406 protein-coding genes, 4 tRNA genes, 4 pseudogenes and 3 riboswitches (2 of these 417 only partly in view) are annotated in these 454,490 nt (G+C 65.0%); of the genes and pseudogenes, 172 read left to right on the forward strand and 242 right to left on the reverse strand.

The genetic code is table 11. From position 1 onward, the window contains the following. The 5 genes from NH14_RS07035 to NH14_RS07055 all read right to left on the reverse strand — a co-directional run. A protein-coding gene (locus tag NH14_RS07035; RefSeq protein WP_035534036.1) for an ABC transporter ATP-binding protein crosses the window boundary here: on the reverse strand, nt 1-869 show its 5' portion. It extends 139 nt beyond the left edge of the window; the window shows 869 of its 1,008 coding nt (coding positions 1-869); its start codon is at nt 867-869; its stop codon lies beyond the left edge, outside the window. A gap of 2 nt (nt 870-871) precedes the next feature. Beyond that, entirely contained in the window at nt 872-1,789 is a 918-nt protein-coding gene (locus NH14_RS07040) for an ABC transporter permease subunit (protein WP_035534089.1), read from the reverse strand. A 54-nt stretch (nt 1,790-1,843) separates the two neighbouring features. Beyond that, a complete protein-coding gene (locus tag NH14_RS07045) occupies nt 1,844-2,857 on the reverse strand; it encodes an ABC transporter permease subunit (RefSeq protein ID WP_035534035.1) in 1,014 nt (337 codons plus the stop codon). 127 nt (nt 2,858-2,984) lie between these two features. After that, entirely contained in the window at nt 2,985-4,619 is a 1,635-nt protein-coding gene (locus tag NH14_RS07050; RefSeq protein WP_035534033.1) for an ABC transporter substrate-binding protein, read from the reverse strand. A gap of 334 nt (nt 4,620-4,953) precedes the next feature. Further along, nucleotides 4,954-7,170: an O-linked N-acetylglucosamine transferase, SPINDLY family protein gene (locus tag NH14_RS07055; RefSeq protein WP_052148547.1), complete on the reverse strand. Its 2,217-nt coding sequence runs from the start codon at nt 7,168-7,170 to the stop codon at nt 4,954-4,956. Between NH14_RS07055 and NH14_RS07060 the strand changes: the two genes are divergently transcribed. Then, the gene (locus NH14_RS07060) at nt 7,157-7,315 is read left to right on the forward strand and encodes a hypothetical protein (protein WP_161790893.1); all 159 of its coding nucleotides are present in this window, start codon (nt 7,157-7,159) and stop codon (nt 7,313-7,315) included. The genes NH14_RS07055 and NH14_RS07060 overlap by 14 nt on opposite strands. 147 nt (nt 7,316-7,462) lie before the next feature. Here NH14_RS07060 and NH14_RS07065 read toward each other — a convergent pair whose 3' ends face one another. The 10 genes from NH14_RS07065 to NH14_RS07110 all read right to left on the reverse strand — a co-directional run bounded on the left by NH14_RS07065 (nt 7,463) and on the right by NH14_RS07110 (nt 17,196). Further along, nucleotides 7,463-8,545: a Tli4 family immunity protein gene (locus NH14_RS07065; RefSeq protein WP_035534032.1), complete on the reverse strand. Its 1,083-nt coding sequence runs from the start codon at nt 8,543-8,545 to the stop codon at nt 7,463-7,465. A 146-nt stretch (nt 8,546-8,691) separates the two neighbouring features. After that, a complete protein-coding gene (locus NH14_RS07070; protein WP_152617324.1) occupies nt 8,692-9,774 on the reverse strand; it encodes a Tli4 family immunity protein in 1,083 nt (360 codons plus the stop codon). Then, nucleotides 9,771-11,351 carry an alpha/beta hydrolase gene (locus NH14_RS07075; protein ID WP_168727133.1) on the reverse strand — a complete coding sequence of 527 codons (1,581 nt, stop codon included), beginning with the start codon at nt 11,349-11,351 and terminating at the stop codon, nt 9,771-9,773. Before NH14_RS07075 ends, NH14_RS07070 begins: the two co-directional genes overlap by 4 nt. Nucleotides 11,352-11,538: 187 nt before the next feature. After that, nucleotides 11,539-11,937, reverse strand: coding sequence for an ISAs1 family transposase (locus NH14_RS07080; protein WP_152617272.1), 399 nt, complete (start codon nt 11,935-11,937; stop codon nt 11,539-11,541). Between the two features lie 47 nt (nt 11,938-11,984). Then, the gene (gene metF / locus NH14_RS07085) at nt 11,985-12,815 is read right to left on the reverse strand and encodes a methylenetetrahydrofolate reductase [NAD(P)H] (RefSeq protein WP_035532217.1); all 831 of its coding nucleotides are present in this window, start codon (nt 12,813-12,815) and stop codon (nt 11,985-11,987) included. Between the two features lie 54 nt (nt 12,816-12,869). Further along, nucleotides 12,870-13,223, reverse strand: a complete 354-nt coding sequence (locus NH14_RS07090; RefSeq protein ID WP_035532214.1) for a phage holin family protein — start codon at nt 13,221-13,223, stop codon at nt 12,870-12,872. A 198-nt stretch (nt 13,224-13,421) separates the two neighbouring features. Continuing rightward, the gene (gene ahcY / locus NH14_RS07095; protein ID WP_035532212.1) at nt 13,422-14,840 is read right to left on the reverse strand and encodes an adenosylhomocysteinase; all 1,419 of its coding nucleotides are present in this window, start codon (nt 14,838-14,840) and stop codon (nt 13,422-13,424) included. A 33-nt stretch (nt 14,841-14,873) separates the two neighbouring features. Then, a riboswitch (S-adenosyl-L-homocysteine riboswitch) is annotated at nt 14,874-14,993 on the reverse strand. Nucleotides 14,994-15,052: 59 nt separating this feature from the next. Next, a complete protein-coding gene (locus NH14_RS07100) occupies nt 15,053-15,823 on the reverse strand; it encodes a glycosyltransferase family 2 protein (RefSeq protein ID WP_035532283.1) in 771 nt (256 codons plus the stop codon). A gap of 120 nt (nt 15,824-15,943) precedes the next feature. Continuing rightward, on the reverse strand, nt 15,944-16,666 hold the full coding sequence (locus NH14_RS07105; RefSeq protein WP_035532210.1) for an LrgB family protein: 723 nt from the start codon (nt 16,664-16,666) through the stop codon (nt 15,944-15,946). 74 nt (nt 16,667-16,740) lie between these two features. Beyond that, nucleotides 16,741-17,196, reverse strand: a complete 456-nt coding sequence (locus tag NH14_RS07110; protein WP_035532208.1) for a CidA/LrgA family protein — start codon at nt 17,194-17,196, stop codon at nt 16,741-16,743. Between the two features lie 141 nt (nt 17,197-17,337). On the opposite strand from NH14_RS07110, the gene NH14_RS07115 reads away from it, so the two are divergent. Then, a complete protein-coding gene (locus NH14_RS07115) occupies nt 17,338-18,288 on the forward strand; it encodes a LysR family transcriptional regulator (protein ID WP_035532205.1) in 951 nt (316 codons plus the stop codon). 120 nt (nt 18,289-18,408) lie between these two features. Here the strand turns inward: NH14_RS07115 and NH14_RS07120 are convergent, their stop codons facing one another. Together NH14_RS07120 and NH14_RS07125 are read right to left on the reverse strand one after the other, a co-directional pair. After that, nucleotides 18,409-20,157: an OmpA family protein gene (locus tag NH14_RS07120; RefSeq protein WP_035532203.1), complete on the reverse strand. Its 1,749-nt coding sequence runs from the start codon at nt 20,155-20,157 to the stop codon at nt 18,409-18,411. A gap of 224 nt (nt 20,158-20,381) precedes the next feature. Next, nucleotides 20,382-22,034, reverse strand: coding sequence for a GMC family oxidoreductase (locus NH14_RS07125; RefSeq protein WP_035532201.1), 1,653 nt, complete (start codon nt 22,032-22,034; stop codon nt 20,382-20,384). 213 nt (nt 22,035-22,247) lie between these two features. On the opposite strand from NH14_RS07125, the gene NH14_RS07130 reads away from it, so the two are divergent. Then, complete coding sequence (locus NH14_RS07130) at nt 22,248-23,786, forward strand: coniferyl aldehyde dehydrogenase (RefSeq protein WP_084225851.1); 1,539 nt, start codon at nt 22,248-22,250, stop codon at nt 23,784-23,786. Between the two features lie 45 nt (nt 23,787-23,831). Here NH14_RS07130 and NH14_RS07135 read toward each other — a convergent pair whose 3' ends face one another. From NH14_RS07135 to fliE, 5 genes are all read right to left on the reverse strand, one after another. Further along, the gene (locus tag NH14_RS07135) at nt 23,832-24,230 is read right to left on the reverse strand and encodes an EscU/YscU/HrcU family type III secretion system export apparatus switch protein (RefSeq protein ID WP_084225850.1); all 399 of its coding nucleotides are present in this window, start codon (nt 24,228-24,230) and stop codon (nt 23,832-23,834) included. Then, entirely contained in the window at nt 24,227-25,825 is a 1,599-nt protein-coding gene (gene fliK / locus NH14_RS07140; RefSeq protein WP_035532198.1) for a flagellar hook-length control protein FliK, read from the reverse strand. The genes NH14_RS07135 and fliK overlap by 4 nt, the downstream gene beginning before the upstream one ends. 135 nt (nt 25,826-25,960) lie before the next feature. Then, nucleotides 25,961-26,293, reverse strand: a complete 333-nt coding sequence (locus NH14_RS07145; protein WP_035532196.1) for a flagellar protein FliT — start codon at nt 26,291-26,293, stop codon at nt 25,961-25,963. Next, nucleotides 26,290-26,736, reverse strand: coding sequence for a flagellar export chaperone FliS (gene fliS / locus NH14_RS07150; protein ID WP_035532193.1), 447 nt, complete (start codon nt 26,734-26,736; stop codon nt 26,290-26,292). The genes NH14_RS07145 and fliS overlap by 4 nt, the downstream gene beginning before the upstream one ends. A 206-nt stretch (nt 26,737-26,942) precedes the next feature. Continuing rightward, on the reverse strand, nt 26,943-27,278 hold the full coding sequence (gene fliE, locus NH14_RS07155) for a flagellar hook-basal body complex protein FliE (protein WP_035532191.1): 336 nt from the start codon (nt 27,276-27,278) through the stop codon (nt 26,943-26,945). A gap of 279 nt (nt 27,279-27,557) precedes the next feature. On the opposite strand from fliE, the gene fliF reads away from it, so the two are divergent. The 6 genes from fliF to NH14_RS07185 all read left to right on the forward strand — a co-directional run bounded on the left by fliF (nt 27,558) and on the right by NH14_RS07185 (nt 34,901). Further along, complete coding sequence (gene fliF, locus NH14_RS07160; RefSeq protein ID WP_035532188.1) at nt 27,558-29,348, forward strand: flagellar basal-body MS-ring/collar protein FliF; 1,791 nt, start codon at nt 27,558-27,560, stop codon at nt 29,346-29,348. After that, nucleotides 29,338-30,333 carry a flagellar motor switch protein FliG gene (gene fliG, locus NH14_RS07165; protein WP_035532186.1) on the forward strand — a complete coding sequence of 332 codons (996 nt, stop codon included), beginning with the start codon at nt 29,338-29,340 and terminating at the stop codon, nt 30,331-30,333. Before fliF ends, fliG begins: the two co-directional genes overlap by 11 nt. Further along, complete coding sequence (fliH, locus tag NH14_RS07170; RefSeq protein ID WP_084225847.1) at nt 30,326-31,018, forward strand: flagellar assembly protein FliH; 693 nt, start codon at nt 30,326-30,328, stop codon at nt 31,016-31,018. The genes fliG and fliH overlap by 8 nt, the downstream gene beginning before the upstream one ends. A 16-nt stretch (nt 31,019-31,034) precedes the next feature. Continuing rightward, nucleotides 31,035-32,825, forward strand: a complete 1,791-nt coding sequence (gene fliI / locus NH14_RS07175) for a flagellar protein export ATPase FliI (RefSeq protein ID WP_052148416.1) — start codon at nt 31,035-31,037, stop codon at nt 32,823-32,825. After that, entirely contained in the window at nt 32,822-33,268 is a 447-nt protein-coding gene (gene fliJ, locus NH14_RS07180) for a flagellar export protein FliJ (RefSeq protein ID WP_035532183.1), read from the forward strand. Before fliI ends, fliJ begins: the two co-directional genes overlap by 4 nt. 82 nt (nt 33,269-33,350) lie before the next feature. Next, nucleotides 33,351-34,901: a flagellar hook-length control protein FliK gene (locus tag NH14_RS07185; protein WP_035532181.1), complete on the forward strand. Its 1,551-nt coding sequence runs from the start codon at nt 33,351-33,353 to the stop codon at nt 34,899-34,901. A gap of 135 nt (nt 34,902-35,036) precedes the next feature. Here NH14_RS07185 and NH14_RS33840 read toward each other — a convergent pair whose 3' ends face one another. After that, entirely contained in the window at nt 35,037-35,171 is a 135-nt protein-coding gene (locus NH14_RS33840) for a hypothetical protein (RefSeq protein WP_269151815.1), read from the reverse strand. A 24-nt stretch (nt 35,172-35,195) separates the two neighbouring features. On the opposite strand from NH14_RS33840, the gene fliL reads away from it, so the two are divergent. The 7 genes from fliL (at nt 35,196) to fliR (ending at nt 39,829) form a co-directional block, all read left to right on the forward strand. Next, on the forward strand, nt 35,196-35,702 hold the full coding sequence (gene fliL / locus NH14_RS07190) for a flagellar basal body-associated protein FliL (protein WP_035532178.1): 507 nt from the start codon (nt 35,196-35,198) through the stop codon (nt 35,700-35,702). 123 nt (nt 35,703-35,825) lie between these two features. Then, nucleotides 35,826-36,824, forward strand: coding sequence for a flagellar motor switch protein FliM (gene fliM / locus NH14_RS07195; RefSeq protein WP_035532176.1), 999 nt, complete (start codon nt 35,826-35,828; stop codon nt 36,822-36,824). Then, entirely contained in the window at nt 36,817-37,329 is a 513-nt protein-coding gene (gene fliN, locus NH14_RS07200) for a flagellar motor switch protein FliN (RefSeq protein ID WP_035532173.1), read from the forward strand. Before fliM ends, fliN begins: the two co-directional genes overlap by 8 nt. Beyond that, complete coding sequence (fliO, locus tag NH14_RS07205; protein WP_084225846.1) at nt 37,326-37,877, forward strand: flagellar biosynthetic protein FliO; 552 nt, start codon at nt 37,326-37,328, stop codon at nt 37,875-37,877. The genes fliN and fliO overlap by 4 nt, the downstream gene beginning before the upstream one ends. Next, nucleotides 37,878-38,711: a flagellar type III secretion system pore protein FliP gene (fliP, locus tag NH14_RS07210; RefSeq protein WP_035532171.1), complete on the forward strand. Its 834-nt coding sequence runs from the start codon at nt 37,878-37,880 to the stop codon at nt 38,709-38,711. A gap of 10 nt (nt 38,712-38,721) precedes the next feature. Further along, complete coding sequence (fliQ, locus tag NH14_RS07215) at nt 38,722-38,991, forward strand: flagellar biosynthesis protein FliQ (protein ID WP_035532170.1); 270 nt, start codon at nt 38,722-38,724, stop codon at nt 38,989-38,991. 46 nt (nt 38,992-39,037) lie between these two features. Further along, nucleotides 39,038-39,829, forward strand: a complete 792-nt coding sequence (gene fliR, locus NH14_RS07220; RefSeq protein ID WP_035532169.1) for a flagellar biosynthetic protein FliR — start codon at nt 39,038-39,040, stop codon at nt 39,827-39,829. Nucleotides 39,830-39,970: 141 nt separating this feature from the next. On the opposite strand, the gene NH14_RS07225 is transcribed toward fliR, so the two are convergent. The 15 genes from NH14_RS07225 to NH14_RS07295 form a co-directional block, all read right to left on the reverse strand. Next, a complete protein-coding gene (locus NH14_RS07225; protein WP_035532168.1) occupies nt 39,971-40,303 on the reverse strand; it encodes a hypothetical protein in 333 nt (110 codons plus the stop codon). A gap of 196 nt (nt 40,304-40,499) precedes the next feature. After that, nucleotides 40,500-42,170 (reverse strand): ShlB/FhaC/HecB family hemolysin secretion/activation protein, encoded by a 1,671-nt coding sequence (locus NH14_RS07230; protein ID WP_237179568.1) that lies wholly within the window; start codon nt 42,168-42,170, stop codon nt 40,500-40,502. A gap of 181 nt (nt 42,171-42,351) precedes the next feature. Next, nucleotides 42,352-46,020, reverse strand: coding sequence for a beta strand repeat-containing protein (locus NH14_RS07235; RefSeq protein ID WP_161790879.1), 3,669 nt, complete (start codon nt 46,018-46,020; stop codon nt 42,352-42,354). Between the two features lie 336 nt (nt 46,021-46,356). After that, the gene (gene flgL / locus NH14_RS07240; protein WP_035532167.1) at nt 46,357-47,613 is read right to left on the reverse strand and encodes a flagellar hook-associated protein FlgL; all 1,257 of its coding nucleotides are present in this window, start codon (nt 47,611-47,613) and stop codon (nt 46,357-46,359) included. A gap of 11 nt (nt 47,614-47,624) precedes the next feature. After that, nucleotides 47,625-49,655, reverse strand: a complete 2,031-nt coding sequence (gene flgK / locus NH14_RS07245; protein WP_035532165.1) for a flagellar hook-associated protein FlgK — start codon at nt 49,653-49,655, stop codon at nt 47,625-47,627. 164 nt (nt 49,656-49,819) lie between these two features. Continuing rightward, nucleotides 49,820-50,575, reverse strand: a complete 756-nt coding sequence (locus NH14_RS07250) for a flagellar brake protein (RefSeq protein ID WP_035532163.1) — start codon at nt 50,573-50,575, stop codon at nt 49,820-49,822. A gap of 177 nt (nt 50,576-50,752) precedes the next feature. Further along, nucleotides 50,753-51,754 carry a flagellar assembly peptidoglycan hydrolase FlgJ gene (flgJ, locus tag NH14_RS07255; protein ID WP_035532161.1) on the reverse strand — a complete coding sequence of 334 codons (1,002 nt, stop codon included), beginning with the start codon at nt 51,752-51,754 and terminating at the stop codon, nt 50,753-50,755. 9 nt (nt 51,755-51,763) lie between these two features. Further along, nucleotides 51,764-52,975 (reverse strand): flagellar basal body P-ring protein FlgI, encoded by a 1,212-nt coding sequence (locus tag NH14_RS07260; protein ID WP_052148414.1) that lies wholly within the window; start codon nt 52,973-52,975, stop codon nt 51,764-51,766. Further along, the gene (locus tag NH14_RS07265; protein WP_084225845.1) at nt 52,969-53,694 is read right to left on the reverse strand and encodes a flagellar basal body L-ring protein FlgH; all 726 of its coding nucleotides are present in this window, start codon (nt 53,692-53,694) and stop codon (nt 52,969-52,971) included. The genes NH14_RS07260 and NH14_RS07265 overlap by 7 nt, the downstream gene beginning before the upstream one ends. Nucleotides 53,695-53,696: 2 nt before the next feature. Then, entirely contained in the window at nt 53,697-54,485 is a 789-nt protein-coding gene (gene flgG, locus NH14_RS07270) for a flagellar basal-body rod protein FlgG (protein WP_035532159.1), read from the reverse strand. A gap of 58 nt (nt 54,486-54,543) precedes the next feature. Further along, nucleotides 54,544-55,302 (reverse strand): flagellar basal-body rod protein FlgF, encoded by a 759-nt coding sequence (gene flgF / locus NH14_RS07275; protein WP_035532157.1) that lies wholly within the window; start codon nt 55,300-55,302, stop codon nt 54,544-54,546. A gap of 47 nt (nt 55,303-55,349) precedes the next feature. Beyond that, nucleotides 55,350-56,603 (reverse strand): flagellar hook protein FlgE, encoded by a 1,254-nt coding sequence (flgE, locus tag NH14_RS07280; RefSeq protein ID WP_035532155.1) that lies wholly within the window; start codon nt 56,601-56,603, stop codon nt 55,350-55,352. Between the two features lie 31 nt (nt 56,604-56,634). Then, nucleotides 56,635-57,291: a flagellar hook assembly protein FlgD gene (locus NH14_RS07285; RefSeq protein WP_084225853.1), complete on the reverse strand. Its 657-nt coding sequence runs from the start codon at nt 57,289-57,291 to the stop codon at nt 56,635-56,637. Between the two features lie 139 nt (nt 57,292-57,430). Continuing rightward, the gene (flgC, locus tag NH14_RS07290) at nt 57,431-57,856 is read right to left on the reverse strand and encodes a flagellar basal body rod protein FlgC (protein WP_035532151.1); all 426 of its coding nucleotides are present in this window, start codon (nt 57,854-57,856) and stop codon (nt 57,431-57,433) included. Between the two features lie 32 nt (nt 57,857-57,888). Continuing rightward, nucleotides 57,889-58,419, reverse strand: coding sequence for a flagellar basal body protein (locus NH14_RS07295; RefSeq protein WP_035532149.1), 531 nt, complete (start codon nt 58,417-58,419; stop codon nt 57,889-57,891). Nucleotides 58,420-58,657: 238 nt separating this feature from the next. On the opposite strand from NH14_RS07295, the gene flgA reads away from it, so the two are divergent. The 3 genes from flgA to NH14_RS07310 all read left to right on the forward strand — a co-directional run bounded on the left by flgA (nt 58,658) and on the right by NH14_RS07310 (nt 61,067). After that, nucleotides 58,658-60,070: a flagellar basal body P-ring formation chaperone FlgA gene (gene flgA / locus NH14_RS07300; protein ID WP_035532147.1), complete on the forward strand. Its 1,413-nt coding sequence runs from the start codon at nt 58,658-58,660 to the stop codon at nt 60,068-60,070. Nucleotides 60,071-60,215: 145 nt separating this feature from the next. After that, nucleotides 60,216-60,566, forward strand: coding sequence for a flagellar biosynthesis anti-sigma factor FlgM (gene flgM, locus NH14_RS07305; RefSeq protein ID WP_035532145.1), 351 nt, complete (start codon nt 60,216-60,218; stop codon nt 60,564-60,566). Nucleotides 60,567-60,620: 54 nt separating this feature from the next. After that, complete coding sequence (locus NH14_RS07310) at nt 60,621-61,067, forward strand: flagella synthesis protein FlgN (RefSeq protein WP_035532143.1); 447 nt, start codon at nt 60,621-60,623, stop codon at nt 61,065-61,067. Between the two features lie 113 nt (nt 61,068-61,180). Here the strand turns inward: NH14_RS07310 and NH14_RS07315 are convergent, their stop codons facing one another. From NH14_RS07315 to flhF, 4 genes are all read right to left on the reverse strand, one after another. After that, a complete protein-coding gene (locus NH14_RS07315) occupies nt 61,181-62,743 on the reverse strand; it encodes a caspase family protein (protein WP_052148413.1) in 1,563 nt (520 codons plus the stop codon). Nucleotides 62,744-63,004: 261 nt separating this feature from the next. Beyond that, a complete protein-coding gene (locus NH14_RS07320) occupies nt 63,005-63,736 on the reverse strand; it encodes an RNA polymerase sigma factor FliA (protein ID WP_035532142.1) in 732 nt (243 codons plus the stop codon). A 22-nt stretch (nt 63,737-63,758) separates the two neighbouring features. Beyond that, nucleotides 63,759-64,745, reverse strand: coding sequence for a MinD/ParA family ATP-binding protein (locus NH14_RS07325; RefSeq protein ID WP_035532141.1), 987 nt, complete (start codon nt 64,743-64,745; stop codon nt 63,759-63,761). Next, on the reverse strand, nt 64,738-66,756 hold the full coding sequence (gene flhF, locus NH14_RS07330; protein ID WP_035532138.1) for a flagellar biosynthesis GTPase FlhF: 2,019 nt from the start codon (nt 66,754-66,756) through the stop codon (nt 64,738-64,740). Before flhF ends, NH14_RS07325 begins: the two co-directional genes overlap by 8 nt. 351 nt (nt 66,757-67,107) lie before the next feature. On the opposite strand from flhF, the gene NH14_RS07335 reads away from it, so the two are divergent. From NH14_RS07335 to NH14_RS07345, 3 genes are read left to right on the forward strand one after another with little or no spacing between them, the layout of a single operon-like run. Continuing rightward, nucleotides 67,108-67,350 (forward strand): type II toxin-antitoxin system Phd/YefM family antitoxin, encoded by a 243-nt coding sequence (locus NH14_RS07335; protein ID WP_035532136.1) that lies wholly within the window; start codon nt 67,108-67,110, stop codon nt 67,348-67,350. Further along, the gene (locus NH14_RS07340) at nt 67,337-67,627 is read left to right on the forward strand and encodes a type II toxin-antitoxin system RelE family toxin (protein ID WP_035532133.1); all 291 of its coding nucleotides are present in this window, start codon (nt 67,337-67,339) and stop codon (nt 67,625-67,627) included. The genes NH14_RS07335 and NH14_RS07340 overlap by 14 nt, the downstream gene beginning before the upstream one ends. An 18-nt stretch (nt 67,628-67,645) precedes the next feature. Then, on the forward strand, nt 67,646-67,834 hold the full coding sequence (locus tag NH14_RS07345; RefSeq protein ID WP_035532130.1) for a hypothetical protein: 189 nt from the start codon (nt 67,646-67,648) through the stop codon (nt 67,832-67,834). 45 nt (nt 67,835-67,879) lie between these two features. Here the strand turns inward: NH14_RS07345 and flhA are convergent, their stop codons facing one another. From flhA to NH14_RS07365, 4 genes and pseudogenes are all read right to left on the reverse strand, one after another. Next, entirely contained in the window at nt 67,880-69,979 is a 2,100-nt protein-coding gene (flhA, locus tag NH14_RS07350; protein ID WP_035532128.1) for a flagellar biosynthesis protein FlhA, read from the reverse strand. A gap of 119 nt (nt 69,980-70,098) precedes the next feature. Next, nucleotides 70,099-71,292 (reverse strand): annotated as a pseudogene (gene flhB / locus NH14_RS07355) (flagellar biosynthesis protein FlhB); the annotation flags it as partial. Nucleotides 71,293-71,545: 253 nt separating this feature from the next. Next, a complete protein-coding gene (locus NH14_RS07360) occupies nt 71,546-72,874 on the reverse strand; it encodes a DUF3443 domain-containing protein (protein ID WP_331253422.1) in 1,329 nt (442 codons plus the stop codon). Nucleotides 72,875-72,891: 17 nt separating this feature from the next. Continuing rightward, nucleotides 72,892-73,419, reverse strand: coding sequence for a DUF2844 domain-containing protein (locus NH14_RS07365; RefSeq protein WP_035532247.1), 528 nt, complete (start codon nt 73,417-73,419; stop codon nt 72,892-72,894). On the opposite strand from NH14_RS07365, the gene NH14_RS33445 reads away from it, so the two are divergent. Further along, the gene (locus tag NH14_RS33445; RefSeq protein WP_237179622.1) at nt 73,355-73,576 is read left to right on the forward strand and encodes a hypothetical protein; all 222 of its coding nucleotides are present in this window, start codon (nt 73,355-73,357) and stop codon (nt 73,574-73,576) included. The genes NH14_RS07365 and NH14_RS33445 overlap by 65 nt on opposite strands. A 135-nt stretch (nt 73,577-73,711) precedes the next feature. Here the strand turns inward: NH14_RS33445 and cheZ are convergent, their stop codons facing one another. The 12 genes from cheZ to flhD all read right to left on the reverse strand — a co-directional run bounded on the left by cheZ (nt 73,712) and on the right by flhD (nt 86,009). Then, nucleotides 73,712-74,398 carry a protein phosphatase CheZ gene (gene cheZ, locus NH14_RS07370; RefSeq protein WP_035532245.1) on the reverse strand — a complete coding sequence of 229 codons (687 nt, stop codon included), beginning with the start codon at nt 74,396-74,398 and terminating at the stop codon, nt 73,712-73,714. 79 nt (nt 74,399-74,477) lie between these two features. Then, complete coding sequence (cheY, locus tag NH14_RS07375) at nt 74,478-74,873, reverse strand: chemotaxis response regulator CheY (protein ID WP_035532124.1); 396 nt, start codon at nt 74,871-74,873, stop codon at nt 74,478-74,480. Between the two features lie 85 nt (nt 74,874-74,958). Then, a complete protein-coding gene (locus NH14_RS07380; RefSeq protein WP_237179587.1) occupies nt 74,959-76,086 on the reverse strand; it encodes a protein-glutamate methylesterase/protein-glutamine glutaminase in 1,128 nt (375 codons plus the stop codon). Between the two features lie 59 nt (nt 76,087-76,145). Then, nucleotides 76,146-76,961 carry a chemoreceptor glutamine deamidase CheD gene (gene cheD / locus NH14_RS07385; protein WP_035532121.1) on the reverse strand — a complete coding sequence of 272 codons (816 nt, stop codon included), beginning with the start codon at nt 76,959-76,961 and terminating at the stop codon, nt 76,146-76,148. After that, a complete protein-coding gene (locus tag NH14_RS07390) occupies nt 76,958-77,854 on the reverse strand; it encodes a CheR family methyltransferase (RefSeq protein WP_035532241.1) in 897 nt (298 codons plus the stop codon). The genes cheD and NH14_RS07390 overlap by 4 nt, the downstream gene beginning before the upstream one ends. Nucleotides 77,855-78,125: 271 nt before the next feature. Next, complete coding sequence (locus tag NH14_RS07395; protein ID WP_035532118.1) at nt 78,126-79,967, reverse strand: methyl-accepting chemotaxis protein; 1,842 nt, start codon at nt 79,965-79,967, stop codon at nt 78,126-78,128. Nucleotides 79,968-80,069: 102 nt separating this feature from the next. Continuing rightward, nucleotides 80,070-80,609: a chemotaxis protein CheW gene (locus tag NH14_RS07400; RefSeq protein ID WP_035532115.1), complete on the reverse strand. Its 540-nt coding sequence runs from the start codon at nt 80,607-80,609 to the stop codon at nt 80,070-80,072. Between the two features lie 52 nt (nt 80,610-80,661). Beyond that, the gene (gene cheA / locus NH14_RS07405; RefSeq protein ID WP_052148412.1) at nt 80,662-82,962 is read right to left on the reverse strand and encodes a chemotaxis protein CheA; all 2,301 of its coding nucleotides are present in this window, start codon (nt 82,960-82,962) and stop codon (nt 80,662-80,664) included. 90 nt (nt 82,963-83,052) lie between these two features. Continuing rightward, nucleotides 83,053-83,427, reverse strand: a complete 375-nt coding sequence (locus NH14_RS07410) for a response regulator (protein ID WP_035532112.1) — start codon at nt 83,425-83,427, stop codon at nt 83,053-83,055. A gap of 84 nt (nt 83,428-83,511) precedes the next feature. Further along, on the reverse strand, nt 83,512-84,540 hold the full coding sequence (gene motB, locus NH14_RS07415; protein ID WP_035532110.1) for a flagellar motor protein MotB: 1,029 nt from the start codon (nt 84,538-84,540) through the stop codon (nt 83,512-83,514). Between the two features lie 89 nt (nt 84,541-84,629). Next, the gene (motA, locus tag NH14_RS07420) at nt 84,630-85,490 is read right to left on the reverse strand and encodes a flagellar motor stator protein MotA (RefSeq protein ID WP_035532107.1); all 861 of its coding nucleotides are present in this window, start codon (nt 85,488-85,490) and stop codon (nt 84,630-84,632) included. A gap of 201 nt (nt 85,491-85,691) precedes the next feature. Continuing rightward, nucleotides 85,692-86,009, reverse strand: coding sequence for a flagellar transcriptional regulator FlhD (gene flhD / locus NH14_RS07425; RefSeq protein WP_035532104.1), 318 nt, complete (start codon nt 86,007-86,009; stop codon nt 85,692-85,694). A 605-nt stretch (nt 86,010-86,614) separates the two neighbouring features. Between flhD and NH14_RS07430 the strand changes: the two genes are divergently transcribed. Beyond that, entirely contained in the window at nt 86,615-87,682 is a 1,068-nt protein-coding gene (locus NH14_RS07430; protein ID WP_035532101.1) for a glycosyltransferase family 4 protein, read from the forward strand. A 223-nt stretch (nt 87,683-87,905) separates the two neighbouring features. Here the strand turns inward: NH14_RS07430 and NH14_RS07435 are convergent, their stop codons facing one another. After that, nucleotides 87,906-88,202: an H-NS histone family protein gene (locus tag NH14_RS07435; RefSeq protein WP_035532098.1), complete on the reverse strand. Its 297-nt coding sequence runs from the start codon at nt 88,200-88,202 to the stop codon at nt 87,906-87,908. Between the two features lie 287 nt (nt 88,203-88,489). Between NH14_RS07435 and aqpZ the strand changes: the two genes are divergently transcribed. Together aqpZ and NH14_RS07445 are read left to right on the forward strand one after the other, a co-directional pair. Continuing rightward, entirely contained in the window at nt 88,490-89,236 is a 747-nt protein-coding gene (gene aqpZ, locus NH14_RS07440; protein WP_035532095.1) for an aquaporin Z, read from the forward strand. A 166-nt stretch (nt 89,237-89,402) separates the two neighbouring features. Then, nucleotides 89,403-90,125: a histidine phosphatase family protein gene (locus NH14_RS07445; protein ID WP_237179569.1), complete on the forward strand. Its 723-nt coding sequence runs from the start codon at nt 89,403-89,405 to the stop codon at nt 90,123-90,125. A gap of 41 nt (nt 90,126-90,166) precedes the next feature. On the opposite strand, the gene NH14_RS07450 is transcribed toward NH14_RS07445, so the two are convergent. Both NH14_RS07450 and NH14_RS07455 read right to left on the reverse strand, forming a co-directional pair. Continuing rightward, on the reverse strand, nt 90,167-90,991 hold the full coding sequence (locus NH14_RS07450; RefSeq protein WP_035532092.1) for a Cof-type HAD-IIB family hydrolase: 825 nt from the start codon (nt 90,989-90,991) through the stop codon (nt 90,167-90,169). Between the two features lie 103 nt (nt 90,992-91,094). Then, nucleotides 91,095-91,979 (reverse strand): glucosamine kinase nucleotide-binding domain-containing protein, encoded by an 885-nt coding sequence (locus tag NH14_RS07455; RefSeq protein WP_035532089.1) that lies wholly within the window; start codon nt 91,977-91,979, stop codon nt 91,095-91,097. A 155-nt stretch (nt 91,980-92,134) separates the two neighbouring features. Between NH14_RS07455 and NH14_RS07460 the strand changes: the two genes are divergently transcribed. Next, nucleotides 92,135-92,761 (forward strand): DNA-3-methyladenine glycosylase I, encoded by a 627-nt coding sequence (locus NH14_RS07460; protein ID WP_035532086.1) that lies wholly within the window; start codon nt 92,135-92,137, stop codon nt 92,759-92,761. Nucleotides 92,762-92,972: 211 nt separating this feature from the next. Next, complete coding sequence (locus tag NH14_RS07465) at nt 92,973-93,419, forward strand: hypothetical protein (protein WP_035532232.1); 447 nt, start codon at nt 92,973-92,975, stop codon at nt 93,417-93,419. A gap of 117 nt (nt 93,420-93,536) precedes the next feature. On the opposite strand, the gene rpsU is transcribed toward NH14_RS07465, so the two are convergent. From rpsU to NH14_RS07485, 4 genes are all read right to left on the reverse strand, one after another. Beyond that, a complete protein-coding gene (gene rpsU / locus NH14_RS07470) occupies nt 93,537-93,749 on the reverse strand; it encodes a 30S ribosomal protein S21 (RefSeq protein WP_004198205.1) in 213 nt (70 codons plus the stop codon). A 424-nt stretch (nt 93,750-94,173) separates the two neighbouring features. After that, nucleotides 94,174-95,115: an aldo/keto reductase gene (locus NH14_RS07475; protein WP_035532231.1), complete on the reverse strand. Its 942-nt coding sequence runs from the start codon at nt 95,113-95,115 to the stop codon at nt 94,174-94,176. Nucleotides 95,116-95,321: 206 nt separating this feature from the next. Then, the gene (locus NH14_RS07480) at nt 95,322-97,487 is read right to left on the reverse strand and encodes a phosphocholine-specific phospholipase C (RefSeq protein ID WP_035532083.1); all 2,166 of its coding nucleotides are present in this window, start codon (nt 97,485-97,487) and stop codon (nt 95,322-95,324) included. Between the two features lie 58 nt (nt 97,488-97,545). Beyond that, complete coding sequence (locus NH14_RS07485; protein WP_035532080.1) at nt 97,546-97,818, reverse strand: hypothetical protein; 273 nt, start codon at nt 97,816-97,818, stop codon at nt 97,546-97,548. A gap of 214 nt (nt 97,819-98,032) precedes the next feature. Here NH14_RS07485 and NH14_RS07490 point away from each other — a divergent pair, with 214 nt between their 5' ends. Next, the gene (locus NH14_RS07490; RefSeq protein ID WP_052148419.1) at nt 98,033-98,941 is read left to right on the forward strand and encodes a LysR family transcriptional regulator; all 909 of its coding nucleotides are present in this window, start codon (nt 98,033-98,035) and stop codon (nt 98,939-98,941) included. Between the two features lie 45 nt (nt 98,942-98,986). Here the strand turns inward: NH14_RS07490 and NH14_RS07495 are convergent, their stop codons facing one another. The 3 genes from NH14_RS07495 to NH14_RS07505 all read right to left on the reverse strand — a co-directional run bounded on the left by NH14_RS07495 (nt 98,987) and on the right by NH14_RS07505 (nt 102,481). Further along, a complete protein-coding gene (locus NH14_RS07495) occupies nt 98,987-99,964 on the reverse strand; it encodes a hypothetical protein (RefSeq protein ID WP_152617270.1) in 978 nt (325 codons plus the stop codon). A gap of 978 nt (nt 99,965-100,942) precedes the next feature. Next, nucleotides 100,943-102,229, reverse strand: coding sequence for a tyrosine-type recombinase/integrase (locus NH14_RS07500; RefSeq protein WP_035532224.1), 1,287 nt, complete (start codon nt 102,227-102,229; stop codon nt 100,943-100,945). A gap of 176 nt (nt 102,230-102,405) precedes the next feature. After that, a tRNA-Arg gene (locus NH14_RS07505) sits at nt 102,406-102,481 on the reverse strand. Nucleotides 102,482-102,823: 342 nt separating this feature from the next. Here NH14_RS07505 and NH14_RS07510 point away from each other — a divergent pair. Further along, nucleotides 102,824-103,735, forward strand: coding sequence for a c-type cytochrome (locus NH14_RS07510; RefSeq protein WP_035532073.1), 912 nt, complete (start codon nt 102,824-102,826; stop codon nt 103,733-103,735). A 133-nt stretch (nt 103,736-103,868) separates the two neighbouring features. Here NH14_RS07510 and NH14_RS07515 read toward each other — a convergent pair whose 3' ends face one another. After that, a complete protein-coding gene (locus NH14_RS07515) occupies nt 103,869-105,959 on the reverse strand; it encodes a UvrD-helicase domain-containing protein (protein ID WP_035532070.1) in 2,091 nt (696 codons plus the stop codon). A gap of 311 nt (nt 105,960-106,270) precedes the next feature. On the opposite strand from NH14_RS07515, the gene NH14_RS07520 reads away from it, so the two are divergent. The 8 genes from NH14_RS07520 to NH14_RS07555 all read left to right on the forward strand — a co-directional run bounded on the left by NH14_RS07520 (nt 106,271) and on the right by NH14_RS07555 (nt 117,660). Continuing rightward, nucleotides 106,271-107,320, forward strand: coding sequence for an oxidoreductase (locus tag NH14_RS07520; protein ID WP_035532068.1), 1,050 nt, complete (start codon nt 106,271-106,273; stop codon nt 107,318-107,320). Between the two features lie 179 nt (nt 107,321-107,499). Then, the gene (locus tag NH14_RS07525; RefSeq protein ID WP_035532222.1) at nt 107,500-107,871 is read left to right on the forward strand and encodes a hypothetical protein; all 372 of its coding nucleotides are present in this window, start codon (nt 107,500-107,502) and stop codon (nt 107,869-107,871) included. 116 nt (nt 107,872-107,987) lie between these two features. Beyond that, a riboswitch (glycine riboswitch) is annotated at nt 107,988-108,103 on the forward strand. A 47-nt stretch (nt 108,104-108,150) separates the two neighbouring features. After that, nucleotides 108,151-108,287: riboswitch (glycine riboswitch) on the forward strand. An 89-nt stretch (nt 108,288-108,376) separates the two neighbouring features. Beyond that, complete coding sequence (gene gcvT, locus NH14_RS07530; protein ID WP_035532066.1) at nt 108,377-109,495, forward strand: glycine cleavage system aminomethyltransferase GcvT; 1,119 nt, start codon at nt 108,377-108,379, stop codon at nt 109,493-109,495. Between the two features lie 58 nt (nt 109,496-109,553). Then, nucleotides 109,554-109,934: a glycine cleavage system protein GcvH gene (gcvH, locus tag NH14_RS07535; RefSeq protein WP_035532064.1), complete on the forward strand. Its 381-nt coding sequence runs from the start codon at nt 109,554-109,556 to the stop codon at nt 109,932-109,934. Nucleotides 109,935-110,031: 97 nt separating this feature from the next. Further along, on the forward strand, nt 110,032-113,010 hold the full coding sequence (gcvP, locus tag NH14_RS07540) for an aminomethyl-transferring glycine dehydrogenase (protein WP_035532062.1): 2,979 nt from the start codon (nt 110,032-110,034) through the stop codon (nt 113,008-113,010). A 287-nt stretch (nt 113,011-113,297) separates the two neighbouring features. Continuing rightward, nucleotides 113,298-114,344, forward strand: coding sequence for an alginate lyase family protein (locus NH14_RS07545; protein ID WP_035532219.1), 1,047 nt, complete (start codon nt 113,298-113,300; stop codon nt 114,342-114,344). Between the two features lie 95 nt (nt 114,345-114,439). Then, a complete protein-coding gene (locus NH14_RS07550; RefSeq protein ID WP_035532059.1) occupies nt 114,440-115,828 on the forward strand; it encodes an L-serine ammonia-lyase in 1,389 nt (462 codons plus the stop codon). A gap of 107 nt (nt 115,829-115,935) precedes the next feature. After that, complete coding sequence (locus NH14_RS07555; protein ID WP_035532057.1) at nt 115,936-117,660, forward strand: thiamine pyrophosphate-binding protein; 1,725 nt, start codon at nt 115,936-115,938, stop codon at nt 117,658-117,660. A gap of 105 nt (nt 117,661-117,765) precedes the next feature. Here the strand turns inward: NH14_RS07555 and NH14_RS07560 are convergent, their stop codons facing one another. From NH14_RS07560 to putA, 4 genes are all read right to left on the reverse strand, one after another. Beyond that, the gene (locus tag NH14_RS07560) at nt 117,766-118,848 is read right to left on the reverse strand and encodes a Tli4 family immunity protein (protein WP_035532054.1); all 1,083 of its coding nucleotides are present in this window, start codon (nt 118,846-118,848) and stop codon (nt 117,766-117,768) included. Continuing rightward, nucleotides 118,845-120,317 (reverse strand): alpha/beta hydrolase, encoded by a 1,473-nt coding sequence (locus tag NH14_RS07565; RefSeq protein ID WP_168727134.1) that lies wholly within the window; start codon nt 120,315-120,317, stop codon nt 118,845-118,847. Before NH14_RS07565 ends, NH14_RS07560 begins: the two co-directional genes overlap by 4 nt. 372 nt (nt 120,318-120,689) lie before the next feature. Then, the gene (locus NH14_RS07570; protein WP_035523120.1) at nt 120,690-121,838 is read right to left on the reverse strand and encodes a branched-chain amino acid ABC transporter substrate-binding protein; all 1,149 of its coding nucleotides are present in this window, start codon (nt 121,836-121,838) and stop codon (nt 120,690-120,692) included. 96 nt (nt 121,839-121,934) lie between these two features. Beyond that, nucleotides 121,935-125,873, reverse strand: coding sequence for a trifunctional transcriptional regulator/proline dehydrogenase/L-glutamate gamma-semialdehyde dehydrogenase (gene putA / locus NH14_RS07575; RefSeq protein ID WP_035523122.1), 3,939 nt, complete (start codon nt 125,871-125,873; stop codon nt 121,935-121,937). A 287-nt stretch (nt 125,874-126,160) separates the two neighbouring features. On the opposite strand from putA, the gene NH14_RS07580 reads away from it, so the two are divergent. Continuing rightward, nucleotides 126,161-126,328, forward strand: a complete 168-nt coding sequence (locus tag NH14_RS07580) for a hypothetical protein (protein WP_162531582.1) — start codon at nt 126,161-126,163, stop codon at nt 126,326-126,328. Here the strand turns inward: NH14_RS07580 and NH14_RS07585 are convergent, their stop codons facing one another. Further along, nucleotides 126,329-128,623 (reverse strand): primosomal protein N', encoded by a 2,295-nt coding sequence (locus NH14_RS07585; protein WP_035523124.1) that lies wholly within the window; start codon nt 128,621-128,623, stop codon nt 126,329-126,331. Nucleotides 128,624-129,058: 435 nt separating this feature from the next. After that, nucleotides 129,059-130,150 carry a uroporphyrinogen decarboxylase gene (gene hemE, locus NH14_RS07590; protein WP_035523895.1) on the reverse strand — a complete coding sequence of 364 codons (1,092 nt, stop codon included), beginning with the start codon at nt 130,148-130,150 and terminating at the stop codon, nt 129,059-129,061. A gap of 259 nt (nt 130,151-130,409) precedes the next feature. Between hemE and NH14_RS07595 the strand changes: the two genes are divergently transcribed. After that, nucleotides 130,410-131,240 (forward strand): transporter substrate-binding domain-containing protein, encoded by an 831-nt coding sequence (locus NH14_RS07595; RefSeq protein ID WP_035523127.1) that lies wholly within the window; start codon nt 130,410-130,412, stop codon nt 131,238-131,240. An 885-nt stretch (nt 131,241-132,125) separates the two neighbouring features. On the opposite strand, the gene NH14_RS07600 is transcribed toward NH14_RS07595, so the two are convergent. Then, nucleotides 132,126-133,868, reverse strand: coding sequence for an AMP-binding protein (locus tag NH14_RS07600; RefSeq protein WP_035523131.1), 1,743 nt, complete (start codon nt 133,866-133,868; stop codon nt 132,126-132,128). A gap of 443 nt (nt 133,869-134,311) precedes the next feature. Here NH14_RS07600 and NH14_RS07605 point away from each other — a divergent pair, with 443 nt between their 5' ends. Further along, the gene (locus tag NH14_RS07605; protein WP_035523133.1) at nt 134,312-136,222 is read left to right on the forward strand and encodes a hypothetical protein; all 1,911 of its coding nucleotides are present in this window, start codon (nt 134,312-134,314) and stop codon (nt 136,220-136,222) included. Nucleotides 136,223-136,306: 84 nt separating this feature from the next. On the opposite strand, the gene NH14_RS07610 is transcribed toward NH14_RS07605, so the two are convergent. From NH14_RS07610 to NH14_RS07735, 26 genes are all read right to left on the reverse strand, one after another. Further along, nucleotides 136,307-136,732 (reverse strand): F0F1 ATP synthase subunit epsilon, encoded by a 426-nt coding sequence (locus NH14_RS07610; protein WP_035523136.1) that lies wholly within the window; start codon nt 136,730-136,732, stop codon nt 136,307-136,309. 129 nt (nt 136,733-136,861) lie between these two features. After that, a complete protein-coding gene (atpD, locus tag NH14_RS07615; protein WP_035523139.1) occupies nt 136,862-138,256 on the reverse strand; it encodes a F0F1 ATP synthase subunit beta in 1,395 nt (464 codons plus the stop codon). Between the two features lie 100 nt (nt 138,257-138,356). Continuing rightward, nucleotides 138,357-139,238, reverse strand: a complete 882-nt coding sequence (gene atpG, locus NH14_RS07620; RefSeq protein WP_035523142.1) for a F0F1 ATP synthase subunit gamma — start codon at nt 139,236-139,238, stop codon at nt 138,357-138,359. 94 nt (nt 139,239-139,332) lie between these two features. Continuing rightward, nucleotides 139,333-140,874, reverse strand: a complete 1,542-nt coding sequence (gene atpA / locus NH14_RS07625) for a F0F1 ATP synthase subunit alpha (protein WP_035523145.1) — start codon at nt 140,872-140,874, stop codon at nt 139,333-139,335. Nucleotides 140,875-140,940: 66 nt separating this feature from the next. Further along, the gene (locus NH14_RS07630; protein WP_035523148.1) at nt 140,941-141,480 is read right to left on the reverse strand and encodes a F0F1 ATP synthase subunit delta; all 540 of its coding nucleotides are present in this window, start codon (nt 141,478-141,480) and stop codon (nt 140,941-140,943) included. 2 nt (nt 141,481-141,482) lie between these two features. After that, entirely contained in the window at nt 141,483-141,953 is a 471-nt protein-coding gene (locus NH14_RS07635; RefSeq protein WP_035523150.1) for a F0F1 ATP synthase subunit B, read from the reverse strand. Between the two features lie 142 nt (nt 141,954-142,095). Beyond that, nucleotides 142,096-142,365, reverse strand: a complete 270-nt coding sequence (gene atpE, locus NH14_RS07640) for a F0F1 ATP synthase subunit C (RefSeq protein WP_028203308.1) — start codon at nt 142,363-142,365, stop codon at nt 142,096-142,098. 67 nt (nt 142,366-142,432) lie between these two features. Further along, the gene (atpB, locus tag NH14_RS07645; RefSeq protein ID WP_035523153.1) at nt 142,433-143,284 is read right to left on the reverse strand and encodes a F0F1 ATP synthase subunit A; all 852 of its coding nucleotides are present in this window, start codon (nt 143,282-143,284) and stop codon (nt 142,433-142,435) included. A 173-nt stretch (nt 143,285-143,457) separates the two neighbouring features. Next, a complete protein-coding gene (locus NH14_RS07650) occupies nt 143,458-144,078 on the reverse strand; it encodes an ATP synthase subunit I (RefSeq protein WP_084225155.1) in 621 nt (206 codons plus the stop codon). A 285-nt stretch (nt 144,079-144,363) separates the two neighbouring features. Beyond that, nucleotides 144,364-145,512, reverse strand: coding sequence for an SLC13 family permease (locus NH14_RS07655; RefSeq protein WP_035523900.1), 1,149 nt, complete (start codon nt 145,510-145,512; stop codon nt 144,364-144,366). A gap of 22 nt (nt 145,513-145,534) precedes the next feature. Continuing rightward, nucleotides 145,535-146,422, reverse strand: a complete 888-nt coding sequence (locus NH14_RS07660) for a ParB/RepB/Spo0J family partition protein (protein WP_035523156.1) — start codon at nt 146,420-146,422, stop codon at nt 145,535-145,537. Nucleotides 146,423-146,441: 19 nt separating this feature from the next. Then, on the reverse strand, nt 146,442-147,212 hold the full coding sequence (locus tag NH14_RS07665) for a ParA family protein (protein ID WP_035523158.1): 771 nt from the start codon (nt 147,210-147,212) through the stop codon (nt 146,442-146,444). Between the two features lie 124 nt (nt 147,213-147,336). Continuing rightward, on the reverse strand, nt 147,337-148,029 hold the full coding sequence (gene rsmG / locus NH14_RS07670; RefSeq protein ID WP_035523159.1) for a 16S rRNA (guanine(527)-N(7))-methyltransferase RsmG: 693 nt from the start codon (nt 148,027-148,029) through the stop codon (nt 147,337-147,339). Then, nucleotides 148,026-149,984 (reverse strand): tRNA uridine-5-carboxymethylaminomethyl(34) synthesis enzyme MnmG, encoded by a 1,959-nt coding sequence (gene mnmG, locus NH14_RS07675; RefSeq protein WP_035523162.1) that lies wholly within the window; start codon nt 149,982-149,984, stop codon nt 148,026-148,028. The genes rsmG and mnmG overlap by 4 nt, the downstream gene beginning before the upstream one ends. 190 nt (nt 149,985-150,174) lie before the next feature. Continuing rightward, nucleotides 150,175-150,921 carry an ABC transporter ATP-binding protein gene (locus NH14_RS07680; RefSeq protein ID WP_035523165.1) on the reverse strand — a complete coding sequence of 249 codons (747 nt, stop codon included), beginning with the start codon at nt 150,919-150,921 and terminating at the stop codon, nt 150,175-150,177. Beyond that, nucleotides 150,921-152,708 (reverse strand): branched-chain amino acid ABC transporter ATP-binding protein/permease, encoded by a 1,788-nt coding sequence (locus NH14_RS07685; RefSeq protein WP_052147858.1) that lies wholly within the window; start codon nt 152,706-152,708, stop codon nt 150,921-150,923. Before NH14_RS07685 ends, NH14_RS07680 begins: the two co-directional genes overlap by 1 nt. 4 nt (nt 152,709-152,712) lie before the next feature. After that, a complete protein-coding gene (locus tag NH14_RS07690) occupies nt 152,713-153,768 on the reverse strand; it encodes a branched-chain amino acid ABC transporter permease (protein ID WP_035523168.1) in 1,056 nt (351 codons plus the stop codon). Between the two features lie 226 nt (nt 153,769-153,994). Further along, nucleotides 153,995-155,164, reverse strand: a complete 1,170-nt coding sequence (locus NH14_RS07695; RefSeq protein ID WP_035523171.1) for an ABC transporter substrate-binding protein — start codon at nt 155,162-155,164, stop codon at nt 153,995-153,997. A gap of 230 nt (nt 155,165-155,394) precedes the next feature. Beyond that, a complete protein-coding gene (locus tag NH14_RS07700; RefSeq protein WP_035523172.1) occupies nt 155,395-156,561 on the reverse strand; it encodes an ABC transporter substrate-binding protein in 1,167 nt (388 codons plus the stop codon). A gap of 147 nt (nt 156,562-156,708) precedes the next feature. Next, on the reverse strand, nt 156,709-156,948 hold the full coding sequence (locus NH14_RS07705; RefSeq protein ID WP_152617088.1) for a hypothetical protein: 240 nt from the start codon (nt 156,946-156,948) through the stop codon (nt 156,709-156,711). A gap of 290 nt (nt 156,949-157,238) precedes the next feature. Further along, the gene (locus NH14_RS07710) at nt 157,239-158,210 is read right to left on the reverse strand and encodes a branched-chain amino acid ABC transporter permease (protein ID WP_035523176.1); all 972 of its coding nucleotides are present in this window, start codon (nt 158,208-158,210) and stop codon (nt 157,239-157,241) included. Next, nucleotides 158,210-159,094 carry a branched-chain amino acid ABC transporter permease gene (locus NH14_RS07715; protein ID WP_035523179.1) on the reverse strand — a complete coding sequence of 295 codons (885 nt, stop codon included), beginning with the start codon at nt 159,092-159,094 and terminating at the stop codon, nt 158,210-158,212. Before NH14_RS07715 ends, NH14_RS07710 begins: the two co-directional genes overlap by 1 nt. 133 nt (nt 159,095-159,227) lie before the next feature. Then, entirely contained in the window at nt 159,228-160,445 is a 1,218-nt protein-coding gene (locus NH14_RS07720) for an ABC transporter substrate-binding protein (protein ID WP_035523182.1), read from the reverse strand. Nucleotides 160,446-160,557: 112 nt separating this feature from the next. Then, nucleotides 160,558-161,319, reverse strand: coding sequence for an ABC transporter ATP-binding protein (locus NH14_RS07725; RefSeq protein ID WP_035523185.1), 762 nt, complete (start codon nt 161,317-161,319; stop codon nt 160,558-160,560). Beyond that, on the reverse strand, nt 161,316-162,095 hold the full coding sequence (locus tag NH14_RS07730; protein WP_035523188.1) for an ABC transporter ATP-binding protein: 780 nt from the start codon (nt 162,093-162,095) through the stop codon (nt 161,316-161,318). Before NH14_RS07730 ends, NH14_RS07725 begins: the two co-directional genes overlap by 4 nt. Nucleotides 162,096-162,428: 333 nt before the next feature. Then, complete coding sequence (locus NH14_RS07735) at nt 162,429-164,135, reverse strand: GMC family oxidoreductase (protein WP_035523190.1); 1,707 nt, start codon at nt 164,133-164,135, stop codon at nt 162,429-162,431. Between the two features lie 171 nt (nt 164,136-164,306). Here NH14_RS07735 and NH14_RS07740 point away from each other — a divergent pair, with 171 nt between their 5' ends. Both NH14_RS07740 and NH14_RS07745 read left to right on the forward strand, forming a co-directional pair. Further along, a complete protein-coding gene (locus NH14_RS07740) occupies nt 164,307-165,194 on the forward strand; it encodes a LysR family transcriptional regulator (RefSeq protein WP_035523193.1) in 888 nt (295 codons plus the stop codon). 212 nt (nt 165,195-165,406) lie between these two features. After that, nucleotides 165,407-165,934 carry a class IV adenylate cyclase gene (locus NH14_RS07745; RefSeq protein ID WP_035523196.1) on the forward strand — a complete coding sequence of 176 codons (528 nt, stop codon included), beginning with the start codon at nt 165,407-165,409 and terminating at the stop codon, nt 165,932-165,934. A gap of 33 nt (nt 165,935-165,967) precedes the next feature. Here NH14_RS07745 and NH14_RS07750 read toward each other — a convergent pair whose 3' ends face one another. Beyond that, the gene (locus NH14_RS07750; RefSeq protein ID WP_035523904.1) at nt 165,968-166,459 is read right to left on the reverse strand and encodes an Lrp/AsnC family transcriptional regulator; all 492 of its coding nucleotides are present in this window, start codon (nt 166,457-166,459) and stop codon (nt 165,968-165,970) included. A gap of 140 nt (nt 166,460-166,599) precedes the next feature. On the opposite strand from NH14_RS07750, the gene phhA reads away from it, so the two are divergent. From phhA to NH14_RS07770, 4 genes are all read left to right on the forward strand, one after another. After that, nucleotides 166,600-167,496 (forward strand): phenylalanine 4-monooxygenase, encoded by an 897-nt coding sequence (gene phhA / locus NH14_RS07755; protein WP_035523198.1) that lies wholly within the window; start codon nt 166,600-166,602, stop codon nt 167,494-167,496. Between the two features lie 137 nt (nt 167,497-167,633). Continuing rightward, a complete protein-coding gene (locus NH14_RS07760) occupies nt 167,634-167,945 on the forward strand; it encodes a 4a-hydroxytetrahydrobiopterin dehydratase (RefSeq protein WP_035523202.1) in 312 nt (103 codons plus the stop codon). Between the two features lie 360 nt (nt 167,946-168,305). Continuing rightward, nucleotides 168,306-168,992 (forward strand): response regulator, encoded by a 687-nt coding sequence (locus NH14_RS07765; RefSeq protein WP_035523205.1) that lies wholly within the window; start codon nt 168,306-168,308, stop codon nt 168,990-168,992. A 238-nt stretch (nt 168,993-169,230) separates the two neighbouring features. Next, entirely contained in the window at nt 169,231-170,763 is a 1,533-nt protein-coding gene (locus tag NH14_RS07770; protein WP_052147859.1) for a sensor histidine kinase, read from the forward strand. 111 nt (nt 170,764-170,874) lie between these two features. Here the strand turns inward: NH14_RS07770 and NH14_RS07775 are convergent, their stop codons facing one another. The 7 genes from NH14_RS07775 to mnmC all read right to left on the reverse strand — a co-directional run bounded on the left by NH14_RS07775 (nt 170,875) and on the right by mnmC (nt 180,329). Then, nucleotides 170,875-171,363, reverse strand: coding sequence for an SET domain-containing protein (locus tag NH14_RS07775; RefSeq protein ID WP_035523207.1), 489 nt, complete (start codon nt 171,361-171,363; stop codon nt 170,875-170,877). 194 nt (nt 171,364-171,557) lie between these two features. Next, nucleotides 171,558-172,670 (reverse strand): NADH:flavin oxidoreductase/NADH oxidase, encoded by a 1,113-nt coding sequence (locus NH14_RS07780; protein ID WP_035523208.1) that lies wholly within the window; start codon nt 172,668-172,670, stop codon nt 171,558-171,560. A 69-nt stretch (nt 172,671-172,739) separates the two neighbouring features. Then, nucleotides 172,740-173,477, reverse strand: coding sequence for a glutamine amidotransferase (locus tag NH14_RS07785; protein ID WP_035523210.1), 738 nt, complete (start codon nt 173,475-173,477; stop codon nt 172,740-172,742). Nucleotides 173,478-173,706: 229 nt separating this feature from the next. Beyond that, nucleotides 173,707-174,345, reverse strand: a complete 639-nt coding sequence (locus tag NH14_RS07790) for a MarR family winged helix-turn-helix transcriptional regulator (RefSeq protein WP_035523212.1) — start codon at nt 174,343-174,345, stop codon at nt 173,707-173,709. A 673-nt stretch (nt 174,346-175,018) separates the two neighbouring features. Continuing rightward, nucleotides 175,019-176,134, reverse strand: a complete 1,116-nt coding sequence (locus NH14_RS07795) for a YbdK family carboxylate-amine ligase (protein ID WP_035523215.1) — start codon at nt 176,132-176,134, stop codon at nt 175,019-175,021. Nucleotides 176,135-176,229: 95 nt separating this feature from the next. Beyond that, the gene (locus tag NH14_RS07800; RefSeq protein ID WP_035523218.1) at nt 176,230-177,435 is read right to left on the reverse strand and encodes a cation:proton antiporter; all 1,206 of its coding nucleotides are present in this window, start codon (nt 177,433-177,435) and stop codon (nt 176,230-176,232) included. A gap of 842 nt (nt 177,436-178,277) precedes the next feature. Then, nucleotides 178,278-180,329 carry a bifunctional tRNA (5-methylaminomethyl-2-thiouridine)(34)-methyltransferase MnmC2/FAD-dependent 5-carboxymethylaminomethyl-2-thiouridine(34) oxidoreductase MnmC1 gene (gene mnmC, locus NH14_RS07805; protein ID WP_035523221.1) on the reverse strand — a complete coding sequence of 684 codons (2,052 nt, stop codon included), beginning with the start codon at nt 180,327-180,329 and terminating at the stop codon, nt 178,278-178,280. Nucleotides 180,330-180,763: 434 nt separating this feature from the next. Here mnmC and NH14_RS07810 point away from each other — a divergent pair, with 434 nt between their 5' ends. After that, entirely contained in the window at nt 180,764-181,042 is a 279-nt protein-coding gene (locus NH14_RS07810; protein WP_027815965.1) for an HU family DNA-binding protein, read from the forward strand. Between the two features lie 75 nt (nt 181,043-181,117). Here NH14_RS07810 and NH14_RS07815 read toward each other — a convergent pair whose 3' ends face one another. Beyond that, nucleotides 181,118-182,431, reverse strand: a complete 1,314-nt coding sequence (locus NH14_RS07815; RefSeq protein WP_035523223.1) for a GTP-binding protein — start codon at nt 182,429-182,431, stop codon at nt 181,118-181,120. A 165-nt stretch (nt 182,432-182,596) separates the two neighbouring features. Then, the gene (locus NH14_RS07820) at nt 182,597-183,001 is read right to left on the reverse strand and encodes a lytic transglycosylase domain-containing protein (RefSeq protein WP_237179589.1); all 405 of its coding nucleotides are present in this window, start codon (nt 182,999-183,001) and stop codon (nt 182,597-182,599) included. A gap of 548 nt (nt 183,002-183,549) precedes the next feature. Between NH14_RS07820 and gspD the strand changes: the two genes are divergently transcribed. From gspD to gspF, 3 genes are read left to right on the forward strand one after another with little or no spacing between them, the layout of a single operon-like run. Continuing rightward, nucleotides 183,550-185,919, forward strand: coding sequence for a type II secretion system secretin GspD (gene gspD / locus NH14_RS07825; protein ID WP_035523229.1), 2,370 nt, complete (start codon nt 183,550-183,552; stop codon nt 185,917-185,919). A gap of 2 nt (nt 185,920-185,921) precedes the next feature. Further along, nucleotides 185,922-187,430, forward strand: coding sequence for a type II secretion system ATPase GspE (gene gspE, locus NH14_RS07830; RefSeq protein ID WP_035523231.1), 1,509 nt, complete (start codon nt 185,922-185,924; stop codon nt 187,428-187,430). 27 nt (nt 187,431-187,457) lie between these two features. Then, nucleotides 187,458-188,675 (forward strand): type II secretion system inner membrane protein GspF, encoded by a 1,218-nt coding sequence (gspF, locus tag NH14_RS07835; RefSeq protein WP_035523234.1) that lies wholly within the window; start codon nt 187,458-187,460, stop codon nt 188,673-188,675. A gap of 78 nt (nt 188,676-188,753) precedes the next feature. Here the strand turns inward: gspF and NH14_RS07840 are convergent, their stop codons facing one another. Then, on the reverse strand, nt 188,754-189,167 hold the full coding sequence (locus NH14_RS07840) for a hypothetical protein (protein WP_035523907.1): 414 nt from the start codon (nt 189,165-189,167) through the stop codon (nt 188,754-188,756). Nucleotides 189,168-189,390: 223 nt separating this feature from the next. Between NH14_RS07840 and gspG the strand changes: the two genes are divergently transcribed. From gspG to NH14_RS07880, 8 genes are all read left to right on the forward strand, one after another. After that, nucleotides 189,391-189,855, forward strand: coding sequence for a type II secretion system major pseudopilin GspG (gspG, locus tag NH14_RS07845; RefSeq protein ID WP_035523236.1), 465 nt, complete (start codon nt 189,391-189,393; stop codon nt 189,853-189,855). A gap of 120 nt (nt 189,856-189,975) precedes the next feature. Then, the gene (locus tag NH14_RS07850; RefSeq protein ID WP_084225159.1) at nt 189,976-190,494 is read left to right on the forward strand and encodes a GspH/FimT family pseudopilin; all 519 of its coding nucleotides are present in this window, start codon (nt 189,976-189,978) and stop codon (nt 190,492-190,494) included. Between the two features lies 1 nt (nt 190,495). Next, complete coding sequence (gene gspI, locus NH14_RS07855) at nt 190,496-190,912, forward strand: type II secretion system minor pseudopilin GspI (protein ID WP_035523241.1); 417 nt, start codon at nt 190,496-190,498, stop codon at nt 190,910-190,912. Further along, entirely contained in the window at nt 190,890-191,645 is a 756-nt protein-coding gene (locus NH14_RS07860; protein WP_084225161.1) for a PulJ/GspJ family protein, read from the forward strand. Before gspI ends, NH14_RS07860 begins: the two co-directional genes overlap by 23 nt. A gap of 56 nt (nt 191,646-191,701) precedes the next feature. After that, a complete protein-coding gene (gspK, locus tag NH14_RS07865) occupies nt 191,702-192,787 on the forward strand; it encodes a type II secretion system minor pseudopilin GspK (RefSeq protein ID WP_035523242.1) in 1,086 nt (361 codons plus the stop codon). 34 nt (nt 192,788-192,821) lie between these two features. Further along, complete coding sequence (gspL, locus tag NH14_RS07870) at nt 192,822-194,282, forward strand: type II secretion system protein GspL (protein ID WP_035523243.1); 1,461 nt, start codon at nt 192,822-192,824, stop codon at nt 194,280-194,282. A gap of 26 nt (nt 194,283-194,308) precedes the next feature. Beyond that, nucleotides 194,309-194,809: a type II secretion system protein M gene (locus NH14_RS07875; protein WP_035523912.1), complete on the forward strand. Its 501-nt coding sequence runs from the start codon at nt 194,309-194,311 to the stop codon at nt 194,807-194,809. Between the two features lie 130 nt (nt 194,810-194,939). Next, nucleotides 194,940-195,719, forward strand: coding sequence for a type II secretion system protein N (locus NH14_RS07880; RefSeq protein ID WP_035523246.1), 780 nt, complete (start codon nt 194,940-194,942; stop codon nt 195,717-195,719). Nucleotides 195,720-195,746: 27 nt separating this feature from the next. Here NH14_RS07880 and NH14_RS07885 read toward each other — a convergent pair whose 3' ends face one another. Together NH14_RS07885 and NH14_RS07890 are read right to left on the reverse strand one after the other, a co-directional pair. Then, entirely contained in the window at nt 195,747-197,324 is a 1,578-nt protein-coding gene (locus tag NH14_RS07885; protein ID WP_035523248.1) for an efflux transporter outer membrane subunit, read from the reverse strand. Between the two features lie 256 nt (nt 197,325-197,580). Then, on the reverse strand, nt 197,581-198,009 hold the full coding sequence (locus tag NH14_RS07890) for a hypothetical protein (protein ID WP_052147860.1): 429 nt from the start codon (nt 198,007-198,009) through the stop codon (nt 197,581-197,583). A gap of 232 nt (nt 198,010-198,241) precedes the next feature. Between NH14_RS07890 and NH14_RS07895 the strand changes: the two genes are divergently transcribed. Together NH14_RS07895 and NH14_RS07900 are read left to right on the forward strand one after the other, a co-directional pair. Continuing rightward, nucleotides 198,242-198,772, forward strand: coding sequence for a MarR family winged helix-turn-helix transcriptional regulator (locus tag NH14_RS07895; protein WP_035523251.1), 531 nt, complete (start codon nt 198,242-198,244; stop codon nt 198,770-198,772). Between the two features lie 157 nt (nt 198,773-198,929). Then, nucleotides 198,930-200,498 carry a DHA2 family efflux MFS transporter permease subunit gene (locus NH14_RS07900; RefSeq protein WP_035523253.1) on the forward strand — a complete coding sequence of 523 codons (1,569 nt, stop codon included), beginning with the start codon at nt 198,930-198,932 and terminating at the stop codon, nt 200,496-200,498. A gap of 103 nt (nt 200,499-200,601) precedes the next feature. Here the strand turns inward: NH14_RS07900 and NH14_RS07905 are convergent, their stop codons facing one another. From NH14_RS07905 to ada, 5 genes are all read right to left on the reverse strand, one after another. Then, the gene (locus NH14_RS07905; protein WP_035523256.1) at nt 200,602-201,309 is read right to left on the reverse strand and encodes an OmpA family protein; all 708 of its coding nucleotides are present in this window, start codon (nt 201,307-201,309) and stop codon (nt 200,602-200,604) included. Nucleotides 201,310-201,496: 187 nt separating this feature from the next. Next, nucleotides 201,497-201,991 carry a hypothetical protein gene (locus NH14_RS07910; protein ID WP_035523259.1) on the reverse strand — a complete coding sequence of 165 codons (495 nt, stop codon included), beginning with the start codon at nt 201,989-201,991 and terminating at the stop codon, nt 201,497-201,499. A 165-nt stretch (nt 201,992-202,156) separates the two neighbouring features. Next, on the reverse strand, nt 202,157-203,779 hold the full coding sequence (gene gshA / locus NH14_RS07915; RefSeq protein WP_035523262.1) for a glutamate--cysteine ligase: 1,623 nt from the start codon (nt 203,777-203,779) through the stop codon (nt 202,157-202,159). 138 nt (nt 203,780-203,917) lie between these two features. After that, entirely contained in the window at nt 203,918-204,892 is a 975-nt protein-coding gene (locus NH14_RS07920) for a DNA-3-methyladenine glycosylase family protein (protein ID WP_237179591.1), read from the reverse strand. Between the two features lie 101 nt (nt 204,893-204,993). After that, the gene (ada, locus tag NH14_RS07925; protein WP_084225212.1) at nt 204,994-206,202 is read right to left on the reverse strand and encodes a bifunctional DNA-binding transcriptional regulator/O6-methylguanine-DNA methyltransferase Ada; all 1,209 of its coding nucleotides are present in this window, start codon (nt 206,200-206,202) and stop codon (nt 204,994-204,996) included. Between the two features lie 422 nt (nt 206,203-206,624). Here ada and NH14_RS07930 point away from each other — a divergent pair, with 422 nt between their 5' ends. Next, nucleotides 206,625-207,035 carry a VOC family protein gene (locus NH14_RS07930; protein WP_035523265.1) on the forward strand — a complete coding sequence of 137 codons (411 nt, stop codon included), beginning with the start codon at nt 206,625-206,627 and terminating at the stop codon, nt 207,033-207,035. A 49-nt stretch (nt 207,036-207,084) separates the two neighbouring features. On the opposite strand, the gene NH14_RS07935 is transcribed toward NH14_RS07930, so the two are convergent. Together NH14_RS07935 and sap1 are read right to left on the reverse strand one after the other, a co-directional pair. Next, a complete protein-coding gene (locus NH14_RS07935) occupies nt 207,085-207,639 on the reverse strand; it encodes a YaeQ family protein (RefSeq protein WP_035523268.1) in 555 nt (184 codons plus the stop codon). A gap of 271 nt (nt 207,640-207,910) precedes the next feature. After that, complete coding sequence (gene sap1 / locus NH14_RS07940; RefSeq protein ID WP_035523271.1) at nt 207,911-208,252, reverse strand: surface attachment protein Sap1; 342 nt, start codon at nt 208,250-208,252, stop codon at nt 207,911-207,913. 445 nt (nt 208,253-208,697) lie between these two features. Between sap1 and NH14_RS07945 the strand changes: the two genes are divergently transcribed. The 3 genes from NH14_RS07945 to NH14_RS07955 all read left to right on the forward strand — a co-directional run bounded on the left by NH14_RS07945 (nt 208,698) and on the right by NH14_RS07955 (nt 210,255). Next, the gene (locus tag NH14_RS07945) at nt 208,698-209,324 is read left to right on the forward strand and encodes a LysE family translocator (protein WP_035523273.1); all 627 of its coding nucleotides are present in this window, start codon (nt 208,698-208,700) and stop codon (nt 209,322-209,324) included. A 111-nt stretch (nt 209,325-209,435) separates the two neighbouring features. Then, nucleotides 209,436-209,597 (forward strand): hypothetical protein, encoded by a 162-nt coding sequence (locus NH14_RS07950; RefSeq protein ID WP_027815941.1) that lies wholly within the window; start codon nt 209,436-209,438, stop codon nt 209,595-209,597. A gap of 292 nt (nt 209,598-209,889) precedes the next feature. Further along, nucleotides 209,890-210,255 carry a hypothetical protein gene (locus NH14_RS07955; protein ID WP_035523275.1) on the forward strand — a complete coding sequence of 122 codons (366 nt, stop codon included), beginning with the start codon at nt 209,890-209,892 and terminating at the stop codon, nt 210,253-210,255. Between the two features lie 61 nt (nt 210,256-210,316). Here NH14_RS07955 and NH14_RS07960 read toward each other — a convergent pair whose 3' ends face one another. From NH14_RS07960 to NH14_RS07970, 3 genes are all read right to left on the reverse strand, one after another. Next, on the reverse strand, nt 210,317-211,345 hold the full coding sequence (locus NH14_RS07960) for a S1C family serine protease (protein ID WP_035523922.1): 1,029 nt from the start codon (nt 211,343-211,345) through the stop codon (nt 210,317-210,319). Nucleotides 211,346-211,781: 436 nt separating this feature from the next. After that, entirely contained in the window at nt 211,782-211,997 is a 216-nt protein-coding gene (locus tag NH14_RS07965; RefSeq protein WP_244143432.1) for a hypothetical protein, read from the reverse strand. A gap of 100 nt (nt 211,998-212,097) precedes the next feature. Continuing rightward, nucleotides 212,098-212,295, reverse strand: coding sequence for a hypothetical protein (locus NH14_RS07970; protein WP_035523280.1), 198 nt, complete (start codon nt 212,293-212,295; stop codon nt 212,098-212,100). Between the two features lie 295 nt (nt 212,296-212,590). Here NH14_RS07970 and NH14_RS07975 point away from each other — a divergent pair, with 295 nt between their 5' ends. Further along, complete coding sequence (locus tag NH14_RS07975) at nt 212,591-213,283, forward strand: phosphatase PAP2 family protein (protein WP_035523283.1); 693 nt, start codon at nt 212,591-212,593, stop codon at nt 213,281-213,283. A 36-nt stretch (nt 213,284-213,319) separates the two neighbouring features. On the opposite strand, the gene NH14_RS07980 is transcribed toward NH14_RS07975, so the two are convergent. Together NH14_RS07980 and mnmE are read right to left on the reverse strand one after the other, a co-directional pair. Further along, nucleotides 213,320-213,715 carry a hypothetical protein gene (locus NH14_RS07980; RefSeq protein ID WP_035523286.1) on the reverse strand — a complete coding sequence of 132 codons (396 nt, stop codon included), beginning with the start codon at nt 213,713-213,715 and terminating at the stop codon, nt 213,320-213,322. Between the two features lie 47 nt (nt 213,716-213,762). Then, a complete protein-coding gene (gene mnmE / locus NH14_RS07985; RefSeq protein WP_035523288.1) occupies nt 213,763-215,163 on the reverse strand; it encodes a tRNA uridine-5-carboxymethylaminomethyl(34) synthesis GTPase MnmE in 1,401 nt (466 codons plus the stop codon). A 433-nt stretch (nt 215,164-215,596) separates the two neighbouring features. Between mnmE and NH14_RS07990 the strand changes: the two genes are divergently transcribed. Then, nucleotides 215,597-216,019: a transcriptional regulator gene (locus NH14_RS07990; protein ID WP_035523290.1), complete on the forward strand. Its 423-nt coding sequence runs from the start codon at nt 215,597-215,599 to the stop codon at nt 216,017-216,019. Between the two features lie 178 nt (nt 216,020-216,197). Here NH14_RS07990 and yidC read toward each other — a convergent pair whose 3' ends face one another. The 4 genes from yidC to rpmH all read right to left on the reverse strand — a co-directional run bounded on the left by yidC (nt 216,198) and on the right by rpmH (nt 218,933). Continuing rightward, on the reverse strand, nt 216,198-217,886 hold the full coding sequence (yidC, locus tag NH14_RS07995; RefSeq protein WP_035523293.1) for a membrane protein insertase YidC: 1,689 nt from the start codon (nt 217,884-217,886) through the stop codon (nt 216,198-216,200). 30 nt (nt 217,887-217,916) lie between these two features. Next, nucleotides 217,917-218,147 (reverse strand): membrane protein insertion efficiency factor YidD, encoded by a 231-nt coding sequence (yidD, locus tag NH14_RS08000; protein ID WP_035523295.1) that lies wholly within the window; start codon nt 218,145-218,147, stop codon nt 217,917-217,919. A gap of 98 nt (nt 218,148-218,245) precedes the next feature. Further along, nucleotides 218,246-218,722 (reverse strand): ribonuclease P protein component, encoded by a 477-nt coding sequence (gene rnpA, locus NH14_RS08005; RefSeq protein ID WP_052147862.1) that lies wholly within the window; start codon nt 218,720-218,722, stop codon nt 218,246-218,248. A gap of 76 nt (nt 218,723-218,798) precedes the next feature. Beyond that, nucleotides 218,799-218,933: a 50S ribosomal protein L34 gene (gene rpmH / locus NH14_RS08010; protein WP_004198824.1), complete on the reverse strand. Its 135-nt coding sequence runs from the start codon at nt 218,931-218,933 to the stop codon at nt 218,799-218,801. A 422-nt stretch (nt 218,934-219,355) separates the two neighbouring features. Between rpmH and dnaA the strand changes: the two genes are divergently transcribed. The 6 genes and pseudogenes from dnaA (at nt 219,356) to NH14_RS08040 (ending at nt 226,326) form a co-directional block, all read left to right on the forward strand. After that, nucleotides 219,356-220,942 carry a chromosomal replication initiator protein DnaA gene (gene dnaA, locus NH14_RS08015; protein WP_035523298.1) on the forward strand — a complete coding sequence of 529 codons (1,587 nt, stop codon included), beginning with the start codon at nt 219,356-219,358 and terminating at the stop codon, nt 220,940-220,942. Between the two features lie 260 nt (nt 220,943-221,202). Beyond that, nucleotides 221,203-222,306, forward strand: coding sequence for a DNA polymerase III subunit beta (gene dnaN / locus NH14_RS08020; RefSeq protein WP_035523302.1), 1,104 nt, complete (start codon nt 221,203-221,205; stop codon nt 222,304-222,306). A 114-nt stretch (nt 222,307-222,420) separates the two neighbouring features. Then, nucleotides 222,421-224,892, forward strand: a complete 2,472-nt coding sequence (gene gyrB, locus NH14_RS08025; RefSeq protein ID WP_035523305.1) for a DNA topoisomerase (ATP-hydrolyzing) subunit B — start codon at nt 222,421-222,423, stop codon at nt 224,890-224,892. 326 nt (nt 224,893-225,218) lie between these two features. After that, a pseudogene (locus NH14_RS08030) lies at nt 225,219-225,473 on the forward strand (integrase); the annotation flags it as partial. A gap of 35 nt (nt 225,474-225,508) precedes the next feature. Continuing rightward, nucleotides 225,509-225,769, forward strand: a complete 261-nt coding sequence (locus NH14_RS08035) for a hypothetical protein (protein ID WP_035523928.1) — start codon at nt 225,509-225,511, stop codon at nt 225,767-225,769. Next, nucleotides 225,766-226,326: a hypothetical protein gene (locus NH14_RS08040; protein WP_035523309.1), complete on the forward strand. Its 561-nt coding sequence runs from the start codon at nt 225,766-225,768 to the stop codon at nt 226,324-226,326. Before NH14_RS08035 ends, NH14_RS08040 begins: the two co-directional genes overlap by 4 nt. A gap of 53 nt (nt 226,327-226,379) precedes the next feature. Here NH14_RS08040 and NH14_RS08045 read toward each other — a convergent pair whose 3' ends face one another. The 6 genes from NH14_RS08045 to adh form a co-directional block, all read right to left on the reverse strand. After that, complete coding sequence (locus tag NH14_RS08045; RefSeq protein ID WP_035523311.1) at nt 226,380-227,231, reverse strand: DUF2971 domain-containing protein; 852 nt, start codon at nt 227,229-227,231, stop codon at nt 226,380-226,382. A 342-nt stretch (nt 227,232-227,573) separates the two neighbouring features. Further along, complete coding sequence (locus tag NH14_RS08050) at nt 227,574-228,377, reverse strand: hypothetical protein (RefSeq protein ID WP_035523314.1); 804 nt, start codon at nt 228,375-228,377, stop codon at nt 227,574-227,576. Then, entirely contained in the window at nt 228,323-230,209 is a 1,887-nt protein-coding gene (locus NH14_RS08055) for a tetratricopeptide repeat protein (protein ID WP_052147864.1), read from the reverse strand. The genes NH14_RS08050 and NH14_RS08055 overlap by 55 nt, the downstream gene beginning before the upstream one ends. Nucleotides 230,210-230,688: 479 nt before the next feature. Then, nucleotides 230,689-231,168 (reverse strand): AraC family transcriptional regulator, encoded by a 480-nt coding sequence (locus NH14_RS08060; RefSeq protein WP_035523317.1) that lies wholly within the window; start codon nt 231,166-231,168, stop codon nt 230,689-230,691. Nucleotides 231,169-231,301: 133 nt separating this feature from the next. Further along, on the reverse strand, nt 231,302-231,682 hold the full coding sequence (locus NH14_RS08065; protein ID WP_035523319.1) for a DUF779 domain-containing protein: 381 nt from the start codon (nt 231,680-231,682) through the stop codon (nt 231,302-231,304). Between the two features lie 100 nt (nt 231,683-231,782). Further along, nucleotides 231,783-233,303: an aldehyde dehydrogenase gene (adh, locus tag NH14_RS08070; protein WP_035523322.1), complete on the reverse strand. Its 1,521-nt coding sequence runs from the start codon at nt 233,301-233,303 to the stop codon at nt 231,783-231,785. 361 nt (nt 233,304-233,664) lie between these two features. Between adh and NH14_RS08075 the strand changes: the two genes are divergently transcribed. Further along, the gene (locus NH14_RS08075; RefSeq protein WP_035523325.1) at nt 233,665-233,859 is read left to right on the forward strand and encodes a hypothetical protein; all 195 of its coding nucleotides are present in this window, start codon (nt 233,665-233,667) and stop codon (nt 233,857-233,859) included. A 25-nt stretch (nt 233,860-233,884) separates the two neighbouring features. Here the strand turns inward: NH14_RS08075 and NH14_RS08080 are convergent, their stop codons facing one another. Continuing rightward, nucleotides 233,885-234,202, reverse strand: a complete 318-nt coding sequence (locus NH14_RS08080) for a hypothetical protein (RefSeq protein ID WP_035523328.1) — start codon at nt 234,200-234,202, stop codon at nt 233,885-233,887. Between the two features lie 246 nt (nt 234,203-234,448). Between NH14_RS08080 and NH14_RS08085 the strand changes: the two genes are divergently transcribed. Beyond that, nucleotides 234,449-234,727, forward strand: coding sequence for a hypothetical protein (locus NH14_RS08085; RefSeq protein WP_176329234.1), 279 nt, complete (start codon nt 234,449-234,451; stop codon nt 234,725-234,727). A gap of 100 nt (nt 234,728-234,827) precedes the next feature. On the opposite strand, the gene NH14_RS08090 is transcribed toward NH14_RS08085, so the two are convergent. Next, nucleotides 234,828-234,903: transfer RNA gene (locus NH14_RS08090), tRNA-Lys, on the reverse strand. Between the two features lie 306 nt (nt 234,904-235,209). On the opposite strand from NH14_RS08090, the gene NH14_RS08095 reads away from it, so the two are divergent. After that, nucleotides 235,210-235,614 carry a PaaI family thioesterase gene (locus NH14_RS08095; protein WP_035523333.1) on the forward strand — a complete coding sequence of 135 codons (405 nt, stop codon included), beginning with the start codon at nt 235,210-235,212 and terminating at the stop codon, nt 235,612-235,614. Between the two features lie 38 nt (nt 235,615-235,652). Continuing rightward, the gene (locus NH14_RS08100) at nt 235,653-236,549 is read left to right on the forward strand and encodes a patatin-like phospholipase family protein (RefSeq protein WP_035523336.1); all 897 of its coding nucleotides are present in this window, start codon (nt 235,653-235,655) and stop codon (nt 236,547-236,549) included. Nucleotides 236,550-236,624: 75 nt separating this feature from the next. Here NH14_RS08100 and NH14_RS08105 read toward each other — a convergent pair whose 3' ends face one another. Then, nucleotides 236,625-237,638, reverse strand: coding sequence for a D-2-hydroxyacid dehydrogenase family protein (locus tag NH14_RS08105; RefSeq protein WP_035523936.1), 1,014 nt, complete (start codon nt 237,636-237,638; stop codon nt 236,625-236,627). A gap of 396 nt (nt 237,639-238,034) precedes the next feature. On the opposite strand from NH14_RS08105, the gene NH14_RS08110 reads away from it, so the two are divergent. Both NH14_RS08110 and gvmR read left to right on the forward strand, forming a co-directional pair. Continuing rightward, nucleotides 238,035-239,885, forward strand: a complete 1,851-nt coding sequence (locus NH14_RS08110) for a phosphoenolpyruvate carboxykinase (GTP) (RefSeq protein WP_035523338.1) — start codon at nt 238,035-238,037, stop codon at nt 239,883-239,885. 213 nt (nt 239,886-240,098) lie between these two features. Continuing rightward, on the forward strand, nt 240,099-241,199 hold the full coding sequence (gvmR, locus tag NH14_RS08115) for a transcriptional regulator GvmR (RefSeq protein ID WP_035523341.1): 1,101 nt from the start codon (nt 240,099-240,101) through the stop codon (nt 241,197-241,199). 136 nt (nt 241,200-241,335) lie between these two features. On the opposite strand, the gene NH14_RS08120 is transcribed toward gvmR, so the two are convergent. The 3 genes from NH14_RS08120 to dprA form a co-directional block, all read right to left on the reverse strand. Further along, on the reverse strand, nt 241,336-243,984 hold the full coding sequence (locus NH14_RS08120; RefSeq protein ID WP_035523344.1) for a DNA topoisomerase III: 2,649 nt from the start codon (nt 243,982-243,984) through the stop codon (nt 241,336-241,338). Nucleotides 243,985-244,285: 301 nt separating this feature from the next. Then, a complete protein-coding gene (locus NH14_RS08125; protein WP_035523346.1) occupies nt 244,286-244,663 on the reverse strand; it encodes a thioredoxin family protein in 378 nt (125 codons plus the stop codon). Between the two features lie 78 nt (nt 244,664-244,741). Then, nucleotides 244,742-246,112: a DNA-processing protein DprA gene (dprA, locus tag NH14_RS08130; protein ID WP_176329235.1), complete on the reverse strand. Its 1,371-nt coding sequence runs from the start codon at nt 246,110-246,112 to the stop codon at nt 244,742-244,744. A gap of 144 nt (nt 246,113-246,256) precedes the next feature. Here dprA and def point away from each other — a divergent pair, with 144 nt between their 5' ends. The 14 genes from def (at nt 246,257) to NH14_RS08200 (ending at nt 259,311) form a co-directional block, all read left to right on the forward strand. Then, entirely contained in the window at nt 246,257-246,760 is a 504-nt protein-coding gene (gene def, locus NH14_RS08135; RefSeq protein ID WP_035523353.1) for a peptide deformylase, read from the forward strand. A 54-nt stretch (nt 246,761-246,814) separates the two neighbouring features. Further along, a complete protein-coding gene (gene fmt, locus NH14_RS08140; RefSeq protein WP_035523355.1) occupies nt 246,815-247,819 on the forward strand; it encodes a methionyl-tRNA formyltransferase in 1,005 nt (334 codons plus the stop codon). Between the two features lie 126 nt (nt 247,820-247,945). Beyond that, entirely contained in the window at nt 247,946-248,590 is a 645-nt protein-coding gene (locus NH14_RS08145) for a LysE family translocator (RefSeq protein ID WP_035523358.1), read from the forward strand. A gap of 124 nt (nt 248,591-248,714) precedes the next feature. Beyond that, nucleotides 248,715-249,572: a zinc metalloprotease HtpX gene (htpX, locus tag NH14_RS08150; RefSeq protein WP_035523362.1), complete on the forward strand. Its 858-nt coding sequence runs from the start codon at nt 248,715-248,717 to the stop codon at nt 249,570-249,572. A gap of 216 nt (nt 249,573-249,788) precedes the next feature. Continuing rightward, nucleotides 249,789-251,378: a 16S rRNA (cytosine(967)-C(5))-methyltransferase gene (gene rsmB, locus NH14_RS08155; RefSeq protein ID WP_035523365.1), complete on the forward strand. Its 1,590-nt coding sequence runs from the start codon at nt 249,789-249,791 to the stop codon at nt 251,376-251,378. Further along, complete coding sequence (locus tag NH14_RS08160) at nt 251,375-251,965, forward strand: DUF4390 domain-containing protein (RefSeq protein ID WP_035523368.1); 591 nt, start codon at nt 251,375-251,377, stop codon at nt 251,963-251,965. Before rsmB ends, NH14_RS08160 begins: the two co-directional genes overlap by 4 nt. Next, entirely contained in the window at nt 251,955-254,408 is a 2,454-nt protein-coding gene (locus tag NH14_RS08165) for a sensor histidine kinase (protein WP_035523371.1), read from the forward strand. The genes NH14_RS08160 and NH14_RS08165 overlap by 11 nt, the downstream gene beginning before the upstream one ends. Further along, the gene (gene esaR / locus NH14_RS08170) at nt 254,409-255,101 is read left to right on the forward strand and encodes a response regulator transcription factor EsaR (RefSeq protein ID WP_035523374.1); all 693 of its coding nucleotides are present in this window, start codon (nt 254,409-254,411) and stop codon (nt 255,099-255,101) included. A gap of 64 nt (nt 255,102-255,165) precedes the next feature. Next, nucleotides 255,166-255,241, forward strand: a tRNA-Phe gene (locus NH14_RS08175). A gap of 239 nt (nt 255,242-255,480) precedes the next feature. After that, nucleotides 255,481-256,215, forward strand: coding sequence for a 7-cyano-7-deazaguanine synthase QueC (gene queC, locus NH14_RS08180; RefSeq protein ID WP_035523376.1), 735 nt, complete (start codon nt 255,481-255,483; stop codon nt 256,213-256,215). A gap of 190 nt (nt 256,216-256,405) precedes the next feature. Then, the gene (queE, locus tag NH14_RS08185) at nt 256,406-257,038 is read left to right on the forward strand and encodes a 7-carboxy-7-deazaguanine synthase (RefSeq protein ID WP_035523378.1); all 633 of its coding nucleotides are present in this window, start codon (nt 256,406-256,408) and stop codon (nt 257,036-257,038) included. A 27-nt stretch (nt 257,039-257,065) separates the two neighbouring features. Then, nucleotides 257,066-257,512 carry a 6-carboxytetrahydropterin synthase QueD gene (queD, locus tag NH14_RS08190; RefSeq protein ID WP_035523380.1) on the forward strand — a complete coding sequence of 149 codons (447 nt, stop codon included), beginning with the start codon at nt 257,066-257,068 and terminating at the stop codon, nt 257,510-257,512. A 204-nt stretch (nt 257,513-257,716) separates the two neighbouring features. After that, the gene (locus tag NH14_RS08195; protein WP_035523383.1) at nt 257,717-258,499 is read left to right on the forward strand and encodes an HpcH/HpaI aldolase family protein; all 783 of its coding nucleotides are present in this window, start codon (nt 257,717-257,719) and stop codon (nt 258,497-258,499) included. After that, nucleotides 258,496-259,311, forward strand: a complete 816-nt coding sequence (locus tag NH14_RS08200; RefSeq protein ID WP_202031614.1) for a tetratricopeptide repeat protein — start codon at nt 258,496-258,498, stop codon at nt 259,309-259,311. The genes NH14_RS08195 and NH14_RS08200 overlap by 4 nt, the downstream gene beginning before the upstream one ends. A gap of 46 nt (nt 259,312-259,357) precedes the next feature. On the opposite strand, the gene rodA is transcribed toward NH14_RS08200, so the two are convergent. From rodA to NH14_RS08225, 5 genes are all read right to left on the reverse strand, one after another. Beyond that, nucleotides 259,358-260,524 carry a rod shape-determining protein RodA gene (rodA, locus tag NH14_RS08205; protein WP_035523386.1) on the reverse strand — a complete coding sequence of 389 codons (1,167 nt, stop codon included), beginning with the start codon at nt 260,522-260,524 and terminating at the stop codon, nt 259,358-259,360. 9 nt (nt 260,525-260,533) lie between these two features. Next, nucleotides 260,534-263,002 (reverse strand): penicillin-binding protein 2, encoded by a 2,469-nt coding sequence (gene mrdA, locus NH14_RS08210; RefSeq protein ID WP_035523388.1) that lies wholly within the window; start codon nt 263,000-263,002, stop codon nt 260,534-260,536. A gap of 115 nt (nt 263,003-263,117) precedes the next feature. Further along, nucleotides 263,118-263,630 carry a rod shape-determining protein MreD gene (gene mreD / locus NH14_RS08215; RefSeq protein WP_035523390.1) on the reverse strand — a complete coding sequence of 171 codons (513 nt, stop codon included), beginning with the start codon at nt 263,628-263,630 and terminating at the stop codon, nt 263,118-263,120. Next, complete coding sequence (gene mreC, locus NH14_RS08220) at nt 263,630-264,742, reverse strand: rod shape-determining protein MreC (protein WP_035523392.1); 1,113 nt, start codon at nt 264,740-264,742, stop codon at nt 263,630-263,632. Before mreC ends, mreD begins: the two co-directional genes overlap by 1 nt. Nucleotides 264,743-264,948: 206 nt before the next feature. Then, the gene (locus tag NH14_RS08225; RefSeq protein WP_004189550.1) at nt 264,949-265,992 is read right to left on the reverse strand and encodes a rod shape-determining protein; all 1,044 of its coding nucleotides are present in this window, start codon (nt 265,990-265,992) and stop codon (nt 264,949-264,951) included. A 381-nt stretch (nt 265,993-266,373) separates the two neighbouring features. Here NH14_RS08225 and gatC point away from each other — a divergent pair, with 381 nt between their 5' ends. The 5 genes and pseudogenes from gatC (at nt 266,374) to NH14_RS08250 (ending at nt 271,709) form a co-directional block, all read left to right on the forward strand. Continuing rightward, a complete protein-coding gene (gatC, locus tag NH14_RS08230; RefSeq protein ID WP_035523395.1) occupies nt 266,374-266,673 on the forward strand; it encodes an Asp-tRNA(Asn)/Glu-tRNA(Gln) amidotransferase subunit GatC in 300 nt (99 codons plus the stop codon). Between the two features lie 164 nt (nt 266,674-266,837). Beyond that, a pseudogene (gene gatA, locus NH14_RS08235) lies at nt 266,838-268,337 on the forward strand (Asp-tRNA(Asn)/Glu-tRNA(Gln) amidotransferase subunit GatA); the annotation flags it as partial. Nucleotides 268,338-268,423: 86 nt separating this feature from the next. Further along, complete coding sequence (gatB, locus tag NH14_RS08240) at nt 268,424-269,899, forward strand: Asp-tRNA(Asn)/Glu-tRNA(Gln) amidotransferase subunit GatB (RefSeq protein WP_035523400.1); 1,476 nt, start codon at nt 268,424-268,426, stop codon at nt 269,897-269,899. Nucleotides 269,900-270,014: 115 nt separating this feature from the next. Then, a complete protein-coding gene (locus NH14_RS08245; protein ID WP_035523401.1) occupies nt 270,015-270,851 on the forward strand; it encodes a PPK2 family polyphosphate kinase in 837 nt (278 codons plus the stop codon). 75 nt (nt 270,852-270,926) lie between these two features. Further along, a complete protein-coding gene (locus tag NH14_RS08250; RefSeq protein ID WP_035523404.1) occupies nt 270,927-271,709 on the forward strand; it encodes an exodeoxyribonuclease III in 783 nt (260 codons plus the stop codon). Between the two features lie 51 nt (nt 271,710-271,760). On the opposite strand, the gene NH14_RS08255 is transcribed toward NH14_RS08250, so the two are convergent. The 8 genes from NH14_RS08255 to argB all read right to left on the reverse strand — a co-directional run bounded on the left by NH14_RS08255 (nt 271,761) and on the right by argB (nt 279,714). Then, nucleotides 271,761-272,939 carry a M48 family metallopeptidase gene (locus NH14_RS08255; RefSeq protein WP_244143433.1) on the reverse strand — a complete coding sequence of 393 codons (1,179 nt, stop codon included), beginning with the start codon at nt 272,937-272,939 and terminating at the stop codon, nt 271,761-271,763. Beyond that, nucleotides 272,936-274,315 carry an AmpG family muropeptide MFS transporter gene (locus NH14_RS08260; protein WP_035523946.1) on the reverse strand — a complete coding sequence of 460 codons (1,380 nt, stop codon included), beginning with the start codon at nt 274,313-274,315 and terminating at the stop codon, nt 272,936-272,938. The genes NH14_RS08255 and NH14_RS08260 overlap by 4 nt, the downstream gene beginning before the upstream one ends. A 207-nt stretch (nt 274,316-274,522) precedes the next feature. Next, entirely contained in the window at nt 274,523-275,131 is a 609-nt protein-coding gene (gene metW / locus NH14_RS08265) for a methionine biosynthesis protein MetW (RefSeq protein WP_035523406.1), read from the reverse strand. Further along, complete coding sequence (metX, locus tag NH14_RS08270; RefSeq protein ID WP_035523410.1) at nt 275,128-276,273, reverse strand: homoserine O-succinyltransferase MetX; 1,146 nt, start codon at nt 276,271-276,273, stop codon at nt 275,128-275,130. The genes metW and metX overlap by 4 nt, the downstream gene beginning before the upstream one ends. 273 nt (nt 276,274-276,546) lie before the next feature. Then, nucleotides 276,547-277,128 carry an HdeD family acid-resistance protein gene (locus NH14_RS08275; protein WP_035523413.1) on the reverse strand — a complete coding sequence of 194 codons (582 nt, stop codon included), beginning with the start codon at nt 277,126-277,128 and terminating at the stop codon, nt 276,547-276,549. Between the two features lie 47 nt (nt 277,129-277,175). Next, nucleotides 277,176-277,865 carry a nucleoid occlusion factor SlmA gene (slmA, locus tag NH14_RS08280; RefSeq protein WP_035523416.1) on the reverse strand — a complete coding sequence of 230 codons (690 nt, stop codon included), beginning with the start codon at nt 277,863-277,865 and terminating at the stop codon, nt 277,176-277,178. A 76-nt stretch (nt 277,866-277,941) separates the two neighbouring features. Continuing rightward, a complete protein-coding gene (locus tag NH14_RS08285; RefSeq protein ID WP_084225220.1) occupies nt 277,942-278,730 on the reverse strand; it encodes a pyrimidine 5'-nucleotidase in 789 nt (262 codons plus the stop codon). Nucleotides 278,731-278,814: 84 nt separating this feature from the next. Then, nucleotides 278,815-279,714, reverse strand: a complete 900-nt coding sequence (gene argB, locus NH14_RS08290; RefSeq protein ID WP_035523419.1) for an acetylglutamate kinase — start codon at nt 279,712-279,714, stop codon at nt 278,815-278,817. A 303-nt stretch (nt 279,715-280,017) separates the two neighbouring features. On the opposite strand from argB, the gene NH14_RS08295 reads away from it, so the two are divergent. Beyond that, on the forward strand, nt 280,018-280,248 hold the full coding sequence (locus tag NH14_RS08295; RefSeq protein ID WP_084225170.1) for a cysteine-rich CWC family protein: 231 nt from the start codon (nt 280,018-280,020) through the stop codon (nt 280,246-280,248). Nucleotides 280,249-280,304: 56 nt separating this feature from the next. On the opposite strand, the gene NH14_RS08300 is transcribed toward NH14_RS08295, so the two are convergent. Next, complete coding sequence (locus NH14_RS08300) at nt 280,305-281,975, reverse strand: tetratricopeptide repeat protein (RefSeq protein WP_052147866.1); 1,671 nt, start codon at nt 281,973-281,975, stop codon at nt 280,305-280,307. Nucleotides 281,976-282,093: 118 nt separating this feature from the next. Between NH14_RS08300 and NH14_RS08305 the strand changes: the two genes are divergently transcribed. Further along, nucleotides 282,094-283,530: an ATP-binding protein gene (locus tag NH14_RS08305; RefSeq protein ID WP_052147867.1), complete on the forward strand. Its 1,437-nt coding sequence runs from the start codon at nt 282,094-282,096 to the stop codon at nt 283,528-283,530. A 17-nt stretch (nt 283,531-283,547) separates the two neighbouring features. After that, nucleotides 283,548-284,090 (forward strand): response regulator transcription factor, encoded by a 543-nt coding sequence (locus NH14_RS08310; RefSeq protein WP_035523420.1) that lies wholly within the window; start codon nt 283,548-283,550, stop codon nt 284,088-284,090. Between the two features lie 145 nt (nt 284,091-284,235). Here NH14_RS08310 and hslU read toward each other — a convergent pair whose 3' ends face one another. From hslU to NH14_RS08355, 9 genes are all read right to left on the reverse strand, one after another. Next, nucleotides 284,236-285,588, reverse strand: a complete 1,353-nt coding sequence (gene hslU / locus NH14_RS08315) for an ATP-dependent protease ATPase subunit HslU (RefSeq protein ID WP_035523421.1) — start codon at nt 285,586-285,588, stop codon at nt 284,236-284,238. A 28-nt stretch (nt 285,589-285,616) separates the two neighbouring features. Further along, on the reverse strand, nt 285,617-286,153 hold the full coding sequence (hslV, locus tag NH14_RS08320) for an ATP-dependent protease subunit HslV (protein ID WP_035523422.1): 537 nt from the start codon (nt 286,151-286,153) through the stop codon (nt 285,617-285,619). Nucleotides 286,154-286,512: 359 nt separating this feature from the next. Continuing rightward, nucleotides 286,513-286,932 (reverse strand): RNA polymerase-binding protein DksA, encoded by a 420-nt coding sequence (gene dksA / locus NH14_RS08325; RefSeq protein ID WP_027815854.1) that lies wholly within the window; start codon nt 286,930-286,932, stop codon nt 286,513-286,515. A gap of 569 nt (nt 286,933-287,501) precedes the next feature. Continuing rightward, a complete protein-coding gene (locus tag NH14_RS08330) occupies nt 287,502-288,590 on the reverse strand; it encodes a CobW family GTP-binding protein (protein WP_035523426.1) in 1,089 nt (362 codons plus the stop codon). Nucleotides 288,591-288,780: 190 nt separating this feature from the next. Next, a complete protein-coding gene (locus tag NH14_RS08335) occupies nt 288,781-289,986 on the reverse strand; it encodes a class I SAM-dependent rRNA methyltransferase (protein WP_035523429.1) in 1,206 nt (401 codons plus the stop codon). 71 nt (nt 289,987-290,057) lie between these two features. After that, nucleotides 290,058-291,014, reverse strand: a complete 957-nt coding sequence (locus NH14_RS08340; protein WP_035523431.1) for a tyrosine recombinase XerC — start codon at nt 291,012-291,014, stop codon at nt 290,058-290,060. 30 nt (nt 291,015-291,044) lie between these two features. Beyond that, the gene (locus NH14_RS08345) at nt 291,045-291,728 is read right to left on the reverse strand and encodes a DUF484 family protein (protein ID WP_035523433.1); all 684 of its coding nucleotides are present in this window, start codon (nt 291,726-291,728) and stop codon (nt 291,045-291,047) included. 150 nt (nt 291,729-291,878) lie between these two features. Further along, nucleotides 291,879-292,757, reverse strand: coding sequence for a diaminopimelate epimerase (gene dapF / locus NH14_RS08350; protein ID WP_035523436.1), 879 nt, complete (start codon nt 292,755-292,757; stop codon nt 291,879-291,881). Between the two features lie 52 nt (nt 292,758-292,809). Further along, a complete protein-coding gene (locus NH14_RS08355) occupies nt 292,810-293,694 on the reverse strand; it encodes a lipid A biosynthesis lauroyl acyltransferase (RefSeq protein ID WP_035523439.1) in 885 nt (294 codons plus the stop codon). A gap of 280 nt (nt 293,695-293,974) precedes the next feature. Between NH14_RS08355 and metK the strand changes: the two genes are divergently transcribed. After that, the gene (gene metK, locus NH14_RS08360; RefSeq protein WP_035523442.1) at nt 293,975-295,162 is read left to right on the forward strand and encodes a methionine adenosyltransferase; all 1,188 of its coding nucleotides are present in this window, start codon (nt 293,975-293,977) and stop codon (nt 295,160-295,162) included. Between the two features lie 121 nt (nt 295,163-295,283). Here metK and NH14_RS08365 read toward each other — a convergent pair whose 3' ends face one another. Further along, nucleotides 295,284-295,643: a hypothetical protein gene (locus tag NH14_RS08365; RefSeq protein ID WP_035523957.1), complete on the reverse strand. Its 360-nt coding sequence runs from the start codon at nt 295,641-295,643 to the stop codon at nt 295,284-295,286. A gap of 570 nt (nt 295,644-296,213) precedes the next feature. Between NH14_RS08365 and NH14_RS08370 the strand changes: the two genes are divergently transcribed. Further along, complete coding sequence (locus NH14_RS08370; protein ID WP_035523445.1) at nt 296,214-296,978, forward strand: phytanoyl-CoA dioxygenase family protein; 765 nt, start codon at nt 296,214-296,216, stop codon at nt 296,976-296,978. Between the two features lie 27 nt (nt 296,979-297,005). Here NH14_RS08370 and NH14_RS08375 read toward each other — a convergent pair whose 3' ends face one another. Next, entirely contained in the window at nt 297,006-297,212 is a 207-nt protein-coding gene (locus tag NH14_RS08375) for a DUF3185 family protein (protein WP_035523960.1), read from the reverse strand. Between the two features lie 195 nt (nt 297,213-297,407). On the opposite strand from NH14_RS08375, the gene mgrA reads away from it, so the two are divergent. Then, complete coding sequence (mgrA, locus tag NH14_RS08380; protein WP_035523448.1) at nt 297,408-298,451, forward strand: L-glyceraldehyde 3-phosphate reductase; 1,044 nt, start codon at nt 297,408-297,410, stop codon at nt 298,449-298,451. A 172-nt stretch (nt 298,452-298,623) separates the two neighbouring features. After that, nucleotides 298,624-299,649 carry a fatty acid desaturase gene (locus tag NH14_RS08385; RefSeq protein WP_052147868.1) on the forward strand — a complete coding sequence of 342 codons (1,026 nt, stop codon included), beginning with the start codon at nt 298,624-298,626 and terminating at the stop codon, nt 299,647-299,649. Nucleotides 299,650-299,775: 126 nt separating this feature from the next. Here the strand turns inward: NH14_RS08385 and NH14_RS08390 are convergent, their stop codons facing one another. The 5 genes from NH14_RS08390 to NH14_RS08410 all read right to left on the reverse strand — a co-directional run bounded on the left by NH14_RS08390 (nt 299,776) and on the right by NH14_RS08410 (nt 307,576). Then, a complete protein-coding gene (locus NH14_RS08390) occupies nt 299,776-299,961 on the reverse strand; it encodes a hypothetical protein (RefSeq protein WP_035523451.1) in 186 nt (61 codons plus the stop codon). Between the two features lie 282 nt (nt 299,962-300,243). Further along, entirely contained in the window at nt 300,244-301,500 is a 1,257-nt protein-coding gene (locus NH14_RS08395; RefSeq protein WP_035523453.1) for an MFS transporter, read from the reverse strand. Between the two features lie 110 nt (nt 301,501-301,610). Further along, nucleotides 301,611-303,077, reverse strand: a complete 1,467-nt coding sequence (locus tag NH14_RS08400; RefSeq protein ID WP_084225222.1) for an efflux transporter outer membrane subunit — start codon at nt 303,075-303,077, stop codon at nt 301,611-301,613. A gap of 80 nt (nt 303,078-303,157) precedes the next feature. After that, a complete protein-coding gene (locus NH14_RS08405; protein WP_035523459.1) occupies nt 303,158-304,348 on the reverse strand; it encodes an efflux RND transporter periplasmic adaptor subunit in 1,191 nt (396 codons plus the stop codon). 36 nt (nt 304,349-304,384) lie between these two features. Next, nucleotides 304,385-307,576: an efflux RND transporter permease subunit gene (locus tag NH14_RS08410; RefSeq protein WP_035523462.1), complete on the reverse strand. Its 3,192-nt coding sequence runs from the start codon at nt 307,574-307,576 to the stop codon at nt 304,385-304,387. Nucleotides 307,577-308,118: 542 nt separating this feature from the next. On the opposite strand from NH14_RS08410, the gene NH14_RS08415 reads away from it, so the two are divergent. After that, nucleotides 308,119-308,331, forward strand: coding sequence for a hypothetical protein (locus tag NH14_RS08415; protein ID WP_035523464.1), 213 nt, complete (start codon nt 308,119-308,121; stop codon nt 308,329-308,331). Nucleotides 308,332-308,412: 81 nt separating this feature from the next. Beyond that, nucleotides 308,413-309,450 (forward strand): serine/threonine protein kinase, encoded by a 1,038-nt coding sequence (locus NH14_RS08420; protein WP_035523965.1) that lies wholly within the window; start codon nt 308,413-308,415, stop codon nt 309,448-309,450. Between the two features lie 33 nt (nt 309,451-309,483). Here the strand turns inward: NH14_RS08420 and NH14_RS08425 are convergent, their stop codons facing one another. Beyond that, nucleotides 309,484-311,502, reverse strand: a complete 2,019-nt coding sequence (locus NH14_RS08425) for a DUF3857 domain-containing transglutaminase family protein (RefSeq protein WP_084225172.1) — start codon at nt 311,500-311,502, stop codon at nt 309,484-309,486. 248 nt (nt 311,503-311,750) lie between these two features. On the opposite strand from NH14_RS08425, the gene NH14_RS08430 reads away from it, so the two are divergent. Next, the gene (locus NH14_RS08430; protein ID WP_237179596.1) at nt 311,751-312,473 is read left to right on the forward strand and encodes a PepSY-associated TM helix domain-containing protein; all 723 of its coding nucleotides are present in this window, start codon (nt 311,751-311,753) and stop codon (nt 312,471-312,473) included. A 1-nt stretch (nt 312,474) separates the two neighbouring features. Here the strand turns inward: NH14_RS08430 and NH14_RS08435 are convergent, their stop codons facing one another. The 14 genes from NH14_RS08435 to NH14_RS08500 form a co-directional block, all read right to left on the reverse strand. After that, nucleotides 312,475-313,497: an XdhC family protein gene (locus NH14_RS08435; protein ID WP_035523466.1), complete on the reverse strand. Its 1,023-nt coding sequence runs from the start codon at nt 313,495-313,497 to the stop codon at nt 312,475-312,477. Further along, entirely contained in the window at nt 313,470-314,042 is a 573-nt protein-coding gene (locus NH14_RS08440) for an SRPBCC family protein (RefSeq protein WP_035523467.1), read from the reverse strand. Before NH14_RS08440 ends, NH14_RS08435 begins: the two co-directional genes overlap by 28 nt. Further along, nucleotides 314,033-315,286: a vWA domain-containing protein gene (locus NH14_RS08445; RefSeq protein WP_052147895.1), complete on the reverse strand. Its 1,254-nt coding sequence runs from the start codon at nt 315,284-315,286 to the stop codon at nt 314,033-314,035. Before NH14_RS08445 ends, NH14_RS08440 begins: the two co-directional genes overlap by 10 nt. 5 nt (nt 315,287-315,291) lie before the next feature. Then, on the reverse strand, nt 315,292-316,179 hold the full coding sequence (locus tag NH14_RS08450; protein ID WP_035523470.1) for an AAA family ATPase: 888 nt from the start codon (nt 316,177-316,179) through the stop codon (nt 315,292-315,294). A 99-nt stretch (nt 316,180-316,278) separates the two neighbouring features. Further along, nucleotides 316,279-317,094, reverse strand: coding sequence for an FAD binding domain-containing protein (locus NH14_RS08455; protein ID WP_035523473.1), 816 nt, complete (start codon nt 317,092-317,094; stop codon nt 316,279-316,281). 13 nt (nt 317,095-317,107) lie between these two features. Next, nucleotides 317,108-319,504 (reverse strand): xanthine dehydrogenase family protein molybdopterin-binding subunit, encoded by a 2,397-nt coding sequence (locus NH14_RS08460; protein WP_035523476.1) that lies wholly within the window; start codon nt 319,502-319,504, stop codon nt 317,108-317,110. 14 nt (nt 319,505-319,518) lie between these two features. Beyond that, entirely contained in the window at nt 319,519-320,037 is a 519-nt protein-coding gene (locus tag NH14_RS08465; protein WP_035523479.1) for a (2Fe-2S)-binding protein, read from the reverse strand. 459 nt (nt 320,038-320,496) lie between these two features. Continuing rightward, complete coding sequence (gene bcaP / locus NH14_RS08470) at nt 320,497-321,903, reverse strand: branched-chain amino acid transporter BcaP (protein ID WP_035523482.1); 1,407 nt, start codon at nt 321,901-321,903, stop codon at nt 320,497-320,499. 316 nt (nt 321,904-322,219) lie between these two features. Further along, nucleotides 322,220-322,876 (reverse strand): response regulator transcription factor RqpR, encoded by a 657-nt coding sequence (rqpR, locus tag NH14_RS08475; RefSeq protein WP_035523485.1) that lies wholly within the window; start codon nt 322,874-322,876, stop codon nt 322,220-322,222. Next, nucleotides 322,873-323,889: a sensor histidine kinase gene (locus NH14_RS08480; RefSeq protein ID WP_052147869.1), complete on the reverse strand. Its 1,017-nt coding sequence runs from the start codon at nt 323,887-323,889 to the stop codon at nt 322,873-322,875. The genes rqpR and NH14_RS08480 overlap by 4 nt, the downstream gene beginning before the upstream one ends. Nucleotides 323,890-324,290: 401 nt before the next feature. Next, on the reverse strand, nt 324,291-325,061 hold the full coding sequence (locus tag NH14_RS08485) for a ferredoxin--NADP reductase (RefSeq protein WP_035523488.1): 771 nt from the start codon (nt 325,059-325,061) through the stop codon (nt 324,291-324,293). Nucleotides 325,062-325,571: 510 nt separating this feature from the next. Continuing rightward, nucleotides 325,572-326,246 (reverse strand): LysE family translocator, encoded by a 675-nt coding sequence (locus NH14_RS08490; protein ID WP_035523977.1) that lies wholly within the window; start codon nt 326,244-326,246, stop codon nt 325,572-325,574. Nucleotides 326,247-326,383: 137 nt separating this feature from the next. After that, entirely contained in the window at nt 326,384-327,187 is an 804-nt protein-coding gene (locus NH14_RS08495) for an endonuclease/exonuclease/phosphatase family protein (RefSeq protein WP_035523491.1), read from the reverse strand. A 153-nt stretch (nt 327,188-327,340) separates the two neighbouring features. Then, nucleotides 327,341-327,838 (reverse strand): hypothetical protein, encoded by a 498-nt coding sequence (locus tag NH14_RS08500; protein WP_237179598.1) that lies wholly within the window; start codon nt 327,836-327,838, stop codon nt 327,341-327,343. A gap of 1,036 nt (nt 327,839-328,874) precedes the next feature. Between NH14_RS08500 and NH14_RS08505 the strand changes: the two genes are divergently transcribed. Both NH14_RS08505 and NH14_RS08510 read left to right on the forward strand, forming a co-directional pair. Further along, a complete protein-coding gene (locus NH14_RS08505; RefSeq protein WP_035523494.1) occupies nt 328,875-329,981 on the forward strand; it encodes an NAD(P)/FAD-dependent oxidoreductase in 1,107 nt (368 codons plus the stop codon). Nucleotides 329,982-330,172: 191 nt separating this feature from the next. Further along, nucleotides 330,173-330,484, forward strand: a complete 312-nt coding sequence (locus tag NH14_RS08510; RefSeq protein WP_035523499.1) for a high-potential iron-sulfur protein — start codon at nt 330,173-330,175, stop codon at nt 330,482-330,484. A 134-nt stretch (nt 330,485-330,618) separates the two neighbouring features. On the opposite strand, the gene NH14_RS08515 is transcribed toward NH14_RS08510, so the two are convergent. Together NH14_RS08515 and NH14_RS08520 are read right to left on the reverse strand one after the other, a co-directional pair. Continuing rightward, the gene (locus NH14_RS08515) at nt 330,619-332,133 is read right to left on the reverse strand and encodes an amidase (protein WP_035523503.1); all 1,515 of its coding nucleotides are present in this window, start codon (nt 332,131-332,133) and stop codon (nt 330,619-330,621) included. A gap of 143 nt (nt 332,134-332,276) precedes the next feature. Beyond that, a complete protein-coding gene (locus NH14_RS08520) occupies nt 332,277-332,975 on the reverse strand; it encodes a dienelactone hydrolase family protein (RefSeq protein WP_035523505.1) in 699 nt (232 codons plus the stop codon). Between the two features lie 654 nt (nt 332,976-333,629). Between NH14_RS08520 and NH14_RS08525 the strand changes: the two genes are divergently transcribed. Next, nucleotides 333,630-334,775, forward strand: a complete 1,146-nt coding sequence (locus NH14_RS08525) for a branched-chain amino acid ABC transporter substrate-binding protein (RefSeq protein ID WP_035523508.1) — start codon at nt 333,630-333,632, stop codon at nt 334,773-334,775. 106 nt (nt 334,776-334,881) lie between these two features. Here NH14_RS08525 and NH14_RS08530 read toward each other — a convergent pair whose 3' ends face one another. Continuing rightward, complete coding sequence (locus tag NH14_RS08530; RefSeq protein WP_035523512.1) at nt 334,882-336,099, reverse strand: MFS transporter; 1,218 nt, start codon at nt 336,097-336,099, stop codon at nt 334,882-334,884. A 158-nt stretch (nt 336,100-336,257) separates the two neighbouring features. Here NH14_RS08530 and NH14_RS08535 point away from each other — a divergent pair, with 158 nt between their 5' ends. From NH14_RS08535 to NH14_RS08545, 3 genes are all read left to right on the forward strand, one after another. Beyond that, complete coding sequence (locus tag NH14_RS08535) at nt 336,258-336,959, forward strand: HugZ family pyridoxamine 5'-phosphate oxidase (RefSeq protein ID WP_035523515.1); 702 nt, start codon at nt 336,258-336,260, stop codon at nt 336,957-336,959. A 400-nt stretch (nt 336,960-337,359) separates the two neighbouring features. Beyond that, nucleotides 337,360-337,668 (forward strand): H-NS histone family protein, encoded by a 309-nt coding sequence (locus tag NH14_RS08540; RefSeq protein ID WP_035523518.1) that lies wholly within the window; start codon nt 337,360-337,362, stop codon nt 337,666-337,668. A gap of 263 nt (nt 337,669-337,931) precedes the next feature. After that, nucleotides 337,932-339,110 (forward strand): cation diffusion facilitator family transporter, encoded by a 1,179-nt coding sequence (locus NH14_RS08545; protein ID WP_052147870.1) that lies wholly within the window; start codon nt 337,932-337,934, stop codon nt 339,108-339,110. Nucleotides 339,111-339,158: 48 nt separating this feature from the next. On the opposite strand, the gene NH14_RS08550 is transcribed toward NH14_RS08545, so the two are convergent. The 3 genes from NH14_RS08550 to NH14_RS08560 all read right to left on the reverse strand — a co-directional run bounded on the left by NH14_RS08550 (nt 339,159) and on the right by NH14_RS08560 (nt 341,094). Beyond that, nucleotides 339,159-339,629, reverse strand: coding sequence for an Lrp/AsnC family transcriptional regulator (locus tag NH14_RS08550; protein WP_174220033.1), 471 nt, complete (start codon nt 339,627-339,629; stop codon nt 339,159-339,161). A 90-nt stretch (nt 339,630-339,719) separates the two neighbouring features. After that, nucleotides 339,720-340,364, reverse strand: a complete 645-nt coding sequence (locus tag NH14_RS08555) for a 3'-5' exonuclease family protein (protein ID WP_035523520.1) — start codon at nt 340,362-340,364, stop codon at nt 339,720-339,722. Nucleotides 340,365-340,416: 52 nt separating this feature from the next. Then, nucleotides 340,417-341,094: an MBL fold metallo-hydrolase gene (locus tag NH14_RS08560; protein ID WP_052147871.1), complete on the reverse strand. Its 678-nt coding sequence runs from the start codon at nt 341,092-341,094 to the stop codon at nt 340,417-340,419. 734 nt (nt 341,095-341,828) lie between these two features. Between NH14_RS08560 and NH14_RS08565 the strand changes: the two genes are divergently transcribed. After that, the gene (locus NH14_RS08565) at nt 341,829-342,431 is read left to right on the forward strand and encodes a septal ring lytic transglycosylase RlpA family protein (protein WP_035523523.1); all 603 of its coding nucleotides are present in this window, start codon (nt 341,829-341,831) and stop codon (nt 342,429-342,431) included. A 109-nt stretch (nt 342,432-342,540) separates the two neighbouring features. On the opposite strand, the gene rsmI is transcribed toward NH14_RS08565, so the two are convergent. Beyond that, complete coding sequence (gene rsmI, locus NH14_RS08570) at nt 342,541-343,446, reverse strand: 16S rRNA (cytidine(1402)-2'-O)-methyltransferase (protein ID WP_035523525.1); 906 nt, start codon at nt 343,444-343,446, stop codon at nt 342,541-342,543. On the opposite strand from rsmI, the gene NH14_RS08575 reads away from it, so the two are divergent. The 6 genes from NH14_RS08575 (at nt 343,445) to NH14_RS08600 (ending at nt 347,545) form a co-directional block, all read left to right on the forward strand. After that, complete coding sequence (locus NH14_RS08575; RefSeq protein ID WP_084225176.1) at nt 343,445-344,002, forward strand: YraN family protein; 558 nt, start codon at nt 343,445-343,447, stop codon at nt 344,000-344,002. The two genes, rsmI and NH14_RS08575, sit on opposite strands and share 2 nt — an antisense overlap. Nucleotides 344,003-344,178: 176 nt before the next feature. Next, a complete protein-coding gene (locus NH14_RS08580; protein ID WP_035523528.1) occupies nt 344,179-344,766 on the forward strand; it encodes a phosphoheptose isomerase in 588 nt (195 codons plus the stop codon). Between the two features lie 27 nt (nt 344,767-344,793). Further along, nucleotides 344,794-345,591 (forward strand): BON domain-containing protein, encoded by a 798-nt coding sequence (locus tag NH14_RS08585; RefSeq protein WP_035523530.1) that lies wholly within the window; start codon nt 344,794-344,796, stop codon nt 345,589-345,591. Between the two features lie 5 nt (nt 345,592-345,596). After that, nucleotides 345,597-345,971 carry a c-type cytochrome gene (locus NH14_RS08590; protein ID WP_035523991.1) on the forward strand — a complete coding sequence of 125 codons (375 nt, stop codon included), beginning with the start codon at nt 345,597-345,599 and terminating at the stop codon, nt 345,969-345,971. A 93-nt stretch (nt 345,972-346,064) separates the two neighbouring features. Continuing rightward, a tRNA-Ala gene (locus NH14_RS08595) sits at nt 346,065-346,140 on the forward strand. Between the two features lie 190 nt (nt 346,141-346,330). Further along, nucleotides 346,331-347,545 carry a tyrosine-type recombinase/integrase gene (locus NH14_RS08600; protein WP_035523533.1) on the forward strand — a complete coding sequence of 405 codons (1,215 nt, stop codon included), beginning with the start codon at nt 346,331-346,333 and terminating at the stop codon, nt 347,543-347,545. Between the two features lie 259 nt (nt 347,546-347,804). On the opposite strand, the gene NH14_RS08605 is transcribed toward NH14_RS08600, so the two are convergent. From NH14_RS08605 to NH14_RS08635, 7 genes and pseudogenes are all read right to left on the reverse strand, one after another. Further along, nucleotides 347,805-348,263, reverse strand: coding sequence for a hypothetical protein (locus NH14_RS08605; RefSeq protein WP_035523536.1), 459 nt, complete (start codon nt 348,261-348,263; stop codon nt 347,805-347,807). A gap of 836 nt (nt 348,264-349,099) precedes the next feature. After that, nucleotides 349,100-349,348, reverse strand: coding sequence for a hypothetical protein (locus NH14_RS08610; protein ID WP_035523538.1), 249 nt, complete (start codon nt 349,346-349,348; stop codon nt 349,100-349,102). 245 nt (nt 349,349-349,593) lie between these two features. After that, nucleotides 349,594-351,207: a type I restriction-modification system subunit M gene (locus NH14_RS08615; protein ID WP_035523541.1), complete on the reverse strand. Its 1,614-nt coding sequence runs from the start codon at nt 351,205-351,207 to the stop codon at nt 349,594-349,596. A 3-nt stretch (nt 351,208-351,210) separates the two neighbouring features. After that, on the reverse strand, nt 351,211-352,293 hold the full coding sequence (locus NH14_RS08620; RefSeq protein ID WP_035523542.1) for an AAA family ATPase: 1,083 nt from the start codon (nt 352,291-352,293) through the stop codon (nt 351,211-351,213). Beyond that, complete coding sequence (locus tag NH14_RS08625; RefSeq protein WP_035523545.1) at nt 352,290-353,570, reverse strand: restriction endonuclease subunit S; 1,281 nt, start codon at nt 353,568-353,570, stop codon at nt 352,290-352,292. The genes NH14_RS08620 and NH14_RS08625 overlap by 4 nt, the downstream gene beginning before the upstream one ends. 3 nt (nt 353,571-353,573) lie before the next feature. Continuing rightward, nucleotides 353,574-356,597 carry a type I restriction endonuclease subunit R gene (locus NH14_RS08630; protein ID WP_035523547.1) on the reverse strand — a complete coding sequence of 1,008 codons (3,024 nt, stop codon included), beginning with the start codon at nt 356,595-356,597 and terminating at the stop codon, nt 353,574-353,576. 215 nt (nt 356,598-356,812) lie between these two features. After that, nucleotides 356,813-357,284: pseudogene (locus NH14_RS08635) on the reverse strand (tyrosine-type recombinase/integrase); the annotation flags it as partial. Between NH14_RS08635 and NH14_RS33180 the strand changes: the two are divergent. The 3 genes from NH14_RS33180 to NH14_RS08645 all read left to right on the forward strand — a co-directional run bounded on the left by NH14_RS33180 (nt 357,274) and on the right by NH14_RS08645 (nt 358,852). Beyond that, nucleotides 357,274-357,555 carry a hypothetical protein gene (locus tag NH14_RS33180; RefSeq protein ID WP_035523552.1) on the forward strand — a complete coding sequence of 94 codons (282 nt, stop codon included), beginning with the start codon at nt 357,274-357,276 and terminating at the stop codon, nt 357,553-357,555. The pseudogene NH14_RS08635 and the gene NH14_RS33180 overlap by 11 nt on opposite strands. A gap of 618 nt (nt 357,556-358,173) precedes the next feature. After that, on the forward strand, nt 358,174-358,533 hold the full coding sequence (locus NH14_RS08640) for a helix-turn-helix domain-containing protein (protein ID WP_052147872.1): 360 nt from the start codon (nt 358,174-358,176) through the stop codon (nt 358,531-358,533). 94 nt (nt 358,534-358,627) lie between these two features. Continuing rightward, the gene (locus tag NH14_RS08645; RefSeq protein WP_084225178.1) at nt 358,628-358,852 is read left to right on the forward strand and encodes a SymE family type I addiction module toxin; all 225 of its coding nucleotides are present in this window, start codon (nt 358,628-358,630) and stop codon (nt 358,850-358,852) included. 46 nt (nt 358,853-358,898) lie between these two features. Here NH14_RS08645 and NH14_RS08650 read toward each other — a convergent pair whose 3' ends face one another. Further along, nucleotides 358,899-359,348, reverse strand: coding sequence for an SRPBCC family protein (locus NH14_RS08650; protein ID WP_035523994.1), 450 nt, complete (start codon nt 359,346-359,348; stop codon nt 358,899-358,901). Between the two features lie 187 nt (nt 359,349-359,535). Between NH14_RS08650 and NH14_RS08655 the strand changes: the two genes are divergently transcribed. The 3 genes from NH14_RS08655 (at nt 359,536) to NH14_RS08665 (ending at nt 362,275) form a co-directional block, all read left to right on the forward strand. Next, nucleotides 359,536-359,829: a hypothetical protein gene (locus NH14_RS08655; RefSeq protein ID WP_035523557.1), complete on the forward strand. Its 294-nt coding sequence runs from the start codon at nt 359,536-359,538 to the stop codon at nt 359,827-359,829. 347 nt (nt 359,830-360,176) lie between these two features. Beyond that, nucleotides 360,177-361,298 carry a porin gene (locus NH14_RS08660; RefSeq protein WP_035523560.1) on the forward strand — a complete coding sequence of 374 codons (1,122 nt, stop codon included), beginning with the start codon at nt 360,177-360,179 and terminating at the stop codon, nt 361,296-361,298. Between the two features lie 170 nt (nt 361,299-361,468). Continuing rightward, entirely contained in the window at nt 361,469-362,275 is an 807-nt protein-coding gene (locus tag NH14_RS08665; RefSeq protein WP_035523562.1) for a hypothetical protein, read from the forward strand. A 265-nt stretch (nt 362,276-362,540) separates the two neighbouring features. Here the strand turns inward: NH14_RS08665 and NH14_RS08670 are convergent, their stop codons facing one another. Next, on the reverse strand, nt 362,541-362,846 hold the full coding sequence (locus NH14_RS08670) for a DUF4148 domain-containing protein (RefSeq protein ID WP_035523564.1): 306 nt from the start codon (nt 362,844-362,846) through the stop codon (nt 362,541-362,543). A gap of 253 nt (nt 362,847-363,099) precedes the next feature. Here NH14_RS08670 and NH14_RS08675 point away from each other — a divergent pair, with 253 nt between their 5' ends. The 5 genes from NH14_RS08675 (at nt 363,100) to NH14_RS08695 (ending at nt 367,570) form a co-directional block, all read left to right on the forward strand. Then, the gene (locus NH14_RS08675) at nt 363,100-363,348 is read left to right on the forward strand and encodes a BufA1 family periplasmic bufferin-type metallophore (RefSeq protein WP_035523566.1); all 249 of its coding nucleotides are present in this window, start codon (nt 363,100-363,102) and stop codon (nt 363,346-363,348) included. Between the two features lie 12 nt (nt 363,349-363,360). Beyond that, nucleotides 363,361-364,239, forward strand: coding sequence for an MNIO family bufferin maturase (gene bufB / locus NH14_RS08680; RefSeq protein WP_237179571.1), 879 nt, complete (start codon nt 363,361-363,363; stop codon nt 364,237-364,239). Next, nucleotides 364,236-365,063, forward strand: a complete 828-nt coding sequence (locus NH14_RS08685; RefSeq protein WP_035523569.1) for an HvfC/BufC N-terminal domain-containing protein — start codon at nt 364,236-364,238, stop codon at nt 365,061-365,063. Before bufB ends, NH14_RS08685 begins: the two co-directional genes overlap by 4 nt. A 110-nt stretch (nt 365,064-365,173) precedes the next feature. Continuing rightward, nucleotides 365,174-365,812, forward strand: a complete 639-nt coding sequence (locus NH14_RS08690; RefSeq protein WP_052147873.1) for a DUF2239 family protein — start codon at nt 365,174-365,176, stop codon at nt 365,810-365,812. 453 nt (nt 365,813-366,265) lie between these two features. Beyond that, nucleotides 366,266-367,570: a solute carrier family 23 protein gene (locus tag NH14_RS08695; RefSeq protein ID WP_035523572.1), complete on the forward strand. Its 1,305-nt coding sequence runs from the start codon at nt 366,266-366,268 to the stop codon at nt 367,568-367,570. A 138-nt stretch (nt 367,571-367,708) separates the two neighbouring features. On the opposite strand, the gene NH14_RS08700 is transcribed toward NH14_RS08695, so the two are convergent. Beyond that, entirely contained in the window at nt 367,709-369,376 is a 1,668-nt protein-coding gene (locus NH14_RS08700; protein WP_035523574.1) for a Na+/H+ antiporter, read from the reverse strand. A gap of 383 nt (nt 369,377-369,759) precedes the next feature. Between NH14_RS08700 and NH14_RS08705 the strand changes: the two genes are divergently transcribed. Next, nucleotides 369,760-371,064, forward strand: a complete 1,305-nt coding sequence (locus NH14_RS08705) for an EAL domain-containing protein (protein WP_035524002.1) — start codon at nt 369,760-369,762, stop codon at nt 371,062-371,064. Nucleotides 371,065-371,158: 94 nt separating this feature from the next. Here NH14_RS08705 and NH14_RS08710 read toward each other — a convergent pair whose 3' ends face one another. The 7 genes from NH14_RS08710 to NH14_RS08740 form a co-directional block, all read right to left on the reverse strand. Then, nucleotides 371,159-374,782, reverse strand: coding sequence for an indolepyruvate ferredoxin oxidoreductase family protein (locus NH14_RS08710; protein ID WP_152617095.1), 3,624 nt, complete (start codon nt 374,780-374,782; stop codon nt 371,159-371,161). 230 nt (nt 374,783-375,012) lie between these two features. Then, on the reverse strand, nt 375,013-376,107 hold the full coding sequence (locus tag NH14_RS08715; RefSeq protein ID WP_237179572.1) for an ion channel: 1,095 nt from the start codon (nt 376,105-376,107) through the stop codon (nt 375,013-375,015). Between the two features lie 161 nt (nt 376,108-376,268). Next, nucleotides 376,269-376,514, reverse strand: a complete 246-nt coding sequence (locus NH14_RS08720) for a hypothetical protein (protein WP_035523579.1) — start codon at nt 376,512-376,514, stop codon at nt 376,269-376,271. 105 nt (nt 376,515-376,619) lie between these two features. Continuing rightward, nucleotides 376,620-376,841, reverse strand: coding sequence for a hypothetical protein (locus NH14_RS08725; protein ID WP_035523582.1), 222 nt, complete (start codon nt 376,839-376,841; stop codon nt 376,620-376,622). Between the two features lie 136 nt (nt 376,842-376,977). Beyond that, nucleotides 376,978-377,955 (reverse strand): carbohydrate kinase family protein, encoded by a 978-nt coding sequence (locus NH14_RS08730; RefSeq protein WP_035523584.1) that lies wholly within the window; start codon nt 377,953-377,955, stop codon nt 376,978-376,980. A gap of 43 nt (nt 377,956-377,998) precedes the next feature. Then, nucleotides 377,999-379,360 (reverse strand): AGE family epimerase/isomerase, encoded by a 1,362-nt coding sequence (locus NH14_RS08735; protein WP_052147874.1) that lies wholly within the window; start codon nt 379,358-379,360, stop codon nt 377,999-378,001. After that, nucleotides 379,357-380,472, reverse strand: coding sequence for a LacI family DNA-binding transcriptional regulator (locus tag NH14_RS08740; RefSeq protein WP_084225229.1), 1,116 nt, complete (start codon nt 380,470-380,472; stop codon nt 379,357-379,359). The genes NH14_RS08735 and NH14_RS08740 overlap by 4 nt, the downstream gene beginning before the upstream one ends. 237 nt (nt 380,473-380,709) lie before the next feature. Between NH14_RS08740 and NH14_RS08745 the strand changes: the two genes are divergently transcribed. After that, a complete protein-coding gene (locus tag NH14_RS08745; protein ID WP_035524012.1) occupies nt 380,710-380,865 on the forward strand; it encodes a DUF3309 family protein in 156 nt (51 codons plus the stop codon). Between the two features lie 118 nt (nt 380,866-380,983). On the opposite strand, the gene NH14_RS08750 is transcribed toward NH14_RS08745, so the two are convergent. Continuing rightward, entirely contained in the window at nt 380,984-382,027 is a 1,044-nt protein-coding gene (locus NH14_RS08750; RefSeq protein WP_035523586.1) for a bile acid:sodium symporter family protein, read from the reverse strand. Between the two features lie 719 nt (nt 382,028-382,746). Here NH14_RS08750 and NH14_RS08755 point away from each other — a divergent pair. The 3 genes from NH14_RS08755 (at nt 382,747) to NH14_RS08765 (ending at nt 385,951) form a co-directional block, all read left to right on the forward strand. Beyond that, nucleotides 382,747-383,241, forward strand: a complete 495-nt coding sequence (locus NH14_RS08755; RefSeq protein ID WP_152617090.1) for a hypothetical protein — start codon at nt 382,747-382,749, stop codon at nt 383,239-383,241. Between the two features lie 511 nt (nt 383,242-383,752). Then, nucleotides 383,753-384,850: a porin gene (locus NH14_RS08760; RefSeq protein ID WP_035523589.1), complete on the forward strand. Its 1,098-nt coding sequence runs from the start codon at nt 383,753-383,755 to the stop codon at nt 384,848-384,850. 135 nt (nt 384,851-384,985) lie between these two features. After that, nucleotides 384,986-385,951: a LysR family transcriptional regulator gene (locus tag NH14_RS08765; protein WP_035523592.1), complete on the forward strand. Its 966-nt coding sequence runs from the start codon at nt 384,986-384,988 to the stop codon at nt 385,949-385,951. 46 nt (nt 385,952-385,997) lie between these two features. Here NH14_RS08765 and NH14_RS08770 read toward each other — a convergent pair whose 3' ends face one another. Beyond that, a complete protein-coding gene (locus NH14_RS08770; RefSeq protein ID WP_035523594.1) occupies nt 385,998-386,957 on the reverse strand; it encodes an NAD(P)H-dependent flavin oxidoreductase in 960 nt (319 codons plus the stop codon). Nucleotides 386,958-387,192: 235 nt separating this feature from the next. On the opposite strand from NH14_RS08770, the gene NH14_RS08775 reads away from it, so the two are divergent. Beyond that, nucleotides 387,193-388,092 (forward strand): alpha/beta fold hydrolase, encoded by a 900-nt coding sequence (locus NH14_RS08775; protein ID WP_035523596.1) that lies wholly within the window; start codon nt 387,193-387,195, stop codon nt 388,090-388,092. Nucleotides 388,093-388,105: 13 nt separating this feature from the next. Here NH14_RS08775 and NH14_RS08780 read toward each other — a convergent pair whose 3' ends face one another. Then, the gene (locus NH14_RS08780; protein ID WP_035523598.1) at nt 388,106-388,576 is read right to left on the reverse strand and encodes an Lrp/AsnC family transcriptional regulator; all 471 of its coding nucleotides are present in this window, start codon (nt 388,574-388,576) and stop codon (nt 388,106-388,108) included. A 133-nt stretch (nt 388,577-388,709) separates the two neighbouring features. Between NH14_RS08780 and NH14_RS08785 the strand changes: the two genes are divergently transcribed. Then, a complete protein-coding gene (locus NH14_RS08785; protein ID WP_035523599.1) occupies nt 388,710-389,609 on the forward strand; it encodes a DMT family transporter in 900 nt (299 codons plus the stop codon). 116 nt (nt 389,610-389,725) lie between these two features. Continuing rightward, entirely contained in the window at nt 389,726-391,027 is a 1,302-nt protein-coding gene (locus NH14_RS08790; protein WP_035523600.1) for a DUF445 domain-containing protein, read from the forward strand. 291 nt (nt 391,028-391,318) lie between these two features. Here NH14_RS08790 and NH14_RS08795 read toward each other — a convergent pair whose 3' ends face one another. Genes NH14_RS08795 through NH14_RS08820 form a run of 6 tightly spaced genes read right to left on the reverse strand, consistent with a single transcriptional unit; the run spans nt 391,319 to nt 395,455 of the window. After that, a complete protein-coding gene (locus tag NH14_RS08795; RefSeq protein ID WP_035523603.1) occupies nt 391,319-392,266 on the reverse strand; it encodes an MBL fold metallo-hydrolase in 948 nt (315 codons plus the stop codon). Beyond that, complete coding sequence (locus NH14_RS08800; protein WP_035523605.1) at nt 392,263-392,730, reverse strand: MaoC family dehydratase; 468 nt, start codon at nt 392,728-392,730, stop codon at nt 392,263-392,265. Before NH14_RS08800 ends, NH14_RS08795 begins: the two co-directional genes overlap by 4 nt. After that, nucleotides 392,727-392,972: a DUF1289 domain-containing protein gene (locus tag NH14_RS08805; RefSeq protein WP_035523608.1), complete on the reverse strand. Its 246-nt coding sequence runs from the start codon at nt 392,970-392,972 to the stop codon at nt 392,727-392,729. Before NH14_RS08805 ends, NH14_RS08800 begins: the two co-directional genes overlap by 4 nt. Then, nucleotides 392,969-393,490: a YbaK/EbsC family protein gene (locus tag NH14_RS08810; RefSeq protein ID WP_035523611.1), complete on the reverse strand. Its 522-nt coding sequence runs from the start codon at nt 393,488-393,490 to the stop codon at nt 392,969-392,971. The genes NH14_RS08805 and NH14_RS08810 overlap by 4 nt, the downstream gene beginning before the upstream one ends. 34 nt (nt 393,491-393,524) lie before the next feature. Further along, nucleotides 393,525-394,451, reverse strand: a complete 927-nt coding sequence (locus NH14_RS08815; protein ID WP_035523614.1) for a hydroxymethylglutaryl-CoA lyase — start codon at nt 394,449-394,451, stop codon at nt 393,525-393,527. A gap of 53 nt (nt 394,452-394,504) precedes the next feature. Continuing rightward, the gene (locus NH14_RS08820) at nt 394,505-395,455 is read right to left on the reverse strand and encodes a 2-hydroxyacid dehydrogenase (RefSeq protein ID WP_035523616.1); all 951 of its coding nucleotides are present in this window, start codon (nt 395,453-395,455) and stop codon (nt 394,505-394,507) included. A gap of 210 nt (nt 395,456-395,665) precedes the next feature. Between NH14_RS08820 and NH14_RS08825 the strand changes: the two genes are divergently transcribed. Next, nucleotides 395,666-396,304, forward strand: a complete 639-nt coding sequence (locus NH14_RS08825) for an RBBP9/YdeN family alpha/beta hydrolase (protein WP_035523617.1) — start codon at nt 395,666-395,668, stop codon at nt 396,302-396,304. Nucleotides 396,305-396,394: 90 nt separating this feature from the next. Here the strand turns inward: NH14_RS08825 and NH14_RS08830 are convergent, their stop codons facing one another. Together NH14_RS08830 and NH14_RS08835 are read right to left on the reverse strand one after the other, a co-directional pair. Further along, nucleotides 396,395-397,657 (reverse strand): acetate/propionate family kinase, encoded by a 1,263-nt coding sequence (locus tag NH14_RS08830; RefSeq protein WP_244143434.1) that lies wholly within the window; start codon nt 397,655-397,657, stop codon nt 396,395-396,397. After that, entirely contained in the window at nt 397,654-398,595 is a 942-nt protein-coding gene (locus NH14_RS08835) for a bifunctional enoyl-CoA hydratase/phosphate acetyltransferase (RefSeq protein ID WP_035523618.1), read from the reverse strand. Before NH14_RS08835 ends, NH14_RS08830 begins: the two co-directional genes overlap by 4 nt. Nucleotides 398,596-399,026: 431 nt before the next feature. On the opposite strand from NH14_RS08835, the gene NH14_RS08840 reads away from it, so the two are divergent. Together NH14_RS08840 and fabI are read left to right on the forward strand one after the other, a co-directional pair. Beyond that, the gene (locus NH14_RS08840) at nt 399,027-401,669 is read left to right on the forward strand and encodes a DUF3141 domain-containing protein (protein WP_244143435.1); all 2,643 of its coding nucleotides are present in this window, start codon (nt 399,027-399,029) and stop codon (nt 401,667-401,669) included. A 129-nt stretch (nt 401,670-401,798) separates the two neighbouring features. Then, nucleotides 401,799-402,578: an enoyl-ACP reductase FabI gene (gene fabI, locus NH14_RS08845; protein WP_035523619.1), complete on the forward strand. Its 780-nt coding sequence runs from the start codon at nt 401,799-401,801 to the stop codon at nt 402,576-402,578. Nucleotides 402,579-402,631: 53 nt separating this feature from the next. On the opposite strand, the gene NH14_RS08850 is transcribed toward fabI, so the two are convergent. After that, nucleotides 402,632-402,955 carry a hypothetical protein gene (locus NH14_RS08850; protein WP_035523621.1) on the reverse strand — a complete coding sequence of 108 codons (324 nt, stop codon included), beginning with the start codon at nt 402,953-402,955 and terminating at the stop codon, nt 402,632-402,634. A gap of 1,089 nt (nt 402,956-404,044) precedes the next feature. On the opposite strand from NH14_RS08850, the gene NH14_RS08855 reads away from it, so the two are divergent. Further along, entirely contained in the window at nt 404,045-404,644 is a 600-nt protein-coding gene (locus tag NH14_RS08855; RefSeq protein WP_035523622.1) for a type VI secretion system amidase effector protein Tae4, read from the forward strand. Between the two features lie 449 nt (nt 404,645-405,093). Here NH14_RS08855 and NH14_RS08860 read toward each other — a convergent pair whose 3' ends face one another. The 5 genes from NH14_RS08860 to argS all read right to left on the reverse strand — a co-directional run bounded on the left by NH14_RS08860 (nt 405,094) and on the right by argS (nt 411,148). Further along, nucleotides 405,094-406,701, reverse strand: a complete 1,608-nt coding sequence (locus NH14_RS08860; RefSeq protein ID WP_035523625.1) for an ABC transporter substrate-binding protein — start codon at nt 406,699-406,701, stop codon at nt 405,094-405,096. A gap of 158 nt (nt 406,702-406,859) precedes the next feature. After that, the gene (locus tag NH14_RS08865; RefSeq protein WP_035523627.1) at nt 406,860-407,633 is read right to left on the reverse strand and encodes an SDR family oxidoreductase; all 774 of its coding nucleotides are present in this window, start codon (nt 407,631-407,633) and stop codon (nt 406,860-406,862) included. Nucleotides 407,634-407,647: 14 nt separating this feature from the next. Continuing rightward, complete coding sequence (locus NH14_RS08870) at nt 407,648-408,286, reverse strand: thiol:disulfide interchange protein DsbA/DsbL (RefSeq protein ID WP_035523630.1); 639 nt, start codon at nt 408,284-408,286, stop codon at nt 407,648-407,650. A gap of 93 nt (nt 408,287-408,379) precedes the next feature. Next, on the reverse strand, nt 408,380-409,240 hold the full coding sequence (locus NH14_RS08875; RefSeq protein ID WP_176329245.1) for an SPOR domain-containing protein: 861 nt from the start codon (nt 409,238-409,240) through the stop codon (nt 408,380-408,382). Between the two features lie 123 nt (nt 409,241-409,363). After that, a complete protein-coding gene (argS, locus tag NH14_RS08880) occupies nt 409,364-411,148 on the reverse strand; it encodes an arginine--tRNA ligase (protein ID WP_035523632.1) in 1,785 nt (594 codons plus the stop codon). Nucleotides 411,149-411,378: 230 nt separating this feature from the next. On the opposite strand from argS, the gene NH14_RS08885 reads away from it, so the two are divergent. Further along, on the forward strand, nt 411,379-411,705 hold the full coding sequence (locus NH14_RS08885; RefSeq protein ID WP_035523635.1) for a DUF1840 domain-containing protein: 327 nt from the start codon (nt 411,379-411,381) through the stop codon (nt 411,703-411,705). Between the two features lie 102 nt (nt 411,706-411,807). Here the strand turns inward: NH14_RS08885 and NH14_RS08890 are convergent, their stop codons facing one another. The 7 genes from NH14_RS08890 to NH14_RS08920 all read right to left on the reverse strand — a co-directional run bounded on the left by NH14_RS08890 (nt 411,808) and on the right by NH14_RS08920 (nt 420,455). Continuing rightward, nucleotides 411,808-412,026: a hypothetical protein gene (locus NH14_RS08890; RefSeq protein ID WP_035523638.1), complete on the reverse strand. Its 219-nt coding sequence runs from the start codon at nt 412,024-412,026 to the stop codon at nt 411,808-411,810. Nucleotides 412,027-412,218: 192 nt separating this feature from the next. Further along, nucleotides 412,219-414,957 carry a methionine synthase gene (gene metH / locus NH14_RS08895; protein ID WP_269151824.1) on the reverse strand — a complete coding sequence of 913 codons (2,739 nt, stop codon included), beginning with the start codon at nt 414,955-414,957 and terminating at the stop codon, nt 412,219-412,221. 49 nt (nt 414,958-415,006) lie between these two features. Next, nucleotides 415,007-416,077, reverse strand: a complete 1,071-nt coding sequence (locus NH14_RS08900; RefSeq protein WP_035523640.1) for a homocysteine S-methyltransferase family protein — start codon at nt 416,075-416,077, stop codon at nt 415,007-415,009. 275 nt (nt 416,078-416,352) lie between these two features. Further along, nucleotides 416,353-416,610: a BTH_I0359 family protein gene (locus NH14_RS08905; RefSeq protein WP_035523642.1), complete on the reverse strand. Its 258-nt coding sequence runs from the start codon at nt 416,608-416,610 to the stop codon at nt 416,353-416,355. A 165-nt stretch (nt 416,611-416,775) separates the two neighbouring features. Continuing rightward, entirely contained in the window at nt 416,776-417,603 is an 828-nt protein-coding gene (locus NH14_RS08910) for an alpha/beta fold hydrolase (RefSeq protein WP_035523645.1), read from the reverse strand. 376 nt (nt 417,604-417,979) lie between these two features. Then, complete coding sequence (locus tag NH14_RS08915; RefSeq protein ID WP_084225184.1) at nt 417,980-419,434, reverse strand: DUF3108 domain-containing protein; 1,455 nt, start codon at nt 419,432-419,434, stop codon at nt 417,980-417,982. Nucleotides 419,435-419,546: 112 nt separating this feature from the next. Further along, nucleotides 419,547-420,455, reverse strand: a complete 909-nt coding sequence (locus NH14_RS08920) for an IclR family transcriptional regulator (protein WP_035524028.1) — start codon at nt 420,453-420,455, stop codon at nt 419,547-419,549. Nucleotides 420,456-420,594: 139 nt separating this feature from the next. Here NH14_RS08920 and NH14_RS08925 point away from each other — a divergent pair, with 139 nt between their 5' ends. The 7 genes from NH14_RS08925 (at nt 420,595) to rfaE2 (ending at nt 427,821) form a co-directional block, all read left to right on the forward strand. After that, nucleotides 420,595-421,587, forward strand: a complete 993-nt coding sequence (locus NH14_RS08925) for a fumarylacetoacetate hydrolase family protein (RefSeq protein WP_035523648.1) — start codon at nt 420,595-420,597, stop codon at nt 421,585-421,587. Between the two features lie 116 nt (nt 421,588-421,703). Further along, nucleotides 421,704-422,903, forward strand: coding sequence for an ABC transporter substrate-binding protein (locus NH14_RS08930; RefSeq protein WP_035523651.1), 1,200 nt, complete (start codon nt 421,704-421,706; stop codon nt 422,901-422,903). 58 nt (nt 422,904-422,961) lie between these two features. Beyond that, complete coding sequence (locus NH14_RS08935; RefSeq protein WP_035524031.1) at nt 422,962-423,786, forward strand: enoyl-CoA hydratase/isomerase family protein; 825 nt, start codon at nt 422,962-422,964, stop codon at nt 423,784-423,786. Nucleotides 423,787-423,925: 139 nt separating this feature from the next. Then, nucleotides 423,926-424,648, forward strand: coding sequence for a PhaM family polyhydroxyalkanoate granule multifunctional regulatory protein (locus NH14_RS08940; RefSeq protein ID WP_035523653.1), 723 nt, complete (start codon nt 423,926-423,928; stop codon nt 424,646-424,648). A gap of 78 nt (nt 424,649-424,726) precedes the next feature. After that, nucleotides 424,727-425,944 carry a patatin-like phospholipase family protein gene (locus NH14_RS08945; protein WP_052147879.1) on the forward strand — a complete coding sequence of 406 codons (1,218 nt, stop codon included), beginning with the start codon at nt 424,727-424,729 and terminating at the stop codon, nt 425,942-425,944. A 367-nt stretch (nt 425,945-426,311) separates the two neighbouring features. Then, the gene (locus tag NH14_RS08950) at nt 426,312-427,181 is read left to right on the forward strand and encodes a ferritin family protein (protein WP_035523655.1); all 870 of its coding nucleotides are present in this window, start codon (nt 426,312-426,314) and stop codon (nt 427,179-427,181) included. Nucleotides 427,182-427,335: 154 nt separating this feature from the next. Next, the gene (gene rfaE2 / locus NH14_RS08955) at nt 427,336-427,821 is read left to right on the forward strand and encodes a D-glycero-beta-D-manno-heptose 1-phosphate adenylyltransferase (protein ID WP_035523658.1); all 486 of its coding nucleotides are present in this window, start codon (nt 427,336-427,338) and stop codon (nt 427,819-427,821) included. 67 nt (nt 427,822-427,888) lie between these two features. On the opposite strand, the gene NH14_RS08960 is transcribed toward rfaE2, so the two are convergent. From NH14_RS08960 to NH14_RS08970, 3 genes are all read right to left on the reverse strand, one after another. Then, nucleotides 427,889-428,131, reverse strand: coding sequence for a hypothetical protein (locus NH14_RS08960; protein WP_035523661.1), 243 nt, complete (start codon nt 428,129-428,131; stop codon nt 427,889-427,891). An 83-nt stretch (nt 428,132-428,214) separates the two neighbouring features. Beyond that, nucleotides 428,215-429,132, reverse strand: a complete 918-nt coding sequence (locus NH14_RS08965) for a type III pantothenate kinase (protein WP_052147880.1) — start codon at nt 429,130-429,132, stop codon at nt 428,215-428,217. Next, a complete protein-coding gene (locus NH14_RS08970) occupies nt 429,129-430,046 on the reverse strand; it encodes a biotin--[acetyl-CoA-carboxylase] ligase (RefSeq protein ID WP_508613264.1) in 918 nt (305 codons plus the stop codon). The genes NH14_RS08965 and NH14_RS08970 overlap by 4 nt, the downstream gene beginning before the upstream one ends. A 373-nt stretch (nt 430,047-430,419) precedes the next feature. Here NH14_RS08970 and NH14_RS08975 point away from each other — a divergent pair, with 373 nt between their 5' ends. From NH14_RS08975 to NH14_RS09020, 10 genes are all read left to right on the forward strand, one after another. Beyond that, on the forward strand, nt 430,420-431,541 hold the full coding sequence (locus NH14_RS08975) for an MlaE family ABC transporter permease (protein WP_035523666.1): 1,122 nt from the start codon (nt 430,420-430,422) through the stop codon (nt 431,539-431,541). 77 nt (nt 431,542-431,618) lie between these two features. Beyond that, nucleotides 431,619-432,500: an ABC transporter ATP-binding protein gene (locus tag NH14_RS08980; RefSeq protein ID WP_035524039.1), complete on the forward strand. Its 882-nt coding sequence runs from the start codon at nt 431,619-431,621 to the stop codon at nt 432,498-432,500. A 103-nt stretch (nt 432,501-432,603) separates the two neighbouring features. Next, a complete protein-coding gene (locus NH14_RS08985) occupies nt 432,604-433,569 on the forward strand; it encodes an MlaD family protein (RefSeq protein ID WP_035523668.1) in 966 nt (321 codons plus the stop codon). 100 nt (nt 433,570-433,669) lie between these two features. Then, nucleotides 433,670-434,317, forward strand: a complete 648-nt coding sequence (locus tag NH14_RS08990) for an ABC-type transport auxiliary lipoprotein family protein (protein WP_035524043.1) — start codon at nt 433,670-433,672, stop codon at nt 434,315-434,317. Nucleotides 434,318-434,378: 61 nt separating this feature from the next. After that, complete coding sequence (locus NH14_RS08995; protein WP_052147882.1) at nt 434,379-435,560, forward strand: VanZ family protein; 1,182 nt, start codon at nt 434,379-434,381, stop codon at nt 435,558-435,560. A 154-nt stretch (nt 435,561-435,714) separates the two neighbouring features. Then, a complete protein-coding gene (locus tag NH14_RS09000) occupies nt 435,715-436,041 on the forward strand; it encodes a (2Fe-2S) ferredoxin domain-containing protein (protein WP_035524047.1) in 327 nt (108 codons plus the stop codon). A 78-nt stretch (nt 436,042-436,119) separates the two neighbouring features. Continuing rightward, the gene (locus tag NH14_RS09005) at nt 436,120-436,752 is read left to right on the forward strand and encodes an alpha/beta hydrolase (RefSeq protein ID WP_035523670.1); all 633 of its coding nucleotides are present in this window, start codon (nt 436,120-436,122) and stop codon (nt 436,750-436,752) included. 253 nt (nt 436,753-437,005) lie between these two features. After that, complete coding sequence (locus NH14_RS09010) at nt 437,006-438,220, forward strand: D-alanyl-D-alanine carboxypeptidase family protein (RefSeq protein ID WP_035523673.1); 1,215 nt, start codon at nt 437,006-437,008, stop codon at nt 438,218-438,220. Continuing rightward, nucleotides 438,221-439,237 carry a D-amino acid aminotransferase gene (locus NH14_RS09015; protein ID WP_052147883.1) on the forward strand — a complete coding sequence of 339 codons (1,017 nt, stop codon included), beginning with the start codon at nt 438,221-438,223 and terminating at the stop codon, nt 439,235-439,237. A gap of 21 nt (nt 439,238-439,258) precedes the next feature. Beyond that, complete coding sequence (locus NH14_RS09020; RefSeq protein ID WP_035523675.1) at nt 439,259-439,558, forward strand: DUF493 family protein; 300 nt, start codon at nt 439,259-439,261, stop codon at nt 439,556-439,558. An 86-nt stretch (nt 439,559-439,644) separates the two neighbouring features. Here the strand turns inward: NH14_RS09020 and NH14_RS09025 are convergent, their stop codons facing one another. Next, nucleotides 439,645-440,622: a transcriptional regulator GcvA gene (locus NH14_RS09025; protein WP_035523678.1), complete on the reverse strand. Its 978-nt coding sequence runs from the start codon at nt 440,620-440,622 to the stop codon at nt 439,645-439,647. 99 nt (nt 440,623-440,721) lie between these two features. Here NH14_RS09025 and NH14_RS09030 point away from each other — a divergent pair, with 99 nt between their 5' ends. The 9 genes from NH14_RS09030 (at nt 440,722) to NH14_RS09070 (ending at nt 451,456) form a co-directional block, all read left to right on the forward strand. After that, the gene (locus tag NH14_RS09030; protein WP_035523681.1) at nt 440,722-441,048 is read left to right on the forward strand and encodes a DUF2917 domain-containing protein; all 327 of its coding nucleotides are present in this window, start codon (nt 440,722-440,724) and stop codon (nt 441,046-441,048) included. 89 nt (nt 441,049-441,137) lie between these two features. Further along, complete coding sequence (gene lipB, locus NH14_RS09035) at nt 441,138-442,013, forward strand: lipoyl(octanoyl) transferase LipB (protein ID WP_084225186.1); 876 nt, start codon at nt 441,138-441,140, stop codon at nt 442,011-442,013. Nucleotides 442,014-442,027: 14 nt separating this feature from the next. Then, a complete protein-coding gene (gene lipA / locus NH14_RS09040) occupies nt 442,028-443,029 on the forward strand; it encodes a lipoyl synthase (protein ID WP_035523684.1) in 1,002 nt (333 codons plus the stop codon). Nucleotides 443,030-443,340: 311 nt separating this feature from the next. Beyond that, complete coding sequence (tauA, locus tag NH14_RS09045; RefSeq protein WP_052147899.1) at nt 443,341-444,324, forward strand: taurine ABC transporter substrate-binding protein; 984 nt, start codon at nt 443,341-443,343, stop codon at nt 444,322-444,324. A gap of 41 nt (nt 444,325-444,365) precedes the next feature. Then, nucleotides 444,366-445,241 (forward strand): taurine ABC transporter ATP-binding protein, encoded by an 876-nt coding sequence (locus NH14_RS09050; protein WP_084225190.1) that lies wholly within the window; start codon nt 444,366-444,368, stop codon nt 445,239-445,241. Then, entirely contained in the window at nt 445,238-446,158 is a 921-nt protein-coding gene (locus NH14_RS09055; RefSeq protein WP_084225192.1) for an ABC transporter permease subunit, read from the forward strand. The genes NH14_RS09050 and NH14_RS09055 overlap by 4 nt, the downstream gene beginning before the upstream one ends. Before the next feature lie 361 nt (nt 446,159-446,519). Beyond that, the gene (locus tag NH14_RS09060; protein WP_035524062.1) at nt 446,520-447,806 is read left to right on the forward strand and encodes a dicarboxylate/amino acid:cation symporter; all 1,287 of its coding nucleotides are present in this window, start codon (nt 446,520-446,522) and stop codon (nt 447,804-447,806) included. A gap of 231 nt (nt 447,807-448,037) precedes the next feature. After that, the gene (locus NH14_RS09065) at nt 448,038-450,074 is read left to right on the forward strand and encodes a sensor histidine kinase (protein ID WP_407947131.1); all 2,037 of its coding nucleotides are present in this window, start codon (nt 448,038-448,040) and stop codon (nt 450,072-450,074) included. 20 nt (nt 450,075-450,094) lie between these two features. Next, nucleotides 450,095-451,456, forward strand: a complete 1,362-nt coding sequence (locus tag NH14_RS09070; protein WP_035523688.1) for a sigma-54-dependent transcriptional regulator — start codon at nt 450,095-450,097, stop codon at nt 451,454-451,456. A 114-nt stretch (nt 451,457-451,570) separates the two neighbouring features. Here NH14_RS09070 and NH14_RS09075 read toward each other — a convergent pair whose 3' ends face one another. Further along, complete coding sequence (locus tag NH14_RS09075) at nt 451,571-452,101, reverse strand: TlpA disulfide reductase family protein (RefSeq protein WP_035523691.1); 531 nt, start codon at nt 452,099-452,101, stop codon at nt 451,571-451,573. Nucleotides 452,102-452,332: 231 nt separating this feature from the next. Between NH14_RS09075 and NH14_RS09080 the strand changes: the two genes are divergently transcribed. After that, nucleotides 452,333-452,875 carry a hypothetical protein gene (locus NH14_RS09080; protein ID WP_331253433.1) on the forward strand — a complete coding sequence of 181 codons (543 nt, stop codon included), beginning with the start codon at nt 452,333-452,335 and terminating at the stop codon, nt 452,873-452,875. Between the two features lie 408 nt (nt 452,876-453,283). On the opposite strand, the gene NH14_RS09085 is transcribed toward NH14_RS09080, so the two are convergent. Then, nucleotides 453,284-454,490 carry the 3' portion of a YifB family Mg chelatase-like AAA ATPase gene (locus tag NH14_RS09085; RefSeq protein WP_035523696.1) on the reverse strand. 398 nt of this gene lie beyond the right edge of the window, so only the last 1,207 of its 1,605 coding nucleotides appear in the window; the start codon falls outside the window, past its right edge; it ends in the stop codon at nt 453,284-453,286.

Genomic DNA, 454,490 nt, shown 5'->3' on the forward strand with positions numbered 1-454,490 from the left:
CGCGGCGCGAAGAGACACCCGCTGGGCCGGTCGTCGCGGCCGGGCACCATGCCGGGCAGCGCGGCAAGCCGCATCGCTCCCTTGTTGTGCTCGGGGATCGCCGCGAGCAGCGCCTCCGTGTACGGATGGTGCGGCCTGGCGAAGATATCGGGCACGCGGTTGGTCTCGATGATCTCGCCCGCGTACATCACGGCCACGCGCTGCGCGACCTCCGAGACCACGGCCAGATCGTGCGAGATCAGCACGAGCGCCATGCCGCGCTCCTTCTGCAACTGCACGAGCAGCGCCATGATCTGCGCCTGGATGGTCACGTCCAGCGCCGTAGTGGGCTCGTCGGCGATCAGGAGCTTCGGGTTGCAGGCCACGGCCATCGCGATCATCACGCGCTGGTTCATGCCGCCCGACATCTGGTGCGGGAAGTTGTCGATGCGGTTCTTCGCGTCGGGTATGCCCACCTGGTCGAGCAGTTCGAGCGCGCGCGCGTGCAGCGCCGCGCCGCGCAGCCCCTCGTGCAGCTTGAGCACTTCCTTGATCTGATAGCCGACGGTGTAGCTCGGGTTCAGGCTCGTGAGCGCGTCCTGGAACACCATCGCGATGTCCTTGCCGACGATGCGGCGGCGCGCCTTGCCCGTGGCGTTGAGCAGATCGCGGCCATCGAAGGTGATCGAATCGGCGCTCACCTTGCCGGGCGCGTCGATGAGGCCCATCAGCGCCATCATCGTGACGCTCTTGCCCGAGCCCGATTCGCCGACGATGCCGAGCACTTCGCCCGGCGCCACCGAGAGGTTCACGCGGTCGACGGCGGGCAGGCCGTTGAAGTTCACCGCCAGATTGCGGATGGTCAGCAGTTCTTTCGTCTGATCGCTCATGTTCAGGCCATCCGCTTGAGCTTGGGATCGAGTGCGTCGCGCAGCCCGTCGCCGAGCAGATTGATCGCGAGCACCGAGATCAGGATGGACAGGCCGGGCATCGTGACGATCCACCAGGCGCTGTCGATATAGTCGCGCGCCGAAGCGAGCATCGCGCCCCACTCGGCGGCGGGCGGCTGCACGCCAAGGCCGAGAAAGCCCAGCGCAGCGGCGTCGAGAATCGCCGAGGAAAAGCCGAGCGTCGCCTGCACGATCAGCGGCGCGGTGCAGTTGGGCAGCACCTGCGAGAACATCAGCCGCAGCGTACCGGCGCCGGCCACGCGCGAGGCGGTCACGTACTCCTTGTGCAGTTCGCCGAGCGCCGAGCCGCGCGTGAGACGCACATAACCGGGCAGCGCGACGATGGCGATCGCGAACATCGTGTTGGTGAGGCCCGGGCCGATGATCGCGACCACGGCCACCGCGAGCAACAGCGAAGGCAGCGCGAGCAGCACGTCCATCAGACGCATGATCGGCGTGTCGGCCCACTTGTCGAAGAACGCGGCCACGAGCCCGAGCACGATGCCCGGAATCAGCGCGAGCATCACCGAGACGCAGCCGATCCACAGCGAGAGCCGCGCGCCGTACATCAGGCGCGAGAGGATGTCGCGGCCCGCTTCGTCGGTGCCGAGAATGAACTTCCAGTTGCCGCCGTCGAGCCAGGCGGGCGGAATTTTCACGGAGTCGCGGTACTGCTCGACGGGGCTGTGCGGCGCGATCAGCGGCGCGAAGATCGCCAGGAACACGAGCAGCAGCACAATGATGCCGGCGACCACGGCGCCCTTGTTGCGCGAGAAGTTCGCCCAGAATTCGCGCAGCACGAGCGCGCGGCCCGAGGGCGGCGTGACGGCGCGGGGCACGCTGTTCTGAATGTCAGCCATCATGCCTCCACGGTTCGATGAATGGTTTGCGGGTTTTGCATCGTCATGGCGTGATTACCTCGTATGTCGAATGCGCGGATTGAGCACGCCGTACAGCAAATCGACGACCAGGTTCACGACGATCACGAGCGTCGCGATCATGAGAATGCCGCCCTGCACCACCGGATAGTCGCGCCGGCTGATCGCGTCGATCAGCCATTTGCCGATGCCGGGCCACGAGAACAGCGTCTCGGTGAGCACGGCCCCGGCCAGCAGCGTGCCGACCTGCAGGCCGATCACGGTCACCACGGGAATCAGCGCGTTGCGCAGCGCATGCACGACGATCACGCGCGCGGGCGAGAGGCCCTTGGCGCGCGCGGTGCGAATGTAGTCTTCGCGCAGCACTTCGAGCATGGACGAGCGCGTCATGCGCGCGACCACCGCGAGCGGAATCGTGCCGAGCACGATGGCGGGCAGGATCAGATGCGAGAGCACCGACTTGAACGCGCCTTCGTCGGTGCCGGGCAGCAGCGAATCGATCAGCATGAAGCCGGTGACGTGCGGAATGTCGTACTCGACGGCAATGCGCCCCGACACCGGCGTCCAGCCGAGCTTGGACGAAAACACCATGATGAGGATGAGGCCCCACCAGAAGATCGGCATCGAATAGCCGGTGAGCGCGGTGCCCATCACGCCGTGATCGACGACGGTGCCGCGCCTCAAGGCCGCGAACACGCCGGCGGGCAGGCCCACCGCGAGCGCGAAGATGAGCGCGCACAGCGAAAGTTCGACGGTGGCGGGAAAGCGCGCGAGGAACTCGCCCATCACGCTGGTGTTGGTGATGATCGAAGTGCCGAGGTTGCCGTGCAGCGCACGCCAGACGTAGTGCACGTACTGCAGGGGCAGCGGCTCGTCGAGCCCGAGGCGGTGCATGGCCTCGGCGTGCATTTGGGGATCGACGCCGCGCTCGCCCATCATCACTTCGATGGGGTCGCCCGGAATCAGGTGGATGAGCGCAAACGCGAGCAGCGTGATGCCAATGAAGGTTGGGATCACCATGCCGATGCGGCGCAATACGAAGCGGAACATGTGACGTTCCCCCGAAAGCTTGAAATGAAACGCAACCGGCGACAGAGGCTCGTGACCCCGGTCGCCGGACCATTTTCGCGGGCCTTCCGTGTGTGTGAAGGCCGCGCGAAAAACTACCCGATAGACATTACTGCATGCCGACGCCGTCGAAGCGCGCGAAGCCGAGCGGCTCGATGCGCATGTCGGTCACCTTCTTGCTGACCGGCTGATAGACGGTCGAGTGGGCGATCGGCGAGTACGGCAGTTGCTGCGCGAAGATCTGCTGCGCCTGGATGTAGAGATTCGTGCGCACCGCCTGCGCCGAGGCCTGGCGGCCCTTCTGGACCAGCTCGTCGAACGGCTTGTAGCACCACTTGCCGAAGTTGTTGCCGTTCACGGCCTCGCAGCCGAGCAGCGTGCCGAGCCAGTTGTCGGGGTCGCCGTTGTCGCCGGTCCAGCCGATCAGCATCGAGTCGTCCTCGCCCGCGTGCGCGCGCTTGATGTACTCGCCCCACTCGTACGTGACGATCTTCGCCTTCACGCCGATCTTGGCCCAGTCTGCCTGGATCATCTCGGCCATCAGGCGTGCGTTCGGGTTGTAGGCGCGCTGCACGGGCATGGCCCAGAGCGTCATTTCAAAGCCGTTGGACAAGCCGGCCTTCGCGAGCAGCGCCTTGGCCTTTTCGGGATCGTACGGCTGCGCCTTCAGGCTCTTGTCGTAAGACCATTGCGTGGGCGGCATCGGGTTGGTCGCTGCCTGACCCGCGCCCTGGTACACCGACTCGATGATCGCCTTCTTGTTGATCGCCATGTCCAGCGCCTGGCGCACTTCGAGCTTGTCCATCGGCTTGTGCTCGACGTTGTACGACAGGTAGCCGAGGTTGAAGCCCGGCTGCGAAGGCATCGCGATGTTCGGATCGGCCTTCAGCGGCGCGATGTCGGCGGGACGCGGGTAGCTCATCACCTGGCATTCGTCGCGCTTCAACTTCTGCACGCGCACGCTCGCATCGGGCGTAATCGAGAAAATCAGCTTCGAGAGCTTCACCGCGCCCGGCTTCCAATAGTCAGGATTGCCGTCGAAACGGATGGTTGCGTCCTTCGTATAGCTCTTGAAGATGAACGGGCCCGTACCGACCGGGTACTGGTTGATGTCGGCGGCCTTGCCGGCCTTCATCAGCTGATCCGCGTATTCAGCCGAGAGAATCGAGGCGAACTCCATCGCCATGTTCTGGATGAACGGCGCGTTCGGCTCGTTCAACGTGAACTTCACCGTGTACGGGTCGACCTTCTCGACCTTCGCGATGAGCTTGTCGAGACCCATGTCGGTGAAGTACGGGAACGACACCGGGTAGGCCTTGCGGAACGCGTTGTTCGCGTTGAGCATGCGGTCGAACGTGAACACGACGTCGTCGGCGTTGAATTCGCGCGTGGGCTTGAAGTACGACGTGGTCTGGAACTTCACGCCATGGCGCAGATGGAACGTGTAGGTCTTGCCATCGGCGGAAACGTCCCACGATTGCGCGAGACCCGGTTCGACCTTGGTGCCGCCGCGCTCGAATTCGACGAGGCGGTTGTAGACGGTGAACGTGGCCGCGGTGAAGTCGACGCCCGTGGTGTATTGGGCGGAGTCGAAGCCAGCGGGGCTGCCTTCCGAGCAGTACACGAGCGTCTTGTTCGGGATGCTCCCCGCGGCGTGCGCGACGGTGGCCCCCGCAATCGATGCCGCTGCGAGCGCCACGAGCGACGTCATTCGCGCGGCACGCAACAGATTGTTTTCTTTCATGTTTCCTCCAGTTCGGTGCCGGCCGGAGCCAGCGTAGCGCGATCTTACTTGAGCACTGCCTTCACTCACAAGCCAGCCAAAATGACCATTGCGCGCAGGAAATGCCTGGTTGACAGGCTTGCTGCGAGCGGCTTCCTGGGCAACACGCCTGCCCCGGCCGCTCATGTTGTCCGCATATTCCGCTATTGCCATGTATTACCCTCTTTTGCCGGCATTTGTCCGCAGATGCACGATAGCGCGCTGTCGTTGCGCTTGCCGTTTCACTGGCCGGCGGCGCTGGTACTGGCGCACGCGCCCGCCCAAGCCCGGCTTTGGCTCGCTTACGGCGGCTGTATCAACCGCTCACCGGCTGCGCGCGGGCGCACCAGTCGCGCCACATGAGGCGGTACGCGGCTTCCATGTTGCGCGCGAAGCGTTCTCCGTCCATCAGCGGCGACGCCGTCATGCGCATGCGCAGGCTCGCGCGCAGCGCGGCGAGGCGCGCCGGATCGCGCGCGAGCGAGACCACGCGTTCGACAAAGGCGTCATCGGTATGCGCGGCCAGTTCCGCCAGCCCCAGATTGGCGAGCAGCGAAAGACCCGCACGGCCCGCCGCCGAGCGGCCCACGCGCGTGGGCACGGGCACGCCCATCCAGAGCGCATCGAGGCTCGTGGTGTGGCCGTTGTAGGGAAACGTGTCGAGCGCGAGATCGACTTGCGCCCAGGTGCGCAGGTAGTCGTCGCGCGGCTGAAAGCCCACGAAGCGCACGCGCGCCGCATCGACGCCATGGGCCGCGAGGCGCGCCAGCAGCCGCTCGCGCGCGGCGCCGGGCGGAGCCATCAGCACGAGCCGCGCCGTGGGAAGCGCGGCGAACACGCCCGACCAGAGTGCGAAGGTGGCGTCGGTGAGCTTGCAGGGGTTGTTCAGGCAGCCGAACGTGATTGAGCCGTCGTGCCCCTCGGCCAGCATCGGCAAGCCGTTGACCTCGATGCCGGGCGCGAGCGCGTCGTAGCACCAGAACGTGTCGGGCAAGCGCAGCGAGCGCTCGGTGTACTGATCGTCCACGCCTGGCGAGTCAAGCGGATCGAGCGGATCGACCCACGGATCGGTGAGCCGCCAGCCGATGGCCGCGCTGCCCGTGGTGCCCGGGTAAGCGAGCCACGCCACCTGCACCGGCGCGGGCCGCCGCGCGAATACGAGACGGCGCGCTCCGTCCATATGCATGGTCAGGTCCACGAGGATGTCGATGCGGTCGTCGTGAATCTGCTGCGCGAGCCGCGCATTGTCGAACTCGCGCACGTCGCGCCAGAGGTCGGCATGGGTGGAGAGGCGCGCCGTCACCTCGTCGGGCTGCGCGACGCTCGAATAGCAGACGATCTCGAACGCCGCGTGATTGTGATGCCGGAGCAGCGGCGTCGTGAACAGCATCTGGCAGTGATTGCGAAAGTCCGGCGAGACGTAGCCGATGCGCAGCCGCCGGTGCGCATCGGGCGTGGTCGCATGCGCAACGGGCTGCGCAAGCCAGGCCGCTTCGTGCTGCTTCGAAAGCTGCTCGGCAGCAGCGCGGATTGCGTGGCCGTCCTCGGTCGCGAACATCAATCCGTAGACGTAGTTGCTGTGCGCGCCGATGTTGCCGGGCTCGCACGCGAGCGCTTCGCGATAGCACGCGAGCGCCGCCTCGATCGCGCCCGCATGCTTGTGCGCGTTGCCCAGATTGCTCCAGGCGTTGGCGAAACCGGGCTGCAGTTCGAGGGCGCGCGTGAAGCACGCGTGCGCGTCGTCGATGCGCGCGAGATCCACGAACACGTTGCCGAGGTTGTTCCACGCCGAGGCATCGTCGGGCGCGAGTTCGAGCGCGCGCTTCAGTGCCGCCTGAGCCTCGGCCTGGCGGCCGCAGGCGCGCAGCAGGCAGCCGAGATTCGTGAGCACCTTGGGCGACTCGGGCGTGAGCGTGCGGGCGTGCTCGAGCACCGCCTGCGCCTCGCCCGTGCGCTTGAGCGCGATCAGGACGTTCGCGAGATTGTTCCAGGCGTTCACGGACCCCGGGTCCAGCGCCACGGCGCGGCGCAGCGGCGCCTCCGCGCGCACCGCGTCGCCGCTTGCGAACAGGGTGCTGCCGTAGTTGTAGTGCGCTCCCGCATAGTCGGGCGCGAGCGCGAGTGCACGCTCGAAGGCGGCCAGCGCGCGCGGGAAGTCGCCCTGGCTCACATAGAGATTCGCGAGATTGTTCAGCGCGATCGAAAAATCGGGCTTGAGCGCGAGCGCGCGTTCGAGCGCCGCGAACGCGCCTTGCGCCTCGGTGGCCGCGTCGTGGGTGAGCCCGAGGCTCACGAGGAAGTACGGGTCCTCGCGCACCGCGAGCGCGCGCTCGATCAGCGCGCGCGCCGCGAGCCGGTCGCGCGCCGTTTCGAGGATGCCGGCGAGATGCAAGGCATCGGCATCGCGGGCATTGGCCTCGATCAGCTGCCCGCAGCGCGCGCGGGCCTCGTCGAGCGCGCCGGCACGCCACGCGGCGAGGGCATCGGCAAAAGTGCCGGCTTGCGAAGGGGTTTCGGGAATGGAAGTCGTCATGCGCAAAGGCCTGCCGCGCACGACGCATGCCATGGCGCGATTACGTGGGCAAAAAAGAAAACCGTCGATTATCGGCACCACGCTATACGTGGCCTTTGACGCAGATCAGGAGCGCCAGCCGGAACAGCGGCGCAAACAGGACTAACCTTCGCAAATTAATCCGCTGGCCTACCTGCCCAGCGACCTAGTCAGATATCGTTCGTCAGCGCAGGCCAGCAGGCGCTGGTTTTTCAGATCAGCCTTGCTCTTGCCAACCTCCTTGGTGGAGATTGTTGTGATTCCACACCGAGAATCAGAGCGAGCCTGGCCTGACTCGTACTGTCCTGGAAACGCTATCCCACAGCTCGACGGCTTCGCCGGTCGATAAAGAGCCTTTGTCGAGCTTGACAAATTTCCCCTGAATTTCCAGTTGCCCCCCGGTATTCATGTCCAGGGCGAAATACGGTGAGGAAGGCATGCTCGTGGTCTCATTGACCATGAGCGAGAATGAATTGCCGCGCCCTCCGCCGGGTCTGCGCCCCTCACTGAGCCATTCCTCGGCTTTCAGATCCGACAGATCCACAGTACCTTTACGGATAACATTACCGTCTGCTGCCTTGAGTAGCGCGCGCAGTTCCGGGCTGTTGGTGCGTTGCAGGAGCGACGTCTTGCCCTGGGACTTCGTGTCGACCGAGACCTCGAACGCGACATCGCGATTGTTTGCCAATGTAAATCCGCCGCTCACGTACTGATCATCCGTTGCCTTCCCGGGCAAAAATCCTCCCGCGAAGCACACGCCTGGCTCAGTTGGAATGTCGTCCGGGGAACGCCCACGCAACTTTTCCAGCAGGTCGAAGACCAACCGCGTTTTTTGGGGTACATCATTCTTGATGGGCAGTTGCTTGACGATAGAGTCGCTGGTTTGATCCGGGTGCAGGAAATCACTTCCCTCGATCTTCAGCAGGAATCGATAGCCTCGATCCCATTTGTATGCTTCGATATACCGCCTGCCTGGATCGTCGTAAATGGTGCCACGATGCACGAAGTAGTAGGTGTTTTCTCCCCGCGCCTTGCCAGCCTCATACAGGAACGGATACGCATCCCGGCTCCTGGTTGCTTTCAGCGCTGCCTCGCGCTGCGCGACCTCCTCCCGCCAGGCGTCTTCCGTCATCGCCTTCGCTTCGATATCGACACCCACGATCTTGGCGTAGCCGTACTCCGTTGCGTCCTCCGGCATATCGACCAGGTAACGGCCCACACACCGCGCTTTCAGATTCGCAGTCAGTTCAGTCACGATTTGTTTTTCCTGTTGGCTCAGCGGTGCCGGCTTGTGATCGCACGCCGCAATGGTCAATATCAGGCAGGCAACAGCGAACGTTGCACGCGTTTTTCTCATGCCTTGTATTCCAGCGCCGTGCCCTTCACGCTCTGCGCGATACGGGTAGCATCCAGCTTGTAGGCCCTTCGTGCTCAATACCCGCAAAGGCTGAGTAGGCTTGCGCCTGATGAACTGAATTTGCGGCTTGCCCGTGATTTTCCATATCAGAGCGAGCCTGGCCTGATTCGCACCGTCCTCGAAACGCTATCCCACAGTGCGACGGCTTCGCCGGTCGATAGCGAGCCTTTGTCGAGCTTGACAAATTTCCCCTGAATTTCCAGTTGCCCCCCGGTATTCATGTCCAGGGCGAAATACGGTGAAGAAGGCGTGCTCGTGGTCTCATTGACCATGAGCGAGAATGAATTGCCGCGCCCGCCGCCGGGTCTGCGCCCCTCACTGAGCCATTCCTCGGCTTTCAGATCCGACAGATCCACAGTACCTTTACGGATAACATTGCCGTCTGCTGCCTTGAGCAGCGCGCGCAGTTCCGGGCTGTCGGTGCGTTGCAGGAGCGACGTCTTGCCCTGGGACTTCGTGTCGACCGAGACCTCGAACGCGACATCGCGATTGTTTGCCAATGTAAATCCGCCGCTCACGTACTGATCATCCGTTGCCTTCCCGGGCAAAAATCCTCCCGCGAAGCACACGCCTGGCTCAGTTGGAATGTCGTCCGGGGAACGCCCACGCAACTTTTCCAGCAGGCTTAACACCACCGCCGTTTTCTCAGGAGCGCTATTTTTTACGGTCATTTTTTGCACGATTGGCTCGTCCGTTTGATCCGGATGGAGATAGTCATATGCTTCGATCTTCAGCAGGAAGCGATACCCGTGATTCCACTTGTAGCCTTCGATATGCCGTCTGCTTGGATCGTTGTAGATGGTGCCGCGGTGGATGAAGTAGTAGGTGTTTTCTCCCCGCGCCTTGCCAGCCTCATACAGGAACGGATACGCATCCCGGCTCCTGGTTGCTTTCAGCGCTGCCTCGCGCTGCGCGACCTCCTCCCGCCAGGCGTCTTCCGTCATCGCCTTCGCTTCGATATCGACACCCACGATCTTGGCGTAGCCGTACTCCGTTGCGTCCTCCGGCATATCGACCAGGTAACGGCCCACGCACCGCGCTTTCAAGTTTGCAGTCAGTTCAGTCACGATTTGCTTTTCCTGTTGGCTCAGCGGCGCCGGCTTGTGATCGCACGCCGCAATGGTCAATACCAGGCAGGCAACAGCGAGCGTTGCTCGCGTTTTTCTCATGCCTTGTATTCCAGCGCCGTGCCCTTCACGCTCTGCGCGATGCGGGTAATGGCGTGAAGCGTGAAGCGTCGGGTAGCGTCCAGCTTGTAGGCCCCTTCGTGCTCGATACCCGCGAAGGCTGCGCAGGCTCGCGCCTGATGGGCAGGCGCACGGCCTGAACGCACCGGCACCGTACCATCGCCGTGTTCGTCGGCATCCCGCAGGACGAATTTGGCGAACGAGGCTTTTCCATCGACCGTCGTTTTTATCAATTGGCCACCGGTCGCGGGGTCTTCGCTACCACGTGTTGCAAGCAGGCCGACCATTGGCGGTACGTCACCGCGCAGCAGTGGTGGCGTCTGCTGCATCCACGTGACGTTGCCGTATGCCTTGTGTTTCTCATCGTCGCCGTAAAAGACATAGGTGTTGGCGTGATACTTGTTGCTAATCTGGGCATGGAATTTCTGCACCTTGTCTTGAATCAAGTCTTCAAAATCACTCCAATCCTGATCGATAGTTTTCTTGGCAGGATCGAGCGGATTAAGCAACTGGTCATCGCACAGCCCCCACCAGGTGCCGCGCACCGTATAGATTTCGCTGTATGGGTCCGACGCCGGCAACTCGACTACCCGTTCCCCGTCCCTGATCCTGAGCCATCCCATGCCGTAGTCGCGGCTCGGCAACAGCTGCAGCGGACCCGGCGCATTGCCGACCACCGCGGTCATGCTGGCCGCGTCTGCCCCCAGCACAAGCGCTGACAGAACCCCCACGATACCCGCGCCTTCCGTGCCGGCTTTCATCCGCCTGTAGGTGGCCGCTGCCCCCGTGGCGGGCATCACCCCGTGCACGACGCCCAGCACCGTGTCACGCAGCCCCATCACTTCCGAGTAGTAGCGGGCCACCAGTCCGCCCATCGAGTGGGTGACCAGGATTACCCTGTCGCAGTGGTAGTTGAACTGTTTGCGGTACCACGCCGTGATTTCATCGATCCGGCTCGCCAGACGCTCCGCCGACACGGCGTTCGATTGCAGCCAGTTGTAGCCCACTGCGTGCACGGGAAACTGATACTTGTATGAGAGCGCAACCTCGTCGCGCGCCAGCTTTTCCAGACCCGGCGTGATGATATGGCAAAGGCTCTCCCGCAAGCCCTTGCGGCCATAGTCCGTGCCCGCATGCGCATCATTCAGCGCGTTTTCAAGCCACACCAGCCACTCGCCGTAGCTCATGTACGCGACTTCGCCCCAGCCGCGCCGACGCAGCTCGTCTTCGGTCTGTGCTGTACCGGCGGCAATCTTGCCACCGCCATGGACTTGGGTCTTGCCTGGATCCAGAATGCGTTTGCGATCCACTGCCCCTCGTCCCATCCACGGCCCGACCGTCGTGTTGCCGTCAAGGAGCCAGACTGGCACGGGCGGATTGCTGTCTTTTTTCTCCAGATTCGTTCCCATGACGCCAGGCACGAAGACCACAGGAATGATCCTGTCCGGGACCATGTAGCAGACCGCCGTACTGTCGTCTGGCGCTGAAGTGATGGATAAGTAATGAATTGAGCCGTCGTCGGCAATCGTCGGCGGGATGATGCGTTCTTGTGTAGCCAATGCGGGCTTCTCCCATTTGCGCGCGGCACGCCCAAGCGGGTTCCGACAACACACGCGGCCTGACGCACCAGAAACTGCATGAATAAGAGCGGTCGTAATGCGGGACCATTTTCAGGTCCATTCAGCCTTATACCTACGGCACAACCTCGGAGCAATTGTTCATAGGCTGAAATTTCGCCGGTTATTGTCAAGACGCAATACGGCTGGCGGTCTGTGCCTCGTTTGATTTGTCAGTCGTGCGCACCTGTCCGAGCACCATCCCCAGTCCACTTCCATAGGTTGATACCAGATGGACTGTGTGCTCGCTGCACTGGTGCGAGCCGCGCACCGTCTTGCCGCCGATGGCCACGATCTGCCCAGCAAACGCCAGACACAACCCCTTCATCCAGCGGATGAAATACGATTCGAACTCCTTCGGATTGAATGCGGCGAGTACCCGTCCGAAGGTGTCATGCGAGCCCGCCCCCCTTCGTTTACAAGCAATCATCGACAAATTGTTGACTGCAAAAAGAGAATTGTGCGACGGCCTTGCCAACGCAAAAAAAAACCGCGCGGCACCCGGTAAAGGATGCCGCGCGGTTTGCATGGCGCCGCACGAAGGCGGCAGGCCGGAGCTGAAGGAAGCTCAGCCGCTCACAAATCGAGCCGCTCGCAGATCGCCTTGGTCGCGCCCGCCGCGTTGAGCGTGTAGAAGTGCAGGCCCGGCGCGCCGCCTTCGATCAGACGCCGGCACAGGTCCGTCACCACGTCGAGGCCGAACGCGCGGATCGACTCGCGGTCGTCGCCGAAGCTTTCCAGGCGCCGTGCGATCCAGCGCGGCACTTCCGCGCCGCACATTTCCGAGAAGCGCATGAGCTGCGTGTAGTTCGTGATCGGCATGATGCCGGGCACGATGGGCACGTCCACGCCGAGCTTCTTCGCGTCTTCCACGAAGCGGAAGTACGCGTCGCCGTTGAAGAAGTACTGCGTGATGGCCGAGTCCGCGCCGGCCTTCACCTTCTTCGCGAACGCTTCGAGGTCGTGGCGCGGCGAGCGCGACTGCGGGTGGTACTCGGGATAGCCGGCCACTTCGATGTGGAACGCGTCGCCGGTTTCCTCGCGGATGAACGCCACGAGCTCCGACGCATAGCGCAGCTCGCCCACTGCGCCCATGCCCGAAGGCAGGTCGCCGCGCAGCGCCACGATGTGGCGGATGCCGTGCGAGCGGTACTGGCGCAGGATTTCGCGCAGGCTTTCCTTCGACGAGCCGATGCACGAGAGGTGAGGCGCCGCATCGACGCCTTCCTTGGCGATCTCGACGATGGTGTCGAGCGTGCCTTGCTGCGTGGAGCCGCCCGCGCCGAAGGTGACCGAGACGAAACGCGGCTTGAGCGTGAGCAGTTGCGCGCGCGTGGCGCGCAGCTTTTCGATGCCGTCCGGGGTCTTCGGCGGGAAGAATTCGAATGAGAGTTCGATCGGTTTCATGATCGGTTTGGGAATGAGCGGGACCGAAGCGCAAGGCTTCGGTCCGTGCATGCATCAGCCGAGGCTGCGGTTGCCGAAGATCAGCGCCGAGAGCAGCCAGGAGACGATGCTGTAGAGGATCGAGCCGAAGAACGCCGACCAGAAGCCCGACACCTCGAAGCCCTTGAGCAGCGAAGCCGCCAGCCAGAAGCACAGCGCGTTCACCACGAGGATGAACAGGCCGAGCGTGAGGACGGTTACGGGCAGCGTGAGGATGATGAGCACCGGACGCAGGATCGCGTTGATCAGGCCGAGCACGAGCGCGATGATCAGCGCGGTGCCGAAGCTGCGCACGTGAATCGACGGAACGAGCCAGGTGATGATCAGGAGCGCGAGCGCGTTGATCAGCCAGGTCAGCAGCACGGTCATGGGAACTCCTTTTGCGTCGTTGTGATGTGTGCGGCCCGTGCGCGGCCGGGAGGCATGGCGCACAGGCGTTTGCACAGCATCCGGCTGGTCTCAGCTTTGCATGGGACCGGAGTAAGTGCTGAAGCACTAACTCCGGGTCGCAAAACGCGGCTTAAAGCTGCAAGCCGCGTTATTTCGCGTTATACAGCGTTGTGTCGATTAGTAACGATAGTGGTTCGGCTTGAACGGACCGTTCTTCTCGACACCGATGTACGAAGCCTGCGCGTCGGACAGCACGGTCAGGTTCGCGCCGATGCGCGCGAGGTGCAGGCGCGCAACCTTTTCGTCCAGGTGCTTGGGCAGCACATACACCTTGTTCTCGTACTTCTTGCCCTGCGTGAACAGTTCGATCTGCGCGAGCGTCTGGTTCGTGAACGAGTTCGACATCACGAACGACGGGTGGCCCGTGGCGCAGCCGAGGTTCACGAGGCGGCCTTCGGCCAGCAGGATCACGCGCTTGCCGTCCGGGAAGATGATGTGGTCGACCTGCGGCTTGATGTTGTCCCACTGGTACTGGCGCGTCGAAGCGACGTCGATTTCCGAGTCGAAGTGGCCGATGTTGCAGACGATCGCGTTGTGGCGCATCGCCTTCATGTGGTCATGGCCGATCACGTGGTAGTTGCCGGTGGCCGTCACGAAGATGTCGGCCTTGTCGGCCGCGTATTCCATCGTCACGACGCGGTAGCCTTCCATCGCCGCCTGCAGCGCGCAGATCGGATCGATTTCCGTGACCCACACCGTGGCGCCCAGGCCGCGCAACGATTGCGCGCAGCCCTTGCCCACGTCGCCGTAACCAGCCACGACCGCGATCTTGCCCGCAATCATCACGTCGGTGGCGCGCTTGATGCCGTCCACGAGCGACTCGCGGCAGCCGTACAGGTTGTCGAACTTCGACTTGGTGACCGAGTCGTTCACGTTGATTGCCGGGAACGGCAGACGGCCTTCCTTCTCCATCTGGTACAGGCGGTGCACGCCGGTCGTGGTTTCTTCCGTCACGCCCTGGATTTGCGAGAGGCGCTTCGAGTACCACTGCGGGTCGACTTCGAGGTGCGCGGCAATCGACTTGTAGAGTGCGACTTCCTCTTCGTTGGTGGGCTTGGCGATGACCGAGCGGTCCTTTTCGGCCTTCGAGCCGAGGATCAGCAGGAGCGTGGCGTCGCCGCCGTCATCGAGAATCATGTTGGCGAACTCGCCGTTCGGCCATTCGAAGATGCGGTGCGAGAACTCCCAGTATTCGTCGAGCGATTCGCCCTTGAACGCGAACACGGGCGTGCCGCCGTTGGCGATGGCGGCGGCGGCGTGGTCTTGCGTCGAGAAGATGTTGCACGAGGCCCAGCGGACTTCGGCGCCGAGCGCCTTCAGGGTCTCGATCAGCACGCCGGTCTGGATCGTCATGTGCAGCGACCCCGCGATGCGCGCGCCCTTGAGCGGCTGCTGCGCCTTGTACTCTTCGCGGATCTGCACGAGACCGGGCATTTCGGTTTCGGCGATGTCGAGTTCCTTGCGGCCCCAGCCGGCAAGCGCCATATCGGCAACGACGAAATCCTGGGATTGGTTGTGCATGACTGCGGCGTTCATCACGCCCTCCTTTCTAAAAGTGACTAGAAATTAAAGACGTGAGCGCCGTTTTCAGTGCGGTCGGCTTCTGCGTTTGACAGCGGAAAGCAACCGGATTGAGCACCTTCGAGCCTGGCGGATCACAGAAAATCCGTCGCAACGCTCCTCGAAGGCGAGGCGTGATTGTACCAAAACGAGACGGCCAGTTGGATGGCTCGCGCGCGACGTCGCGTTTAACGCCCGGGCTGCGCGAGATCCAGGGCGCGCATCTGCCTGACGCTTGCGAGCGCCGCGTCGAGAAAGGCCTGCGAACAGCGCAACGTTTCGGCTGTGGTGGCGGGGTCCGCCTGGACGAAGCCCATCTGGATGTTCAGGAAGCGCTCGGCATGAATGCCGTCGTGGTAATGCATGCGCACCTGCTTCTGGCCCGTAAAGCGGCGCTGCCCAAAAATTTCGCGCAGCGCCCATGAGAATGCGCCGTCTTCGCCGCCCTGGCGGCGGAAAAAGTCGTCCATCGGGAAGCCGCCCAGCGCGAGAAAGGCGCTGCGGCGGATCACGAGGCTGCTCGGCACCGTGTTGCTGAGCACGGTTGCGTATTTCTCGAAGTCCGGATGGCTCGTCAGCCGCCCGGGGAAGCCCACGTAGTCGACGTCGAGCCGGATTGCCGCTTCGCGCGGATGCTGCTCGAGATGCGCATGGGCGGCGGCGAGCGCCCCGGGCAGGTATTCGTCGTCGGCGTCGAGAAACGCGAGGAACGGCGTGAGCGCGTGCAGCGCCGCCCAGTTGCGCGCTCGCGCCGCGCCGCCGTTGCCCGTCATCTGCAACAGCCGCACGCGCGGGTCGCGCAGCGCATGCGCGCGTGCGATGGACGCGGACGAATCGGTCGAGCCATCGTCGACGACGAAGATTTGGGCAGCCTCAGGCTGCGCGAGGCAGCTCTCGAGCGCGCGTGAGAGCGTGGCGGCGCCGTTGAAGCACGGGACGATGATCGAAATGGGGGACACGAGGCACAGCGACAATGAACCGCATGATCAGCGGCAACAGACTGGATCATAGGCGTGTCGCAATATCGCGAAATGCTGAGTGGCCGCGACGCAACGGCACGCCCCGAAGCGGGCCGTCGCCTAAACCGGCAGGAAGCCGAGCGCCGGCGCGAGCAGCACCATCGCCACGCCCGCGATCATCATCGTGAGGCTCGACACCACGCCTTCCTCGCTGCCCAGTTCGCGCGCCTTCGCGGTGCCCACGCCGTGCGCGGCCGCGCCGAACAGCGCGCCGCGCGCGAGCCGCGTGCGCAGCGGCACGAAGCCGAGCACCAGTTCGCCGAACAGCATCCCGCAAACGCCGGTTGCGATCACGAAGAGCGCGGTGAGGTCGCGCGGCGCGTGAATCTTGTCGGAGACCGCGAGCGCGAACGGCGTGGAAACCGAGCGCGTCATCAGGCTGCGCTGCAATTCGGGCGACAGGTGCAGCAGCTTGGCGAGCGCGAGCGAGCCGCCCACCGCCACCACGATGCCCACCGTCACGCCCACGGTCAGCGAGATCCAGTGGCGCTTGAGCAGGGCGCGGTATTCGTGGATCGGCACGGCAAACGCCACGGTGGCCGGGCCGAGCAGCCACATGAGCCAGCGCGTGTCCTGGAAGTAGACCGGATACGGAATATGGAGCAGCAGCACGATCGCGGCGAGCACGGCCGGCACCGCGACGACCGGCGTGAGCCACGGCGTGCGAAAGCGCGCGTACAGCGCCTTCGACACGAAATAGAGCACGACCGTGACGATGAAGCAGCCGGCGGCGATCAGGCGCGAGGCGTCGTCGGCGAACAGGGATGCGTAGAACGAGGTCATGACGGGGTCATCCTTGTTGTGGGTGCGGTTGGGACATCAAGACGCTGTGCAGATGCGAATGCTCATGCAGACGCTCAAGCCGCGTGCCGTGCCTGGCGCGCGTGGTGCACGCGGCGCAGCGCGAGGCGGCGTTCCAGTCGCGCGGCCTGATCCACCGCGAAGGCCACGGCCACCATCACCATCAGCGTGCCGCCGATCACCACTAGCGCGAGGCGCCAGCCGTCGGCGCGAAAGAGTCCGCCGTATTGCACCGCCGCCACGGCGGCGGGGATGAAGAACAGCAGCATGTCCGAGAGCAGCCAATCGGCGCCCGCCTTCACCCAGCGCGGCGTCACGCCGCCGCAAAACAGCAGCGCGAGCAGCAGCACGAGGCCCACCACGCCGCCCGGCACGGGCAGATGCGCCGCGCGCACGAGCGCATCGGCGGCGATCCAGACGCCGCAGAGCAGCGCACACTGCGCAGCAATCCGTCCGACGCGTGCGAGCCCGCCCGTTGGCGCGGTCCGTGCGGTGGTGTTCGGTGCAGTCATGGCAAACCCTAGGTGACAGTGGAGTGGAAGTCAGTATATGGACCTCAAACACATAAATAAAATGACTTAGAATTATCAAGTGCATTCCATAATGGAATACGATAGCCTGCCGCGCATCGGCAGACACGAGGAGGCAAAACCATGGAATTGCGCGCGCTTCGCTATTTCATCGAGGTGGTGCGGCAGCAGAGCTTCACGATCGCGGCCGAACAACTGCATGTGACCCAGCCCACCATCAGCAAGATGGTGAAGACGCTGGAGGACGAGACCGGCACCCCGCTGCTGCTGCGCGACGCGCGCCAGATGGTTCTCACCGACGCGGGGCGCATCGTCTATCAGCGCGGCCAGGACGTGCTCGCCGCGCACGCGCGCCTGCAAGCCGAACTCGCCGATCTGGGCACGCTCGGGCGCGGCGAACTCACCATCGGCATTCCGCCGATGGGCGGGTCGCTGTTCACGCCCGCCATCGCCGCGTTCCGCCAGCGTTATCCGAAGATCGAGCTCAAGCTCTTCGAACAAGGCTCGCGCGCGATCGAGGCCGCGCTCATCTCGGGCGAGCTCGAACTGGGCGGCGTGCTGCTGCCGGTCGACCCGGACCAGATCGACGTGCTGCCGATGTCGCACGAACTCCTGTGGCTGGTCGCGCCGCGCGGCTCGCGCTGGGACGGCGCGCGAGGCGTGCCGCTCGCCGAGCTGGCCGGCGAGCCGTTCGTGTTCTACGGCGAGAGCCTCGCGTTGAACGATGTGGTGCTCGCCGCCTGCCGCACGGCGGGCTTCACACCGCAAATCGTGGGCCGCAGCGGCCACTGGGACCTGATGGCGGCGCTCGTGCTCGCGGGCGTGGGCATCGCGCTGCTGCCCGCGCCGTATGTGCGCCGGCTCGACGCGGCGCGCTTCACCTGCCTGCCCGTGACCGATCCGCAGATCAAGTGGGACATGGCCATTGGCTGGAAGCGCAGCGGCTATCTCTCGCATGCCGCGCGCGCGTGGCTAGGCGTGGCGCGCGAGGAATACGGCAAGCCGTCCACGTTCCTCGACGACTTCGTGCGCCCGCCCGGCCTCGAAAAACCCGCCGACGAGGCGCGTCCATGAAAAAGAGCCATCCGGCTTGCGCCGGACGGCTCTTTACGCGTTTTCTTATGGGTGGTCTCCCCGCACTGCGCGCCGCGTAACGCGCTTTGCGCTTACTGCTTGCTGCTTACGCCTTACCGCTTACTGCTGTGCCACGAACGCGATGCGGCGGTTATGAAAACGTCCGCCCTCGGTGTCGTTGCTGTCGATGGGATTGGCCTCGCCGTAACCCTCGGCCGTGAGCGTCGATGCCTTGACGCCTTGCGCGACCAGCCAGGTGCGCACGGCCTGCGCGCGCCGTTTGGAGAGCGCGAGGTTGGCCGCCTTGTTGCCGACGTTGTCCGAATAGCCCGCCACTTCGATCTTGACCGGCTTGCCTTCCTTCGCGCACGCGTTGAGCACCTTGGCCGACTGGCGCAGATCCTCGCCCGCCGAAGCCGGAATGGTCGTGCTGCCGGTTGCGAAGTTCACCACTTGCAGGTTGAGCACCTTCACGATGTCGGCCGATGCACACGAGGCATCCGGGCCGAACAGGCCCTTCACTGCGTCGCGGAACGATTGCGTGGCGTCGGCCACGGCCTTCTGCACGTTGAACACGCCGATGTCGAAGCCCGTGCCGAACAGCGCCTTGAGCTTGTCGAGCCAGCCCAGCTTCGCGTCCGCCGCCGCGCCGCTCAACTCCACGTGCGAGCCGTCGATCTTCACTTCGGCGCCGGGCAGTGCGAGCAGCGGCAGCAGGCCGTCGAGGTGCGCGAGCCACGCGGCGGGCTTCGTTGCAGCGTCGACCGTCACGTTGGCGTTGAACTTGCCTTCCCCGAGTTGCTTCGTGAGCGCGTCGATGAGCTGGGCTTTCTCTTCCTGCGTGCCCACGGTTGCGGTGAGCGTCGGGACGCCGGACTTGTCGACCGTGAACGAGAAGTGCGAGTCGCGGGTGGGCACGGGCGCCGCTTCGCTCGCCGACGAGGCAGCCTCGGCCGCCGATGCCGCCGCAGCGTCGGATGCCTGCGAAGCCGCGACTGCGGCGCTCGAAGCAGGCTGAGAAGCAGGCTGAGAAGCAGGCTGAAAAGCGGCTTGAGCAGCAGGCTGAGTCGCGCCGGTCTGCGTGGTGTCCTCGGCGTTGTCGCGCTGGCACGAGCGCAGCGCGAAGAACGCGATGATCACGGCGATCGCGGCCAGCAGCCACCACAGCCACGAATGGCTGCGCGCGGCGGGCTTGCCCGGCGGCGCGGGGTGTACGACGGTCTGCGGCGGCGCGGCAGCCGGGACCGGGCGCATGTCCGGCTCCGGGTGGCTCAGGTGCGCCGAAACGTCTTTCAGGCGCGCGATGATCGAATCCGCGAAGGTCGCAGCCGAGCCGAGGCCCACGGCTTGCGCGAGGCGGTCGGTGAGGCTCGCGTTCACCGACGAGAGTTGATGGCCGAGCAGCGTGGGCAATTGTCCGACCACGCCCTGCGACGCCGTGAAGTGATGCTTCAGTATGCCCATGGTCGCCGCGCCGACCACGCCGGTCAGCGAGAAGACTGTCGATTGCGCCGCGCCGGTTTGTGCGGCTACCGCGTCGGCGAGCGCGCCGACATTGACGCCCGCGGCCTTCTGGATCAGCTCGCGGCCCGTGGTTTCGAGCAGGCTCACGCCCGAGGTGCTCGCGAGCATGTCGGGCAGCTGCTTGCCGATCTGCGCGTTGACCTCCGGCGACATGATGGTGGAAAAGAGGCCGCGCGCGCCTTCGGCCGTGCTGCCGCGCTGCATGATCGCGGCGACGATGGCCGGAGCGGCCGCGCTCGCGACCTTGCGAGTGAGATCGGGCGCGAGGCCGAAGCGGCCAGCGAGGGTGCGCACGACATCGTCGCTCAGGACCGTTTCCAGCAGGTGAAAGACGTTGATGCTCATCGAGGCGGGTTCTCCAGTTCGCGGACGCGCCAGCTGACACGCCCAAGTCCGGGGCGATTATAGGGAGTCCGAAATCTCGAAAATGCGGCGAACCCATGCCCCGCACACTCTTTGACGAAAACCGTTCGAGCGCGCGTGGCTTCGTCAATGCCAGACCGGGATGAGGCGCATTGCGCCTCGTTCAGAGCGGTCTACAAACTTGCAGGAGAGTTCGAAGCCCGACGTCAGGCGATGACGATTGGGCTGTGCGTTATCGTGTCGGTGCGTCGGCTCGCAGCGATGAAATCGGCGGCGCGCTCGCCGATCATCACCGTCGGCGCATTGGTGTTGCCGCCGATCAGCGTCGGCATGATCGAGGCATCGGCGATGCGCAGATGCGTCACGCCGCGCACGCGCAACTGCGCATCGACGACCGAGCGCGCGTCGCCGCCCATGCGGCAGGTGGCAACGGGGTGATAGATCGTGTCGGCGTGCGCCGCGATGGCCGCGCGCAGTTCGGCATCGCTCTGATCCGCATGCGTATACAGCTCGCGGCCGCCCATTTGCGCGAGCGCGGGCGCGTCGAGAATGCGCCGCGCGAGGCGCGCGCCTTGCACCAGCAGATCGAGATCGCGCGCATCGGAGAAGAAGCGCGGATCGATCACGGGCGCGATGCGTGCGTCGGCGCTCGCGAGCGTGACCGTGCCGCGGCTCGCCGGGCGCAGCACGCACACATGCAGCGAGTAGCCGTGGCCCCAGTGCAGGCGGCGGCTATGGTCGTCGACGAGCGCGGTGCAAAAGTGCAGTTGCAGGTCGGGCCGGTCGAGCTCCGGGCGGCTCTTCAGGAAGCCGCCCGCTTCCGCCACGTTGGTCGTGAACATGCCGCGCCGCTCGCGCCAGTAGTGCACGAGCCCGGGCATCATCCGTGCGAGACCGCGCAGTGAATAACCCACGGTCTCGCTCGAATGCACGCGCTTGTTGAACGTGAAGTCGATATGGTCGATCAGGTTGCGGCCCACCTCGGGCGCGTCGTGGCGCACCGCGATGCCCAGCGCGCGCAGTTGCGCGGCAGGGCCGACGCCCGAACACATCAGCAGTTGCGGCGAATTGAACGCGCCCGCCGCGAGAATCACCTCGGCGCGCGCTTCGAGCGTTTCGGTGCGGCCGCCGCGCGCCACTTCGACGCCGCTCGCGCGCGCGCCGTCGAAAGTCACGCGCAGCGCGATTGCGTCGGCGATCAGATGGAGATTCGGGCGCTTGCCCTGGGGCTGGTCGCGCTGTGTGTCATACAGATAGGCTCGCGCCACCGTGCAGCGCTCGCCGCCGCGCTGCGTCACCTGGTAGAAGCCCACGCCTTCCTGCTGCGCGCCGTTGAAGTCGTCGTTGGCGGGAAAGCCGGCCTCGCGCGCGGCCTGCACGAAGCGCTCCGCCACCGGATTGCGCTCGCGCAGATCGGACACCGCGAGCGGGCCGCCCGCGCCGTGCCAGGCGCTCGCGCCGCGCGCATTGTCCTCGGCGCGCAGGAAGTACGGCAGCACGTCGTCCCACGCCCAGCCCGCGCAGCCCATCTGGGCCCATTCGTCGTAATCGAGCGGATGGCCGCGCGTGTAGATCATCGCGTTGATGGCGCTGGAGCCGCCGAAGCCGCGTCCGCGCGGCTGATAGCCGCGACGGTCCGCCAGACCCGGCTGCGGCACGGTCTCGTAGGCGTAGTTGTTCTTCGAGCGCCGGGGCACCAGCGCCGCCACGCCCATCGGCATATTGACGAACGGGTTGCGCGCCGTGTGCGGCCCCGCTTCGACGAGCGCGATGCTCGCCTCGGGACACTGCGCCGCCAGCCGCCCGGCCAGCGCTGCACCGCCCGAGCCGCCGCCTACGATGACGTAGTCGTATTGCATGCCTCCTCCCTGGGTGCGGCGTGGCATGCAAAACGCGCGGAAATCACGCTCGATGCACGCTCGTTCGATTTCGCTTTTTCGCGCATTGTAGGAAGCGTTGTCGGATCGGGTCAGCTTTTATGTCAGAAGCTTTCCTCTAAACATCGGATCGTGTGGGCGGCGCCCACGCGACTACCATGAAAGGCCGCAGTGCCCTTCCCACCAGGACCGACCATGAAACAGGATTTGCCCGCAGCACTGGCGCGTCACGACGGCCCCGAGAGCGGCGGTGAGCGCAGCCGTGGCACGCCGGGTTTTCCAGGCGACGATCCACGCGAATCAGCGCATGAATCACAGCATGAATCGCCGCATGAATCACAGCATGAGTCGCTGCATGCCTTGCTCGCCGCGCAGCGCGCGGCGTATCTGCGCGCGCCGTTTCCTGCGTGGAGCGAGCGCGCGCGCAATCTGCGGGCGCTGCGCGACGTGCTGTTCGCCAACCAGGACGCGCTCGCCGAAGCGATGAACGCCGACTTCGGTCAGCGCTCGAAAGCCGAAGTCGCGCTGGCCGAGTTCATGGTGCTCAAGCAGGAAATCGACGCCGCGCTCAAGCACGGCGCGCGCTGGATGCGCCCGCAGCGCCGCAGCGTCGGCAAATGGCTCGCGCCGGGCCGCGCGCGCGTGGTGCCGCAGCCGCTCGGCGTGGCGGGCATCGTCGTGCCGTGGAACTATCCGCTGCTGCTCGGCGCGAGCCCGCTCGTGTGCGCGCTCGCGGCCGGCAACCGCGCGATGATCAAGATGTCGGAGCTTACGCCGCGCACCTCGGCGCTGTTCGCAGAACTGATGAGCCAGACCTTCGCGCGCGACCACGTGGCGGTCGTGAACGGCGACGCCGCCGTGGGCGCCGCGTTCACGGCGTTGCCGTTCGACCACCTGCTGTTCACGGGCTCGACGCGCGTGGGCCACGAGGTGATGCGCGCGGCCGCCGCGAACCTCACGCCGGTCACGCTGGAGCTGGGTGGCAAGTCGCCCGTGCTGATCGGCGAGCACGCGCGCTTCGACTATGCCGTCGACAGCCTGCTGCTCGGCAAGACGCTGAACGCGGGGCAAACCTGCATCGCGCCCGATTACGTGCTGCTACCGCGCGGCAGCGAGGACGCCTTCATCGCCCGGGCGCGCACTCGCTTTGGCGAGCTCTACCCCGACTTCGCGAACAACCGCGACTACACGTCGATCATCTCGGCGCGCCACTACGAGCGGCTCGAACGCCTCGCCGACGACGCGCGCGCCGAAGGTGCGCAACTGCACGCGCTGGGCCCGCGCGACGCCGCCACGCGGCGCTTCGCGCCCGTGATCGTGACGGGCGCGGGCGAGCACACGCAGCTGATGCAAGAGGAGATTTTCGGGCCGCTGCTGCCGCTCGTGCCCTACGACTCGCTCGACGAAGCGCTCCACTACGTGAATGCACGCCCGCGGCCGCTCGCGCTCTACCTCTACGCCGACGACGCGCGCACCGTCGAGCGCGTGACGCGCGAGACCGTGGCGGGCGGGATGTCGGTGAACGAGACGCTCATGCATATCGCGGCCGAGGGGCTGCCGTTCGGCGGCGTCGGCCCGAGCGGCATGGGCGCCTATCACGGCTACGAGGGCTTCGTTACGTTCTCGCAGATGAAGCCCGTGTTCACGCAGGCGCGGCTGAATGCGCGGCGGTTGATCGCGCCGCCTTACGGCAAGCGGTTTGGATTGCTGATCAAGGCGATATTGAAGTTTTAGGGCCTGCTCACATTCATAACGGGTTTGCGCAGGCCGCAAACACCGCTAGCGCGGCAGCGCGGGCAAGCGCAACGGGCTGCCCGCAAGCGACTTGGCGTCCGGCATGCGCGATGGCGATGCCGCCTGGGTCGTTTGTGCCGCTTGTTCAGTTTGCGCGGCTTGTTGCACCTCGCTTTCCACCGCCTCGAGCCCATGCAGCCACGCCAGCAGTTCCGCCACGGCCTGATAAAGCTGCGGCGGGATCTGCGAATCCAGGTCCACCTGCATCAGCAGCGAGACCATCTCCGGCGCCTCGTGCACGTAGAGGCCCGCCTCCTTCGCGCGCTGCACGATCATCTCGGCCACGAGCCCATAGCCCTTCGCGACCACGCGCGGCGCGCCGTCACGCGCGACCGGATCGTCGTAGGCCAGTGCGGCGGCGCTTTTGCGATGCGTGCGGCTCATCGGAGCTCCCAGTCTGTCGAGTCGATGGCGTGCGGAGTATCGGCCGCGTGCGTGGCTTCGGCGGCGCGCGCATACGCACCGGCGGCCCGCATGCCGTCCATGCCCGCTGCACCACCCATGCCGTTCATGCCGCCCGCGCCGCCGATCTCGCGGATCGACAGCCCGGCGAGCGCGAGCCCCAGCGCTTCGAGCCGTCCGCGCAGCGCCTCGCTGTGTGCGCTGAGGCGCTGCGCGCCGCCCGGGCTCGCCTGCACGCGCACCGCGAGTGTCGAGCCTGTGAGCGCAAGCTCCGCGTCGACGGTGCCCAGCGCCGGCAGCGCCAGCGTGAGACGCGTGTGCCATGGCGTTTCGTTTTCGTCGGCAACGCGCCCCGCGCGCGCGTCTTGCCAGGTGTGGCGCTCGTCGTCGTCGTCCGGCTGGATGGTCCAGTCGAGCCGCACGCCCGGCCATGCCTCGCCGGTCCAGCGGAATTCCCCGGTCGCGAGCAAATCGAGTTGCTGACGCACGAGCGGCAGCAACGCTTCGTGCACGCCCACCCCCGCGCCGGCCCCAGCGGGCGTGCGGGTGGCGGGCAGCAGCGCATCGGCGAGCGCCGCCGTGTTGACGCCGGCGCGCTCCCCCTCCTCGGCGAGCGCAGCGGCATTGGCTTCGCCGCGCGCGCCCGAGGCCGCTGCCGCCCCCGCCGCGTTGGCCGTGCCGCCCGCCCGCGCGCCCTGCTGGGCCGCGCTGGGCAGATCGATCCACAGCACGTCGGCGATGTCGTCGGCGGCGAGGCTCCTGTCGCCCGCAAATTCGAGCGGCAACTGCGCGCTGCCGCTGGTCAGGCGGTTCTGCGGTTCGTCGGCGAGTTCGCCAGGCGTGCGCTGGCCGCGCAGCCATTGGGCAAGATGCGATTCGTAGAAGAGGCCGCTCGACGCCACCGTCTGCGCGAGCGTGGCCGCCAGCACGGCGACCGGGCCGGTTTGCGTGGCGAGTGCGGTGCGCTGGGCTGCTTGCGCGCCCTGCGTTGAAGACGCCGCATCGCTTGTGCCGCCGGTCATGCCACTGCTTTTGCCGCCATTTTCCGCCGCATCCGCAGCACCATTCGCGCTACCCGCGCCGGCTGCACCTCCGGCGTCTTGCGCGCTGCCCGGCAGTCCTGCCTGCGCGGCTTCAGCCGTCGATGCCTCCAGGTCGGCAAGCAACGCGGCCTCCAGCGCCTGGGCCTGGGCCTGGGCCTGGACCCGGTCCGTGGCCCCCGTCTGGGCAGTGGGATTCGCGAGGCCCGGCAGTGGCAGCGAGCCGGCGTCTCCCGCCATCGCCTGGCCGGCGGCGGCCGGATCGGTCCAGATCGGCGCGCGCCCGACCACGGAGGGCGTGGCCTCTCCGCCCGAGCGGATGATCGCGTCGAGCGCGAGCGCGACCGCGGAAAGCACCGTTTGCGCCGATGCCTGCGGCGAGCCGGCGTTGCGCGGATCGGCCAGCGCGGCCGCGCCGCCCGTGAGCGCGGAAACGCCCGCCTGCGCGGCGCCGGTACTGCCCTGGGAGCCCGCCGCGCCCAGTGCGCCTATGCGGCTCGCGAGCAGCGCCGCAGCGCTCGTATCGATTCCGTTCATGCGGAGCGTGGCCCGCACGGGCCAGGTTGTGCGCCGCGCGTCCCATACGGCGACGCGGCGCGGTCAGTGTTCGTGCGCGAGCGGGTCTGCCCGCCCGTTCATGCGCGCTTGGCAAAAGCCTCGCGCCACCCCGCCCTAGCGCGCGCCGTACAGCTCCTGCAACACTCGCGACGGCTGCGCCGTGCCTTGAAAGAGCGCTGCAAGTCGCGCCATGCACGGGCTCGCGAGGTCGCGGATCGCGGCGTCGTCGGCGAGGATCCGCCGGATCAGCTCGTACTTGCGCGTCCGCTCGGCGTCGGTGAGCCGGATGCCGCAATCGGCGTTCTTGAGCGCGTCCACCAGGCGCCGGTACTCGTCCTGAAGGCCGATCAGCTCGTTCCAGCTCGCACCGCGCGCGGCATGGAGCATCTGCTCGGAGACCGCCGCAATCGCCTCGTAGCGGGCAAAGTAGTCTGCTTTCGAATTCATCTCGTCAATGAACCGGGCACGGGCGCGGACGACTCTCTCGCCATCCGCTCCACTTCCGGCGCAATCCCCAACCAGGCTTCCTCGAGCGTCGCCAGGAGGCCATCGACTTCGACCAGCATGGATTCGCTCTGTTGAATGTTCGCTTCGAGCAGGCGTCGCGTCATGTAACCGTAAAGTGCGTTCAGGCGTTGCGCGATTTCTCCGCCCGCCTCGACGTTCAACGCCAGCTGAAGCCCGCTTTCGACAATCCGGATGGCCTTGCCGATCGCCTCGCCGCGCGGCCCCACATTGCCCATCTGCAGGTGCATGCGGGCCTGCGCAATCGCCTTGCGCGCGCCTTCGTACAGGAGCGCAATCAGCTTGTGCGGACTCGCGCCCATGACCCCTGTTTCGACACCCACGCGTGCATAAGCGTTGGCTCCAGACTGTGCAGGGGAAAACATCGGCGCTTCTCCTTCGAATGTGCGGCTATGGATATGGTGCGTCCGGCCCTTTGCCTTGCGTGGCGCGAGCCGGGTATAGCCGTGTTATCGGAACGGCGCGGGAGAAGCTTTAATGCCTTTGAAAGTTCGAAGGCGCGAAGGCACGAAGCCACGACAGGGCGGCCACGGGCCGGCCAGGCATCACAGGCATTGGCAGCAACCGGCCGCTAGACCTGGATCTGCATGATGTCGGTGTAGGCCGCAACGAGCTTGTTGCGCACCTGCAAGCCGAACTGGAAGCCGACGTTGGCCTTCTGCATGTCGACCATGACGTCGTTGAGCGAAACGTTGCCGGCCCCGAGCTCGAACGCCTGCGACTCGCCCACGGCCTTCTGCTGATCGGCGCTGATCTTGTCGATGGACGACTTGAGCGCCGCGGCGAAGCCGCCCGCGGTGGCCGCGCCCGAGCCGACGTCGGCGGCGCTGGTATCGCTTGCCGCCTGCGCGGCCATGGACTGCATCTGCGCGAGGGCCGACGTGAGTGGGTTGACTGGCACGGTCATGTTTGCTCCACGAATAAAGAGGGGTAGCGCGAGGGCGGATGCCGCCGCCCGGCGAATCCGGCGCGCCTGTGGGTGATACGCGGATTGCATACAGCGCGCCGAATCTGGGAAGGAGCATAGCAATTCGCCATTTCCGGCAGCCTCGAAACTAGGGGGAAAACCCGGCTCTATTCGCGCAATCGGCTTGCCAGCGGGTGCGGATAATCGCTGTCGTGAAAGTTTCCGCCGCGCGCGCGCCGCTCGAGCGGGGACAGCAAGTCTCCCGGAGAAACCCGTCGCATGGATTCGTCTGCCAACTCGTTGATCAACCCCGATGCCCGCGTGGGCCTCGCCACCAGCGGCGCAGCCTCCGGCGCGGCCGCGGCGGGCGCGGCAGGCGGCCTCGCGGAGGACCTGGGCGGCGGCTTTGCGCAGCGCCTCGGCTCGCTGTCTTCGCTGCGCAATGTGCGCGGCAACCCGCGCGCGCCGCTCATCGTGGCGGTGGCGGTGCTCGTCGCCGTGGTCGTGGGCCTGATCCTGTGGTCGCGCGCGCCCGACTACAAGGTGCTCTACAGCAATCTCTCGGACCGCGACGGCGGTGCGATCATCACGGCGCTGCAGGCCGCCAATGTGCCGTACAAGCTCTCGGAGGGCGGCGGCGCGATTCTCGTGCCGTCCGAGCAAGTGGGCGAAATGCGCCTGCGCCTCGCCCAGCAGGGCTTGCCCAAGAGCGGCTCGGTGGGCTTCGAATTGATGGACAACCAGAAGTTCGGCATCAGCCAGTTCGCCGAGCAGGTGAACTACCAGCGCGCGCTCGAAGGCGAGCTCGAGCAAACGATTCAATCGATCCAGAGCGTGAAATCCGCGCGCGTGCATCTGGCCATTCCGAAGCCCTCGGTGTTCGTGCGCGAGCGCGAAGCGCCCACGGCGTCGGTGCTCGTCAACCTGTATCCCGGCCGCATGCTCGACGAAGGCCAGGTGGCCGCCATCACGCACATGGTGGCCTCGGCCGTGCCCGATCTGCCGGTGCGCAACGTGACCGTGGCCGACCAGGACGGCAACCTGCTCACGCAGAGCGCCGCGAGCGCCGGCCTCGACGCTTCGCAACTCAAGTACGTGCGCCAGGTCGAGCACGACACCCAGGCGCGCATCGACGCGATCCTCGCGCCGCTCTTCGGCGCCGGCAACGCACGCTCGCAGGTGAGCGCCGACCTCGACTTCTCGAAGCTCGAGCAAACTTCCGAAAACTACGGCCCGAACGGCAGCCCGCAGCAGGCCGCGATCCGCAGCCAGCAGCAGAGCATCGCCACCGATTCGCAGCAGGCGAGCGCCGGCGGCGTGCCGGGCGCGCTCTCGAACACGCCGCCGCAGCCGGCCTCCGCGCCCATCAGCGCACCCGCTGCGGGCGCGAACGGCGCGCCCAGCACCACGCCGGTCTCGGATCACCGCGACACCACCACGAACTACGAGCTCGACAAGACGGTGCGCCATTTCAGCCAGTCGCCGGGCAGCATCAAGCGGCTCTCGGTGGCGGTGGTCGTGAACTATCAGCAGAAGGTGGATGCCAAGGGGCACGCCACGCTGCAGCCGCTCGACGCGCAAAAGCTCGCGCAGGTCGAGCAGCTCGTGAAGGACTCGATGGGCTACGACGCGAAGCGCGGCGACTCGGTGAACGTGGTGAACGCCGCGTTCCAGCAGGAAGTCGATCCGAACGCGAACCTGCCGTGGTGGCGCCAGCCCGACATGCTCGCGCTCGCAAAGCAACTCGCGACGTGGCTCGGCATTGGCGCGGTGGCGCTGTTCCTCTACTTCGTGATGGTCAAGCCCGCGCTGCGGCGCGCCTTCCCGCCGCCCGCGCCGCCCGCCGCGCCCGCGCTCGCGGCCATGGACGAGCCAATGCTGCTCGACGGCCTGCCGTCCGTGGACAAGCTCGAAGGCGCGGGAGAGGCCGAAGCGGACTCGACCCTGCTCGCACTCGAAAACGACAAGCACAAGTTCGAACGCAACCTCGAATTCGCGCGCAGCATTGCGCGTCAGGATCCGAAGATCGTCGCAACCGTGGTCAAGAACTGGGTAAACGATGAACGCTGAAGGAGCCACCAAGAGCGCCCTGCTGCTCATGTCGATCGGCGAGGAAGAGGCCGCGCAGGTCTTCAAGTTCCTCGGCCCGCGCGAGGTGCAGAAGATCGGCGCCGCCATGGCCGCGCTCAAGAACGTCAAGCGCGAAGAGATCGACGCGGTGCTGCAGGAGTTCGTGAAGGAAGCCGAGCAGCACAGCGCGCTCTCGCTCGATTCGAGCGACTATATCCGCAGCGTGCTCACCAAGGCGCTCGGCGAGGACAAGGCCGGCGCCGTGATCGACCGCATCCTGCAAGGCGGCGACACGAGCGGCATCGAAGGCCTCAAGTGGATGGATTCGGGGTCGGTAGCCGAACTCATCAAGAACGAGCATCCGCAGATCATCGCCACGATCCTCGTGCATCTGGACCGCGACCAGGCCTCGGAGATCGCGTCGTGCTTCACCGAGCGTCTGCGCAACGACGTGCTGCTGCGCATCGCGACGCTCGACGGCATCCAGCCGCAGGCGCTGCGCGAGCTCGACGACGTGCTCACGGGCCTGCTCTCGGGCAGCGACAACTTGAAGCGCAGCCCGATGGGCGGCATCCGCACGGCCGCCGAAATCCTCAACTTCATGACGAGCCAGCACGAGGAAGGCGTGATCGAAAACGTGCGCCAGTACGACGCCGAGCTTGCCCAGAAGATCATCGACCAGATGTTTGTTTTCGAGAACCTGCTCGATCTCGAAGACCGCGCGATCCAGCTGCTGCTCAAGGAAGTGGAGTCGGAGTCGCTGATCATCTCGCTCAAGGGCGCGCCGCCCGCGCTGCGCACCAAGTTCCTCTCGAACATGTCGCAGCGCGCCGCCGAACTGCTCGCCGAAGACCTCGACGCGCGCGGCCCTGTACGTGTTTCGGAGGTCGAAGCACAACAACGGCGTATCCTTCAGATCGTTCGCAATCTTGCTGAAAGCGGCCAGATCGTGATCGGCGGAAAGGCGGAAGACGCGTATGTCTGACGAGGCAACACAGATGGCCGCGCAACAGTCCCGCGCGCGCTCGGCGTACCAGCGCTGGGAGATGGCGTCGTTCGACCCGCCGCCCCCGCCTCCGCCGCCGCCCACGCCCGACGAGACCGCTGCGTTCGAGGCGCAATTGCTGCGCATTCGCGAGAACGCCCATCAGGAAGGCCTGAAGTCGGGGCACGTGGCGGGTCAGGCGCTCGGCTATCAGGCCGGCTATGACCAAGGCCACAAGCAGGGCTTCGAGCAGGGCCGCGAAGAGGCGCGCGCCCAGGCGCGGCAGCTCGCGTTGCTCGCGCAACGTTTTGCCGAGGCGCTGCAGACTGCCGAAGCGGGCGTGGCCGACATGCTCGTCGAGCTTGCGCTCGACATCGCGCAGCAGGTGGTGCGCCAGCACGTGCAGCACGACCCGACGGCGCTGCTGGCCGCGGCGCGCGAGCTGCTCGCGCACGAGCCGCAGCTCACGGGCTCGCCGCAACTCGTGGTGAGTCCTGCCGATCTGCCGGTGGTGGAGGCGTATCTGATGGAAGAACTGCAAACGCGCGGCTGGACCGTGCGCGCCGATGCGGCGCTCGAGCGCGGCGGCTGCCGCGCGCAGGCGGCGAGCGGCGAAGCCGATGCGGCCATCGGCACGCGCTGGGAGCGCGTGGCGCTGGCGCTCGGCAAGGCGCGGCCGTGGTGAGCGCCGGGCAAACACGATGAGCCCCAACCCGCACCAGACGATCCACACGGGCGGCCTCACGGCGCTCGAGCAGGAGCTTGCGCTCGCATCGTTCGGGTCCGGCGCGCACGACCTGGCGCAAACGCGCGGCATGCTGGTGGGCGACGACGCGCAAGCCAGCCCGCATGGCGCCGATGCAGCCGCACAGGCAGTCAGCAAAGCCGCCGCGACGCTCGACGCCGTCGAGGCCGCCATTGCCGATGCGGCCCATGCGGCAACTGCTGCCCACGCAGCCGATACCTCCAGCGCAGCGTGGAACGGCGCCGATGCCGGCCACGACTATCCATCGGCCAGCCACAGCGGCGCGCATGCCCCGGCCGCCGACCCGCGCGCCCCACACACCCCGCCGCCGGGCTACGACCCGGCCAACCCGCATCTGGCCGCCTGGAACGCCCATCTCGCGAGCGTGCGCGCGCGCAACGCGCTGGCCTTGCCGCTGCGCGGCTGCGGCCGCCTCACGCGCGCGGCGGGCCTCGTGCTCGAAGCCGTGGGGCTGCGCCTCGCCGTGGGCGCCGAAGTAATGATCGAACTGCCGCCGGGCAGCTCGCTGCCGATGGCCGAAGCCGAGGTGGTGGGTTTCGCGGGCGACAAGCTCTTTCTGATGCCCACCACCGAAGTCGCGGGCCTGTTGCCCGGCGCGCGCGTCTGGCCGCTCGAAAGCGCGCCGATTGCCGACCCCATGTCGGGCGCCAAGCGCCTGCCGGTGGGCTGGGGGCTGCTCGGGCGCGTGCTCGACGCCTCGGGCCGCCCGCTCGACGGGCTGGGCGCACTGAATGCCGAAGCCGATGCGCCGCTCACCGCGCCCGTCATCAACCCGCTGAACCGCGAGCCGATCCACAAGGTGCTCGACGTGGGCGTGCGCGCGATCAACGCGCTGTTGACGGTCGGGCGCGGCCAGCGCATGGGCCTCTTTGCGGGCTCGGGCGTCGGCAAGTCGGTGCTGCTCGGCACCATGGCGCGCGCGACCAGCGCGGAAGTGATCGTGATCGGCCTGATTGGAGAGCGCGGCCGCGAAGTGAAGGAATTCATCGAGCAGATCCTGGGCGTTGAAGGCCTCGCACGCTCGGTCGTGGTGGCCGCGCCCGCCGACGTCTCGCCGCTCTTGCGCATGCAGGCCGCCGCGTACACCACCACGCTCGCCGAATACTTCCGCGACCAGGGCAAGCACGTGCTGCTGCTGATGGATTCGCTCACGCGCTACGCGATGGCGCAGCGCGAGATCGCGCTCGCGATTGGCGAGCCGCCCGCGACCAAGGGTTATCCGCCCTCGGTGTTCGCGAAGCTGCCCGCGCTCGTCGAGCGCACCGGCAACGGCCCGGAAGGCGGCGGCTCGATCACCGCGTTCTACACCGTGCTCACCGAAGGCGACGACCAGCAAGACCCGATCGCCGACTCGGCGCGCGCGATTCTCGACGGTCACATCGTGCTCTCGCGCACGCTCGCGGAGGCGGGCCACTATCCGGCCATCGACATCGAGGCGTCGATCAGCCGCGCGATGACCGCGCTCATCGACGAGCCGCACCTGAACCGCACGCGCGCCTTCAAACAGATGCTCTCGCGCTACCAGCGCAACCGCGACCTCATCAACGTAGGTGCTTACGTGAGCGGGCGCGATGCCGTGCTCGACCGCGCCATCGCGCTGTATCCGCGCATCGAGGCGTTTCTTCAGCAGGGCTTTCGCGAAACCGCGAACTACGAACAAAGCGTCGAGATGCTCGGCGCGCTGATTGGCAATGCGCAGGGCAACGGCCAGGGAGCCAGGACATGACGAAGCAGACCGCACTGCAAACCCTCATCGGGCTCGCGCAGGACGATGTCGACGCCGCGACGCAAAAACTCGGGCGCGTGCAGCGCGAACGCGTGGAAATCGAAAAGCAGCTGAAGTCGCTGATCGATTACCGCGACGAGTATCACGCGCGCTTCACCGAGTCCGCGCGCGCGGGCATGGCCGCCGGCAATGTGCGCAACTTCCAGGCGTTCATCGACACGCTCGATACCGCCATCGAGCAGCAGCGCCGCCTGCTGGAGCAGGCCACGCTGCGCGTGGAAGCCGCCAGGCCCGACTGGCAGCGCAGCAAGCAGAAGCTCGGCTCGTACGAGGTGCTGCAATCGCGCCACGACGAGGTGCAGGCGCGCAAGGACGCCCGCCGCGAACAGCGCGACGCCGACGAGCACGCCGCCCGCGCGCTGCGCATGCGCAACGCCCATTAGTGCCGTTAGTGAAATTGATGACCTACTAGTGAACTATTAGTGACGCCGGCGCGTCCGGATCACGTTCAAGAGAGCCAGCAGCATGTCGCTTCTATCCGCAGTCAGTTCGTTGCTCGGCGCCGCCGTGGATGCGGCCACGGGCGCGCAGAGCAGCGCCAGTAATGGCGCGAGCGCTTCCGACCTCGCGAGCCAAGGCTTCGCGCAAACGCTCCAACAAAGCATTTCCGCGCAGAACGCGCGCAGCGGCGCGCCACGCCAGGTTGTCCCGGCTGGTTCGCCGCAGCAGGCGGCGCAGGCTTCGGGCGCGGCGGCGCAGACCGCTCAATCCGCGTCATCCGCGCAAGCGTCCCAGCCGGCGCAGCAAGCCGGCAACGGCGCGGCGCACGCATCGAACGTCGATCACCGCGCCGAGAACGCCCTCGCGCGCCAGAAGCAGGCCGAAGCCGCGGGCTCGCAGGCGGCAGCGGCGCAGGCTCTGGCACAGCAAGCCCAACAGGCCATGCAGACGGCGCAGCAGGCACCGGGCAACGGCGACGCCACCATGCAGGCCGCCGAGGCCGCGCTCGCGGGCGTTGCCACGGCGGCAGCCGGAGCCGCGGGCACAAGCATCGACGCTAACGGCATCGGCGGCATCGGCGGCACGAATGGCACGAATGGCACGAGCACCACGGGCGGCACGGCTGGCGACGGCACAAGCACCGCCAGCGGCGATCCGAAGTCGGTGAGCGACGCGCTGCACGCCGCGCTCGCGACGCTGCGCGGCGGCTCGGCCACGCTGAACACGCAGGTTGCGGGCGCAACCCAGGGCGCTGCACAAGGCGCGGCCGCAGCCAATTCGACGATCGCGGGCAGCTTCGCGGCGCATATGGGCACGCAGGCGAAGGCCAAAACCCTGGGCGCAGGCATCGACGACAAAAACGCCGCCGACAACGCCGCAAAGTCCGTGGCCGCCACGCCGCAGGACGCAGCTGCGCAAAACGCCAATGCCACGCTCGCTGCTACGGCGCAGCAGCAGGCTACGTCCACGCAACCCGCAGCATCGAGCAACACCGCCGACGCCCTCGCCGCCACCCAGGCTGCCGCAGCAGCCGCGGCTCAAGCCCAGGCGGCCCAAGCCGCCCAGAGCGCGAGCGCCAACCCCGCCGCAGCGGCGGCGGCTTCCGCCACGCTGGCTCCGCAAGTGGGCACGCCGGGCTGGGAGGACGCGCTCAGCCAGAAGGTGGTGTTCCTCTCGAACGCCCACCAGCAATCGGCGGAACTCACGCTCAATCCCAAGGACCTCGGGCCGCTGCAAGTCGTGCTGCAAGTCGCCGACAACCATGCACATGCGCTCTTCGTGTCGCAGCATCAGCAGGTGCGCGAAGCCGTGGAGGCCGCGCTGCCGAAGCTGCGCGAGCAGATGCAGCAGAACGGCATCGGCCTTGGCAGCGCGAGCGTGAGCGACGGCTTCTCGCGCCAGATGAACCAGCAGGCGCAGCAAGATAGCGGCAGCGGATCGGGTTCGCGCGGTTCGCGCGAGTCGGGTTCCGCCGGCGTGGCGGGCATCGGCGCGGCCAGCGGCGCGGACGGCGCAACCAGCGCCGCCGCCACGGCCACGCAGCGCAGCGTGGGCCTGATCGACACGTTTGCCTGAGCCATCCCCGCAGTCGCTCGCATCGGAAGAGGCACAGCGCGAGGCGCCGATCCGTCGACGCCTCGCGCGGTCCATGCCCCGCCGCCCAGGCCACGCTCGCGCAACAAAGCGGCGAGATAGCCGCAAATCCCCCGTCTATTCCTCCCATCGCCGTCGCGCAAAAGCCGGAACAATGCAGGCTGCCGGAATGAATGCGCGCGCCATGGCGATCATGGCGATCGGCAACGAAGCGCCGCCCGGCCCCGACAACAGCATGATCAGCACGATCACGACTCACCCAGGCTCACGACCGACATGGCGACCACGACCGCAACCCAGCAAGCCGCGCCCCAAGGCACGCAACCCGGACCGCTGAAGCGCGTCCTTCTCATCGTGCTCATCGCGGTGCTTGCCGCCGGTGCGGCGGGCGGCGGCGTCTGGTTCTTCATGTCGCGCCACGCCGCGAGCGCCCCCGCAGCCGCGAGCGCGCCCACGCCGCCCGCCGTGCCCGTCTACTATGCGCTCGAGCCAATGACCGTCAACCTGCAATCCGACGACGGCGAAACGCACTATCTGCGCATCGGCCTCACGCTCAAGCTCGATAGCCAGGCGACCCAGGACGCGCTCGTCGCGCACATGCCCGAGATCCGCAGCCGCCTGCTGCTCGCGCTCTCGAACAAGCACCCGGCCGATCTCGCGCCGCTCGACGGCAAGCGCGCGCTCGCGACCGAGCTCGCCGCGCTCATCGCGCAGCCGTCCGACTCGCGCGGCACGGCCACCCGCGTCGACGACGTGCTGTTCACCGAATTCGTCGTGCAGTAAGCCCCGCATGAACACGCTCAACATGAACCCGCGCGCTCGCCTCGCGCGCGCCTGCGCCGATGACGCGGATATCGCGGATATCACGGATATCGCGCAACCAATCCGGAGCCTTGCATCATGAGCATGGGTCACGACGAGTTCATGTCGCAGGAGGAGGTCGATGCCCTCCTCAAAGGCGTCACCGGCGAGATCGAAACCGAGGCCGCCCAGCCCGAGAAATCCGGCGTGCGGCCGTACAACATCGCGACGCAGGAACGCATCGTGCGCGGGCGCATGCCCGGGCTCGAAATCATCAACGAGCGTTTCGCGCGTCTCTTGCGCGTGGGCATTTTCAACTTCATGCGCCGCACCGCCGAGATCTCCGTGGGACCGGTGCGCGTGCAGAAGTACAGCGAATTCACGCGCAACCTGCCGATCCCGACGAATCTGAACCTCGTGCACGTGAAGCCGCTGCGCGGCACGTCGCTGTTCGTGTTCGACCCGAACCTCGTGTTCTTCGTGGTGGACAACCTGTTCGGCGGCGACGGGCGCTTTCACACGCGCGTCGAAGGCCGCGACTTCACGCAGACCGAGCAGCGCATCATCAGCAAGCTGCTCAACCTCGTGTTCGATCACTACACCACGGCGTGGAAGAGCGTGCGCCCGCTCACGTTCGAATACGTGCGCTCGGAAATGCACACGCAGTTCGCCAACGTCGCGACGCCCAATGAAATCGTGATCGTCACGCAGTTCTCGATCGAGTTCGGCACGACCGGCGGCACGCTGCACATCTGCATGCCCTACTCGATGATCGAGCCGATTCGCGATGTGCTCTCCTCGCCGCTGCAAGGCGAAGTGCTCGACGTGGACCGCCGCTGGGTGCGCGTGCTCTCGCAGCAGGTGCAGGCCGCCGAAGTGGAGCTCACCGCGGATCTCGCGCACGTGCCGGTCACGTTCGAGCAGATCCTGAACATGAAAAAGGGCGACGTGCTGCCGATCAACATTCCCGAGCACATTGTCGCCAAGGTGGACGGCGTGCCGGTGATGGAGTGCGGCTACGGAATTTTCAATGGTCAATACGCGTTGCGGGTCCAGAAGATGATCAGCGCAGCCGACACGATGAAGGAAGGTGGATATGAGTGACGTGAACGCCATGCCGGGCAGCGAGCCTGTGCGCGACCCGGCCCAGCAAGCCGCAGTCGATGCAGCCGGCGCAGTGGGTGCAATGGGTGCAATGGGCGCCATGGATTCGACGGACTCGATCGACTCGATGGACGATTGGGCCGCCGCGCTCGCCGAGCAGAACGGCCACGAAAGCCACGAAGTGGCCGCGCAGCCCGCCGCCGTGTTCCAGCCGCTTTCGAAGGTCGATTCGGGCGCGACGCGCAACGACATCGACATGATTCTGGACATCCCCGTCCAGATGACCGTCGAACTGGGCCGCACCAAGATCGCCATCCGCAACCTGCTGCAGCTCGCGCAGGGCTCGGTGGTGGAACTCGACGGCCTTGCCGGCGAGCCGATGGACGTGCTCGTGAACGGCTGTCTCATCGCCCAGGGCGAAGTGGTGGTGGTGAACGACAAGTTCGGCATCCGCCTGACCGACATCATCACGCCCTCCGAGCGCATCCGGAAGCTCAATCGATGAAACGCCTTGCCGCATGCGGTTTTGCGCGCCTCAATGCATTTGCTGGTGCGTGCGTGTGTGCCTGGCTCGTTGCCGCGCCCGCGCAAGCCGCCGATCTCCAGGCCGTGAACGAAGCCGCGCGCTCGGCGTCGAGCGCATCGGCGGTGATCGTGGGCAGCGCGGCGCCCTCGCTCGGCTTCGGCGCGGTGCTGCAAACCGTGTTCGGCCTGCTGCTCGTGATTGGCGTGGTGTTCGGCTGCGCATGGCTCGCGCGGCGTCTTGGCCTCCAGCACGGCCCGAAGAGCGCGCTCGTGAAGACCGTGGGCGGCGCCTCGCTTGGCGGCAAGGAGCGCGTGGCCGTGGTCGAGATCGGCGACACCTGGCTCGTGCTGGGCGCCGCACCCGGCAATGTGCGCCTCCTGCACACGATGCCCGCGGGCGAGCTGCCCGCCGCGGCCGCCGCCGGTGCCCCCATCGCCCTTCAGGGCAACTTCGGACAGCGCTTTCGTGACGCGTTGAAACACGAAGCAGGCAAACGTTTCAAGCGTCACGACGGCGGAGCGCAGTAAATGCACGGCAGCACCCTTCCCGACGCGCCCGCGCGCGCGCGCACTTCCTTGATCGAGAAAATCTCGCGCGCCGCGCTGCCCGTTGCGCTGTTGCTCGGCATAGTCGCGGTGGCGCTGCTGCTGCCGCGCCTCGCGCACGCACAGACCGTTGCGCAGCCGCAAGGGCTGCCCGCCTTCAACACGAGCCCGGGCCCGAACGGCGGCACCACGTATTCGCTGAGCGTGCAGACGATGCTGCTGCTCACGATGCTGTCGTTCCTGCCCGCGATGGTGCTGATGATGACGAGTTTCACGCGCATCATCATCGTGCTGTCGCTGTTGCGCCAGGCGCTCGGCACGACGACCACGCCGCCCAACCAGGTGCTCGTGGGCCTCGCGCTGTTTCTCACGCTGTTCGTGATGTCGCCGGTGCTGGACAAGGCGTACAACGACGGCTACAAGCCATTCGCCGCCGGCACGCTGTCGATGGACGAAGCCGTGACGCGCGGCGTCGCGCCGTTCAAGACCTTCATGCTGCGCCAGACCCGCGAATCGGACCTCGCGCTGTTCGCGCGCATCTCGCACGCGGCGCCCATGCAGGGCCCCGAGGACGTGCCGCTCACGCTGCTCGTGCCCTCGTTCGTCACGAGCGAATTGAAGACCGGCTTTCAGATCGGCTTCACGATCTTCATTCCGTTTCTGATCATCGACATGGTGGTGGCGAGCGTGCTCATGTCGATGGGCATGATGATGGTTTCGCCCGCAACGATCTCGCTGCCGTTCAAGCTCATGCTGTTCGTGCTCGTGGACGGCTGGCAACTGCTGATCGGCTCGCTCGCGCAGAGCTTCACCTGAGGAATCCGCGATGACGCCCGAAACCGTCTTGACCCTTTCGCACGAAGCCATGTACGTGGCGTTGCTGCTGGCCGCGCCGCTGTTGCTCGTGTCGCTCGTGGTGGGTCTCGTGGTGAGCCTCTTCCAGGCGGCCACGCAGATCAACGAAAGCACGCTCTCGTTCATTCCCAAGCTCATTGCGATTGCGGTGACGCTCGTGATTGCCGGGCCGTGGATGCTCACGACGATGCTCGATTACATGCACCGCATGTTCGCGAGCATTCCAGCGCTCGCGGGCTGAGCGGTTTTATTCGCGCGCGCTTTTCCACGTTCGTAGACGCCCGCCGATGTTCACCGTCACCTACGCGCAGCTCAATCTCTGGCTCACCGCGTTCCTCTGGCCGTTCACGCGCATTCTCGCGCTGGTGGCCGCCGCGCCGCTGGTGGGCCATCGCTCCGTGCCCACGCGCGTGAAGATCGGGCTTGCGGCGTTCATGACGCTGATCGTTGCGCCCACGCTTCAGTCCATGCCGCAGGTCACCGTGTTTTCGGCCGAAGGCGTGTGGATTCTGGTCAATCAGTTTCTGATCGGCGCGGCGCTGGGCTTTACGATGCAGATCGTGTTCGCGGTGGTGACAGCGGCGGGCGATTTGATGGGGTTGGGGATGGGGCTGGGCTTTGCGTCGTTCTTCGATCCGCAGGCCAATACTTCTACGCCTGCGCTTTCATCGTGGCTCAACATCATGGCGATGCTCGCGTTTCTCGTGTTCGACGGGCATTTGCAGATGATTGCCGCGCTGGTGGAAACGTTTCATAGCGTGCCGGTGTCGGCCAATGTGCTTTCCGGCAATGGCTACCGGCTGATCGTGAACTGGGGCGCGACGGTGTTCAATGCGGGGCTGCTGCTCTCGCTGCCTGTGGTGGTGGCGTTGCTCATCACGAATATCTCGCTCGGCATTTTGAATCGCGCCGCGCCGCAGATCGGGATCTTCCAGATCGGGTTTGCGCTCACGATGCTGGTGGGCTTGCTGCTGATTCAGTTGATGATGCCGAATTTGATCCCGTACTTCGCGCGGCTTTTCGATGGCGGGGTCGAGCAGATGGGGCGAGTGGCGGCGGGGTTGCGGCCGGGGCCGTGAGGCGGCAGTCGCCACCCGTTACGGCGTTTTCATGTCGATTCGCTCAGCCAGCGAACGGGCGAGCCCGACGCCGACAAATCGGGCTCGCCCTAAGTCGACAACGCGCTACACGCGACGCAACTTCAGGTTTATGCGGACGTTTTAGCTGTCGCTATCACCCGGCGAAGCCTCGGTCGGCTGCTCCTCGACACTCTCGGAGGACACCGCCGATTGGCCATCACCGCCCGACGAGCCACTTTCAAACATGCCGGGGTTTTGTTGCTGCATCCATTTGTACTCGTCGTTGAGCACACTGCTCAACGGCGATTGATTCGAGCCCGATGGGCCGGTTTGCGCTTTTTGGGTTTCGCCGCCTGCATCGCCCTGCTTGCCTTGCGGACCATTTCCGAAAATGCCATGGTTTTGTTGCTGCATAAATGAGCCCAGGTCGTTTAGGTAATTGCCAAACGACGAGCCATTCAAATTAGTTTTCATTTGCATTCCTTATTTGTGATAACAGGCCTTTCCGTGCGTGCGCCAGCATGCCCGCGCCTTCCAGACCGACTCATGCGCCCCGGTGAGAGCGCATGAATACAGTGTGCTGGAAGGCAGATGGGCGAGGTAATACAGGTACACGGTATTGGCTGACACCGGCAAAAGAAGGCGATGCTCGCGCACAGCACCCACACCCTTAAATCGCCGCCGTAACCGTCACCCACGTCTGCTGACGCGCCGCGTGCTCGGGCGCCGGTCCCGCGCGCATCGCGTAGCTGATCTGCGCCGACACGCGCTTGCCGGTATAGCTCGCGCCAATCCCGTAACCCTGCAATCGCACCGACGCCCCCGTCATGGCGCCATCGCTGCGGATCCGGCCGTGCGCCGCGTCATAGAAAACCTGCAACGCGACACCCGGCAGCGGCGGGATGAACTGGCTCACGCCAACGGAGGCAATCACACCGTCGTCGACAGACGCGGTGTTCTGGTCGTACGCGCGCACGGCCGTCGGTCCGCCCAGACCGAGCCGCTGCGAACCGTTCAGGCTTCGGCTCGCCCATTGGCCATGCACCGAGAGCGTCGCTTGCGTGGTCGACGTCAGCGCTTGAATAAAAGTCGCGGACGGTTCGATCTTCAGGAAATTGAAGCGGCGGTCCACATACTCCGGGTTGGCGCTGCTGTAGTCGTATTCCTTCTGCGTGGTCGTGCCATAGCTAGCCACGAAGCTGTACTGCGTCGCGTTGCGGCGCGCGCCCCACTTGCCATAGTAGTTGCCGTCGGCTCGCATCGACGCAACGTAGTTGCGCTGCCGGCTCACGAGGATGTTGTCGAGTCGCTCGTCGCTCGTGAACCACGCCTCCATGCTCGCGCCGAGGTCGAGACTCGCATTGGCGGTGCGGATCACCGGCGAAGAGCCGTAAAGGCTGGCGACGTCGGCGCTACCGGTGCCGAGGCCGCTGAATTCCTCGCCAAGCCGGTAATCGACATGCGAGTACGCAACGCCCGCCCGGCTCGCGCCCAGGCCAGTCAGCAGGTCGTAGGACAGCCGGCCGAGGCGCGTTCGTCCTTCCTCGCCCGAACTCGTTTGCATGAAACGCGGCGTGAAGTTGACGGTCGCCTGCAACTGGTCGCCGAGGCCGAGCATGTTGTTGACGCCGCCGGACAGGCCGACGCGGCGCCAGCCCGCCTGGCGCGACCCCGAGTTGTCGATGGTCGCGGCGGCGTAATAGCGGCCGGCGGGCGCGACGTCGACGCCGACGATCGTGCCGCCCGCTTCGCTGCCCGTCGAGAGCGTCGACGACACGGAGCCGACGCCGGGAATGCCTTCGACCACGCGCATGTTGCGCTCGATCTCGCGCAGGGTCGGCGTGGCCTCGCTCGTGGTCGCCAGGATGGCCTTGAGCCGCGGCGTCGATACCTTCGAACCATTCTCCACGGCGACCGATTCCACATGGCCGCGCTCGACGCCGAAGCGCACCACGCCCGCCGTGACAGTCTGCGGCGGCAGCGTCACGCGCACGAGCGTATCGCCGCCGTTGTACAGCACCGTCGTCAGTTCGTCGCGCAGCGCATGCAATTGCGCGAGCGTCACGCTGCGCCCGCGCCACGGCGCGAGGAAGGCATCGACGCGCTGCTGCTCCGCTTCGGAAAGCGCGCTATCGAAGGTGAATGCGTTGACGACGAAGGTGAGTTCGCCCTCGGCGGGAGGCGTCTGGGCCGGCGTCGACGGCTGCAACGCGCTCGGGCGCTCGACCGTGGACTCGCCTTCGATGCCCCGCGTCGTATCGGCGTTCTGCCGCAGCAGCGTGCCAGCGCTGGGAAGCTCGAAGGCTTGCGCGGAAACATGCCACGCCGTCAGGCCGAGCAACGGCAGACAGGCAGGGCCGAGGCGGTGGCGAAGGTGCCGGTACCGGTTAGAGACTTTCAAGGTGCCAAGGAAAATAAGGGATGCAAATAAGAAGGGAGAGGCAACGCGTGCCTCCCCCTTGTCGTATGAGCCGGCTAAATGAGGCTAAAGCCGGCTGCCGGTGTTACCCGTTGCCGCCCGGTTACTGGGCGCTAACGGTGATCGGCGTGGGCAGCGTGATCGTCGGGGCCTTCAGCGTGCCCAGATACGTCGGGGCCGCGGCCTCCACCGTGATCGACTTGCCCGCCGTGTTGTTGCCCGCGACGACGGCAACCGCACGCAGCGCGATGTCGGTGGCCGCGCGCGTCTGCGTCGTCGGGTACTGGCCGATCATGCCGGTATAGGCGATCGTAGGAATGCCCGTCCTCGGATCGATCGAGACACCCGGATCGACGGCCAGCAGGACGCCACCGTTGCGGCTGGTGATGTTGCCCAGCTGGAAGACGCCCTTCGTGCCGGTCTTGCATGCCGCATCGGCGGCCGTGCAAACGCGATTCGTCGCGTGAGCGACGATGTCGCCATCGGCGTTCACATCGCGCAGCAGGAAGACACTGTCACCCTCGACCGAGACGGTCTTGCCGCTCAGCAGCCCTGCCTGGAGCGTTCCGCTGGTGCCGATCTTCACGTCCTGACCCGCCGTGGTGCTCACGCCAACGTCCTGCACGACGTTGGAGCCCGTGAGGTAGACCGAACCCTTGGTCGCCGTCACGTTCGCGTACTGCTTCAGGCTGCCGGGAAGCGCGCCATCGGCCTGGACCTGCACGTCGCCCGTCGTGGCGGTCACATTGCCGTTGATGTTGACGCCCGAGCCCATCATGGTCACGCTGCCGCCCCTGACTTCCGCATTGGTCGTCAGCGCGTTTTCACCAACCGCGGCAAGCAGGACGTCGCCGCCCGCGCTCACCCGTTGTGCCCGGACCTCGCCAGCCGCGGCGATCGACACGTCCTGACCCGCAACGGTGCTGACGCCCGAAGTCTGGATAACGTTGCCGCCGATGAGGTTGACCGAGCCCTTGGTGGCCGTCACGTTCGCGAACTGCGTCAGATCGCCGAGCTTCGTGTTGAACGCCTGGATCGATACGTCACCCTTGGTGGCGGTGATCGGCGCGGTGATCTCGACGCCCGTGCCTTGCATCGCCACGTTGGCGCCGGTGACGTCGCCGGTAATCGCAAGGTCGCCGTCGCCCAGCGTGCCGATCTTGACATCACCGCCAGCGCTCACGCGCGCGGCCTGGAGCGTGCCGGTCGCACCGATACTCACGGCGTTGCCGGCGGTGGTGAGGACGGCCTTCTTCTGGACGATGTTGGTGCCAATGAGGTTGACCGAGCCCTTGGTGGCCGTCACGTTCGCGTTCTGATTCAGATTGCCCGAACCGAAGCTATCGGACCTGATCGCCACGTCACCAGTCGAAGCGACGATCGACGAATTGACGTCGACGCCCGTACCCTGCATGGCCACGCCGCGGGCGGTGATCGCGTCGTTGACCGCGATGGCGCCCGCCGCGCCGAATAGCGCGTCGCCCAGGGCGTTCACGCGCGCGACCTGGAGCGTGTTGGCCGCGCCGATATTCACATCGGTGCCGGCATAGGTAACGTAGCCCTTCTTCTGCGCGACGTTGGTGCCCGTGAGGTTGACCGAACCCAGGCTCGCCGTCACGCTCGCGTTCTGGTTCAGGTCGCCCTGGCCAAGGCCATCGGCCTTGATGGACACATCGCCCTTCGTGGCGGTAATCGACGAATTGACGTCGATGCCCGTGCCCTGCATGGCCACGCTGCGGCCATTGACTGCGTCGTTGACCGCAATCGGGCCAGCCGCGCCAAGCTGCACGTCGCCCACGGCGTTCACGCGCGCGACCTGGAGCGCGTTGGTCGCGCCGATATTCACGCCGTCACCGGCATAGGTGACATAGCCCGTCTTCTGCGAGATGTTGGTGCCGGTGAGATTGACCGAGCCCACGCTCGCCGTCACGCTCCAGTTTTGATTCAGGTCGCCCTGGCCAAGGTTATTGGCCTTGATGGACACATCGCCCTTCGAAGCGGTGATCGACGAGTTGAGGTCGACGCCCGTACCCTGCATGGCCACGCTGCGGGCGGTGATCGCGTCGTTGACCGCGATGGAGCCCACAGCGCCGAGTTGCACGTCGCCCACGGCGTTCAGCCGTGCCGCCTGAAGCGTGCCGGTCGCGCCGATATTCACGCCGTTGCCGGCGTAGGTGACGTAGCCCTTCTTCTGCAGGATATTGGTGCCCATGAGGTTGACCGAGCCCTTGCTCGCCGTCACGCTGGCGTTCTGATTCAGATCGCCCTGGCCCAGAGCATCGGCTTTGACGGACACATCGCCGGTCGAAGCGGTGATCGACGAATTAATGTTGACGCCCGTGCCCTGCATGAACACGCCGCGGCCGGTGATGGCGTCGTTGATCGCAATGGGACCCGCCGCGCCAAGCTGCACGTCGCCCACGGCGTTCAGCCTTGCTGCCTGGATCGTGCCGCTTGCGCCGATATTCATGCCATCGCCGGCATAGGTGCTGACACCCTTCTTCTGCGTGACGTTGGTACCCGTGAGGTTGACCGAGCCTTTGGTCGCTTCGAGGTTCGCGTTCTGATTCAGGTCGCCGATACCCGCGCCATCGGCCTTGATGGACAGGTCGCCCTTCGAGGCGGTCATCCACGAATTGATGTCGACGCCCGTGCCCTGCACGGCCACGCTGTTGCCGTTGACCGCTTCGTTGACCGTGACGGAGCCGGTTCCGCCCGCGCCGATCTTGACATCGCCGCCGCTGTTGACGCGGCCGTTCGACACGACATTGCCGCCAGCGCTGCCGATCGAGATCGTGCCTTGCGAGGTGGTCAGATTCGCGCCTTTCTCGATGGTCACGTTGTGGCCGGCACTGCCGTACTCGCCGCCGCTCGGCGCGGTGTCGGCGTTAAAGGGGGAGAGGAACGGCGGGTACTTCACCGGCGTGGAGCCGATCGTGATGTCGGTTGCCGCGTTGATGCGGCCGCCCGCGCTGACGTTGCCGTCGAGCTGCGAGCCGAGGACGATCGAGCCGCCCTCGCCCGTGGTGGCGCGCGTGGCTTCCAGCGTGCCCGAGTTGCGCACCACCGTGGCGAGCATCGCGCCCGTTGCCGCGGCGTTGAGCTGGACGTTGCCGCCGCTCGCCGTGATCGTGCCGCTATTGGCCGCGAGCGCGTTCTGCGCTTCGCGCCCGAGCATGACCCTGAAGCCGGAGCCGCTCATCTGCATGGCCACGCCGTCAGCCGCGCCGAGCGTGACGTCCTTCGCGCGAATCGTGCCCTGGTTGGTCGCCTGCGCGCCGAGCAGCACGACCGCTTCGCGCGCGGTGATTTGACCGTCGTTCGAGACGACGCCCTGGCCGCCGTTCGCGGACAGATTCATGATGCCGGTGACCGGTTCCCCGCCGTCCATGAACTTCTGGCTGTCGACGTTGAGCGTCGATGCCACGAGGCTGCCCACGTTCACTTGCGACGTCTTGCCGAACATCACCCCCGAGGGATTGACCACGAACACGCGGCCGTTCGCCGTCAGCGTGCCGTCGATCTGCGTGGGCGCCGCCGTGGTCACGCGGTTGAGCACCGCCGAGGTCGCGCTGGGCTGGTTGAACGCCACGGTCTGATCACGGGCGATGTTGAAGTTGTTCCAGTTGACGACCATCCGGTCGCTGGACTGATTGATCGTGGTTTTGGCACCCTGCGTTGCGATGGTGCCGCTGCCCGCCGCGACGACCCCGCCTTCGACCGCGCCGACGCTGTTCGCGTAACCCAGGGCCGCAGTCAGCATGGCGGGCATGATCGCAAGCCGGAAAGCGGGCTGTTGCGACGTTAGGGAGCGTCGGTGGCGAATGGACTTGTTGTAGCTCATTTCCTGACCTTGTAACGAGTTCTTTTCATTACCCGGACGGGGCGCTATGGTCTATTCCCACGCCGGGGGCTCTTCGGACTACTTACGTAAGTGCATCTGAAAAATGTAATTAAACGTAAGCAGAGCGAGGATTCTATTGGGTCACTGTAAAGCGATACGTAAGATGACTCTGAAAAGAACACGGCTCAGAGATAAAAAAAGCGGAGGTGCGCTTTCGGCGCACCTCCGCTTTTTGATTCAGGAAATCGCTCCTGGTAATTCCTGTCAGGGATTGATGTACTGGAATAGCGAAAGATTCTGAGTCGCGGCAAAACTCTTCTGCGACGCTGTCAGCGCATTGGAAAGCTGCGTGTACTGAGCAATCGCTGCCGTCATGTCGGTGCTCGTGAGATCGCTGAGATTCGACGTCACCTGCAACGAATTCGTCGACGTCACCGTTTGCAGCGCCTTCACTTCCTGCTCTCTGCCGCCCACCGAAGCCTGGATTGTGACCACGTTCGAGATCGAATTGCCGATCGCGGTGAGGCCGCTTTGCAGCGCGTTCGTGAGATTCGCGCCCGCCGCCGGGCTGCCGTTCACCGGCGTTTGCAGCGCGGCGATTACGCTGTCGATGGTGCTGAACACGCTGCTGTTCTGCGGCGCGATGGCCGGCGTGACGGAGAACGTATCGCCCGCCACGGGCGTGCCCGAGATCGTCACGTTCATGCCGATCTTGCCGGCGGCGCCGAGGTCGATCGGCGAGCCATCGGTGTAGGGCTGATTCGACGCGAGCGTCGTCGTCGGGTTGGTTGAGTTGTCGATTACCGAGTAGGTAAGCGCGCCGGAGGTGGCGTCGGTGCCGAACTGGATCGACAGCGGATGGCCGTTCGTGGCCTGGGTCGGATCGGTCACCGTGACGCCGCTGATCGTGCCGGTGCCCATGTTCTGCATGCTGCCGCCCGCCACCACCTGCGAGCCCACCGCCGAGACGCTCAGGAACACCGCCGCGCCCGTGTCGCTCACCGCGATCTGGCGCGAGCCGCCCACCTGAACCATGCGCTGGCCGAGGTCGCCGTTATACGTCACGCCGCCGGTGGCGTCGGTGAACACCTGCGAGGTGCTCTTGAACCCGGAGAACAGATAGTTGCCCTGACCATCGGTCGTGTTGGCGAGCGTGAACAACTGGCTGCGTTCGCCCTGCAATTGCTTGGCGAGCGCCTGGCGGTCGGCGTCGTTGAGCGAGCCGTTGATCGCCGACTGAATCTGCTGGCTGATCGCCTGCAGCGTGGTCGTCACGCTGCCGAGCGTCGAGTCCTCGAGCTGCAGCGAGGACAGCGCCATGTTCTGGTTCGACGCGTACTGCGTGAGCGTCGCGCTGGTGGCCGAGAGCTGCACGGCCTGGGCCGCGCCGAGCGGGTTGTCGGCGGGCGTCGAGAGCGATACGCCGGTCGAGATCTGCTGTTGCGTCTGGAGCAGCTGCGATTGCTGGTTCTCCATCGTCGCCACGCTGGACGAATAAAGCTGGGAAGTCGCGATACGCATGGGTCAGCGCCTCACTGGAAGATGCCGAGCAGGGTCTGGAACAGCGACGCCGCCGTCTGGATCACCTTGCTGTTGGCCTGGTAGAGCTGCTGAAACTGCAGCAGTTTGGCGGCCTCTTCGTCGAGGTTCACGCCCTGCACGGACTGCTGCTGCGAAGTGAGCTGCGTGACGAGCGATTGCTGCGAGGTGCTCGACGCCTTCAACTGGCTCGCCGTGTTGCCGATCGTGTTCACGTAGTTCGAGTACGCGTTCGTGAGCGTCTGCGATCCGGCGAACACCGTGCCCGAGGTGAGGTTCGCGAGCGCGAGCGCGTTGCGGCCGTCCTGCGCGGCGCTCGTGTTCGGCGCGATGGTGAACGTGTCGCCGTTCGCGGGCGCGCCCGTCATCGAGAAGCTCACGTTGTTGGCCGTGCCGCTGGTGTCGCCGCTGATGCTGATGGTCGCGCCGGTGCTCGAGTCGTAGGGGATCGTCGTGCTGCTGCTCGTGATGGCGTACGGCGTGGGCGTGCTCGAACCCGGCACGGTGACGGAGACCGTCGAGCCCACCGGGAATCCCGAGAGCGTGCCGGTGCTCGATCCCGAGCCCGAAGCCGCATAGCTCAGTTGCAGCCCCGGCGAGGCCACCGCATAGCCCGCGCTGACCGTGCCCTGCGTGACGGCGGCCGTGCCGGTGTTGGTGCCGCCCGCCGTGACGAGCACGGGCGAGGCGGCCGCGATCGCCGACGGGTCGCTCGTCGCGACGGCGAAGCTGTCGAGCGCGCCCGCGGTCGGCTGGATCGAGAACGCGTCGCCGTCGTTCATCGTGCCCGTCGACGTGATCGAGAGGCCGCTGCCGGCGGGCGCGAACGGATTGCTCTGGCTCGGCTGCGTGGTGGTGGTGCCGAGCACCGTGTTGGTGGTCGTGTCGGTGAGCGTCCAGGTGCCGCCCGCCGCGCTCGAATACGAGAGCGTGTAATTGTCGGTGGGCGGATTCGCGGCGTTGGTGAGCGTGGCCGAGACCGTGCCGGTACTGCTGGGGTTGTTGCCGAGATTGGCCGTGACGACCGGCCCGCCCGCGGTAAACAGCGCGCCGCCCGGCGCACCGCCGAGCGTGAGGCCGAGCGCGTTTTGCTGGTTCACCTGCGCGGCGAAGCTCGTGGCAATGGCGCCGAGCTGCGCCTGCGCCGGATCCAGCGTGTTCTGCATGAACGAGACGAGCCCGCCCACGGTGCCGCCCTGCAATGCCGCGCTGGAAAGCGGCTGCGCCTGGGCGGTCGAGCCCGGCAGGCCTTGCCAGGCCACGGTCATTTCCGCGGGGTTCGCGTTGGAGCGCTGCGTGGTCAGGTTGTAGTTCTGCCCGCTCACCACGAGCGGCTGGCCGTTGCCGAGAAACACGCTATAGCCGCTGCTGTTCTGCACGACCTGCACGCCCACGAGCTGCGAAAGTTTCGACACCGCGAGATCGCGCTGGTCGAGCAGCTGGTTCGGCGGCTGGCCGGAGCTGCTCGCCATCGAGATCTGCGTATTGAGCTGGGCGATCTGCTGCGTGTAGGTGTTGATCTGCGTAACCGCGTTCGACAGCTGCGTGTTCACGCTCTGGCGCATCGCGTCGTACTGCTGGCCGGCGGCGTTGATCTGGTCGGCGAGCGACTGCGCGTCGGACAGCGCGGTCTGGCGCGTGGCGGTGCTCGCGGGCGAGTTCGAAACGTTCTGCAGCCCCGAGAAGAACGTCGTGATCGACGTGGCGATGCCCGAGGTCGGGCTGCCCACGAGGTTCGAGAGCTGCGTGGCGAGCGTGTACGACGCGGTGAGCGCGCTATTGCTGGACTGCGCATTGTTCAGCGCGCTCGTGAGGTACTGGCTATAGGCGCGCTGCACCGTGGCCGTGGTCACGCCGCCGCCCAGGTAGCCCGAGCCCGTGTACTGGCCGGCCGCTTCCTGATAGACCGCGGTTTCCACGTTGTAGCCGGTGGTCGACGAATTGCTGATGTTCTCGCCGGCGGTGGCTATGCCGACCTGGGCCGCCTGCAACCCGGAGAGCCCGATCGAGAAGATGTTGGACATGCTTGATCCTCAGGGGCGGCCGTTCCGGCATCCCAGTCGATGGGGCGATGGGTCGTTCAGGCCGCGTGGATGAACCCATGTAATAACGGCAGCGAGGCGCCAAAATTGAGCGCCCGCATGCGCATATGCATGAGCATCTGCGGCCGGCGTCCCCGTGGCGATGCTCAGGCGCGCTGGAACGCGCGGCGCTTCATTTCGAGCTGCGTGATGTAGCGCTGGAGGCTGTTCTCGGCAGCGCCCGGCAGCGCCACGAAGCGAAAGCCGAGGTGATAGCGCCGGTCGCCGTTGGGCAAGTCGATGAAGCGCAGCACCGCGAGCGCCAGATCCACGCGCAGCGTGCCGTGCGCGCGCAAGTCGAGTTCGACGTCCGCGATCGTCAGGCCCATTTCGAAGGAAGCCGCCCGCGCGTCGGTCGTGCGCAGGCCAATGCCGCCGAGCGAGAGGTCGTGCACCTCGAACTGGAAGCGATCGCCGTTGGCGGGCATTGCGCCCCGGCACAGGCAGGGCTCCAGCACGGGCGTATCGACGCGGAAGTACTCGCGGCGCTGAATGTAGTAGAGCACCTCGGGGAAATCGGCCTCGAAGGCGGGGCGGCCTTCGAATTCGGTCTCGCGCGGCGTGGCGGTGGCGAATTCCACCCGCACGCCGTCGGGCGAGGCGTGGAACTGGCAGCGCGCGCTCGCGAGCACATCGCGGTTCTGCTCGGGCAAGGCGCCCCAGTCGAACACGAAGCTGCGCTCGCGCGTGTTCACTTCGAGAATGCGCGTGACCAGCTGGCCCGCGCCGTATTGCAAGGTCAGGAAGTCGCCCCGATTGGCGAGGTTGCGCAACTGCACGCCGACTTCCAGCGGGTTGCGCCGCCCATAGTCGGGGACGTCGCCTTCGGGAGCTTCCTGTTGATTCGACTGAACGGTATTCATGGGCCTGGCGCAATTTCGTGGACATGCCGGCGCGCCGCGGGCTGCACCACCGCGCGCCGTCCTGGCGGTTCTCCCCGCCCCTGATTTTTTTGGATCTCGCCTGCATTAGCGGCAGGCGCGGGGAGAAATTTAGGGGCGCCGTGCAAATATTCCGCGCGTCGACGCACGGGCGTGCGCTTACGCCATCTGCTGCATGATCGACATGAGCTTTTTCGCGTAGTGCGGGTCGGTCGCGTAGCCCGCGCGCTGCATGCCGTGCGCGAAGCTCTCCGCGCTGTGCGAGTTATTGATCACCGAGGCGTAGCGCGGGTTGTTCTTGAGCATGCTCGCGTAATCGGCCATCGCTTCGTCGTAGGAGTCGTAGGCGCGGAACTTCTCGACCACGCGGTGCGGCGCGCCGTTCACGTACTCGGTCGTCATGGTCGAGACGGTCTTGCCGGTCCAGTCCCTGGTGGCCTTGATGCCGAACACGTTGTAGCTCGTCGAGCCGTCGGCCTTCATGATCTCGCGCTTGCCCCAGCCCGACTCCAGCGCCGCCTGGCCGACGATGAAGCGCGCCGGAATGCCGGTGGCCGCGCTCGCCTGCTGCGCGCCGCTTGCGAGCTTGTTCACGAAGGCGTCCACTTTTTCGTCGCCGTTGCCGCGCACCGGCGGCGTGAGCGCGCTATTGGCGTTCCAGCCCTGCGAGCGGCCGAGGGCGCCGTTTGCGGCGGCGTTGCCGTAGGCGCGGCCCAGCGCGTTGAGCATCGCCATGTTGCCTTCGTTGCCGCTGCCGCCCGCGCCCGCCATGCCCGCCATGCCCGACATCGCGCCACCCGCACCGCCAACACCGCCCGCGCCGTCCGCTCCAGCATCGCCGCCCATGCTGCGCATGAGCTGCTTGATCATGGCGTTCGCCACGCCAATGCCCTTGTTCGACATCTGCTGCGCGAGCTGCTGGTCCATCATCGAGACGAACTGCGCGCCGTCCTTCGAGTCGAGCGGGCCGTCGTCGGGCGTCGCGTCGCGCATGCTCTTGAGCATCATCTGCGTGAACACGGCGTCGAACTGCTTCGCAGCCATCTTCACGCCCTGCTGTGGCGAGGCATTGGCGGCGGCGCGCATCGAGTCGAAGCCCTGCACGTCCAGCGCGAAGCGATTGGTGAGGTCGAGGCTGTTGCCGAGATTCGCGTTATCCATGCTGGCTCCTTAGATGATCTGAAGATCGGCGCGCAACGCGCCTGCCGCCTTCATCGCCTGCAGGATCGACATGAGGTCCGCGGGCGTCGCGCCCAGCGCGTTGAGCGCCTTCACGACTTCCGCGAGATTGGCGCCCGCCGTCACGAGCTTGAGCGACCCGTTGTCCTGCTTCAACTGGATCTGCGACTGGCGCGCCGCCACCGTCTGGCCGTTCGAGAACGCGCCGGGCTGGCTCACCGCCGTCTGCGTGTTCACGACCACCGAGAGATTGCCGTGCGCCACCGCGCAACTGTCGAGCGTGACCATCTGGTTCATCACGATCGAGCCGGTGCGCGCGTTGAGAATCACCTTGGCCGCGGGCTGTGCCGGGCGCACGTCGAGGTTCTGGATCTGCGCGATGAAGCTCACCTGCTCGGCGGGGTCGAGCGGACCGCGCACCTGGATCGTGCGGCCGTCCACGGCCGCGGCCGTGCCCTGGCCGAACAGGTTGTTGACCGCCGCCACGATGCGCTGCGTCGTGTCGTAGTCCATGTCGTTGACTTCCATCTGCAGGACGCCGCCCGCCTGCGCGACCGGCGACGGCACGGCGCGCTCCACGGTCGCGCCGCCCGAGATGCGGCCCGCCGCGAGCTGGTTCACCTGCACCTTGCTGCCGTTGGCCGACGCGCCCGCGCCGCCCACCGCCACGTTGCCCTGCGCGATGGCGTAGACCTGGCCGTCGGCGCCCTTGAGCGGCGTGAGCAGCAGCGTGCCGCCGCGAATGCTCTTGGCGTTGGCGAGCGAGGACACGGTCACGTCGATCTGCTCGCCGGGCCGCGCGAACGGCGGCAGCGTGGCGGTCACGATCACGGCCGCGACGTTCTTCAACTGCATGTTGTTGAGCGTCTGCGAGAGGCCCGCCGCGCTCGACGTGTTGTTGATCGAGATGCCCAGGTTCGCGAGCATGTTCGCGAGCGTCTGGGTCGTGAACGGCGCCTGGGTGGTCTGGTCGCCGGTGCCGTCGAGGCCCACGACGAGGCCATAGCCGATCAGCGGGTTGTCGCGCACGCCGGTGATCGACACGAGGTCTTTCACGCGCTCGGCATGCGCGGGCACGGCGTAAGCCAGCAGCGCGCCGCACGCGAAGATGAGGCCGACCACGAAGCCCAGTGCGGTGAGCAGGTCCTTCACGCGCGAGCGGCGCGTATGGCGTATGTGGAACAAGCGGCGGGTCTTTACCATGGCGCGAGATTCAGGAAAAAGCGTTGCAGCCAGCCCATGGTCTCGGCTTCGTCGATCACGCCTTTCGCGGAGTATTCGATCTTCGCGTCGGCCACATCGGTCGAGAGCACGGAGTTGTCGCCGGCCACGGTGTTCGGGTTCACCACGCCGGAGAAGCGCACGAATTCGTTGCCCTGGTTGATCAGCATCTGCTTCTCGCCCGAGACCACGAGGTTGCCGTTGGGCAGCACGTTCGTCACGGTCACGGTGATCACGCCCGTGAAGGTGTTCGATGCGTTCGCGCCGCCCGTGGCGTCGAACTGGTTCGCGCCCGAAGCCGTGAGGTTCATGCGCGTGAAGAAGCCCGGTGCAAAGCCGGCGACCGGCGCGGCCAGGTTCGTGCTGCCGCCGCGCTTGGTGTTCGCGCCCGAGGACTTGGTCGCGTTGATGTTTTCCGAAATGACGATGGTGAGAATGTCGCCGATATTGCGCGGGCGCTGATCCTCGAACAGCGGCCGCCCCACGTAGCCGGGGTTGTAGATCGACCCCGGCGAGCTGTTGACCGGCGGCGAAGGCGGCACGGCCGTCATCGGCTGCTGGGTGATCGGCTGCCGGTTCGGAATGTAGGCACAGCCTGCCAATGTGGCGAGCGCGATGGCCGCCACGGCGGTGTGCAGCCTCGCTCGCGCACGCGTGTGCGTCGCGTGCTGGCGAGCGGGGGGGGATACGGACGCGTTCATGCTCAAACCTGCATCTGGCTCAGCGTCTGCAGCATCTGGTCGGAGGTCGTGACCGCCTTGCTGTTGATCTCGTAGGCGCGCTGCGTTTCGATCATGTTCACGAGTTCCTGCACCACGTTCACGTTCGAAGCTTCCACGTAGCCCTGGTTGAGCGTGCCCGAGCCATTGAGGCCCGGCGTGGTCACCGTGGGCGCGCCCGACGAGGCCGTTTCCGAGAGCAGGTTCTGGCCGTTGCTCTGCAAGCCGGCCGGGTTGATGAACATGGCCAGTTGCAGCGAGCCCACCGTGGTGTTGTTCGCCGAGCCGGGCGTGGTGACCGTCACCACGCCGTCGCTGCCGATGGTGAGCGAGGTGGCATTGGCGGGCACCGTGATGGTGGGCAGCACCGGGTAGCCGCTCGACGTCACGAGCTGGCCCTGCGAGTTGGTCTGGAACGAGCCGTCGCGCGTGTAGGCCGTGGTGCCGTCGGGCATCTGCACCTGCAGAAAGCCCGCGCCGTTGATGGCCACGTCCTTCGAGTTGCCGGTCTGCTGCAGGTTGCCCTGGGTGTAGAGGCGCTCGGTGGCGACCTGCTGCACGCCCGTGCCCACCTGGCTGCCCGAGGGCAATTCGGTGGTCTGCGTGGAATTCGCGCCCGGCTGGCGCAGCGTCTGGTACATGAGGTCCTCGAACACCGCGCGCGAGCCCTTGAAGCCATTGGTGCTCACGTTCGCGAGATTGTTGGAGATCACGTCCATTTGCGCCTGCTGCGCGTTCATGCCGGTGGCGGCGATGTAGAGCGATCGGTTCACGGTGTCTTTCTCCCGAAAGGCTTAATGCTTAAAGGCTTGAGGCTTAAAGGCTTGAGGCTTAGCTGAAGTTGAGCAGCTGGTTCGCGCTCTGTTCGTTCTGGTCGGCGGTTTGCAGCAGCTTGGTCTGCATCTGGAACTGGCGCGCGTTGTCGATCATCGAGACCATCGCCGCGACCGGGCTCACGTTGCTGCCCTCGAGCGATTCCGTCGCGATCTGCACGCTCGGGTCGGCGTCGGCGGGGTTGCCGTCGCCGGTGCGAAAGAGGCCGTCGTCGCCGCGCGTGAGCGAGCCCGCGGGCGGGTTCACGAACTTGATCTGGTCGATCATGGCGATGGCGCTCGCGGGGCTGCCCGGCGCGATCGCCGAAACCGTGCCGTCCTTGCCGATCGTGACCGCCGAGCCCGGCGGCACGGCGATCGGGCCGCCGCCGCCGATCACCTGGTAGTTCGCGGCGGTCACGAGCTGGCCGTTCTCGTCCACGTGCAGATTGCCGGCGCGCGTGTAGGCCTCGTTGCCGTCCGGAGTCAGCACGGAGATGAAGCCCGAGCCCTGCACGGCGATGTCGAGCGGGTTGCCGGTGCGCGAGATCGCGCCGGGCGTCATGTCCGCGCCAGGCGTGGACGACAGCACGAAAGTGCGCGTGGTCGTGTTGTTCACGCTCGAGCCGTCGCCGAACGACATCGGCACGGCGCGGAAATTCGCGAGCTGCGCGCGAAAGCCAGTGGTCGAAACGTTTGCGAGGTTGTTCGCGACTACGGCCTGCTGTTCGAGTGCCTGGCTGGCGCCCGTCATCGCGGTGTAGATCAGTCGGTCCATGATGTGCCCGGTGTCTGCGGATTGCTTTTGCCGATTGCGCTTGCGGATTACAGCTGCAGCAGCGTCTGGTCGACGGTCTGCTGCGTCTTGATGGTCTGCGCGTTCGCCTGGTAGTTGCGCTGCGCCGTGATCAGGTCGACGAGCTGGTTCGTGAGGTCGACGTTCGACGACTCCACCGCGCCGCCCGTGAGCGTGCCGTGGTTGGTGCTGCCGGGCGTGGAGACCTGCGCCACGCCCGAGGCGGCCGTTTCCTGGAACTGGTTGCCGCCGAGGTTCAACAGGCCGTTCGGATTGTTGAAGTTGGCGAGCACGACCTGGCCGAGCGTCTTGGTCTGGCCGTTCGAATAGTTGCCGGTGATGGTGCCGTCCGAGCCGATCGTGAAGTTCGACAGCGTGCCGCTCGCATAGCCGTCCTGCGCGAGGTTGTTCACGCCGTTGGCGCTGCCGTACTGCGTCGTGCCCGAGAAGTTCAGCGTGATCGGCTGGTTGGTCTTCGAGCCGTCGGTCGGGTTGATCGTGATGGGAATGTCGCCGAGCGTGGTGGCGGTGCCCGTCGAATCGGCCGTGCTCAGGAGCTTGCCGGCGTTGTCGAAGGTCATCGTGCCCGCGGCCGTGGACGAAACCGCGCCCGCCGTGCCCGCGTAGACACTCCACTGCTGGTTGCCGCTCGCGTCGAGGCCGCCCTTCACGAAATACATGTTGATCTGCTGCGTGCCGCCCAGCGAGTCGTATGCGGTGATCGACGTCGAATAGTTGTAGGTGTTCGAGTTGGTGGCGTCGAACGGCGTCGCGGCAGGCGCGGTGGACTGCGCGTTCAGGTTCAGCTGCGCCGTGATGCTGGTCGTCGTGACGGGCGAGATGTTGGTCGTCGGCACCTGGAGCGGCACCGTCTGCGCCGTGTTCACCACGCCGTTCGTGCCCGCGCCATAGCCCATCAGCTGGAGGCCCGAGGCATCGGTGATATAGCCGTCCTTGTTGAGCTGGAACACGCCGTTGCGCGAGTACGTGACCGTGCCGTTATTCGACATCTGGTAGAAGCCGTTGCCGTTGATGGCGACGTCGAGCGCCTGGCCGGTCGTGGTGATCGTGCCTTGCGAGAAGTTCTGCTGCACTTGCGAGAGCGCCGCGCCCAGGCCGATCTGCGTATTGACCGCGGTGGCGACGGTGTTCGCGTAGACGTCGGCGAACTGTGCCGTGCTCTGCTTGAAGCCCACCGTGTTCGCGTTGGCGATGTTGTTGCCGATGACGTCGAGGTCGTTCGACGCTGCGGCGAGGCCGCTCAATCCTTGCTGGTAGCCCATGAGTGTCGACTCCGCTTAAGTCTTGTCTGGTTCAGAGAATGCCGGCCACGCCCGAGAGCGAGACCGTTTTGCCGTTGGCGAGCGAGAGGCCCGCGCCGCCGTCCGATTGCTGGATCACGCCTTGCACCTTGCTCGCGACGAGCGCGGTGGCCGTGCCGGCCTGGCCGTTGATGGTCGCGCTCGCGCTCACGGTGTAGGCGCCGTCGGCCACCGCGTTGCCCGCCGTGTCGGTGCCGTTCCAGGTGACGGGGATGGTGCCCGCCGACTGCGCGCCGAGGTCGAGCGTGTTGACGACCTGGCCCGCCGAGTTGGTGATCGTGAGCTTCACGTCCGAGGCGGCCGAGGGCAGCGTCACGCCCAGTTGCGGCGCAGCGCCGCCCGTCACCGTCATGCTGCTGCCGGGCGCGAGCACGGTCGAGCCGATCAGCAGCGCGGCCTGCGCGTTCTGTCCCGCCGAGAGCTGCGTCGAGAGCGACGAGAGCGACGTGTTGAGCTGCTGGATGCCCGTGACCGTGTTGATCTGCGCGAGCTGCGAGGTCATCTGCGAGCTGTCCATTGGATTGGTCGGATCCTGGTTCTGCAACTGCGTGACGAGCAATTGCAGAAAGGTGTTCTGCAAGTCGGTGCCGCTCGTGCTGCCCGTGCCGCTCGCCGAGGATTTGCCCGACGCAGCCGCCGTGGGATTCATGGTGTCGAGCAGTTGCTGCGACACGGTGGCGGTGCTGCCGCCGATGGTGGTGTTGCTGGAGGTCAACGCGTTCTCCTCGGATACGCTCGATGTTGCGGTGTAGCGCGGGGCTGCTGTCTCTGCTGTCTCAGGTGACGCTTCAGGTCCCGATGGTCAGGGTCTTGAGCATCAGCGTCTTCGCGGTGTTCAGCGTCTCGATGTTGGCCTGATACGAGCGCGAGGCCGAAATCATGTTCACCATCTCCTGCACCGGGTCCACGTTCGGCATCGAGACGTAGCCGTTGGCGTCCGCTGCCGGGTTGTCGGGCTCGTAGCTCTGCTTCATGGGCGTGGGGTCGTCGATCACGCCCGTCACCTTCACGCCGCCCACCTGCTGGCCCGACGCGCTGCGCGCGCCGCCGAGCGGGTCGACCGCGAACACGACCTGCTTGGCCTTGTAAGGCTGGCCGTCGGGGCCGGTCGTGCTGTCGGCGTTGGCGAGGTTGGACGCCGTCACGTTCAGCCGCTGCGATTGCGCCGACATGGCCGAGCCCGCGACGCTGAAAATGTTCATCAGGGATGGCATGGTTTCGTTGTCCTTCAGTTCACTCGGTTCGTTCAGTTCGAACCCGACTGGATCGCCGAGAGCATCGTCTTGATCTGCTGCGAAAGCACCGTCATGCCGGATTCGAAATGCAGTGCGTTGTCGGCGAACTGCACGCGCTCGGTGTCGAGGTCGACCGTGTTGCCGTCGAGCGCGGGCTGCGTCGGGTTGCGGTACATCACCGGGCTCGAATAAGTGTCGGCCTGGCCGCCGGTCGGGATCAGCTTCGTGTTGCCGGCCATGTGGCCCGCCTCGGTCGCGGCCATCGACATGCCGCTCGTCACGCCCGCGGGCTGCGTCAGCGCGAGCGGCTGGAAGTTGCCGCTTGCACCCCTGGCGCCCCTTGCGCCGCCAGCGGCGCCCGGCGTGGCGGCGCCCGCTTGCTTGAGCGCGCCCGCGAGCGAGGCCGAGAAGTCGACGTCGCGCGCCCGGTAGCCCGGCGTATCGGCGTTCGCGATGTTCGAGGACAGCAGCGCCTGGCGCGTTGCGCGCACATCGAGCGCTTCGCGGCCAAAGGCGAATTCGGCGTCGAGTTTGTCCAGCATCCGGCGTTCTCCGTGACTCGAATTGAGGGGCTGCATGAAGACCGCATGAGCGCATGCATCGCGCATCCGGCAATGGGGCGAGGCACACAGGCCTTTTCACATGGAGACGAATGTTAGGCGCGCCTGACAATAACCAATCGGACGAATAGCCGGTAAAGCCCCCCTCTATTCGACGCAAGCACGCGAGGGCCGCCGCCTAGAATGCGAAGCGTGTCAATGCAATGAATGGAGAACGACGATGCCGCACACAGCCCTCTTTCGCGCGCGCCGCGAGGCTGCGGCGAGTCGTGCGCAGCGCCGTTCGATCTCGCATGCGTTTGCTGTTGTGGTTGCGGCGCTGGCCGTGAGCGGCGGCGCGCATGCACAAAGCGAAGCCGAAGCGGCTGGGCAGCAGATCTATATCGCGGGCCCCGGCGACCGCGCAGGCTCGGACGCCGCGCGCATGAGCGCGATGCTCGCGCAGGGCGGCGGCGCGGGTTCGAGGGCGGCTGCGGCAAACGCCGGCGCGAGCGCTAACGCTTACGCCCAAAACGCGGCCATGCTCGCGCGCCGCGCGCCAAGCGCGCAGCAAGACCCGCAGCAGGATTTCGCGCAAGCGCAAAACCAGCCGGGCATGATCGCGATTCCTGGGCCGGGCGAGCGTGGCCGCGCGGGCGAAGCCGCAGCGCCCGAGATCGTTACGATTCCCGCGCTGGGCGCACCGGAGACATCTGCCACAGCCACGTCGCCCGCGCTGCGTCCCGCTCTCGCGCGCGCTGTTCAACCGGTGCGCGTGCCAGCGGCGAGTGCGTCTGCAAGCGCGTCTGCAAGCGCATCGGCGTACCCGACTGCCGCCATGAACGGCAACCCAGGCACAGGTGGATTGCAGCGCGTGAATGTCGTCAGGCCGTCTAGCGCGGTCGCGCCGGTGGTCGTCGAAACTGCCGCGCCGGCTGCCGCCGCGAAGCTATCCACTGTGCCGGTAACGCGTGCGCCCGCCGCAAACGCGAGCGCCATGGCATACGGCCAGGCCGCGCAACTGCCTCCGGGCCAGGAAGACGGCGAACGCATCCGCGCCACCGTGGTCGCCTTCCTCCAGCAGCAGGCCGCGGGCTTGCCCGGCAAGGTGAGCGTGAGCGTCGGGCCGGTGTTCCCGCGCGGCCTCGCTGCTTGCGCCGCACTCGAACCCTTCATGCCGCCGGGGGCGCGCATGTGGGGCCGCACGACCGTGGGCGTGCGCTGCGTCGGCGCGAAACCGTGGACGCTCTATGTGGTGGGGCGCGTGGCCGTCGACATCACCTATTACGTGGCCGCGCGCCAGATCGACGCGGGCCAGACGCTCTCCGCAACCGACTTCGTGCCGCGCGAAGGCGACCTCGCGAGCCTGCCGCAGACCATCATCACCGACCCCACGCAAGCCAACGGCGCGGTCGCGCTCGCGCGCATCACGGCAGGCTTGCCGCTGCGCACCGACATGCTGCGCAGCGCTTCGTCGGTGGTGATCGGTCAGACGGTCAAGGTGGTCGCGGTGGGCCCGAACTTCACGATTTCCGCCGAAGGCAGCGTGCTCAACAACGCCGCGCCCGGCCAGATGGTGCGCGTGCGCACGGCCGGCGGGCAGATCATCAGCGGCGTCGTGAAAGACGCCGCAACGGTGCAGGTGCAGATTTAGGGCTCGATACCGGATTCGAAGCCAAAGGCGGTGCGGCGGCAGGGTGGGCAAGGATACGTAACAGCATGTAACGGCAGGATTTTCACGCTAAAGTTCGCGCGAAGCGTTGCCGTTATCAAGGCCATACGGATCAGGAAGCCCCATCGTGAAAATCGACACCTCCAACCGCAATGACGCGCGTTCGCTCCAGGATGGCCCGGCGCGCACGCAGCAAGGCGACTCCGCGAGCGCGCCAGGCGCGGGCGGCACGGCATCTGGCGCGGCATCGAGCGCCATCGCATCGGGTACGAGCGGAGACACCAACGTGAGTCTTTCGTCGCTGTCTTCTTCGCTGCGCTCGCTCGCGGCGAGCGGCGCCGCCGACATCGACATGGGCCAGGTCCAGTCGATCAAGGACGCCATCAAGAATGGCACGCTGCAAATCGACGCCGGCAAGATCGCCGACGGCATTATCGAAACCGCGCGCGGCCTGCTCAAGCCGGCCTCGGGCGGCTAACGGCAGGCGCGGGCGCATGGCCGTCCCGCAGCCCGCATTTTCAGGCGGTCCCCGATGAAAGACGCGCTTCTCGCCACATTGATCGACGAACACGCCGCGGTTGAGGCGTTCGCCTCGCTGCTCGCCTTCGAGGAGAAGGCGCTCACGACGGCGGACGGCATCGGCGCGCTGCCGCAGATCGTCGAACAGAAAACGACGCTCACGCAGCGCATGGCGGGACTCGAGAAGGCGCGCGACGCGCAACTGGCCGGGCTCGGCCTGCCGGCCGGGCGCAAGGGCATCGAGATGGCCTGCGACGGCGACGCGCGGCTCGCGGGCCAGTGGGCGCTGCTCAAGGGCTCGACCGAGCGCGCGCGCCGACAGAACCTCACGATCGGCATGATGGTTCGCACCCGCATGGAACATAACCGCCGGGCGCTCGCGATTTTGCGGGGAGAAACCGGCAACGGCGCGTCGATGCTGTACGGGCCGGATGGACGCCTGCCGGCGTTCGGGCTGTAGTTGGCCCATTTTTCCGCGCGGCGGGTGGCCGCGTGGGAAATTGAAAAGCCGAAGCTCGGGGACTTCGGCTTTTTTGTTTCCGGCGTGCTCGCGCGCGCCCCAAAAGCATCCCCCTACCCCGGCACAAACGACAACAATTCCCGCCGCTCATCGCGGGTTATCCTGCCGTGGTGCGCACGGTCGATGGTCTCGATCGCGACGAAGCGCGGCACCTTGTCCGGCGCCATCCAGTAGCGGCGCATCCGTTGCGCCGGGTGGTAAAGCCGCCAGCCGCTCAATTCCACATGGAAGGCGTCGTACCGTCCGGCGGGCACCTCGATCGCGTCCCGGCTCACGACCTTGCAATCGAAGCTGACTGCGTCGTGCGTGCCGTCGGGCTGAACGACCCCGAAGCGCGTCGACCACTCCTTGCCCACCGCATAGTCGTGCGGAAATACCTGATTGTCGTCGTAGTGCGCGCCCTCGACGCTGCGTAAAAGATTGCCGAGCAGATCGGTCATGAAGGCGCCGTGGTTGAATTCGACCATGCCGCCGGCAATGCGCGTGACGGTCTGGGTGAGAGCTCGCTCGTGGCCATTGAGTCGATTGATCACCCTATAGGTAAAGCGGTCGCCGATGCGCATCACGCCCGCGTCGAAGCTGCCATGACTGTACGGATTCTCGGGCGAGGTCTGAATACGCACACGCTCTTCGCCTCGCTCGGCGAGCGTGCGGTCGAGCGCCGCCTGTGCAATTTCGCTGTATTGGCCGTTCGGGTGCGCCTTCAGGTAAGCGAAGATCGCCTGTGCCGTGCGTTGCTGCAGCGCTTCGTTCCAATCGTCGCGATCCTTTGCAAATTGCGCGTCCAGTTCGCTCTGCGTCGGCTTATGCATGTCGACGGGCGCAACGAAGTAAAAATCGTCCTCGAGCGACGTGCTTTCCCACGGTATCTGCCGACCATCCGAACGCTGGCGAACCGATAGCCGGACGCGCTTGAACACGTCCTCGATACGCGTGTCGGGGCGGCCGATTTCTTTGAGCAAGTTCTCGGTATAGAGGCCGTTCTTGCCATCGCCGTCCGATGCCACATTGCCGGGCGCGGTCGCATACGCGAGCAGCGTGCGCGGGGGCGCGTCCATCTGGCTCAAGCCCGCACCGGTCTTGCCGGTCGAGCCGAATGGATTGTCGCGGCAGGCATCGAGAATCACGATGTTGGTCGAACTGTGCGCCTTGCCGAGACCGTCGAGCAGCGTGCCGAGATCGACCGCCTGGCGCGCGACGTCGTCCGCGCGAGTCAACCGCATGTCTACTGGCAGCAAGTAGTTGCGCCAATCGATCTGTATGCCATGGCCCGCGAAATAGAACAGCGCGGCCCACTGCGCCGACGCGGCCCGGTCGCAGAACGCGCCGATGGCGTCGTCCATTTGCTGGCGCGAACTATCGAGGCGCATGTCGACGGTAAAACCGAGCGAGCGCAGCGCTGCCGCGAGTGCGCGGGCGTCGTTGCCGGGATTGTTGAGCGGCGCTTGCGGATAAGCCGCGTTGCCGACCACGAGCGCCATGCGTGGCGCGGCGGCGAGCGCGGCGTGAGCGCGTAAAACATTCAGCCATGGGAGTGCGGCCAAGGCGGACAGCTTGCCGAGCGTGGCGCGCTTTTGCGAATGGAAGACACGCCATGAAAGTCCATTCTTCAGCATATGAATGCCTCGCTCAGTTTGGTATCGGCGGCACACCGTTTGGCGGCGTGCGGGTCTCCTGACTGGCGATCATATATGCGCGATGTCGAGAAAGCGCATGAGAGGTGGCTGTCATGGCGTGGCGTTCACACCCATGCAGGGTTTGAAGTCGCCATTTTCGGGTACCAGGTTATTGTTTTATATTGATTTTTTCAGCGCTGTGTAGAGTTTCATGTAGGGTTCCATGCAGGTATCCAGCCCGGCACAGAACCCATCGCCGGTTTAACTCTCCGTCCCCGCCCACGACATCTCGCGCAGCCTCGCCCGCAGGCGCGCCACCGCCTGGCTGTGCAACTGGCACACGCGCGACTCGCTCACCTCCAGCACCGCGCCAATCTCGCGCAGATTCATGCCACGCTCGTAATAAAGCGACATCAGCAGCTTCTCGCGCTCGGGCAGCCGCTCGATCGCCTCCACCAGCGCGCCGCGCAGGCTCTCGTCGAGCAGCGCCGAGAGCGGGTCCGAGTGATCGACGCGATAACGGTCGAGGAACGGCTCGTCGTCGGCGGAACGGTCGAAGTCCTCGTAGTAGATGAGCTGGCTGCCGTGCAGATCCTGCAGCATGCTCTGGTACTCGTCGAGCGGCATCTGCAGATGCTCGGCAATCTCGGTCTCGCTCGCCGCACGGCCCAGCCGCTGCTCCACCTGATGCACCGCGCTTTCCACTTCGCGCGAAGTGCGCCGCAGGCTGCGCGGCAGCCAGTCGTTGCTGCGCAGCTCGTCGAGCATCGCGCCGCGAATGCGCTGGCTCGCATAGGTTTCGAACTGCGCTCCCTGATCTTCCTTGTAGCGATTCGCAGCGTCGAGCAAGCCGATCATGCCGGCCTGGATCAAGTCGTCGAGATCCACGCTAGCGGGCATTTTCGCCACGAGCTGCAGTCCGAGCCGCCGCACGAGCGGCGCGTATTTCGCGAGCACTTCGGCCTGCGAAATCTTTCCTTGAGCGTTATACATCTGGCTCTCCTTCCTGTGTCCGTCACGCGTGCCGGTGCGCGTGCACGGGCGAATCCGCCCGCCGTCCCGCATAAGCCGTCGCGCTCGCGGACGGAACGCCCGTGGCGGGTGAAACGAATGAATTCGCTGATTGCTCGGGACTCGCCGGCGTGCCCGCCGACGCCAACAACGCAGGGCGCAGCGGCCAGTGCGGCAATTCGGCCGCCACGTGGCGAAAATCGCGGGCGGCAGCCGTCGACGGAAACGCATCGACGATGCAGCGCGACAGTTGCAGCGCGCGCGGCATGTGCGGATCGGCGGCCACGCTGCCCGCGCGCTCCAGCGAAACTGCGAGGTAACGGCTCGCGACATCGGCGAGATTGTCGAGCGCGGCTTGCGCGTCGGCGGCACTCGCTACGTGGTTCGCAAGCACGCGGAACTGGCCGATCGCATGCGCGAAATGCAGCCGCTTCATGCAGGCGTAGGCATCGGTGATCGCCTGCGCGGTCACGCGCATCACGATCAGCAAGTCGTGCGCGTGCAAGGCGAGCGGCGACAGCGCGCCTTCGGCGTCGAGCTGCGCGTCGATCAGCACGAAATCGGCGGGACCGGCCAGCAGCTTGCTCAATGGCGCATCCAACTGCGGCCCCACGCACTGCTCGCGCGGCGCGGCCAGCACGCCGAAGCCCAGCGCATGCCGCACCACGGCCTGGTCCAGCGCAATCTCGCCGCGCATCACAGCTGCGAAATTGCGCGCGAAGTTCCCGGCGAGGGTTCCTGCATGGCTGCGCCATTCGGCGCCTGCGCCGCGCATGCCGCCGCCGAGCTGCGCGCTTACCCGGCGCGGACCGAGGCACTCGTCGATCACGATCACGTCCTTGCCCAGCGCGGTCAGCGCGGCCGCGAGATTGATCACCACGGTCGTGCGCCCCGGCGCGCCGGGGCCGCCCGTCACCGCGATCACGCGCGAGCCTTCGCGCGCGAGCAGCCGCCGCAGGCCTTCTGCCTGATCGATCACGAACTTATCCAAACCGGACCTCGGGGGCTTGCGTGGCCGAGCGCGTCGAGAGCGCGGAGAGCAGCGCGGGAATGTCGTCCTCGTGCGGCACGAACGGCGAGCGATCGCGCGGCACGCAGAACGCGCTGCGCACGAGAAAGCGGCGCGTGGCCACGTAGAGGTTCTCGGGCACCTTCTGGCCCGTTGAGACGTAGTGCACCGGCAGCTTGTAGCGCAGCACCGTGTCGAGCGTGCTGCCGAGGTTGGTCGCCTCGTCGAGCTTGGTGAGGATGCAGCCCGCGAGCGGCGAGTTGTCCGGGCCGTGCTGGTACGCCTGCACGACTTCGTTGAGCGTGTCGCCGTGGCTCGTCGCCGAAAGCAGCAGCAGGCGCTGCACCGGGCGGCCCGTGCCGCACAGCATGGAGATCTGGTCGGTCACGGCGCGGTCGCGCTGGCTCATGCCGATCGTGTCGATCAGCACGATGTGCTTGTTCTTGAGTTCGGTGAGCGCGAGTTGCAGATCGGCGCCGTCACGCACCGCATGCACCGAAACGCCGAGGATCTTGCCGAAGATGCGCAGTTGCTCGTGTCCGCCGATACGGTAGCTGTCGGTCGTGAGCAGCGCGACCTTGCTCGCGCCAAAGCGCATCACGCAGCGCGCGGCGAGCTTCGCCGTGGTCGTGGTCTTGCCCACGCCGGTCGGGCCCATCAGCGCGAACACGCCGCCGCGCTCCATCAGCGCTTCTTCGTCCTCGAGCACGGGCAGGTTCGATTCGAGCACCGACTGAACCCACTCCATACCGGCCGCTTCGGTTTCCACGCTGGGCAGGCGGTCGACCACCATCTTCACGAGCTGCGCCGAAAAGCCGGCCGCGAAAAGCTGCTTCGTGAGCGCACCCTGCACCGGGTTGCGGCGCTGATGCTCGCCCCACAGCAGGCCAGCGAACTGCTCTTCCATCATGCCGCGCATGGACGCGAGCTCGTGCATCACCGTTTCGTTGACGACCTGCTCGATGCGCGCGCGAATCGCTTCGCTCACCGTTTGCGCGGTGCTGGGCGTGGCGGGTTGCGCGGGCGGTTGTGCGGCTTGTGGGTTCTGTGCCGCGCGGGCCTTGTGAGCCGTGTCGGTGGCGCTTTGAGCGATGGGCGCCGGCCCGGCCGCATCGGGGCTCTGGCCGATGCTGCGAGCAGCGCGGCGCGCAGCAACGTGCGCGGCCTGGCGCGCCCATTCGGGCGTGTTCGCTTCGATATCGGCGCGATGCACGGGGTCGGATGTCACGCCGAAGCCACGCGCCATTGCAGCGGCCGGCGTCATGCCGGACGGCGGGGTTTGATCCTGGTTCGCGTGCTGATCCGCAATACGGCGCGCATGGTCGATCAGCCAGGGGTTCGATTCGGCCATCGTGCGCGGTGCGCTCGATGAATCGGCGGCGCGCTGCCTGGCTTGTGTCGCTTGCGCGGCCGGCGGCACTGTCGACTGCGGTCCCGCGTGGCCCGCTGCGGCTTCGGACGCTTCGGCGTTCAGCTTGGCCCGCGTCGCTTGTCCGAAAGAGACGGAGGTGTCGTCGCTGTCGTTGCTGTCGTCGGCTTCGCCTTGTGCAGCGGCGTTCGTCCCGGCGGTGTCGCGCTCCGCGCCCACCTCCGGGCTGGCGCCGAACACCGACGAGAACACGTCAGGCATGCCGCCGCTTGCGTAAGGGTTGCCAGCGGACGTCGCCATGCCAGCGGCAGGCTGTGCGCCGAAAGCAGCGCGCGGCGGCTTCGCCGCGAAGCCCGCGCCGGCTTGCGCCGGAACACTGGCGGACGATGCGCCGCCGATAGCCGCTCCGCCAGAGGGCGCTCCGCCAAAGGGCGCTCCGCCAGAGGGCGCGCCGCCATCCGCCGGCGCGAGCGCCGCGAGGTCGCGGTCCGCGAGCGCGACGATCTCGACGCTGCCGTCGTCGAGCGTGCGATTCGACAACACGACGGCGTCCGCACCCAGCGCTTCGCGCACGAGGCGCAACGCGTCGCGGCTGGTGCCACCGATGAATTTGCGAATGTTCAAGCCAAGCCCCTGATTGAGGTGAGCGGCCCGCGCCGCCCGTCGTTTGCGTCTGGATTACCGCGGGCCTGGCGCTCTCGCGCGGACCCTCTCCGATGTTGGAATTATTTCGAAGGTGAGCCCTCGACAATCGGTGGATCAGGGCGGGGAAAGGTGGGTAATTCGGGGGATGGGGGACAACCTGTAACTCGGTGCGCTCGGGTGCTGCCAAGCGAATACGGCAGCGCAGACAAGGATCGCCGGACATTAAAAGACCAAATAGGCGACTAACTATTTGACCTATAATTTGGTCTATTGATCGGTGTCAGCCCGTGCCGATCTCCCTCTGTTCGCAACACTTCGGGAATCTGGAAAATGGAAAGCATTCTGGCAAGAGCATCGATCGGTATCAGCGAGCTGAAAATGAACCCTATGGCAGCAATTGAAAAAGCCGACGGCCCCGTTGCAATCCTCAACCGGAACAAGCCGGTTGCCTATCTGGTCCCGGCCAGCGAATGGGAAGCGATCTGCGACCGTCTCGAAGACATCGAGTTGGCCGAAATCGTGAAATCCCGCGCTGGCGAAGAAGTCGTGAGCGTCAAGCTTGAAGACCTATGAGCTGAAGTTCCACAAATCCGCGCTTAAGGACTGGCAACACCTTGACTCCACAGTGCGTACGCAACTCCGCAAAAAGCTCGCAGAACGGCTGATTGCGCCTCGCGTAGATTCGGCGCGTCTCAGTAGCATGCCGGATTGCTACAAGATCAAACTGGTAGCGTCGGGCTATCGACTCGTCTATCAGGTCATTGATGGCGAACTCGTTGTTCTCGTAATTGCCATCGGCAGGCGCGACGCAGACCAGGCCTATCGTAAGGCACGCACTCGCCTTGATTAAACGAAACGGGAAACGGAAATGGCGAAAGATCTCGTTTTCAGTGCCCGCCAGCAAAGGGGCACTGAGAACAACGCGCTACCAACCGAGCACGGACGGCTGGTCATGTTGAAGGACGCCGAGAAGGGATTCAAAGACGCCTCTGAAGGCAAGGCGCAGCCAGAAGAAGCGTTTCGCAATTCGTTGTGGCGGCCTGGTTCACCAAAGTAACGCGGGACAATGGCAAAGAAGTGGCCAGGCGCGCGCCCCCACCTGTCACCCCGCTCCCACCACATTCACCACGCGCACATTGCGCGTATCCGGCACCTCGGCATACGAAAGCACCTTCAACTGCGGCAGGCTGCGCCGCAAAAAGCGCGAGAGCATCGGCCGCAGCGCATGCTGCACGAGCAACACCGGCGCGAGCCCCAACGCCTGCTGACGCCCCATCGCCATTTCGGTCTGCGCGAGCAGCGTATGCGCCAAGCCCGGCTCCAGCCCCGGGTTCGGTCCCGAGGTCAGCGTCTGCGAAAGCACGCGCTCGAGATTGGCGTCGAGCCCCATCACCTGCATGTCGGCGTTGCCCGGGAACCACTGCTGCGTGATTGCGCGGCCCAGCGAGATGCGCACCGCCGCCGTGAGGTCGTGCGCGTCGGGCAGGCGCGGCGCGTGCTCCGCGAGCGACTCCATGATCGTGCGCATGTCGCGGATCGGCACACCCTCTTCCAGCAGGTTTTGCAGCACCTTTTGCAAGGTCGTGACCGCCAGCACCTTCGGCACGAGGTCGTCCACGAGCGAGGGAGTGTCCTTCTGCACGCGCTCGATCAGCGCCTGCACTTCGCGCCGGCCCAGCAGTTCGGCCGCATGCGTCACCACGAGGTGATTGAGGTGCGTCGCCACCACGGTGCTCGAATCGACCACCGTGTAGCCGAACACCTGAGCCTGCTCGCGCATATTCGAATCGATCCAGATCGCGGGCAGCCCGAACGCGGGGTCGGTGGTCGGCGTGCCCGGCACCACCGCGCTCACCTGCCCCGGATTGATAGCGAGCCACTGGCCCGGGAAAGCCTCGCCCGAGCCCACCTCCACGCCTTTTAGCGCAATGCGGTAAGCGTTCGGGCGCAGCTCCAGGTTGTCGCGGATGTGGATGACTGGCGGCAAAAAGCCGATTTCCTGCGCGAACTTCTTGCGGATGCTCTTGATGCGCTTGAGCAGTTCGCCGTCGGTGTTCTTGTCGACGAGCGGAATGATGCGGTAGCCCACTTCGAGCCCGAGCGTGTCGATGAGCGCCACGTCGTCCCAGCTCGCCTCCGCGTTCTCGACGGGCGCGGCGGCGGCCGGCAGCACGTCCGCGAGCACGGCGCTCGCCCTCTTTGCTTCGGCGCTCTTTTTCATCACGCGGCCAAGCTGGATCGCGCCCGCGCCGAGCAGCAAGAACGCGAAGTGCGGCATGCCAGGAATCATGCCCATCATGAGGATGATCGTGCCGGTGATCATCAGCACGCGCGGGTTCGTGAAAAGCTGGCCGGTGAGCTGCGTGCCGATGTCCTCGTTGGTCGCCACGCGCGAGACGATCACGCCCGCGGCCGTCGAAATCACGAGCGACGGAATCTGCGCGACGAGGCCGTCGCCGATGGTCAGCAGCGTATAGGTCTCGCCCGCCGACGCGAACGGCATGCCGTGCTGCACCACGCCCACGATCAGCCCGCCGATGATGTTGATCGCCATGATCAGCAGGCCCGCGATGGCGTCGCCGCGCACGAACTTGCTCGCGCCGTCCATCGAGCCGTAGAACTCGGCTTCCTGGGCGATCTCGGTGCGGCGCTTGCGCGCAGCTTCCTCGTTGATGAGGCCTGCGTTCAGGTCGGCGTCGATCGCCATCTGCTTGCCGGGCATGGCGTCGAGCGTGAAGCGCGCCGACACTTCCGCGATCCGCCCCGCGCCCTTCGTGATCACCATGAAGTTGATCACCATGAGGATCACGAACACGACGATGCCGACGGCGAAGTTGCCGCCCACGAGGAAGTGGCCGAACGATTCGATCACCTTGCCGGCCGCGTCGGGGCCGGTGTGGCCTTCGAGCAGCACGACGCGCGTGGAGGCCACGTTCAGCGAGAGGCGCAAGAGCGTGGAGAACAGCAGCACGCTCGGGAACGCCGCGAAGTCGAGCGGCTTCATGGTGTACATGCTGACGAGCAGCACCATCACCGAAAGCGCGATGTTGAAGGTGAACAGCAGATCCAGCAGGAACGGCGGCAGCGGCAGGATCATCATGCCGAGGATCATGCAGATCAGGATCGGTCCGGCGAGCGCGCGCAGATTCGTGCCTTGCAGCACGTCCGGGCGCCGCGCGAGGAAACCGGTGCGGGCGTTCATTCTGTGGCTCCTTCGTTGCCGTTGCGTGCGTTGTTGCGTGCCTGGTTGCGTGCTTCGTTACGCATTTCTTTCGCGCCGGCGGTGTTCGATGCGGTATCGGGTGTATCGGGTGTATCGGGTGCCGCGCGCTGCTCGGGCGAGAGCGCTTCGTCGGCTTCTTCGGCGGCGTCTTCGTCGCTCACCGCGCCCTTGTCCAGTTCCGGCGGCACGTCGAGGTCGGTGGGCGCCATCGGCACGTCGCCGCCGTGCTCGCGAAAGCGCTTCAACTGATACACCCACGCGAGCACCTGCGCGACCGCGCCATAAAGCGGGCCGGGAATCTCGCGGTTGATGTCGACGTTGTAGTAAAGCGCGCGCGCCAGCGGCGGCGCTTCGAGCAGCGGCACGTTGTGCTCGGTGGCAAGCTCGCGGATGCGCGCGGCCACGAGGTTCACGCCCTTGGCGACCACCTTGGGCGCGCGCATTTCGCCGTCGGTGTACTGAAGCGCAACGGCGAAGTGCGTGGGGTTGGTCACCACCACATCGGCCTTGGGCACCTGCGACATCATGCGGCGGCGCGCCATGGCGCGCTGCTGCTGGCGAATGCGGCCCTTCACGTGCGGGTCGCCTTCGTTCTCGCGGTGCTCGCGCTTCACTTCTTCCTTGGTCATGCGCAGCTTGCGGTGATACGACCAGAGCTGATACGGCACGTCGATGGCGGCCACCACGAACATGCCGGCGACGGTCGTGCCGCAGCACACGGCAACCAGATGGAAGGCGTCGGCGAACGCGCGAGGCGGCGGTTGCATGGCGAGGCCGAGAATCTCGTCGCGCCGCATCCACAGCGCCGATCCGCCGATGCCGCCCACCACGAGCGTCTTCGCGATCGACATGCCAAGCTGGATCGGCCCGTTCACCGAGAAAATGCGCCCGAGCCCCGACACCGGATTGAGGCGGCTGAACTTCACCTCCAGCGACTTCGTCGAGAACAGCCAGCCGCCCAGCGCCATGGGCGCGAGCAGCGCGGCGGCGCCGGTCAGCAGGAGCACGGGCAAGAGCGCGAACAAGCCTTCGCGCGCGGCCACGCCGGCACCCGTGAGCATGCGCTTCGTCTCGAACGCGCCCGCGTGGTTGAAGGTGAGCGCGCCGCGCAGCATCGTCTGCAAATGCTCGCCGATGGTGCCCGACAGCATCCACGCGCCAAAACACCCCGCCGAAAGCAGCGCGAACGTGGAAAGCTCCCGCGAACGCGCGACCTGCCCCTCCTCACGCGCCTTTTCGAGGCGCTTGGGAGTGGCGGATTCGGTTTTTTCGAGGTCGCTGTCCTCTGCCACGGATGCTCCGGTCGGCGGCGCACGCGCACCCGCCACCGCTGCGGTGACGGCGCACGCCCTTTTTCAGTGAGAGCGATTATTGCCTCGGGGCGCAAGCGGCGATTGACGGATCAGGACCGGGAAACGGGGGTAGTTCGGGAGATGGGATTGCTGCGGGGGCCGGTGCGAGGGCAAGTACGAAGGCAAGTGCGGGGCGGGCCTGCGCGAGCGCCGCAGCGGCGGCGGACGCGCAGGGCGTGCGCATCAGAACATGTCAGAACGCGACGTAGGGCGTTTGCGAGCCGGATCCGTAGCTCTTCTGATCCAGGCCGTAATACACGTAACGACCGTAGAAGAACGGCAAGCCGAGGTCGAGGTTCGCGCTCGACCCGAACGACCCGGCAAGATCGTTGAGCGCGAAGTTGGAGCCGCTATTGAGCAGCACCGATGCGCTCACCACGTTAAAGCTCACGTTGCTCGAGACGTTGTTCTTGTCGGTGAGCGTCGCGCTGAGCGTGAGCGGCTTGGCCGGGCAGTAGAACGTGCCGAGATTGCCGCCGCACTGCGCAATGCCGCTGTCGGTGAAGAACAGGCCGTTCGAGCCCGAGTCGAGGAAGGCCGCCCTCACCGCGTGGCCGTTATACGTGCCGGTCATGTTGCCCCCTCCGTCGGTCGCGAAACGCTGCACCGAGGTGGGTATCGCGTTGTTCGGCTGCGTGCCGATGCCGAACACCAGCGTGCCCGTGGCGGAGGCCTGGCCGTTGTTGGAGATGGGCGGCATCTGCAGGATCACGCCGTTGTTGTCGACGGGAAAGTGCGCGACGGGATTGGCTACCTGGTTGTTCAGCGTGACAGCGGTGTTCGCGCAGTTGTTGCTCATGGTGCCGTTGGGGCATGCGTAATAGAAGCTGCTCTGCGCGGAAATCGCGCAGCCCGCGCCGCAGTCCCACGCCGCAACGCCGATGCCGAGAATGCCGTTCGCGCCAAGCGCCTGCACCGAGTTCTGCGACGGGCCGATGCTCGAACAGGCCGTTGGGACCGTGGACGTGGCGAGGTCGCCGATCACCTGGATCGGAATGTTGCTGGCCGTTTCGCCGCCGATCTTCACGTCGGCGCTTCGCACCGTGCCCCACGTGTAGCCGTCGGCGAACCCCGTGCACTCGGCGAGCGTCGCGCCGTTGCTGGTGGTCAGCGGCAACGTGCCATTGAAGCCGCCGAGCGCCGAGCTGACCACGCGCAGCCCGAACGAGGCCGTGTCCACCTGGATATTGTCGATTTTCTGGCAAGTGCCGGTGTTCGGCACGCAGATCGTCACGCTCACCGTGGGGATGTTGGGCACATTGCCGGTGATGCCCCGGTTCACGGTCACGGCCACGGCATTCGGGCCCGAGGCGGCGATGGGTTGCTGCTGGGGACCCGCGGGCAACGACGAGGTGTCGCCGCTGCCCCCGGCGCTGGAGCCTCCGCCGGAGCCACTGGAGCCACCACCACCGCCGCCGCACGCGGCCAGGCCCGCTGTAAGTGCGAACAGCACGGCAAAGAAACAAGCACGCGGCTCGCGCAGGGCGCGAACGAAGGCGCCGGAGATTCCGTGGATGGACACGTTTCGCCTCCCGTTCGTTATTGGATGTCGGACGTGCTGACGCCAGCCGGCAGCGCCTGCGGCAGCCATGCCTCGCCCGAGAAGGCGCCCATGTGGCCGCCCGAGTGCACGACGAGACCGCTGCTCTCGATCGCGCCGGGGCCGCGCACGCCTCTCGCGCGATTGGCTTCCACCCCGGAAACGTACTGCGGGAAATAGCTGCCGAGCAGCGTCGCGAGGTCGGGCGGCTGCGGCCCGTTCCAGGCCACGCCGAACACGGTCCCTGACTGGGAGATGTACTCGCGTACGACGGTGCCGTTCGCGAGCGTGGTCTGCTTCACGGTATACGACGCGGCCGTGCCGCCGGCAGCGGAATCCGCGGATGCCGCGCTGGCCTGGGTCGCCTGACGCACGACCGCGGAGGCGGCCCCCTGTCCAGCCGGGCTGGCGGCGGCGTTGGGAACATTGGGAACCGTGACGCTCGCGCCTTGCGGCGTGCTCATGGGCGCGCCACCCAGCGCGGCGCTGGCCGGCTGCGCGATTCCCCATATGCCGATCGCGCACACGAGCGCGGCGGCAAAACGCGATGTTGAAAGCGGACTGGACGCGCCCGGCGCGGCGGGCGCCACAGGCGCAACGGTGGATGCGTGCGGATACAAGGTGATCCTCCCTCTCCCGGTCGCGCATTGCTCGGCGCACCGTGGCGGCAATGACAATGTGTAAGCGCCTAGTATGCCTGCCCGAAATGACATTCGGGAGCTAGCCTGACGGCCAGGCAGGCGCGCCGTCAAGCGGACCGCGACGCCAGGCAAGCGGGAAGCAGACTGAAAGGCGACGCAGGAGGCCGCCGCCCTCGCGCTAAAACCCGAGGCTCGCGAGCAGGTCGTCCACCTGTGCCTGATCCTGCATCACGTCGGCCTTGCCCTCGGGATCGATCTGCGGGCCGTTCAGAAGGGCCTCGGGGCTGCCCGTGCCACTGGCCGTCTCCGCGAGCAGCGCGGCAGTCGCCGCGAACTGCTCGCGCCGCTCCGGCGCGATGTTCTCGACCAGCACCGTGAGCAGTTGCTGCTCGATCAGATAGACCACGTCCATGATCTTCTTGATCACCTGGCCGGTCAGGTCCTGGAAATCCTGCGCGAGCATGATTTCGAGCAGTTGCTGGTTGGTCGCCGCCGTGGACTGCGGCACGCCGTCCAGAAACTGGCGCGTGTCGTCCATCAGCGCGCGCACTTCCTCGCGGCCGATCGGCGCGCCGTACCAGGTGGCCCAGCGCGCCGAGAGCTCCTTCGCGTCGCTTTCGAGCTGCTCCTGCATCGGCTTGGCCACCTCGATCGCGGACAGCACGCGCTCGGCGGCCTGCTCCGTCATGTTCGCGACGTATCGCAGCCGGTCGCGCGCGTCGGGCACGGCCTCGGCCGCGCGCTCCACATGCTTGTCGAGGCCGAGCTCGCGCATGGAGTCGCGCAGCGTGCGCGTGAGCTGGCCGATGCGCGCGAGGATGCGGTCCGAAGCAAGCTCGCCCGTTTCGGCGTCGATCTGCTGCATCGCAGGTTGCGCGCCGGGCGGCACCTCGGGTTGCCCCGCGGGCCGCACGGCGGGCTGCACGTCGGTGAACTCGTTCAAGTCAGCTCCCGGCCTTCGCCATCTTTTCGAGAATCTTGTTGAGCTTCTCGTCGAGCGTCGCGGCCGTGAACGGCTTCACCACGTAACCGCTCGCGCCCGCCTGCGCCGCCGCGATGATGTTTTCCTTCTTCGACTCCGCCGTCACCATCAGCACCGGCAGGTGCGAAAGCGCCGCATCCGCGCGGATCGCCTTGAGCATCGCAAGGCCGTCGAGGTTCGGCATGTTCCAGTCGGAAATCACGAAGTCGTAGCTGCCGCTGCGCAGGCGCGCGAGACCCGCCGCGCCGTCCTCGGCTTCATCGACGTTCGAGTAGCCCAGCTCCTTGAGCAGGTTGCGGACGATCCGGCGCATCGTCGGAAAGTCGTCCACTACCAGAATCTTCATTCCCTTATCCATCGCGTTTCCTTCCTCTAAACCAAAATTTCGCTACATGCACGAGCCCACGCCCGGCATGCCCTGCACGTACCACGGTGAGCAGACCCTACACGCGCTGCACGCGCTCGCCCATGCTGGCGAGGCGCAGCATCACTCGGCGGCTCATCTCGGCGAGCGGGGCGATCTCGTCGGCGGCGCCCATCGCGATCGCCTCGCGCGGCATGCCGAACACGATGCAGCTCGCCTCGTCCTGCGCCAGCGTGAACGCGCCCGCCGCGCGCATTTCCAGCAGGCCCGCCGCGCCGTCGCGGCCCATGCCCGTCAGAATCACGCCGATCGCGTTCTTGCCCGCGTGCAGCGCCGCCGAGCGGAACAGCACGTCCACCGACGGCCGATGCCGGTTCACCGGCGGCTCGTCGGACAGATGGGCGATGTAGTTCGCGCCGCTTCTCGCGAGCAGCAAATGCGCGTGACCCGGCGCGATATAGGCGTGGCCGGGCAGCACGCGCTCGCCATGCTCCGCCTCCTTCACGGTGATGCGGCACAGGCCGTTCAGGCGCTGCGCGAACGACTTCGTGAAGCCGGGCGGCATGTGCTGCGCGATGAGCACCGCGGGCGCGTCGGGCGGCAGCGGCTGGAGCACTTCGCGGATGGCTTCGGTGCCGCCCGTCGACGCCCCGACGATCACCAGCTTTTCGGTCGAGACGAGCGGATTGTTGAGCATCGGCGCGGCGTGAACCGGCGCGTGCGGGTGAGCGCCTTGAGCACCGTTAGCACCGTGAGCGCCGGCGAGATGGGCCGCGTGCGCGCCGGCGCCCGGCGCAGCAGCGCCCGAAGCCGCCGTCGCCCCAACCCCGGCAGCCGGCGCACGCGCAGCCGGACGCACGCGCGCGCGCGAAGCGGCGCGCACCTTGTCGGCGAGCTTTTCGGCGTAGTCGAGCATGCCGTCGCGAATGCCCACTTTCGGCTTGGTCACGAAATCGACCGCGCCCAGCTCCAGCGCGCGCAGCGTAATTTCGTTTCCGCGCTCAGTGAGCGAGGACACCATCACGACCGGCATCGGCCGCAGACGCATGAGCTTCTCGAGAAAGTCGAGCCCGTCCATGCGCGGCATCTCGACGTCTAGCGTGAGCACGTCGGGGTTGTGCTGCTTGATGAGCTCGCGCGCCACGAGCGGATCGGGCGCGGTGGCGACAACGGTCATGTCCGGCTGGCCGTTGATGATCTCCGTCATCAGGCTGCGGATCAGCGCCGAATCATCGACGCATAGAACCTTGATTTTCTGCACAGCGTTCACGCCTCCTCCACTGTCCGGGCGTTGTCTTGAGCGGATGGCCGCGCCCCGGGCGCGCTTGCGCCGAACCACTCGACGCGCGGGCGCGCCGGCGGCGGCTTCGATGATGAGAATGCGGCGGCGTTGCCAGTTCCAGACGTGCCAACCGTGCCAGCCGCATTGCCCGCGCTCGCCGCGCCGCCGCTGCGCAAGCCGAACAGCTCCACGCGCGCGCGGGCCCGCGCGAGCCGTTCGGCGCGCGCTTCGGGTGTTTGCTGCGCGAGTTGCTGCTCGCGCTCGGCCACGCTCGACTCCTGCGAGAGGCGCAGCTTCTTGACCATCACCTGGCCCGTGCGCGGCAGGAACGCGACCTTGCGCGGATGCGAGCCCTGCAAATCCTCGGCGACGATGCGGATGCTCTCGGTAGCCAGATAGCGGCGCACGAACGCGGCGTTGCGGTCGCCGATATTCATGGTCGTCATGCCCGCGAGCACGGCCGCGCCGCCGAACACCTTCGCCTCGAAGCGCTCGCGCCGTCCGCCCGCCTTGATCAGCTCGTTGATGAGCACTTCCATCGCGTAGGCGCCGTAGCGCATCGCATCGGAAGCGGCGGGCAGCGTGTTGTTCGCATCGGCGCCGTCGTCGGGGAGCATGAAGTGATTCATGCCGCCGATGCCCGCAGTGCGGTCCTGGATGCAGGCGGCCACGCACGAGCCGAGCACCGTGACGAGCACCATGTCCTCGCCAGTAGTGAAAAATTCGTTGGGCAGCAGCTTCACGCCGGGGCGCTGGAAGTGCGAGTCGAAGTAGCGATTGGCCGCGACCGGCAGGCTCATGCGGCTGCTCCCACCGGTTCGGCCTTCGCGCCGTGGCGCGACGCCGCCGTGCCCGCGCTCGCGGCGCGCTCGTACACGGTCTGGCCGCGCAGGCGGAACGCCTGCGTCACATACGTGAAGTTCTCCGAATGACCCGCGAACAGCAGGCCATCCGGCTTCATCAGCGGCTCGAAGCGCGCGAGCACCTGGGCCTGGGTCGGCTTGTCGAAGTAGATCATCACGTTGCGGCAGAAGATGGCGTCGAACGCCGTGCGCAATCCGTAGTCCGCATCGGTGAGATTCAGTTGCTCGAAGCGGATCATCTGCCGCAGTTCCGGGCGCACCTTCACGAGCCCCGCATGCCCGCCCGTGCCCTTGAGAAAGAAGCGCTTGAGGCGCTCCGGCGAGAGGTGCTTCACCTGGTCGAACGCATACACGCCCGCTTGCGCCTTCGCGAGCACCTGGGTGTCGAGATCGGTTGCGAGCACGCGCGCCTCGCGCGCGGCGCGCTCGCCGAGCGCTTCGATCAGCGTCATCGCGATCGAGTACGGCTCCTCGCCCGTCGAGGCCGCCGAGCACCACACCGAAACCTGCGAGCGGCGCTGGACGAAGTCGGCGAGGATCGGGAAGTGATGCGCCTCGCGAAAGAACGCCGTGAGGTTGGTGGTGAGCGCGTTGGTGAACGCTTCCCACTCGTTCGCGTCGTTGCGCTGCTCGAGTTCGTCGAGATACGCGCGAAAGCTCTCATGCCCGAGCGCGCGCAAGCGCCGCGCGAGACGGCTGTATGCCATGTCGCGCTTGTGGTCCGAAAGCGAGATGCCCGCGCGGCGGTGGATCAGCGCGCGAATGCGTTCGAAGTCCGCCGAAGTGAATTCGAAATCGCGTGCGCTACCTTCTCCTGGGATGCCTGACATGCCCGGCGCGCGCGCGGCGTCGCCACGCTCGACGCGCTCCGCTAGTTCCGTGCGCGCAGCACGGGAAAAACGCAGCGCCTTCATGCTGCGGCTCCCGCGGCCACGCCCGTCTGCAATGCCTGCAGCGCCCGCGCTGCCGCGCGGGCCGTGCAGGCCACCGCGCGGTGCGAATCTTGCCGTCCTTGTGCGCTCATGTGCATTGCCTTGTTCGTTTCAACGTATTTCCGCGTGCTTTGTGCGTGCTTCTCGTCGTACTGCCGTGCCGGGTCGCTCAGAACGTTTCCCAGTCGGCATCGTCCTGCACAGACGCCGTAGCGACTGCCGCTTGCGGTTCGACGCGCGCGGCGCTGGCCGGCTTTGGCTGCGGCTTCGCTGCAGCCGCGTGCTTCGCGCTCGAACTCGCTCGCGCCGTGCCGCCAGCCGCCGGCGGCGTGTGCTTTACAGCCGTAGCGGCCGAAACAGCCGTAACAGCAGCCGCTGGCGCCGTTTTGGGCTCGGCCTTCACGGCATGCACGCTCGCTGCGCGCGCTTGCGCATCGTGACCGCCCGCATGAGCGCTCCCATTCGTGCGCCACGTCCCCAGCACGGCCTGCAGGTTGCGCGTCTGCTCTTCGAGCGACGCCGCCGCAGCCGCAGCCTCTTCCACGAGCGCCGCGTTCTGCTGCGTGACGGTGTCCATCTGCGTGACAGCACGGTTCACCTGCTCGATGCCGCCCGACTGCTCCTCCGAAGCCGCGCTGATCTCTCCCATGATGTCGGTCACGCGGCGCACGGCCTGAAGGATTTCCTCCATCGTCGTGCCTGCGCGGCCCACCAGGTCCGATCCGCTTTGCACCTTCTGCGCCGAGTCGTTGATGAGCTCCTTGATTTCCTTCGCCGCGCTCGCGCTGCGCTGCGCGAGGCTGCGCACTTCGCCCGCGACCACCGCGAAGCCGCGCCCCTGCTCGCCCGCGCGCGCCGCTTCCACGGCCGCATTGAGCGCGAGGATGTTGGTCTGGAACGCAATGCCTTCGATCACGCTGATGATGTCCACGACCTTCGCCGAGCTCGCGGCAATGTCCTGCATCGTCTCGACGACTTCGCCCACCACCACGCCGCCGCGCGTGGCGATGTCCGACGCGTTGACGGCAAGCTGGCTCGCCTGGCGCGCGTTCTCGGCGTTCTGGCGCACGGTGCCGGTGAGCTGCTCCATGCTCGACGCCGTCTCCTGCAGCGAGGCGGCCTGCTGCTCGGTGCGCTGCGAGAGGTCGGTATTGCCCATGGCGATCTCGCGCGCGCCCACGTCGATGGAGTCAGCACCCGTGTGCACGGCCGACACCAGCGTGACGAGGCTTTCCTGCATGCGCTTGATGCCCCCGAAAAGACGCCCGATCTCGTTCTTGCTGTACACCTCGATGCGCTCGGTGAGGTCGCCGTGCGCGATGCGCTCGAACGCCTGCACCGCGTCTTCGAGCGGCTGCACGATAAGGCCGCGCAGCGCGAAGCGGATCACCACCACGAGCACGAGCGCCACCGCGATCGCCACCGCGATCAGCGTGCGCATGAGCGAGATTTGCGCGCGCGCGCTTTGCTCGCGCGCCTGAGCGCTGTCCTGCAACTGCTGCGCGATCGGCGCGGCCGAATTGTCGTAGTCGACGAACATCGGGCTGATCTTCGTGCGGGCGACGGCCTGGTACGCGGCGATATCGTTTGCGCGCAACGCCGCGAGTTCGGGCTGCACGCCGTCTTGCAGCAAGGTCGCGTGCTTTGCGTTGAGCGTGTCGAGCGCGGCGGCTTCGATGCCGGGCTTGGGCGCGGTCTCGAAGGCCTTCCACGCTTCGTTGGACTTGCCGAGCAGATATTCGGCGCGCTCGATGGCCTTCTTCGCCTCGTCGCTCTGGCCCGCCTCGTTGAGCGAGTTGGCGCGGTCGAACGAGACGCGCGCGCGCAGCAGATACGACGACGAATCGCTGAGCGCATGCATCGCGACGAGGTCGCCGCGCGCGATCGTGGCAAGCGACTCGCTCGCATTGCCGAGCGCGTACAGCCCGAGCGCACCGACGAGGCCCGTCAGCGCCAACAAAATGAACGCGACGCCCGTGAGCGTCGTGCGAATCGACCACCTGTGCAACATCTCGTGTGCTCCTGTCCTGTGTGGCGTTTGCGGGCCGTGCTGTGGATATCGCGTGAGTGCCCGTGGGTGCCGCGTGGGTGCCCGTGGGTGCCCGTGGGTGCCTTAAGCGCCGAGCGCTTCGATCAGCGCCATCTCGCGGCTCGTCATGAGCTTTTCGATGTCCATCAGGATCAGCATGCGGCCGTCCACGGTGCCGAGCCCCGTGAGGTACTCGGTCGTGAGCGTCGCGCCGAATTCGGGCGCGGGCATGATCTGGTCCGTCTGCAGCGTGAGCACGTCGGATACGCCGTCCACCACCATGCCCACCACGCGATGCGCGACGTTCAGGATGATCACGACGGTCTGATGGTCGTACTCGACGCGGCCCAGGTGAAACTTGATGCGCATGTCCACGATCGGCACGATGATGCCGCGCAGGTTGATCACGCCCTTGATGAACTCGGGCGCGTTCGCGATGCGGGTCACGCTCTCGTAGCCGCGAATTTCCTGCACCTTGAGAATGTCGATGCCGTACTCTTCCGCGCCCAGCGTGAAGACGAGGAATTCCTGGCCGCCTGCATCGGCTTGCTGCGCGTCGCGGCGGTGCGCACCGGCCACGGCGCCTGCTGCGCCGCTGCCCTGAATGGATTGGACTTCTGCCACGTTAGCCCCTGAACGGTTGGGAAATGGTTGGTTGATCCGGACTGCTGTGCGTTTAGGCGAATTCAGCAAACGCCCCTGCATTTTTGGCCGCATGCGTGGCCACATTCGTACCCACGCTCACGCCGTGCGTCGCACGCGTTTCGCGGTTGAGCGCGGCCACGTCGACGATCAGCGCAACGCTGCCGTCGCCGAGGATGGTCGCCGCCGAGATGCCATGCACCTTGCGATAGTTCGTTTCGAGGTTTTTCACCACGACCTGCTGCTGGCCCACCAGCTCGTCGATGAGCATCGCGAAGCGCCGGCCCTCGGTCTCCATGATGGTGACGATGCCCTGGGTGGGATCCGTGCGCGCGCCCTCCACGTTGAACGCGGCGTGCAGCGCCACTAGCGGCAGATATTCGCCGCGCACGCGCACCACGCGGTCGCCGTTGGTGACGGTGTAGATATCTTCGTGACGCGGCTGCAGCGACTCCATCACGAAGTTCAGCGGCAGAATGAAGATCTCGCTGCCGACCTTCACCGACATGCCGTCGAGAATCGCCAGCGTGAGCGGCAGCACGATGCGCGTCGTGGTGCCCTTGCCCGCGTGCGAGGTGATTTCCACGTGGCCGCCCATCGACTGGATGTTGCGCTTCACCACGTCCATGCCGACTCCGCGGCCCGACACGTCGGTGACCTGGTCGGCGGTCGAGAAGCCCGGCATGAAGATGAGATTCCAGACCTCTTCGTCGGTCATCGTTTCGCTCACCTGCATGCCCTGCTTGATCGCCTTCGCGAGAATCTTGTCGCGGCGCAGCCCCGCGCCGTCGTCGCTCACCTCGATCACGATATTGCCGCCGTGATGCGCGGCGGAGAGCACGAGCTGGCCCGTGCCGTCCTTGCCCGCGGCGCGGCGCGCCTCCACGGTTTCGATGCCGTGGTCGAGCGAGTTGCGCACGAGGTGCGTGAGCGGGTCGATGATGCGCTCGATGAGGCTCTTGTCGAGCTCGGTCGCCTGGCCGAACGTGACCAGCTCCACTTGCTTGCCGAGCTTCGCGGCGAGATCGCGCACGAGACGCGGGAAGCGGCTGAACACATAGTCCATCGGCATCATGCGGATCGACATCACCGCTTCCTGCAAATCGCGCGCATTGCGTTCGAGCTGCGCCATGCCGTTGAAGAGGCGGTCGTGCAGCGCCGGGTCGAAACTGCTGGTGGTTTCCGCGAGCATCGCCTGGGTGATGACGAGCTCGCCCACCAGATTGATGAGCTGATCGACCTTCTCCACGCCCACGCGAATCGAGCTGCCTTCGGTCGATACCGCCGATGCGGCGGCTGCCGCGCGCGGCTTGCGGTCGTGGTCGGCGTTCGCGGTGGCGGCGGCAGGCGCTGCGGGAGCCGCTGCCGGAGTTGCCGCAACGAGCGTGGGCGCTTCGGCTTGCTCTTGCAGCAGCGCGGGTGCGGGTGTGGGCGCCGATTCTGGCGTCGCTTGCGGCTCGGGCTCGAACACCACCGCCGGTGCGGCAATCTCGCTCGCCTGCGCAACAGGCGCGGCGCTCGCCTCGCTTGGCGCGGGTGCGCCGCGTCCGATCACGATCTGGCTTTCGTCGATCACGAAGCAGCACACGGCGACGATATCGTCGGCGGGCACATCGGTTTCGAGCCACAGCGTGAGGTCGTCGCCGGTCTTCACCTGGCCGAGAATGCGGCCCAGATTGCCGAGCTCTTCGGCGAGCAGCGCCTGATCCTTCGCGTCGACGCGGCGCAGCGTGATGCGCAGGTGCGGACCATCGCCCCCGGCCGGCGCGGCGGCCATCGCCTCATCCACGACGTGCTCGGGAGCGCCGCCCATCGCCGAGGGCAGATTCGCTTCGAACGCGGCGTCGAGATCCTCTTCGGAGTCGGCGGCGGGCGCAGCCACGGCTGCAGCAACGGCAGCGGCCGGCGCGGGCGCAGCCACGACAGCCGGCGCGGCAAGGCCACGGCTTTCCGCATAGAGCTGCTCGAGCTTCGCGCGCACGGCCGCGGCCGCCGACGCATCGGGCTCGGCGCTCGCGCGATAGGCTGCGAGCTGGTCGGAGAGCACGTCCTTGGTTTCGAGGAACGTGTCGATCATGTCCTTGCGCAGCACGAGTTCGTGGTTGCGCGCGCGATCGAGCAGCGACTCCAGAATGTGGGTCGTCTCGGTGAGCGCGGTGAAGCCGAAGGTCGCCGCGCCGCCCTTGATCGAGTGCGCCGCGCGAAAGATCGCCGCGAGATCCTCGGGATCGGGCTGACCGACGTTCAGGTTCAGGAGAAGCTGCTCCATCTGCGCGAGCAACTCGTCCGCCTCGTCGAAGAACGTCTGATAGAACTGTGTGATGTCGAGAGTCATTGCTCTTTCACCGCGATAATTGTGTAGCCGGGGCGCGGCACTGGCCTGCGTACTTCAGGTATCCGCCCGCTGGTTCGCTCATTGGTCCGCTCATTGGTCCACTTCGCCGAGCGCGCTCGCCAGATCGACGAGCAGCTCGGGGTCCACCGGCTTTTCGATCCAGCCCGTCGCGCCCGCGTCGCGCACCGCCGCCTTGAAGCCTTCGTCGGACTCCGTGGTCAGCACCAGGATCGGCGTTTCCAGATACGACGGGTTCGCGCGCAGCCGCTTGATCAGGTCGAGCCCGCCCATGCGCGGCATGTACAGGTCGGTGAGCACCAGATCGAAGCGCTGTGCGAGCGCGTGCTCGAGCCCGTCTTCGCCGTCGTTGGCCACCGTCACCTCGTAACCCGCCGAGCCGAACGCCGCACGCAGGATCTCCCGCATGGACGCCGAATCGTCGATTGCCAGAATATTTCTGATCATCCGTTCCTCGTTCGCGCGCTTCTTTGCTGGTCGCTGCGCGGGTCGCCGCGCCGGCACACTGATTCCCCGCGTTATTCCCCGCCGTTATTCCCGTGCTTCGGCCTGCATCGCCGGCGCCCGCGCGGCCGGCGCCTTCGCCGCGCCGCCCGGGCCCGTCACGAGTCCGGGCAACAGCGTCTTGCCCGAGCCCGCGGCGTCGTCGGAGAGCGTGGTGGTCGTGGTGTCGTCACGCGTCAGCGCGTCTTCCGACTTCCGGTTGAGCACGATGATGCTGATGCGGCGGTTCTCGGGATCGAGCGGATCGGCCTTGTTCAGGTTCTGCGTGGAGGCGAGGCCCAGCACGCGCAACACCTTCGCCTCGTCCATGCCGCCCGCGATCAGCTCGCGGCGCGATGCGTTCGCGCGGTCCGCCGAAAGCTCCCAGTTGCTATAGCCGCGCTCGCCGCCCGCATAGGGCACGGCGTCGGTGTGGCCCTGCACGACGATGCGGTTGGGCACGTCGTTCAGCGTCTTGCCGATCGCCTGCAGGATGTCGCGCATGTACGGCTCGACCACATCGTGCGCGGTCGCGAACATCGGCCGCTTCTGCGAATCGACGATCTCGATGCGCAGGCCCTGCAGCGTGGAGTCGATGCGGATCTGCTGGCGGAACTGGCGCAACACCGGGTTCGCTTCGATGGCGGCCATCAGCTTGACTTGCAGGTCGTGCAGGCGCACCTGCTCCTGGCGTTCGAGCGAGCCTTGCAGCTTGTTCTGCGCCTCATCTTCGGCGTGCGCGACGGCGCGGTCCGCGTGCGCTCTCGTGCCGTCGCTACGGCGCGTGACGCCCTGCTCCTGCGAGGAAATATCGCGCCCGCCGCCCTTCACGATGCTCGAATCCTCGGCGCTGCGATCGCCGCCCCAGAGCGTGACCTTGAGCGGCTGATTGAAGTAGTCGGCAATGCCGCGCAGCTGCACCGTCGAGGCCGACGAGAGCAGCCACATCAGCAGGAAGAACGCCATCATCGCGGTCATGAAGTCCGCATAGGCGAGCTTCCATGCGCCGCCGTGATGGCCGCCCTTCTTCGGCGCGGCGCGCCTCACCACGATGGCGCGATCCTTGTTGCCGCTCATCGGTCGTCTCCCGTCTTCATCGCCTGAACCTCTTGCTTCATGATCGCCACCGCTCTCGACTCAATTCGCATGCCGAATTTATTTCGCCTTTATTTCGCCTTCACGCGGCGCACGTGCTCTTCGAGCTCCGTGAACGACGGCCGCTCGGTCGAGTACAGCACCTTGCGGCCGAACTCGACGGCAATGGCCGGCGCGTAGCCGTTCAGGCTCGCGAGGATCGTGACCTTGATGCACTGGAACATCTTGGTGGACTCGGCCACGCGCTGCTCGGCGAGGCTCGCGAGCGGGCCGATCAAGCCATACGAAAGCAGAATGCCGAGGAAGGTGCCCACCAGCGCCTGGGCGATCATTTCGCCGAGCACTGCGGGCGGCTTGTCGGCGGAAGCCATGGTGTGCACCACGCCCATCACCGCCGCGACGATGCCGAACGCCGGCATGGCGTCGCCCACCTTCGAGAGCGCGTGCGCGGGCGCTTCGCCCTCGGCGTGATGTGTCTCGATCTCCTCGTCCATGAGGCTTTCGATTTCGAAGGCGTTCATGTTGCCGCCCACCATGAGCCGCAGATAGTCGGTGAGAAATTCGACGATGTGAGGGTCGGCCAGGATCTTCGGATACTGCGTAAAGATCGGGCTTTTCTGCGGATCGTCGATATCGGCTTCGAGCGTGAGCGTGCCTTCCTTGCGCGCTTTCGCGAGCAGGACATAGAGCAGCGCGAGCAGCTCCATATACACGTCCTTGTTGTACTTGGCGCCTTTGAAGAGCGCAGGCAGGACGCGCAGCGTCGACTTGATCGTCTTCATGCCATTGCCGAGGATGAACGCGCCGATACCCGCGCCGCCAATCATCAACAGCTCCATCGGCTGCATGAGCGCCGCCAGATGACCGCCCTCCAGCGCGTAGCCGCCGAAGACGCAGACGATCGTCACGAGTGTTCCCACGATAATCAGCACTGCCGGGTCCTCACTGGAAAATTGCGCCGCGAACCGCCATCGGCCCGCGCCCTTGATTGGGTTTACGGCACCAGCGCGAAAAACTTTGAGAACGGGCAGACGCGCGCTTGCCGCGCGGGCAAACGTTTGAGGGTCGGTATTTGAGGGCCGGTTCGGCATGCCGCGCGCAACGGCGCAGCCGGACAGACGCGGGCCGCCGGCTCAGCCAGCCTGATCGGCGCTTTGGGCGGCCATCAGCATGGCCGAACGAATCTGCGCGGCTTTGCCCTTTTCGGCCAGCGCGCTCAGGATGGCGTGCTCGTCGAAGCGGAAACGGCACAGGAGCTGGCTGGAGGCGGCGAGCCGCACGGTCTGCGCAGCCGTGAGCCGGGTCAGCACGTCGGCCAGCGCCTCCGAGATGCCCATGCGAAACATGCCGGCGGCACGGTCCTCGCCCAGCAGCCGTTGCGCGAGCAACAGGTACGACAGATTCACTTCATTGATCTCGCTGAGCATGTCGCTTGGCGTCGTCGCGCTCATGGAATTCCCCGAATTCGAAACGTAGCGGCTGGTCAGGCCGGTAACGGAAACGTTTGCTCGTTCGGAGTGGTGCTCGCAAGTCGCGCGAAGGGTACGACTAGCCGAACGGCCCGTCTAGTGGTCGTCCACGCATTGTGGCGAGGGTGCTGCCAAATGAAAATCGGACGGATGCCGCGACGCGATGCGAGAAAAACTTTCCTTTTTGTGTAGGAATTTTTCTGACAGACAGAGAGGGGCCGAGCCAGACGGCGATTTGAATGATGCTTTTCAGGTATTTCGCCGGGTTGCCGACAATTATAAAAGCCTTTTCATTGATGCGTAACAAATCTAAGTGCGAAATCTCCCATGGGGTCTGACCATATTGAATCGCCGGGCACGGGAATTGCGGATCGCTGCGCTTTCGCGCGTCACGCTTTGCAATGTGTGCTTACAGGCGGTGTTTCCCGCTGTAACAACATTAAGTGATTGCAAAACAACTCGTATTGCCGATTCGAATGTCCATAATCGAGGTCAGGGATTACCCGATACCGAAACGAAACGCCTGACCGCGCACATTGCCATGTCAGTCGCACGTCATGCGGCAAATGCCCAAGGAGATCTAGCCAATGCGAATCGCACAAATCGCGCCACTTTACGAAGCCGTTCCGCCCAAGCTTTATGGCGGTACCGAGCGCGTCGTGTCCTATCTGACCGAAGCGCTGGTCGACCTCGGCCATGACGTGACGCTGTTCGCCAGCGGCGATTCGGTCACCACGGCAAAGCTCGAAGCGGCATGGCCGCGCGCGCTGCGCCTGGACCCGACAATCCGCGACGCGCTCGCCCCGCACATCGTTCTGCTCGAGCGCGTGCGCCGCATGGCGCACGAGTTCGACGTGCTGCACTTTCACCTCGACTATCTGCCGTTCCCGCTGTTCTCGACGCTCGACACGCCGTTCGTGACCACGCTGCATGGCCGTCTCGACTTGCCCGAACTGCAGCCGGTGTTCGACTCGTTCCCCGAAGCGCCCGTCGTTTCGATTTCGGATTCGCAGCGCCAGCCGCTCTCCCAGGCCAACTGGCTGAACACGATCTATCACGGCCTGCCGAAGAATCTGCTCACGCCACAAACGAGCCGCAAGCCCGAGTACCTCGCGTTCCTCGGCCGCATCTGCCCGGAAAAGCGCGTGGACACCGCGATCAAGATCGCCGCGCTCTCGGGCCTGCCGCTGAAGATCGCCGCGAAGGTGGACAAGGTCGACCAGGACTACTTCAAAACCGAGATCGAACCGCTGCTTTCGCAGGCGCACGTGGAGTTCGTGGGCGAGATCAACGAAGCGCAGAAGCCCGAGTTCCTCTCGGGTGCGAAGGCGCTGCTGTTCCCGATCGACTGGTCCGAGCCGTTTGGCCTCGTGATGATCGAAGCGATGGCATGCGGCACGCCTGTGGTCGCCTTCAACCGCGGCTCAGTACCCGAAGTGATCGATCCGGGCTTGACCGGCTTTATCTGCGAAGATGTGCAGGGCGCCGTGGCCGCGCTACAAAATATTGATTCTCTTTCACGCGACGTTATTCGCGCGCAGTTCGAGCAACGCTTCACGTCGCACACCATGGCCAGTAATTATGTCGAGAGCTATTCGGCGCTGATCGAGGCCTCGCGTCGCCCGGTGCTTCGCCGTGTTGCAGCCGCGGGCTGAATGCGCGATGTGCCTTACATTGAGATAAAAAGGCAAAAAAGGCCGCGCGAATCGTTTGCGTACAATGCAATAGCACGACTATTTGCCGCAAAAAAGAGCCGCATGTTACATGCGGCTCTTTTTATCTGGATAAGCAAATGGGCCCGCCAGTCTCTTGTGGCCTGCATGGCCGTGCGGCATTGCTCAAGCTGACATTTACATAACGCCCAATCGAGCGCGCAAATCAGGCGATCAAATAACGTTCGCGATTCTTGCCGGCGATCCATTTGGGCGGCTTTCCGCGCCCGCTCCAGGTCGCGCCGGTCTTGGGATCCTGATAGCGCGGGGGCAGCGGAGCCTTCTTGGGCGGGCGTCCGCGCTTGGCGGCCGCCGCAAAGCCGAGGTCCTGGGCAGACAGGCCATATTCGACGATTTTCTCGCGGATCATTGCGATGACTTCCGCGATTTCGGTACGCCGTGCGTCCTCGGCCTGCGCCTGGAGTTTGGCGATCTGGGCCTTGAGTTCTGAATATTGTGACATTTGGCTCTCCCCTTCATTGTCGATCTAGCAGACTCGAAACGAGGTTAGACGCAAAAAACAGAATTAGCAATCGATGCTAATACTGTTTTATCGGGATATTGCCGCATTTAACGATTGCCGGCCGGAAGCGGCATTCGATGCGCATCTACCGCAATAATAAGAGTAATTACTGCGGAATTGACAATCATTGACACCCTGGCTTTTCGTGAATCCCTAGAATCGGGCCTCTCCTGGTGCCGGCATTTTTTACTCGGCACTCGTCAAAGACCTTTTCGAGGCATCGCGAAATGCACTTATCCAAACGACTTCTCGCCGAGATCTTCGGCACCTTCTGGCTCGTGCTCGGCGGCTGCGGCAGCGCCGTGCTCGCCGCTCATTTCGACGGCCCGGTGCAGGGGCTCGGCATCGGCTTCGTGGGCGTCGCGCTCGCGTTCGGCCTGACGGTGCTCACCATGGCCTTCGCCATCGGACATATTTCGGGCTGCCATCTGAATCCCGCGGTTAGCGTCGGCCTCATGGTCGCCGGCCGCTTTCCCGCACGCGATCTCGTGCCGTACGTGGTGGCGCAGGTGATCGGCGCCACGCTCGGCGCAGCCGCGCTCGCGTGCATCGCCACCGGCAAGCCGGGCTTCGATCTCGTCGCGAGCGGCTTCGCCACCAACGGCTACGGCGATCATTCGCCGGGCCACTACACGCTGGTCGCGGCGTTCGTCTGCGAAGTCGTGATGACGGCGTTCTTCCTGTTCGTGATCCTCGGCTCGACCGACAAGCGCGCGCCCGCGGGCTTCGCGCCGATCGCCATCGGCCTGTGCCTCACGCTCATTCACCTGATCTCGATCCCGGTCACCAATACGTCCGTAAACCCGGCGCGCTCGACCGGCCCGGCGCTCTTCGTGGGCGGCGAGGCGATCTCGCAACTCTGGCTGTTCTGGGTCGCGCCGATCATCGGCGCGGCGATTGCCGGCATCGTCTATCCGATGATCGCGGGTCGCCGCGAAGCCGTCGCTGAAGCGCCGGCTCGCGTGCACGCATAACAGGCCTCATGCGGTCTGGACATACGGGCGCTTCGGCGCCCGTTTTTGCGTTGGCTTTTGCGTTCGTTTGCGTTTGCGTTTGCGCTCCGTCATGGTCACGCAAGGTGAGGCAAGCGGCGCTGCTAGAATCGGGCGATCCCATCACCCTGAATTTAAGGCGCACCGCATGAAGCGTTCAGGACATTCAGCAGACCGCCTCGCCGTATCGAGAACGCGTGCCACGTTGGCGCCTCGTCGCATCGGGCGCAAAGCGGCGTTGCTGGCAACGCTGTTCGCGGCGGCCAGTGGCTTGCTCGCGAGTGCGGGCACGGCATGCGCTGAAAACGCTCAGGATATCGAAACACTGGTATTCGTGCGTCACGGCGAAAAGCCCGATGGAGGGCTCGGCCAGCTCAACTGCAAGGGCTTGAACCGCGCGCTCGCGCTACCCGCCGTGATTGCCGCAAAGTATGGCAAGCCCGATGCGATCTACGCACCCGACCCAGGCCAGCAGAAAGATGACCGCGGGCAACGCTATTACTATGTGCGCCCGCTCGCGACCGTCGAACCCACGGCCATCGAGTTCGGACTGCCGATTCAGACGCCGTTTGGCTATACCCAGACCGACGCGCTGGAGCAAGCGCTGCTCGATCCGGCGTGGCGCGGCCGCACGTTGCTGGTCGGGTGGGAACATCGGGAAATCGAGACGCTCGTGCGCAAGATCGTGGCGGAGCACGGCGGGCAGGCGTCGGACGTGCCCAAATGGCAGAGCGCCGATTTCGACAGCATCTACGTGGTGCGTATCGACTGGAGCGCAGACGCGCCGCGCGCACGCTTCAGCCACGACCGCGAGGGGCTCGATGGACGCTCGGACGAATGTCCGTGCGCGGCGCTCCCCACGACGCAGTAAGAGAGGCGGCCAGCGTCTGGATTAGCGTGGCTTTGCGCGAGTTAGCGCGCCAGCTCGTCGTCGAGCGCAAAGAGCTTGCGCAGGTGATGGGCGACGCCCGCCTCGAAGTTATTGCCGATGCGCGGCACTTGGGGCAGGCGCGCGATCAGGTCGGGATTGGCGTTGTTCATCATGAACGGATGGCCCGCCGTTTCGAGCAGATCGATGTCGTTCATGTTGTCGCCGAACGCCACGCACCGCGCGACATCGACGTTCAGACGGTCGAGCACGACGCGCAGCGCGCGCCCCTTCGATACGCCGGCAACCATCACTTCCAGACAATCGGGCAGGGAGTAGGTGATATAGAGCGCGTCGCCAAACTCGCGTTCGAGACTGCGCTGAACCTGGGCAAGGTCAGCCGGGTCGCCGATATAGAGCGCCTTGGCAATGCCCGCGCCGCCGATCGCCGCCAGATCCTCCGCCACGCGGTAAGTGAAGCCCGAATCCTGGTGGTAAGCGAGCAGTTCGGGCGCATCGCGGTCGATGAACCACTCTCTGTCCGTGAAAAGGCTCACGATTATGCGGCCATGCGCACCCACCGTGTCCGGCGCGACGAGGCGGCGAACCACCGGCTCGGGCAGGTCGCTCGCGTGGATCAGCGCGTCGTCCGGGCCGTGCACGCGCGCGCCGTTTGAGGTGATCAGATACGCGGGAACGCCAAGCAGGCCGCGAATGCTCGCCACATCGCAATAATGGCGGCCGGTCGCGATGATGAACTGCAAACCTTGCCCGTTGAGCTGGTTGAACGTGGCAACCGTGAACGGATCCAGCTGATGGTCGGCGTTGAGCAGCGTTCCGTCGAGATCGGTTGCGATGACCTTGTACATGGCGGTTCGATGGCTGGGGGGAAACCCTGAATGCTAGCACCTGACGATGGGCGCCGCAGCGCCAAGCCCGTGCGAGCGCTTTCTTCGGCTCCGCTGCGCTTCGCTACGCGCCGCCGAGCCGCTTTGCCTCGCGTCGGGCAAGCATCAACGCCCCTGAGGCGGAATCGGCGATGGGCGGGCGCAAGCGCTCACGCACAGCTTGCGGGATCCAGTCGCGCAGCGGCTGGGCGAGACCGCCAGCCAGCGCGGCAGGCAACGCGGCTTCAGGGTCGAGCGCCGAGATCAGGCGCGCGACGGCTTCGCCGGCCTCCGCCAGCAGCTTCGCCACGAACGGGTGATCGCGGTGCGCGAGCACCACGGGCGCAAGGCTCGCATAAGTGGTCTGATTGGCCGCGCATTGCCAGACGATCAGGCTCTCGCGATCGGCGGCACCGATATGGGCGAGCAGCGCCCGCGAGAGGGCATCGGGCGCGACGCGGCCATCGAGCGACTGCTGCGCCCATACGATCGCGCGCAGGCCGAACCATGCGCCGCTCGCTTCGTCGCCCGACGGAAAGCCGAAACCACCGGCGATGCGGCACGCGCCATGAGCATCGAGCGCGGCGGCGATACTGCCCGTGCCGAGCGCCACGACCACGCCTGGCTTGCCACCATGCGCGCCGAGCAGTGACGTATAAACGTCGCTCTCGACCGCGAGCCCCGCAACAGGCGGCGCAGCCGCGCGAAACGCGGCCAGCCAGTCGGGGTTGTTCACGCCCGCCAGACCGCAGCCGAGCACGCAGCGCGACCAGTCGAACGCCAGCCCGGCTTGTGCAAACGCGGCGCGTGCGCCTTCTTCGATCGATTGCCAGGCGCGCGCGATGCCGAGCCCAAGCCCGGAAGGCCCTGCGGATGCGCGCGCGAGTTCAGCGCCATTGAGGTCGCCCAGCGCGACGCGCGTGCCGGTGCCGCCGCCATCCACGCCGACCAGCCAGGAATATTTCTGCATGATGTTTGCCGCGCCGCGCGCGAACCGGTGAGTTGATGAGGATCGAGCCGTGAGACTAACGGCTCGGCGTCTTTCGCACAATTGGCCGCACGGCCAGGTGGCGGTGCGCCGCCGATCCGCTATCCTTGCTGGGCTACTCGCAAGGAGAACTCACAGTGACACACCGCTGCAACTGGGTATCGGCCGGCGCGTCGCCGCAGTATGTGCAATACCACGACGAAGAGTGGGGCGTGCCCTCGCGCGACGACCGGCATCTCTATGAAATGCTTGTGCTCGAAGGCGCGCAGGCGGGGCTGTCGTGGTCGACGATCCTCAACAAGCGCGAAGGCTATCGCCGCGCATTCGCCAATTTCGACGTCGAGAAAGTCGCGCGCTTCACGCCAAAGCACGTGGAAACGCTCATGCAGGACGCCTCGATCGTGCGCAACCGGGCCAAGATCGGGGCCGCCATTCTCAATGCGCGCGCCGTGCAGCAAATCCAGGCGGAACACGGCTCGCTTGCGGCATTCGTCTGGTCGTTCGTCGACAACACCCCCATCCAGAACGACCTGATCTCGTACCGCGACGCGCCCGCGTCCACCGAAGTCTCCGACGCGCTCAGCAAGGCGCTCAAAAAATACGGCTGCAAGTTCGTCGGCACCACCATCTGCTATGCGTTCATGCAGGCTGTGGGCATGGTCAACGACCACGAGCGCGACTGCATGTGCCGCAATACTTGCGCGGCGCTTGGCGGCGTGAAACCCAGGGCACGGAGCAAGGCACGCGCGACAGAAAGCACCTGATACAGCGTTGCGCGAACGGCGAATCAGCGCGATTTCATCCGGCCTTGGTGCGCGGCCTAACGGTTTTCTTCGCGTGCGCCGTTATAACTGGTAACGGATGCACCTGTGGTTGCTGCGCCGGCAAAAGACGCAGCACGCGGAGCGCCAGCCGCAAGGGGCGCGGCAGTGCATCGGCACGACCTCACCGCTGTGCGTCGCGCAGGGGGCTGAAATGAAAAACGCGCACTTCCTGAGTCATCAGGAGATTTTCGACTGCGCCGTGGCGCACCTCCATGAACAAGGGTGCGCAGCGCTGCTGCCGAGCGGCGGCGGGGCCTATCGGGGCGGTTATAGGGGCGGTTCGTGCAACTACGGCGGCTGCCCGGTCGGCAGCTTCATCCGCGCGCGCGACTACATGAGCGCCATGGAAGGCATTCCCGTGCGTTACCTTTCGCGCGCTGAGAACGAGGTGCCCGCCTGGATGGACGTGGGTGTCGCCGCGCTGAAGAAAGCGCTCCTGCGCGCCCACATCAACATTTACGACCCCAATACCGTCGATCTACTGAGCTGCCTGCAAAACGTCCACGATGTTTTCGGCGTTTGGGAGTGGCACGACCGGCTGCTGTCGATCGCCGCACAGTTCGGGCTTTCGCCGCAGCGGCTTCAGGACGCTGCCTGAGCCCGCTGTGGCGCAATCGAACTAATTCAGAAACATAAGCCGATGCCAGAAATGCAAACGGCGGCGCAGCTTCTTGCGAAGCATGCGCCGCCGTCTGGCGGAAGCTGAAGCGTGCTCTTAGTGGAGCTTCTTCGGCAGCATCTGGCTGCGCAGACGCTTGTGCAGGCGCTTGACAGCAGCAGCCTTCTTGCGCTTGCGCACGGCCGTCGGCTTTTCGTAAGCTTGACGCTCACGCAGTTCGGCGATCAGGCCGTTCTTTTCGATTGCACGGCGGAAGCGGCGGATGGCCACTTCGAACGGCTCGTTTTCCTTCAGAAGAATCGTCGTCATGTATTTCCTAACTCAATCGCTTGATACGGTTCAAAGGCGCAAATGGCAAAAAACAGGTAATGCCACTCACGCACCGGCCCTCCGGTCGTTCGCCACGATGGGGCGCAACGATAGGCAAGGCGGCCACGGAGGCCGGAAAAGAGAAGTAGGGGGTTCACAGCGGAACGCGATCAGGTCGACCTTGCTGCAACACACCTGACCGCCGGTTTGCGGCCGCCAACAGTAACGAACACGGCAACAAAACAGGCAAAGATCTCAATTCACTCTCAATGATATCAGGAAAAAATCCGGCTGACCAGGCTTTCTTGATTCTACTCAGACACTTGCGTGGCGGGCGCCGCCCGGCGGGCCCGCCACCGACCCTCAGGAGTCCTGGATACGCGTTTTCGCGCACGCGCCGGGGGCTCCAAATTTCACGCAAGGCTCAAGCGCTCGCGTCGTTGAGCGCCTGAATATCCGCCGGATCGAGTTTCAGGCGCACTGCCGCCACGAGGCTGTCGAGCTGTTCGAGCGAGGTCGCGCTCGCGATCGGCGCGGTAATGCTGGGCCGCGCGATCAGCCAGGCGAGCGCCACGGCCGCGAGGGAGCTGCCATGACGCCCGGCCACGTAATCGAGCGCCGCTAGAATGCGCACGCCGCGATGGTCGAGGTAACGTTCGACGCGCGAGCCGCGCGTGCTCTTCGCAAGATCCTCGCGAGAACGGTACTTGCCCGACAGAAAACCGCTCGCGAGGCTGTAATAGGGCACGACCGCGAGCTTCTGCGCGAGCGCTACCGGCTCGATATCGGCCTCGTAGGCGGCGCGGTCGTACAGGTTGTATTCGGGCTGGACGATCTGGTACGCGGGCAACCCGGTCTTGTGCGCAAGCGCGAGCGCTTCCTCGATGCGCGCGCCCGTGTAATTCGACGCGCCCACCACGCGCACCTTGCCGGCCTCGATCAAGCGCTGATACGCGCCGAGCGTCTCTTCGAGCGGCACCTTCTGGTCGTCCTCGTGCGAGAAGTAGACGTCGATGTAATCGGTCCGCAGGCGGCGCAGCGAATCTTCGACAGCGGCCGCGATATTCGCAGCCGAGAGGCCGGGGCGGCGCGGATCCTTCGCCACCTTGGTGGCGATCACGACTTTTTCGCGCTTGCCGCTCTGGGCGAGCCATTTGCCGATGAGCGTCTCCGATTCCCCGCCCTGATTGCCTGGCACCCAGGCGGAGTAGACGTCGGCGGTATCGATGAAATTCAGGCCTGCATCGGTGAACGCATCGAGAATCGAGAACGAAGTGGCTTCATCGGCAGTCCAGCCGAACACGTTGCCACCGAACATGAGCGGTGCGACCTGCAAGGCCGAAGTGCCGATCCTGCGTAGTTCCATGACGTCTCCTTTGCCTTGTTGAGCGGCGTGGTGCGTGAACAGAAAGCGTTGAGCATACGCCCGCTCGCGCGATGCCGCAGCGCAGCCGGCCATCGCGACGAGTCGTGCGGACACTCGCGCAAAATCCGCGCCCCCAATGAAAAACCGCGTGGCCGGCATTGCACCGTCCACGCGGCATTCCTCGCGCCATGCGCCGATTACACCGGTCAGGCCTTCACCGGCCCCGGATCGCTCTGGCTCGGACGGCCCGTCTCGAGGTGGCCCGCGAAGCGGCGCACGACCTTGTCCGTCGCGCCGCCCACCGTGGTCGCCGAGATGTTCAGGTCGTACCACCCGTGGCTCGAACTCAGTTCCCAGTGGTCCTGCATGGTCTGGCCGGCTTGCACCGTGTACTGGCGCGAGTGCGCGCTGCTGTATGCGTTGTCGACGGTCACGCTGCACGCGGCGGCGCCGTTGTTGCTCAGTTCGAGATAGACGTGGCGATTACGCACGTCGTAACCGATGTGCACTTCCGGGCTCGCATGATGGCCGTCGGCCGCGACTTGCACGTTGCCCTGGAATTCGCACAGGTAGCCGTTCGGGCCGTAGACGGCGAGATGGTATGCACCCTGCGCAATCGTCGTGCTCCAGTAATCGGAGAATTGATCGTTTGCAGCGGCCGTGTAGCGGCGCGGCGCGTTGGCCGGGTTCAGGCGGTCGTAGACGTAGAACGCCGCGCCCGCCGCGCCGGTGTTCGCGAAATCGAGCCACAGATTGCCGTCGTGGCCGCTAATCCGGCTATGGACGAACACTTCGTACGGCAGCGCGCGCGCCGGACGCACGCCGGGCTCCTGCGCCGGCATGGTCTGCTGCGCGGGCACCTGGTACGCCTGACCGGCCGTCTGGATATGCTTGGGCACCGCGAAGCTCACCGTCGACGTGTCCGGCTTGCCGGAGAAGTCGAACGCCGATGTGAGGTCGCCGCAAACCGAGCGCCGCCACGCGCTGATGTTGGGCTCCTGCACGCCGAAGCGCGCCTCGAGAAAACGCAGCACCGAGGTGTGATCGAAGGTTTCCGAGCATACCCAGCCGCCCTTGGACCATGGCGAAATCACGATCAGCGGCACGCGCGGTCCGAGGCCGATCGGCTGGATGCCGCCGGGATCGGCGCCCGGAATCAGCGGACCCATCTCCTGCGGATAGCGGCCGAGGTCGAGGAATTCGTCGCCGATGTTCGAGAGCAGGCTCGACGACATCATCCCCTGGCCATTCGGCCCGCTCGAGAGCGGCGGCACCGGCGGCACGACGTGATCGAACAGGCCGTCGTTCTCGTCGTAGTTGAGGATGAACACGGTCTTCGCCCACACGTCGGGATTCGAGGTCAGCGCCTCGAGCACCATGTTGATGTAGAACGCGCCGTCGGTGGGCGACGCGGACGGGTGCTCGCTGTACTTGTACGGCGAGACGATCCACGACACCTGCGGGAGCTGATTGGCCTGCACGTCGGCCTTGAAGCCGGCCAGCGTGCGGTCCGTCGCGCCCTTGTCGACGAGCGGGCCGCTCGCGCCTTCCTTCACCTGGAACTTCTTGAAGAACATCAGCGAGTTGTCGGTGTAGTTATCGGTCGGGTCGCCCGGAATGCCGGTGCCGCCCTGATACACCTTCCAGCTGATGTTCGCGTTCTCGAGACGCTCGGCGTAGGTCGTCCACGTGTAGCCGTTCACATCGTCGCGCTCGCCGATGCCGGGGCCGTTCGGCGGATTGCCGTAGATGTTGCGCGGGTCGATCGTGCCGGTCCACAGGTAGATGCGGTTCGGCGCGGTATCCGCGTGCGCCGAACAGTGGTACGCGTCGCAAATCGTGAACGCATCGGCGAGCGCGTAGTGGTACATCACGTCCTCGCGCTTCAGATAACCCATCGTCAGCACGTCCTGCTTCTGGTTCACCCACTGGTCCCACTGACCGTTGTTCCACGCGAGGTGGCCGCTGCTCCAGCCGTGGTTCGTGCCTGGCTGGTATTCGGTGGTCTGCTTCGGATCGAGATAGAACGGCAGCACGTAGGGCGCCGTGGGGCTCAGCCCGCGCGAATGGTAGTGCGAGGTCTGCACCGAAGCGGGCGGCTGCTGCCAGACCGGCGCGCCGCTGGGCAGCAGATGCGGACGCGGATCGTTGAAGCCGCGCACACCGCGCAGGCCGCCGAAGTAATGGTCGAACGAGCGGTTTTCCTGCATGAAGATCACGACGTGCTCGACGTCCTGAATCGTGCCGGTGCGCGTCGCGGCGGGCATGGCCAGCGCCTTGCGGATCGCGGGCGGAAAGCTCGCATAGGCAGCCATCGCGCCCGCCGACTGGGCGGCGATGCGCAGAAAGTCGCGTCTGTTTTTCGACGACATGGGGAATCCTGTTATTGGGGAGATGAGTTGGGAAGAAAGCGTGGATGCGGCCAGTGCATCAGTGCGCGCCGCTCGCGCCGGAACCGGGCGCCCAATGCATCTCGGGTGCGCCCGGCGGCTTGTCTTCGGCGTTCGGGTTCGCGTTCGCGTCGGCGCCCGCCATCTGCTGGCCGGATTGCTGGCTGTTTTGTGCGCTACTTTGCTGACTGGATTGCTGACTGCGCGCGCCCGGCGAAGCCGACGAGCCGTCGTTGCCGCTGCCGTCGCACGCAGCAAGCGCGAGAGAAAAAAGAAGCGCCGCCCAGACGGCGCGCGAATCGATTCGACGCATGAGGATCGGTCCGTGGATGACGAATGCGCTCATTAACGCATCGGCGAATGTCCTCGCGGTGACCGGTTCCATCAGGTTTCTTTCGGTGCACCTCAGCTTTTTTGTTCGAAACCCGATGAGCGCTTGCGCCGGCTCGGCGTACGCGCGCGTCATGCAACGGACACATCGATTCGCTACGCTGACGCGCGGGCGAGCGGGAGAAGAGGATGGGATTTTGTTCGATCAGTTGAAGGCGTTCCACGCGACGGTGCGTCAGGGCAGCATCACGCGTGCTGCGCGGCACCTCGGCGTGAGTCAGCCGACCATCGCCGCGCAGATCCGTCAGATCGAGCAGCTATACGGCGTCGAACTGTTCTACCGCAGCGGACGCCGCCTCGCTGTCACCGAAACCGGCATCGCGCTGTTGCCGCTGGTCGAGAAAATGATCGACCTGGAAGCGCAGGCCGACATCATGCTGCGCAACGTCGGCGGCCTGTTCGAAGGCCAGTTGCGGCTAGGCGCGACCGGGCCGTACTACATCATGGAAGCGATCGGCCGCTTCTCGAAGGCGCATCCCGCCATTGCGCTCACCTGCCGGATCGGCAATTCGGAAGACATTCTCAACGCGCTGCACGAGTTTCACATCGACCTCGCGGTGTCGTCGCAGCGCAATGACGCCGATGGGCTCGAGCGGCGCGTGATTTCGAGCGATCCGCTCGTGCTCGTCGTGCATCACAGCCATCCGCTTGCGCGCTTCGACGTGATCGACGCCGAGCGCCTCGCCGACGTGCGCCTGCTGATTCGCGAAGCGGGATCGGTCACGCGACGCTGCACCGAGGAGATTCTCGCGAAAGCTGGCGTCGCGCCGGCCTCGGTCGCGGAGATCGGCAGCCGCGAGGCGATTCGCGAGGCAATCCTGCACGGCGTGGGCGGCAGCATTTTTCCGCGCGGCGAGGCGGAGCGACATCCGGATCTGCGCGTGATTGCGCTGCGCGGCGTGGATACGACGATTGATGAGTACGTCTATTACTTGAAGGCGCGCCGGCAGAGTCCGGCGATTGATGCGTTTTTGGCGTGTCTGGTGCCGAAGGCAGACGAACAGGAACGGGTGGCGGGGGTTTGGGAAACGTCGGTGGGATGTTGATGCGGGACGCTCAGCGCCTGGTCCCGCGCCCCGCAACTCCAACGCTCAAAGAAAAGGCCCCGTATAAAGGACGGTTTGCGGCCCTATCCCGCCGTTGTTGCCGTATTTGTTCACGACCGTCAGCGTGCCGCCTGCATGCGTATAAATCAGCTTTCCGTACTTTCGCAGGTCCTGGTAAGCGGCTTTTTGCGTTTCGAGAGCAATCTTGCGCGCGAGAGCCTGATGATAGGCCCTGCCCGCTAGCGCCTTTTTGTTAAAGGGACTCGCGTAAGCCTTGGGGTTGGCTCGATATTTATTGTCGATTTTGAGCCATTCTTGCGCCGCCTCGTCGCTGTCGATGGCACTTCTATAAGCCGCCCATTTCTTCATGACCTGATCGATCTTCGGGCTGCGCAGAAATTCCTCTTTCTCCAGCGCGATGTCGATGGCGGCTTCCTGCTCGACACTCGATGCTCCCGTCGCTTCATCGAATGACACCGCCCCGGTTCGTGCGGTCATGGTTATCGTGCGGCCATGATCGCTGCAAAGATAGTGGTACAGCTTGTACGCGAAGCTGGTGCGCAGCAGGGTCGGCGGAATCATCCCCTGATGATCGAGGTCGCGGGCGTAGTAATCGTCGGTTCTGGCGCCGTAACACATGACGAGCGCGACTTTGTAATGCTGGCCCCGATTGGGCAGCACCTTGCGGAGCAGTTTGCCGTAGTCCCGCCACGTACCCAGCGCTTCCCCGCCCGAAGCCTTCGCGAAGCCGTGCTCGGTATCGTTGGCCAGACCGTGAGTGCAGAGGTAGATTTTTTCGGCGGCGTCGCAGTCGTCGCGCGCCGCTTTCAGCTTGTTTCCCAGGGGTGTCCGATCCTGCACGTCCTTGAGTTCATCGAATAGATCGTGGATCGGAACGATGTCGTCGCCAACGAGCACGGTCCTGGGCCCCGCCTGGATTTTTGCCTCGAGCCCCCGTTTCACTCTTGTTACGGGCCCGATCTGGTCGGGGTCCGCCAAATTCAGGATCACTAGCCGCGGCATTTTGTGGTCTCCGGAATCGGATTATTCGCTTGGGAAGCCTGTGTCGGTTGCTGTCGTGTTTCGTGCTGCTAGAGCGGAACGCCGTGGAAGGCACATCGGATTTCGACGCAAGTCGTTGGTCCAAATTAGTCCAGTTTTTGGCGAAACTCAACGCGCACGATGAAGCGCGGCACAAAAAATGCGGTTGGCATTGATTTGGCGGTGAGCCTTGTTTTATGGGGATCTACGAGAATCTTGCGCCCGGCTGGGATCGAAAAAAGCGGGAAGAGGCGCGATAGATAAGGCGTTAGAGGCACTCATCTTCTTATGGGTATTGGCCCAGTTCGACATGCCAAGAAACGTGAGTTCATTGCTGTGGCCAGCCTTCGCAACGTCTTGTACGGCCTGGCAGCATTTGCAACACAAATTGAGCCAACTTACGGATCTAGCATCCGCCGAGACCTAGATGCGATCGCGTGGCCTACATAGTCGCGTAGCAGGCCAAGAAGGTTGTCCGCACTCAGACATACCCAAGTCAAAGTCGCATGGCGCCCAAAGCCGGCGCAAGCCTATCCTGCAATCACTCGTTTTTATATTGTTTTTAATGCTGTCGGCTAAACGTTTTCTGCGAGCCTGACCGGGGAAGTCAGAGAGGTAAGCCCGGAGCGTCTGTGAGCTACGCGTGATCCGTCTGCTGGTAGTAAGTTCAGATTCCGTGAGCCACCTCGATCGCGTCTGTCGGTGGTACAGAACAATTCCGCGCGGTAACCAGGTCGTGTCTGTAAGGTAAGCTGGTAGAGTCTGTGAAGTCACCTATTGCTGTCTGCAAGCTCTCGTCCCGAATTTGGCAGACCGATCCTGCTTTGTCGGTCGATGGTGCCTTCACAGCCGGTGCCTTGGATGTCGAAAGTCTGTTGAGTCCTGCGGCGGGTCTGCACAAAAAAGACACTTCCACGAAGTGATCGTGACCCTGTTCAGAAAAGAATAATTCTCGTCGCCTTATGCAGCGTTGGTCACCAAACGCAGAGTTCTAACCGGCTTCGGAATATTTCCCGCCGCTAGTGCATCGAGAAAATCGGCCCAGTTCTGAACCATCTCACGGCGCTGCTCAAGAAACGTTGCGCGATCGTAGCTATCGCCCAGCTCTTCGCTCGACACGTGGGCGAGATGGCGCTCAATCACCTCCTTGTCCCACCCGAGATATTCCCGAATCAGCGTGCGGGCCGTCGCGCGGAAACCGTGGCCGGTAATTTGCTCTTTCGTGTCGTAACCCAGCGTACGCAGCGCGCTATTGATCGTGTTCTCGCTCATGTAGCGCGTCGCCTCTGAGCGCTTGGCAATGCTGCGAAAAATAGGCCCCTTCGGTCCGGTCAGCGGATACAAATCCCTCAAGATCTCCATGGCCTGTGACGGAAGCGGCACGACGTGGGCCGGCGTGCGGCTATCCCGCTTCTTCCATTCCCGCATCTTCATTTTCTCCGGCGGGCAGATCCAAACTGCGCCATCGAGATCGACATCTTCCCAGTGAGCGAAGCGTAACTGGCCGGGTCGCTGGAAAAGCAATGGAGCGAGCTGCAACGCCGCACGAGTAATCACATGGCCGCTGTAGGCGCGGATATCGCGCATCAGCTGTCCAACCTGCCTCGGGTCGGTGATCGCTGGGTAATGGCGGCTACGTACCGCGGGGAGCCCACCGGTACGATCATTCACAAAATTCTTGGCAGGTTCCAGGACGCCGGTATCCACTGCGTACTGATACACATGCTGAATCGTCTCGCGCACCCGCATCGCGGTTTCAAGATGGCCGCGCTCTTTGATGCGATGCAGGCAACGCACGACTTCGGTCGGCTTGATGTCCTCGACCGGAAGTCGCCCCACCCAGGGAAACACGTGCAGTTCCAAGTAGCGGATGATTTTTTCAGCGTAACCGGCAGACCATTGGCGATCCTTTTCCGATGCCCTGTGCCACTCTCGCGCCACCAATTCAAACGTGTTGAGCCGAGTCGCCTGCTCTTGCTCCCGCTTCTCGCGCCGTGCTCGTTGGGGGTCGATCCCGTCAGCTCTTCGCTCCATTTCCTCTCGCGCTTTCCTGCGCGCCGCCGCAAGCGACACAATCGGATAACGGCCAAGCGACAGCTTGATGCTTTTCCCGTCACGCGTGTAGCGATAGAACCAGACCTTGCGAGTCGGTCGTACACGCAGGTACAACCCATCGCCGTCCGGCAGTAGGTATTCCTTTGCGCAGTGTTTCGCGTTTTTTACTTTTAAATCAGTAAGTTGCCCCATGATCTTGTACCCCAAAACGGCAAGATGCGGTTACAACCATTTTGGGTACAGTTTTTGGGACATGCAAACCCCGGATTTCGCTGGAATTCCCAGGCTTTCCCCGGACGCAAAAATCCCGCAATGCCTTTACTGGCGGGGCTTTTCAGGATTTCGTGAGAATTCTGCAGAACATCGGATGGCGCGCCCGGCTGGGATCGAACCAGCAACCCCTGCCTTCGGAGGGCAGTACTCTATCCATTGAGCTACGGGCGCATTGAGAAGCAGATGCCGCCGGGACCCGAGGAAAAACGAGGGTAGCGACACCGCAATGAGACCGAGAGAATACCCGGTTTCGATGCCGACGTCCACCGCACGCGCCTTGGCGGGCACGTCCGCCAGCCGCAGGCCCCTCGCCTTGCCCTCAATCCGTCACCATTTAAAAAAAACGCCCCCGCTGCGCCGCACCACCTCGGGTAAACGCCCGCTGAAGAGCCCTTGCCTGCGGCAACCCGCTGCGAAACCTTGCGTCTATAATCGTCCGTGCTTGATCTATTGCAAGGTTGTTGCCGTCCTGCTGTACCGCTCGCCACAATACCAACGGGAGTCGAGACAAGCATGAGCGAAGCACCCCACGGAGCCCCGATCAAAACGCCCGGGCAGTTGATTGCCGCTGTCATCGCCGGGTTTGCCGTCCCCATCGTCATCATCATTCTGCTCGCCTATTACGTCGACAACACGACGCGCACCGGCGCGGGCACCGATGAACTCTCCACGCAGCAAGTCGCCGCGCGCATCGCGCCAATAGCGCAGGTGTCAGTGCACGACGCCAATGCGCCGCGCGTCTACAAGACGGGCGAGCAGGTCTATCAGGCCGTCTGCGCCGCGTGTCACGCGAGCGGCGCGGCGGGCGCGCCCAAGTTCGGCAATTCGGGCGACTGGGCGCCGCGCATCTCCCAGGGCTTCGATACGCTCGTGAAAACGGCGCTCGCCGGCAAGGGCGCCATGCCCCCGCGCGGCGGCACGAGCCCTGACGATTACAGCGACTACGAAATCAGCCGCGCCATCGTCTACATGGCGAACCACGGCGGCGCGAATTTCCAGGATCCGCCGCAGCCCGCGCCGGCTGCGGCTCAAGGCGCGTCGGCGGCCGCCGGCGCTGCGCCAGCGTCAGGCGCCGATGCAGCAGCCAATGCGCAAGCCGCAGCAGCGGCGGCGGCAATCGCCGCCATCGGGAAGACCGCCTCCGCCGCACCGGCCGCAGGCGGCGCAGGCCAAAGCGCCGACGCCTCGCAGGCGGGCAAGGCGCTCTATCAGCAGGTCTGCCAGGCATGCCACGCGGCTGGCGTGCTCGGCGCGCCGAAGTTCGGCAACAAGGACGATTGGGCGCCGCGCTTGAAAGATCCGATGGACAAAGTCTACGACTACGCGCTGCACGGCAAGGGCCAGATGCCGCCCAAGGGTGGCTCGAGCGCCTCCGACGCCGACGTGAAGGCCGCCGTCGACTACATGGTGAGCGCGGCAAAATAAGCGCAGCGTCGCCTGACTCCGCCGCCACGGCGGAGCGAGGCGCAAGCTGCATGGCACACAATGACAAAGGGCTGCATCGCATCCGATGCAGCCCTTTCCATTTAACGGCGCGTAGCCGAAGAAGCCCGCGCGCTCAGCCCTTCTGCAGCAGCGCCTTCAGGCTCGCGAGCCGGTCCTTCGGCGACATCGGCGCTTCTTCCGCGGTGGGCGGCGGCGCGTCGTCGAGTCCCATCTCGGGGATGAAGCGCGACGCCTCGCACACCACGGTCTCGCGCGCCCGCTTGCGCTTCTTGCACCAGTTCAGATGCAGGCTGCGCTGCGCGCGCGTGATCGCCACGTACATGAGCCGGCGCTCTTCCTCGATGCGCGCGTCGTCGATCACGTCGTCCTCGGAGCCGCCACGGTGCGGCATGATCCCCTCTTCCACGCCCACCAGGAACACGTGCGGATACTCAAGGCCCTTCGACGCGTGCACGGTCGAAAGGCGCACCGCGTCCGGGTCTTCCTCCTTGCCTTCGAGCATCGACATCAGCGCGACGGTCTGGATCAGGCCCATCAGGTTCTTGCCGGTGTCGGCGAGACCGTCGGCGTTGTCGTAGCCGGTGGCCTCGCTGTCCTCGCCGGGTTCCTGCTCGGGCTTCGTGCCCTTGCGCTTGAGCCATTCGAGGAATTCGAGCACGTTCTGCCACTTCGACTGCGCCTGGCGCTCGTCGAACGCGTCGTAGAGATACGCCTCGTAGTGGATCGCCTCCATGAGTTCGTCGAGCACGACTGTCGCCGGGTCTTTATGCGCGCGCTCGGCGAGGCGCTGCATGAAGTCGCAGAACACACGCATTGGCTCGACCTGGCGCGCCGAAAGCCGCGCCTCGATGCCGCCCATGTACACGGCCTCGAACAGCGACACCTTCGCCTGCCCCGCGAACGAGCCGAGCGCTTCGAGCGTGGTGTTGCCCACGCCACGGCGCGGCGTGGTGATCGCGCGAATGAACGCGGGATCGTCGTCGTGGTTGGCGATCAGGCGCAGGTACGCGCAGATGTCCTTGATCTCGGCTTTATCGAAGAAAGACTGGCCGCCCGAGAGCACGTAGGGAATGCGCTCGCGGCGCAGCACCTGTTCGAAGATGCGCGCCTGGAAGTTGCCGCGATAAAGAATCGCGTAGTCGCGGAACTGCGCGCGGCGCTCGAACTTGTGGGCAGAGAGACGGAAGACTACCGATTCGGCTTCGTGCTCTTCGTCGTTACAGGGCGTGACCGTGATGGTGTCGCCCATGCCGTGCTCGGACCAGAGCTTCTTTTCAAAGAGCTTCGGGTTGTTCGCGATGACGTTGTTCGCCGCCGTGAGGATGCGCACGGTCGAGCGGTAGTTCTGCTCGAGCTTGATCACGTGCAGCTTCGGGTAGTCCTTGCCAAGCTGCGCGAGATTTTCGATCGTCGCGCCGCGCCAGCCGTAGATCGCCTGATCGTCGTCGCCCACCGCCGTGAACGCGGCGCGCGGGCCGGCCAGCAGCTTGAGCAGCTCGTACTGGCAGGTGTTGGTGTCCTGGTACTCGTCGATCAGCAGATAGCGCAGCTTGTTTTGCCAGCGCTCGCGCACCTGCTCGTTCTTCGCGAACAGCTCGGTGGGCAGGCGGATCAGGTCGTCGAAATCGACGGCCTGGTAGGCGTGCAGCGTTGCCACGTAGTTGCGATAGACAATAGCGGCCTGGTGCTCGTCCTCGTTCGACGCGGTGGCGAGCGCCTCCTCGGGCATCACGAGGCCGTTCTTCCACAGCGAGATGATCGACTGGATCTTGCGGATGAAGCCCTTGTCGGTCGAGCCCACCTGCTCCTGGATCATGGAGAAGCAGTCGTCGGAGTCCATGATCGAGAACTGGGGCTTCAGGCCCAGGTGCTCGGCTTCCTGGCGCAGGATCTGCACGCCCAGCGAGTGGAACGTGCAAACCGTCAACTGGTTGGTCGGCACCTTGCGGCCTTCCTTGCCGGGCGTGGTGAGCGTCTTGCCTTCGAGCAGCTTGCCCACGCGTTCGCGCATTTCGGCGGCGGCTTTGTTGGTGAAGGTAACGGCCGCGATATGGCGCGGCTCGAAGCCTTTCGCTTCGATCAGGTGCGCGATCTTCTGCGTGATCACACGCGTCTTGCCGCTGCCCGCGCCGGCGAGCACGAGACAGGGACCGTCGAGATAGCGCACCGCTTCGCTTTGAGCGGGATTCAGGCCTGCGGACATCGTTGCTGGATTGGAAAAACGGGTGGTAAGGCTGGGAGGCGTGCGGCTCTTTCTGGCGCTGCGGCTTCAGGCGATGGGCCTTCAAAGCGCGCGGCAATCCGCACGGCGCGAGGCACGCGCAACAACGCTGCGGCCTCTCACGCGAGAGGTGCGATGTTAACACGAGGCGGCTTCACATCGATGCAGCGCCGATGCGGCCCCGATGCCGTTCACACGCCGCCCCTGCAACGCGTGCCACAATAACGGGCTCCCGCCACCCCCGGCGACGGTTCGCGCCGCGCCGCTTCATTGCTGGAAAGAGGACGCGCTTCATGACTGCCCCCCTGCAAATCGGCCTGATGGGCTATGGCTTCGCCGGCCAGACCTTCCACGCTCCCGTAATCGCCCATAGCGGCGCCGCCACGCTTGCCGCCATCGCGACGAGCCAGGCCGAGCGCGCGCAAGCCGATTACCCGGACGCCGCGATCGTCCCCGATCTCGACGCCCTGCTCTCGCTCGACGCCATCGAATGCGTGGTGATCGCCACGCCCAACGACACGCACTACGAGCTCGCGCGCCGCACGCTGGAGCGCGGCAAGCATGTGCTCGTGGACAAGCCGGTCACGCTCAGCGCCGAGGAAGCACACACGCTCGCGGCCATCGCGAAGCAGCGCGGCCTCGTGTTCGCGCCGTTCCACAACCGCCGCTGGGACGGCGATTTCCTCACCGTGCGCGAGCTGCTCGCGAACGGCGCACTCGGGCGCGTCACGCACTTCGAGTCGCATTTCGACCGCTTCCGCCCGCAGGTGCGCCAGCGCTGGCGCGAGGACGCCACGCGCGGCGGCGGCCTGCTCTACGATCTCGGGCCGCATCTGATCGACCAGGCGCTCGCGCTGTTCGGCGCACCCGAGGCGGTCACGGCGTTCGTCCACACGCGGCGCGAGCACGCCAGCGCGCCCGACTACGCGCACCTCGTGCTGCGCTACGCCGGCCATGACGCCGTGCTCCATGCGAGCGCGCTGGCCGCATTCTCGCCGCGCTTCGTGATTCACGGCACGCGTGGCAGCTACCTGAAGAACGGGCTCGATACACAGGAAGACCAGTTGAAGGCGGGGCTGCGTCCAGGGCAGCCGGGCTTCGGTGACGGCAACGAAGCGGGCCGCCTGCACACACTCGCCGATGACGGCACGGAAGCCGAGCGCACCGTGCCCAACGCCGCCGGCAATTACGCCGATCTCTATCGCGCGCTCGCCGCCGCGATCCGCAATGGCGAGCCGTTCCCGGTGAGCCCGCAGGACGCCGTCGACGTGATGAGCATCATCGAGATCGCCGCGCAAAGCGCCGCCGAAGGCCGCACGATTGCGTTCGCGCGCGCGGCCTGAGCCGACCGCCCCGCACCTTGCATTCGCCCGACGCGGCTGAAAGGTCTGAACAAATCGTTACAAGTGCGCGCCGTTCCCGGGTCATCGGGCGGCGCGCGCGGCACGTTTGCGGATGTACGACACAAAAAATGCAGCAACAACGACGAGAAGCTGCAAAAAGGAGAGTCTCAATGACCCGTTTGAACCGTGCCATCCGCTACGCCGCCGCCGGCGCGCTCATCTCGACGCTCGCCGCGTGCGTGGTCAACCAGCCCGCCCCGCGCCCCACCGTGGTGGTCGCCCCGAATCCCAGCCCGAACCCACACGAGGTGGCCGTGGAGCGCCTCCACCAGATCGACGGACGCCTCGACAATCTGGGCCGCCGCATCGATGCGCGCGTGAATCAGGGCTATTATCCGCCGCCCCAGGGCGCCGCGCTCCATCACCGCCTCGACACGATCCGCGGCGAAGCGCACGACATGGCGAGCCAGCACGGCGGCGGCATCTCCGCCGACGAGCAGCATGTGCTGAACCAGGAACTGGATACGGCGGCGCGCGCGATCGGAGAGTAATCCGGGACATTCGGCACATCAAGCGGCGCGCTGTGCAGCAAACTGCAGCAAACCGCACGCCGCCTGCCCCCGATTTTTTCCGCATTGACACACCTGCCAAGCGTCGCGCACAATCGCTCCGCGCGCCGGGAGAGCGCGCCGTTTGTCGCACCCTGCCATCGAGCGGGTGCAATGCGCGGCGCCGCCGAAGGGGCAACCCACAAACTCTCAGGCAAAAGGACCGTGCGCGCCGGACCGCTGAATCACCCGCCTCGCGTTGATGCGCAGCGCGGCTTTCAGGTCCGCAACTCTGGAGAGCGGCAGTAGAACGGCGGCGGATCACCCCGCGCGTTCAGGCTGCCCACCGAAGGGGCGCGCGCCGTCAAGCATCATTAGCCCGGCGCAATCTCTCAGGTATCGAGGACAGAGGGGCCATGCAAGAACCGACCCCAGGCATTGGGCCTGTGGCGTTTCCTGCATGGCCTTTTTCGTTTTCGCGCGATTTATCGTGACCGCCTGAGGCCCCATGACCGAACTCAAACGCACCCCGCTGAACGACTCGCACCGCGCGCTCAATGCCCGCATGGTCGACTTCGGCGGCTGGGACATGCCCGTCAACTACGGCTCGCAGATCGACGAGCATCGCGCCGTGCGCACCGATGCCGGCATGTTCGACGTCTCGCACATGTGCGTCGTCGACTTCTCGGGCGCGAAGGCGCGCGAGTTCTTTTCGCGCGCGCTCGCCAACAACGTCGCCAAGCTCACGACGCCGGGCAAGGCGCTCTACTCGTGCATGCTGAACCCCGAAGGCGGCGTGATCGACGACCTGATCGTCTATTACTTCGCCGACGACCAGTTCCGCACCGTGGTCAACGCGGGCACCGCCGAAAAAGACATCGCCTGGTTCGAGAAGCTCAACGCCGAAGGCGGCTTCGGCCTCACCATCACGCCGCGCCGCGATCTCGCGATCGTCGCCGTGCAGGGCCCGAACGCGCGCGATAAGGTCTGGCAAGTCGCGCCGTCGTCGCGCAGCGCCACCGAAATCCTCAAGCCCTTCAACGCCGCGAAGATCGAAGCCTCGCCGTTTGGCGAGCTGATGGTCGCGCGCACCGGCTACACCGGCGAAGACGGCTTCGAAGTCGTGCTGCCCGCCGCCGCCGTGGGTGAGTTCTGGGACGCCCTGCAGCGCCAGGGCGTGAAGCCCTGCGGCCTCGGCGCGCGCGACACGCTGCGCCTCGAAGCGGGCATGAACCTCTACGGCCAGGACATGGACGAGACCGTCTCGCCGCTCGACGCGGGCCTCGCCTGGACCGTCGACATGAAGGAGCCGCGCGACTTCGTCGGCCGGCCCGTGCTCGAAGCCAACGGCTCGCGCATGGCCTTCGTCGGCCTGATCCTGCAAAAGGAAAACGGCAAGGCCGGCGGCGTGCTGCGCGCGCACCAGAAAGTACAAACGCCGCAGGGCGAAGGCGAAATCACGAGCGGCACCTTCTCGCCCACGATGCAGGAATCGATCGCCTTCGCGCGCGTGCCCCAGGGCGTGCAGCCGGGCGACGTCGTGCAGGTGTTGATCCGCGACAAGGCCCTGCCTGCAAGCGTGGTAAAACTGCCCTTCGTGCGCAACGGCAAGGTGCTCGCCGCCTGATTCGCGCCACGCACGCCCCCCCTTTCAAGCCATAACGAACCACGCACTGGAGCAACCCATGAGCATCCCGGCCGATCTGAAATACACCGAATCGCACGAATGGATCCGCACCGAAGCCGACGGCACGCTGACCGTCGGCATCACCGACCACGCGCAGGAAGCGCTCGGCGACATCGTCTTCCTCGAGTTGCCTGATGCAGGCCGCGCGGTCGCCGCCGGCGACGCCGTTGCCGTGATCGAGTCGGTCAAGGCCGCCTCGGACATCTACGCGCCGGTCGCGGGCGAGATCATCGAATCGAATTCGGCGCTCGTCGACACGCCGGACCAGGTGAACGGCGCCCCGTACGAGTCGTGGCTCTTCAAGATCAAGCCGGCCGACGGCGCCAAGCTCGACGCGCTGATCGACGCCGCCGCGTACGAAAAGGCCATCGGCGCCTGATCGGCAGCCCGGCAGGCAAACCCGTCTCAACCTCAACGGCGCAGCGGCACGCACTTCACCCGTGCCGCCCGCGCCGGTAGTAAAACCCGGAACCCCCATGAAGCTCGAACACCCGGATCGTCTGATGAACTCCCCGCTCTCGCTTGCTGCGCTCGAAGCGCACGACGCTTTCGCCGCCCGCCACATCGGCCCCGATTCGGCCGACCAGCAGGCGATGCTCGACGCGCTCGGCTTCGCCTCGCGCGCCGCGCTGATCGATGCGGTGATTCCGGCCAAGATCCGCCGCAACGAGACGCTGCCGCTCGGCCCGTTCTCGCAGCCGCGCTCGGAAGCCGAAGCGCTTGCCGCCCTGCGCGCGCTCGCGGACAAGAACCAGGTGTTCCGCTCCTATATCGGGCAGGGCTATTACGACACGCACACGCCGGCCGTGATCCTGCGTAACGTGCTCGAAAACCCGGCCTGGTACACGGCTTACACGCCGTACCAGCCAGAAATCTCGCAGGGCCGCCTCGAAGCCCTGCTGAACTTCCAGCAGATGATCGTCGACCTGACGGGCCTCGCGATCTCGAACGCGTCGCTGCTCGACGAAGCCACGGCCGCCGCCGAAGCGATGACGCTCGTGCAGCGCGTGGGCAAGTCGAAGTCGAACGTATTCTTCGTCGCCGACGACGTGCTGCCGCAAACCATCGAAGTGGTGAAGACGCGCGCGACGCCGATCGGCGTCGAGGTGAAGGTCGGTCCCGCCGCTGAGGCGGCGCAAGCAGGCGCATTTGGCGTGCTGCTCCAGTATCCGGGCGTGAACGGCGATGTGCGCGACTACCGCGAACTCGCCGCCGCGGTCCACGCAGCCGGCGGCTCGGTTATCGCCGCTGCCGACCTGCTCGCGCTCACGATGCTCACGCCGCCGGGCGAATGGGGCGCCGATGTGGCCGTGGGCAACTCGCAGCGCTTCGGCGTGCCGATGGGCTTCGGCGGCCCGCACGCCGCGTACCTCGCGGTGAAGGACGAATTCAAGCGCCAGATGCCGGGCCGTCTCGTCGGCGTGACCGTCGACGCGCAGGGCAACCCGGCGCTGCGCCTCGCGTTGCAAACGCGCGAGCAGCATATCCGCCGCGAAAAGGCCACCTCGAACGTCTGCACGGCGCAGGCGCTGCTCGCGATCATGGCGAGCATGTACGCGGTCTATCACGGCCCGCAGGGCCTCAAGCGCATCGCGCAGCGCGTGAACCGCGTCGCCGCCATTCTTGCTGCGGGCGCGAAGCAACTGGGCTACACGCTCGTGAACGAGTCGTTCTTCGACACGCTCACGTTCGAAGCCGGCGCGCGCACCCAGGCGCTGCATGACGCGGCGCTCGCGCGCGGCATGAACCTGCGCCGCGTGAGCGAAACGCGCGTGGGTGTCTCGGTCGACGAAACCACCACGCGTGGAGATCTGGCCGATCTGCTCGCCGTGTTCGCGCAAGCCGCGTTCGCAAACGAAGCGCCCTCGGTCGACGCACTCGACGCGCAGCTTGTGTCACAGCCGGCCTCGCAGGAGGCGGCCACGTTCCCGGCCGCGCTCGTGCGCGAAAGCGCCTATCTCACGCACCCGATCTTCAACTGCCACCATTCGGAAACGGAAATGCTGCGCTACCTGCGCAGCCTCGCCGACAAGGACCTCGCGCTCGACCGCTCGATGATCCCGCTCGGCTCGTGCACGATGAAGCTCAACGCCACCTCGGAAATGCTGCCGGTCACGTGGCCCGAGTTCGGCCGCATCCACCCGTTCGCACCCACCGAGCAGACCGTCGGCTATCGCGAGATGGTCGATCAGCTCGAGCAGATGCTGGTGGCGGCCACGGGCTACGCCGCCGTCTCGCTGCAGCCGAACGCGGGCTCGCAGGGCGAGTACGCGGGCCTGCTGATCATCCACGCGTACCACGAGTCGCGCGGCGAGGGCCATCGCAACGTCTGCCTGATTCCGGCTTCGGCGCACGGCACCAACCCGGCTTCGGCGCAGATGGCCGGCATGCAGGTCGTGGTGGTCGCTTGCGACGCCCAGGGCAACATCGATCTCGCCGACCTCAAGGCCAAGGCCGAGCAGCACGCGGCGAAGCTTGCGGCGATCATGATCACGTATCCGTCCACGCACGGCGTGTTCGAAGGCAACGTGCGCGAAGTCTGCGAGATCGTGCACGCGCACGGCGGCCAGGTCTACGTCGACGGCGCGAACATGAACGCGATGGTGGGCCTTGCGGCCCCCGGCCAGTTCGGCGGCGACGTCTCGCACCTGAACCTGCACAAGACCTTCTGCATTCCGCACGGCGGCGGCGGACCGGGCGTCGGTCCGGTCGCGGTGGGCGCGCACCTCGCGCAGTTCCTGCCGAACCAGCTTTCGTCGGGCTACAAGCGCTCGACCGACCAGGGCAATGGCATCGGCGCGGTGAGCGCGGCGCCCTACGGCTCGGCCTCGATCCTGCCGATCTCGTGGATGTACATCGCGATGATGGGCGCGGCCAACCTCACCGCCGCAACGGAAATGGCGATCCTCAACGCGAACTACGTCGCGAAGAAGCTCGCGCCGCACTATCCGGTGCTCTACAGCGGCCCCGGCGGCCTGGTCGCGCACGAGTGCATTCTCGACCTGCGCCCCATCAAGGATTCGAGCGGCATCACCGTGGACGACGTCGCCAAGCGCCTGATGGACTACGGCTTCCACGCGCCCACCATGAGCTTCCCGGTGCCGGGCACGCTGATGGTTGAGCCGACCGAGTCGGAGTCGAAGGAAGAGCTCGACCGCTTCATCGACGCCATGGTTGCAATCCGCGAGGAAATTCGCGCCGTGGAAGAGGGCCGCGCGGACAAGGAAGACAACCCGCTGCGTCACGCGCCGCACACGGCGGCGGTCGTGGTCGCCAACGAGTGGCCGCACGGCTACTCGCGCGAGCAGGCTGCCTACCCGGTGGCGTCGCTCGTCGCGCGCAAGTACTGGCCGCCGGTTGGCCGCGCCGACAACGTCTACGGCGACCGCAACCTGTTCTGCTCGTGCGTGCCGATCGGCGAATATGCGAGCGACAACGCCGGTCAGGGCGAATAAAACGCGCCCGATCGCCCAGCCCATGCAGCACGTCCAGCCGCCGCGCGCTCCGCGAGGAGCCGCGGCGGTTTTTGCACGCCGCACATTTGCCCCCGCAAACTCGCGCCAAACCGTTAACATCACACACCTGTCAGCCTTGAACCAGGGAGTCGCGCATGGCGCGGAAGGTGGGAACGGCCTTTGCCGGGCATGCCCCGGCGGCAACACAAGTCAGGCGGGCCGCGCGGGCCACGAGCGGTGCATCGGGCCAAAACGCGCGTGCATTCGTCACGGCCTGGCTGCTCGGCATGGGATTTGCGGGTCCGGGCGCAGCGAATCTCGCTCATGCGGCCATGAACTTCTGCGCGGCGCCCGCGCTGCAGACGAGCGAACGCACCAACGCGGATCCGGGCGTGAAAGCGCTCGTGGCCGAGGTGCAGGCTCACGTGAACGACGTGCCCCATCCGCTTGCGAAACTGCATACGGAAGGCACGCTCCCGCACGAGGGCATCTACGACCAGAGCGTGGAGGCCGAAAAGGAACTCGACCTGATGCGCAACGCGGCGCTCGCCTGGCGCGCAACGAGCGACGACCGCTACCTGAAGCTCGTCGACCGCTTCCTGTTCGCGTGGGTCACGACGTATCAGCCGAGCTTCAGCCCCATCGACGAAACGCACTTCGACGGGCTGATTCTCGCCTACGACATGACCGCGAGCGCGCTGCCCGTGAAAACGCGCAACGCCACCATGGTGTTCCTGAACAAGTTCGTGAACGGCTACATCAAGCAGGTGGACGAGCAACCGCGCCCGCTCACCGGCACGTTCGCGAACAACTGGCAAAGCCACCGGGTCAAACTGATAGCGATGACGGCGTTCACGCTCGACAACCGCAAGCTGATTGCGGCGGCGCAGCGGCTGTTCATCGAGCAGATTGGCAACAACGTCGCGCCCGACGGCGCGACGCTCGATTTCGCGGAACGCGATGCGCTGCATTACGTGACCTACGACCTGGAGCCGCTGGTGGCCGCCGCGCTCGCCGCGCGCCGCCACAACCGCAACTGGCTGCCCGAGCGCGGAACCAACGGCGCGACGCTCGCGGGCGCGCTGAACTGGCTCACGCCCTATGCAATGGGCGAGAAGATTCACGAGGAATTCGTGCATTCGAGCGTGCCGTTCGACGCCAAACGCCGCGAGGCCGGGTTGCCCGGCTACACCGGCGCCTGGGATCCGAAGAACGCCGCCGAGCTGTATCACCTGGCCGCCCGACTGGACGGCCGCTATACGCCAATCGCGCTGCATCTCGCGCCCACGCCGCCGGCGTGGCTGGCCGTCTGTCTGCCGTTGGCGGCGCGCTGAAAAGCGCGCCGTGGCGGCAGTGGGTGCGGCGGACAGCGAGACCAGACGCGCGCGGCACTCATTGAAACCGACTAGACGAAGCAGGAGCAGTACCCATGGCAGTAAGCGTTTTCGATCTCTTCAAAATCGGCATCGGGCCGTCGAGTTCGCACACCGTCGGGCCGATGCGCGCGGCGCTGATGTTCGCGGAAGGACTCGAGCGCGACGGGCTGCTCGCGTCCACCGCCTCGGTGAAGTGCGAACTTTACGGCTCGCTCGGCGCGACCGGCAAGGGCCACGGCACCGACCGCGGCGTGATGCTCGGCCTGATGGGCGATGCGCCCGACACCGTCAACCCCGACACCATCTCCGAGCGCCTCGAAGCGGTGCGCGCCTCGCGCCAGCTCGCGCTGCTCGGCAAGCACCCGATCCCGTTCGTGCAGAAGGACCACATCGCCTTCTATCGCCAGGCGCTGCCCGAGCATCCGAACGGCATGAAGCTGCGCGCACTCGACGCCAGCGGCGCGACGCTGCGCGAAAGCACCTATCTCTCCGTGGGCGGCGGCTTCGTGGTCACCGCGGGCGCGGCCAACACCAAGGTGCTGGGCGCCGCGCAGCAACTGCCGCATCCGTTCAGCACGGGCGCGGAAATGCTCGCGATGTGCCAATCGACGGGCAAGAGCATTGCGCAATTGATGCTCGAAAACGAGCACATCTGGCATAGCGACGAGGAAATCCGCTCGGGCCTGCTGCGCATCTGGAACGTGATGCAATCGTGCGTCTCGCGCGGCTGCGGCATCAACAACCCCGACGCCGATGGCACGCTGCCCGGCCCGTTCCAGGTGAAGCGGCGCGCGGCGCAGCTCTACAAGGCGCTCACCAGCAACCCCGAGCGCGCGCTGCAAGACCCGCTCTCGATGATCGACTGGATCAACCTCTACGCGATCGCCGTGAACGAGGAAAACGCCGCCGGCGGACGCGTCGTGACTGCGCCCACCAATGGCGCGGCGGGCATCATTCCCGCCGTGCTCCACTACTACGTGCGCTTCACGCCCGGCGCGAACGAGCAGGGGGTGATCGACTTCCTGCTCACGGCCGCGGCTATCGGCATTCTGTACAAGCTCAACGCGTCGATCTCGGGCGCGGAAGTGGGTTGCCAGGGCGAAGTGGGCGTCGCCTGCTCGATGGCCGCAGGGGCGCTTGCCGCCGTGCTCGGCGGCACGCCGCAGCAGGTGGAGAACGCTGCCGAAATCGGCATGGAGCACAACCTCGGCCTCACCTGCGACCCGGTGGGCGGCATGGTGCAGATTCCCTGCATCGAGCGCAACGCGATGGCCTCGGTGAAGGCCGTGAACGCCGCGCGCATGGCGCTGCGCGGCGACGGTGCGCACTACGTTTCGCTCGACTCCGTTATCAAGACGATGCGCGAGACCGGCGCCGACATGAAGACGAAGTACAAGGAAACGTCGCGCGGCGGACTTGCGGTGAACATCGTCGAGTGCTGATGCGCGGGTTTCCGGCGTAGCCAGGACGTAACCCGAACGTAACCCGGACGCAATTCTCGATGCAATTCGGACGTACTCACATAACGAACCAGGGAGACTTGACCGTCATGCAGCAGCCGAACGATTCAGCCCGCGTTTCCGATTCCGCGACCGTCACCGGTGCACGTCTCGTGGTGGACGCGCTCGTCGCCAACGGCGTCGAGCGCGTGTTCTGCGTACCCGGCGAGAGCTATCTCGCCGTGCTCGATGCGCTCGCCGACGAGACCACGCGCATCGACACCATCGTGTGCCGCCACGAAGCGGCGGCGGCCAACATGGCGGAAGCGGTCGGCAAGCTCACGGGCAAGCCCGGCATCGCGCTCGTCACGCGCGGTCCCGGCGCGACGCATGCGGCGATCGGCGTGCACACGGCTTACCAGGACTCCTCGCCGATGATCCTGCTGATCGGCCAGGTCGCGCGCGATCAGATGGACCGCGAAGCGTTTCAGGAGATCGACTACCGGCGCATGTTCGGCCAAATGGCGAAGTGGGTTGCGCAGATCGACGACGCGCGCCGCGTGCCCGAGTACTTGAGCCATGCGTTCCATGTCGCGACGTCGGGGCGCCCCGGCCCGGTCGTGCTCGCGCTGCCCGAGGACATGCTGAGCGGCGCGATTCCCGCAGGGCAAGCCCAGCACATCGCGCCTGCCGCGCAACGCGTGCAGGCGTCGCCCTCGGCGGCGCAGATCGAACGGCTGCGCACGCTGCTCGCCAACGCGAAGAAACCCTTCGTGATTGCGGGCGGTCACGGCTGGACGCGCGAAGCGTGCGCGAACCTGCAGCGCTTCGTCGAGCAATGGCAGTTGCCGGTGGGTCTCGCGTTCCGCTTCCAGGACACGCTCAACAACGATCACCCGAACTATGCGGGCGACGTGGGGCTCGGCATCAATCCGGCGCTGGCCGCGCGCATCCGCGAAGCCGACGTGCTGCTCGCGCTCGGCCCGCGCCTTGGCGAAGCCACGACCGGCGGCTACGCGCTCCTCGACATTCCGAAGACGAAGCAGACGCTCATTCACGTGCATCAGGGCGCGGAAGAACTGGGCCGCGTCTATGCCGCCGATCTGCCGATCGTCTCGGGTCTGGCCGAAATCGCCGCGCTGCTCGCAGCGCTGCCCGCACCCGAGGCACCGGCATGGGCCGGCTCCGCTCAGGCCGCGCACGAAGCGTATCTCGCGTGGCGCGCGCCGCGCCCCATGCCTGGCGACGTGCAACTGGGCGAAGTCATGCAGCAGCTTCGCGCGCGCCTGCCCGACGACGCCATCGTCACGAACGGCGCGGGAAATTACGCGACTTGGCTGCATCGACACTTTGCGTACCGCGATTTCCGCTCGCAGCTTGCGCCCACCAGCGGCGCGATGGGCTACGGCGTGCCGGCCGCGATTGCGGCGAAGTCGCTATATCCGGAGCGCGCCGTGGTGGCGCTCGCCGGCGACGGCTGCTTCATGATGTCCGCGCCCGAACTGGCGACGGCGATGCAATACGGCCTCGCGGTGGTGTTCATCGTCGTGAACAACGGGCATTACGGCACGATCCGCATGCACCAGGAGCGCAACTACCCGAACCGCGTGCACGGCACACAGCTCACGAACCCGGACTTCGCGGCGTTTGCGCAGTCGTTCGGCGCGCACGGCGAGATCGTCACGACGACCGCGCAGTTCGCGCCGGCGCTGGAGCGCGCGCTCAACGCGGGCAAGCCGGCGTTGATCGAGATTCGCGTGACGAAGGAGGCCAGCACGCCTGCCGCTTCGCTGGAGCAGATTCGCGAGCAGGGAAGGAAGGCGCGCGAGGAATGAGTCGATTGGAGTCCTGAATAAGATCACCTTTTGCCGTGAGTTTCTGGATGTATGGTTCTTCGCGGATTGGCGTGAAGAACCATACGTATCGTCATTAAGCTCGCCTCACAGTGCGCCTGGCCTGAATCGCACTGTCTTCGATACAGCATCCCACAGCCCAACGGCCTCGCCGGTGGAGAGTGATCCTTTCTCGAGTTTTACGAACCGCCCATCTATTTCTAGCTGCCCACCGGTCTCCATATCCAAAGACAAATACGGTGAGGAAGGCCCGCTCGTGGTCTCGTTGACGGCGAGCATGAATGTGTCGCCGCGACCCTCTCCTGGTTTTAGTCCTTCGAAGAGCCATTCTCCGCCCCTCAGGCCGGATATTTCCACCGCTCCTTTACGGATGACTTTGGCATCCATTGCATTGAGGGCGTCCAACGTTTGGGGATTGACTGCGTGCTGCAAGAGCGTCGTGTTTCCTCGGGGTGCTGAATTGACTGATACGGTGAAAGAGACGTCGCGATTATTTGCCAACGTAAATCCTCCCCGAACGTACTGATCATCCGTTGCCTTCCCGGGAAGAAATCCGCCTGCGAAGCACACGCCTGGCTCGGCTGGAATGTCGTCCGGGGAGCGTCCACGCAGATTTTCCAGCAGGTTGAACACCACCGCTGTTTTCTCGGGAACCTCGTTCTTCACGTCGAACTGCTTGACGATGGGATCACTACTCCGGTCGGGATTGGTGTAGTCGTAGGTTTTTACCTTCAACAGGAGGCGATAACCCCGATCCCACTTGTAGCCCTCGATATATCGTCTGTTTGGGGCTTCATAGATAGTGCCGCGATGGATAAAGTAGTAGGTATGTTGCCCCCGCGCATTGCCAGCCTCATACAGGAACGGATATGCATCCCGGCTCCTGGTTGCTTTCAGCGCTGCCTCGCGTTGCGCGACCTCCTCCCGCCAGGCGTCTTCCGTCATCGCCTTCGCTTCGATATCGACACCCGCGATCTTGGCGTAGCCGTACTCCGTTGCGTCCTCCGGCATATCGACCAGGTAACGGCCCACACACCGCGTCTTCAAGTTTGCAGTCAGTTCAGTCACGATTTGCTTTTCCTGTTGGCTCAGCGGCGCCGGCTTGTGATCGCACGCAGCAATGGTCAATATCAGGCAGGCAACAGCGAGCGTTGCACGCGGTTTTCTCATGCCTTGTATTCCAGCGCCGTGCCCTTCACGCTCTGCGCGATGCGGGTAATGGCGTGAAGCGTGAAGCGTCGGGTAGCGTCCAGCTTGTAGGCCCCTTCGTGCTCGATACCAGCGAAGGCTACACAGGCTTGCGCCCGATGGGCAGGCGCGCGGCCCGAACGCACCGGCACCGTACCATCGCCGTGCTCATCGGCATCCCGCAGGACAAACCTGGCGAACGAGGCTTTTCCATCGAGCGTCGTCTTGACCAGTTGACCGCCGCTCGCGGGGTCATCGCTGCCGCGTATTCCCAGCAAGTCGGCCATCGGCGGAACACCACCGCGCAGCAGTGGTGGCGTTTGCTGCGTCCACGTGACGTTGCCGTATGCCTTGTGCTTCTCGTCATCGCCGTAAAAAGCATAGGTGTTGGCGTGATACTTGCCGCTAATGTCGTCGTGGAATGGCTGCACGTCGTCTAGTATCAAGTCCGCGAACGCCTTCCAATCCTGCTCGACAGTCTTCTTTGTCGTATCGAGCGGATTAAGCAACTGATCATCGCACAGCCCCCACCAGGTGCCGCGCACCGTATAGATTTCGCTGTATGGGTCCGATGCCGGCAACTCGACAACCCGTTCCCCGTCCCTGATCCTGAGCCATCCCATGCCGTAGTCGCGGCTCGGCAACAGTTGCAGCGGACCCGGCGCATTGCCGACCACCGCGGTCATGCTGGCCGCGTCTGCCCCCAGCACAAGCGCTGACAGAACCCCCACGATACCCGCGCCTTCCGTGCCGGCTTTCATCCGCCTGTAGGCGGCCGCTGCCCCCGTGGCGGGCATCACCCCGTGCACGACGCCCAGCACCTTGTCGCGCAGCCCCATCACTTCCGAGTAGTAGCGGGCCACCAGTCCGCCCATCGAGTGGGTGACCAGGATTACCCTGTCGCAGTGGTAGTTGAACTGTTTGCGGTACCACGCCGTGATTTCATCGATCCGGCTCGCCAGACGCTCCGCCGACACGGCGTTCGATTGCAGCCAGTTGTAGCCCACTGCGTGCACGGGAAACTGATACTTGTATGAGAGCGCAACCTCGTCGCGCGCCAGCTTTTCCAGACCCGGCGTGATGATATGGCAAAGGCTCTCCCGCAAGCCCTTGCGGCCATAGTCCGTGCCCGCATGCGCATCATTCAGCGCGTTTTCAAGCCACACCAGCCACTCGCCGTAGCTCATGTACGCGACTTCGCCCCAGCCGCGCCGACGCAGCTCGTCTTCGGTCTGTGCTGTACCGGCGGCAATCTTGCCACCGCCATGGACTTGGGTCTTGCCTGGATCCAGAAGAAGCTTGCGCTCATCCGGGCTTCTCATCATCCATGATTTGACAGTCGAATTGCTGTTAAGCAGCCAAACCGGTTTGGGCACTGAATCAGTGGTTTCCAGATTGGTCCCCATCACACCAGGCACAAAGACAACGGGGATGATACGACTCGGGACCATGTAGCAGACTGCCGTACTATTGTCTGGCGCTGACGTGATGGACAAATAATGAACTGATCCATCGTCGGCGGTCGTTGGCCGGATGATGCGTTCTTGCTGTGTAGCCAATGCAGGTTTCTCCCATTTGCACGGAACGTGTGTTTAAAGAAACAACCCGTAGAGGTTGGGCAGCAGACTAGGCCGTGGTACTAGCCAGCTTCAACCCACCGACCTTGATATGGGAAACACTTGTCAGGGGCAATGAGAAAAATCAAGAGAAACTCATGCAATTTGAGCGTATCCACCTCCAGGAATAACAAAACAAAAGCCCCGCAGGCATCAAACCTGCGGGGCTTTTCACATCAACTTGCGGATCGACCGCGAGCGAACTGCTTACTTGCCGCCCACGCTCTGCAGCGTCGTCCACTTGCCGTCGACAACCTTGTACAGCGTGATGCCGCCGTTCTTCAGGTCGCCCTTGGTGTCGTACGCGAGTTCCTTCGACGTCACGGACGGCATATTGGTCTTCGCGAGGAACGGCAGGTACTTGGCCGGATCCGTCGAGTTCGCGGCCTTCATGGCGGCGAACATCGCCATTGCGCCGTCGTAGGCGTACGGCGAGTAGGTCTGGACGTCTTCGCCAAAGCGCTTCTTGTACTTAGCGACGTAGTCCTTGCCGCCCGGCATTTCTTCCAGCGGCAGGCCCGCGAGCGACGCCACCGTGCCGTTCGCCGCATCACCCGCGATCTTCAGGAAGGTCGGCGTATGCACCATCTCGCCGCCCATCAGCGGCGCCGTGATGCCCAGCGACTTCATCTGCTTGACCATCGGCGCGGCTTGCGAATCGGCGCCGCCGTAGTAGATCAGATCCGGCTTCTGCGCCTTCAGCTTGGTCAAGATCGACTTGAAGTCCACGGCCTTGTCGTTCGTGTACTCGCGGTCGATGATCGTGCCGCCCGCTTCCTTCGCGGCCTTCGCGAACTGGTCGGCGAGACCCTGGCCGTAGGCCGTGCGGTCGTCAACCACGGCAATCTTCTTCATGCCGAGGCTCTTCACCGCGAACGTGCCCGCCACCGAACCCTGCTGGGTGTCCGAGGTCATCATGCGGAACGTGGTCTTGAAGCCTTGCTGCGTGTACTCCGGCGCCGTCGCCATCGCGATCTCGGGGATGCCGGCGTTCGCGTAGATGCGCGAGGCGGGAATCGTCGTGCCCGAGTTGAAGTGGCCGAGCATGCCCTTGATGCCGTCGTCGACGAGCTTTTGCGCGACCGTCGTGCCCGTGCGCGGGTCGGCCTGGTCGTCGGCCGATTCCAGCACGAAGTGCACCGGCTTGCCGCCGATCACCGGCTTGGTCGCGTTCATGTCTTCGACCGCGAGCGTGATGCCGTTCTGGAAATCCTTGCCGTAGTGCGCCTGCGAGCCCGTCATCGGGCCGGCAAAACCGATCTTGACATCCTGCGCCTGCTGCGCGTTAGCCGTCCCCGCCAGCGACAGTGCGGCAACCAGCGTTGCGCCTGCGAGCTGCTTCATGGTGTGTTGCATGTTTTCTCCTTGGTACCTGGTGTATCGGATGAGCGGCTTCGGGTCTCGCCTTGCCGCTTCCTTGTCCCTGGGGGACGATTCTTGCGACCGTGAAGTCTAGCCAATCGTCATCAGGTTCGCATTGCCGCCGGCCGCGGCGGTGTTCACGCTCACCGAACGTTCCGTGAGCAGGCGTTCGAGTGCGTAGTCTTCGTCGCCATTGGCGAGCGCATGCGCGGCCACGCCCTGCACCGAGACGATCGGTCCGCCGCGCTTGGCCACTTCCTTCACGACGCCGAGCAGCTCGTCGCTATCGCCCTCGAAAAGCACGGCGTCAAATTCGGCGTCGGCGCTCTTCTTCACCGCGACGTGCGCCTTCAGCTCGGCCGGCAGTGCGTTCACAAGCGCCTCGCCCGCCGCGCCCTGGAACAGCGCCCGGTTGCCCGTGGCCAGCACGACGGCAAGCTGAGCGCGCGCGCCCGTCGGCGTGGACGCCACGCACAGCACCGTGCCGCGCGCCGAAAGCGTGTAAGTGTTGCGCTCGCCGGTCGGCCCCGGCAGTACCGCCGTTGCGCCCGCCAGCACGTATTGCAGATAGCTGTCGCAGCGTGCCGCGAGCGCCGGTTCGCGCTCGGCGATGAGCCAGTCGCGCAGCGTCGTGAGCGTAGCGTGAGTCGATTGCGGCGCGCCGTTTTCCGTCTGCGGCGCATCCACCACGAGCGCCTTCGCGAGCGACTGCGGCAGCCCGGCCGGACGCTTGGCCAGGAGACGCGAGAGATACAGCGCGCCACCGGCTTTCGGCCCCGTACCCGAGAGCCCTTCGCCGCCGAACGGCTGCACGCCCACCACCGCGCCAATCACGTTGCGGTTCACGTAGATGTTGCCCACATGCGCGCGGCCGATCACATGCGCGATGGTTTCGTCGATGCGCGTATGGATGCCGAGCGTGAGCCCGTAGCCCGTCGCGCGGATCTGCTCGAGCAGCTTGTCCAGCTGGCTGCGGCGATAGCGGATCACGTGCAGCACCGGCCCGAACACTTCGCGCTTGAGTTCTTCGAGGCTGTCGATTTCGATCAGCGTCGGCGGCACGAAGGTGCCTTGCGCGCAGCTCTCCGCCATCGGCATCTGCGTGACCTTGCGGCTCTTTTCGCGCATCGCGCCGATGTGCGCGTCGATGCCGCGCTTCGCTTCGATGTCGATCACCGGGCCCACGTCGACCGACAGACGATCGGGGTTGCCCACCGCGAGTTCCTGCATCGCGCCCGTGAGCATTTCGAGCGTGCGCTCGGCCACGTCTTCCTGGAGGCACAGCACGCGCAGCGCGGAGCAGCGCTGGCCCGCCGAATCGAACGCGCTTTGCAGCACGTCGGCGACGACCTGCTCGGCCAGCGCCGACGAATCGACGATCATCGCGTTCTGCCCGCCCGTTTCGGCGATCAGCGGAATCGGCCGGCCATCCGAATCGAGGCGCTGCGAAAGCGTCTTGTTGATGAGGCGCGCGACTTCGGTCGAGCCCGTGAACATCACGGCGCGGGTGCGCGCATCGGCCACCAGAGCAGCGCCAACCGTTTCGCCGTCGCCCGGCAGCAGTTGCACCGCACCTGCCGGCACGCCCGCTTCGCGCAGAATGCGCACCGCCTGGGCGGCGATCAGCGGCGTCTGTTCAGCGGGCTTCGCGAGCACCGTATTGCCTGCGGCAAGCGCCGCGGCCACCTGGCCCATGAAGATCGCAAGCGGGAAGTTCCACGGGCTGATGCACACCACCGGACCGAGCGGACGATGCGTGTCGTTCGAGAACTCTTCGCGGATCTGCGTGGAGTAATAGCGCAGGAAGTCGATGGCTTCGCGGATTTCCGCCACGGCGTTCGGCAGCGATTTGCCCGCCTCGCGCACGATCAGGCCCATCAGCGTGTGCATCTGCGCTTCGAGCAAGTCGGCGGCACGCGCGAGGCAGTCGGCGCGCGCTTCCACGGGCGTGGCCTGCCAGATCGGCGCGGTCGAGACCGCGTGCGCAAGCGCGGCGCTCACGTGCTCGCTCGTTGCTTCCACAACGGTTCCCACGAGATCGCGATGATCGGCGGGATTGCGCACGTCACGCGCGGCGCCATCGGCAATATCGGCGTCGGCGAGCATCGGCGCGGCGCGCCACGGATGATGCGCGCTCGCGAGCAGCGCCGAAGACAGCGAGGCGAGGCGATGCTCGTTCGAGAGGTCGAAGCCCATCGAATTCTGGCGCTCGCTGCCGTAGAGATTGCGCGGCAGCGGAATCTTCGCGTGCGGCGCGCCCGTCGGCACGACCTTCGCGGCCTCGTCGATGGGGTTCGCGACCAGCTCGCTCACCGGCACGGTTTCGTCGGCGATGCGGTTCACGAACGAGGTGTTCGCGCCGTTCTCCAGCAGGCGGCGCACGAGGTACGCAAGCAGCGTTTCGTGCGTGCCGACCGGCGCGTAGACGCGGCACGGACGGTTGAGCTTGCCCTGCGAGACCGGGCCCGTCACTTCCTCGTACAGCGGCTCGCCCATGCCGTGCAGGCACTGGAATTCGTACTGGCCGGGATAGTAGTTATTGCCCGCGAGGTGATAGATCGCCGAGAGCGTGTAGGCGTTGTGCGTGGCGAACTGCGGATACACCGCGTCGGGCGCGTTCAGCAGCTTCTTCGCGCAGGCGATGTACGAAACGTCGGTGTAGATCTTGCGCGTGTAGACCGGATAGCCTTCGAGGCCGTCCACCTGGGCGCGTTTGATTTCGGTGTCCCAGTACGCGCCCTTCACGAGGCGCACCATGATGCGGTGACGGCTGCGGCGCGCGAGATCGACGATGTAGTCGATCACAAACGGGCAGCGCTTCTGGTAAGCCTGCACCACGAAGCCGATGCCGTTCCAGCCCGCGAGTTCCGGGTCGAAGCACAGCGCCTCGAGCAGGTCGAGCGAGAGTTCGAGGCGGTCGGCTTCCTCGGCGTCGATATTGAGGCCGATGTCGTAGCGGCGCGCCAGCACGGCAAGCGCACGCACGCGCGGCAGCAGCTCGCTCATCGTGCGTTCCTGCTGCGCGCGCGAATAGCGCGGATGCAGCGCGGAGAGCTTGATCGAGATGCCTGGGCCTTCGTAGATGCCGCGCCCGCCGGCGGCCTTGCCGATCGCGTGGATCGCCTGCTCGTAGGAGGCGTAGTAGCGCTGTGCGTCGGCTTCGGTGGTGGCCGCTTCGCCGAGCATGTCGTACGAGTAGCGGAAGCCGCGCGCTTCGAATTTGCGGCTGTTGGCGAGCGCCTCGGAGATGTTCTCGCCCGTCACGAACTGCTCGCCCATCAGGCGCATGGCCATGTCCACGCCCTTGCGGATCAGCGGCTCGCCGCCCTTGCCGATCATGCGCGTGAGCGCCGAAGACAGGCCCGTCTCGCTGTTGGTCGTGACCAGCTTGCCGGTGATCATGAGGCCCCAGGTGGCGGCGTTCACGAACAGCGACGGCGCGTGGCCGACGTGCGATTTCCAGTCGCCCTTGCTGATCTTGTCGCGAATCAGCGCATCGCGCGTGGCGCGGTCGGGAATGCGCAGCAGCGCTTCGGCGAGGCACATCAGAGCGACGCCTTCCTGGCTCGACAGCGAAAATTCGTGGATCAGGCCTTCGACGCCGCCGCCGGTGCCCTTCGCGCGCAACGCCTCGACGAGCCTGGTCGCGAGCTTCGTCACGTCGCCCGTGAGGTTCGCGGGCAGGCGCGCCTCGCCGATCAGGAACGGCACGCACTCCGGCTCGGGGCGGCGGTACGCGGCCGTGATGGCCGCGCGCAGCACCGACTGCGGCTGGATGTTCTGGGCGAAATCGAGGAACGGGTGTGACGCGGCTTCTTCGTCGCTGTCGCCTGCGCCGTCAACGAGATCGGCGGCGCTCACCTGGCCGCTCAGTTCGGGAGGCAACTGGCCGTGCTCGATCTTCTCGAGGTAAGCAAAGATCGCTTGCTTGATGAGCCAGTGCGGGGTGCGCTCGAGGCGCGTGGCGGCATCTTTGAGCCGCGAGCGGAGCAGGTCGTCGACCTTGACGCCAAGGGTGGTGCTAGCCATGTTTCCTTCGCATGCCGGCCGACCCGCACCGGCGAAAGACCAAAAAGTGGCCGAATCGTACGCCTTCAAATAAAAAGGTGCAACCCTCAGGCGAGTTTGGTTGCACCGTTCGCGAAGCCTTATGGGGCCTAGGTTTGCGGCCAGCGCCGGCCAGTATTGGCCCGCGCGTTGCACTCGGTATTTTCCCTGGCGAACAACAATCAGGCGAACCCTAATCGATTCCGCCGCCGTGCCGTTATACAAACCATCAAGGGGCCGATCATTGAATCCGGCGCGAAGGTGGAAAAATGGAAAAGTGGCTGGTGGTGGCGGGTGTCTGGTTCGTGTGCGCGTTGTGCGCCGTATTGTTCATTCGTGGCGCGACGGCGCCCGCCACGCGCAAGGTGCGCGTGTCACCAAACGGCCAGGACGAGCGAGCGCGGCGCGCCCAGGCGAACCACGCGGCGCGGCGCTGATCAGATATCCAGCGGATCGACTTCCAGGTTCCAGCGCAGCACGCCCCGCAAGGCGCGCAGCGCGGGTTGCCACGCTCGCAGCGCCGCCTGCAGCGCGCCGCGCGACTGGCTCTCCACGAGCAGTTGCGCGCGATGCACATTCATGACCTTCACGATCGTGAGCGGCACCGCGTCGTAAGCGGTCACGCGCTCCGCAGCCGGGATCGTCGCGAGCGCCTGCGCCGCTTCGGCGAGAAACGCCAGCGCCGCTTCCAGGGTACGGCCTTCGGCGCGCAGCAATGCCTGGTAGACGAACGGCGGCAGATGCGCGTCGCGGCGCTCGGCGATCTGTGAATTCGCGAAACCCACGTAGTCGTGGCGCGCCAGCGCGTGATAGATCGCGTGACGCGGGTAGCGCGTCTGCACGATCACCTCGCCGGGCAATCCTGCGCGGCCGGCGCGGCCGCTCACCTGCATCAACTGCGCGAATAGCCGCTCGCTCGCCCGGAAATCGTGGGAGAACAGCGCGTTATCGGCATTGAGCACGCCCACCAGCGAGACGCGCTGGAAGTCGTGCCCCTTCGCGATCATCTGCGTACCCACGAGGATGTCGACGTCGCCGGCGTGCACGTCGGAGAACAACGCCTGCGCGCTGCCCTTGCGGCGCGTGCTATCGGCATCGATGCGCAACACCCGCGCGCCCGGCACCGCGCTCGCCAGCGCCTCCTCGATGCGCTGCGTGCCGCGCCCCATCGGCGCGATATCGACATTGCCGCAGTCGGGACACGAATGCGGAATGCGCGACTCCCAGCCGCAATGGTGGCAGCGCAGCGCCCGCTCGGGCTTGTGCAGCACCACGTAGGCACTGCAGCGCGGGCAGCCCGCCACCCAGCCGCAAGCATCGCACGACAGCACGGGGGCATAGCCGCGCCGGTTCAGAAAGACGAGACTCTGCTCGCCGCGCTCGAGACGCGCCTTCATCGCCGCGACCAACGGGCCGGAGAGTCCCTCGAACGAGGCGCGGCCGCGCCGGCGCTCTTCTTCGAGATCGATCAGCTTGACGGCCGGCAGCACCGCATCGGCGATGGCCCGGCGTGACAGCGTGAGGCGCGTGTAGCGGCCCTGCTCGGCCTGCCACCAGCTTTCGAGCGACGGCGTGGCCGAGCCCAGCACGACGGGCACGCCCAACTGCTTCGCGCGCCAGACCGCCAGATCGCGCGCCGAATAGCGCAACCCTTCCTGCTGCTTGTAGGCGGGGTCGTGCTCCTCGTCCACCACCAGCATGGCAAGACGCGGCAGCGAGGCCAGCACGGCGAGGCGCGTGCCCAGCACGATGCGGGCGCGCCCGGTGTGCGCGGCGAGCCAATTACGTGCGCGCTCGCCTTCCGCGAGGCCGCTGTGGAGCGTGACGATGGCGTCGTCGGGCAGCACGCCCGCGAAGCGCGTGCGAAATGCCGCCTCGAACTGGGGCGTGAGGTTGATTTCGGGGACGAGAACGAGCGCCTGGGCATCCGGCTCGCGTTCGAGCAGGCCAGACAGCGCGCGCAGATAAACCTCGGTCTTGCCGCTGCCGGTTACGCCGTGCAGCAGGAACGGCGCAAAACCGCCTGCATCGAGGATCGTCTCTACGGCGACCGCCTGTTCGTCGCTCAGCACTGGCAAGGCCGCAGCCGCAACGGCATTGCAGGGGATTCTGGCGCGATCGGCGCGGCTTTCGTCGCCATCGGCGGCCTGGGAGCGCCCCGCGCCACCAAACGCCACGCATTCATATTCGACCCAGCCTGCCTCGCGCCAGGATTCGAGCGTGACGGCCGCTTTCGGATGCAGCGCACGGGCTTCGGCGAGATCGAGTTCGCTCGCGTCCACCAGAGCCTGCGCGAGCCGCCGCAATGCCTGGGCGCGCGCGGGCAACGCATCGGGCAGCGCCTGGCGTCCGGCCGGCAGCAGCCGGTAACGCTCTTCGGGCGCGAGCAAGCGTGGCCAGCGCGCGGGGTCGCGCAGCGCCTGTGGCAGCGCCGGCAACGCGACCTCACCCAGCCCGCGCTGATAGTAGTCCGCGGCAAAACCCACCAGCGCCAGCCACTGCGTCGAAAGCGGCGGCAAATCCACGCACACGGCGCTCACATCGCGCAGCTTGTTCGCGGGCACGTCACTGTGAGCGCTCACTTCGCAGATCAGCCCCACCGCGTCGCGGCGGCCGAATGGCACGCGCACCAGCATGCCGGGCTGCGGCGCCGGAGCATCGGGCGGATAGCGGTAGTCGTAGAGGGCGGGCAGCGGGTGGTCGAGCGCCACGCGCACGAAGCACGGCGTCATGCTCCGCCCCAACATGGGCGGTGCAAACACCGTGCGCTGGCGCACTGACGTCCGAAGTTAAAGTAGAACTTCACTTTCTGCGCTAAGTTTTGGATTCCGCAGAACAATCGTGCTCCCGTCGCCGGCCCTGTGGATAACTTTGTTAAGAACTTGGCCGTCCCGCTCCGCGTGGAAGCCGAAGGGCTCATTATCTGGGACACCGCACAAATGGCCGTGGAGCGCCGAAAGCCTTACCTGTCAAGGTCCTGATTGATTGTTCACAAGCCTTGCTGTCGCTGTGCGGCAATTTTTCCCTCTTGCGCGCCGCAGCGAGGTAAGTGTGTATAAGTCAAGTCTTGACAGCAGCGCAACGGCATCGGGAGGGCCTCTCGCGCCGGTCGCGAATCAAGCTGGACCCTGGTGCTCCGAGCCCAGCTCGCTGCGATGCAACAAAATTCAGACCGCGGCAGTGCGCATGGCGCGGCTATGGCCATGCACTTCATCCACGAGTTCGGCGACACTCTCCGGCGGCGTGAACTGCGAAATGCCGTGTCCGAGGTTGAACACATGGCCCGGGTGGGCGCCGAAGCTGTCGAGCACCGCACGCGCCTGCTCGCGAATCGCCGCCGGCGACGCAAACAGCACCGCGGGATCGAGGTTGCCCTGGAGCGCCACGCGATCGCCCACGCGCTCGCGCGCACGGCCAAGGTTGACGGTCCAGTCGAGGCCGACCGCGTCGACGCCCGTTTCGGCGATCTCGTCGAGCCACAGGCCGCCACCCTTCGTGAAGGTGATGACCGGCACGCGCTCGCCGTCGTGCTCGCGTTTTAGCTGCGCCACCACGCGCTTGATGTATGCAAGCGAGAAGCGCTGATAGATGCCGTCCGCTAGCGCGCCGCCCCAGGTGTCGAAAATCATCACGGCTTGCGCGCCTGCTTCGATCTGCGCATTGAGATACGCGGCCACGGCTTGCGCATTGACTTCGAGAATGCGCTCCATCAGATCGGGGCGTGCGTAGAGCATCGACTTCACGGTGCGGAAATCGTCCGAGCCGCCGCCTTCGACCATATAGCAGGCCAGCGTCCACGGACTGCCCGAGAAGCCGATGAGCGGCACGCGCTGGCGACCTTGCGCGTCGGTGAGCGCGCGGCGAATCTCGCGCACGGCGTCGGTCACATAGCCGAGCGTTTCGCCGATATCGGGCACCGCGAGCTTCGCGACGTCCTCTTCGCTGCGCACCGGATGCGCGAACTTCGGACCTTCGCCGACCTGGAACGAGAGGCCGAGACCCATTGCATCGGGAATCGTGAGGATGTCCGAGAACAGAATGGCGGCGTCGAGCGGATAGCGATCGAGCGGCTGCAGCGTCACCTCGGTCGCGTAATCGGGGTTCTTGGCGAGACCGAGAAAGCTGCCTGCGCGGCTGCGCGTGGCGTTGTACTCCGGCAGATAGCGGCCCGCCTGGCGCATCAGCCAGATTGGCGTGTATTCGGTCGGCTGACGCAGCAAGGCGCGCAGGAATGTGTCGTTCAGAAGAGTGTGTGCCACGGGCGGGAAGCGCTGGTCGCGCAAGATTCGAAAGCAGACGGCCATTCTACCGGAGCCGCCGCCGCGACATGACGCTGATGGCCGGGATAAGGCGCACGGGAGCGCATGCCGTGCATGCGTCCACCGGGTCCGTACCTGATATACCGACCCGGTACCAACCAAGTCAGCCGACGCTTAACGCATGAATACGGGCGGGCTATTATCGGATGCCTTTCCGGTCCATTACATCGAAACCGCCATAAGCGAGGAGACACTCCGCATGAACAGAAAGAAGATCGCCGCCGCTTGCTCCGCCATTGCCGCGCTGGTAGCCGGCCTCGCCGGAGCGCCGGACGCACTTGCGCAGAGCGCGGGCACGCCGGGCGTCGCTACGCCGGGCGCCAATACGTCCTCGCGGCTCGACGACGTGCTCTCGCGCGGCACGCTGCGCGCGTGCACGACGGGCGACTACAAGCCGTATTCGTTCTACAGGCAGGACGGCACGTTCGAAGGCATCGACATCGACATGGCCGAGTCGCTCGCGAAGTCGCTGGGCGTAAAGGCCGAGTTCGTGAAGACGACATGGTCCAACCTGATGAGCGATTTCCTCGCGAAATGCGACGTCGCCGTGGGTGGCGTGTCGACCACGCTCGAACGGCAAAAGCGCGCGTTCTTCACCGAGGCATACCAGGTCGACGGCAAGACGCCCATCGTGCGCTGCGACGACGTCAGCAAATATCAAACGGTCACGCAGATCGACCAGCCCTCCACGCGCGTGATCGTGAATCCCGGCGGCACGAATGAACGCTTTGCGAAGCAGTTCTTCCCGCACGCGAATCTCACCGTCTATCCGGACAACGTAACGATCTTCAAGCAGATCCTCGCGGGCAAGGCGGACGTGATGGTCACCGACGCATCCGAAACGATCTTGCAGCAGAAGCTCAACCCGGGGCTGTGCTCGCTGCATCCGGACAAGCCCTTCCAGTACGGCGAGAAGGCATGGATGGTGCCGCGCGGCGACGTGGTGTTCCAGCAATATGTCGATCAGTGGCTGCACCTTGCGCGCGCGAGCGGCGAGTATCAGGCAATCTCCGACAAATGGCTCAAGTAAGGTGACGATGCAATAAGCCGCGCAGGGATGCGCCCCGGCGCGGCATTGGCCAAATCATATGGGTAGTTGCAACCACTCGTTGCAATACCATATGAGCAATCCTTGCATCTCACGCACGGATTCAATCGGAAATACTGACTCGATTTGCATATGCGGATCGCATTTTTACGCAGCCGATTTCCGCTAATGCCCATACAGCGCGGCATTCTTCATGCATTTGGAATAACCCATCTAATTTACGCTTGCGAAACGTCTGACAGCCCCAAAAACGCAGGTAAAAATGACTCTCACAAAACGATCAGGACGGCAAAAAATCCCACAGAGCCTTATCTGACGGGCGTTACAACCTGAAACACTTTGTTACCGCGAAGGTTCATTAATTCGCCCACAATGCCTTCAACGGTTTCAACACGGATGCGGCGCGGTGCAAGTGTGAGCGGACACGATACACCTGCCTGTCGGCGTCATGCCGAAGCCCTGTCAGGGGCATCCTTGTTGGAGCCGTAACCGGCGTTTTGCGTTCCAAGACCCGGCTCCTCCTTTGGTCTCCTCGCGCTAACCCCGTAGCGTGTGGTTTTTAGCGGGCTCCAGGCCCGCTTTTTTTTCGTCTATTCCACTTCTCACTCGCTTTTATCGTCGATTTGTTGCGATCGCGAGAATAATCGCGGGCGCAAACTTCATTCGCCTGCATTCCTTATTCGATTGCCCGCCGTGTTAGCCGAACGGCTAATTCGCGACCGCGCCGATACGCCGGTCGATTCGTTCGGCATGCGAAACGTCAGGCAATTCACACCGTTTGTGCCACCGTTTGCTCAGCCGTTTACTCAATTGCCAGCTTCGCGGCGGCGGCTGCATTCCGCGAAGCCGCGCCGCGAAATACCGGCCTCAAGCGGTCTTTTGCTCGCTAATTTTCAGTTCGTCGATCATGCGCGAGCGCATCATGAACTTCTGCACCTTGCCCGTCACCGTCATCGGCATCTCGTCGACGAAGCGGATGTACTTCGGGATCTTGTAGTGCGCTATTTGCCCCTGGCAAAACGCCTGGATCTCCTCGGGCGTGGCAGTCTCGCCGGGGCGCAGCACAATCCACGCGCACACCTCTTCGCCGTACTTCGCATCGGGCACGCCGAACACCTGCACCGACTGCACCTTGGGATGGCGGAACAAGAACTCCTCGATCTCGCGCGGATAGATGTTCTCTCCGCCGCGAATCAGCATGTCCTTCAAGCGTCCAACTATATTGCAGTAGCCTTCGGCGTCGATCGTCGCGAGGTCGCCCGTGTGCATCCAGCCATCGACGATCGCTTCGGCCGTCTTCGCTTCGTCGCCCCAGTAGCCGCGCATCACCGAGTAGCCCTTGGTGCAAAGCTCGCCCGTCTCGCCCACGGGCACAATGTTGCCGAGCGCATCGACGATCTTCACCTCCAGGTGCGGCTGAATGCGTCCCACCGTGGTCGTGCGTTTGTCGAACGGGTCGGTCGTCGCGCTCTGGAACGATACGGGGCTCGTCTCCGTCATGCCGTACGCGATCGTGATCTCGGCGAGGTGCATCTTCGAGACCACGCGCTTCATTGTTTCGATCGGACACGGCGAGCCCGCCATGATGCCGGTGCGCAAGCGCGTGAGGTCGAAGCTCGCGAAGTCCGGATGATCGAGCTCCGCGATGAACATGGTGGGCACGCCGTGCAGTGCGGTGCAGCGCTCCTCCGACACCGCTTCGAGTGTGGCGCGCGGGTCGAACGCCTCGCCCGGAAACACCATCGCCGCGCCCACCGACACACACGCGAGCACCGCAAGCACCATGCCGAAGCAGTGATAAAGCGGCACCGGAATGCATAGCGAATCTTCTTCGGTGAGCCGCATCGCCATGGCGATGAAACGCCCGTTATTGAGCACGTTGCTATGCGTGAGCGTGGCGCCCTTCGGATTGCCCGTGGTGCCGCTCGTGAACTGAATGTTGATGGCGTCGTCGGCGTTGAGCGTCGCGCCGATCGCGTCAATTTCAGCACGGCCGTTGACCTCGAGCCGCTCCCGCCCTTGCTCGATCAGATCGCCGAAGTTCAGCATGCCGGGGGTTTCCCCATCGCACATGCGGATTACCGCACGCAGTTCGGGCAACTTCGCCGCATGCAGGTCGCCCGGCGTTGCGCTCGCGAGTTCGGGCGCGAGCGTTTGCAGCATTTCGAGGTACTTCGACGTCTTGAAGCTTTCCGCCGCAATGATGGCTTTGCAGCTCACCTTGTTCAGCGCGTACTCGAGTTCGGCAAGGCGATAGGCGGGATTGATGTTGACGAGCACAGCGCCGATGCGCGCCGTGGCGAACTGCGTAAGCAGCCACTCGAAGCGATTGGGCGACCAGATGCCAACCCGATCCCCCGCCGTGATGCCAAGCTCCAGCAAGCCGGCCGCCACCACGTCCACTTCCTCGGCGAACTCGCGCCAGGTCCAGCGGATGCCCTGTTCGCGGAACACCACGGCCGGGCGCTCGGGAAAACGCTGCGCGGTCTCGCCAAGAAAGGCGCCGATGGTCGCATTGGAGAGCGGTATGTCAGTCCTCCCACGCACGTAGGAAAGTCCGTCTTTCGGCGCGATGAGCGCTTCGCGCGTCCCTGCGGCGTCGATGGCCATGATGGCTGTCTCCCCGGGAGTCTCGCTCCCGATTGAAATAGATTTGAAAATCATTGTGCCACTGCGCACGCGGCCAGCAGCATCAAGTAATACCCGCAACGCATGAGTTGCGGCGTGTCCGCGGCCCACCTCTGACGGCAGCGAAGCCATGATTTCGCATTACCTTTCCGTAAACGTCAAGTAGTTTTCGCCGAAGTCTGGTTGGCTTCCATACGGCGCCGCCTCCGACTGCCGCTCCCCTCGCCCGATCTGAAACCTTGCAGTTTTTTGACACTGCGCTGTGCTTCCGTATCGCGCTCCTCTCACGCCCGATGGACTTTTCTTTCAATTCGTAATGAAATGAGATTTGCTTTGCAAACATCCAACGATGTTCGCGTTTTCATTGAATATTTTGCAGTCCAAATTAATAAGGCACCCAGAAATTCAACCCCAAAGGAGTAGCGATGAACGCCAGCGACACGTCCAGCCAAATGCGTCTGAGCAAGAAAATTTGGGCCGGTGCACCCGGCTCCGATGCCAACGGCTATTCCGATCCCGCCGACACCATCCAGTACGCGTTCGGCGTAGTGCCCGAAGGCACGCACTACAGCAGCTTCGCCAATCCGGACCGCTCCGTCGACACGACCAAGCTGATCGGCGGCGTGTTGATGGTCGTGGGCGCAAACACGGTCGAACTGCAACTGGCGCCCGGCAAATACTGGCTGTACGAATTCGTGATCGGACGCGATAGCGACGGCGTCTCGATCCGGTTCACGCAGCGCGGCGGCTGGGACTTTACGGCGGTCATCGACGGCGAGCGCCGCGGCCCCGTCGACGACCTCGACGGGGCAGTCCTGTTCGAAGTGGGCGCGAGCGTGACGGACATCGCCGTTGTCGCCATCAACAAAGCCGTGTGCGTGAAGATCGACAAGCGCTTCGCGGCGAGCGCGGGACCGGGCCGCAAGGAAGGCATTCTCTTCTTCGGCACGAGCTCGTATCTGGGCCTCACGCAGGACTCGCTGAACTGGAACAGCACGGCCATCGTGCGGCTCGGCCTCACCGACACGAACGGCGAGCTGCATCTCGACGGCTTCACTTCGGGCAACAACGTGTTCATCCACGAGGTCGTGCCGAAGGCGCTCTACGACGCAGGCGTGCGCCCCGCGAAGATGGACGTCTACAACATCGACGGCAGCTTCTGGTTCTCGGCCGGCTTCCCCGACGCACACCAACTCACGCAAGCCGAGCTCGACGCCCTGCTGGCCGATCCGAAGTTCACCCCTGCGGGCCGCGAATTGATTCGCACGCATCTGCACGTGGGCGACTGGTTGTTCACGAACCAGAACTACTTCTACCAGCGCCAGGGCGTGATGCGCGTCGAAGTCACCAACGACAACGGCGGCAAGGCGAGGCTGCGTCTCTCGAAGAAGATCTGGGCCGGCGTGCCCGGCTCCGATGCCAACGGCTATTCCGATCCCGCCGACACCATCCAGTACGCGTTCGGCGTAGTGCCCGAAGGCACGCACTATAGCGATCTCGCCGATGCGCAAGGCGCCGTCGACGCGAGCAAGCTGATCGGCGGCGTGCTGATGGTCGTGGGCGCGAACACCGTCGAGCTGCAGCTCGCGCCCGGCAAATATTGGCTCTACGAATTCGTAATCGCGCGCGCCAGCGACGGCGTCTCACTGCGCTTCTTCCAGCGCACCGGCTGGGACTTCACCGCGCTCTTCGACGGCGAGCGCCGCGGACCGTTCGACGACGCCGACGGCGCCATCGCATTTGAGATCGGCGAAAAAACGGCCGAGATCAACGTGGTGGGCATCAACAAGTCGCTCAGCGTCGAGATCAACAAGCTCTTCACCCGCGGCGCAGCCGAAAAGGAGAAGGAAGGCATTCTGTTCCTTGCCACGAGTTCGTACCTGGGCGTGCTGCCGCGCGCCGATAACGCCAACGACCGCGCAATCGTACGTCTTGGCGTAACGGGTCCGGGCGGCAAGGTGCGACTCGACGGCTTCACCTCCGGCAACAACGTGTTCATCCACGAAATCGTGGCACAGGACACGTACGACGCAGGCATCTGGCCGATCAGCATGAGCGTCTACCGGCTGGACGGCTCGCGCTGGTTCACGTCGGAGTTCAAGCTGCAGGGCGCACTGCGCGCGGGCGAAGACTGGCGCGACGACGAAAACCAGCGTCGTATCACCGAAGCCGATCTCGACGCCCTGCTCGCCGACCCGAAACTCACGCCGGCGGGCCGCGACCTGATCCTCCGGCACGTGCAGGTGGGCGACTATCTGTTCTCCAATACGCAGTACTTCTCCGAGCGCCAGGGCGTGATGCGCGTGGAGGTGCTCAACGACAGTGGCCGCGGTTGACAGCACGCCAATGAAAAAAGGGCTCCCAACGGGAGCCCTTTAGTTTCCGGCCACAGCCCGCCACGCGAGGCGGGCATGTCGAAATCAATGCTGGTTCATCTTGCGCAGGCGCTGGATCGCCGCAAGCTGCGCGACTGCGTAGGCGAGTTCCGCCTGCGCCGTTGCGTACTCGAGGTTCGAACCCGCGTTCTGCAGTGCCTCTTCGGCACGCTTGCGCGCCTCGCCGGCCTTCGCCTCGTCGAGATCCTTGCCGCGGATCGCGGTGTCGGCGAGCACCGTCACTGCGCCCGGCTGCACTTCGAGAATGCCGCCGGCGACGAACACGAACTCTTCATCGCCTTCCGCGCCCACGATGCGCACCGCACCCGGACGAATCCGCGTGATGAGCGGCGTGTGGCCCGGCAGAATGCCCAACTCGCCCGCCTCGCCCGGAAGCGCGACGAACTTCGCCTGGCCCGCGAAGATGCTCTCTTCGGCGCTAACGACGTCTACCTTGATGGTTGCTGCCATATCTGTCGACTCCTGTGTCGATCGGAGTTAGCGCTTGAGCGCTCACTCCGATCCCAAGCACAGTTAGGGTTAATCGGTTGCGGCGGCGACCAGGCAACGTGTGCTTGATCGCCCGTCAGCAACTAACCCTTACTGGATCTTCTTGGCCTTTTCGAAGGCTTCGTCGATCGTGCCGACCATGTAGAACGCCTGCTCCGGCAGGTGATCGCACTCGCCGCCAACGATCATCTTGAAGCCGCGGATGGTTTCCTTCAGCGGCACGTACTTGCCCGGCGAGCCCGTGAAGACTTCCGCGACGTGGAACGGTTGCGAGAGGAAACGCTGGATCTTGCGTGCGCGGGCGACCGACAGCTTGTCTTCCGGCGACAGTTCGTCCATGCCCAGAATCGCGATAATGTCGCGCAGTTCCTTGTAGCGCTGGAGCGTCTGCTGCACGCCACGCGTGATCGAGTAGTGCTCTTCGCCGATCACGTTCGGGTCGATCTGGCGCGAGGTCGAGTCGAGCGGATCGACTGCCGGGTAGATACCCAGCGAAGCGATGTCACGCGACAGCACGACGGTTGCGTCCAGGTGGCCGAAGGTCGTAGCCGGCGACGGGTCGGTCAAGTCGTCCGCAGGGACGTACACGGCCTGAACCGAGGTAATCGAGCCCTTCTTCGTGGACGTGATGCGCTCTTGCAGCTTGCCCATTTCTTCAGCCAGCGTCGGCTGATAGCCCACTGCCGAAGGCATACGGCCGAGCAGTGCCGACACTTCGGTACCGGCCAGCGTGAAACGGTAGATGTTGTCGACGAAGAACAGCACGTCAAGGCCTTCGTCACGGAAGTGCTCGGCCATCGTCAGACCGGTCAGCGCAACGCGCAGACGGTTGCCCGGCGGCTCGTTCATCTGGCCGTAAACCAGCGCAACCTTGTCCAGAACGTTCGAGTCCTTCATTTCGTGGTAGAAGTCGTTGCCCTCACGGGTACGCTCGCCCACGCCCGCGAACACGGAGAAGCCGCCGTGTTCCTTTGCGATGTTGTTGATGAGCTCCATCATGTTGACGGTCTTGCCCACACCCGCACCGCCGAACAGACCAACCTTGCCGCCCTTTGCGAACGGGCAGATCAGGTCGATAACCTTGATGCCGGTTTCGAGCAGCTCAGCCGACGGCGACAGCTCGTCGAACGCCGGAGCCTTCTGGTGGATCGCGCGCTTCGTTTCGCTGACGATCGGGCCCGCTTCGTCGATCGGGCGGCCCAGCACGTCCATGATGCGGCCGAGCGTCGGCTTGCCGACCGGCACGCTGATGGGCTCGCCCGTGTTCTTGACCACGGTGCCGCGGCGCAGGCCGTCCGACGCACCCAGACAGATGGTGCGGACAACGCCGTCGCCCAGCTGCTGCTGCACTTCGAGGGTCAGTTCCGTCCCTTCGAGAATCAGCGCGTCGTAGATCTTCGGCATGCTCTCGCGCGGGAACTCCACGTCGATCACCGCGCCGATGCACTGTACGATCTTGCCTTCTACCAAAGCAGTTGTACTCATCGATTTTCCTTTAGATACCTGAATTCTTCACTCGGCCGCCGCTAGCTGCGCATTTGCAACAGCGAGCACAGCGGCGCGGTTCGCGTTCGGCTTTGCCCGGTCAGACCGCTGCGGCGCCGCCGACGATTTCCGAAAGTTCCTTCGTAATCGCGGCCTGGCGGCTCTTGTTGTACGAGAGCTGCAGTTCGTTGATGACCGTCTTCGCGTTGTCCGACGCTGCCTTCATCGCAACCATACGGGCCGACTGCTCCGACGCCATGTTTTCCGCCACGGCCTGATAGACCAGGGCTTCGACATAACGCACCAGCAGTTCGTCCACGACGGTTTGCGCGTCCGGCTCGTAGATGTAGTCCCACTGCGACTTCGGCGTCGTGCCGTCGTCGTTGCCTTCGAGGCGCTCGTTCGACAGCGGCAGCAGTTGCTCGATGACCGGCTCCTGCTTCATCGTATTGACGAAGCGCGTGTACGCCAGGTACACCGCGGAGAGCTTGCCTTCCGAGTACTGATCGAGCTGCACCTTCACCGCGCCAATCAGCTTTTCGAGGTGCGGCGTGTCGCCGAGTTGCACGACGTTCGAGACGACCTTCGCGCGCAGACGGTTCAGGAAACCGAGGCCCTTGCTGCCGATCGCCGTTGCTTCGATCGACGTGCCCGATGCTTCCAGATCTTTGAACTTCTGCAACGTCGCACGCAGCACGTTGGTGTTCATCCCGCCGCACAGACCCTTGTCGGTCGTGACGAGAATCACGCCGGCGACCTTCGCATCGTTGTTTTCCGTCATGAACGGATGACGATACTCGGGGTTCGCACGGCTCATGTGCGCAGCGATGTCGCGGACCTTGTCGGCATACGGGCGGGCGGCGCGCATGCGCTCCTGGGCACGGCGCATCTTCGACGCCGCGACCATTTCCATCGCCTTGGTGATCTTGCGCGTGTTTTGCACGCTCTTGATCTTGCCGCGAATTTCCTTCATTCCAGCCATTGCTTGCTCCTTGATCGAAACGGGGCGGGCGCTGTGACTGCCGCAAACCCGCGCCGCTTCAATGTCCGTTTATCGTGGTTGATTCCCGGACGGATCAGTATGCGCCGGACTTCTTGAAGTCCTTGAGCGCCGCGTGGAGCGCGGTCTCGTCGTCCTTCGACAGGTCCTTCTTGTCCTCGATGCGCGCGACGAGGTCGGCGTGCTTCGACTTCAGGTATTCGCGCAGGCCCTTCTCGAACGCCAGGACGTCCTTGACTTCGAGGTCGTCGAGGTAGCCATTGTTCGCTGCGAACAGCGAAACAGCCAGTTCCCACACTTGCAGCGGCTGATACTGCGGCTGCTTGAGCAGTTCCGTCACGCGGCGGCCGCGCTCGAGCTGCTTGCGGGTTGCTTCGTCGAGGTCCGATGCGAACTGGGCGAACGCTGCGAGTTCACGGTACTGCGCGAGGTCGGTACGGATACCGCCCGACAGCTTCTTCACGACCTTGGTCTGTGCCGCGCCACCCACACGCGAGACCGACACGCCGGCGTTAATAGCCGGGCGGATGCCTGCGTTGAAGAGGTCGGTTTCCAGGAAGATCTGGCCGTCGGTAATCGAGATCACGTTCGTCGGAACGAATGCGGTCACGTCGCCAGCTTGCGTTTCGATGATCGGCAGTGCCGTCAGCGAGCCCGTCTTGCCCTTCACTTCGCCGTTCGTGAACTTCTCGACGTAGTCGGCCGAGACGCGCGCAGCGCGCTCGAGCAGACGCGAGTGCAGATAGAACACGTCACCCGGGTAAGCTTCGCGGCCCGGCGGGCGGCGCAGCAGCAGCGAGATCTGACGGTATGCCCAAGCTTGCTTGGTCAAGTCGTCGTAAATGATCAGCGCGTCCTGGCCGCGATCGCGGAAGTATTCGCCCATCGTGCAGCCGGCGTACGGCGCGAGGTACTGCAGCGCAGCCGATTCCGAAGCCGAAGCGGCGACCACGATCGTGTATTCGATCGCGCCCGTTTCTTCGAGCTTGCGCACCACGTTCTGGATCGACGAAGCCTTCTGGCCGATCGCGACGTAGATACAGATGAGGTCCTTGCCCTTCTGGTTGATGATCGTGTCGACGGCCACTGCGGTCTTGCCGCACTGACGGTCGCCAATGATCAGCTCGCGCTGGCCACGGCCGATCGGCACCATCGAGTCGATCGACTTGAGGCCCGTTTGCATCGGCTGCGACACGCCTTCACGCCAGATCACGCCCGGAGCAATCTTTTCGATTGCGTCGGTCATCTTGGCGTTGACCGGGCCCTTGCCGTCAATCGGGTTGCCGAGCGGATCGACCACGCGGCCGACCAGTTCCGGGCCCACCGGCACTTCGAGAATGCGGCCCGTCGTCTTGACGATGTCGCCTTCCGAGATGTGCTCGTACTCGCCCAGAATCACGGCGCCGACCGAGTCGCGCTCGAGGTTCAGCGCGAGGCCGAAGGTGTTGCCCGGGAATTCGAGCATTTCGCCCTGCATCACGTCCGACAGGCCGTGGATACGCACGATACCGTCGGTCACGGAGATCACGGTGCCCTGGTTGCGAACGTCTGCGCTCGCTTCAAGGCCCTGGATCCGGCTCTTGATCAGCTCGCTGATCTCAGAGGGATTGAGTTGCATTATTCGCTCCTGATGTTCAATTCTGTTGCGTGCCAGCCGCTGCGCCCGATGTTTTTATCGAGGCGCTCAAGCGGTCAAAGCCACCTGCATGCTGGCGAGCCGCGCGCGGACCGAGGTATCGAGGACTTCGTCGCCGACCGTGACGCGCACGCCGCCGATTAGCGACTTGTCGACTTCGACTGCCGGCTTCAGCTTGCATTTGAACTTGCGTTCGAGACTCGCGACGAGGTCGGTCAACTGCGCGCCTTCGAGCGGGTATGCGCTCACGATCAGCGCGTCGGCCGCACCGGCCTTGGCGTTCTTGAGCGCTTCGAACTGTGCGTGAATTTCCGGCAGCAGCTCCAGGCGGTGGTTCGCGACCAGCATCTGCACGAGATTTTTGGCCTCGGCCGTATCCTTGAGCGGGGACTTCACCGCCGCAAGCAGCAGCTCGACGACCTGGGCATGGCTCACTTTCGGGCTAGTCGCGACCGACAGCACCTCGGGCAAGGCCGCAACCTGAGCCAGCTCCGTGACGAGCGTGGACCAGGCGGCGGTGTCACCAGCTTCGGCCACGCCAAACAGCGCTTCTGCGTACGGGCGGGCGATGGTTGCAAGTTCGGCCATGATCAGAGCTCGGCTTTCAGTTGATTCAGCAGGTCGGCGTGTGCGGCCTGGTCGACTTCGCGCTTCAGGATCTGCTCGGCGCCTTGCACGGCGAGTGCCGCGACTTGGCCGCGCAGCGCTTCGCGTGCCTTCACGACCTGCTGGTCAGCGTCAGCCTTCGCTTGAGCGATGATGCGAGCCGCTTCGGCTTGTGCCTGGGCCTTGATTTCTTCTGCGACGGCCAGTGCGCGCTTTTCTGCGTCCGCAATGCGGCTTTGACCCTCGTTACGGGCCGAAGCGAGTTCTTCGCCCACACGCTTGTGCGCGGCTTCGAGTTCCGCCTTGCCCTTATCTGCGGCAGCGAGGCCGTCAGCGATCTTCTTCGAGCGCTCGTCGAGGGCGTTGATCAACGGCGGCCACACGAACTTCATCGTGAACCACGCGAGGATCAGGAACACGACCATTTGCGCAAACAGGGTTGCGTTGATATTCACGGTGTTTCCTTTTACGTTGCTATTCCGGGGAGTTGAAACGGCAAGGCGCTCATCGGTCTTGAAACTCGATCAGCGCCTCGTCACCCGTTCCGTCCTGCGCCCGCGTCTATAGTTATAGGTCGGGCGCAACCATCCAGGGAACTTAGCCCGCGAGCTTCGAGAGCAGCGGGTTAGCGAACGCGAACAGCATTGCAACACCCACGCCAATCAGGAACGCCGCGTCGATCAGACCAGCCAGCAGGAACATCTTCGTCTGCAGCGGGTTCATCAGTTCAGGCTGACGTGCGCAGGCTTCGATGTACTTGCCGCCCATCAGGCCGATACCGATACAGGCGCCGATTGCACCCAGGCCGATGATGATGCCGATACCGATGGCCGTGAAACCCTGGATGTTGGCGATGAAAGCTTGCATGATCACTCCTTTGTGAGATTTTTTGGAACTGGGGATTTAAAACTGCAATTCTGGGTTCGACAAGCCCTTAGTGCTTGTCGTGTGCCTGGCCGATGTACACCAGCGTCAGCATCATGAAAATGAACGCCTGCAGCAGAACGATCAGAATGTGGAAGATCGCCCAGACGCTGCCCGCAATCACGTGGCCGATGAAGCCAAGCACCGTCGTGTCCGCGCCGAAGCTCCACAGACCGCCCAGCAGCGCGATCAGCAGGAACAGCAGTTCGCCTGCATACATGTTGCCGAACAACCGCAGGGCGAGCGAAACCGTCTTGGCGACGAACTCGATGATGTTAAGTGCAAGGTTCGGGATCCACAGGACCGGATGCGCGCCGAACGGGGCCGACAGCAGTTCGTGCACGAAGCCGCCTGCGCCCTTGATCTTGAGGTTGTAATAGATCATCAGCACGAACACGCCGAGCGCGATGCCGAACGTGCCGTTGAGGTCGGCGGTCGGGACGATGCGCTGATGCGGGAACACTTCGCTCAGGCCGAGCCAGCCGATCAGGCGGGTCGGCAGATCGACGGGAATGAAGTCGAGGGAGTTCATGAGCGCGACCCAGACGAACACGGTCAGCGCGAGCGGTGCGATGAATTTACGGTTGCCGTGGACGATGGACTTCGACTGGTCCTCGACCATCTCGACCAGCATTTCGACGGCGCACTGGAAGCGGCCCGGCACGCCGGGCGTAGCCTTGCGCGCGGCAAGACGCAGAATGAGGATGGTCACGATGCCGCAAAGGATCGACCAGAACAGCGTGTCGAGATTCCAGACATGGAAATCGACGATCGACGTCTGGTGCCCAGTGGCAAAGTTCTGCAAGTGGTGCGCAATGTACTCGGACGGACCCGGAGCGCTCGTTCCTTCGCTGGCTGCCATATCGTTAAAACCACCCAAATTGTCGAAAATCGGTTTCGGCCACTCCCGTGCAACAACCTGTTGCGGGAACGCACCGCCTCGGACCGTGTCTTACTCGAACATGTGCCAACCGCTTGCTGCTTCGTTCGCCTCAACGCCTTCCACATGAAAGGCGGCGCGATGTCAGCTGCGGGTCAGCGCCACGCGAGCGCGATCCAGTATGTCTTCAATACGATCAGGTAAGTGACGAGCAACGGGATCCACTGCACGTCGCGATACCAGAACGCAATGGCAACGAACATCGCAATCGTTGCCCCCATCTTGAATGCTTCTCCGAGCATCCAGTTCATCACTGTGCCGGCCCTGCTCAACTGCTTCAGGCGCGCCGCGAACAGCGCCCCGGGTAACCAGCAGATCGCTCCGCCCAGCAGCGCGGACAGCGCTACGGCGTCCGGCGCAGCCGCCCCCGGCGGCTTATAAAACAGCCACCACAGCAAAGCGGCAACCAGGGACAAAACCACTTGCGCTGCCACGACACGAAACGGCGTGACGCGCGACGGGCGGCTCACCTGTGCGCCGAAGAGCTGCTCGGCTTCGGCCCGGGTGAGCGGAACGATGTCGTTGTTATCTTGCTGGTCGGCGTCTAGCTGATCCCATCGTGCGTTGTGATCCGTTGTGGAATCAACACGCGCACTAGCGGCTTGTCCTTTGTCCGGGCCCGCGTCCTGCTTTTTGCTGGATGCTGCGGCTCCGCGTTGTGGACCATCAGGCCCTTCATGCGCCTGCGGCGCTTCGTCTGGCCTCTGACCCACCATTGCGTTATTCCGGATATTTGGCTTCCGCCCGGTTTCTTGCGGCGCGCTTACGGCCCCGCCAACCAAATAAATCCGGGCGATTGTAAGCGATAGTTGCAGCCAATTCAAGACTTTAGGCCGTTTCATAACATGCATGAAATGCTACTTCATCATGCGGAAAACTCACCATTACGTGCGAGGTAACGGAAACTGTAAGGTCACGTTCGAACGTCAGGAGAGCCAAGCAAAACGGGGCGCGATTTTACCGTGGAAAGATGGCTGTGTCGCGGCATTGTGGTTTTTCTGTCAGAAAAAATACAACACAAGTCCACCACCGAAAACGGCGATTGCCCAGAACGGAATAGAGATCAAATGAAACGGCAACCATACGCCTTGCTCGCCGGAAAGCCGCACGGCAATCAGATTCGCCAGCGAGCCGATAGCAAAACCGAAACCGCCGACGCTCACACCAAACGCCAGCGCGCGCCAGTCGTGCGTGAAACCCGCGAGCACGATGGCAGCAGGCACATTGCTGATGCCCTGCGAGAGGATGGCGCCTGCGGCGTAGGCGCGTAGCGGCATCTGCAGCCCGAGATTCTCAAGTGCGTGGTGAATCCACGGCAGCGCGGCGGCGCTGCGCAACACGATGAACATCAGCACGAAGATCAGCAGCAAAAGCCAGTCGATCTTCAGAACGATCTGCGCGCGCCAGATGAGAAATCCGATTGCGACGCCGGCCAATGCGATGCCCGCGCGATGCGTATCCGCAAGCAGCACGAACGCAACGAAAAGTATGGCTGCCACGCCTGCCAAAGCGCGATCGACTGGATGTCGTTCGACATCGATCGTCAGATCGAGTGGCTTCGGCTTGAAAAGCAGCGCGGCGAGCACGAACAACAGCGCCATCAAAAGCGCGCAAAGCGGCGCGAGCGATGCAACAAAGCGACCAAATGACGCACCACTTAGTTGCCAAAGAAATAGGTTTTGCGGGTTGCCTAACGGCGTGAGCACCGAGCCCGCGTTCACGGAAAGCGCAATCACGATGACAAGCCGCTTCAGCGGCAGCGGCGTGAGCCGGTGCAGCGACAGCACGAGCGGCACCACGACGAAGAGTGCGACATCGTTCGTCACCACCGTCGAGAGCAACGCCGCGAATGCAACGAGGAGGAATGCAAGCGTGCGCTCCGAACGAATCCGGTGCACAAGCCGATGCGCCACCCAAGTCAGGAATCCTGAGTATTCGAGCGCCTTGGTGAGAATCAGCAGTCCGGCGAGCGTCATCACCGTTTGCCAGTCGACCAGTGCGGGAAGCGTGGACCATGTGCGCGGCGCGCAAATCTGCAACGCAACGAACGCGGCGACGAGTATCGATAAAACGGGCTCGGCAAGCGCAAACGCGCCGAGCCTGCGTAGCGGGCTTAACCGGCCGCGCGTGGCGACATCGAATTTATTCACGGGATCGACTACGGACGTCGGGTCAAACAGCAGCCTCGCCACGCAGGCGAAGCAGAATGCCGTCGAGTGCATCGAGGTCGCCGAAATCGACCGTGAGCTGGCCACGCCCTCTCCTGCCGAGCTTGATCTTGACCGTGGCAGCCAGCAAATCGGACAACTCCTCTTCGAGGCGGCGCGTGTCGCGGCCGCCGTCGTGCGCGGCCTTCGCCTTCACCGCGGGCGCGGCCTTGGTGGTGTTCGATACGAGTTTTTCCGTTTCACGAACCGACATACGCCTGTTGACCACCTGATTGGCCAGCGTGATCTGCGTGGCCGCATCGACTGCGAGCAACGCACGCGCGTGGCCCATGTCGAGGTCACCTGCGAGCAGCATGGTCTGCACAGGCGCAGCAAGATTCAGCAAACGCAACAAATTGGAAACCGCGCTGCGCGAGCGCCCTACCGACTCAGCAGCCTGCTCGTGCGTGAAACTGAACTCGTCGAGCAGACGCTGAATGCCCTGCGCCTCTTCGAGCGGATTCAGGTCTTCGCGCTGGATGTTCTCGATCAGCGCCATCGCGGCTGCGGCCTGGTCGGGCACGTCCTTCACGAGGACGGGCACTTCCTTGAGACCGGCAATGTGCGCCGCACGGAAGCGTCGCTCGCCCGCAATGATCTCGTAGCGCTCTGGGCCGACCGGGCGCACCAGGATCGGTTGCATCAGACCTTGCGCACGGATGCTCGCCGCGAGCTCCTGGAGCGCGCCTTCGTCCATGCGCGTGCGAGGCTGGTACTTGCCGGCCTGCATCTGCGTGAGCGCAAGCGTATTGGGCGCACCCTCGATCTTCACCGCTTCGGTGATGTCCGCGCTGCCGCCGAGCAATGCTTCGAGTCCTCGGCCCAGTCCTTTCTTCCGTACTACTGCGTTCATCGTGCTTCCCCAGTCTGCGTCAGAGTGCGCGTACGCGCTCGATCATTTCCGCGCCGAATTGCACATAAGCCTGCGCACCGCGCGACGTCCGGTCGAACACCACGCCAGGCAAGCCGTAGCTAGGCGCCTCGGCAAGCCGCACGTTGCGCGGAATCACTGCGTCGAACACCTTGTCGCCAAAGTGCTCTTTCAGTTGCTCAGAAACCTGCTGCTGCAGCGTGATGCGCGGATCGAACATCACGCGCAAAAGACCGATCACCTTCAGGTCGCGATTCATGTTCGCGTGCACCTGCTTGATCGTGTTGACGAGGTCCGACAGCCCTTCGAGTGCAAAGTACTCGCACTGCATCGGAATCACGACACCGTGCGCCGCGCACAGCCCGTTGAGCGTGAGCAAGGACAACGCCGGCGGGCAGTCGATCAGCACGAAGTCGTATTCGTCGTCGACCTGCGCGAGTGCAGCCCGCAGGCGGCGCTCGCGCTGCTCGACCGTCACCAGCTCCACTTCGGCGCCGGCGAGCTCGCGATTGGCCGGCAGAACGTCGTAGCCCACCTGCTCCGGACGCGTACGCGCCTCAGGCACCGAAACGCCGTCGACCAGTACTTCGTAGACCGTGTTCTCGCACGCCGCTTTGTCGATGCCGCTGCCCATCGTGGCATTGCCCTGCGGGTCGAGATCGATGAGAAGGACACGCTGTCCCTGCGATGCGAGGCTCGCGGCGAGATTGACCGTTGTCGTCGTCTTGCCGACGCCGCCCTTCTGGTTCGCAACGCAGAAGATTTTTGCCATCTTGTGTGTGTCCCTTTTACTGCCTTAAAAGTTTGCTTACGTTATAGCGTACATGCCGTCGGGCGCGCTACCCGCCATTCGGCCTGGGCCATCTGGGTCTGGCAATTCTGGCCAGTGAACCACGTTATTGTGTCGGTTCAACCACCACTTCAGTCAGATGCCGCTCCGCATCGAGCATCGGTACCGTCAAACGAATCGTCTGCAGCGTGCGCGCCCCGTCTGGCAAACGCTCGATCTCGGTGTCGGGCCTCACGCCCTTCATCGCCCAGATCGCACCGCCGTCCGCAACAAGGTGACGGGCCAGTGTAACGAAATCGGCCAGTTCCGCGAATGCCCGCGAGACGATCAGATCGAATTTTTTTGGCACTTCGATCCCGGGGCGCAGCAATTCAACGCGCCCCGTCACCACAGAGAGATTCGCGAGACCCAATTCAACCTTGACCTGCGACTGGAACGCCGACTTCTTTTGCACGATGTCGTTCAGGGTAACTTGCCAGTCCGGGCGCGCAATCGCGAGCACGATGCCGGGCAAGCCGCCGCCCGAGCCAACGTCGAGCACCGAGGCGTCGGCTCGTTGGGGTAAATGTGGCAGGATCGAAAGCGAATCGAGGATGTGCTGAATGAGCATCTGGCGCGGATCACGGATCGCCGTCAGGTTATAGACGGCGTTCCACTTCGCCAGCAATGCGACGTAGGCCAACAACTGCTCATGCTGCCGCTCGCTCAAATCGAGGGAAAGCGCCTGCGCGCCCTCCTTCAGCAGTCGCGCGAGCGCATCGCGATCCGTGATGCCAGGTTGCCTTGCGCGCCCCGTCATTGAGCCACCGTCGTGTTGTCTGCACCCTGATCGGAAGGATTCTGGCGCCGGCGGCCAAGGCCGCGCTTCAGGTGAACCATCAGCAGAGAGATGGCGGCAGGCGTGATGCCCGAGATGCGCGACGCCTGACCAATGGTTTCGGGGCGGAATTGATTCAGTTTCTGACGCGCCTCGAACGATAGACCGCGAACTTCAGCGTAATCGATGCCTTCCGGCAGGCGCGTATTCTCATGGGCGCCGTTGCGCTCGATCTCATCGGCTTGACGGTCGATATAGCCCTGATATTTGATACCGATTTCGATCTGCTCCTTAATCTGGGCAAGCAGGATCTCGTCGTCAGCAAGCGGCGTCTCAGGCGCGCAGGCGCCTTCGCGCAAGCCGCACACACCGTCGTAGCTCACGCCAGGACGGCGCAGCAGATCCGCGAGGTTGTATTCGCGATCGATCGGCTTGCCGAGAAGCGCCGTTGCCTCTTCCGCGCCCAGCGTCTTCGGATTCACCCACGTCGACTTCAGGCGCTCTGTTTCACGTGAAACAGCGTCGCGCTTCCGGCTGAACGCATCCCAACGAACGTCATCGACTACACCCAGTTCACGGCCGATTTCCGTCAGGCGCATATCGGCATTGTCTTCACGCAGGCTCAGGCGGTATTCGGCACGGCTCGTGAACATACGGTACGGCTCGGAAACGCCGCGCGTGACCAGGTCATCGACCAGCACGCCCAGGTACGCCTGATCGCGGCGTGGGCACCACGCATCCTTACCCTGCACCTGCAAGCCTGCGTTGATGCCCGCAAGCAGGCCTTGAGCCGCAGCTTCTTCGTAGCCGGTCGTGCCATTAATCTGGCCCGCAAAGAACAGGCCGCTAATGACCTTCGTTTCCAGCGATGCCTTCAGGCCGCGCGGATCGAAGTAGTCGTACTCGATCGCGTAGCCTGGACGCAGAATATGCGCATGCTCCAGCCCGCGCATCGAATGCACGAGTTCGAGTTGGACGTCGAACGGCAGACTCGTCGAGATCCCATTCGGATAGAACTCGTTCGTCGTCAGGCCTTCGGGCTCCAGAAAAATCTGGTGCGATTCTTTCGAGGCAAAGCGGTGGATCTTGTCTTCGATCGACGGGCAATAGCGCGGCCCCACGCCTTCGATTACGCCCGTATACATAGGCGAGCGGTCGAGACCGCCGCGAATGATGTCGTGTGTGCGCTCATTGGTATGCGTGACCCAGCAGGGAATCTGCTTCGGATGCTGCTCTGCCCTGCCGAGAAACGAGAAGACCGGCACCGGATCAAGATCGCCCGGTTGCTCTTCGAGCACCGAAAAGTCGATCGAGCGTCCGTCGATGCGCGGCGGCGTGCCCGTTTTGAGCCGCCCTTGCGGCAGCTTCAGCTCCTTCAGGCGCGCCGACAGCGTCACCGCTGCCGGATCACCAGCGCGGCCACCCGTGTAGTTGTTCAGGCCCACGTGAATCTTGCCGTCGAGGAACGTCCCCGCCGTCAGCACCACTGCGCGCGCGCGGAAGCGGATGCCCACCTGCGTCACAGCCCCAACAACGCGGTCGCCTTCGACCATTAAGTCTTCAACCGCCTGCTGAAACAGCCACAGATTCGGCTGATTTTCGAGGCGTCGACGGATCGCTGCCTTGTACAGGATGCGGTCAGCCTGCGCACGCGTCGCACGCACAGCCGGGCCTTTAGACGAATTGAGAATGCGGAACTGGATGCCGCCCTCGTCGGTGGCGGCGGCCATCGCGCCGCCTAGTGCGTCGACTTCCTTGACCAGATGGCCTTTGCCAATGCCGCCAATCGACGGATTGCAGCTCATTTGGCCGAGCGTTTCGATGTTGTGCGTAAGCAGGAGCGTCTTGACGCCCATGCGAGCGGCGGCAAGCGCAGCCTCGGTGCCGGCGTGACCGCCGCCGACGACGATGACGTCAAATTCTGTGGGAAAAAGCATGGCGGGACCTCACGCATGGACGAATGGACCGCGTGAGCCTTCTCAGAAAAAGTGGTATGCGCGAATTATAACGGTTTCGGGTTTTAGGTCGTTCACACCCGAATTTTCTTGGGCCCGTTAGTGCACACGAATAAAAAAACGGCGTGTTTCACGTGAAACACGCCGCTCATTTCTACAGAAGCTGACGAGATCAGACTGGCTTTTTAGCCAAACCGAGGTAAGTCTCGATCACTCGCGGATTCTGCGCCAGCTCTTGTGCCGGCCCCTCGAGCGCCAAATCGCCTGTTTCCAGCACGTAGCCGTAATCGGAGATCTGCAACGCGGCACGCGCATTCTGTTCGATCAGGAGGGTAGCCACACCCGTCTTCCGCAATGCGCTGATGATGTGGAAGATTTCCTTCACGATCAGCGGCGCAAGCCCGAGGCTAGGTTCGTCGAGCATCAGCAGATCCGGCTTGCCCATCAGCGCGCGCCCAACCGCGAGCATCTGGCGCTCGCCGCCTGACAGCGTGCCCGCAGCCTGTGCGCGCCGCTCCTTGAGACGAGGAAACAGTTGAAACACGTGATCGAGTTGATCGAGGAAGTTGCGATCCCCTGCCCGCTTTCGACGATATGCGCCCAGCACGAGGTTGTCTTCGACGGTCATCGAAGCAAACAGCTCGCGCTTCTCCGGCACGAGACACATGCCTCGCGCGACGCGCCGCTCAATCGGCAACAGGCCGACTTCCTCGCCCAGATAGGCAATCCGGCCGCTCGCATGGCCCGTGACGGGCAGCGAGCCCATAATCGCGTTGAGCAACGTGGACTTGCCGGCCCCGTTCGGGCCGATAACGGAGACGATTTGCCCCGCCCCTACCTTGATTGCCGCTTTGTGCAGCGCCTCGATCTTGCCGTAACGGACGGCGAGCCCGGAGACTTCGAGTACAGGTCCGCTCATTACTCCACCCCACCCAGATAAGCCTCAAGCACCGCAGGATCCTGCTGCACCTCTTCAGGCAATCCTTCTGCGATCCTCGTGCCGAATTCCATCACGACCAGGCGATCGGTGAGATTCATCACGAAATCCATATCGTGTTCGACCAGCAGCACGCTCATCCCCTCCTCTCTCAACCTGCGCAGCAGGCCGGCCAACTGTTGTTTCTCCTGATAGCGCAAACCGGCGGCGGGTTCGTCGAGCAACAGCAAGGTCGGATCGCAACAAAGCGCCCGCGCAATTTCCAGAATGCGTTGCTGTCCGAGTGCGAGGCTGCCAGCCTCGTCGTACATGTGCTGCTCCAGGCCAACGCGGCGAATCTGCGCAGCCGCCTCGCTCATGAGGCGCCCCTCCTCAGCAGCATTGAGCTTCGCCACACTGCGCAGCACGCCCGAATGGCCACGCAGATGCGCGCCGATCGCCACGTTCTCCAGCACAGTCATCGTCGGCAGCAGCTTGACGTGCTGGAATGTCCGTCCGATGCCGCGCGCGACGATTTCACGTGAATTCAGCCGATCGATGCGCTCGCCGCGGAACGTAATCGCACCGCTGGTCGGTTGCAGCACGCCGGTCACGAGGTTGAAGGTGGTCGACTTGCCCGCGCCGTTCGGTCCGATCAGGCCGATGATCTGTCCCGCCCTCACCTCGAAACTCACGTCGTTGACGGCGACGAGCCCGCCGAACTGCTTGCGCGCCTTATCGACGGTCAGCAGCAATTCGCCCGCGACCGGCTTGCTGCGCTGCGGCAAGGCCTCTGCATGCTCGGGCACATGGGCCTGTGGCCCGCGCGGAAAGAAGCGCGCCACGAACGGCCACACGCCGCGCCGGGCGTATTGCAGCAGCAGCACCATCAGGACGCCGAACACGATGATCTCGAAGTTGCCGTTCTCGCCCAGCAGCTTCGGCAACAGCGTCTGCAGCCAGTCTTGCAGCACGGTGAGGATCGCGGCACCGAGGACCGCGCCCCAGACATGCGCTACGCCGCCCACCACGGCCATGAACAGATATTCGATGCCGTGATTCAGGCCGAACGGCGTCGGGTTCACCGCACGTTGCAGATGGGCGTAGAGGAAGCCGGAAACCGCCGCGAGCACCGCCGCGTAGACGAAGATCACCACGCGCATCCACGCCGTGTTCACGCCCATCGCCTCGGCCATCAGCCCACCACCGCGCAGCGCCCGAATGGCGCGACCCGTACGGCTATTAAGCAGGTTCTGAACAGAGATAACCGACGCCAGCACCACCACCCAGATCAGGTAATAGATATGGCGACCCGATTCGAGCTTGATGCCGAGCACGTTGAGCACTGGAATGCCGTTGATCCCGTCGTACTTACCGAGCATCTCGAGGTTGCCGAACAGAAAGAACAGCGCGAGGCCCCAGGCAATGGTGCCGAGCGGCAAGAAGTGGCCGGAAAGCCGCATGGTGACGAGCCCGAGCACGAGCGCGACAAGCGCCGTGATCACGACGCCGACGATCAGCGCCAGCCATGGCGAGATGCCGTACTGTGTGGTCAGGTAAGCCGTCGCATAGGCGCCGAGCCCGACAAATGCGGCCTGCCCGAAGCTCGTCATCCCACCGATGCCGGTGAGCAGCACGAGCCCGATCGCGACGATCGAATAGAGGCCGATGTAGTTGAGCAGCGTGATCCAGTATTCGGGCACGTGCACGGCGCCAGGCAGCACCGGCAGCGCAAACATGACCACGAGGAACAGCCAGAAGAAGCGGTTGTGCAAAACAAGTCGTTTCATCGCGTCACTCCTCTTCCTCTTCGGCATGCGGCGTGGAAAGACTGCGCCACAGCAGCACGGGAATGATCAGCGTGAACACGATCACTTCCTTGTAGGAACTCGCCCAGAACGACGAGTACGACTCCAGCAGGCCCACGAGCACGGAGCCGGCAGCCGCGAGCGGATAACTCACGAGGCCGCCTATGATGGCGCCCACGAAGCCCTTCAGGCCGATCAGGAAGCCCGAGTCGTAGTAGATGGTGGTGAGCGGCGCCACCAGCACGCCGCACAGCGCCCCCAGGCCCGCCGCGAGCGTGAACGCGAGCCGCCCGGCCTGCGTCGTGCCGATGCCCACGAGGCGCGCGCCCAGCCGGTTCACCGAGGTCGCGCGCAACGCCTTGCCCGGAATCGTGCGGTCGAAATAGAAGTACAGCGCGACGATCAGCACCACCGCCGTGCCGATGACCCAGAGGCTCTGCCCAGAGATCGAGAGGCTGCCGACGTTGAACGTGGCGTCGGTGAACGCGTTCGTGCGCGAACCCTCGGCGCCGAACATCACGAGCCCGAGCCCCACCATCGCGAAGTGCACGGCCACGGCCACGATCAGCAGCAGCAGCGTCGTCGCCTCGGCGATGGGCTCGTACGCGAGCCGGTAGACGAACGGCCCCATCGGCACGACGATCGCGAGCGTGAGCGCGATCTGCGCCAGCATGGGCAGCGGCTGCCCCGCTATGCCGCGCGTCAGCGCATAGAGCGCGATGGGAAAAAGCAAATACTTGCCGGCGAGCGTCACGAGCGTGCGCGGCGCATGCTTGCGCCGCTCGGCGTGCCGCACGAGCCCGGCAGTCTCCACCACGAAGCACGCAGCGCCCAGCGCGACGAGCAGCCAGCAGGTTGCGGGAAACTTCTGCGATTGCAGCGCGGCCAGCGTAAGCGCGCCATACGAGACGAACTCGCCCTGCGGAATGAAGATCACCCGCGTCACGGAAAACACCAGCACCAGTGCGAGCGCAAGCAGCGCGTAGATTGCTCCGGTGGTGATGCCGTCCTGCGCGAGGATCGCGGCGATCGATAAATCCATAACCCCTCTTTGTGTAGCGCGTGAAACCCGGTACGTCGGAAAAGATGGCGATGCAAGAAAAGCGCGCGGCGCAGCTGCCGGGCTGCGCCGCGTTGAAAGAGGCACCGCGAGAACGCGGCGCGCGGCCATTGTGCGTGGCCGAAATGAAGCGTGAGCGTTGCGTGTGTGGTGTGTGTTTCACGTGACGCCGCGCGGCGTCACGCCACCATCACGTGGCGAGCAGCGCTCACTCGCCCTGCAACTTCCACTTGCCGTTGACGATCTCCACAATCACGCGCGCGCGGTCGTCGAGGCCGTTGTGATTGGTCGGCGTGGTGTTCATGATGCCGTGCGAGAGCGGCAGTTCCTTGACGTTCTCCAGCGCGTCGCGCAGCGCCACGCGGAACGCTTCGGTGCCGGGCTGGCCGGCCTTCAGCGCCACCGGAATCGCGCGCTGGAGCATCTGGCCCGCGTCCCAGGCGTGGCCGCCGAAGGTCGCCACAGAGCCCGCGCCGTAGGCTTTCTCGTAGGCCGCCTTATACGCGAGCGCCGATGTCTTAACAGGATTCGAATCAGGCAACTGATCGGCGACCAGGATCGGGCCGGCAGGCAGGATCTCGCCTTCGCAGTCCTTGCCGCACACGCGCAGGAAGTCGTTGTTCGCCACGCCGTGCGTCTGATAGATCTTGCCCTTGTAGCCGCGATCCTTGAGCGTGGTCGCGGGCAGCGCCGCAGGCGTGCCGGAGCCCGCGATCAGCACCGCATCGGGATTCGCCGACATCAGCTTGAGCACCTGGCCCGTAACCGATGAATCCGCGCGGTTATAGCGTTCGTTCGCGACAACCTTGAGGTTGTGCTTCGCCGCCGCTGCGCCGAACTCCTTGTACCAGCTCTCGCCGTAGGCATCCGTGAAGCCGATGAAGCCCACCGTCTTCACGCCGTGCTTCTCCATGTAGCCCGCGATCGCGTTGGCCATCAAGTCGTCGTTTTGCGGCGTCTTGAACGCCCACTTACGCTTGTCGTCCATCGGCTGCACGATGGCCGCCGACGCCGCGAGCGAGATCATCGGCGTCTTGCCTTGCATCACGACATCGAGCATCGCCAGCGAGTTCGGCGTCACCGACGAGCCGATGATCGCGTCCACGTGATCCTCGTCAATCAGCTTGTGCGTGTTCTGCACGGCCTTGCTCGTATCGGAGGCGTCGTCGAGCACGATGTACTGCACGCTCTTGCCCGCGATCTCCTTGGGCAGCAGCGCGACGGTGTTCTTCTCCGGAATGCCGAGCGACGCAGCCGGCCCCGTTGCCGAAAGCGTCACGCCGATCTTCACCTGCGCGGCGGCCATGCCTGCCGCTCCCATCAGCGCCGCTGCGAGTCCGGCACTAATCGACCTCAAAACCCACTTTTTCGTTTTCATTGCGCGTCTCCAAACGCTTTGTCTGCGTGTTATCGAGTCATCCGGCGCCAATTACTACGATCTTCGTAAATCCAGCGCTGGCCTCTGAGTGTAGTAATCGGGGTCTCGCATGTGATGCATGGTTTTCCCTGCCCGCCCCGGCTCGTTGCATTGGCAACAAAAAAGGCACCTCGATTCGAGCGTGCCTTTTTCGTCTCTTGCTTGCTGTGCTTGCGCGTTCCTCGTGAAACTCAGTCGCCGGCCAGCTTCCACTTGCCGCCGCTAATCTGCACCATCACGCGCGCGCGTTGATCGAGGCCCGCATGATCGGTTGCGCTCATGTTGAAGATGCCATGCGCGCCCGCAACGTCATGCGACTCCTCAAGCGCCTTGCGCAGCGCCTCGCGGAACGCCTTCGTGCCCGGCTGGCCCGCCTTCAACGCGACCGGAATCGCGTGCTGCAACAACAGGCCCGCATCCCACGCGTGACCGCCGAACGTCGAGATCGAGCCCGCGCCATAGGCCTTTTCATAGGCCGCCTTGTACGCGAGCGCCGATTGCTTGACCGGATTCGTGGCCGGCAGCTGGTCGGCCACGAGCAGCGGCCCCGCCGGCAGATACGTGCCCTCGCAATCCTTGCCGCACACGCGCAGGAAGTCGTTGTTCGCCACACCATGCGTCTGATAGATCTTGCCCGCGAAGCCGCGCTCCTTGAGCGTCTTCTGCGGCAGCGCGGCCGGCGTGCCAGCGCCCGCGATCAGCACGGCGTCGGGATGCTGCGAGATCATCTTGAGCACCTGGCCCGTGACCGAAGCATCGTTGCGCGCGAAGCGCTCGTTCGCCACGACCTTGATGTTCTGCTTCGCGGCAGCGGCGCTGAATTCCTTGTACCAGCTCTCGCCATAGGCGTCCGAGAAGCCGATGAAGGCCACCGTCTTCACGCCGTGCGCAGCCATGTGCTGCGCGATGGCGCCGGCCATCAGCTGATCGTTTTGCGGCGTCTTGAAGACCCACGCGCGCTTCGCATCCATCGGCTCGACGATTGTGGCCGCGGCGGCCATCGAGATCATCGGGGTGGACGTTTCGGCAGCGACGTCGACCATCGCGAGCGAATTCGGCACCACGGTCGAGCCGAGCAGCGCGTCCACGTGCTCTTCGCTCGTGAGCTTGCGCGCGTTCTTCACGGCCTGGGTGGAATCGGTGGCGTCGTCGAGCACGATGTAATCGACGCGCTGGCCGGCGATTTCCTTCGGCAGCAGCGCGACCGTATTCCTTTCGGGAATCCCCAGCGATGCCGCCGGCCCCGTGGTCGACAGCGTCACGCCGATCTTCACGTCCGCCTGCGCCGCACCTGCGGTCGCCGCGAGCACCCCGGTCGCGACACAAGCCGCGCTCATCCAACGCCAAACCAACCGCATCTCGACTCCTTCGATAATCGTTTTCTTTATTGCCCGGATTTTTGGCGAAATCCGGAAAATCCCGCCGGCAAATAATGCTGACCGCATGGTCGGCGAATGGCGAGTGTAACGGAGCGATGTTTGGCGCGGCAAGCGCTTTCCAATGGCTTACGGCGCGAATGCAACGCCTGGCAGGCTGGCGCGCGTTACGGCAAAGTTGGCGTAATTCGAAACGTGAAAAAATGCGGACGCAAGCGTCGATAAGCGCCGATTATTGGCGAACGCCATACCGAGGTAACGCGAGGGAAAAGAAGAAAAACCGGTGGGGGAAAAGATAAATCTGGAAGCGAGCGCGTGTGCCGAGCAAAAAATGGCGCACAAATATAAAAAGCGCTGTTGGACTTCCATCCAACAGCGCTTCCTTGTCCGGGCACTTTGTGCCTCAGTTGTCTCCTCGTTCTCCACCTGCAAATTTGGTGCATCAGAACTGGGTGAACTTTAAACTTCACCCCCCTTTCGGGCAACTAGCATTTACCCTAGTGGTGCAGTGCGGCACCCAAAAGGGGCACAGCGGGGGCACCGCGGGGGCACTGCGGGGGCACTGCGGAGCCCTTCAGCGGCATTCTGGCGCGTCATTGTCTCATCGCCGCCTGACAAAACACCATCAAGCCGGACGCTCAATTTGCTGCACTGCTCTATCAGGCCCGCAGCGGCCGCACGCGCGAGACGATCTCGCCGACGATGCCGCGCCGGAATGCCAGCACGCACGCGATGAAGATGAGGCCGGTCACGATCGTCGCCGATTCGCCCAGCGAGCGGAACCACTCCACGCCCGTCAGATGCGCGAGTGCGGTGCCGATGTCGCCGAGCCGGTCTTCTAGCGCCACGATCAACGCCGCGCCAAGCAACGGCCCGAACAGCGTGCCCATGCCCCCCACGAGCGTCATCAGGATCACGAGGCCGGACATGGTCCAGTAGGCGTCGCCGAGCGTCTCGAAGCCGAGCACGAGCACCTTGAGCGCGCCGGCGAGCCCCGCGAGCCCTGCCGAAAGCACGAAGGCGAGGAGCTTGAAACGATCGGTGTCGTAGCCGAGCGAAACGGCGCGCGGCTCGTTCTCCTTGATCGCGCCCAGCACCTGCCCGAACGGCGAATGCACGGTGCGCACGATCAACATGAACGCGAGCACCATCACCACGAGCACGACGTAGTACAGCGTCAGATCGGAGTCGAGCGAAACGAGCCCGAACAGCTTGCCGCGCGGTACGCCCTGGAGGCCATCCTCGCCGTGCGTGAACGGCGCCTGCAGGTACACGAAGTACACCATTTGCGCGAGCGCGAGCGTGACCATCGCGAAGTAAATGCCCTGACGGCGGATCGCAAAGAGTCCCACGATCAGCCCGAGCACCGTTCCCGCGACGGTGCCGGCCAGCACGCCCAGCTCCGGCGTGAAGCCGAGCGACTGGATCGTGTAGCCAGTGGTATAACCCGCCGTCGCGAGGAACATCGCATGCCCGAACGAGAGCAGCCCCGTATAGCCGATCAGCAGATTGAACGCGGCGGCAAACAGCGCGAAGCACAGCACCTTCATCACGAAGAGCGGATACGCGCCAACGAAAGGCGCCACGATCAGCCCGATCAGCAGCACGCCATAAAGCACTTTTCTTTGCATCACCGTTCCTTGCCGAAGAGGCCAGCGGGGCGAATCAGCAGCACGATCGCCATGATCACGAACACCACGGTCGCGGAAGCCTCGGGCCAGAACACGCGCGTGAAGCCTTCGATCACACCGAGCAGCAGGCCCGTGATGATCGAGCCCATGATCGAGCCCATGCCGCCGATCACGACCACGGCGAACACCGTGATGATCATCGGCTGGCCCATCAGCGGCGAGACCTGGATGACCGGCGCGGCCAGCACGCCCGCGAACGCGGCAAGCGCGACGCCAAAGCCGTAAGTGAGCGTGATCATGAGCGGCACGTTGATGCCGAACGCCTCGACAAGCTTGGGGTTCTCGGTGCCCGCGCGCAGATAGGCGCCAAGGCGCGTTTTCTCGATTACGAACCAGGTGGCGAAGCACATGGCCAGTGAAGCGAGCACGACCCACGCGCGATAGTTGGGCAGATACATGAAGCCGAGATTGGTCGCGCCCGAAAGCGCGTCCGGCACGTTGTACGGCTGCCCGGAGGAACCGTAGATCGAGCGGAACACGCCTTCCACCACGAGTGTGAGCCCGAAGGTCAGCAGGAGTCCGTATAAATGATCGAGTCGATAAAGCCAGCGCAGCATCGAACGCTCGATCACCACGCCAATGAGACCCACCAGGACAGGGGCGACGAAAATCATCACCCAGTACGGCAGGTTGAAGTAAGCGAGGCCCATCCACGTGAGCATCGCGCCCAGCATGAACAACGCGCCGTGCGCGAAGTTGATCACGTTGAGCATGCCGAAAATCACCGCGAGGCCCAGACTCAGGATCGCGTAGAACGAGCCGTTCACGAGCCCGAGCAACAACTGGCTCAGCATTGCCGGAAGCGGAATGCCAAAGATCGTCATGAAAGCCGCCATGAATGCCAACAACCGTTATGCACACACGCGGCGCGGGCTCCCTACTCACTGCGCCGCGCCGCGTGCCGCATGCCTGACACCCTGTGTCACACCCTTCGGGTCGGACAAAATGCCAGGGCGCTTACTTCCACAGCGCGCACTTGCTCTCCTGCTTCGTGGTGTACGCCTGCTCGCCCGGAATCGTCTGCAGGACCTTGTAGTAGTCCCACGGCTTCTTCGACTCGGACGGCTTCTTCACCTCGACCAGATACATGTCGTGGATCAGCACGCCATCCGCGCGGATATAGCCGTTGTTCGTGTACATGTCATTGACCTTGTTCTTCTTCAACTCCACCATGACCTTATCGGCATCAGTCGTGCCGGCCGCCTGCACCGCCTTCAGATACGACGTCGCCGCCGAATAATCGGCCGCCTGCAGCTCGGACGGCATCTTCTTCGTCTGCTCGTAGTAGCGCTGCGCCCACTTGCGCGTCGCGTCGTTCTGGTCCCAGTACCAGCCGGTCGTAAGCACGAGGCCCTGCGTGGTCTCGAGCCCGAGGCTATGCACGTCGGGCAGGAACATCAGTAGCGCGGCGGTCTTCATCGTCTTGTTGATGCCGAACTCCTTCGCGGCCTTGATCGCGTTGATCGTGTCGCCGCCCGCGTTCGCGAGACCGAGAATCTGGGCCTTCGACGACTGTGCCTGCAGCAGGAACGACGAGAAGTCCGATGCCGAGAGCGGATGGCGCACCTCGCCGAGCACCTGGCCGCCGTTCGCCTTCACGACGTCCGCGGTGTTCTTCTCGAGCGACTTGCCGAACGCGTAATCGGCGGTCAGGAAGTACCAGCTCTTGCCGCCCTGCTTGAGTACCGCGAGGCCCGTGCCCTTCGCGAGCGCCACCGTGTCGTAGCCGTAGTGGACCGTGTAGGGCGTGCACTGCTCGTTCGTCAGCGCATCGGTGCCCGCGCCAGTGTTGATGAACACGCGCTTCTTCTCGAGCGCGACCTGGTTCATCGCCAGCGCAGTCGCCGAGTTCGTGCCGCTGAGCAGCAGATTGAGCCCGTCACGGTCGATCCACTCGCGCGCTTTCGACGCGGCGATATCCGCCTTGTTCTGATGGTCGGCGTACACGACCTGGATCGGCTTGCCGAGCACCTTGCCACCGAAGTCCGCCACCGCCATCTTGATGGCGGCGAGGCCGCCCGGGCCGTCGTCGTCCGCATAGAGGCCCGACATGTCGGTGATGAAGCCAATCTTCACCGCGTCGTTGGCGGCCTGCGCGGTCCCTGCGCCGAACGCCATCACGGCTGCCGAGGCGGCAAACAGGCCCGCAAGCCGCGCGAACGTGGTTTTCTTCATTGCAGTCTCCTTCATTTGGTTGCGTTGTTATTCAGGAACACTCCATGAACACCGGAGGCAAACGAATCGCGAGGCGCGGTCCTGCGCCCGCACGCGACAAGAGAGATGGGAACTAGACCCCCAACAGGTCGTGCAGCACAGGCATCTTGCCTTCGAGCTCGGCAATGCCGAAGCGCTCGACGATGCGCCCGTGCTCCATCACATAGAAACGGTCGGCGAGCGGCGCCGCGAAACGGAAGTTCTGCTCGACCATCACAATGGTGTAGCCGCGCGACTTCAGCGTGATGATCATGCGTGCGAGCGTCTGCACAATGACCGGCGCGAGGCCTTCGGAAATCTCGTCGAGCAGCAGCAGGTTCGCGCCCGTGCGCAGGATGCGCGCCACGGCGAGCATCTGCTGCTCGCCGCCCGAGAGCCGCGTGCCCTGGCTGTTGCGGCGTTCCGCGAGATTGGGGAACATCGAGTAAATCTCGTCGAGCGACATCCCTTTCGCGCCCTTCATGCCGATCGCGGGGGGCAGCAGCAGGTTTTCCTCGCACGAGAGGCTGGAGAAAATGCCGCGCTCCTCAGGGCAATAGCCCACGCCGCAATGCGCGATGCGGTAGGTGGGCATGTGGATGGTCTCGCGCCCGCCGATGCAGATCGACCCGGTGCGCCGGCCAGTGAGGCCCATGATCGCGCGCAGCGTGGTCGTACGCCCCGCGCCGTTGCGCCCGAGCAGCGTCACGACTTCGCCGCGCTTCACGGAAAAATCGACGCCGTGCAGGATGTGCGATTCGCCATACCAGGTTTGCAGGCCCGCGATTTCGAGGGCGCTTTCGCCGGGTGCCGCATTCACGGCCGTAACGTGTCCATGTTCCGTCACCGTGCTCATGCGTGCGCCCCCACGAGCGCCGCGTCGGCACTGCCCATATACGCTTCAGCCACGAGCGGGTTCTTCGACACTTCCGCGTAGCTGCCCTCGGCCAGCACCTCGCCGCGCTGCAGGACGGTGATGGTGTCGGAAATGCCGGCAATCACGTTCATGTTGTGCTCGACCATCAGGATCGTGCGCCCGTTCGACACCTTCTTGATGAGCGCCGTGACGCGGTCCACGTCTTCGTGGCCCATGCCCTGGGTGGGCTCGTCGAGCAGCATGAGTTCGGGCTCCATCGCGAGCGTGGTCGCGATTTCGAGCGCGCGCTTGCGTCCATAGGCGAGCTCGACGGTGGGCACGTCGGCGAAATCGGTCAGGCCCACCTGGGTGAGCAGATCCATCGCGCGATCGTCGAGTTCGGCGAGCGTGCGCTCGCTCTTCCAGAAGTGATACGCGGTGCCAAGCTGGCGCTGCAGGCCGATGCGCACGTTCTGCAGCGCAGTCAAATGCGGAAACACCGCCGAAATCTGAAACGAGCGAATGATGCCGCGCCGCGCGATTTGCGCGGGCCGCTCATGCGTGATGTCGATTCCGTTGAAGACGATGCGCCCCGAGCTCGGGACCAGAAATTTGGTTAGGAGATTGAAACAAGTAGTCTTGCCCGCGCCATTTGGCCCAATGAGCGCGTGAATCGAACCGCGGCATACGCGCAGGTTCACCCCGTTGACGGCCGTGAAACCCTTGAATTGTTTCGTGAGGCCGCGTGTCTCCAGAATCGTGTCGCCGAGAATCATGTCCCCTTCCACGCGAAGTAAGGCGTAACACTTCAGATCGTTCATGCTGGGCAGTGCACAACGTTGCACGACGCGCCATGTTTGGGCGCGCGTTTGCCCGCTCTCTCATTCCGCGCCATTGTCTCGCCAATGATGCAGCGCAATCATTGGGATTTGCACTTACGGGTGAGCGACACGTTCCAATATCCATCAATACGCGATTTGACAGCAAATAGCAGCATGAAGGCAGCGTGATAACGCCGTTTTGAATGCACCACGATTGCGCGCAACGCGTGGCAAAGCGCTTGCTCCGCCGGCACGTCGCAAGTCCTGGATAGTGGTCAAAAACGCGCTTTACGCAGGCGTCGCGGACGCGCTCACCTCATTGCGCACGTTCGTGGATGCGCCGCTCCGACGGTCTTCGCGCAACATCTGTGCGGCGCGCTCGGCAATCATCAGCGTGGGCGAATTCGTATTTCCGGAGATGATGACCGGCATCACCGATGCATCCACGACACGCAAGCCCTGCAAGCCGCGTACGCGCAATCGTGCATCGACCACGGCGTCCGGGTCGTCGGCGCGGCCCATGCGGCAGGTGCCCACCGGATGGAAAATCGTCGTGCCCACGTTGCCAGCCGCCTCGCGCAGTTGCGCCTCGTTCTGGAATGCGAGCCCAGGCAGAATTTCTTCCGGACGATAACCTGCGAGTGCGGCCGAAGCCGCAATCCGACGCGTAAGCCGCATGGCATTCGCGGCCACGCGCAAGTCCTCCTCGGTCGACAGATAGTTCGGCGCAATCACGGGCGCGTCCTCGGGGTTGGCCGACACCGCATGAATGCTGCCGCGCGATGTGGGCTGCAAATTGCAGACCGATGCCGTGAACGCGTTGAAACGATGCAGCGGCTCGCCGAAGCGATCGAGCGAAAGCGGCTGCACGTGATACTGCAGGTCGGGACGCGTCTTGCTCGCATCCGACTTCGCGAACGCACCGAGCTGCGAGGGCGCCATCGACATCGGACCGCTCTGGAACAGTGCATATTCCATGCCGATCAGCAGCTTGCCCCACCAGTGCGCGGAGGCCGTATTGAGCGTGCGCACGCCGTTTACGCGAAACGCCATGCGCAGTTGCAGATGGTCCTGGAGGTTCTCGCCCACGCCGCGCAAGTCCTGCACGACGTTCACGCCGAGCCGCCCGAGCCTCGCCGCATCGCCCACGCCGGAGCGCTCCAGCAATTGCGGCGAGTTCACCGCGCCGGCGCTCAGAATGACTTCACAGCGCGCTCGCGCGAAATACGCAACGTCGCCGCGATATTCCACGCCCACGCACCGCACGCCCTCGAAGATCACGCGCTCGGTGAGCGCACCCGTGATCACGGTGAGATTGGGCCGCTTCATGGCCGCGCGCAGGAAAGCCTTCGAGGTATTCCAGCGCACGCCTTGCTTCTGGTTCACCTCGAAGTAGCCGACGCCGCCGTTCGGGCCGCCGCTGTCGCCGCGATTGAAATCGTCGGTAGCGGGAATGCCCTGCTCCTGCGCGGCCTGCGCGAACGATTCGAGAATTTGCCACTTCAAGCGCTGCTTCTCGACGCGCCATTCGCCGCCCGCGCCGTGATAGGCATTCGCGCCACCGTGATGATCCTCGCTGCTGCGAAACACGGGCAGCACCGCATCCCACGACCAGCCCGCGTCGCCGGTCACGCGCGCCCATTCGTCGTAGTCCTCGCGCTGGCCGCGCATGTAGATCATGCCGTTGATCGACGACGATCCCCCGAGCACGCGCCCACGCGGATACGACAGCGCCCGGCCGTTGAGACCTTCCTCGGCAACGGTTTTGTAGAGCCAGTCCGTGCGCGGATTGCCGATGCAGTACAGGTAGCCGACGGGGATATGTATCCAGTGATAGTCGTCCTTGCCGCCCGCCTCGATCAGCAGCACCGAGACATCGGGGTCTTGAGTGAGGCGGTTGGCGAGCACGCAGCCCGCCGTGCCGGCGCCGACGATCACGTAATCAAATTCGCCTTCCAGGCGGCGCGTAGGTACGCTGCGTCCTTGTGTGGCCATGGCTGCGTGTCTCCTGTCGACGGGACTTGCTGCTTTACTGCCTGGTCCCATCCCATGCAAAGTTCTTATGCTCGTAACGCCTGTTCTGTGCCAGTTAGCGTAATCGCGCGAGGCATCGCCGATCCAATGATTAATCCTCAACAGAGATATAAGGCGAGTTAATATCAGCGCATGGACCTGACCTTGTTGCGCGCGTTCGTGACGGTCGCGCGAGAAGGCAATCTCACGCGCGCGGCCACGCATCTGCATCTGACCCAGCCGGCGGTGAGCCTGCAAATCAAACATTTGCAGGAGACGCTCGGCGTCACGCTTTTCACTCGCACCTCGCATGGCCTCGTGCTCACGCGCGACGGCCAGGCGCTGCTGCCGCACGCCGAGCGCGCGCTCGCAGCCGCCGGCGACGTACAGCGCGCCGCCGCCGCGCTGCGCCACGAGGTGCGCGGACGGCTGCGCATCGGCACCATCCTTGATCCCGCGTTCCTGCGCCTCGGCGGCTTCCTGCGCCAGCTCGTGGAAACCTGGCCGCAGATCGAGACGGCGCTGCGTCACGGCATGTCGGGCTGGGTGCTTGACCAGGTGCGCGCCCGCGAGCTCGATGTGGGCTATTACATCGGCCAGCCCGCGCCCGACCCCGACACCTTCCACACGCTTACGCTCACGCAGTTTCAGTACCGCGTGCTCGCGCCCGCCGGCTGGAAAGACCGCGTCAAGGGCGCGCGCGACTGGCGCGCGCTCGCGGCCCTGCCATGGATCTGGACGCCGCCCGCGTCGGCGCATAACCGGCTGCTCTCGGGGCTCTTCGACGCCGCGCACGCCAAGCCCGTGAAAGTCGCCGAGGTGGACCAGGAGCCCTCGATGCTCGATCTCGTGAAGTCGGGGGTGGGGCTCTCGCTCGCCCGCGATGCCACCGCGATCGCCGAAGCGCACGCACATGCGCTCACCATCGTCGAAGGCATTACAGTGCCCACCGAACTCACTTTCATCACGCTCGCCGCGCGCCGCGACGAGCCCACTATCGCGGCCGCGCTCAAGGCCATCGAAACGCAATGGGCGATATGAGCCGCGCTCATGAACGTGCGCGTGGCAGAGGGGTGAAACTGCGGGCGAAACTGCGGGTGTAACGGCGCGGTCACACAAGTTTTGCTAGATTCGCAATTCGCTCCGCGTTTTGCGCGCCCTATTCATCTGATGATGTACCGCGCGAATGCAGGCATGGAGGCGCGGCGCGTTCCGGGCCTCGTCCATCGTTCCCCGTTCCACAGGAGCTGTGCATGGCCCGCAATATCGAAATCAAAGCCCGCGCCCGTCATTTCGACGCCCTGCGCGAACGCGCCGCCCAACTGGCACCCGATGCGCCGCTGATCTTTCGCCAGCAGGACTTCTTCTACGACGTGCCGCGCGGACGCCTGAAGCTACGCCAGTTCGACGATGGCACGCCGCCCGAGCTGATCTTCTACCAGCGCGACGACCGTGACGGCCCGAAGGCCTCGTACTACACACGCAGCCCCGTCACCAATGCCGAGGCGATGCACTCGCTGCTCGCCACGGCGCTCACGACGCGCGGCATCGTGTCGAAGGAGCGCCACGTGTATCTGGCGGGCCGCACGCGCATCCATCTGGACCGCGTGGATGGCCTCGGCGACTTCGTCGAGCTCGAGGTGGTGCTGGGCCCCGAAGACGACGAGCAAGGCGGCGAAGCCGAAGCGCACGCCATGTTCAAGCAGCTAGGCGTGGATGAAAGCGACCTGGTGGCCGTGGCCTACGTCGATCTGCTCAACGCGCCGGCCGTGGCGGCCTGAGCAGCCGGCCACGCCCGCCTCACAGCGCCGGAATCAAGGCGCCGCCGCGCCAGGCTCCAGATGCCCGAGCGGCAGCGGGCCATTGCGCTTGAACGTCGTGAGCACGATGTTCGAGCGCACGCTGTCCACGCCGGGCACCCGCATCAGCTTCTTCATCACGAACGACGACAGCGCGTTCAGATCCGGCGCCACGATGCGCAGCAGATAGTCGGCGTCGCCCACCACGGCGTGGCATTCGAGCACCTCCGGCAGCACGTCGATCTGCTGCTGGAATTGCTCGATGATCGAATCCCCGTGGTGCTTCAACTTCAGGCTCGTGAACGCGGTCACGCCGAGGCCCAGCTTTTCGGGCCGCAGCACGACGCGATAGCCGTCGATCACCCCCGACGCCTCCAGCCGCTGCAGCCGCCTGCCGATCTGCGATGGCGAAAGCGGCACCTGCTCGCCCAGTTGCTGATGCGTGGCGCGGCCAAAGCGCTGCAAAACGTCGAGTAGCGCGAGGTCGAAATGGTCGAGGTCGAGCATGAACAAAATCCGCATTAATTAATGTATTGACGCTCGATTATTGCATACAGACGGTCATACACACCTTGAATGCGCGCATGCCGCGCCCGCTCCGCTCTACACTTGCGTATTCCCCGCATTTTTATCGGAGCGCTACGAACATGGCTGTCGCCGCCACCGCGAAGCTGCAAGAGCAGTTCGACGCGGGCCTCACGACCCGTCCCGACTTCACCATCGACCAGCCGCTCGAACGCTACGGCGCGGTCGATCACGCGGTTTGGGACCAGCTTTACCGGCGGCAGATGGCGCTGCTCGAAGGCCGCGCCTGCGAAGCGTTCATCGAAGGCGCGCAGCGCATCGGCCTGAACGTCGCGCATGTGCCGGTGTTCGACGCCGTAAGCGAACGGCTGATGGCCGCCACGGGCTGGCGCATCGTGGCGGTGCCTGGGCTCGTGCCCGAGCGCATTTTCTTCGAGCACCTGTCCCACCGCCGCTTCCCGGTCACATGGTGGATGCGCCGTCCCGACCAGCTCGATTACCTGCAAGAGCCGGACTGCTTTCACGACCTGTTCGGCCACGTGCCGCTGCTGACAAACCCCGTTTTCGCCGATGCGATCCACGCTTACGGGCAGGCCGCGCTCGCCGTGGACGAAAGCGCGCTGCCGCTGCTCGCGCGGCTCTATTGGTACACGGTCGAATTCGGCCTGATGCGCGACGCCAGCGCTGCGCATGGCGTGAAAATCTATGGCGCGGGCATCGTGTCGAGCAAGGGCGAATCGCTCTACAGTGTGGAAAGCGCCGCGCCCAACCGGCTGGCTTTCGATCTCGAGCGCGTACTGCGCACGCGTTATCGCATCGACACGTTTCAGAAGACGTATTTCGTGATCGACTCGTTCGCGCAGTTGTTCGACGCACTGGGAACGGGCATTGCCGCCCATCTCTCGGATCCCGCGCCGCTCGTTGCCGCCGCGCCCTACGCCGCTGGCGACGTGCTGCACAGCGATACGGTCTATACGCTCGGCACGCGTGAAGGCTGGCTCGACGACGGCGACGTCTGAGCGCCATCCGGCCGACACGCGAATTGCCGCACTACTGCCCGGTTAGCTCGCGCGGGTTGTCCATCCGTGAAAAAATGGCTGATCGACCTGGCGCGTTTGCCGGGCCCGGAATACACCCAGCATAGACAGGTGCCACGATGATCAATCGACTCACATCCGAAGAGCGCGCCACGCAGCTCGCCGATCTGCGCGGCTGGCATGCCGTCGCGGGCCGCGACGCCCTCCAGCGCCACTTCCGTTTCGCCGACTTCAACGAAGCCTTCGGCTTCATGACGCGCGTGGCTATCAAGGCGCAGGAAATGAACCACCATCCCGAATGGTTCAACGTCTACAACCGCGTGGAAATCACGCTTTCGACCCACGAGGCCGACGGCCTCACCACGCGCGACGTCGAACTCGCGCGCTTCATCGACTCGATCGCGCCCGGCCCCCTCGCCGCCTCGGCCTGAATGAAGATGGTGTAAGCGCTTTGCGTGCCTCGCGCGTTAAATGGAAACCCGCAAGACGCACGGCACGCACAAGCGCTGCAATGAAAGCATAATGCAGGGTATCAGGCGTCCAAACCTTCAGCTTTGAAGGCCGATTTTGAAGGATACGTAAGACTCCCAGGCAGCCCTTGCACGGGGTCTAAACGTTCCGGTGAGAAGACGTTCTGACGCTGTACAATCAGCAGCGCATACGGTCTGGAACGTGCTTCCTGCCCAACGACAACGCGAGTTCGTCGCCGCTCGAAGGCGAGCAGTTGCGCCAGAAGTCGAAACGCGAACTGCGTGCGTAAGTGCTAAACCCATTGTATTTGAGCGAATCCCATGCGACTCCTTCTGATCGAAGACGACCGCCCTATCGCACGCGGTATCCAGTCTAGCCTCGAACAAGCCGGCTTCACGGTCGACATGGTCCACGACGGCATCTTCGCCGAACAGGCACTCACGCAAAATCGTCACGAGCTCGTGATTCTCGACCTCGGCCTGCCGGGCATCGACGGCATGACGCTGCTCTCGCGCTTTCGTCAGAGCAACCGGCACACGCCGGTCATCATCCTCACTGCACGCGACGAGTTGAACGACCGCGTGCAAGGCCTCAATTCGGGCGCCGACGACTACATGCTCAAGCCGTTCGAACCGGCCGAGCTCGAAGCCCGCATTCGCGCCGTGATGCGCCGCAGCGGCCCGCACGGCGACGTGCCGCGCCCCGAAGTCTCGCTCGGCGGCGTGCGTCTGTCGGGCGTCGACCGCCGCATCTTCAACGACGACAAGCCGCTCGAGCTTTCGCCGCGCGAGTTTGCCGTGCTCGAAATGCTGCTGCTGCGTCATGGCCGCGTCGTGAGCAAGGCGCAACTGCAGGATCACCTCACGCACTTCGGCGGCGACCTCGGCGACACCGCGATTGAAGTCTACGTGCACCGCGTGCGCAAAAAGCTCGAGAGCTGCCGTGTCGAAATCGTCACGGTGCGCGGCTTCGGTTACCTGCTGCAGGAAATCCGCCAGGCCGCCTGAGGCCCCGGCGAGCCATCTGGCACTCGATTGGCGGCGCATGCCCTCATGCGCCGTCATCCCTCCTTCGCTTGCGCTTCAAGCCCGCTCACCGGAAAGCGCGGCACCGCCTTCACTCCGCCCCCGTCTTTGGCCCGTGTCTGCCTCAGGCCCGCTCACCCGCGTAAAATGGGCTCCAGTCCATGCGGCGCTCACGTCTCGAACCTGATGCGCGCGTAACCCTTCATCGCCCGAACTGTCCATGTCCCTACCGGCCGCAACGAGCCTGCGGCGCACGCTATTGCGGCGCCTCGCCGCCCCACTATCGCTGCTCGCTCTGATGAGCGGCCTGATTGCCTACTGGCTCGCGTGGCAATACACGCAGCACGTGGTCGATCGCTCGCTTGCCGACCTTGCCACCGCCATTTCGAGGCAGATCCAGATCGCCGGCCCCGAAGCGCCCGTTACCGTGCCGCCGCTTGCCCAGGCGATGTTCTCCGACCCTGTCGAGCATCTCATCTACCGCATCAGCGACGGTGAAACCGAAATCGCCGGCGACCACGACCTGCCGCTGCAAGGCACCAACGTGCGTCGCATGCACTTTGCGTATGTGTTCGAGACCCTTTACAAGGGCGTGAGCGTGCGCGTCGCTCAGGTGCGCGTGCCGCAAGCCAAAGGCAATCCCATCGTCGTGGAAGTGGGCCAGCCCGTGCATCACCGCTTTCGCATCGCGGCCGAATTCCTCGTGGCGATCATGATGCCGCTGCTGCTGCTGCTGCTCGCCGGCTGGGCGATCGTGTGGCGCGTGGTAAACCAGCAGCTCAACCCGCTCACCGATCTCGCCGACTCGCTCAATCGCCAGACGCACACCTCGCTCGAGCCCGTCGACGAAACCTTCGTGCCGGTCGAGATTCGTCCGCTCACAGGCGCGCTCAACGCGCTGCTCGGGCGCTTGAAGACCGCGCTCGACGCCCAGCGTAAATTCATCGCCGACGCCGCGCATCAGTTGCGCACGCCGCTCACGGCCGTGAAGCTGCATGCCGAGCAAGCCGTGAACGCACGCGAACCGCAAAAGGTCAGCGACGCGGTGCGCGAGTTGCGCGCCGCCGCCGACCGCGCAGTGCGGCTCTCCAACCAGTTGCTCTCGCTCGCGCGCGCGGAACCAGGCGAACAGGCCGCGCGCTTCGTGGACATCGACATGGCGGCGCTGGCCTTCGAAACCGGCGCCGAGTGGGTGCCGCGTGCGCTCGCGAGCCAGGTCGACCTCGGCTTCCAGCGTCTCGACGATCCGGAAAACGACACGCCGCTGATGGCGCGCGGCAACCCCGTGCTGCTGCACGAAGTGATCGCCAATCTGCTCGACAATGCGCTGAAGTATCTGCCGCCCGCGCGCCCCGACGGCGGACGCATTACCGTAACGGTTGCGCAGACGCTAGCCGATGGCATGCCGATGGCCGAGATCGTGGTCGAGGACAACGGCCGCGGTGTGCCGCACACGCAGCAAGCCGATCTCTTCAAGCGCTTTTTCCGCGGCGACGGGCAAACCGAAAGCGGCGTGGACAGCGGCGCGGGTCTTGGCCTCGCGATCGTGCACGACATCATGACGCTGCATCGCGGCAGCGTGCACTACGAGGACGCGCCGGAAGGCGGTGCGCGTTTTATCGTGCGCGTGCCGCTCGCGAGCCGTCCTGCATCCGATGCCGACGACGGCAAGGAAGCGAAACGCATCAAAGACTCAGCCGCTGCGGCACACGCCGAAGCAAGCGAAGCCGGCGCACCGGACGCCAGCCGCTGACCGACTCGGAACAACCGACTCCAGAAAAGATATGGGCCGCATCCGCGGCCCATATTCACATCGGCAGTTCATGACGATGCACGCGTGCACGGCCCAGCCGTGCCGGCACGTTCACTTCTTTTTCTTGCCCTTCTTCGACTTGCCGCCCTTCTCTTCGGGCGGCGCGAGCATCGTGCCACGGCACTTGCGCGCCCCGCAGCGGCATTCGTATTCGCGCTTGAGCTTCTTGGTCTGCTTCTCGTCAATCACGAGACCGTAATCGTAGAAAAGCTCCTCACCCTCGGCGATATCGCGCAGCGCATGAATGTAGACGTGACCGTCGATCTCCTCGGCTTCGCAGTTCGGCGCGCACGAATGATTGATCCAGCGCGCGCTGTTGCCTTTGACCTTGCCGTCGATCACGTCGCCGTCGTCGAGCGCGAAATAGAAGGTGTGATTCGGTTCGTCGGGATTATGCGGATGACGCCGCAATGCTTCCTTCCACGAGATGCGTTCGCCCTTGTATTCGATCAGCCGTTCGCCGGCCTCGATTGCACTGGCCGCAAATACGCCCTTGCCGTGCACGCCCGATTGGCGCACGACGATCCTGCGTACACTCATTGAAGAATCCTTGTGTAGTCATGCCACGCAAACGCGGCGCCTTGTCGGCGCCGCGCTCGTGAGCACGCGTTCATTCGAAAGGCCCTGAAACCCTGAAGACCCTATAGGCGCGCTGCAACCGGCATCGTACACGTTCGCGCCTCGTTCGTTCAACTCGCGTGGCGCTTGCCGGTGCAGCATTCGGCGCCGCGCATTCAACGTTGACCGAGCGTCGTCTCGCCGAAGAGCGTCTTGTGCTCGCGAGGCTGCGAGCGCCAGTACTGCGGCGGCGCGTTCACGCTCGCGCCGAGTTGCGCGGCGGCGTGCCATGGCCAGCGCGGATCGTAGAGCATCGCGCGCGCCATCGCGATCATGTCGGCGTCGCCCGCTTCGAGAACTTGATTGGCCTGCAGCGCGTCGGTGATGAGTCCCACCGCGATCGTGTTCACGCCGGTTTCCTGCTTGACCTTGCGCGCGAACGGCACCTGATATCCGGGCTCGAGTGGAATCTTCTGCAACGGTGAGACACCGCCCGACGATACGTCGATCCAGTCCGCACCACGCGCCTTGAGCGCCTGCGCGAACACGACCGTGTCCTCGGGCGTCCAGCCGCCGTCGACCCAGTCGGTCGCCGACACCCGCACGCCAACCGGGCGATCGTCGGGAAACTCCGCGCGCACCGCGTCGAACACTTCGAGCGGAAAGCGCATGCGGTTTTCGCGCGATCCGCCGTATTCGTCGCTGCGCTGGTTGGCGATCGGCGAGATAAATTGATGGAGCAGATAGCCATGCGCCGCGTGAACTTCGAGCGCGTCGATGCCAAGCCGCGCTGCACGCCGCGCCGTCGCCGCAAACGCATTGCGCACCCGGTTCAGTCCTGCCGTATCGAGCGCGAGCGGGGGCGTTTCACCGTCCTTGTGCGGCAGATCGGAAGGCGCGTGCGGCAACCATCCGCCATCGGCTACGGAAATCAGCTGACCGCCTTCCCAGGGCACACGGCTCGATGCCTTGCGCCCCGCGTGCGAAATTTGCATGGCGATGCGAATCGGCGAATAGCGGCGGATGGCGGCAATCACCGGTTCGAGCGCGGCTTCGGTCACGTCGTCCCAGAGGCCGAGATCGGCTGGCGTGATGCGGCCGTCCGGCTCTACGGCCGTCGCTTCGATACACAGCATCGCCGCACCCGAAAGCGCGAGATGGCCAAGGTGGATCATGTGCCAGTCGGTGGCCTCGCCTCGCACGGCCGAGTATTGACACATCGGCGACACGACAATGCGATTGGCGAGCGTCACGTCACGCAGTTCGAGCGGAGTGAAGAGCTTGCTCATGGGAGGAGTGCGAACGGTGGTGGGAGCGTTCGAGAATAGCACGCGCCTCTGACAGGCGCTGACGGCGCCTCAGGGCTGCTTCGCGGGTGCGTTGATGCTCGCGTGATCGGCGGCGTCGAGCCATTCGCCGAACATGCGGCTCGCCTGCGCCTCGAGCGTCGGGCCGTGTTGCGCGGTCTGCGCGCGCAGCAGATTGACGTCGATGCCCGCCGCATCGATCTCGGCGGCATTGCCGATCAGCCAGGGCTCGAACCGGTCGGCGCGCACTTCGGGATGGCATTGCAGGCCGAGCACATGCGAGCCCCACGAAAACGCCTGGTTTTCGCACAGCGGCGTGGAGGCGAGACGCGTCGCGCCTTGCGGCAGATCAAACGTATCGCCATGCCAGTGCAGCATCGACGTGACAGCGCCATCGACATGCCGCAGCGGCGAGGCGCGACCCGCGTCGGTGAGCGTGAGCGGCGTCCAGCCGATTTCCTGATGACCGGACCCGTAGACGCGCGCGCCGAGCACGCGCGCGATGAGCTGGGCCCCGAGGCAAATGCCGAGCGTGGGCAAACCCGCAGTAATGCGCTTTTCGATCAGTCCGGCGATGGGCGCGAGAGTGGGATAGCGAGCGTCGTCGCAGGCATTGATGGGGCCGCCGAGGATCACCATCAGCGAAGCCGACATGGGATTGAGCGCGCCAACGCGCGCAAAGCCCACGTCGACATAACGCACCGGACGGCCACGATCGCCGAGCACCCGCTCGAAGCTGCCGAGGTCCTCGAAATATACGTGGCGGATGGCCAATACTTCGCGATTCATCGGCAAATCCTTGGGGTCTGCTACACAATGCAACACCTCGCGCGAGCGGCATGCATGCCGCCATCGCACGATAAGCACACGCTAGAGCACGCACCTGCGTGCAACGATCAAACGCGAAGACGACCGCGCGCACGGTCGAACCGGATACTTCTGGCGACTTCTGCCGAAGTGCAGCCGCAGAACCCTGCGACGTCACGTGACGCCGCACGGTCCGCGGAACCCCGCACCATTACGCCGCGAAGATCTTCCAGTTCTTTTTCTGCGTTGTCGCGTCGGCTTCCGCGTACACCGAGCAATCGAGACGCACGTCGGTGTCGGACATGTCGATGTTGAGCAGCCCGCAATGATGCGGCGTCTTCTTCGGGTTCTTGCTCGGCTCGAAGTGCGCGCAGGTCAGACACATGCGGTGCTGCGGCATGGCTTCCTGCGACTCCAGCACGTAGACCGTCTTGAGCAGTGTGCGGTAGACCGCCGCCTGCTCGTCGGCGCGCAGCGTGCCGACGGCCTTCGAGAGGAAGTCAGGCCATTGCGCGGCCTTCTTCGCGGCCGTGCGGCCACGCGCGGTGAGACGCACCGCAAGCGCGCGGCCGTCGTCGAGCGCGCGGCGCTTTTCGACGAGACCCTTGGTTTCAAGCGTGCTTACCGCATCGCTGGTCGTGGCGGCAGTCAGTGCCGTCTCGCGGGCGATCTCGCCGAGGCGCATCGGCCCCTTGCGCTGCATCAGCAGCACGAGAATTTCACCCTGGGTCGGCGTAAGTCCCGCCCCTTCGGCCCAGTCCCACGCCTGGCTCCGCATTGCCGTGCTCAGTCGCAGCAGGCTATGGGTCACCCGCCCGGCTGCCTGCTCTCCGTATACGCCTTCGCTCATAGTCTTTCGCTGGTTATTTGGCAGCTTGCGCTGCATCGTCAGCCGCCGCACAAACTGGCGACCTTGTGGGAAAGTTCGCGCCCGACCTCTAGGAATCCTCCTGGAGATCGACCACACCATCTCAAAAAAATCCTGCTTCGCTGGCGCAAAAACGCCCGCCGCACACAGTCATTCCATCTCTCGCCTCGCAGGTCCGAAGCGCCCTTCCCAACCTCGCGCCTGCGCAGCAAACCGACATTCTATGCGAGAGTGGAGAATCGCACAGCTAACTTATCCAACGCGAATTGTGGATAACCGGTTAGTAAGTACGCCATTGTCTGTGCATCGATGCTTGATGTGGCCCAACTCCGGGCGCTGCCGATACCTGGTTATCCCTGATTTTTTCCGACACCGCAAGCGGAGTCTACCTGCTCTGCGTGTGCGCAGGCCCTTGAGTTTTCAGGCATTTTGGCGCTTTCTCGCCGGGAATGGGGTACCTCGCCAGCAACGATTAACTCCGTTTGCGCGAGCATCAAAAAAATAAGAACCCCTTGGTATCTTACCTGGGACAAAAAAATCTTTTTTTCACTCAGCGCAACGTATCGCGGGTGCCCAAAAACGCGAAGGCAGCTCGCTAGCTGCCCTCTTTCTCCTGCTTTTTAGGGGTCCGACGTTGCCTGGACGGCACGCGCGCTCATGCGCGCCAGCGCAAACATTGCTGCCGCACTGCCTCGTGCAGCGACTTTTCCTCGGCGACCACGCCGCGCAGCCAAGTCGCATCGTTGGTCTGGGCGCGCGCAATCGTGCCGATTTCGGCGAGCGCGCGCGTGGAGCCGAGCGCTTCGCCATGCGGCGCAATCTTGTCGAGCGTGGCCAGAATGTCTTCGGAGATGGTGCGGCGCTCGCCCGTCTGCGGATTGACGCAAGTCCCGGCGAGGCCAAAACGGCACGCCTGGAAGCGGTTGAAGGTGTAGACGAGGTAGTCGTCTTCGCGCGGCTGGATCGGCCGGTCGGTCAGCAGATGGCGCGCGAGCGTCTGGATATAGCAGGCAATCGCCGCCGCGCGCTCGACCGAGAGCGGCGTGTCCATGACGCGCACCTCGATCGTGCCGAAGCCGGGTTTCGGGCGGATGTCCCAGTAGAAGTCTTTCATGCTGTTGACGACGCCCGTGTGCACCATCTTCGAGAAATACTCCTTGAACTCCTCCCAACTGAGCATGAACGGCGCGCGGCCCGAGAGCGGAAACGCGAACACGGAATTCAGCCGTGCCGAATGAAATCCGGTGTCGACGCCCTGCACATACGGCGACGATGCCGAGAGCGCAATGAAATGCGGAATGAAGCGCGAGAGCGAGTGCAGCAGGAACAGTGCGCTATCGGCGTCCGGACAGCCGATATGCACGTGCTGGCCGAACACCGTGAACTGCTTCGCGAGATAGCCGTACAGCTCCGAAAGATACTGAAAGCGCGGCGTATCGACGATGCGCCGGTCGCTCCACTGCTGAAACGCATGCGTACCGCCGCCGCACAGGCCCACGTTCAGGCGGTCGGCGGCCGTAACCAGTACGTCGCGAATCTTGCGCAGGTCCGCCACGGCCTGCTCGTGATGCGTGCAGATGCCGGTGGAGAGTTCGATCATGCTTTCGGTGATCTCGGGCGTAATGTTGCCCGGAATCTCCTGATCCTTGATGAGGCGCATGAGATCGCTGCCCGCCTTGGTCAGATCGTAGTCGTGCGTGTTGACGACCTGCATTTCGAGTTCTACGCCGAACGTGAACGGCTTCGAATCGACAAAAGTTTCCAGTGACATGACATCCCCTCTTTCGGCCGCGCCGGGTATGGCTGCCGATCGAGTCGGCGCATGACGCGGCGGGCGGTGTTTCCTGGCGGCCGAGGCCGCCGCATTCATTCTTCGCCGCGCTCGCCGACAAGCGCGAGCGCGCGGTAAACGAGCCACGGCCCGAGCAATTGCAGCACCACGATCGCGCACATCATGATCGCGCGCAGGCGCGGATCGAACGACGGATAAAGATCGTAGGTGTCCTCCACAAGCACGAGAGCGAGAGCGGACATGGGCGTCAGCGCAAGACCGAGCGCGACGCCCTGCTTCCATTCGAGCCCGCTCGGCTTCGCGAAGATCAGCACGCCGACGAGTTTCGCCACGAGCCGCGCGATGATGAGCCCAGCCGCAGCCACGCCGCCGACGAGAATGTAATGCCATTCGAAAGTGGTTAGCGTGAGCACGAAGAGGATCACCGTGAGCAGCCAGCCGGCCGTGCCGAAATGCTGCGGCCACAACTGCGGCCGCACCTCGAGATTCTTCACGATGATGCCGGCAGCCAGCAGGCTCAGAATGGTCGAGAGCTTGAGCAGATGCGCCACGGCAATCGCGAGCAGCACGAGGCCGAACAGCGCGACGAACGAATGCTCGTCCTGCGGGCTCAGGCGGCGGTAGAACATCATGCAGGCGTGCGCAAGCACCCAGGCGACGATGATCGAGCCCACCAGCAAATAGAGCGGCTGAAGGACGGTGGCAAAAACGTTGCCGTAAATTTCCTGGTGCAGCCAACCCGAAGCGAGCTTTTCGATCACGACCGCATACATGCTGTTGAGCGCCGTGAGCGTGAGCAGGCGCTGCGTGACCTGGCCTTCGGCGCGCAACTCGGTCTTGAGCTGGATCACCATCGCGGGCGAAGTCGCCATGGCAATCGATGCCACGACGATGGCGACGATCGCCGGCACAGAAAGAAATAGCAGCACGACGAGCACGAGCACGAAGGTCAGCGTGGCTTCGGCGAGGCTCGAGAGAATGATCCAGGGATTGCGGCGGATCCAGCGCAAGTCGAGCCGGCTGCCGAGCTCGAACAACAACAGGCCGAGCGCGACATCGAGCAGCGGCCGCGAGGCATCGGCCGCATTGCCGCCGATCACGCCGAAGCCGGCCGAACCGGCAATCAGCCCGATGACGGCGTAGCTCGAAATGCGCGGCAGCCGCCAGGCGCGATAACACAGCTCGCCGACAAGGCCGGCGGCGAGCAGCGCAAGCCCTGCCCAGAATATGCCGTCTGGCTGCAACGGCCAGGCGGGAAAGAACGAAAACGCCGACTTCATCGTAGTGGCTTCTCCTTGGCAGAACATCTTGCATGGGATCGGACCGGGCGCGGCGCCAAACACCTGACACTTCGCGCCCGGCACACGGTCAAGCCGCATGCGCTGACAGACGAGGCGCGCAGGCTCGCAACCTGATGAGGGTGGCAGCCAGACACGACGGACAACAGCGGGAAAGCTCTGCGCCGGCGCCGCACAGGCGGCGAACAGCCGGCACGGGCGCGTCCTGTGTGGAGTGTCAGCGCCCGCAATGGGTGAACGAACGCTGCCGACCTTCCTGAGCAATCAGATTCAGGACATGCGCCATCCGTTCCTTGGACGCGTCGGCCGTCTGTAGCGGCGCATGACGCGGAAAAGAACGGCGATTGTGCCATAGCTTTTTTGCAGTTGTCCCGCTTTGCCGGCAAAGCTTGGGGAAGCCGGTAAATGCGTCCGTTTTCGGCTGACTTTATCGACAATAAGGAAAAAATGACCGTTTGGCCAGTGCGGCGGCAAGGCCGTTCAGAACAGCGCGGTAGCACGTTGGGCGTGTTCCAGACCGATGGCGATGGCTTTGGGTTTACGGTTTACCGTATGTATACGTAGTAGAAGTTAACAAAGGCGTGACTTTGCTGTGGATAACCCCTGTATACCTATGTGAATCATCGGCTTGGCGCTCGGACAACCACGCGCGAAGTGTGTGAGATGCGCTCGGGTATCGAAGAGTAACTTTTGGGCCATGAACGAGGGCTGCCGGGTTACCCCGTTTACGTCCACATCGCGTCCACACTGGATTTACCTACAATTCGCGCACTTATCCACAGGTCTGGGTGAATAACCGTATTGGTCAGGTTATTGGCGCGAGGCTAGAGGCTGCGCTGGCGCAGGGCGCGCTGGAGAAAGCGTGCGGGATCGACCTGCTCGGCAAGCTCCCGCTCGATTGGCCACGGTTCGCCTTCGAGCTGCGAGGCGATGAGCTCGGCGCCTAGCGCGGCCCAGACGAGCCCGCGCGAACCGAACGCGAACGCGCCATAAAGACCTGGCGCGCGCGGCAAGTCGAGCGGCCATGCGCCGGAAAGCCGCTGTGCGTCGCGGCGTGCCGCAGCTTCGTCGCCGAGCGGGCCCAGCATGGGCAGGCGGTCGCTCGTGACGCAGCGCAAAGCCACGCGGCCTCGCCAGACCCGTTGATGCGAAGAATCCTGGGCCGAGGCGGCCATGGCTTCAGCCGCGGTGGCTTGCAGGCCCGGCAGCATGCGTGCGACGCGCTCCATATTTTCGATGTGGCCGGCTTCGCGCAGCGCCGTGTCGGTGTCGTCGACTTCGTAGGTGGCGCCGGTGAGCGTTACGCCGCCTGGCAGCGGCACCGCGTAGCCGTCGCCGATCACGGGCACGCGCAAGCCCGAGAGCGGGCTTGCGTCGAGCAGCGTGAGCTGGCCGCGCACGCTGCGTGTGGGAGCGAAGTCGAGCGCCGCAGCGCGCGCGGCATCGTGCGCGTTTGCGAAGATCACCCCGCCGGCTTGCGCGACGAGCGAGCCGCTTTCATCGAAGACTTGCCAGGTGTCGCCGGCGCGTGCGATGCGCGCGACTTGCACGCCGTAACGCAGATCGACTCGCGCATTCGGGAAGGCGCTTGCGGCAGCAAGCTGCGCTCGGCACAGCGAAGCCGGGTCGATCGCGCCGCCGCGCGGATAGAACCAGCCGCCCTGCGCTAGCGCGACGCCGGCAATCGACTCGGCCTCTGCGCGGTCGACGCCACGCACGAATTCCTCGGGATAGCCAAACGATGCGAGCGCCGCGGCCACGGCCTGCGATTCGTCGTCCGCGGCAAGATGCAGGAGTCCTGCGTGCGAGCGCACCGGCGCCTCGAATGCGCCCTGCCCGCACGCTTGCGCAGCGGCGTCGAGCGCGGCCCAGCGCCGCAATGCGTAGAGAAACCCTGCGCGCGTGATGCGTGACGCGCTGCTGTCGTCGCGCGAAACGAGCGGATGAAACACGCCGGCCGGGTTGCCCGAGGCCTCGCGGGCAGGCGCTGCGTGCCGCTCGATCAGCGTGACATGCCAGCCGCGCGCCGCGAGTCGCTCGACTAGCGCGCTGCCCGCAAGCCCGGCGCCGATCACCACCGCGTGCCGGTCGGCGAGTTGCAGCGGCAGCGGCGGTTCGTAACGCCGCACGCGCCAGCGTGGCGCGAAGCGGCCAACCAGCATCGTCCACTTGGTTCCGAAGCCGGCGGTCTTGCGATATTCGAAGCCGTTTTGTTCGAGCGCGCGCTTGACGTCGCCGGCGCTGCTCCATGTTGCGAAGGTCGCCTCTTCGCCGGCCACGCGCGCGAGTGCCTTGAAGATCGCCGGCGACCAGAGTTCGGGATTTTTCGCGGGGGCAAAGCCGTCTAGATAGATGGCGTCCGCGCGCAGCCACATTTTGGGAAGCGTCTCGAGTGCGTCGCCGAATACCAGCGTGAGCGTGACGCGTCCGCCTTCGAATTCGATCCGGTGTGTGCCGGGTACAAGCATCGGCCAGGCATCGACGAGTTCGTGCGCGAGGCGCGCGATCGAGGTACCCGTAACCTGGGAAGCGTGGGGTGCGTGCGCAACCACCGCGTCGAGCGCCGCGCGCAGATCGTCGCGCGAAAACGGATGCTTCTCCACCGACACGAAATGCAGACGCTCGCAGCGCGCGGGCGCGTTGCGCCACGCTGCCCAGGTTGCGAGAAAGTTCACGCCCATGCCGAAACCCGTCTCGAGCACGGTGAAAATGCGCTTGCTCTGCCAGCGCCCGGGCAGGTCGTTGCCGCGCAAAAACACATAATCGGCCTGCTCGAAGGCGCCAAAAGTGCTGTGATAGACGTCGTCGAAGCGTGGCGAATACGGCTTGCCGTCTTCGCGAAACGCGAGCGTGGCGGGGATCAGTGTGGCGGTCATGGCTTTCGCGTTGGCGGGAAACGGCGGGTCTCGAAGCGCGGGGTGCGCCAGCAAAGGCCCGTGGGCATTGGGTTTGCGGGCACAAAGCGTTGGCGCGGCGCAACGCCGGAAGCGTCAAATTTGCTGGTGCTGCGCCGTCGCAGTGCCATTTTTTGCATGCGGCGGACGTCAAAAAAGCAGGCAGTCACGCAAAACCCCGCGCAAACCCCTCTAAATCTTCGAAACCCTTGTCGTTATTGGGTTTGCGCTGCGCTATCATAGCAAGCGCCGCCCAGGGAAGCGGCAGCGCGGACGTCGCGGGCCTGCATGGCCGTCGCAACGAAATCATGCCGGGGTGCTCCGGCTCCGTAGCTGCTCGACGGCGCGGCACGCGACCGTATAATCGGCGCGTTCGCGCTGTTCGTGTCAACCTAAACACAGAAAGGAACTTCTCAATGAATAAACAGGAACTGATCGACGCCGTCGCAGCACAGACGGGCGCTAGCAAGGCACAAACCGGCGAAACGCTGGATACGCTCCTCGAAGTGGTCAAGAAGGCTGTGTCGAAGGGTGACGCGGTTCAGTTGATCGGCTTCGGCAGCTTCGGTTCGGGCAAGCGCGCGGCACGTACCGGCCGCAACCCGAAGACCGGCGAAACTATCAAGATTCCCGCAGCCAAGACCGTCAAGTTCACGGCTGGCAAGGCGTTCAAGGACGCCGTCAACAAGCGCTAAGACATTGCCGCTTTAAGTTGACACCCGCCCCTGGCGGGTTTTTTTTCGTCCGCCGGGTGCGCAAACCCGGCGCGCTCAGTCGTGGCGGTGGACGATTTCTCCCTCGCCGTCGTGGTCGTGATCGTCATCATCGTCGAATTCCCACGACGGGAACGGATCGGCGTACGCCTGCCAGGCGTCGGGGCCCGCGGCATATTCCGCGTCTGTCAGAAGGCATGCGTCGAGCGTTGCCTGCCACGCATCGCGGTCGATATCGACGCCGATCATCACCAGCTCCTGGCGCCGGTCGCCGATGCGCGCGTCGTTCGCGTCGCCGAACCAGTCGGCCGCGATTTCCTTTTCGAGCTCGGCGTCCTGTGGCCAGTCCTCGCGCGGCTGCGCCGCCCACCAGGTGCCGGCCGGACCATGGCGGCAGACGCCGCCTGCCTGCGACAGCGAGCCCGCCACGTCGTTGCGCGTCGCGAGCCAGAAGAAGCCCTTCGAGCGCAGCACGCCCTTCCACTCCTGGTTGAGCAGCGCCCACAGACGCTCGGGATGGAACGGCTTGCGCGCCCGATAGACGAAGTTGCCGATGCCGTATTCATCGGCTTCGCTGTGGGCGTGGTGGGATGCGCCGCCGTCGTCATGGTCGTGATCGTGCTCATGCAGCGAGGTTAGCCAGCCCGGCGCGCTCGCGGCTGCGTCGAAGTCGAAGCGGCCCGTATTGAGCACCTCGGCAAGCGGCACCTGGCCGTGGCGGCTCACCACCTGCACCGCGCGCGGATTGATGCGCGCGAGTATGTGCTGCAGGCGCGCGAGTTCGTCGGCGCTCACGAGGTCGGCCTTGTTGAGCACGAGCACGTCGCAGAATTCCACCTGCTCGATCAGCAATTCGACGATCGTGCGGTCGTCGGTGTCGCTCGCCGCCACGCCGCGCTCGGCGAGCGGATCGGCGCTCGCATAGTCGCGCAGGAAGTTGAAGGCGTCCACGACCGTCACCATCGTGTCGAGCCGCGCGATGTCGGCGAGCGTCGTGCCGTCTTCATCGGCGAAGGTGAAGGTTTCGGCGATGGGCATGGGCTCGGCGATGCCGGTCGACTCGATCAGGATGGCGTCGAACCGCTGGCCGGCCTGCGCGGGGTCGGCGAGCCGCCGGATTTCGGCGAGCAGGTCGTCGCGCAGCGTGCAGCAAATGCAGCCGTTGGACAGTTCGACGAGCCGCTCCTCGACATGCGAGAGCGCGGCGGCGTCGCGCACGAGCGACGCGTCGATGTTGACGGCGGCGAGGTCGTTGACGATCACGGCCACGCGCAGGCCGGCGCGGTTCGCGAGGACGTGGTTGAGCAACGTGGTCTTGCCCGCGCCCAGAAACCCGGAGAGCACGGTGACGGGCAGTGGCTGCTGATTCATTGCGATGTGAGATAAAGAAAGGCGGGAATCGGGCCGCGCGCGGCCGCGCGGCGCAAGCCTGCATTTTGCACCATGCGCGCGCGCTGCGCTGACAGTGCGCGTGCTAGCCCCGCGCCGGCAGGGCGGCCGGAACTGTGCCGCTCAGCGTGGCGCCAGGCGTGCCGCTCAGGGCATCAGTTTCCATTTGCGCAAGATAGCCGCGATCTGCTGTGCATACCGGTCGCGCAACGCCGGCGTTTCGGAGTGGTAGGCGCCCACGGCAGCCCAGGTGTTGCCGTATTTGTTCATCTTTTGGCGCAAATGCCAGGCGGCGATATAGACGTTTTTGCACGGCTGCATGAGCGTGCTGGACGAAATGCCGTATTGCGCAAGCGTGGGCAGATGAATCGAGTTGATCTGCATCACACCATAGTCCACCGAACCATTCGTATTCCTGTGCAATGCATCAGGCGTGTTGTGCGATTCCTGCCAGGCGATGGCGCGCAGAATGAGCGGATTGACCTTCTGGTAGCGGGCCGCCTCGTCGAAACAGTCCGCGCGCGCCGGCGTGCTCGCGAACGCGGCGAGCATCAGGACAGCGACGGTCGTGGCGGATACAACCTTTTTCATGGGAAGGTCGAGAGACGTTGCGGAAAGCCGGAGCGCAGGCCTGTCTTGCCCTATGTGGGGGAAACCCGGGCTTGCGTTGCCTGCTCCGGGTAGGGTGCGCCGTGGATCGCCCGTATCATACCGGCGGACGAAGTCGCGTCAATACAACCGGATAGCACATCGGCCGGGAGCGAGGCGAAAGGCGAGGATCCCTGTCGTGCGGTGGCGCGATTTCCTTCCCGGAATGGCTTCCAATCCTTTCAGAATGTTTCCCCATGCCGGCGGAAGTTAGAGTAAATCCCCAGACGCAATCTCTTTGTGACAAATTCGACACGAAAAGCTGCTACTGTTGCACTTTTTGCTGGCCGTCGATTGCCGGGTTGAGGAGCGTCGGCGGGGCCGCCGCAGTCGCCAGGCTGCCCGGCCTGAAATCATGCGGCGGCCATAGCAAGCACGTTGAGCACGATAAGTACGACCGGCCGGCGGCGTCCCTCCCTGGCCTCGAAATGATACCCATGAGAAGAAATCGTATGGCTTTGCGCCGCGTCGCCAGGGCGCTGCTCGTAAGCGGGCTGATGGCGGCGCAACTCGCGCACGCCCAGGTCACGCTTAACTTCGTCAACGCCGACATCGATCAGGTGGCGAAGGCCATCGGCGCGGCCACCGGCAAAACGATCATTGTCGATCCGCGCGTGAAGGGCCAGCTCAATCTCGTATCCGAGAACCCGGTGCCCGAGGATCAGGCGCTCAAGACGCTGCAATCGGCGCTGCGCATGCAGGGCTTCGCGCTCGTGCAGGACCATGGCGTCCTCAAGGTCGTGCCCGAGGCCGACGCCAAGCTCCAGGGCGTGCCGACCTACGTGGGCAACACGCCCGCGGCGCGCGGCGACCAGGTGGTCACGCAGGTGTTCACGCTGAAGCACGAGTCGGCGAACAATCTGCTGCCTGTGCTGCGCCCGCTTATTTCGCCGAACAACACCATCGCCGCGTATCCGGGCAACAACTCGCTTGTCGTGACCGACTATGCGGACAACGTGCGCCGCATCGCCTCGATCATCGCCGGCGTGGACACGGCCGCGGGCCAGCAGGTGCAGGTGGTGCCGCTGCGCAATGCCAACGCGCTCGACATCGCGCCGCAAATTTCGAAGATGCTCGATCCGGGCTCGATCGGCGCCTCGGATCCGTCGCTGAAGGTTTCGGTCGTGGCCGACCCGCGCACCAACTCGCTGATGCTGCGCGCCTCGAACGCGCAGCGTCTGACCGCGGCCGCGCAACTGGCGAAGCAGCTCGACGCGCCCACGAGCATGCCGGGCAATATGCACGTCGTTCCGCTGCGCAACGCCGACGCGGTGCAGCTTGCCAAGACCCTGCGCGGGATGCTGGGCAAAGGCGGGAACGAATCGTCGTCGGGCAATAGCGCGAATTCGTTCAACCAGAACTCCGGCGGCAGCGGTGGCGGTGGCGGCGGCTACGGCAACACCTCGACCGGGCTTTCCGGCACCCCGCCGCTGCCCAGTTCGCTCGGCGGAGGCAGCGGCATGTCGTCGGGCAATTCGCTGACTGGCGGCGCGTCCGGCGGCAGCAACGCCGATTCGCAGTTCTTCGGCGGCGACAAGGACAAGGGCGACGAGAATCAGCCCGGCGGCATGATCCAGGCCGATGCGGCAACCAACTCGTTGATCATCACGGCGTCGGATCCGGTGTACCGCAATCTGCGCACCGTGATCGACCAGCTCGATGCGCGGCGCGCGCAGGTCTACATCGAAGCGCTGATCGTCGAGCTCAATTCGAACACCAACGCCAACCTCGGTATCCAGTGGCAGATCGGCAATAGCAACGTGGTGGCCGGAACCAACCTCGCGACCGGCTCCGGCAACAGCATCATCAACCTGACGGCGGCGGCGGCGGCCAGCGCCGCCACCGGCGGCCTCTCGGGCCTCGTGACCGGCTCGGCCATCCAGCAGGGCCTGAACGTGGGCTGGATCCACAATATCTTCGGTGTGCAGGGGCTCGGCGCGTTGCTGCAGGCACTCTCGCAGACGAGCGACGCCAACGTGCTGTCCACGCCTAACCTCATCACGCTCGACAATCAGGAAGCGAAGATCGTCGTCGGCACGAACGTGCCGATCCAGACCGGCACGTATTCGAACCTCACGAGCGGGTCGACGAGTTCGGCGTTCAACACCTACGATCGCGTCGACGTTGGCCTGACGCTGCATATCAAGCCGCAGATCACCGACGGCGGCATCCTCAAGCTGCAGCTCTACACCGAAGATTCGGCAATCGTGACCGGCACGACCAACGCGACGACCAATCCGGCCGGCCCGAACTTCACCAAGCGTTCGATCCAGTCGACCGTGCTCGCCGACAACGGCGAGATCATCGTGCTAGGCGGCCTGATGCAGGATAACTACCAGGTCAGCAACAGCAAGGTGCCGCTGCTTGGCGACATCCCGTGGATCGGCCAGCTGTTCCGCTCGGAAAACAAGACGCGCCAGAAAACCAACCTGATGGTGTTCCTGCGCCCGGTGATCATCAATGATCGCAATACGGCGCAGGCGGTCTCGTCGAACCGCTACGACTACATTCAGGGCGTGACGGGCGCGTACCGGTCCGATAACAACCTGATCAAGGACCGGGACGACCCGGTGGTGCCGCCGATGCCGCTTGGCCCGAACGAAGGCGGATCAGCGCTGAACCTGTTCGATCTCGACAAGATGCGGCGCGATCAGGCAACGGGCACGGCGTCCGCGCCCGCCGCCGCCCCCGCTAACGCCACGCAGATGCAGCCGGCGTATCAGCAGCAAGGCGCTCCGTCGCAAGCCGTGTCGCCCCAATACGCGCCGCCGCAATCGTCGCCGGTGCAACAGCCGCTCACTGGCCAGAGGGTGCAGCCTTGAGCATGACCGATCCGGCCCGCCCGTCCCCGGCCGCCGCGCGCGATGGCGCCACGCCGCGCGAGGCGCCCTCGCCCGTTGCCGCGCGGCTCGTGCCGTACGGCTTCGCGCGCAGCGGCCAGATCCTCGTCGCGCAGCAGCACGCCGACGGGCTCGAGGTGTGGATCAGCGAGCGCACCACGGGTGCCGCGATTGCCGAAATCGCGCGCAATTTCGGGGCGTTTTCGCTCGTGCGCATTCCCGCGGACGAACTCGCCCAGGCGATCAACCAGGCCTACGCGCGCCAGGACGGCAGCGCGGCGCAGGTGGTGGGCGAAGTGGAAGGCGAAGTCGATCTCTCGCGCCTGATGCAGGACATTCCCGAGGTGGAGGACCTGCTCGAATCCGAAGACGACGCGCCGATCATCCGCATGATCAACGCGCTGCTCACGCAGGCGGCGCGCGAGCAGGCCTCCGACATTCATATCGAGCCTTTCGAGAATGCCTCGGTGGTGCGCTTTCGCGTGGACGGCACGCTGCGCGACGTCGTGCGGCCGAAGAAGGCGCTCCACGGTGCGCTGATTTCGCGTATCAAGATCATGGCTCAGCTCGACATCGCCGAAAAACGCCTGCCGCAGGACGGCCGCATCACGCTGCGCGTGGGCGGGCGTCCCGTGGACGTGCGCGTTTCCACGCTGCCCACGGGCCATGGCGAACGCGCGGTGCTGCGTCTGCTGGAAAAGGACGCGCAGCGCCTGAATCTCGAGGCGCTCGGCATGGCCGCCGACACGCTCAAGCAGTTCGACCAGCTGATCGCCAAACCGCACGGCATCGTGCTCGTGACGGGGCCAACCGGCTCGGGCAAGACCACTACGCTTTATGCGTCGATGTCGCGGCTCGAGACCACCACGACCAACATCATGACCGTCGAGGACCCGATCGAGTACGACCTCGCGGGCATCGGCCAGACCCAGGTGAACGAGCGCATCGGCATGACTTTCGCGCGCGCGCTGCGCTCGATTCTGCGTCAGGACCCCGACATCATCATGATCGGCGAAATCCGCGACCTCGAAACCGCGCAGATCGCCGTGCAGGCTTCGCTCACGGGCCACCTCGTGCTCGCCACGTTGCATACCAACGACGCGGCCTCGGCGGTCACGCGTCTGACCGACATGGGCGTGGAGCCTTATCTGCTGGCTTCCTCGCTGCTCGGCGTGCTCGCGCAGCGTCTCGTGCGGCAACTGTGCCCGCACTGCAAGGAAGAACGCCTCGAAGACGATGGGCGCAAGCGCTGGCATCCGGTCGGCTGCGACCGCTGCGGCCATTCGGGTTACTCGGGCCGGCGCGGCGTGTACGAGCTGCTCACCATCGACGAGCCGATCCGCAACCTCATTCACCGCAATGCCGCCGATGCCGAGATCTTCACCGCAGGCCGCGCGCAGGGCATGCGCACGCTGCGCGACGACGGCGAGCGCTGGCTCGACGCGGGCACGACCTCGCTCGAGGAAGTGCTGCGCGTGACGGGCGGCGCGTAAAGCGGCCAGGCGAAGGCAAGGAAGACGATGCCGGCATTCCGTTTCGAAGCGATCGACGCCGCGGGCAAGGCGCAAAAAGGCGTGCTCGACGCGGACAGCGCGCGCAGCGCGCGTGCGCAGTTGCGCGGCCAGGGCCTCACGCCGCTCGTGGTCGAGCCGGCGGCGACCCGCACGCGCGGCGCGCGGGCCCAGCGCCTCGCGCTCGGGCGGCGTCTCTCGCAGCGCGAGCAGGCGATTCTCACGCGCCAACTCGCAAGCCTTTTGGTGGCGGGGCTGCCGCTTGGCGAAGCGCTCGCGGTGCTCACCGAGCAAGCCGAGCGCGACTACATTCGCGAACTGATGGCCGCGATTCGCGCCGAGGTGCTGGGCGGCCACTCGCTCGCCAACGCGCTCGGGCAGCATCCGCGCGACTTTCCCGACATCTACCGCGCGCTCGTCGCGGCGGGCGAGCACACCGGCAAGCTCGGCATCGTGCTGTCACGCCTCGCCGACTACATCGAGCAGCGCAACGCGCTCAAGCAGAAGATCGTGCTGGCCTTCACCTACCCGACGATCGTGACGATCATCGCGTTCGGCATCGTCACGTTCTTGCTGAGCTATGTGGTGCCGCAGGTCGTGAACGTGTTCGCCAGTACGAAGCAGCAGTTGCCGTTTCTGACCATCGTGATGATGGCGCTTTCGGGTTTCGTGCGGCAATGGTGGTGGGCGGTGCTGATCGCGGTGGCGATCGTCGCGTGGATCGTGCGTGGGACCTTGCGCCGGCCCGGGCCGCGTCTCGCGTTCGACCGGTGGCTCCTCACGGCGCCGCTCGCGGGCAAGCTCGTGCGCGGCTACAACACGGTGCGCTTCGCGAGCACGCTCGGCATTCTGAGCGCGGCGGGCGTGCCGATCCTGCGCGCGCTGCAGGCGGCCGGCGAAACGCTCTCGAACCGGGCCATGCGCATGAACGTGGACGACGCCATCGTGCGCGTACGCGAAGGCACGTCGCTCTCGCGCGCGCTGGGCAATACGAAGACGTTTCCGCCCGTGCTGGTGCATTTGATCCGCTCGGGCGAGGCGACCGGCGACGTCACGACCATGCTCGATCGCGCCGCCGAAGGCGAGGCGCGCGAACTGGAGCGGCGCACGATGTTTCTCACGAGCCTGCTCGAACCGCTGTTGATTCTGGCGATGGGGGGCGTGGTGCTGGTGATCGTGCTCGCGGTGATGCTGCCGATCATCGAGTTGAACAATCTGGTGCAGTGAGTGGCGCAGTAAGAAGCGCGGCGAGCCGCGCGGTCGCTGGCAGAAATGCTTGCGGAATAAAGCGCGGCGCAGAGCTGGTTAGCGCACGTAGATGGTGGGGCCGGCGGCGTTGGCCGGCAGGAAGACTTCGGAGTGCACGCCATGGCGGTCGACGACGATCGAGCGGGCGCGCACTTCGGCGAGCGTCGCGTCCGGGCCGATAGGGCCGCCGAGCGAGATGGCCTTGGCCGGGTCGCCGCCGATGCTCACGATGGCCGCCGCACCCTGCTTGAGCGCGAGGATGCCGAACAGGTGGATGTCCTGCATGACGTTGCGCTCGAGCTTGCCGCCAAAGAGCGTGCCGGCCTCGGCGACCGAAATGGGCGCCTGGGCGGCGGCGGCTTGCACCGGAGTGGCACGCGTCGCGGCGATTTCGAGCGTCCACCACGCAGCCGTGGCGCAGAACACCGCGAACGCGGCGAGTGACAGAAGACGGATTTGCAGTGGGTTCATGCGCTCCATTGTACGGAGTATTGTGAACGTTTTGATGGCGCATATGGGGAGCCGCGGGTGCGGGTCTCAAAGGCGTCATCGTGTGACATTACAATGACCCGTCATGTGCGCGTGAACACCGGATTCGCCGGATTCGCGCGCAAAACGAAACAGGGCGCACGGGGGTGCGCCGCAACGATCACCTGTGATCATTCGCGATCATTTGCCAGGAGGGAAGTAACTTATGTCCATTTGGACCCGCAGCCATGCCGAAATCGAGCGTCGGCGCGCACGTCGTCAGCGCGGTTTCACGCTGATCGAAATCATGGTCGTGATTGCGATCCTCGGTATTCTCGCGGCGCTGATCGTGCCCAAGATCATGAGCCGTCCCGATGAAGCCCGCCGCGTCGCCGCGCGCCAGGACATCGGCACGGTCATGCAGGCGATGAAGCTCTACCGGCTCGACAATGGCCGCTATCCCACCCAGGACCAGGGCCTCCAGGCGCTGGTGCAAAAGCCCACCACCGACCCGGTGCCGAACAACTGGAAGGACGGCGGCTATCTCGAGCGCCTGCCCAACGATCCGTGGGGCAATCCGTACCAGTATCTGAACCCGGGTGTACATGGCGAGATCGACGTCTTCAGCTATGGCTCCGACGGCAAGCCCGGCGGCGAAGGCAACGATGCCGACGTCGGGTCCTGGCAATAGAGCAACGAATCGACAAAGGCAGCCAGACGAGTCCATCAGGGTCCGCCGGGCTCGTCGGGGCTGAATGCAAACGCGCGGCCCAGTTTCCCGTTCATCTCCAGCTTCGCTTTCTTCATCTCCATGCACTCCCGCCCCCTTCGCCGTTGCGACCGCACGCCGATGCGCACCGCGCACGCGGCGCGCGCACGCTCGGCGGGCTTCACGCTGCTGGAGATGCTGGTCGTGCTGATGATCGCGGGGCTGCTGGTGTCGCTCGCGTCGCTTTCGCTCACGCGCAATCCGCGCACCGATCTGAACGAAGAGGCGCAGCGCCTCGCGCTGCTGTTCGAATCCGCCGGCGACGAGGCGCAGGTGCGGGCGCGCCCCATCGCGTGGCAGCCGGTCGAGGGCGGATTTCGCTTCGACGTGCATACCGAAGACGGCTGGCGTCCGCTGCGCGATGACCTGCTCGGCCCGCGCAAGTGGGAAGGCGGCGTGACGGGCGTATCGATCACCTACTCCGGCGCCGACGACCTGCATGCAAACCGCCTCGTGTTCGGCACCGAGGCTGTCGAGCAGCCCGTCGAAATCACGCTGTTCTCGGCGGCGGGCCGCGCCACCATCGTCGGTACCGGCGCGGGCCGGTATGAGGTCCGCTGAGATGCACAAGGCCGCCCGCTTTGTTCCGCGTCTCGATGCTCGCACCGCGATGCGCGGCTTCACCATGGTCGAAGTGCTGGTCGCGCTCGCCATCGTGGCGATCGCACTTGCGGCTTCGCTGCGCGCCGTGGGCAGCCTCGCGGCGAGCGAAAGCGATCTGCACCAGCGCCTGCTCGCGGGCTGGAGCGCCGACAACGCGCTCGCGCAACTGCGTCTCGCGCATGCGTGGCCCGAGGTCGGCGAGCGCAGCTTCGACTGCTCGCAAGGCAATCTGCAACTGACCTGCACGCAGCACGTCACGGCCACGCCCAATCCCGTTTTCCGCCGCGTGGAGGTCTCGGTGACGACGCCTGGCCGCGACGGCATTCTCGCGCAACTCGTCACGGTGCTCGGCAATGAGACGAACCGGTCGCTGTGATCGCGCGATGCGCCGAAAGCGCGTTCCGCCCGGGCGGCGGCATGGGCCGCCCGCCGGGTACGCGGCATTGCGCAACGTTTTGCGCGCGCGCCGCACCGCGGGTTTTACGCTGATCGAACTGCTCGTTGCCATCGCGATTCTCGCCGTGGTCGCGATCCTGTCTTGGCGCGGCCTGGATCAGATCGTGCGCGGCCGCGACGTCCTCACGCATTCGATGGCCGAAGAACGCGTGTTTGCGCAGATGTTCGACCAGATGCGCATCGACGCGCGCCACGCCGTCAGCGACGACGAAGCGGGCGCGCCCGCGGTCTCCGTCGACGGCGGCGCGCTGCAGATCGTGCGCGCGTTCGCGGTGCCGCCTGGCGCGCCGCCGCGTTTGCAGGTGGTGCGCTACCGCGTGAGCGACGGGCGTGTCGTGCGCTACGCGTCGCCGCCGCTCGCCAACCTCGGCGACTTGCGGCGCGCGCTGCGTGGCGGCGAGAGCGATGCGTGGAGCGCCTTGCCGATGATGCAGGGCGTGGGCGCGATCGACGCGCGGCTCTACGTGGAGAAGGTGGGCTGGACCTCGGACATGAACCAGGTGCGCTCGCAGATCGCGACCAACAACAGCAGCGTGAAGGTGCCCCAACTCGGCAACTCGCCCGTGCCGCGCGCCGTGACCGGGCTCGAGGTGAGCGTCGCCGCGCGCGCGCTCGCTCGGCCGGTCACGCGTGTCTTTCTAGTGGGGGAGTGAGCGTGCGACAGCATCGAATTCCCCGCCTCCATAGTCGTAGCGCTGCTCGTACCACCGTGTGTCGCCGTCGCCAGCGCGGCGCGGCGATCATCAGCGCGTTGCTGGTGGTCGCGCTCGCCGCGATTCTCGTCTCGGGCATGTTGTGGCGCCAGCAGGTGCAGGTGCGGCGTATCGAAAATCAGCGGCTGCTCGCGCAGGGACAGTGGATCGCGCGCGCCGCGCTCGACTGGACGCGCCTCGTGCTGCGCTCCGAGGGCGACACCTCGGCGGGCGTGACCTATCTGGGCGGCGCGTGGGGCATGCCGGTCGCGAAGACGCGTCTTTCCGACTTCCTCGGCCAGATCGGCGAAGTGCGCGCCGAACAGGGCGCTGACACCTGGCTCTCCGGTTCCATCGAAGACGCTCAGGCGCGCTTCAATCTGCGCAATCTCGTTTCGGCGTCCGCGCCGGGCGCAATGCAGCTGAATCTCGCGCAAATCCAGGCGTTCGCGCGCCTCTTGCAGACACTCGGCATCGACGGCCAGCTCGCGAAGAATGCGGCCGTCTACCTGCGCGCGGGGCTCGCCCACTCGATCACGCGCTTTCAGACCGGCGCCACGGCTTCGGGCGGCACCGGCGCGGCCTCGAACGCGCAGCAAGTCGCGGGCGGCGCCGGAGGCGGCGCGAACTTCACCGACAACCCCGGCCTGTCCGACGCCGACTCCAACAGCGCCGTCGCGCCGCTGCTCATGACGAGCACCGATGCGCTGCTCGACGTGCCGGGCTTCACGCCCGACATCGTCGCGCGCTTGCGCCCATTCGTGACGGTCCTGCCCACCACGACGCCCGTGAACATGAACACGGCCAGCGCCGAGGTGATCGCGGCGATCGTGCAAGGCATGAGCCTCTCCAGCGCGCAGGCGTTCGTGGCGCGCCGCCAGACCGTGTTTTTCCACAACCTGGCCGACGTGCAGCTCGCGCTGCAAGGCGCGGGGGCCGGACAGACCAGCGTCGACTCGACGCAATGCGACGTCAATACGAGCTATTTTGTGGTCCATGGGCGCGTGCAGCACGAGCGCGCCGTCGTGGACCGTACCACGCTCGTCTGGCGCGATCCGCTCACCCATACGACGCGCATCGTGCGCGTGCGCGACGAACCATGAAATCGTACCCGTCCAACATCGAAAAGAGGTGCGTTTGAGCACGCTGATCGTCCTGATGCCGCCGCGCGATCCTGCGGTCCACTCGCAGGAATGGCAATTGCCTGAACTGCCGTTCGTGCTGCTCGACAAAGCCGGGCAGACGCAGCGCGCGGGCCGGGCGGCGCTCGGCCTGTTGCCGAAGGCGTCGGCCACCGTGCTGCTGATCGCCGCGCGCGATCTGCTCATGGTTGCCGCCGCGGTGCCGCCGCTCAAGGGGCCGCGGCTGCGGCAGGCGCTGCCGAACGTCGTCGAAGATCATCTGATCCAGGATCCGCAGACTTGCCATCTCGCGCTCGATCCCGCGCGCCTGCCGGGCGGGATGCAGACTGTCGCGGCCGTCGACCGCGGGTGGTTCCGCTTCCTTATCGAGGGATTCACGGGCTCCGGGCACCGCAACCTGCGCGCGGTGCCGGTGGCGCGCTGCCTGCCCGATGCGGCGGGCGTTGCCGGCGCTGCTGCTACGCAGGCGCTGCAAGCCGGGTCGTACGCAGGCGAGCCCTCCATGGCGGCCGGCTCGATGGAAGCCGCCGATTCCGCCGACCATGCCGAAGCTGCCGGCGGCGCTACCAGTGCCGATGGCGCCGGTGATGCCAATGGTGCAGGCAGCGCTGTAACGGCCTGCGTATTCGGCCCGGTCATGTCGACGGCGCCCGCGCTGCTGCCTGACGTGGCTGCTGCCGTATCAAGCAGCGCTCCAGGCGCGTCCAGTGCGCTGCTCGAACTCGCGATCGTGCGCGGCGCGACGGCTGAAGGCTTCGCGGTGCCGGCGGCCAATCTTGCCGCGACCGTGGAGGCACTGGCCGGCGACGCTCCCGTTACACGCTACGTGCTGACGGGTGTGCCGGGCGAACCCGCGAGCGCCGCCGACAAAGCCGCGCTCGCGGCTGCGCTGCCCGGCGCGCGGCCGCTTGGCTTCGAGACGCTCGCGAAGCACGCGCTCGCGTGCAAGTTCGACCTCTGCCAGTTCGAATTCGCGGTGCAGCCGTGGCGTCTCGATCGCGCGACGCTGCGTCGGCTGCGCGTGCCCATCGCGCTGGTGGTGGGTTCGCTCGTGGTCGCGATCGTCGGCGCGAACGTGCAGTGGCTGATGCTTGCGCGCCAGCGCGACGCCATCAGCACGCAGATGACCGAACTGCTGCTCAACGCTTTCCCTAAGACCACGGTGGTGCTCGATCCCGCCGGGCAGATGGCGCGCCAGCTTTCTCAATTGCGCGTGGCTGCGGGCGAACCCTCGCCCGACGATTTCCTCGCGCTCGCCGACGGCTTCGCGCGCTCGCTCGGGCCAGTGCCCGCGAATGCGATTGCCGCGCTCGACTATCACGATCGGCGGCTCGACGTGACCTTCAAGCCCGGCGTCAACATCGACGCCGATTTGAGCAAGCGCCTCGCGCGCAACGGCCTTGCGGCCACGCAGGACAGCAGCAGCGGCAAATGGACGATCAGGAGCGCATCGTGAAAACAACCGGTTCTAGCGGCGCATGGATGCAGACGTTGAGCGACCAGTGGAGCAATTTTTGGGAAGCCCGCACCGCGCGCGAAAAAATGCTGCTGACGTGGGGCGGCGCGGTGCTGGCCGTGGCGATTGGCTATTCGATGCTATGGCAACCGGCGGCGGAGGGCCGCGCGCGCCTGCGCGAGAGCTTGCCCGCGATGCAGCGCCAGCTTGCACAGATGACCGCGCAGGCCGACGAGGCGCGCGCGCTCGCGGGTGCGGCGGCGAGCGTCGCGCCGGGTGGCCAGGCGCTCAAGGATGCGCTTACCGCTTCGCTTTCCGACCACGGCATGCCGAACGCGCAGGTGCAATTGATTGGCACGACGGCGCAGGTGCAGATGAAGAATGCTTCGTTCCCGGTCTGGGCGGCCTGGCTCGACGACGTGCGCAAACAGTACAAGGTGCAGGTGGTCGAGGCCCACATCACGGCGCTCAAGGCGGACGGCCAGGTCGATTTGACCGCGTCGCTGCAGCCGGCAAACGCGCGCTAGAGCGCCAGGCGCGGTCGGCCGCGAAGCATGGACCAGAGTAGGGCGCTTTGCTCCAACTTTGGTCGACAGCCTTGCATGGGACCGCACCAAGCGCTCAATCGCCAAGTGCGGTCGACAGGAGATTCCTAGCATGTCTTATTGGATGCGGCGCGCGCGCGCCGTATGGCCCTGGCTATTCGTAGCCGTGTTATCCGTGGGTGCGGTGCTGCTCGTGCGGCTGCCGGCCGCGTGGATCGCGCCGCAGTTCGCGCGCGCGACCCAAGGCCATGTCAACCTCGTCGATCCGCAAGGCTCGCTCTGGCGCGGCTCGGCCACGCTCATGCTCGCCGCCGGCCACGACGTGCAGGGCGCAACGCTCCTGCCGGGCCGCATCGAATGGAGCACGTCGTTCTGGGCGCTCTTCACGGGCCGCGTGCGCATGCAGATGCGCCAGACCGAGGCCATGCCCGATCCCGTCGACGTCGAAGCGACGTTGCGCGGCGCTACGCTCACGCCGGGCGCGATCGCGGTGCCCGCGTCGCTGCTAGCGGGCCTTGGCGCACCGTTCAACACGCTCGATCTGGATGGCAACGTGCGGCTCGCGTGGAGCCCATGGCGCGTACTCGGCACCGATGCATTCGGGCGGTTGACCGTCACGCTCGGCGACATGAGCTCACGCGTCTCGCTCGTGAAGCCGCTCGGCTCCTACGAGGCGGTGCTTCAGGCGCAGGGCGCGTCATCGACGCTCGATCTGAGCACGCAGAAGGGACCGTTGCTGCTCGACGGGCACGGCACGTTTTCGCGCACGTCCGCGTCGTTCAACGGCACCGCGAGCGCGACGCCCGATCAGCGCGAGAATCTGGCGGGGTTGCTGAACCTGCTTGGACGGCCCACGGGGACCGGCGCCGTGGCACTGACCTTCATGCATTGACGCCCTGAGTCCGCGAGGCGCAAGGGCTCACCGCAGCTGAGCGCCCTGCACTGCCGCATCCTGCACGGCGCCGCGCGTCGAAGGCGCCTGGCCTTGCGCGTCCGGCACAGCGGAGTCCGACGCCGCGACAGGCGCGGGCGCCGCAACGCCGCCGGTTTCGCGCGCCATCTGCGAGACGTCCCAGCCGCCGCCGAGCGCCTTCACGAGCCCGACCGACGACACCATGCGCTGCCCCGCGATGCTCGCGAGCTTTTGCTGCGCCGTGAACGCCGTGGTTTGCGACGACAGGACATTCTGGTAATCGGTGGTCCCGGCCTTGTATTCGTTCGTGACGATCCGCAGCGCGTGCAGAGCCGATTCCACGGCCTGCTGCTGCACCGCGATTTCCTGCGCGAGGATGCGCTGTGACGCGAGGTTGTCCTCGACGTTCTGGAATGCGGCCAGCACGGTCTGCCGGTAGGCCGCGACCTGCTGGTCGTAGGCCGCGCGCGCCGCTTCGGTCTGCGCGCGGCGCAGGCCCGCGTCGAACACCGTGGCCGCGAGCGATGGCCCGAGCGTCCAGAAGCGCGACGGCATGGAGAGCAGTTGCGAGAGCACCGAGCTTTCGAAACCGCCGCTCGCCGAGAGCGTCAGCGTGGGAAAGAACGCGGAGATCGCTACGCCGATCTGCTCGTTCGCGGCCGCCGCCTTGCGCTCCGCCGAGGCGATGTCGGGGCGGCGTTCGAGCAGCGCCGAAGGCATCGTGACCGGCAGGGCCGGCGGCGTGGCCGTGAGCGGCGACGCGGGAATCGAAAACGCGGAAGCTGGCTGGCCGACCAGCACGGCAATCGCGTGTTCGTCCTGGGCGCGCGCCACGCCGTTGTCGATGGCTGCGGCTTGCGCGGACTGCAATTGCGTTTGCGCCTGAATTACGTCGGCGCGGCCGGCCACACCCTGCGCATACTTGTTCTGAGTGAGCTGGAGCGACTTCTGATAAGCGGCGACGGTGTCGTCGAGCAGCTTCTGTTGAGCGTCGAGCGAGCGCAGCGTGAAGTAAGTTTGCGCGAGCGTGGCCTGCGCCGAGAGGCGCGCGTTGGCCAGATCGGCGGCGGCGCCCTGCTGGCCCGCTTCCTGTGCGCTGACCGTGCGGCTCACCTTGCCCCAGAGATCCGGTTCCCAGGTCGCGTCGAGACCGAGGTTGACGTTGTTCGAGATCGATCCGCCGCCCGCAAAGCTGCTGCTGTTTGCGTTCGAGACCCGCGCGGGGCTGCGCGCGCGCGAGCCCGAGAACGATGCGCTCACCACTGGGAAATACGCCGCGCGCGCCTCGCCCACCAGCGCGCGTGCTTGACGGTACGCGGCGGCGTATTGCGCGACGGTCTGGTTGTTGGCGTTGAGCTGATCCATCAGCCCGTTGAGTTGCGCGTCGTCGTAGATGAGCCACCACGGGCCGCGATCGGCGGTGTCGGCGGGTTGCGCGGTCTTCCAGCCTTCGGGCGCTTCCTTGTAGGACTCGGGCACCGCCGCAGCCGGCTTGTGATAGTCGGGACCCACGGCGCAACCGCTCAACTGGAACGAGAGCGCTGCCGCCGCGCACAGCAGGGCAAGCCTGGGCGCGTGGCGCATGGCGCGGCTACGGCGGGAAACGTGTTGGCCGGGAGGGGTGAAACGGCAAGACATGCAAGGAATTCCTGTCGAAGCGGCTGGCGAACCGGGCGAAGTCGCGCATAGCCGGTGCGCTCTGCGGCAATACGGCGGGCCGGGCTCGGTTCGAGGGGCTGGCAAGCTGCGGCAATGGTAGCGCACGCGCCGCGCGCAGCGCGGAACCTGCAAGAGTAAGCCGGGAATGGACGAGGATGTGTTACCGCGCGCCGGTCGCAAATTACGCGTCGTTACCGCGCCAGCGACCCAGAGCGTGAACGGCGTGCAGCGCGGCTCTGCCCGCGCGCGTGCGCGCACCCCGCGCGGTGTTGGCGCGGCACGCAACCTGGACGCCGGAACAGGCGGCCTTGGCTGCCGCCGTGGTTGCCGTTGCTACATTCATGGTTGCCGCGACCACGGTAGGGCTCGCTGCAGGCGGCGTCACGCCGCTCACCACCACGGACGTACCCGCTCCATCTCGCTGAACGCGGCGGCGGTCGGCCCACACCATCAGCGCGACGGCAATCGAGCCGCCCGGCAGCACGAACATCGCTGCATAGAGCGCTAACTTGCGCCAACGCGCCGCGCCGCCGGCTTGCATGAAGGCATGCCGGGCAGTGCAGGAGACCGAGCGGCCGATGCCGCCGAGCGCGTTTTTGAGGTACAGCATGGCGCAATGAACAGGAGAATTGGGGAATACGAGGAGATAAAGTGCTTGCCTGTCATAATATTGACTATGCAATCAAACCACAACACACTTTGCATCGCACCAAATGCGCTGTTGTTTTTACGCAGCGATGACGACGAATCGGCGGCTGATGCGTCACCCAATTTATCTGCCCAGGCAGACATATAACCGGCTAGAATTCGCTTGTTTTCGAGATGCGTGAGAGCGGCTTCCCATGAGCGAGGGTGCGTACGTACCAGGCAAGGTCGGCGTTGTGCCGAGCCTCGGCTATTTCCTGTCGACGGCCCGAAACGTGCTGGCCGCGCGGATGGACCGCGCCGTTGCGCCGCTGGGGCTGACCTCGTCGCAGATCGGCGTGATCCTGCTGCTGTGGTTCGAGCACGCTCGCACGCCCAACGAAATGTCGCGCGTGCTGTCGTACGACACCGGGTCGATGACACGCATGCTCGACCGGCTGGAGAAAAAGGGCTTTCTCGTGCGCCAGCGCAGTCACGCCGACCGCCGTGTGGTCGAACTGGCGCTCACGCCGCTCGGGCGCGACGCGGCGCAGCAACTGCCGGATCTGATCGCCGCGGTGATGAACGACCAGCTACGCGGCTTTTCCGCCGACGAAGTGACCACGCTGGTCAGCCTGCTGCAACGTTTCATCGCGAACGACGCTGATACGTCGAAGGTGTGCAGTCATGTCGAAGGCGGCGCAGATGCGCCATTCAGCGCATCTGACGACGATCACGACAAGCCATGAAGCCGGTGTCGTGGCGCCTCGGCGCCGGATAAATTGCGTCGCAACTACGTCGCATTGCGGATAAATAGCTGTCTGGGCAGTCAATGCCGCGACATGAACTTGCAGACTGCCATCTGAACTGGAAACCTCGGCAAGAAGCCGAGCAAGGACCCTGAAAATGGACGCTTCCACCGCCGCGCCTTCTCCCCCGCCTACCGGTGCGGAGCCCACGCCGTTCTCAGGCGGCAAGCTCGCGTTGCTGACCGTGGGCCTCGCGCTTGGCACCTTCATGGAGGTGCTCGACACCTCGATCGCCAACGTTGCCGTGCCGACCATTTCCGGGACGCTTGGCGTCGCCAACAGCGAAGGCACGTGGGTGATCTCCTCGTATTCGGTCGCCTCGGCAATCGCCGTGCCGCTCACGGGCTGGCTCGCGCGGCGCGTGGGCGAAGTGCGGCTCTTCACGCTTTCGGTGATCCTGTTCACGTTCGCCTCGGCAGCCTGCGGCTTCGCCTCCAATTTCGAGACGCTGATCGCCTTCCGTCTCGTGCAAGGTCTCGTCTCCGGCCCGATGGTGCCGCTCTCGCAGACGATCCTCATGCGCTCCTACCCGCCCGAGAAACGCGGGCTTGCGCTGGGGCTCTGGGCCATGACGGTGATCGTCGCGCCCATCTTCGGCCCGGTCATGGGCGGCTGGATCACGGACAACTACACATGGCCGTGGATCTTCTACATCAACGTGCCGATCGGGCTCTTCTCGGGTGTTTGCGCGTTTTTGCTGCTGCGCGGACGCGAAACGAAGACCACGAAGCAGCGTATCGACGCCGTGGGCCTCGCGCTGCTCGTGATCGGCGTGTCGTGTCTGCAGATGATGCTCGACCTCGGCAAGGACCGCGACTGGTTCAACTCGAAGTTCATCGTTGCGCTCGCAATCATTGCGGCGGTGTCGCTGGCGTTCATGCTTGCGTGGGAAGCCACCGAGAAAGAGCCGGTCGTCGATCTCTCGCTCTTTCGCGACCGCAACTTCGCGCTCGGCGCGCTGATCATCTCGTTCGGCTTCATGGCATTCTTCGGCTCGGTCGTGATCTTCCCGCTCTGGCTGCAAACGGTGATGGGCTACACGGCCGGCATCGCGGGCCTCGCGACGGCGCCGGTGGGACTGCTCGCGCTCGTGCTATCGCCGTTGATCGGACGCAATATGCACAGGCTCGATCTGCGCATGGTGGCAAGCTTCGCGTTCATCGTGTTCGCAGGCGTCTCGATATGGAATGCCACGTTCACGCTCGACGTGCCGTTCGACCAGGTGATTTTGCCGCGCCTCGTGCAGGGCATCGGCGTGGCCTGCTTCTTCGTGCCCATGACGACGATCACGCTGTCGAGCATTTCCGACGAGCGCCTCGCGAGCGCTTCGGGGCTGTCCAACTTCTTGCGCACGCTATCGGGCGCGATTGGAACGGCGGCGAGCACGACATTCTGGGAGAACTCCGCGATCTATCACCACGCGGTGCTTTCGGAGTCGGTGAGCGTGTATTCGCCCACCACCAGCGCGTACAGCGATGCATTGACGAGTCTCGGCTATACGGGGCCGAGCCTGACCGCGAAGCTCAATGAAGTGGTTACGGCGCAGGGCTACATGATGGCAACCAACGACTTCTTCCGCATCTCATGCGCGATGTTTGTCGTGCTTGCGGCGCTGGTCTGGATTACGAAGCCCAGAAAGGGAGCGGGACCGGCAATGGGTCATTGATGGCCCACTGACGATCCCGTGGTGGACGCGCGCGATAAACGCGGGCGTGTGCTGTTGCTGCCGCGATGAGCGTGGTGCCTGGCGCGGTGCCTGATGTCAGGTCTTAGCGTACGGTGATACCGCTCGTCTGAATTTCGACGCGGCGATTCTGCGCGCGACCTTCGGCCGTAGTGTTGCTCGCGATAGGCTTCGACTTGCCGTAGCCGTGCACTTCGTATTTGCCCACATGCAGGCCATGCGACTGCAGGTAGTTGCGGACGGTTTCCGCACGGCGCAGCGAGAGGCGGTCGTTCAGCGCGTTCGAACCGGTAGAGTCGGTGTGGCCGTTGATCACGACGGAGCCGATGTTCACGCCGTCGCTATCCGCGATGAACTTGTTGAGCGCCTGCTTGCCTTCCGGCAGCAGGTTGTACTTATTGATTTCAAAGTTGGCGTCGGCGCTGAGCGTGATGGTGCGCGGCTGCGTTTCGACGACCGGGGGCGGCGGCGGCGGCGGAGTCTGGACAGCGGGCTGCGGCGCCTGGCAAACGAACATGATTTCGCGCGGGTCGTTTTCGGCCTTGAAGCCGGACGCGGCGCGGTCGGTTGAGGAGACTCGCAGCGGCTCCTTGTCGCCGCAAATCTCGGTGACCTTCTTCATACAGGCCTTCGAGCTTTCCAGCAGGCCCAGGCACTGTACGCGGTACGCCTGCGAGCCGTTGGCGAGCGTCACGATGGCGAGGTTGTAGGTAGGGCCTGACGCGGTCGTGCAACCAGCCGCGACGACGGTGAGGGCAGCCAGTGCGCTGGCTGGCAGAAGTCGCATTTTCATTTTCGATTCGAATGATGGAAGAGGAATGTACTGTCGTCCGGCGCACGCCGAAGCAGAGCCACAATACGATCCCTCGCCACGTCACCCAATCAGATAATGCTTAAATCTGCAATCGAAGTGATTCGATTCAGAATATGCGCAATCCCGCTGCATGAGCTCGCTGCACGAGCCCGATGTTTAGCTGGGCTCACTCGCCCGTATTCGCCGAGCGCGCCCCAGCCGACGATGCGGCGCCCGTGTCCGCACCGGACGCCTCATGACTTTCCGCGTCGCCGCTCATTCCCTGGATCGGCTGTTCGATGCCAGTGCGCACGTACTGCTTGAACGCAGCGCCGGCTGCCCATGGATCGGGCTTGCAGCCGAGCGAACTATCGCAATGGGCCGCGAAGCCGATGGTGGTCGTGCCGTCGACGTTGTGGGTCCGCGTGATTTCGTAGGCGAGCGCGCGCTTGCCGCCGCCCGGGCCGGCGGTCTGGATCAGCGTATCGGTCACGGTTTGCACTTCGTACTTCGAATGGTCGCGCACCCAGTCCTGGGCCCGTTGCCACCAGATGTCGCACTGCGGCTTGTCGCTGCAGGTGAGCGGCGCGGTGGCGATCTGCATGACGTCTGGGTTGACCTGGCCGCGCGGCGCGCAGGCCGCCAGTGCTGTGCAGAACAGGATCGGCAGGATTCGTTTCATCGTGTGGTTCCTCCCTGTATGGGCTCGCGTCGTGCGCGGCCCGGTTATTTTGTCGTTGACATGCGGGGGCGCCTGCGGCGCGTACTGCCCATGCATTATTGGACCGCGCCCGCACGCCGGCGTTTCAAGCAAATGCAATGCCCGAAACACTCCACAAGCACAGGGTTAAACGCTGTAGCGGTTGAGCGTGTAGGCGCGATATGCGGTCACGAAGGCGTCGAACGAACCCACTTCTTCGCGTTCGAGCTTCGCCTGGTCTTCCAGTGACTCGCGCGCGAGCGCCTCGAATTGTGCCATCGCCTCGGGGGCGAGTGGACGCGAGAGGAAGTGCGCCGCATGGCGCTCGCTTTGCGCGAGCGCAAATTGCAGGAAGGATTGCTGGTTGCCGCGCATCGTTTCCAGCACGCGAGCGGAGGGCGTGAGCGAAGCGTCAGCGAGTTTCGCGCGCTGTGCCGCGAGCGAGCGCGCATGCTCGTCGCCGCCGCGCAGTGCATCAAGCACGGCGGCACTGCGCTCGATCTTCGAAAGCAGTTCTGCCGCCCAATCTTGCAGCGAGATCGTGTCGTTGCCGCGTTTGAGTTCGAGGCCCGGGCGGCGCCCTTCCTTCGTGACGAGACCGAAATTCTCGTTCGCCTGCGCGTACTCGGCCGCCGGCAGCAGCGGGCTTTCTTCGAGCACGCAAGTAAGCAGGTAGGCATCGAGAAAACGCGCGGCTTCGAGCGAAATGCCGGTGGGCTCGAACGGATCGATGTCCATGCAGCGCACCTCGACGTATTGAACGCCGCGCGCGGCGAGCGCATGCAGCGGCCGCTCGCCCGGATACGTGACGCGCTTCGGGCGGATCGTCGAATAGAACTCGTTTTCGATCTGCAACACGTTGGTGTTGATCTGCACCCATTCGCCGTCGCGGTGCGTGCCGATGGCTTCATACGGCGGATACGGCTGGCTCACCGCCTGCGTGAGCGCGTCGAGGTAGCCTGGCAGCGTGTTGTAGTCGGCGTGCAGCGCGGCCTGGCCCGTGGTGTTCGAGTAGCCGAGGTCGCTCATGCGCAGGCTCGTCGCGTAGGGCAGATAGAGCGTGTCGGCGTCGAAGGCTTCGAGCGCATGCGCGCGGCCGCGCAGAAAGCGCGCATCGAGCGCCGGCGAGGCGCCGAACAGATACATCAGCAGCCAGCTTGTGCGGCGGAAATTGCGGATCAGCGCGAGGTAGCGCTCCGACTGATAGTCGGTCTGCGTGGCCGTGCACTGCTCGTGCGCGAGCAGCACGCGCCACACTTCTTCGTTAAGCGAATAGTTGTAGTGGATGCCCGCGATGCATTGCATGGTGCGGCCGTAACGCAGCGCGAGCCCCATGCGGTAGACGTACTTGAGGCGGCCGATGTTCGAGCTGCCGTAGCGTGCGATGGGAATACCTTCGTCCGTGGCGGGCAGGAGGCCCGGCATCGACTCGTTCCACAGCATCTCGCCGTCGCGCGCGAGCGTGGCGTAGACAAAGCGATGGAGCTCGTCGAGCTTTTCGAGCGTGATGGATGCATCGTGCTCGGCGGGCGTGATGATTTCGATCAGCGCTTCCGAATAGTCGGTCGTGAGCGACGGATGCGTGAGCGCCGAGCCAAGCGCCGTCGAATGCGGCGTCATGGCGAGCTGGCCGTCGCGCGTCACCCGCAGGCTTTCCTTTTCGATGCCGCGCAGACCGCGCGTGAGCGCGTCGCGATGCGGCCCGGCGCTCAGCACGGAAAGGCGCTGCGTGAGAACGTCGTTCGTGCGTGTAGAGGTCGTGTCTGGCATTGAAGGGCGGGTCGGGCTCTGGCCGGCGATGCAATGCTGCACGCGCCGCCGGCAAGGGATTTTCGGTAGCGGGCACTTTAACATCTCGCTGAAAGACCTGCTTGGGGCCCCTTCGGGCGGGACTTTGCGGCTCGTCCGCTAGCCGCCGCGCGCCGCGCCGGCCCGATCCGCGATCTCATTCCACAGGTGCATTGCGGCATAGGCGCGCCACGGCCGCCACGCGTCGGTGCGCGCGCGCTGCTGCGTGGCGCGCACGAGCGCGGGGTCGCGCGCGGCGATGGCCTGCATCAGCACGAGGTCGGTGGCGGGCCACGCATTGGCGTCGCGCCAGGCGCGCATTGCCACGTACTCGACCGTCCAGGGGCCGATGCCAGGCAGTGCGAGCAATCCGGCGCGCATGGCGTCGAGGGTGGCGGGTCCGGCGCAGAGCTCAGCACTGGGCTCGCAATCAGGCTTGTCATGGCGACTGCGCTGCTTGCCGACGGCACGTGCACGACGCGCGGCGATGTGCGCAGGCGCCGGTTCCGGAGCGCGTTCAGTGGGACGTTCGATAACGAGCGCCCCGTTCGCCACGGCCGCCGCGAACCCTTGTAACGCAGCCACCCGTTTGCCCGGCATGCCGATCCCGGCAAGGTCGGCGGCGGCCAGCGCGGCAGGCGTGGGAAAGCGCCATGCGGTGCGCGCGTGCGCGTGGCCTTCGATGCGCCTGCCCACGCGCTCCACGAGGCGGCCCACGATGGTCGTCGCGGCCTTCACGCTCACCTGCTGGCCGACGATCGCGCGCACCACGAGTTCGAAACCCGACCAGGCTCCCGGCACGCGCAGCCCCGGCGCGGCGGCGACGAGCGGCGCGAGCCATGGATCGGCGGCAAGGCCCGCGCCGATCATGGCCGGATTCGTCTGCACGTCGAAGATGCGCGCCAGCGGCGCGGCCAGTGCGACGGCATGGGCGCTCACCGGCCCATCGACTTCGACGACAAGGCAGTGCTTGCGCGCATGGCGGCGTACGGCGAGCGTGCCGCTCGCGCCGTGGAAGTCGATCGCGCGCAGCCACGCGCCGTCTTCCACGGTTTCGACGCCTGGCGTCGCACGTCCCGCCAGAAAGCGCAGCATGCGCGGCCAGTCATACGGCGCACGAAACGGCAGCTCGAAGGTTGCGTCCGGGTTCGGGCTGTCGCTTCGCGCTTGTGGTGATTCATTCGGCAGGACGGCGCTCAAGCGGTGGTCTCCGGCGTGGTGTCGGCGCGGCCGCGCTTTGAGTCTCGCTTCGCGCCGCGCGGAGGCGGGTCGCCGGCCTTCGCCGTGGCCGCGACGTGGACTTCACCCGCGCGCGCCTCGGCATCGATCAGCGCTGCCTTGCGAGCAAGCCCCCAGCGGTAGCCGGCGAGCGCGCCGCCCTTTTGCACGACGCGGTGACAGGGAATCGCCAACGCCACCGGGTTCGATGCGCACGCGCTTGCCACGGCGCGTACCGCGCGCGGCGCGCCGAGCGTTTCGGCGATCTGCGTGTAGCTGCGCGTCTCACCATACGGAATGCGCTGGAGTGCGTCCCAGACCCGCTGCTGGAACGCCGTCGCGGCGATGTCGAGCGGCAGCTCGATGTGCTCGCGGCGGCCATGCAGATAGGCGTCGATCTGCGCGACGAACGGCGCGAGCCCCGCCGCGTCCTCGATGCAATGCGCGTTCGAAAAGTCAGCCGAGAGGCTTGCGCTCAACTCGTTGGGATCGTCGCCGAACGCGATCCGGCAGATGCCCTTGTCCGTTGCCGCGATGAGCACGCGCCCGAGCGGCGTGACCGCGCCCGCATAGCGGATCGTGAGTCCCGCGCCCCTGCGGCGGAACGCCGACGGCGCCATGCCCAGCTCGCCCGCCACGCTCTCATAGAGCCGCGACGACGAGTTGAAGCCCGCGTCGGCGCTCGCGCGCGTGACGTCGGCGCCTTGTGCGAGTGCGTCGCGCAGCACCGCGCCGCGGCGCGCCGCCTGGTATTGGCGAGGCGAGACGCCCAGCACGCGCTTGAAAAGGCGCTGCAGATGGAACGGGCTCAGGTGCACGACCTCGCCGAGCTGCGCTAGCGTGAGGCGCGTCTGGGGATCGGCGTCGAGGGCCGCGCAGGCGCGGCGCACGATCTCGAGTTCGCGCGGCAGGCCCCCGGGACGGCAGCGCTTGCATTCGCGGTAGCCGGCCGCGCGCGCGGCGTCTGCATCGGCGAAGAACTCGACGTTCTCGCGGCGCGGCAGACGCGACGCGCAGGACGGGCGGCAGAACACGCCGGTCGTGCGCACAGCGTAGAAGAACTGGCCGTCGGCACGCGCGTCGCGCGCCGCGATGGCGGCCCAGCGCTCGTCGTCGGTAGTCAATGCGGGGACGGACCCAAAAACGGCAATGACCTCGTCGCGAGCGGCGCTCGGGATGGCGTTCATTTCGTGACTCCCGGAAATGGCGAATTCGATGGTCCCACTGTAGCGGCTCGCGCGCATGCCGGCCTGCCGGATCTTGCGCTGTCGTTCACGGGCTCTGGCCCTGGTTACCAGGCTGTTGACGTTCAGTCGGCAAGCGCCTGCCATAAAAACGGGGCGGCGACTGCGACAATTTGGCCCAATTGCGGGTTTTCCCTTAAAAACTTGTTGCGCCGCGTCAGGCCGCTGTGTATAGTGGTTCTTGTCTCCTCCATGTCTCCTCCTGATATGGATTAAGCCCGCTCACAGCAGCGGGCTTTTTTTCGTCTGGCGGTTTCGTCGCCCCTCCCGCCGATCCCAAGCGCTCGCGTTTCCCCATTTTCCGCCTGATTTCCCTCCCCTACACTGTGTAGATCGCGCCCACGCGCACCGCTTCAGGGAGAACCATGCTTATCCAGATTCGCGAAATCGATCATGTCGTCATTCGCGCGGCCGATCTCGCGGCCATGACGCGTTTCTATTGCGACGTGCTGGGCTGCCGCGTCGAGCGCGAGGAGAAAAAATTGGGGCTCGTGCAATTGCGCGCAGGCCGCTCGCTGGTCGATCTCGCCGCGATCGGCGGCGCGCTGGACCGCGACGGGGGCGCGACGCCGTCAAGCGCTGCCGGCAACATGGATCATCTATGCCTGCGCGTGGAACCGTTCGATGGCGAGGCGCTCAAGGCCTGGCTCACACAGATGGGCGCGCGCCCGGGTGAAGTGGTCGAGCGTTTTGGCGCGGAAGGTTTCGGGCCGTCGCTGTACCTGTTCGATCCCGAGGGCAACATGGTGGAGTTGAAGGGGCCGCCGGCGCGTTGATGGCCCGCGGGCAACCCGCCAAGGCATTTATGGGAGAGCGCCCGCGCAATCAGACGTTTTCAGGCGCCTTGAAGACAGTCCATTCGACCGCGACGGGTTCGCTCGCGGTGTTGCCGATCCAGGCGGCGCGGTCCTGCACGGTGCACTGAAGGCGCATCGTCCGTTCCGCCAGAGCCCCGAGCGACGCCGCCACGCCCTCGCCCAGCGACCACACCGTCACGTTGCGCAGCCGCTCCACCTTGCTGCGCACGCCCTGCCACCAGATATCCGAGGTGCGTCCGCCGTAAGCGATCACGATTACCTCCTCGGCACGCCCGCTCGCCTTGGCGATGCGGCGCTCGTCGGGCTGACCCACTTCGATCCAGGTCTGCACCGCGCCGGTGTAGTCCTTGCACCAGAGCGAGGGCTCATCGGTGTCCGACAGCCCTTTGCAGAATTCGAGACGATCGCTGGCAAACAGCGCGAACGCGGCGATGCGCACCATCATCCGCTCGTCAGTTTCGGACGGATGACATGCAATGGTGAGCGCATGGTCGGCGTAGTAATGCCGGTCCATGTCCGCGATCTGCAGTTCTGCCTTATAGATGGTCGATTTGAGTGCCATATCGAATAGAGGAAACCCCGTGCGAGTTCCGCGCCGCGCAAAAGCCGCACATGATAGCGAGTTTCCAGCAGATTCTGTGCCGGATTCATTGGACAGAGATGCGCTGGTTTATCGCGATGGTCGATCGCGAAAATGACGGTGCAATGACGGGGTCGAGGCGCGCGGCCGGAGACAGGCCGATGATGAGCCGATTAAAGGCGGATGAGCGACCGGATCGAAGGCCCGGTCGGGACGCGCGAGCCGCTCGTGGAGGGCGGCTCGCCGGCGCACATTACTGCTTGATGAAGCGGTCGGTGGTCCAGAGGCCCTGGTCGTCGGTGTTCGCCGCATTGACGAATTCGACGTCATGGCCTACCACGCGCACAATGCGGAACGACTGATTTTCGGGCGTGGAAAGGCAGCGATAATCGGCGAAATATTCCTGCATCTGCTGATGCTCGCCAGCCTGCTCGTGCAAGGAAACCGCGTCGAGTTTGTCCTTCGAGAGGCAGCCATACGAGCCAGGCTTGAGCTGAACGGTTTGCTGCGGCTTCAAGGCGGAATCCTGCGCTTGTGCGGAAACGGCGCAAAGGAGACCGGTGGCGAATGCGGTCATCGCGAATAGCATTTTCATGGTTGTCTCCTGTCTTATCAGAGTTGGCACTTTACGGCTTGCTCCGATTCCGTATAGCGCCGCAGGCTTATACTCAGGTTAGCTATGTATTTAACTTCTACGCACGGCACGCTTTTTTAAATCTAGAAGAGCGCAAAAGGACTGCAAGAAGAACTTGTGTGCGAGCGCAGCAGTTGCACGTCGACTGTGACCCAGTGCTGGTGCAAAGTACGCGAAATGACCGTATTAATCCGATTTTCGGTCGCATGACGCGGTGCACATAAGGTCGCGGTGCAAATGCCTGGGCGTGAGGCCATTTAGTCATCAGATGCAGAATAAAAACGATGCCAGCCGTGTGTGGAATGCATTGCTTTCTCTTGCGCCCGGCGCGTATGGTGCGCCCTCGCCTTCGCTTGCATCCCGGCGATCTTCGTGGATAAATCGGGGCTTCCCACTGGAGAAACCCATGTCCCTCACTCACTGGTTGCCGTTCGCAATCGCGTCGGCCATTCTCGTCACCATTCCCGGACCCACGGTCTTGCTGGTCGTCTCCTACGCGCTTGGCCATGGGCGCCGCTATGCGCTGGCGACAACCGCAGGCGTCGCGCTCGGCGACTTCACCGCGATGACCGCGTCCATGCTTGGCCTCGGCGTGATCCTCGCCGCCTCCGCAGCACTGTTTTCGATGCTCAAGTGGGTCGGCGCCGCCTATCTGATCTATCTGGGCATCAAGCTCTGGCGCGCACCGATTGCCACCGCCGACGCGCCCGATACTTCCGAAACCCGCACGGGCCGGATCTTCGCGCATGCCTATGCAGTCACCGCACTCAACCCAAAGAGCATCATTTTCTTTGTCGCGTTCGTGCCGCAGTTCATCGATCCGCACACGGCCGCGATGCCGCAAATCGTCATATTCGAGGCCACGTTCCTCGCACTCGCCACGTTCAATGCGTTCGGTTACGCGCTGCTCGCGGCGGCCGCGCGCAAGGCGGTGCGCAGTCCGCGCGTGCAGCGCCTCGTCAATCGTACTGGCGGTTCGTTGCTGATCGGCGCTGGGATTTTCGCGGCTGCCTGGAAGAAGTCGGCGGCCTGAGTATGTGGGGCGGCCCACCTTCGCTCACGAGAATCGATAACCACCTGTCGCGCAAGTTGTAGCTTTCCAGCTACAATGGAATCGCAACCGCTTGACAACCAGGAGGTTATCGTGATCGAACACGTAATACTGGGCGCGTTTCTGGTTATTCCCCTCGTCATTGTCGTTTTCCTGTTTTCGGATGAAATCCTCGAGGAGCATAGGCAGCGCGTAGAAGCGGGGGCTCCTCATATCGACTGGCGTCATCCGCTGCGCAGTATCCTGCACCACTGAGCCCCAGTGGCAGGACTAGCGCCCGGGCCGAATCCCGGGCAGTTGGCTCGCGCGCGGCGCGAGTGGCGTCGCTTGACCCAACCGCTTGGCCCAACTCATGGCAGACCCTGTGCACGTCGCGACGAACCGATCGCGGCGCGGGCCCGCGTCTGCTGCCAATCTTCGCAATCTGTCCGGGCATCCGCGTCATTCATCGTCGACGTAATGCGTCGTTACCACTTGCAGCACCTGTATCCGCGCATCGCACCCACAATCGGGCGCATGTTTTCGAAGGGTTCTCGAGGAGAACGACATGCAAAAGATTGCAGCGGTACTACTGGTGACAGCAGGCTGCCTGACAGCGGCTGGCCCGGCCAGCGCGCATGACCACGGCGGTGATGTGGTAGGGGCGCTGGTCGGCGGCGCACTGATTGGCGCAGTGGTAGGCGCCGCGATGAGCAGCGAGCCAGCCGTCGTGTACGGGCCGCCGCCGGTCTATGCCGAGCCGGCCCAGGTTGCCGCGCCAGTCTATGCGCAGCCTGCTCCCGTCTACACTGCCACGCCGGCACCGGGCAGTTGCTATGACCAATACTCGGGCCGCTATGTGCCGTGCGCTCCGCCGCAGCCCGCACCGCCGGCACCCTACTATGACGGCTACGGACAATCTGACGACTGGTAAGCCAGATAATTCGGCATGCAAATTAATGGCGCTGCCGCGTTTTCTGGCAGCGGCCTCTCGCTTACATCAAAACCGCTTGTTCTACGGGCGTGATCTGCAGATTCAACTTTTGCGTGAGCCTGATCACCGTGAATTCGACCTCGCGTCCGATGCGCGAAGCGTCGAGTAAGCGCTGAAGCGCGTCAATTCCATCGACGGCCACGCCATCGATCGCCACGATCGTATCGTCCACCCGCAGACCACCGAGCGCCGCCGGGCTTCCCTTGACGATTTCCATAACGCGCACACCGCTAGTCGTTTGGACTTCGAAGTAACGCTGAATCTTGCGCGCAATCGGCACCGTGGTTCCGGCAATGCCGACGTGTGCGCGCCGCACGCGCCCGTGAGCAAACAGTTGCGTGATGACCCATTTCGCGGTGTCGATCGCGGTAGCAAAGCAGATGGCCTGCGCGCCGGGAATGATCGCGGTGTTCACGCCGATCACGTGTCCCGCCGAGTTCACGAGCGGGCCGCCGGAATTACCGGGATTGAGCGCGGCGTCGGTCTGAATCACGTCGTAGATCATGCGGCCCGAGTTCGAACGCAACGAGCGGCCGAGCGCGGAAACCACACCGGTGGTGACGGTCTGGGCGAGCCCCAGCGGACTGCCCACGGCAATCGCGATCTGCCCGACGCGCAGCTTCGCCGATTCGCCGAGTTCGGCGTGCGGCAGAATCTCGGACGCGCCAATGCGCAGCACGGCAAGGTCAGTGCTCGGGTCATCGCCGACAAGATCGGCATCGTAGGTCGCGCCGTCGGCAAGCGTGACGCGCAGCGTGCTTGCGCCGTGCACGACGTGGCTGTTGGTGAGCAGATAGCCATCGGGCGTGAACAAAAAGCCCGAACCGCTGCCGCCGCGCGCGGCGTCGCTGCCGGGTGCCCGGCGCTCGACGGCGATATGGGCGACGGACTGCTGGACGCGCTCGAGCGCGCCGATGACGGTTCGCGAATAGGCGTCGAGCAGGACGTCGTCGCCTTGGGCAGCGGGATGCGCGCTGTCAGGCGAAAGGTCGCGAGCGAGATCGTCGATGAAGGAGGGGCGGCTTCCCACGATCAGAATTCTCCGATGAAAGTGGGCGTACATGCAGGTAACAAGAAGCAATTTCAAGATCCTCGCCGATGCCAAAAAATTGGCGACGAGAGGTACGTATCGAGGGTCGGAAGATCCTGTGGGCACAAACGTTAACGATTGTCAGATCGACGGTGTAATCATTGATGACCTTTGGGCGACCCGCGACAATGATTTGGCGGCGACGTCCCCTCGCGCCGTGTAGTTGTAGTTAGTAGTGGCAAGCTCTTCGCCGCGGCCCCAGCCGCGGTTTTTTTTGTGCGAATTTATCCGTGGGATCGCTGTCGCGCCCAAAAAGAAAGAAGCCCGCTTCCTGGCGGGCTAATCCATGCTCGGGTTACATGGCGGGGTCAATCGGTGATGCCAGCCCACTGCGAAGGCGACCGGCAGGTTTGACTGGGTAGGTAAGGCGGACGCCTCAGGCTGCTACGCTTGTTGCCTGAAGATGCTCGAGCTGTGTCATGAGCGAGTCGACCGTACGAAACTGGGCATGCGTGAGGTGAGCCGTGTCGAGCAGGTTCGAAAGGCGCTTGTGCCAGTAGTCAAAGGACAGAATCGGAACCGTGCTATCAGAAAGCAGTGTCGGCACCATGACGCGCATGATGTGCGCGATTTCCTGATCGATGAATTTCACTTCACGCCCCCGAAAACCGTCCATATCTCATTTTTGGCTACGTGTTGCCACTGTAGTGCGCCGACGCCGTGTGAACAGCTATCACAACGGATAGGGGCGCTTAGCGTCGCCAGCCGTGGCCATAATAGCCACCGAAGCCGACCCCAATATCGACCGACGGGGCTGCATAGTAGCCGGGCGCATAGCCGTATCCGTAGGGCGCCGGTGCGTAGGCATAGGGCGGGGCGACGACGCAGCCGGAGAGGCTTGCGAGCGCCATGGCCAGTGCAGTGGCACAGCAGATTCGAATTGTCTTCATCGTTTTCTCCCAATGCCCGTATTGTCTGTGGGCATCTCGTTGGAAAACGAAACGAGTTGTGACGAAATTTTACGAAGCCACACGCCCCGTGCAGCGGGAGCCGGGAGCGGACGAATTCTATGCGCGCCACGTGGTTATGCGCGTTGCTTACAACTGCTTTCGATTCCTTACGCTCGTGGATTTTGTGTGAATTTACGATCCGTTATTTCCTGTGCGGTTCTGGCGAAATGGCGTGTCTTGATTTTAGCGACAGACCGCATTCATCTGATTAAATCTGCAGAATGGCCCACATTAAATGAATACTTTTGATTTAGTCATTCTGACTTTTCTCACGCAAATACATCTCCCGGCTATCGCCGATCACGCGATACGAGTAATTGCGGGGCTTTATACCTTCAAGGGCTTTTTGTTGATCCCATTACTGTGGTGGATCTGGTTTCAGCCTGGCGAGCGCCGCGAATGGCGGCGCGAGATGGTGCTCGCGACAATAGCAAGTGGCTTGATCTCGCTTGCGGTCGGCCGTTCCATGGCGCATTTTCTGCCGTTCCGGGAACGACCGATCTTCAATCAGGATTTGCACCTGCACTTCGCCATGGAATCGCTGCGCGATAGCGGGCTGACCGGCTTCAGTTCCTTTCCGAGCGACCACGCCATGCTATGGGCCGCAATCGCCATGGGAATTTTTCTGGTTTGGCGCACTGTGGGCATGTTGGCGCTTTTATATACGGCGATTTTTATCTGCCTGCCGCGCGCGTATCTCGGCTTTCACTATCCGACTGACTTGTTGGCCGGCGCCGCGATCGGCATTGTCATTACCTGGATCTTGACGCGCGACCCCGTGCGCGAGCGCATCGCAGCACCGGTGCTGCGATGGACGATGCGCTTCCCGGGGCCGGCTTCAGTGCTCGCGTTTCTCGTGTGCTTCGAGCTGGTTACGCAGTTCAATGATCTGTTGATGCTCGCCCACTCGGTCGCGAAAGTGATATGAGCAGCGGGGAGGGGCGTTGGCGAGCTTGTACGGCGCTCACTCCTCGCACCGTACGTCCTGTTTGCGCACGACGATGATCACGGGATAGGTTCCGCGCTCGAGCTCCACGCGTGTGACCACCGACATCGTCGTGTCGCCGCTGTCGTCATACACGCTCACTCGCTCGTTGCGCAGGTTGACCACGCCGACGCAGCCAGAAGTGCGCCCTTCGTCGGAAACCTGGCACTGGATGGGATTCTCGGCCAGATAGCGATATTTGTTGTCGCTGGATTGGTATTCGCGAAAGCTTTGCGCCGATCCGCCCACGCCCGTGACGTATCCGATTGCGCACGATTCCGTCGGGGCGTCACTGGTCGTGGATGTTCCTGCCACTGCGAATGCGCTCGTGGCTACAATGGCCACGGAAAATAGCGATGCAACAATGCGTTTCATTGAGCGGTGTTTCATTGGATTGAGTTTGGGCAACGCTTGGCAACCGGTTATTTCCCGATACAAAACCGGCTGAAAATCACCCCAAGCAGATCATCGGACGTGAACTCGCCGGTGATCGAATTGAGCGACTCTTGCACAAGCCGCAGTTCTTCGGCAAAGAGATCGAGTGCCTGGGCGTTCTGGTCCGCGTGTGCCGCGGCCTGCGCAAGGTGTTCACGCGCCGTGCGCAGCGCAATCAAATGGCGCTCGCGCGCGAGATAGACGCTCTGCGCGTCGGCCTGCCAGCCCGCGATGCGCAGCAGTTCGGCGCGCAGAAGCGCAACGCCGTCGCCTTGCTTTGCCGACAGGCGCACCTCGCACACTTCACTGCCGTCGTTCGCCTCGCGTTGGGCCACCTCTGGCGCAACACCGGTCAGATCCGTCTTGTTGAGCACGCGCACGACGGGCACACCTGCGGGAAAGCGCCCGGCGATTACATCGTCTTCGGCGGTCATGCCAACACGCGCGTCGAGCAGGTGCAGCACCACGTCCGCTCGACCGATCTCGCTCCAGGTTCGCTCGATGCCGATCTTCTCGACTTCGTCCTCCGTGTCGCGCAGGCCCGCCGTGTCGATCACGTGCAGCGGGATGCCTTCGATCTGGATCGTCTGCGAAATCTTGTCCCGTGTCGTGCCGGCGACGGGCGTGACGATCGCGAGTTCGGCGCCCGCGAGCGCATTGAGCAGCGACGACTTGCCCACGTTCGGCTGCCCCGCGAGCACGACCGCGAGCCCTTCGCGCAGCAGCGCGCCCTGGCGCGCCTCCGAAAGCACGTGATCGAGCTGCGCGCGAATCTTCGAGAGCTTGCCGCGCGCGTCGGCGGCTTCCAGGAAATCGATCTCTTCCTCGGGGAAGTCGAGCGTCGCCTCCACCAGCATGCGCAGCGTGACGACGTCGTCCACGAGCGCGTGGATATCGCGCGAAAACGCTCCATCGAGCGAGCGGCCCGCCGAGCGGGCGGCAGCCTCGGTGCTGGCTTCGATCAAATCGGCGACGGCCTCGGCCTGAGCCAGATCGAGCTTGTCATTGAGGAACGCGCGGCGCGTGAATTCACCGGGCTCGGCGAGGCGCAGGCCGAACGCACGGCCCGCATCGATACAGCGCTGCAGGACGAGTTGCAGCACGATCGGGCCGCCGTGGCCCTGCAATTCGACCACATGCTCGCCCGTGTACGAATGCGGCGCCGTGAAGTAGAGCGCAATGCCGCGGTCGAGCACCGTGCCCGCGCCGTCGAGGAACGGCACATAGCTCGCATGGCGCGCGATCAAGGTCTGGCCGGTCAGCGCCTGCATCAACATTTCGGCGGCGGCGGCGCCCGCCCGGCCCGCCGAAATGCGCACTACGCCGATCCCGCCGCGTCCGGGCGCGGTGGCAATGGCGACTATGGGATCGGTATCGGCGGCGAGCATGGCGGACTGATTCAACGTGATTCGACGAGGTTAGGTGCAGCCGGCGAGGTGTCACCGGCGAGGGCGGTCGGTTAGGACGGCCGGCTGCGAAGGGCTGACGAAGTGTCGCGGAATGCGGCATGGCGAAGTTGCGCGACCGCGTCCGTAGAGGTGCGTGGATTGTAACGCGAGGCACACATAGACCTCCCACGCCCGTTAGGCCAAGATTGTTCCGTGTTTATCTCAATTTAGATAAGATCTGTCTTGGTCTAAATTGGTCATGTTGAGAATAAAAGTCCTGACGACGGACAAAAATGCTTATCAGAACGGGCATCTAACGCCATCGCAACATTCTTGCGCTACCTGCATCTTTGGGCGATATGTCGCTTTTATGAGCTATGTCTAGCTTAACTGGTTGCTAACTTCGGTGAAAGCTGGTTGCACAATTTAAAACATGCCGACCATCGAAGAAAAAGCCGCGTTTTCCGAACGTCTTAAGTTCGCCATGAAGCGCGCCCCGGAGAAGCTGCGTGGCAGCACCGACCTCGCCAACAAGTTCAACCTTCGCCATCACGGTGAGCAGCCTGTGTCTCCACAAACTGCTCACAAGTGGCTGAGCGGCCGCACCATTCCTACCAGCGACAAACTGGACACGCTTGCGAAATGGTTCGACGTGGATGTGCATTGGCTCCACTACGGACCGTCGCCGGGCAACGCCACGGGCGCCGTTCCCTCGCCACGCAAGCCCGACGAAAAATATCCGCTTTCCGAGGAAACGCTCGAACTGGCTTCGAAGATCGAGGCGTTGAGCGTGCATCACCGCTATCTGGTTGAAGAGCTGGTTTCGCAGTTTTACGGCACCGGCAAGAAGATCTAGCCATCAGTATCGCCTGACCGCGCTTTGGCGCGGCAAGCAGACAAAACGTCGCATGCGAGCGACGCCTTCATCTCCACGGCGCAAACAACAAAAAAGCCGCCCGGTTTGAGCCGGGCGGCTTCATTTTTTGCGTGCCTCGTTGCGAGGCGAGGGCGGCGGTTCAACGCCGCCCCTGGGCTCAGGCAGTGTCCTTCTTCGGAGCGGCCTTGTTCTTGCCCATCATGCGCGTGATGTAGTACTGCTGTGCGATCGACAGCACGTTGTTCACGACGTAGTAGAGCACGAGGCCGGCCGGGAAGAAGAAGAACATGACCGAGAACGCGATCGGCATGAACATCATCATCTTGGCCTGGACGGGGTCCGGCGGCGTCGGGTTCAGCTTGGTCTGCACGAACATCGAAACGGCCATCAAGACCGGCAAGATGAAGAACGGATCCTGCTGCGAGAGGTCGTGAATCCAGAGAATCCACGGCGCGCCGCGCATTTCCACCGACGAGAGCAGCACCCAGTACAGCGAAATGAACACCGGGATCTGGATCACCACCGGCAGACAGCCGCCGAACGGATTTACCTTCTCGGTCTTGTAGAGCTCCATGAGCGCCGCGTTCATCTTCTGCGGGTCGCTCTTGAAGCGCTCGCGCAGCGCCTGCATGCGCGGCGTGATCTCCTTCATGCGCGCCATCGACTTGTAGCTCGCGGCGGAGAGCGGGAAGAACACGGCCTTGATGAGCAGCGTGAGCAGCACGATTGCCCAGCCCCAGTTGCCCACATAGCTGTGGATCTTCTCGAGCAGCCAGAACAGGGGCTTGGCGATGATCGTCACCCAGCCGTAGTCCTTCACGAGTTCGAGACCTGGCGCGATGCTTTCGAGCATGCGCTCTTCTTCCGGACCGGCAAAGAGGCGTGCCTGCACGTTGTCGGTCGCGCCCGGCGCGATCGTGCCGAGCGGCTGCTTCACGCCGACGCGGTAGAGGTTGGCGTCGAACTTCTCGACGTAGATGTCACGCTTGACGCCTTGCTGCGGAATCCATGCGGTCGCGAAGTAGTGCTGCACCATGCCGATCCAGCCGTTGTCGGCCTTGTTCACATAGTCGGCTTTGTTCTTGTCGATGTCGCTAAACGAGATCTTCTGGAAGTGATGCTCGTTCGAGTACACCGCCGGGCCGATGAAGGTATGCGAGAAGCGCGGCGTTTCCACCGGTTCGCTGTCGCGCACGAGCTCCATGTAGAGCGTGGGCGAAACGGGCGTGCCGCCGACGTTCTGCACCTTCGTGTCCACGCCGATCACGTAGCTGCCCTTCGTGAACGTGTAGGTCTTGGTGACCTTCACGCCGCCCTTTTCGGGCGACTCGAGGCTGACCTGAAACGAGTTGGCGTCGCCGCTCAGCTCGCGCGGGCCGTTGACGGCCGTGTACACGTCGTTGTGGTTCGGGAAGTCGCCACCCAGCAGGCCCGTACGCGCGAGGTACGTGTGGTCCTTGGTGTGGTCGAACAGCGTCATGTACTGATCGGGGCTCTTGCCGTCGGCGCTTTCCTTCACGAGCGAGAGCTTCGTGAGCGTGCCGCCGCGCGTGTCGATCTCGCCGTCATAGACGTCGGTGCGGAAGTGCACGAGTTGCGCGGCCGCTGCGGCAGGCTGGGCCGTGGTCGCGGGCGCCTGGCCTGCGCTCGTGGCCGGCAGGTCGGAGGCGGCGTTAGCCGCATTGGCCTGACTTGCCGGCGTCGCGCCGCTGGCTGCGTTCTGCTGGGTTTGCGTCGCGCTCGGGAAGAACATCGACTGGCGTCCATGGTCGCGCTGCCAGTTGTCGAACAGCATGACCGCTGACATGAAGAAGATGACCCATAGGACGGTGCGTTTGATATCCATGCGTTGTCTCAGTGTCGATGGAGTGGCGCGTCAGCGCTTTTTCGGGGATGCGGGAGGGACCAGATCGACGCCGCCCGCCGAAAACGGGTGGCAGCGGCACAGCCGCTTCGCGGCAAGGTAAGTCCCACGCGCGGCGCCATGATACTGGATTGCTTCGCGCGCGTAATCCGAACAGGAAGGGTAAAAGCGGCACCGGTTGCCGAGCAGAGGACTCACGGCAAGCTTGTAGAAGCGCAGTAAAGCGATCAGTACCGTTTGCATGGCGTGGCGGCCGGACGGCTCCGCATGGGAATACGAACCTCGGGCCGTGCCGTTGGGCGCGGTCCGCACAGCGGGACTGCTGGATTCATGCGCCGTGTTCATGAGCCGGCGGGCCGATCGACCACTTGTGGCCCGGACTCATGCATGCGGCGCTTTCCGGCTTCACGGGCCGCCTTCTCGAGCAAAGCCTCGATTTCGGTGCGGCACAACGCTTTGAGCGGCAGCGACGAGGCGCCCGGCATCGCCTTGCGATCGAATTTCGTGTGCAGGCGCAGCAGCAGATCGAAACCTTCGAACTGCGCGCGGCGCACGCGAAACGCCTCGCGGGCGATGCGGCGCACCAGGTTGCGCGTGACCGCGCGCGGCGCGTACTTCTTGCCGATCACGAGCCCAAGCCGCGCATCCTTGCCGGTGGGCCGCCCGTATACGACGAAGTGCTCGGTGCGGCGCCAGGGGCGCAAACGAAAAACGGATGAGAACTCATCCGTTTTCAGTAGCCTTGCGGCTTTCGGGAAAGCGGCCTGCGTTCGCAACAAGGTGGTGCGCGCGTCGTCCGCTTGTTCCGACAGTTTCACGTCAGGCCCGCTATCTTCGATGGTGGTCGATTCTGCTGATAGCGGTGCTATCGACAAAACTGGAAAGCGGCGCGCCTTAGATGGCGAGGCGCTTGCGGCCCTTGGCACGGCGCGCGTTGATCACTTTGCGGCCACCGGCGGTCTTCATACGCACGCGGAAGCCATGGGTACGCTTGCGGCGGGTAACGGAAGGTTGGTAAGTACGTTTCATGTTGCTCTCACTTGTTGAGAATTGACCGCGGCGAGCATCGCGGAAAAAGCAATGGCCGGTGGTACAAGGGATTGGTTTTCGCGGAACCCGCTATTTAATCCCGATTTTCGTTGGCCGTCAATAGGTTAGAGCATCGCGACGCTCGAATTCCTGCCGGCGCTGTTCTGTCGCCAAATGAACGGGCCGCCGCGCGATGCGTTGATCCGTCCCTGTGGATAACTTCCAGGGAAGTGGATTTCGGCGTTAGAATCTCGGCTATCCCAAGAATCCTGCATGCCGCTCTGGCCCGCCTGCTTGCCGCAAAACCCTTGCCGCGCGGGCGTCCGGAGCATTTGCTGTCGTCCCGTCAGGGCCTCGTTGCATTTGTGCGACATGAACGGCGCGACCGCAATGCATGCAAACAAAACGACCACAGCAACTTGATGAACGAATTCTGGCAACACTGTTCCGCACTGCTGGAGCGCGAGCTGACGCCCCAGCAGTACGTGACGTGGATTAAACCGTTGGCCCCGGTTGCCTTCGATGCTGCGGCAAACACGCTGCAGATCGCCGCCCCCAACCGCTTCAAGCTCGACTGGGTCAAGAGCCAGTTTTCGGGCCGCATCACCGATCTGGCCCGCGATTTCTGGCAACTGCCCGTCGACGTGCAGTTCGTCCTCGACCCAAAGGCAGGCATGCGCGCCCCGCAGGCAGCAAGCGCACCGGCGCCGCGCGCGCCGCTGGCGGCCGCCATGCAGGCCGAAGCCGCTCATGTTGCCGCTCACGTGGCCAGTCAGGCCGTCATGTCCCAGACAAGCCCTGGTGCGGCGGCTTTGGCGGGCCTCGCGGGTATGTCGCACGCTGCTGCACAAGCTACCGAAGACGCCGCCGACCTCGATTTGCCCAGCCTTGACGCCAATGAAGCCGCGGCCGGTCGCCGTGGCTGGCGGCCCGGCCAGAGCGCGGCTGCAGCAGCCGCAGCGAATGGAGAACCCGACCCCACTTATGAGCGCTCGAAGCTCAACCCGGTGCTCACGTTCGATAATTTCGTGACGGGTAAGGCGAACCAGCTTGCGCGCGCGGCGGCCATCCAGGTGGCCGACAACCCCGGCATTTCGTACAACCCGCTGTTCCTTTACGGCGGCGTGGGCCTCGGCAAGACTCACCTGATCCACGCAATCGGCAATCAGCTCCTGATCGACAAGCCGGGCGCGCGCATCCGCTACATCCACGCGGAGCAGTACGTCTCCGACGTGGTGAAGGCGTACCAGCGCAAGGCGTTCGACGACTTCAAGCGCTACTACCATTCGCTCGATCTGCTGCTGATCGACGATATTCAGTTCTTTTCGGGCAAGTCGCGCACGCAGGAAGAGTTTTTCTACGCATTCGAGGCGCTGGTCGCCAACAAGGCGCAGGTAATCATCACGAGCGACACGTATCCGAAGGAAATCTCGGGTATCGACGACCGCCTGATCTCGCGCTTCGACTCGGGCCTGACCGTGGCGATCGAGCCACCCGAGCTGGAAATGCGCGTGGCGATCCTGATGCGCAAGGCGCAGTCGGAAGGCGTGAGCCTGAACGAGGACGTGGCGTTCTTCGTCGCCAAGCATCTGCGCTCGAACGTGCGCGAACTCGAAGGCGCGCTGCGCAAGATCCTCGCGTACTCGAAGTTCCATGGCCGCGAGATTTCGATCGAGCTGACCAAGGAAGCGCTCAAGGACCTGTTGACGGTGCAGAACCGCCAGATTTCGGTGGAAAACATCCAGAAGACGGTCGCCGACTTCTACAGCATCAAAGTCGCGGACATGTACTCGAAAAAGCGCCCCGCGAACATCGCGCGGCCGCGCCAGATCGCCATGTACCTGGCCAAGGAGCTCACGCAGAAAAGCCTGCCGGAAATCGGCGAGCTGTTCGGCGGGCGCGATCACACGACGGTGCTGCACGCCGTGCGCAAGATTGCCGACGAGCGCACCAAGGACGCCCAGCTCAATCACGAGCTGCACGTGCTCGAGCAGACCCTCAAGGGCTGACAGGCCGCTGCAAAATCGCCGCAACACCGGCGCGGCCGATCTGTTTATTTTGCGGATCGCCCCCAATTTAGGGGAGCGGTCCGTTTTCAGGCACAATATGGGTTTATCCGCGCGGCGGCCAGGCCGCCCGCGCGGCTTTCACGCCGCGGCCTGCGCTGCAGGGCGGCTCCAGGGTTTGTAGCGCCGGCTGAACACCAGGTGAACGCCGGATGCCAGCCCTGGACGGGGTGCGCAGACCGTCACATCAACGAAGGAACTCTATGCAACTGGTCAAGACCGAACGCGATAACCTGCTGAGGCCGCTGCAAACGGTGAGCGGCATTGTCGAACGCCGCCATACGTTGCCGATCCTCGCCAATCTGCTGATCACCAAAACCGGTTCCGACGTCTCGTTCCTGTCGACCGACCTCGAGTTGCAGATCACCACGACCGCCGACTTCGGCGTCGGCAACGACCAGGTGGCCACGACGGTCGCGGCGCGCAAGCTGCTCGACATCCTGCGCGCGATGCCCGACGGCCAGGTCACGCTCACGCTTGCGGACAAACGCCTCACGGTGCAGTCGGGCAAGAGCCGCTTCGCGCTGCAAACGCTCGCCGCGGACGAGTTCCCCACGGTGGCGCAGGCCAAGGACTTCGGTGCGAACCTCTCGGTGCCGCAGAAGACCTTCCGCCAACTGCTCGGCATGGTCTACTTCGCGATGGCGCAGCAGGACATCCGCTACTACCTGAACGGCATGCTGCTCGTCGTGGACGGCGACCAGCTGATGGCGGTCGCCACCGACGGCCACCGCCTCGCGTTCTCGTCGATGAAGATCGAAGGCTCGTTCGCCCGCCAGGAAGTCATCATCCCGCGCAAGACCATTCTCGAACTCCAGCGCCTGCTCGAAGACATCGACGATTCGCTGAAGATCGACATCGGCTCGACGCAGGTGAAGTTCACGTTTGGCCAGGTCGAACTCGTCTCGAAGCTCGTGGAAGGCAAGTTCCCCGACTTCCAGCGCGTGATTCCGAAGGCGCACAAGAACACCTTCCAGATTGGCCGCGAAGAGCTGCAACGCTCGCTGCAACGCGCGGCGATTCTCACGTCCGACAAGTTCAAGGGCGTGCGCTGCATCATCGAGCCGGGCCAGCTCAAGATCATGTCGACCAACGCCGATCAGGAAGAGGCGCAGGAAGAGCTGGAAATCGCCTACCAGGGCGACACCATCGACATCGGGTTCAACGTCACGTATCTGCTCGACGTCCTCGCGAACCTGAAGGTGGACACGCTGGAAGTGAGCCTTGGCGACGCCAGTTCCAGTGCGCTCATCACGATTCCTGAGAACGAGGAATTCAAATACGTCGTGATGCCGATGCGCATTTAAAAAACGCGACAGAAGAAGAACACCAGGGGGCGCTTCGCCCCTTTGGCGTTTTTATGGCTTTTCGAAAAGTCTCGAGCAGTAACGCTGGCAGTACAGCAGAACCGGAAAAAATCCATGACTGATACGAACAACTCGCAACCCGACAACAGCTATGGCGCCTCGTCGATCCAGATCCTCGAAGGACTGGAGGCAGTGCGCAAGCGGCCCGGGATGTACATCGGCGACACGTCGGACGGCACCGGTCTGCATCACCTCGTCTTCGAAGTGCTCGACAACTCCATCGACGAAGCGCTCGCAGGCTACTGCAACGACATCCACGTGGTGATTCACGCGGACAACTCCATCTCGATCACCGATAACGGCCGCGGCATTCCCACGGACGTGAAGATGGACGACAAGCACGATCCGAAGCGCAGCGCCGCCGAAATCGTGATGACCGAGCTGCACGCGGGCGGCAAGTTCGACCAGAACAGCTACAAGGTCTCGGGCGGCCTGCACGGCGTGGGCGTCTCGTGCGTGAACGCGCTCTCGAGCTTCCTGCGCCTCACCGTGCGCCGCAACGGCAAGAAGTACTTCATGGAATTTCACCGTGGCGTGCCGCAGAACCGTATTCTCGAAGAGCGCGACGGTCATACCATTTCGCCGATGCAGCTGCTGGGCGACACGGAAAACCGCGGCACCGAAGTGCATTTCATGGCCGACGAAACCATCTTCGGCAGCGTCGAGTACCACTACGACATTCTCGCCAAGCGCATTCGCGAACTCTCGTTCCTGAACAACGGCGTGCGCATTCGCCTGACCGACCAGCGCACGGGCAAGGAAGACGATTTCGCGTTCGCGGGCGGCGTGAAGGGCTTTGTCGAATACATCAACAAGGCCAAGACCGTCCTGCACCCGAACATCTTTTATGTCCAGAACGAGAAAGACGGCGTGGGCGTGGAAGTCGCGATGCAGTGGAACGACAGCTACAACGAAAGCGTGCTGTGCTTCACGAACAACATCCCGCAGCGCGACGGCGGCACGCACTTGACCGGCTTGCGCGCGGCAATGACGCGCGTGATCAACAAGTACATCGCCGATAACGAAATCGCCAAGAAAGCCAAGGTCGAGACCTCGGGCGACGACATGCGCGAAGGTCTGTCGTGCGTGCTTTCGGTGAAGGTGCCGGAGCCGAAGTTCAGCTCGCAGACGAAGGACAAGCTGGTGTCGTCCGAAGTGCGCGCGCCCGTGGAAGAAGTCGTGGCGAAGGCGCTGGAAGAGTTCCTGCTCGAAACGCCGAACGACGCCAAGACCATTTGCGGCAAGATCGTCGACGCCGCGCGTGCGCGCGACGCTGCGCGCAAGGCGCGCGAAATGACGCGCCGCAAGGGCGTGCTCGACGGCGTGGGCCTGCCGGGCAAGCTCGCGGACTGCCAGGAGAAGGACCCGGCGAAGTCGGAGGTCTATATCGTCGAGGGCGACTCTGCAGGCGGTTCGGCCAAGCAAGGCCGCGACCGTAAATTCCAGGCCATCCTGCCGCTGCGCGGCAAGGTGCTGAACGTCGAAAAGGCGCGCTACGACAAGCTGCTCTCCAGCGAGCAGATCGTCACGCTGATCACCGCGCTTGGCTGCGGCATCGGCAAAGACGACTACAACCTGGAAAAGCTGCGCTATCACCGCATCATCATCATGACCGACGCGGACGTGGACGGCGCGCACATCCGCACGCTGCTGCTCACGTTCTTCTATCGCCAGATGCCGGACATGATCGAGCGCGGCTACGTATACATCGCGCAGCCGCCGCTCTACAAGCTCAAGGCCGGCAAGGACGAGCGCTACCTCAAGGACGACGCCGATCTCAATGCGCACATGCTGCGTCTCGCGTTGCAAGGCTCGGAACTCGTGCCGAGCGAAGGCGCAACGCCGATCTCGGGCGACGCGCTCGGCGAACTCGCGCGCTCGTACCAGCTCGCGCGCGGCGTGGTGGACCGCCTGAGCCGCCTGTACGACGTGCGTGCGCTCGAGGCGATCATGGACGGCGTGGCGATCGACCTGTCGAGCGAGGCATCGACCGAGGCATCGGCGCGTGCGCTCGAAGCGCAACTGCGCGACGACCCGCTGAAGCCCGAAGTCACGGTGGTGCCGATGTACGACCCGGTGCGCGAGCAACGTTCGCTGCGCGTGGAGCGCCGCCATCACGGCAACGTGAAGGTCTCGGTCATCGACGAGGAATTCCAGCTCACCGCCGATTATCAGCAGCTCGTGAACACGGCCAATACGTTCAAGGGCTTGATCGGCAAGAACGCGTTCATCAAGCGCGGCGAGCGCAGCATGGCCGTCACCGACTTCAAGAGCGCCATGAAGTGGTTGATCGCGGATGCCGAGCGCAACGTCTCGAAGCAGCGTTACAAGGGGCTCGGCGAGATGAACCCCGGGCAGCTTTGGGAAACGACGATGGACCCGGCCGTGCGGCGTTTGCTGCGCGTGCAGATTGAAGATGCGATTGCCGCCGATGGCATTTTCACCACGCTGATGGGCGATGATGTGGAGCCGCGTCGCGCGTTTATTGAAAGCAATGCGCTAAGGGCAGGCAATATTGATGTTTGATTGTTGTTGTCTTGCAGAAAAGACGTCTTAAATCTCAAGAAGTTGTCCGCGTGGTTTTTGTAGGGCTCCAGAGTTGGCGCGACCGGCGACGAAGTTGTGCGGCTGGGCGACAAAGTTGGTGCAACTAGCCTACCTGTCGAACATCACGCGCGACGTTGGGAGGAATCGAACTTCGGAGTCCAATTCGCGGGTCTGGGGTTCGAGTTGCTGATTCGCCACCATATTCAACGCGAATGCCCGCACTCTCACGAGTTGCGGGCTTTTTCGTTTTGGCGCGCGGTGAGCCACTTGGTGAGCCATCTGCTCGATGCACAAGTTGCCCCATCTTTATCACTTATCTGGACGAACGCGAAATAACGGATGATCGAAAGGTCTTCCACAGCTTCCGGCACACATTCATCAACCGGATGACGGAATTGCACATCCATCCGGCCATGTTGATGGCACTCGTGGGACACTATGACCAAGCGAAGGTCGATTTCAGTTCGCCGCACTTCGCGAACTACCAGCACGCGAAGCCGCTTGTCGAATTGAAGGCCACGCTTGCCCGATTCGACGTGAAGCTGCCTCTGACGTTTTGAATTACCGCCCCCACATGACGACAAAGATGAGTCAAATGAGCAAAGAGCGATATGAAATCTTGAAACGCCTGAACGAGGCAGAAGGCAATCTGGCTTATATGTTGGCGGTTTTCGGCGACACGCTTGCCGAGCGCGAGGGATACAAGCACCTCGAAGGCATGGAAGCAATACATTTTTATGTCGTGCACAAGTTCAAATGGTTACCGGCCCAAGTTCGGTCGATGTCCGCGGCCGACCTTCGCTTTGTTTTGACGGAGGAAATGTCCGGTTGGACGGCGCCCGTTGACGCCAGATGACCCAAGGAGGCTACCCGTCTCTTTTAAGGCATATTCTGGAAGGCAAGGAATACATGCCACTCATTCGAAGCCGCGATGTTGAGAAACATCGGGCTCAGTGGCGCGCGCTGATTCACGACCTCTCTGCCTGCCCGCCCAAAGAGCCAGAAATCGCGGACAGCTTCCACACACAATGGCATGTCTCCGGCCACCGCATTCGAGAACTCGTTGCCGACGACGATTTGCTGATGAACATGCTTTGGGTCTGGTTGCCTCGGTATGAGGGACCGCATCTTGTCCTCTATCGAGGCGAGAACAGAGACCGCTTTCAGGGCGGAAGAATCGGGACTGCATGGAGCGATCAAAGAGAGACCGCCCGCATGTTCGCGAGCGGGTTGAACAACACCGGCGAAGGCGGCGTAATTCTTAACGTCGTCGCGCCCGCTGACGCGATCATCGCTGGGCCCTCCGAGCACAGCGCAAACTGGCTGCGTGAGCGCGAGTTCACAGTCGACTGGCGAAAGCTCGACAAGAGCAAAATTGAGCAAATTCAATTTTTCACGCCGCACAAGCGCTAGGCTGAGGCAGAATCTGACACTTCGCGAACCATCCCCGCCCTGACGGGCGGGGCTCAACGATAGGGCGATTTCGAAATGTCGACTTCGGCTTTGACCCCAACCGACTCCAAGAACTGGCTCACATAATCGCGGGCCTCGCGGTCCACGTTAGCCGGCCCGATCACGACATCCCGGATGCATTGCCGAATGTCAGGCGTTTCGAAATATGGCGTGAGTCCATAGGGCCCGCGTCGCCAACGCTTTTCGGGGGCGCTCTCGTTCACGCGATCGCTTTGTCGCGAAAGGGTGGCGTTGTGGACAATGCGCCACTCCCTCTCGGTCCAAAAGTCGGGGTGCTTGCAAAACGCGCAGACGCGGTCGATGTATTCCCAAGCTACCGTGGAAGCGTCTTTGTCGGTGAACAACGGTTCGATGTCGATCAACATTCTTAAATGTTTGATCTTATCGTCCTCGATGTTCGGATCTCCATAGAAAACTGATGCGAAACTCCATTCTGCCGAACCTTGTTCGCCAGGCGGGACGGAGTAGGTGGAATCAAACAAGGGCGCCCCGACCGCCATTCGAAGCGCGTTGACGTCAAACCCAATTGCAAATCCCGCGCCTCTTTCGGCGTAAGCGGCCCATTGTGGAACCGAATCCCTGTCTTCGGAAAAGCAGCACACGAAATAGTCGCTGATGCCTTGAATCACCTCAAAGTGAAAATCGAGCTTGTCGAAAATGGCTTTGAGATCCTCGTCGTTCCTTGACTGCGCTTCCAAATGCCGAAAAGCCAAAGTCTTAAACCACTCCGACTCTTGCCGATCGTTTGTCTTTTTTGCGTCGGACACCCATAGGCGGCCGCTCTTCAAAATCGACAAAAACGCCTCGACCCCGCAATAGTGATAGACCTTGTTTGGAATAGCCACGACTCCCCCTCGAACGTTTTATAAACGCTAGACTCGTCCCTTTGGAAGGGGCGAGCACAAATTAGGCCACAGGTTCACATGTCGCTCCAACGGCTCGTTTTGCGCTGTGTCGGTTCAAGCCCTTAACGGCCCTGATTTTCGCTCGCGCAAACTCGGATCAAGGGCGGGCAACGCCCGGCGCAGCGAACCCTTGACGCGCGACAAACCGAACAATGAGAAAGGTTTTAGAGCGCGGCAAAGTCGCGCCCCCCACTCTACTCGACCAAGGGCCTAGAGCGCGGGCTATTCGCGCCAGCCGGTGCCATCCTACCAACTCATGTGTCGCCCAACTCATGGCCCGAATCAGCGCCGCGGTCCAGTGTCCGCCGCCGCAAAATACGGCATGACGTAGGACGGGGTGCCCTCCCGGATCGTCATGACCACCTTCACCTCCATCGGCCGACGCTGGCGGGAGACGCGACCAGGCCCAAGCTTGACCGTCAGTGAGGAGGCGTCTTTGGGGACGACTATGATCGGCCGAACCATCGCTTCCTCGTCTGGAAAGAAAGCTCCTTTAAGACCAGCGCATTCTTCGCAAAGCGTGGCCCACTCAGGCGAAGGCTTGGATGGCGGAACCTCGGCGACATCCTGCTGATAATCGCTCTGAATCGTGTCCTCGACGCATCGAGCGACAGCCTCCCCAACCCGATAAACGAGCCAGAAATTCATCATCATGTCTCTTCTGAATGAGAAGGCGGTCTGCATCTTGTCTTTCGATTTGTGAAGCTTCCTGTTTGGCCCAATGGCGCCCGCCGGATAAGCACCGTTTAGAAAAAACCCGCAAATCGGACCATCCGGCGTGCTCGCGTTGCACAACGTCAAATGCCCGCTCGCGTGTTTCAGCTCGTTCACCAGCACCCCAAGACACGGATCGCGATACCTCTTGATCACCTCCTCTTGAAACGCCTTCCACCCGGGCAACGCGGTGGCGTCAAGAAATTGCCAATGGAATTTATGGATTTTCCCCGCAATCGGAGGGCGCAGACACCGCAAAATCTCCGTGCACGCGTCGATGTGTTCGTTGAGCCGATCGAGCAAGGTTTCGTAGACGCTCAGAAGTTCTTCGCCGCCGGTTGCATCTCTTGCCAGTGCGACCTCGGTCTCCATGCGGCTGAGCAAGGGAAGCGCACACGCTCAGCCTCGATGCCATGCGCCGCAAGACGCGTCGCGAGCCGCTCGCGCGCGCTGCCGGGTGGCGCCATCAAGATGAGGCGAGCGTGGGGCAGCGCGGCGAACACACCGGACCAAAGCGCCAGCGTCGCGCCGGTGAGCTTGCAGGGGTTGTTCAGACATCCGAACATAATGTGCCCAGCCGAATGTGCTGAAACTACCGGCAACGCGCCCGGTTCCAGCCCCTGAGAAAGCGCGTCGTAGCACCAGAACGCATCGGGGAGGCGCACTGACCGTTCCGTGTACTGGCCGTCGACGTTCGGCATTTCCACCGGGTCGAGCCACGGATCGGTGAGCCGCCATCCGATCGACGGGCTGCCGGTCGTCCCCGGGTAGGCGAGCCACGCCACCTGCACGGGCGCGGGCCGCCGCGCGAACACCAGGCGCCGCGCGCCGCCCATGTGCATCGTGAGGTCGACGAGTATGTCGATTCGATCGTCGCGAATCTGCTGTGCAAGGCGCGCGTCGTCGAAATCGCGAACGTCGCGCCATACGTCGGCGAGCTTCATGAGTCGCCCGGTCACATCGTCGTGCTGAGCGCTCAACGCATAGCAGACGATCTCGAACGCCGCGTGATCGTGATGACGCAATAACGGCATCGTGAAGAGCGACTGGCAGTGGTTGCGAAAATCGGGCGAGACATAGCCGATGCGCAGCCGCCGTTCGGGCTCCGGCGCGTTCGCATGGTGTGCGTTCGCGCTCGCGGCAAGCAACGCCGCCTCGTGCCGCGCCGAGAACTGCTCGGCCTCTACGCGAACCGCGTGAGCGTCGTCGGCGGCGAACATCAGCGCGAATAGCAGGTTGCTGTTGGCGCCGATATTGGCGGGATCGCATGCCATCGCCCGGCGATAGCATGCAATGGACGCCTCGATGCAGCCGCTCTTGCTCATGACGTTGCCGAGATTGATGTGCGCTTCGGCGAAATCGGGTTTCAGTTCGATGGCGCGGGTAAACACCGCTCGCGCTTCGTCGATGCGGCCGCGGCTCATGAAGACGTTGCCGAGGTTGTTCCATGCGGACACTCGGCGCGGGTCGAGTTCGAGCGCGCGTTCGAGTGCCGACTTCGCCTCGTCGATGCGGCCCTCGCCCCACAAGACACAGCCCAGATTCGTGAGCACTTCGACAGAATTCGGCGCGAGCTCGCGGGCGCGTTCGAGCACGGCCCGCGCTTCGGTGTTGCGATTCATCGCCAGCAAGGCTTTGCCGAGGTTGTTCCAGGCATTCGCCTGGGATGGCGCGATCTCCACCGTGCGTCGCAGCACGGCCGCGGCGCGCGCCGGCTCTCCGGCGTTCAACAACATGGTCCCGTAGTTGAAGTGGATGCCGGGATGATCGGGCGCCAGGGCAATCGCGCGCTCGAAGAGGCGCGACGCCTGTTCAGGCTCTCCCTGCTCGCCGTAGAGGTGGCCGAGATTGTTTAGCGCGATGGGGAAATCCGGCTGCAACTCGATCGCGCGGCTCAGTGCATGAATCGCCATGCTGCGCTCGGCTGCGGAGCGGCAAGTCAGGGCCAGGCTCACGAGAAAAGCCGGACTCTCACGCACCGCGAGCGCGCGGCCAATCAGTGCACGCGCTGCCGAACGGTCCCGGTCCAACTTGAGCAGGCCGGCAAGGTGCAGTGCATCGGCATCGTGAGGATTCGCGGCGACAAGCCGCTCGCATATCGCGCGCGCGGCTGCAGTTTCGCCGCGATGCCAGGCGGCCTCGGCAGCTGCGAACAGGTCGCCGGGGATTAACGGCCCGGAAGCCCCGGTGTTGGAGATTGCCATGGTTGGAAACGCCCCTGCGGGCCGCCTGACGACGCAGGCCGGACACAACGAGACGTGAAGATGCGGAGCCGCTTATTGTCGTGGCGTCGCGGCGCTCTCGAATTGATTTTGAACAACGGGCGGACGCGCGCCGAGCCGGTTGGGGCGCGCACGGCAACTATCCACAGACCTCTGCGGATAACCCAAGGAAAAGCCCTGGAAATCACTGTGCACGAATCGGGGATAACTTTGCGGCACAGAAAAACAGGGAAAAGTTGCCAGCAGCAGTCCAGCGTTGTCCTTGAAACGCCCGCAGGGTTATGAATTTCCCACCACCTTGTTTACTCAACGGTTTTTCCCGGTTATCCACAGGAAACCCAGGGGCTTGTTAACTATTACTACGTTTACGTATACATAAGTTAAAAAAACCTTAGAAGCCTCGCACCGGAAGTGGCTCCAGCCGCCGGAACAGCCTGGACCGGCGGCATTGAGCCATCCGATCAAATCAACCGGATATACAACTCCGTGCGTAAATCGTCGGGCGCCACTTCGTCCGGCGTATTCAAATAGATTTCGAACGATGGCGTCGAAAAATCGGCCTTGCGCCCGGACTTCGGCAGCCAGTCGTTGTAGAACCACATCCACGAATCGCCGAGGCCTTCATACGGACCCTTGTGCAGCAGCATCGCGTGCTCACCGCCGCGCAGATGGATTTTCTCGACGGGCGCGATGATGTCGACATCCGTCGGCTGCTCCAGATGAATGGCCGCTTTCGAGCGCAGCTTCGATGCCTCCACCTGATTGGGATCGTCGTAATAGATGCCGACCATGCGCGCGCCCGACGTGCGCACCTTGCGCTCGCTGAGCCATTGCGCGAGCGTATAGAACGCGTCGCCAATCTTCATGTATGGGCCCACGTGGCCGACGGCAAGCAGATCTAGCTGATCGAGGGTGACGAGCTTTACTTCGCGGTGTTGCATGATGGCGTCTCCAGGTTCGACGGCCGGCCGGGCCGCGCAGGTTGATCCGCTCCAAGATAGCACTGTGTTTGGAGAGATGTCCTTTCCTGGATCTGGCACGCGGGATGCATGCGCCGCTAAAGCTCCAGGGGACTCACAGGCTGACTCGTCTCACCGGATGCGCTTCGAGCCACGCATGCTCGTCGTCGTCGTAAAGCCGCGAACGCGTGAGAAAGCGCAGCCCCGTGGGCCGTTCCAGCGAGAACATGCCGCCATTGCCCGGTACGGCGTCGATGATGAGCTGCGTATGCTGCCAGTACTCGAACTGCGCTTCGGTCATATAGAACGGCATCCCGCCGATCTCGCCGAGTTGCACGTCGGCGCCGCCGACCATGAACTCGCCAGCGGGAAAACACATGGGCGCGCTGCCGTCGCAGCAGCCGCCCGATTGATGAAAGAGCAGGGGGCCGTGCTCGCGTTCTAGCTGCCCGATCAATGCGAGCGCGGCCGGCGTGGCGGTAACGCGTGCAACCATGTGGTGAGTCCTCCGTGCTTCGGCGCCAGACCGGCCGGGAAGACTGCTCATCCCGGCCGGTCTGGCTACCCGGCGATCATGATCGCGATCGCTATCGGAATCAGAAGAAGCCCAGCGGCTTGTCGCTATAGCTGACAAGCAGGTTCTTCGTCTGCTGATAGTGATCGAGCATCATCTTGTGGTTTTCGCGGCCGATGCCCGACTGCTTGTAACCGCCGAACGCTGCGTGCGCCGGATACGCGTGATAGCAGTTGGTCCACACGCGCCCCGCCTGAATCTCGCGGCCGAAGCGATACGCGCGCGTGCCGTCACGCGTCCAGATACCGGCGCCGAGGCCATAAAGCGTGTCGTTGGCAATTTCCAGCGCTTCTTCTTCGGTCTTGAAGGTCGTCACCGAAACGACCGGGCCGAAGATCTCTTCCTGGAAGATGCGCATCTTGTTGTGGCCGCGGAAAACCGTGGGCTTCACGTAGTAGCCGTCGCCGAGTTCGCCGGCCAGCTTGTTGCGCTCGCCGCCGATCAGGCATTGAGCGCCTTCCTGCTTGCCGAGGTCCACGTACGAGAGAATCTTCTCCAGTTGCTCCTGCGAGGCCTGTGCGCCGATCATCGTCTTCGGGTCGAGCGGGTGGCCTTGCTGGATCGCGGCCACGCGCTTGAGCGCGCGCTCCATGAAACGGTCGTAGATCTTCTCGTCGATCAGCACGCGTGACGGGCAGGTGCACACCTCGCCCTGGTTGAGCGCGAACATCGCGAAACCTTCTAGCGCCTTGTCGAAGTAGCTGTCGTCGTGATCGAGCACGTCGGCGAAGAAGATGTTCGGGCTCTTGCCGCCCAGTTCCAGCGTCACGGGAATGATGTTCTGGCTCGCGTACTGCATGATCAGGCGGCCCGTGGTGGTCTCGCCGGTGAAGGCGATCTTGGCGATGCGGCGGCTCGATGCGAGCGGCTTGCCCGCTTCGAGGCCGAAGCCGTTCACCACGTTGAGCACGCCCGGCGGCAGCAGATCCTGAATCAGTTCCGCGAGTACGAGCAGCGAGGCGGGCGTCTGCTCGGCGGGTTTGAGCACCACGCAATTGCCGGCGGCGAGTGCGGGCGCGAGCTTCCAGGCGGCCATCAGGATTGGAAAGTTCCACGGGATGATCTGGCCCACCACGCCGAGCGGCTCGTGAAAGTGGTAAGCGACGGTGTCGTGATCGATTTCCGAGATGCCGCCTTCCTGCGCGCGCACGCAACTCGCGAAGTAGCGGAAATGGTCGATGGCGAGCGGAATGTCGGCGGCGAGCGTCTCGCGCAGCGGTTTGCCGTTATCGATGGTTTCGGCTACTGCGAGCTTTTGCAGGTTTTGTTCGAGACGATCGGCGATGCGATTGAGGATGTTGGCGCGCTCAGTCGACGAGGTCCTGCCCCACGCAGCCTTGGCCTTGTGCGCGGCGTCGAGCGCGAGTTCGACATCGGCTTCGCGCGAGCGCGGAATCGAGGTGAACGGATGGCCGGTGATAGGCGAAATATCGTCGAAATATTCGCCGCCGAGCGGCGCCACCCATTCGCCGCCGATGAAGTTGCCGTATTGCTTCTTGTAGGGGAATTCGGTGTTCAAAAACTGCATGTCTGCGTGATTCATCTGCGTGCTCCTCGCTTGTCTCTATCGATATGGACGTGCGCGGTCCTCATGTGCTGATGGTGCTGACGGCCGCGCAACCGGAGCGCATTAACGCCAGAACCATGCCAGTGAGCACGCAACCACGGTGCGGCGGGCGTTTGAGGGACCGTCGGGGGCAAAAAGCGGCGTCAGGCGCCGCTACGCGATGCGAGAGCGCAGGCGTGTGTTGTGCCGTGGCGGAACAGCGCGGCGCGACGCTGTTCAGAAAAGGAACAGACGAGGAACAACAGCAGAGCAATGCGGAGAGCGGCGCGTGGAAAAATGCGGCGCGCACGGCCCGCATGCTGTAGGCTTTGCACCCGTAACAGCAAGGAGAGTTTGCATGTCGAACACATTCGTCTGCCGCAATCAGTCGTGCGGCACCCCGTGGGAGCAGAGCGAGGTGGTGATCAAGAACGAGGGCCAAGGGCCTCTGTTCCGTTGCCCGCTGTGCGGCGCCCGCAATTACCTCGAGCAGTTCGAAGACGACGACGGCAACGTCGTCTACGAGCAGGTGGACGGCAAGCCGTTTCTCTAATCCGGGGGCGCGCCCGCATGGGGCGTCAGAGGATTTCGGACGCGAGCGAGATGCCGAAGATCAGGCCGCCGACCAGACCGAGCGCGCGGCCGACGAGCAGCAGATTCAGGTCTTCATCGAGCATGCCGGCGTCGCGCCGCTCGCGCAGCACTGTCCGGTGGAGCAGCGGACGCGGGAACAACAGGCACGCCGAAATCAGGGCCGGCACGGCTAGCCGGACAAGTGCGCCGTAATGGCGATCAGATGGAAAATCGGCCCAGACCAGCAGCACAACGAGAAGCGCGGTGAGGATTGCGCCGACGATTGCGCCGGCGACGAGTTTGTCCGTGGGATGCCCGTGCATGACAACTGCCCAAGTGTTTTTGATGGCACCATCATCTGATGTATGTCAGGAAATCCACATCGGAGCAGTCCTAAAACACTTGCACCACGGTTGTCGCGGCGCATAAGCGATAAGCATGATGCGTGCCAATACACGCATTTTGCGACAGATTTGCACCTATCCGTTCGAGTAGGCTGGCGTCGCCCCGTCATCGTCCTACAGTACCGTCATACGAAAAGAAACACTGTCGTCCATACGGGGTGCACCATGACATTTGTCGAACAAGAAATCGCGCACATTGCACGCGTGATGCCGCTCTCGCTCGCGGGCGACTTCGAAGAACCGGTCATGGGCGTCGAATATTGGCGCAATCGGCTGCATACCCTGCTCCAGCAAAATCATTTGACCCACGCTCAGCTTGCGACCGTCGATACGCTTTTGCGTCAGCTCGACGGTTTCGAGGTGTTTGGTCGTTGGCTGCCGCAATCGAAGGTGGTGGCGCGTCTTGCTGTGCGGATGAAGCAAACCAGATTGGCGGTGGTTTGAATCGGTTGCCAACCGAACCGTGTGCGCCCTGCGCAGTGTCAAGGCAGGCGCTGAAAAGCAAAAAGCCCGGTCAGAGACCGGGCTTTTTGCATGAATTCGCTGGTGGGGCGTGAGTGACTCGAACACTCGACCTACGGATTAAGAGTCCGCTGCTCTACCAACTGAGCTAACGCCCCCAACAGAAAAAAAATTATGCACGACTTTTTGAGAGTTGGCAAGCCCTTTTCGCAAAATTCCTGAAAAGTCGTCGTTGGGCCGTGGGCGCTTCCATCAGCGAAGGGCGGGCGGGGTTTCGGCATAGCGTCGGAATTATGTCGCGTTGGGCCATGGGCGATGCGTCCCGGTATGATGTCGCCACGTCGCGCTGATTCCCGGCCGGCGAGCCGCGTCGTGCCACCCGATCCCGCTGTCCGAACCGCATGGTGGACCGATCGGGCGACCTTGCCGCGCGGCATGTATTCCAGACCAGAAGGCATAAGACGATGGACGAAAAGGCAATCGACGCGCTGCTCGAGCGCGTGCTGGCGCCGTGGGTGAAGGCGCTCAGGATGAGGCCGGTCGAGGTCACCGAGGAGAGCGCCACGATGCGTCTGCCGTTTTCCGGCGAACTGCGTCATTCGGGCGGCGGGATTTGCGGCCAGGTCTTCATGGCGGCCGCGGACACGGCGATGATCGTCGCCATTACCGCCGCGCTCGGCGAATTCAAGCCCATGACCACCGTTGCGCTCAACACCAATTTCATGCGCGCCGTGCGCAAGGGCGACGTGACGATCACCGCACGTGTGCTGCGCATGGGCCGCAATCTGGTGTTCGGCGAAATAGAACTCTACGACGAAGAGGGCCGCATGGCCGTCCACGCGACCTCGACTTACGCGCTCCTCGACTAAGCTCTAGCCTTCGGCACGATCTGAAAGATAGAGGGCGCATGTTCGATCAAGTGGTCTTTGCTGGCGGCGGCAATCGTTGCTGGTGGCAGGCGGGGTTCTGGGATGTCGTGCAGCCCGAGTTGCGGATTAGCCCGCGCGTGATTACCGGCATTTCGGCGGGCGCGGCCACCGCCTGCATGCTCTACGTGCGCGACTCGCAATGGGTCATGCGCTATTACGCGCAAGCGCTCAAGCACAATACGCGCAACGCCTATTGGGGCAACCTGCTGCGCGGCGAGTCGGTGTTCCCGCACTACCGCATTTATCGCCAGGCGCTGCTCGACATCTACGGCCCGCACTTTGAGAGGCTGCAGGATGCGCCCGAGATCCGCATCGGCGTTTCGCATCTGCCGCGCTGGCTCGGCGCGCGCAGCGCCGTCGCGGCGGGGCTCATTGCGTACAACATCGAAAAGCACGTCCGCAAGACGCTGCATCCCACGCTCGGGCGCAAGCTCGGCTTTCATCCGGAGTTCGTCGTCGCGCAGGATTGCGAGCGCGTGGACGACCTCGCCGATCTCGTGCTGCAGTCCTCCTGCACGCCGCCTTTCACGCCGGTCCTGCGCCGCAACGGCCGGCCCGTGCTCGACGGCGGCATGGTCGACAATGTGCCCGTGGGCGCGCTCGACGATACGCCGGGCCGCGTGCTCGTGATGGTGACGCGCCTGTATCCGCGTCCTCAGATGTTCGTCGTGAAGCACCACACGCGAGGGGCGGGCGGTGAAGCCAGCGGCGAGCAGCAGCGCCTGTATGTGCAGCCTTCGGCGAAGGTGCCGATTTCGAGTTGGGACTACACGAGCCCGCAGCAGATGCAGCACGCCTACAACCTGGGCGCCGAGGACGGCGAGCGTTTCCTCGAACGTTTGCCCGAAGTATTCGAGGCTGCCGCGCACGCGTGAAGAAGGTGCGAACGTTGCGCGCACCATGAAAAAGGCGGCCTGGGCCGCCTTTTTGTTCTTTCGCCGCTTGTGTGACTAGCGGCGGCGCACGCCCTGCAGCGCCTCGGGATTCGCAACGTGCGAGTAATCGCCCGCATCGAACGCGAGGATATTGCGGAACGCCGCGCCGAAGTAAAGCTCATAGCTCTCGCGTTCCACATAGCCGATGTGCGGCGTGCAGATTACGTTTTCCATGCGCAGCAGGCTGTAGCCCTGGAGGATCGGCTCGCTCTCGAACACGTCGATGGCGACCATGCCCGGCCGGTTGTGCGAGAGAGCGCCGAGCAGCGCGTTTTCTTCGAGCAGTTCCGCGCGGCTCGTATTGACGAGCAGGGCAGTCGGTTTCATGCGCAACAGGTCTTCCTGCTTGACGATGCCGCGCGTGTCGTCGTGCAGGCGCAGGTGCAGCGAGAGGATGTCGCTCTCCTCGAACAGCGCTTCGCGGCTTGCGGCTGCTTCATAGCCGTCGGCGCGTGCGGCTTCGAGCGAGTGCTCGCGGCCCCACACGACCACGCGCATGCCGAACGCCTTGCCGTAGCCCGCTACGAGGCGCCCGATCTTGCCGTAGCCCCAAATGCCGAGCGTCTGGCCGCGCAGCACCTGGCCGAGGCCGAAATTGGGCGGCATCGCCGAGGTCTTGAGGCCCGACTGCTGCCACGCGCCTTGCTTGAGGTTGGCCACGTACTGCGGAATGCGCCGCTGCGCGGCCATGATGAGCGCCCACGTGAGTTCGGCGGGCGCGACCGGCGAGCCGGTGCCTTCGAGCACGGCGATGCCGCGCTCGCTGCACGCGGCCATGTCGATGTGCGGGCCGGCTTTGCCCGTCTGGCTGATCATGCGCAGATGCGGGAGTTTGTCGAGCAGTTGCGAGGGGATGCGCGTGCGTTCGCGGATCAGCACGAGCGCGTCTACTTCCGCGAGGCGGCTCGCGAGCTGGCCGAGACCGCGCACGGTGTTGTTGAAGACCTTGACATCGTGATCGGCAAGCAATTGAAAGCAGTCGAGCTTGCGGACGGCGTCCTGGTAGTCGTCAAGGATGGCAATTTTCATGGCAGCTTGGGTGGTGGTGGCGCACATCTCGGTGCGACTCGATGTTTATCTGGTGGTTATCCCACTATGCAGCGAGCAGCAGGCTGGTATCAATACAAGGGTGCCTTCCGGCACGCGGAACAGGCGGGTATTCCATTTGCTATTCACTGCTGATGTTCTATGCAATAGCGCCCGGTACAGCCAGATCGGGTTTGAGTGAGAATTTCCCCCCCTTTTATCAGCTTGAAGGGTTCTGACGCAAGCCGCTTTACAGACGGTTGCGAACCCTCGCTGTCAGGGGCTTGACGACCTGCCTTGCCGCGCGAATGAAGCTGGTGGTTAGCGCGGCCGTGCCTCTCGCATGCAGCGTCGAAAGGGCCCGAATCGATTTTCATAAGCCCCCATGGAGACATATCGATGAATCATCCTGACTTCCCCGCTCAGGCTGCTGTACAAGCACCGGCTTGGGTCCGGCACCGGAAACTGGTCGAGTGGGTTCAGAGGGTTGCCGCCCACACCCAGCCCGAGCGCATCGTCTGGTGCGATGGTTCGCAAGAGGAGTACGACCGTTTGTGCCAGCAGATGGTCGACGCGGGCACGATGCGCCGCCTCAATCCGCAAAAGCGCCCGAACTCGTATCTGGCCTGCTCCGATCCATCGGACGTGGCGCGCGTGGAGGATCGCACCTTCATCTGCTGCGAAAAGAAGGAAGATGCCGGCCCCACCAACAACTGGATGGCGCCCGCCGAGATGCGCGCGACGCTCGACGGCCTGTTCGCCGGCTCCATGCGTGGACGCACGATGTATGTGGTGCCGTTTTCGATGGGGCCGCTAGGTTCCCCCATCGCGCATATCGGCGTCGAGCTTTCTGATAGTCCGTACGTGGCCGTGAACATGCGCATCATGACGCGCATGGGCCGCGCCGTGTACGACGTGCTAGGCGAGGACGGTGCGTTCGTGCCATGCGTGCACAGCGTCGGAGCGCCGCTGGCGGCGGGCGACAAGGACGTGCCGTGGCCATGCAACGACACCAAATACATCGTCCATTTCCCGGAAACGCGCGAGATCTGGAGCTATGGCTCGGGCTACGGTGGCAACGCGCTGCTCGGCAAGAAGTGCTTTGCGTTGCGCATCGCCTCGACGATGGGCCGCGACGAAGGCTGGCTCGCCGAGCACATGCTGATTCTCGGCGTGCGCTCGCCCGAAGGGCGCAAGTATCACGTCGCGGCAGCGTTCCCGTCGGCGTGCGGCAAGACCAACTTCGCCATGCTGATCCCGCCGGCCGCCATGAACGGCTGGGAAATCACCACGATCGGCGACGATATTGCCTGGATCAAGCCCGGCGCCGATGGCCGCCTCTACGCGATCAATCCGGAAGCCGGCTATTTCGGCGTCGCGCCGGGCACGAGCGAAAGGACCAACTTCAACGCCATGGCGACGCTCAAGGAGAACGTGATCTTCACGAACGTCGCGCTCACCGACGACGGCGACGTCTGGTGGGAAGGCATGACGGACGAGCCGCCCGCGCACCTGATCGACTGGCAGGGCAAGGACTGGACGCCGGCCATCGGCAAGGAAACGGGCCGCAAGGCCGCGCATCCGAACGCGCGCTTCACGGCGCCCGCCTCGCAGTGCCCGTCGATCGATCCCGCCTGGGAGGATCCGAAGGGCGTGGCCATCGACGCCTTCCTGTTCGGCGGCCGCCGCTCGACCACGGTGCCGCTCGTGACCGAGGCGCGCGACTGGACCGAGGGCGTGTACATGGCCGCGACCATGGGCTCCGAGACCACGGCGGCGGCGGCGGGGCAGCAGGGCGTGGTGCGGCGCGATCCGTTCGCGATGCTGCCGTTCTGCGGCTACAACATGGCCGATTACTTTGGCCACTGGCTCAAGGTGGGCGAGCGCCTCTCGAAGCTGGGCGCGACGCAGCCGCGCATTTTCTGCGTGAACTGGTTCCGCAAGGGCGAGGACGGCAAGTTCGTCTGGCCAGGCTTCGGCGAAAACATGCGCGTGCTCGAGTGGATGGTGCGCCGCATCGAGGGCAAGGCCGAGGGCGCGGACCACGCGTTCGGCGTCTCGCCGCGTTACGGCGATCTGAACTGGCACGGCCTGAATTTCACGCCTGCACAGTATGAACAGGTGATCTCGGTCGACGCCGAGGCATGGCGCGCCGAACTCGCGTTGCACGCCGAGCTTTTCGCCAAGCTCGCCCACGGCTTGCCGCAGGAGCTGAGCGACGCGCGCACGGCACTGGAGACGCGCCTTTAAACATCGGATGAGGGCGGGAGTGTTCGCTGGCGGCATTGTTTCGATTCTGGAAACAATCGCCGCTGTAACAATGCGTAATAAGTGAAAGTCGAGAAAAACTTAAAGAAATTCCGATAATCTTAGGCAACTTCTGCACGAATTCTCATGTCGTAGGAGAATTCGCGGTTTCCGCTGCCGTCTTCTGGCAGACAAGCAACAGGCAGGAGTTGTTACATGGATCATTTGCAGTCGATGCGAGTATTCGTCAAGGTGGCCGACCTCGGCAGTTTTGCCCGGGCGGCTTCCGCGATGGATATCTCCAATGCGGTTGCAACGCGTCACGTCGCCGACCTCGAAGGGCGGCTCGGCACGCGTTTGCTCAACCGCACGACCCGCAGCCTCTCCCTCACCGAATCGGGCCAGGTCTATCTCGAGCGGGCCCGCCAGATTCTCGACGAGCTCGAAGACGTCGAGCAGATGGTGGTGGCGCGCAATCATGAGCCGGTCGGCACACTGCGCATCGTGGCGCCGGTGGTATTCGGGCTGCACAACCTCGCGCCCGTGCTGCAGACGTACACGCAGCGTTACCCGCAGGTGGTCCCCGACGTCACGCTGGTCGACCGTCAGGTCGATCTCGTTGAAGAAGGGTTCGATCTGGGCGTTGTGACCGCGCGTCAGATGCGCAGCGCGAGCATCGTCACGCGCCGCCTCACCACGGGCTGCATGACCGTGTGCGCCACGCCGGCCTACCTGGAAAAGCACGGCACGCCCACGCGCCCCGAGCACCTGATGGAGCATCCGTCGCTGTCGCTGCCCTCGGAGTACTGGGGCGACGAGCGGGTCTTCACGGGGCCGGAGGGCGAAGTGCGTGTGCGTCCGAGCAACGTGATCATTGCGAACAACACCGAGATGCTGCGCCAGTTCGCGCTGCTCGGCATGGGCATCACGATCCTGCCGAGCTACCTGATTGGGCGCGATATGACGCGCGGGCGTCTCGTGCGTCTACTCGGCGAATATCGGCTGCCGCAGGTCGAGATCAACGTCGCGTACCCTAGCCGCCGCCATCTGCCGGCGAAGGTGCGCACGTTCATCGATCACCTCGTCGAGCACTTCAGCCAGACGCCGAACAGCCAGCTTGGCGAGCAGTGGGTCAAGGACGGGTTCGCACGCCCGGCGAACGGCGCAGCGCACCCAGCGGCGCCCGAGGCGTTCGACGGCTCGGAGCCCATTTCCGATCTGCTCGACGGCGAGCGTCCCGGCGCGCAAAGCGAGCGCCCCTCGAAGGCGCCGCGCGCGGCAGCGCGCACGCGGCCGACGGCGTTGTCGCCGCTATAAGCGCGTTATTTCGCTTATCAAGCGCCTGATCGGGCGCTTGGGTTTGCATTGGGCCGGAAATAAAAAAGCGCAGCTTCGTGAGAAGCTGCGCTTTTTTTGCTGGCGGGCCGCTGCAAGCGGCCGCGTAACAGTGTGATTACGAACCGGTCTTGCGCGCCGCCGTTTTGCGTGCGGCGGTCTTTTTCGCGGGCGCGGTCTTGGTGGCAGCCGTCTTGCGCGCCGGCTTCGCGCTCGCTTCGGCGGCGGCGTTCTCGCCCGCCGCGTCGTTTGCGGCTTCGTCCGTCCCCGTTTTGGTAGCAGACTTCTTCGCGGCGGTTTTCGTGCTCGGCTCCTTCTTCTCGAACTCGAAGCCGATCTTGCCGTCAGGCTGCTTCACCAGAAACGCCTTGAAGTTGCGGCCCGTACGCGAGGACTTGAAGTTCGTCAGCAAGTCCGTGCGTCCTTCCGACAGCAGCTTCGCCATCTGCTCGCGCGCGATTTCCTGTTGCAGGATCACCTTGCCCGAGCGGAAGTCGCAGGTCTTCGGATTCGCGACCGAGTTTTCGCAGACGTAGCTCATGCCATGCTCGAACACGCGGGCCTTGCACTTCGGGCACGCGCCCACGGGCTCCTGTTGCGAGAAGTCAGGCGCTTCGCCATCCTCGCTGCCCGTATCCTGGCCGAAGTCGAACTCGAGCTTGAAGTTCTTGATCTCGTCGTCGAAAGAAAGCTTGAGGATTGCCGAGAACGGCCGGCCCATCTTGCTGCGGAAGCCCGAGAGCGGGCCGATGGTCTTGTTCTGCAGCAGCTCTTCCACTTCCGGGATTTCGAACTGGCGGCCGCCCGGGATCTTCGAGATCGAAAATTCGCACTTCGTGCACGCAAAGCGGCGGTAATTTTCCTTAACCTGGCCGCCGCAGTTGGGGCACGGCGTTTCCAGCGTCGCGTAGTCGCCGGGAATGGTGTCGGAGTCGTACTCTTTCGCGCGCTTCACGATGGTCTGCGTCATGCGGGCGATTTCCTGCATGAACGCGTCGCGCGGAAGCTTGCCGCGCTCCATTTGCGAGAGCTTGTATTCCCACTCGCCGGTCAATTCCGGCGCGGTGAGTTCCTTCACGTCGAGGCCGCGCAACAGCGTCATGAGCTGGAACGCCTTGGCAGTCGGAATCAGCTCGCGGCCTTCGCGCACGAGGTACTTTTCGCCGAGCAGGCCTTCGATGATCGCCGCGCGCGTGGCCGGCGTGCCGAGGCCCTTGGCGGCCATCGCCTCGCGCAGTTCTTCATCGTCCACGAGCTTGCCCGCGCCTTCCATGGCCGAGAGCAGCGTTGCTTCGTTGTAGCGTGCGGGCGGCTTGGTCACGAGCTGATGCGCTGCGATTTTTTCGGTCTTGACCTTTTCGTCCTTTTGCACCGGCACGAGGTTGGCGTCGTCGCCGCCCGTGTCGCGGCCGTAGACCTGCAGCCAGCCCGGCTCGATCAGCACCTTGCCCTCGGTCTTGAAGTGATGGCCGGCCACTTCGGTGATACGCGTGGTCACGCGGTATTCCGCAGCCGGGAAGAACACGGCGAGGAAGCGCTTCACCACGAGGTCGTAGAGCTTCTGCTCGGGTTCCGAAAGCGATTTCGGCGCCTGCAGCGTGGGGATGATGGCGAAGTGGTCGCTGATCTTCGAGTTATCGAAGATGCGCTTGTTCGGCTTCACCCAGCCCTTGTCGAGCACCTGCTTGGCGTGCGGCAGGTAGTTGTTGCTCTCCTTGAGCATCTCGAGCGTCTCTTTCACGGTGCCCATGTAATCCTCGGGCAGCGCGCGCGAATCGGTACGCGGGTAGGTGAGCACCTTGTGCTTTTCGTACAGCGCCTGGGCGAGGCCGAGCGTGTTCTTGGCCGAAAAGCCGAAGCGGCCGTTGGCTTCGCGCTGCAGGCTCGTCAGGTCGAAGAGCGCAGGCGAAAGCTGGGTGGACGGCTTCGACTCCTCGGTGACCGTGCCTTCGCGGCCATGGCAGGCGGCTACGATGGTTTCGGCGGCCGGCAGGCTCCAGAGGCGCGAGTCGCGCTTTTCCGGGTCGAGCTCGTCTTTCTTGAATTTCGGGTCGTACCAGCGGCCTTCGTAGAAGCCGGCCGCGCAGACGAATTCCGCACGCACTTCCCAGTAGTCGCGCGGCACGAAACGGCGGATCTTCTCCTCACGTTCGACGACGATCGACAAAGTTGGCGTCTGAACGCGGCCAACCGTGGTCAGGAAGAAGCCGCCGCCCTTGCTGTTGAAGGCGGTCATCGCGCGCGTGCCGTTGATGCCCACGAGCCAGTCGGCTTCCGAGCGGCAGCGGGCTGCGTCGGCGAGCGGCTGCATGTCGTCGTCGCTGCGCAGGTTCGCGAAGCCGTCGCGGATCGCCTGCGGCGTCATCGATTGGAGCCACAGGCGCTGGACCGGCTGTTTCGCCTTCGCGTGCTGCGCGATCAGGCGGAAAATCAGCTCGCCTTCACGCCCCGCGTCGCATGCGTTGATCAGACGGTCGACATCCTTGCGCTTCATCAGCTTGTTGAGCACTTTGAGCCGCGACTCGCTCTTGGCGATCGGGTTCAGGTCGAAATGCGGCGGGATGACGGGCAGATGCGCGAAGCTCCATTTGCCTCGCTTGACTTCGTACTCTTCGGGCGCGGCGATTTCCAGCAGGTGGCCAACCGCCGAGGAAAGCACGTACTCGTCGCTTTCGAAGTACTCGTCATGCTTGGTAAATCCGCCCAAAGCGCGCGCGATATCGTTCGCGACAGATGGCTTCTCGGCGATGATCAGGGCTTTGGACATGACTGGCTGTGTGTGGTTGATCCGGGCTTGGGATGTGATTCGCGCCCCGCGGCTATACGGTCTGAGTCTGCTGCGTGGCCGGCGCGGCGCGTTTCGCCTCTCGCTTAACGACCGCTTTATAGCACATGGCGCGCAGACGGCGATTTTCTTGTCATCGGAGCGAGGTTGCTTGCATGGGCCCCTCGGAGCGTCTCCGGGCGCCCATCATAAGGGCGCGGCGCGGTGGCGGGCAAGCACGGGGCCAGAACCTAAGCCGGACGGCGCCTGGCGGTCCCGGCGCTGGCGATTCGCGAGCCGTGCGTCAGGCCTCGGCCAGCACGGGCCGCAGCTTCGGTGCGTCGGCGACGCCCGGCAGCGCTGTGAGATCGGCGAGCATGCGTTCGACCACGGCGGCGTGCGGCAGCACAGTGCCGAAAAATCGCGTGGCTTTGCCGTCCTCGATCAGGATGGTCGGGAAATTTTCCACGTCGAGATCATCGAAGCGGTCGGCGTGCGTTTCGATGTCGATCCAGGCAAAGCAGATCTCGGGATGGCCCTCGGCGATACGGTCGAAGGTGGCCCGGTAATCGCGACAGGTGCCACACCACTGCGCGCACAAACAGGCGACGAACAGCGTGTCGCGGTCGGCGATGCGCTCGGCGATCTGGTCGGCGTCGGTGTCGAGGTCAAGCGCGGGCATGATCGTTCCTTGCGTTCTCTTATATATAGAGTGTGGACGTTGGGCGGGTATTTGGCGCGAATGTAACACGGCGGCGCGCTAGCAGTGGGACGCCCGCATAAACCGGCCGCCGGGCAGCGTGCTGATGTGCCCGGCCAGTTCGAGCCGCAGCAGCGTGGCTTGCAGCACCGCTTCGGACATGTCGGTGCGCTGCGCGAGGATTTCAAGCGTGGCGGGAGCGTGGCCTAGCGCGGCGAGCAGTGAGGAGGCCTCGGGCCCGAGCGTGGCGGCTCTCGCGTTCTTGGCGGCCCTGGCGGGCTTCGCTTCGGCTGGCGGGCTGGCTGGGGCGCGGTCTCGCGCGAGGCCATCAAGCTGCGCTTCGAATTCCAGTGAAAGCGTAGCTGCGCATGTCGGAGTGTGCTTGCGTGATGCCCTGGCGGCACGTTGCGCACGCGGCGCCGGTTGCGTGAAGCGCAGCGCCTCGAGCACTTCCTCCGGCGTCTCGACCAGTTGTGCGCCTTCCTTGATCAGCCGATGACACCCGCGCGAAAGCGGCGCATGCACCGAGCCGGGCAGCGCGAACACATCGCGTCCCATTTCATTGGCGAGACGCGCCGTGATGAGCGAGCCCGAGCGCATGGCAGCTTCGACCACGATCACGCCCTCCACGAGCGCGGCGATCACGCGGTTGCGCTGCGGAAAGTTCGCGGAGCGCGCGGGCGTGCCGAGCGGCCATTCGGTGACGATCGCGCCACGCTCGGCGATCTGTGCCGCAAGCGCGTGATGCGCGGCGGGATAGACGAGGTCGGCGCCTGTGCCCGTTACGGCGACGGTACCGCCCGGCTCGTCGAGCGCGCCCTCGTGCGCCGCGCCATCGACGCCGAGCGCGAGGCCCGAGACGACCGTTACGCCCGCTGCGGCGAGCGTGCGCGCGAAGCGCGCAGCATCTTCGAGCGCTTGTGGCGTGGCGCTGCGGCTGCCCACCACGGCCAGGCTGCGCGTATGCAGCAGATCGAGCCGCCCTGTCACGTAGAGGAGCGGTGGCGGATCGGGCATCGTCAGGAGGCGGGGCGGATACGCGGGATCGGCCAGCGTGATGAGTGCATTGCGCGGTTGTGCGCACCACGCGGTCACCGCGGAGACTTGTTGCGCAAAGCCTGCTGCGGGCGGGGTCACCACAGCGCGGGCCGCTTCGCTGCCGGCAGCGGCCGCAAGCGCCTCAAACGGCTGCGCGAGCACGCGCTGAGGGAGCCCGAATGCGCCAAGCAGCGCACGCAGCGCGGCCGGCTTCAGGCCTCGTGCGTTCGCGAGGCGCAGCCAGGCATCGAGTTCGTCGGCCCCGAGCGGCAAAGTGGCGAGCATCGGCGATTCTCCGTCGGCGGGCGAAGTCAAGCCCGCCGTGTTAAAATTTTCACTATCCGAAATTTTTTTGCGGCGCTGTGACGCATCGTCATGGCGTGCTGCTGGCATCGCGCTTTTTGCGCGCCGCCAGTTGCCCGCACATCGATCTGACCGTCTATCTTCTGTATTCCGCGAGGGGCGCACCAGTTGGCCGAATGGCCAGTTCGCGCGCGAGCGCGCGGCTCGCGGCGCCCAACCAGGAACTGTCAAACCATGGCTCTACTGAACATTCTTCATTACCCGGACAAGCGCCTGCACAAGGTTGCCAAGCCCGTCGAGGTGGTCAACGACCGCATCCGCAAGCTCGTCGCCGACATGGCCGAAACCATGTACGCCGCACCCGGCGTGGGTCTTGCGGCCACTCAGGTCGACGTGCACGAGCGCGTCGTCGTGATCGACGTCTCCGAGACGCATGACGAGCTGCTCGTGTTCATCAACCCGGAAATCGTCTGGGCTAGCAATGAGCGGGAAGTGCACGAAGAGGGCTGCCTCTCTGTGCCGGGCATTTACGACGAAGTCGAGCGTGCCGAAAAGGTGCGCGTGCGGGCGCTCAACGAGAAGGGCGAGACGTGGGAGGTCGACTGTGAAGGCCTGCTCGCCGTGTGCATTCAGCACGAAATGGATCACCTGGTGGGCAAGGTGTTCGTCGAGTACCTCTCGTCGCTCAAGCAGACGCGCATCAGGAGCAAGATGAAGAAGCTCGAGCGCGCGATGTAAGGTTCGCGCGCCGCACCGTTCTTTTCTTCATTTGCCGATTTTCTTCCAGCGCCCATGAGCCATTCTCTTCGCGTGATTTTTGCCGGTACGCCGGAATTCGCCGCCGCCGCGCTCGCCGCGATCCACGAGGCGGGCTTCACCGTGCCGCTCGTGCTGACCCAGCCCGACCGGCCCGCCGGACGCGGAATGAAGCTCCAGGCGAGTCCGGTCAAACGCTACGCGCAGGAGCACGGGATCGCCGTGGCGCAGCCGCCTTCGCTGCGGCGCGCGGGCAAGTACCCCGAGGAAGCGGCCGAGGCGCTGGAACTGCTGCGGGCGACGCCGCACGACGTGATGGTGGTGGCTGCCTATGGACTGTTGCTGCCGCAGGAAGTGCTCGATATTGCGCCGCGCGGCTGCATCAACATTCACGGGTCGATCTTGCCGCGCTGGCGCGGCGCCGCGCCGATCCACCGCGCGATCGAGGCCGGCGACGCCGAGACCGGCATCACCCTCATGCAGATGGATGCGGGCCTCGACACCGGCCCGATGATCTCGGAAGTGCGCACGCCCATCGCATCCACGGACACGACCGCGACGCTGCACGACCGCCTCGCGAAGCTGGGCGCGGAGCTCGTGGTGGAGGGGCTGATGCGTCTCGAGCGCGACGGCGTCCTGCCTGCGGTCCCGCAGCCGTCCGAGGGCGTCACCTATGCCGAGAAAATCGGCAAGCAGGAGGCCGCGCTCGACTTCCGACGTTCCGCCGAGGTGCTGGCACGGCAGATTCGCGCGTTCGATCCGTTCCCGGGCGGCGCGGCCACGCTCGATGGGGCGCTGCTCAAGCTGTGGTCGGCTGAGCCGGCCGACGGCGTCAAAGTGCCCGCCGGAGCCGTGCCGGGCCAGATTCTCGAAGCCTCGCCCGCTGGCGTCGTGGTGGCGTGCGGCGAGGGTGCGCTGCGCGTGACGCAACTGCAGAAACCGGGCGGCAAGCGCTTGCCCGCGCGCGAATTCCTCGCTGGCATGCCGCTCGCGGCTGGCCAGCGCTTCGCGCTGACTGACACCGACGCCGGGGCCGCGTAGGCGCCCAGCCCGAACGCGCGGCGATACACGCGCCGCTGCGCGCGCTAGAATTTAAAAGCTTCGTCGAGACGGCTTCACAGGACGGCTCGAACCCTTTTTTCGAGTCGTTTTTGCAGGAAAAACGTCATGTTTGGCATTACTCATTTTGGCTTCTTCCTTGTCGCCGTTTTTCTCCTGAACGTCACGCCGGGTCCCGATACGGCCTACATCGTCGGGCGCAGCGTCGCGCAAGGCCGCAGCGCTGGGCTCGTGTCGGCGCTGGGCATTTCCGCGGGCTGCTGCGTGCATGCGCTGGCCTGCGCGTTCGGGCTGACCGCGCTGCTCGCGGCCTCGGCCACGGCGTTCACGGTCATCAAGCTCGTGGGCGCGTGCTACCTCGTGTACCTCGGCGTACGCCTGATCTTCGCGAAGCAAAGCGCGCCGGCGAGCGCCACGGAATCCGCCCCGCGCGCCGCTGCGCCGCGTCCGCTGCGGCAGCTCTTCCTCTCGGGCTTCTGGACCAATGTGCTCAACCCGAAAGTCGTGCTGTTCTTCGTGTCGTTTTTCCCGCAGTTCGTGAGCGTGACGAGCCCGCACAAGGTGCTCGCGTTCCTCGCGCTCGGCGTCGTGTTCGTCGTCATGAGCACGATCTGGAACAGCTTCGTCGCCTGGATCGCAGGCAGCGTAACGCAACGCTTCTCCGGCAAGCCCGGCATCAAAAAGTGGCTCGACCGCACGGTGGGCTCGGCGTTCGTCGGGCTTGGCCTGAGGCTCGCCACGGCCACGCGCTGAGATTGAATTTTTCCGAACCGCCCATATCTAACAAATCGCTTACAATGCGCTCGCCAGCCGCTACTGGTGGGCGTCTAACGATTGATTCCCGAATTGATTCCCCTTGGGTGAAGGAGCACAGCACATGTTCAACTGGGTCAAGACCGCGATGTTGATGGCCGCGATTACGGCCCTTTTCATCGTGATTGGCGGAATGATGGGCGGGCAGCGCGGCATGATGCTCGCGCTCATGTTCGCGCTCGCCATGAACTTCTTCTCGTACTGGTTCTCGGACAAGATGGTCCTGCGCATGTACAACGCGCAGGAAGTGGACGAGACCACGGCGCCGCAGTTCTATCGCATGGTTCGCGAACTGGCCACGCGTGCCAACATTCCGATGCCGCGCGTCTACCTGATCAACGAAGACGCGCCCAACGCGTTCGCCACGGGCCGCAATCCCGAGCACGCGGCGGTGGCCGCCACCACTGGCATCCTGCGCGTGCTCTCCGAGCGCGAGATGCGCGGCGTGATGGCCCACGAGCTCGCGCACGTGAAGCACCGCGACATCCTCATTTCGACGATCACGGCCACCATGGCCGGCGCGATCTCGGCACTCGCCAATTTCGCGATGATCTTCGGCGGCCGCGACGAGAACGGCCGACCCGCGAACCCCATCGCCAGCATTGCGGTTGCGCTGCTCGCGCCGATTGCGGGCGCGCTCATCCAGATGGCGATCTCGCGGGCGCGCGAGTTCGAGGCCGATCGTGGCGGCGCGCAGATTTCGGGCGATCCGCAGGCGCTTGCTTCGGCGCTCGACAAGATCCATCGCTACGCGCAGGGCATTCCGTTCCCGGCGGCCGAGCAGCATCCGTCCACGGCGCAGATGATGATCATGAATCCGCTTTCGGGCGGCGCCGTGGCGAATCTGTTCTCGACTCACCCCGCCACCGAGGAGCGCATCGCGCGTCTCATGGAGATGGCGCGCACGGGCCGCTTCGACTAAAGCGGCGCGCGAACGGAGGGCAGAGAAAGGCAGACCCGGGGCAGCCCCCACGGTCTGCCTTTTTTATTGGTCCGTGGCGGGCGCGCAGCAGCGCGGCGCCTTGCCGATTCGGCCCGGCGAGCGGCGTTGCGTCCGCGCCACGCTACAATGGCTCGCTTGTGGTTTGCTTTTTGCACGATTCGCCGCGCCCTGGCGCGGCCCGCTTCCGGTTTTTCCATGACATCCAGCTCCTCCCGCCGCCCGTCCGGCTCATCGTCGTCTGTCCAGCCACGCGCCAGGCGTGCTGGGCGTCCTGCCGTGCAGGGCCGGGCCGAGCCGCGCAAGGCAGCCACGGCGATCCATCTGGCTCCCGAATCGCTCGGCTTCGCGCTCGACACGGCGGCGCATATCGTAGGCGCGGTGCGCGCGGGCGCAGCTTTGCCGGCGGCGCTCACGAGCACGTTTGCCGCGCTTCCGCACGAGTTCGCGGCGGTGGCGCGCGGCGCCGTGCAGGACATCGCGTATCGCACGATGCGCCGCCTCGGCACCGTGGACTGGCTGATCAAGCAGCGCATGAGCAAGGCGCCGCCTCCGCCCGTGACGAACCTGCTCGCATGCGCGCTGGCGCTGCTCGTCGACGACGAGGCGCACGCCGCCTACACGCCGTTTACCGTGGTCGATCAGGCCGTGCGCGCGATCGGCGCGCGCCGCGACATCGCCTTCGCGAAAGGCCTCGTGAACGCAGTGCTGCGCGGCTTCCTGCGTGAGCGCGAGAGCGCGCTGGCCGCCGCCCAGGCCGACGAAGTGGCGCGATGGAATTATCCGCAATGGTGGATCGATGCGATTCGCCAGGCGTGGCCCGACCGTTGGCAGGCGATTCTCGAAGCGGGCAACACGCAGGGGCCGCTCACGCTGCGCGTGAACGCGCGTCGCGCGAGCACGGCCGACTATCTGCAGCGTCTGGCCGATGAAAACATCGCCGCGGCGCAGATCGGCGAGCACGCCGTGCGCCTTGCCGCGCCGCTGCCGGTCGACCGCATTCCCGGCTTCATGGCCGGCGATGTTTCGGTGCAGGACGCCGGCGCGCAAATCGCCGCGCAAATCATGGGCGTGCGCAACGGCATGCGCGTGCTCGACGCGTGCGCGGCGCCCGGTGGCAAGAGCGGCCATCTGCTCGAACTCGCCGACATCGACTTGATCGCGCTGGAAAGCGATACCACGCGCGCGGCGCGCATCGGCGAAAACTTTGCGCGGCTTGGTTTTGCGGCTAATGAGACGAACGACCAGGTGAGCGACCAGGCAAACGACGAAGCCGATAACGATGCGCCACAAGCCGCCCGACGCGCGCGCGTCGTGATCGGCGACGCGGGCGCGCCCGAGAGCTGGTTCGACAGTGCGCCGTTCGACCGCATTCTCGCGGACGTGCCGTGCTCGGCCTCGGGCATCGTGCGCCGCCACCCCGACATTCGCTGGCTGCGCCGTCAAAGCGACATCGCCGCGCTGGCGCAGGAGCAGCGCCGCATCGTCGAGGCGCTGTGGGCCTTGCTCAAGCCCGGCGGCGAGCTGCTTTATGTGACGTGCTCGATCTTCCCCGAGGAAGGCGAGGCGCAGGCGAGCTGGTTTGAAAGCACCCACGCGGATGCGGTACGATTGGACGCGCCGGGGCAACTGCTGCCGGCGACCGACGGCGCGCCGGCCGGGGGGGCACAGAGTGGCGCAGCCAGCGTGGCGCGGCGCGATGCGCAAGTGCAGAACGACGCCCGCCCCGTTCCCGATCGCACCGCGGATCACGACGGCTTCTTCTACGCGCGCTTCCAGAAACGGTGACCATCAAACGCTTCTTCCCGCTACGCTTCGCGATCCTGATCGGGATTGCGCTGGCTTTCGGCCTGCTGGCCGTCAAGCCGGCGCGCGCCGATTCGATCTCGGTGCAACGGGCGTCGCTGCAAGCCGACGGCTCTGGCTGGAGCCTCGATGCACGCTTCGACTTCGAGCTCAATAGCAGCCTGGAAGATGCGGTCAACAAGGGCATTCCGCTGTACTTCACCACCGACTTCGAACTCACGCGCCCGCGCTGGTACTGGTTCGACGAGCAGCCCGCGAGCGTCTCGCAAAGCATTCGGCTCTCGTTCCAGCCGCTCACGCGCGAGTACCGCGTATCGAGCGGCGGGCTGCAGCTCGGCTTTTCGACGCTGGCCGACGCGCTCGCCGTCATCAAGCACGTCACGTCGTGGCATGTGATCGACAGCAAGCAGGTGCACGCGGGCGAGACCTATACGGCGTCGGTGCGCATGCAGCTCGACGTTGCGCTCATGCCCAAGCCGTTCCAGATCGATGCGGTCAACAACCGCGACTGGAACCTCGCTTCCGACTGGAAGCGCTTTAACTTCACGGTGACCGAACGTGCTAAATAAAGTGCGCCGCGCCACCAGTGTCAGCAGCATCGTCGTCAGGCTGCTTGTATCCACCGTCGCGTTCACCGCGACGCTGCTGCTCGTGCTGCTTGCCGCCGCGAGCGCGAACACCGAATTCTTCGACCGCTACTACGGCTGGCTCTATGCGGCCAACATCGGCGTTGCGCTGATCTTTCTCTCGGTGGTCACGGCGCTCGTGATCGTGATCGTCGTGCGCCTGCGGCGCGGCAAGTTCGGCACGCGCTTGCTGGCCAAGCTCGCGTTTTTCTTCGCGCTCGTGGGCGTGGTGCCGGGCGGCATCATCTACGTCGTTTCGTATCAGTTCGTCTCGCGCTCGATCGAATCGTGGTTCGACGTGAACGTGGAGACCGCGCTCACGGCGGGCCTCAATCTCGGGCGCGGCATGCTCGACGCCTCGCTCTCCGATCTGCAAACCAAGGCGCGTCTGATGGCCGAGCAGATCGCAACCGGCCAGGCCGCGGGCACCACGCTCACGCTGCTGCGCGCGCGCGACCAGTTCGGCGTGCAGGACGCCACCATCGTCGAGCCGGTGCGCAGCATGTCGGGCGCGGCGCCGGAGATGCACGTGGTCGCGCAGGCATCGAGCAACTTCTCCTCGTTGATGCCGGCCGATCTGCCCACCGCGCTGATGATCGATCAGGCGCGTGGGCGCGGCTACGCGGCGATCGAAGGCGAAGTCGATGGCGACCCGAAGCTGCACGGTCCGAAGGGCGCGCTGCGGCTGCGGGTGGTCACGCGCATTCCCGATGCGAATACCACCGACCTGCAACCGGTCGAGCGCTTCCTGCAACTGGAGCAGCCGGTGCCCGCCGCGCTCGCGCGCAACGCCGACGCCGTGCAGCGTGCCTATCGCGAGTACCAGGAAAAGGCGCTCGGCCGCACGGGCTTGCGCAAGATGTATATCGGCACGCTCACGCTCGCGCTCTTTCTTGCCACCTTCGTTGCGATGATGCTGGCGCTCGCGCTCGGCAACCAGCTTGCCAGGCCGCTGTTCCTGCTCGCGCAGGGCACCAAGGAAGTGACCGAGGGCGACTACACGCCCAAGCGCGAGATCAAGTCGCGCGACGAACTGGGTTTCCTCACGCAGTCGTTCAACGCGATGACGCGCCAGCTTTCCGAAGCGCGCCAGGCCGTGGAGAAGAACCGCGTCGCGCTCGAGCATTCGAAGGCGTATCTCGAGAGCATTCTCGCGAATCTCACGGCGGGGGTGTTCGTGTTCGACCGCCAGTTCCGGCTGACGACGGCGAACCCCGGCGCCGAGCGCATCTTCCGCCATCCGTTCCAGGCGCAGCTGGGCCTGCCGATCGATCATGTGGCCGCGCTCGGCGACTTCGCGGCGATGGTGCGCAAAGCCTTCGCCGACCAGGAAGCCTCGCGCACCGATCGCGACGGCGGCGACGTCGACCACGGCCACTGGCAGCAGCAGTTCTCGGTGCCGGTGGCGGGCGAGACCGATCCGCTCACGCTGCTCGTGCGCGGCGCGCGCCTTGTCTCCGACACGGGCCGCGACGCCGGCGACATGCAGACTTCGGGCTACGTGGTGGTGTTCGACGACATCTCCGACGTGATCTCGGCGCAGCGCTCGGTGGCGTGGGGCGAAGTCGCGCGGCGTCTCGCGCACGAGATCAAGAATCCGCTCACGCCGATCCAGCTTTCGGCCGAGCGCCTGCAGATGAAGCTCACCGACAAGCTCGCGCCCTCCGACGCCGAGGTGCTCAAGCGCGGCGCGACCACCATCGTGAATCAGGTCCAGGCGATGAAGCAGATGGTCGACAATTTCCGCGACTACGCCCGCACGCCGCCGGCGGTGCTCGCGAGCCTGCAACTGAACGACCTCGTGAGCGAAGTGCTCACGCTGTATGGCGCGGAGGAAGGCAAGAGCGCGATCAAGGTCGAGCTTTCCGCGCTGCCGGTCATCCGCGGCGACGCAACGCAATTGCGCCAGGTGATTCACAACCTTTTGCAAAATGCTCAAGACGCGGTGGCCGATGTCGAGACTCCAGGCGTGACACTGGAGACGCGGGCCGTAGAATACGGCGATCCGGACGCGGACGGCCGCACGCGCGTCGCGGTGCGGCTCACGGTGTCGGACAACGGGCCTGGTTTCCCGGCGCGCATTCTCACGCGCGCATTCGAACCCTATGTGACGACCAAGGCCAAAGGAACAGGACTCGGGCTCGCGATGGTGAAGAAGATCATCGACGAGCACGGCGCGCGCATCGACATCCGCAATCGCATGAAAGCGGGCGATGTGATTGAGGGCGCGCAGATCTCGATCCTCTTTCTCCAACTGGCGGATGACGCCAACCCGGACACCCACCCGGGCGCAACGCCTGATGCCGCCACGCGCGGCGCCGCAAAGGCGGTGCGCGCGGCAACGGAGCAGGGATCAAAAGCAACAGTGCAGACAAGGGCAGCGTAAATGGCAACCATCCTGGTGGTAGACGATGAAATGGGCATCCGGGAATTGCTCTCGGAGATCCTCAGCGACGAAGGACACGTGGTGGAGCTTGCGGAGGACGCGCAGGAGGCGCGCGAATTCCGTCAGCGCCAGGTACCGGACCTGGTGCTGCTCGATATCTGGATGCCGGACACCGATGGCGTCACGCTGCTCAAGGAATGGGCCGCGCAGGGCCAATTGACGATGCCCGTCATCATGATGTCGGGGCATGCGACGATCGACACGGCGGTTGAGGCGACCAAGATCGGCGCGCTCAACTTCCTCGAAAAACCGATTGCGCTGCAAAAGCTGCTGAAGGCGGTCGAGCAGGGGCTCGCGCGCGGCACCGCCGCGCCGGTGCCAGCAACGGCGGCGGGCGCCGCGAAGCCGGCTGCGGGCGGCCCGGCCGTGGTGGCGTCGTCGGCGGCGCTGCCGGTGCTGGGCGCCGACGGCGCATCGGGCGGCGCGGCCGCCACGGGCGTGGCGTCGATCTCGTTCGACATCCCGTTGCGCGACGCGCGCGACGCATTCGAGCGCGCCTACTTCGAGTACCACCTCGCGCGCGAGAACGGCAGCATGACGCGCGTGGCCGAGAAAACCGGTCTCGAGCGCACGCACCTGTACCGCAAGCTCAAGCAGCTCGGCGTGGACCTGGGCAAGAGCAAGGGCGAGTAAGCAGATTTTTTGCGAAAGCTCTTGCGCAGTCCTGTCAGCGTCGCTATAATTCTTCTTCTTCGTTGGCCCGGTAGCTCAGTTGGTAGAGCAGCGGATTGAAAATCCGCGTGTCGATGGTTCGATTCCGTCCCAGGCCACCAGAATGCAGCCCCAGGAGATCGTACGATTCCTGGGGCTTTTTCGTTGTGCCCGCGTACGGTGTGCCCTGATCGGGCGAACACAGCGGATGGAATATCAGCGGTATAAAGTAGCGCCGATATTCGCAAAAATACAGCGGCCTATACTGCATTGGCCTGCGCGGGGGAAAGACCGCGCGGGCCCGCACGGCGGGTTTTCAAGGCTTGCGACCGCGCGGAACCTCTTGATACGGAGTTTCACGGTGACTCGAACAGAACCCAGGAACGGCGCGCTCGTGCTGTTTTCCGGCGGCCAGGACTCGGCTACGTGCCTTGCCTGGGCGCTCGACCGCTACGACACTGTCGAGACGCTCGGCTTCGATTATGGCCAGCGGCATCGCGTCGAACTGGAGTGCCGTGAAGGTTTTCGCGCGGCCATCGCGCAGACGTTTCCCGAGTGGGGCGAGCGCCTGGGCGACGATCACATGATCGATCTCTCGGTGCTGGGTTCGATCAGCGACACGGCCATGACGCGCGAAATCGAGATCGAGACGGCGGCCAACGGCTTGCCGAACACCTTCGTGCCGGGCCGAAATCTGATGTTCATGCAGATCGCCGCGGCTATTGCCTACCGGCGCGGGCTCGAGTTCCTTGTGGGCGGCATGTGCGAGACCGACTTCTCGGGCTATCCCGACTGCCGCGACGACACCATGAAGGCGCTGCAAGTCGCGCTCAATCTGGGCATGGAAACCCGCTTCGTGATCGAAACGCCGCTCATGTGGCTCGACAAGGCCGACACTTGGCGTCTCGCGCAGCAACTGGGCGGCGAGGCGCTGGTCGAATTGGTGCGCGTGGAAACGCATACGTGCTACGTGGGCGAGCGCGCCGAGCTCAACGACTGGGGTTTCGGCTGCGGCGAATGCCCGGCGTGCAAGTTGCGCAAGCGTGGCTACGAAGCGTACCTCGCGGGCGAGCACGTGACGCAAGCGCCGGTCTGAACCGACGACGGGCGCGCGCCACGCGTTTTCGCATTGCGTGGCAGCATGAGCGGGGCGGCGCACGGGCGGTGCGTCCCGCAGACATAACGCAGCAAGACAATCAGCGCCCGAAACAACCCGCTCCCAGCGCGTCGACACGCAGGGAACATGCGCAGTGAACATGCGCAGTGAACTTGATCAGGCAGTAAGCATGACTTACGCAGTAAAGGAAATTTTCTACACGTTGCAGGGCGAGGGCGCGAACGCCGGGCGTCCGGCCGTGTTTTGCCGGTTCGCCGGCTGCAACTTGTGGTCGGGCCGCGAGGAAGACCGTGAAACGGCGGTCTGCCGTTTCTGCGACACCGACTTCGTGGGCACCGACGGCGAGAACGGCGGCAAGTACCGCACGCCCGAGGAACTCGTCGCGATGATAGCGTCGCTCTGGCCCGAAGGCGAAGGCAGCCGCTTCGTCGTGTGCACGGGCGGCGAGCCGATGCTTCAGATCGACCAGCCGTTCGTCGATGCGCTACACGCCGCCGGCTTCGAGATCGCCATCGAAACGAACGGCTCGCTGCCGGTGCTGGAAACCATCGACTGGATCTGCGTGAGCCCGAAGGCCGACGCGCCGCTCGTCGTCACGAAGGGCAACGAGCTGAAGGTCGTGGTCCCGCAGGACAACCAGCGCCTCGCCGACTACGCGAAGCTCGATTTCGAGTATTTCCTCGTCCAGCCGATGGACGGCCCGTCGCGCGACCTGAACACGAAGCTCGCGATCGACTGGTGCAAGCGGCATCCGCAATGGCGCCTCTCGATGCAGACTCACAAGTACCTGAACATTCCCTGATTCCTTGCCTGACTGGTTAAAAGCGCCGTGCTTACGATCACCCGAAAACTCGAATTCGACGCGGGCCACCGCATTCCCGACCACCGCAGCCAGTGCCGCAACCTGCACGGCCATCGCTACGTGCTGGAAGTCACGCTGCAAGGCGACACCGTCGAAACGGAAGGCGCGCCCGACCGCGGCATGGTGATGGATTTCGCCGACGTGAAGGCGCTCGCGAACCAGCATCTCGTCGATCTGTGGGATCACGCGTTCATCGTCTTCGAAGGCGACGCGCAGGTGCGCGGTTTTCTCGACACGCTGCCGGGTCACAAGACGGTCGTGATCGACCGTATTCCGACCGTGGAGAATCTCGCGGCCATCGCGTTCGAGATCCTCGCCAACGTTTACGACGCGCATTACGGCGTGAATCTGCAACTGCAGAAGCTTCGGCTGTACGAGACGCCGAATTGCTGGGCCGAAGTCACGCGCGATTGAGCGCCGATTGAGCACCGATTGAGCACCATAAGGCCGGGTTTTCCGCCCGGTCAGCACACTTTTGTCGCGGTATGATCGTTCCGGCAAGGCCCGCACCCGCGCGGCCCGACAACACAACGGAGCGAGACATGCCGGCTGCGGCGCTGCCGGGCCGCCAGGCCCGCGCGGGACGCGCGCGTCCCGCAGCTCGCCGGGAGCACGGCAATGAGCACCTTCACCAATCCTCTCAAGGAACGCCTCAAGGAAGCTGAGCCGCTATACGGCCTGTGGCTTTCGATGGGCAGCGAAACCGCCGCCGAGGCGCTCGCGCACGCGGGTTTCGACTGGCTGCTGATCGACATGGAGCACTCGCCCAACGATAGCAGCGACGTTATCGCGCAATTGCGCGCGATCGCGGCGGCCCATCTGCCGACCGAGCCGGTCGTGCGCATCCAGGCCAACGAGCCGTGGCTCGTCAAGCGCGTGCTCGACGCGGGCGTGCGCACGGTGATGTTCCCCAACGTGACCTCCGCCGAAGAAGCCGCCCGCGTGGTGAGCTACACCCAATATCCCGATGCAAATGCGCCGGGCGGCCAGCGCGGCGTCGCGGGCGTGGTGCGCGCGGCGGCCTATGGCATGCGGCGCGATTATCTGCATGGCGCGAACGCACAGGTCGCTTCGATCATCCAGATCGAATCGGCGGCGGCGCTGGGCGAGGTCGAGAAAATCGCCGCGGTGCCGGGCGTCGATTGTCTCTTCGCCGGGCCTGCCGATCTTGCCGCGAGCCTCGGTCATCTGGGCGACTCGAAGCATCCTGACGTCGTTGCCGCGATGACGCGCATCGTTGCCGCAGCGCGCGCGGCGGGCGTGGGGGCGGGCATCTTTGCAATGGATGCCGCGCAGGCGAAGCGGTATCGCGAGATGGGCTTCAACTTCGTCGCGCTGGCCGCCGATGTCATCTGGCTCATGCGCGCGACGCGCCAGGCGCTCCAGGAGGCGAGGTCATGAGGCGTCCGAAAGCGTTGCTCGCGCAGTTCGTCCGCGTGGCGGCGGCGGCTTGTGTCGCTGGCGCGGGGTTTGGCGCAAGCGGCCAGGCAGTGGCGGCCGGTGCCGCGGGGGCATCCGGCGCAAGCGCGGGTGCAGGTACCGGTGCGAGGACGGGCGCAAATACAGGCGCAAATACAGGTGCAAGCGCAGCTGCCACGACACGCGTTGCCGGTGCCCAATCCGATCCGCAGACGGCCAACGCCGTGGCCGACTACAACGCGGGCAATCTCGCGGGCGCGCGCGCCGAATTCAAGGCCGCCGCCGAACGTGGCAACCGGCTCGCCGAGTTCAACTACGCGATGATGTTGATCAACGGCGAGGGCGGCGCCGCCGATGTGGGCGAGGGCCGCAAGTGGCTGCGCAAGGCCGCCGACGCGAACATGTCCCATGCCCAGTACGTCTACGGCAAGATGTACGACGACGGCGATTTCGTCGATCGCGATCCGGCGCAGGCGCATCAGTGGTTCCTGAAGGCCGCGAAGCAGGGCCACGTGCAGGCCGAGCTCGCGCTGGCGAACCAGTTCCTCGACGGACGCGGAACGTCGCGCGACAACAAGCAGGCGTTCTACTGGTACAAGAAGGCCGCCGAAGGCGGCGACATGACGGCGCAATACGTGACCGGCTCGTTCTACGAGCGCGGCGGCGACGGCGTGCCGAAGAACCTGAACGTCGCGCGCGCCTACTATGCGGCGGCGGCGGCCCAAGGCGACCCCGTTGCGCGGCTCAAGTATCAGCAGTTGAGCACCCAACTGATGAAGGCGGCGCCGCAATAAGCGCAAGGGCGCGCCGCTTCGCGTTCCGCAAGGGCGTGAACAGGCGCTAACTCTGCATAAGCCGCTTCTGCCGCGCGACGCTCATGATCAGCCCGATGGCGACGCCAAGCGTCGTGAGCGCGGTGCCGCCATAGCTCATGAACGGCAGCGGCACGCCCACTACGGGCAGGATGCCGCTCACCATGCCGATATTCACGAACGCGTAGGTGAAGAACGCCATCGTGAGCGAGCCGGCCAATAATCGCCCGAATAGCGTTGCGCCATTGGCGGCGACGTAAAGCCCTCGCGCGATCAGGCACATGTAGAGCGTGAGCAGCACGAGCCCGCCCGCCATGCCGAACTCCTCCGAGAACACCGCGAAGATGAAGTCGGTGTGCTTCTCGGGGATGAACTCCAGATGCGACTGCGTGCCCTTGAGCCAGCCCTTGCCGAGCGGGCCGCCCGAGCCGATCGCGATCACTGCCTGAATCGTGTGAAAGCCCTTGCCGAGCGGGTCGGAAGTCGGGTCGAGCAGCGTGCAGATGCGGTGCTTCTGGTAATCGTGCATGAGCGGCCAGTTCACCTGGGGCTGGCAGATCTTGTCCTGGAACGCCGCGACCGACGCCACGGCGATGACGCCCGCAATCAGCACCGGCACGATCAGCTTGAACGAGAGCCCCGCGAAATAGATCACGAAGAAACCCGAGGCGAACACGAGCACGGCGGTGCCGAGGTCCGGCTGCTTGGCGATCAGCCCCACCGGTACGAGCAGGATCACGAAGCCGACCACGAAGTCGTACCAGCGCATCACGCCTTCGCGGCGCTGGTAATACCACGCGAGCATGAGCGGCGTGGCGATCTTGAGAATCTCGGACGGCTGGATCACGACGCCCACGTTGATCCAGCGCTTCGCGCCCTTGCGCGTGAGGCCGAATAGCGCGACAGCAATCAGCAAGGCGATGCCGAACGTGTAAACGGGCACCGCGAAGCGCATGAGCGTGGTGGGCGGCACATTGGCGAGCGCCCACATCAGCACGAAGGTGAACATGATGTTGCGCAACTGGTCTTCGACGCGGCCCGGCATGTCGAGGGTGGCGCTGTACAACGTGACGATACCCACGCACAGCAGCAGGAACACCGTGAGCGCGAGCGGGCGATCGAAGCCCACGAACATCTTGCGCAACGCGTCCAGCACTGCGCGCTTGTCGATCTTTTCGAACTGGAAGAAAGGCATGGGAACTCCTTACTCGTCGATGCCGCCCGTGGCGGGCCTGGGCGGCGGCGCGAGCGTGGCCGCGTCAGGCGCGCTGGCAGGGCGGCGCGGGCGATGCGGACCGGGACCGAAACGACGCGGCAGCGAGGCGGCGGCGGGCCGCTGGGCCGCAGCTTCGTCGTCCGACGCCGCAGTGCCTGGCGTAGCGGTCGTGGTGCCGCCGTTCACGGCATTGGTGCCTCGGGGGGCCTCGGGTGCGGGCGGCTCGGCGCTCGCCTTGTGCGTTTTCTCGCGGGCGCTCGCGCTGGCGGGCCTGGCCGCGCCAGCGCGCGCCGGCGCGGCGCCGGGCACGGTCGCGGCGGAGGCGCCCGATGTTGCCGTAGCCGCTGCAGCTTCGGAGGCCGCCGCAGCAGCCGAAGCCGCAGCCGCCGAAGCCGCCGAGGCCGCACCGGGAATCGGCAGCGGCGTGAAGCCCGCCGCAACCTTGACCGGCGGTGTCCCGGCGCCCACCGAGCTGGCCTGCGGCGCACCGCCGATCGTGGGCGCTGACGCATCCTGCGTGGCCGAGGCCGCATCGGCCACGGCAGCCTGCTCGACACCTGGCTTCAGGCGATCGACGAGCCAGTAATCGAGCACGCGCCGCGCGATCGGGCCTGCCGACTGCGCACCCCAGCCGCCGTTCTCGACGATCAGCGCAACGGCGATCTGCGGCTTTTCGGCGGGCGCGAACGCGATGAAGAGCGCGTGGTCGCGCAGATGCTCGGCGAGAGCGTGCGCCTGATACTTGCCGCCCTGCAGCGAGAACACCTGCGCCGTGCCAGTCTTGCCCGCCGAGGTGTAAGGCGCATTCCTGAAGACTGCGTAGGCCGTGCCCGAAGGATTCATCGTCACGCCTTCCATGCCGCGCTTCACGACGTCGATATCGGACTGCTTCACGTTCAGCCGCCCGCTTTCGCTCGGCACAGTGAGGTGCTGCGCCTTCGTGATCGGATTTTCGATCTCCTTCACGAGGTGCGGCTTCATGAGGATGCCGTTGTCGGCGAGCGTGGCCGTCGCGTGGGCGAGTTGCAGGATCGTGAACGAGTTGTAGCCCTGGCCGATGCCGAGGCTGATGGTCTCGCCCTCGTACCAGCGCTGCTGCTCGGGCCGGCGATAGGCTTTGCGCTTCCACTCGGTGGAGGGCAGGATGCCGCGCGCCTCGCCCGCGATGTCGATGCCGGTCAACTGGCCGAAGCCGAGCGGCTTCATGAAGTTCGCGATGTTGTCCACGCCGAGGTCGTGCGCGAGCATGAAGAAGTAGGTGTCGTTCGACACCATGATCGCCTTGTTCATGTCGACCCAGCCCTGGCCGGAGCGCACGTCGTTGTTGAAGCGGTGGCCGCCGAACATGTAGAAGCCCGGGTCCGAGAAGCCCCAGCCCGGCGTGCGCTTGTGCAGCGTGAGCGCGGCGAGCGCCATGAACGGCTTGTAGGTCGAGCCCGGCGGGTAGGTGCCGTGCAGCGGCCGGTTCAGGAGCGGGTGATCGGGCGAGTTGTTCAGCGCGTCCCAGGTCTGCTGGTCGATGCCGTCCACGAACGAGTTCGGGTCGAAGCTCGGCGCCGAGACGAACGCCAGAATGTCGCCCGTGGACGGTTCGATCGCCACGAGCGCGCCGCGCTTGCCCGCGAAGGCCTGCTCGGCCACCTGCTGCAAGCCGATGTCGAGCGAGAGCACGAGATTGTTGCCGGGCGTGGCCTGGGTGCGCTTGAGCGTGCGCACGGGGCGCCCGCCCGCAGTCACTTCGACTTCCTCGAAGCCGGTCAGGCCGTGCAGCTCGGTTTCGTAGCTCTGCTCGACGCCGATCTTGCCGATGTAATCGGTGCCCTTGTAGTTGTTCGCATCGACGCGCGGATCGTAGTGCTCGGGATCTTCGTCATTCTTGTCGCTCATGTCGTCGATGCGCTCCTGGTCGCGCTGCGAGATGCGGCCGATATAGCCGATCACGTGCGCGGCCGTGGTGCCGAGCGGGTACTGACGGAACAGGCGCGCGCGCACTTCCACGCCGGGAAAGCGGAAGCGCTGCGCGGTGAAGCGCGAGACTTCCTCGTCGGTGAGGCGAGTGCGGATCGGCAGGCTCTCGAAGTTCTTCGAGTCCTCGAGCAGCTTCTTGAAGCGGCGGCGGTCGCGCGCATCGATCGGGATCACCGTCGAGAGTTCGTCGATGGTGTTGTCGAGCGTGTCGGTGAGTTTCGAGGGCGTGATTTCGAGCGTGTACGCGGAATAGTTCTTTGCGAGCACGACGCCGTTGCGGTCGGTGATGATGCCGCGGTTCGGCACGATGGGCGCGACCGAGATGCGGTTCTCGTCGGCCTGCAGCGAGTACTTGTTGTGGTTCCAGACTTGCAGCCAGAGGAACCGGAACGCGATCAGCCCGAAGCAGACGAACACGAACACGCCCGCCGCCGCGACGCGCAGGCGGAATTTCGTGAGCTGCTGCTGGGTGTCCTTGAATTCGGTCATGCGCTCGGAGCACCGGGGGCCGCGCCTCGCTCAGGCGCTGCGGCGGACCGATGGTGCCGGTGGTAAGGGTGGGTCATCGATTGCGTCTTTCAACTCTGAGCGGCGCGCACGCCGCTCAGATGGGCCGGGTGTCGTCTGGGTCGATGGGGCGGCGCTGCGGCAGCAGCAGCACGATGCTCGCGAGCGGCCAGAGCGCAGCCTCCACGAAGCCGCTGACCAGATAGCCCCAGCCGGGGAACGGCGCGCCCATCAGGAGGCGCACCAGGAACGGCACGATCTGCGCGCCGACGAGCATCGGCGTGACGGCGAACATCTGCACGCCGAGCGACATCCAGAGCACGCGGCGGTGAATCGTGATCGCGCCATAGGAGAGCAGCGTGTAGGCGAGCGCGTGCTCGCCCAGCAGGTTCGCGTTGTGCACGTCCATCAGCAGGCCGAGGCAGAACGCGATGCCCATGCCGACCTTGCGCGGCTGGTGAATGTTCCAGAACAGCAGCACGAGCGCGACGAAGTCTGGAATGCCCGGCAGCTTGCCCCAGGGCAGCAGGTTCAGCAGGAACGCGGCCGCGAGGCTGAACGCGATGAAATACGGATTGACCGGCTGCAGGATGTATTGCGGACGCGTCATCAATGTCCCCCTTGCGGCTTCGCGGGCGCGGTGGCAGGTGCCTTCGCCGCGGCGCTCGCATGTCCCGCCGCCTGGGTCTTCGCCTCGGGCGCCGCAGCATTGGCCGGCGCGCCGGTGGGTGCGCTGGTGGGTGCGCCGGTGGGTGCATTAGCGGCGGGCTTCGATTTGTCCTCGGCCTTCTTGTCCACAGCCTTCGACTTTTTCTTCTTCGCGTCCTTGGCCTCGGCGGCGGCAGCGGCGGAAGCGGCTTCGGCGGCCTCGACCGGATTCGGCGGCACTTGCGCCACGAAATGCAGCACCAGCACCTCGCGCGCGCCCCGAACCGCCGCGAGCGGCACGCAGATCACGCGCGCAAATGCCGTGTCGGCCTGCTTGTCGATGCGCAGCACCTTCGCGACCGGCAGCCCTTGCGGATACACGCCGTCGAGACCGCTCGTCACAAGTTCGTCGCCCACTTGCACGTCGGCGCTGATCGGCACGAAGCGAAGGTCGAGCAGGTCGCCCTTGGCCGTGCCGTAGATCACGCTGCGCAGACCGGTGCGCACGATCTCGACCGGCACCGCCTGGTCCTTGTCGGTCACGAGCGTGACTTCGGACTGCATCGGGAATACGCGCGTGACCTGGCCGATCACGCCGTCTTCGCTCACCACGGGCGCGCCGTTCTGCACGCCCTGCTGCGTGCCGCCACCGATCACGACCTTCTGCGTGAACGGGTCGCGCGTGTCGTACTGGATTTCGGCGGGCGTGGTCCGCGCGCCGATGCGCTGCGAAAGCTGCAGCAGCGCGCGCAGATGCGCGTTTTCGGCGGCGAGCGTAGCCGCGTCGTTGGCTTGCTGCGAAAGTTGGAGATTGCGCGCGTGCAGTTTGGCGTTGTCCTGGCGCAACGCGGCGCTCGTCACGGCGAGGTCGGCCGCGCCCATGAAGAGGTCGCGCGGCACGAGGGCCGCGCGTTGCAGCGGGTAAAGACCTGCGCCGAGCACTCCGCGTACGACTTCGAGGGTCTTGAAGCGGGCGTCGGAGATCAGCAGCGCAAGCGACAGAACGACGAAGAAGATTAGCCGTGCGAGTGCCGAGGGGCCTTGCTTGAATAAAGGCGGCGGACTGTATTCCATGGTCGGCGCCGGGCGCGTATGCGGTTCGGTGAAACTAACGGTGAGACGTGAAATGCAACAGCGGCGCCATTCTGGGCGCCGCGTTGCGAACGGTGCGGCGGCATGCGCGCCGCCGCCGCCAAGTGTGCTGCAATTGCGCCGCCTTTGCGTGAACAGTGCACTTCAACAATGCAACGTTCACGCAAAGGCGGCGCTGCACGGCGCACTTACTCGTACGAGAAGATGCTGCCGAGCTTGTCCATGCGCTCGAGCGCCATGCCCGAGCCGCGCACCACGCACGTGAGCGGATCTTCGGCCACCAGCACCGGCAGGCCGGTTTCCTCGGCGAGCAGACGGTCGAGGTCACGCAGCAGCGCGCCGCCGCCCGTGAGCATCATGCCGCGCTCGGCGATGTCTGCGCCCAGTTCCGGAGGCGTTTGCTCGAGCGCGATCTTCACCGAAGAGACGATCTGGTTCAGCGGGTCGGTGAGCGCTTCGAGGATTTCGTTGCTCGAAATGGTGAAGCTGCGCGGAATGCCTTCCGACAGGTTGCGGCCCTTCACTTCCATTTCCTTGACTTCGGAACCCGGGAACGCCGAGCCGATTTCCTTCTTGATGGCTTCGGCGGTTTGCTCGCCGATCAGCATGCCGTAGTTGCGGCGGATGTAGTTGACGATGGCTTCGTCGAACTTGTCGCCGCCCACGCGCACCGAGCCCTTGTACACGATGCCGCCGAGCGAGATCACGCCCACTTCGGTCGTGCCGCCGCCGATGTCGACGACCATCGAGCCGGTGGCTTCCGAAACCGGCAGGCCCGCGCCGATGGCGGCGGCCATCGGTTCTTCAATGAGATAGACCTGCGAGGCGCCGGCGCCGTGCGCGGCTTCCTTGATCGCGCGGCGCTCGACCTGGGTGGAGCCGCACGGCACGCAAATGATGATGCGCGGCGACGGCGAGAACATGCGCGATTCGTGCGCCGTCTTGATGAACTGCTTGATCATTTGTTCCGTGACGGTGAAGTCGGCGATCACGCCGTCCTTCATCGGGCGGATGGCCTCGATGTTGCCCGGCACCTTGCCAAGCATCTGCTTGGCTTCCTTGCCGACCGCCTGGATCGTCTTCTTGCCGTTGGGGCCGCCTTCCTGGCGAATGGACACGACCGAGGGTTCGTCGAGGACGATGCCCTTGCCGCGCATGTAGATCAGGGTGTTGGCGGTACCGAGGTCGATCGCGAGATCGTTGGAGAAATAGCTACGCAGAAAACCGAACATTCAAAAATCCTGTCTCGCTTGTGGCCGACCTTGGGACGAGCGGGTCACGGGGCGGCAGCGGAAAAAATAACAGCCTCAGGACGGGCGGAAAGCGCCGCCGCGAGGAGCCTGAAACTGCGGGAATGGTTACCGGAGTTGGCCACGCTGGGCGCCGCCTGAGCGCTCATTGCAGCGATCAGGGATGAAAGGCGGGCGCAAGGCGGTCCGGGTTTGAGTCGAACGCGTAATGATACCTTATAATTTTGCCTGTTTTGCAGGATCCGAAGGGCAGTTTTTGACTTCATCGAAGCTTTTCTCTACCCCCGGATCCGGAGCGATAAACCGCTGTTGCAGCACTGATTTTTCCGCACTGCCTCAGCCTCTTTTTTTTCCGGTGACCGCATGGCCCTGACCCTGACCGATGTGAAGCGCATCGCGCATCTTGCGCGCCTCGAACTGGCCGAAGCCGAGGCCGGCAATACGCTCGAGCGCCTGAATAACTTCTTCGGGCTCGTCGAGCAGATGCAGGCCGTGGACACCACGGGCATCGCGCCGCTCGCGCATCCGATCGAGCAGATCGAAGACGTCGCGCTGCGACTGCGCGAGGACGCGGTAACCGAAACCGTGGACCGCGACGCCTATCAGCGTCCCGCGCCCGCGGTACAGGACGGACTTTACCTCGTGCCGCGCGTGATTGAGTAAACACGCGCTCATTTCCCGTCATTTTCGATGAAGTTCGAGTTAGATAACCTCAACTTCACGAATGCGGAAACCCGAATCCGGTGCGGCCCGCACGCTCGTGCGAGGCGCTCCCGGCGGCGCGAAACGTTGTGGACGCGCCGTTACGTTCTTCCAGGAATCACGCAATGCATGACAAAAGTTTGACCGAATTGCGCGCCGCGCTGGCCGCAAAGGCATGCTCCGCCGTCGAACTGGCTCAGCATTTTTTGAGCCGAATTGATGCGAATCAAGATCTGAACGCCTTCGTCGACGTCAATCCCGAGCTCACGCTCGCGCAGGCCAAGGCCGCCGACGCGCGCATCGCGGACGGCAACGCAGGCCCGCTAACCGGCATTCCGCTCGCGCACAAGGACGTGTTCGTCACGCGCGGCTGGCGCTCGACCGCCGGCTCGAAGATGCTCGCCAACTACGTGAGCCCGTTCGACGCAACCGTCGTGACGCGTCTCGAGCGCGCCGGCATGGTCTGCGTCGGCAAGACCAACATGGACGAATTCGCGATGGGCTCGTCCAACGAGAACTCGCATTTCGGCGCCGTGAAGAATCCGTGGGACAAGCAGGCCGTGCCGGGCGGCTCGTCGGGCGGCTCGGCGGCTGCCGTGGCCGCGCGCCTCGCCGTGGCGGCCACCGGCACCGACACGGGCGGCTCGATCCGTCAGCCCGCGTCGTTCTCGGGCATCACGGGCATCAAGCCCACCTATGGCCGCGTGTCGCGCTACGGCATGATCGCGTTCGCCTCGTCGCTGGACCAGGGCGGTCCGATGGCGCACAGCGCCGCCGACTGCGCGCTGCTGCTCAACGCGATGGCGGGCTTCGACGAGCGCGACTCCACGAGCCTCCAGCGCGACGACGAAGACTTCACGCGCTATCTCGGCCAGACGTGGAGCGCCGGCGCAAACTCCGGTGCAAGCGCGGACAAGCCGCTCGCGGGCCTGCGCATCGGCCTGCCGAAGGAATACTTCGGCGCGGGCCTTGCCGACGACGTTCGCGCCGCCATCGACGCCGCGCTCAAGGTCTATGAATCGCTCGGCGCCACGCTCGTGGAAGTCACGCTGCCGAAGACCGAGCTCTCGATTCCCGTTTATTACGTGATCGCCCCGGCGGAAGCCTCGTCGAACCTTTCGCGCTTCGACGGCGTGCGCTTTGGCCATCGCGCGGCCGAGTACACCGACCTGCTCGACATGTACAAGAAGTCGCGCGCCGAAGGCTTCGGTCACGAGGTGAAGCGCCGCATTCTGGTTGGCACCTACGTGCTTTCGCACGGCTACTACGACGCGTACTATCTCCAGGCGCAGAAGATCCGGCGCATCATCGCGCAGGACTTTCAGGAAGCGTTCAAGCAGTGCGACGTCATCATGGGGCCGGTCGCACCTAGCGTGGCGTGGGATCTCGGCGCGAAGGGCGACGATCCGCTGCAGATGTATCTCGCGGACATCTACACGCTCTCCACGAGCCTCGCGGGCCTGCCCGGCATGAGCGTGCCGTGCGGCTTCGGCGCGGGTGCGAACGCGCAGCGTCCGGTCGGTCTGCAGATCGTCGGCAACTATTTCAACGAGGCCCGCATGCTGCAGGTCGCCGACGCTTTCCAGCGCGCGACCGAATGGCATCGCAAGGCGCCGGCAGGGGTGTCGAATGAGCCCCCACACTCACTTCGTTCGTTGCCCCCCGGGGGGGCGCATGCCTCCCTTGAGGCGGCTCGGCGGGAGGCATGAACATGGCAACACAATGGGAAGTGGTGATCGGTCTCGAGACGCACGCGCAATTGTCGACGGCGTCGAAGATCTTCTCGGGCGCATCGACGCAGTTCGGCGCCGCGCCCAATACGCAGGCCTGCCCCGTCGATCTCGCGCTGCCGGGCGTGCTGCCGGTGATGAACCGCGGCGCGGTCGAGCGCGCGATCCGTTTCGGCCTCGCGATCAACGCGACAGTTGCGCCGCGCAGCATCTTCGCGCGCAAGAACTACTTCTACCCGGACCTGCCGAAGGGCTATCAGATCAGCCAGTACGAGATTCCGGTCGTGCAGGGCGGGCAGATCACGATCCAGGTGCCCGCCAACGAAAAGGCCGGCAAGCAAGCGTACGAGAAGACCATCAATCTCACGCGCGCGCACCTCGAAGAAGATGCGGGCAAGTCGCTGCACGAAGACTTCGCGGGCATGACGGGCATCGACCTGAACCGCGCCGGCACGCCGCTGCTCGAAATCGTTACCGAACCTGAAATGCGCAGCGCCGCCGAAGCGGTGGCGTATGCGAAGTCGCTGCACACGCTCGTCGTGTGGCTCGGCATTTGCGACGGCAACATGCAGGAAGGATCGTTCCGCTGCGACGCGAACGTCTCCGTGCGCCCGGTCGGTCAGAAGGAGTTCGGCACGCGCGCCGAGATCAAGAACCTGAACTCGTTCCGCTTCCTCGAAGAAGCGATCCAGTACGAAGTGCGCCGCCAGATCGAGCTGATCGAAGACGGCGGCACCGTGGTGCAGGAAACGCGTCTGTACGACCCGGACAAGCGCGAGACGCGCTCGATGCGCAGCAAGGAAGACGCGCACGACTACCGCTATTTCCCCGACCCCGACCTCATGCCGCTCGTAATCGACGCGGCGTGGGTCGAGCGCGTGAAGGGCGAAATGCCCGAGCTGCCCGCCACGATGCAAACGCGCTTCGTCGAGCAGTACGGCGTGACGCCGTACGATGCGAACGTGCTCACGTCGAGCAAGGCGATGGCTGCGTACTTCGAAGCGGTCGTGGCGAAGGCCGGCGCCGCCCAGGCGAAGGCCGCCGCGAACTGGTTGATGGGCGAAGTGTCCTCGCAGCTGAACCGCGAAGGGCTCGACATCGACGCTTCGCCGGTCTCGGCCGCGCAGTTCGCGCTGCTGATCCAGCGTATCGCCGACGGCACGATCTCGAACAAGATCGCCAAGGAGGTGTTCCAGGCGATGTGGGACGAGAAGGCCGCGGACGAAGCCGCCGTGGACCGCATCATCGAAGCGAAGGGCCTCAAGCAGATTTCGGACACCGGCGCGCTCGAAGCGATCATCGACGAGGTGCTGGCGGCGAACCAGAAGTCGGTCGAGGAATTCCGCGCCGGCAAGGAAAAGGCGTTCAACGCGCTGATTGGCCAGGCAATGAAGGCCACCAAGGGCAAGGCCAATCCGCAGCAAGTCAACGAACTGCTGAAGAAGAAGCTGGGCTGATCGAGCCGGGCTGGCGTTCGGTTGACGCAAGTCGTTGTAGGGCGGCGTCGCGCGCATGGCGTGCGGTGCCGCCTTGCCGTTTCAGGGCCAGGAACAACCAGGAGGAGTGCAGCGCATGGCGAAGTCCCCGAGTCTCGACGATTACCGGGTGCCGTATTTCGGCGACAAGAAGTCGGAGAAGTTCGTGCCCGAGTCGATCGACCCGGCCGCAAAGCCGTTTTCGACCGGCAGCAAGGACGGCGACCGCGAGCGCCTCGCGGAAATCGGCGGGCTGCTCGACGAGCAGCAGGAGCGCCTGCATGCGCAGCGTCACCATCGCGTGCTGCTCGTGCTCCAGGGCATGGACACGAGCGGCAAGGACGGCACCGTGCGCGGCGTGTTCCACGAAGTCGATCCGCTCGGGCTGCGCATCGTGCCGTTTCGCGCGCCCACGCCTATCGAGTCGGCGCACGACTTCCTCTGGCGCGTGCATATGCAGGTGCCCGCCGCCGGCGAGCTGGCCGTCTTCAACCGCAGCCACTACGAAGACGTGCTTGTACCTCGCGTGACGGGCCAGATCGATCAACAGGAGTGCGAACGCCGCTACCGGCAGATCCGCGACTTCGAGGCCATGCTCGTGGAGAACGGCACGACCATCATCAAGTGCTGGCTGCATATTTCGAAAGACGAGCAGCGCCGCCGCATCCAGGCTCGCATCGACGACCCTACCAAGCACTGGAAATTCGATCTTTCCGATATCGAGGCGCGCAAGCACTGGGACGCCTACCAGGCGGCGTATCGCGACACGCTCGCGGCCACGTCGACGGAAGTCGCACCGTGGTACGTGATTCCCGCCGATTCGAAGTCGCATCGCAATGTGATGGTGGCCGAGTTGCTGCTGCGTCTGATGGACGGACTGAAGCTCGAGTTTCCGCCGGCCAAGGCCGAGCTCGCGGGCGTGAAGGTCGAGTGACGCTTGCGGAGCGAACCCGGGGCGGCTTCAATGCGCGCCCATCCCTCAACCCGCGCAATCAAAAGGACTTAAGACATGCTGCGTGTGATCACCGCGAACCTCAATGGCATCCGCTCCGCGGCGAAGAAGGGTTTCTTCGAATGGTTCGGCGAGCAGAACGCCGACGTGCTCTGCGTGCAGGAAATCAAGTGCTCGCAGGACGACATGACACCCGAATTCATGGCGCCGCACGATTTCAAGGGCTATTTCCAGCACGCCGTGAAGAAGGGCTATAGCGGCGCGGGCGTCTATACGCGCCACGAACCCGACGACGTGATCATCGGCTTCGGCAGCGAGGAGTTCGACACGGAAGGCCGTTACGTCGAGACGCGCTTCGGCAAGCTCTCGGTGATTTCGGTGTACGTGCCGTCGGGTTCGAGCGGCGAGGAACGCCAGCAGGCGAAGTACCGCTTCATGGACGCGTTCCTGCCGCATCTCGAAGCGCTCAAGCGCGAGCGCGAGGTGATCCTGTGCGGCGACGTCAATATCGTCCACAAGGAAATCGACATCAAGAACTGGAAGGGCAACCAGAAGAACTCGGGCTGCCTGCCCGAAGAGCGCGCGTGGCTCACGAAGCTCTTCGACGACGTGGGTTACATCGATGTGTTCCGCACGCTTGATCCGCGCCCCGAGCAGTACACGTGGTGGAGCAACCGCGGCCAGGCCTACGCGAAGAACGTGGGTTGGCGTATCGACTACGAGATCGCAACACCGGGCATTGCGGCGACAGCGAAGCACACGTCCATCTTCAAGGACATCAAGTTCAGCGACCATGCGCCGCTGACCGTCGATTACGACTACAAGATCAAGAAGCGCTGAGCGCGCGTCGGGCGGCGGGGGCTTAGGTCACGTGAGTCGCTTCAAGCGCTTTCAAGGCACAGCGGCAGCCGCCGCTGCTGAAACCTTCGAGCGCTTCGGCACCGGAATGCCCTGATAGTCGGGCAAGCTGGCCAGCGGCTTGCCGATGGCCTTTGCGTAGAGCGGCATCATGTCGGCGAGACGCTTGGCGATGTCCGCGCGCCGCGCCGGCGGATACGGATGCACGTAGATGAAGCCCTGGTCGCGTTCGGCGCGCGTGGCCGTGGCGAGCTTGTCCCAGGCCGTGAGCGCCGCGCGCGGATCGAAGCCCGCGCGCGCGGCGATGTCGCTGCCGATCACGTCGGCTTCGGTTTCGTCGTCGCGGCCATAGTGCATCTCCACGAGGCGCGAGCCGATGCCGAGCGGGAACATGCCGAGATCCGCGAGCCCGAACAGTTGCGGCACCACGCCCGCTTCGATCTGCGCGGCCTGCTGCTCGCCGAGGCGCTCGCGCACATGCTCGCGCACCGCATGCGCGATCTCGTGGCCGAGCAGCATGCCGAGTTCGTTGTCGTTGAGCTTCACGCGGTCGAGTACGCCGCCATACACCACGATCTTGCCGCCCGGCAGACAGTACATGCGGATGTCCGGCGAGCGGATCACCGCCACTTCCCACTTCCAGCTTTTCACGCGATCGCTCCATTTGAGCGCGTAGGGCGCGAGCCGGTCGACGAGCTGGCGCACGCGCTGAACGTGCGGATCGGAGTCGGGGTAGAGCAGTTTCGAATGTGCTGCGCCGCGCACGATTTCGGTGTATTCGGCGGCGGCCTGCGCTTCGAGCATCGGCGACGGAATCAGGTTGCGAAACGCCGCGATGTTGCCGAAACGCACGACGCGGCCCGTGTTCGGTCCGCCGGACGTGGCGTTGGCGGACGCAGAGCCACTGCCGGCCTGCGCCTGCGCTGGCTGCGCATTGGCGCCGGATGCAGTCGCGGCGGTGCCGATGGCCTCGGCCGCGCTCGCGAGCGCGGCCGGCGTGGAGGAGGAATTGGCCGGGCCGCTCATCGATGTGCTCGCGGATCCATTCCCACCCGAACTTGCGGCAGCGGCCTCGGCGGCGTCGGCAAAACCGGCATGCGTGACGCCCCACACGGGCAGCGCGGCGGCGAGCGCCAGCGCGAGCGTGCTGCTCCACCCCGAACGGTGATGCGTCGGGTGGCGGGCGGGCACGGCTTGCTGGCGGGACTTCACTTCCGGATTCTCCACGGGGCGATACGAATGAGCAGCAGCATACCCGGTACCGCGAGCACCGTGCAGACGATGAAGTAATCGAACCAGCCGATCTTCGCGACCACATAGCCGCTGGCCGCGGACGCGAGCGTGCGCGGCACCGAGGCGAGGCTCGTGAACAGCGCGAATTGCGTCGCGGTATAGCGCGGATCGGTGGTGCTGGCGATATACGCAGTGAACGCGGCGAGCGTGAGGCCGGTCGCGAACGTCTCGAGACCGTAGACGATTGCGAGCGCGGCGGCGCGCGGGTCCAGCGCGAGCTGCGCGTGCAGGCCGACGGCGCTGGCGAGTTGCGCGACGCCATGGCTCACCGACACGATGGCGTCATAGATGAGCGCGAGCGTGGGGGAACCCGGGCCGAGTTGCGCGAGCCAGGCGAAGCCGAGCGTCGAGACCATCTGCAGGAAGCCGAAGATCCACAGGCCGCGTCCGATACCGATCTTCACGAGCGCCACGCCGCCGATGATGCCGCCCGCGAGACTCGCGCCGAACGCGGTCATCTTGGCGATCACGCCGATCTCGGTGCGCGAATAGCCGATATCGAGGAAGAACGACGTCGAAAGCGTCGTGGCCATGGTGTCGCCGAGCTTGTACAGGAAGATGAACGCGAGCACGAAGAGCGCGGCGGCCCAGCCGTCGCGATGCACGAATTCGGCGAACGGCTGCACGATCGCCTCGCGCAGATTCTTCGGCGGCGCGCCGTGCACCTCGGGCTCGCTCACCACGAGCGACATGATCATGCCGGGGATCATGAACGCCGCCGTCACGACGAACACGGTGCTCCACGGCAGATGGTCGGAGAGGATCAGCGCGAGCGATCCCGGCACGAGCGCCGCGATCTTGTACGCGTTCACGTGCACGGCGTTGCCGAGACCCTGCTCGGTGTCCTTGAGCAGCTCGCGCCGGTAGGCGTCGATGGCGATGTCCTGGCTCGCGCCGAAGAACGCCACGAGCGCCGTGAGCGCGGCCACGGTCCAGATCGACTCTTTCGGGGACACGAAGCCGAGCGTGGCGATCGCGCCCGCCACCAGCAATTGCGTGACGAGCATCCAGCCGCGCCTGCGCCCCGGACGCCAGCCCGGCACACGCGGCACGTAGCGGTCCATGAGCGGCGCCCAGACGAACTTCCACGTATAGGGGAACTGGATCAGCGCGAAAAGGCCGATTTCCTTCAGATTGACGCCTTCGGAGCGCAGCCACGCCTGCACGAGATAGACGAGCGTGAACAGCGGCAACCCCGAGGTGAAGCCGAGAAACACGCAGATCAGCATGTGCGTGTTCAGGTACGCGCGCCAGCCGGGGTGTTCTTCGTGTGCGTCCAGATTATGTGACGTCAGGGTCGTATCGTCTGCTTCGGACGCCTGGGACGCTTGGGACGCTTGGGACGTCTGGGAGGTTTGAGTCGTGGCCTCTTGGGGCGGATTCTGCATGGGTCCGGGTGTCGGCGGAGTGTCGTCGGAGGGCGGCGGCGCGGTGACCAGCCTGGTTTCCAGGTCTGTGATCCGTGAAGGCCGCGCGACGCCGCTGCCGGTGTCACCGCTACTTCACGCTTTCTTCACGCGATAGACCGCAAGACTACCACGCCAGTTCACGCCCCATCGAACGTGCTGGCCTCCGTGCAGCACGGCGCGGTCGAGAATCTCGATGCCGACCTCGGGCGCGAGCGCCTCGAAGTCCTTCACCGTGAGCACGCGTACGTTCGGCGTGTTGTGCCACTGGTAAGGCAGCGACTTCGAAACTGGCATGCGCCCGTTCAGCACCGAAAGGCGATGCGGCCAGTAGCCGAAGTTCGGGAACGACACGATGCACTCCTTGCCCACGCGCGCCGTCTCGCGCAGGATCGCGGCGGTCTGGTGAATGGTCTGCAAGGTTTGCGAGAGGATCGCGAAGTCGAAGCTCGCATCTTCGAAGAGGCGCAGGCCGTCCTCGAGATTCTGCTGGATCACGTTGATGCCGTTGCTCACCGAGGCGAGCACGCCCGCGTCGTTGAGCTCGATGCCGTAACCGGTGCATTCGAGCTCTTCGCAGAGCAGCGAAAGCAGCGCGCCGTCGCCGCAGCCGAGGTCGAGCACGGTCGAGCGCGGTTCGACCCAGCGCGCGATCGTGCGAAAGTCGGGACGGGCGGAAAGACTGTCGAATGCGCTCTGGTTCATGCGCCCACCTCGTTGGCAATGCGTTCGTAATAAGCGCGCATGACGCCGTGATAGCGCGCGTCGTCGAGCAGGAAGGCGTCGTGGCCGTGCGGCGCGTCGATCTCGGCGTAGGTCACCTGGCGCTTGTGGTTGAGCAGCGCCTTCACCAGTTCGCGCGAGCGCGCGGGCGCGAAGCGCCAGTCAGTGGAAAAGCTCGCCACGAGATACTTCGCCTTGGTGTGCGCGAGCGCGCGCGTGAGATCGCCGTCGAAGTCCTTAGCGGGATCGAAGTAGTCGAGCGCGCGCGTGATCAGCAGGTAGGTGTTGGCGTCGAAGTAATCGGCGAACTTGTCGCCCTGATAGCGCAGGTACGACTCCACCTCGAACTCCACGTCGAAGTTGAAGTTGTAGTCGTTCACGGCGCCCTCGGCGCGGCGCAGCGCGCGGCCGAATTTCGCGGCCATGTCGTCGTCCGAGAGATAGGTGATGTGGCCGATCATGCGCGCCACGCGCAGGCCGCGCCTGGGCTTCACGTTGTGCGCGTAGTAGTCGCCGCCGTGGAAGTCGGGGTCCGAGAGGATCGAAGAGCGCGCCACTTCGTTGAACGCGATGTTCTGCGCCGAAAGCTTGGGCGTGGAGGCGACCACGATGCAATGCGCGAGACGATCCGGATAGCGCAGGCTCCATGCGAGCGCCTGCATGCCGCCGAGACTGCCGCCCATCACGGCGGCAAATTTTTCGATGCCGAAGCGGTCGGCCACGCGCGCCTGGGCGTCCACCCAGTCTTCCACCGTGACCACCGGAAAGCGCGCGCCCCACGGCTTGCCCGTGGCGGGGTCGATGCTCATCGGGCCGGTCGAGCCGAAGCACGAGCCCAGGTTGTTCACGCCAATCACGAAGAAGCGGTTGGTGTCGAGCGGCTTGCCCGGGCCGACCATGTTGTCCCACCAGCCGACGTCTTTGGGGTTGTTCGCGTAGACGCCCGCGACGTGATGCGACGCGTTGAGCGCGTGACAGACGAGCACCGCATTGCTGCGCGCGGCGTTGAGCGTGCCGTAGGTCTCGACCACGAGGTCGTACCCGGCGAGCGCCGTGCCGTTCTGCAGTTGCAGGGGCTCGTCGAAATGCAGTGTTTGAGGAGCGACGATGCCGATCGATTCCATTCGTTCCGCCTGGGTTTCTGGGCGGCTAAACGGTGTCGGCGGGCGCGGAGTGCTAAGGGAGTGGCGCAGCTGACGACCTCTTTAGCCGCATTTATATCGAACCTCGGGCCGATGCCTGAAGTTCACGCGCCCGCAATCGAGTCAGCAAATCGGCGCGTGGGTGATGCACAACGAACGCAAAGTATAACGGAAAACGCCTGGGCACAATGACGCGGACGAACCGGCGCTACCGCAGCAGTTGCCGCGGCCCGCCCGCGCGCAAGTCTCGCTTGCTCAGACGCCGCGCGGATGGGCGTTGTGCCAGCGCCGCAAGTGGAGCGACGCGACGATCATCAAGATGCCGTAAAGGATCGCGAAGCTGGCGATTAGCCAGATCAGCGAGAGTGCGCCCGCGCCCGGGTACATGACGACAAAAATGCCCAGCGCTACGGAGAGCAACCCCGAGAGGCCGACCACCCACGGGTGCGCAATCGCATGCCGGTACTGGATGGCGTAGACGATCTCGAAGAAGCCCACCGCGAGCGCCCAGAACCCGATGATCATCACGAGAATGATGGCGGTCTCGCCAGGCCAGAAGAATGCCACGAGCCCCGCGAGCACGCCGATCACGCCCACGAATACATACGACCAGCGCCGCGCGCCGCCGCCGCGCGCGCCGTAGAGCAGCGCGAAGGCGCCGTCGACGATCGCGTAGGCGCCCCAGACGAGGGCGAGCGTGAGCACGGTAAGTCCGGGCCAGGCGTACGCGAGCACGCCGAACAGGATGGCGGCGATGCCGCGTGCGAGCAGCCAGCCCCAATGGGCGGAAAGGCCAGCGAGAATGGGCAGGGCGGCGGGGGGAGTCGGTCGGTTCATGCGTGTTTTCCTTGTCGGCCAGACCCCGCCTCGTGGGCATAGTCCGGCTATTGAAGAATCACGCGAATCTGCTCGTCGGCATGCTCGCCGGGGGAGCGCTGGAAGCCGCTTTGCGCGTAACGGTGCCAGCTGCCGATAACGTAGCGAAGGAGGAGATTGGCGCGAACAGCGGGATCGTAACTGGTTTTCGAAACGCGCCCGTCGACCGTGCCGCCTTCGGCTTGCACTTGCTCGGCAAGGCTTACACGCAGGCACTGGCGCAGCGTGGCCTCGATGCGGTCGAGCATCTGGTTCATGCGCTCGGCGAGGCGTTCATGCTCGCCCACGAGCGCTTCGCAGGTCAGCACGCGCGTCATGCCGGCGTTCTTCGCCGAGAATTGAAGCAGCATCAAGGCGATCGCGCGCGCCTGCAGCGCCCCGCTCGGCTCCTTCGCGACGATCTGGTTGATGAGCTGGAACAGCGTCTGCTCGATGAAGTCGATGAGGCCTTCGAACATCTGGGCCTTGCTCGCGAAATGTCGATAGAGCGCGGCTTCGGAGACGTTCAGGCGCGCGGCCAGCGCGGCGGTGGTGATCTTCTCGCCGCGCGGCGCTTCGAGCATCGACGCGAGCGTCTGGAGAATGTGCACGCGGCGCTCGCCCGGCTTCGGACGGCTGCCGCGCCGAGGCGCGGCGTCTGGAGATTCGGCTGCTGCGCTTGCCGCCACGGCGGCGTCACGCGTTTCGGTCGGCTGCATGAAGGTCGCCCCCTGAGTGCGGCCTGCGGGCTGCGAATGCGCCCGGCCGCTTGAGTCCTGCCGTTGGTCCTGCCGCTTATTGTCGCCTGCTGCGCAATGCCCCGCTGCGCAGACCGCGCCCGAGCGATTTTAGCGAACGAACGCAATGATCGACATAGTGGGGCCGCCCGCCGCTCGCCACGTGTGCGGGCAGATGCCCCGTGATCCAGACCGTGCGGATGCCGAGGCGCCGGTAGCGCTTCAGATGCCCGCGCGTGTCCTCGACGAGGATCGCGTCTGCGAACGCGACGCGCGCATCGCGCAGTGTCTTGCGCAGCATGGCGTGGTCGGGCTTGGCGCGCCAGCGTTCGCGCGTGCGCATGTGCTCGATCGCCACGACGCGCTCGAACAGCCGTTCGATGCCGAGCGCCGCGAGCACGGCATGCGCGTAGTCGGTGGGGCCGTTGGTCAGCACGATCTTGCGCCCGGGCAGCGCCGCGAGCATGCGCGCGAGGCCGCGCTCGGCGCGCAGCATCGCGGGCAGGTCGTCGAAGGTGTGCACGACTTTCAGGAAGTCGTGCGGATCGATCGGATGATGGCGCGTGAGGCCCAGCAGCGTCGCGCCATAGCGGCGCGTGTAGCTCGTGCGCAGATGGTTCGCGACGTCGTGGCTCACGCCGAGCGCGTCGATGATGTACTGCGTCATGCCGCGGTTGATGGCCGGGAAGATCGCGTGCGAGGCGCAGTGCAGCGTATTGTCGAGGTCGAAGAGCCAGACGGGGGCGCCGTAGCTCGGGCCGCGATCGGCGGGGGCGCGGTCGCTGGCGCTCGAGGCGCGTTGCCCGGCACGCAACGGCCGGCGGCGAGGCGGGCGAGAGACGTTCATCATGCGAGAGCTGGCGTTGCGCGGACGCCGCGCGGGGAGAGGGGGCGCCGCCGCGGAATCGTCCGCGCGGCGCCCGAAGCCGATTTAGTGCGAGCGGATCATCGTGCCGAACGGCTGCTCGGTCAGGATTTCGAGCAGCACCGAGTGTTCGATGCGGCCGTCGATGATGTGCACCGAGCGCACGCCGCTCTTGGCCGCGTCGAGCGCCGACGAGATCTTCGGCAGCATGCCGCCCGAGATCGTGCCGTCTTCGAAGAGCGCGTCGATCTCGCGCGCCGAAAGGTCGGTGAGCAGAGTGCCCGCCTTGTCCATCACGCCGGGGATGTTGGTCATCATCACGAGCTTCTCGGCGTTGAGCACGACCGCGAGCTTGCCCGCCACCAGATCGGCGTTGATGTTGTACGAGAGGCCGTCCTCGCCGAAGCCGATCGGCGAGATCACCGGAATGAACGCGTCGTCCTGGAGCGCCTTCACGACGGCCGGGTTGATCGCATCGACTTCGCCCACCTGGCCGATGTCGATGTACTGACCCGGGTTGTCGCGGTCCGGCATCATCAGCTTGCGCGCGTGGATCAGGCCGCCGTCCTTGCCGGTCAGGCCGACCGCGTGGCCGCCGAAGTGATTGATGAGCGTGACGATGTCCTGCTGCACCTCGCCGCCGAGCACCCACTCGACGACTTCCATGGTTTCTTCATCGGTGACGCGCATGCCCTGGATGAACGTGCCTTGCTTGCCGATCTTCTTGAGCGCCGTGTCGATCTGCGGGCCGCCGCCGTGCACGATGACCGGATTGATGCCCACGAGCTTGAGCAGGATCACGTCGCGAGCGAAGCCCTGCTTGAGCCGCTCTTCGGTCATGGCATTGCCGCCGTACTTGATCACGACGGTCTTGCCGTGATACTGGCGGATGTAAGGCAGTGCTTCGGCCAGGATTTCGGCTTTCAGGGTGGGCGCGATCTGCGAGAGGTCGATGGGCTCGGACATGGCGGCGGGACTGGACAGGAAAACGGAGCGGAAAACGGCTGAAAATAGGCGCGCTCGCGAAAGCGCGGTTTAAACAGGCCGAATTGTACAGGACTGGCGCGGTGCAACAGGGTTTTCGGCACGGAGCCGGACGAGCGTGCAACAAGGTGGCGCCAAGGCGCGCGGTTGCGCGCAACTGAAGCGAATTTCGCGTGATCGCTCGCTATTTTCACTAAAATGCGATGAGTGAGCCACAGGCGCCTGCGCCGTCCTGTGGCATCATTTTCCCATCACCGAATCCGGCCTCGCCAGGAGCGCGCCGCCATGACCGCCCCCGCAAGACCCGCCCACGCCGTGAAGAGTGCGCGCTGCCCGCGTTGCGGCAGCGCCTTCGATTGCGGCAGGCATACCGAACCGTTTGATTGCTGGTGCAAGACGCTGCCCGCCGTGCCGGTTAGCCAGCTCGACCCGCGCGGGCGCTGCCTGTGTCCCGAGTGTCTGGCCGCTGCGGTTGCCGCGGGAGCCGCGGGCGGGGGCACTGGCGAGAGCCGTTGAACTGTTGAACCGCCGCGCCGCTCAATGCGTCGTTTAACGCGCCGTTTAATAGGTCGTCATCGTGCCTGCTTCGCCCGATGCTCGCTGGCGAGTTTCGCGAGGTCGGTGCTCACCTCGTCCAGAACGGGTTCCCACTCGCGGAAGCGCTTTTGCCGATACAGCGTCGTATACGGATACCACGCGCTGTCGTGCCGCTCCATTCCCCAGACCCAGTGCGGGTTCACATCCAGCAGCACCCACGTGCGCCGACCCAGCGCGCCCGACAGATGCGCGCTCGACGTGCAGACCGAGATCACGAGATCGAGCGAGTCGACGAACGCGGCGGTGTCGTCGAAGGTGCGCCATTCGGCGCTGAAGTCGGCGATCTCGAAGCCAGCCGCGCGCGCAGCCTCGACCTCGGCGCCCGCGCCTGGCTGCAGTGAATAGAACGCCGCATCGGCGATGTCAGCGAAGTGCGCCGCAAAGCGCTCGAGCCCAACGCGCCGGAACGGATTGCGTTTGTGCGTGAGGCTGCCTGTCCACGCGAGCCCGACCTTCAGGCGCCGCTCGCCCGCGAGCCGCTCGCGCCAGCGCCCCGCTGCGGCGGGGTCCGGCGCGAGGTAGCGCGCGGGGCCGGGGATCGTGTCCTCGCGTGTGCCGAAAATCAATGGCAGGCTCAGCAGTGACACTTCGCAGTCGTAGGGCGGCAACGCCGCGACGCCGCCGCCCGCGCAGTAAAGATCGCAATGCCCGCCCAGGCTGCGTGAGAGCAGCGTGCCCATCTCCGGAAACGAATTCCAGACCAGCCGGCCGCCTTCGCGATGCACGCGCTCGGCGAGCATCGGCACATAGCGGCAGAACTGCAGCAGGTCGCCTTTGCCCTGTTCGCCCCACACCAGCAGCGTGCGGCCGGCTAGCGGCTCGCCTCGCCATTCAGGTTTGGGGAAAACCGGCCGGCCGCTGGCCAGCTCGCTCGCCCCTTGCCAGCGCACCTCGTGCCCGCGCCAGCCTTCGGCAAAGTTGCCGCGCATGAGCTGGATCATCGACAGGTTCAGGCGCATCGATGCGTCGTTCGGCGCATACTGGCAAGCGTTGCGCGCGGCCAGTTCGGCTTCGTCCCATTGCTGGGCTTCCCTGCACGCCATCGCGTAATTGTTCGCGGCCAGCGCGCTATGCGGCGCGAGTGCGAGTGCGCGGCGAGCCGCTTCGAGCGGGCGCGCGATGTCGGTGTCGGTGGGCAGCACCCGGCTGAGGTTGATCCAGGCATTGGCGTCGTCCGTGTTCGCCGCAACGGATTCTTCGAGCAGGGCCAGGATTTCGTGGCTATTGGTATCGATATCGACTCGCACCAGGGCGCCAGCGAGATTGTTTCGCAAATTTGGAAACGTTCGCTGGATCGCGAGCGCATGGCGGTAAGGTGGCACCGCTTCGGCGTGGCGGTTGGCGAACTGCAGCGCGAGCCCTGCGGCGAACCATGCGGCGGCGCGCTGCGGTTCGAGTCTCGCGATCGCGGCGCTCAGGCGGACGGCCTCGCTGGCCAGCGCGGGCTCCCGGGCGTTGGTTGCGATGACCATCAGGGCATCGTCGTCGAGGCCGCGCAGCGAGGCACGCGTTTTCGCGAGCAGTTCACGGGCCGCTTCGGTTCCGCCATCGGTCGAAGCTTCGGCTGGATCAACCGTTGCAGCATCGACGAAATCGAGAAAGAGATCGCGCACGCGTGCAACCGTGCCCGGAAGGAGAGTTTGCATTTGATCAGGTCACACTGTCGGAAAATGTCGCATCGAATGTAGCTAGAAGATGACTTAGATTGAAGCAAACCTTTTGAAGATAATGAATCAGACGAGTCCGAACGGGTAAACTGGCACGATGCATCGCATAACCGTCAGTGCTAGCGTCAATCTCAGCCACTTGTTCTGGCTGCGCAGTCTCGCCATCATTGGCCAGCTCTGCACGATCGCCTTCGTGCAATTCTTTTTTGGCGTGACGTTGCCGCTGCCCGCGATGCTGTTCGTGATCGCCATGGAAGTGGCGTTCAACGGCGTGACCTGGCTGCGTGTCACGCAAGACCGTCCCGAGTCCAATCTCGAATTGTTCGGCCAGATCTGGGTCGACCTGGGCGCGCTCTCCGCGCTGCTGTTCCTTTCGGGCGGCACGACCAATCCGTTTGTTTCGCTTTATCTGCCCTCGCTCGCCATCGCGGCAGCCGTGCTGCCGTGGTATCTCACCGCGTGGCTCGCGTGCTTCGCAGTGGCTTGCTACGTACTGCTCGGTTTCGACAACGTCCCGCTCAATCTGGACAATCCCGCGAATCTCTTCGATTACTACCGCGGGGGCATGTGGGTGAACTTCATGGTGAGCGTGGCGCTCATCGTGTGGTTCGTCGCGCGCATGTCGCGCGCGCTGCGTCAGCGCGAAGCCGCGCTCGCCGACGCGCAGCAGCGCCTCTTGCGCGACGAACGCGCGGTCGCGCTCGGCGTGCAGGCGGCCACCGTCGCGCACGAGATCGGGACGCCGCTTTCGAGCATCGCAATGCTTACCGAAGAACTGCGTGACATCGCCCGCACCGACAAAGGCCTCCAGCCGTATGGCGCCGACCTCGAACTGCTCGACAAGCAGATCACGCTGTGCACCTCGGCGCTCGCGCGCCTGCGCAGCCGTGCGTCGTCGGCAGGCAGCCGCCAGGCCGTGAGCGAATGGCTCGGGCCGTTCGTCGAGCAATGGCGGCTGCGCCATCCGCACGTAAAGTTCGAACTCCTTGGCAATGCGCCTGCGGAACTGTGTCTCGACGACCCCGTTGCGGTCGGCCAGATCCTCACGATCCTGCTCGACAACGCCGCGCGCGCGAGCCGAGATTTCGTCACGTTGCGCGCGTATCCGGCCACGCGCGCCGGCTACATCGATTTCGAAGTTTGCGATGCGGGGCCCGGCATCCCGGTGGCGCTGCGCGCGTCGCTGGGCGCGGCGCCCGTGGAAAGCACGCAAGGCGGTCACGGCGTGGGGCTGTATCTCGCGTTTTCGTCGGCGGCGCGGCTGGGCGGTTCGATCGATCTCGGCGATGCGAGCGCTGTTGCCGCCGGGAAAGACGCCGCGCCAGACGCCGGGCAGCCTCACGCTGGCGCGCGGGAATTGCCGGGAACGGGCCAGGCCGCTGCGCGCCCGCGCAAATGGCACGGCACGCGTGCGGTGCTGCATGTGCCGGCGAGGACCGAGTCCCGGGCGGGCGCAGCGACTGGCGCAGGCGCAGCGGCGCAGAGTTCGGAAATTGGACGAGGCGAAGGGCCAGGCCGGCCCGACGCCGCCTGATAACACGGAGAAGCAGTATGAGCGAAATGAATTTCCTGGTGATCGACGACGACGAAGTGTTTTCCGACATCCTGACGCGCGGCCTCACACGACGCGGCTACCAGGTGCAGCAGGCGCACAATGCCGAAGAAGCGATTCGTTTCGCGAATCAGCAGAAGTTCTCGCAGATTACCGTCGACCTGCATCTCGGCAACGACTCGGGCCTTTCGCTGATCGCGCCGTTGCGCAATCTGCAGCCCGATGCGCGCATGCTCGTGCTCACGGGTTACGCGAGCATCGCGACGGCGGTGCAAGCCGTGAAGGATGGCGCGGACAACTATCTCGCCAAGCCCGCGAACGTGGAAATGATCCTCACCGCGCTGCAAGGCGACGCGAGCGCGTTGCAGGCCGAAGCGGCCATCGAGCATCCCGCGCCGCTATCGGTCGCGCGCCTCGAATGGGAGCACATCCAGCGCGTGCTGGCCGAACACGGCGGCAATATTTCGGCCACGGCGCGCGCGCTCAACATGCATCGGCGCACGCTGCAGCGCAAGCTCGCGAAGCGGCCGGTGCGCCAGTAACCGCAAAGAGGCGCGCAAGCCACACAAGCCGCGCGTAAAAGAAAAGGGGCTCCGCCAGTGTGCGGAGCCCCTTGTTCGTTGTGCGCCCGCACGCGCGGCGGGCTTCAATCGAGTTCGCGCGTTTTACCCGCGCGACGACCAACCATTACAGCACATAGCGCGAGAGATCCTCGTCCTGCGCGACTTCGCCGAGCGCCTTGTCGACATAGGCCGCGTCGATGACCACGCTCTGGCCCGCATGATTGCCGGCCGCGAACGACACGTCTTCGAGCAGCTTTTCGATGACCGTATAGAGACGGCGCGCGCCGATGTTCTCGGTCTTCTCGTTGACGGCGTAGGCGATTTCCGCGAGGCGGCGAATGCCGTCGTCGGCGAAATCGAGTTGCACGTCCTCGGTGGCGAGCAGCGCCTGATATTGCTTCACGAGGCTGGCGTCGGTGGCGACCAGAATGGCTTCGAAGTCCTTCACGGAGAGCGAATCGAGTTCGACGCGAATCGGAAAGCGCCCTTGCAGCTCGGGAATCAGATCGCTCGGCTTCGAGAGATGGAACGCGCCGCTCGCGATGAACAGGATGTGATCGGTCTTCACCATCCCGTACTTCGTGTTGATGGTCGTGCCTTCCACGAGCGGCAGCAGATCGCGCTGCACGCCCTGGCGCGAGACTTCGCCGCCGCTGCCTTCGTTGTTGCGCGAGGCGATCTTGTCGATTTCGTCGAGGAACACGATGCCGTTCTGCTCGACGTTCTGCACGGCCTTGGCCTTGACTTCTTCGTCGTTGAGCATCTTGGCCGCTTCTTCGTCGGTCAGGACCTTGAGCGCTTCCTTCACCTTGAGCTTGCGGCGCATTTTCTTGCCGCCGCCGAGATTGGCGAACATCGAGCGGATTTGCTCGGTCATGTCTTCCATGCCCGGCGGCCCCATGATGTCCATGCCCACTTGCGGCTGCTCGACGTCGAGCTCGATTTCCTTGTCGTCGAGCTGGCCTTCGCGCAGGCGCTTGCGGAAGGTCTGGCGCGTGGCGTTGTCGCCTTCGCCGTGGCTCACTTCCGTGGACGACGAAGAACCGAAGCCCACCGGTCGCGCGCTCGGCAGCAGGATGTCGAGGATGCGGTCTTCCGCCTGATCGGTGGCCTTGCTGCGCACCTTGCGCATTTCCGATTCGCGCGTCTGCTTCACCGAGATTTCGATGAGGTCGCGCACGATGCTGTCCACGTCGCGGCCCACGTAGCCCACTTCGGTGAACTTGGTCGCTTCGATCTTGATGAAGGGCGCGTCGGCGAGCTTGGCGAGACGCCGCGCGATTTCGGTCTTGCCGACGCCCGTCGGCCCGATCATGAGAATGTTTTTCGGCGTGATTTCCTGGCGCAGCGGGTCGGCCACCTGCTGGCGGCGCCAGCGGTTGCGCAGCGCGACGGCCACGGACTTCTTTGCATTCGTCTGGCCGATGATGTGCTTGTCGAGTTCCGAGACGATCTCGGCGGGGGTCATGGTGCTCATCCTGATTCCTTCTCGTCTGTCCGGCGGGTTACTCGATGGTTTCGATCACACGGTTGTGATTCGTATAGATGCACATGTCGCCCGCGATCTGGAGCGACTTTTCGACGATCTCGCGCGGCGAGAGTTCGGTGTTATCGACGAGCGCGCGGGCCGCGGCCTGCGCATACGCGCCGCCCGAGCCGATTGCGCAGATGCCTTCTTCGGGGTCGAGCACGTCGCCGTTGCCGGTGATGACGAGCGTGGTGGTGGCGTCGGCGGCGATCAGCATGGCTTCGAGGCGGCGCAGCATGCGGTCGGTGCGCCAATCTTTGGCGAGTTCGACGGCCGCGCGCGTGAGATTGCCCTGATGTTTTTCGAGCTTGGCTTCGAAGCGGTCGAGCAGGGAGAACGCATCGGCCGTGCCGCCCGCGAAGCCCACCATCACCTTGCCGCTGTAAATGCGCCGGACCTTCTTCGCACCACCCTTCATGACGATGTTGCCGAGAGTGACCTGGCCGTCGCCGCCGAGCGCGACCTTGTCGCCGCGCCGCACGGATACGATCGTCGTGCCGTGAAATTGCTCCATGTGCGTTCCTTTTTACCGTTGATGCCAGGCAGAGGCTGGAGCGACGCGGCCTTTGCAGCCGCGCCGCATTGTCGGATTCGGTACACGCCGCTCTTGTCGCGGGAGGAGCGCGAGCGGGCGTATCGGACAAAGTTTAGGGCGGCAGCGGGCAGTTCAAGGTCTCGCGGCGCAGAAATTGAGATATGCGCGAAATCAGGGTGGGACACGCGCGAGATCAGCGTGGGAGACGGTCGGGCGCGAACGCTTGTGCAAGGTCGAGCGCAGACAAGCGCAAATAAAAAAGCGCACGGGACTCCGTGCGCTTCGACAAGGAAGGCAGAAAACTCCGGCACCCGCCGCGCGGCGGCGCCGGCAGCTAATCAATCGCCGAACAGCTTCTGGCGCAGTTCGCGGCGCTCTTGCGCTTCGAGCGAGAGCGTGGCGGTCGGACGTGCGAGCAGACGCGGAATGCCGATCGGCTCGCCGGTTTCCTCGCACCAACCGTAGTCGCCCGATTCGATGCGCGCGATCGATTGCTGCACCTTCTTCAGCAGCTTGCGCTCTCGGTCGCGCGTGCGCAGTTCGAGCGCATGCTCTTCTTCGATCGTCGCGCGGTCGGCCGGATCCGGCACGATGACCGTTTCGCGCAGATTCTCGGTGGTCTGGCCCGCATTGCGGAGAATTTCCGCCTGCAGCTGTTCGAGCCGGTTCTTGAAGAAGGCGAGCTGATCCTCGTTCATGTAATCCTTGTCGCTCATCTTCAGGATTTCGGCTTCGGTCAAGAGTCGTTTCGTCGTCATCTGGCTTGCTTCTTCAATGAGTGAGGCAAAACTGGCACATCTTGCCTGCACTTTTGTGTTGCCCGCAGTGGCTTCTCCCACATTACCGCGCGCTGTATCGCGCCAATGTGCGCGCCGGCGAACACGGGACGATGAACTGTCGTGACGCCCAAGCGCCGCTGCGGGGCCGAACTCCTCTGGAAACCGTTTTAGATGCTCCTGAGGCATATTTCGTACCGGCTGCGCGCTGCGACGCGATGCGCGGCCGGGGAGGCCATCTCCTGCCGGAATCCGCTGAAAGGGAAATCCCGGGTCGCCTCTCTTTCCAGTGGGGCCGTATTGTAACCGAACCGCAAACTCACGCCGCAAGCGGGAAATTCCCATGTTGGCGGTGCTGTCAACGTTCGATATCCAGAAAATATAACGCGCCCATCGTGAAAAAGCGATGGTCGGGTACGTTATTTGACATGTGCGGCGGAGAAAGGCGATTTTGCGCAGCCGCGCAAGCCAGACGACAACGCCCGGCCATGGGCCGGGCGCTGTGGGAAAGCTGACGAACTAGCCGCGCTGCAGCGCCGCCGCACCTGGTATCAGGCGAGGCAGGCGTCGAGGCCGTCGGTGATGAGGTCCTGCGGCAGCTCGATGCCGATGAACACCATCTTGCTGCCCTTTTTCTCGATGGGCAGCCACTTCGCGGCGAGGTCGCTGCCCATCAACTGGTGCACGCCCTGGAACACCACCTTGCGGTCCACGCCCTTCATGTAGAGCACGCCCTTGTAGCGCAGCAGGCGCTCGCCGTAGATCTGCAGGATGCCGCCGAGGAAGTCCTCCAGGCGGTTCGGATCGAATGGACGGTCGCTGCGGTACACGAACGACTTGATCTTGTCGTCGTGATGCGCGTGATGATGGTGGTGGCCGTGATCGTGGCCTTCGTGGTTGCACTTGCCGTGATCGTGGTCGCATCCGGCGTGATTGTGATCATGAGCGTGCGCGTGATCATGATCGTGATGCGCATGATCGTGATCGTCTTCAGCGAGGAAGTCGGGGTCGATCTCGAGCTTGGCATTCAGATTGAAGCCGCGCAGGTCGAACACTTCCTTGATGTCCGCCTCGCCAAAATTCACCTCGCGGATTTGCGCGCGCGGGTTCATGTGCATCAGGCGATGACGCAGGTCGCCGAGTTCACCGGCGTCGACGAGATCGGCCTTCGTGACGAACAGGCGGTCGGCGAAACCGACCTGGCGCTGCACGACTTCGTGCTCGTCGAGCTGATGGTTGCCGTGCTTGGCGTCGACGAGCGTGATGATGGCGTCGAGCAAAAATTCGCCGGCGATCTCGTTGTCCATGAAGAACGTCTGCGCGACCGGGCCCGGATTCGCGAGGCCTGTGGTCTCGATCACGACGCGGTCGAAATCGAGCTTGCCGTCGCGCTTTTGCTGGGCGAGATCGCCGAGCACGCGTGCGAGGTCGCCACGGATCGTGCAGCAGATGCAGCCGTTGCTCATCTGGATGATCTGCTCCTGGCTGTCCTGCACCAGGATTTCGTTGTCGATGTTCTCTTCGCCGAATTCGTTTTCGATCACGGCGATCTTCATGCCGTGCTGCTCGTTCAGGATGCGCTTGAGCAGGGTGGTTTTGCCGCTGCCGAGAAAGCCGGTCAGGATGGTGACTGGAATCATGCTGTTTGCCTTGAATGCCTGGAATCGGGGTGGATGACGGCCCGTACCGGGCGCCACAGTCGGATCAAACGGGTATTGAAACACATCTGGCGGCAGGGTGCCTGGGTCGGGCATCCAACCCAACGGCAGGGAAATGCAGGGTCCACCGCCTTCCGGCCGGGACCCTGTGTTATTTTCCGCGCGTGTTTTTTTACAGCACTTGCAGCAGCAGCCCCTTCAGATACTCGCCTTCCGGGAAGGCCGTGAGCAGCGGATGATCGACGCCCGCGCCAAGGCGCTTAAGGATGCGCGCATCGACCTTCGCATCGGCGGCCGCGCCCGCGACGATCTTCTGGAACAGCTCCGCATCGATCGCGCCCGAGCACGAATACGTGAACAGCAGGCCGCCCGGGCGCAGCAGCTTGAGGCCCGTCAGGTTGATGTCCTTGTAGGCGCGCGCGGCGCGGTCCACATGCTCGCGCGAGGCCGCGAACTTGGGCGGGTCGAGCACCACGAGGTCGAAGCGCTCGCCCTCTTCGTGCAGACGGCGCAGCGTCTTGAAGGCGTCGGCGTCGAGCCAGGTTGCGCGTGCCGCGTCGAAGCCATTTGCCTCAACGTTCTTCTGCGCCGTGGCGAGCGCCTCGCCCGACGAATCGATCGACACCACGCGCGTGGCGCCGCCCTTCATCGCCGCGAGCGAGAAGCCGCCGGTGTAGCAGAAGCAGTTGAGCACCTCACGGTCTTGCGCGAAGGTCTGCACGAGCGCGCGATTGTCGCGCTGATCGACGTAGAAGCCGGTCTTGTGGCCGTTGCGCACGTCCACGTGATAGCGCACGCCGTTCTCGTTGGTCACGATGGTTTCGGGCGGCTCGTCGCCGGCCAGCAGGCCCGTGATCTGCTCGAGCCCTTCCTTTTCGCGGATCGAGACATCCGAGCGCTCGTACACGTTCGGGCAGCCCGTGGCCGCCGTGAGCGCCGCGACGATCGCTTCCTTCCATGCCTCGACGCCCGCCGCCATGAACTGGCAGACGAGCTGGCCGCGCGCACCTTCCGCGACGTCCTCCTTGTAGTAATCGACGATCACGCCAGGCAGGCCGTCCGCCTCGCCGAAGATCAGGCGCACCGCGCCCGTGCCGCTCACCATCGCCTGGCGATGCGCGACGGCGCGCTGCACGCGGCGCTTGAAGAACGCGTGGTCGATGGGCTCGTTCTCGTCGAAGCTCCAGACGCGCGCGCGGATCTGCGAATGCGGGCTGTAGGCGGCGCGCGCGAGAAAGCGGCCGTCATGCGCGCGCACGATCACGGTCGCGCCGGACGCGGGCTTGCCCTCGACGCGCTCGATGGCGTTGGCGTAGACCCACGGATGGCGGCGCAGCAGGGATTTTTCTTTCGACGGCTTGAGAGTGACGATATTCATGATGGGTTCGATACAAGGGCGGGAGCCCGGTGACGCAGCGATGACACGACAGGGCGAGGCAAGGCTCGCGCTCAGTCGCGCTTTTTGGCGCGTGGATGCGCGGTGTCGTAAACCTTCGCGAGATGCTGGAAATCGAGCGACGTATAGACCTGGGTGGCCGCGATGCTCGCGTGGCCGAGCAACTCCTGCACGGCGCGCAGATCGCCGCTCGACTGCAGCAGATGCGTCGCGAACGAGTGCCGCAGCACGTGCGGATGGACGTTCGCCGGAATGCCGGCGGCGAGCGCGGCGCGCTTTACGCGTTCGCGTACGATGCCCGGCGCCATGCGGTTGCCGCGCACGGAGAGGAACAGCGGGGTGTCGTCGTGCTTGACCCAGCTGCCACGCACGGCGAGCCAGGCGTCGAGCGCTTGCAGCGCCTTCTTGCCGACGGGCACGACGCGATGCCGTCCGCCTTTGCCGTGCACTTCCACTTCGGCGGCGTCGCGCTTGAGCCAGCCTGCCGATTCGTAGCCGTCGCGCTTCACGTAGCGCGCGTCGAGCCCCACGAGTTCGGCGAGGCGCAGCCCCGACGAGTAGAAGAGTTCGAGCATGGCATGGTCGCGCAGCGCCTCGATGCTGCCGGCTGCGTTTTCGCCGGTTTGGGCGGAAACGCTAGCGCTGGGCGCATCCATGAGCTTCATGGTGTCGTCGACGGAGAGCGCCTTTGGCAGCGTCTTCTCGCGCTTGGGCGCTCGCACCGCCGCCACCGGATTCGCGTCGAGGGCGATGCGGCCCGCGAGCCAGCGGTAGAACGCACGCCAGACCGAGAGCCGGTGCGCGATCGAGCGCGCCGAGAGGCCGCCCGCGTGGGCGCGCACGGCGGCGCCGCGCACTTCGACGGACGTGACCTTTTCGAGCGGCCTGCCGTTCGCGAGCTTCTTGAGCTCGGCGAGCTCGTGCGCATAGCCGCGCAGCGTGTGCGCCGAAAGCCGGCGCACGTGCTCGAGTTCATCGAGATAGTCGGCGATCGGGTCGGTTGGGTTCACTGGTGCGGCCTGAGCGTGGGTGCGGTCGCTTCAATGCGGCAGCAGCCGCGTGAGCCCCGCGCTCGCGAGCGTGCCGATCTTGCGCAGCAAATCGGTGGCCATGCCGTCGTGAAAGCGGCGCGGGTCGGGCGAGCCCAGCACCAGCAAGCCGAACGCCTCGCCGCTTGGATCGCGCTCTTCGGCGCTCACGCGCCGGCGCAGCGCGATGATCGCCACCGACTGCGGCTCGCCCGCGTCGCCATCGAGCCATTGCGCCGCTTCGAAGCCGGTGTTCACGCCGCAGTACGGCACTTCGAGGCTGTTGGCGAAGAGGCGCACTTCCTCGCCCGTGTGCTTCGCGAAGCTCGCCTGCGCATAGGCATCGGCCACTTCCCACAGGCGCAGCGCCGCCTGCGGCACGTCGAACTCCTGGCGCAGCTGCTCGGCGATCAGGCGCGGCAGCGCGTGCGGGTCGCGCTCGGCGAGTACATGCGCCACCCAGTGCACCGTCTTGGCGGAGAGCGTGTCGTTTTCGTGGCCGTAGCGCAGCAATTCGGAAAGGCGCCGCTCCAGATGCTTGTTCTTCTCGCGCAGCATCTCCATCTGGCGCTCCTGCAGGGACACGGCAGCTTTGCCGTGAGGATTGCCGAGCTTGATGGTGGCCAGCAGTTCGGCGTGCTCAACGAAAAAATCGGGATTGGCGAGCAGGTAGTCGGCGACTTCGCGATCGTTCATGTTGGTGGCGCGTTCGATGAAGAGGCGGCGCGCGCGAGGCGCGCCTGCGTGAATCGGGTGATGCCGATGTTGCCCTGATGTTGCCCTGATATTGCCGGTCTCGCCGGAACTGCGGCGATACGGCAACTAATCTGCGGCGAAGAACAAACGTCAGTTCGACAACGCGTCGGCGAGTTCGATCTCGCCTTCGAAGACCGTCGCGGCCGGGCCCGCCATCGTCAGCGCGGCGGATTCGTCGCGCGCGCCGTCCCAGGCGATCGTGAGCAAGCCGCCGTGCGTATGCACTTTCACGGGCGAATCGAGCAGGCCGCGGCGGATGCCGGCCGCCACCGCCGCGCACGCGCCCGTGCCGCACGCGAGCGTTTCGCCCGCGCCGCGCTCGTAGACGCGCAGCCGCACCTCATGGCGCGAGACGATCTGCATGAAGCCCGCGTTCACCTTGTTCGGAAAGCGCGGGTGCGCCTCGATCACGGGGCCGTCGGCGAGCACGGCGAACGCTTCGGCGTCGTCGACCACCTGCACCGCGTGCGGATTGCCCATCGACACCGCCGAGATCCAGCGCGTCTGGCCGTTCACTTCGAGCGGCCAGAGCGTGTCGTTGCCTTCGCGGCGGCTTTCGAGGCCGCTTGCGTCGAACGGCACGTCCGACGGCTCGAATACCGGGCTGCCCATGTCGACCACGACTTCGCCGTTGTCCTGCATGACGAGCGTGATTACGCCTTTTTGCACTTGCACGCGCACGCGGTTGGCGTCCGTGAGCTTGCGGTCGCGCACGAATTTCACGAAGCAGCGCGCGCCGTTGCCGCAGTGCTCGACCTCGCCGCCGTCGCAATTGAAGATGCGATAGCGGAAGTCGACGCCTTCGATGGTGGGCTTTTCGACCAGCAGCAACTGGTCGGCGCCCACGCCGAAGTGGCGGTTGGCGAGCGCCCGCACGCGCTCGGGCGTGAGCGCGATGGGCTGGCTATAGCCGTCGAGCACGACGAAGTCGTTGCCGGCGCCGTGCATCTTGGTGAACTTGAGTTTCATCCCGTTATTGTAAGCGACGCGCGGGCGTTCGCCCGCGCGCTGTCCGCTGCTATCAATACACGCTCGGCTCGCCGGGCGGGCGCGTCTTGAAGCGCTTGTGAACCCAGTAGTACTGCTCGGGAATGCGCGGAATCTGCTCTTCGAGGAAGGCGTTCATGCGGCGCGCGTCCTGTTCGTCATCGCCGGTGGGGTAGTGGTCCCAAGGTTTGAAGACTTTGAGCCGATAACCCTTGTAATTGGGCAGCACTTCGCCGATGAACGGCACGACCTGCGCGCGGCCCACCTTGGCGAGACGGCCCACGGCGGTCAGCGTGCACGCGGGCACGCCGAAGAACGGCACGAAGGTCGAGTTGCGCATGCCGTAGTCCATGTCCGCGCCGAGCATCACGGGTTTTTTGTCGCGCAGCCAGCGCAGCACGATGCGCGCGGAGTCCGCGCGGCTTTCCATCTCGGCGCCGAAGCGGCTGCGGCCCGCCTTCGCGGCGGCTTCGAATTCGGGGTTCGAAAACGGCTGATAGAGCGAGCCGCACGGGCGATGCAGCGAGTAATTGAGGAACATCGAGCCCGCTTCGATGCCGACGAAGTGCAGCCCGAGAAACAGCGTAGGCGGCAAGTTGGGATCGGTGAGGTCGATATCGCTGTCGAGTTCGATCAGCTTTTCCAGCTTTTGCGCGCTGCCGAACCACTGCACGCTGCGCTCGATGTAGCTGCGGATCGCGTGGCGAAAGTGCAGGCCGGCGACTTCCTCGCGCTTTTCGTCGCTCCACTCGGGAAAGCACAGGCGCAGGTTGGTGTGGACGACGCGCTTGCGGCTGCTCGGGATCTGATAGAGCAGCCAGCCGAGGCCGTCGCCGAAACGGGCGACGAGTCCATAGGGCAGGATCGCGAACAGCTTGAGCAAGCCAATAGCGAGGCGGGAGCCGAGCTTAGCGAGCATGCATGGCCCCCATGGCATGCGCGGATAAATTGAACGCTGCGTTGGTTAGCACGCGGTATGACTCTGCGGCAAATTAGGGAAGCCGCTATAATAAGGGCTTCGCCGAGTTAATAGACAACTTGCGGGGCGAAGCCGGTTGCCATGCAGCCATCAGCGTCGGATGTTTCCGGCGCGGTGCGTGGGCAAACCGGGCAGGTAATCCGCTAAAGCGTCGCCGCTTCAAAGCTCCCGAAGTTGGCTACGTGAATATAACCGTCACCAGCTACAAGGAGCCTGACACGTGGCAAACGATTATTTCTTCACTTCCGAATCCGTCTCCGAAGGCCATCCGGACAAGGTCGCCGACCAGATCTCGGACGCGATCCTCGACGCCATCCTCACGCAGGACAAATACTCGCGCGTTGCGGCTGAAACGCTGTGCAACACGGGTCTCGTCGTGCTCGCCGGTGAAATCACCACCACGGCCAACGTCGACTACATCCAGGTCGCGCGCGACACGATCAAGCGCATCGGCTACGACAACACCGATTACGGCATCGACTACCGCGGCTGCGCGGTGCTCGTCGCCTACGACAAGCAGTCGCCGGACATCGCCCAGGGCGTGGACCGCGCGCACGACAACAACCTCGACCAAGGCGCGGGCGACCAGGGCCTGATGTTCGGCTATGCGTGCGACGAAACTCCCGAACTGATGCCGCTGCCGATCCACCTCTCGCACCGCCTGGTCGAGCGCCAGTCGAACCTGCGCCGCGACGGCCGTCTGCCCTGGCTGCGCCCGGACGCGAAGTCGCAGGTCACCGTGCGCTATGTGGACGGCAAGCCGCATGCGATCGACACCGTCGTGCTCTCCACGCAGCACTCGCCCGAAACCGACCTCGCCACGCTGCGCGAAGCCGTGATCGAAGAGATCATCAAGCCGGTTCTGCCGCGCGAGCTTATCAAGGGCGACATCAAGTTCCTCGTGAACCCGACCGGCCGCTTCGTGATCGGCGGTCCGCAGGGCGATTGCGGTCTTACGGGCCGCAAGATCATCGTCGATACCTACGGCGGCGCCGCGCCGCATGGCGGCGGTGCGTTCTCGGGCAAGGATCCGTCGAAGGTCGACCGTTCGGCTGCTTACGCGGGCCGCTACGTGGCCAAGAACATCGTGGCCGCCGGGCTTGCCTCGCGCTGCCTGATCCAGGTCTCGTACGCGATCGGCGTGGCCGAGCCCACCTCGGTCATGGTCAACACGTTCGGCACGGGCAAGGTCTCGGACGCCACCATCACGAAGCTCGTTCGCGAGCACTTCGACCTGCGTCCGAAGGGCATCATCCAGATGCTCGACCTGCTGCGTCCGGTCTACGAAAAGACCGCGGCATATGGTCACTTCGGTCGCGAAGAGCCGGAATTCTCGTGGGAAGCCACGGACAAGGCGCTCGCATTGGCCGAAGCCGCGGGCACGGAACCCGTGGGCGCGCTCGCGTAAGCCTTACACATGAAGACACGAAGGCCGGCGCGCTCGCCGGCCCTGGTTGGCCTCGTATGAAGAAAAACCCCGCCAGGGCGCATGCCCCAGCGGGGTTTTTCGTATCTGGCGCGGGGTTTTGTCAGCGCATGGCGAAGCCGAACCAGCCCGTGCTGCTGGCGCCCATGCGGCGCGGGCGGCGGGCGTTGCGCGCCGTGTGCACGGTGGCGGGCGCCGCGAGCGCGCGCAGCGTCGCGTTCGGACGGTACAGCAGCGTGCGCAGCGAGAAGTGGCGTGCGCCCGCGCGCAGGCGCAGCACTGAGAAGAATGAATGGAACCAGGTGCGCATGCCGTCCACGGCGCGGGCGTCGCGCACCTGCTGCGCGAGCGCGCGCGTGCGCGCGGCGTGATGGCGCAGGGCGCGCACGACGTGACGGCGAGCGGGGCGTGCCGCTTTCAGGGCGGCATGGGTCATGCGGCGGGTGCTGAAAAGGGTGTGCATAGCGTGTGCGGTGTCAGGTTCGGAGTGCGCCTTGCGCGAGGCTTCGCGCGGCACATCGATTCGAGCAGCAAACGTGCCCGTTTACACGACGGCCACGGTAACGGGAATCACGGGATGGTTCGTACGGAGCGTATGACGCCGACGGCGGCGCATCGGAGCGGACCGCGGGCTCATGCCTCGCGCAGCGCTGGCGCATGGTCGGATATCGCGCGGCCTTGATGGACAGGGCTTCTTCGGCGGCCCGCGCGCGCGATCGGTGTTCTGGGTGTTGAAACTGCATGCGCGCAGACTACACGCGAATCATGACGCCCGAAAGTCGGTTTATACCCGCGCTTGCTCATGTTTGAGGCAGATCTCCGTGGTCGTGATGTAGCTGCGCCGTCGCGCCCTTTATCGCCATCGCGGTGCATTTGCATCAGGGTTGTGCGCGGACACCCCTTCCGCGTGCGCGCGCACGTTTTACAATCGAGCGATTGGCGCGCGCGAAGTCAGAACAAATTGAACCCGCGCCGCCGTTGCCGCAGCCTTTCATGGATGCGGTCCTCGCAGGCCTCGAACAACGGAAGTCCCATGTCAGTCCAATCCAAAAAGGAACAGGTGCAGGCGCTGCGCGAGCGCGGTTTCGTGGTCGTGCCGGGGCTCGTCTCGCCTGAGCGGTGCGACGAACTCAAGCGCGTGGCGCAGGAGCAATTGCACGCGGCCGCTGCGCCGCTCGAATTCGAAGCCGATCTGCGTTATCCCGGCGCGCCGGAGTCGAAAGACTCGCCTGGCGGCCATACGGTGCGCCGCCTGCTCGATGCGTACGCACGCCATCCGCGCTTTCGCGAGTGGGCGACCTCGCCTGAGATCGCCGGCTGGATGGAGCTGTATTTCGGCGAAGAGCCGGTGCTCTCGCGCGCCCATCACAACTGCATGATGACCAAGCACCCCATGTACGGCAGCCTCACCGGCTGGCATCGCGACTCGCGCTACTGGTCGTTCGAGCGCGACGATCTGGTGTCGGTGTGGCTCGCGCTGGGGAACGAGACGGTCGAGAACGGCGGGCTGTGGTTCGTGCCGGGCTCGCACACGGAGCCGTTCACCTCGGAGCGTTTCGACGCCGCGAAATTCTTCCGCGCTGACCTGCCCGAGAACCAGGCGTGGATCGAGCGTGCGACGTCGCCCACGCTCAAGGCAGGCGACGTCGTGTTCTTCCACTGCAATACGCTGCACTCGGCGGGCCAGAACCTGAGCGGCGACGTGAAGTTCTCGCTCGTGTTCACCTACCACGGCGCGAGCAACGTGCCGCTGCCGGGCACGCGCTCGGCCTCGCTGGCCGAGGTGAAGCTGGTGTGAGCCCCGGGCACGCGGGGCGCCGCGCGTCTAGCGCCGGCGCCCGGAAACCGCGAGACCGGTAATGCCGGCGATGGTCGCGGCCACGCCGGCCGCGATCAGGACCATCGTGCGGTCGGTGGGCGCGCCGGTGACGAGGCGCGAGACGTCGTTCGACAACGAGTGAAACGACTGGCCGCCAAAGTAGAGCAGCACGACGCCGCAGGCGATCAGCGCGAACGAAATCGCTTTGACCATGAAGACCTCCCGGGGTATGACGAACGCCGCAGTGTAGGCGAGCGTCGCCGCGGCGTCCATCCGCGAGTCCCACATGGTGGGCATCTGCAGCCTGCGTGCGGATTGGCTACCATGACAACCCCGCGCACTTGCCGGACTCATGCCGGACTCAATTGGGGACCCTGTTATCCCCTCATTTCGTCGAGGATTCGAACCATGGCCTACGAAGCCGCTGCTGAACGTTATTCGGAGATGCAATACCGCTTTTGCGGCAAGTCGGGACTCAAGCTGCCTGCGCTGTCGCTCGGGTTGTGGCACAACTTCGGCGACACCACGCCGATTGCGACGCAGCGCGAAATCCTGCGCACGGCCTTCGATCTCGGCATCACGCACTTCGATCTCGCGAACAATTATGGCCCGCCCTACGGCAGCGCCGAAACCAATTTCGGCCGCATTTTCCGGGACGATTTCCGCCCTTATCGCGACGAGCTGCTGATCTCGTCGAAGGCTGGCTGGGACATGTGGCCGGGCCCCTACGGCCAGGGCGGCGGCTCGCGCAAGTACGTGCTCGCGAGCCTCGATCAGAGCCTGAAGCGCATGGGCCTCGATTACGTCGATATCTTCTACTCGCACCGCTTCGACGTGGAGACGCCGCTGGAGGAAACCGCCGGCGCGCTCGCCACGGCGGTTCAGCAGGGTAAGGCGCTCTATGTGGGCATCTCGTCGTATTCGGCGGCGAAGACGCGCGAGATGGCGAAGCTGCTGGCCGAATACAAGGTGCCGCTGCTGATCCATCAGCCTTCGTACAACATGCTCAATCGCTGGATCGAGCACGAACTGCTCGACACGCTCGAAAGTCTCGGCACGGGCAGCATCGCGTTCACGCCGCTCGCGCAGGGCCTGCTCACGAACAAGTATCTGAACGGCGTGCCCGAAGATGCGCGCGTGAACCGGCCGGGCGGCGGCTCGCTCAAGGGCGAGCACCTGAGCGCGCAGAACATCGAGCACGTACGCAAGCTCAACGAGCTCGCGCAGCGGCGTGGCCAGAGCCTCGCGCAGATGGCGATCGCGTGGACGCTGCGCGGCGGCCGCGTGACCTCCGCGCTGATCGGCGCGAGCCGCGCGGAGCAGGTGCGCGAGAACGTCGCCGCGCTGAAGAACCTCGAGTTCTCGCAGGAGGAGCTTGCGGAGATCGATCGCCATGCGACCGAAGGCGGCGTGAACCTGTGGGAGAAGCCGTCGACGGATCAGCACATCTGAAGGCGCGCGAGTTCGCTCATTGAGCGGCCGCGTCTTGAAGAACCGCTTCGCTTCGCGCGAGGCGGTTTTTTTTCGCCGACAGATTTGCCCGCCCGTCCGGCACGTCTGCACGTCTTGGGCCTGTCATGCGGCGCTGCTAACGTCGCGGCAGTTTTGGCCCCAAGGAGTGCCGATGGAGTCCGCGAGCGCCATTCGTCCCGTATCCGCCGATACCGAAGCGCCGTCCGCAGCGCCGTACGCAGCGCAGGCGTTGCGGCGCGCACCGCATGTGGGAGCGAATATCACGCTCATTGCCGTGGCCGGATTGGCGCTTGCGCATCAGCTATTTGGCTTGCCGCTGCTTCTGCGTGCGGCGGGGGGATCATCGCTCACGCTTTGGCTGTCGCTCCTGCCAGTCGTGCTCATTGTGCTTGCCACGCCGATCCACTGGGGTTTGATCCACGAGGGCATCCACGGGCAATTGCTTCCCTCGCGGCGCGCCAACGAAGCCGTTGCACGCCTGCTATCGATTAGCCTGGCGATTCCATTCGACGCGGTACGCTTCGGACACCTGATGCATCACCGCTTCACGCGCGAGGCGTTCGATCGTCCCGATGTCGACGATGCGCGCGGCCCGCGCTGGCTGCGCCGCGCCGCGTGGTATGCGAGGCTGCTGGGCGGGCTCTACGTGGCCGAGTTGTGCGCGCCATTGCTGGCGTTCGTGCCGGCGCGCATGGCGCAGACGCTGGTCGTGCGCGGTGTGGGTGCGCATGGCGCCGACGGGCAGGTCGTGCAGCGGCTTTTCGGCAACCACGCCGCCGATCCCGTGAGGCGTCGCCGTGCGCGACGCGATGCGTTTGGCTCGCTCGCGCTTTACGGGTTCGCCTTCGCGCTCTACGGGAAGGCGTGGCCGGTGCTGCTGGTGACGATGTATCTGCGCGGGCTATGGCTTTCGCTCGCCGACAATCTGCCGCATTACGGCGTGGCCCTCGACGAACCGGGCCGTGCGCGCGATTTTCGCGTGCCGCGCGGGGTGGGCGTGCTGCTCATGAACCATCACCTGCATCGCCAGCATCATCTGCATCCGATGCTGCCTTGGGTGGCATTGCCCGCGCTCGCGCGCGCCGAAGCGGCAGCGTCAATGCACGCGCGCGCGCCCTATTGGCGCGCGGCGCTGCGGCAGTTCAGGGGATTGCAGAGGGGCGTCGGAGCGCGCTAACAGATGCGGGGAAAACGCAAAGGCGAGTGCGGCCGGTACCGATACGCATCGACGCCGTTCGACGTCGAGCGAACGGCGCAGCGCAGACGAAAAGCGAATCGCGAGTGGGAGCGCAGCGTCGTGGCGCTACATCAGCACGGGCAGTGTTTCCACCAGCGCAACGGCGCATAGCGCGCCGATCAACGCGCCGATTACCCGCAGCGTGTTGTGCTTGAATTCGGTTGCGCAGGGCACCGCGCCGAGGAAGAGCGCACCGGCCAGGGCCATCGGGATGATCATCACGAAGTCGCCGATCGTGAAATAGCCTTCCATGCTCGTCTCCTGTCCCATGCTAGTGGGTCATATCGGCCATCGCAGTGATCGGGCACTGTGCGCCACTGAGGCTGCGGGCCTCAATCGAGTATAGGAGAGGCTAGCGAAGAGGGCGGAATCCATGCCCAGCCGCCGCGCAGGCTGTGCGGTCCGCGGTCCCGTCTGGCGGCGCTTTGCGGCAGTGCGCGCAATGCAGCGCGCAAAACACGGGTTGCCGGCGAATATTACGTTTAGCTTTCGTTTGATGGTGTGGAGACTCAAACGCATGGCCCGTCTCCAGCATCAGGCCGCTCCGGCGCGCTCCCGTTCACGTAGCCGCCACGCTCCGGCCAGCCCCGCGACGAGCAGCGCCACGACGAGCCCCGCCACGCCGCCCCAGCCCAGACTGGCCCAGAAGTGTCCGCCGATTGACCCCATGATGCTGGAGCCGAGGTAATACGCGAGCAGGTAGAGCGCCGCGGCCTGGCCCTTCGCTTCGCGCGCGAGGCGGCCGACCCAGCCGCTGGCCACCGCATGCCCCGCGAAGAAACCGATGGTGAGGCAGCAGATGCCGGCCACGATCATGCCGAGCGGCGCGAACATCGTGAGCACGACGCCCGCGAGCATCAGCACGATCGCGGCGATCAGCACGGGCGAGCGGCCGAACTTGTCGGCCATGCGGCCCGACCATGGCGAGGCCACCACGCCGGTCAGATAAACGACGAAGATCGCGCCGATGGCGGCCTGGCTCATGTTGTAGGGCGGCGCGATCAGCCGGTAGCCGATGTAGTTGTAGAGCGTGACGAAGCTGCCCATCAGCACGAAGCCCAGCGCGAACAGCATGGGCAGGCCGGGCCGCGCGAAATGACGCATGAGCGCCGCGCGGTGATGGGCGAAGCCGAGGCCGCTTCTCGGCGCGAAATGGCGCGAGGGCGGCAGCAGCGCACGAAACGCGAACATCGAGGCGAGCCCGAGCACGCCGATTACGGCCACGGCCACGCGCCAGCCGAACAGGTCGGTGCAGATGCCGGTGATCACGCGCCCCGCCATTCCGCCGATGGCCGTGCCGCCCACGTAGAGGCCCATCGAGAGGCCGAGGCCGTCGGGGTGCATCTCTTCGGCGAGCCACGCCATGGCGACCGCGGGCACGCCGCCGAGCGCGATGCCCTCTAGCGTGCGCAGCAGGAGCAGCGTCTGCCAGTGGGGCACGAACGCCACCGCGAGCGTGAGCAGGGAGGAGACGGTGAGCGACGCGGTCATCATGCCGCGCCGGCTCCAGCCTTCGGAGACGAAACCCGCCACGAAGATCGCGCAGGCGAGCGCCGCCGTGGTGAACGAGAGCGCGAGGCTGCTCTGCGCGGGGCTCACGCCGAACGCCTGCGAGAACGCGGGCAGCAGCGGCTGCACGCAATAGAGCAGCGAAAACGTGGCGTAGCCCGCGAACAGCAGTGCGAGGCTCGCGCGCCAGAACGCGGGCGTGCCGCGTTCGATATAGGGAATGGTGGATGGCGCGGCGCCGGGCGCGATGGTGTTGCGCCCGGCGCCCGATGATGCAGTCACGACTCGAACTCCTCGTGCAAATTGGCAAACGCGGGCAAAGGCGCAACGATACGCCTTCCGCACGATCCATGCCTTGCCCGATTGCAGGCCCGCAGGCCTGCCGCGCCGCTTTATGGCGGCGTACCGCCGTTCGCGGCGTCGCGCGGATGCGCGAGCGCGTCGTCGGTGGGCAGCGCCGCCGTGCTCCAGCCGCCGCCCAACGCCTTCACGAGTGCGACGCTTGCCGCGAGACGCCGGCGCGCGATGTTCACGGCCTGGCGCTCGTTGGTGAGCGCCGTGGTTTGCGCGGCCACCACGTCGAGATAAGTGATCGCACCGCTCTTGTAGCGGTTCTCGACGATCGCGAGCGTGCGCTTCGCTGCGTGCACCGCGCGGTCCTGCGCGACGGCCTCCTGTTCGAGCACGCGCAGGGCCGCGAGGTTGTCCTCGACCTGGCCGAATGCATCGAGCACGGTCTCGCGATACTGCGCGACGTTCTCGTCGTATTGCGCGCGCGCCGCGTCGCGCACGGCGGCGCGGCCGCCGAAGTCGAGCAGCGTGCCGGCGAGCGCCGGGCCGAGCGACCAGAAGCGCGCGGGCGCGACGAGCCACTGGCTATAGTTGGTCGCCTCCAGCCCGCCCGTGACCGCGAGCATCAGGCTCGGGAAGAACGCTGCCTGCGCCACGCCCACCTGAGCATTGGCGGCGGCCACGCGGCGCTCGGCGGCGGCGATGTCGGGACGGCGCTCCAGCAGCGTCGACGGCACACCAGGCGGCGCGACGAGCGCCTGCGCGGTGAGCGGCGCGCCGGGCAGCACGGGCAGCGCGAAGGTGGAGGGCGACTGCCCCGTGAGAATCGCAATGGCGTGTTCGAGCTGCGCGCGCTGCACGCCCAGATCGATCGCCTGCGCCTCGGTGGTCTGCAATTGCGTCTGCGCCTGGCCCACATCGGCGTCGGTGGCAATGCCGCCGTCGTAGCGGTGCTGCGTGAGCGCGAGCGACTCGCGGTAGGCGGCGAGCGTGTCTTCGAGCAGCTGGCGTTCGCGGTCGAGGCCGCGCAGCTCGAAGTAGTCGGTCGCAAGCTCGGCCTGCATCGAGAGCAGCACCGCCTGCATGTCGGCGGCGCTCGCCTGCGCGTTGGCCTGCGCGCTTTCCACGCCGCGCGCGACGCGGCCCCAGACGTCGGGCTCCCAGGTGGCGTCGAGGCCCACGAGATAGTCGTTGATCGTGCGGCCCGCCGTCGACTTGAACTCGATGTTCTGCGAGGTCCGCGTGCGCGTGAAGCCCACGCCCGCCGTCACAGTCGGGAAAAAAGCCGAGCGCTGCTGGGCGACGTTCGCGCGCGCGGCGCGAAAGTGCGCTTGCGCGGCCTGCACGTTCTGGTTCGCCTGCTCGACCTGCGCTTCGAGCGCGTCCAGTTGCGCGTCGCCGTAGATCGACCACCAGGCGCCGCGCGGCGCCGTGTCGGCGGGTTGCGCGCTCGTCCAGCCGGTGCCTTCGAGTTCCTTGTAGGTGGCGGCGACGCCGATCTGCGGGCGCACATAGTCGGGGCCGACCTTGCAGCCCGCGAGCGCGGCGCTGAGCGCAACGCCGAGCATCGCGCAGCGCAACGGGCCGCACCGCGCGAAAGCGTTGGAGGCGACGGTGCGCGGCACAGCCGCCTTTGAGCCGATGAGCCTCACGACGCCGCCTTGCCGACGATGCGCACCGGCGTCCCGTCGACGATCGAATCCTGCGGATTCACGATCACGCGCTCATTGCCGTTGAGCCCCGCGACCACCGCGACGCGCGTGCCGAAGTCGGTGCCGAGCGTGACATCGACGAGCTTCACGCGGCCGTTCTCGCCCACCGTCGCGACTTTCACGCCATCGGGCCGGAACAGGAACGCGTTGCCGGGCAGCGTGAGCGGCGTGGCGCTGCCGTCGAGCGCGAAATGCACTTGCGCATAGGCGCCGGGCAGCAGGTCGCCGTTGGGATTGTCGACATCGACTTCCACGAGCAGCGTGCGCTGCTGCGGGTCGACCGCGCCCGCCGTGCGCGCGACCACGCCCGGGTAGCGCTTGCCTTGCGTCTCGTTCAGCGTGAGATACGCGTGCTCGCCGGGCCGGATCTGCTGCGCCCAGGCTTGCGGCACGTTCGCGTAGACGCGCAGGCGGTCGGCCTGAGCGACGTGAAACAGCTCCTTTTGCGCACCGCCCGAACTGCCCGCGTCGATCAGCGCGCCCACGTCGGTATTGCGCGCCGTGACGATGCCGTCGAACGGCGCGTTCACCTTCTCGTACGACTGCAACTGCGAGAGCCGCGAGACGTTGTAGCGCGCCGCGTCGAGCGTCGCCTTTTTCGCGAGCATGTCGGCCTGCTTCTCGTCGGCGTCCTGCTTCGCCACCGAACGGGTCTGGAGCATCTGTGCCCAGCGGTCGGCGGTCGATTTCGCGAGCGCATAGTTCGCCTCGGCGTTCGCGAGATCGGCGCGCGCCGCGCGCAACTGGTCGTCGACTTCGGGCGCGTCGATTTCGGCGAGCAACTGGCCCGCCTTCACATGCGCGCCGATATCCGCATACCACTTGCGCAGATAGCCATTGGTGCGCGCATAGATGGGCGTGTCGAGAAACGCCTGCACGTTGCCGGGCAGCACGAGGTCGAGCGCATGCGCGGAGCGTTGCGGCGTGACCACCTGCACGGAGAGCGTGCTCGCGCGCTGCGCTTCGCGTTCGAGCGCCGCGTGCGCGTTCAAACGCGACCAGATGCCCTGCGCGGCCAGCGCGATCACCACGAGCGCCGCGAGCAGGAGCGGCCAGCGCCGCGCCCTGCGTGGACCGTGCGGGCCATGCGGATCCTGCGGCGGCGTGTCAGCGTGGCCGGGCTGCATGATGGCTCCGCGTCGAAGGAGAAAGGAGAATCGTCGTCATGATTTGGGCACTACGTTTTCGATGGCGCGCTGGCGGCGCTCGCCGAGCTTGCGGTACACGAGCGAGAACACCACGGGCACGAAGATGAGCGTCGCGAGCGTGCCCACCGTGAGCCCGCCGATCACGGCGCGCCCGAGCGGCGCGTTCTGCTCGCCGCCTTCGCCGAGGCCAATGGCCATCGGCACCATGCCGATCACCATGGCGAGCGCCGTCATCAGCACCGGGCGAAAGCGCGTGAAGCCCGCTTCGATGGCTGCGCGCGCGGCGTCGCCGTGTTCGCGCAACTGCTCGCGCGCGAAGCTGATCACGAGAATCGAGTTCGCCGTGGCGATGCCGATGCACATGATGGCGCCCGTGAGCGCGGGAATGGAAACCGTGGTGTGCGTGAGGAACAGTATCCAGACAATGCCCGCGAGCGCGCCGGGTAGCGCCGAGACGATGATGAGCGGATCGAGCCACGACTGGAAGTTCACGACGATCAGCAGGTAGACGAGCACGATGGCGAACACGAGGCCGCCCAACAATCCGGAGAACGAATTGTTCATGGTGTCGACCTGGCCGCGCAAGCTGAGCGTCGATCCCTTGGGCAAGTCGGCATGCGTTTTGCCTGATTCGGCGATGATTTTCTGGACGTCGTCGGAGACCGCGCCCAGATCGCGGCTGTCCGCGCTTGCGTAGATGTCGATCGTGGTTTGCGCGTTGTAGTGCGTGACGACCGCGTCGCCGGACACGCGCCGCATGCTCGCGAGCGAGCCGAGAATGTTGCTGCGCCCGTTCGCGGTGAGCGGAATGTTCGCGAGAGACTGCAGCGAATCGATCGTGTATTGCGGCGCTTCGGTGATGACGTTGTAGCTCACGCCGTTCATCGGATTGAGCCAGAACGTGGGCGTGGTCTGCTGGCTGCCCGAGAGCGTGATGAGCAGATCGCTCGCCACGTCCTTCTGCGTGAAGCCCGCCTGCTGCGCGCGCGTGCGGTCCACGTCGATGAAGATGCGCGGCAAGTCGGCGGGCTGCTGGATGCGCGCGTCGGCCAGACCCGGCACGCTGCGCAATTTCGCGAGCAGGCGCGCCGCGTACGCGCGGTTGGCGTCCACGTCGCGGCCCGTGATCTGCACGTCGATGGGCGCGGGCATGCCGAAGTTCAGCGTCTGGCTCACGATGTCGGCGGGCAGGAAGGCGAACTGGACGCCCGGGAATTCGTCGTTGAGCGTGCGCCGCAACAGGCGCACGTAATCCGCCGTCGGATGGTGGTTCTCGGCGAGCGAGATCAGCACGTCGGCGTCCGAGGTGCCGATCGTGCCGGTGTTGCTGTACGAGAGATTGATGCCCGAGACCGGCAGGCCGATGTTGTCGATGATCGAATGCAGCTCGCGCGCGGGAATCAGCTCGCGGATGCGCTTGTCGATGCGGTCGGTGATAACGGTGGTTTCTTCCACGCGCGTGCCGGTCTTGGCGCGCAGGTGCAGCGCGATCGTGCCCGCATCCACTTGCGGAAAGAAGTCGCGGCCGAGAAACGGCAGCAACAGCAGCGAGAGGCCGCAGCACGCGAGAAACGCCGTCACGAACCACACGGGATGCGCGACGCGCGCCGCGAGAAACGCGCGATAGCGCACGCGCGTGCGCTCGAAGCCGCGCTCGAACGCGAGATGCAGGCGCATGAACGGATTGCGCGTGCCCGCATGGATGTGATGGAGATCGGCGGGCTTGTGGTGATAGCGCAGCAGATACTTCGCGAGTGTGGGCACGAGCGTGCGCGAGAAGAAGTACGACGCGAGCATCGCGAACACCACGGCTTCTGCGAGCGGAATGAAGAGGTAATGCGCGACGCCCGTGAGCAGGAACATCGGCACGAACACGATGCAGATCGAGAGCGTGGAGACGAGCGTGGGCACCGCGATCTGCTGCGCGCCGTCGAGAATCGCCTGTTCGAGCGTCTTGCCCTGCTCGAGTTGCTGGCTGATGTTCTCGATGGCGACGGTTGCGTCATCAACTAGTATGCCGACGGCGAGCGCGAGGCCGCCGAGCGTCATGATGTTGATGGTCTCGCCGAGCGCGGCGAGCGCGATGATCGAGGTGATCATCGACAGCGGAATGGAAATCGCGATGATGAGCGTCGCGCGCCAGTTGCCGAGAAACAGCAGGATCATGAGCGCGGTGAGCGCGGCGGCGATGAGCGCCTCGCGCAGCACGCCCTGCACGGCGGCGCGCACGAACAGCGACTGGTCGGCGACCGGGTCGATGTTGAACGAGGACGGCACGATATTGTGCAGCGCCGGCATCATTGCCTTGATGCGGTCGACGATTTCGAGCGTGGACGTGTTGCCGCTCTTGTTGATGGTGAGCAGCGACGCGCGCTGGCCGTTCACGCGCACGATGTTGGTTTGCGGCACGAAGCCGTCGCGCACGTGCGCGATGTCGCGAATATAGATCGTGCCCGCCGCCGTGGTTTTCACGGGGATGTCGTTCAGGCCCGCTATGGTGTTGGGGCTCGCGTTCATCAGCACCGAATATTCGGACGCGCCGATCTTCGCCGTGCCCGAGGGCAGGATGAGATTCTGCGCGCTGATGGCATTCACTACGTCCATCGGCGAGAGGTTGTGCTGCTGCAGCGCGCGCTGGTCGATATCGACCATGATCTGACGTTGCTTGCCGCCATAGGGCAGCGGCGCGGAGGCGCCCGGCACCGTGGCGAGCTGCGTTTTGAGGAAGTTATTGCCGTAGTCGAACAGCTCCTGCTCGGTGAGCAGCGGCGATGAGAGCGACAGGCGCAGGATCGGTACGGTCGAAGCGTTGTAGCGCAGGATGAACGGCGGGTTGATGCCCGGCGGCAGCGAGCGCAATTGCGCCTGCGAAAGCGCGGTGACTTCGGCCAGCGCCTCCTGCACGTTGGCGTGCGGCTGGAAGAAGATCTTCACGACCGTCACGCCGTTGAGCGAGGTGGATTCGGTGTGCTCGATGTCGTTGACGGCCACCGAGAGCCCGCGCTCGTAGTTGATCGCGATGCGCTTGGACATCTCGTCGGCGGGCAGGCCCGTGTAGGTCCAGATGACCGAGAGCACGGGAATGTCGATGTTCGGGAAGATGTCCGTGGGCGTGCGCAGGATCGTCAGCGGGCCGACGATCAGGAGCAGGAGCGCCAGCACGATGAACGTGTAGGGGCGCTTGAGTGCGAGCCTGACGATCCACATGAAACGGCAGCTTCCTTCGCGGGTGGCGGTGTTATGGCCGATATCAGCACGCAGCTATCGCGCGGTGCTCGCGCGGTTGTCATGCTGTTACCGGATCCGGCGGCGAGCGAACGCGTGGGGCGCGTTGCTGCTCATGTGGCTATTTGGGGCGGCGGGATGTGCATCGAACACACGCCGTTTGTCTCCGTTTTTATCCGTTTGTACTTGGTTGTACCTTTTGGCAGGACTATAACGCCTGCCCGTAATAGTCAGAGTACTTTTGCAGCCGATGCTCCACAAGCGCGCCGGGCGGCGATTACCATCTGTTACAGTCGGGATTTCGTAAGTCGAATGGGGGCGCGAGCCGCCCCTCTATTTTTGCTTTGCGCAAGTTGCCAAAATGAGGCAAAAATGCGTAAACCGGTCGGGGCTTAAGCGCTTCAGTGGCTCGCCGGAGCAGGTTGGATGTGTGCGCAACTTCGAATACGCACCAGTTTTTGTCAGCACACTGACTGGCCTTTCTTGCGGGGAGGCTGGCAATGGAATGGGAACGGGGAAACATCATGCAAGTCGGTTCTATCGTCCGCACCGTGCATATCGCAGTGCCTCATGGCGCGCGCGGTATCGTGATGCGCATTCTCGGCGACATGGCCATGGTTACCTGGTACGTGGGGGAGCCTGGCGCGTCGAAGCAGCTCAACACCGAACCCTTTTTTCTGGTGGACCTGATAGACACGGGCGAGCACGTCATGCCCGCCGGCGCGAACCTGCATTGAGCGCGCCCTGAATTCAGCCTGAAATTGCGCCGAATTTGACCTGACCTCGCCGCCGCGGCGCGCACGATGCACAATGTGCAGATGAACGATTCCACTACATTTGCATCGGGCGAGCCTCCGGAAGCGGGTTCGGCCGCACCTTACGCCCGCCTCACACCCGAGTGCGTACTCGACGCCGTCGACGGCGTCCTGATGCCCGCCGGCCGCCGCACCGACGGCCGCATGCTCGCGCTCAACAGCTACGAGAACCGCGTCTACCAGATCGGCGTGGAGGACGAAGCGCCGCTCGTCGCGAAGTTCTATCGTCCCGAGCGCTGGAGCAACGAAGCCATTCTCGAAGAGCACGCGTTCGTGGCCGAGCTGGCTTCGCGCGAGATTCCCGCCGTGCCCGCACTCGTGCTCGAGGGCCGCACGCTGCACGAGCACGAGGGTTATCGCTTCGCACTGTTCGAGCGGCGCGGCGGCCGCGCGCCCGACCTCGACCGCAGCGAGACGCTCGAATGGATCGGGCGCTTCATCGGGCGCATTCACGCGGTGGGCGCCACTCAGCCGTATCAGTCGCGCCCGTCGATCGATATCGAGAGCTATGGCTACGAGCCGCGCGCGTACCTGCTCGAACATGGCTTCGTGCCTGCCGACGTGCGCGAAGCGTGGGAAGCCGTCGTCGCGCTCGCGCTGCAAGGCGTGGAGGCCGCGTTCGAGCGCGCCGGCGACGTGCGCAAGCTGCGTCTGCATGGCGACTGCCATCCGAGCAACGTGCTCTGGACCGATGCGGGGCCGCATTTCGTCGACTTCGACGATAGCCGCATGGGTCCCGCTATCCAGGATTTGTGGCTGCTGCTGCCCGGCGATCGCGCGGACGCCTCGCGCGCACTTGCCGATCTGCTTGCCGGCTATGAAGACTTCTGCGAATTCGATCAGCGCGAACTGCATTTGACTGAGGCGCTGCGCACGTTGCGGCTCATTCACTACTCGGCCTGGCTCGCGCGGCGCTGGAGCGATCCCGCCTTTCCCGCGGCTTTCCCGTGGTTCAACACGCAGCGCTACTGGGAAGAGCGCATTCTCGAATTGCGCGAGCAGATCGGCGCGATGCAGGAAGGGCCGCTCTGGCCGGTTTGATGGCCGTCCGATAATCCGTTTGAGCTGCAAACGCTACATGCGTGGCACCGAGGCTTGCGGCTCCTCGAGCTCCATGGCGCCCGCCGCCGGTTTCGCCGCAGCGGGCTTGACGATCAGCGGGGCGCGCAGGTCGCGTGCCATCGTTTCGAAGGTGGGGCGCATCTGCGCGAAATCGTCGGGACTGCACACGTCGCCCGGAAAATGCGTGCGGGCCGTGCGCATCACGCGCAGCACGTTGGCGTGGGTGTCGAGCGTGTATTGCGAGCTGTAGTCGATCAGCGTCGTGGCGGCTTGCTGCGGCGAGGGCATGTCGAGCACACGCAGCCCCGGCGGCAATTCGATGCGGGTGCGTTCGGTCACGGCCACGTTGCGGCACACGAACGGCTGTGTGCGGCGCGTCTCGCCGAGCCAGTAGCGCAGATTCGCGTCGATGCCGCCCACGAGGCTCGTGAGCGTGGGCACGGGCGTGGTCATCAGCGGATCGACGAAACTGTCCAGCGTTCCCGTGAGCGTCACCACGAGCGGCCCTGAAGTGGCGTCGAGCGGGCTCGACGCGAGCAGGGCGCTGCCGCGCAGGTTCGCGTTGTGCAGCTCCCATTGCAGCGATTCCTCGCGCTGCGCGGGCGTTTGCAGGCGCAGCACGCTGCGCGTCTGCTCCGCGGCCCAGCCTCTGGATTCCAGACGATAGACGAAGCGCGCCGAGCCATCGGGCGCGACGGTGATGTCGAGATCGCTGTCGCGCGCGGTCAGTTCGGTGGCCGGCGTGCGCATGAGCGTGCCGTCGCCGGCGAGCACGGTCTCGCGATTCATGTCCGTCGAAGGCAGATAGCCGAACTCGACGTTATTCGCCGTGGAGTCCGCGAAAAGCTCCAGGTCGGGCAGCCATGTGATGACGTGATTGATCACACCAAAGCCTGGCACCGAAGGCAGCGTGTAGATCGTGCCGCTGTTCAGCAGCGCGGGCACGTTGCGCACGCCCACCGCGTCGAGCAGCGCGCCATAGAGCGCTACGTGGTCCTTGCAGTCCCCGTAGCGGTTCGCGAGCACCTCGGTCACGCGATGCGGTACGATCTCGCCGCGCCCGACATTGACCGCCACGTAGCGGATATTGCGGCGGACCCAGTCGTAGAGCGTTTGGGCTTTCGCGCGCGGCGTGGCGTCGCGCGCCGTGAGCGTGTGGGCCAGCCGCACGACGTCCGCATCGCGCGCGTCCGAATCGATGGCGGCCTCGCGGTACACCTTCGCGAATGCCGCGTAGTCGGGGAACGTGGAGACCATCAGCCGGTCGCCGTAGCTTACGTAGGAAACCGAACCATATTCGAGGCGCGCGAAATTCGTTTTGTCGTAGCGGTATTCGTAGCGCGTGCGACCGTTGGCCGTGACCGGATCGAGCACGGTGAAGCCGCGCGCGTCGGCGTAGAGCGGCACCTTCGCGGGCAAGTCGTAGATCACGCGGAAATTGTGCGTGGGCGCCATGTCGGGCGGCGTGAAGTCGCTGAACCATCCGGGCACGAGCGGCACGTGCTGGGTCTTGCGCCAGGTGAGATGCACGCGCGCGCCGGGTTCGACGGCGGGGAACACGATGACCTTGTCCTGCACGTCCTGGAACATCGGAGCGTCGAAGGAGCGCACTTCCTGCACGTCGCGAATCTGCTCGGGCCGCACGTCGTGGCGCCGGCCATGGGCGTCCTCGGTCCATGCCTCCAGCACGTCGACATGCGCCATGCCGCGGTTGAACCACACGTAGTACTGGCCCGCGCGCGCGATGCCCGCTTCGGTGTTGATGCGCAGCGTGAGCGTATCGACCTTGGTGTAGGAGCCGTCGGCGTTGATGGTGAAGGTTTGCGTCTCCGACTCGTTGGTGTAGGGCGCCTGGTCGGCGGCGTTGCGCGTGGTGGGCGCCGCGGCCTGTGCAGTGGTCCCAGCAGTGGTCCCGGCGGTGGTCTCCGCAATGGTCCCCGCAGCGGTCTGCGTGGACGCGCGTATCTCCGCCGCAAGTGCGCCGCAGGCCGGGCCGAGGACTGCCAGATAAAGAACGAGGACGTGGCGCATGGCGGCGCTCCGTGAGCGGCGTTGTGGTTATGGGGACGGCTCTCGCAGGTATTCGGCGCAATACCTTCACTTAAAAGTCACGCAATTTCGTTGTCAAGCGGGTGCCGCTCGTTGCGCACGCCTTGCCTTTACGTCTTGCTTTCCATCTGTGTAATAATAATTATTCTCATTTTCAATTATTGATGCGGCGAGCAACATTTGCGTGCCGCATCTGGAGTCGTGTCTTGAATGCCCGTCTTGACGAGCCCCTGATCGAAATCCCGAGCGCCGACGCCAACGCCGGCGTTCACATCGATCCCCCGCACCGCGCCGCCCAGCCCCTCGACGCCGCCGATTTCGCCGAGCGGCGCAAGCGCTCGCGCCGCGCGAACTTCATCAAGTGGCTGCGCAAGGTGCATGGCTGGGTGGGACTCTGGGGCGCCGTGCTGGGGCTGCTGTTCGGTGTGACGGGCTTTTTGCTCAACCACCGCGCCGGGCCGATGCACATTTCGACGGGCGCGCCGCAGGTCACGCAGATGCAGCTCGCGCTGCCCGCCGAGCGTCCCGCCACGCCCGAGGCGCTCGCGCGCTGGCTCCAGCTCGAACTCGGGTTCGACGGCAAGCCCGGCAAGATTCGCCGCGAGCGCGCGCATCCGGTCGCGTGGGGCGAGCGCAGCGTCGTGCAGCCCGAGTCCTGGCAGCTCATGCTGATGGGGCCGCGCCAGAGCGTTTCCGCGGAGTACTGGGTGGGCGACAGCACCGTCGCCGTGCGGCGCACCGAGGGCTCAGTCCTCGCGACGCTCACCAATCTGCACAAAGGCGTGGGCATGAGCATCGGCTGGGTGCTGCTCATGGACACCATCGCGGGCAGCCTGATCCTGCTTTCGCTGACCGGCGTGCTGCTGTGGACCGAGCTCAACCGCCGCCGCACCACGGGCGTGGTGCTCGTGGCGGGATCGGTGGCGGCTGCGCTGGTGTTCGGATTGCTCTAATTCAAATGTCGCAGCTCGACCCGACGCTCGCGGCCTGCTCGCGCGCGGCCTTCGCGCCTTCGACCTGGAGCAGGGTGGGCAGCGAAACGCCATTCTTCGCCGCCGTGACTTCGGCGAGGATCGACACGGCGATTTCGGGCGGCGTGCGGCTGCCGATGTAGATGCCCACTGGCCCGTGCAGGCGCGCGAGCTCGGCCTCGCTCAGATCGAACTCCTTGAGCCGTTCGCGCCGCGCCGCGTTGTTGCGCCGCGAGCCTAGCGCGCCCACGTAGAACGCGCGCGTCTTGAGCGCTTCCATCAGCGCGAGGTCGTCGAGCTTGGGGTCGTGCGTGAGCGCAATCACGGCGCAGCGCTCGTCTAGCTTCATGTCGAGCACGGTGTCGTCGGGCATGGTGCGCACGAGCGTGGTGCCGGGCACGTCCCACGTGTCGGTGTACTCCTCGCGCGGGTCGCACACCGTCACGTGATAGTCGAGCCCCACCGCGATCTGGCACAGGTAGCGCGAGAGCTGCCCCGCGCCGATCACGAGCATGCGGTAGCGCGGGCCGTGGATCGTGAGCAGGCGCTTGCCGTCGAAGTCCACGCCGTCGGTGGCGCTCGCGGGGCCGAGCGACGCCTCGCCGCTGGCGATGTCGAGCGTGCGCGCGACCAGCTGGCCGCGCTCCACCGCTTCGAGCAGCGCGCCGATGCCCGACGCCAGCGTGAGCGGTTCCAGCACGAGCTGGATCGTGCCGCCGCACGGCAGCCCGAAGCGATGCGCCTCTTCCGCCGTGATGCCGTATTTCACGGCCTCGGGCTTGACGATGCCGATGCCTTCGCGACGCACGCGGTCGATCAGATCGTCTTCAATGCAGCCGCCCGAGACCGAGCCCACCACGAGGCCGTCGTCGCGCACGACGAGCATCGCGCCCTCCGGACGCGGCGACGAGCCCCACGTCTTCACCACCGTCACCAGCAGGGCGCGGTGGCCTTCCTCGAGCCAGCGTTCGCTGGATTTCAGGACTTCGAGATCCACGCTGTCCATGATCGTTTCCTCTTTTGCGGTTCGTCGCTGCCCGCGCCTTCGGCGTCGCTGGCGGCTTGTGTTTCGGATGTTTCCTGCGCGGCGGCTTCATCGGCTTGAGCGCCGCCACCAAGCTGCTCGGTGAAGCGCTTGAAGAACTCGGCGGCGATCTTGCGCGCCGCGCCGTCCACGAGACGCGAGCCGATCTGCGCTAGCTTGCCGCCCACCTGCGCGCTCGCGGCGTAGCTGAGCGTGGTGGCGTCCTCGCCCGCGGGTTCGAGCGTCACGCGGGCGTCGCCCTTGCCGAAGCCCGCCGCGCCGCCCTGACCCTCGAACTGGATCGTGTAGCTGCGCGGCGCGTCGATGTCGGCGAGCTGCATGCGGCCCTTGAAGCGCGCTTTTACGGGCCCGATCGCGGCCGTAAGGGCGACAGCATACGCGTTCTCGCCATCGGCATCGATGCTTTCGCAGCCCGGAATGCACGCCTTGAGTATCGCAGTGTCATTGAGGGCTTCCCATGCGCGCTGCTGCGGCACCGGCAGCGTGTGGCTTTCGCTCAGCTCCATTGTCTCGCTCCTTGTATTGCTCTGTGCGTTGATCCGTGCGATGCGTCCTGCAGGCTGCGGCCGAACGCTTCCAGGCTCTCCAGATTGTGGACGCGATAGTGCGCGTCCACATGCGGCAGCATCGCTTGCACGCCGCGTGCCTTCGGCTCGAAACCGCGATAGCGCAGCAGCGGATTGAGCCACACCACGCGATGCGCGAAGCGGTGCAGGCGCGCCATTTCCTCGGCGAGCGCGCTGCCCGGATCGTGATCGAGGCCGTCGGTGACCATCAGCACCGTGGCGCGCCCGCCGAGCACGCGGCGCGCCCAGCGCCGGTTGAACTGCGCGAGCGTCTCGCCGATGCGTGTGCCGCCCGACCAGTCTGCCACCTGCGCGGCAAGCTGGGCGAGCGCGACATCGGGGTCGCGTTCGCGCAGCGCCCGCGTCGCGTGCGTGAGACGCGTGCCGAACAGGAACACCTGCAAGCGCTCGCGCGATTGCAGCAGCGCGTGGCAAAAGTAGAGCACGGCGCGCGAATAGCTGCTCATCGACCCGGAGATGTCGAGCAGCAGCACGAGCGGCACGCGGCGCTCGACGCACGCGCGGTATTTCCAGACGGTCCAGTCGCCGCCCGCGCGCACCGCGTGGCGCGCGCTCGCGCGCAAATCGGCATGCGTGCCGTGCGACGATGCCTTGAGACGCCGCGTGCGCTCGGTCGCGAGCGGCAGTCGCCGCGCGCGGATCAGGTGGCGCAGCGCGCGCCATTCGTCGGCGGAAAGCGTGTCGAAGTCGCGCTGGCGCAGGCGCTCCTCGGCGCTGAAGCTCGCGTGCGCGCGCAGTTCGTGCTCTTCGTGAGCAGGCGGTGCCTGGGGGGCCGGGCGCGAGGCCGCGCGTGCGGCGAGCGCATCGGCGAGCCGGTTGTTGCGGCGCGGCGGCGGCAATGCGCCCTGCACCTTCGGCAGCAGCAGCGCGCGCAGCTTGCCTTCCCAGTCGGGGTCGCGCCAGAACAGCTCGAACGCGGCGTCGAAGAGCTCGCGCTCGTCGGGCGCGGCGGTGAGCAGGGCGGCCAGCGCGGCGCGCACATCGTCGCGGCGCGTGAGGTCGATGAAGCTCAGCGCTTCGAGCGCATCCACGGCGCGCGCGCTCGACATCGGCAACCCTGCGCCGCGCAGCACGCGCACGAAATGCACGACGTTGCGCGCGAACATCGGCGGCGGCGCATGTTCGTGCTGTGTTTCAGGAGGGCGGCCCGGCGCGTGCGGCATCGGCGTCACTCCGCCAGCGCGAGCGTTTGCGCGATCCGCTGCGTGTCGAGTTGTGCGAGATCGTCCTGATACTTGAGCAGCACGCCCAGCGTGTCCTGCACCGACTGCGGGTCGAGCTCGGTGACCGAAAGCGCCGCGAGCGCGCGGCACCAGTCGATGGTTTCGGCAATGCCGGGCGCCTTGAACAAATCCATCGAGCGCAGTTGATGCACGAACGCCACGGCGCGGCGCTGGAGTTCCGCGCTGGTCTCGGGCGCGCGCGCCGCGACGATGGCAAGCTCGCGCGCGCGCTCGGGGTAGCCGAGCCACTGATAAAGGCAGCGCCGCTTGAGCGCGTCGTGCACCTCGCGCGTCCGATTGGACGTGACGACGACGAGCGGCGGCACGCTCGCACGCACCGTGCCGTACTCGGGAATCGACACCTGGAAATCCGAAAGAAGCTCGAGCAGGAAGGCTTCGAAGGGCTCGTCGGCGCGGTCGATCTCGTCGATCAGCAGCACGCGGCGCGCGCCGGGATGATGCGGATCCGGTTCGAGCGCTTGCAGCAACGGGCGCTTCAAGAGGAATTCGTCGCGATAGAGCGTGTCGCTGCGCGGCTTCTCGCCTGAGGCTTCGGCCAGCCGCAGCGCCATGATCTGGCGCGGATAGTCCCACTCGTAGAGCGCGCTCGCCGTGTCGAGGCCCTCATAGCACTGCAGGCGCAGCAACGTCGTGCCCGCCAGCGCGGCCGCGGCTTTCGCGAGCTCGGTCTTGCCCACGCCGGGCTCGCCTTCGAGAAACAGCGGTCGCTCCATCTTGAGCGCGAGAAAGAGCGCCGTAGCCAGCTCGCGGCTCGCGAAATAGCCGTGCGCTTCGAGTTGCGAGAGCGTGTCGTCGATCGTGGCGGGGAGCATGGCGGGTCTGCAAATACGTGGGGGAACTTGGCGACGCGTGGGAAATACGCGGCCGCCCGCGCCGCGCGTCGCACGGGCGAGCAGCCGTGGGCAGCGCGCCTAACCGAGCGCTTTGGTCACCGCGCGCGCCGCCAGCACCGGGATCAGGTGCGCGCGGTAAGCGGCGCTCGCGTGCAGGTCGGTGTTGAGCTCGTCGGGCGCGATGCTCACCGCGCGCGCCGCGGCGGGCGTGAAGCTCGCCTTGAGCGCATCTTCCAGCGCGCCCGAGCGGAACACCGAAGACGCCGCGCCCGTGATTGCCACCCGCACGTCGGAGACGCCCCTCGAGCCATCGCCGAACTGCGCGACGAACACCCCCGTCAACGCGAAATGCGACGCCGGGTTGAAAAACTTCTCGTAGGCCGCGCGCTGCGGCACGGGAAACTCCACGGCGACGATCAGCTCGTCGGGTTCGAGCGCGGTTTCGTACATGCTGAGAAAGAAGTCGTCGGCCGCAATGCGCCGGCGGTCCGTTACCACTGTGGCGTTCAGCCCGAGCACGGCGGCGGGGTAGTCGGCGGCGGGGTCGTCGTTGGCGAGCGAGCCGCCCAGCGTGCCGAGCGCGCGCACCTGCCGGTCGCCAATGCCCGCGGCGAGTTGCGCGAGTGCAGGCAGTGTGGCCTGGATCTGCGCGTTCGCTGCGACATCGGCATGGCAGACGGCCGCGCCGACCGTCACCACCTTGCTGTCCACCTGCACGGCCTTGAGCGCCGGAATGCGCGTGACGTCCACGAGCGTCGAAGGCTGCGCGAGGCGCAGTTTCATTGCCGCGAGCAGGCTCTGGCCGCCCGCGAGGAATTTGGCGTCGGGGTCGGCGTTGAGTGTCTTCACCGCGCCTTGCGCGTCGCTGGCGCGCTGGTAGTCGAATGCATACATGGTGCGCCTCCGCTCAAGGTTGTTGTGAAGACTGCGCTGCCTGGATCGCTTCCCACACGCGATGCGGCGTGGCCGGCATCTGCAGGTCCTTCACGCCGAGCGGGCCAAGCGCATCGAGGATCGCGTTGATGACGGCGGGCGGCGAGCCGATCGCGCCCGCCTCGCCGCAGCCCTTCACGCCGAGCGGATTGTGCGTGCACGGCGTGCCCTTGGCGGTCTCCACGGTGAACGACGGCACGTCCGACGCGTGCGGCATCGCATAGTCCATGTACGAGCCCGAGAGCAGCTGGCCGCTCTCGTTGTCGTAGACGCAGCGCTCGAGCATCGCCTGGCCGATGCCCTGGCCGAGGCCCCCATGCACCTGGCCTTCGACGATCATCGGATTGATGACGTTGCCGAAGTCGTCCACGGCGGTGAAGCGCTCGATGCGCGTCTCGCCCGTGTCGGGATCGACTTCCACTTCGCAGAGGTACGCGCCCGACGGATAGGTGAAGTTGGTGGGGTCGTAGAACGCGCTTTCGTCGAGGCCCGGCTCCAGCGTTTCGAGCGGATAGTTGTGCGGCACGTAAGCCGAGAGCGCGATTTCGGCGAAGGTCTTGGTGCGGTCGGTGCCTGCGACGCGGAACACGCCATCGGCGAACTCGATGTCCTCCACGCCCGCTTCGAGCATGTGCGCGGCAATCTTCTTCGCCTTCGCTTCGATCTTGTCGAGCGCTTTCATGATGGCCGAGCCGCCCACCGCGATCGAGCGCGAGCCATAGGTGCCCATGCCGAACGGAATGCGCGCAGTGTCGCCATGCACGATGTCGATCTGCTCGATGGGCACGCCCAGACGCTCGGACACCACCTGTGCGAAGGTCGTCTCGTGGCCCTGGCCGTGGCTATGCGAGCCCGTGAAGACGGTGACCGAGCCGGTGGGATTCACGCGGATCTCGCCCGCTTCGAAAAGGCCCGCGCGCGCGCCCAGCGCCCCGGCGATATTCGACGGCGCGAGGCCGCACGCCTCGATGTAGCACGAGTGGCCGAGGCCGCGCAGCTTGCCGTTCGCCTTCGAGGCATCGCGCCGCGCCGGGAAACCCTTCACGTCGGCGAGTTCGAGCGCTCGCGAGAGGCAGGCCTCGTAATCGCCGATGTCATAAGTGAGGCCAACGGGCGTCGCGTACGGGAAGCTCGTGATGAAGTTGCGGCGGCGGATCTCGGCCGGATCGATGTTCATCTCGCGCGCGGCCGTTTCCACCAGGCGCTCGACCACGTAGGTGGCCTCGGGGCGGCCCGCGCCGCGATACGCATCCACGGGCACCGTATTCGTGAACACGGCCTTTACCTCGGCGTAGATCGCGGGCGTGGTGTACTGGCCCGCAAGCAGCGTCGCGTAGAGGATCGTCGGCACGCTGGAGGCGAAGGTCGAGAGGTACGCGCCCATGTTCGCCGTGGTGTGCACGCGCATGGCGAGGAACTTGCCGTCCTGGTCGAGCGCGAGCTCGGCCTTCGTCACGTGGTCGCGGCCGTGGGCGTCGGAGATGAACGACTCGCTGCGCTCGGCGGTCCACTTGATCGGGCGGCCGATCTTCTTCGCGGCCCACGTGAGCGCCACGTCCTCGGCGTACAGAAAGATCTTCGAGCCGAAGCCGCCGCCCACGTCGGGCGCGACGATGCGCAGCCTGGTCTCGGGCAGCCCGAGCACGAACGCGGCCATCAGGAGGCGCTCGACGTGCGGGTTCTGGTTCGCCACGTAGACGGTGTAGCTGTCGTCGTGCTTGCTGTAGCTCGCGTTCACGGCGCGTGGCTCGATCGCGTTCGGGATCAGCCGGTTGTTCACGATATTGAGCGTCGTGACGTGCGCGGCCTGAGCGAAGGCGGCGTCGGTGGCGGCCTTGTCGCCGTGGCCCCATGTGTAGCAGGTATTGTCCGGCACGTTGTCGTGCACGAGCGGTTGGCCCGCGTCGGCGGCATGCGCGGTGTCGACGGTGGCGGGCAGCTCCTCGTAGTCGATATCGACGAGTTCGGCGGCATCTTTCGCGGCCTTCATCGATTCGGCGATCACGAGCGCGACCTGGTCGCCCACGTGGCGCGCCTTCTCGTGCGCGATCACGGGATGTGGCGGCTCGTGCATGGGCGTGCCGTCGATGCTGTGGATCAGCCAGCCGCACGGCAGGCCGCCCACGTTCTCGGCGGCGAGGTCCGCGCCGGTGAACACGGCCACCACGCCGGGCGCGGCCTTGGCCGCGTTGGTATCGATGCTCTTGATGCGCGCGTGCGCATGCGGCGAGCGCACGAACACGGCGTAAGTCTGGGCGGGCAGGACGACGTCGTCGGTGTACTGGCCCGCGCCGGTGAGGAAGCGATAGTCTTCCTTGCGCTTGACCGAGGCGCCGATCATGCGCGGCGTTTGGGAGTCGGGTGCGTTCATGGCGGTTCTCCCCCTTACGCTGCCGTCGAGGTGGCGGCAGCGCCGGTGCGCATGCCTTCGGCGCCCTCGAGCACGGCCTTCACGATGTTGTGATAGCCCGTGCAGCGGCACAGATTGCCGTCGAGACCCACGCGCACGTCCGCTTCGGTGAGATCCGGTTTTTCGGCGGCGAGGGCGGCGGCGCTCATCACCATGCCCGGCGTGCAGAAGCCGCACTGCAGGCCATGGCATTCGCGGAACGCCGCCTGCATCGGATGGAGCGTGCCGTTGCCGTCGGTTCCACCCGCGGCGGCGGCCAGCCCTTCGATCGTGGTCACGGCCATGCCCTCGCACTGCACGGCAAGCTGGTTGCAGGACTTGATCGCGCGTCCGTTGAGGTGGACGGTGCAGGCGCCGCATTGTGCGGTGTCGCAGCCGACATGCGTGCCGGTGAGGCGTAGCTGCTCGCGCAGGAACTGGACTAACAGCGTGTGGGGTTCGACTTCGGCGGTCACGGGCTTGCCGTTGACCGTCAGGCTGAGACTGATCGCCATTGACTGTCTCCTTGTCGGCCGGAGTTAGCGCTTTAGCGCTTACTCCGGTCCCATACAGAGTAGGGATAGGGACCGGCCTGGGCCCGCATTCACCAATTGCCCCGTTCTTGCCGCCTGCTGTCTTTCGCCCGGGTTGCGCCGCGCGTCGGGCGCGAGGCGTCTGCCGCGCGCGATGGCGGGCAGGCTGGGCGGAAGCGGGGTGTTGAGGGTCCGGCTGGTGCTTTGCTGTTCAGTGATGCCTGGGTGATGCCAGAGTATTGCCTGGATGGTGCGTGAAGCGTGGTGCGTCGAAAGCGATGCCTGGACAGTAAAGCATACTTTCCCATTTCGCGCAGCGCGGGCTTTTACCCGCGCTTTTGCCCGCGCCCCACCATGCAAAACGGCCCGCGCCGGAAGCCGGGCGGGCCGTTGCAATGTGGCTAAACCAACGGTAAAGCGCGTCTCTAAAGCGAGCGGTTTTCAGTGCTCGTGCGAATGATGCGCGAGGCGCGAATGGCGGCGCGAGTAGAGGAAGTAGATCGCAAGACCGATCACCAGCCAAACCACGAACGCGACCCACGTGATCCACGCGAGATTGAGCATGAGGAACAGGCACGAAGCCACCGCGAGAATCGGCACGACCGGCACGCCCGGGCAGCGGAATGCGCGCGGCAGCTCCGGGTGGGTGCGGCGCAGGACGAGCACGGCGATCGAGACCATCGAGAACGCGGCAAGCGTGCCGATGTTGATCAGTTCGGCCAGCACGTTCAGCGGCACGAGCGCGCCGATCAAGCCGAAGAAGATGCCCACGAGCCAGGTGGTGAAGAACGGCGTGGCAAAGCGCGGGTGCACCTTCGAGAGTTTCGCGGGCAAGAGGCCGTCGCGCGACATCGCGAAGATGATGCGGGTCTGGCCGTAGCTCATCACGAGAATCACGGTGAGCATGCCGAGCACGGCGCCCAGGTCGATGAAACCGGCGACCCATTTCTGGCCGGCCACCTGCAGCGCATACGAAACCGGGTGAGCGATGCCGGCGAATTGCTGCCACGGCACGATGCCCGTGACGACCGCTGCGACGGCCACGTACAGCACCGCGCACACGACTAGCGACGCGATGATGCCCACGGGCAGGTCGCGCTTCGGATTCTTGACCTCTTCGGCGGCCGAAGACACCGAGTCGAAGCCGATGAACGCGAAGAACATCACGGCGGCGGCGCCGAACACGCCGTCCCAGCCGTGCGGCATGAACGGATGCCAGTTTGCGGGCGTCACGTGGAACGCGCCCACGGCGATCACGAGCAGCACGACCGTGACCTTGATCGCGACCATGATGTTGTTGATGCGGGTGGATTCGCGCACGCCGATGGACAGCAGCGCGGTTATCACCATCATCACGAGGAAGGCGGGCAGGTTGAACAGAGTGAACGCGCCGGGCACGGCGCCGGGCGCGGCGGTGAGGGCCACCGGCAGCGAGACGCCGAAGCCGGAGAGCAGCGACTGCAGATAGCCCGACCAGCCCACCGAGACCGCCGAGGTGGCGAGCCCGTACTCGAGCATCAGGTCCCAGCCGATGATCCAGGCGACCAGCTCGCCGAGCGTGGCGTACGAGTAGGTGTAGATCGAGCCCGCCACGGGAATGGTCGAGGCGAACTCGGCGTAGGCGAGCGCCGCGAAGCAGCAAGCCACGGCGGCGATGATGAACGCGAGCATCAGCGCGGGGCCGGCCTGCACGGCGCCGGTGCCGGTCAGCACGAAAATACCGGTGCCGATAATTGCGCCGACGCCGAGAAAGGTGAGGTCCAGTGCGCCGAGTGTCTTCTTGAGGCCGGCGCCCTTGGCGCTTGCCTGCAGCATGTGTTCGACGTTTTTCTTTCGAAAGAGGGACATTGGGCGGGGAACTCCAGGTAAAACGCCGGTAAAACGCACTGGCGAGGAAACATTGAATTTTAGTGGATCGGGACATGGCGGCCGATCAAACCGCGCAGATAAGGAGTGGATTCGGTGCGGGAGATGAGGCCGATTCCACCGCAAAGCGGCACAGGCGCATGCATTCTTTGCGCGAAGCTCGCCGAAATGGCGCAGTTCGTTTCCGGATCAGCGACTTATGGCGGGAGCGCGTTTTAGTCACGCATTCTTTGCGTCATGCATGGGAGGCGTCCGATCGTGAAGCCGTCGTGAAGCGCCGCGCAGGCGGTGCGCTGGCTCAAAGCCCCGGCGCCGGCGCGATATCGACCAGCCGGTTGCTCATCACGTAGAAGGTGAGCTCGGCGTTATTGGTGAGCTTCATCTTTTCGAGCAGCCGCGTGCGGTAGACGCTCACGGTCTTCACCGAGAGCGAGAGCGTGCGCGCGATGTCGGTGAGGCGCTTGCCCGAGGCGAGCATGCACAGCGTCTGGTATTCGCGGTCGGAAAGCTTTTCGTGCGGCAGTTGCTCGCCGTCGACGAGCACATACTCGGCGAGCGCTTCGGCCATCGCCGGGCTCACGTACTTGCGGCCGCTCGCGACGTGCTGGATCGCGGCGATCATCTGCGCGGCGTCCACCGTCTTCGAGAGATAGCCCGACGCGCCCGCCTTGAGCGCGCGCACGGCGTACTGGTCTTCGCGATACATCGAGAACATCAGCACTGGCACGCGCGGCGCCTTTTTCTTCGCGCGCTTGAGCACCTCGATGCCGTTCATGTCGGGCAGCGAGATGTCGAGCAGCACCACATCGCAAGCGTGCTTCGCGACGGTGGCGAGCGCCTGCGCGCCGCTTGGCGCCTCGATCACTTCGCTCGCGACGCGGCGGTCGAGCAGCAGCTGACGCACACCCTGGCGCACCACGGCGTGATCGTCGACGAGCAGGATGCGCAGGCTCATGAGCGGCCGCCCTCGAGATGGTCTGCCGCAGGTTCGGCGCGCGGGCGCGTGAGCAGCGTCTCCCAAAGGAAGCGCGCTTCGACGGTCGTGCCTGGCCGGGCCGGATCGGCGGCGAGGCGGCAGGCGGCGGCGCGGCGAGACGGGGTGGTGCGCAGCGTGCCGCCGAAGGCGGCGCAGCGCTCGCGCATGCCGGCGATGCCGTAGGCGTTGCGGCTGGTCGGCGCGGCTTGTTCGGCTTGTGCGGACTGCCGGCATTGCCGCCCGGCGCGCCGCGCGGCTTTGCGCGAAAGGCCGACGCCGTCGTCGATCACGCTCACGATCAGCTCGCTGGGCGTGCTGGTCAGACGCACTTCGACCTGCGTGGCTTGGGCGTGGCGAGCGACGTTAGTGAGTGCTTCCTGCGCGACACGGAACACTGCGAGCGCCGCCTCGGCGGGCAGGCGCGCGAGGCGCGCTTCGTCGTCGCGGGTGAAACCGGTGGAGTGGAGCGCGGCGGTTGAGTTTGCAGATGCATTGGCCGACGAGTTGGTCAGGAAGCGCGCAGCAAGCCCGGTGCGCGAGGCGAAGTCGCGAGTCCAGTTCGCGAGCGCGTCGGCAAGGCCCGCGTGCAGTTCGGGCGCGTGCAGCCCGTCGAGCACGTGGCGCATGGCGTCGGTGGCGGAATTCAGCGAGCGCATGACGAGCGCGAGCGCCTCGGTGCATTGAGGCGGTGTGTTGGCGGGCAGCCAGGTATGGACGTTCGCAAGGGCGAAACGCGTGGCCGTCAGTTCGGCGCCGACGCTGTCGTGCAGTTCCCGCGCGAGCCGGTGGCGCGCGGCTTCGTCGGCGTCGACGCGGGCCGCGCTGGCTGCGGCGATCCGCTCCTGCACGCGCGCGATGGCATCGAGCGTCACGCGCGTGCCTTCGGCGCTGGCGAGGAGAGGGAAGCCGCCTGCCGCGCGGAGGGCACGCGCGCCCGGCGCATCCGCGCGAGGCCCGCCGGCATCAAGCGCCGCGCGATTCGACGTATCCATCCATCCCCCGTGATTTCCCGTTCAGGAATCGGTCTTTTTCTGTTCTGGCATGCGCGGCGGAGCGTAACGAAATTTACATCCAGTAACAACATGGATTTGCCCGTGCCAAGCCTTCCGACATGACCGATGGTGCGCCGCGATGATAACTGAAAACCCGGGAAACTTCAGTCAGGACAATACTTAGCGGCGAAAGCTGAGAAACCGGGCGAAGTTGGCCGGGGGCTCGCGGTGTAGGAAAAAGGCTGACACAGCGACGGCGCGAAGTCTGCCCAAAATGTAACGGGCTGGCGTCGTGCGGCGAGCAGTGCCGCGATCTGCGAGGGCAAAAGCCAGGCGAAAAAAAACCGGAGCGCGAGGCTCCGGTTCCTGTATCTGAGGCAAGGCTGGTTTTAGCCCGCGACTTATCCCACAAACGCTTTTTCCACGACAAAGTGGCCCGGCTCGTTATTGCTGCCTTCCTTGAGGCCGGCCTTTTCGAGCAGTGCGACGGTGTCGCGCAGCATGTGCGTGCTGCCGCACAGCATGACCCGGTCGCGCTCGGGCGTGAACCCGGGCAGGTCGAGGTCGGTGAACAGCTTGCCGGTGTCGATCAGTTCGGTGATGCGGCCGCGGTTGTCGAACACTTCGCGCGTCACGGTCGGGTAGTAGACGAGCTTCTCGCGAACGATCTCGCCGAGGTATTCGTGCTCGCGCAGTTCTTCGGTGATGAATTCCTTGTACGCGAGTTCGTCGACGAAACGGCAGGTGTGCGTGAGCACGATCTTTTCATAACGGTCGTAGATGTCGGGGTCCTTGATGATCGACATGAAGGGCGCGAGGCCCGTGCCGGTCGAGAGCAGCCACAGGACCTTGCCGGGCAGCAGGTTGTCGGCCACCAGCGTGCCGACGGGCTTCTTGCCGATCAGAACCTTGTCGCCCACCTTCAGGTGCTGCAGGCGCGACGTGAGCGGGCCGTCCGGCACCTTGATGCTCAGAAACTCGAGATGCTCTTCATAGTTCGCGCTCGCGAGCGAGTATGCGCGCATCAGTGGCTTGCCTTCGACCTCGAGGCCGACCATGGTGAACTGGCCGTTGTCGAAACGCAGGGCCTGGTCGCGCGTGCAGGTGAAGCTGAAAAGCGTGTCGGTCCAGTGATGCACGCTCAGAACGGTTTCTTCGGTGTGTTTGCTCATGGTTCCTGATGATGCGAAACAAGGTCCGCCGGACGGGGGCGTTCCTTCCGGCCGCGCATGACAAGGCATGTAGGGCTCGGTTTGACGATGCGCGGCGTGCACGTTGCTCTGCGCTCCGCTTGAATTCACGCTTTGATTCGCGCTTTGATTCGCGCTTTGATTCGAATTCGTGCCCCGTTTTTGCCAGCTTGTTGGCCGTCCCATTGCGAACGAGGCGCAATCTGGCATTTTAACGCGAGCGGGCCTTATGGGCTGCGCCGCGTCTAACGAGAGGGGTGACCTGCGTTAGGCAAGTTGTCGCGAGGCGACAAACGGCTGCGGCGGGATGCGGCGCATGGGCACGAAAACCGGGAGCCCAGCCTGGGAGTCCAGCAGCCCTTCGGACGAGCGGGTTCGCCCGTTGGGGCAGGCTCGAATGTTGATCGGAATGATACCGGAAGGTTCGACGCGCCGCAGCAGAGACCCTGCTGGCGGGGCAGATTCGGCGCGCGCGAGGGCGTCAGCAGGGTCTCAGCGCTCGGCGGCGAGCTTCGCGGCCAGACCGATCAGCGCCGCGCCGCAGAACGCGTCGATGGGGCGGCGCAGCCGCTTGTAGCCGCGTTGCGTGCGATGGTCGGCGAACAGCAGCGCGAGGCTCGAGTGGTAGCCGAACGACATTGCCGCGACGAGCGCGAGCGCCGCGCCATAGAACCACGCCGGCGGATGCGCGGGAAAGATCGCCGCGAACACGCTGGTCCAGAACACGCAGGACTTCGGGTTCGTGAGGCAGGTGAGAAAGCCCGCGCGCCACGTGCGCAGCCAGGCGCGCCGGTCGGGCGGCGGCAGCGGGGCCGCGGGCGCCGCATGGGCGGCTTTCGTGGCTACGTTTGCCGTGCTTGCCTCGTTCGTATCCCGGCGTGCGCCCGAGCGCAGCAGCTTGACGCCGAACCAGAGCAGATACAGCGCGCCGGCTACGCGCACGCCGTGATAGAGCCACTCGATATGCTGGAGCACCGCGGCGAAGCCCAGCATGGCGAGCGCGGCCCAGAGCGTGGAGCCCGTTCCCACGCCGAACGCCGAGGCAATGCCGAGACTGCGCCGCCCCGCGAGCGACAGCTGCGTCACCATGAAGAAGTTCGGTCCGGGGCTGACGAGCGCGAACAAATAGACGATGGCGATCTGGAGCAGCGTGGCGAAGGGGTGCATGTGAGGCCGGATGAAGCCGAATGGGAGGAGGGCACCCGAGGGCGCGCGACGCGACATATTAGCGCGATTGCATGCGCAGCTCGTGGGGGCTTTGCTGGCGTTCGCGTCGCGGTGTGGCGTCCCCGGCAGGCGGGCCGTTATTCGAGCCGCAGCCGCGCCATGTACGGCAGGTGGTCGGACAGCCAGGCCGTCTCCTGGGGGGGCTGGATCAGCTCGACCGGTTGCAGGCCACGCACGAACATCTTGTCGAGCGCGAGCGCGGGCGAGAACGCGGGAAACGTGCGCGCCGGCTCGCCGAGCAGCGTCGCGACTTCGTGCAGGCCGTGCTCCGCGAAGATCGGCACCGAGTCGTTGCGCCAGTCGTTGAAGTCGCCCGCGAGCACGAGCGGCCCTTGCGGCGCTTCCTTGGCGATCCAGTGGGCGATCCAGTTCATCTGCCGCAGCCGCGCGCTGCGCGTGAGCGCGAGGTGCGCGCACAGCAGCGTGACCGACTGGCCCGCGACGCTCGCGCGCGCGACGAGCAGGCCGCGCCGTTCGAAACGATGCGCCGAGATGTCCCAGCGGCCGCCCAGATCGAGCGGATGCGGCGAGAGAATCGCATTGCCGTGCCGCCACGAAGGCTTGAACACATTCGGCCCGAGCGCGATTTGCAACTCGAGCGCGTCGGCGATCTCGGTGGCCTGGCAGTGCCAGACGTCCGCCAGCGGGTCGCCGAGTTCCGCGCCGAAAGCCGTGGACAGCACCGGCTGCGGCAGACGCCGCGCCATCGCCTCCTGAAGGAACCAGGCATCGGCGTGGGTGGACTGCACCCAGCGCCGCATGGCCTGCCAGGCCTGAAAGCCAAGCGGTGAGCGGCCCTTGTGCAGATTCCAGCTCACCGCGACGAAGTCCCGGGTGTTGGCCGGGACCGCGTCGATGAGGGGTTGTTCGAGATTTCGCATGCGCTTGTTACAACGAGTTCTTACGACAGTTTCGTGCGGTTTTTGCTGCGGCCGGCGGATCGCTTCGTTTCAGTTCGGTTCAGTTCAGTTCAGTTCAGTTCAGTTCAGTTTAGATCGGCGCCGACGGGCAGCGCGCTTCAAGCCAGCATTTCATCAAGGCTGCTGGGACGGCGGGGCGACGCTTGCGCGCACCCGGTAAGACAGCGCGGGATCCCTGTCGACGATCGGCCAGCTAACCCATTGACCGGCAGGCACGACGAGCCCCGGATGGCTAGCGTTCACCTGGCGCGGCTGCGGCGGCAGCTTGCAGCCGGACGGGCTTTGCCGAGCGGCGTTGTCTTCGAGCGTCTCCTGGGCTTCGATCGAGAGGATCGACTGAGTCGCGTTCGCGCGCAGCGGCGAGACCGTGATCGTGCGCAGCAGGTCGATACTGCCCGCGACCTCGTCCTTGCAGCCGACCCGGTGCGAGACGACATTGTGATGTGTGTCGGTGCGCGCCTGGCCCACCGTGGTGGTGCCGTTGAACGAGTCGATCAGCTGGCCGTCGCGGATCACCTGCAGTGTCCAGGTAACTACCGGTTGCATACCGGGTTGCGCGTACGGTTGTGGCGCATACGTGGGCTGGGCGTTGGGCTGCGGCGTGGGGGCCAGCGCTGGCGGTGCAGCGGGCAGGGGGGCTGGCAGCGGCGCCGGTTGCTGAACCGGTGCTGGCGGCACAGCAGGGCGCGGTGCGGGTTGCGGGACCGGTTGTGGCGTCGGCGCTGGCTGCACGGCCCGCTGCGGCGTTGGCTGTGTCGCTGGCGTATGCAATATCGGGGGTTCTGCCGCAGGTCCCGGCTGGGTAACGGGCGCGGTAACGGGCGGCTGGGCATTGTTCTGCGGAGCCGGCTCATACGCTGGCTCATAAGCCGGCTTGTGGACGGGTTTATGCGCGGGCTTGTGTACGGGTTTCGAAGCAGGCTTTGGAGTTGGCTTTGAAGCGGGCTTCGGTGCTGTCTGGGGCGCGGGCGCCGGAGCAGCCTGCGGGACTGGCTGTGATTTCGATTGTGGCGCTGGCTGCGCCGCCGGCGGTTGCTCGGTCCCGGAAGGTGGGGCCGGAACGGCGTGCACAACGGGCTGCGAGGCGGGAGTCGCGGGCTGCACCACGCCCTCCGTTCGCGTCTGCGCGCTTGCGGTCACGAACGCGGCAGCAGCGGCGAACAGGGTAGCGGCGAGGCAATGCTTCAACAACGTCATGTGGGCAGGCTCCATGCACGCGTGCCGTGCGAACCGGTTGTGCTGGTTCGCAACGGCGGGGCGGGTTCCTTGAGACATTCGATCCTATACCGGGTTCGCAAACACTGGACCGCAACGGTGAATTTCAAATGTGGAGGCTCCGCGCAGCTTCAATCGCGCCGTGTGTAACTATTTGCAATATAGGGGCAACAGCGGGGCATTTCGAGGCCAGTTCGGCAACCAATTGTTATTTTTATCGCAACGATGGACGGCATTGAATCGCCACCTCCCGTCGATAGCCGGGGTTTGCCACGGTCCGCGCTGCATTCCGCGTGCGTGTGCGATCGGTGGATTTGCACGCATATTCGTTACCTATTCGATTTAAACCAGCCCCGCCCTCGGTCTACAATTTTTCTGATGGCGGCGTCAGGGAGGCGCCGCCGCCTTATTCGCCGGATGCGGACTCAGCGACATGGATCAGATCGAATGTGTGGTGATTGGCGCGGGCGTGGTCGGCCTCGCCGTGGCGCGTGCGCTGGCGGCGCGCGGACGCGAGGTGATCGTGCTGGAGGCCGCCGACGCCATCGGCACCAGCACCAGCTCGCGCAACAGCGAGGTGATTCACGCGGGGCTCTACTACCCGCGCGGCTCGCTCAAGGCGACCCTGTGCGTGCGCGGGCGCGAGATGCTTTACGAGTACTGCGCGGCGCGTAACGTCGCGCATGCGCGCTGCGGCAAGCTGCTCGTGGCCACGACGCACGCCCAGGTCGCGCAGCTCGAAGCAATTCAGGCGCGCGGCAAGGAAAACGGCGTATTCGATCTCACGCGCATCAACAAGACCGAGGCGCTGGCGCTCGAGCCCGCGCTCGAATGCGTGGCGGCGGTGTACTCGCCGCAGACCGGCATCGTCGACAGTCATCAGCTGATGCTGGCCTTGCAAGGCGACGCCGAACGCGATGGCGCCGTGGTCGCGCTCAAGTCGCCGGTGGAGTCGGTGAACGCGAGCGCGAACGGCTTCGTGATCAGGACGGGCGGCGAGTCCCCCACCGAAATCCGCGCGGCCTGCCTCATCAACAGCGCGGGCCTGCATGCCACGCGGGTCGCGAAACGCATCCGCGGGCTCGATCCGCGCTACATCCCACCCCTTTATCTCGCGCGCGGCAATTACTTCAGCGTCTCGGGGCGCGTGCCGTTTTCGCGCCTCATCTATCCGATGCCGAACGAGGCCGGGCTTGGCGTGCATCTCACGCTCGATCTCGGTGGCCAGGCGCGCTTCGGTCCCGATGTGGAGTGGATCGATTCGATCGACTACGACGTCGATCCGCGCCGCGCCGACGCGTTCTATGCGCAGATCCGCAGCTACTGGCCGGGCTTGCCCGACGGCGCGCTGCAACCCGCCTACGCCGGCATCCGGCCCAAGCTCTCGGGCCCGGGCGAGAACGCGGCCGATTTCGTGATTCAGGGCGGCGCGGCGCACGGCGTGCGCGGGCTCGTGAATCTGTTCGGCATTGAGTCACCGGGGCTCACGGCATCGCTCGCCATCGCACAGCGCGTGTGCGAGGTGGCCGGGCTCGCCTGACGCGTCCCAAGTGCCTGACTTGCCCGAGGGGCCTGACGTCTGACGCCCGGCACCCCGGCTCGCATCCTCTTATTACCAGGATGCGAATTGCTTATCTCGGGAATTCATGATGCACGCACGGCGGCTTCGTTGTTATTCTTCACGCCACGCCGTCGGCAGAACGGTGTGCCCACAATATTGGAGTACTGCTCATGAAATCGTCCCGCCGCAGCTTTCTTATCACGAGTGTTGGCGTTGCCGCAACCGTTGCGCTGTCGCGCCAGGCTTTCGCCGACGCGCCGAAGGTTAGTGAATCCGAACCCACCGCCCAGGCACTCGGCTACAAGGCCGACGCAACCAAGGTCGACAAGGCCAAGTTCGCGAAGTACGCCGCCGGCCAGGATTGCAGCAACTGCACGTTCTATCAAGGCAAGCCCACCGACGCCTACGCCCCGTGTCCGATGTTCCCGGGCAAGCAGGTGGCAGGCAAGGGCTGGTGCAGCGCCTATAACAAGAAGGCCTGACAGGCCCTCGTGCACGAGCCTGGGAAGTCGCGCAGGCTCGAAGCAGGTTGCTAATCGCATTGCACGCGCATTGCATGTATCGTTGCGCGCGCACCGGCTTAAACCTGCTTCACCCAGACCGGCCTTCGGGCGGTCTAGACACGCGCCATCAGCAGAGGCGGCCGCCGTCCGAACCACGGCCTCGCCGCCTCGAGTTGAGCCGCGAGGCGCAGCAGCAAGGCATCGTTGCCTTCACGCGCCGCGAATTGCACGCCGATCGGCAGGCCCCGCGCATTCCACGCGAGCGGCACCGACATCGAAGGCTGCCCCGTCAGATTGAACAGCTCGGTGCAGCCCGCCCATGCGAACGCCTTGTTCGCGGACTCCGTCAGCAGTTTTTTCATTAGCGCTTCCACCGGCATCGCGGTGACGGCACGCATCTGCATGCGTTCCGAAGACGTGGGCTTGAGCTCGCCGATTTTCACCGGCGGTGCGGCCAGCGTCGCGCACAGAATCACGTCGAAACGGGTCATCAGGTCGGCGAATTGCGCCGTGATGCGCTGCTGCGTCTCGAGCGCGGCGGGCAGCGCCTGCTCGCCCAGCTTGCGGCCGATGTGCGCCATCGCCCATGTCGCGATCTCGAAATCCTGGCGGCGCGGCTTCGTGCCCGTGATCGTGCCGGCCTCGAGCACGTACTTCTCGGCCACCACCGACCACAGCATCAGGAATGCCTCGCGCGCCGCCGCGAAATCCACCTTGAGCTGCACCGGCTCCACGTTGTGCCCGAGCGAGGCGAGCAGCGCGGCCGCGCCGTCGAGCGCTCCGCGCACGTCGGGCGAAAGCGCGTCGGCGAACAGCGGATCGGTGATAAAGGCGACGGCGAGCTGCTTGCCGCCATCGAGCGGCTCGCGTGCCGCCGCGAGAAAAGTGCCCGGCGCGCCCGGCGCAACCGCCGGGTTGCCGGCGAGCAGGTCGAGCATGAGCGCGCTGTCGCGCACGCTGCGCGACACGGCGAGATCGACGCCCAGTCCGCCCGGCGAAGGCGGCACGTCCGAAGGCGGCTGGTTGGCGCGCGAGGGCTTGAGGCCGAAGAGCCCGCAGCACGAGGCGGGAATGCGGATCGAGCCGCCGCCGTCCGAGGCGTGCGCGAGTGGCACGATGCCCGCCGCGACCGAGGCGGCCGCGCCGCCGCTCGAGCCGCCCGGCGTGTGATCGAGATTCCACGGATTGCGGCACGGGCCGAACAACTCGGGCTCCGTGTAGGGCATCTGGCCGAGCTCCGAGGCGCTCGTCTTGCCGAACAGATTCAGCCCCGCGGCGCGAAAACGCTCGACTACGGGCGCATCCGCCGTCGGCACGTAATGGCGATAGTGGCGGCTGCCGAGCGTCATGCGCAGCCCCGCGACCGCCGCGCCCAGATCCTTGACGAGAAACGGCACGCCCGCGAGCGGCCCCTGCGCGAGGGCGTCGACGCCGTTGCCGCCCGCCTCGATGCGCAGCGCGCGCTTGCGCGCCGCATCGTAGTCCTTGAGCACGATCGCATTGATCGCGGGATTGGCGGCTTCGGCGCGTGCGATCGCGGTGTCGAGCAGTTCGCGCGCGCTCACTTCACGGCGCTGCACGAGTTCGGCAAGGCCGATGGCGTCGTATTCCAGATAGTCGGACTGCAAGGCGCGCACTCCTTAGGGGGCGTCGAGGGATGGGGCGCACTGAATGGCGCACTGAAGAGCGCACCGAAACGAAAGCGGCCATTGCAACGATTCTGCCGCAATGGCCGCTTCCTGTGCCGCGCTTGCGCGCGCTGGCGGTTTTGTTACAGGTTTTGCGCGAGGAATGTGAGCGTGCGGCCGTGCGCGAGCGCCGACGCATTCTGGTTATACGACGCGCGGACCGAGCAGTTGAAGCCGTGATCGGCGCCCGGGTAGAGATGGAATTCGGCGTTGTCGCGGCCGGCGAAGCGCTCCTTCACCTGGCCCACCGCGTCGAGCGGAATGCCGTGGTCGAGTTCGGCGTAATGGAACAGCATCGGCTGCTTGATCTGGTCGGCGAGATCGAGCTGCGTGTGAATGCCGCCGCCATAGTACGAAACCGCCGCATCCAAGGAGCCGCTCGCCGCGGCCAGATACGCGAGCCGGCCGCCCAGGCAATAGCCGATGGCGGCGACCTTGCCACTGCACTCGGGCAGCTTGCGCAGCGTGGCGGCCGTCGCGGCAATGTCCTCGACAACGAGAGTCATGTCGGTCTTCTTCATCAGCTCGATTCCGCGCTCGCGGTCCGCGCCCACATAGTCGAGCTCGACGCGCGGCGCGGTGCGCCAGAAGATGTCGGGGGCGATCGCCACGTAGCCGTCGAGCGCGTACTGCTCGACCACGTCGCGAATGTGGCCGTTCACGCCGAAGATTTCCTGAATGATGACGATGCCCGGACCCTTGCCGCCCTTGGGCAGGGCGAGATACGCGCCGAAACTGTCCTTGCCGGCGGGAATGTCGATCCACTTGGTCAATACGCTCACGTTGCTCTCCTTCTACGCGAATGGGGTGGTGCCGAAAACGGGGAGCCAGTTTGCCATGGCGGCGCGCGGTCTGCAGCGCGCCGTGCGCAAGCAGAGCGTAATAATCGCGATTAATCGCTTTTCGGGTACGTGGCCAATTTGATGCGAGAAAACCCTGGAGCGCGCAACGATTCGTGCGTGCTGCGAATTAATCGAAGGCTGACTTTAATTTCAGCTAATCCCGAAGCGAGTGGCGCATTCGAAATGCAAACGTTATCGTGGCCGTCAACGCATTTACCATCCTCCTCCTAACTCGCCAAAAATCCCGAAAAATATTCGGACGCACCCTGGAAAATGCTTTCGAAAGGATTGCAAACTTCTTGGGGAGCCCTTACGGGTCAAGGTCGGCAGGCCGATTGACCGGGCTTTCGAAGTATTCGGGTGAAAGCCTATTGGTACTCGCCCCGATATCTGAAAAAAATACTCCAAATTAATTTGATCACCTACACTTGCGCGCAAGTATGGATGGGCGGTCTGCCATGAGCGGGCTTTTCGCCATACGGGCCAGGTGCATCAAGGATGCATCCGCGTGGTCGTCCGCACGGGGAGCGACACGTTCGGGGCGCGGGAGCACTGGGCGATTACGTTGCTGTTGGTTCGAAACCGGAGACTTACATGAATATCAAGCTTCACAAGCTGTTGCCGATTAGCGCGGCAGTCGTTTTGTTCGCGTCGTTTGCAACGGCAGCGAGCGCCGACGAAACGGTCAAGATCGGCCACGTCGCGCCGCTGACGGGCGGCATTGCGCACCTCGGCAAGGACAACGAAAATGGCGCGCGCCTCGCGGTCGAGGAAATCAACGCGAAGGGCCTGACGATCAACGGTCAGAAGGTCACGCTGGCGCTCGACGCCCAGGACGACGCAGCCGACCCGCGCACGGCCACGCAGGTCGCGCAGAAGCTCGTCGACGACAAGGTCGTCGCGGTCGTGGGCCACCTGAACTCGGGCACCTCGATCCCGGCTTCGAAGATTTACAGCGATGCGGGCATCGTGCAGATCTCGCCGTCGGCCACCAACCCGGCCTACACGCAGCAAGGCTTCAAGACCACCTATCGCGTGGTGGCGACCGACGCCCAGCAGGGTCCGGCGCTCGCGAACTACGCGGCGAAGACTCTGAAGCTCAAGAGCGTGGCGATCGTCGACGACTCGACGGCTTATGGCCAGGGCCTTGCGAACGAATTCGAGAAGACCGCCAAGTCGCTCGGCATGAACGTGGTTTCGCATGACGCGACCAACGACAAGGCCGTGGACTTCCGCGCCATTCTCACGAAGATCAAGGGCGAGAACCCCGACGCGATCATGTACGGCGGCATGGACGCCACCGGCGGCCCGTTCGCCAAGCAAGCCAAGCAGCTTGGCCTGCGCGCCAAGGTGCTCGCGGGCGACGGCGTCTGTACCGACAAGCTCGCCGACCTCGCCGGCGACGCGACCGACAACATCGTGTGTTCGGAAGCGGGCATGGCGCTCGAAAAGATGCCGGGCGGCAAGGCGTTCGAAGCGAAGTTCGAGAAGCGTTTCGGCCAGCCGATCCAGATCTACGCGCCGTTCACGTATGACGCGGTGTACATCATCGTCGACGCGATGAAGCGCGCCAACTCGACCGATCCGGCCAAGATCCTCGCCGCCATGCCGGCTACGGATTACAAGGGCGTGATTGGCGAGACGACCTTCGATTCGAAGGGCGACCTCAAGCACGGCGTGATCTCGCTGTACAACTACAAGGCCGGCAAGAAGTCGCTGCTCGACGTGGTGAAGATGTAAATCGTCACGCGTTCGACTTCATAGTTGCCGCAGTAGTTAAAGCCCGTGGGTTTTTGGACCCGCGGGCTTTTGTTTTGGAGGGCGCGCTTTACAAACGGCGCAAGCGTCAAATCCCCAGCCGCCTGAGCACTTTCGGCCCGGCGAACGCCACGAGCGCGGCGCACAGCGCGACCACCGCGAGCCCGACGGTGAGATTGGTCACCTGCGTGATGCCGCCGATCACGACCGGCCCGAACAACAGCCCGAAGTAAGCGATGCCCGCGACGTGCGCGAGGCCCTCGGCGGCGTGGATACCTTTCACGCGCGCGGCGGCGGCGAACAGCACCGGCATCATGTTCGCGAGGCCGAGTCCCATGAGCGTGAAGCCCGTGAGCGCGGCGAACGAATACGGCAGCAGCAGCGCGCCGATCATGCCGGCGCAGGCGAGCGAGGCGCTCGCGAACACGAGCTGCGGCGCGCCGAAGCGTGCGCGCACGGCGTCGCCGGCAAAGCGCGCGGCGGCCATGCCGCCCGAGAACGCGGCGTAGGCGGCGCTCGCCAGCGCCGGCGTCGAGAGCACGACGTCGCGCATATAGACCGTGGCCCAGTCGTACATCGCGCCTTCGGCGATCAGCGCGATCAGCGCGATGCCGCCCAGCGCCCACAGCGCGGGCGTGCGCCAGCGATTGCCGGTTTTGGCGTGCTCGCCGTGGGTGGCGTGCGGCACGTGCGGCAGCACGGCGGGGCACGACACGGCGAGCACGAGCGCGGCCGCCACGGAAGCCAGGAACAGATGCAGCGCGGGCGCCATGCCGTGCGCGAGCAGTGCGCCGCCGACGGCTGCGCCGGCCATGCCGCCCAGGCTGAACATGCCGTGCAGCGCCGACATGATCGGCTTGCCGACCGCTTCTTCGACGTCGCTCGCCTCGGCGTTCATGGCGACGTCGAGCGTGGCCATGCCCATGCCGAACGCCGCGAGCACGACGAGCAGCATCCAGTAGTACGGCACGACGAGAATCAGCGCGCCGCACACCGACATGGTGAGGCCGCCCGTGAGGCAGGCGCGGCGCGTGCCGACGCGCGCGATCCATCCGGCGATGGTTGTCATGGCCGCGATCGAGCCGCCCGCCACGGCGAAGAGCGCATAGGAAAGCAGGGCCGCGCTCAGGTGGAATTTGTCGCGCACCGTGGGCACGTGGACGCCCCAGGACGCGTACATCATCCCCGCGATAAAAAAGAGCGCCATGGTCGCGACGCGCGCGCGCTGGCGCGTGGCGGCGGGCAGCGCGCGATGAACGGCATGGGGCGGTTGTGCGAGGGACGAGTCGGGGAAGTGATCGGACACGGAAAATCCTGGGGTGGACAACAGCGAATCAGCTTTTTGAAAGGCGAGCGGAAATTCTAGCGAAGGCGCGCATGGGCTGCTTGCGGCCGCGTGGCCTGTTCTAATAGTGAGTGGGACCGCGCCGCGCCCATCGACCCGTCATCGATCGAGGACATCCCTTGAAGATCCCTGCTCACGCTCCGCTGCATCTGCTGCATCAGACCGCCACCGGCACGCTCGCCACCCACGCGCGCGAACCGCTTGGCTTTCCTTATCCGACGCTGCTGCCGTTCGTGCCCGATGCGCGCCACCGCCCGGTCATCCTTGTAAGCCGGCTTGCCGAGCACACGCGCAATCTGCAGGACGACTCGCGCGCGGGATTCCTCGTCGCGCAGATGAACGGCGACGATGTGCTGAGCGCGCCGCGCATGACGCTGCTCGGCCGGTTCGAGCCGAGCGGGCCCGAAGCTGGCGTGAACGCCGGAGTAGAAGCCGATTTTGACGCCGAGGCGCTCGCGCGCCGCTATCTCCGGTATCAGCCGGACGCCGCGCGTTATCTCGCGCTCGGCGATTTCACGTTCTGGACGATGCGCGTGGAGCGCCTGCGCTATATCGGCGGCTTTGGCGCGATGGGCTGGCTCGACGGCGCGGATCTCGACCCGCTCGATCCGCTTGCCGCCAACGAGGAAGAAGCGTTGATCCGCTTCTTCGAAACGCATCCGAAACGGCGCGACGGGCTCGCGCTACTGGGCGTGGACCGCTACGGCGCTGACCTCGGCATCGACGGCGTGCGCACACGCTATGTTTTCGAGGCACCGCAGAGCGACACGCAATCCTTGCATGCCGTGATAGCCGATTGCCTCGCACGGCATGCAAGCTGAGTATTTTTTCTATAAGGCGGCGGGCCTCGTTCGCTGCCTCTCGTGGCGCATTGCGCGATTTCGAGATAATACGTTGGTGCCGCCTGAAGTTCGCATGAGATGAAATGTTTTCGGTTTTTTTATCAATTAATTTTCATGACCTGCGAATTATGAGAGCGCGATTTATCTGAAAAATGGGATATTGGACGAAAATACCGATTTGCACGAAATGGCAGATCTGCGCGGCCTGGCGCGATGCTCCGCGATGCCTAATTCGGTTTAATTATTTCTATTGCTGTACGCTTTTCGCGACATTCGATTCTGTGTTAATCTCGCCTGCAAATTCCGAGGCAATTCACCTGTCAATGGGCATACTGACGCAAGATTGGTAGCCATTAATTAACAAACCACCAGGATACCTATGTCGTCCTACAAGGAACTCCTCGCTCAGCGAGAAAAGCTGGAGAAGCAGATTGAAGAGGCGAAGGCGCGTGAATATGCCGAAGTCCTCGACGAGATCAAGCAGAAAATGGCTGATTACGGCATTACGCTGGCCGAACTCGGCGGCGGCCGCGCAGCAGGCAAGGGCGCCAAGGCAGCCAGCCGCTCGCGCGCAAGCGTCGCGCCGAAATACCGTGACCCTGAAAGCGGCAGCACGTGGTCGGGCCGTGGCAAGCCGCCGCGCTGGATTGCCGGCAAGGACCGCGACGATTTCCTGATTCAGAAGTAATTAATCACCTTCTGGCATTCGGGCGATGGGCCTTGCGGCCCGCAAAGCGAAAAAGCCGCGCCGTCACGGGGCAAGCGCGGCTTTTTTGTTGCTCTCTTACTGATGCCTTTCCAATGCCTTGCGGCATTGTTCCTCTTGCGTAAACGCGAATACGAGGTGTTCTCGTAATCGGCTGATTTAAAAGAAGATTCCAGGGGTATCTCCAATTGGTCATGGTAGGGCCATTACAATGGCGGCTATTCCACGCTCGCGCTTTGTAATGCATGTCCACCACCACCGCCATATCATCATCGGATAAACAGCGCGTTGCGCGCAAGACCACGTTTGTGAGCGTCGGCGTCAATTCGGTGCTGGTCGTGCTGCAAATCGCGGTTGGCGTGTTTGCGCATTCACAGGCCTTGATCGCCGACGGCATCCATTCGCTCTCCGATCTCGTCTCCGATTTCGTCGTGCTGCTTGCGAACCGCCATAGCGGCGCAAAGCCGGACGCCGATCACAATTACGGCCACAGCCGTTATGAAACGGTGGCCTCATTATTTCTCGGCGCATTGCTGATTGCCGTGGGCGTGGGCATGCTCGCGCGCGCCGGCACGCGCATCGCCAATCTCGGCGACATTCCGCCGGTTCACGCGAGCGCGCTTGCGGTGGCCGTGCTCGTGCTCGTTTCCAAGGAGGCGCTGTTTCGCTACATGCTGCGCGAGGCGCAGCGCGTGCGCTCGGCCATGCTGATCGCCAACGCGTGGCATGCGCGCTCCGACGCGGCATCGTCGCTCGTGGTCGCCATTGGCATTGTGGGCAGCCTCATGGGCGTGCGGCTGCTCGATCCGATCGCGGCGGCCATCGTCGGCTTCATGGTCGCGCGCATGGGTTGGGTGTTCGGCTGGGACGCGCTCCAGGATCTCTCCGATCGCGCGCTCGACGAAACCACCACCGCCGACTTGCGCGCCACGCTGGTGGGCACGCCCGGCGTGCTCGACGTGCACGAACTGCGCACGCGCAAGACTGGCGACCTCGCGCTCGTGGATGCGCATATTCTCGTCGATCCGCTGATCTCGGTTTCGGAAGGGCACTACATTGCGGAGATGGCGCGCGCGCGCCTGCTCAAGGACCCGCGCGTGCTCGACGCGCTGATCCACGTCGATCCCGAGGACGACATGCACGTGCGCTCGGTCGCGAACCTGCCGCCGCGCAGCGAAGTCGCGAGTGCGCTGCGCGAGGCGCTTGCGGCGCACGGCGTGCGCGTGGAGGCGGTCACGCTTCACTACCTGAGCACGGGCCTCGAAATCCAGGTCGTGCTGGCGGCGCACAGCGAAGCGGGACGTATCGACGGCATCGACATGCAGGCGCTCGCGCGCAAGCTCGGCGCGAGCAAGGTGGAAGCGGTGCAGGCCGCGACGCCGATGAAAGCGCCGACGCCAGGTCCGGGACCGGCGGGCGCGTAGTACCGCGGCCGCCAGCCGCGCCGGAGCGAGGCTTAAAGGATCAACCGCTCACAGCGGCAATTGCGTATCGAACTTGATTTCCCGCAGCACGACGCTCGTGCGCACCTGCGCGACCGCCGGAATGCGGAAGATGCGTTCGTGCAGGAAGGTGTCGTAAGCCTTGATGTCCGGCGCAACGATCTTGAGGATGTAATCCGATTCGCCGGTCGTGCTGTAGCACTCGGTCACTTCGGGGCAGGTGGCGATCTCGCGCTCGAACGCCTCCACGCCGCCTTCGGTGTGCCGCGTGAGATGAATATGCGCGAGCGCGCAGACGTGCAAGCCGAGCTTCTCGCGATCGAGCAGCGCCGTGTAGCGCTGGATCACGCCCGACTGCTCCATGTCCTTGATGCGCCGCCAGCACGGCGTGCTGGAGAGGCCCACCTGATCGGAGATTTCCTGCACCGAGCGGCGCGCGTCGAGCTGCAAAAGACGCAGGATCTTTTGAGAGAACGTATCGAGTGTCAAATGCGCCTCCATGTGCGTCGCCGTATTTCCGAATGTTAGAGGCCGGAAAAACGAAACGCAATGCAAACCGCGCTTGACGAGGGAGATTCCCTAATTTGATGCTCAGATGGTGGCTTTCCGCCCCGAGGTGTCCCCATCATCGAGAGCGGAGGCGGTTGCCAGCGCCGCCTGCTGCGCGCGCAGATCGGCGAGCATGTTGCAGAACAGCGCGCCTTGCTCGATGGCGTCGTCGAGCGCGACGTGGGTGTGCGGGTGGTCGTCGAACCAGTGCTTCGGAAAGCGCGGCTTGATGCACTTGCGGTACGGCAGGCCCGTCATGGCGAACGCGAGCGTCTTGATGTCGAGCGCCGACCACGAGAATGGGCAGCGCCCCGCGAAGCGCATCATGTACCAGAACATGAAGGTGAAATCGAAGCCTGCCGGCATGGCCACGAACACGGGCTTGCCGGGCAGCGCCTCCACCCACTCCACATAGGCATTGAGCGCTTCGGCCGGGTCCTGCAGATCCTTGCGGCACGCGGCCCATGCGTCGGGCTGCGTTTCCCACCACGCGGCCTGCACCGGATGCGGCGCCGCGCCTTCGAGCGTGGCGAGATTCGCCGAGAAGGTCGCGATCAAACGCTTGTCGGCGGTGTAGGCCGCCGACGCGAAGCTCAGCATCGAGTGCGGTCCGGGGATGGGGCCGTCGGCCTCGACGTCGGTGCTGACGTAGATCTCTTCAATGGCGGTTTGATTCGCTGGAGTCATGAGCTGGATTCGATAACAGGTTCTACGCGTGCTGGCGAACTCGGCTCGGCGCTCAACCCCAAGGGGCCTGGCTCGCGCCGCCCGAAACGCCAGGCACGCTGTCTGCTACATAGGGATTCGTGCGGCGCTCCTCGCCGAAAGTCGAAACCGGACCGTGGCCCGGCACGAACGTGACTTCGTTGCCGAGCGGCCAAAGCTTCTCGCGGATCGAGCGGATCAGGTCCGCGTGATTGCCACGCGGAAAGTCGGTGCGCCCGATCGAGCCCGCGAACAGCACATCGCCCACCAGCGCGAGGTCATGCTTGCGGCTGAAGAACACGACGTGTCCAGGCGTGTGGCCGGGACAGTGGTAGACCTCCAGCTCCTCACCTCCAAACTGCACGGTGTCGCCGTCCGCGAGCCAGCGGTCGGGCTCGAACGCCTGCGCGTGGCCAAAGCCGAAGCGCTCGCTTTGCTGCGGCAACTGATCGATCCAGAAACGCTCGTCCTCATGCGGGCCGAAGATCGGCACGCCGAACTTCTCGGCGAGTTCCTTCGCACCCGCGCAGTGATCGAGATGGCCGTGCGTGAGCAGCACCTTTTCGAGCTGCACGCCCTGGCGCTCGATCTCGGCCTCGATGCGATCGAGGTCGCCGCCCGGATCGACCACGGCGGCACGCCGCGTTGCCTCGCAGACGAGAAGCGAACTGTTTTGCTGGAACGGCGTGACGGGAATCAGCGTGACTTTCATGCGTGCGGCTCTTGGATGACGTGTGTTGCGTGGACCTGGACCAGGCCAAAGACCCGATTGTACCGGGGCGCGCAAGACGCCGCCGGGGCTTGCTGGAGGGCATCTGGCAGCCTTGTCAGACAAGGCCATCGGATGAGTAGGACAAACGGCTTTGTTACATCAATAGTGAAAAATCATGGAGTTTTCTACCCGGCAAGGATGGCAAGAATTACTTTTAGGTATAATGCGGTCCATCAAGCACGTTACGCGTGCATTCACTGGGCGATGCGACCCGCGGTTTAAAACGGGTCTCGATGCATCGCCGTCAAGCAGTGCCGTCAAGAAAGGCTGGCTAAACAGGCTGCCTTACAAGATGGCAAATCAGGTGCCGATCCGTTCGGCACCGCACGTCTTGCCCAGCCAGGTGCTACGCGCCTGCCACGGCCTTGCTGCCGTGACGCTGGGTGGGGCCTACGCCGCCGTTCCTGTGCGCCGTGTGTTACCGGCGCGCCTGAACGTGTACATCGCGTTCGATGGCGGCATGTGGGGTCTGGTCAGGCTGCCGGGGACAGGCTGCGCCAGACGTGAAAGAAAACCAGCGGTTAGCGGCATATGGGGCTGCATCCGGGTATTGGCATTCGCTCGCCTTTTTTCATCGATCGGCGGGAGGGGTGTTCTTTTGCCTGCGACCGCCGGAGTCATCCACGAACGCGCAACCAAGGCGCGGGACGGCTCCGAAACACGATGGCTAACTTATGAAATTCGGACTTTCTCGACGACGACTCGGGAGTCTCGCAGCCGTGTCCGTGCTGGCCGGTTGTGCCATGCCGCCTGGTCCGCAGGACCACGCGCAGGGCAACTCGCTCAGCACCAAGGACGCGCACACGGCGTTCGCCGCTCCGCAGAGCTACGGCTCCGCGTTCGGCTCGCTGCCTGCAGCAGGCGCTGGCAAGGACAACTCGCTTGCCGACGCACAACCGATCGACGGCAACACGCCTGACGTCGGCTCGTTCCACCAGACCGGCCGCGCCTCGTGGTACGGCCGCGCGTTCCATGGCCGCAAGACCGCGAGCGGCGAACGCTTCGACATGAAGGCGCTGACCGCCGCGCACCGCACGCTGCCGCTCGGCTCCTATGTACGCGTGAGCGTGCCCGCCACCTCGAAGTCGGTCGTGGTGAAGATCAACGACCGCGGACCGTACGCGCGTGGCCGCGTTCTCGACCTGTCCTTTGCGGCGGCGAAGGTGCTGGGCCTCCAGCATGCGGGCACCGCGAAGGTGAACATCGAAGGCCTCTCGCGCCAGGAAGCGAAGGCCGCGCAAGCCGAAATGCTGGCGGCAAACTCGACCACCAACTGAGCTTCGCCACGCTGAGGTTGCAAACATGAAGGGCCGTGTCGATCAATCGACGCGGCCCTTCGGTTTTTCTGACGGTTATCGGCGCGTAGTTGTCGACGCGCAGTTGGCGTCAGTTGGCGTCTTCCTCAGCTTCCTCATCTCCGCCTTCGTTCTTCAGCTCCAGCGCACGCGCGTAGAGCGCGTTGCGCGACGCGCCCGTAAGCGCCGCCGCGATCTTCGCCGCGCCCTTTACCGGCACCTCTTCCAGCAGCACACGCAGCAGCGCATCGTGATCGGCGTCGCCAGGCGATCGCGCGCTCGCACCTTCCACGGCCAGCACGAACTCACCGCGTTGACGATTGGCATCGGCGGCCAGCCACGCTGGCCCTTCGGCCAGGGTGCCGCACCAGAGCGCCTCGTGTAGCTTCGTCAACTCGCGGGCGATCAGCAGACGCCGCGCGGGGCCGAACGCATCGGCTAGCGCCTGCACGGTATCGACAATGCGATGCGGCGCTTCGTAGAACACCATCGCATGCGCATGCGTCCCGAGCGCTTGCAACGCGGCCGCGCGTTGCTTGGGCTTCGAAGGCAGAAAGCCGAGGAACGTGAAGGTCGCGACCCAGTCGCCGGCTGCGGAAAGCGCAGTGGCCAGCGCGCTCGCGCCCGGCAGCGGCACGACCTGGAAACCGGCGGCGCGCACCGCATCCACGAGCTTCGCGCCGGGGTCCGAGATGCCGGGCGTACCCGCGTCCGAGACGCAGGCCACGCGCTCGCCCGCGCGCAGATGCTCGATCACGCGCAGCGCCGCTTCGCGCTCGTTGTGTTCGTGCACGGCGACGAGCGGCTTCGAAATGCCATAGCGCGCGAGCAGTTGGCCCGTGTTGCGCGTGTCCTCGGCGGCGATGCGATCGACGAGGCCGAGCACATGCAGCGCGCGCAAGGTGATGTCGGCCGTATTGCCGATGGGCGTCGCCACGACATACAGCGTGGCGGCGGGATATTGCTGGGCTTGGGCGAGTTCGAGGAGGGACGTCATGACACGGAACGCGCGAACGCAAGAAAAGAGGCCGTCATTGTGCCATGTGGGGGACGGCGCGGCGGCGCAGGACACGCGGCAGCGCGAGGGCGGCAGACGCGTCTCGCGCACGCGTGCAGGCGCGGATGAGCCGGTGAGTCCACATCGCGACAACTTTTACGCGCAAGGCCGGTCCAATGCCTCACGCCGTGAGGCAGGCGCGCGCTTTGAATCGCACGCACTCGCTTTTTTGCAGCGTCAGCGCCTCGTGCTGGTTGCGCGCAACGTGCATTGCCGTGGCGGCGAACTGGACCTGGTGATGCGCGATCGCGACGGCACGCTCGTTTTCGTGGAAGTGCGCGCACGCACGCGGCACGGCTATGGCGGCGCGGCGGCGAGCGTGGGCTGGCACAAGCAGCAGCGCATCTTGCGCGCGGCGCGCTATTACCTGGCAGGCCTCGCGATGAATGCGCATGCACGCGAGGCGTTGCCGACGGCGTGCCGCTTCGACGTGGTGACGTTCGACGGCGGACGTCTCGCGTGGCTGCGCGACGCGTTTCGCGAAGACGGACGTTGAGCGCGCGAAGCGCAAGCCGATGTGGATGTGCGCAGACGCCTGCATGCGCAAAAACGGCATGAAAAACGCGTGCGGAAAAGAACGCCGGAAGAGAACGAGCGTGAGTGCGCTAAACTTGCGGCACGCCGCAATCACGCGGAATATTCGCGATACCCGCAGTACAGATTAGAGAGTCGATGTCCGTCGAACGAATTCAACAGCACTTTCGCGACAGCGCAGCAGTCAAGCTCGCCGCGATGGAAGCCCTGGCCGTGCCGATTGCCGCCGCGGTCGACACGATGTTCGCCGCGCTGGCGAACGGCAACAAAATACTCGCATGCGGCAACGGCGGCTCGGCCGCCGACGCCCAGCACTTCGCCGCCGAACTGATCGGCCGCTTCGAGCGCGAACGCCCGAGCCTGCCCGCGCTCGCGCTCACGACCGATGCCTCCGTGCTCACGGCGCTGGCGAACGACTACGCGTACGACCAGGTGTTCGCGAGACAAGTGCGCGCGCTCGGCCAGCCCGGCGATGTGCTGCTTGCCATCACGACCTCGGGCAACTCGGCCAACGTGCTGGCCGCCATCGAAGTTGCGCACGAGCGCGAAATGATCGTGATTGCGCTGACCGGCAAAGGCGGCGGCATGGTCAACGACGCGCTCGCCGACACCGACATCCACCTGAGCGTGCCGTCCGACCGGACCGCGCGCATCCAGGAAGTACACCTGCTAACGATCCACTGCCTGTGCGATGGCATCGACGCGATGCTGCTGGGCGAAGACTGACCGCGAAGGACGAAGGAGAGGGAGTTGATGAGCAGAAACAGCAAGATGCGCGCGCTGGCCCGGACCACGCTGACGATCGGCTTCGCAGCCTCGCTGTGCGCGAGCCTGCAGGGTTGCTTCCTCGCCGTCGCGGGCGCGGCGGCGGGCGGCACCGCGCTGGTGGCGACCGACCGGCGCACCGTGGGCTCTCAGACCGAAGACCGCGAGATCCAGGTGAAGGCGCTCTCGAACCTGAGCAGCGGCCTGCCCGACAGCTCGCACGTGAACGTGGCCGTGTTCAACCAGCGCGTGCTGATAACGGGCGAAGTACCCGACGAAGCATCGAAGCAGAAAGCCGAAACCATCGTGCGTGGCGTCGCGAACGTGGGATCGGTCATCAACGAACTGGCGGTGCAGCCGGCGAGCTCGTTCTCGTCGCGCGCCAACGACTCGTATCTTGAAGGGCGCGTGAAGAGCGAGCTGGTGGCCTATAAGGACATCTCGGCGAATAACTTCAAGGTGGTGAGCGAGCGCGGCATTATCTATTTGATGGGGCTCGTGACTACGCAGGAAGGCAATATTGGCGCGAACGCGGCGAGCACGGTGCCTGGCGTGATGCAGGTGGTGAAGTGCTATCAGTACATTCAGCCGGCGCAGGCGGCTGCGGCGAATGCGTCGGGTAGCGGGACTGGTGCGGCTACGGCGCCGGTGAGTGCGGCAGATGCGCCGACTGTGGGCGCGGTGCCGGATTCGGGCGTGAGCTCCCAGCCGCTCGATGTGCAATCGCCCGCGCCGGTGAAGGATTCTGCGCCGGTGCATCCGGGTAGCAATGGGAAGACGATGTGATGGTGATGCGTTCTTTTGTTGTGCCTGGGCGGTGGGTTGCTGGGGTGGTGGCGCTTGCTGCTGGCGTTGCTGGAGGGGCTCCGGCTTTTGCTGCTGATGCGGCGGTGGGCAATGGGGCCGTGGTTGCGCGGTCCAATGCCTGCATGGGGTGTCATACGGTGGATCGGAAGCTTGTGGGGCCTTCGTTTAAGGATATTGCTGCCAAGTACAAGGGCGATGCCGGGGCGCAGGCCAAGCTTGAGAAGAAGGTAAGGGATGGGGGCGCTGGGGTTTGGGGCGCGGTTCCTATGCCTGCGCATCCGCGGATGAGTGCGGGGGATGTGAAGGATGTGGTGGCTTGGGTTTTGGCTGGGGCGCCGGATGCTTCTGCTGCCAAGTAATGCGGGCATTTTCGCGGGCTTTTGAGGTTGAGGTCGCGCAATTTTGGTGCTTGGCACAACCGGAAATTGCTGTGCTAGAATCATTTGGATAGTGGGGCGGTAGCTCAGCTGGGAGAGCGTCGCGTTCGCAATGCGAAGGTCGGGAGTTCGATCCTCCTCCGCTCCACCATCCGATGTTCCAGGTAGTTCCAAGGTATTCCCGAAACCCCGCGTCCCGTAAGGCTCGCGGGGTTTTTGTTTCCACTTTGGGATCATGGTTTCCGTTGACAGCCGGGGGCCTTTCGGCGCAGGTTTGGGGGCATGGCGCTCATTTTTGAGCCCGCCAGAAATTTAGGCCCCCACGCTACGGGAGGTGTCCCATGCCTCTTACCGATCTTGAAGTTCGCCGGGCTGCCGCACAGGAGAAGACGTACCGGGTCTCCGACGGCCGCGGCATGTATCTCGAGATTTCTCCGTCAGGCGGGAAATATTGGCGACTCAAATACCGATTCAACGACCGCGAGCGGAAGCTGGCGTTGGGCGTCTATCCGGATGTCACGCTCGCCCACGCGCGCAGAAAGCGCGACGAGGCTCGTGCGTTGCTGGCCGATGGCATCGACCCTGGTCAGGCCAAGAAGGACAAGAAACGGTTGGCGCGGCTCAACGCGGCCACGACCTTCGAGGCCGTCGCGCTCGAGTGGTTCGAGCAGCAGGTACCCGGCTGGGCACCGAGCCACTCCGAGAAGATCATGGGGCGGCTGAAGAAGGACCTGTTTCCATGGCTTGGATCACGTCCCATCGCCGACATCAGTCCGCCCGAAGTGCTCGAAGTGCTGCGCCGTGCCGAGAAGCGCGGTGCTCACGACACTGCACACCGGCTCCAGCAGAACTGCGGCCAGATCTTTCGCTACGCCGTGGTGACGGGGCGCGCAATGCGCGACGTCAGTGCCGACTTACGCGGCGCGCTGCGACCGAACAAGCATACCCACTTCGCCTCGATTACGGATCCCGAGAAGGTCGGCGAGATGCTGCGCGCCTTCGATAGCTTTTCCGGGACACTGGTCGTACGCGCGGCGCTGCAACTTGCGCCGTTGCTCTTCGTACGACCTGGCGAGTTGAGGCAGGCCGAGTGGGCCCAGATTGATCTGGAACGGTGCGAATGGCGCTATACCGTCTCCAAGACGAAGACCGAGCATCTTGTACCCCTGGCTACGCAGGCGGTGGATATCCTGAAAGAACTGCAGGCGCTGACGGGAAAATGGCGTTACGTCTTTACAGGTCGCGATCGCAGAAAGCCCATGAGCGGGGCGGCGATCAACGCTGCGCTACAACGTCTAGGCTTCGACACGAAAACCGAAATCACCGGCCACGGATTCCGGGCCATGGCTCGGACCATTCTGCACGAGCGGCTTCGGTTTCCGGCCGAAGTCATCGAACACCAGTTGGCCCATCGAGTTCCCGACTCGCTCGGCAGCGCCTATAACCGGACCCGGTTCATCGACGACCGCGTTGCGATGATGCAGGCGTGGGCGGACAATCTCGATCGACTGAAAGCAGGGGCGGAGGTCGGGCCGATCCGGCCGCGGGTTTTTTGAGGCGAAGTTTCTGGCGGGCCGAGTTCTTGGTCAGCGCTTAGTTCAGAACTCCCTTCCTGGGGATACAGGCGCACGGACGCCCGTTGAAAGTAGATACTGTGCAATCGGCGGCCCCAAGGTAAATTTCTGCGCAGGACATAGATCTTTTTGTTGCTACCCGTCTACACATGAATCACGCGACGTTCTCGCGTCGTCGGGTTGCGTTTAGGCGCGTTTTGATGGCGTCCATAGCGCTGATCCGTTTGCATCGCTGTCGGGTTCAAAGGTCTTCGATATCAGGTCTGATTTGGAAGCCGAACGTATCTTGAATACCCGTCGAACTGGGTTTGTTGTTTTCGCGCTCCCGTTTTGCCTGACGTGCCAAGCTGGTTTGCTGAACAACTGCGCGCTTTGCCGAAGGGTTGCGGGAAGTACTCGTGCGACCGCCAGCCCCGGGTGCGCCGTCCAGTCGACGACCGGTTCCCCGTCGCTTCTTCGCTTCCTGCAGTGCGTATCGAAGTGCACTGGCCGTCACATCGATACCCGCCTGCTTCGCTTGCTCTATCAGTTGCTCGACCGAGTAACCTTTGGCGCGAGCCGAGTCAATATGGACGCGCACGTTTGGCATCGCATCCCGCACAGTGATGCGTTGCTCCGAAGGTGGTTTTTCCGGTAGCGCATCGAGCAGTCGGACGAACTCATCCCATTGGGCTTTCGTGAACATTTTCGGCGCAGGCATGATGACCCTCCGTTGCCATCAGGCGATCGGGTGTTTCTAAACGATCCTGCATGCCGTTGGCCAGCACGTCAACGCCGTGCTCGTGAGAGTTGTAGACGTCAGCGGTGCGCCTTGGACGGCAATGAAACACCTGGGAACAACGTATTTTTTCCGGTCAGTGGCGGAGGAACAACGTTGGCAATCGCAGCATGCTATTTCGAACCGTTGCCCTTGGATTTCGATGAGGTGGCGTAGCCATCGAGTGGACATGCCGCACTCGGTAGCACAGAACTTATTCGCGGATGGTTGTCGTATCGAATACGATTGTGCCGCAGCTTTTCATTTGATGCGATCATTCTTCGCGGCGTATTCGGCGCAGTTCCTTGCATAACTGCGTCGCATCTAGCTACCGAAGGCAAACGCACTCACATTCTTTCCACGAAACCGGCGATCCCGTTCTGCGGTAGGTCGGTAGCGTTTGACGCCCCTCTGGCGAACGTTTCAAATTGCGCTATGAAAATAGAAGGAAATCGAGGTATTGCAGGATAGGCTAGCGCCGGTTTTGGGCGCCGTCCACTCGTCGAGCTGCTTTTGCGTATGGCTGGCCAAGCATCGTTGTGCAACGGTCGTTGCCCCAAAATCACTAGGGACGGGCGTTACTGAAATGGCATTGTGGGGAGCAACTTTGTTTCAACACGTAGAAGTAGACGTTGTGAAAGCTGTACTTGACTAATGCGACGCACTGCATTTTCTGAACGTTGGGCCTGATCGGTTTCCTTGGCAAAGCCAGACGCGTCCTCCATCGAGTTCCAAGCCATAAACATGCGGCGCGAAGGCTGGAGTCGTTGTCCGGAAGCTTAGGTACGGATCGATGTGCCAACATCAGATTCTTGTGTGCGGACGAGAATATGAATGATGAAGTCAACGACTTCGACCGGCTTGTATACGATCCCCAGACGTTCGGTCATCTTCGGGAAGGCGTTGCGGAAGAACTTGTCGTATAACCCCACGACGATCTTCTGCTTGCTCGCCGCGTTGTCGATACTTTCCGCCCGCATTTTCACGCTCTCGTAGAACCGTTCGAGCGTGTCGGCTTCTTTATCCAACCGGTGACTTCTACGATGATCGTGAAACGGTGCTGGCATTGCTTCGAGAGAAGAGCCTGCATTGGCTGACGAAGACCGCACAGCAGACGATGAGTAGTGACGGTCAGGCTCGGTCGCAAGCGGTTAGCCCCAAAGTTACCCCCACGACGTACGCCCTGCCGCTCAAGCAAAACAACGATGTGGAACCGGTGGGCCTTTCAACGGCCCCCGGTTCCGTGAACATTCCGGAAAATCCCAGTCTCCCGTCAAGGCTGCAGAGGCAATCCGAGCTCCTTCAGGAAGGTGTTGTGCTTGTCCTTCGCCTTCGTGATTTCCTTCTCGATGGCAACCAGTTGCCGATGCACCGCCTTTAGATCGACCTCGTCTTCCGCAACCGCCGTACTGACGTAACGCGAGATGTTCAGGTTGAAATCGTTCTGCTCGATTTCCTCCATGCCCACCCTTCGCGAGTAGCGCGGCTCTTCCTTGCGGTACCGATATGTGTTGATGATCCTGTCGATATGCTCGGGCCGCAGCTGGTTCTGACGCTTACCTTTCTCGAAGTGCTCAGCCGCATTAATGAAAAGCACGTCGTCCGGTTTCTTGCACTTTTTCAGAACGAGGATGCAGACCGGAATACCTGTCGAATAAAACAGGTTCGCCGGCAGCCCGATCACGGTGTCGATGTGCCCATCGTCCAACAGTTTGCGTCGGATGCGCTCTTCCGCCCCTCCGCGGAAGAGCACGCCGTGCGGCAGGATGATCGACATCACGCCGTCGTCCTTCAGATAGTGCAGCCCATGCAACAGAAAGGCAAAGTCGGCCGCACTCTTGGGCGCGACGCCGTGGTTCTTGAAGCGCGCATCCTCACTCATCGCTTCGCTTGGCTCCCAGCGATAGCTAAACGGCGGGTTAGCCACCACCGCGTCGAACTGTGGCTTCTTTGCGGGGTTCGTCTCGCGCAGAAAATCCCAATCGTTCGTGAGTGTGTCGCCGTGATAGATCTCGAACTCCGTGTCCTTCACCCCGTGCAGCAGCATGTTCATGCGCGCCAGGTTGTAGGTTGTGATGTTCTTCTCCAGTCCGTAGATCTTGCCGATCGTCCCGCCCGCATCCTTCATGCGATGACGCACATTGAGGAGGAGTGAGCCGGACCCGCAGGCGAAATCGAATACGCTGTCCAGCTTGGTCCGATTGCCCGTTTTGGGCTCTTGGCTGTCGAGCGTGACGATGCCAGACAAGATGCTTGAGATCTGCTGCGGCGTGTAAAACTCCCCAGCCTTTTTGCCTGACCCTGCCGCGAACTGCCCAATAAGGTATTCATACGCATCGCCGAGGGCATCGGTGTTGGTCGAGAAGAGTGCGATGCCGCGCGCGATTTCCGAGATGATCGAGCAGAGCTTGGCGTTTCGGTCGGCGTACTTTCGTCCGAGCTTGTCTGAGGCGAGGTTGATCTCCGAGAAGAGCCCCTGGAAGTTGCTCTGGAACGATTCTTCCTCGATGTACTTGAACCCCTTCTGGAGCGAGTTGAGCAACTCGTCGCTTTGTGTCCTGGCTAAGTGGACGATACTGCCCCAGAGGTACTCGGGCTTGATGACATAGTGAACCTTGCGTCGCATCTGCTTCTCGAACTCGGCCACGTCATCCGGATTTTCCTCATACCATACCGCCAGCGGCGGCGTCCCTTCAGCGCTCTCCAGCTTCGGATAGTCCGTCCCCAACTCCTTCTTCGCTGCCAGCTCGTAGTTGCCCGAAAGGTAACGCAGGAAGAGGAACGACAACATGTAGTCACGGAAGTCGTCCGCGTTCATCGCCCCTCGCAACTGGTCTGCGATATTCCAGAGCGTCTTACCAAGTTGTTTCTGATCTTGTTCTGTCATGAATCACTCTGCGTGCAATACGAAGTTGTACTTTTCCTGAAGCTTGGTCAAAACAGTCTCAAACATACGGCGTCGGTCAGGCACCAGATGATCCGACTCGTAGTAATAGACCCTTTTATGCGAGAGGGTATTAATGATGTCCGCCGTGTCGTTCGCGTCGTCGATGCCAATCTGTCCGAGCACATAACCAAACTGTCCCTTTCCGAGAAACGATGCGACGTTCTCCAGCACCTGTCGCAGCAATGCGAAGTGGTAGGACCGTAGGTCGTTTGCCTTCGTGGCCTTATCCAGGATCTGAAGCAATCTCAGGTGATACAGGTGCACATCGTCCTTGTCCTTTTCTAGGGACAAATCGCCCGATTTGCCACTCAGAATGCAAATCTTCACCAGTTTCTCGAACCTCTGACGCTGGTCCCCCTTCCTAAGCCAACCGCTGAGGATCGAGTAGAGCCCTGCATGATGGGTGGTAATGATGATCTTCCGGCGCTTGTAGTGTTTCTCGATCAGCTCGAAAAGGGTTTCGGCCGTGATAAAAATGTGGTGGTCATCCAAGCTGGATACAGGGTCGTCGATAAAGAAGTGGTTCGACTGCTCATCTGCCCATCCCTCGACCTCGAAAAGCGCAAGAAAAAAACACCAGACGAAGATGCGTTCTTCTCCTCGCGATATCTTGATCGGCGGCTGCGGCACATCTGGATTCTGATTTGGGATAAAGAACGAAATTGATTCAATCCCTTTTTCTGGGTCATCGTCGTGCAATTTCAGCTCAAAGCCGAACTTGGGCTTATAGACATTCAGCTTGTCGCGGATGTTGTCCTCAGTCAGCAATGCATGAAACTTGCTCAGACTGCTGGGAAGAACGGTGAGCCGTACGTTGGCTCCATCGTTATCTTCATCGTTGTCCCAAACAAAAAGGTCTTCGCTGAATGCATTGTAGTAGACGCCCATATGCCTGCCGTCGTCTAGCTTGGTCGCATTCTTGAAAGCTACGGACAGTTGCGTCTTCCCCGTCGCATTGAACGCGTAGGCAAGAATGATTCGCGCATCATCATCTCTCAGCGATTGGGCAATCTCGTCCAGCTTCACAGGCGCTCCTCCTGCGACGGGAACAACCGCTGCATGAGCCCATTCTTGTAGGCCCTCAAGGCATCAAGCCTTTCGGACTCGGCAGGGATTAAGCCGTCAAGGGAGTAGAGACAGTCAGCGATTTTGCGCTGTTCTGCAGGCCGCGGAAGCATTACGTCAAGTGCCATCAATTCATCTGTGTTGAGTCGCCCCGTACCGTGACCGGCCAAGTCAACCATGCGGAGTAGACGCCGTTTGTTTCCCTGCAGCAGATACGGGAGAAAGTACTCGCCGAGATCTCCTTTCGGTCGGAGAGCCTTTACATCTTGGTTGAAGCTCATCTCACGTCTAAGAATGCAAATTGGTACATCGTTGAGCAAGGTCATGCCGCGAGTCAGCATCAACACCGTGCCCGCTGGCACCCGCTTCGCTCCATCGCGAACAGCTGCAGCCGTGATGTGATCTTCGGTGTCCTCCAGGAATAACCGCTTCATGTCTTTAGCGGACACCCATGGGATAGTGCCATTCCAATACTCAGGATTTGCCTTCGACGGAGTGCCACCTGAGCGGAAGTCCACAAGCTGTCCCAAAGTCGTTTCCTGCCACGCGGGCGCATCACGGAACTCGGGGAAGCGAACGCGGGGCAGCGTTTCGCCTTCTCGGGGAAACAATTGTCGCATTAGGCCACGTTTGTGAGCCTTCAACGCCTCCACTTTCCGTGCTTGGGCGCGAATCACCTCGTCGAGCGAGCTCAAACAATCAGCGATCTTTTTTTGCTCGGCCGACCTCGGTGGTAACGAAAACCTGACGCTGAAGAACTCGTCAGGCCTGATGTTGAGTAAGCCATCGCTTCGAGCACCGCTAGTTAGAAACTTGGCTAGCTGTTGACCGTGCGCGTTTTTCTCGAACAGTCCCTCTAAGAAGCCGGGGGCATTTCCGGCCCTGAGCCGGAAGCAGATAAAGGCGTTCGATGCCGCTGCTTCTTCGAATTCTTTGAGCCGATAGACGCATCCCTGAGGGTAAAGGTTAGAGTTTCCCTTGTTGTAGGCAAAATCGCCGCGCCTCATATGGAAATAATTCTTGTACTGGGCGCCCGAGATATCGCGACCAAACTTCTCCACCTGTGAGACAAACCCGCGGCCCGCAGTGATGCTAACTGGCGTTAGCTGAGTATCCCCGACCTTTTCGACGATCCGGTCACTGAGATCACTCAATGGCTTCGCTTCCCAGGATCCGTCGCCGCGAAACTCCGGAAATCGCAGCTTCGGCGTCACCGTTGATTTGGTGTTTTTCTTCATCGCTTATTCCTCGTAAGCCTTGAGCCCGGAGATATCGCGGCCGCCGGTGCGCTTCTTTAGCAGCGGTATAAGATCGGACATGAGTGCCAGTTCCTTCTGAGTGCGTGCTTTCCAGCCGAGTTCGAGCGGCGCGAGAAGTTCGGTTAGTTGCTCGCCGTCGAAGATCTTGCGGCTGAGGATGTCGTCGACGAAGGCCTGAAGCGACGCTGCAGGCAAGCCGTGTTTAGCAGCGAAGTTTGCGAGCTCACGGGAGGCCTTTTGGTCCTTGAACCGCTGGTAGCCCGCGCGAATGGCGGACTCATCGAGGCCTTCGCCGGCCTTGAGGCCGCGGACGTATTCGGTGATGTCTTCGCGCTCATCGAGGAACTTTGAGTCGGCCCCGATTAGACCGATCAGCTCGTCGCGGCTCATCGTCGCCTTGCCCGGCAAACTTGCGGAAAAGTCGGTGATGAGCTTCATGATGTAGTCATAGTCGATGGTGGCCGAAGCAAAGAGGACAAACTCGAAATCGAGCTGATTGACCTCCTCGCTCTTCTGATCCCCCGGCTTGTTCTGTTGTGTTTTGAGCCACCGTGCGGTCTCGAGGTAGACGCCCCGGAAAGCGTTCAGCTCGTCCTTGGGCAGCACAGCCTGGATCGCCTGTTTCTGCTCGGCGGTAAGATCAGTGTACTGGTCGAGCTGGGTCTGCAGCTTCTGCACTCTCTTGAAATAGTTCACAAAGCCCACAAGGGCATTGTCGCCCGTGAGGTTGGCGACGTCTTCGGGCTTCCCGGAGAGGCCTTGCGACTTCATGAAGCTGTCGAGCTCTTCCTTTGCAGCTTTAAGCTTGTCGATGACAACGGGTGCCTTTTCGACAAGCCAGATCTCGCGAGCTTTCTCGATTTTCTTCCCGGAAAAGAGCGCGATCGCAGAGTCGACCGCATCCTGCTGGCCGCGGAAGTCGAGAATGTGGCCGTAGGGCTTCGTGTCGTTCAGCAAGCGGTTGGTGCGGCTGAAGGCCTGGATCAGCGCATGGTATTTGAGGTTCTTGTCGACGTAGAGGGTGTTGAGGTACTTGGAGTCGAAGCCAGTCAGAAGCATATCGACAACGATGGTGATGTCAATCTTGTGCGCGAACTTTCCTCGCGGATCAGCTTTCCGCAAGTCCGCATTTGAATACTGCTGGTCCTTGATGCGCTTCTGGACATCCTGGTAGTAAAGGTCGAACTCCTCAATGCGGTGATTTGTGCCGAAGCGGTCGTTGTAGCCGGCGATGATGGACTTCAGGGCATCCTTCTTGGCCTCGGGCTCGTGCTTGTTGTCTTCCTGCTCCCGCGGCAAGTCTTCCTGGAGCTGCTTCACGTCGGCGCTGACGTCGGCCGGCGGGGAGAACACAGCGGCGATATTAAGCGGGACGAAACTAGCGTCCGTCTTCTGCTTCTCGGCCTGAACCTTATTGAAGATATTGTAGTACTCGATCGCATCGTTGATCGACGTGGTGGCGAGGATGGCGTTGAACTTGCGCGCGCCGGTGGCGGCGTCGTGCTTGGCGAGAATGGCATCGACGATAGCTAGCTTGGCGAGCGTCTCGCCGGGCTTGATGGCATTTTTGCCGTCGGGCTTGTAGTAGTCGACGTGGAAGCGCAGGACGTTCCGGTCTCCGATGGCATCGGTGATGGTGTATTGGTGCAACGACTCCTGGAAGAGGTCCTTAGTCATCTTGAGGGTCTGGACGTCGCCCTCGATCCGCTTGTAGGTGGCGTTCTCGCGGAAGATCGGCGTGCCCGTAAAACCGAAGAGCTGAGCCTTGGGAAAAAACTCCTTGATGGCCTGATGGTTCTCGCCGAATTGTGAACGGTGGCACTCGTCGAAAATGAAGACGACGCGCTTGTCGCGCAGTGGTTCGAGGAGGTCTGCGTAAGTCGATAGTCCTTTTTTCTCCCGGCCCTTGTTGCGCTTGCTGTTTTCGTCGAGGGCGAGGCCGAGCTTCTGGATCGTGCAGACAATGACCTTGTCAGCAGCGTCGTCCGAAAGCAGGCGATTGACGAGGGTGTCCGTGTTGGTGTTTTCCTCTACGCAACCTTCCTGGAAGCGGTTGAACTCTTCGCGGGTCTGGCGATCGAGATCCTTGCGGTCCACGACAAAAAGACACTTCTCGATATTCGGATTGGCCTTAAGGAGCGTGGAAGCCTTGAAGCTAGTAAGCGTCTTGCCACTGCCCGTGGTATGCCATACGTAACCGTTGCCGAGGTTCTTCTCGATCCATTCGACGATATTCTTGACGGCGTAGATCTGGTATGGCCGCATCATCAGCAGCTTCTGCTCGCTGGCGACAAGTACCATATACCGGCTGATCGTCTGCCCGAGGGTGCATTTAGCAAGGAAAGCGTCCGCGAAGCGATCTATTCCGGTGATCTTCGAGTTGTCCGGAGCTGCATACTGGTAAATCGGAAGGAAACGCTCCTCGGCGTTGAAGCTGAAATGGCGGTCATTGTTATTCGCGAAGTAGTAGGTGGAATCGCGGTTACTCACAACGAACAGCTGTATGAAACAAAGGAGCGTACGCGTGTAGCCATTGCCGGCGTCGTTTTTGTATTCAACGACCTGCTCGATCGCCCGACGGGGATTGATGCCGAGCGTCTTCAGCTCAATCTGGACGACAGGTATGCCGTTGATCAACAGAAGGACGTCGTACCGATGGTGGCTGTAGTCAGTATTGATTCGCAGCTGCCTGACAACCTCGAATGTGTTCTTGCACCAATCGTTGATATTGACCAGCGTGTAGTTCAAAGGCGTACCGTCATCGCGCGTGAAGGCATTGCGGTTACGAAGTGTGTGGGCGGCAGTGAAGACGTCGGGGCTGACGATTTCATCTAATAGACGCTGGAACTCGCTGTCGGTCAGCGTGACTCGGTTAAGCTCTTGAAACTTCCCGCGGAAGTTGGCTTCCAGCGCGGCACGGTCGCGAATATCGGGCCGGTATATATATTTGAGATCGTCTAGCTTGGCGATCAGCTCGAGCTCGATCTGATTTTCGGTTGTAGTCATCAACAAGCCCCAAAACTTGGTTACCGCTTACAAGCAAAAAAGCCCACGTCCCGCGGGCTTTCGTCAATATCCGCGCCACCGATTTTCCACTCACTTGGCGCGGCTTTCACTTTCTGTGTCGCCCAGCAGCCCTGCACGTGCATCCTAATTGCCAGAGACTGCAAATGTGCTGCATTGTACAGCGTCGGGCTAAGCCACCGCCCGCACCTTGAATCTCAGCCGGCACCCCCTTCTTCGCCCGCGGATTTTCTAGTCCCCGCCCGTATTGAAGCCTCTGAGCTGGTCATCACATCGGTGCGGATGCTTTCGGAGGTTCGACGGTCAGCCCAAGCCTGCATCATCGTGCGCCGGTCTTCTACAAACGTTGTGCGGTTGTAAGCTGTGCCGAGCGCATCTGGAACCTTATGCGCGAGCTGATGTTCAATGACTTCGGCGGGAAACCGCAATTGCTCGTGCAGGATCGTGCGTGCCATCGCCCTAAAGCCATGGCCAGTAGTCTCAGTTTTCGTATCAAAGCGCCATTCGGCGCAACGCCGCATTGATTGCCGCTTCGCTCATTGGCTTTTTCGGATCGCGACCGGGAAACACGTACTCGCGGTGGCCGGTAAGCGCTTGCAGCTCGCGCAGTGTCGCGACGGCCTGAGCGGCGAGCGGCACGAGGTGGTCCGTCTTCGCTTTGGTTACCAACCTCGACCTTCCGCTGCTGATCGTGGACGAGGCGCATCGCCTCAAGAATCCGTCGACGCCAATCAGCAAGGTGTTCGCGGAACGATCCGGCGACCCCGATGCTGGTGCCTTTAAAGGTATCTTCCGTCGGATGCTGTTTGTGACCGCGACGCCATTCGCGCTCGGACACTCCGAACTCATCGAGGTCCTCAGTCGCATGGGCGCTGTCCGCCCACTCGAACCCGCGTGCCGTTGCACCACAGGATCCGCGACGCGCTCACGATGGATCTGAGTAGTCCAGAGCAGAAAGCAAGATCGTGAGCCCAGAGGTGTCGATGCCGATGTGAGATTGACCAGCATCCCTCGCCGTTTGAATACTGCTCGCATGCCGACGCGCCGATCACGATCTGATTGTGTGTGGATCCGAAGCGGAGATTGGAGTACGCTTTCTGGAGCAATGACTGCGGCACTGCCGCAATGGCAGGCGGCGCAACTGCCGACCCAGTCAAGATGGTCATGAGTTTGAGTGCACGTTACAGTGAGTTCGCGCCAAGCCCTCCCGTGGGGGCATTTCTAGAATTGCGGCGAGCTTCTCTGTCGCGCCCGGCGTGCGTCAGCGAGAATGTTCGATCCTCCTCCGCGCACAGAGACCCGCACCTTTCTGTCCTTTGTCTCTTGGGCCGGTAGGCCTAGGCTCTACGATCCATGTGATTGACGCGGGCGATCAAATGTTGGCCGCAGCGAGCTTGATTTGCCCTTCGCGATGTCTCGCTGATTCTCGAAGAGAACACGAAGAGAACACGGAAATTTTCAAATCAAAAAAATTTTGAACTACTAATCTGAGTAATATCAACTTCACACTCAGGACTCCGTGATATCATTTTTTTAGATCACTCGCTTACATGCAAACATGAACGAGAAGGACGAACAATTTGTCAGGGAGCTCGGCGCCCGTGTTGCCACCGCCCGCAAGGCACACAGCATGTCCCAGCAGCAACTAGCAGACGCGCTCGGCATTGCCCAGCAAACGCTGGCTCACTACGAATGCGGACGCTCGCGCATCCCCGTGTCTATGTTGCCGGCGCTTGCAGACCTACTGACACTTTCGTTCGACGAACTAATGGGCAAACCCGTAGTTCAATGGAGCGACAAGCATGTAGCAATGTCCCGCCTACAGCAGCAAATTGCCGCAATCGAGCAACTGCCCAAGATCAAACAGCAGTTCGTCTCACAAATGTTGGACACAGTGCTGGCACAAGCACAGCAGTAAAACGAAACCCAGAGCCGTAAACAAAGCGCGGGCTGCAAGTGTTACCAGCACTCACAGCCCGCTAACCACAACCAACTCAATACAGGAGTTGCCCATGGCTAACGCCAATCTTAATGCATTGCCCGCACATCCCGTGCGCCACGTAACCATTCAGCAGTCCTGGCGATATCGCCGCATTAACGCGCGAACCCACGCCGACCCGCCGCTATACCCTTGGATAAAACTCGCCGGCCGATGGCTGGAACTCGCAGGCTTCGAAGCGGGCCAACGAGTAAAAGTCGAAGTGCAACACGGCAGACTCGTCATCACGCAAGATTAAGCAGAACGACAAACAACGCCCCCGGCCCCCGCCGGGGTTTGTCCTTCTAAGGCTCCCGAATCTCCGCCTCCACCAGCATCTTCAACAACGCCACCGACTCCTGCCACCCGAGATAACAAGCCTCAACGGGAATAACCTCAGGAATCCCTTCCTGCACCGCAGTCAACTCCGTCCCGCAAAACACACCGCGCAGCGTAACCGTAGTCTCCATCACCCCGGGCAAATTCGGATCATCAAAAACGCCGGTATACCGAATCCGCTCCCCCGGCGCGAGCTCCAGATACTCCCCGCCAAACGAGTGACTAGCGCCATTAGTGAAGTTCGTAAACGACATCCGATACTTCCCACCCACAACCGCATCAAGCTGATGCACGGTCCCGGTAAACCCATTCGGCGGCAGCCATTTAGCCAACGCAGCGGCATCCAGAAACGCGCGATAAACCCGCTCAGGCGGCGCAGTAAAAACGCGATGAATTCGAACGGTACCAGTAGCCATCTCCATCCTCCACGCAGTCACAAATGAGCAAAACAACAAACCCAATCACCCAATGATTCTAGGCGACGGTCCAACAAACCGACTCCAGCAAGCCCCCCGCACCGCAGCAACCCAACTTGTCCCATTGCCCTAAACTAATTCCTATGCCCCGGGCCACCCGCCCGCGCCCAGTCCTTCGGAGGCCACCATGCCCGCCGTCCAGCTTGAGACTCAAAAAGTCGATTACGAAGGTTTCGAGATCCATGTCAGCGCGATGCCAGTCCAGGAAGGCGGCACGCGCTACACCTACACCGCCTACGTCTGCCACCCAGGCGCGGACGTGACGCTGCCGGGCCACTCGATCCCATACCACCCGGACGGCGAAGAAACCTTCCGCAGCGAGCAAGAAGCGGTAGAAGAGGCGGCGCATGTGGGCCGGAGCATCATCGAGGGCACGCATCCCGATCTATCGGTGCTTTCGCTCGTGACCCACGGTTACTAGCCGAAGCCGCAACTAACAGCCGCGGTCGGCCAGCCACAACGCACCCATCTGCGGCGCAGCACTCCCGCTGCGCCCGGAGCCAACTCGCGTCCGCCAAGAACCCTGCGCCCAGCCCACAACCCCAAACCCGCAACACAAGCTCCCCGCCGCATCAACCTTTTCGTTGCGCATCCCCATCGCATCCACAAAAATTCCGCGTGTTTGCCAGTCAGGCATTGCGTAATGAATCCGATTCTTATTAACATTTCCGGAGTGTAAGGTCTGCAGGCCGTGCGCGCGCCTCAAAAGCGCAGCCGCACCGTCCCTGCGCCGCAACAAGCCACAACAACTCACCGTCCAGCACTCTCATGACCCGCCCTTCGCACAAGAAGGCCGCGCTCGCCGCCGCCTGTGCCGCAACTTTTGTCTGCCTGAGCGCATCCGCGCAGGCTCAATCCACCGTCACGCTCTACGGCGAGATCGACGCGGGCCTTGCCTACGCGAACAACGTCAGCGGCCACTCGCAATATCAGCTCACCTCGGGTCTCATCGACGGCAGCTTCTGGGGCCTGCAAGGCAGCGAGGATCTCGGCGGTGGCATGAAGGCGCTGTTCCGTCTCGAGCACGGCTTCGCGCCGGCCAACGGCGAGGCGCGCAACGATCACCCGTACTACGTCGGCCTCGAATCGGAGACGTTCGGCACGCTTACGCTCGGCCGCCAGTACGACTCGATCCACGACTATTTCGCGCCCTTCACGCTCACGGGCGGCGTGGGCGGCACCGCGTTCGCGCATCCGTTCGACAACGACAACGCCAACAACTCGTACCTCGCCGCCAACGCCATCAAGTACGCGAGCGCGAACTATGGCGGCTTCACGTTCGGCGGCATGTACGCGTTCTCGAACGGCGCGGGTCGTTTCGCCGATAACCGCGCCTACAGCATCGGCGCGAACTACACGGGCGGCGCGTTCAGCGCGGGCATTGCGTGGCTGCACAACAATGGCCGCGGCGCGACCGACAACGGCGCGTATGAGCCGTTCGCGCTGCCGGGCTCGGGGGACGCGGCGGGTTCGGTTATCGATACCTTCGTCGGAAAGCAGGACACCATCGGCGTGGGGGCGAACTATGTGATCGGCGACGTGACGCTCGGCGCCGCGTGGTCGCGCTCGATCCAGACCGGTGTCGTCGATGCGCAAAGCGGCTTTGGGCTGCCGTCCGTCGCGTTCAGCAACTACGAGGTCAACGCGGTCTGGCAGGTCACGCAGGCGGTGTCGCTCGCGGGCATGTACGTCTACACGAAGGGTTCGGATGCGCACTGGCACGAGGGCGCGCTGCAGGCCGTCTATCAGTTCTCGAAGCGCACCGACGTTTACGCTGAAACGATCTATCAGCGCGCAACGGCGGGCGCGCCCGCGGCCATCAATTCGTTCGATCCTGCCAGTGGACGTAACCAGCTCGTGGTCGCCACGGGTATCCGCCACCGCTTCTAATCCAGGCGCACTGCCAGGCGCGCCGGCCGCCGCATGATGGCCGGCGCGCGCATCCAGGCAGTTCCAGGCAGTCCCAGGCAGTCAGGGCGACGGTCAGCGCATTCGCGCGTGCGCTGCTACCATCGGCCGTTCTCCCCTCATCGCCGTCTTCATTGCGGCCTTCCGCCCCGATGCTCGCGCTCAAGCTCACGCTCGTCCCGCTCTTCCTGCTGTTCGTCTCGATGGCCGGCAAGCACTGGGGGCCGAAGGTCGCGGGCTGGCTAGCCGGGTTGCCCGTGATCGCGGGCCCGATTCTCTGGCTGCTCGTGATGGAGCACGGCAATGCGTTTGGCGCGCGCGCCGTCACGCTTTCGCTTTACGCGATCCTCGCTTCCGAGGCGTTCAATTTCGCTTATGCCTGGACGTGCCGCGCGCGGCCCTGGTGGTTTGCGCTCGCGGTGGCGTTTGCTGCGTGGTTCGCTTGCGCGTGCGTGCTGTCGCGCCTGCCGGTGTCGTGGCCGTGGGCACTGGGCGTGGCGCTGGCCGCTACGCTGTTTGGCCAGGCCTTCCTGCCGCGCAGCACCGTGGTGGCCGCCGGCGCGCCGCTCACGCGCACCGATCTCGCTGGGCGCATGGCGGCGGGCGCTGCGCTTACGCTGTCCGTCACGGCCTTGTCCACGCGCCTCGGCCCGGTGTGGAGTGGTTTGTTCGCGGTGTTTCCGCTGCTCAGCAGCGTGCTGGCGGTGTCGTCGCATCGCGCGCACGGCGCGGAGTTCGTGATTGCGTTGCTGCGCGGGATGGTGCTCGGGCGTTTCGGGTTTGCGGCGTTCTGTCTGGTGTTGTCGCTGGGGTTGCAACATCAGGCGGCTACGCTGGCGTTTGCCGAAGCGGTCGCGGTCGCCATGCTGGTTCAGGCGGCGAGCGGTCGCCTTGCGCGGCTCAAGCGCGCGGATCCCGCGCAAAGCGGCGTGCGTGCCGATGCCGTTTCCACGGAGTAACCGGCGGGCGGGGCAGGAGCGGCAGAGGGGGCAGAGGCAAGGAAAAAGGCCCGGACAACGCGTGTCCGGGCAAGCCGCCGGATTACCGGCGGCGGAGGTTTTCTGTACGTGTGTCGCGCGCGGCGCACGAGATGCCGCGAGGCGATGTCATCTAATCTGATTGCACAAAAGTTGACGGGCCCGCTCTCCAATTCGATCGAGAGCGGGCCCGTCCGTTGTGCTTCTCGCAGCGCACCGCCGGGCGGGGCGCTGCCTTCGTCGGCGCTTACTGGCCGAAGTAGACCGACTTGGCCGGCGTCACGCGGCCGCCGGCTTGCGTCGAGCCGTTCGTCGATGCACCGTAGGCCGTGGCTTCAGCCGTTGCGTTCTGCTGCGCGACCTTCGCCCGTGCGGTTTGAATGTCGGCCGGGTAGTACGGGCTCGAAACGCCCGGACGATAGCCGGCTTGTTCGAGTTGCACGAGTTCTGCGCGCACCTGGGCGCGGGTCAGCGGCTGGCTTTCTTGAGCGAACGACAGGGCCGGGGCGGCAAGAACGGTAGCGGCAAGGGCTGCGGCAATCAGGGTCTTCATGATCAATAACCTCCAAAGTTTATCTTTTGAACCGTAACAATCGGTTTGTTCGGTCCGTTGATGTAACTTTATTGCCGCGCGCTTTGAAGATAAATATCGAGATATGGCAAATATCTTTACGGAAATAAAGATAATTGCCGCTGGGTGCCTGCGCGAATGCGCGCTTCGTGGCGGCGACGGTGAGGCAAAATAATGCGCGAGAGGCCGCACAATGCGGTTCACGCGACTCCGCTTACCTTCGAGGAGATTTCTGATGAAAAACGCATTGGGCCGTCAGGCCGTGATGGCCGCTGCGCTGGCGGGTCTTGCAACGGCAGGCGTCGCGAACGCCGCCGACACGGTGAACTGCTATGGCGTCGCCAAGGCTGGCCAGAACGATTGCGCGAGCAAGACTGGCGTGCACGATTGCGCGGGCGAGGCCAAGGTCGATCACGACAAGGGCGACTTCAAGACGATGCCCAAGGGCACCTGCGAAAAGCTCGGCGGCACGCCGGAGCAGTAAGCAAGGCGCGGCATGAGCACGATGCTGCATTCGCCTTCGCGCACGAGTGGGGCGCAAGGCGTCGGCATCGGTTTGCGTCACGTGCACTATGGCGCGTTCATGGACGCGCGGCCGCCGGTCGGCTGGGTCGAGGTCCATAGCGAAAACTATTTCGGCGATGGCGGCTACGACCTGCACGTGCTCGAAACGGTGCGCCGCGATATGCCTGTGAGTCTGCACGGCGTGGGCCTCGGGCTTGGCTCGGCGGCACCGCTTGACGATACGCATCTCGCACGTCTTGAGCGGCTCGTCGAGCGCATCGAACCGGCGCTCGTTTCGGAGCATCTGTGCTGGGGCGCGACGCCTCACGCCGCGCTGCACGATCTTTTGCCGATGCCGCTCACGCAGGCGTCGCTCGATCATCTATGCGCGCGCGTCGCGCGGATGCAGGACACGCTGCGCCGGCGCGTGCTGATCGAAAACGTCTCCACGTACGTGCGCTTTCGCGGCGATACGCTTGGCGAGACGGCTTTCCTGGCCGAACTCGCGCGCCGCACCGGCTGCGGCGTGCTGCTCGACGTGAACAATCTCTACGTGAACCAGTGCAATCACGGCGAGGACGCGCTCGCGGCGATGGCGGCGTTGCCGCGCGAAGCGGTGGGCGAGTTGCATCTCGCGGGGCATCGCGTGACGGAGGCAGCGGTGATCGACGATCACGGCTCGCGCGTCGCGCCTGAAGTCTGGGCGCTTTATGAGGCTGCGTTGCATCGATTCGGCGCGGTGCCCACGCTGATCGAGTGGGACACGGGCGTGCCGCCGCTCGATGTGCTGCTCGACGAAGCGAGGCTCGCGCGCGAGCGCATGACGCGCATTGCGCACGATCCGCTCGCGAGCGCGCAGGTGCGCGCATGAGCGCCGATGAATCGCTTGCGTCGATGCAGGCGGCTTTTGCCGCAGCGCTCGACGACCCAGCCGCCGATGCCGCGTTAGCCGCGGCATACCTTCGCGCCGGCGCTTCTATTGCAATCGCGCACGAACGTCTGGGCTTTTATCGCGGCAACGTGCGCGCTGCACGACGCGCTGCGCTGGCGAGCGCGTATCCGGTGCTCGCGGCGCTCGTCGGCGAGGCTTACTTCGATGCGCTCGCACTCGCTTATGCGCGGGCGCATCCATCGCGCGACGCCGATCTGAATCGCTTCGGCGCGGCCATGCCGGCCTTCATCGAGCGTTACGAAACCGATGAGCGCTACGCGTATTTCGGCGACGTCGCGCGTCTCGAATGGGCGCTGCACATGGCCGCCTTCGCCGCCGATGCCGAGCCGCTCGCGCCGGCGCAGTGGCAGGCGATTGGCGCGGAGCGGCTCATGGCGTCGCGGCTTGCCGTGCATCCAGCTTGTGTCGCGCTGGCCTCGGATCACGCGGCGCTCGCGATCTGGCGCGCGCATCAGCACGACGATCAAAACCTCGGCGGCAAAGCCCACGAAGGCGCGCGCCAGCACGCGTGGCCCGACCGCATCGATACGCCGGGCTGGGTGCTGATCGTGCGTCCGCGCTGGCGTCCCGCTGCGCTTGTCCACGCGCAGGCCGCGCACGAGGCGTTCGTGGCGCTTCAGCATGGCGCGACGCTCGACGAAGCGATCGAAAGCGCATTTGCCGTCGACAAGGATTTCGACTTCGCGAGCCAATGGCGCACGTGGATCGAGACGGGCGCGATTGTGGGCTTGCGGAGCGAATGATGCGCTCATGAGCCTGCGATTGACGAGTAGCAAATTATTACCCGGGTGATATTGTGCGGTTAAATTTATCCGGGTAATATTCGCTCCGTGATTCGATACAGGAGCAAGTCATGGCAATTTCCAACGAAGTCTCGCCACGAGGCACAGGCGTCACGGCCTTTGCGGGCACACGGCTGATCGCGCGCGGTGCGCCGCTAGAAGTGGCGCTGGCGGTGAAGGCCGCGCTGGAGGGCGGAGAAACCGCCCAGGTGCTGGTGTTCGACGACCGCGACGCGAAGCCGGTGGAATTCGATCTGCGCGGCCGGCCCGCTGACGTTGCCGCGCGCCTCGCCGCCGATGCGGCATGGCAAGCCCGCGCTGAAGACGAACAACAAACGCAGCCGGACGAACCCGGCGAAGACGCCCCGCGCGGCCGGGGCCGGCCCAAGCTCGGCGTGGTGGCGCGGGAAGTCACGCTGCTGCCGCGCCATTGGGATTGGCTGGCGGCGCAGCCGGGCGGCGCGTCGGTGGTGCTGCGGCGGCTCGTGGAGAGCGCGCGTCATGCAAGCGAGGCGAAGGACCGCGTGCGGATGTCGCAAGAGGCGGTGCACCGTTTCATGACCGCGCTGGCGGGCAATCTGCCGGGCTACGAGGAAGCGCTGCGCGCGCTGTACGCCGGCGAGCGCGCGCGCTTCGAGGCGTGGAGCGTGGATTGGCCCGAGGGCGTGCGCGACTATGTGCGGGAGCTCGCGCAGGGCGCGTTCGCTTGAAGCCGCAACCAGCCATAACCTGCCAGGACTTCTGCCGGCGCGGCGTCATCGTCAGCCGCACCGGATAAGCGCATTAAAAATACCCGGGCAAAAAAAAGCCGCTCAGGCCACATGGACATGAGCGGGAAGTCGGAGAGTTTACATTTACAACCTCTGCATGATCTGTCATGGGGTCACGCAGCAGATGTAGTCTAAGTCGCGGGTATCTCCGTCGATATAGGAGTAGTCCGAAACTCCCGTCAGGCGCTCGCGCGCTGTAGCTCCGTTCACAAGCACGGCGTCGCAAGTCCGCCTTGCCACGTCGTTTGCGGCTCCGTACACTCGCGCGAGATTTCTTCCCCCGAAAAGATAAGACCCAGACAAGACCCGATCGCGCCGGCAGCCACCGCAGTCACCGGCGCAGGACGACCAACAACGGTCAATAACGGTCAACAACCGCACAAGAGGAGCCCCATGTCCGACTCATATTTTCCCCGCTGGCGCGCGCAAACGAGCACCGCGAAAAGCGTCGTCGCGCCCGACGAACGCCTGCCCTGGCCGCAGATGTTCGCGATGGGCGTGCAGCACGTCGTCGCCATGTTCGGCTCGACGGTGCTCGCGCCGCTGCTCATGGGCTTCGATCCGAACCTGTGCATCTTCATGTCGGGCATCGCTACGCTGCTGTTCTTCGTCGTGGTGGGCGGGCGCGTGCCCAGCTACCTCGGGTCGAGCTTCGCGTTCATCGGCCTCGTGATTGCCGTCACGGGCTATAGCGGCCACGGACCGAACACCAACATTGCGGTCGCGCTCGGCGGCATCATCGCGTGCGGCGTGGTCTATGCGCTGATCGGCGTGCTGGTTTCGGTCGTCGGCACGGCGTGGATCGAAACGCTCATGCCGCCCGTGGTGACCGGTGCGATCGTGGCCGTGATCGGCCTGAATCTCGCGCCTATCGCCGTGAAGAGCGTGAGCGCTTCGCAGTTCGATTCGTGGATGGCGCTCGTCACCATTCTCTGCGTGGGCGGCGTGGCCGTCTTCACGCGCGGCATGCTCCAGCGCCTCCTGATTCTCGTGGGGCTCGCGATTGCCTACGCGATCTATGCGGTCGTGACCAACGGCCTCGGCATGGGCAAGCCGATCGACTTCGCGATCGTCGGCAACGCGGCCTGGTTCGGCATGCCGAAGTTCACCGCACCGGTGTTCGACCCGCATGCGATGACGATGCTCGTGCCCATCGCCGTGATTCTCGTGGCCGAGAACCTCGGTCACATCAAGGCCGTCGCGGCGATGACCGGCCAGAACCTCGACCGCTACGTGGGCCGCGCGTTCATTGGCGATGGTCTTGGCACCATCGTCTCGGGCTTCTCGGGCGGCACGGGCATGACCACCTACGCGGAGAACATCGGCGTGATGGCCGTCACCAAGATCTATTCGACGCTAGTGTTCGCGATTGCCGCGGTCATCGCGCTTGCGCTCGGCTTCTCGCCGAAGTTCGGCGCGGTGATCCAGACGATTCCGGGGCCGGTGCTCGGCGGCACGTCCATCGTCGTGTTCGGTTTGATCGCCGTGACGGGCGCGCGCATCTGGGTCGTCAATCGCGTCGACTTCTCGGATAACCGCAACCTGATCGTGGCCGCCGTCACGCTCGTGCTCGGCGCGGGCGACTTCTCGCTCAAGCTCGGCAATTTCGGGCTCGGCGGCATTGGCACCGCAACCTTCGGCGCGATCATTCTCTACGCGCTGCTGCGCAAGAAGCCGGCGCAGGAAGCGGCGGTTTAAGGCCCGGAGCCTTCGCGCGCCAGTGGCGCGCGTGACGCTCGCGCATGAAAAAACGCGACGCCTTTTTCGAAGGGCGTCGCGTTTGTTTTTGGTGCGCGGGTTCGTGTGCTTCTTCGGTGCGGCCGCGTTTATCCGCGCTTAACCGCGATTGCGTCCGCGCGTGGTCATCGCGGTTTCGGAGAGATCGACTTCTCGCATCAGCTTCGTGAGCGTCTCGTCGTTGATCGTCTGGCGGTTGCGCAGGTCGAGCAGCGTCGCGCGCTCGGCGCGCATGGCCGCAAGGCGCATCTGTAATTCGAGCGCTTCCGCCTCGCGCGCGTGTTTGGCGCGGTCGCGGTCGGCGTCGAGCGTCGCGAGGCGTCGCCGGTAAGTGTCCATTACGCGCGCCGTGACGTCGGCGGCGTAGGCGGCCTGCGATTCGTCCATATCCTCGGTGGCTTTTTCGTGCAGCGCATCCACGGCGCGAATCGCGGCCTGTGCCGCCTGGGCGCGCGCGGCGCGTTCCTCGGCGGCGTGCGCCGGATGCGCGCCGCGCTTCACGCCGCGCAGCAGCAGCGGCAGCCCGACGATCGCCACCATCAGCGAGGCGAGAATCACGCCCGAGGCGATGAAAATGGCGGTGTCGCGGCCCGGCAGCGGCGCGCCGCTCGCGAGCGCCACGGGCAGCGAAAGCACGCCCGCGAGCGTGACCGCGCCGCGCACGCCGGCCACGGTCGTGATCGCCACGGTGCGCAGGCCCGGCACCGCGTTGGCTACGCCCTGGCGCGCGGCGCTGCGGCTCGCCGCCCAGCGCAGCAGCCACACCCAGCCGAAGCGCATCGCGTAGAGCGCTACGAGCACAGCGGCGATATAGCCGATGAGACGCATCATCTGCACGTTGCTCGTGTGATGCGCGTCGAGCAGCGCCTTGCCGAGAATGCCGGGAAACTGCAGCCCGAGCAGCGTGAACACCATGCCGTTGAAGACGAACTCGATCATCTGCCAGGTGCTGTTCGCGCGCACGCGCGAGGACACCGGCCCCATGTGCGCGACGCTCGTGTAGTTCATCATCATCCCCGCGGCCACGGCGGCGAGCACGCCCGAGACTTCGAGATGTTCCGCGAAGAGATAGGCCGCGAACGGAATCAGCAGCGTCATCACGACGCCGGGCGCGGGATCGCCTTCGCTGGTCGTGTTCAAAAAGCGCGAGGACGCGAAGCTGAACAGCCAGCCGATCGCCGCGCCCACCGCGAGCCCGCCCGCCGCGATCACGAAGAAGCTGAGCGTGGCGTCGCGCAGCGAGAAGTAGCCCGTGAGCGCGGCGGCCACGGCGAACTTGAGCGCGACGAGGCCGGACGCATCGTTCATCAACGCTTCGCCTTCGAGGATGTGCATGAGCTGCGCGGGAATCCGGTCCTTGCCGGCGATGGCCGAGAGCGCCACGGCGTCGGTGGGCGAGAGCACGGCGGCGAGCGCGAAGGCCACCGGCAACGAAATCCGCGGCACGAGCCAGTGCACGAAATAGCCCACCGCCACCACGGTGAACAGCACGAGGCCGAGCGCGAGCATCAGGATCGCGCGCCGCTGCAGGAAGAATTCGCGCTTGGGGATGCGCCAGCCGTCCGCGAACAGCAGCGGCGGGATGAACAGCGCCATGAAGATATCGGGATCGAACGTGACGTGCGGATTGATGCGCGGAAACGTGAGTAAGGCGCCGATGGCGATCTGCAAAAGCGGCAGTGGCAGCTTGACGGGCAACAGACGCACGATGACGCCCGAAAGTGCCACGGCAAGGAGCAGAATGAGAACGGTGAAAATGGTTTCCATCGATGAAGTGAGGCGCGGGCGCGGTGCGCCCTTTGAGTGTGTCCCTTTAATGCGGAAGCGTTGCGAACGAATGCGGAACAGGCCTGGCGAGGCCGCCGGCGGCTGGCGGGCAGTGTAGCTCGGGGCGGGCTTGGCGCGCCGCGAACCCGGCAGCGGCCGCGCGTGAGGTTGACGCGCATTGTGTCATGCGAGCGCGGCCGGGCGTGATGCACGAAGTTGGTGCGCCCGCAGCCGTTGCATGCCCGCTGGCCGCGCATGCACGCGGATAAAACGAGGTATGCGTGCGCACGAACCTTGCTTGATCGTTACCCAACCACAGGAGGCGCAACGCAGGGACCGCCGGCACGCGAGCCGTGGCGATCAACTTGCGCGAAGAGGAAAGCATGAGCACAGAGCAACATGACAAGACGGCCACCGCGCCTCATGGCTTCGACCTGAGCGTCGCATCGGGGCTCGAGCGCTATAGCGTGCAACACGGCGAGCTCACGCTCACGAGCGTGTTTCAGCCCGTTTTCAGCCTCTCGCATATGCGCGCGATCGGCTACGAAGGGTTCTTGCGCGCACACGACGCGCTCGACCGGCCTGTCTCGCCGCTCGATGTGTTCGGCGCTGCCGCGCGCGTGGGCGAGGCGCTCCTCGTGGACCGGCTCGCGCAGGCACTGCATCTCGAGAACTTCGCGTTGCTGGGAGCCGAGCGCGAATGGTTGTTTCTGAACGTGCATCCGGGCACGCTGACCGATCCTTATCACGCGGCGGCGCTGCTCGCGAATCTGCGGCGGCTCGATTTGCCGCCGCGGCGCATCGTGCTCGAAGTGCTGGACGTGCCGGAGATGCCGGACGTGAACCCGGTCGATGCCATGGATCTCGACGCGCTCGCGCACGCGGTGGCCGAGTTTCGCGAGCGCGGCTTTCTCGTGGCACTCGACGACTTCGGCGCGGGCCATGTCGACATCGGCCGCGTGTGGCAGTTGAATCCCGATATCGTGAAGCTCGACCGCATCATGCTGCTGCACGCCGCGCATCGCGCCGACATGGCCGCGACGCTGCCCGCGCTCGTCGCGTTGCTGCACGAAGCGGGCAAGCTGGTGCTGATCGAGGGCGTGGAAACGGAGCAGGAGGCGCAGCTCGCGCTCTCATGCAACGCCGACTTCGTGCAAGGCTTTTTCTTCGCGCGGCCCGCCCCCGGCCTGACCGATGCGGCGCACGCGCAAGCCGTGATCGCCGAGGCCACCGAGCGCTATCGCGAGCAGACCGAAGCACGCGAGCGCAGCACGGCAAGCCGTCTTGCGCCCTACGTGCGCGCGTTCGAGCGCGCGGCCGAGCGCCTGGGCGCGGGTGAGGCGCTGGAGGAGGTGTGCTGGAATTTCCTCGCGCTCGATCACGCGGCGCGCTGCTTTTTGCTCGACGCGAACGGGCGTCAGGCGGGGCGCAACGTGGTGCTGCGCGTGGACCGCGCCGAGCACGATGCGCGCTTCCTGCCGCTCGACGACGCGCAGGGCGCGAACTGGCTGCGCAGGCCGTACTTCCGCGCGGCGCTGGTGGCGCCAGGGCGCGTGCACGCGAGCTCGCCGTATCTTTCGATCAACGAAGCGCTGCCGTGCGTGACGCTCTCGATGGCGGTGCAGGTGGGCGACCGCCTGTGCGTGCTGTGCGGCGACGTGGACTGGTTTGCTGCAGAGCCGGCCTGAGCGCGGGCCAGACGGCCCGAAGCTACCGACGAAAAAAAGCGGCGCGAGTGTGAGGCACTCGCGCCGTTTTTTTGCGTCTTGACGACCACGCTTCTTACTTGGCAACCACCACCGGAATACCGCGCAATGCCCCCACACCCTTGAACGACGCGAGCGCCTCGGTGACGGCCTCGCTCGTCCTCACGTCGATGTTCAGGCGCGTGGCGAGTTCGCGCTCGCTGCGTTTGACCGAGGCGAGATTCGCGAGCTTCACGTGGCCATAGCCGCGCACGCGCTGATGCAGGCTTGCGAACTTCGCGAGCTCGGCGGCATTGTCAACGGTGACGTTCGCAAGCGCGCCGCGCAGCGTCGCCTCGTAGTCGTCGGCGAGGGCGCGTTCCATGCGCCGCTCGAGCGTCTTGCCGAACGGGTCGAGCCACGTACCGCGCACGCCGCGCCCCTTCGCGAGCAGCGCGAGCCCGGTCCACAGCCACTGGCCGAACTGCATCTTGCGCGGATGCTGGCCGTTCTTCTCGCGCGCGATGAGCGGCGGCGCGAGGTTGAATTTCACTGTGAAGTCGTTGCCCGCCTTGCCTTCGAACTGCGCTTCGAGCGCGGCGCGGAAGGCCGGATCGGCGTGCAGGCGTGCCACTTCGTATTCGTCCTTCACGGCGAGCAGCTTGTAGAACGTGGCCGCGACGGCGCGCGCGAGCGCTTGATCGTCGGATTGATCCGCGCGGCGCGCGGCATCGACCAGCGCGCGATAACGCTTCACGTAGCCAGCGCCGCCGTAGGCGAGCAGACGCTGCTCGCGGTCGGCGATCAACTCGTCGAGCGTTTGCGTGAGCGTGCGCACCGTCGCTTTGGCGGCCGCCGCGCGTTGCGTGTCCAGCGCTTCGAGCGCAGCAGCGTCGGCGGCGGCGAGACGCCCAATCGAGAACGCAAACAGGTTCGCCTGCACGGCCACATTGTTCAACTCGATCGCACGCGTAAGCGCCGCGAGCGACACCGGCACGAGGCCAAGCTGCCACGCGAAGCCGAGCATCACGATGTTCGCGCCGATCGTGTCGCCGAGGAAGCGCTGCGCGAGCGCCTGGGCATCGCATGCGGCGAGCGGGTCTTGCGCAGCGCTTTTTTCATTTGTGGCGCCGTTGGTCGCCGCGTGGCGCATCTTCGCGAGCAGTGCGTCGGCGTGCAGGTTCGCCTCGGGGTTCTGCACGAACGCGGCGTTCGGAATTTCATGCGTGTTCACGACGATGCGCGTGCGGTCGTGGCGCACCGTTTGCAGCGCGTCGGCGCTCGCGCCCACCACCATGTCGCAGGCGAGCAGCAGGTCGGCCTGCTGGGTGTCGATGCGCACCTGGTTGAGCAGTGCGTCGTTTGCTGCGAAGCGCACGAACGACAGCACCGAGCCGCCCTTTTGCGCGAAGCCCATGAAGTCGAGCACCGAAGCGCTTTTGCCTTCCAGGTGCGCGGCCATGCTGATGAGCGCGCCCACCGTCACCACGCCCGTGCCGCCCACGCCGGTCACGAGAATGTCGTAAGGCGCGTTGTCGAGATGCGTGGCCGGAAGCGGCAGCGCATTCACGCGCGCAGCGAGCGCCTGCGGATCGAACGCCGCGCCCGCAGCCTTTTTAAGCTTGCCGCCTTCGATGGTGACGAAGCTCGGGCAAAAGCCGTTCACGCACGAATAGTCCTTGTTGCACGACGACTGGTCGATGCGGCGCTTGCGGCCCAACGTCGTTTCCACTGGCTCGACCGAGAGGCAGTTCGACTGCACGCCACAATCGCCGCAGCCTTCGCAGACTTCCTCGTTGATGAAGAGGCGCTTGTCCGGATCGGGGAATTCACCCTTTTTGCGGCGGCGGCGTTTTTCGGCGGCGCAGGTCTGGTCGTAGATCAGCACGGTCACGCCCGGCGTTTCGCGCAGTTCGCGCTGCACGGTGTCGAGTTCGCTGCGGTGATGGAACGTCGTGCCCTTCGGAAACAGGCCGTGGTGGCCATCGTATTTCTCGGGCTCGTCGCTCACAACTACGAAGCGCGAGACGCCCTCGGCTTCCACCTGGCGCGCGATCTGCGGCACGGAGATGCTGCCGTCCACGGGCTGGCCGCCGGTCATCGCCACGGCGTCGTTGTAGAGGATCTTGTAGGTGATGTTGGCCTTCGCGGCCACGGCCTGGCGAATCGCAAGGATCCCTGAATGAAAGTAGGTTCCGTCGCCGAGATTCTGGAACACATGACGCGTGTTCGTGAACATCGAATGCGAGGCCCAGTCCACGCCTTCGCCGCCCATCTGGATCAGGCCTGTGGTGTCGCGCTCCATCCACGAAGCCATGAAGTGACAGCCAATCCCGGCCTGCGCGATCGAGCCTTCGGGCACCTTGGTCGAGGTGTTGTGCGGGCAGCCCGAGCAGAAGTACGGCGTGCGGCGCACGGCATCCGCGACGTTCGACAGGATCTGCGGCGCCACCAGATCGACCACGCGCTCGCGGCGGTCGAGCATCGGCTTGTGCTGCGCGAGCCACGCGGCGAACACCGGCAGGATGCGCGAAGGGCGCAGCTCGCCCAGATCGGAGAGCAGCAGCGTGCCGTCCTCGGCGTGCTTGCCGACGATGGCCGGGCGCGCGCCGTCCTTGCGGTTGTAGAGATAGTCCTTGATCTGCTGCTCGATCACGGGGCCCTTCTCTTCGATCACGAGCACATTGGAGAGGCCCGAGACGAACGCGTCGATGCGCGACATCTCCAGCGGGAACGAGAGCCCCACCTTGTAGATGCGCACGCCCGCGCAGTCGAGATCGTCGACCGTGAGGTCGAGACGGCGCAGCGCTTCCATGAGGTCGAGATGCGCCTTGCCGCAGGTCACGATGCCCACGTCCGCGTGCGGGCTCGGCGCGATCCACTTGTCGATGCTGTTCACGCGCGCGAAGTGGCGCACGGCGTCGAGCTTGGCCGCGAGGCGCTGCTCGATCGACAGGCTCGGCAGGTCGGGCCAGCGGTTGTGCAGGCCGCCAGGCGGTGGGGTGAAACCCGACGTTGCCAGATCGGGAGCCTGCCAGTCGGTTTTCAGCGCATCGAGATCGACGGTCGAACCCGACTCCACCGTCTCCGAAATGGCCTTGTAGCCCACCCATGCGCCGGAGTAGCGCGAGAGCGCCCAGCCATACAGGCCGAACTCGAGCATGTCGGCGATGTTCGACGGATTCACGATGGGCATGTGCCACGCCATCATCGCGAAGTCGCTCTGATGCGGCATCGACGACGACACGCAGCCGTGATCGTCGCCCGCCACCACGAGCACGCCGCCATGCGGCGACGAGCCGTAGGCGTTGCCGTGTTTGAGCGCGTCGCCGGCGCGGTCGACGCCCGGGCCCTTGCCGTACCACATCGCGAACACGCCTTCGACGGTGCGCTCGGGGTCCGCTTCCACGCGCTGGGTGCCGAGCACGGCGGTGCCGCCCAGTTCCTCGTTGATGGCGGGCAGGAAGCGCACGTCGGCGGCTTCGAGCAGCTTCTTCGCCTTCCAGGCCTGCTGATCGACCATGCCGAGCGGCGAGCCGCGATAGCCGCTGATGAAGCCGGCCGTGTTCAGCCCATGCGCGCGGTCGAGCGCACGCTGCATGAGCGGCAGTCGGATCAGCGCCTGGGTGCCGGTGAGGAAGATGCGGCCGCGCGCGGCGGTGAGGTTGTCGGTGAGCTTGTAATCAGCCAGATGTGGCCAATTCGGCGGCGTGGCAGGCATGTCGCCAAACGCGGGGCGCGCAGTCATGGGGGAGTCTCCGTTCTATTGCTGTCGCGCGCCCTTCTTGGGGCGCGGCGAGGAAGACTCTATTTTTTCGCGCCAATGACGGAAATATTTTGCTAACTCACCAGGCCCGGCAGGAATTCGCGCGACAAGCTACCCGTCACGGGGCAATTTTGAGAAGGATTTCCCCTGCAGCGTTTCGATGCCCGCGCGAGAGGCATGCGGCGTCAGATCACGCTCGGCCCGTATGGCCTGGCGTTGTCGAATGCCACAACGTCGTGAAAGTGCGTGTAGTCGATGGTGCTCACGCCGTTCACGTCGCTCATCAGGTCGACGTAGCGGTATTGCCAGCGGATTTGCGCATCCGACCAGATATGGCGCGCCTGCATGGTCTGCGCGGTCGACTCGTCCGAGCCTTCGATCACGACGTGCAGCGCCGCGCTCTGGTTCGCGAGCATGTCGGGCGTCGCGCCGAACAGCGGGCTCGATTCGTCGATCACATGCATGAGGTTCCAGCCGAGCGTGAAGAGCGGATGCTCCGAGCGCACGAGCTTGAGGTCGTAGATGCGCCGCGCGGTGTAGCCGTCCGACGAGGTTTCGACGCGGATCAGGCGCAGCTTCGCCTGCGCTTCGGCAATCACGTTCTGGCGCGCATTGGCGGCGCGCGCCATCAGCGTCATGCGGCCTTCGATCGGATGCACGACCACCTGGTTCGCAAACAGGATCTTCGCGCGCGGGCGCGAGAAGCGTGCGAACACGAGCCCCGTGGCCAACGCGACCCCCGACATGCCGACGAAGATCTCCAGCGTCGCGATGACGTGGGCATAGACGGTTTGCGGGTGCATGTCGCCGTAGCCGACCGTCGCGAGCGTCTCGACGCTGAAGAAAAAGGCGCCGAGAAAGTCTTTCGGAAACTGATTGGCGATGGGCGCTTCGCCCAGCTGATAGAGGCACGCGAAGAGGCCGTTGAGCAGCAGGAAGAGGCCGGCGAGCGAGGCGAAGAACGTGAGCCAGCGCATCTGCAGCGCGAAGTGATAAAAGTCGCGCCAGGTCTGCACGGGCATGCCGTAGACGAGAATCTTCCGCGAGCCGAATTCCAGCGTTCGCGCGCCGCTGCGATGGACTTCTTCGGGTTTGCGCGCCTCCGATGCCGATGCGGGGGAAGCGCCCTTGCACAGCGTATCGGTCGAGGTCTCCTCGGGTTGCACATCCGCCGCGTTCGCGGGCGGCGCGTGGGCGGCGGAGGCTTCCTGCGAGTCCTGCATGTCGGCGCCGGTGCCGACGTTTTCGCAGGCGTTGCGCCCTTGCATTTCGGATGTCATGGTGGTCCCTTCTTCAGGGCGGAGCGAAATGAGGAGGCAAGCGTAGCAATCGCGGAGAGGCAGGGCAAGCCGCCGCGCGCCCAGCGCTCCTGTGCGGGATCAAGCCAGGTTCAAGCCAGGTTCAAGCCAAAGTCCGGAAGCGGATGGCGCGAGCGCGCCGGTCATGGAAACGCGTGTGGCTTGGGAATGCCCGCGCCGTGCTCGATGTCGGCGATGGCCTGGCGGCGCGCGGCATCGATGGCTTCGGCGGATGCCTCGAAGCCCGCGTTGCCGCCAATCGTGACCCATGGCTGCACGGGCTTGTCGCGGTGCGTGATCTGGTATTCGGCATCCCAGCGCGCGCCTTGCAGTTCGAGCGGATGCACGTGGATGGCGTAGACGCCATAGAGAAAGAGTTGTTCGGCCATGTTCGTCTCCTGCCGGCCGGAGCAAGCGTTCGAGCTGCCGGCCGAAGAGGACCGCCGCGGACAGGATCGCCGCCCCGCGCGGTTCGAGATTGCCTCTCTTGCACCTTACAGTTCGAGTTCGCCGAGAATGCGATGCGCGAGCGCCTTCGCTTCTTCCAGCGCTTCCTCAGGCGTGCCCGAGGCGCTTTCTACTTCGTAGACGGCGTTCTCGAGTTCCTCGCCGTCGTCGCGCGCCAGGGAGACCAGGCCCTGGTACTGGCCGGCGTTCATGGGCCGCACTGAGGCGACTGCCGTATAGATCCCCTTGGTGTAGCTGACGTCTTCCATGGCGGGCTCCTCGTGAAAGGAGCTTCCATGCTAGCACGTTGATTCCGCGCCTGCGGGGCACGCTCGTGACGCTGACAAGGCGCTTTCATGTCAGTGTTGCGCCGCGCATCGCGCGCGGCGCGGGCCAGCCGGTGCGTTAGTCAGCGAGCAGCGAGACGACCTCGTCGAGCGTGGGCGAATGCGCGCCGGGCCGGCGGCACGCCGCGGCGCCGGCGGCAAGCGCGAACGCCAGATGCTGACGCCACTCGCGCCGTGGCGCGCTCATCAAGCTGAATAGCAGCCCGCCGATGGAGGCGTCGCCCGCACCCACGGTGTCGGCCACCTCGACGCGCGGCGGAGCCGCTTCGATCACCGCGTCGCCGGCATAGAGCGTCGCGGGCTGCGCGCCGCGCGTGACGAGCAGCGTGGCGGCGGGGTTCAGCGCGCGCATTGCCGCGATGGCCTCGGCTTCGCTTTTGTCGGCGAACAGCATGCGCAAATCTTCGTCGGACACCTTGATGAGGTCGGCGAGCGCGGCCATGCGGCGCAGGATCGGCTCGTAGCCGTGCGCCATCAGGTTGCGGTAGTTCGGGTCGAAGCTGATCTTCACGCCGGCCTCGCGCAACTGCGCCGCGAGCGTCGCGAGCGTTTCGCCGAGCGGCTGGCGCACGAGGCTGATGCAGCCGAAATGCGCCCACTTCGCGTGTGCGCGCCAGCCTTCGGGCAGCTTCGCCGGATCGAAGGCGAGATCGGCGCTGTTATCGCCGATGAAGTAGTACGCGGGCGGATGCGTCTGGTGCACGATCGCGAGCAGCGGCGCGCGCTCGACGCGCTGCATGAAGCGCATGTCGAGGCCCGCTGCGACGCTCGCGTTCCAGAGCTCGTCGGAGAAGTTGTCGGTGCCGAGCGCGCCCGCGCATGCGGTGGGCAGGCCCAGGCGCGCCACTGCGCGCGCCACGTTCCAGCCCGCGCCGCCCGGATGCGCGCGCCAGTGCGAATCCATGCCCGGCGCGCCCGACGCGTGCGGTGCGCCTTCGGGCGCGGGAACGCGCACGAGATCGGTGAGGATGTCGCCCGCCGAAATGAAGGCGGGGAAGCCGGACGAGAAGTCGGGGCCAGTGTTGCAGGTGCTCATCGCTTGTTCCCTCGCTGTTCCTTCGCTGAATCTTCACTGATGCTCAGGCGTTGCCGTCGGTGCCGTTCGCTTGCGCGAAGGCCGCTTCGCTGCCTGCCGCCGTTCCCGTTGTTCCCGTTGTTCCCGCTGTTCCGATAGCGGGCGCCATGCCGCGGCCCGGCAAGGCGTTCAGGACTTCGTAGCATGCGCCCATCGTGTGGTAATCGGTCTTGCCCGCAGGGCTTTTCTCGTCACTGTACTTGCGGTTGTCGCAGGTAAGTATGCGATACCACGCACCGTAACGATGATCGACGAAATGCGCCCAGCTGTAGCGCCAGATTTCGTCGTACCAGTCCCAGAAGCGCTCGTTGCCGGTGCGCTTCGCGAGCAGCGCGGCGGCGGCGAAAGTCTCGGCCTGGACCCAGAAGTACTTGTCGTGGTCGCATACCGTGCCGTCCGGGCCGAAGCCGTAGTAGAGCCCGCCGTGATCGTCGTCCCAGGCGTGCGCCATGGCCGCGTCGAACAGTTCGATCGCGCGCGGCAGCAGCCACGGCAGCGGACGATGGCGTTCGAGGATCATGAGCAGTTTCGCCCATTCGGTTTGATGCCCCGGCTGGAAACCCCACGGGCGGAAGATGTTCGAGCTGTCCGCCTCGTTGTAGTGCCAGTCCACCGACCAGTCGGCGTGAAAGTGCTCCCACACGAGCCCGTGCGAGAGCTTCGCCTGGCGCAGCGTGATGTTGGACGCGACGCGTTCCGCGCGGTCGAGATAGACGAGGTGGCCGGTCGCCTCATAGGCCGCGAGCAGCGCCTCGGTAGTGTGCATGTTCGCGTTCTGGCCGCGATAGCTCGACACGATCCAGTCGGCACTGGCTTCATCGGCGTACAGGCCCGCTGCGCCGTCCCAGAAGCGGTGCTCCATCAGCTCGAAGGTGGCGCCGATCATCGGCCGGGCTTCTTCGATGCCCGCCATCGCCGCATGCGCATACGCGAGCAGCACGAACGCGAGGCCGTAGCAGTGCCGCGTGGCGTCGAGCGTGCGCTTCTTGCCGTCACGCCAGTCGATCTCCCAGTCATAGCCCTGGTGATGCGGATCCCAATGGCCTTCGCGCAGGAACTGCAGGCCGTGGCGCGCGTATTCGAGGTAGAGCGGGTCGCCGAATTCGCGATACGCCATGGCGTAGTTGAAGACGAAGCGGCAACTGCTCACGAGATGGCGCGAGTGGGCGTTGTAGATCGAGCCGTCGTCGCGGAAGTAATGGAAGAAGCCGCCGGCGCTGTCGAACACGGTGGGCGAGTAGAAGCGCAGCGTGTCCTCGACATGGCCGAGCAGGAACGCGCGGTCGCGAAAGCTCGCGACCGCGGGCGCGCCTGCGTCGGCAAGCCTGGCCGGTTGGGAGGGGGCGGCGTTGGAAGGCTTCGTCATGGCTTTCTCGTCTTGGCTTGGCCTGGCGCAACGGCGGACCAGGCTTGGGGTGGTTTCAGCAGGACTGCTTCGGCACGAGGCCCAGTCCGCGACAAGGCGCTTGCCGCCGCCTCGGTGGAGTCGCTGGCGGCGGTGCTCGCGCGCTCGACAAGCCGCACGGGCAGCACGATTTCGTCGGCTGCGGGCGCTTCTTCGAGCAGCAGTTCGACGCCGCGCCGCCCGAGCGCTTCCTTGTCGACAGCGATGGTCGAGAGTGCGGGCGCGGCGTGCGACGCGCCCGCAATGTCGTCGAAGCCGATGATCGCCATGTCTTGCGGCACGCGCAGGCCGGCGGCCAGGCACACGCGCATGGCGGCGAGCGCGGCGGCGTCGTTGAAGGCGAACACGGCATCGGGCAACGGCCCGCGCCCGCTGCGCGCGGCGTCGAGCAGGCGCTGCATCGCGAGCGCCGCGCCGGTGTCGGGATCGAGCCCGCCATCGATGCAGGTTTCCAGCGACGGGTCGAACAGCAGCCCCGCTTCGAAGAACGCGCGCCGGTAGCCGAGCGCGCGCTGGGCGATGCTGTAGTGCGCGAGCGAGCCGCCGATGAATGCCACGCGCCGGCGCCCCTTGCTGAACAGATGATGCATCGCGAGCGCCGCGCCCGCGGCGTTGTCGATATTCACCGAACGCAGGCCCTGCGCCCACAGGTCGATCAGCACGAGCGGGCGCTGCAGCGCGACCAGCGCGGCGAGCGTCTCGGGCTCGACGAAACCCGCCACGGCGATGGCGTCGGGCGCGTGCAGGCGCAGTTGCTGGATGGTGTCGTCGGCGGGGCCGGCGGTGAGCAGCGCGGGCACGATGCCGTGCTCGCGGCAGGCGTCTTCCACGCCGTGCAGGACATGCGAGAAAAACGGGCTTGCGGCGAAGTTGTTGTGCTGGCGGTGCAGCAGGAACGTGAGGCGGCGGATGCGCGGGCGCAGTTGCCCGCAGTCGTAGCCGAGCGAGCGCGCGACTTCGACGATGCGCGCGCGCGTGGGCTCCGACAAGCCCGGTTGGTTCTTCAACGCGCGGGAGACCGTGCCGATCGACACGTTGGCCGCCTGCGCGACGTCACGAATGGTTGTCCCCATGGTTTCTGTGCGCGCTTGCTGATGCCGCACGGCGTGCGTGCCGCGATATGGCCAGATGTGCGGCGATTGTATAGTAAAAATGTGGCCGCGCAACCTTTAAAGGCGGCGTAAAACGCCAGTAAATACCCGTAATTACGAGAATAAACGTAAATTTACATGTTTAGTAAAAACAACTAAACAGAGCGCGGGAATGGCAGTTGCGCGACGTTGCATGTCTTGCTCTACCCGGAGGGACTCTTGCGCGGCATATCCCTACTGTTATTTCTGGTCCTGCTTCTGGTTGCCTCTGTTCCTGCGTGGCCGTACAGCCGCACGTGGGGCTACGGGCCGTCTGGCACCGTGGGCGCCGGGGTGATCGTCATGTTGTGGCTCGTGTTGACCGGGCAGGTTTAGACGCGCATAGCCATGTTCCCGTGCAAAGGCAAAGAGGCCGGCGCGGAGTGATCCGCGCCGGCCTCTTTGGTTGATGCACCGGTTGTTTGTGGGCGCCGCTTCGCTTGCGGATTGTCGCTTACTGCCTTCCCCCCGCCACCGCCCGCTCGCCGCGTGCCGCGCGCGACTCGTCGCCGGTTTCGGCGCGCTCGGCGCTCATGTCGCGGGCGCCCCAGCGCTGCGCGAGCGCCGCGCACACCATCAGCTGGAGCTGATGGAACAGCATGAGCGGCAGCACCACCGCGCCCACGGCGTTCGAGGCGAAGATGACCTTGGCCATCGGCACGCCGGCCGCGAGGCTCTTCTTCGAGCCGCAGAAGATGATCGTGATCTGGTCGGCGCGCGAGAAGCCGAGCTTCTTGCTCGTGAACATGGTGGCGCCGAGCGCGAGCCCGAGCAGCACCGCGCTGATCACGACCAGGCCGCCGAGCGCCGCAATCGATGTGTGGTGCCAGAGCCCCTGGTTGATCGCCTCGGAGAACGCGCCGTAGACCACGAGCAGGATCGAGCCCTGATCGACGAACTTGAGCACGCTGCGGTTGCGCTCGATCCAGCGGCCGATCACGGGCCGCAGCAATTGCCCCGCGACGAACGGCACGAGCAACTGCAGCACGATGTTCCAGACCGTATGCCAGGCCGACGTGCCGCCCGCGGCCTGGTTCGTGACGATGAAGCTCACGAGCGCGGGCGTGACGAAGATGCCGATCAGGCTCGACGCCGATGCGCTGCACACGGCGGCGGGTACGTTGCCGCGCGCGATCGAGGTGAACGCGATGGACGACTGCACGGTCGAGGGCAGCGTGCACAGGAACAGCACGCCCATGTAAAGCGCGGGCGTGACGAGCGGCGAGAGCACGGGTTTGAGCGCGATCCCGAGTAGCGGGAAGAAGATGAAGGTGCTCGTCAGCACGACGATGTGCAGACGCCAGTGCGTGGCGCCCGCCACGATGGCATCGCGCGAGAGCTTGGCGCCGTGCAGGAAGAACAGCAGCCCGACCGCGACGTTGGTGAGCCAGTTGAAAGGCTTGGTGGCCACGCCGTGCACGGGCAGCAGGCTGGCGAGAATCACCGTGCCGATCAGGCACAGCGTGAAGTTATCAGGCAGGAATTTCGGACGAACCATCGATCAGTCTCAAGTGCGCACCACGGCGCACTTTATTCGATTGGGGCGCCACGGGAGGAATCAGGGCCTCTATTGTTGGCCCAGGGCGATTGAAAAAGCAAATTCATTTGACGAATCGATTAATGATCGTTTTGCATGACGGGTTGGATTTCAGAGCAATTGCCGCGGTGTGGCCGATGCGAGACAAGAGGGGTGCGAGCAGGCATCGCCGCCATTCATTCGTCATGCAAAACACACGGTTCGAGCGCAGCGCAGCCAGTGCGCGTCCGTTGCTCGCAAAGCCCCGCCGGAAGAGCCTCCGGCTGCCTCGGCGAGGCTGCTGGAAAGCATGAAACAAGCCCGCGCGTCATGTCCCCAAAGACCAAAAAATCGTGCAGTAACATGGTGTTACAACCCTTCCGAGGGCATAACACTTTTTGGCTCGACACCCTTTCAGGACGCCCATAAATTACCGTCAAGGAAGAGTCAAAAACCGTTGCGACAGCAATTGTTGCATGACGTACACGCTTCCCGGAACGGCTCGCCATGGCCCGAATGGCGTTAAGCCATGCTGAACGTCGGGCAGGTGATCGACACAAATGCGTGCAGGGTTGTCAAAGTTAGGGCAGTGGGTCTTGGGGGCCGGATTAGCGGCCCTCATTGCGTTCGCCCTTGTCCAGCCTGCACTGGCCGGTCACGGTGGCGGCGACTTTCATGGCGGCGGCTTTCAGTCCGCGCCCATGATGCACAGCGCTTCGCGCCCGGCCATGCCGATGCAATGGGGTGGCCAGCGTGGCGGCGGCATGCGCCGCGGCGGCGAGGGCTTTGGCGGAGCGCCCTTTGGCGGAGCGCCCTTTGGCGGAGCGCCCTTCGGCGGAGCGCCAGGCGGGCGCTCCAGTGGGCACTACAGTGGACACTACGGCGGCGGGCCGATGCGCGTAGCCGACCAGGGCGGCTGGCGCGACCGTCAGGGCGCTCGCCAGCAGGAGCACCGTGTCGGCGGCTTCAACAACGATCCCTATGGCAATGGCTTCGGCGGCTATCACGGCCCGATTCAGCCCGTGAGCGCGGAAGCGCGTCAGGTCCCCCGTCCGCCGGCCGATTCGCCAGTGCGCGCCGGCTCCATTCGCGAAGACGTCGCGCGCTACAACGAAGAGCGCAGCTCGTACCGCCCATTCCAGCGCGGCGGCGGCGAGGTGCCGCGTCCGCCGATGCCGGCGCCCTATCGTAACTAGTCCCCCTCGTTTTTCACGCGCGCTCCCCGCCGCGTCGATCCAACCAGACCCTGAATTTCCAACCGACCGTCCGGATGGCGAGTCCGGTCGATATCGCTCGTCCCTGCGAGTCTCAAAACTGACGTGTGGATACCACACTTTATGGGAAATTTTTTGTCAGACCATATCCTTTCATCATCCAATCTCGGCTTCGTGAAGATGGCGCTCGGATGGCGCGGCTGCAGAGCGGCAAAAAACGGGCCGAAGTCCTGTCCACGCGGGTGACGGGCTTGTGCCGGTCGTGTCCGGGCCATGCGCAACGGCTGCTGCAACCGGTCGAATCGGGATTCGCCGGCAGCAAAGTATGCGGATCGATATACCGGCGATAACAACCGATATTTTTGTCCACCAATCTGGTCCGCAAAGATGGTCCCGCCCAGAACGGCGACGCCCGCGAACGGCGAGATAACAACCGGTTTGCACGAGCGCCAAAGCCGCCAAACACTTTTTTGACAAATCGACAGGAGAACCCATGAAAAAAGCCGTCAGCCGCGCGCTGTGCACGCCTCTCAAGGCGGGTGTCATTGCCGCCTTGCTTGCCGCCGCATCGTCGTCGGCATTCGCGCAGTCGAGCGTCTCGCTCTATGGCCAGGTCGACGAATGGGTCGGGGCCACGCGCTTCCCGGGTGGCAAGACGGCCTGGAACGTCGGCGGCGGCGGCATGTCGACGTCCTACTGGGGCTTGAAGGGTGCTGAAGATCTGGGCGGCGGCTACAAGGCGGTCTTCAAGATGGAAAGCTTCTTCCGCGCGCAGAACGGTCAGTTCGGCCGCTTCCAGGGCGACACCTTCTTCGCCCGCAACGCGTATGTCGGCATCGAGTCGCCGTACGGTACGGTTGTCGCGGGCCGCGTGACGACGCCGCTGTTCATCTCGACGATTCTGTTCAACCCGTTCGTCGATTCGTACACGTTCTCGCCGATGATCTTCCACACGTACCTCGGGCTCTCGACGTTCCCGAGCTACACGACCGACCAGGGCGCGGTGGGCGATTCGGGCTGGAACAACTCGATCCAGTACTCGACGCCGAACTTCAACGGCCTGTCGGGCACGGCTGTGTACTCGCTCGGCAACACGGCTGGCCAAAACGGCAAGAAGAAGTGGAGCGTCCAGGGCCTGTACTTCAATGGCCCGTTCGCCGCCACGGCGGTCTGGCAGTACGTGAACTTCAACAACACGCCGGGCGACATCGGCAGCATCGTGAGCGGCGATACGGTCATCCAGGGCCTGCGCAGCCAGAGCATCGGCCAGGTGGGCCTGTCGTACGACCTGAAGTTCGTGAAGTTCTTCGGCCAGTACATGTACACGAACAACAATAGCGACCTCAACAGCTGGCACGTGAACACGGCGCAGGGCGGTGTGACGGTGCCGCTCGGCACGGGCACGGTGATGGCCTCGTACGCGTACTCGCGCGACAGCGGCGGCCTGAACCAGACGCGCTCGACCGCTGCTATCGGCTACGATTACCCGCTCTCGAAGCGCACCGACGTCTACGCGGCCTATATGTACGACCACTTCGACAACATGTCGTCGGGTCAGACCTACGGCGTGGGCCTGCGCGCGAAGTTCTAAGCGCCCCCGAGCCTGAAGCCAGCAAGGCAGAAACCCCGCGCTGTCCGCAGCGCGGGGTTTTGTTTTTTTGAGCGGCGTGCACAATCCTGGAGACGGGTTTTCGATGAATTTGAATTTGGCGAAAAGGGCGGCGTGATGGATACCCTTGTCAGCATGAAAGTGTTCCGGCACGTGGTGGAGGCGGGGAGCTTCGTGGCGGCGGCCGAGCGCATGGACATGTCCGCCGCCATGGCGAGCAAGCATGTGATGCATCTCGAGCAGCAACTCGGCGCGCGCCTGTTGAACCGCACGACGCGCCGCGTCGCACCCACCGAGGCGGGCCGCGAATACTACGAGCGCGTGGCCCAGGCGCTCACCGAGCTCGATGAAGCGGGCCAGGCCGTGGGCGCCGCGAGCGTGGTGCCGCAGGGGCGTCTGCGCGTGTCGTCGCTCACGGCGTTCGGCCTGCGCCACGTGATGGGCGCGGTGGCCGACTACGCGGCCGGCTTCCCGCAGGTCACCGTCGACATCACGCTCTCGGACCGCGTGGTCGAGCTGATCGACGAGGGCTTCGACGTGGCGATTCGCGCGGCGCCCTCGGGGCTGAAGGCGTCGTCGCTGATCGCGCGGCCGCTCGCGACCGCGCATATCGTGCTGTGCGCGGCGCCCGAGTATCTGCGCCGCCACGGCGTGCCCAAGAGCGTCGCCGATCTCGCGCAGCACAAGTTCGTGCATTACGCGGGCGCCTCGGCGGCGGAGCTCGCGCCGTTCGCGGAGGGCGGCGCGCGGCAGATGCGGCCCAAGCCCGGCGGCAATCTGATCGTCAATCACCTGGAGGCGCTGCGCGTGGTGCTGCTGCAGGGCGGCGGGCTCTCGATGCTCGGCACCGAGGTGATCGGCGACGACATCGCGCAAGGCCGCCTCGTGCCGCTGCTCGTCGACGCACTGCCGCCGCGCGAGCTGCCCATCTATGCCGTCTATGCGAGCCGCCGCCACCTTTCGGCGAAGGTGCGCTCGTTCGTCGATTTCCTCGCGGAGCGCTTTGGCGAGCACCCGCTATGGCCGGGCGTCGAGGAGATTCGCGAGGCGGCGGCGCGCGCGGCGGCGAAAGGGAAGGTGTAAATAAGCCGCGCGCCCGCCGCTGCGGTTTCAGATTCCGCCGGCCGCGTCAGCGCGCGAGCCCGAGCCGCGCGCGGGTCTCGTCGTACTCGCGCTTCAGGCGCGCGACCAGTTCGGCGACCGAGGGCACGTCGTCCATGAGCCCCACGCCCTGGCCCGCGCCCCAGATGTCCTTCCAGGCCTTGGCCTTGTCGCCGCCGAAATTCATCTTCGATTTGTCCGACTCGGGCAGCGCGTCCGGGTCGAGCCCTGCGTTGATGATGCTCTCGCGGATGTAGTTGCCGTGCACGCCCGTGAACAGGTTCGTATAGACGATGTCGGCGGCCTTGGCCCCGAGGATCGCGTGCTTGTACCCGTCCACGGCATGCGCCTCGCGCGTGGCGATGAAGCGCGTGCCCATGTACGCGAGATCGGCGCCCATCGCCTGGGCGGCGAGGATCGAGCCGCCATTGGCGATCGCGCCCGAGAGCACGATGGGGCCGTCGAACATGCGCCGCACTTCGCCCACGAGCGCGAACGGCGAGGTCGTGCCCGCATGGCCGCCCGCGCCCGCCGCAACGAGAATGAGGCCGTCCACGCCCGCTTCGAGCGCCTTGCCCGCATGGCGCAGATTGATGACGTCGTGCAGCACGACGCCGCCGTAGCTGTGCACGGCGTCGAGCAACTCCCTGGGCGGCGCGCGCAGGCTCGTGATGAAGATCGGCACCTGGTGCTCCACGCACACGCGCACGTCATGTTCGAGCCGCGTATTCGACTGATGCACGATCTGGTTCACGGCGATCGGGCCGATCACGGCGTCCGGGTTCGCGGCCTTGTGCGCGGCGAGCTGCGCCTGGATCTGCGTGAGCCATTCGTCCAGCAGTTCGGCGGGGCGCGCATTGAGCGCCGGAAACGAGCCGACGATGCCGGCCTTGCACTGCGCGATCACGAGCTCGGGGTAGCTCACGATGAACATCGGCGCGCCGACGACAGGCAACGAGAGGTTCTGCAAGACGGCGGGCAATGCCATGGCGGGGTCTCCTTGCGGGCTGCGGGGCCGGTTCGGGCCGGATTTATGCTGACTATGGTGGACCGTTGCGGACCATTGCGGATTATGAGCGTGCGGTTGATCGCTCATGGTGCGCCGTTCGGGCGAGTCGAGGGAGTGTTCGGTTTCTAGCTTTTCGCGCCCGAATTTGCGATGACGCATTGCGCCCCCTCCTACAATACCCTCCAGACCAACAAATAGACGATGGAGACGCGACATGCCGTTCGACGGATACACGCCTTTCACCGTTCGCACCGAGGATGGCGTCGAAATTCACGGGCTCCGTGGCGGGGAGGGGCCGCCGCTGCTGCTCCTGCATGGCCATCCGCAGACCCACATGATCTGGCATCGCTGCGCGGCGGATCTGGCGCAGCACTTCACGGTGATCGCTACCGACCTGCGCGGCTACGGCGCATCGTCCAAGCCCGCGAGCGATGCGAGCCATGCGGCCTACTCGAAACGCGCGATGGCCGCCGATCAGGTCGCGGTCATGCGCCACTTCGGCTTCGAGCGCTTTCTCGTGTGCGCGCACGATCGCGGCGCGCGCGTCGCGCATCGCATGGCGCTCGATCATGCCGACGCCGTCGAGCGACTGATGCTGCTCGACATCGCGCCCACGCTCGCGATGTACGAGCAGACCAACCGCGAGTTCGCCACGCTCTATTTCCACTGGTTCTTCCTGATCCAGCCCGAGCCGCTGCCGGAGGATCTGATCGGCGCGAATCCCGACGCCTATATCGAGCGCGTGATGGGCAGCCGCCACGCGGGCCTTGCGCCGTTCGCGCCCAAGGCGCTCGGCGCGTATCGCGCGGCGCTGCGCCAGCCGGGCGCCGTGCACGCGATGTGCGAGGACTACCGCGCCTCGGCGACCATCGACCTGGACCACGACCGCGCCGACATCGAGCGCGGCCACAAGGTCGCGTGCCCGCTGCGCGTGCTGTGGGGCGAGCATGGCGTGGTCGGGCGCTGCTTCGATCCGCTCGCGGAGTGGCGCAAGGTGGCGCGCGATGTGAGCGGCCGCGCGCTGCCGTGCGGCCACTACATTCCCGAGGAAGCGCACGAGGCGCTCGTCGGCGAAATTCTCTCGTTCTTCGAGGCGACCGAGCGCCAGGAGTGACGGTGCGCCGCGCTTACTCGAGCGGCGGCAGGCGGCGCGCCACGGGCGTGGACTTGACGATGGCGGTGCTGGTTTCCGCGCGCTCGGTGACCTTGCCCAGGATCTCGTCGAGCTGGTCGATCGAATGCAGATAGAGCCGGGCGATGAAGCAGTCGTCGCCGGTGACCTTGTCGCATTCGATGAATTCGGGAATGCGGCGGATCACTTCTTCGACCAGATGCAACTGCCCCGGCAGCGGCTTCACGCGCACGATGGCCTGCAGCGTATAACCGAGCGCGCGCGGGTCGATGCGCACCGTGTAGCCGCCGATCACGCCCTGGGCTTCGAGCCTGCGCAAGCGCTCCGACGTGCTCGGCGCGGAGAGTCCGATCTGGCGGGCCAGTTCGCTCACGCTCGCGCGTCCGTCTTCGGCGAGCGCGGCGAGCAGCGCGCGGTCGATCTCGTCGAGCGCGATGGGCGCAGGCGCGGCGGGGCGTTTGTTCATGATTTCACCTGCATGTTCGGTGGTCGGCCTTCGATTCGAAGGCAATTCGATCTATCAGCCTTAGTTTAGCCATGTATTCCGCGCTTCGCGCTGAGTAAACTTTCAGACAGATACTCACGTGGAGCACCCAGTCATGTCTTCCCCAGAAGTTCGCCGCGGCGCGGCCGAGATGGTCGCCGCGATGCTGATGTCCGGCACCATCGGCTGGCTCGTCGTCGATTCGCAGCAGGCGCCCATCAACGTGGCGTTCATGCGCTGCGTGCTGGGCGGCGCGACGCTCGCGCTCGCTTGCGCGGCGCTCGGCTTGTTGCGGCGCAGGCTGCCGTGGCGCACGCTCGCGCTCGCCATGGCGGGGGGCGCGGCCATCGTCGCCAACTGGGTGCTGCTGTTCGCCGCCTATTCGCGCGCCTCCATTTCAATGGCCACCGCCGTCTACAACACGCAGCCGTTCATGCTCGTCGGCCTCGGGGCGCTCGTGCTGGGCGAGCGCGTGAGCGCATCGACCGTCGCGTGGCTCGCGCTCGCCTTCGTCGGGCTCGTGGGCGTGGTCGAAGTGCAGCCGGCCGTGCTCGCGGTGCCGGGCGAGTATTTGCAGGGCGTGGCGTGCGCGGCCGGCGCAGCGTTCCTCTACGCGATCTCGTCGATCATCACGCGCCACCTCAAGGGCACGCCGCCGCATCTGATCGCGCTCGTGCAGCTTGGCTTCGGCGCGCTCGTGCTCGCGCCGTTCATCCGCTACGACACGCTGCCGGCCACGCCCGTGCACTGGGCGCAGATCGCCACGCTCGGCATCGTGCATACCGGAGTGATGTACGTGCTGCTCTATGGCGCGATCCAGAAGCTGCCCACGGCAATGACCGGCGCGCTTTCGTTCATCTACCCCGTGGTGGCGATCTTCGTCGACTGGTTCGCCTTCGGGCAGCGCCTCGCGTGGATCCAGGTCGCGGGCGCGGCGCTCATCCTGCTCGCGGCGGCGGGTGTGAACCTCGGCTGGCGGATCGTGCCGCAGCGGCGCAAGGCGTCGTCAGCTTGAGGCGTCATCGGCGTCACGTGACGCGCGCGCCGAGTGACGAGTGTGGCGCGCGCGGCGTCGCCAGCACGCTGGCCGCATAATGTCGCGGTTTCCCGACCACGACGATGCACCCGCGCATGCCCCTCTCCGACGCCAGCCACGACGAAGCCGAACTCAAGCGCGCCAAGCGCCGCGCCCTCCTGCTGCTGGTGGCGGCGGCGCTGGTATTCGTCGCCACGGCGCTCGCGCCGCCGGGCGTGGTGATCGACGGCATCAAGGCGGTCAGCGAAGCGTCCATGGTGGGCGCGCTCGCTGACTGGTTCGCCGTGGTCGCGCTGTTCCGGCGCGTGCCGATCCCGTTCATCGCCGCGCGCACGGGCGTCATTCCGCGCAACAAAGATCGCATCGCCGACGAACTCGCCGTGTTCGTGCGCGACCGGTTTCTCAACGTGGATGCGCTGGTCGAGCTGATCCGCCGCCATGACCCGGTCGAGCGCCTCTCGTCCTGGCTCACGGCCCCGAGCAACGCGCAGCATCTGGGCGACTACGCGGTGCGGCTGATGTCGGGCCTGCTCGGCCTCACCGACGACGCGCGCATCCAGGCCTTCATTCGCGACGGCCTGCACGCCGCGCTCGACAAGGTCGATCTCTCGAAGTCGGCGGGCGCGCTGCTCGACACGCTCACGAAAGACGGCCGCCATCAGGAACTGCTCGACCAGATGCTCGACCAGCTAGGCGCCTTGCTGGCCGAGGAGAGCACGCGCACGTTCGTGGCGGCGCGCATCGTCGACGGGCTCAAGGGCGAGTTTCCGTTGACCGAGAAGCTCCTGCCTTCGGAATGGATCGGCGACAGCGGCGCGCGCGTGCTGGAAACGGCGGTGAACCGCTTGCTGCTGCAGGTGAGCGAGGACCGCGAGCACCACTTGCGCCAAAAGTTCGACGAGGTGGTGCAAAAGCTCGTGGTGCAGCTGAAAAGCGATCCGGCGTTCCTGCGCAAGGGCGAGGAGTTGAAAGCCAGTCTGCGCGAAGGCAGCGCGCTCAACGAGTACACCGGTGCGCTATGGGGCAGCCTGCGCGCGTGGCTGCGCGACGATCTGGAGCGCCCCGATTCGACGCTGCACGCGAAGGTGGTGGCGACCGGCCGCTGGCTCGGCGAGTCGCTGGCCGCCGACGCCGACTTGCGCGAATCGATCAACCGCCATCTCGAAGACGCCGCGCGCGCGATGGCGCCCGATTTCGCGCGCTACCTCACGCATCACATTCGCGACACGGTGCGCAACTGGGATACGCGCGACACCGCGCGCCTGATCGAGCTGAAGATCGGCAAGGACTTGCAGGAAATCCGCGTGAACGGCACGGTGATCGGCGGGACGATCGGGCTCGGGTTGTACTTGTGCTCGCACCTGTTCGAATGGTTGCGCCTGCAACTCGGCTGGTGAAATGTTCGTGAACGTGTGTTGCCGATTCTTTGTCACTATTCGCCGCGTTTTTGCCATCGATTCGGATTTCGAATCAATTGCCCAGGCGATTCGTTGGGCAAACGTTTTGAATCAGGTGCCGATAGTAGTTTGTAGGGAAATCACCGATGCGACGCGAATTCGTGCGCGAGTATGATCGGCTCGACAGTTTGATCACGTCAGAGCACGATACTCACGCTCGCCCCGGAAAAAAGGGCGAGCGTTTTTTTTAGCCGCCGCGCATGACGGCGCGGGGCAGTGCGGGGCAGTGGTTCAAGCCATGCCGGCGGGCGCTTCGACCCCGTTCTCGTTCATCACGAGCGCGCGGCTTTTCGCCAGTTCCCCGGCCAGTTCGCGCATCAGCGCGGGCCACGCGCTTTCGGGCGCGAGCTGCCGCGCCGCCGCGCGCATGATCGCCGCCTCGGCGAGCATCGTGTCCAGCGCCGCGAACGTCATCGTGCGCATTTCGAGCAGCTTGAACACGATCAGCACCTTGAGCGCGTTTTTGGCGTTGCGCGCGGGATCGGCGCTAAGCCAGGCGAGGCGCGCATTAGCGCGTTCGAGCGCGGCTCCGACGTTTGTAAACGGCGCGCCATGGCCCGGAATCACCACGGCCGCGTCGAGTTGCGCGATGGCGTCCAGCACCGCGCGCTGCTCTGCAAAACCGCTTTCGCCTTCGAGTTCCGGAAAAATCACGCCGAAGCCGTGCTCCCAGAGCGCGTCGGCGCTGATCAGCACGCGCGGTTCGGCAGCATAAAGCATCAGCGAATCGGGATCGTGGCCGGGCGCGCCGATCGCCTCCCACTCGAAGCCGGCGAGCATCACGCGTGCGCCGGGCGCGAGCGTGCCTGTGAAGGCGAAGCGCTCGCAGGTCTGGCCGGTGGCGAGAAACGACAGCCGTGCTTCATCCCAGGCGCGCACGGCGTTCGCGCTGGCGGCGGGAATGAGCGTTTCGCAAGTCCATTGCGCTTGCAAGCGCGCATTGCCGCCGCAGTGGTCCGAATGCAGATGGGTGTTGACGATCGTGTCGAGCGCGCGCCCCGCGAGCGCATGCTGCACGAGCGCGACGGTTTGCGCGGCATGCGTGGCATAGCCCGTGTCGACGAGTGCCGCACGGGTTTCGTCGACGAGCAGCACGTTGTTCGACGAGAGCCAGCCGCGCTCGAACACGCGGATCGATGGCGGCAGCGCCGCAGTTGGCGCTGGCGCGGTGTTGCTCATTGCGCGGCTCCTTCGCTTGCCGGCGCCTGAGGCTTCGGCATCACGAGGATCGTCGAGCGTCCCACCACGAGCGTCTCACCGTTCTGGTTCACGGCCGTGCCTTCGAGCTTCACGAGATCGCCGTTCAGGCTGACTTTCCAGTGCGCCTCCACGACACGCCATTCGAAGGTGAGCACGTCATGGGCGTGCGCGGCGCGCTTGAGCTTCATGTCGAATTCGAGGCCCAGCGGCTGCGCGTACTGCGAAAAGTGCGTGGCGAGCAGCGCCATGAAATACGCGGTGGGCTGCGTGCCCGAGGCAATCAAACCGCCGAAGCGGCTTTGCGCGGCGTAGGCGTCGTCGTGGTGCAGCGGGTTCAGATCGTTCACGAGCGTGGCGAACGACTTCACCGTATCGGGCGAGAGCGCGAGCGTGGAGCGAAACGTTTCCCCAATCGTCACGACGCGGGCGGGCGTGGTGGTCATCGGGCGTCTCCCGCTTTAACCGCGTCGCGCGCGATGCGTGGGGCCGGAGTAAGCGCTGAAGCGCCAACTCCGGGCCGACACATCCACTGTTCGTGGCGCGCGTCGATCGCGTCCCATACGGCGCGCTTCGCGGCATCGTCGAGCGTGGACCATGCGGCGATCTCGTCGATCGTGCGCAGGCATCCTTCGCACAGGCCGCTCGGCTCGTGCATGCGGCACACGTTGATGCAGGGCGAGATCATGCGTCGCGCAGCGCGACGTCCACCACGGGCGCGCCGGTGAGCGCCGCGAGCTCCTGCGGCGAAAGATTGAACACCGCATGCGGATGGCCCGCCGCGGCCCACAGGCTCTCGAGCGCGAACAGGTCGGCGTCGATCAGCGTGACGGGTGCGGTGGCGTGGCCGATCGGGCACACGCCGCCAATCGCATAGCCGGTCATCTCGCGCACGAACTTCGCGTCGGCGCGGCCGACTTCGCCCACGTGCGCCTCGACCTTCTTTTCATCGACGCGATTGGCGCCGCTCGCGATCACGAGCACGGGCGCATTGTCCTTGCGGCGGCGAAACAGGATCGACTTGGCGATTTGCGCGACTTCGCAGCCGAGCCCGGCCGCCGCTTCCGCCGAAGTTTTGCCGGTCTCGGGCAGCAGCACGACGGGCTTGGCGTGGCCGTGCTCGCGCAGGAGCAGCGCGACGCGGCGCGCGGAATCGGGCAGCGCTTCGAGGCCGTCTTTTTCGGAGTTGATGAGCGTTTCCGTCATGTCGTGGTTCCCTTCGTCCTGCAATGGTTTCAACTCAGGCACATGCTGCTGCGCTCTGTTTCTTCGCGAGCAGCGCTTTGCCGGCGCGCGAAACGTTGGCGCGGCCGATGGCCTTCGAAATGAAGTCGCCGGCTTGCACCACCTGGTCGAGGTCGATGCCCGTATGGATGCCGAGGCCGTTCATCAGATACAGCACGTCTTCGGTCGCCACGTTGCCGGTCGCGCCCTTCGCGTACGGGCAGCCGCCGAGCCCCGCCACCGAGGCGTGAAAGATTTCGATGCCTTCTTCGAGCGCCGCGTAAATGTTGGCGAGCGCCTGGCCATAGGTATCGTGGAAGTGGCCCGAGAGGCGCTCGCGCGGGAACACCTTCGTTACCGCATTGAACACTTCGTGCACGCGCTTCGCGGTGCCCACGCCGATGGTGTCGGCGATGTCGATCTCGTCGCAGCCGAGCGCCGCGAAGCGCTGCACCACGTCGACCACCGACGCCACCGGCACCTCGCCCTGGTACGGGCAGCCGAACGAGCACGAGACGCTGCCGCGAAGGCGCACGCCGGCGGCCTTCGCCGCTTCGGCCACGGGGACGAAGCGCTCGATGCTTTCCGCGATCGAGCAGTTGATGTTTTTCTGCGAGAACGCCTCGCTCGCGGCGCCGAAGATCACGATCTCGTCCGCGCGCGCGGCCAGCGCGCCTTCGAAGCCGCGCAGGTTCGGCGTGAGCACCGAATAGATCGCGCCTTCGCGGCGCGCGATGCCGGCCATGACCTCGGCGCCGTCGGCCATCTGCGGGACCCATTTCGGCGAAACGAACGAGGCCGCTTCGATGTTCGGAAAGCCCGCCTTCGAGAGCCGGTCGATCAGCTCGACCTTAATGGCGGTGGGCACGAATTCCTTTTCGTTTTGCAGACCGTCGCGCGGTCCGACTTCGACGATTTTGACTGCGGTGGGTAGGGTTGCCATGTTTGTCTCCAATACTGTGTTCTTGCGCCTCATCTTGCGTCCAATCTCGCGCTTCAATAGCCGCGCGCCGTATTCACGATCCCGCTCACCGTCTCGCCGCGCGCGAGCGCCGCGATCTTGTCCGCGACCTGCGAGATCGCTTCCTCGCGCAGCGTGAGCGCAGAGCAATGCGGCGTGATCGTGATGCGCGGCTCGCGCCAGAACGGGTGATCGCCGGCGAGCGGCTCGTGGCGGAACACGTCGAGCGTGGCGGCCGAGAGCGTGCCGTTCGCGAGGGCATCGACGAGATCCTGCTCCACCAGATGCGCGCCGCGCGCGACGTTCACGAGATATGCGCCGCGCGGGAGCTTGCCGAAGGTGTTCGCGTCGAGCACGTTCTCGGTGTCGGGCGTGGCGGGCAGCAGGTTCACGAGCACTTTTACTTCGGCGAGGAACGCGTCGAACTGCGGGCCGCGCAGCTCGCCCGAGAAGGTCTCGATGCCGTCGAGGGTTTTCGCACTGCGCGAGAAGCCGCGCACCGGCACGCCGAGCGACGCCACCGCACGCGCGACGTGCGCGCCCAGCACGCCGAGGCCCAGCACGCCCACCGTGAAGGTCTCGAGCGGATGCGGCGCGAGCACATGCCATTCGCGGCGCGCCTGCTGCAGCACGTATTCGTCGAAGCGGCGCAGGTAGCGCAGCACTGCGTGCTGCACGTATTCGGCCATTTGCGGCGCCATGCCCGAGTCTTCGAGGCGCACGAGCAGTGCGTCGCGGGGCAGGGTGCCGGGCGCATCGCGTTCGAGCGCGAGAATCGCGTCGACGCCCGCGCCCAGATTGAAGACCGCGCGCAGGCCCGGGCGCGCGGCGAACAGCTCGCGCGGCGGATGCCAGACCACGGCGTAATCGGCGGGGGCCGTATCGCCGGGCTGCCATGCGCGCAGCTCGGCGCCGGGCAGGGCGCGCGAGAGACCGTCGAGCCAGGCGGTGGCGTCGGCTTGCGGGAGCCAGAACAGAATTTTCATCGCGGTTCGTTCCCTGCGGATAGTGGAAAACGTGAGATGAGTGGGATCGGTCGCCACATTCTACGTTTTCATGCCGTAAGCCGCCTGCTTTCTCCGCGCGGCCCCGCGCCGTGGCTGGGGCGAGAAAAAGCAAAGCGGAAAAAATTGGTTTGGCGCGCGGGGGCGGCGGATCACAATCCGTTCACGATCCCTCGAAGCGAGGAAAAAATCATGCTTTCGTACACCGCTTCTTCGTGTGCCTCGCGCTGGCCGCCAAGACTCGTCACCGTGCCGGGCCTGCACGGCAGCGAAGGCGCGCATTGGCAAAGCTGGCTCGAGCGCCAGTTCGCGCGCTCGCTGCGCGTGGAGCAGGACGACTGGGACGCGCCCGATCTGGCGCTCTGGAGCCAGGCGCTCGCGCGACTGCTCGCGCGCGAGCGCGGGCCGTTCGTGCTGGCCGCGCACAGCTACGGCTGCCTCGTGGCGGCTCACGCGCTTCAACAGGGGACGGTGGCCGCCGACGTGGTGGGTGCGCTGCTCGTCGCGCCCGCGAGCCCGGAGAAGTTCCGCTTTGCCGGCGCTTTCGAGGCGCGCCGGCTTTCCGTGCCCGCGATCCTGATCGGCAGCGAGACCGATCCGTGGATGCCGTTCGAAGGGGCGCAGCGCCTCGCGCAGCAGCTAGGCAGCGCGTTCGTGAATCTCGGCGACGCGGGGCATGTCAACACGGCGGCGGGCTTTGGGCCTTGGCCGCGCGCGAAGTATTTCATCGATACGCTCGTGCACTGTGAAGCGCCAAGGCGTCTGCGTACCGCAAGCGAGACTGTCGGTGACGAGCCGTTCAGCGTGAGCGACCGGTTGAGGTTCGCCTGAGTTTCGGTTCGCCTGATTTTCGCTCGGGTTTTGTCCGAGTTCCGCCTGCAATTCAACCGATCGCGGGCATGCTCGCCCGCCTGCGCGGCATCAGCGCGCCCGCGCCTCGCGCAATAGTCGCGCCGTATGCAGCGCGATCATGCCTTCCTCGTCGGTGCGGATCGCGAAGACCGGCAGGCGGCTTTCGCGCGAGCTCACGCATTCCTTGCCGGCATCGTTGGCCGCCGCGTCGAGCGCGATGCCGAACAGCGGCGCGAGCCGTTCGCACACCTGCGCGCGAATCGGCGCGGCGTGCTCGCCGATACCGCCCGTCATCACCAGCGCATCGAGCCCGCCCAGCCCGACCGCGAGCTTGCCCACTTCCTGGGCGATGCGGTACGTGTAGAAGTCGATGGCGAGCTTCGCCCGTTCGCCGTCGCTCGCGAGCAGCTCGCGCATGTCGCTGCTCACGCCCGAGAGGCCCTTGAGGCCGGACTCCTGGTACAGCAGCTTCTCGATCTCGTCGTAGCCCATGCCGCGCGCCATCATCCAGAGCACCGCGCCTGCGTCGATGGCGCCGCTGCGCGTGCCCATCGGCAGGCCGTCCAGCGCGGTGAGGCCCATGGTGGTCTCGACGCTCTTGCCGTCTTTCATCGAGCACAGGCTCGCGCCGTTGCCCAGATGCGCGACCACCACGCGGCCGCGCGCAATGTCGGGCTTGGCGACGTGCAGATAGTGCGCGATGTACTCGTAGGAGAGGCCATGAAAGCCGTAGCGGCGGATGCCTTCCTCGTAGTAGTGGTACGGCAGCGCGAAGAGCTGCGCCATGATGCCGTTGCTCGCGTGAAAGGCCGTGTCGAAGCAGGCCACTTGCGGCAGGTCTGGCGCGGCCATGCGCACCGCGCGGATCGCCGCGAGATTGTGCGGCTGATGCAGCGGCGCGAGCGGCGTGAGCGAGTCGAGCTCCTCGATCACCTTGTCGTCGATGAGCGCCGCGTCCTTGAAGTGCGTGCCGCCGTGCACGACGCGGTGGCCGATCGCGGCGGGCGGCGTGTCGCGCAGGCCCACCGCGAGCACGAGGCGCAGGAGGCGGAACGCGGCGTCGTGGTCGGCGACTTGCGCGACCGGAAACTTCTCGTCGACGATGAGCCGGCCGTCAGGCATGCGCGCGACCACGCGCGGCGCCACGCCAATGCCTTCGATCTGGCCGCCCGCGCCAAAAATCGCGCGCGCGCCGCCTTCCGCATGAGGATCATCGACGACGCGATACACCGAGCACTTGATGCTCGACGAGCCCGCGTTCACGACCAGCACGATCTGGCCTTCGTCGTGCGCGTGGTTCGCGGAGGAGGGGGAGGTCGGCGTCGTGCTCACAGGGCCTCCGTGGTCATGCGCGCGCGCCGCGCGTGGGCGAGCAGCACCGCGATAGCGCAACTGCCGATGCGCGCCCGCACGGTGTCGGCGCGGCTCGTGAGGATGACGGGCACGCGCGCGCCGAGCACGATGCCCGCCGATTCCGCGCCGGCCAGAAAGGTGAGCTGCTTGGCGAGCATGTTGCCCGCTTCCAGATCGGGCACCAGCAGGATGTCGGGGTCGCCCGCGACCTGCGAGGTGATGCCCTTGATGCGCGCGGCCTCGGCGTTGATTGCGTTGTCGAAGGCGAGCGGACCGTCGAGCAGGCCACCCACGATCTGGCCGCGGTCGGCCATCTTGCACAGCGCGGCCGCCTCGATGGTCGAGGGCATCTTGTCGGAGACCGTCTCCACCGCCGCGAGGATCGCGACCTTCGGCGTGGCGATGCCGAGCGCCTGCACGAGATCGATGGCGTTGCGCACGATATCGGCTTTGTCGGCGAGTTTGGGGAAGATGTTGACGGCGGCGTCGGTGATGAAGAGCGGCTTGTGATATGCGGGCACATCCATCGCGAATACGTGCGAGAGGCGGCGCTCGGTGCGCAGGCCGCTCGTGCTTCGCGCCACTTCATGCAGCAGTTCGTCGGAGTGCAGGCTGCCCTTCATGAGCATCTCGGCTTCGCCCTCGCGCACCGCGAGCACCGCGCGTTCCGCAGAGGCATGGCTGTGCGGCGCGTCGACGATCTTGACGTTCTCGAGCGAGAGCATGGCTTCTTGCGCCACCGAGCGGATCTTCGCCTCGGGGCCGACCAGAATCGGCTCGATGAGGCCGAGGTTGGCGGCGTCGAGCGCGCCCGTGAGCGACGAGACATCGCAAGGGTGCGCAACCGCGGTGGGCACGGGCGCGAGGCCCGCGCAGCGGGCCAGCAGGGCGGAATACTTGTCGGGCGTTGCAGTCATGTCTGTCTCTCATCCGAAGCAAGGGCCTGTCGCGGGCGCAAAAATCGGCACGAAAGTCAGCACGAAATGGCCGTAAGCAGGTCTTGAGCAAGCTAAACCACGGTTGCGCGGCGGCGCGCCTTTACGCGTCCATGTTGCGGCGCGCAAAGCGCTAACAGTGTAGTCCGGCACGTCTCGCGCCGGGCGCAAAGTGTGCAGCCGCTGCGTGCGGCTTACTGTCCGCATTCGCGGCGCATCGTCCATGCAACGGCTCGCGCGGGCGCTGCGGCGCAGTGTGTCACGCGGACTTCACGCCGCCACGCGATCATGAAGCGCGCGCGCGATCCCGCACGGCTTGACTTGGCGCGAAACTGTGCCTAGATTGAAATACTGCAGTGCAGCATGAATGTCGTGCGCATGCCATGCACGCCCCGTTATAGGAGATTTGTCACGTGGCAGTATCCGCTTTCTCGCCTGCGCTCTCGTCTGCTTCTTCGTCTGCTTCTTCGTCCGCTTCGTCGTCCACATCCCCGTGCCGTTCCCTGTGGCCGCTCTGGCCGTTGCCGGGTTTCGAGGCCTTGCAGCCGTTTCAGCCCTTCCGGCCCCTTGCAGAGGCGTTCGCCGGGTCGGCCGACTCCGCCGGCGCGGCCTCCATGCCGGGTATGCCCACCCCGCCCGCGCTGCCCGCAGCCGCGCCCGCCGCGCTCCAGCCGCTGTTCGAATACCTGTTCGACGCCTGGCAGCGCAGCGTCCTGTTCCTCGACGTGCTGCGCGAGCGCGGCAACCAGACTTACCTGCACGAGAAGGCCGGCATGCCGCCGGTGCTCGCATTCGACTATGAAGTGATTGTCGATGGCCGCGAGCTCGAGGATCCATGCAATTACGCGCTGCTGCGCATCAAGCCGGAAGCGGGCGTGCAGACCGATGCGCGTATGCGCCCGTTCGTCGTGATCGACCCGCGCGCGGGGCACGGCCCCGGCATCGCGGGCTTCAAGATGGACAGCGAAGTGGGCATCGCGTTGCGCAAGGGCCATCCGTGCTACTTCGTGACCTTCCTCCCGGTGCCGACCGAAACGCAGACGATCCAGTCGGTGGGCAAGGCGGAAATCGTGTTTCTGCGCAAGGTGCGCGAACTGCACCCCGAGGCGGACGGCCAGCCCTTCGTGATCGGCAACTGCCAGGGCGGCTGGGCCGCGGCGCTGGTCGCGGCGTCCGCGCCAACGCTCGTCGGGCCGCTCATGCTCGCGGGCTCGCCGCTGTCGTACTGGGCCGGTGTGCGCGGCAAGAACCCCATGCGCTACTCGGGCGGCATGCTGGGCGGCTCGTGGATGTCGTCGCTCGCCGCCGATCTCGGCGACGGTCGCTTCGACGGCGCGCATCTCGTGCAGAACTTCGAGAACCTCAATCCGGCCAACACGTTCTGGGGCAAGCTCTACAGCCTCTACGCGAAGGTCGATACCGAGCGCGAGCGCTTTCTGGAATTCGAGCGCTGGTGGGGCGGGCATTATCAGCTCAACCGCGCCGAGATCGACTGGATCGTGCAGAACCTGTTCGTCGGCAATCACCTCACGCGCAACGAGGTCTACGCGAAGCACGCGCGCGCGCCGGTGGACCTGCGCAACATCCGCACGCCGATCATCGTGCTTGCTTCGTGGGGCGACAACATCACGCCGCCGCAGCAAGCGCTCAACTGGATTCCCGATCTCTACGCGAGCGTGGACGAGATCGTCGCGAACGAGCAGGTGATCGTCTATTGCTTGCACGACAAGGTGGGGCATCTGGGCATCTTCGTTTCGGCGAGCGTGGCGAATAAAGAGCATACCGAACTATTTTCGGCGCTCGATCTGATCGACGTGTTGCCGCCGGGCCTCTACGAAGCCAAGATCACCGATTCCGCGCCGCAGGCCGGGCGGCTCGAAGCGCTCGAGGGGCGCTACGAGATCCGCTTCGAGCGCCGCACCATCGGCGACATTCTTGCGCTCGACGACGGACGCGACGACGAGCAGCCGTTCGAAGTGGTGCGCCGCATCGCGGAGAGCAATCAGCGGTTTTACGACCTTTATGTGTCGCCGTTCGTGCGTGCGTCGAGCAACGCGCATTCGGCGCACCTGCTACGCGAGACGCATCCGTCACGCGTGGAGCGCAGCGTATTCAGCGACGCGAACCCGGCGCTCGGCGCGCTGCCCGCCGTGGCACAGGCGGTGCGTGCGAATCGCTTGCCGGCCGCGCCCGACAATCCGTTCACGCTGATCGAGAAGCAGATCTCGGCGAGCATCGAAGGCGCGTGGAACGCGTGGCGCGACGCGCGCGACGCGTGGGTCGAAAACACCTTCTACCGCGTCTACACGGCGCCCTGGGTGCAGGCGTGGGCGGGCGTTGCGCCCAACGCGCCGCTCGACCCGGTCGCGCCGCCGCTGATGGCTTTGCGCCAGGAGCTTGCGCAGCAGCGCCTGCGCGCCGCGCGCGAGCACATGAACAAGGGTACGCCCATCGATGCGTTCATGCGCATCATGGCTTATCTTGCCGACGAGATGCGCGTGGTCCAGTACCGCCCGTTCCAGCGCATGCGCGAACTCGCGCGCGAGTACATGGGCGATCGCCAGCCGGGCATCGCCGAGTTGAAGGAGTCGGCGCGCCGCCAGGGCGCGATCGTGCATCTCGACGCGAACGCCGCCATCGCGGCGCTTCCCGAGCTGGTGCCGGACATGCACACGCGCCGCGTGCTGCTTTCGGTGGTGTATCAGGTGGCGACGGCATCGACGCCGCTCGAAGGCGAGCGGGCGCAACGTTTCGCCGAGGTGCAGCGCGTGCTGGGCGTGGAGCCGGGCAGCGAGAAGGAACCGTTGCTGCCGCCGCCGGGAAGCGGCAATGATGCGGGTGGCACGGGCAATGCCGGCAACGCGAACAACGCCGACAACGCTGGCGATGCGAAACCCGCAAAGGCAGCGAAGAGCACGGCGGCAACGAAGACAGCAACGGCGAAGAAAGCCGCGAAGTCGACGAAGCCAGCCGCCGAAGCATCGACTTCGCCCGCGCCGGTAGCGAAGCCCGCGCGTGCGGCCCGCCGCCGCGCATCGTCCGGCACGGGAAAGTAAGCTATAGAAGAACCTGAGAGGAAGCGCCGCGCGTGTGGCAAGCCACGCGCGCGGGGCGCCGAACCACGAACCGTGAATCGGGCGGACATCGAACCTGCCCCGATTCGCGATACACCGTCGAGGCTATCCATGCAAACTCTTCCCGACCGGCCGCTTGCAGGCATGCGTGCCCTCGTAACGGGCGTGGCGAACGCCGAATCGATTGCCTACGGCTGCGCGCGCGCCTTCGCGGAGCTGGGCGCCGAACTCGCGCTCACTTACCTCAACGACAAGGCCAAGCCTTACGTCGAGCCGCTGGCGAACGAGTTAGGCGCGGCAATGCTGCTGCCGCTCGATGTCGAGAACGAGGCGCAGTTCGACGCCGTCTTCGAGGCCGTGCGCGAGCAGTGGGGCACGCTCGACATCGTGTTGCATTCGATCGCCCACGCACCGAAGGCCGACCTCCAGGGCGGCCTGCTCGAATCGTCGGCGCAGGGTTTCGCGTATGCGATGGATGTTTCGTGCCACTCGTTCATCCGCATGGCGAAGCGCGCCGCGCCACTGATGCCGCGCGGCGGCACGCTGTTCGCGATGAGTTATGACGGCGCGAATCGCGTCGTGCCGAATTACAGCCTGATGGGACCGGTGAAGGCGGCGCTCGAAGCTTCGTGCCGCTATCTCGCCTATGAACTCGGGCCGCTCGGCATTCGCGTGCATGCGATCTCGCCGGGGCCGCTCAAGACGCGCGCCGCGTCGGGCCTGCCCGATTTCGACCGCATGCTCGCGGAAGCCGTCGAGCGCGCGCCGCTAGGCGAGCTAGTCGACATCATGGATGTCGGCTACGCGACGGCCTATCTTGCTACGCGCTACGCCCGCCGCCTGACCGGCAATACGGTCTACGTCGACGGCGGCTCGCACATCATGGCCTGAGCGCGCGGGTTTCGCGCGCGCTACAGGCGCTCTACAAGCGCGACACGGCCCGCTTACCAGCGGCGGTAGCCGTAGTCGCGGTCACGGTCGTCCCAGCGGCGGTCGTGGCCCCAGTGATGGTCGTTCCAGCGATGGTCTTCCCAACGGCGCTCATTCCAGCGACGCTCGTCCCAGCGGCGGTCGTCGTAGCGCCAGCCCACATAGGCCGGCGCTGCGTAGGCCGGTGCCGCGTAGGCCGGCGCCGCGTAAACCGGCGCGGGCGCCGTATATACCGGCACGCCAACGGCGAGTCCCACGGAGACGCCGGCTGTCGCGGTCTGCGAGATGGCGAGAATCGTTGCGCCCGCACCCAATGCGGCAATGAGTTTCGCGTTCATTCGAGTCTCCTTTGGCTCGTTGAATGGACGCTTTCAATTTAGTCCGGGTCGCTGCGCGGCGGATTACAAAACTGCAACAATCGTCTCGGTGTTACGGGTCCATGCGGGCCTGATGTTCGCTTTCGGGGGAAGGCGCGCAAGCGAAAAGCCCCGTAAACCAAGGCTTTCCGCGATGCTTCACCATTTTGCGAGAAAAATTGCGCGCCCCAATTAGACGCACGATGTTGCGCATTTCCGGCGTGCGTAACGTGTGTGGCGCGGTGCGCCGAAGGTGACAGAACACCTGGTTTGTAGATCAGGCAGCCGGTGCGCTTGAGCGTTTAATGCGGGGCGCGCCACGTTTGCCTTAAGAGTAGAAAGGCTGGAGGTCGCCTCAGGCTTTCAGATCGCTTGCGCCTCTTTTCATACTTGTCCGATAGCCTGCCCTCCTGGCTTGGTGTCGTATCCCGTGTCAGGGCGGAATTTCGCCCGTTCTGAATACCGGAATATCGAGAGCCATCGGGAGCACAGCCATGAGCATCTACTACGCAGTAGTCGAAGGTGATCCTCTTACCAGCGGCGGCAATAGCCGGATCATAGAGGGCAATCCGCATTGCACTATTCAAGGCCCAGACGGCCAACACCGAAAGCAAGCTTATTTAGGACACGAAGCATAGTGTGCGGACTGTCAATCCGTCGGAATCATTGTTGCGGGGGCCAGGATATCGGAATCCCTCCGAGGTCGCGACTTCACGATTGGCGGAGCACAGGAAGCGGTGGACGGCGATATCGTGATCTGTAAGTGCGAAACGCCCCCACGCGTAATAGCGTGCTACGCGAGCAGCGTTACGTACGTAGATGAAAGCCGAGCCGCACCCGTTGTCGCGCGGCTCGCCGCGCAGTCGGGCCAGATATACGACGAACAGGTAACAGCCAGCGTTCGCGGTGTTTCGGTGCAGGGCTACCCGTATCTTATTGAAACATCGGACGGGCAAATCGTGTGCGGTCGTGCGGATAGTAACGGCCGGTTGCCTCGCATCTACACGGATAGCGCGGGCACCTATGCGATTCATTGGGGAGATGAAGCCCTAAGCCATGAAGGGTGGACCAATGCCGAATAAGAAAACCGTTGTACAGACGAACAACACACTTGGCTCGGTAAAAGAAGTGCCACTAAAGGCCGTGAAGTTCGCCGAACTGTGGGCGAACTATCCGAGCGGCAATCCATACGACAATCCCGCATACGAGAATCAATGCGCTATTCGCATGAGCGTCACGCTTCATCGAGTCGGGATTGGAATGAAGTCCTTTTCGCAGAAACTGATTCGCCCAATGAACGGTGACAAGATCGGGCGAATCTTGCTAGACGGGAAGCCGACGGCGACGCGTGCGGATGAAATGGGACAATGGCTCAAGTTGCAACCATTCGCAGGTTTGTCGAAAGCCGAAGATGTGACGGGACCGGATTGGGAGGCGAAAGTTAAAGGTCGCACAGGTATTATCCAGTTTTCGCGTTACTGGTCACGCGACGGCGAGAGCGCAGCGAATGCTAGCGGTGGCCATATCGACCTATGGAACGGCCTTAAGCTGACGTCGCCGAGTATCGGAGGTGCAATCAACACCTTCATGCGCTTCACGCCTGGCATATCGTCGGCGTGGTACTCCGATTTGGGCATGTCCAGGCAAATTCTCTTTTGGGAAATCAAGTGAAGCGTGCCGCGTGGTCAATCGCGTATCTGTGCGTCGGCGTTCTATTGTCGTGGCAATCGGCGGTATGGATGAGTCGATTGTCGCGGCGGTTATCATGGCCCCTGTTCAATACGCGTTGGCATGATTGCTGGGACATTGAGCATTGCGACGTGTCCGCGTTTGGCTATGTTTTTATCGTCGCGTTCGTCTTCGTGCCGAGCGTCATTTGGGCGATTGCAGGATTTAAACCCGCTAACAGTACATCGTCACGAGTGCTGACAGCGTCACTCCTTACTTTGGGGACTGTCTGTTTCTATCTGTTTTTTTACGCCGTTGTCTTCGGTTGACGCTGATTGATGCCAATTGGGTCCGGCCCGATAGGCGCACGTTATCGGCCCGGCTTGCCCTGAGGCGCAAAAAAGCCGGAGACATGCTCCGGCTTTTTTCCTCGTACGGTCCTGCGATTAAGGCTATTGCACCGCAACACCACCGAAGTTCTGCCGCCCGAACGGGCTCACCTGATAGCCGCTCACGTTCGTGCGCGTGATAGCCGCGGCCGTGGGATAGCCGAGCGGAATCCACAGCGCCTGATCGTGGATGATCTTCTGCGCGGCTTCATAATCCTTCGCGCGCTGCGCCTGATCCGCGGTGGTCTTGCCATCGGCGATCAGCTTGTCGAGCTGTGTATCGCAAAAGCGCGCGAAGTTGATGCCCGACTTCACCGCATTGCAGCTAAAGAGCGGCGAGAGGTAGTTGTCGGGGTCGCCGTTGTCGCCGGCCCAGCCCATGAACAGCGTGTCGTGCTGGCCCTGCTTCGCTTCCTTGATGAGCTCGCCCCACTCGATCACCTTGATCTCGGCCTTCACGCCGATCTTCGCGAAATCGGCCTGCAGCAGCTCGGCGCCTGCGCGCGGGTTCGGGTTCAGGACGCTGCCGTTCGGACGCACCCAGATCGTGGTCGCGAAGCCATTGGGCACGCCGGCCTCCGCGAGCAACTGCTTCGCCTTCGCGATGTCGTGCGGATACGGCGAGATCGACTTGTCGTAGCCCCAGGTGATGGGCGGCCACGGGTTGGTCGCGGGCGTGGCCGTGTTGTCGAAGATCGCCTTGAGATACGTCGTGCGGTCGAACGCGAGGTTCAGCGCCTGGCGCACCTTCACGTTATCGAGCGGCTTCTTCTGCGTGTTGAGCGCGACGAAGGCCGTCATGAACGCGGGCGTCTGCACGACCTTGAGCGCCTTGTCGGTTTTGGCGTCGGCCACGTCCTGCGGCTTGGGCGAGAGCGCGATCTGGCATTCGCCTGCCTTCACCTTTTGTGCGCGCACGGCGGCGTCGGGCGTGATCGCGTAGATCAGGCGCTCAACTTTGGGCTTGGGTCCCCAGTACGTCGGGTTCGCGTCGTAGCGGATCACGGCGTCCTTGGTGTAGCTCTTGAGCACGAACGGGCCCGTGCCCACGGGCTTCGCGTTCAGGTCGATCTGCTTGCCGGCCTTGAGCAGCTGGTCCGCGTATTCGGACGAGTAGATCGACGCGAAGCCCATCGTGAGGATCGGCAAGAAAGTGGCGTTCGGCTCGTTGAGCTCGAACTTCACCGTGTTCGCGTCGACCTTCGTGATCGACTTGATGAGCTTCGGCAGGCCCATCGACTGCGCATGCGGGAAGCCGCTCGCGCCCGCTACCTTGTGCCACGGATTGTCGGCGTCGAGCATGCGGCCGAAGGTGAAGACCACGTCGTCGGCGCTGAGCGCGCGCGTGGGCTTGAACCATTCGGTGGTCTGGAACTGCACGCTGGGACGCAGATGGAACGTGTAGGTCAGGCCGTCGGCGCTCACGTCCCACGACTGCGCGAGCGCGGGCACGACCTTCTTCTGCGCTTCGTCGTAGGCGACGAGCGAGTTGAAGATCACGTCGGCGGATGCGTTGGTGGTCACGAGCGAGTTGAACTGCACGACGTCGAAGCCGTCCGGGCTCGATTCGGTGCACACCGTGAGCGGTTTCGCGAGCGCGGGCAGGGCCGCGCAGGCGAGCGCCGCGCCAAGCGCGGCGGCGAGCACGGGAGCGGGCGAGAGGAAGCGCATGGGGTCTCCAGGGGTGTCCGATTGGCTTTATAGCCGGCCAAGCTTATCGAACGGAGATTGCGCAGACAACAACATAATCGGCATACCCATATGGGGCGCGATCGGGCGAGGCGGTCGTGCAGCGGCCATGCGGGGATTGTGCCGATCAGCCTCGGCGGTCAATGCTGGGCGGCGCGCGGCTTGCGCGGGGCGCGTTCGAACGCGCGATCGTAGAGCCAGCGCGGCAGTACGCCGAGCAGGGCCGCAACCACGCGCATCGGCCATGGGAACACCGCGAAGGCGGTGCCGCGCGCGATGGCGTCGGCGGCCTTGGCGGCGAAGCGCTCGGCATCCATGAGGAACGGCATGCGATACGGGTTCTTCGCCGTCATCGGCGTGCGGATGTAGCCCGGCGCGATCGTCACCACGCGCACCTTGAACGGTCGCATCTCCACGCGCAGCGACTCCAGATACGCGAACGCTGCCGCCTTCGAGGCACTGTAGGCGCCCGAGCCCGGCAGCCCGCGCACGCCTGCCACGCTCGCGATGCCCATGAGGGTGCCGCGCCGCGCTTGCGCCATTGCTTGCGCGAACGGCTCGAAGGTGGCGACCATGCCGAAGTAGTTGGTGTCCATCACGTCGCGGAACGTGGCGAGATCGCCATGACCGGTGAGTACGCCACGGCTCACGCCCGCGTTGGCGATCACCACGTCGGGCAGCCCGTGCTCGGCGATGAAGGCGCGCGCGGCGGCGGCGAGCGCATCGGCGTCGCGCACATCGACGCAATAAAGGGAGATGGGGTGCTGGGGATGGGATTGACGGAAGGCCTCGAGCGCATCGGCGCGGCGCGCGACGAGCCCGAGGGTGGCGCCGCGCCGCGCGTATTCGGCGGCGAGCGCCGCGCCGATGCCGCTCGACGCGCCGGTGATGAAGACCTTCAAGGGTGACGTCATACCGGCGCGCGGGCTCACATCTTCTTGGCGCGGATTTGCGAGATGATGAAGTCCATCACCTGGAGCGTGCCCGGCAGGCTGTTGGTCGCGGCCGGACCCGTCTCGTACTTGCCCTGGATGGCGATGGTCGGCACGCCGTCGATCTTGTACGCGGTTTGCATGGCATTGCCGCGCTGGAGCGCGCTCTGCGTCGAGAACGAGTTGTACGCTTCCATGTACTTCTTCGGATCGACGCCTTGAGTGGCGAGGAACTTCGCCTGATCTTCGGGCGTGAGCAGGTAGTTCTTGTTCACGTGGATTTCATGGAAGATGACCGGCGTGAGCTTCTGCGTGAGGCCGAGCGCGTCGAGCGCGTAGAGCATCTTCGAATGCGGGATGAAGTCGTCGCGGAATGCCACCGGCACGCGCTTGAACACGACGTCCGGGCCTTGCTTCTTGATCCAGTCTTCGAGCAGCGGGTCGAATTCGTTGCAGTGCGGGCAGCCGTACCACATGAACTCGATGACCTGGATCTTGCCCGCGGGCACGTCGAGGGGCTGCACGGCCTTGAGGACCGTGTAGTCCTTGCCGGCAACAGGCGCTTCGGGCGAGGCGTGGGCCGCACCGGCCAGCATCGAGAGCGAGACCAAAAGCGTTCCGAGAAGTCGTTTCATAGCGTGTTATTCCAGTGAACGGGGCCGGCGGCGTCCGGCGAGGCGGTGCGCGAGCGCGTCATGCGCGCTCGCGCGGGTGATGCATCAGGTGGGTTACTGCTTCGTGAAGCGGATTACAGCGGTGTCGATCCCGGCATCAGACAGACGCTGACGGTTCGAGTTCATGTCTTCGAATTTCGAGAACGGCCCGATGCGCACGCGGTAGTACGTGATACCGCCCGCGTCGCGCTGCGTCACCTTCGACTCGAACCCCTGGAACGCGAGACGCGCGCGCTGCTGCTCGGCGTCCGCCGCGGTCTTGTACGCGCCCACCTGCAGGAAGTAGCCGGTGTTGGCGTCGCCGGCCGTGGGGGCGCCCGGCTTGGCGTTGTTCGCGCCGCTTGCGTTGTTTGCATTCGGCGCGGGGATGGCGTTGGGCGCCTTCTGCGGCTGATTGTTGGCGAGCTGCTGCGCGGGCGCGTTCGGCGCTTGCGGCTTCGGCGCGGCGGTCGAGGGCTTCGGCGCGACCGCGACGCCGTTATTGGCACCGCTGTTGGCCTGGTTATTGGCCTGGTTATTGGCGTGATCCGCGCCGTTGTCGGCGGAAGCCGACGGCGGCACTTCGACGATCTGCGGCTCTTCGAGCATGCCCGAGGATTGCGACTGGTTCGTGGTCTGGCCCGGCGCGGTGTTCGGCGGCGTGCTTTGTGCGGCCTGCGGCGGCACCGGCTGGCCCGGCGTCTTGCCTTGCAGCACGCGGTTCGGATCGTATTGTTCGGCCTGGCTCGCGTCGGTGGGCGGGGCGACCTTCGCGACGAACGGCGTGGGCGAGCGCGTGATATAGAGCGCCACGACCACCGCGATCGCAAGGCCGACAATCAGGCCCAGCACGACACCGAGAAAAGTACCCCCGGACTGTTTCGACTGCTGCTTCGTAGTGCGGCGCGGTTTTGCCATCGTCTGAATCACCTGCAAACAAGAGAATCTGGAACGGCGCGTATCCGCGTGCGGATGCGCCCCAAACATGTCGTGCGCGGCTTCGCGCGGCGCGCCGGCGGCGGGTTCGCTGCCGGCGTGCTGCATGCGAAGCGAGTCGTGTTACATGCGCTCGGGCGCCGAAACGCCGATCACGGCGAGGCCGTTCGCGAGCACCTGGCGCGTGGCTGCGAGCAGCGCCACGCGCGCGTCGCGCACGGCGGCATCGTCGACGAGAACGCGTTCGGCATTGTAGAACGAGTGAAACTCAGCCGCGAGTTCGCGCAAATAGAACGCCACGGCGTGCGGCGCGAGCTCCGTGGCGGCATGCGTGAGCATGTCGGGGAACTCTCCGAGTTTCGCGATGAGCGCGAGCGCGCGCTCGCTGTCGAGCGGCGCGAGGTCGACCTTGGGCAGCGCGGCCAGCTTGCCGCCGTGCTTGCCCTGCCAGTCGCCGAGAATCGACGAGATGCGTGCATGCGCGTACTGCACGTAGTACACGGGGTTTTCGTCGTTTTCCTTCAGCGCGAGGTCGATGTCGAACACGAATTCGGTGTCGGCCTTGCGCGAGATGAGGAAGAAGCGCACGGCGTCGCGCCCGCGGCGGATGGTGGCTTCGTCCAGCAGGTCGGGCGCGACTTCGCTGCCCGGGTTCGCGCCGCCCGACCATTCGATCAGGTCGCGCACGGTCACGTAGCTGCCCGCGCGCTTGGAGATCTTCACTTCCTGGCCATCGCGCATCACGGTGACCATCTTGTGCAGCACGTAGTCGGGGTAGCCCTTCGGGATGCCCACGCCGAGCGCCTGCAAACCTGCGCGCACGCGCGCGATGGTGCCGTGGTGGTCCGAGCCCTGGATGTTGATGACCTTGGTGAAGCCGCGCTCCCACTTGGTCACGTGATAGGCGACGTCGGGCAGGAAGTACGTGTAGGTGCCGTCGGACTTGCGCATCACGCGGTCCTTGTCGTCGCCGTAGTCGGTGGTCTTGAGCCACAGCGCGCCGTCCTGCTCGTAGGTCTGGCCCGAGGCGACGAGCGCCTCGACGGTCTTCTCGACGCGGCCTTCCGTGTACAGCGAAGATTCGAGGTAGTAGCGGTCGAACTTCACGCCGAACGCCTGCAGATCCAGATCCTGCTCGTGGCGCAGATACGCAACGGCGAAGCGGCGGATCGCTTCGAGGTCCTCGGGGTCCTGCGCGCCCTTCACGGGCTCGCCGTCCTTGGCGGCGACGGTCGCGCCCTCGAGATAGTCGCGCGCGATGTCGGCGATGTATTCGCCGTTGTACGCCGCTTCGGGCCAGCCTGCGTCGCCGGGCTTGAGGCCGCGCGCGCGCGCCTGGGTGGAGATGGCGAGGTTGCCGATCTGCACGCCCGCGTCGTTGTAGTAGAACTCGCGATGCACGTCGTAGCCCTGCGAGGCGAGGACGTTCGAGATTGCGTCGCCGAGCGCGGCCTGGCGGCCGTGGCCGACGTGCAGCGGGCCGGTGGGGTTGGCCGAGACGAACTCGACCAGCACGTGCCGGCCCGCTTCGCGCTGCGAGCGGCCGAACGCGGCGCCTTCGGCGAACACGGCGTTAAGCACGGCGCGCTTGGCGTCGGCGGTGAGGCGCAGGTTGATGAAGCCGGGGCCGGCCACTTCGGCGTCGGCGATCAGGCCGGCCGCGGCGGGCAGCGTCTTCACGGTTTCGACGATCTGCTGGGCCAGCGCGCGCGGATTGGTGCGCAGCGGCTTGGCGAGCTGCATCGCCACGTTGCAGGCGACATCGCCGTGCGCGGCGACCTTCGGGCGCTCGAGCGCGATGGCGGGAACGACGAATGCGGCCTCGGCGGCGCCTTCGGTAGCCTGGGCCACCTTGGCGACGGCGTCGGCGAGCAAGGTCTCCAGGGTCAGTTTCTGTGCGGGCAGCATGCTTGTTGCAAGTCCTGTGCGGGTAGTGGGGGGCGGGGCTGGCAGCCGTGGCGGCGGGCCGGCGGCGAGTTCGGCATCGCGCCTCGCGCCGCTTTGGGCAGATCTTGCGCGTGGCCGCGCCCTGCGGGTAATTCCGTCCAGACGGATTTTAGCAGGTGCTAATATGTGAAAAGAGTTGTGGAACGAGAAGCCCGAAGCGGGCCCCGAAAAACACAAAGGAGAGAGCAGATATGCTGGTTACGTTCAAATGCCACGCAGCGCCCGACGTGACGATGCTGGAAAACCTGGCTCAGTACCTCCTCGGCATTATCGGCAAGCGGCTTGGTCCGCGCGGCGTAATTACGCACGACGAGCTCGACACCGCCATCAGCAAGCTCGAAGCCGCCATCGCCACCGACAAGAAGGAACGTGCCGAGCACGAGGGGCATTTCCACGACGGCGAGGACGGCCACGAGCCTCACGAATTGCCGCCGGGCCTCGCGCAACGCGCGTTTCCGTTCCTAGACATGCTGCGTGCGGCGAAACAGGAGGACAACGACGTCCTTTGGGGTCTTTGAGCCGCGCCCCCGAACCGGCATCTCCAAAGCAAAGAGCCCGCACAGCGAACTGTGCGGGCTCTTTGCTTTGGTACTCGCGGCTTTTTCTGGCTGCCGCGCGGCTTACTGGCTGGCGGCCGCCGGCGCTGCTGCCGAGGCGGCGGAAGCGGCACCCTTCGGAGCCTTCTGCTTCTTCGGCTTCTTCACGTGCTTCTGGGTAGGGGCCGAATACGACGACACGTCGCTTGCCTCCTGGTGCACGGCGGCCGGCTGCTGGGCGAACGACGGCTGCGAGAGCGCCGCGACGCCGAAGGCGGTCAACATCAACATCAGCTTCTTCATATGATTATCTCCGGACGACTTTTAAGGACTTGCTGATGAACGAGCCGGAGCGGCGCCAGAGGATGCGTGCCGCGTTGGGCTTGGGGTGCTGCGCGGTCATCTTACAAAGCCGAAAAAAAGCCGAGAATTCGCGTGCGCAAAATACTCGGCCTATCGGTTTTCGTATGTCGGCGTAGTGTCGATGCCGGTGTTTTAGAGCAGCGGCGCGAGCGCGCGGCGCGCGTCCTCGGGGGAGAGCGCCATGCGGCGCGCAAAGTCGGCGAGCTGGTCCTGGCCGATCTTGCCCACCGAGAAGTACGTGCTGTCCGGATGCGCGAGATAGAAGCCGGAAACACTCGCTGCCGGCAGCATCGCGAGCGATTCCGTCACCGTCATGCCGACTTCGTCCGCCTGCAGGAACTCGAACATGTCGCGCTTCACGAGGTGGTCCGGGCACGCCGGGTAGCCCGGCGCCGGGCGGATGCCCGCGTACTTCTCGGCGATCAGCGCGTCGTTGTCGAGCGTCTCGTTGGCCGCGTAGCCCCACAGGTCGCGCCGCACGCGCGCATGCATCGCCTCGGCGAACGCTTCGGCGAAGCGGTCTGCGAGCGCCTTGAGCATGATCGAGCTGTAGTCGTCGAGATCCTTCTGGAACTGTGCTTCCTTTACATCGACGCCAATGCCCGCCGTGACCGCGAACATGCCGATGTAGTCGGCCACGCCCGAATCCTTCGGCGCAATGAAGTCGGCCAGCGACCGGTTCGGACGCATCACGCCGTCGACCACCGGACGCACCGACTGCTGGCGCAGGTTGCGCCATGTGAGCGCGACCTGGGTGCGCGACTCGTCGGTGTAGATCTCGATGTCGTCGTCGTTCACGGTGTTCGCGGGCAAGAGCGCGATCACGCCGTTCGCTTGCAGCCAGCGGCCCTGGATCAAACGCGAAAGCATCGACTTGGCGTCGGAGAACACCTTGCGCGCCGACTCGCCCACGATCTCGTCGTTGAGAATCTGCGGGTACGGGCCCGCGAGATCCCAGGTCTGGAAGAAGGGACCCCAGTCGATATAGTTCGCGAGCTCGTTGAGGTCGAAGTTCTTGAACACGCGGCGGCCGAGGAACTTCGGCTTCACGGGCTGGAAGTTCGCCCAGTCGATCTTCGTCTTGTTCGCGCGCGCCTCTTCGAGCGTGACCATGGGCAGCGCCTTCTTGTTGGCGTGCTGGTCGCGGATTCGGTCGTAGTCGGTCTTGAGCTCGTCGATGTACTTCGCCGCGCCTTCGTCGGAAAGCAGGCTCGACGCCACCGAGACCGAGCGCGAAGCGTCCGGCACATAGACCACCGGGCCTTCGTAGTTCGGCGCGATCTTCACGGCGGTGTGCACGCGCGAGGTGGTCGCGCCGCCGATCAGGAGCGGAATCTTTTTCACGCGGAAATAGTCGTCGCGCTGCATTTCGGAGGCCACGTAGGCCATCTCTTCGAGCGACGGCGTGATGAGGCCCGAGAGGCCGATGATGTCCGCGCCTTCGACCTTCGCCTTCGCGAGAATCTCGTTGCACGGGACCATCACGCCCATGTTGACCACTTCGAAGTTATTGCACTGGAGCACGACCGAGACGATGTTCTTGCCGATGTCGTGCACGTCGCCCTTCACGGTGGCGATCACGATCTTGCCCTTCGCGCGCACGTCGCCGCCCGCTTGCGCGAGCTTGCGCTTTTCTTCCTCGATGAACGGAATCAGGTGCGCGACGGCCTGCTTCATCACGCGCGCCGACTTCACCACCTGCGGCAGGAACATCTTGCCCTGGCCGAACAGGTCGCCGACGATGTTCATGCCGTCCATGAGCGGGCCCTCGATCACGTTGATCGGCCGCCCGCCGCCGCCCATGATCTTCTGGCGCGCTTCTTCGGTGTCCTCGACGATGAAGTTCGTGATGCCGTGCACGAGCGCATGCGCGAGACGCTTCTCGACTTCCTGGTTGCGCCACTCGAGGTTCTCTTCCTTCTTCGCGGCGCCGGTCTTGAACTTGTCGGCGATTTCGAGCAGGCGGTCGGTGGCGTCGGCGCGGCGGTTGAGCACCACGTCTTCCACGCGATCGCGCAGCTCGGCGTCGAGATCGGCGTACACGCCCAACTGCCCCGCGTTCACGATGCCCATGTCCATGCCCGCCTGAATGGCGTAGTAGAGGAACACCGTGTGGATGGCTTCGCGCACCGGGTCGTTGCCGCGGAACGAGAACGACACGTTCGACACGCCGCCGCTCACCTTCGCGTGCGGGAGGTTCTGCTTGATCCAGCGCGTGGCCTCGATGAAGTCGACCGCGTAGTTGTTGTGCTCCTCGATGCCCGTGGCCACCGCGAAGATGTTCGGGTCGAAGATGATGTCTTCGGGCGCGAAACCCGCTTCGTTCACGAGGATGTCATAGGAGCGCTTGCAGATCTCGGTCTTGCGCTGGAAGGTGTCGGCCTGGCCCTGCTCGTCGAAGGCCATCACGACGGCCGCCGCGCCGTAGCGGCGGATTAGCTTCGCGTGATGAAGGAACGGCTCCTTGCCTTCCTTCAGCGAGATCGAGTTGACGATCGCCTTGCCCTGCACGCACTGCAGGCCCGCCTCGATCACGTCCCACTTCGACGAGTCGATCATGATCGGCACGCGCGCGATGTCGGGCTCGGAGGCGATCAGGTTCATGAAGCGCACCATCGCGGCCTTCGAGTCGAGCATGGCTTCGTCCATGTTGACGTCGATGATCTGCGCGCCGTTCTCGACCTGCTGGCGGGCGACCGCGAGCGCTTCGTCGAACTGGCCGTTGAGAATCATGCGCGCGAAGGCCTTCGAGCCGGTCACGTTGGTGCGCTCGCCCACGTTGATGAAGAGCGACCCTTCATTCACGTTGAAGGGTTCGAGGCCGGAGAGTCGCAAGGTATGGTCAGTCATGGCGTGGGACCGGGTCGTCAGAGTGTCGTGGTGAGTCGGCGCGTGGGTGCTTCGCTATGGCGTTATGGCCTTATGCAGCGTCGCGATATTGCCCGGGCCAGCGGCGCGGCTTGATTTCGGCGACCGCCCTGGCAATCGCGGCGATGTGCTCGGGCGTCGTGCCGCAGCAGCCGCCCGCGACGTTCACGAGGCCAGCCGTTGCGAATTCCTTGAGCAGTGCCGAAGTATCGGCCGGCGTCTCGTCGAAGCCGGTGTCGCTCATCGGATTGGGCAGGCCCGCGTTCGGGTAGCACGACACGTACGTATCGCACAGCTTCGCGAGCTCGGCGATGTACGGGCGCATGAGCGCGGCGCCCAGGGCGCAGTTCAGGCCGAACGTGAGCGGCTTCGCGTGACGCAGCGAATTCCAGAACGCCTCGACGGTCTGGCCCGAGAGAATGCGGCCCGACGCGTCGGTGACGGTGCCCGAGATCATGATCGGCAGGTTCTCGCCGGTGTCTTCGAACAACTGGTCGAGCGCGAACAGCGCGGCCTTGGCGTTGAGCGTGTCGAAGATCGTCTCGACGAGGAACAGGTCGCAGCCGCCGTCCATCAGCGCCTTGGCCTGCTCGTAATACGCGCGGCGCAGTTCTTCGAACGTGACGTTGCGCGCGCCCGGATCGTTCACGTCGGGCGAGATGCTCGCGGTCTTCGGCGTCGGTCCGATGGCGCCCGCAACGAAGCGCGGCTTGTCGGGCGTCGAGTACTTTTCGCACGCGGCGCGCGCGAGCTTCGCCGATTCGAGATTCATCTCGACGGCGAGTTCGCCCATGCCGTAGTCGTCCTGCGCCACGGTGGTCGCGCCGAAGGTGTTGGTCTCGATGATGTCCGCGCCCGCTGCGAGATACTGCTCGTGAATTTCGCTGATGATGTGCGGCTGCGTGATCGAGAGCAGCTCGTTGTTGCCCTTGATGTCACGCGAATAGTCGGCGAAGCGCTGGCCGCGGTAGGCGGCTTCGTCGAGCTTGTAGCGCTGGATCATCGTGCCCATCGCGCCGTCCAGGATCAGGATGCGCGAAGCGAGCAGCGCGGGCAATGCGGCGCCGCGTGTGTACGAGGTGGCCCCGGCGGGGCGCGAAGCGTGTTCGGCAAGCTGGTTCATGGATGGCGGGCGGACAAAAGCGCCGGAGGACTGGGAAACCTGTCATTGTAACGGTAGCGGGGGAGCCCCGCTGGCGCGCCACCTGGATGGCCCCTGAAAATGAAAACCCCGCGCGGCTTGCGGCCGGGCGGGGTTCCCTGAGCGGGGTGTTGCCTGTATTGCGGTTGAGGGCGCTATGTGTTGCCAGGGTGTTGCATGAGCGTGGGCGCCGTGTGTTTGACTGCGGGTCTAATCGCGGGCGTGAGCACTGGAACTGCGACGCGAAGCGGGCAGCGTCAGTGAAGCACGACCGGTTGTTGCATGAGGCTGTCGAACTGTCCGAGGAATTCGTCCACCTCGTCGAGCGACTGCTCCTCGTCCATCAGCTTTTGCACGTCTTCGCGAAACCGCGCGGCCATCGCGCCGTCAATAAAAATCTCACGCCGCGCATTTTTGTCGACGATCTCATAGCCTCCCGAGCACATGGCGATATGGCCATCCTGCGGGGGGAATTCGACGACGCAATAGTTGGGACTGTTGTAGATCATTTGCATGGCGACACTCCTTTTTCCTGTGCTCCCTCACTGCTTGTACCGATACATGGAGCGTTCGTTCGGGAATTCAAGGGGTGGGTCCCACATCACCTCTTTATCCGATTGCCTTTCCTGGTTCCGCCTTTTTTTCTCCTTTCTCAGGGTGCAACAAACCGGGCGCATCATTTAGACATGCTGCCCAAGAAACGTTTCGAGCAGGGCTGCGAAACTGTGACATTCCTCTACAGGGGCCAGATGTGCGGCATCGAGCATTTCGAAGCGCGCACCGGGTATGGCTTGCGCCAGTGTTTCAGTCAAAGCGGGTGGCGTGCCCGTATCGTGGCGTCCTGCCACGGCCAGCGTGGGCACGCGCAACTGCGCCAGTCGTTCATGAACATCGAAATCGCGTAGCGCTTCGCATGCGCGCGCGTAACCTTCGGCAGGTGTGCGTAATAAAACGTCACATATTTGTGCGGCGGTATCGCGATGCGTGAGACGAAAGCCCGCGGTCAGCCAGCGCGCCATGGTCGTGTCGGCGAGCGCGCTTAGACCTTCGCGGCGAACCAGCGCAGCGCGTTCGTCCCATGCCGGGCGAGCTTCAGGCGCGGTGCGGCTCGCGGTATCGCAGAGCGTGAGCGAGCGTGCACGCGAGTTCGCGGGCGTTTGTGCGTCGGACTGGGTGCCGGGTGTCGTATGGTCGAGCGCGAACTGCTGCGCGATCATGCCGCCCATCGACATGCCGACGAGATGTGTCTTCTCGATGCCTTGTGCGTCGAGCAGCGCGGCGAGGTCGTCAGCGAGTTCGCGAAAGCCGAAAGCCTCGCGCGAGACGGCGCTCGCGCCATGGCCGCGCACGTCGTAGCGCAGCACGCTATAGCGGTGCCGGAAATGGCCCGCGAGGGTGTCCCATACGGTGAGGTCGCCGCCGAGCTGATGAATGAACGTCAATGCGGGGCCGCCGCTGCGGTCTTCGAAGACGTAGCGCGTATCGATGCCGTTGACAGTCGCTTGCATGCGTTCCTCCTTGACCTCGGGGTCGGGAGTCCAGCCGATTGCGAGTCCCTGCGTGAACGTCGTTGCCGTGTTGCGGACGCTGCGTACGAAAGATGCGCGGGCGTGGCGGCGTTCGTGGCGCTAACCGTGTTGCATCGTCATGTGCTGCTGTCCGGCTGCACGCTGTCTCGCTGTAACTCGTGGCGGGCGCGTCAGCGGATGGATTCGAAGCTTTTCCTCAGTGGATTCGTCTAGTCGTTCTGTACCGCCCGCGGCATTTCGCCATGGGCGCTTCGACGATTTTCAGTATGCGCCATTTCGCGCAAACGTGTGGGCAGATGGGCCGGTGTCGTCGCGTATGAGCGACTTTGTTGGGCGTTTGTGTGTGGCAGGGCGCTCAGGGGTGCATGGGCGCGTCGGCGGCCGGCAGCGGCGTCGTGTCTTGCGTGGCCGGCGGCGCGGCGGGTGGTGGCGTCGATGGCGCTGCCGGCTGCGTGGATTGTTGTGCCGCCGGCGACGAAGGCGTGAGCGCAGGCGCTGCGGACGGCGATGCAGCGCCCGGCGTGCCGCCGTTCGGGGTGGCCGGAGCCGCTTCCTCCGTCGCCGCGGGGGAGGTTGCGGCGCTGGTTGGCATGTTTTGTTTTGTATCGTCCGTGGTTGTGTTCGCTGGGCCGCTTGCTGCGCCGCTTATCGCGCCATTCGCGGGCGGCACGCTGAGCGCGCCGCGCCACAACAGTTCGATCTGCGTGCCGTTCGGTTCGGTCTGCACGAGCCGTACCGGCAGCCAGCCGAGCGCGGGCGCGAGCCACACGTCGATGCGGCGCTTGTCGCCCTCGTGGCGCGGCAGCCGCATGAAGTGGCGCGCCGTGACCACGCCGTGGTCTGTGCTGACCGTTTCGTCGCCGATGGTGGCGATGGGCCAGGCTTCGCCACTGTTGTTGTCGGCCACGTAGAACTCGCGCGTGACGCCGGGCTTGTAGGCGTCGGGGGCGCCGCGCACGAGGCTTGCGAGCTGCATCACCATGCTGAAGCGGTCCTGCGCGCCGTCGGGCAACGCGAGCGAATTCGGCGTGCGCGTAAAAACGATCTGCTTTTCTTCGCGATTGAAGATCGTGAAGTTGTCGAGGCGGTTGCCGCGCTTTTCGATGTACTGCTCGGGCGCGAGGCCGAACGCATCCACATGGCCGCGGCTCGTCCAGCTGAACGTGCCGACGAAGGGCAGCGGCACCGCCACCACGATCTCGTAGCGCTTGCCATCGCTTTTCCAGTGGATCGTGCCGGGCTGATTGCGTGCGCCGTTAAAGAACGTGTCGTATTGAAGATCGCCCGAAGGCGGCACCGAGAACTTCACGCCGGGCGACGCTTCGCCGGGCGAGGCCTGCTCTGCCTGGGCGGCGGGATTGCTGCCGTTGCCGTTCGCGGCGGCCGCGCCACTTGCGGCATTCGCGGCGCTTTCCGCTGCGCTTTCTGTGGCAGGGCTCGACGCGGCTTGCGGCGCTTCGGGCGCGGCGGCCGTCCTGGGATGCGGCGCAGGCGGCGTAATGGCATGCAGCGTGTGCGGCGGGCTCGTCGCGCGCTTCGGGCGCGCGGGCGCCGCGGGCTTGGGTTGTGCAGGAGCGGGCGTGGCGGGCCGCGCCTGCTGCGCGATGCGCTCGGTCTTGAGCAGCGTCACCTGCACGGGCACGCGCGCCGGAGCGAGCGGTGGCGGCGCGCCGTGATGACGCTCGAACCACTGCACCGCGACCCAGTGCAGCGCGCTCACCGCGACGAACGCGGCCGCCCAGCGCCACGCGCGCGAGCGGCGCGGCGGCGCGGGGCGATCGATCTGGCGGTTTGCGGTGGACGTGGACATTGGCTCAACCAGGACTGAAGGCGCTAGCGTGTAGAGAGGGCGATGACTGCGAACCCGCTACTGTGACACGGTACGCGCGCTGGCTGCAGAAAGCCTCGACCGCTTCGATCCTTCAACGTTCAACAGGGCTGTACCCCAATTCGTACGAGAGCTTCTGCGCGCACGCGCGCAACGCGGTATCGACAACGCCATTCCAGGCAATGTCGAACGCGCCTTCGTGGCCGAGCGCGATGAGCCCGAGCGCGAGGTCGCCCGTGGCATCGAAGACGGGCGTGCAGAACGCGTGGATGGTCGGCAGCAGCATGCCTTCCACGCGCGCGGCGCCATGCTCGCGCACTTCGGCCAACGCGCGCTCCAGTTCTTCGTTGGTGCGTGGCGTCGAGCCCGACGAGTAATGCTGCGCGCTGCCAAGCTCGCGCTCGATCATCGGCCCGGTCTTGCTGCGTGGCAGGTAGGCGGCGAACAGCAGCCCCGTGGCGGAGCCGAGCATGGGCATGACGTCGCCGAGCTTGAGCGAGGCCTTGGCCGGATGGCTCGATTCCATCCAGTGCACGACCGTCGGCCCCTGGTTGCCCCATACCGCGATGCCCACGGTGATATCGAGCGCGTCGCGCAGTTCGGCGAGCGCGATGCGTGCGAGCTTCACGCCGTCGACGCGCGCCAGGCGCGCGAGCCCGAGTTGCAGCGCGAAGCCGCCCAGTTCGTAGCGGCCCGAGAGCGGATCCTGCGCGACCACGCCAAGGCGCATGAAACTCACGAGATAGCGGTGCGCCTTCGCCGGGCTCATGCCCGCGCGCTGCGCGAGATCGCGCAGCATCATCGCGCGCGGTTCGTTGGTCAGGACTTCGAGCAGGCGGAAGCCCACTTCGATCGACTGGATGCCCGAGCGCAGTTTCTCTTCGCCGGTGTCGGCGCTATCTTGTGCGTCGGCTGCATCGTCGAGGTCGATAGCGTCATCGGCGTGGGTTGCCGATGTGCTCGAGGAGCGGGCGGATCGGGTGGCTCGGGAAGACGGAGGCATGAAGTTGTTCGGGTCGTGGTGTTCGAAATCCAGTGCGCGGTCCCGCTTGGTCCCGCTTGGGCACGCTTGGGCACGCTTGGGCCGCATCGATTCACCATCGTAGAATACATTTCCTCTATCGTCACCAACGCTCAACTCCATGAAACTCGCCACGTTGAAGGACGGCACCCGCGACGGTCAGCTGATCGTCGTTTCCCGCGACCTGCGCAGCGCCGCCATTGCCGACGCGATCGCGCCCACGCTGCAGCGCGTGCTCGACGACTGGCGCTTCTACGCGCCGCAACTGCTCGATCTCTACGACACGCTCAACCACGGCCGCGCGCGCAACGCCTTCAGCTTCGACGCGCGCCAGTGCATGGCGCCGCTGCCGCGCGCCTACCAGTGGGCGGACGGCTCGTCCTATGTGAACCACGTCGAGCTCGTGCGCCGCGCGCGCGGTGCGCAAATGCCGCCCGAGTTCTGGACCGATCCGCTCATGTACCAGGGCGGCAGCGACGACTTCATCGGCCCGACCGACGACATCGTGTGCGCATCGGAAGCCTGGGGCATCGACTTCGAAGCTGAAGTGGCCGTCATCACCGGCGACGTGCCGATGGGCGCGAGCGCCGATGAAGCGCTCAGGGCCGTGCGACTCGTCGGGCTCGTGAACGATGTCTCGCTGCGCAATCTGATTCCCGCCGAACTCGCGAAGGGCTTCGGCTTTTTCCAGAGCAAGCCGGCCTCGTCGTTCGCGCCCGTGGTCGTGACGCCCGACGAACTCGGCGAGCACTGGCGCGAAGGGCGCGTGCATCTGCCGATGCTGGTGTACTGGAACGGCAAGAAGGTCGGCCAGCCCGACGCGGGCACCGACATGGTGTTCCACTTCGGCCAGTTGATCGCGCACGCGGCGAAGACGCGAAATCTGCGCGCCGGGGCGATTGTCGGGTCGGGCACGGTCTCGAACAAGGATGCGAAGCGCGGCTACTGCTGCATCGCCGAGAAGCGCTGTCTCGAGACGATCGAGCATGGCGAGGCCCGCACCGAATTCATGAAGTTCGGCGACACCGTGAAGATCGAAATGCTCGACGAAGCGGGGCACTCGATTTTCGGCGCGATCGATCAGGCGGTGGCGCCGGGGGCTGAGTCCGCCTGAGCTGTCTGGAAGGAATTAAGCGGGGGTTTAGCCTGATTCCGCGCGCCTCGCGTGCGGCTACACTGGCCCACTCGAAGCCGTACGCAGAATACGCTCGACAAACACAAGGAGACACCGTGAAGCCGCTTCACCCACGTCGCACACGTCGTTTCGCTGGTTCGCTCGCACTCCGGTTGGCTGCGCCATGCGCGGCGCTCGCCAGCCTTCTCGCCCCCACGCTCGCGCTCGCGCAAGTCAAGATCGGCCTCGTGCTCTCGCTCACCGGCCCGGCCGCTTCGCTCGGCATTCCCGAGCGCGACACCGTGGCCATGCTGCCCACCGAGATCGCGGGCCAGCAGGTTCGGTACATCGTGCTCGACGACGCCTCCGACACCACCCAGGCCGTGCAGGACACGAGAAAGCTGATCGACGAACAGCACGTGGACGTCATCATCGGTTCCTCGATTACGCCGAACACGCTCGCGATGCTCGACGTAATCGCGCAAAGCGAAACGCCCGCGATTTCGCTGGCGTCCTCGGCGAAGATCATCGAGCCCATGGACGACAAGCGCCACTGGATGTTCAAGACGCCGCAGACCGACGCGATGATGGCCGGCGCGATCGCCGAGCACGCGGCCGCGCACAACGTGAAGACCATCGCCTACATCGGCCAGGCGGACGCGCTAGGCGAGGCTTTCTATGCCGAAGTCGCGAAAGCTACCCAGGCGCGCGGCATCAAGATTGTCGCGAGCGAGCGCTTCAATCGCACCGACCCGAGCGTGACAGGCCAGGCGCTGAAGATCGCCGCCGCGAAGCCCGACGCCGTCGTGGTGGGCGCGGCCGGCACGCCCGCCGCGCTGCCGCCCAAGGCGCTCAAGGAGCGCGGCTACAAGGGCCTCATCTATCACAATCACGGCGTGGGCAACCGCGACTTCCTGCGCGTGTGCGGCGCCGACTGCAACGGCACGTTCCTGCCCGCGAGCCCGGTGCTGGTCGCCTCGCAACTGCCCGAGGGCGAGCCGGCGCGGCGTCTCGCCCTCGACTATATTTCGCGCTACGAAGCACAACACGGCGCCGGGTCGGTGTCGGCGTTCGGCGCTTATGCGTGGGACGCGGGCCTCGTGCTCGGCAGCGCGATTCCGGTTGCGCTCAAGTCCGCGGCGCCGGGCACGAAGGAGTTTCGTTACGCGCTGCGCGACGCCATCGAGTCGACGCGCGGCCTGCACACCACCAACGGCATCATCAACATGAGCGTCACGGACCACCTGGGGCTCGACGCGCGTGCACGCGTGATGGTCGAGATCCAGGGCGGCAAATGGGTCTACCAGCCGCGTTGATGGCGCCTTGATACCGCATCCCATGATTCTGCAATCCGAAACAATCGAGGAGCCGCCCATGAACGATCCTTTTTACGCTAACTATCACGCGCTGCGCGTGCGGCGGCACGAGCACGGCATAGTCGAGATCGTGATGAGCGGCGAAGGCGCGAACAAGAGCGGCCTCGCCACCGCCGACGCGAACATGCATCGCGAACTCGCCGAAATCTGGCGCGACGTCGATCGCGACCCCGATGCGCGCGTTGCCGTGATCCGCGGCGAGGGCAAGGGTTTTTCGGCGGGCGGCGACCTCGCGCTCGTCGAGGACATGGCCACGCATTTCGACGTGCGTGCGCGCGTCTGGCGCGAGGCGCGCGACCTCGTCTACAACGTGATCAATTGCAGCAAGCCCATCGTTTCGGCGATGCATGGTCCGGCGGTGGGCGCGGGGCTCGTCGCGGGCCTGCTCGCCGATATCTCCATCGCGGCGAAGTCGGCGCGCATCATCGACGGGCACACGCGCCTTGGCGTGGCGGCGGGCGATCACGCGGCGATCGTCTGGCCGCTCCTGTGCGGCATGGCGAAGGCGAAGTACTACCTGCTGCTGTGCGAGCCGGTGAGCGGCGAGGAGGCCGAGCGCATCGGCCTCGTCTCGCTCGCCGTGGACGAGAACGATCTGCTGCCCAAGGCGTTCGAAGTCGCGAAGCGCCTCGCGAACGGTTCGCAAACCGCGCTGCGCTGGACCAAGTACGCGCTCAACAACTGGCTGCGCCAGGCGGGACCGAATTTCGATACGTCGCTGGCGCTCGAATTCATGGGCTTTGCCGGACCCGACGTGCACGAAGGCGTGAAGTCGCTGCGCGAGCGGCGCGCACCGGAATTTCCGGGCGGCGATCCGTTCTAACGGGACCGTGGCGGCGCGGTATGATCGAAGCAGACCATCCGCGCTTCGCGCCGTGCGCAGCCAGACATGCCGCGCACCGCAAGCCGCAGCCCACACTGGCCGGTCCGCCGGGCCGCCAACATCGCGAGGGAGAATCCGCATGACCGAATCCGCAGGCACCGTGCCGCCGTTCCCGGGCTTTCCCGGCTTTCCGCCCGCTGAAATGCTCGACCGCATGTGGGGGATGATGCGCCTCACGCCGTTCGGCAGCGCCTTTCCCGGCAGCGAGCCGGGCGCGGCGCAGGGGCTCGGGCCATCGCTGTCGATGATGTCCGACATGATGACGCCGCTCACCAACATCGAGGAGCTCGACAAGCGCATCACCGACCTGCGCGCCGTCGAGCAGTGGCTCAAGCTGAACCTGAGCATGTTGCAGTCCGCGATCCAGGCGCTCGAAGTGCAGCGCGCGACGCTGTCCACGCTGCGTGCGTTTGGCACCTTCGCGCAGTCGCAGATGAGTCCGTCGAGCACCCACAGCGCGCCGGAACCCGAGCCGCGCGCGGCACGCGCGCAGCCAGGCGCCGAGTCCGCAGGGGCCGCCGGGGCTGGACAAGCCGCAGGCGCCGATGACACGACGCCGCCGCCGGGCTTCGACGCCTCGTCGTGGTGGAACCTGTTGCAGTCACAGTTCAATCAGCTCGCGCAGTTTGCGATGGCACAGCCCGCGGCGGCGGCTGAGGCGGTGCAGGCTGCCGCCGAAGCGGCCGCGCCGCCTGCGAAGCCGGCGGCCAAACGCAGCAGCAGTGGCAACAGCGGCGGCGGCAGCAGCGCGGGCAAGACGGCTGCGCGCGGCGCGAAGCGCCCGCCGGCGCAGCCCGAGTAAGACTGGGGCGTGACACGGTAAGGGCAGTCAACAGCTATTTCGTCCTGCGGGACAGAGCACACGGGGAGCGTCGGCGTCATGCGGCTTGCGCTCGTGATGATGGGCGGCGGAGCACGCGCGGCCTACCAGGCCGGCGCGCTGCGCGCGCTCGCGGAACTTGCCGAAGAGGCCGAGCCGTCGCGGCGCGCGATGCCGTTCACGGTGATCTGCGGCACCTCGGCGGGCGCGATCAACGCCACCTCCATCGCCAGCCATGCCGATCACTTCCTGCATGGCGCCGAGCGTCTCGTCGAGATCTGGTCCTCGCTGAGCGCCGCCCAGGTGTATCGCACCGACGTGGCCGGCGTTGCCGCGGCGGGCGCGCGCTGGCTTACGGCGCTCATGTTCGGCTGGGCCACCTTCGGCCTCGCGGCGCGGCGCACGCCGCGCACGCTGTTCGACAACACGCCACTCGCACATTTTCTGGCGGACACGCTCAACTTCCACCGCATCGAGCAGATGCTCGACGAGCGCCTCCTGCACGCGCTTTCCGTGACGGCGCTCAGCTATTCGTCGGGGCGGCATCTGACTTTCTATCAGGCGAGCGAGCCGATCAGCGCGTGGCGGCGCGCGCAGCGCACGGCGCGCATGGTCGCGCTCACGCCTGCGCATCTGCTGGCTTCGGCGGCGATTCCCTATGTGTTCCCCGCCGTGCGCCTCGAACTCGACGGCCATCACGAATATTTCGGCGACGGCTCGATCCGCCAGATCGCGCCGCTTTCGCCGGCCATCCACTTCGGCGCGCAGCGCATCGTGGTGATCGGCGCGAACGCGAGCGCGCCCGAGGTGCCGGCCGCGCGTCCCGACATCGACGTTTATCCGACGCTCGCGCAAATTGGCCAGCAGGTGCTCGCGAGCGTATTTCTCGACGCGCTGAGCGCCGATATCGAGCGCATCGAGCACGTGAACCGCATGGTGCTGCACTTGCCGCACACGGTCGATCCGGAAAGCGGCTGGCGGCACATCGACGTGCTCGCGATCCGGCCGAGCGAGCGGATCGAGCTGGTTGCGGCGCGCCACTTGCATGAGTTGCCGCTCTCGGTGCGCATGCTGCTGGGCGCGGTGGGCGGCAATCGCGCGTCGGGCGCGGCGTTTGCGAGCTATCTGCTGTTCGAGAGCGCTTTTACCCAGGAGCTGATCGAACTCGGCTATCGCGATACGCTCGCCCAGCGCGAGATTCTCCTGGGATGGCTCAAGCAGTCGTCGGACTTGCCCGCAGGCGTGGTGCACGGGCACCCGGAGGCGCGCCGGAACTGAAAGATCGGCGTGCTATCATCGTGTAAGGTTTTTCCGACCGTCGTTGGGCGTGAGTTTGGCGTAGCGATTGAGGCAATTTGCCGCATATTGCCGGGCCGCCCGCCGGGCGGTATCCCGCGACAATTCCGGCAGCCGGATTCAAGGCATGGTGCAACTACCCAGAATCCATCACGGCGCCGCTCAATCCGGCATTACAGATTGCCACTCGACAGGAAGTAATCTGTTTGGCGGGGTTTGATTGCGTCCGGGCGGCCGGTAACCGCGTAAAATTAAATGTTTTCGCCTGTGGGCACGCGCGAGGAAGCCACGCGACGCGCGCCGCGGGCGGCACGATAGAAGTCGTCATGCGCAGAACAGGGGCGGGACTATGAACACGATGCTTTATCCGGAACTTTACAAATCGCTCGAATCGGTCCGTTGGGACATGGAAAAGGACATTCCATGGGACAAGTTCGATGCGTCGCTCCTCACCGACGAGCAGGCTCAGACCATCAAGATGAACGCGATCACCGAATGGTCCGCGTTGCCGGCTACGGAGATGTTCCTGCGCGACAACCATCATGACAGCGACTTCTCCGCGTTCATGAGCGTGTGGTTCTTCGAGGAGCAGAAGCACTCGCTGGTGCTGATGGAGTACCTGCGCCGCTTCAGGCCGGAGCTCGTGCCCACCGAGGAAGAACTGCACGCCGTGCGCTTCGAATTCGATCCGGCGCCGCCGCTCGAAACGCTCATGCTGCACTTCTGCGGCGAGATCCGCCTGAACCACTGGTATCGCCGTGCGGCCGAATGGCATACGGAGCCGGTCATCAAGGCGATCTACGAAACCATCTCGCGCGACGAAGCCCGCCACGGCGGCGCCTACCTGCGCTATATGAAGAAGGCGCTCAACAACTTCGGCGACGGCGCGCGCGCGGCGTTCGCGAAGATCGGCGTGCTGATGGCTTCGGCGCGCCGCACCGAAAAGCCGCTGCACCCCACCAATCTGCACGTGAATCAGGCGCTGTTCCCGCGCGACACCGTGCAGTCGCGCCTGCCCGATCCGGAATGGCTCGAGCGCTGGCTCGACGAGCAAATCCGCTTCGACGACGGCTGGGAAAAGAAGGTGGTCGAGCGCATCCTGCACAACCTGTCGATCCTGTTCGAGCGCACGTTCAGCACGGCGCAGGAACTCAACCGCTACCGCAAGGAAGTGGTGCAGCGCCTGCAGGGCGAACAAGGCGCGCAGCAGCCGGCCTGATAGCCGGACAGTCCGTGCACCGCTGAATACCGTTCGCCTCACGCCGCCCGCCGCGGCGTGGCGAACCCGACAGCCCGGAGCGCTCGCGCGTGACGGGCTGTTTTTCCGTCGGCTGCTTTTTCTTCCGTTCTCAACCGCGATCCATTCGAATCCCATGCCCGCTTCCTTCGAACGCAAGATCACGACCCGCGAAGCGCTCGCGCAACGGCGCGCCTCGCTGACCGGCCCGGTGGTGTTCACCAACGGCGTTTTCGACATCCTGCATCGCGGGCATGTCACCTATCTCGCCGATGCGAAGGCGCTGGGCGCGACGCTGATCGTCGGCGTGAACAGCGATGCTTCGGTGCGCATGCTCGGCAAGGGCGACGATCGCCCCATCAACAACGAGAACGACCGCATGGCGCTGCTGGCGGCGCTGGAGAGCGTGGACTGGGTGGTGCAATTCGGCGAGCAAACGCCGATCGAGCTGATCGAGGCCGTGCATCCCGACATTCTCGTGAAGGGCGGCGACTACGACATGGACGCGCTGCCCGAATCGGCGCTCGTGCGTGGCTGGGGCGGCCGCGCGCTCGCCATCGCGTTCGAGCACGACCGCTCGACCACCAAGCTGCTGCAGAAAGTGCGCGCGCAGCAGGGCTGAGCGGTTTCATCGGCCGGTGCGCGGCGCGATGCTCGCGCAAGGCCAGGCCTTGCCGGGCCGGGCCCGATCACTGCGACGAGAGTTCGGAGGCCTTGACGGTGGGATCGGCCATCGGGCCGCCCACCACGGGCACGTCCACGGACTCCGAGGCCCTGATTGGCCGGACCAGGAGGCCTTCCGGGTGGATCTGCCGGTTCAGTTGCTTGTTGCCGGTCGTGGTCGTCAGCGGGGCGGGGCCGAACAGGCCGCGGATCGCCCCGAAGGCGAGCAGGTTGGCGAGAATCAGTATGGCGATCAGCCAGCGCAGCATCGTGTGAGACTCCGTCGATATCGTTCGTGAAGATCGCCGCCGCGCTCTGCGGCAGCACGCGCCCAAGGCGCATTCAGGCGCGCTCAGGATTGCATCGCGATCAGTGCGAGGCCAGCTAGCACCAATGCATCGTGGCGAGTATGCGGCACCTTCAGCGCCGCCGTCACTTCGGCGGCCGCGCCGCCGCTCACCACCAGCCGGACCGGCATTTTCCACGCATCTTGCAAATCGGCCCAGGCGCGCTCGATGAGGCCCGCCTGGGCGAGCGCGCAACCCGCCGAGATCGAGCATTTCGTGTCGGTCGCGAAGAGCGGGCCAAGTGTCGATGAACCCGCCGCCGGTCCCGCGCCTGCGCTCGCCCCGGAGCGTGCCTCGCCCTGCGCAGCACCGATCAAACCGCGTGCGTTGTGCGCATCGAGCACCGGCAACTGCGCCGTATGCTCGCCAAGCGAGCGCATCATGAGCGTCCAGCCCGGCGCGATCAGGCCGCCCTCGAAAGTGCCGTCGGCGCGCAGCGCTTCGAGCGTGGTCGCGGTGCCGAAGGTGGCGATGAGCAGCGGTTCGTCCGGAAACGCCGCATGCGCGCCGATCATGCCGGCCCAGCGGTCGCTGCCGAGCGCGTCGGGCGTCGTGTAGCTGTTCGTCACGCCGCATTGCTGCCGGGTCGCGCGGATCACCGTGCGGGTGAGGCCCGGCCAGTGGGCGTCGAGCGCGGCGTCGATGCGCTGCGCCACCGCCGCGCCCGCGACGTTCGAGATCCACGCGCTGCCGGGCGCGGGCAGCGCCGACCAGTCGGCGAAGCCGCGTGCGGCGGGGGGGGCGATGGAGCCAACAGCCGTGTCGGACGATGAAGCGTCCGGCGCAGCGTGGTGATTCGACGCGCCCGCGTGCAGGCGCGAGCCGTCGGCGGCCACCAGCGCCCACTTGATCCGGCTATTGCCTGCGTCAATCAGCAGATACGGGGACGGGCCAGCATGCGGGGCGCTGCGCGTACCGCTCATGCGCCGTTGTCCGCGAGCCGCAGGGAAATATCGCCGGTCGTGACAGCCTCGCGGCCGCGTGCGGTATCGACGAGCAACTGGCCGCTCTCGTCTACGCCCACGGCCACGCCGCGCAACACCTCGGCGCCTTGTTCGTAGAGCGCGACCTCGCGGCCCGCATAGGCGTGGCACGCGTTCCAGCGCGCCTGAAACGGCGCGAAGCCCGCCGTGCCGAAGCGTTGCAGCGCGCTTTCGAGCGCGTTGAGCTCGGCGGCGAGCACATCGGTGAGATTGGCGGCGGGCCACACGCGCGAAAGCGCGGTGGGCGCGGCGCCCGGCACCGGCGCGGCCTGCTGCGAGGCCGGGTCGGCGTTGAGCGCGTCGACCTTCGCGGCCAGCGCCTCCGGATGGCGCACGTTCGTGCCGATGCCGATCACCACCGCCGTTGAATCGGCCGTGCTCCACGCGGTCTCGACGAGGATGCCGACCAGCTTGTCGCCTTCGAGCAGCACGTCGTTGGGCCACTTGAGCGCGATCTGGCCGGGCGCGGCCACGGGCAGCGTGCGCAAGCCGTCCACGAGCGCCGAGCCGATGGCGAGGCTCAGCCCCGCGAGCCCTTCGATCGGGCGCGGCAGCACGCAGCCAATCGAGAACAGCAGCGCGTCGCCGGGCTGGGCGACCCAGCTGCGGCCGCGCCGGCCGCGTCCCGCCGTTTGCAGATAGGCCACTCGCACGATCGGGCGCGCGAGCGCGTTGGCGCGATGCGGCAGCGCCTTCAGGCGCGTCATCAGGTCGGCGTTGGTCGAGCCGGTTTCCTCGACGATCTCGATGGGCCAGTCATGCGCGGCCGGGCCGAACAGCGTCACCGCGCGCTCGCGGTCGATGCGCCAGTCGTCGGCGCCCGGGGCGCTTGGGTTATTGGGGGTAGGGGTCATCATGGTCTCGTATTGTAGTGGCGGCCAACCGTGCCGCGTACGCGGATTTCATCGCGGCTTTTGCCTGTTATTTGGACAATTCACAGGCTGCCCACAGCTGGCCCACAGGTTATCCACGGAATCATCCACAGGCATCGGGTGGCGTGTGTTGATCGAATTGCGCTCGGCCACGCTCGATTTTCGGGCATTCCACAGCGTGCCCACAGGCTGCCAACAGGTCATCCACAGTATTGTCCACAGCGAGCCATGGCCGCAGTATGCGCCTTGTGCGCGCGGCGGGATTCGCGCGCGTCCCGACCGACGAAACGGGGCACGTTCGCTACAATGGTTGATCACTTCGTCTTTTGCCCGAGCGTCCGCCTTGACTCAAGAGATGCCGCCCGGCCTCGAAATCGCGGCCGGCACCCACGGAAAAATCGTGCGCCTGTCCGGTCAATGGACGGCGCTGGCGCTCGCGCGCGATCGCGACCATGGCGGCGCGGCGCGGCGTCTGGGTGCGCTCGTTGGCGAGCGCATCGGGCAATGGGATCTCTCCGGTATCGAGCGCATGGATCACGTGGGCGGCCAGGCGCTCTGGCGCGTCTGGGGCCACAAGCTGCCCGCCGATCTCGTCGCGCTGTCCGACACGCAGCGCGACATCTTCGAGCGCATCGCGCTGCTCGACTCGGTGCGCGAGCCTGCCGAGCGCGTGATGCGCACCGGCCCCGTCACGCAACTCGGCCTTGCGATGTTTTCGTTCGGCGATCACCTGTACGGCGGGCTGGCCATGCTCGGCCGCGTGGTGCTCGATCTGCTCCTCATCCTGCGCAAGCCGAAGGTCACGCCCTGGGTCGAGATCTCCGCGAACATCTATAACGCCGGCACGCGCGCGCTGCCGATCACGGCGCTCGTCGCCTTTCTGATCGGCATCGTGCTCTCGTATTTGTCGGCGCAGCAGTTGCGGCTCTTCGGCGCGAACCAGTACATCGTGAATATTCTCGGGCTCGCGGTGATTCGCGAGCTCGGGCCGGTGCTCTCGGCCATTCTGGTCGCGGGACGCTCGGGTTCGGCCATCACCGCGCAGATCGGCGTGATGCGCGTGACCGAGGAACTCGACGCCATGCGCGTGATGGGCATCTCGCACGGCCTGCGCCTGATCCTGCCGCGCGTGATCGCGCTGGGCGTGGCCATGCCGCTGCTGGTGATGTGGACCGACATCATCGCGCTGCTAGGCGGCGCGCTCGCGGCCAAGGCGGTGCTCGGCATCGACATCTCGTACTTCGTCCGCTCGCTGCCGGGCGTGGTGCCGATCGCGAACCTGTGGATCGGGCTCGGCAAGGGCGTGGCGTTCGGCATGCTGGTGGCGATCGTCGGCTGCCACTTCGGCTTTCGCATCAAGGCGAACTCGCAGAGCCTCGGCGAAGGCACGACCACTTCGGTCGTGACTTCGATCACCATCGTGATCCTTGCCGACGCCGTGTTCGCGATCCTGTTCCAGAACGTGGGGCTGTCATGAGCACGATCGGCACATCCGCAACCCCGGGCACTCCCCGTACGATGGGCGCGCCCGGCACGTTGACCACGACCGGCACGATGACCACGCCGCTCAAGGGCGCGGTCGAGGACTTGCCGTTGCCGGCCATCGGCGAGCCCATTATCGAGGTGCGCGATCTCAGCAAGCGCTATGGGCGCAATATCGTCCATCAGCATCTGAATCTCGACATTCGCCGCGGCGAGATCGTCACGATCGTGGGCGGCTCGGGCTCGGGCAAGACCACGCTCGTGCGCCAGATCCTCGGTCTCGAGCGGCCCACTTCGGGCACCATCAAGATGTTCGGCGAGGACATCTCGAAGATCGAGCCCGAGCGCGCGCGCCTCATGCGCACGCGCACCGGCATGCTGTTCCAGCACGGCGCGCTGTTCTCGTCGCTTTCGGTGTTCGACAACGTGGCGCAGCCGGTGCGCGAGCTCGGCAAGGTGCCGGCGGACCTGTTGCGCGACATCGTGATGCTCAAGCTCGAGATGGTCGGCTTGCCGTGCAAGCACGCTTCGAAGCCGCCGGCCGCGCTCTCGGGCGGCATGGTCAAGCGCGTGGGCCTCGCGCGCGCGATCGTTCTGGAGCCGGAGCTGCTGTTTCTCGACGAGCCGACGGCGGGGCTCGACCCGCGTTCGTCGGACGAAGTGGTCGAACTCATCAGCACGCTGCACCGCGCGCTCGGTCTCACGGTCGTGCTGATCACGCACGACCTCGACGCCATGGTCGCGCTCTCCACGCGTGTGGCCGTGATCGCCGAGCGCAAGGTGCTGGTGGCAGGTCCCGTGGAGGAGGCGGCGTGCGTGGACGATCCGTTCATCCGCGAATATTTTTTGGGCATGCGCGGCCGGCGCGCGCTGCAGGCGCTGCCGCCCGAGCGGCGCGCCAAGCTGCCGCCGGCGGCGCTTGCCCCGGCTTCGGTGGGCGCGAAGCCATGCTGATGCGCGTCACGCGAGGCTGCAGCCGCGCGCGCGAGCGGCGCTCAGCTGCGTTCGTGGCCGCGCGGTTGCGTGCGGCGGTCGTCGCCAACAAGGGAATCTGACGATGGAAAACAAAGCGCATGCGTTCTGGGCGGGCGCCTTCACAATCGGGCTGCTGACGGTGATTGCGTTCGCGGTGGTGTTCTTCAGCGCCGACCATACGGTGCGCGTGCCCTACGATCTTATCTCGCGCAGCAACGTGACGGGCCTCTACCCTGATGCGGCCGTGCGCTACCGCGGGCTCGACGTCGGCAAGGTGCAGTCGATCAAGTTCGACCCGAGCCACCCGGGGCAGATCCGCATCCGCGTGCTGGTCGACCAGAAGGCGCCGATGACGCGCTCCACCTACGGCTCGCTCGCGCTGCAGGGCGTGACGGGCATCGCCTTCGTGCAGCTCGAAGACAACGGCCTCGATCTGTCGCCGCTGGTTTCATCGGAGAAGCATGTGGCAGAGATCCCGCTGCGCCCGGGCCTGCTCGATCAGTTGCAGCGGCGCGGCGACGCGTTGCTGCGCAAGCTCGACAGCATCGCCACCGACGCCGACCAGATGCTGAGCGAGGAGAACCGCAAGCAGATCATGGCGGCCATCAACAGCGTGCAGAAGGCCGCGGACAACGTGAATACCATTGCGCAACAGCTGGAGCCGACCACGAAGCTCCTGCCAGGCGCGGTCACGGACCTGCGCAAGACGCTGCAATCGACCAATCAGCTCGTTATCGGCCTGAACCGCCCGGACGGCCCGTTCCAGACCAACCTGAACAAGGCCGGCACGGCGGCGGCACAGGCGGGGCAGGCGCTGACTTCGATCGACGCGTCGATCCAGGAACTCTCGGCGCGGGTGGGCTATGACACGCTGCCGCGCGTCGACTCGCTGACCGAGGACGTGCGCTCGGCGATGCGCTCGGTGGACCGGGCCGCAGGCACCTTCAGCACGAGCCCGAACAGCTTGCTGTTCGGCGGTGCGCCGCAGCCCGCGCCGGGGCCTGGCGAGCCGGGCTTTGCCTGGCCCGCCGGCGCGGGCGCGAAGTGATGAGCGCGAAATAACGGGCGCGAAGTCGCTTAGGGTAAAAACCGGCAAAAACCGCAGCAAGCCATTTCAGGAAGGAACCGCAATGTCACGCCAAGCCACTTTGTCACGCTCGTTCCCGAGGCTTTGCCGCGCCGCGCTCGCGGCGCTCGCCATCGGCATGCTGGCGGCGTGCGCCGGCCGCTCCGTCACGCTCTCCGAGGTCCGCTACGACCTCGGGCCGCAACAGGAGGCGGCGAGCCCGTCGGCGGCCTCGCCGTCGACTTTGTCGGCTTCGGCTGCTTCGCTGCCGCCGCTCAAGGTGCTCGAAGTGAACGCGCCGCCGACGCTCGACCACGACGGCATCCTCTATCGCCTGAACGGCGACCCGCAGCGCACGGGCCGCTACGCGGACAGCCGCTGGACGATGTCGCCCGCACGCCTGCTCACGCTGCGCCTGCGCAGCGCGCTCGGCTCGCGCGCCACCGTGCTCTCGGGCGCCGACGCCGTGCCGGCGCCCATCTTGAAGATCGAACTCACCGAGTTCGAGCAGGTGTTCGACTCATCGACGCAAAGCGCCGGCGTGCTGGCCGCGCGCGCGACGCTCATGCGCGGCGGCAAAGTGATCGCGCAGCGCTCGTTCGTGGCGCGCGCACCCGCGAGCACGCCCGACGCCGCAGGCGGTGTGGCGGCGCTGCGCGCGGCGAGCGACGATTTTGCGGGCCAGGTGGGCGCTTGGGTGAGCACGCAGGCGTTCGCCGGCACGCCTTGAGAAACGCGAGGTCCGGGCGCGCGGGCGCGCCGGACGCATCAGAAGAGGCGGTACTGGCGGTATGTCGTCACTCAAACCCGAAGCGTTGCCGCACGAGGCTTCCACGCTCTCGCGCCAGGCGTTCGCGCTCTACACCGCGCTGATCGTCTACGCCTCGTGGTATCCGTTCTCGGGCTGGCGCTCGCTCGGCCTCGCTCCCTTCGACTATCTCGGCGATCCCTTTCCGAAATACTGGACCGTCTTCGACGTCGTCACCAACGTGCTCGGCTACATGCCGTTCGGCGCGCTGGCCGTGCTCGCCGCGTGGCCGCGCTGCCGTGGCTTGCTCGCGGTTGCGCTCGCTACGCTGGGCGGCACGCTGCTGTCGGGCGTGATGGAAGCGGTGCAGACGTATTTGCCCACGCGCGTCGCCTCGAATCTCGACCTTGCCACCAATGCGCTCGGCGCGTTGCTGGGCGCGGCAATTGCCGCGCCGGCCACGGGCGCGCTGCTCGAACGCGGCTTCCTGCGCCGGCTGCGCTTTCGCTGGTTCGAGCGCGACGCGGGCGCGCTGATGGTGCTGGCCGCGCTGTGGCCGTTTGCGACGATGTTTCCGGTGCCGCGTCTCTTCGGCATGGGCGACTGGCCGCGCGCGCTCTGGGAGCGCTTCGACGCTTCGATGCAAGGCGCGATGCTCGCCTGGGCGCCCGACGCGTGGCACTTGAGCGCGTGGCCCGATGCGCTGGTCGCGCGCTTGCCGGAATCGGACTGGGAGACGCTCATCACTGCGCTCAACCTGTTTGGCGCGGCCGCGTTCGCCTCGCTGCCGATGCGCACTCGCGCGCCGCGCGCGCGGCTCATCGTGCTGCTGATCGTGATCACGCTCGTCGTGAAAGCGGGCGCGACTTTCCTGCAGTCGCAAAGCGGCCTGCTGTTCGACTGGGCGACGCCTGGCGCGCTCGCGGGGCTCGGCTGGGGCACGCTCGCGGCCCTTCTCGCGCTTTACCTGCCGCGAACGGCGCGCTCCGCCGCCGCAACGGCGGCGCTGGCCGTCTCGCTCGTGCTCGTGAATCTGCTGCCGGTGAGCCCCTATTTCGACGTGCTGCTCGCCGACTGGCGCCAGGGGCGCTATCTGCACTTCAACGGGCTGGCGCGCTGGCTCGCATGGACGTGGCCCTGGGCGGTGCTCGGCTGGTCGGCGTTTTCGTTGGAGCGCGCGTGGCTTGCGCGGCGAGCTCGGAGTCGGGCGCGCTCGAGCCGCTAAGTTGGCCATCGAGGCCCGGCTTCGCGTCGTCCGGCACGCACGCCGATGGCGCGAGAAGCGTTCGCGCCACGCTCGCTATAATCGATCGCATTGCGCCAACCGCATTGCATCGACCGTGCACGCTGCGCCCGACACTTCACCGGTATTCCCCACCATGACCGATTCGTTCTATCAACACCACGTCTTTTTCTGTTTGAACCAGCGCGACCCAGGCGCCGATCGTCCGAGCTGCGCGAACTGCAACGCGCAGGCGATGCAGGAATACGCGAAAAAGCGCGTGAAGGAGCTGGGCCTCGCGGGCCCGGGCAAGGTGCGCATAAACAAGGCCGGCTGCCTGGACCGCTGCGAGGAGGGACCCACTGTCGTCGTGTATCCCGAGGGCACCTGGTACACCTATGTCGACGAGAGCGACATCGAGGAAATTGTCGTCTCGCATCTGCAGAACGGCCAGGTGGTCGAGCGCCTGAAGATCGACCGGTAAGAACACCCAAAATACGTTCAAGAACGCAAAAGAACCCCGCCCGCAAGGGGCCACGGAACCCAGGCAAGATCCGCAACGATGAACGCACAAACCGAAAAATTCCATATCGACGGTCCCGTCGGCCAGATCGAATGCGCGCTCGACAGGCCCGATGCGAACACGCCCGTGCGCGGCATCGCGCTCGTCGCGCATCCGCATCCGCTGTTTGGCGGCACCATGGACAACAAGGTCGCGCAGACCCTCGCGCGCACGCTCGTGCAGCTCGGCTACGTGACTTATCGGTCGAACTTTCGCGGCGTCGGCACGACGGCCGGCACGCATGACAACGGCATCGGCGAACAGGACGACCTGCTCGAACTCATCGGCTACATGCGCGCGCAGCCGGGCCAGGCCGACGTGCCGCTCGTGCTCGCGGGCTTCTCGTTCGGCACCTTCGTGCTGTCGCATGTGGCGAAGCGCTATCAGGAAGCCGGCGGCCAGATCGAGCGCATGGTATTCGTGGGCACCGCGGCCAGCCGCTGGGAAGTCGCGCCGGTGCGCGACGACACGTTGCTGATTCACGGCGAGCTCGACGAAACCGTGCCGATTCTCTCCGTGTACGAATGGGCGCGTCCGCAGGAGCTGCCGATTGTCGTGATTCCGGGGGCGGAGCACTTCCTGCACCGCAAGCTGCACATTCTCAAGCGCATCATCGTCGACGCCTGGCGTTGAAGTTCGAAAAAGCGCGACCTGTACGCGCAAACGTGTGCCCCGTTAGAAAAACGCCATCACGTGGCGCGTATAATGGGCCGTCTTTTTTTGCGCTCCGCCGCGCCCGTTTTCCTTGTGTTCCGGCGTGTGAGCGAGGCGCCGCGGTTAGCTCCCGTCGCTGGTTCCTGGCTTTGGCTCCTGACTTCGGCCCCCCACCTGCGCGCCTCGTGGCGCGCAACGTTCATCCCGACCCCAATCCGTTCGACCTGAACCTATGCGTTTTCTTTCCTCCGGCCAGCAATCCTCCTTCGTTTCTTCCTCCACTGTCCGCAACGTCACGCTCGGCGCCATGCTGCCCGCCGCGCTCCTCGCGAGCGCGAGCGCGTTCGCGCAGGTGCCGCCGCCCGCGGTGAACGCGCGTTCGTGGGTGCTCATGGACGCCACCGCGAACCAGGTGCTCGCCTCGGGCAACGCCGACGAGCGCGTCGAACCGGCCTCGCTCACGAAGCTGATGACCGCCTACCTCGTGTTCGAGGCGCTGCAGGCCAAGAAGATCACGATGGAGCAGATCGTCACGCCGAGCGAAGCCGTGCGCCGCGTGCGCACCGACGAGTCGCGCATGTTCATCGAGGCGAACAAGCCGGTGTCGGTGCATGACCTCGTGTACGGCATGATCGTGCAGTCGGGCAACGACGCAGCGATCGCGCTCGCGGAACTGGTGGGCGGCAGCGAGGCGAACTTCGTCAACATGATGAACGCCGAGGCGCAGAAGCTCGGCATGGCGCACACGCATTTCGCCGACGTGAACGGCATGCCCGACCCGAATCACTACACGACGGCCGGCGACCTTGCCACGCTCTCCACGCGCATGATTCGCGACTATCCCGAGTACTACAGCATCTTCTCGGTGAAGGAATTTAAATACAACAACATCAAGCAGCCGAACCGCAACCGCCTGCTGTGGATCGACCCGACCGTCGACGGCCTGAAGACCGGCCACACCAAGGCGGCGGGCTACTGCCTGATCGCATCGGCCAAGCGTCCGCTCGCGGGCGGCGGGGACCGCCGTCTCGTCTCGGTGATGATGGGCGAGCAAAAGGAGCACGACCGGGTTCAGGACAGCCTGAAGATGCTGAACTACGGCTATAGCGCCTACGACAGCACGCGCATCTATGCGGCCAACCAGGCCGTGGCAACTCCGCGCGTCTACAAGGGTGCGACGGATTCCGTGAAGGTGGGCGTGAAGAAGGATCAGTTCGTGACGCTGCCCAAGGGCGCCGCCGACAAGGCCAAGCCGCAGGTCGAGATCACGACCCCGCTGATCGCGCCGCTCGCAGACGGCCAGCAGGTGGGCACGGCGAAGTTCGTCGGCGCGGACGGCAAGGTGCTCGCGCAGTTCCCGCTGGTCGCGCTCCAGGCGGTGCCGCAAGCCGGCATCGCGGGTCGCGTGTGGGATTCGCTCATGCTCATGTTCAACAAGAAGAAGTAAATGGACGCATCGACGACAACGGCTGCGCATGAAGCCGAGCCGCTCGTCTGGCTCGACTGTGGACGCGGCGGCGAGCTCACGCCGCTGTCCGAAGCGCGCGTGCCGGTGCTCGACCGCGGCTTCATTTTCGGCGATGGCATCTACGAAGTGGTGCCGGCCTATGCACTCGAAGCCGAGGGCGCTGCGCCCGGCGCGGGCAAGTTGCGCGTGCCGTTTCGCATCGCGCAGCATCTCGCGCGGCTCGCACGCTCGCTCGACAAGGTGGGTATCGCGAATCCATTCGACGAGGCCGGCTGGCGCGCGCTCATCGCGCGCGTGATCGAGGCGAACGAGGCCGAGGGCGCGCTCGCGCGCGATGCGCACGCGAACGTCTACCTGCAGGTGACGCGCGGCGTGGCGAAGCGCGGCCATGCGTTCCCGGCGGGCGTGACGCCCACCGTGTTCGTGATGGTCAGCCCGCTCGCGCTGCCGGGCGCCGCGCAGCGCGCGAGCGGCGTGGCCTGCGTCACGGCCGAGGACCGCCGCTGGCTCAATTGCGACATCAAGTCGACCTCGCTGCTCGGCAATGTGCTGATGGCGCAGAACGCGGTGGAGCATGGCGTGTTCGAGACGATCCAGTTGCGCGACGGCTGGGTGACCGAAGCGTCGTCGTCGAACGTGTGGATCGTGAAGGACGGCGCCCTCTACGCGCCGCCGCGCAGCAACAAGATTCTCGAAGGCATCCGCTACGGACTCGTCGAGGAACTGGCGCAGGAATGCGGGATTCGCTTCGAAGCGCGCGAGATCGACGAAGCGGCGCTGCGCGCCGCCGACGAAGTGCTCGTGACTTCGGCGACCAAGGAAATCCTGCCGGTGGTCGCGCTCGACGGCCAGGCCGTGGGCAACGGCAAGCCGGGCCCGGTCTTTGCGGCGCTTTACGAGGGTTATCAGCGCGCGAAAGCGCGCGAGGCGCGTGCGGTTCTCGCGGCGCGCGACGCTCATGCGGCGGCTTGCGAGCAAGCCCGCGCCGCACGATGAGACGCTAAAGGAAGTGGAAATATGACTGCATCTGAACTGAACGGCGGCGCTCAGGCGCCAGCCAAAGAATCCCTGATCGAATTCCCCTGCGATTTTCCCATCAAGGTGATGGGCAAGACGCATCCGGAGTTTCAGGACACGATCGTCGCCGTGCTGCGCGAATTCGACGGCAGCTTCGATATCGCGACCATCGAATCGCGGCCGTCGAGCGGCGGCAACTACACGGGTCTCACGGTGACCGTGCGCACGACGAGCCAGGCGCATCTCGACGATATCTATCGCGCGCTCACCGGGCATCCGATGGTGAAGATCGTGCTGTAAAACCTCGCGGCGTTGTGCTCGTGAGGATGTGTCGCAAGGGCTGCTTTCGGGCGGCCCTTGTTGCGTTTACGGATCGGCGCAGTCGCTCAGAGCGCGTCGTCCTCGCGTGCGCGCAATGCAGCCGCGGCTGCTGTCATGAGCGGGCCTGCCTCGCAGGCGTTCTCATAGAGCCGCCGGAAGCGCGCGACTTCGTCGAACACCCAGTCGCGAAACGCCTGCACGCGCTCGGTCTGCATGCGCTGCTGCGTGCAGATGAAGTAGTAGCGCCACGGGCTTGGCCCGTCGATGTCCTTGAAGAGCCGCACGAGCCGCCCGCGCGTGATCTCGTGCATCGCGAGCGAGCGCCGCACGAGCGCGATGCCCTGGCCGTCCATGGCGGCTTGCAGCAGGTTCGACGAATCCTGATAGAGCACGCCGCGCTTGGGCTCGGGCATGTCGTGCATGCCGGCGGCGTCGAACCAGGGGCGCCAGAGTTCGTCGTCGGAGCGCAGGAGAGGCAGCTTCGCCAGTTCGTGCGGATCCTCAGGCAGCTTGCCGCCGTTGAAGTCCGGCGAGCAGGCGGGAAAGAAGATCTCGTCGAGCAGGAGTTCGGCGTGCAGCCCCGGATAGTGGCCGTAGCCGAAGCGCACAGCCACGTCGACGTCGTCGCGCGCGAAGTCGACGAGCGAGTTCGTCGATTGCAGCTCGACGTCCCATTGCGGATGCGCCTCGATAAAGCGGCCGATGCGCGGCGTGACCCAGCGCGCGGCGAACGACGAGAGCATCGACACCACGAGGCGCCGGTCGCGGTCGCCCGCGCGGATCTCCTGGGTGGCGAGCGCCAGTTGCGTGAGCGCGTCGCGCACCTGGCCCGCGTAGCGGCGGCCCGTGTCGGTGAGGCGCACTCGCTTGCCGTCGCGGGCAAAGAGCGCAATGCCGAGCTCGCCCTCGAGCGCGCGAATCTGGTGGCTGACCGCGCCGTGCGTGACGAATAACTCGTCGGCGGCGCGCGAAAAGCTTTCGTGGCGGGCGGCGGCCTCGAATGCCTTGAGGGCGTTGAGCGCTGGAAGCTGGCGCAGGTCCATCGCAATTTTTCTCACATAGCCGTGAAAATTGATCGTTTTGCCCGATCCCTTGCTGCGCCTACGATTGTAGCCATGGATGCGGTACCTTCGGAGGCAAAAATGAGAGAAATTTCTTCAGATATCACGTTTGAAGTGGCGGCGGATCAAGTGGCTTCGGTGCGGGTGGCGCGCAGCACGCGGCTGACCGTGCGCTGCGGCGCGGTGTGGGTCACGCGCAGCGACGACACCGCCGACTACTGGCTCGAACCCGGCCACACGCTGCGGCTGCGGCGCGGCGAGCGGCTGTGGATCGGCGCGGAGCAGGGCGGGGCGGCTTGGGTACAGTTCGCGACGCCGGCGCGCGTGAGCGAGCGCGTGCTCGACTGGGCCGCGCGGCTCGCGGCACGCTGGGGCGTCCACGCCGGCGACGGATGGCGCACGGTTTGATGCGCCCCGGCTGCGGGTGCAGGCTAAGGGGCGCCCGGCCGAGAGAAGGTCGGGCGCGCTTGTCCCGAATTAGGTAAACTTCGGGAATCATGTGCGCCACCCCGGTTTCAGCCCCCCCAATTTCACCCTCACCCTCATCCGGGTCCGCTTTGCCGGGCGGGCGCTTCGCGCCGCCCATCTTGCGCTGGCGCGGCAACGAGGCCTACCAGGCGAGCTTCGACGCCATGCGCGAATTCACCGCGCAGCGCGACGCCCAAACGCCCGATGAAATCTGGCTCGTCGAACATCCGCCCGTCTTCACGCTCGGCCAGGCCGGCAAGCCCGAGCACCTGCTGATCGCCAACAGCGGTATTCCGCTCGTGCAGATCGACCGCGGCGGCCAGATTACGTATCACGGGCCGGGCCAGGTCGTCGCGTATCTGCTGCTCGACCTGCGGCGACGCAAGCTGATGGTGCGCGAGCTCGTGACGCTCATCGAGCAGGCCGTGATCGAAACATTGGCGGCGTATAATCTCGCGGGCGAACGCAAGGCCGGCGCGCCCGGGATTTACGTGCCAGAAGGCGCAACCGGACCCAGCGCGGCCCATGTGGGCGCCAAGGTCGGAGCACTCGGCCTGAAGATTAGCCACGGCTGCAGCTACCACGGCGTGAGCCTGAACGTCTCGATGGACTTGAGCCCGTTCCTCGCGATCAACCCGTGCGGGTATGCAGGCCTCGAAACCGTCGACATGGCCACACTGGGCGCGCAAACGTCCTGGCAAGACGTTGCCGCCACACTGGCGGCCCGGCTCGAGGCGAATCTCGCCGCACATTGGGATTCGACCCTTTCAGCAGCGCTTTCGGTGGCCGAAGCTGCTGCCACAGACCCTTGCGCCGCATCCGCGGCCGGGGTGAACCCGGCCACATCGGCCACCACGGGCGGACAACCGCCGCAACCGCAGGCCGGCGTTGCACCGGCGGCCTGACTGGATCGAAACGAATGACTGACGTAACCGCGAATTCTGCTGAAAACCCCGCAGCAACTCCCGTCGATGCCGTGCCTTACGACGCCACCGCGAAACAGAAGGCGCAGGCCAAGACCTCGCGCATTCCGATCAAGGTGGTCCCGATCGAGAAGCTCAAGAAGCCCGAGTGGATCCGCGTGAAGGCGGCCACCGGCAACTCGCGTTTCTACGAGATCAAGAACATTCTGCGCGAGCACAACCTGCACACGGTGTGCGAGGAAGCTAGCTGCCCGAACATCGGCGAATGCTTCGGCAAGGGCACTGCCACGTTCATGATCATGGGCGACAAGTGCACGCGCCGCTGCCCGTTCTGCGACGTCGGCCACGGCCGCCCCGATCCGCTCGATCCGGACGAGCCGGCCAACCTCGCGCGCACCATCGGCGCGCTCAAGCTCAAGTACGTCGTGATCACGAGCGTCGACCGCGACGATCTGCGTGACGGCGGCGCCGGCCACTTCGTCGAATGCATCCGCCAGGTGCGCGAGCAGTCGCCGCAAACGCGCATCGAGATTCTCACGCCTGACTTCCGCGGCCGTCTGGACCGCGCGATCTCGATTCTCAACGCCGCACCGCCCGACGTCATGAACCACAACCTCGAAACGGTGCCGCGCCTCTACAAGGAAGCGCGCCCGGGTTCGGACTACGCGCACTCGCTCAAGCTCCTCAAGGACTTCAAGGCGCTGCATCCCGAGGTCGCGACCAAGTCGGGCCTGATGGTGGGTCTGGGCGAGACGCCGGAAGAGATTCTCCAGGTCATGCGCGACCTGCGCGAGCACGACGTCGACATGCTGACGATCGGCCAGTATCTCCAGCCGTCCGAGCATCACCTGCCGGTGCGCGAGTACGTGCATCCGGACACCTTCAAGATGTATGAGGAAGAGGCGTACAAGATGGGCTTTACGCACGCGGCCGTTGGCGCGATGGTGCGTTCGAGCTATCACGCCGATGTGCAGGCGCATGGGGCGGGCGTGGTCTGATCATCGCCGCTGTATCGCACACAAAGGAGCCCGCTGAAAAGCGGGCTTTTTTTGCGCCCTTTGCTTCCGCCCTCGCACGAAAAGCAATGCTCCAGCGGCGTCATTAGCTATCGCGGATAAATTAGAACCACTTAGCGCGAGACTCCCTATAGTCGGAACCTTCTTTCACTCGAACGTCGTTCCGCCGGAGTCCCACGATGAGCCATCGCGTCCTTTCCTCACCGCACCGCACGCGCGCGCACGCCTTCGAGCGCGTGAGCGCCGCGCGCCGTTCCCGTTCGCTCATCACCGCGCTTGCCGCGGCGTCGGCCATGCTGGCCGCCGCGTTCGCCGCTCCGCGCGCCCACGCCGAAACGCGCGAGGTCGTGATCGCGTACCAGGACATGGTGGTGCCGTGGCGCTACGCGCAGGCCACCGGCGCGCTCGAGCAGGCCACCGGCTACAAGGTCACCTACCGCAAGCTCGCGAGCGGCGCCGACGTGATCCGCGCGCTCGCTTCGGGCTCGGTGCAGCTCGGCGAGGCCGGGTCCAGCCCCATTGCAGCGGGCCTCTCCCAGGGCGTGAATCTCTCGCTCTTCTGGATTCTCGACAACATCAACGATGCCGAGGCGCTCGTTGTCCGCGACGGCTCCGGCGTGACGAGCCTCGCGGGCCTCAAGGGCAAGACCGTGGGCGTGCCGTATGTGTCGACCTCGCACTTTCATACGCTAGTCGCGCTGCAGAACGCGGGCGTGGACCCCAACGCGGTGAAGATCGTCAACCTGCGCCCGCCCGAAGTCGCGGCTGCGTGGCAGCGCGGCGACATCGACGCGACTTATATCTGGGATCCCGTGCTCGCGAAGGTGAAGCAGAACGGCAAGGTGCTGATCACGTCGGGGCAGGTGGCGAAGGCCACGGGCAAGGCGACCTTCGATGGCATCGTGGCCGACCGGCGCTTTGCCAGGGATAACGCAGCATTCCTTACGAAGTTCGTGCACGTGCTGGCCGCTGCCGATGCCGACTACGGCGCGCACAAGGCGGCGTGGAACGCGGCGTCGCCGCAGGTGCAAGCGGTGGCGAAGGTGTCCGGTGCGAACGCGCAGGACGTGCCGGAGAGCCTCGCGCTCTACGCCTTCCCGACGCCCGCCGAGCAAGCCTCGAAGACGTGGCTCGGCGGCGGCGCGCAATCGGGCGCGGCGCAGTCGCTGCTCGCGACCGCGACCTTCCTCAAGGCGCAAGGCACGATCCAGTCCGTGCTGCCCGATTACTCGGTGGGCGTCGATCCGCAATTCGTGCAGCGTGCCGCCGCGCACTGAAACATCGACGTTATCGGCCGGCCAGTCGAAGGAGGGCATGGATGAGCACGCTGGAAATCCGCGATCTGAGCGTCGTCTACGAGGGCGCGCGCCGGGGCGATGCGCCGAATCTCGCGCTCGCGCAGGTCAATCTCGACGTGTCGAGCGGTGAGTTCGTGGTCGCGCTCGGCGCTTCGGGCTGCGGCAAGACCACGCTGTTGAATTGCATCGCGGGCTTTGTCGAGCCAGCGCAGGGCGAGGTGCGCGTGAACGGCGTGCGCGTCGATGGGCCGGGCGCGGAGCGCGGCGTGGTGTTCCAGAAGCATGCGTTGTTGCCGTGGCTCGACGTGCTCGATAACGTCGCGCTCGGCCTGCGCTTTCGGCGCGTGCCGAAGGCCGAACGCGAGCGCATCGCGCGCGAGCAGCTCGCGCTCGTCGGGCTCGCGGACCACGCGCATTCGCGTGTGTATGCGCTCTCGGGCGGCATGCAGCAGCGCGTGGGGATTGCGCGCGCGCTCGCCAGCGACCCGGAGGTGCTGCTGATGGACGAGCCGATGGGCGCGCTCGACGCCATGACGCGCGAGTCGGTGCAGACGCTCGTGCTCGACGTCTGGGCGCGCACGCGCAAGACAGTGTTCTTCATCACGCATAGCGTGGAAGAGGCGCTTTTTCTGGCGACGCGCGTGGTAGTGATGACGCCTGGGCCGGGCCGCATCGAGCACGAATACGAACTGCCGTTCGCGCGGCGCTACTTGCGCACGCGCGATGCGCGCGCGGTGAAGTCGTCGCCGGATTTCATCGAGTGGCGCGAGCGGCTCGTGCGCCTGCTCCATGCCGATGCCGGGGGCTCCGGCGTTGCAGTGAGCCGCGCGCCATGTGCGTGGGTTTATCGCGGCAATGAGGTTGCTGAACGAATCGAAGAGAGGGTGAAACCATGAGCGTGCCGCAAGAATCGCTTGGGGACGTCGCGTTGACGGCGTGCGCAACGGGTGAGTGCGACGTCAAGGTGCTTGAGGCCCGAGCCAGGGCCCGCAAGCGCGCGCAAGCCGCCGCTGCGCGGCGAGCGAGTCCGCGCCAGATGCCGGGCGAAGGGCCGACCGCCGCGCTAAGCGCCGCTTCGGTGGCCGCGCTCGCGCTGCTCTGGTGGCTGGCCACCCATCTGCACTGGCTGCCGCCGCTGTTCCTGCCCACGCCCGAGGCGGTCTGGCAGGCTTTCGTCGATGCCTGGAACGGCCGCATCCAGGGCGGCCTGCCGCTCTCCGAGCACCTGTTCTGGAGCACGCTGCGCGTGTTCGGCGCGTTCACGCTCGCGGCGGTGACGGCGATTCCCATCGGCATCCTGATGGGCGTGTCGCGCATCGCGCGCGGCTTGCTCGATCCGCCGCTGGAGTTCTACCGGCCGCTGCCGCCGCTTGCCTACCTGCCGCTCGTGGTGATCTGGTTCGGCATCGACGAGACGGCCAAGCTCGTGGTGATCTGGCTCGCTTCGTTCGCGCCCATCGCCATGGCCGCGCGCGCCGGCGCGAAAAGCGCGAGCGTCGAGCAGTTGCGCGCCGCGGCCTCACTCGGCGGCAGCTTTGCGCAGATCGTGCGCTTCGTCGTGCTGCCCGCCGCGCTGCCCGAAATCCTCACGGGCCTGCGTATCGCCATCGGCTTTGGCTGGACCACGCTCGTCGCCGCGGAGATGGTGGCGGCCACGGCGGGCCTCGGCCAGATGGTGCTCAATGCGTCGAGCTTCCTGCGCACCGACGTCGTGGTGATGGGCATCGTGCTGATCGGCCTGATCGCCTGGGGCTTCGATCTGGGCATGCGCGCGCTCGAGCGCCGCCTCGCGCCCTGGAAGGGACGCGGCTGAGCGGTGCGTTCCGGCTGCGCGCCTTCGATCCGGGGGGGCGCAGCATGCGGTTTTCCGTCCCCCATTCCTCTTGCGTTCCAGAAACCCGGACGCTATCCCGTTATATTTCTGGAAATCCGGATTCCTCCTGCACTTTCAAGACGGAGAGGCCTTGTCCATCAAGGCTGGGGCCACTCCGCGTCGCTGGCATCAACCTTGCTCTATAGATCGCGCGGCCACCCAGGCCGCGACAAAAAAAGACTTCAAGGAGACAGCCGATGTCCGATCCCTACCTCTGGTTTCGCTGATCCCCGTTTAGACCTGTCGCGGCATGGCGCTCGTAAAAGGCGCGGCCATTGGCTTAACTCATTTGCAGGATCCAATCGTGAAGAAACCTCTGCACAAAGTCCTTTACGTCCAGGTGATCGTGGCGATCGTCATCGGCGTGATTCTCGGCCACTACTGGCCGGCCATCGGCATCGACATGAAGCCGCTTGGCGACGCCTTCATCAAGCTCATCAAGATGGTTATCGGGCCGATCATCTTCTGTACCGTCGTGACCGGCATCGCCGGCATGGAGGACATGAAGAAGGTGGGTCGCGTGGGCGGCAAGGCGCTGCTCTACTTCGAGATCGTCTCGACCTTCGCGCTGGTGCTCGGCCTTGCGGCCACGCACTTGCTCAAGCCGGGCGCGGGCTTCAACGTCGACGTCACCACGCTCGACGCCAAGGCCGTGGCGAGCTACGCGGAGAAGGCGCACGGCCAGAGCACCGTCGACTTCCTGATGCACATCATTCCGGACACGATGTTCTCGGCGTTCGCGCAAGGCGAAATCCTGCAGATCCTGCTCATCGCGCTGCTGTTCGGCGCGGTGCTCGCGCAACTGGGCGATCGCGGCCGCGTGGTGACCGATTTCATCGAGGGCGTCTCGGGCGTGCTGTTCGGCGTCGTGAAGATCGTCACGAAGCTCGCGCCGATCGGTGCGTTCGGCGCGATGGCGTTCACCATCGGCAAGTACGGCGTGGGCTCGCTGCTGCCGATGCTCAAGCTGATCGGCACGTTCTATCTCACCTCCGTGGTGTTCGTGCTGGTGGTGCTGGGGACAATCGCGCGCTTCACGGGCTTCTCGATCATCCGCTTCGTTTCCTACATCAAGGAAGAGCTGCTGATCGTGCTGGGCACGAGCTCGTCGGAGTCGGCGCTGCCGCAACTGATGCAAAAGCTCGAACGCCTCGGCTGTTCGCGCTCGGTCGTGGGCCTCGTGGTGCCGACCGGCTATTCGTTCAACCTCGACGGCACCAACATCTACATGACGATGGCGGTGCTCTTCATCGCCCAGGCGACCAACACCGATCTCACGTGGACCCAGCAGCTCACGCTGCTCGCGGTGACGATGCTCACCTCGAAGGGCGCGAGCGGCGTGACCGGCGCGGGCTTCATCACGCTCGCGGCAACGCTCGCCGTGGTGCCGACCATTCCGCTCTCGGGCATGGTGCTGATCCTCGGCATCGACCGCTTCATGAGCGAGTGCCGTGCACTGACCAACATCGTCGGCAACGGCGTGGCGACGGTTGTGGTCTCGGCATGGGAGAAGGAGCTCGACCGCAGCAAGCTGCGCGCGGCGCTGTCGGGCCAGGCGGAAGATGTGAAGGAAAGCGCGGGCGTGTAAGCCCGTGAAGTGCGGCGTGCATGGCGGCGCGGACCGCCGTGCCGCTTGCATGACCTGCCGCTGTTTTGCGTAGTTTTCTTTTTGTAACGCGTGCCGCCAGCCGGCGCGCGTTGTTTTCCCCTTTTTTCTGGTTTGTGCGGCCATCCGGCCGCCTGTTTGCTCTCGTATTCCCCCGGCGCCTTTCTTTTCCGCTTCCGTCTCTCACCGTGGGCCGCCTCGCGCGGTAAGCGTGTGCCACAATTCCTCTCATCCCCGCACGATCATCCGGAAGCCTCCTTCGTGACGCGCCGTCTCATCCTGTTGCTCATGCTCGCCGCCGGGCTCGTGGCGGTGTGCACGCTTGCGTGGTCGCTCGCCTGGCAAACCGGCGTCGACGCGCTGCGCCGCAACGCCGCCGTGCGCAACGACCGCACGACCGCGGCGCTCAAGAGCACGCTCGAGCGCTATGAGTCGCTGCCGTATCTGGTGGGGGCGCATCCGCTAGTGCAGGACGTGCTCGCCGACCCGAAACCCGACTGGGTCGCGCAGGCCAATCGCTATCTCGAAGACGTGAACCGCCACGCGCGCGCCACCACGACCTACATCATTCGCGCCGACGGCCTGTGCATCGCCGCGAGCAACTGGCGCGGGCCGGACAGCTTCGTAGGCGTGGGCTACCAGTTCCGGCCGTACTTCATCGAGGCCGCCAAGGGCGGCGTGGGGCGCTTTTTCGGCATCGGCACGATCTCGCACGATCCGGGCTACTACATTTCGCAGCCGGTGCGGCGCAACGGCAAGATCGTCGGTGTGGCGGTGGTCAAGCTCAACCTCGAATGGTTTCCGGGCACGGACGTCTCCGAGCCGCTGCTCGTCACCGACGATCACGGCGTGATCTTTCTCTCCTCGGTGAACGCGTGGAAGTACCGCACCGTGCGCCCGTTGCCCGCCGACGTGGTGGCCTCGATCGACGAGACGCGCCAGTACGCGCGCCAGGACATCGCGCCGCTGCCCGTGAGCGTTGAGCGCGTGCTGGAGGGCGGCGCCGATATCGTGCGCATCGGCAGCGGCCTGCGCGCGCCGCGCTATCTGGAGACGCGCCGCGCGCTCGGCGAGCCCGACTGGCATCTCGTGACGATGTCGCCAGTCGATCCGGTGCAGGACGCGGCGCGCAACGCGACGATCATGACGGGCTTCGGCTACGTCTCGCTGTGCCTGCTGGCGTTCTACTGGCGCATGCGCCGCGCGCGCGTGCAGGAAGTGCTGCGCAGCCGCGCGATGCTGCAAAAGGCCTACGCCATGCTCAATGACCGCGTAGCCGAGCGCACCGCCGATCTCTCGCAAGCCAACGAGCGCTTGCAGCGCGAGGTGGCCGAGCGCACGCGCACCGAAGCGGAACTGCGCGCGACCCAGGACGAGCTGATCCAGGCGAGCAAGCTTGCTGCGCTCGGGCAGATGGCGGCGGGCATCACGCACGAACTCAATCAGCCGCTCGCGGCGCTGCGCAGCTTCTCGGACAACACCCGAGTGTTTCTGGAGCGCGGCCAGTACGACGTGGCACACGAGAATCTGGAAGCGATCGGCTCGCTCACCGAGCGCATGGGCAAGATCGTGAATCAGCTCAAGCTGTTCGTGGGGCGCGCGAAGCCGAAGAGCCAGCGCTCGCCGGTGGCGCGCGCGCTGCGCAATGCGCTCGGGCTGCTCGGCAAGCGTCTCGAAGGCGTGAGCGTGGTGCTCACCGTCAGCGACGGCGACGCCGCCAGCGTGCTGCTCGATGTGCACAACGACTATCCCGAACTGATTGCGCAGTGCGATGACTTGCGGCTCGAACAGGTGCTCATCAACCTGATCGGCAACGCGCTCGACGCGGTCGCCGCGACGAGCGCACCGCGCATCGCCATCGACGTGCGCGCGCGGCCCGCGACCATCGAGATTGCCGTGTGCGACAACGGGCCCGGCATTCCCGCCGAGGTCATGCCGCGCCTGTTCGAACCGTTCTTCACCACGAAGGAGATGGGGCAGGGCCTGGGCCTGGGGCTTGCGATCTCTTCGTCGATCGCGCGCGATTGCGGCGGCACGCTCGCGGCGTACAACGCCGCCGAGGGTGGGGCCAATTGTGGGGGCGATGTTGGGGCCGACGGTGGGGCCGATCGTGCGACGAATTGTGCCGCGGATGGCACGACACCAGGCGGCGCCTGCTTCGTGCTGACGCTGCGCCGCACGCGCGTGAATGCGGCGCTCGCGACCGCCAACGAACACACGACGCCGCCCGCGAACGGCATGCAACACTGAATTAAGGAAGGCGAACCAACATGATCAGCTCGATGCCCGGCCGGGTGCTCTACGTGGAGGACGACGAACTGGTGCGGCGCGCCGGCGTCCAGAGCCTGCAGCTCGCGGGCTTCGAGGCGGCCGGCTTCGCCAACGCCGAGGCCGCGCTGCCGCTCGTGGATGCCGAGTTCGCCGGCGTCGTGGTGAGCGACATCCGCCTGCCCGGCATGAGCGGACTCGATCTGCTCGCGCAGTGCCACGAGCGCGCGCCCGACGTGCCGGTGATCCTTGTCACGGGGCACGGCGACATTTCGATGGCCGTGCAGGCGATGCGCGACGGCGCCTACGATTTCATCGAGAAGCCATTCGCTTCCGAGCGCCTGATCGAAACGGTGCGGCGCGCGCTCGAGCGCCGCACGCTGATGCTCGAAAACCTCGCGCTGCGTCGCGAGCTGGCGGGGCAGGACACGCTCGCGCCGCGCATCATCGGCAAGAGCCCGGCGATCGAGCAGGTGCGGCGGCTGATCGCCAACATCGCGCCCACGGACGCTTCAGTGCTCATCAACGGTGACACCGGTGCGGGCAAGGAGTTGATCGCACGCAGCCTGCACGAGCTCTCGCCGCGCCGCGACAGGCCATTCGTGGCCGTGAATTGCGGCGCGCTGCCCGAGCCGATGTTCGAATCGGAGATGTTCGGCTACGAACCCGGCGCGTTCACGGGCGCGGCCAAGCGGCGCATCGGCAAGCTCGAGCACGCCACGGGCGGCACGCTCTTTCTCGACGAGATCGAGAGCATGCCGCTCGCGCTCCAGGTGAAGCTGCTGCGCGTGCTGCAGGACGGCGTGCTGGAGCGTCTCGGCTCGAACCAGCCGGTGCGCGTGGACTTGCGCGTGGTTGCGGCGGCCAAGGGCGACATGATGGAGCACGTCGCGGCTGGCACCTTTCGGCGCGACTTGCTGTATCGCCTGAACGTGGTGACGATCGCGCTGCCGCCGCTCGCCGAGCGCCGCGAAGACATCGTGCCGCTCTTCGAGCACTTCCTGCTGGATGCGGCGGTGCGCTATCAGCGCCCCGCGCCGCTGTTGACCGAGCGCGACCGCATGCGCCTCGCGCAGCGCGACTGGCCGGGCAACGTGCGCGAACTTCGCAACGCGGCGGACCGCTATGTGCTTGGCATTCCCGACGATGTCGCGCCGCAGGCCGCAAGCGGCGCCGACGACGCGCTGCCGCTCAAGGAGCGCGTGGAGCAGTACGAGCGCGCGCTGATTGCCGACGCGCTCCAGCAGACGCACGGCGCGGTTGCGCAGGCCGCCGAGCGGTTGCAGATGGCGAAGGCCACGCTCTACGAGAAGATGCGCCGTTATGGGCTGGTGGCGCGAGGGGAGAGCGAAGCGCGCGGGTGAGATCGGCGATGCAGGGAAACCGATTGAAAACTGCGGCGGAAACGAAAACGGCAGCGGGTTTCCGCTGCCGTTTGTGTCTGGTGCTGCCTGGCGCTGTCTGGCGTGTGAGGCGCCTCAGGTCGCCAGCGCCTTTTGCAGCAGCGCGTCGAGTTCCGCGAATTTCGGCTCGCCCACATAGCGCTTGAGAATCTTGCCGTCGCGATCGATCACGAAGGTGGTGGGCGTGAGCTGCACGTTGCCGAACTGTTTGGCCGCCGAGCCGTCGTCCATTGCCACCTTGAACGGCAACTGCCGCGTCTGCGCGTAATTGACGACGTACATGGGCGCGTCGTAGTTCATCGCCACGGCGACGAATTCGAGGCCTTCGCCCTTGAACCGGTTATAGGTCTGGATCATCTGGGGCATTTCCTTCATGCAGGTGGTGCAGCTCGTCGCCCAGAAGTTGACGAGATAGACCTTGCCCTTGAGATCGGCGGTCGAGACCTTTTGACCGGAGAGCAGCGTGAAGGTGGCGTCGGGCACGCGTTGCTGGCTGCCGAAGAACGCGAAATAGCCGGCGATGGCCAGCGCGGCGACAACGACTACGGCGCCGATGCTGCGGATCGCGCTGGAGCGCGCCTTCGGAGGTGTCGGGGATGCGGACATGAATGAAGCCTCGGGCGCCTCTGGGCGCGGAAATGAGCCGAACCATTGTAGCGCCGAATTTCCCGGCATAGCGGTTGCGTCGGCACGGGTGGGCATAAGGCAGGGATAATGTTCCGCTCATCTCTTTCCTCACACTTTTTGCCACTCCGCTCGCGTCTCATGGTTTCCAACGTTTTCTCCCGCGCCGGTCTTTCGCGGTTTGTGCCGTCGCCCTTGCTTCTGTTCTTGCGCATGCACGTCACTCGTGCCGCGGCCGCGCTCGCGCTCGCGGGTATGTTCGCGCCGCTCATTGCCTGTTCGCCCACCTACGACTGGCGCACGATTTCGAACAACGCGAGCGGCTATAGCGTCGATATGCCGGCCAAGCCCGGCGCGGACGAGCGCAGCCTGGACGTGGCCGGCACGCCGATGCGCATGCGGGTCCAGACTGCCGAGGTGAGCGGGGCGGTATTCGTGGTCGGCACGCTCGAACTGCCCGACGCGCAGCCCGCCACGCAGCAAAAAGCGCTTGGGTACTTGCGCGAGGGGCTTGCGCACAACGTGGGCGCGACGCCCGACGCGCACGCGGTTGCGGTGCCGGTCGAGGCGGGGGGCTCGGTCGAGGGCGTCGACATGCAGCTCACGGGCAAGGCCGGGGCGAACGAGGAGCAGCGCACGATCCACGCGCGGCTCGTCGCCAAGGGGGCGCATGCCTACCAGTGGGCAATCGTGGGCCGCGAGCAGCCCGCGCCCGAGCAGGTTGATCAGTTCTTCCAATCGTTCAAGCTTCATTGAGCGCATCTTAGGATTACGGAGCGACAAGCGGTTGCGACCGAAAGTGAATGTGCAGTCCTGGGTTTACGGGCTAATTCCCGGATTTCATTGAGGGTTTACGAGTTACCCACAGGTCCTGTGGGTAACTTTGTGGAAAAGGCTGGCTCGATGCTCGCAAAAGGCCGCGCTGTGGGCTTTTTGTTAGTTTGGCGCGCTTCTCGGCAGAATGTTAATTGTATAAAAATCAATGACTTGCGTTTTTGGTCAAAGCTGAATGCGAATCGTGCAAGAAATTGCTGCTCACACGACAAAGTGTGCATAAGTCAAGTCTTGACTTCCTTTTTTTGATCCATCTGAAGTTTGAATTCGAGTTTCGGCGCAGGCTGCATCCACTGCCAACCCGCGTCGATGCGTCCCCGTTATTGCGCACTACTGATCGCTGAATGCGCGCCGATACTGCACCGCTTCCGCGACGTGTGCGGCTTCGGGCATAGGCGCGTCAGCGAGGTCGGCGATCGTGCGCGCTACCTTGAGCGCGCGGTAGTACGCGCGCGCCGACCAGCCGAAGCGCTCGCCCGCTTCGCGCAGCAACGCTTCGCCTGCGGCATCGGGGCGACAGACCGCGTCGGTCTCGCGGCCGCTCAGCTCGCGGTTGGTCTTGCCCTGGCGGGCGATCTGGCGCTCGCGCGCCGCGGCCACGCGGGCAGCCACGGCCGCGCTCGGCTCACCGGGCGCGCTGGCGCGCGAGGCGAGTTCGGCAGGCGGCAGCGCGGGAATCTCGATCTGAATGTCGATGCGGTCGAGCAGCGGCCCCGAGAGCTTGCGGCGATAGCGCGCCGCCGCCTCGGGCGTGCAACGGCAGCGCCCCGAGGGATCGCCGCGCCAGCCGCACGGGCAGGGATTCATGGCGGCGACGAGCTGGCAGGCGGCGGGAAAGTCGGTCTGCCACGCCGCGCGCGAGATGGTGATCGAGCCGGCTTCGAGCGGCTCGCGCAAAGTCTCCAGCACGTGACGGTCGAACTCGGGCAATTCATCGAGAAACAGGACACCTGAATGGGCGAGCGTGATCTCGCCGGGCTGAGGCGGATTGCGTCCGCCGATCAGCGCCGCCGCGCTGGACGAGTGGTGCGGCGCGCGAAACGGCCGCCGGCGCCATTGTTGCGGCGAAAAACCAAACGAACTAGCCGAAAGCAGGGCTGCGCTGGCGAGCGCCTCGGCGTCGGTCATCGGCGGCAGGAGGCCGGGCAGGCGCGCGGCGAGCATCGACTTGCCCGCGCCCGGCGGTCCGACCATTAACAGATGGTGGCCGCCCGCCGCCGCGACTTCGAGTGCGCGGCGCGCGCCGCGCTGGCCGATCACGTCGGCCATGTCAGGTGGCGGCGCGGCCGGCGCCGCGTCGAGCGCGTTGGCTCGCACGGGCACGAGGCGCGCGGCTTCTTCGCCCGAGAGGTGCGCGCAGAGCGTGCGCAGATCTGGAACGGCGTAGACATCCACGCCGGGCACGAGCGCGGCCTCGGCGGCGTTGTCGGCGGGCAGGTAGAGCTCGGGTATGCATGCGCATGAGTCCAGCGCGCCGAAGGGTAGATGCGCGGGCGCCGCGTGAAGCGTTTCGGGCGGCTGCGGCGCGCCGGCGTGC

It is taken from the genome of Paraburkholderia sacchari (assembly GCF_000785435.2).
Lineage (GTDB): Bacteria > Pseudomonadota > Gammaproteobacteria > Burkholderiales > Burkholderiaceae > Paraburkholderia > Paraburkholderia sacchari.

Excerpts from the sequence above, each read along its gene's own strand:
- NH14_RS08085 (WP_176329234.1), top strand. The coding sequence starts at position 234,449 with ATGACATTTGTCGAACAAGAAATCGCGCACATTGCACGCGTGATGCCG.
- NH14_RS08675 (WP_035523566.1), top strand. The coding sequence starts at position 363,100 with ATGAAAAACGCATTGGGCCGTCAGGCCGTGATGGCCGCTGCGCTGGCG.
- gspE (WP_035523231.1), top strand. The coding sequence starts at position 185,922 with ATGACCGATCCGGCCCGCCCGTCCCCGGCCGCCGCGCGCGATGGCGCC.
- ada (WP_084225212.1), bottom strand. The coding sequence starts at position 206,202 with ATGAACGCCATCCCGAGCGCCGCTCGCGACGAGGTCATTGCCGTTTTT.
- NH14_RS08200 (WP_202031614.1), top strand. The coding sequence starts at position 258,496 with ATGAGGCGTCCGAAAGCGTTGCTCGCGCAGTTCGTCCGCGTGGCGGCG.
- NH14_RS08375 (WP_035523960.1), bottom strand. The coding sequence starts at position 297,212 with ATGGTCAAAGCGATTTCGTTCGCGCTGATCGCCTGCGGCGTCGTGCTG.
- NH14_RS08060 (WP_035523317.1), bottom strand. The coding sequence starts at position 231,168 with ATGCAACACCGCGAAGTAAAGCTCGTCACCCTCGATCAGCTAGATCTG.
- gvmR (WP_035523341.1), top strand. The coding sequence starts at position 240,099 with ATGGATCATTTGCAGTCGATGCGAGTATTCGTCAAGGTGGCCGACCTC.
- NH14_RS08065 (WP_035523319.1), bottom strand. The coding sequence starts at position 231,682 with ATGGTTGCACGCGTTACCGCCACGCCGGCCGCGCTCGCATTGATCGGG.
- flhA (WP_035532128.1), bottom strand. The coding sequence starts at position 69,979 with ATGAACGCCCGCACCGGTTTCCTCGCGCGGCGCCCGGACGTGCTGCAA.
- NH14_RS08820 (WP_035523616.1), bottom strand. The coding sequence starts at position 395,455 with ATGAAAATTCTGTTCTGGCTCCCGCAAGCCGACGCCACCGCCTGGCTC.
- NH14_RS07550 (WP_035532059.1), top strand. The coding sequence starts at position 114,440 with ATGGCAGTAAGCGTTTTCGATCTCTTCAAAATCGGCATCGGGCCGTCG.
- rodA (WP_035523386.1), bottom strand. The coding sequence starts at position 260,524 with ATGCCTTTCTTCCAGTTCGAAAAGATCGACAAGCGCGCAGTGCTGGAC.
- NH14_RS07570 (WP_035523120.1), bottom strand. The coding sequence starts at position 121,838 with ATGCAACACACCATGAAGCAGCTCGCAGGCGCAACGCTGGTTGCCGCA.
- NH14_RS07565 (WP_168727134.1), bottom strand. The coding sequence starts at position 120,317 with ATGGTCCCGAGTCGTATCATCCCCGTTGTCTTTGTGCCTGGTGTGATG.
- NH14_RS08750 (WP_035523586.1), bottom strand. The coding sequence starts at position 382,027 with ATGGTTCGTCCGAAATTCCTGCCTGATAACTTCACGCTGTGCCTGATC.
- NH14_RS08145 (WP_035523358.1), top strand. The coding sequence starts at position 247,946 with ATGTTTGGCATTACTCATTTTGGCTTCTTCCTTGTCGCCGTTTTTCTC.
- tauA (WP_052147899.1), top strand. The coding sequence starts at position 443,341 with ATGCTGGCCGCCGCGTTCGCCGCTCCGCGCGCCCACGCCGAAACGCGC.
- NH14_RS08465 (WP_035523479.1), bottom strand. The coding sequence starts at position 320,037 with ATGGCGATCAGTCTCAGCCTGACGGTCAACGGCAAGCCCGTGACCGCC.
- mnmC (WP_035523221.1), bottom strand. The coding sequence starts at position 180,329 with ATGACCGCCACACTGATCCCCGCCACGCTCGCGTTTCGCGAAGACGGC.
- cheY (WP_035532124.1), bottom strand. The coding sequence starts at position 74,873 with ATGGATAAGGGAATGAAGATTCTGGTAGTGGACGACTTTCCGACGATG.
- NH14_RS07455 (WP_035532089.1), bottom strand. The coding sequence starts at position 91,979 with ATGCAGAAATATTCCTGGCTGGTCGGCGTGGATGGCGGCGGCACCGGC.
- NH14_RS07970 (WP_035523280.1), bottom strand. The coding sequence starts at position 212,295 with ATGAAGACAATTCGAATCTGCTGTGCCACTGCACTGGCCATGGCGCTC.
- flgC (WP_035532151.1), bottom strand. The coding sequence starts at position 57,856 with ATGCCATCCCTGATGAACATTTTCAGCGTCGCGGGCTCGGCCATGTCG.
- NH14_RS08345 (WP_035523433.1), bottom strand. The coding sequence starts at position 291,728 with ATGAACGATCGCGAAGTCGCCGACTACCTGCTCGCCAATCCCGATTTT.
- NH14_RS07700 (WP_035523172.1), bottom strand. The coding sequence starts at position 156,561 with ATGCGGTTGGTTTGGCGTTGGATGAGCGCGGCTTGTGTCGCGACCGGG.
- NH14_RS07145 (WP_035532196.1), bottom strand. The coding sequence starts at position 26,293 with ATGAATTCGAAAGCAGACTACTTTGCCCGCTACGAGGCGATTGCGGCG.
- NH14_RS07390 (WP_035532241.1), bottom strand. The coding sequence starts at position 77,854 with ATGTCAGGCATCCCAGGAGAAGGTAGCGCACGCGATTTCGAATTCACT.
- NH14_RS08850 (WP_035523621.1), bottom strand. The coding sequence starts at position 402,955 with ATGAACGCGAAACTCATTGCCGCATTGGGTGCGGGCGCAACGATTCTC.
- NH14_RS07725 (WP_035523185.1), bottom strand. The coding sequence starts at position 161,319 with ATGAGCACGGTGACGGAACATGGACACGTTACGGCCGTGAATGCGGCA.
- fliE (WP_035532191.1), bottom strand. The coding sequence starts at position 27,278 with ATGACCGTGCCAGTCAACCCACTCACGTCGGCCCTCGCGCAGATGCAG.
- NH14_RS07795 (WP_035523215.1), bottom strand. The coding sequence starts at position 176,134 with ATGTCACTGGAAACTTTTGTCGATTCGAAGCCGTTCACGTTCGGCGTA.
- NH14_RS07105 (WP_035532210.1), bottom strand. The coding sequence starts at position 16,666 with ATGACCTCGTTCTACGCATCCCTGTTCGCCGACGACGCCTCGCGCCTG.
- NH14_RS08665 (WP_035523562.1), top strand. The coding sequence starts at position 361,469 with ATGCTCGCGCTCAAGCTCACGCTCGTCCCGCTCTTCCTGCTGTTCGTC.
- NH14_RS08825 (WP_035523617.1), top strand. The coding sequence starts at position 395,666 with ATGCTTTCGTACACCGCTTCTTCGTGTGCCTCGCGCTGGCCGCCAAGA.
- gatC (WP_035523395.1), top strand. The coding sequence starts at position 266,374 with ATGGCCCTGACCCTGACCGATGTGAAGCGCATCGCGCATCTTGCGCGC.
- flgJ (WP_035532161.1), bottom strand. The coding sequence starts at position 51,754 with ATGGATAACGCGAATCTCGGCAACAGCCTCGACCTCACCAATCGCTTC.
- NH14_RS07715 (WP_035523179.1), bottom strand. The coding sequence starts at position 159,094 with ATGACGATCTTTGGCATTCCGCTTCCGGCAATGCTGAGCCAGTTGTTG.
- NH14_RS08730 (WP_035523584.1), bottom strand. The coding sequence starts at position 377,955 with ATGAGCACCTGCAACACTGGCCCCGACTTCTCGTCCGGCTTCCCCGCC.
- fliG (WP_035532186.1), top strand. The coding sequence starts at position 29,338 with ATGAACGCTGAAGGAGCCACCAAGAGCGCCCTGCTGCTCATGTCGATC.
- NH14_RS08780 (WP_035523598.1), bottom strand. The coding sequence starts at position 388,576 with ATGAACAAACGCCCCGCCGCGCCTGCGCCCATCGCGCTCGACGAGATC.
- NH14_RS08835 (WP_035523618.1), bottom strand. The coding sequence starts at position 398,595 with ATGACTGCAACGCCCGACAAGTATTCCGCCCTGCTGGCCCGCTGCGCG.
- NH14_RS07740 (WP_035523193.1), top strand. The coding sequence starts at position 164,307 with ATGGACCTGACCTTGTTGCGCGCGTTCGTGACGGTCGCGCGAGAAGGC.
- NH14_RS08495 (WP_035523491.1), bottom strand. The coding sequence starts at position 327,187 with ATGCGAAATCTCGAACAACCCCTCATCGACGCGGTCCCGGCCAACACC.
- NH14_RS08735 (WP_052147874.1), bottom strand. The coding sequence starts at position 379,360 with ATGACGAAGCCTTCCAACGCCGCCCCCTCCCAACCGGCCAGGCTTGCC.
- NH14_RS07705 (WP_152617088.1), bottom strand. The coding sequence starts at position 156,948 with ATGGAAGTCCAACAGCGCTTTTTATATTTGTGCGCCATTTTTTGCTCG.
- NH14_RS07110 (WP_035532208.1), bottom strand. The coding sequence starts at position 17,196 with ATGACTGCACCGAACACCACCGCACGGACCGCGCCAACGGGCGGGCTC.
- NH14_RS07555 (WP_035532057.1), top strand. The coding sequence starts at position 115,936 with ATGCAGCAGCCGAACGATTCAGCCCGCGTTTCCGATTCCGCGACCGTC.
- NH14_RS08775 (WP_035523596.1), top strand. The coding sequence starts at position 387,193 with ATGCCGTTCGACGGATACACGCCTTTCACCGTTCGCACCGAGGATGGC.
- cheZ (WP_035532245.1), bottom strand. The coding sequence starts at position 74,398 with ATGCAGCAGATCGACGCCGAAACGGGCGAGCTTGCTTCGGACCGCATC.
- NH14_RS08105 (WP_035523936.1), bottom strand. The coding sequence starts at position 237,638 with ATGAAAATTGCCATCCTTGACGACTACCAGGACGCCGTCCGCAAGCTC.
- NH14_RS07080 (WP_152617272.1), bottom strand. The coding sequence starts at position 11,937 with ATGCAAACCGCGCGGCATCCTTTACCGGGTGCCGCGCGGTTTTTTTTT.
- NH14_RS07735 (WP_035523190.1), bottom strand. The coding sequence starts at position 164,135 with ATGGCCACACAAGGACGCAGCGTACCTACGCGCCGCCTGGAAGGCGAA.
- NH14_RS07610 (WP_035523136.1), bottom strand. The coding sequence starts at position 136,732 with ATGGCAGCAACCATCAAGGTAGACGTCGTTAGCGCCGAAGAGAGCATC.
- NH14_RS08915 (WP_084225184.1), bottom strand. The coding sequence starts at position 419,434 with ATGTCCACGTCCACCGCAAACCGCCAGATCGATCGCCCCGCGCCGCCG.
- lipA (WP_035523684.1), top strand. The coding sequence starts at position 442,028 with ATGACTGACGTAACCGCGAATTCTGCTGAAAACCCCGCAGCAACTCCC.
- NH14_RS08560 (WP_052147871.1), bottom strand. The coding sequence starts at position 341,094 with ATGAAAGTCACGCTGATTCCCGTCACGCCGTTCCAGCAAAACAGTTCG.
- atpA (WP_035523145.1), bottom strand. The coding sequence starts at position 140,874 with ATGCAACTCAATCCCTCTGAGATCAGCGAGCTGATCAAGAGCCGGATC.
- NH14_RS07815 (WP_035523223.1), bottom strand. The coding sequence starts at position 182,431 with ATGAATCAGCAGCCACTGCCCGTCACCGTGCTCTCCGGGTTTCTGGGC.
- mnmE (WP_035523288.1), bottom strand. The coding sequence starts at position 215,163 with ATGCTCGCCGCCGATACCGATCCCATAGTCGCCATTGCCACCGCGCCC.
- NH14_RS08650 (WP_035523994.1), bottom strand. The coding sequence starts at position 359,348 with ATGGCTACTGGTACCGTTCGAATTCATCGCGTTTTTACTGCGCCGCCT.
- NH14_RS08575 (WP_084225176.1), top strand. The coding sequence starts at position 343,445 with ATGACACGGAACGCGCGAACGCAAGAAAAGAGGCCGTCATTGTGCCAT.
- NH14_RS08700 (WP_035523574.1), bottom strand. The coding sequence starts at position 369,376 with ATGGAAACCATTTTCACCGTTCTCATTCTGCTCCTTGCCGTGGCACTT.
- NH14_RS07225 (WP_035532168.1), bottom strand. The coding sequence starts at position 40,303 with ATGAAAACTAATTTGAATGGCTCGTCGTTTGGCAATTACCTAAACGAC.
- fliN (WP_035532173.1), top strand. The coding sequence starts at position 36,817 with ATGAGTGACGTGAACGCCATGCCGGGCAGCGAGCCTGTGCGCGACCCG.
- NH14_RS07820 (WP_237179589.1), bottom strand. The coding sequence starts at position 183,001 with ATGCTCGCCGCGTTCGCGAGCACGCCGGCGCGCGCGGACTGTTTCGAC.
- NH14_RS08920 (WP_035524028.1), bottom strand. The coding sequence starts at position 420,455 with ATGCCTCCGTCTTCCCGAGCCACCCGATCCGCCCGCTCCTCGAGCACA.
- NH14_RS08705 (WP_035524002.1), top strand. The coding sequence starts at position 369,760 with ATGAGCACAGAGCAACATGACAAGACGGCCACCGCGCCTCATGGCTTC.
- NH14_RS08690 (WP_052147873.1), top strand. The coding sequence starts at position 365,174 with ATGGCAATTTCCAACGAAGTCTCGCCACGAGGCACAGGCGTCACGGCC.
- fliH (WP_084225847.1), top strand. The coding sequence starts at position 30,326 with ATGTCTGACGAGGCAACACAGATGGCCGCGCAACAGTCCCGCGCGCGC.
- flgE (WP_035532155.1), bottom strand. The coding sequence starts at position 56,603 with ATGGGCTACCAGCAAGGATTGAGCGGCCTCGCCGCAGCGTCGAACGAC.
- NH14_RS09050 (WP_084225190.1), top strand. The coding sequence starts at position 444,366 with ATGAGCACGCTGGAAATCCGCGATCTGAGCGTCGTCTACGAGGGCGCG.
- NH14_RS08615 (WP_035523541.1), bottom strand. The coding sequence starts at position 351,207 with ATGACAGAACAAGATCAGAAACAACTTGGTAAGACGCTCTGGAATATC.
- NH14_RS08810 (WP_035523611.1), bottom strand. The coding sequence starts at position 393,490 with ATGACGGAAACGCTCATCAACTCCGAAAAAGACGGCCTCGAAGCGCTG.
- NH14_RS09030 (WP_035523681.1), top strand. The coding sequence starts at position 440,722 with ATGAGAGAAATTTCTTCAGATATCACGTTTGAAGTGGCGGCGGATCAA.
- NH14_RS09010 (WP_035523673.1), top strand. The coding sequence starts at position 437,006 with ATGCGTTTTCTTTCCTCCGGCCAGCAATCCTCCTTCGTTTCTTCCTCC.
- NH14_RS08940 (WP_035523653.1), top strand. The coding sequence starts at position 423,926 with ATGACCGAATCCGCAGGCACCGTGCCGCCGTTCCCGGGCTTTCCCGGC.
- NH14_RS08310 (WP_035523420.1), top strand. The coding sequence starts at position 283,548 with ATGAGCGAAATGAATTTCCTGGTGATCGACGACGACGAAGTGTTTTCC.
- NH14_RS08300 (WP_052147866.1), bottom strand. The coding sequence starts at position 281,975 with ATGCAAACTCTCCTTCCGGGCACGGTTGCACGCGTGCGCGATCTCTTT.
- hslV (WP_035523422.1), bottom strand. The coding sequence starts at position 286,153 with ATGGAGCAATTTCACGGCACGACGATCGTATCCGTGCGGCGCGGCGAC.
- metF (WP_035532217.1), bottom strand. The coding sequence starts at position 12,815 with ATGAAACCGATCGAACTCTCATTCGAATTCTTCCCGCCGAAGACCCCG.
- atpD (WP_035523139.1), bottom strand. The coding sequence starts at position 138,256 with ATGAGTACAACTGCTTTGGTAGAAGGCAAGATCGTACAGTGCATCGGC.
- NH14_RS08410 (WP_035523462.1), bottom strand. The coding sequence starts at position 307,576 with ATGTGGATCGTCAGGCTCGCACTCAAGCGCCCCTACACGTTCATCGTG.
- NH14_RS07765 (WP_035523205.1), top strand. The coding sequence starts at position 168,306 with ATGCGACTCCTTCTGATCGAAGACGACCGCCCTATCGCACGCGGTATC.
- fliP (WP_035532171.1), top strand. The coding sequence starts at position 37,878 with ATGCACGGCAGCACCCTTCCCGACGCGCCCGCGCGCGCGCGCACTTCC.
- mreD (WP_035523390.1), bottom strand. The coding sequence starts at position 263,630 with ATGACGCGTCCGCAATACATCCTGCAGCCGGTCAATCCGTATTTCATC.
- flgL (WP_035532167.1), bottom strand. The coding sequence starts at position 47,613 with ATGCGTATCGCGACTTCCCAGCTTTATTCGTCCAGCGTGGCGACGATG.
- NH14_RS09025 (WP_035523678.1), bottom strand. The coding sequence starts at position 440,622 with ATGGACCTGCGCCAGCTTCCAGCGCTCAACGCCCTCAAGGCATTCGAG.
- NH14_RS08440 (WP_035523467.1), bottom strand. The coding sequence starts at position 314,042 with ATGGAGCTGAGCGAAAGCCACACGCTGCCGGTGCCGCAGCAGCGCGCA.
- NH14_RS08400 (WP_084225222.1), bottom strand. The coding sequence starts at position 303,077 with ATGCTCGGCGTTGCGCTCAGCGCCGCGCTCGCGGGCTGCAAGGTCGGC.
- NH14_RS08455 (WP_035523473.1), bottom strand. The coding sequence starts at position 317,094 with ATGTATGCATTCGACTACCAGCGCGCCAGCGACGCGCAAGGCGCGGTG.
- fliI (WP_052148416.1), top strand. The coding sequence starts at position 31,035 with ATGAGCCCCAACCCGCACCAGACGATCCACACGGGCGGCCTCACGGCG.
- NH14_RS08365 (WP_035523957.1), bottom strand. The coding sequence starts at position 295,643 with ATGCACACCCTTTTCAGCACCCGCCGCATGACCCATGCCGCCCTGAAA.
- NH14_RS07070 (WP_152617324.1), bottom strand. The coding sequence starts at position 9,774 with ATGAGAAAAACGCGAGCAACGCTCGCTGTTGCCTGCCTGGTATTGACC.
- NH14_RS07885 (WP_035523248.1), bottom strand. The coding sequence starts at position 197,324 with ATGCGCCACGCGCCCAGGCTTGCCCTGCTGTGCGCGGCGGCAGCGCTC.
- NH14_RS07945 (WP_035523273.1), top strand. The coding sequence starts at position 208,698 with ATGTCCCTCACTCACTGGTTGCCGTTCGCAATCGCGTCGGCCATTCTC.
- NH14_RS07580 (WP_162531582.1), top strand. The coding sequence starts at position 126,161 with ATGGAAAAGTGGCTGGTGGTGGCGGGTGTCTGGTTCGTGTGCGCGTTG.
- aqpZ (WP_035532095.1), top strand. The coding sequence starts at position 88,490 with ATGCACTTATCCAAACGACTTCTCGCCGAGATCTTCGGCACCTTCTGG.
- NH14_RS08870 (WP_035523630.1), bottom strand. The coding sequence starts at position 408,286 with ATGAAACGACTTCTCGGAACGCTTTTGGTCTCGCTCTCGATGCTGGCC.
- NH14_RS07050 (WP_035534033.1), bottom strand. The coding sequence starts at position 4,619 with ATGAAAGAAAACAATCTGTTGCGTGCCGCGCGAATGACGTCGCTCGTG.
- gshA (WP_035523262.1), bottom strand. The coding sequence starts at position 203,779 with ATGCCAGACACGACCTCTACACGCACGAACGACGTTCTCACGCAGCGC.
- flhD (WP_035532104.1), bottom strand. The coding sequence starts at position 86,009 with ATGAGCGCGACGACGCCAAGCGACATGCTCAGCGAGATCAATGAAGTG.
- NH14_RS08385 (WP_052147868.1), top strand. The coding sequence starts at position 298,624 with ATGGAGTCCGCGAGCGCCATTCGTCCCGTATCCGCCGATACCGAAGCG.
- NH14_RS08275 (WP_035523413.1), bottom strand. The coding sequence starts at position 277,128 with ATGAACCGACCGACTCCCCCCGCCGCCCTGCCCATTCTCGCTGGCCTT.
- NH14_RS07055 (WP_052148547.1), bottom strand. The coding sequence starts at position 7,170 with ATGACGACTTCCATTCCCGAAACCCCTTCGCAAGCCGGCACTTTTGCC.
- fliR (WP_035532169.1), top strand. The coding sequence starts at position 39,038 with ATGTTCACCGTCACCTACGCGCAGCTCAATCTCTGGCTCACCGCGTTC.
- mnmG (WP_035523162.1), bottom strand. The coding sequence starts at position 149,984 with ATGCTTTTTCCCACAGAATTTGACGTCATCGTCGTCGGCGGCGGTCAC.
- NH14_RS09015 (WP_052147883.1), top strand. The coding sequence starts at position 438,221 with ATGGACGCATCGACGACAACGGCTGCGCATGAAGCCGAGCCGCTCGTC.
- NH14_RS08245 (WP_035523401.1), top strand. The coding sequence starts at position 270,015 with ATGGCGAAGTCCCCGAGTCTCGACGATTACCGGGTGCCGTATTTCGGC.
- NH14_RS07810 (WP_027815965.1), top strand. The coding sequence starts at position 180,764 with ATGAATAAACAGGAACTGATCGACGCCGTCGCAGCACAGACGGGCGCT.
- fliS (WP_035532193.1), bottom strand. The coding sequence starts at position 26,736 with ATGTTTTCCCCTGCACAGTCTGGAGCCAACGCTTATGCACGCGTGGGT.
- NH14_RS07545 (WP_035532219.1), top strand. The coding sequence starts at position 113,298 with ATGGGATTTGCGGGTCCGGGCGCAGCGAATCTCGCTCATGCGGCCATG.
- NH14_RS07585 (WP_035523124.1), bottom strand. The coding sequence starts at position 128,623 with ATGACGCCGTGCTTCGTGCGCGTGGCGCTCGACCACCCGCTGCCCGCC.
- rpsU (WP_004198205.1), bottom strand. The coding sequence starts at position 93,749 with ATGACGACGATTCTTCTGAAGGAAAACGAGCCGTTCGAAGTGGCCATC.
- NH14_RS07860 (WP_084225161.1), top strand. The coding sequence starts at position 190,890 with ATGAGACGAACCGGTCGCTGTGATCGCGCGATGCGCCGAAAGCGCGTT.
- NH14_RS08405 (WP_035523459.1), bottom strand. The coding sequence starts at position 304,348 with ATGCAGCCCGGCCACGCTGACACGCCGCCGCAGGATCCGCATGGCCCG.
- NH14_RS07785 (WP_035523210.1), bottom strand. The coding sequence starts at position 173,477 with ATGAATCGCGAAGTATTGGCCATCCGCCACGTATATTTCGAGGACCTC.
- NH14_RS07750 (WP_035523904.1), bottom strand. The coding sequence starts at position 166,459 with ATGCTCGACCTCGACCATTTCGACCTCGCGCTACTCGACGTTTTGCAG.
- NH14_RS07260 (WP_052148414.1), bottom strand. The coding sequence starts at position 52,975 with ATGGTAAAGACCCGCCGCTTGTTCCACATACGCCATACGCGCCGCTCG.
- NH14_RS07880 (WP_035523246.1), top strand. The coding sequence starts at position 194,940 with ATGTCTTATTGGATGCGGCGCGCGCGCGCCGTATGGCCCTGGCTATTC.
- slmA (WP_035523416.1), bottom strand. The coding sequence starts at position 277,865 with ATGCAGCCGACCGAAACGCGTGACGCCGCCGTGGCGGCAAGCGCAGCA.
- NH14_RS08550 (WP_174220033.1), bottom strand. The coding sequence starts at position 339,629 with ATGGAGGCGCATTTGACACTCGATACGTTCTCTCAAAAGATCCTGCGT.
- NH14_RS07850 (WP_084225159.1), top strand. The coding sequence starts at position 189,976 with ATGCACTCCCGCCCCCTTCGCCGTTGCGACCGCACGCCGATGCGCACC.
- NH14_RS08370 (WP_035523445.1), top strand. The coding sequence starts at position 296,214 with ATGTCAGTCCAATCCAAAAAGGAACAGGTGCAGGCGCTGCGCGAGCGC.
- rsmG (WP_035523159.1), bottom strand. The coding sequence starts at position 148,029 with ATGACGGGGCGCGCAAGGCAACCTGGCATCACGGATCGCGATGCGCTC.
- NH14_RS08605 (WP_035523536.1), bottom strand. The coding sequence starts at position 348,263 with ATGCCTGCGCCGAAAATGTTCACGAAAGCCCAATGGGATGAGTTCGTC.
- NH14_RS08785 (WP_035523599.1), top strand. The coding sequence starts at position 388,710 with ATGTCTTCCCCAGAAGTTCGCCGCGGCGCGGCCGAGATGGTCGCCGCG.
- NH14_RS07685 (WP_052147858.1), bottom strand. The coding sequence starts at position 152,708 with ATGAAACGACTTGTTTTGCACAACCGCTTCTTCTGGCTGTTCCTCGTG.
- NH14_RS08460 (WP_035523476.1), bottom strand. The coding sequence starts at position 319,504 with ATGAACGCACCCGACTCCCAAACGCCGCGCATGATCGGCGCCTCGGTC.
- NH14_RS08760 (WP_035523589.1), top strand. The coding sequence starts at position 383,753 with ATGAAAAAAGCCGTCAGCCGCGCGCTGTGCACGCCTCTCAAGGCGGGT.
- NH14_RS07250 (WP_035532163.1), bottom strand. The coding sequence starts at position 50,575 with ATGAATACCGTTCAGTCGAATCAACAGGAAGCTCCCGAAGGCGACGTC.
- NH14_RS07930 (WP_035523265.1), top strand. The coding sequence starts at position 206,625 with ATGCTTATCCAGATTCGCGAAATCGATCATGTCGTCATTCGCGCGGCC.
- NH14_RS08580 (WP_035523528.1), top strand. The coding sequence starts at position 344,179 with ATGTCCGTCGAACGAATTCAACAGCACTTTCGCGACAGCGCAGCAGTC.
- NH14_RS07345 (WP_035532130.1), top strand. The coding sequence starts at position 67,646 with ATGGCGAAAGATCTCGTTTTCAGTGCCCGCCAGCAAAGGGGCACTGAG.
- NH14_RS08790 (WP_035523600.1), top strand. The coding sequence starts at position 389,726 with ATGCCCCTCTCCGACGCCAGCCACGACGAAGCCGAACTCAAGCGCGCC.
- NH14_RS07910 (WP_035523259.1), bottom strand. The coding sequence starts at position 201,991 with ATGAAACGAATCCTGCCGATCCTGTTCTGCACAGCACTGGCGGCCTGC.
- NH14_RS08970 (WP_508613264.1), bottom strand. The coding sequence starts at position 430,046 with ATGACCCCTACCCCCAATAACCCAAGCGCCCCGGGCGCCGACGACTGG.
- NH14_RS08885 (WP_035523635.1), top strand. The coding sequence starts at position 411,379 with ATGCTGGTTACGTTCAAATGCCACGCAGCGCCCGACGTGACGATGCTG.
- yidC (WP_035523293.1), bottom strand. The coding sequence starts at position 217,886 with ATGGATATCAAACGCACCGTCCTATGGGTCATCTTCTTCATGTCAGCG.
- fliF (WP_035532188.1), top strand. The coding sequence starts at position 27,558 with ATGGATTCGTCTGCCAACTCGTTGATCAACCCCGATGCCCGCGTGGGC.
- NH14_RS08390 (WP_035523451.1), bottom strand. The coding sequence starts at position 299,961 with ATGGAAGGCTATTTCACGATCGGCGACTTCGTGATGATCATCCCGATG.
- NH14_RS08905 (WP_035523642.1), bottom strand. The coding sequence starts at position 416,610 with ATGCAAATGATCTACAACAGTCCCAACTATTGCGTCGTCGAATTCCCC.
- dapF (WP_035523436.1), bottom strand. The coding sequence starts at position 292,757 with ATGAAACTCAAGTTCACCAAGATGCACGGCGCCGGCAACGACTTCGTC.
- NH14_RS08805 (WP_035523608.1), bottom strand. The coding sequence starts at position 392,972 with ATGATCTCGCCCTGCATCAACGTGTGCCGCATGCACGAGCCGAGCGGC.
- atpB (WP_035523153.1), bottom strand. The coding sequence starts at position 143,284 with ATGGCAGCCAGCGAAGGAACGAGCGCTCCGGGTCCGTCCGAGTACATT.
- NH14_RS07115 (WP_035532205.1), top strand. The coding sequence starts at position 17,338 with ATGGAATTGCGCGCGCTTCGCTATTTCATCGAGGTGGTGCGGCAGCAG.
- NH14_RS07605 (WP_035523133.1), top strand. The coding sequence starts at position 134,312 with ATGAACGCCAGCGACACGTCCAGCCAAATGCGTCTGAGCAAGAAAATT.
- NH14_RS08860 (WP_035523625.1), bottom strand. The coding sequence starts at position 406,701 with ATGCGCTTCCTCTCGCCCGCTCCCGTGCTCGCCGCCGCGCTTGGCGCG.
- esaR (WP_035523374.1), top strand. The coding sequence starts at position 254,409 with ATGGCAACCATCCTGGTGGTAGACGATGAAATGGGCATCCGGGAATTG.
- NH14_RS07485 (WP_035532080.1), bottom strand. The coding sequence starts at position 97,818 with ATGCGTCGAATCGATTCGCGCGCCGTCTGGGCGGCGCTTCTTTTTTCT.
- mgrA (WP_035523448.1), top strand. The coding sequence starts at position 297,408 with ATGGCCTACGAAGCCGCTGCTGAACGTTATTCGGAGATGCAATACCGC.
- dnaA (WP_035523298.1), top strand. The coding sequence starts at position 219,356 with ATGAACGAATTCTGGCAACACTGTTCCGCACTGCTGGAGCGCGAGCTG.
- NH14_RS08935 (WP_035524031.1), top strand. The coding sequence starts at position 422,962 with ATGAACGATCCTTTTTACGCTAACTATCACGCGCTGCGCGTGCGGCGG.
- gspI (WP_035523241.1), top strand. The coding sequence starts at position 190,496 with ATGCACAAGGCCGCCCGCTTTGTTCCGCGTCTCGATGCTCGCACCGCG.
- NH14_RS07695 (WP_035523171.1), bottom strand. The coding sequence starts at position 155,164 with ATGAAAACGAAAAAGTGGGTTTTGAGGTCGATTAGTGCCGGACTCGCA.
- NH14_RS07980 (WP_035523286.1), bottom strand. The coding sequence starts at position 213,715 with ATGAAACGCATTGTTGCATCGCTATTTTCCGTGGCCATTGTAGCCACG.
- NH14_RS08715 (WP_237179572.1), bottom strand. The coding sequence starts at position 376,107 with ATGACATCCGAAATGCAAGGGCGCAACGCCTGCGAAAACGTCGGCACC.
- NH14_RS08075 (WP_035523325.1), top strand. The coding sequence starts at position 233,665 with ATGTCGAACACATTCGTCTGCCGCAATCAGTCGTGCGGCACCCCGTGG.
- NH14_RS07890 (WP_052147860.1), bottom strand. The coding sequence starts at position 198,009 with ATGCTGTACCTCAAAAACGCGCTCGGCGGCATCGGCCGCTCGGTCTCC.
- NH14_RS07720 (WP_035523182.1), bottom strand. The coding sequence starts at position 160,445 with ATGAAGAAAACCACGTTCGCGCGGCTTGCGGGCCTGTTTGCCGCCTCG.
- NH14_RS07465 (WP_035532232.1), top strand. The coding sequence starts at position 92,973 with ATGAAAAACGCGCACTTCCTGAGTCATCAGGAGATTTTCGACTGCGCC.
- NH14_RS07780 (WP_035523208.1), bottom strand. The coding sequence starts at position 172,670 with ATGAGCAAGCTCTTCACTCCGCTCGAACTGCGTGACGTGACGCTCGCC.
- NH14_RS08040 (WP_035523309.1), top strand. The coding sequence starts at position 225,766 with ATGACCCAAGGAGGCTACCCGTCTCTTTTAAGGCATATTCTGGAAGGC.
- rqpR (WP_035523485.1), bottom strand. The coding sequence starts at position 322,876 with ATGAGCCTGCGCATCCTGCTCGTCGACGATCACGCCGTGGTGCGCCAG.
- NH14_RS08490 (WP_035523977.1), bottom strand. The coding sequence starts at position 326,246 with ATGCACCCCTTCGCCACGCTGCTCCAGATCGCCATCGTCTATTTGTTC.
- gatB (WP_035523400.1), top strand. The coding sequence starts at position 268,424 with ATGGCAACACAATGGGAAGTGGTGATCGGTCTCGAGACGCACGCGCAA.
- NH14_RS07990 (WP_035523290.1), top strand. The coding sequence starts at position 215,597 with ATGCCGACCATCGAAGAAAAAGCCGCGTTTTCCGAACGTCTTAAGTTC.
- NH14_RS09075 (WP_035523691.1), bottom strand. The coding sequence starts at position 452,101 with ATGTCCGCATCCCCGACACCTCCGAAGGCGCGCTCCAGCGCGATCCGC.
- NH14_RS07430 (WP_035532101.1), top strand. The coding sequence starts at position 86,615 with ATGCGAATCGCACAAATCGCGCCACTTTACGAAGCCGTTCCGCCCAAG.
- NH14_RS07595 (WP_035523127.1), top strand. The coding sequence starts at position 130,410 with ATGAACAGAAAGAAGATCGCCGCCGCTTGCTCCGCCATTGCCGCGCTG.
- lipB (WP_084225186.1), top strand. The coding sequence starts at position 441,138 with ATGTGCGCCACCCCGGTTTCAGCCCCCCCAATTTCACCCTCACCCTCA.
- NH14_RS08800 (WP_035523605.1), bottom strand. The coding sequence starts at position 392,730 with ATGACCACCACGCCCGCCCGCGTCGTGACGATTGGGGAAACGTTTCGC.
- NH14_RS07120 (WP_035532203.1), bottom strand. The coding sequence starts at position 20,157 with ATGAGCATCAACGTCTTTCACCTGCTGGAAACGGTCCTGAGCGACGAT.
- NH14_RS07320 (WP_035532142.1), bottom strand. The coding sequence starts at position 63,736 with ATGTATAACGCTCAAGGAAAGATTTCGCAGGCCGAAGTGCTCGCGAAA.
- phhA (WP_035523198.1), top strand. The coding sequence starts at position 166,600 with ATGGCTGTCGCCGCCACCGCGAAGCTGCAAGAGCAGTTCGACGCGGGC.
- NH14_RS08420 (WP_035523965.1), top strand. The coding sequence starts at position 308,413 with ATGAACGATTCCACTACATTTGCATCGGGCGAGCCTCCGGAAGCGGGT.
- cheD (WP_035532121.1), bottom strand. The coding sequence starts at position 76,961 with ATGAGCCTGCCGGTCGCGGCCAATCGCTACTTCGACTCGCACTTCCAG.
- NH14_RS08525 (WP_035523508.1), top strand. The coding sequence starts at position 333,630 with ATGAATATCAAGCTTCACAAGCTGTTGCCGATTAGCGCGGCAGTCGTT.
- NH14_RS09055 (WP_084225192.1), top strand. The coding sequence starts at position 445,238 with ATGAGCGTGCCGCAAGAATCGCTTGGGGACGTCGCGTTGACGGCGTGC.
- NH14_RS08425 (WP_084225172.1), bottom strand. The coding sequence starts at position 311,502 with ATGCGCCACGTCCTCGTTCTTTATCTGGCAGTCCTCGGCCCGGCCTGC.
- gcvT (WP_035532066.1), top strand. The coding sequence starts at position 108,377 with ATGACCGAACTCAAACGCACCCCGCTGAACGACTCGCACCGCGCGCTC.
- NH14_RS07975 (WP_035523283.1), top strand. The coding sequence starts at position 212,591 with ATGAATACTTTTGATTTAGTCATTCTGACTTTTCTCACGCAAATACAT.
- NH14_RS08685 (WP_035523569.1), top strand. The coding sequence starts at position 364,236 with ATGAGCGCCGATGAATCGCTTGCGTCGATGCAGGCGGCTTTTGCCGCA.
- NH14_RS07380 (WP_237179587.1), bottom strand. The coding sequence starts at position 76,086 with ATGACGGAGATCATCAACGGCCAGCCGGACATGACCGTTGTCGCCACC.
- fliQ (WP_035532170.1), top strand. The coding sequence starts at position 38,722 with ATGACGCCCGAAACCGTCTTGACCCTTTCGCACGAAGCCATGTACGTG.
- NH14_RS08100 (WP_035523336.1), top strand. The coding sequence starts at position 235,653 with ATGTTCGATCAAGTGGTCTTTGCTGGCGGCGGCAATCGTTGCTGGTGG.
- dksA (WP_027815854.1), bottom strand. The coding sequence starts at position 286,932 with ATGACGACGAAACGACTCTTGACCGAAGCCGAAATCCTGAAGATGAGC.
- NH14_RS07520 (WP_035532068.1), top strand. The coding sequence starts at position 106,271 with ATGACTGCCCCCCTGCAAATCGGCCTGATGGGCTATGGCTTCGCCGGC.
- flgF (WP_035532157.1), bottom strand. The coding sequence starts at position 55,302 with ATGGACCGACTGATCTACACCGCGATGACGGGCGCCAGCCAGGCACTC.
- dprA (WP_176329235.1), bottom strand. The coding sequence starts at position 246,112 with ATGCCAGCAGCACGCCATGACGATGCGTCACAGCGCCGCAAAAAAATT.
- NH14_RS07295 (WP_035532149.1), bottom strand. The coding sequence starts at position 58,419 with ATGCTGGACAAACTCGACGCCGAATTCGCCTTTGGCCGCGAAGCGCTC.
- NH14_RS07630 (WP_035523148.1), bottom strand. The coding sequence starts at position 141,480 with ATGGCCGAACTTGCAACCATCGCCCGCCCGTACGCAGAAGCGCTGTTT.
- NH14_RS07410 (WP_035532112.1), bottom strand. The coding sequence starts at position 83,427 with ATGATCAGAAATATTCTGGCAATCGACGATTCGGCGTCCATGCGGGAG.
- NH14_RS08505 (WP_035523494.1), top strand. The coding sequence starts at position 328,875 with ATGGATCAGATCGAATGTGTGGTGATTGGCGCGGGCGTGGTCGGCCTC.
- NH14_RS08510 (WP_035523499.1), top strand. The coding sequence starts at position 330,173 with ATGAAATCGTCCCGCCGCAGCTTTCTTATCACGAGTGTTGGCGTTGCC.
- bufB (WP_237179571.1), top strand. The coding sequence starts at position 363,361 with ATGAGCACGATGCTGCATTCGCCTTCGCGCACGAGTGGGGCGCAAGGC.
- ahcY (WP_035532212.1), bottom strand. The coding sequence starts at position 14,840 with ATGAACGCCGCAGTCATGCACAACCAATCCCAGGATTTCGTCGTTGCC.
- NH14_RS08600 (WP_035523533.1), top strand. The coding sequence starts at position 346,331 with ATGCCTCTTACCGATCTTGAAGTTCGCCGGGCTGCCGCACAGGAGAAG.
- putA (WP_035523122.1), bottom strand. The coding sequence starts at position 125,873 with ATGGCTAGCACCACCCTTGGCGTCAAGGTCGACGACCTGCTCCGCTCG.
- NH14_RS07560 (WP_035532054.1), bottom strand. The coding sequence starts at position 118,848 with ATGAGAAAACCGCGTGCAACGCTCGCTGTTGCCTGCCTGATATTGACC.
- NH14_RS07690 (WP_035523168.1), bottom strand. The coding sequence starts at position 153,768 with ATGGATTTATCGATCGCCGCGATCCTCGCGCAGGACGGCATCACCACC.
- fmt (WP_035523355.1), top strand. The coding sequence starts at position 246,815 with ATGAGCCATTCTCTTCGCGTGATTTTTGCCGGTACGCCGGAATTCGCC.
- NH14_RS08770 (WP_035523594.1), bottom strand. The coding sequence starts at position 386,957 with ATGGCATTGCCCGCCGTCTTGCAGAACCTCTCGTTGCCTGTCGTCGGC.
- NH14_RS07665 (WP_035523158.1), bottom strand. The coding sequence starts at position 147,212 with ATGGCAAAAATCTTCTGCGTTGCGAACCAGAAGGGCGGCGTCGGCAAG.
- NH14_RS07900 (WP_035523253.1), top strand. The coding sequence starts at position 198,930 with ATGGACGCTTCCACCGCCGCGCCTTCTCCCCCGCCTACCGGTGCGGAG.
- NH14_RS07840 (WP_035523907.1), bottom strand. The coding sequence starts at position 189,167 with ATGAACCCACTGCAAATCCGTCTTCTGTCACTCGCCGCGTTCGCGGTG.
- flgA (WP_035532147.1), top strand. The coding sequence starts at position 58,658 with ATGCCGCACACAGCCCTCTTTCGCGCGCGCCGCGAGGCTGCGGCGAGT.
- NH14_RS08305 (WP_052147867.1), top strand. The coding sequence starts at position 282,094 with ATGCATCGCATAACCGTCAGTGCTAGCGTCAATCTCAGCCACTTGTTC.
- gspD (WP_035523229.1), top strand. The coding sequence starts at position 183,550 with ATGGCTTTGCGCCGCGTCGCCAGGGCGCTGCTCGTAAGCGGGCTGATG.
- NH14_RS08485 (WP_035523488.1), bottom strand. The coding sequence starts at position 325,061 with ATGAGCAAACACACCGAAGAAACCGTTCTGAGCGTGCATCACTGGACC.
- NH14_RS08720 (WP_035523579.1), bottom strand. The coding sequence starts at position 376,514 with ATGGCCGAACAACTCTTTCTCTATGGCGTCTACGCCATCCACGTGCAT.
- NH14_RS07475 (WP_035532231.1), bottom strand. The coding sequence starts at position 95,115 with ATGGAACTACGCAGGATCGGCACTTCGGCCTTGCAGGTCGCACCGCTC.
- NH14_RS09000 (WP_035524047.1), top strand. The coding sequence starts at position 435,715 with ATGACCGATTCGTTCTATCAACACCACGTCTTTTTCTGTTTGAACCAG.
- NH14_RS07710 (WP_035523176.1), bottom strand. The coding sequence starts at position 158,210 with ATGCAAAGAAAAGTGCTTTATGGCGTGCTGCTGATCGGGCTGATCGTG.
- NH14_RS08900 (WP_035523640.1), bottom strand. The coding sequence starts at position 416,077 with ATGAACCAGCTTGCCGAACACGCTTCGCGCCCCGCCGGGGCCACCTCG.
- NH14_RS08695 (WP_035523572.1), top strand. The coding sequence starts at position 366,266 with ATGTCCGACTCATATTTTCCCCGCTGGCGCGCGCAAACGAGCACCGCG.
- fliK (WP_035532198.1), bottom strand. The coding sequence starts at position 25,825 with ATGAACGGAATCGATACGAGCGCTGCGGCGCTGCTCGCGAGCCGCATA.
- NH14_RS09080 (WP_331253433.1), top strand. The coding sequence starts at position 452,333 with ATGCACGTCACTCGTGCCGCGGCCGCGCTCGCGCTCGCGGGTATGTTC.
- NH14_RS07500 (WP_035532224.1), bottom strand. The coding sequence starts at position 102,229 with ATGGGGCAACTTACTGATTTAAAAGTAAAAAACGCGAAACACTGCGCA.
- NH14_RS08450 (WP_035523470.1), bottom strand. The coding sequence starts at position 316,179 with ATGCTCCCCGCCACGATCGACGACACGCTCTCGCAACTCGAAGCGCAC.
- NH14_RS08795 (WP_035523603.1), bottom strand. The coding sequence starts at position 392,266 with ATGAGCAACACCGCGCCAGCGCCAACTGCGGCGCTGCCGCCATCGATC.
- NH14_RS08910 (WP_035523645.1), bottom strand. The coding sequence starts at position 417,603 with ATGCAAGCGACTGTCAACGGCATCGATACGCGCTACGTCTTCGAAGAC.
- flgK (WP_035532165.1), bottom strand. The coding sequence starts at position 49,655 with ATGTCCAACATCTTCTCGATCGGGCTCTCCGGGTTGCAGGCGGCCCAG.
- NH14_RS08670 (WP_035523564.1), bottom strand. The coding sequence starts at position 362,846 with ATGAAGACCCTGATTGCCGCAGCCCTTGCCGCTACCGTTCTTGCCGCC.
- cheA (WP_052148412.1), bottom strand. The coding sequence starts at position 82,962 with ATGACTCTCGACATCACACAGTTCTATCAGACGTTCTTCGACGAGGCG.
- NH14_RS07730 (WP_035523188.1), bottom strand. The coding sequence starts at position 162,095 with ATGATTCTCGGCGACACGATTCTGGAGACACGCGGCCTCACGAAACAA.
- NH14_RS07265 (WP_084225845.1), bottom strand. The coding sequence starts at position 53,694 with ATGAACGCGTCCGTATCCCCCCCCGCTCGCCAGCACGCGACGCACACG.
- mrdA (WP_035523388.1), bottom strand. The coding sequence starts at position 263,002 with ATGACCGAATTCAAGGACACCCAGCAGCAGCTCACGAAATTCCGCCTG.
- queE (WP_035523378.1), top strand. The coding sequence starts at position 256,406 with ATGACTTACGCAGTAAAGGAAATTTTCTACACGTTGCAGGGCGAGGGC.
- rsmB (WP_035523365.1), top strand. The coding sequence starts at position 249,789 with ATGACATCCAGCTCCTCCCGCCGCCCGTCCGGCTCATCGTCGTCTGTC.
- adh (WP_035523322.1), bottom strand. The coding sequence starts at position 233,303 with ATGAATCACGCAGACATGCAGTTTTTGAACACCGAATTCCCCTACAAG.
- bcaP (WP_035523482.1), bottom strand. The coding sequence starts at position 321,903 with ATGTCCCTCTTTCGAAAGAAAAACGTCGAACACATGCTGCAGGCAAGC.
- NH14_RS08945 (WP_052147879.1), top strand. The coding sequence starts at position 424,727 with ATGCGGCTTGCGCTCGTGATGATGGGCGGCGGAGCACGCGCGGCCTAC.
- NH14_RS07135 (WP_084225850.1), bottom strand. The coding sequence starts at position 24,230 with ATGAGCCGCACGCATCGCAAAAGCGCCGCCGCACTGGCCTACGACGAT.
- gyrB (WP_035523305.1), top strand. The coding sequence starts at position 222,421 with ATGACTGATACGAACAACTCGCAACCCGACAACAGCTATGGCGCCTCG.
- NH14_RS07235 (WP_161790879.1), bottom strand. The coding sequence starts at position 46,020 with ATGCCCGCCATGCTGACTGCGGCCCTGGGTTACGCGAACAGCGTCGGC.
- rfaE2 (WP_035523658.1), top strand. The coding sequence starts at position 427,336 with ATGCCCGCTTCCTTCGAACGCAAGATCACGACCCGCGAAGCGCTCGCG.
- NH14_RS08225 (WP_004189550.1), bottom strand. The coding sequence starts at position 265,992 with ATGTTCGGTTTTCTGCGTAGCTATTTCTCCAACGATCTCGCGATCGAC.
- NH14_RS07600 (WP_035523131.1), bottom strand. The coding sequence starts at position 133,868 with ATGGCCATCGACGCCGCAGGGACGCGCGAAGCGCTCATCGCGCCGAAA.
- NH14_RS08125 (WP_035523346.1), bottom strand. The coding sequence starts at position 244,663 with ATGCCCGCGCTTGACCTCGACACCGACGCCGACCAGATCGCCGAGCGC.
- NH14_RS07510 (WP_035532073.1), top strand. The coding sequence starts at position 102,824 with ATGAGCGAAGCACCCCACGGAGCCCCGATCAAAACGCCCGGGCAGTTG.
- NH14_RS07760 (WP_035523202.1), top strand. The coding sequence starts at position 167,634 with ATGATCAATCGACTCACATCCGAAGAGCGCGCCACGCAGCTCGCCGAT.
- NH14_RS08950 (WP_035523655.1), top strand. The coding sequence starts at position 426,312 with ATGAACACGATGCTTTATCCGGAACTTTACAAATCGCTCGAATCGGTC.
- NH14_RS07310 (WP_035532143.1), top strand. The coding sequence starts at position 60,621 with ATGAAAGACGCGCTTCTCGCCACATTGATCGACGAACACGCCGCGGTT.
- NH14_RS07045 (WP_035534035.1), bottom strand. The coding sequence starts at position 2,857 with ATGTTCCGCTTCGTATTGCGCCGCATCGGCATGGTGATCCCAACCTTC.
- NH14_RS08625 (WP_035523545.1), bottom strand. The coding sequence starts at position 353,570 with ATGAAGAAAAACACCAAATCAACGGTGACGCCGAAGCTGCGATTTCCG.
- fliO (WP_084225846.1), top strand. The coding sequence starts at position 37,326 with ATGAAACGCCTTGCCGCATGCGGTTTTGCGCGCCTCAATGCATTTGCT.
- NH14_RS08815 (WP_035523614.1), bottom strand. The coding sequence starts at position 394,451 with ATGGCAACCCTACCCACCGCAGTCAAAATCGTCGAAGTCGGACCGCGC.
- NH14_RS07660 (WP_035523156.1), bottom strand. The coding sequence starts at position 146,422 with ATGAACGCAGTAGTACGGAAGAAAGGACTGGGCCGAGGACTCGAAGCA.
- NH14_RS07065 (WP_035534032.1), bottom strand. The coding sequence starts at position 8,545 with ATGAGAAAAACGCGTGCAACGTTCGCTGTTGCCTGCCTGATATTGACC.
- htpX (WP_035523362.1), top strand. The coding sequence starts at position 248,715 with ATGTTCAACTGGGTCAAGACCGCGATGTTGATGGCCGCGATTACGGCC.
- fliJ (WP_035532183.1), top strand. The coding sequence starts at position 32,822 with ATGACGAAGCAGACCGCACTGCAAACCCTCATCGGGCTCGCGCAGGAC.
- NH14_RS07450 (WP_035532092.1), bottom strand. The coding sequence starts at position 90,991 with ATGTACAAGGTCATCGCAACCGATCTCGACGGAACGCTGCTCAACGCC.
- NH14_RS08330 (WP_035523426.1), bottom strand. The coding sequence starts at position 288,590 with ATGATTCCAGTCACCATCCTGACCGGCTTTCTCGGCAGCGGCAAAACC.
- NH14_RS08925 (WP_035523648.1), top strand. The coding sequence starts at position 420,595 with ATGAAACTCGCCACGTTGAAGGACGGCACCCGCGACGGTCAGCTGATC.
- metW (WP_035523406.1), bottom strand. The coding sequence starts at position 275,131 with ATGAACCAGAGCGCATTCGACAGTCTTTCCGCCCGTCCCGACTTTCGC.
- gcvH (WP_035532064.1), top strand. The coding sequence starts at position 109,554 with ATGAGCATCCCGGCCGATCTGAAATACACCGAATCGCACGAATGGATC.
- NH14_RS08035 (WP_035523928.1), top strand. The coding sequence starts at position 225,509 with ATGAGCAAAGAGCGATATGAAATCTTGAAACGCCTGAACGAGGCAGAA.
- NH14_RS07185 (WP_035532181.1), top strand. The coding sequence starts at position 33,351 with ATGTCGCTTCTATCCGCAGTCAGTTCGTTGCTCGGCGCCGCCGTGGAT.
- NH14_RS07315 (WP_052148413.1), bottom strand. The coding sequence starts at position 62,743 with ATGCTGAAGAATGGACTTTCATGGCGTGTCTTCCATTCGCAAAAGCGC.
- fabI (WP_035523619.1), top strand. The coding sequence starts at position 401,799 with ATGCAAACTCTTCCCGACCGGCCGCTTGCAGGCATGCGTGCCCTCGTA.
- NH14_RS07895 (WP_035523251.1), top strand. The coding sequence starts at position 198,242 with ATGAGCGAGGGTGCGTACGTACCAGGCAAGGTCGGCGTTGTGCCGAGC.
- NH14_RS08655 (WP_035523557.1), top strand. The coding sequence starts at position 359,536 with ATGCCCGCCGTCCAGCTTGAGACTCAAAAAGTCGATTACGAAGGTTTC.
- argS (WP_035523632.1), bottom strand. The coding sequence starts at position 411,148 with ATGCTGCCCGCACAGAAACTGACCCTGGAGACCTTGCTCGCCGACGCC.
- NH14_RS08985 (WP_035523668.1), top strand. The coding sequence starts at position 432,604 with ATGGAAAACAAAGCGCATGCGTTCTGGGCGGGCGCCTTCACAATCGGG.
- NH14_RS07745 (WP_035523196.1), top strand. The coding sequence starts at position 165,407 with ATGGCCCGCAATATCGAAATCAAAGCCCGCGCCCGTCATTTCGACGCC.
- NH14_RS07125 (WP_035532201.1), bottom strand. The coding sequence starts at position 22,034 with ATGCAATACGACTACGTCATCGTAGGCGGCGGCTCGGGCGGTGCAGCG.
- atpE (WP_028203308.1), bottom strand. The coding sequence starts at position 142,365 with ATGCAAGCTTTCATCGCCAACATCCAGGGTTTCACGGCCATCGGTATC.
- gcvP (WP_035532062.1), top strand. The coding sequence starts at position 110,032 with ATGAAGCTCGAACACCCGGATCGTCTGATGAACTCCCCGCTCTCGCTT.
- NH14_RS07650 (WP_084225155.1), bottom strand. The coding sequence starts at position 144,078 with ATGGTGGGTCAGAGGCCAGACGAAGCGCCGCAGGCGCATGAAGGGCCT.
- NH14_RS08415 (WP_035523464.1), top strand. The coding sequence starts at position 308,119 with ATGCAAGTCGGTTCTATCGTCCGCACCGTGCATATCGCAGTGCCTCAT.
- NH14_RS08050 (WP_035523314.1), bottom strand. The coding sequence starts at position 228,377 with ATGGAGACCGAGGTCGCACTGGCAAGAGATGCAACCGGCGGCGAAGAA.
- NH14_RS08590 (WP_035523991.1), top strand. The coding sequence starts at position 345,597 with ATGCGTTCTTTTGTTGTGCCTGGGCGGTGGGTTGCTGGGGTGGTGGCG.
- NH14_RS07395 (WP_035532118.1), bottom strand. The coding sequence starts at position 79,967 with ATGTTGCACAGGTGGTCGATTCGCACGACGCTCACGGGCGTCGCGTTC.
- NH14_RS07770 (WP_052147859.1), top strand. The coding sequence starts at position 169,231 with ATGTCCCTACCGGCCGCAACGAGCCTGCGGCGCACGCTATTGCGGCGC.
- gspF (WP_035523234.1), top strand. The coding sequence starts at position 187,458 with ATGCCGGCATTCCGTTTCGAAGCGATCGACGCCGCGGGCAAGGCGCAA.
- NH14_RS08710 (WP_152617095.1), bottom strand. The coding sequence starts at position 374,782 with ATGCCTGCCACGCCGCCGAATTGGCCACATCTGGCTGATTACAAGCTC.
- NH14_RS07935 (WP_035523268.1), bottom strand. The coding sequence starts at position 207,639 with ATGGCACTCAAATCGACCATCTATAAGGCAGAACTGCAGATCGCGGAC.
- NH14_RS08630 (WP_035523547.1), bottom strand. The coding sequence starts at position 356,597 with ATGACTACAACCGAAAATCAGATCGAGCTCGAGCTGATCGCCAAGCTA.
- NH14_RS08755 (WP_152617090.1), top strand. The coding sequence starts at position 382,747 with ATGATGCACAGCGCTTCGCGCCCGGCCATGCCGATGCAATGGGGTGGC.
- NH14_RS08095 (WP_035523333.1), top strand. The coding sequence starts at position 235,210 with ATGGACGAAAAGGCAATCGACGCGCTGCTCGAGCGCGTGCTGGCGCCG.
- NH14_RS08565 (WP_035523523.1), top strand. The coding sequence starts at position 341,829 with ATGAAATTCGGACTTTCTCGACGACGACTCGGGAGTCTCGCAGCCGTG.
- motB (WP_035532110.1), bottom strand. The coding sequence starts at position 84,540 with ATGAGCGGCAACAAGGATCGCGCCATCGTGGTGAGGCGCGCCGCGCCG.
- NH14_RS07335 (WP_035532136.1), top strand. The coding sequence starts at position 67,108 with ATGGAAAGCATTCTGGCAAGAGCATCGATCGGTATCAGCGAGCTGAAA.
- NH14_RS07480 (WP_035532083.1), bottom strand. The coding sequence starts at position 97,487 with ATGTCGTCGAAAAACAGACGCGACTTTCTGCGCATCGCCGCCCAGTCG.
- NH14_RS08120 (WP_035523344.1), bottom strand. The coding sequence starts at position 243,984 with ATGTCCAAAGCCCTGATCATCGCCGAGAAGCCATCTGTCGCGAACGAT.
- NH14_RS09070 (WP_035523688.1), top strand. The coding sequence starts at position 450,095 with ATGATCAGCTCGATGCCCGGCCGGGTGCTCTACGTGGAGGACGACGAA.
- NH14_RS07955 (WP_035523275.1), top strand. The coding sequence starts at position 209,890 with ATGCAAAAGATTGCAGCGGTACTACTGGTGACAGCAGGCTGCCTGACA.
- atpG (WP_035523142.1), bottom strand. The coding sequence starts at position 139,238 with ATGGCTGGAATGAAGGAAATTCGCGGCAAGATCAAGAGCGTGCAAAAC.
- mreC (WP_035523392.1), bottom strand. The coding sequence starts at position 264,742 with ATGGAATACAGTCCGCCGCCTTTATTCAAGCAAGGCCCCTCGGCACTC.
- NH14_RS08055 (WP_052147864.1), bottom strand. The coding sequence starts at position 230,209 with ATGGCAATCTCCAACACCGGGGCTTCCGGGCCGTTAATCCCCGGCGAC.
- NH14_RS08545 (WP_052147870.1), top strand. The coding sequence starts at position 337,932 with ATGTCCACCACCACCGCCATATCATCATCGGATAAACAGCGCGTTGCG.
- NH14_RS09020 (WP_035523675.1), top strand. The coding sequence starts at position 439,259 with ATGACTGCATCTGAACTGAACGGCGGCGCTCAGGCGCCAGCCAAAGAA.
- NH14_RS07445 (WP_237179569.1), top strand. The coding sequence starts at position 89,403 with ATGAAGCGTTCAGGACATTCAGCAGACCGCCTCGCCGTATCGAGAACG.
- fliL (WP_035532178.1), top strand. The coding sequence starts at position 35,196 with ATGGCGACCACGACCGCAACCCAGCAAGCCGCGCCCCAAGGCACGCAA.
- NH14_RS09005 (WP_035523670.1), top strand. The coding sequence starts at position 436,120 with ATGAACGCACAAACCGAAAAATTCCATATCGACGGTCCCGTCGGCCAG.
- NH14_RS08355 (WP_035523439.1), bottom strand. The coding sequence starts at position 293,694 with ATGCTCGCTAAGCTCGGCTCCCGCCTCGCTATTGGCTTGCTCAAGCTG.
- NH14_RS08765 (WP_035523592.1), top strand. The coding sequence starts at position 384,986 with ATGGATACCCTTGTCAGCATGAAAGTGTTCCGGCACGTGGTGGAGGCG.
- NH14_RS08540 (WP_035523518.1), top strand. The coding sequence starts at position 337,360 with ATGTCGTCCTACAAGGAACTCCTCGCTCAGCGAGAAAAGCTGGAGAAG.
- NH14_RS07090 (WP_035532214.1), bottom strand. The coding sequence starts at position 13,223 with ATGACCGTGCTGCTGACCTGGCTGATCAACGCGCTCGCGCTCCTGATC.
- NH14_RS08975 (WP_035523666.1), top strand. The coding sequence starts at position 430,420 with ATGCCGCCCGGCCTCGAAATCGCGGCCGGCACCCACGGAAAAATCGTG.
- NH14_RS07130 (WP_084225851.1), top strand. The coding sequence starts at position 22,248 with ATGAAACAGGATTTGCCCGCAGCACTGGCGCGTCACGACGGCCCCGAG.
- fliM (WP_035532176.1), top strand. The coding sequence starts at position 35,826 with ATGGGTCACGACGAGTTCATGTCGCAGGAGGAGGTCGATGCCCTCCTC.
- def (WP_035523353.1), top strand. The coding sequence starts at position 246,257 with ATGGCTCTACTGAACATTCTTCATTACCCGGACAAGCGCCTGCACAAG.
- NH14_RS33445 (WP_237179622.1), top strand. The coding sequence starts at position 73,355 with ATGGGCGCGCCACCCAGCGCGGCGCTGGCCGGCTGCGCGATTCCCCAT.
- NH14_RS07495 (WP_152617270.1), bottom strand. The coding sequence starts at position 99,964 with ATGCCGCGGCTAGTGATCCTGAATTTGGCGGACCCCGACCAGATCGGG.
- NH14_RS08995 (WP_052147882.1), top strand. The coding sequence starts at position 434,379 with ATGTCGTCACTCAAACCCGAAGCGTTGCCGCACGAGGCTTCCACGCTC.
- NH14_RS08110 (WP_035523338.1), top strand. The coding sequence starts at position 238,035 with ATGAATCATCCTGACTTCCCCGCTCAGGCTGCTGTACAAGCACCGGCT.
- NH14_RS07040 (WP_035534089.1), bottom strand. The coding sequence starts at position 1,789 with ATGGCTGACATTCAGAACAGCGTGCCCCGCGCCGTCACGCCGCCCTCG.
- NH14_RS08960 (WP_035523661.1), bottom strand. The coding sequence starts at position 428,131 with ATGCTGCGCTGGCTGATCGCCATACTGATTCTCGCCAACCTGCTCGCC.
- NH14_RS07435 (WP_035532098.1), bottom strand. The coding sequence starts at position 88,202 with ATGTCACAATATTCAGAACTCAAGGCCCAGATCGCCAAACTCCAGGCG.
- gspG (WP_035523236.1), top strand. The coding sequence starts at position 189,391 with ATGTCCATTTGGACCCGCAGCCATGCCGAAATCGAGCGTCGGCGCGCA.
- NH14_RS08725 (WP_035523582.1), bottom strand. The coding sequence starts at position 376,841 with ATGGAAGACGTCAGCTACACCAAGGGGATCTATACGGCAGTCGCCTCA.
- NH14_RS07790 (WP_035523212.1), bottom strand. The coding sequence starts at position 174,345 with ATGAGCGAAGGCGTATACGGAGAGCAGGCAGCCGGGCGGGTGACCCAT.
- NH14_RS08285 (WP_084225220.1), bottom strand. The coding sequence starts at position 278,730 with ATGAACGTCTCTCGCCCGCCTCGCCGCCGGCCGTTGCGTGCCGGGCAA.
- NH14_RS08295 (WP_084225170.1), top strand. The coding sequence starts at position 280,018 with ATGACCGCCCCCGCAAGACCCGCCCACGCCGTGAAGAGTGCGCGCTGC.
- NH14_RS08660 (WP_035523560.1), top strand. The coding sequence starts at position 360,177 with ATGACCCGCCCTTCGCACAAGAAGGCCGCGCTCGCCGCCGCCTGTGCC.
- NH14_RS08585 (WP_035523530.1), top strand. The coding sequence starts at position 344,794 with ATGAGCAGAAACAGCAAGATGCGCGCGCTGGCCCGGACCACGCTGACG.
- NH14_RS07875 (WP_035523912.1), top strand. The coding sequence starts at position 194,309 with ATGCAGACGTTGAGCGACCAGTGGAGCAATTTTTGGGAAGCCCGCACC.
- NH14_RS08335 (WP_035523429.1), bottom strand. The coding sequence starts at position 289,986 with ATGAATATCGTCACTCTCAAGCCGTCGAAAGAAAAATCCCTGCTGCGC.
- argB (WP_035523419.1), bottom strand. The coding sequence starts at position 279,714 with ATGTCCGAGCCCATCGACCTCTCGCAGATCGCGCCCACCCTGAAAGCC.
- NH14_RS07680 (WP_035523165.1), bottom strand. The coding sequence starts at position 150,921 with ATGAGCGGACCTGTACTCGAAGTCTCCGGGCTCGCCGTCCGTTACGGC.
- NH14_RS07775 (WP_035523207.1), bottom strand. The coding sequence starts at position 171,363 with ATGAGTGTACGCAGGATCGTCGTGCGCCAATCGGGCGTGCACGGCAAG.
- NH14_RS08890 (WP_035523638.1), bottom strand. The coding sequence starts at position 412,026 with ATGAAGAAGCTGATGTTGATGTTGACCGCCTTCGGCGTCGCGGCGCTC.
- NH14_RS08195 (WP_035523383.1), top strand. The coding sequence starts at position 257,717 with ATGAGCACCTTCACCAATCCTCTCAAGGAACGCCTCAAGGAAGCTGAG.
- rsmI (WP_035523525.1), bottom strand. The coding sequence starts at position 343,446 with ATGACGTCCCTCCTCGAACTCGCCCAAGCCCAGCAATATCCCGCCGCC.
- rpmH (WP_004198824.1), bottom strand. The coding sequence starts at position 218,933 with ATGAAACGTACTTACCAACCTTCCGTTACCCGCCGCAAGCGTACCCAT.
- NH14_RS07285 (WP_084225853.1), bottom strand. The coding sequence starts at position 57,291 with ATGAATCCCACGGCGGCTGCGTCGGGCAAATCCTCGGCGAGCGGCACG.
- NH14_RS08640 (WP_052147872.1), top strand. The coding sequence starts at position 358,174 with ATGAACGAGAAGGACGAACAATTTGTCAGGGAGCTCGGCGCCCGTGTT.
- NH14_RS08740 (WP_084225229.1), bottom strand. The coding sequence starts at position 380,472 with ATGGGGACAACCATTCGTGACGTCGCGCAGGCGGCCAACGTGTCGATC.
- NH14_RS07515 (WP_035532070.1), bottom strand. The coding sequence starts at position 105,959 with ATGTCCGCAGGCCTGAATCCCGCTCAAAGCGAAGCGGTGCGCTATCTC.
- NH14_RS07060 (WP_161790893.1), top strand. The coding sequence starts at position 7,157 with ATGGAAGTCGTCATGCGCAAAGGCCTGCCGCGCACGACGCATGCCATG.
- NH14_RS08980 (WP_035524039.1), top strand. The coding sequence starts at position 431,619 with ATGACCACGCCGCTCAAGGGCGCGGTCGAGGACTTGCCGTTGCCGGCC.
- NH14_RS08555 (WP_035523520.1), bottom strand. The coding sequence starts at position 340,364 with ATGACTCCAGCGAATCAAACCGCCATTGAAGAGATCTACGTCAGCACC.
- NH14_RS08965 (WP_052147880.1), bottom strand. The coding sequence starts at position 429,132 with ATGAGCGGTACGCGCAGCGCCCCGCATGCTGGCCCGTCCCCGTATCTG.
- NH14_RS08435 (WP_035523466.1), bottom strand. The coding sequence starts at position 313,497 with ATGGACAGCGTGGATCTCGAAGTCCTGAAATCCAGCGAACGCTGGCTC.
- NH14_RS08855 (WP_035523622.1), top strand. The coding sequence starts at position 404,045 with ATGCCGAATAAGAAAACCGTTGTACAGACGAACAACACACTTGGCTCG.
- NH14_RS08865 (WP_035523627.1), bottom strand. The coding sequence starts at position 407,633 with ATGACGTCACCCTTGAAGGTCTTCATCACCGGCGCGTCGAGCGGCATC.
- NH14_RS08250 (WP_035523404.1), top strand. The coding sequence starts at position 270,927 with ATGCTGCGTGTGATCACCGCGAACCTCAATGGCATCCGCTCCGCGGCG.
- NH14_RS08480 (WP_052147869.1), bottom strand. The coding sequence starts at position 323,889 with ATGGATACGTCGAATCGCGCGGCGCTTGATGCCGGCGGGCCTCGCGCG.
- metX (WP_035523410.1), bottom strand. The coding sequence starts at position 276,273 with ATGGAATCGATCGGCATCGTCGCTCCTCAAACACTGCATTTCGACGAG.
- hslU (WP_035523421.1), bottom strand. The coding sequence starts at position 285,588 with ATGAGCACCATGACCCCCGCCGAGATCGTCTCGGAACTCGACAAGCAC.
- yidD (WP_035523295.1), bottom strand. The coding sequence starts at position 218,147 with ATGCAAACGGTACTGATCGCTTTACTGCGCTTCTACAAGCTTGCCGTG.
- NH14_RS07920 (WP_237179591.1), bottom strand. The coding sequence starts at position 204,892 with ATGCTGCGCTTTCTGGCGGGACGTGCGACGCCAGGCGTCGAAACCGTG.
- sap1 (WP_035523271.1), bottom strand. The coding sequence starts at position 208,252 with ATGAAAATGCTATTCGCGATGACCGCATTCGCCACCGGTCTCCTTTGC.
- NH14_RS08445 (WP_052147895.1), bottom strand. The coding sequence starts at position 315,286 with ATGCCGCACGCGCCGGGCCGCCCTCCTGAAACACAGCACGAACATGCG.
- NH14_RS07905 (WP_035523256.1), bottom strand. The coding sequence starts at position 201,309 with ATGAAAATGCGACTTCTGCCAGCCAGCGCACTGGCTGCCCTCACCGTC.
- dnaN (WP_035523302.1), top strand. The coding sequence starts at position 221,203 with ATGCAACTGGTCAAGACCGAACGCGATAACCTGCTGAGGCCGCTGCAA.
- NH14_RS08645 (WP_084225178.1), top strand. The coding sequence starts at position 358,628 with ATGGCTAACGCCAATCTTAATGCATTGCCCGCACATCCCGTGCGCCAC.
- NH14_RS08080 (WP_035523328.1), bottom strand. The coding sequence starts at position 234,202 with ATGCACGGGCATCCCACGGACAAACTCGTCGCCGGCGCAATCGTCGGC.
- NH14_RS07800 (WP_035523218.1), bottom strand. The coding sequence starts at position 177,435 with ATGAAGTCGGCGTTTTCGTTCTTTCCCGCCTGGCCGTTGCAGCCAGAC.